Annotated in this window: 435 protein-coding genes and 9 pseudogenes (2 of these 444 cut by a window edge); 253 read left to right on the top strand and 191 right to left on the bottom strand. The window is 65.4% G+C overall.

Going from position 1 to position 452741, the window contains the following annotated elements; genetic code table 11:
* The 17 genes from ABL840_RS22110 to ABL840_RS22030 form a co-directional block, all read left to right on the top strand.
* Positions 1–496: the end of a branched-chain amino acid ABC transporter permease gene (locus tag ABL840_RS22110; RefSeq protein ID WP_093195020.1), read on the top strand. Its footprint begins 836 nt before the window's first position; the window shows 496 of its 1332 coding nt (coding positions 837–1332); its start codon lies off the left edge, out of view; its stop codon occupies positions 494–496.
* Complete coding sequence (locus tag ABL840_RS22105) at positions 493–1263, top strand: ABC transporter ATP-binding protein (RefSeq protein WP_093195021.1); 771 nt, start codon at positions 493–495, stop codon at positions 1261–1263. The genes ABL840_RS22110 and ABL840_RS22105 overlap by 4 nt, the downstream gene beginning before the upstream one ends.
* Before the next feature lies 1 nt (position 1264).
* On the top strand, positions 1265–1960 hold the full coding sequence (locus ABL840_RS22100) for an ABC transporter ATP-binding protein (RefSeq protein ID WP_093195022.1): 696 nt from the start codon (positions 1265–1267) through the stop codon (positions 1958–1960).
* Between the two features lie 237 nt (positions 1961–2197).
* The gene (locus tag ABL840_RS22095) at positions 2198–4303 is read left to right on the top strand and encodes a 3-hydroxyacyl-CoA dehydrogenase NAD-binding domain-containing protein (protein WP_093195024.1); all 2106 of its coding nucleotides are present in this window, start codon (positions 2198–2200) and stop codon (positions 4301–4303) included.
* Between the two features lie 40 nt (positions 4304–4343).
* Positions 4344–5819, top strand: a complete 1476-nt coding sequence (locus ABL840_RS22090) for a M20 family peptidase (RefSeq protein WP_093306840.1) — start codon at positions 4344–4346, stop codon at positions 5817–5819.
* 49 nt (positions 5820–5868) lie between these two features.
* Positions 5869–7044: an acetyl-CoA C-acyltransferase gene (locus tag ABL840_RS22085; RefSeq protein ID WP_093195026.1), complete on the top strand. Its 1176-nt coding sequence runs from the start codon at positions 5869–5871 to the stop codon at positions 7042–7044.
* A 189-nt stretch (positions 7045–7233) separates the two neighbouring features.
* On the top strand, positions 7234–9087 hold the full coding sequence (locus tag ABL840_RS22080) for an acyl-CoA dehydrogenase (protein WP_093195027.1): 1854 nt from the start codon (positions 7234–7236) through the stop codon (positions 9085–9087).
* On the top strand, positions 9087–9347 hold the full coding sequence (locus ABL840_RS22075) for a hypothetical protein (RefSeq protein WP_093195028.1): 261 nt from the start codon (positions 9087–9089) through the stop codon (positions 9345–9347). The genes ABL840_RS22080 and ABL840_RS22075 overlap by 1 nt, the downstream gene beginning before the upstream one ends.
* Positions 9348–9367: 20 nt before the next feature.
* Positions 9368–9670, top strand: a complete 303-nt coding sequence (locus ABL840_RS22070; RefSeq protein ID WP_093306839.1) for a Dabb family protein — start codon at positions 9368–9370, stop codon at positions 9668–9670.
* Between the two features lie 26 nt (positions 9671–9696).
* Positions 9697–10494 (top strand): SDR family oxidoreductase, encoded by a 798-nt coding sequence (locus ABL840_RS22065; protein WP_093195030.1) that lies wholly within the window; start codon positions 9697–9699, stop codon positions 10492–10494.
* 9 nt (positions 10495–10503) lie between these two features.
* The gene (locus ABL840_RS22060) at positions 10504–10968 is read left to right on the top strand and encodes a PaaI family thioesterase (RefSeq protein ID WP_093306838.1); all 465 of its coding nucleotides are present in this window, start codon (positions 10504–10506) and stop codon (positions 10966–10968) included.
* A 42-nt stretch (positions 10969–11010) separates the two neighbouring features.
* Complete coding sequence (locus ABL840_RS22055; protein ID WP_093306837.1) at positions 11011–12027, top strand: NADP-dependent oxidoreductase; 1017 nt, start codon at positions 11011–11013, stop codon at positions 12025–12027.
* A gap of 42 nt (positions 12028–12069) precedes the next feature.
* On the top strand, positions 12070–13713 hold the full coding sequence (locus ABL840_RS22050) for an isovaleryl-CoA dehydrogenase (protein ID WP_093306836.1): 1644 nt from the start codon (positions 12070–12072) through the stop codon (positions 13711–13713).
* 36 nt (positions 13714–13749) lie between these two features.
* Complete coding sequence (locus tag ABL840_RS22045; protein ID WP_093195034.1) at positions 13750–14688, top strand: glutathione S-transferase family protein; 939 nt, start codon at positions 13750–13752, stop codon at positions 14686–14688.
* Positions 14689–15195: 507 nt separating this feature from the next.
* Entirely contained in the window at positions 15196–15528 is a 333-nt protein-coding gene (locus ABL840_RS22040) for a LuxR C-terminal-related transcriptional regulator (RefSeq protein WP_093306835.1), read from the top strand.
* Positions 15525–16190, top strand: coding sequence for a hypothetical protein (locus ABL840_RS22035; protein WP_143043001.1), 666 nt, complete (start codon positions 15525–15527; stop codon positions 16188–16190). Before ABL840_RS22040 ends, ABL840_RS22035 begins: the two co-directional genes overlap by 4 nt.
* Positions 16191–16775: 585 nt before the next feature.
* Positions 16776–17681 (top strand): SDR family oxidoreductase, encoded by a 906-nt coding sequence (locus ABL840_RS22030; RefSeq protein WP_093195038.1) that lies wholly within the window; start codon positions 16776–16778, stop codon positions 17679–17681.
* 15 nt (positions 17682–17696) lie between these two features.
* On the opposite strand, the gene ABL840_RS22025 is transcribed toward ABL840_RS22030, so the two are convergent.
* Together ABL840_RS22025 and ABL840_RS22020 are read right to left on the bottom strand one after the other, a co-directional pair.
* Entirely contained in the window at positions 17697–18149 is a 453-nt protein-coding gene (locus ABL840_RS22025) for a hypothetical protein (protein ID WP_093306834.1), read from the bottom strand.
* 139 nt (positions 18150–18288) lie between these two features.
* Positions 18289–18957, bottom strand: a complete 669-nt coding sequence (locus tag ABL840_RS22020; protein WP_093306833.1) for an FMN-dependent NADH-azoreductase — start codon at positions 18955–18957, stop codon at positions 18289–18291.
* 135 nt (positions 18958–19092) lie between these two features.
* On the opposite strand from ABL840_RS22020, the gene ABL840_RS22015 reads away from it, so the two are divergent.
* The 4 genes from ABL840_RS22015 to ABL840_RS22000 all read left to right on the top strand — a co-directional run bounded on the left by ABL840_RS22015 (position 19093) and on the right by ABL840_RS22000 (position 21180).
* Positions 19093–19995: a LysR substrate-binding domain-containing protein gene (locus ABL840_RS22015; RefSeq protein ID WP_093306832.1), complete on the top strand. Its 903-nt coding sequence runs from the start codon at positions 19093–19095 to the stop codon at positions 19993–19995.
* A gap of 73 nt (positions 19996–20068) precedes the next feature.
* The gene (locus ABL840_RS22010; protein ID WP_143043000.1) at positions 20069–20302 is read left to right on the top strand and encodes a hypothetical protein; all 234 of its coding nucleotides are present in this window, start codon (positions 20069–20071) and stop codon (positions 20300–20302) included.
* A 347-nt stretch (positions 20303–20649) separates the two neighbouring features.
* A complete protein-coding gene (locus ABL840_RS22005; RefSeq protein ID WP_093195042.1) occupies positions 20650–20895 on the top strand; it encodes a hypothetical protein in 246 nt (81 codons plus the stop codon).
* A gap of 21 nt (positions 20896–20916) precedes the next feature.
* Positions 20917–21180, top strand: a complete 264-nt coding sequence (locus tag ABL840_RS22000; protein ID WP_418115980.1) for a hypothetical protein — start codon at positions 20917–20919, stop codon at positions 21178–21180.
* 6 nt (positions 21181–21186) lie between these two features.
* Here the strand turns inward: ABL840_RS22000 and ABL840_RS21995 are convergent, their stop codons facing one another.
* Positions 21187–21903: a hypothetical protein gene (locus ABL840_RS21995; protein WP_093306830.1), complete on the bottom strand. Its 717-nt coding sequence runs from the start codon at positions 21901–21903 to the stop codon at positions 21187–21189.
* A 219-nt stretch (positions 21904–22122) separates the two neighbouring features.
* On the opposite strand from ABL840_RS21995, the gene ABL840_RS21990 reads away from it, so the two are divergent.
* Positions 22123–22326, top strand: a complete 204-nt coding sequence (locus tag ABL840_RS21990) for a hypothetical protein (RefSeq protein ID WP_093306829.1) — start codon at positions 22123–22125, stop codon at positions 22324–22326.
* Between the two features lie 59 nt (positions 22327–22385).
* On the opposite strand, the gene ABL840_RS21985 is transcribed toward ABL840_RS21990, so the two are convergent.
* Both ABL840_RS21985 and ABL840_RS21980 read right to left on the bottom strand, forming a co-directional pair.
* A complete protein-coding gene (locus ABL840_RS21985; RefSeq protein WP_093306828.1) occupies positions 22386–23966 on the bottom strand; it encodes a serine hydrolase domain-containing protein in 1581 nt (526 codons plus the stop codon).
* A gap of 79 nt (positions 23967–24045) precedes the next feature.
* Positions 24046–24972 carry a LysR substrate-binding domain-containing protein gene (locus ABL840_RS21980; RefSeq protein WP_093306827.1) on the bottom strand — a complete coding sequence of 309 codons (927 nt, stop codon included), beginning with the start codon at positions 24970–24972 and terminating at the stop codon, positions 24046–24048.
* A 120-nt stretch (positions 24973–25092) separates the two neighbouring features.
* Here ABL840_RS21980 and ABL840_RS21975 point away from each other — a divergent pair, with 120 nt between their 5' ends.
* On the top strand, positions 25093–25809 hold the full coding sequence (locus ABL840_RS21975; RefSeq protein ID WP_093306826.1) for an FMN-dependent NADH-azoreductase: 717 nt from the start codon (positions 25093–25095) through the stop codon (positions 25807–25809).
* Between the two features lie 29 nt (positions 25810–25838).
* Positions 25839–26246, top strand: coding sequence for a PaaI family thioesterase (locus ABL840_RS21970; RefSeq protein ID WP_093306825.1), 408 nt, complete (start codon positions 25839–25841; stop codon positions 26244–26246).
* Between the two features lie 19 nt (positions 26247–26265).
* Here ABL840_RS21970 and ABL840_RS21965 read toward each other — a convergent pair whose 3' ends face one another.
* Positions 26266–26718, bottom strand: a complete 453-nt coding sequence (locus ABL840_RS21965) for a carboxymuconolactone decarboxylase family protein (RefSeq protein WP_093306824.1) — start codon at positions 26716–26718, stop codon at positions 26266–26268.
* 103 nt (positions 26719–26821) lie between these two features.
* On the opposite strand from ABL840_RS21965, the gene ABL840_RS21960 reads away from it, so the two are divergent.
* Both ABL840_RS21960 and ABL840_RS21955 read left to right on the top strand, forming a co-directional pair.
* Positions 26822–28255: a PLP-dependent aminotransferase family protein gene (locus tag ABL840_RS21960; RefSeq protein WP_093306823.1), complete on the top strand. Its 1434-nt coding sequence runs from the start codon at positions 26822–26824 to the stop codon at positions 28253–28255.
* A gap of 175 nt (positions 28256–28430) precedes the next feature.
* A complete protein-coding gene (locus tag ABL840_RS21955) occupies positions 28431–31193 on the top strand; it encodes a diguanylate cyclase domain-containing protein (RefSeq protein WP_418115979.1) in 2763 nt (920 codons plus the stop codon).
* A gap of 21 nt (positions 31194–31214) precedes the next feature.
* On the opposite strand, the gene ABL840_RS21950 is transcribed toward ABL840_RS21955, so the two are convergent.
* Together ABL840_RS21950 and ABL840_RS21945 are read right to left on the bottom strand one after the other, a co-directional pair.
* Positions 31215–31748, bottom strand: a complete 534-nt coding sequence (locus tag ABL840_RS21950; RefSeq protein WP_170217027.1) for a GNAT family N-acetyltransferase — start codon at positions 31746–31748, stop codon at positions 31215–31217.
* A 36-nt stretch (positions 31749–31784) separates the two neighbouring features.
* Positions 31785–32975, bottom strand: coding sequence for an MFS transporter (locus ABL840_RS21945; protein ID WP_093306887.1), 1191 nt, complete (start codon positions 32973–32975; stop codon positions 31785–31787).
* A gap of 94 nt (positions 32976–33069) precedes the next feature.
* Between ABL840_RS21945 and ABL840_RS21940 the strand changes: the two genes are divergently transcribed.
* On the top strand, positions 33070–34032 hold the full coding sequence (locus tag ABL840_RS21940; RefSeq protein WP_093306820.1) for a LysR substrate-binding domain-containing protein: 963 nt from the start codon (positions 33070–33072) through the stop codon (positions 34030–34032).
* Here ABL840_RS21940 and ABL840_RS21935 read toward each other — a convergent pair.
* The 3 genes from ABL840_RS21935 to ABL840_RS21925 all read right to left on the bottom strand — a co-directional run bounded on the left by ABL840_RS21935 (position 33981) and on the right by ABL840_RS21925 (position 37234).
* On the bottom strand, positions 33981–34751 hold the full coding sequence (locus tag ABL840_RS21935) for a fumarylacetoacetate hydrolase family protein (protein ID WP_093306819.1): 771 nt from the start codon (positions 34749–34751) through the stop codon (positions 33981–33983). The genes ABL840_RS21940 and ABL840_RS21935 overlap by 52 nt on opposite strands.
* A gap of 150 nt (positions 34752–34901) precedes the next feature.
* The gene (locus ABL840_RS21930; RefSeq protein ID WP_093195056.1) at positions 34902–35879 is read right to left on the bottom strand and encodes a Bug family tripartite tricarboxylate transporter substrate binding protein; all 978 of its coding nucleotides are present in this window, start codon (positions 35877–35879) and stop codon (positions 34902–34904) included.
* 113 nt (positions 35880–35992) lie between these two features.
* Entirely contained in the window at positions 35993–37234 is a 1242-nt protein-coding gene (locus ABL840_RS21925; RefSeq protein WP_093306818.1) for a pyridoxal-phosphate-dependent aminotransferase family protein, read from the bottom strand.
* 120 nt (positions 37235–37354) lie between these two features.
* Between ABL840_RS21925 and ABL840_RS21920 the strand changes: the two genes are divergently transcribed.
* From ABL840_RS21920 to ABL840_RS21900, 5 genes are all read left to right on the top strand, one after another.
* A complete protein-coding gene (locus tag ABL840_RS21920) occupies positions 37355–38047 on the top strand; it encodes a GntR family transcriptional regulator (RefSeq protein ID WP_093195058.1) in 693 nt (230 codons plus the stop codon).
* A gap of 30 nt (positions 38048–38077) precedes the next feature.
* Complete coding sequence (locus ABL840_RS21915; protein ID WP_093306817.1) at positions 38078–41155, top strand: FAD-binding and (Fe-S)-binding domain-containing protein; 3078 nt, start codon at positions 38078–38080, stop codon at positions 41153–41155.
* A gap of 66 nt (positions 41156–41221) precedes the next feature.
* Positions 41222–42454 carry a YbfB/YjiJ family MFS transporter gene (locus ABL840_RS21910; protein ID WP_093306816.1) on the top strand — a complete coding sequence of 411 codons (1233 nt, stop codon included), beginning with the start codon at positions 41222–41224 and terminating at the stop codon, positions 42452–42454.
* Positions 42454–42990 (top strand): methylated-DNA--[protein]-cysteine S-methyltransferase, encoded by a 537-nt coding sequence (locus tag ABL840_RS21905; protein ID WP_093195061.1) that lies wholly within the window; start codon positions 42454–42456, stop codon positions 42988–42990. Before ABL840_RS21910 ends, ABL840_RS21905 begins: the two co-directional genes overlap by 1 nt.
* A 105-nt stretch (positions 42991–43095) precedes the next feature.
* Positions 43096–45324 carry a DNA/RNA non-specific endonuclease gene (locus ABL840_RS21900; protein WP_093195062.1) on the top strand — a complete coding sequence of 743 codons (2229 nt, stop codon included), beginning with the start codon at positions 43096–43098 and terminating at the stop codon, positions 45322–45324.
* Positions 45325–45351: 27 nt separating this feature from the next.
* Here the strand turns inward: ABL840_RS21900 and ABL840_RS21895 are convergent, their stop codons facing one another.
* Both ABL840_RS21895 and ABL840_RS21890 read right to left on the bottom strand, forming a co-directional pair.
* Positions 45352–46578, bottom strand: a complete 1227-nt coding sequence (locus ABL840_RS21895) for an MFS transporter (protein ID WP_093306815.1) — start codon at positions 46576–46578, stop codon at positions 45352–45354.
* A 57-nt stretch (positions 46579–46635) separates the two neighbouring features.
* Complete coding sequence (locus ABL840_RS21890) at positions 46636–47574, bottom strand: LysR family transcriptional regulator (RefSeq protein ID WP_093306814.1); 939 nt, start codon at positions 47572–47574, stop codon at positions 46636–46638.
* A 129-nt stretch (positions 47575–47703) separates the two neighbouring features.
* Between ABL840_RS21890 and ABL840_RS21885 the strand changes: the two genes are divergently transcribed.
* Positions 47704–48570, top strand: a complete 867-nt coding sequence (locus tag ABL840_RS21885; protein WP_093306813.1) for an NmrA family NAD(P)-binding protein — start codon at positions 47704–47706, stop codon at positions 48568–48570.
* On the opposite strand, the gene ABL840_RS21880 is transcribed toward ABL840_RS21885, so the two are convergent.
* Positions 48567–49466: a LysR substrate-binding domain-containing protein gene (locus tag ABL840_RS21880; RefSeq protein ID WP_093306812.1), complete on the bottom strand. Its 900-nt coding sequence runs from the start codon at positions 49464–49466 to the stop codon at positions 48567–48569. The genes ABL840_RS21885 and ABL840_RS21880 overlap by 4 nt on opposite strands.
* A gap of 78 nt (positions 49467–49544) precedes the next feature.
* Here ABL840_RS21880 and ABL840_RS21875 point away from each other — a divergent pair, with 78 nt between their 5' ends.
* Together ABL840_RS21875 and ABL840_RS21870 are read left to right on the top strand one after the other, a co-directional pair.
* Entirely contained in the window at positions 49545–50711 is a 1167-nt protein-coding gene (locus ABL840_RS21875; RefSeq protein WP_093306811.1) for an MFS transporter, read from the top strand.
* Positions 50708–51328, top strand: a complete 621-nt coding sequence (locus tag ABL840_RS21870) for a pyridoxamine 5'-phosphate oxidase family protein (protein ID WP_093306810.1) — start codon at positions 50708–50710, stop codon at positions 51326–51328. The genes ABL840_RS21875 and ABL840_RS21870 overlap by 4 nt, the downstream gene beginning before the upstream one ends.
* 76 nt (positions 51329–51404) lie before the next feature.
* On the opposite strand, the gene ABL840_RS21865 is transcribed toward ABL840_RS21870, so the two are convergent.
* The 3 genes from ABL840_RS21865 to ABL840_RS21855 all read right to left on the bottom strand — a co-directional run bounded on the left by ABL840_RS21865 (position 51405) and on the right by ABL840_RS21855 (position 54969).
* Entirely contained in the window at positions 51405–51569 is a 165-nt protein-coding gene (locus ABL840_RS21865; protein WP_126468559.1) for an HHHH-motif protein, read from the bottom strand.
* 162 nt (positions 51570–51731) lie between these two features.
* Positions 51732–53030 carry an MFS transporter gene (locus ABL840_RS21860; RefSeq protein WP_093195069.1) on the bottom strand — a complete coding sequence of 433 codons (1299 nt, stop codon included), beginning with the start codon at positions 53028–53030 and terminating at the stop codon, positions 51732–51734.
* Positions 53031–53106: 76 nt separating this feature from the next.
* Positions 53107–54969: a M48 family metallopeptidase gene (locus ABL840_RS21855; RefSeq protein WP_093306809.1), complete on the bottom strand. Its 1863-nt coding sequence runs from the start codon at positions 54967–54969 to the stop codon at positions 53107–53109.
* A gap of 199 nt (positions 54970–55168) precedes the next feature.
* On the opposite strand from ABL840_RS21855, the gene ABL840_RS21850 reads away from it, so the two are divergent.
* From ABL840_RS21850 to ABL840_RS21800, 11 genes are all read left to right on the top strand, one after another.
* Complete coding sequence (locus tag ABL840_RS21850) at positions 55169–55966, top strand: SDR family NAD(P)-dependent oxidoreductase (RefSeq protein ID WP_093306808.1); 798 nt, start codon at positions 55169–55171, stop codon at positions 55964–55966.
* Between the two features lie 13 nt (positions 55967–55979).
* Complete coding sequence (locus tag ABL840_RS21845; RefSeq protein WP_093306807.1) at positions 55980–56840, top strand: CmcJ/NvfI family oxidoreductase; 861 nt, start codon at positions 55980–55982, stop codon at positions 56838–56840.
* 10 nt (positions 56841–56850) lie between these two features.
* A complete protein-coding gene (locus ABL840_RS21840) occupies positions 56851–58182 on the top strand; it encodes an LLM class flavin-dependent oxidoreductase (RefSeq protein ID WP_093306806.1) in 1332 nt (443 codons plus the stop codon).
* A gap of 73 nt (positions 58183–58255) precedes the next feature.
* Positions 58256–59488, top strand: a complete 1233-nt coding sequence (locus ABL840_RS21835) for a multidrug effflux MFS transporter (protein WP_176947610.1) — start codon at positions 58256–58258, stop codon at positions 59486–59488.
* A complete protein-coding gene (locus tag ABL840_RS21830; RefSeq protein ID WP_256227905.1) occupies positions 59488–60960 on the top strand; it encodes an MFS transporter in 1473 nt (490 codons plus the stop codon). Before ABL840_RS21835 ends, ABL840_RS21830 begins: the two co-directional genes overlap by 1 nt.
* Positions 60961–60980: 20 nt before the next feature.
* Positions 60981–61667, top strand: coding sequence for a paraquat-inducible protein A (locus tag ABL840_RS21825; RefSeq protein WP_093306805.1), 687 nt, complete (start codon positions 60981–60983; stop codon positions 61665–61667).
* Complete coding sequence (locus ABL840_RS21820) at positions 61664–62419, top strand: paraquat-inducible protein A (RefSeq protein ID WP_371287119.1); 756 nt, start codon at positions 61664–61666, stop codon at positions 62417–62419. Before ABL840_RS21825 ends, ABL840_RS21820 begins: the two co-directional genes overlap by 4 nt.
* Positions 62416–64077: an intermembrane transport protein PqiB gene (locus ABL840_RS21815; RefSeq protein ID WP_176947609.1), complete on the top strand. Its 1662-nt coding sequence runs from the start codon at positions 62416–62418 to the stop codon at positions 64075–64077. The genes ABL840_RS21820 and ABL840_RS21815 overlap by 4 nt, the downstream gene beginning before the upstream one ends.
* Positions 64074–64706 (top strand): PqiC family protein, encoded by a 633-nt coding sequence (locus ABL840_RS21810; RefSeq protein ID WP_093306804.1) that lies wholly within the window; start codon positions 64074–64076, stop codon positions 64704–64706. The genes ABL840_RS21815 and ABL840_RS21810 overlap by 4 nt, the downstream gene beginning before the upstream one ends.
* Before the next feature lie 66 nt (positions 64707–64772).
* Entirely contained in the window at positions 64773–66374 is a 1602-nt protein-coding gene (locus tag ABL840_RS21805) for an MFS transporter (protein ID WP_093306803.1), read from the top strand.
* 20 nt (positions 66375–66394) lie between these two features.
* Positions 66395–67873: a flavin-containing monooxygenase gene (locus tag ABL840_RS21800; RefSeq protein WP_093306886.1), complete on the top strand. Its 1479-nt coding sequence runs from the start codon at positions 66395–66397 to the stop codon at positions 67871–67873.
* Between the two features lie 6 nt (positions 67874–67879).
* On the opposite strand, the gene ABL840_RS21795 is transcribed toward ABL840_RS21800, so the two are convergent.
* Together ABL840_RS21795 and ABL840_RS21790 are read right to left on the bottom strand one after the other, a co-directional pair.
* Positions 67880–68467, bottom strand: a complete 588-nt coding sequence (locus tag ABL840_RS21795; RefSeq protein WP_093306802.1) for a hypothetical protein — start codon at positions 68465–68467, stop codon at positions 67880–67882.
* 147 nt (positions 68468–68614) lie between these two features.
* Positions 68615–69145, bottom strand: coding sequence for an HD domain-containing protein (locus tag ABL840_RS21790; RefSeq protein ID WP_093306801.1), 531 nt, complete (start codon positions 69143–69145; stop codon positions 68615–68617).
* Between the two features lie 110 nt (positions 69146–69255).
* Between ABL840_RS21790 and ABL840_RS21785 the strand changes: the two genes are divergently transcribed.
* Entirely contained in the window at positions 69256–70257 is a 1002-nt protein-coding gene (locus tag ABL840_RS21785; protein ID WP_093306800.1) for a hydroxyacid dehydrogenase, read from the top strand.
* Between the two features lie 4 nt (positions 70258–70261).
* Here ABL840_RS21785 and soxR read toward each other — a convergent pair whose 3' ends face one another.
* Entirely contained in the window at positions 70262–70735 is a 474-nt protein-coding gene (gene soxR, locus ABL840_RS21780; protein WP_093306799.1) for a redox-sensitive transcriptional activator SoxR, read from the bottom strand.
* A 99-nt stretch (positions 70736–70834) separates the two neighbouring features.
* Here soxR and ABL840_RS21775 point away from each other — a divergent pair, with 99 nt between their 5' ends.
* Positions 70835–71185: an antibiotic biosynthesis monooxygenase family protein gene (locus ABL840_RS21775; protein ID WP_093306798.1), complete on the top strand. Its 351-nt coding sequence runs from the start codon at positions 70835–70837 to the stop codon at positions 71183–71185.
* A gap of 136 nt (positions 71186–71321) precedes the next feature.
* Positions 71322–71798 (top strand): VOC family protein, encoded by a 477-nt coding sequence (locus ABL840_RS21770; protein WP_093195082.1) that lies wholly within the window; start codon positions 71322–71324, stop codon positions 71796–71798.
* A 12-nt stretch (positions 71799–71810) separates the two neighbouring features.
* On the opposite strand, the gene ABL840_RS21765 is transcribed toward ABL840_RS21770, so the two are convergent.
* The 7 genes from ABL840_RS21765 to ABL840_RS21735 form a co-directional block, all read right to left on the bottom strand.
* Positions 71811–73238, bottom strand: coding sequence for an MATE family efflux transporter (locus ABL840_RS21765; RefSeq protein ID WP_093306797.1), 1428 nt, complete (start codon positions 73236–73238; stop codon positions 71811–71813).
* Positions 73235–73801, bottom strand: a complete 567-nt coding sequence (locus ABL840_RS21760; RefSeq protein WP_093195084.1) for a DUF2239 family protein — start codon at positions 73799–73801, stop codon at positions 73235–73237. The genes ABL840_RS21765 and ABL840_RS21760 overlap by 4 nt, the downstream gene beginning before the upstream one ends.
* A gap of 116 nt (positions 73802–73917) precedes the next feature.
* Positions 73918–74280, bottom strand: a complete 363-nt coding sequence (locus ABL840_RS21755; RefSeq protein ID WP_093306796.1) for a GIY-YIG nuclease family protein — start codon at positions 74278–74280, stop codon at positions 73918–73920.
* Positions 74281–74338: 58 nt separating this feature from the next.
* Positions 74339–74845 carry a hypothetical protein gene (locus tag ABL840_RS21750; RefSeq protein WP_093195086.1) on the bottom strand — a complete coding sequence of 169 codons (507 nt, stop codon included), beginning with the start codon at positions 74843–74845 and terminating at the stop codon, positions 74339–74341.
* 82 nt (positions 74846–74927) lie between these two features.
* On the bottom strand, positions 74928–75257 hold the full coding sequence (locus ABL840_RS21745; protein WP_093306795.1) for a hypothetical protein: 330 nt from the start codon (positions 75255–75257) through the stop codon (positions 74928–74930).
* A 16-nt stretch (positions 75258–75273) separates the two neighbouring features.
* A complete protein-coding gene (locus tag ABL840_RS21740; protein WP_093306794.1) occupies positions 75274–76152 on the bottom strand; it encodes a hypothetical protein in 879 nt (292 codons plus the stop codon).
* Between the two features lie 77 nt (positions 76153–76229).
* Entirely contained in the window at positions 76230–76919 is a 690-nt protein-coding gene (locus tag ABL840_RS21735) for a hypothetical protein (RefSeq protein ID WP_093195089.1), read from the bottom strand.
* Between the two features lie 385 nt (positions 76920–77304).
* On the opposite strand from ABL840_RS21735, the gene ABL840_RS21730 reads away from it, so the two are divergent.
* The 4 genes from ABL840_RS21730 (at position 77305) to ABL840_RS21715 (ending at position 82692) form a co-directional block, all read left to right on the top strand.
* Positions 77305–78099, top strand: a complete 795-nt coding sequence (locus tag ABL840_RS21730; RefSeq protein WP_093195090.1) for a LuxR C-terminal-related transcriptional regulator — start codon at positions 77305–77307, stop codon at positions 78097–78099.
* Positions 78100–78158: 59 nt separating this feature from the next.
* On the top strand, positions 78159–79106 hold the full coding sequence (locus ABL840_RS21725) for a sensor histidine kinase (protein WP_256227911.1): 948 nt from the start codon (positions 78159–78161) through the stop codon (positions 79104–79106).
* Positions 79107–79190: 84 nt separating this feature from the next.
* Positions 79191–81566, top strand: a complete 2376-nt coding sequence (locus tag ABL840_RS21720; protein WP_093306793.1) for a Tex family protein — start codon at positions 79191–79193, stop codon at positions 81564–81566.
* Between the two features lie 52 nt (positions 81567–81618).
* A complete protein-coding gene (locus tag ABL840_RS21715; protein ID WP_093306884.1) occupies positions 81619–82692 on the top strand; it encodes a phospholipase in 1074 nt (357 codons plus the stop codon).
* Here the strand turns inward: ABL840_RS21715 and ABL840_RS21710 are convergent.
* From ABL840_RS21710 to ABL840_RS21690, 5 genes are read right to left on the bottom strand one after another with little or no spacing between them, the layout of a single operon-like run.
* Positions 82656–83024, bottom strand: a complete 369-nt coding sequence (locus ABL840_RS21710; protein WP_418115978.1) for a hypothetical protein — start codon at positions 83022–83024, stop codon at positions 82656–82658. The genes ABL840_RS21715 and ABL840_RS21710 overlap by 37 nt on opposite strands.
* Complete coding sequence (locus ABL840_RS21705; RefSeq protein ID WP_093306792.1) at positions 83021–83392, bottom strand: RidA family protein; 372 nt, start codon at positions 83390–83392, stop codon at positions 83021–83023. Before ABL840_RS21705 ends, ABL840_RS21710 begins: the two co-directional genes overlap by 4 nt.
* Complete coding sequence (locus ABL840_RS21700) at positions 83389–84897, bottom strand: efflux transporter outer membrane subunit (protein WP_093306791.1); 1509 nt, start codon at positions 84895–84897, stop codon at positions 83389–83391. Before ABL840_RS21700 ends, ABL840_RS21705 begins: the two co-directional genes overlap by 4 nt.
* A gap of 13 nt (positions 84898–84910) precedes the next feature.
* On the bottom strand, positions 84911–88006 hold the full coding sequence (locus tag ABL840_RS21695; RefSeq protein ID WP_093306790.1) for an efflux RND transporter permease subunit: 3096 nt from the start codon (positions 88004–88006) through the stop codon (positions 84911–84913).
* Positions 87999–89153, bottom strand: a complete 1155-nt coding sequence (locus ABL840_RS21690) for an efflux RND transporter periplasmic adaptor subunit (RefSeq protein WP_093306789.1) — start codon at positions 89151–89153, stop codon at positions 87999–88001. The genes ABL840_RS21695 and ABL840_RS21690 overlap by 8 nt, the downstream gene beginning before the upstream one ends.
* 208 nt (positions 89154–89361) lie before the next feature.
* Between ABL840_RS21690 and ABL840_RS21685 the strand changes: the two genes are divergently transcribed.
* The 6 genes from ABL840_RS21685 (at position 89362) to ABL840_RS21660 (ending at position 95920) form a co-directional block, all read left to right on the top strand.
* Positions 89362–90069: a response regulator transcription factor gene (locus ABL840_RS21685; RefSeq protein ID WP_093306883.1), complete on the top strand. Its 708-nt coding sequence runs from the start codon at positions 89362–89364 to the stop codon at positions 90067–90069.
* Entirely contained in the window at positions 90062–91471 is a 1410-nt protein-coding gene (locus ABL840_RS21680; RefSeq protein ID WP_093306788.1) for a sensor histidine kinase, read from the top strand. Before ABL840_RS21685 ends, ABL840_RS21680 begins: the two co-directional genes overlap by 8 nt.
* A gap of 135 nt (positions 91472–91606) precedes the next feature.
* The gene (locus tag ABL840_RS21675) at positions 91607–92371 is read left to right on the top strand and encodes a hypothetical protein (RefSeq protein WP_143042999.1); all 765 of its coding nucleotides are present in this window, start codon (positions 91607–91609) and stop codon (positions 92369–92371) included.
* A gap of 102 nt (positions 92372–92473) precedes the next feature.
* Positions 92474–93151: a site-2 protease family protein gene (locus tag ABL840_RS21670; RefSeq protein WP_093195098.1), complete on the top strand. Its 678-nt coding sequence runs from the start codon at positions 92474–92476 to the stop codon at positions 93149–93151.
* Positions 93152–93257: 106 nt separating this feature from the next.
* On the top strand, positions 93258–94238 hold the full coding sequence (locus ABL840_RS21665) for a tripartite tricarboxylate transporter substrate binding protein (protein ID WP_093195099.1): 981 nt from the start codon (positions 93258–93260) through the stop codon (positions 94236–94238).
* Between the two features lie 194 nt (positions 94239–94432).
* Positions 94433–95920, top strand: coding sequence for a tannase/feruloyl esterase family alpha/beta hydrolase (locus ABL840_RS21660; protein ID WP_176947608.1), 1488 nt, complete (start codon positions 94433–94435; stop codon positions 95918–95920).
* Positions 95921–95953: 33 nt separating this feature from the next.
* Here ABL840_RS21660 and ABL840_RS21655 read toward each other — a convergent pair whose 3' ends face one another.
* From ABL840_RS21655 to ABL840_RS21625, 7 genes are all read right to left on the bottom strand, one after another.
* A complete protein-coding gene (locus ABL840_RS21655) occupies positions 95954–96340 on the bottom strand; it encodes a DUF4150 domain-containing protein (RefSeq protein ID WP_093195101.1) in 387 nt (128 codons plus the stop codon).
* Positions 96341–96358: 18 nt separating this feature from the next.
* On the bottom strand, positions 96359–97105 hold the full coding sequence (locus ABL840_RS21650; RefSeq protein ID WP_093306786.1) for a DUF3540 domain-containing protein: 747 nt from the start codon (positions 97103–97105) through the stop codon (positions 96359–96361).
* Positions 97102–98214, bottom strand: coding sequence for a pentapeptide repeat-containing protein (locus ABL840_RS21645; protein ID WP_093306785.1), 1113 nt, complete (start codon positions 98212–98214; stop codon positions 97102–97104). The genes ABL840_RS21650 and ABL840_RS21645 overlap by 4 nt, the downstream gene beginning before the upstream one ends.
* On the bottom strand, positions 98211–100865 hold the full coding sequence (locus tag ABL840_RS21640) for a DUF2169 family type VI secretion system accessory protein (RefSeq protein WP_093306784.1): 2655 nt from the start codon (positions 100863–100865) through the stop codon (positions 98211–98213). The genes ABL840_RS21645 and ABL840_RS21640 overlap by 4 nt, the downstream gene beginning before the upstream one ends.
* A gap of 7 nt (positions 100866–100872) precedes the next feature.
* Positions 100873–101307 (bottom strand): hypothetical protein, encoded by a 435-nt coding sequence (locus tag ABL840_RS21635; protein WP_093306783.1) that lies wholly within the window; start codon positions 101305–101307, stop codon positions 100873–100875.
* A gap of 12 nt (positions 101308–101319) precedes the next feature.
* Entirely contained in the window at positions 101320–103662 is a 2343-nt protein-coding gene (locus ABL840_RS21630) for a type VI secretion system Vgr family protein (protein WP_093306782.1), read from the bottom strand.
* 184 nt (positions 103663–103846) lie between these two features.
* Entirely contained in the window at positions 103847–104983 is a 1137-nt protein-coding gene (locus ABL840_RS21625; RefSeq protein ID WP_093306781.1) for an iron-containing alcohol dehydrogenase, read from the bottom strand.
* A 141-nt stretch (positions 104984–105124) separates the two neighbouring features.
* On the opposite strand from ABL840_RS21625, the gene ABL840_RS21620 reads away from it, so the two are divergent.
* From ABL840_RS21620 to ABL840_RS21605, 4 genes are all read left to right on the top strand, one after another.
* The gene (locus ABL840_RS21620) at positions 105125–106039 is read left to right on the top strand and encodes an alpha/beta hydrolase (protein WP_418116374.1); all 915 of its coding nucleotides are present in this window, start codon (positions 105125–105127) and stop codon (positions 106037–106039) included.
* A complete protein-coding gene (locus ABL840_RS21615; RefSeq protein WP_093306779.1) occupies positions 106036–107406 on the top strand; it encodes an SWIM zinc finger family protein in 1371 nt (456 codons plus the stop codon). Before ABL840_RS21620 ends, ABL840_RS21615 begins: the two co-directional genes overlap by 4 nt.
* On the top strand, positions 107403–110210 hold the full coding sequence (locus ABL840_RS21610) for a DUF6493 family protein (protein ID WP_093306778.1): 2808 nt from the start codon (positions 107403–107405) through the stop codon (positions 110208–110210). Before ABL840_RS21615 ends, ABL840_RS21610 begins: the two co-directional genes overlap by 4 nt.
* Positions 110211–110280: 70 nt before the next feature.
* Positions 110281–111156, top strand: a complete 876-nt coding sequence (locus ABL840_RS21605) for a YbgC/FadM family acyl-CoA thioesterase (protein WP_093306777.1) — start codon at positions 110281–110283, stop codon at positions 111154–111156.
* Here ABL840_RS21605 and ABL840_RS21600 read toward each other — a convergent pair.
* Positions 111150–112079 (bottom strand): hypothetical protein, encoded by a 930-nt coding sequence (locus tag ABL840_RS21600; protein WP_093306776.1) that lies wholly within the window; start codon positions 112077–112079, stop codon positions 111150–111152. The two genes, ABL840_RS21605 and ABL840_RS21600, sit on opposite strands and share 7 nt — an antisense overlap.
* A 147-nt stretch (positions 112080–112226) precedes the next feature.
* On the bottom strand, positions 112227–113153 hold the full coding sequence (locus tag ABL840_RS21595; protein ID WP_093306775.1) for a YgfZ/GcvT domain-containing protein: 927 nt from the start codon (positions 113151–113153) through the stop codon (positions 112227–112229).
* A 126-nt stretch (positions 113154–113279) separates the two neighbouring features.
* On the opposite strand from ABL840_RS21595, the gene mltG reads away from it, so the two are divergent.
* The 6 genes from mltG to ABL840_RS21565 all read left to right on the top strand — a co-directional run bounded on the left by mltG (position 113280) and on the right by ABL840_RS21565 (position 117956).
* On the top strand, positions 113280–114302 hold the full coding sequence (mltG, locus tag ABL840_RS21590; RefSeq protein WP_093306774.1) for an endolytic transglycosylase MltG: 1023 nt from the start codon (positions 113280–113282) through the stop codon (positions 114300–114302).
* On the top strand, positions 114299–114964 hold the full coding sequence (gene tmk, locus ABL840_RS21585) for a dTMP kinase (protein WP_093306773.1): 666 nt from the start codon (positions 114299–114301) through the stop codon (positions 114962–114964). The genes mltG and tmk overlap by 4 nt, the downstream gene beginning before the upstream one ends.
* Positions 114961–115974, top strand: coding sequence for a DNA polymerase III subunit delta' (locus ABL840_RS21580; protein WP_093306772.1), 1014 nt, complete (start codon positions 114961–114963; stop codon positions 115972–115974). The genes tmk and ABL840_RS21580 overlap by 4 nt, the downstream gene beginning before the upstream one ends.
* The gene (locus tag ABL840_RS21575; RefSeq protein WP_093306771.1) at positions 115971–116357 is read left to right on the top strand and encodes a PilZ domain-containing protein; all 387 of its coding nucleotides are present in this window, start codon (positions 115971–115973) and stop codon (positions 116355–116357) included. Before ABL840_RS21580 ends, ABL840_RS21575 begins: the two co-directional genes overlap by 4 nt.
* A 115-nt stretch (positions 116358–116472) precedes the next feature.
* The gene (locus ABL840_RS21570) at positions 116473–117279 is read left to right on the top strand and encodes a TatD family hydrolase (RefSeq protein WP_093306770.1); all 807 of its coding nucleotides are present in this window, start codon (positions 116473–116475) and stop codon (positions 117277–117279) included.
* Positions 117276–117956: an ankyrin repeat domain-containing protein gene (locus ABL840_RS21565; RefSeq protein ID WP_093195119.1), complete on the top strand. Its 681-nt coding sequence runs from the start codon at positions 117276–117278 to the stop codon at positions 117954–117956. The genes ABL840_RS21570 and ABL840_RS21565 overlap by 4 nt, the downstream gene beginning before the upstream one ends.
* Before the next feature lie 21 nt (positions 117957–117977).
* Here ABL840_RS21565 and ABL840_RS21560 read toward each other — a convergent pair.
* The 3 genes and pseudogenes from ABL840_RS21560 to ABL840_RS21550 all read right to left on the bottom strand — a co-directional run.
* Positions 117978–118472, bottom strand: a pseudogene (locus ABL840_RS21560) (agmatine deiminase family protein); the annotation flags it as partial.
* An 81-nt stretch (positions 118473–118553) separates the two neighbouring features.
* The gene (tnpC, locus tag ABL840_RS21555; RefSeq protein ID WP_093306769.1) at positions 118554–118904 is read right to left on the bottom strand and encodes a Tn3 family transposase post-transcriptional regulator TnpC; all 351 of its coding nucleotides are present in this window, start codon (positions 118902–118904) and stop codon (positions 118554–118556) included.
* On the bottom strand, positions 118901–121927 hold the full coding sequence (locus ABL840_RS21550; RefSeq protein ID WP_093306768.1) for a Tn3 family transposase: 3027 nt from the start codon (positions 121925–121927) through the stop codon (positions 118901–118903). The genes tnpC (ABL840_RS21555) and ABL840_RS21550 overlap by 4 nt, the downstream gene beginning before the upstream one ends.
* Here ABL840_RS21550 and ABL840_RS21545 point away from each other — a divergent pair.
* On the top strand, positions 121917–122126 hold the full coding sequence (locus ABL840_RS21545) for a hypothetical protein (RefSeq protein WP_093308084.1): 210 nt from the start codon (positions 121917–121919) through the stop codon (positions 122124–122126). The genes ABL840_RS21550 and ABL840_RS21545 overlap by 11 nt on opposite strands.
* Before the next feature lie 207 nt (positions 122127–122333).
* Here the strand turns inward: ABL840_RS21545 and ABL840_RS21540 are convergent, their stop codons facing one another.
* A complete protein-coding gene (locus ABL840_RS21540; RefSeq protein ID WP_093306766.1) occupies positions 122334–122588 on the bottom strand; it encodes a hypothetical protein in 255 nt (84 codons plus the stop codon).
* 207 nt (positions 122589–122795) lie between these two features.
* Between ABL840_RS21540 and ABL840_RS21535 the strand changes: the two genes are divergently transcribed.
* The gene (locus tag ABL840_RS21535) at positions 122796–123773 is read left to right on the top strand and encodes an IS5 family transposase (RefSeq protein ID WP_418115967.1); all 978 of its coding nucleotides are present in this window, start codon (positions 122796–122798) and stop codon (positions 123771–123773) included.
* 839 nt (positions 123774–124612) lie between these two features.
* Here ABL840_RS21535 and ABL840_RS21530 read toward each other — a convergent pair.
* The 3 genes from ABL840_RS21530 to ABL840_RS21520 all read right to left on the bottom strand — a co-directional run bounded on the left by ABL840_RS21530 (position 124613) and on the right by ABL840_RS21520 (position 126210).
* Complete coding sequence (locus ABL840_RS21530; RefSeq protein ID WP_093307194.1) at positions 124613–125074, bottom strand: MgtC/SapB family protein; 462 nt, start codon at positions 125072–125074, stop codon at positions 124613–124615.
* Positions 125075–125117: 43 nt separating this feature from the next.
* Positions 125118–125447 carry a hypothetical protein gene (locus ABL840_RS21525; RefSeq protein WP_143043010.1) on the bottom strand — a complete coding sequence of 110 codons (330 nt, stop codon included), beginning with the start codon at positions 125445–125447 and terminating at the stop codon, positions 125118–125120.
* Positions 125448–125526: 79 nt separating this feature from the next.
* On the bottom strand, positions 125527–126210 hold the full coding sequence (locus ABL840_RS21520; protein ID WP_093307193.1) for a winged helix-turn-helix domain-containing protein: 684 nt from the start codon (positions 126208–126210) through the stop codon (positions 125527–125529).
* 182 nt (positions 126211–126392) lie between these two features.
* Between ABL840_RS21520 and ABL840_RS21515 the strand changes: the two genes are divergently transcribed.
* From ABL840_RS21515 to ABL840_RS21480, 8 genes and pseudogenes are all read left to right on the top strand, one after another.
* Complete coding sequence (locus tag ABL840_RS21515; protein ID WP_143043009.1) at positions 126393–126578, top strand: hypothetical protein; 186 nt, start codon at positions 126393–126395, stop codon at positions 126576–126578.
* On the top strand, positions 126575–128251 hold the full coding sequence (locus ABL840_RS21510) for a phosphoethanolamine--lipid A transferase (protein WP_093307192.1): 1677 nt from the start codon (positions 126575–126577) through the stop codon (positions 128249–128251). Before ABL840_RS21515 ends, ABL840_RS21510 begins: the two co-directional genes overlap by 4 nt.
* Positions 128252–128286: 35 nt before the next feature.
* Positions 128287–128676 (top strand): hypothetical protein, encoded by a 390-nt coding sequence (locus ABL840_RS21505; RefSeq protein WP_143043008.1) that lies wholly within the window; start codon positions 128287–128289, stop codon positions 128674–128676.
* A 52-nt stretch (positions 128677–128728) separates the two neighbouring features.
* Positions 128729–130060, top strand: a complete 1332-nt coding sequence (locus ABL840_RS21500) for a TolC family protein (RefSeq protein ID WP_093307191.1) — start codon at positions 128729–128731, stop codon at positions 130058–130060.
* Positions 130057–131292, top strand: coding sequence for an efflux RND transporter periplasmic adaptor subunit (locus ABL840_RS21495; RefSeq protein WP_418115977.1), 1236 nt, complete (start codon positions 130057–130059; stop codon positions 131290–131292). The genes ABL840_RS21500 and ABL840_RS21495 overlap by 4 nt, the downstream gene beginning before the upstream one ends.
* A gap of 15 nt (positions 131293–131307) precedes the next feature.
* The gene (locus tag ABL840_RS21490) at positions 131308–134436 is read left to right on the top strand and encodes an efflux RND transporter permease subunit (RefSeq protein WP_093307190.1); all 3129 of its coding nucleotides are present in this window, start codon (positions 131308–131310) and stop codon (positions 134434–134436) included.
* On the top strand, positions 134433–134771 hold the full coding sequence (locus tag ABL840_RS21485) for a P-II family nitrogen regulator (RefSeq protein ID WP_093307189.1): 339 nt from the start codon (positions 134433–134435) through the stop codon (positions 134769–134771). The genes ABL840_RS21490 and ABL840_RS21485 overlap by 4 nt, the downstream gene beginning before the upstream one ends.
* A gap of 191 nt (positions 134772–134962) precedes the next feature.
* Positions 134963–135145, top strand: a pseudogene (locus tag ABL840_RS21480) (DUF1345 domain-containing protein); the annotation flags it as partial.
* 60 nt (positions 135146–135205) lie between these two features.
* Here the strand turns inward: ABL840_RS21480 and ABL840_RS21475 are convergent.
* Both ABL840_RS21475 and ABL840_RS21470 read right to left on the bottom strand, forming a co-directional pair.
* Positions 135206–135742: a DUF4124 domain-containing protein gene (locus ABL840_RS21475; protein ID WP_093307188.1), complete on the bottom strand. Its 537-nt coding sequence runs from the start codon at positions 135740–135742 to the stop codon at positions 135206–135208.
* Positions 135723–136214, bottom strand: coding sequence for a hypothetical protein (locus ABL840_RS21470; RefSeq protein WP_093307187.1), 492 nt, complete (start codon positions 136212–136214; stop codon positions 135723–135725). The genes ABL840_RS21475 and ABL840_RS21470 overlap by 20 nt, the downstream gene beginning before the upstream one ends.
* Positions 136215–136405: 191 nt before the next feature.
* On the opposite strand from ABL840_RS21470, the gene ABL840_RS21465 reads away from it, so the two are divergent.
* The 5 genes from ABL840_RS21465 to ABL840_RS21445 all read left to right on the top strand — a co-directional run bounded on the left by ABL840_RS21465 (position 136406) and on the right by ABL840_RS21445 (position 140955).
* Complete coding sequence (locus tag ABL840_RS21465) at positions 136406–136714, top strand: double zinc ribbon domain-containing protein (RefSeq protein ID WP_093307186.1); 309 nt, start codon at positions 136406–136408, stop codon at positions 136712–136714.
* A gap of 177 nt (positions 136715–136891) precedes the next feature.
* Positions 136892–138135 (top strand): IS3 family transposase gene (locus tag ABL840_RS21460; RefSeq protein ID WP_093307205.1). Its coding sequence is split into 2 segments (ribosomal slippage): positions 136892–137189 and positions 137189–138135, totalling 1245 coding nucleotides; the frame shifts between segments, so codons are not numbered across the junction.
* A 631-nt stretch (positions 138136–138766) separates the two neighbouring features.
* Positions 138767–139111, top strand: coding sequence for a mechanosensitive ion channel family protein (locus ABL840_RS21455; RefSeq protein WP_418115976.1), 345 nt, complete (start codon positions 138767–138769; stop codon positions 139109–139111).
* A 148-nt stretch (positions 139112–139259) separates the two neighbouring features.
* Positions 139260–140546, top strand: a complete 1287-nt coding sequence (locus ABL840_RS21450) for a sodium:proton exchanger (RefSeq protein ID WP_093307185.1) — start codon at positions 139260–139262, stop codon at positions 140544–140546.
* Positions 140547–140577: 31 nt separating this feature from the next.
* A complete protein-coding gene (locus ABL840_RS21445; protein ID WP_418115975.1) occupies positions 140578–140955 on the top strand; it encodes a copper-binding protein in 378 nt (125 codons plus the stop codon).
* Positions 140956–141045: 90 nt separating this feature from the next.
* Here ABL840_RS21445 and ABL840_RS21440 read toward each other — a convergent pair whose 3' ends face one another.
* Positions 141046–142215, bottom strand: a complete 1170-nt coding sequence (locus tag ABL840_RS21440; RefSeq protein ID WP_093307184.1) for a tyrosine-type recombinase/integrase — start codon at positions 142213–142215, stop codon at positions 141046–141048.
* 115 nt (positions 142216–142330) lie between these two features.
* Here ABL840_RS21440 and ABL840_RS21435 point away from each other — a divergent pair, with 115 nt between their 5' ends.
* Positions 142331–143380 carry a DNA-binding protein gene (locus ABL840_RS21435; RefSeq protein ID WP_093307183.1) on the top strand — a complete coding sequence of 350 codons (1050 nt, stop codon included), beginning with the start codon at positions 142331–142333 and terminating at the stop codon, positions 143378–143380.
* 37 nt (positions 143381–143417) lie between these two features.
* Here the strand turns inward: ABL840_RS21435 and ABL840_RS21430 are convergent, their stop codons facing one another.
* Positions 143418–143735 (bottom strand): hypothetical protein, encoded by a 318-nt coding sequence (locus tag ABL840_RS21430; RefSeq protein ID WP_143093992.1) that lies wholly within the window; start codon positions 143733–143735, stop codon positions 143418–143420.
* A gap of 14 nt (positions 143736–143749) precedes the next feature.
* Between ABL840_RS21430 and ABL840_RS21425 the strand changes: the two genes are divergently transcribed.
* The 3 genes from ABL840_RS21425 to ABL840_RS21415 all read left to right on the top strand — a co-directional run bounded on the left by ABL840_RS21425 (position 143750) and on the right by ABL840_RS21415 (position 144656).
* Positions 143750–144121, top strand: a complete 372-nt coding sequence (locus tag ABL840_RS21425) for a hypothetical protein (RefSeq protein WP_093307182.1) — start codon at positions 143750–143752, stop codon at positions 144119–144121.
* A 119-nt stretch (positions 144122–144240) separates the two neighbouring features.
* Positions 144241–144432: a hypothetical protein gene (locus tag ABL840_RS21420; protein ID WP_013397101.1), complete on the top strand. Its 192-nt coding sequence runs from the start codon at positions 144241–144243 to the stop codon at positions 144430–144432.
* On the top strand, positions 144429–144656 hold the full coding sequence (locus ABL840_RS21415; protein ID WP_158307678.1) for an antitoxin VbhA family protein: 228 nt from the start codon (positions 144429–144431) through the stop codon (positions 144654–144656). The genes ABL840_RS21420 and ABL840_RS21415 overlap by 4 nt, the downstream gene beginning before the upstream one ends.
* 770 nt (positions 144657–145426) lie before the next feature.
* Here ABL840_RS21415 and ABL840_RS21410 read toward each other — a convergent pair.
* Positions 145427–147844 carry an ankyrin repeat domain-containing protein gene (locus ABL840_RS21410; RefSeq protein WP_143043061.1) on the bottom strand — a complete coding sequence of 806 codons (2418 nt, stop codon included), beginning with the start codon at positions 147842–147844 and terminating at the stop codon, positions 145427–145429.
* 14 nt (positions 147845–147858) lie between these two features.
* Positions 147859–148020 carry a hypothetical protein gene (locus ABL840_RS21405; RefSeq protein ID WP_176947690.1) on the bottom strand — a complete coding sequence of 54 codons (162 nt, stop codon included), beginning with the start codon at positions 148018–148020 and terminating at the stop codon, positions 147859–147861.
* A gap of 227 nt (positions 148021–148247) precedes the next feature.
* Here ABL840_RS21405 and ABL840_RS21400 point away from each other — a divergent pair, with 227 nt between their 5' ends.
* The 3 genes from ABL840_RS21400 to ABL840_RS21390 all read left to right on the top strand — a co-directional run bounded on the left by ABL840_RS21400 (position 148248) and on the right by ABL840_RS21390 (position 149751).
* Entirely contained in the window at positions 148248–148688 is a 441-nt protein-coding gene (locus ABL840_RS21400) for a hypothetical protein (RefSeq protein ID WP_093208648.1), read from the top strand.
* 150 nt (positions 148689–148838) lie between these two features.
* Positions 148839–149177, top strand: a complete 339-nt coding sequence (locus ABL840_RS21395) for a hypothetical protein (protein WP_093307979.1) — start codon at positions 148839–148841, stop codon at positions 149175–149177.
* A gap of 223 nt (positions 149178–149400) precedes the next feature.
* Positions 149401–149751, top strand: coding sequence for a hypothetical protein (locus ABL840_RS21390; RefSeq protein ID WP_093307978.1), 351 nt, complete (start codon positions 149401–149403; stop codon positions 149749–149751).
* Positions 149752–150177: 426 nt separating this feature from the next.
* On the opposite strand, the gene ABL840_RS21385 is transcribed toward ABL840_RS21390, so the two are convergent.
* The 3 genes from ABL840_RS21385 to ABL840_RS21375 all read right to left on the bottom strand — a co-directional run bounded on the left by ABL840_RS21385 (position 150178) and on the right by ABL840_RS21375 (position 152474).
* On the bottom strand, positions 150178–150564 hold the full coding sequence (locus tag ABL840_RS21385; protein ID WP_093307976.1) for a hypothetical protein: 387 nt from the start codon (positions 150562–150564) through the stop codon (positions 150178–150180).
* Between the two features lie 289 nt (positions 150565–150853).
* The gene (locus tag ABL840_RS21380; protein WP_093307975.1) at positions 150854–151360 is read right to left on the bottom strand and encodes a DUF4189 domain-containing protein; all 507 of its coding nucleotides are present in this window, start codon (positions 151358–151360) and stop codon (positions 150854–150856) included.
* A 64-nt stretch (positions 151361–151424) separates the two neighbouring features.
* Entirely contained in the window at positions 151425–152474 is a 1050-nt protein-coding gene (locus tag ABL840_RS21375; RefSeq protein WP_093307986.1) for a helix-turn-helix domain-containing protein, read from the bottom strand.
* 315 nt (positions 152475–152789) lie between these two features.
* Between ABL840_RS21375 and ABL840_RS21370 the strand changes: the two genes are divergently transcribed.
* The 6 genes from ABL840_RS21370 to ABL840_RS21345 all read left to right on the top strand — a co-directional run bounded on the left by ABL840_RS21370 (position 152790) and on the right by ABL840_RS21345 (position 156810).
* Positions 152790–153632 (top strand): PASTA domain-containing protein, encoded by an 843-nt coding sequence (locus ABL840_RS21370; RefSeq protein ID WP_093307984.1) that lies wholly within the window; start codon positions 152790–152792, stop codon positions 153630–153632.
* A 47-nt stretch (positions 153633–153679) separates the two neighbouring features.
* Entirely contained in the window at positions 153680–154441 is a 762-nt protein-coding gene (locus ABL840_RS21365) for a hypothetical protein (RefSeq protein WP_093307973.1), read from the top strand.
* 22 nt (positions 154442–154463) lie between these two features.
* Positions 154464–155111, top strand: a complete 648-nt coding sequence (locus ABL840_RS21360; RefSeq protein WP_143043060.1) for a hypothetical protein — start codon at positions 154464–154466, stop codon at positions 155109–155111.
* A gap of 14 nt (positions 155112–155125) precedes the next feature.
* Positions 155126–155722, top strand: coding sequence for a hypothetical protein (locus ABL840_RS21355; protein WP_418115974.1), 597 nt, complete (start codon positions 155126–155128; stop codon positions 155720–155722).
* A 69-nt stretch (positions 155723–155791) separates the two neighbouring features.
* On the top strand, positions 155792–156286 hold the full coding sequence (locus ABL840_RS21350) for a DUF4189 domain-containing protein (RefSeq protein WP_176947689.1): 495 nt from the start codon (positions 155792–155794) through the stop codon (positions 156284–156286).
* A gap of 23 nt (positions 156287–156309) precedes the next feature.
* Complete coding sequence (locus ABL840_RS21345; RefSeq protein ID WP_093307969.1) at positions 156310–156810, top strand: DUF4189 domain-containing protein; 501 nt, start codon at positions 156310–156312, stop codon at positions 156808–156810.
* Between the two features lie 562 nt (positions 156811–157372).
* Here ABL840_RS21345 and ABL840_RS21340 read toward each other — a convergent pair.
* Positions 157373–157792, bottom strand: a complete 420-nt coding sequence (locus ABL840_RS21340; RefSeq protein ID WP_093307967.1) for a type II toxin-antitoxin system RelE/ParE family toxin — start codon at positions 157790–157792, stop codon at positions 157373–157375.
* Positions 157793–157797: 5 nt separating this feature from the next.
* A complete protein-coding gene (locus tag ABL840_RS21335) occupies positions 157798–158115 on the bottom strand; it encodes a type II toxin-antitoxin system Phd/YefM family antitoxin (protein ID WP_093208675.1) in 318 nt (105 codons plus the stop codon).
* 788 nt (positions 158116–158903) lie between these two features.
* On the opposite strand from ABL840_RS21335, the gene ABL840_RS21330 reads away from it, so the two are divergent.
* The 3 genes from ABL840_RS21330 to ABL840_RS21320 all read left to right on the top strand — a co-directional run bounded on the left by ABL840_RS21330 (position 158904) and on the right by ABL840_RS21320 (position 160623).
* Entirely contained in the window at positions 158904–159299 is a 396-nt protein-coding gene (locus ABL840_RS21330; protein ID WP_418115972.1) for an ATPase, read from the top strand.
* 374 nt (positions 159300–159673) lie between these two features.
* Positions 159674–160237: an ArdC family protein gene (locus ABL840_RS21325; RefSeq protein WP_093307933.1), complete on the top strand. Its 564-nt coding sequence runs from the start codon at positions 159674–159676 to the stop codon at positions 160235–160237.
* Complete coding sequence (locus ABL840_RS21320; protein ID WP_143043056.1) at positions 160171–160623, top strand: zincin-like metallopeptidase domain-containing protein; 453 nt, start codon at positions 160171–160173, stop codon at positions 160621–160623. The genes ABL840_RS21325 and ABL840_RS21320 overlap by 67 nt, the downstream gene beginning before the upstream one ends.
* A 654-nt stretch (positions 160624–161277) precedes the next feature.
* Here the strand turns inward: ABL840_RS21320 and ABL840_RS21315 are convergent.
* Positions 161278–162162, bottom strand: a complete 885-nt coding sequence (locus ABL840_RS21315) for a hypothetical protein (protein WP_143043055.1) — start codon at positions 162160–162162, stop codon at positions 161278–161280.
* A gap of 601 nt (positions 162163–162763) precedes the next feature.
* Between ABL840_RS21315 and ABL840_RS21310 the strand changes: the two genes are divergently transcribed.
* The gene (locus ABL840_RS21310) at positions 162764–163165 is read left to right on the top strand and encodes a hypothetical protein (protein WP_143043054.1); all 402 of its coding nucleotides are present in this window, start codon (positions 162764–162766) and stop codon (positions 163163–163165) included.
* Here ABL840_RS21310 and ABL840_RS21305 read toward each other — a convergent pair.
* From ABL840_RS21305 to ABL840_RS21295, 3 genes are all read right to left on the bottom strand, one after another.
* The gene (locus tag ABL840_RS21305) at positions 163114–163431 is read right to left on the bottom strand and encodes a CcdB family protein (protein WP_093307920.1); all 318 of its coding nucleotides are present in this window, start codon (positions 163429–163431) and stop codon (positions 163114–163116) included. The two genes, ABL840_RS21310 and ABL840_RS21305, sit on opposite strands and share 52 nt — an antisense overlap.
* Before the next feature lie 7 nt (positions 163432–163438).
* The gene (locus ABL840_RS21300; protein ID WP_418115971.1) at positions 163439–163738 is read right to left on the bottom strand and encodes a type II toxin-antitoxin system prevent-host-death family antitoxin; all 300 of its coding nucleotides are present in this window, start codon (positions 163736–163738) and stop codon (positions 163439–163441) included.
* A 146-nt stretch (positions 163739–163884) separates the two neighbouring features.
* Positions 163885–164142 (bottom strand): ribbon-helix-helix domain-containing protein, encoded by a 258-nt coding sequence (locus ABL840_RS21295; RefSeq protein WP_093307917.1) that lies wholly within the window; start codon positions 164140–164142, stop codon positions 163885–163887.
* Between the two features lie 311 nt (positions 164143–164453).
* On the opposite strand from ABL840_RS21295, the gene ABL840_RS21290 reads away from it, so the two are divergent.
* From ABL840_RS21290 to ABL840_RS21280, 3 genes are all read left to right on the top strand, one after another.
* Positions 164454–164813, top strand: coding sequence for a DUF2958 domain-containing protein (locus ABL840_RS21290; RefSeq protein WP_093307916.1), 360 nt, complete (start codon positions 164454–164456; stop codon positions 164811–164813).
* A 161-nt stretch (positions 164814–164974) separates the two neighbouring features.
* On the top strand, positions 164975–165253 hold the full coding sequence (locus ABL840_RS21285; RefSeq protein ID WP_093307914.1) for a type II toxin-antitoxin system Phd/YefM family antitoxin: 279 nt from the start codon (positions 164975–164977) through the stop codon (positions 165251–165253).
* Positions 165254–165256: 3 nt separating this feature from the next.
* Positions 165257–165577: a type II toxin-antitoxin system RelE/ParE family toxin gene (locus ABL840_RS21280; protein ID WP_093307913.1), complete on the top strand. Its 321-nt coding sequence runs from the start codon at positions 165257–165259 to the stop codon at positions 165575–165577.
* Positions 165578–165777: 200 nt separating this feature from the next.
* On the opposite strand, the gene ABL840_RS21275 is transcribed toward ABL840_RS21280, so the two are convergent.
* Positions 165778–166257, bottom strand: a complete 480-nt coding sequence (locus ABL840_RS21275; protein WP_093307911.1) for a DUF6283 family protein — start codon at positions 166255–166257, stop codon at positions 165778–165780.
* A gap of 228 nt (positions 166258–166485) precedes the next feature.
* Between ABL840_RS21275 and ABL840_RS21270 the strand changes: the two genes are divergently transcribed.
* Complete coding sequence (locus ABL840_RS21270; protein WP_093307910.1) at positions 166486–167364, top strand: DUF932 domain-containing protein; 879 nt, start codon at positions 166486–166488, stop codon at positions 167362–167364.
* Between the two features lie 405 nt (positions 167365–167769).
* Positions 167770–168396, top strand: a complete 627-nt coding sequence (locus ABL840_RS21265; protein ID WP_093307908.1) for a type IV toxin-antitoxin system AbiEi family antitoxin domain-containing protein — start codon at positions 167770–167772, stop codon at positions 168394–168396.
* Here ABL840_RS21265 and ABL840_RS21260 read toward each other — a convergent pair.
* The gene (locus ABL840_RS21260; protein ID WP_093307907.1) at positions 168375–168740 is read right to left on the bottom strand and encodes a helix-turn-helix domain-containing protein; all 366 of its coding nucleotides are present in this window, start codon (positions 168738–168740) and stop codon (positions 168375–168377) included. The two genes, ABL840_RS21265 and ABL840_RS21260, sit on opposite strands and share 22 nt — an antisense overlap.
* A 536-nt stretch (positions 168741–169276) precedes the next feature.
* Here ABL840_RS21260 and ABL840_RS21255 point away from each other — a divergent pair.
* Both ABL840_RS21255 and ABL840_RS21250 read left to right on the top strand, forming a co-directional pair.
* Positions 169277–169843, top strand: coding sequence for a hypothetical protein (locus ABL840_RS21255; RefSeq protein WP_418115970.1), 567 nt, complete (start codon positions 169277–169279; stop codon positions 169841–169843).
* On the top strand, positions 169836–170924 hold the full coding sequence (locus ABL840_RS21250) for a relaxase/mobilization nuclease domain-containing protein (protein WP_418115969.1): 1089 nt from the start codon (positions 169836–169838) through the stop codon (positions 170922–170924). The genes ABL840_RS21255 and ABL840_RS21250 overlap by 8 nt, the downstream gene beginning before the upstream one ends.
* A 51-nt stretch (positions 170925–170975) precedes the next feature.
* On the opposite strand, the gene ABL840_RS21245 is transcribed toward ABL840_RS21250, so the two are convergent.
* From ABL840_RS21245 to ABL840_RS21175, 15 genes are all read right to left on the bottom strand, one after another.
* Positions 170976–171575 (bottom strand): TraX family protein, encoded by a 600-nt coding sequence (locus ABL840_RS21245; protein ID WP_418115968.1) that lies wholly within the window; start codon positions 171573–171575, stop codon positions 170976–170978.
* 139 nt (positions 171576–171714) lie between these two features.
* Positions 171715–171954 (bottom strand): hypothetical protein, encoded by a 240-nt coding sequence (locus tag ABL840_RS21240; RefSeq protein ID WP_093307904.1) that lies wholly within the window; start codon positions 171952–171954, stop codon positions 171715–171717.
* 19 nt (positions 171955–171973) lie between these two features.
* Complete coding sequence (locus ABL840_RS21235; RefSeq protein WP_093307902.1) at positions 171974–173086, bottom strand: LPD7 domain-containing protein; 1113 nt, start codon at positions 173084–173086, stop codon at positions 171974–171976.
* A gap of 61 nt (positions 173087–173147) precedes the next feature.
* The gene (locus ABL840_RS21230; protein ID WP_093307901.1) at positions 173148–175052 is read right to left on the bottom strand and encodes a type IV secretory system conjugative DNA transfer family protein; all 1905 of its coding nucleotides are present in this window, start codon (positions 175050–175052) and stop codon (positions 173148–173150) included.
* Positions 175018–176097 (bottom strand): P-type DNA transfer ATPase VirB11, encoded by a 1080-nt coding sequence (gene virB11, locus ABL840_RS21225; protein WP_240652239.1) that lies wholly within the window; start codon positions 176095–176097, stop codon positions 175018–175020. The genes ABL840_RS21230 and virB11 overlap by 35 nt, the downstream gene beginning before the upstream one ends.
* Positions 176098–176134: 37 nt before the next feature.
* Positions 176135–177466: a type IV secretion system protein VirB10 gene (virB10, locus tag ABL840_RS21220; RefSeq protein WP_093307899.1), complete on the bottom strand. Its 1332-nt coding sequence runs from the start codon at positions 177464–177466 to the stop codon at positions 176135–176137.
* Complete coding sequence (locus ABL840_RS21215) at positions 177463–178293, bottom strand: TrbG/VirB9 family P-type conjugative transfer protein (protein ID WP_093307898.1); 831 nt, start codon at positions 178291–178293, stop codon at positions 177463–177465. The genes virB10 and ABL840_RS21215 overlap by 4 nt, the downstream gene beginning before the upstream one ends.
* Positions 178290–179012 (bottom strand): virB8 family protein, encoded by a 723-nt coding sequence (locus ABL840_RS21210; RefSeq protein ID WP_093208709.1) that lies wholly within the window; start codon positions 179010–179012, stop codon positions 178290–178292. Before ABL840_RS21210 ends, ABL840_RS21215 begins: the two co-directional genes overlap by 4 nt.
* 153 nt (positions 179013–179165) lie before the next feature.
* Complete coding sequence (locus tag ABL840_RS21205) at positions 179166–180230, bottom strand: type IV secretion system protein (protein WP_256230353.1); 1065 nt, start codon at positions 180228–180230, stop codon at positions 179166–179168.
* The gene (locus tag ABL840_RS21200; RefSeq protein ID WP_126472281.1) at positions 180230–180469 is read right to left on the bottom strand and encodes a hypothetical protein; all 240 of its coding nucleotides are present in this window, start codon (positions 180467–180469) and stop codon (positions 180230–180232) included. Before ABL840_RS21200 ends, ABL840_RS21205 begins: the two co-directional genes overlap by 1 nt.
* A gap of 17 nt (positions 180470–180486) precedes the next feature.
* Complete coding sequence (gene virB5 / locus ABL840_RS21195) at positions 180487–181224, bottom strand: P-type DNA transfer protein VirB5 (protein WP_093307897.1); 738 nt, start codon at positions 181222–181224, stop codon at positions 180487–180489.
* Positions 181217–183724 (bottom strand): VirB4 family type IV secretion/conjugal transfer ATPase, encoded by a 2508-nt coding sequence (locus ABL840_RS21190; RefSeq protein WP_093307895.1) that lies wholly within the window; start codon positions 183722–183724, stop codon positions 181217–181219. The genes virB5 and ABL840_RS21190 overlap by 8 nt, the downstream gene beginning before the upstream one ends.
* Positions 183725–183748: 24 nt before the next feature.
* Positions 183749–184114 (bottom strand): type IV secretion system protein VirB3, encoded by a 366-nt coding sequence (locus tag ABL840_RS21185; RefSeq protein ID WP_093208719.1) that lies wholly within the window; start codon positions 184112–184114, stop codon positions 183749–183751.
* Between the two features lie 11 nt (positions 184115–184125).
* A complete protein-coding gene (locus ABL840_RS21180) occupies positions 184126–184503 on the bottom strand; it encodes a TrbC/VirB2 family protein (protein ID WP_240652236.1) in 378 nt (125 codons plus the stop codon).
* Entirely contained in the window at positions 184500–185066 is a 567-nt protein-coding gene (locus ABL840_RS21175; RefSeq protein WP_126472280.1) for a hypothetical protein, read from the bottom strand. The genes ABL840_RS21180 and ABL840_RS21175 overlap by 4 nt, the downstream gene beginning before the upstream one ends.
* Before the next feature lie 136 nt (positions 185067–185202).
* Between ABL840_RS21175 and ABL840_RS21170 the strand changes: the two genes are divergently transcribed.
* Positions 185203–185982, top strand: coding sequence for a ParA family protein (locus ABL840_RS21170; protein ID WP_240652248.1), 780 nt, complete (start codon positions 185203–185205; stop codon positions 185980–185982).
* Positions 185979–186917: a ParB/RepB/Spo0J family partition protein gene (locus ABL840_RS21165; protein ID WP_093307894.1), complete on the top strand. Its 939-nt coding sequence runs from the start codon at positions 185979–185981 to the stop codon at positions 186915–186917. Before ABL840_RS21170 ends, ABL840_RS21165 begins: the two co-directional genes overlap by 4 nt.
* 3 nt (positions 186918–186920) lie before the next feature.
* Here ABL840_RS21165 and ABL840_RS21160 read toward each other — a convergent pair whose 3' ends face one another.
* Positions 186921–187898: a GlxA family transcriptional regulator gene (locus ABL840_RS21160; protein WP_093208727.1), complete on the bottom strand. Its 978-nt coding sequence runs from the start codon at positions 187896–187898 to the stop codon at positions 186921–186923.
* A gap of 244 nt (positions 187899–188142) precedes the next feature.
* Here ABL840_RS21160 and ABL840_RS21155 point away from each other — a divergent pair, with 244 nt between their 5' ends.
* The gene (locus ABL840_RS21155; protein WP_093208730.1) at positions 188143–188853 is read left to right on the top strand and encodes an autoinducer binding domain-containing protein; all 711 of its coding nucleotides are present in this window, start codon (positions 188143–188145) and stop codon (positions 188851–188853) included.
* 41 nt (positions 188854–188894) lie between these two features.
* Here ABL840_RS21155 and ABL840_RS21150 read toward each other — a convergent pair whose 3' ends face one another.
* Positions 188895–189491: an acyl-homoserine-lactone synthase gene (locus ABL840_RS21150; protein ID WP_093208732.1), complete on the bottom strand. Its 597-nt coding sequence runs from the start codon at positions 189489–189491 to the stop codon at positions 188895–188897.
* Positions 189492–189973: 482 nt separating this feature from the next.
* Here ABL840_RS21150 and ABL840_RS21145 point away from each other — a divergent pair, with 482 nt between their 5' ends.
* Positions 189974–190546 carry a helix-turn-helix domain-containing protein gene (locus ABL840_RS21145; RefSeq protein WP_093208812.1) on the top strand — a complete coding sequence of 191 codons (573 nt, stop codon included), beginning with the start codon at positions 189974–189976 and terminating at the stop codon, positions 190544–190546.
* A gap of 70 nt (positions 190547–190616) precedes the next feature.
* Here the strand turns inward: ABL840_RS21145 and ABL840_RS21140 are convergent, their stop codons facing one another.
* The 3 genes from ABL840_RS21140 to yjjJ form a co-directional block, all read right to left on the bottom strand.
* Positions 190617–191441 (bottom strand): DMT family transporter, encoded by an 825-nt coding sequence (locus tag ABL840_RS21140; RefSeq protein WP_093307893.1) that lies wholly within the window; start codon positions 191439–191441, stop codon positions 190617–190619.
* Positions 191442–191472: 31 nt separating this feature from the next.
* Positions 191473–193620 carry an aminodeoxychorismate synthase component I gene (gene pabB, locus ABL840_RS21135; RefSeq protein WP_093307892.1) on the bottom strand — a complete coding sequence of 716 codons (2148 nt, stop codon included), beginning with the start codon at positions 193618–193620 and terminating at the stop codon, positions 191473–191475.
* Positions 193621–193971: 351 nt separating this feature from the next.
* Positions 193972–195357, bottom strand: coding sequence for a type II toxin-antitoxin system HipA family toxin YjjJ (gene yjjJ / locus ABL840_RS21130; protein WP_093208740.1), 1386 nt, complete (start codon positions 195355–195357; stop codon positions 193972–193974).
* Between the two features lie 550 nt (positions 195358–195907).
* On the opposite strand from yjjJ, the gene ABL840_RS21125 reads away from it, so the two are divergent.
* The gene (locus ABL840_RS21125; RefSeq protein WP_093307890.1) at positions 195908–197602 is read left to right on the top strand and encodes a site-specific integrase; all 1695 of its coding nucleotides are present in this window, start codon (positions 195908–195910) and stop codon (positions 197600–197602) included.
* Positions 197603–197628: 26 nt separating this feature from the next.
* Here ABL840_RS21125 and ABL840_RS21120 read toward each other — a convergent pair whose 3' ends face one another.
* Complete coding sequence (locus ABL840_RS21120) at positions 197629–197841, bottom strand: DUF427 domain-containing protein (protein ID WP_143043052.1); 213 nt, start codon at positions 197839–197841, stop codon at positions 197629–197631.
* 236 nt (positions 197842–198077) lie between these two features.
* Positions 198078–199940, bottom strand: coding sequence for a tetratricopeptide repeat protein (locus ABL840_RS21115; RefSeq protein WP_093307889.1), 1863 nt, complete (start codon positions 199938–199940; stop codon positions 198078–198080).
* A gap of 807 nt (positions 199941–200747) precedes the next feature.
* Here ABL840_RS21115 and ABL840_RS21110 point away from each other — a divergent pair.
* Positions 200748–201545, top strand: coding sequence for an IS3 family transposase (locus ABL840_RS21110; RefSeq protein WP_093307888.1), 798 nt, complete (start codon positions 200748–200750; stop codon positions 201543–201545).
* 461 nt (positions 201546–202006) lie between these two features.
* On the opposite strand, the gene ABL840_RS21105 is transcribed toward ABL840_RS21110, so the two are convergent.
* Positions 202007–202984 (bottom strand): IS5 family transposase, encoded by a 978-nt coding sequence (locus ABL840_RS21105; protein WP_418115967.1) that lies wholly within the window; start codon positions 202982–202984, stop codon positions 202007–202009.
* 303 nt (positions 202985–203287) lie between these two features.
* On the opposite strand from ABL840_RS21105, the gene ABL840_RS21100 reads away from it, so the two are divergent.
* The 3 genes from ABL840_RS21100 (at position 203288) to ABL840_RS21090 (ending at position 206847) form a co-directional block, all read left to right on the top strand.
* The gene (locus tag ABL840_RS21100; protein ID WP_093429448.1) at positions 203288–203566 is read left to right on the top strand and encodes a hypothetical protein; all 279 of its coding nucleotides are present in this window, start codon (positions 203288–203290) and stop codon (positions 203564–203566) included.
* Between the two features lie 63 nt (positions 203567–203629).
* A complete protein-coding gene (locus tag ABL840_RS21095) occupies positions 203630–204688 on the top strand; it encodes a glycosyltransferase family 4 protein (RefSeq protein WP_093308034.1) in 1059 nt (352 codons plus the stop codon).
* Positions 204685–206847: an amylo-alpha-1,6-glucosidase gene (locus ABL840_RS21090; RefSeq protein ID WP_093308035.1), complete on the top strand. Its 2163-nt coding sequence runs from the start codon at positions 204685–204687 to the stop codon at positions 206845–206847. Before ABL840_RS21095 ends, ABL840_RS21090 begins: the two co-directional genes overlap by 4 nt.
* A gap of 100 nt (positions 206848–206947) precedes the next feature.
* On the opposite strand, the gene ABL840_RS21085 is transcribed toward ABL840_RS21090, so the two are convergent.
* Positions 206948–207208: a hypothetical protein gene (locus ABL840_RS21085; protein WP_093208755.1), complete on the bottom strand. Its 261-nt coding sequence runs from the start codon at positions 207206–207208 to the stop codon at positions 206948–206950.
* 471 nt (positions 207209–207679) lie between these two features.
* Here ABL840_RS21085 and ABL840_RS21080 point away from each other — a divergent pair, with 471 nt between their 5' ends.
* Positions 207680–208756, top strand: a complete 1077-nt coding sequence (locus tag ABL840_RS21080; RefSeq protein WP_093208758.1) for a zinc-binding metallopeptidase family protein — start codon at positions 207680–207682, stop codon at positions 208754–208756.
* Between the two features lie 104 nt (positions 208757–208860).
* On the opposite strand, the gene ABL840_RS21075 is transcribed toward ABL840_RS21080, so the two are convergent.
* Together ABL840_RS21075 and ABL840_RS21070 are read right to left on the bottom strand one after the other, a co-directional pair.
* A complete protein-coding gene (locus tag ABL840_RS21075; protein ID WP_093208760.1) occupies positions 208861–209400 on the bottom strand; it encodes a hypothetical protein in 540 nt (179 codons plus the stop codon).
* Positions 209401–209762: 362 nt separating this feature from the next.
* On the bottom strand, positions 209763–210056 hold the full coding sequence (locus tag ABL840_RS21070; protein ID WP_093208763.1) for a hypothetical protein: 294 nt from the start codon (positions 210054–210056) through the stop codon (positions 209763–209765).
* A 363-nt stretch (positions 210057–210419) separates the two neighbouring features.
* On the opposite strand from ABL840_RS21070, the gene ABL840_RS21065 reads away from it, so the two are divergent.
* The 8 genes and pseudogenes from ABL840_RS21065 to ABL840_RS21030 all read left to right on the top strand — a co-directional run.
* Entirely contained in the window at positions 210420–210566 is a 147-nt protein-coding gene (locus tag ABL840_RS21065; protein ID WP_176947695.1) for a hypothetical protein, read from the top strand.
* Between the two features lie 290 nt (positions 210567–210856).
* On the top strand, positions 210857–211078 hold the full coding sequence (locus ABL840_RS21060) for a hypothetical protein (RefSeq protein ID WP_093208766.1): 222 nt from the start codon (positions 210857–210859) through the stop codon (positions 211076–211078).
* A 599-nt stretch (positions 211079–211677) separates the two neighbouring features.
* The gene (locus ABL840_RS21055) at positions 211678–212472 is read left to right on the top strand and encodes a response regulator transcription factor (protein WP_093208769.1); all 795 of its coding nucleotides are present in this window, start codon (positions 211678–211680) and stop codon (positions 212470–212472) included.
* 103 nt (positions 212473–212575) lie between these two features.
* On the top strand, positions 212576–212917 hold the full coding sequence (locus ABL840_RS21050) for a hypothetical protein (protein WP_418115966.1): 342 nt from the start codon (positions 212576–212578) through the stop codon (positions 212915–212917).
* 167 nt (positions 212918–213084) lie between these two features.
* Positions 213085–213801 carry a Crp/Fnr family transcriptional regulator gene (locus ABL840_RS21045; RefSeq protein WP_093208815.1) on the top strand — a complete coding sequence of 239 codons (717 nt, stop codon included), beginning with the start codon at positions 213085–213087 and terminating at the stop codon, positions 213799–213801.
* Positions 213802–214006: 205 nt separating this feature from the next.
* Positions 214007–214627, top strand: coding sequence for a Crp/Fnr family transcriptional regulator (locus ABL840_RS21040; protein ID WP_371287229.1), 621 nt, complete (start codon positions 214007–214009; stop codon positions 214625–214627).
* A 500-nt stretch (positions 214628–215127) separates the two neighbouring features.
* Complete coding sequence (locus tag ABL840_RS21035) at positions 215128–215757, top strand: helix-turn-helix domain-containing protein (RefSeq protein ID WP_176947696.1); 630 nt, start codon at positions 215128–215130, stop codon at positions 215755–215757.
* Positions 215758–216034: 277 nt separating this feature from the next.
* Positions 216035–216325: pseudogene (locus ABL840_RS21030) on the top strand (IS630 family transposase); the annotation flags it as partial.
* On the opposite strand, the gene ABL840_RS21025 reads toward ABL840_RS21030, so the two are convergent.
* Positions 216322–217251, bottom strand: coding sequence for an AraC family transcriptional regulator (locus tag ABL840_RS21025; protein WP_093308038.1), 930 nt, complete (start codon positions 217249–217251; stop codon positions 216322–216324). The pseudogene ABL840_RS21030 and the gene ABL840_RS21025 overlap by 4 nt on opposite strands.
* Before the next feature lie 122 nt (positions 217252–217373).
* Between ABL840_RS21025 and ABL840_RS21020 the strand changes: the two genes are divergently transcribed.
* The 8 genes and pseudogenes from ABL840_RS21020 to ABL840_RS20985 all read left to right on the top strand — a co-directional run bounded on the left by ABL840_RS21020 (position 217374) and on the right by ABL840_RS20985 (position 225352).
* On the top strand, positions 217374–217760 hold the full coding sequence (locus ABL840_RS21020; protein ID WP_093308039.1) for a nuclear transport factor 2 family protein: 387 nt from the start codon (positions 217374–217376) through the stop codon (positions 217758–217760).
* A gap of 64 nt (positions 217761–217824) precedes the next feature.
* Complete coding sequence (locus tag ABL840_RS21015) at positions 217825–219399, top strand: MFS transporter (RefSeq protein WP_418115965.1); 1575 nt, start codon at positions 217825–217827, stop codon at positions 219397–219399.
* Positions 219299–219559, top strand: a pseudogene (locus tag ABL840_RS21010) (IS66 family insertion sequence element accessory protein TnpB); the annotation flags it as partial. The gene ABL840_RS21015 and the pseudogene ABL840_RS21010, both read left to right, overlap by 101 nt.
* Positions 219556–219807: an IS66 family insertion sequence element accessory protein TnpB gene (tnpB, locus tag ABL840_RS21005; protein WP_143043069.1), complete on the top strand. Its 252-nt coding sequence runs from the start codon at positions 219556–219558 to the stop codon at positions 219805–219807. The pseudogene ABL840_RS21010 and the gene tnpB, both read left to right, overlap by 4 nt.
* 199 nt (positions 219808–220006) lie before the next feature.
* Positions 220007–221521: an IS66 family transposase gene (gene tnpC / locus ABL840_RS21000; RefSeq protein WP_093308042.1), complete on the top strand. Its 1515-nt coding sequence runs from the start codon at positions 220007–220009 to the stop codon at positions 221519–221521.
* Positions 221522–221643: 122 nt separating this feature from the next.
* The gene (locus ABL840_RS20995; protein ID WP_093308040.1) at positions 221644–222282 is read left to right on the top strand and encodes a LysE family translocator; all 639 of its coding nucleotides are present in this window, start codon (positions 221644–221646) and stop codon (positions 222280–222282) included.
* Between the two features lie 770 nt (positions 222283–223052).
* Positions 223053–225062 carry a histidine-type phosphatase gene (locus ABL840_RS20990; RefSeq protein ID WP_093208781.1) on the top strand — a complete coding sequence of 670 codons (2010 nt, stop codon included), beginning with the start codon at positions 223053–223055 and terminating at the stop codon, positions 225060–225062.
* 59 nt (positions 225063–225121) lie between these two features.
* A complete protein-coding gene (locus tag ABL840_RS20985) occupies positions 225122–225352 on the top strand; it encodes a hypothetical protein (protein ID WP_418115964.1) in 231 nt (76 codons plus the stop codon).
* Positions 225353–225376: 24 nt separating this feature from the next.
* Here the strand turns inward: ABL840_RS20985 and ABL840_RS20980 are convergent, their stop codons facing one another.
* The 4 genes from ABL840_RS20980 to ABL840_RS20965 all read right to left on the bottom strand — a co-directional run bounded on the left by ABL840_RS20980 (position 225377) and on the right by ABL840_RS20965 (position 233410).
* Positions 225377–229354, bottom strand: coding sequence for an autotransporter outer membrane beta-barrel domain-containing protein (locus ABL840_RS20980; protein WP_418115963.1), 3978 nt, complete (start codon positions 229352–229354; stop codon positions 225377–225379).
* Between the two features lie 511 nt (positions 229355–229865).
* Positions 229866–231206, bottom strand: a complete 1341-nt coding sequence (locus ABL840_RS20975) for a S41 family peptidase (protein WP_093209530.1) — start codon at positions 231204–231206, stop codon at positions 229866–229868.
* A gap of 180 nt (positions 231207–231386) precedes the next feature.
* Complete coding sequence (locus ABL840_RS20970) at positions 231387–232907, bottom strand: tripartite tricarboxylate transporter permease (RefSeq protein ID WP_093209529.1); 1521 nt, start codon at positions 232905–232907, stop codon at positions 231387–231389.
* Positions 232908–232921: 14 nt separating this feature from the next.
* Entirely contained in the window at positions 232922–233410 is a 489-nt protein-coding gene (locus ABL840_RS20965) for a tripartite tricarboxylate transporter TctB family protein (protein ID WP_093209527.1), read from the bottom strand.
* Between the two features lie 241 nt (positions 233411–233651).
* On the opposite strand from ABL840_RS20965, the gene ABL840_RS20960 reads away from it, so the two are divergent.
* Together ABL840_RS20960 and nikR are read left to right on the top strand one after the other, a co-directional pair.
* Positions 233652–234074: a MarR family winged helix-turn-helix transcriptional regulator gene (locus ABL840_RS20960; protein ID WP_093209525.1), complete on the top strand. Its 423-nt coding sequence runs from the start codon at positions 233652–233654 to the stop codon at positions 234072–234074.
* A 143-nt stretch (positions 234075–234217) separates the two neighbouring features.
* Positions 234218–234601, top strand: coding sequence for a nickel-responsive transcriptional regulator NikR (nikR, locus tag ABL840_RS20955; protein ID WP_093209523.1), 384 nt, complete (start codon positions 234218–234220; stop codon positions 234599–234601).
* On the opposite strand, the gene ABL840_RS20950 is transcribed toward nikR, so the two are convergent.
* The 4 genes from ABL840_RS20950 to ABL840_RS20935 form a co-directional block, all read right to left on the bottom strand.
* Positions 234549–235316, bottom strand: coding sequence for a hypothetical protein (locus tag ABL840_RS20950; protein WP_143043017.1), 768 nt, complete (start codon positions 235314–235316; stop codon positions 234549–234551). The two genes, nikR and ABL840_RS20950, sit on opposite strands and share 53 nt — an antisense overlap.
* Positions 235317–235342: 26 nt before the next feature.
* Positions 235343–235765: a helix-turn-helix domain-containing protein gene (locus ABL840_RS20945; protein WP_093209520.1), complete on the bottom strand. Its 423-nt coding sequence runs from the start codon at positions 235763–235765 to the stop codon at positions 235343–235345.
* A gap of 618 nt (positions 235766–236383) precedes the next feature.
* Complete coding sequence (locus ABL840_RS20940) at positions 236384–237640, bottom strand: ABC transporter substrate-binding protein (protein ID WP_418115962.1); 1257 nt, start codon at positions 237638–237640, stop codon at positions 236384–236386.
* Positions 237641–237650: 10 nt separating this feature from the next.
* On the bottom strand, positions 237651–239303 hold the full coding sequence (locus tag ABL840_RS20935) for a cyclic peptide export ABC transporter (RefSeq protein WP_418115961.1): 1653 nt from the start codon (positions 239301–239303) through the stop codon (positions 237651–237653).
* A 366-nt stretch (positions 239304–239669) separates the two neighbouring features.
* On the opposite strand from ABL840_RS20935, the gene ABL840_RS20930 reads away from it, so the two are divergent.
* Together ABL840_RS20930 and ABL840_RS20925 are read left to right on the top strand one after the other, a co-directional pair.
* Positions 239670–240359: a response regulator gene (locus tag ABL840_RS20930; protein WP_093307267.1), complete on the top strand. Its 690-nt coding sequence runs from the start codon at positions 239670–239672 to the stop codon at positions 240357–240359.
* Positions 240360–240403: 44 nt separating this feature from the next.
* Complete coding sequence (locus tag ABL840_RS20925; RefSeq protein ID WP_176947641.1) at positions 240404–241558, top strand: ATP-binding protein; 1155 nt, start codon at positions 240404–240406, stop codon at positions 241556–241558.
* A 266-nt stretch (positions 241559–241824) separates the two neighbouring features.
* Here the strand turns inward: ABL840_RS20925 and ABL840_RS20920 are convergent, their stop codons facing one another.
* Positions 241825–242262, bottom strand: coding sequence for a helix-turn-helix domain-containing protein (locus tag ABL840_RS20920; protein WP_093307265.1), 438 nt, complete (start codon positions 242260–242262; stop codon positions 241825–241827).
* Positions 242263–243083: 821 nt separating this feature from the next.
* Here ABL840_RS20920 and ABL840_RS20915 point away from each other — a divergent pair.
* Positions 243084–244355 (top strand): pilus assembly protein TadG-related protein, encoded by a 1272-nt coding sequence (locus tag ABL840_RS20915; protein ID WP_093307264.1) that lies wholly within the window; start codon positions 243084–243086, stop codon positions 244353–244355.
* A gap of 271 nt (positions 244356–244626) precedes the next feature.
* On the opposite strand, the gene ABL840_RS20910 is transcribed toward ABL840_RS20915, so the two are convergent.
* On the bottom strand, positions 244627–245262 hold the full coding sequence (locus ABL840_RS20910; RefSeq protein WP_093307263.1) for a YkgJ family cysteine cluster protein: 636 nt from the start codon (positions 245260–245262) through the stop codon (positions 244627–244629).
* Positions 245263–245413: 151 nt separating this feature from the next.
* Here ABL840_RS20910 and ABL840_RS20905 point away from each other — a divergent pair, with 151 nt between their 5' ends.
* From ABL840_RS20905 to ABL840_RS20890, 4 genes are all read left to right on the top strand, one after another.
* On the top strand, positions 245414–246448 hold the full coding sequence (locus ABL840_RS20905) for a tyrosine-type recombinase/integrase (RefSeq protein ID WP_093209506.1): 1035 nt from the start codon (positions 245414–245416) through the stop codon (positions 246446–246448).
* 416 nt (positions 246449–246864) lie between these two features.
* Positions 246865–248043, top strand: a complete 1179-nt coding sequence (locus ABL840_RS20900; protein ID WP_256230522.1) for an efflux RND transporter periplasmic adaptor subunit — start codon at positions 246865–246867, stop codon at positions 248041–248043.
* 2 nt (positions 248044–248045) lie between these two features.
* On the top strand, positions 248046–250001 hold the full coding sequence (locus ABL840_RS20895) for a MacB family efflux pump subunit (RefSeq protein ID WP_093209503.1): 1956 nt from the start codon (positions 248046–248048) through the stop codon (positions 249999–250001).
* Positions 250001–251437 (top strand): TolC family protein, encoded by a 1437-nt coding sequence (locus ABL840_RS20890; protein ID WP_418115960.1) that lies wholly within the window; start codon positions 250001–250003, stop codon positions 251435–251437. Before ABL840_RS20895 ends, ABL840_RS20890 begins: the two co-directional genes overlap by 1 nt.
* 126 nt (positions 251438–251563) lie before the next feature.
* On the opposite strand, the gene ABL840_RS20885 is transcribed toward ABL840_RS20890, so the two are convergent.
* The 4 genes from ABL840_RS20885 to ABL840_RS20870 form a co-directional block, all read right to left on the bottom strand.
* Entirely contained in the window at positions 251564–251731 is a 168-nt protein-coding gene (locus tag ABL840_RS20885; protein WP_170217177.1) for a hypothetical protein, read from the bottom strand.
* Between the two features lie 209 nt (positions 251732–251940).
* The gene (locus ABL840_RS20880; protein WP_093209501.1) at positions 251941–252867 is read right to left on the bottom strand and encodes a ChbG/HpnK family deacetylase; all 927 of its coding nucleotides are present in this window, start codon (positions 252865–252867) and stop codon (positions 251941–251943) included.
* Positions 252868–253042: 175 nt separating this feature from the next.
* On the bottom strand, positions 253043–254128 hold the full coding sequence (locus tag ABL840_RS20875) for a glycosyltransferase family 2 protein (protein ID WP_093307262.1): 1086 nt from the start codon (positions 254126–254128) through the stop codon (positions 253043–253045).
* Positions 254115–255632, bottom strand: coding sequence for a glycosyltransferase family 39 protein (locus ABL840_RS20870; protein ID WP_418115959.1), 1518 nt, complete (start codon positions 255630–255632; stop codon positions 254115–254117). Before ABL840_RS20870 ends, ABL840_RS20875 begins: the two co-directional genes overlap by 14 nt.
* A gap of 1045 nt (positions 255633–256677) precedes the next feature.
* On the opposite strand from ABL840_RS20870, the gene ABL840_RS20865 reads away from it, so the two are divergent.
* Both ABL840_RS20865 and pilQ read left to right on the top strand, forming a co-directional pair.
* On the top strand, positions 256678–257076 hold the full coding sequence (locus ABL840_RS20865; protein ID WP_126472159.1) for an ABC transporter ATP-binding protein: 399 nt from the start codon (positions 256678–256680) through the stop codon (positions 257074–257076).
* 860 nt (positions 257077–257936) lie between these two features.
* Entirely contained in the window at positions 257937–260042 is a 2106-nt protein-coding gene (gene pilQ / locus ABL840_RS20860) for a type IV pilus secretin family protein (protein WP_176947639.1), read from the top strand.
* A 59-nt stretch (positions 260043–260101) separates the two neighbouring features.
* On the opposite strand, the gene ABL840_RS20855 is transcribed toward pilQ, so the two are convergent.
* The gene (locus ABL840_RS20855; protein WP_418115958.1) at positions 260102–261145 is read right to left on the bottom strand and encodes a prephenate dehydratase; all 1044 of its coding nucleotides are present in this window, start codon (positions 261143–261145) and stop codon (positions 260102–260104) included.
* Positions 261146–261206: 61 nt separating this feature from the next.
* Between ABL840_RS20855 and ABL840_RS20850 the strand changes: the two genes are divergently transcribed.
* Together ABL840_RS20850 and ABL840_RS20845 are read left to right on the top strand one after the other, a co-directional pair.
* Positions 261207–261596 carry a PepSY domain-containing protein gene (locus ABL840_RS20850; protein ID WP_170217176.1) on the top strand — a complete coding sequence of 130 codons (390 nt, stop codon included), beginning with the start codon at positions 261207–261209 and terminating at the stop codon, positions 261594–261596.
* Between the two features lie 119 nt (positions 261597–261715).
* Positions 261716–262168, top strand: a complete 453-nt coding sequence (locus ABL840_RS20845; RefSeq protein WP_206169358.1) for an SRPBCC domain-containing protein — start codon at positions 261716–261718, stop codon at positions 262166–262168.
* A 46-nt stretch (positions 262169–262214) separates the two neighbouring features.
* On the opposite strand, the gene ABL840_RS20840 is transcribed toward ABL840_RS20845, so the two are convergent.
* Positions 262215–263570 carry a M20 metallopeptidase family protein gene (locus ABL840_RS20840; protein ID WP_093307258.1) on the bottom strand — a complete coding sequence of 452 codons (1356 nt, stop codon included), beginning with the start codon at positions 263568–263570 and terminating at the stop codon, positions 262215–262217.
* 397 nt (positions 263571–263967) lie between these two features.
* Here ABL840_RS20840 and ABL840_RS20835 point away from each other — a divergent pair, with 397 nt between their 5' ends.
* Positions 263968–264327: a hypothetical protein gene (locus tag ABL840_RS20835; RefSeq protein WP_338067645.1), complete on the top strand. Its 360-nt coding sequence runs from the start codon at positions 263968–263970 to the stop codon at positions 264325–264327.
* 53 nt (positions 264328–264380) lie between these two features.
* Here the strand turns inward: ABL840_RS20835 and ABL840_RS20830 are convergent, their stop codons facing one another.
* From ABL840_RS20830 to ABL840_RS20795, 8 genes are read right to left on the bottom strand one after another with little or no spacing between them, the layout of a single operon-like run.
* Complete coding sequence (locus tag ABL840_RS20830; protein ID WP_093307257.1) at positions 264381–264704, bottom strand: DUF971 domain-containing protein; 324 nt, start codon at positions 264702–264704, stop codon at positions 264381–264383.
* On the bottom strand, positions 264694–265716 hold the full coding sequence (locus tag ABL840_RS20825) for a HEAT repeat domain-containing protein (protein ID WP_093307256.1): 1023 nt from the start codon (positions 265714–265716) through the stop codon (positions 264694–264696). The genes ABL840_RS20830 and ABL840_RS20825 overlap by 11 nt, the downstream gene beginning before the upstream one ends.
* Before the next feature lie 8 nt (positions 265717–265724).
* Positions 265725–266573 carry an ABC transporter ATP-binding protein gene (locus ABL840_RS20820; protein WP_093307255.1) on the bottom strand — a complete coding sequence of 283 codons (849 nt, stop codon included), beginning with the start codon at positions 266571–266573 and terminating at the stop codon, positions 265725–265727.
* Complete coding sequence (locus ABL840_RS20815) at positions 266570–267388, bottom strand: ABC transporter permease (RefSeq protein WP_093307254.1); 819 nt, start codon at positions 267386–267388, stop codon at positions 266570–266572. The genes ABL840_RS20820 and ABL840_RS20815 overlap by 4 nt, the downstream gene beginning before the upstream one ends.
* A gap of 36 nt (positions 267389–267424) precedes the next feature.
* On the bottom strand, positions 267425–268837 hold the full coding sequence (locus ABL840_RS20810; RefSeq protein ID WP_176947638.1) for an ABC transporter substrate-binding protein: 1413 nt from the start codon (positions 268835–268837) through the stop codon (positions 267425–267427).
* Positions 268838–268885: 48 nt separating this feature from the next.
* Entirely contained in the window at positions 268886–269119 is a 234-nt protein-coding gene (locus tag ABL840_RS20805) for a 4Fe-4S dicluster domain-containing protein (RefSeq protein WP_018904228.1), read from the bottom strand.
* 38 nt (positions 269120–269157) lie between these two features.
* Positions 269158–270915 carry a fumarate reductase/succinate dehydrogenase flavoprotein subunit gene (locus ABL840_RS20800; RefSeq protein WP_093209484.1) on the bottom strand — a complete coding sequence of 586 codons (1758 nt, stop codon included), beginning with the start codon at positions 270913–270915 and terminating at the stop codon, positions 269158–269160.
* On the bottom strand, positions 270912–271685 hold the full coding sequence (locus tag ABL840_RS20795) for a GntR family transcriptional regulator (RefSeq protein WP_093209482.1): 774 nt from the start codon (positions 271683–271685) through the stop codon (positions 270912–270914). Before ABL840_RS20795 ends, ABL840_RS20800 begins: the two co-directional genes overlap by 4 nt.
* A gap of 368 nt (positions 271686–272053) precedes the next feature.
* Here ABL840_RS20795 and ABL840_RS20790 point away from each other — a divergent pair, with 368 nt between their 5' ends.
* Positions 272054–272293, top strand: a complete 240-nt coding sequence (locus ABL840_RS20790) for a hypothetical protein (RefSeq protein WP_093209480.1) — start codon at positions 272054–272056, stop codon at positions 272291–272293.
* A 78-nt stretch (positions 272294–272371) separates the two neighbouring features.
* Here ABL840_RS20790 and ABL840_RS20785 read toward each other — a convergent pair whose 3' ends face one another.
* On the bottom strand, positions 272372–273739 hold the full coding sequence (locus tag ABL840_RS20785; RefSeq protein WP_093307253.1) for a replication initiation protein: 1368 nt from the start codon (positions 273737–273739) through the stop codon (positions 272372–272374).
* A 548-nt stretch (positions 273740–274287) separates the two neighbouring features.
* On the opposite strand from ABL840_RS20785, the gene ABL840_RS20780 reads away from it, so the two are divergent.
* From ABL840_RS20780 to ABL840_RS20750, 7 genes are all read left to right on the top strand, one after another.
* Entirely contained in the window at positions 274288–275538 is a 1251-nt protein-coding gene (locus ABL840_RS20780; RefSeq protein WP_093307252.1) for an AAA family ATPase, read from the top strand.
* A gap of 891 nt (positions 275539–276429) precedes the next feature.
* Entirely contained in the window at positions 276430–277518 is a 1089-nt protein-coding gene (locus ABL840_RS20775) for a ParB/RepB/Spo0J family partition protein (protein ID WP_093307251.1), read from the top strand.
* Between the two features lie 1016 nt (positions 277519–278534).
* A complete protein-coding gene (locus ABL840_RS20770; RefSeq protein WP_093209474.1) occupies positions 278535–278798 on the top strand; it encodes a hypothetical protein in 264 nt (87 codons plus the stop codon).
* The gene (locus ABL840_RS20765) at positions 278795–280669 is read left to right on the top strand and encodes a site-specific integrase (protein ID WP_093307250.1); all 1875 of its coding nucleotides are present in this window, start codon (positions 278795–278797) and stop codon (positions 280667–280669) included. The genes ABL840_RS20770 and ABL840_RS20765 overlap by 4 nt, the downstream gene beginning before the upstream one ends.
* A 270-nt stretch (positions 280670–280939) precedes the next feature.
* The gene (locus tag ABL840_RS20760; protein ID WP_240652216.1) at positions 280940–281989 is read left to right on the top strand and encodes a Bug family tripartite tricarboxylate transporter substrate binding protein; all 1050 of its coding nucleotides are present in this window, start codon (positions 280940–280942) and stop codon (positions 281987–281989) included.
* 11 nt (positions 281990–282000) lie between these two features.
* Positions 282001–282387 (top strand): chorismate mutase family protein, encoded by a 387-nt coding sequence (locus ABL840_RS20755; RefSeq protein WP_418115957.1) that lies wholly within the window; start codon positions 282001–282003, stop codon positions 282385–282387.
* A gap of 131 nt (positions 282388–282518) precedes the next feature.
* Positions 282519–283133: a hypothetical protein gene (locus tag ABL840_RS20750; RefSeq protein WP_093307249.1), complete on the top strand. Its 615-nt coding sequence runs from the start codon at positions 282519–282521 to the stop codon at positions 283131–283133.
* 43 nt (positions 283134–283176) lie between these two features.
* Here the strand turns inward: ABL840_RS20750 and ABL840_RS20745 are convergent, their stop codons facing one another.
* Both ABL840_RS20745 and ABL840_RS20740 read right to left on the bottom strand, forming a co-directional pair.
* A complete protein-coding gene (locus ABL840_RS20745; protein WP_143043016.1) occupies positions 283177–283677 on the bottom strand; it encodes a hypothetical protein in 501 nt (166 codons plus the stop codon).
* A gap of 83 nt (positions 283678–283760) precedes the next feature.
* Complete coding sequence (locus tag ABL840_RS20740) at positions 283761–283979, bottom strand: hypothetical protein (protein WP_093209468.1); 219 nt, start codon at positions 283977–283979, stop codon at positions 283761–283763.
* A 696-nt stretch (positions 283980–284675) separates the two neighbouring features.
* On the opposite strand from ABL840_RS20740, the gene ABL840_RS20735 reads away from it, so the two are divergent.
* Positions 284676–285467, top strand: a complete 792-nt coding sequence (locus ABL840_RS20735) for a transporter substrate-binding domain-containing protein (RefSeq protein WP_093209535.1) — start codon at positions 284676–284678, stop codon at positions 285465–285467.
* 101 nt (positions 285468–285568) lie between these two features.
* Here the strand turns inward: ABL840_RS20735 and ABL840_RS20730 are convergent, their stop codons facing one another.
* Complete coding sequence (locus ABL840_RS20730) at positions 285569–285748, bottom strand: hypothetical protein (protein WP_093429422.1); 180 nt, start codon at positions 285746–285748, stop codon at positions 285569–285571.
* A 245-nt stretch (positions 285749–285993) separates the two neighbouring features.
* Here ABL840_RS20730 and ABL840_RS20725 point away from each other — a divergent pair, with 245 nt between their 5' ends.
* Positions 285994–286545 (top strand): MarR family winged helix-turn-helix transcriptional regulator, encoded by a 552-nt coding sequence (locus ABL840_RS20725; protein ID WP_093209467.1) that lies wholly within the window; start codon positions 285994–285996, stop codon positions 286543–286545.
* Positions 286546–286872: 327 nt separating this feature from the next.
* Here ABL840_RS20725 and ABL840_RS20720 read toward each other — a convergent pair whose 3' ends face one another.
* The 5 genes from ABL840_RS20720 to ABL840_RS20700 form a co-directional block, all read right to left on the bottom strand.
* Complete coding sequence (locus ABL840_RS20720) at positions 286873–287574, bottom strand: methyltransferase family protein (RefSeq protein WP_418115956.1); 702 nt, start codon at positions 287572–287574, stop codon at positions 286873–286875.
* Positions 287575–287998: 424 nt separating this feature from the next.
* The gene (locus ABL840_RS20715; protein WP_093307248.1) at positions 287999–288316 is read right to left on the bottom strand and encodes a hypothetical protein; all 318 of its coding nucleotides are present in this window, start codon (positions 288314–288316) and stop codon (positions 287999–288001) included.
* A 22-nt stretch (positions 288317–288338) separates the two neighbouring features.
* Positions 288339–289418, bottom strand: coding sequence for a hypothetical protein (locus ABL840_RS20710; RefSeq protein ID WP_093307247.1), 1080 nt, complete (start codon positions 289416–289418; stop codon positions 288339–288341).
* Positions 289419–289421: 3 nt separating this feature from the next.
* On the bottom strand, positions 289422–289643 hold the full coding sequence (locus ABL840_RS20705; RefSeq protein ID WP_093209462.1) for a hypothetical protein: 222 nt from the start codon (positions 289641–289643) through the stop codon (positions 289422–289424).
* A gap of 11 nt (positions 289644–289654) precedes the next feature.
* A complete protein-coding gene (locus ABL840_RS20700; protein WP_093307246.1) occupies positions 289655–294091 on the bottom strand; it encodes an RHS repeat-associated core domain-containing protein in 4437 nt (1478 codons plus the stop codon).
* Positions 294092–294631: 540 nt separating this feature from the next.
* On the opposite strand from ABL840_RS20700, the gene ABL840_RS20695 reads away from it, so the two are divergent.
* The 3 genes from ABL840_RS20695 to ABL840_RS20685 all read left to right on the top strand — a co-directional run bounded on the left by ABL840_RS20695 (position 294632) and on the right by ABL840_RS20685 (position 296629).
* Positions 294632–295261, top strand: a complete 630-nt coding sequence (locus ABL840_RS20695) for a hypothetical protein (RefSeq protein ID WP_146075520.1) — start codon at positions 294632–294634, stop codon at positions 295259–295261.
* A 167-nt stretch (positions 295262–295428) separates the two neighbouring features.
* Entirely contained in the window at positions 295429–295896 is a 468-nt protein-coding gene (locus tag ABL840_RS20690; protein WP_093307244.1) for a hypothetical protein, read from the top strand.
* 103 nt (positions 295897–295999) lie between these two features.
* Positions 296000–296629 (top strand): DUF2268 domain-containing putative Zn-dependent protease, encoded by a 630-nt coding sequence (locus ABL840_RS20685; RefSeq protein WP_093307243.1) that lies wholly within the window; start codon positions 296000–296002, stop codon positions 296627–296629.
* 1316 nt (positions 296630–297945) lie between these two features.
* Here the strand turns inward: ABL840_RS20685 and ABL840_RS20680 are convergent.
* From ABL840_RS20680 to ABL840_RS20670, 3 genes are read right to left on the bottom strand one after another with little or no spacing between them, the layout of a single operon-like run.
* The gene (locus ABL840_RS20680; RefSeq protein ID WP_418115955.1) at positions 297946–298074 is read right to left on the bottom strand and encodes a helix-turn-helix domain-containing protein; all 129 of its coding nucleotides are present in this window, start codon (positions 298072–298074) and stop codon (positions 297946–297948) included.
* Positions 298075–298095: 21 nt separating this feature from the next.
* Positions 298096–298836, bottom strand: coding sequence for a sigma 54-interacting transcriptional regulator (locus ABL840_RS20675; protein WP_418115954.1), 741 nt, complete (start codon positions 298834–298836; stop codon positions 298096–298098).
* Positions 298719–299708, bottom strand: coding sequence for a XylR N-terminal domain-containing protein (locus tag ABL840_RS20670; RefSeq protein WP_418115953.1), 990 nt, complete (start codon positions 299706–299708; stop codon positions 298719–298721). The genes ABL840_RS20675 and ABL840_RS20670 overlap by 118 nt, the downstream gene beginning before the upstream one ends.
* On the opposite strand from ABL840_RS20670, the pseudogene ABL840_RS20665 reads away from it, so the two are divergent.
* The 3 genes and pseudogenes from ABL840_RS20665 to ABL840_RS20655 all read left to right on the top strand — a co-directional run.
* Positions 299671–300078 (top strand): annotated as a pseudogene (locus ABL840_RS20665) (zinc-binding dehydrogenase); the annotation flags it as partial. The gene ABL840_RS20670 and the pseudogene ABL840_RS20665 overlap by 38 nt on opposite strands.
* Complete coding sequence (locus tag ABL840_RS20660) at positions 300006–300317, top strand: zinc-binding dehydrogenase (protein WP_418116373.1); 312 nt, start codon at positions 300006–300008, stop codon at positions 300315–300317. The pseudogene ABL840_RS20665 and the gene ABL840_RS20660, both read left to right, overlap by 73 nt.
* A gap of 38 nt (positions 300318–300355) precedes the next feature.
* The gene (locus tag ABL840_RS20655) at positions 300356–300916 is read left to right on the top strand and encodes a VOC family protein (protein WP_093307735.1); all 561 of its coding nucleotides are present in this window, start codon (positions 300356–300358) and stop codon (positions 300914–300916) included.
* Between the two features lie 381 nt (positions 300917–301297).
* Here ABL840_RS20655 and ABL840_RS20650 read toward each other — a convergent pair whose 3' ends face one another.
* From ABL840_RS20650 to ABL840_RS20630, 5 genes are all read right to left on the bottom strand, one after another.
* A complete protein-coding gene (locus ABL840_RS20650; RefSeq protein ID WP_176947672.1) occupies positions 301298–301927 on the bottom strand; it encodes an SGNH/GDSL hydrolase family protein in 630 nt (209 codons plus the stop codon).
* 210 nt (positions 301928–302137) lie between these two features.
* Positions 302138–302677 (bottom strand): hypothetical protein, encoded by a 540-nt coding sequence (locus ABL840_RS20645; protein ID WP_093307731.1) that lies wholly within the window; start codon positions 302675–302677, stop codon positions 302138–302140.
* 31 nt (positions 302678–302708) lie between these two features.
* On the bottom strand, positions 302709–302981 hold the full coding sequence (locus ABL840_RS20640; RefSeq protein WP_176947671.1) for a YXWGXW repeat-containing protein: 273 nt from the start codon (positions 302979–302981) through the stop codon (positions 302709–302711).
* A gap of 713 nt (positions 302982–303694) precedes the next feature.
* The gene (locus tag ABL840_RS20635) at positions 303695–304753 is read right to left on the bottom strand and encodes a HAMP domain-containing sensor histidine kinase (protein WP_093307727.1); all 1059 of its coding nucleotides are present in this window, start codon (positions 304751–304753) and stop codon (positions 303695–303697) included.
* A 2-nt stretch (positions 304754–304755) separates the two neighbouring features.
* Positions 304756–305454 (bottom strand): response regulator transcription factor, encoded by a 699-nt coding sequence (locus ABL840_RS20630; protein WP_093307725.1) that lies wholly within the window; start codon positions 305452–305454, stop codon positions 304756–304758.
* Between the two features lie 155 nt (positions 305455–305609).
* Between ABL840_RS20630 and ABL840_RS20625 the strand changes: the two genes are divergently transcribed.
* The 4 genes from ABL840_RS20625 to ABL840_RS20610 all read left to right on the top strand — a co-directional run bounded on the left by ABL840_RS20625 (position 305610) and on the right by ABL840_RS20610 (position 312131).
* A complete protein-coding gene (locus tag ABL840_RS20625; protein ID WP_093307724.1) occupies positions 305610–307079 on the top strand; it encodes an efflux transporter outer membrane subunit in 1470 nt (489 codons plus the stop codon).
* Positions 307076–308224: an efflux RND transporter periplasmic adaptor subunit gene (locus ABL840_RS20620; RefSeq protein WP_176947670.1), complete on the top strand. Its 1149-nt coding sequence runs from the start codon at positions 307076–307078 to the stop codon at positions 308222–308224. Before ABL840_RS20625 ends, ABL840_RS20620 begins: the two co-directional genes overlap by 4 nt.
* The gene (locus tag ABL840_RS20615) at positions 308221–311319 is read left to right on the top strand and encodes an efflux RND transporter permease subunit (protein WP_093307722.1); all 3099 of its coding nucleotides are present in this window, start codon (positions 308221–308223) and stop codon (positions 311317–311319) included. The genes ABL840_RS20620 and ABL840_RS20615 overlap by 4 nt, the downstream gene beginning before the upstream one ends.
* An 80-nt stretch (positions 311320–311399) precedes the next feature.
* Complete coding sequence (locus ABL840_RS20610) at positions 311400–312131, top strand: response regulator (RefSeq protein ID WP_093307720.1); 732 nt, start codon at positions 311400–311402, stop codon at positions 312129–312131.
* Between the two features lie 383 nt (positions 312132–312514).
* On the opposite strand, the gene ABL840_RS20605 is transcribed toward ABL840_RS20610, so the two are convergent.
* Positions 312515–312967 carry a DUF3617 domain-containing protein gene (locus tag ABL840_RS20605; RefSeq protein WP_093307718.1) on the bottom strand — a complete coding sequence of 151 codons (453 nt, stop codon included), beginning with the start codon at positions 312965–312967 and terminating at the stop codon, positions 312515–312517.
* A gap of 413 nt (positions 312968–313380) precedes the next feature.
* Here ABL840_RS20605 and ABL840_RS20600 point away from each other — a divergent pair, with 413 nt between their 5' ends.
* The 5 genes from ABL840_RS20600 to ABL840_RS20580 all read left to right on the top strand — a co-directional run bounded on the left by ABL840_RS20600 (position 313381) and on the right by ABL840_RS20580 (position 317326).
* Positions 313381–313842, top strand: coding sequence for a hypothetical protein (locus ABL840_RS20600; RefSeq protein ID WP_418115952.1), 462 nt, complete (start codon positions 313381–313383; stop codon positions 313840–313842).
* A 220-nt stretch (positions 313843–314062) separates the two neighbouring features.
* Positions 314063–314524: a hypothetical protein gene (locus tag ABL840_RS20595; protein ID WP_093307714.1), complete on the top strand. Its 462-nt coding sequence runs from the start codon at positions 314063–314065 to the stop codon at positions 314522–314524.
* Between the two features lie 2 nt (positions 314525–314526).
* Positions 314527–315450, top strand: a complete 924-nt coding sequence (locus ABL840_RS20590; RefSeq protein WP_093429413.1) for a DUF2145 domain-containing protein — start codon at positions 314527–314529, stop codon at positions 315448–315450.
* A 183-nt stretch (positions 315451–315633) separates the two neighbouring features.
* Positions 315634–316320, top strand: coding sequence for a response regulator transcription factor (locus ABL840_RS20585; RefSeq protein WP_093307806.1), 687 nt, complete (start codon positions 315634–315636; stop codon positions 316318–316320).
* Between the two features lie 298 nt (positions 316321–316618).
* The gene (locus tag ABL840_RS20580) at positions 316619–317326 is read left to right on the top strand and encodes a hypothetical protein (protein WP_093307804.1); all 708 of its coding nucleotides are present in this window, start codon (positions 316619–316621) and stop codon (positions 317324–317326) included.
* Positions 317327–317441: 115 nt separating this feature from the next.
* Here the strand turns inward: ABL840_RS20580 and hisD are convergent, their stop codons facing one another.
* Positions 317442–318749: a histidinol dehydrogenase gene (hisD, locus tag ABL840_RS20575; protein ID WP_093307803.1), complete on the bottom strand. Its 1308-nt coding sequence runs from the start codon at positions 318747–318749 to the stop codon at positions 317442–317444.
* 154 nt (positions 318750–318903) lie between these two features.
* A complete protein-coding gene (locus ABL840_RS20570) occupies positions 318904–319734 on the bottom strand; it encodes a helix-turn-helix domain-containing protein (protein WP_093307801.1) in 831 nt (276 codons plus the stop codon).
* Between the two features lie 256 nt (positions 319735–319990).
* Between ABL840_RS20570 and ABL840_RS20565 the strand changes: the two genes are divergently transcribed.
* From ABL840_RS20565 to ABL840_RS20540, 6 genes are all read left to right on the top strand, one after another.
* Complete coding sequence (locus ABL840_RS20565) at positions 319991–321070, top strand: ABC transporter substrate-binding protein (RefSeq protein ID WP_093307799.1); 1080 nt, start codon at positions 319991–319993, stop codon at positions 321068–321070.
* Positions 321071–321081: 11 nt separating this feature from the next.
* A complete protein-coding gene (locus tag ABL840_RS20560; RefSeq protein WP_093307798.1) occupies positions 321082–322236 on the top strand; it encodes an ABC transporter ATP-binding protein in 1155 nt (384 codons plus the stop codon).
* A complete protein-coding gene (locus ABL840_RS20555) occupies positions 322233–323981 on the top strand; it encodes an ABC transporter permease subunit (protein WP_093307796.1) in 1749 nt (582 codons plus the stop codon). The genes ABL840_RS20560 and ABL840_RS20555 overlap by 4 nt, the downstream gene beginning before the upstream one ends.
* Before the next feature lie 14 nt (positions 323982–323995).
* A complete protein-coding gene (locus ABL840_RS20550; protein ID WP_093307794.1) occupies positions 323996–325237 on the top strand; it encodes an NAD(P)/FAD-dependent oxidoreductase in 1242 nt (413 codons plus the stop codon).
* 19 nt (positions 325238–325256) lie between these two features.
* Positions 325257–325949, top strand: a complete 693-nt coding sequence (locus ABL840_RS20545) for a GntR family transcriptional regulator (RefSeq protein ID WP_143043041.1) — start codon at positions 325257–325259, stop codon at positions 325947–325949.
* 94 nt (positions 325950–326043) lie between these two features.
* Complete coding sequence (locus tag ABL840_RS20540; protein WP_093307791.1) at positions 326044–326400, top strand: RidA family protein; 357 nt, start codon at positions 326044–326046, stop codon at positions 326398–326400.
* 116 nt (positions 326401–326516) lie between these two features.
* Here ABL840_RS20540 and ABL840_RS20535 read toward each other — a convergent pair whose 3' ends face one another.
* Positions 326517–327386, bottom strand: a complete 870-nt coding sequence (locus tag ABL840_RS20535) for a MurR/RpiR family transcriptional regulator (RefSeq protein WP_093307789.1) — start codon at positions 327384–327386, stop codon at positions 326517–326519.
* A 523-nt stretch (positions 327387–327909) separates the two neighbouring features.
* Between ABL840_RS20535 and ABL840_RS20530 the strand changes: the two genes are divergently transcribed.
* From ABL840_RS20530 to ABL840_RS20510, 5 genes are read left to right on the top strand one after another with little or no spacing between them, the layout of a single operon-like run.
* The gene (locus ABL840_RS20530) at positions 327910–329262 is read left to right on the top strand and encodes an aspartate aminotransferase family protein (protein WP_093307787.1); all 1353 of its coding nucleotides are present in this window, start codon (positions 327910–327912) and stop codon (positions 329260–329262) included.
* 55 nt (positions 329263–329317) lie between these two features.
* Positions 329318–330295, top strand: coding sequence for an amino acid ABC transporter substrate-binding protein (locus tag ABL840_RS20525; RefSeq protein WP_418115951.1), 978 nt, complete (start codon positions 329318–329320; stop codon positions 330293–330295).
* 57 nt (positions 330296–330352) lie between these two features.
* The gene (locus ABL840_RS20520) at positions 330353–331081 is read left to right on the top strand and encodes an amino acid ABC transporter permease (RefSeq protein ID WP_093307783.1); all 729 of its coding nucleotides are present in this window, start codon (positions 330353–330355) and stop codon (positions 331079–331081) included.
* An 8-nt stretch (positions 331082–331089) separates the two neighbouring features.
* Positions 331090–331773 carry an amino acid ABC transporter permease gene (locus ABL840_RS20515; protein ID WP_093307781.1) on the top strand — a complete coding sequence of 228 codons (684 nt, stop codon included), beginning with the start codon at positions 331090–331092 and terminating at the stop codon, positions 331771–331773.
* Between the two features lie 19 nt (positions 331774–331792).
* Complete coding sequence (locus tag ABL840_RS20510) at positions 331793–332536, top strand: amino acid ABC transporter ATP-binding protein (protein ID WP_093307816.1); 744 nt, start codon at positions 331793–331795, stop codon at positions 332534–332536.
* A 583-nt stretch (positions 332537–333119) separates the two neighbouring features.
* Here ABL840_RS20510 and ABL840_RS20505 read toward each other — a convergent pair.
* Positions 333120–333587, bottom strand: coding sequence for a MarR family winged helix-turn-helix transcriptional regulator (locus tag ABL840_RS20505; RefSeq protein WP_093307777.1), 468 nt, complete (start codon positions 333585–333587; stop codon positions 333120–333122).
* 83 nt (positions 333588–333670) lie between these two features.
* Here ABL840_RS20505 and ABL840_RS20500 point away from each other — a divergent pair, with 83 nt between their 5' ends.
* Both ABL840_RS20500 and ABL840_RS20495 read left to right on the top strand, forming a co-directional pair.
* Positions 333671–335362, top strand: coding sequence for an FAD-dependent oxidoreductase (locus ABL840_RS20500; protein WP_093307776.1), 1692 nt, complete (start codon positions 333671–333673; stop codon positions 335360–335362).
* Positions 335363–335407: 45 nt separating this feature from the next.
* On the top strand, positions 335408–336376 hold the full coding sequence (locus tag ABL840_RS20495; protein ID WP_093307774.1) for a Bug family tripartite tricarboxylate transporter substrate binding protein: 969 nt from the start codon (positions 335408–335410) through the stop codon (positions 336374–336376).
* 311 nt (positions 336377–336687) lie between these two features.
* Here ABL840_RS20495 and ABL840_RS20490 read toward each other — a convergent pair whose 3' ends face one another.
* From ABL840_RS20490 to ABL840_RS20455, 8 genes are all read right to left on the bottom strand, one after another.
* Positions 336688–337392: an ABC transporter ATP-binding protein gene (locus ABL840_RS20490; RefSeq protein ID WP_093307772.1), complete on the bottom strand. Its 705-nt coding sequence runs from the start codon at positions 337390–337392 to the stop codon at positions 336688–336690.
* Entirely contained in the window at positions 337385–338116 is a 732-nt protein-coding gene (locus tag ABL840_RS20485) for an ABC transporter ATP-binding protein (RefSeq protein ID WP_418115950.1), read from the bottom strand. The genes ABL840_RS20490 and ABL840_RS20485 overlap by 8 nt, the downstream gene beginning before the upstream one ends.
* On the bottom strand, positions 338113–339030 hold the full coding sequence (locus ABL840_RS20480; protein WP_418115949.1) for a branched-chain amino acid ABC transporter permease: 918 nt from the start codon (positions 339028–339030) through the stop codon (positions 338113–338115). Before ABL840_RS20480 ends, ABL840_RS20485 begins: the two co-directional genes overlap by 4 nt.
* A complete protein-coding gene (locus tag ABL840_RS20475; RefSeq protein ID WP_093307768.1) occupies positions 339027–339902 on the bottom strand; it encodes a branched-chain amino acid ABC transporter permease in 876 nt (291 codons plus the stop codon). The genes ABL840_RS20480 and ABL840_RS20475 overlap by 4 nt, the downstream gene beginning before the upstream one ends.
* 7 nt (positions 339903–339909) lie before the next feature.
* The gene (locus ABL840_RS20470) at positions 339910–341133 is read right to left on the bottom strand and encodes an amino acid ABC transporter substrate-binding protein (protein WP_093307766.1); all 1224 of its coding nucleotides are present in this window, start codon (positions 341131–341133) and stop codon (positions 339910–339912) included.
* 20 nt (positions 341134–341153) lie between these two features.
* Complete coding sequence (locus tag ABL840_RS20465; protein ID WP_093307764.1) at positions 341154–342269, bottom strand: alcohol dehydrogenase catalytic domain-containing protein; 1116 nt, start codon at positions 342267–342269, stop codon at positions 341154–341156.
* A 56-nt stretch (positions 342270–342325) separates the two neighbouring features.
* Complete coding sequence (locus ABL840_RS20460) at positions 342326–342730, bottom strand: nuclear transport factor 2 family protein (RefSeq protein ID WP_093307762.1); 405 nt, start codon at positions 342728–342730, stop codon at positions 342326–342328.
* 82 nt (positions 342731–342812) lie between these two features.
* On the bottom strand, positions 342813–343358 hold the full coding sequence (locus ABL840_RS20455) for a cupin domain-containing protein (protein WP_093307760.1): 546 nt from the start codon (positions 343356–343358) through the stop codon (positions 342813–342815).
* Positions 343359–343810: 452 nt separating this feature from the next.
* Here ABL840_RS20455 and ABL840_RS20450 point away from each other — a divergent pair, with 452 nt between their 5' ends.
* From ABL840_RS20450 to ABL840_RS20415, 8 genes are all read left to right on the top strand, one after another.
* Positions 343811–343948 (top strand): hypothetical protein, encoded by a 138-nt coding sequence (locus tag ABL840_RS20450; RefSeq protein ID WP_176947669.1) that lies wholly within the window; start codon positions 343811–343813, stop codon positions 343946–343948.
* Positions 343949–344199: 251 nt separating this feature from the next.
* Positions 344200–344370 (top strand): hypothetical protein, encoded by a 171-nt coding sequence (locus ABL840_RS20445; protein ID WP_176947675.1) that lies wholly within the window; start codon positions 344200–344202, stop codon positions 344368–344370.
* 608 nt (positions 344371–344978) lie between these two features.
* Positions 344979–345509 carry a JAB domain-containing protein gene (locus tag ABL840_RS20440; RefSeq protein WP_093307759.1) on the top strand — a complete coding sequence of 177 codons (531 nt, stop codon included), beginning with the start codon at positions 344979–344981 and terminating at the stop codon, positions 345507–345509.
* Positions 345510–345950: 441 nt separating this feature from the next.
* A complete protein-coding gene (locus tag ABL840_RS20435; protein WP_093307757.1) occupies positions 345951–347978 on the top strand; it encodes a ParB/RepB/Spo0J family partition protein in 2028 nt (675 codons plus the stop codon).
* A 744-nt stretch (positions 347979–348722) separates the two neighbouring features.
* Positions 348723–349037 carry a DUF736 domain-containing protein gene (locus ABL840_RS20430; RefSeq protein ID WP_093307814.1) on the top strand — a complete coding sequence of 105 codons (315 nt, stop codon included), beginning with the start codon at positions 348723–348725 and terminating at the stop codon, positions 349035–349037.
* Between the two features lie 365 nt (positions 349038–349402).
* The gene (locus ABL840_RS20425; protein WP_176947674.1) at positions 349403–350743 is read left to right on the top strand and encodes a S41 family peptidase; all 1341 of its coding nucleotides are present in this window, start codon (positions 349403–349405) and stop codon (positions 350741–350743) included.
* Positions 350744–351181: 438 nt separating this feature from the next.
* Positions 351182–351985: an ABC transporter substrate-binding protein gene (locus ABL840_RS20420; RefSeq protein WP_093307753.1), complete on the top strand. Its 804-nt coding sequence runs from the start codon at positions 351182–351184 to the stop codon at positions 351983–351985.
* A 9-nt stretch (positions 351986–351994) separates the two neighbouring features.
* Complete coding sequence (locus ABL840_RS20415; protein ID WP_093307751.1) at positions 351995–352651, top strand: ABC transporter permease subunit; 657 nt, start codon at positions 351995–351997, stop codon at positions 352649–352651.
* Between the two features lie 100 nt (positions 352652–352751).
* Here ABL840_RS20415 and ABL840_RS20410 read toward each other — a convergent pair whose 3' ends face one another.
* Positions 352752–352934: an isochorismatase family protein gene (locus tag ABL840_RS20410; protein WP_418115948.1), complete on the bottom strand. Its 183-nt coding sequence runs from the start codon at positions 352932–352934 to the stop codon at positions 352752–352754.
* Positions 352935–353539: 605 nt separating this feature from the next.
* On the opposite strand from ABL840_RS20410, the gene ABL840_RS20405 reads away from it, so the two are divergent.
* From ABL840_RS20405 to ABL840_RS20395, 3 genes and pseudogenes are all read left to right on the top strand, one after another.
* Complete coding sequence (locus ABL840_RS20405) at positions 353540–354670, top strand: glycosyltransferase family 25 protein (protein ID WP_093307750.1); 1131 nt, start codon at positions 353540–353542, stop codon at positions 354668–354670.
* A 268-nt stretch (positions 354671–354938) separates the two neighbouring features.
* A complete protein-coding gene (locus ABL840_RS20400; protein ID WP_143043040.1) occupies positions 354939–355307 on the top strand; it encodes a hypothetical protein in 369 nt (122 codons plus the stop codon).
* 39 nt (positions 355308–355346) lie between these two features.
* A pseudogene (locus tag ABL840_RS20395) lies at positions 355347–355567 on the top strand (IS3 family transposase); the annotation flags it as partial.
* Positions 355568–355806: 239 nt separating this feature from the next.
* Here the strand turns inward: ABL840_RS20395 and ABL840_RS20390 are convergent.
* The gene (locus ABL840_RS20390; RefSeq protein ID WP_093307746.1) at positions 355807–357366 is read right to left on the bottom strand and encodes a bifunctional 3-(3-hydroxy-phenyl)propionate/3-hydroxycinnamic acid hydroxylase; all 1560 of its coding nucleotides are present in this window, start codon (positions 357364–357366) and stop codon (positions 355807–355809) included.
* Positions 357367–357622: 256 nt separating this feature from the next.
* A complete protein-coding gene (locus tag ABL840_RS20385) occupies positions 357623–358603 on the bottom strand; it encodes a tripartite tricarboxylate transporter substrate-binding protein (RefSeq protein ID WP_418115947.1) in 981 nt (326 codons plus the stop codon).
* 269 nt (positions 358604–358872) lie between these two features.
* On the opposite strand from ABL840_RS20385, the gene ABL840_RS20380 reads away from it, so the two are divergent.
* Positions 358873–359574, top strand: coding sequence for an FCD domain-containing protein (locus ABL840_RS20380; RefSeq protein WP_418115946.1), 702 nt, complete (start codon positions 358873–358875; stop codon positions 359572–359574).
* Positions 359575–359649: 75 nt separating this feature from the next.
* Here ABL840_RS20380 and ABL840_RS20375 read toward each other — a convergent pair whose 3' ends face one another.
* Positions 359650–360687: an alpha/beta fold hydrolase gene (locus ABL840_RS20375; RefSeq protein WP_093307743.1), complete on the bottom strand. Its 1038-nt coding sequence runs from the start codon at positions 360685–360687 to the stop codon at positions 359650–359652.
* A 248-nt stretch (positions 360688–360935) separates the two neighbouring features.
* On the opposite strand from ABL840_RS20375, the gene ABL840_RS20370 reads away from it, so the two are divergent.
* The 7 genes and pseudogenes from ABL840_RS20370 to ABL840_RS20340 all read left to right on the top strand — a co-directional run bounded on the left by ABL840_RS20370 (position 360936) and on the right by ABL840_RS20340 (position 365977).
* Positions 360936–361796, top strand: a complete 861-nt coding sequence (locus tag ABL840_RS20370; RefSeq protein WP_093307741.1) for a fumarylacetoacetate hydrolase family protein — start codon at positions 360936–360938, stop codon at positions 361794–361796.
* Between the two features lie 82 nt (positions 361797–361878).
* Positions 361879–362850, top strand: coding sequence for a tripartite tricarboxylate transporter substrate binding protein (locus ABL840_RS20365; RefSeq protein ID WP_093307739.1), 972 nt, complete (start codon positions 361879–361881; stop codon positions 362848–362850).
* Between the two features lie 44 nt (positions 362851–362894).
* Positions 362895–363473 (top strand): amino acid synthesis family protein, encoded by a 579-nt coding sequence (locus tag ABL840_RS20360; RefSeq protein ID WP_093307737.1) that lies wholly within the window; start codon positions 362895–362897, stop codon positions 363471–363473.
* A 2-nt stretch (positions 363474–363475) separates the two neighbouring features.
* A pseudogene (locus ABL840_RS20355) lies at positions 363476–364237 on the top strand (zinc-dependent alcohol dehydrogenase family protein); the annotation flags it as partial.
* Positions 364168–364479, top strand: a complete 312-nt coding sequence (locus ABL840_RS20350) for a zinc-binding dehydrogenase (protein WP_418116372.1) — start codon at positions 364168–364170, stop codon at positions 364477–364479. The pseudogene ABL840_RS20355 and the gene ABL840_RS20350, both read left to right, overlap by 70 nt.
* Positions 364480–364517: 38 nt before the next feature.
* Positions 364518–365078 carry a VOC family protein gene (locus ABL840_RS20345; protein WP_093307241.1) on the top strand — a complete coding sequence of 187 codons (561 nt, stop codon included), beginning with the start codon at positions 364518–364520 and terminating at the stop codon, positions 365076–365078.
* A gap of 422 nt (positions 365079–365500) precedes the next feature.
* Positions 365501–365977: a phage integrase family protein gene (locus tag ABL840_RS20340; protein WP_418115945.1), complete on the top strand. Its 477-nt coding sequence runs from the start codon at positions 365501–365503 to the stop codon at positions 365975–365977.
* A gap of 71 nt (positions 365978–366048) precedes the next feature.
* On the opposite strand, the gene ABL840_RS20335 is transcribed toward ABL840_RS20340, so the two are convergent.
* The 4 genes from ABL840_RS20335 to ABL840_RS20320 all read right to left on the bottom strand — a co-directional run bounded on the left by ABL840_RS20335 (position 366049) and on the right by ABL840_RS20320 (position 368316).
* Entirely contained in the window at positions 366049–366645 is a 597-nt protein-coding gene (locus ABL840_RS20335; protein WP_176947637.1) for a response regulator, read from the bottom strand.
* A gap of 180 nt (positions 366646–366825) precedes the next feature.
* Positions 366826–367194, bottom strand: coding sequence for a helix-turn-helix domain-containing protein (locus ABL840_RS20330; RefSeq protein ID WP_240652211.1), 369 nt, complete (start codon positions 367192–367194; stop codon positions 366826–366828).
* Positions 367167–367628 carry a hypothetical protein gene (locus ABL840_RS20325; RefSeq protein WP_418115944.1) on the bottom strand — a complete coding sequence of 154 codons (462 nt, stop codon included), beginning with the start codon at positions 367626–367628 and terminating at the stop codon, positions 367167–367169. Before ABL840_RS20325 ends, ABL840_RS20330 begins: the two co-directional genes overlap by 28 nt.
* Before the next feature lie 187 nt (positions 367629–367815).
* Positions 367816–368316: a hypothetical protein gene (locus ABL840_RS20320; protein WP_103893629.1), complete on the bottom strand. Its 501-nt coding sequence runs from the start codon at positions 368314–368316 to the stop codon at positions 367816–367818.
* Positions 368317–368720: 404 nt separating this feature from the next.
* Here ABL840_RS20320 and ABL840_RS20315 point away from each other — a divergent pair, with 404 nt between their 5' ends.
* The 3 genes from ABL840_RS20315 to ABL840_RS20305 all read left to right on the top strand — a co-directional run bounded on the left by ABL840_RS20315 (position 368721) and on the right by ABL840_RS20305 (position 374433).
* Complete coding sequence (locus tag ABL840_RS20315) at positions 368721–371891, top strand: autotransporter outer membrane beta-barrel domain-containing protein (RefSeq protein WP_176947642.1); 3171 nt, start codon at positions 368721–368723, stop codon at positions 371889–371891.
* A gap of 38 nt (positions 371892–371929) precedes the next feature.
* The gene (locus ABL840_RS20310) at positions 371930–372526 is read left to right on the top strand and encodes an OmpA family protein (protein WP_170217173.1); all 597 of its coding nucleotides are present in this window, start codon (positions 371930–371932) and stop codon (positions 372524–372526) included.
* 632 nt (positions 372527–373158) lie between these two features.
* Positions 373159–374433, top strand: coding sequence for a hypothetical protein (locus tag ABL840_RS20305; RefSeq protein WP_093307235.1), 1275 nt, complete (start codon positions 373159–373161; stop codon positions 374431–374433).
* 179 nt (positions 374434–374612) lie between these two features.
* Here the strand turns inward: ABL840_RS20305 and ABL840_RS20300 are convergent, their stop codons facing one another.
* On the bottom strand, positions 374613–375362 hold the full coding sequence (locus ABL840_RS20300; RefSeq protein ID WP_093307234.1) for a Crp/Fnr family transcriptional regulator: 750 nt from the start codon (positions 375360–375362) through the stop codon (positions 374613–374615).
* A 480-nt stretch (positions 375363–375842) separates the two neighbouring features.
* Between ABL840_RS20300 and ABL840_RS20295 the strand changes: the two genes are divergently transcribed.
* From ABL840_RS20295 to ABL840_RS20250, 10 genes are all read left to right on the top strand, one after another.
* Positions 375843–376436 carry a HEAT repeat domain-containing protein gene (locus ABL840_RS20295; RefSeq protein WP_418115943.1) on the top strand — a complete coding sequence of 198 codons (594 nt, stop codon included), beginning with the start codon at positions 375843–375845 and terminating at the stop codon, positions 376434–376436.
* 152 nt (positions 376437–376588) lie between these two features.
* The gene (locus tag ABL840_RS20290) at positions 376589–377188 is read left to right on the top strand and encodes a TetR/AcrR family transcriptional regulator (protein WP_093307232.1); all 600 of its coding nucleotides are present in this window, start codon (positions 376589–376591) and stop codon (positions 377186–377188) included.
* 251 nt (positions 377189–377439) lie between these two features.
* Positions 377440–377865 (top strand): DUF2147 domain-containing protein, encoded by a 426-nt coding sequence (locus ABL840_RS20285; RefSeq protein WP_093307231.1) that lies wholly within the window; start codon positions 377440–377442, stop codon positions 377863–377865.
* 11 nt (positions 377866–377876) lie between these two features.
* Entirely contained in the window at positions 377877–378878 is a 1002-nt protein-coding gene (locus ABL840_RS20280; RefSeq protein WP_093307230.1) for an NADP-dependent oxidoreductase, read from the top strand.
* Positions 378879–378907: 29 nt separating this feature from the next.
* Positions 378908–379612: an SDR family oxidoreductase gene (locus ABL840_RS20275; RefSeq protein ID WP_093307272.1), complete on the top strand. Its 705-nt coding sequence runs from the start codon at positions 378908–378910 to the stop codon at positions 379610–379612.
* Between the two features lie 80 nt (positions 379613–379692).
* On the top strand, positions 379693–380769 hold the full coding sequence (locus ABL840_RS20270; protein WP_093307229.1) for an alkene reductase: 1077 nt from the start codon (positions 379693–379695) through the stop codon (positions 380767–380769).
* 86 nt (positions 380770–380855) lie between these two features.
* Positions 380856–381713 carry an alpha/beta fold hydrolase gene (locus ABL840_RS20265; protein WP_093307228.1) on the top strand — a complete coding sequence of 286 codons (858 nt, stop codon included), beginning with the start codon at positions 380856–380858 and terminating at the stop codon, positions 381711–381713.
* Between the two features lie 192 nt (positions 381714–381905).
* Positions 381906–382277 carry a hypothetical protein gene (locus ABL840_RS20260; RefSeq protein WP_143123855.1) on the top strand — a complete coding sequence of 124 codons (372 nt, stop codon included), beginning with the start codon at positions 381906–381908 and terminating at the stop codon, positions 382275–382277.
* Between the two features lie 52 nt (positions 382278–382329).
* Positions 382330–382785 (top strand): hypothetical protein, encoded by a 456-nt coding sequence (locus tag ABL840_RS20255; protein WP_093307226.1) that lies wholly within the window; start codon positions 382330–382332, stop codon positions 382783–382785.
* Between the two features lie 111 nt (positions 382786–382896).
* The gene (locus ABL840_RS20250; protein ID WP_093307225.1) at positions 382897–383466 is read left to right on the top strand and encodes a hypothetical protein; all 570 of its coding nucleotides are present in this window, start codon (positions 382897–382899) and stop codon (positions 383464–383466) included.
* 27 nt (positions 383467–383493) lie between these two features.
* Here the strand turns inward: ABL840_RS20250 and ABL840_RS20245 are convergent, their stop codons facing one another.
* On the bottom strand, positions 383494–383853 hold the full coding sequence (locus tag ABL840_RS20245) for a winged helix-turn-helix domain-containing protein (protein WP_093307224.1): 360 nt from the start codon (positions 383851–383853) through the stop codon (positions 383494–383496).
* Positions 383854–384048: 195 nt separating this feature from the next.
* Positions 384049–384426 carry a hypothetical protein gene (locus ABL840_RS20240; RefSeq protein ID WP_093429419.1) on the bottom strand — a complete coding sequence of 126 codons (378 nt, stop codon included), beginning with the start codon at positions 384424–384426 and terminating at the stop codon, positions 384049–384051.
* 335 nt (positions 384427–384761) lie between these two features.
* Here ABL840_RS20240 and ABL840_RS20235 point away from each other — a divergent pair, with 335 nt between their 5' ends.
* From ABL840_RS20235 to ABL840_RS20195, 9 genes are all read left to right on the top strand, one after another.
* The gene (locus ABL840_RS20235; protein ID WP_093307223.1) at positions 384762–385475 is read left to right on the top strand and encodes an SH3 domain-containing protein; all 714 of its coding nucleotides are present in this window, start codon (positions 384762–384764) and stop codon (positions 385473–385475) included.
* 713 nt (positions 385476–386188) lie between these two features.
* Entirely contained in the window at positions 386189–387250 is a 1062-nt protein-coding gene (locus ABL840_RS20230) for a ThuA domain-containing protein (RefSeq protein WP_418115942.1), read from the top strand.
* Positions 387251–387357: 107 nt separating this feature from the next.
* Positions 387358–389580 (top strand): PQQ-binding-like beta-propeller repeat protein, encoded by a 2223-nt coding sequence (locus ABL840_RS20225; protein ID WP_093307270.1) that lies wholly within the window; start codon positions 387358–387360, stop codon positions 389578–389580.
* A 39-nt stretch (positions 389581–389619) separates the two neighbouring features.
* Positions 389620–389694: a pyrroloquinoline quinone precursor peptide PqqA gene (pqqA, locus tag ABL840_RS20220; protein ID WP_080898329.1), complete on the top strand. Its 75-nt coding sequence runs from the start codon at positions 389620–389622 to the stop codon at positions 389692–389694.
* Between the two features lie 55 nt (positions 389695–389749).
* Positions 389750–390670, top strand: a complete 921-nt coding sequence (gene pqqB / locus ABL840_RS20215; protein WP_093307222.1) for a pyrroloquinoline quinone biosynthesis protein PqqB — start codon at positions 389750–389752, stop codon at positions 390668–390670.
* 24 nt (positions 390671–390694) lie between these two features.
* Positions 390695–391423 (top strand): pyrroloquinoline-quinone synthase PqqC, encoded by a 729-nt coding sequence (gene pqqC, locus ABL840_RS20210; RefSeq protein WP_093209369.1) that lies wholly within the window; start codon positions 390695–390697, stop codon positions 391421–391423.
* The gene (pqqD, locus tag ABL840_RS20205) at positions 391420–391689 is read left to right on the top strand and encodes a pyrroloquinoline quinone biosynthesis peptide chaperone PqqD (protein ID WP_240652208.1); all 270 of its coding nucleotides are present in this window, start codon (positions 391420–391422) and stop codon (positions 391687–391689) included. The genes pqqC and pqqD overlap by 4 nt, the downstream gene beginning before the upstream one ends.
* Entirely contained in the window at positions 391667–392845 is a 1179-nt protein-coding gene (pqqE, locus tag ABL840_RS20200) for a pyrroloquinoline quinone biosynthesis protein PqqE (protein WP_240652207.1), read from the top strand. Before pqqD ends, pqqE begins: the two co-directional genes overlap by 23 nt.
* Positions 392846–392857: 12 nt before the next feature.
* A complete protein-coding gene (locus ABL840_RS20195) occupies positions 392858–393841 on the top strand; it encodes an alpha/beta fold hydrolase (protein ID WP_418115941.1) in 984 nt (327 codons plus the stop codon).
* Here the strand turns inward: ABL840_RS20195 and ABL840_RS20190 are convergent.
* Genes ABL840_RS20190 through ABL840_RS20170 form a run of 5 tightly spaced genes read right to left on the bottom strand, consistent with a single transcriptional unit; the run spans position 393822 to position 398586 of the window.
* Positions 393822–395252, bottom strand: coding sequence for an ELWxxDGT repeat protein (locus ABL840_RS20190; protein ID WP_093307220.1), 1431 nt, complete (start codon positions 395250–395252; stop codon positions 393822–393824). The two genes, ABL840_RS20195 and ABL840_RS20190, sit on opposite strands and share 20 nt — an antisense overlap.
* 10 nt (positions 395253–395262) lie before the next feature.
* Positions 395263–396543, bottom strand: a complete 1281-nt coding sequence (locus tag ABL840_RS20185; protein WP_093307219.1) for a TRAP transporter large permease — start codon at positions 396541–396543, stop codon at positions 395263–395265.
* Entirely contained in the window at positions 396540–397103 is a 564-nt protein-coding gene (locus ABL840_RS20180) for a TRAP transporter small permease (protein ID WP_093307218.1), read from the bottom strand. Before ABL840_RS20180 ends, ABL840_RS20185 begins: the two co-directional genes overlap by 4 nt.
* Entirely contained in the window at positions 397100–397555 is a 456-nt protein-coding gene (locus tag ABL840_RS20175) for a type II 3-dehydroquinate dehydratase (RefSeq protein ID WP_093307217.1), read from the bottom strand. The genes ABL840_RS20180 and ABL840_RS20175 overlap by 4 nt, the downstream gene beginning before the upstream one ends.
* 29 nt (positions 397556–397584) lie before the next feature.
* Positions 397585–398586, bottom strand: a complete 1002-nt coding sequence (locus ABL840_RS20170) for a TRAP transporter substrate-binding protein (protein WP_418115940.1) — start codon at positions 398584–398586, stop codon at positions 397585–397587.
* 150 nt (positions 398587–398736) lie between these two features.
* On the opposite strand from ABL840_RS20170, the gene ABL840_RS20165 reads away from it, so the two are divergent.
* Together ABL840_RS20165 and ABL840_RS20160 are read left to right on the top strand one after the other, a co-directional pair.
* Positions 398737–399519 carry an IclR family transcriptional regulator gene (locus ABL840_RS20165; protein ID WP_093209360.1) on the top strand — a complete coding sequence of 261 codons (783 nt, stop codon included), beginning with the start codon at positions 398737–398739 and terminating at the stop codon, positions 399517–399519.
* Between the two features lie 25 nt (positions 399520–399544).
* Positions 399545–400561, top strand: coding sequence for a TRAP transporter substrate-binding protein (locus tag ABL840_RS20160; protein WP_418115939.1), 1017 nt, complete (start codon positions 399545–399547; stop codon positions 400559–400561).
* Positions 400562–400869: 308 nt separating this feature from the next.
* On the opposite strand, the gene ABL840_RS20155 is transcribed toward ABL840_RS20160, so the two are convergent.
* Positions 400870–401586 carry a winged helix-turn-helix domain-containing protein gene (locus ABL840_RS20155; RefSeq protein WP_170217171.1) on the bottom strand — a complete coding sequence of 239 codons (717 nt, stop codon included), beginning with the start codon at positions 401584–401586 and terminating at the stop codon, positions 400870–400872.
* Positions 401587–401960: 374 nt separating this feature from the next.
* Positions 401961–402362, bottom strand: a complete 402-nt coding sequence (locus ABL840_RS20150) for a hypothetical protein (protein WP_143043012.1) — start codon at positions 402360–402362, stop codon at positions 401961–401963.
* Positions 402363–402814: 452 nt separating this feature from the next.
* Between ABL840_RS20150 and ABL840_RS20145 the strand changes: the two genes are divergently transcribed.
* Together ABL840_RS20145 and ABL840_RS20140 are read left to right on the top strand one after the other, a co-directional pair.
* The gene (locus tag ABL840_RS20145; RefSeq protein ID WP_093307214.1) at positions 402815–404347 is read left to right on the top strand and encodes a sensor domain-containing diguanylate cyclase; all 1533 of its coding nucleotides are present in this window, start codon (positions 402815–402817) and stop codon (positions 404345–404347) included.
* Between the two features lie 301 nt (positions 404348–404648).
* Positions 404649–407978: an EAL domain-containing protein gene (locus ABL840_RS20140; protein ID WP_093307213.1), complete on the top strand. Its 3330-nt coding sequence runs from the start codon at positions 404649–404651 to the stop codon at positions 407976–407978.
* Between the two features lie 163 nt (positions 407979–408141).
* Here ABL840_RS20140 and ABL840_RS20135 read toward each other — a convergent pair whose 3' ends face one another.
* Both ABL840_RS20135 and ABL840_RS20130 read right to left on the bottom strand, forming a co-directional pair.
* Positions 408142–408450, bottom strand: a complete 309-nt coding sequence (locus ABL840_RS20135) for a hypothetical protein (RefSeq protein ID WP_093209351.1) — start codon at positions 408448–408450, stop codon at positions 408142–408144.
* Positions 408443–408955, bottom strand: coding sequence for a type IV toxin-antitoxin system AbiEi family antitoxin domain-containing protein (locus tag ABL840_RS20130; protein WP_093209350.1), 513 nt, complete (start codon positions 408953–408955; stop codon positions 408443–408445). Before ABL840_RS20130 ends, ABL840_RS20135 begins: the two co-directional genes overlap by 8 nt.
* Before the next feature lie 609 nt (positions 408956–409564).
* Between ABL840_RS20130 and ABL840_RS20125 the strand changes: the two genes are divergently transcribed.
* Together ABL840_RS20125 and ABL840_RS20120 are read left to right on the top strand one after the other, a co-directional pair.
* Entirely contained in the window at positions 409565–409861 is a 297-nt protein-coding gene (locus ABL840_RS20125; protein WP_176947636.1) for a hypothetical protein, read from the top strand.
* A gap of 36 nt (positions 409862–409897) precedes the next feature.
* The gene (locus tag ABL840_RS20120) at positions 409898–411061 is read left to right on the top strand and encodes a PDDEXK nuclease domain-containing protein (RefSeq protein WP_093307212.1); all 1164 of its coding nucleotides are present in this window, start codon (positions 409898–409900) and stop codon (positions 411059–411061) included.
* Between the two features lie 73 nt (positions 411062–411134).
* Here the strand turns inward: ABL840_RS20120 and ABL840_RS20115 are convergent, their stop codons facing one another.
* The 13 genes from ABL840_RS20115 to ABL840_RS20055 all read right to left on the bottom strand — a co-directional run bounded on the left by ABL840_RS20115 (position 411135) and on the right by ABL840_RS20055 (position 427084).
* Complete coding sequence (locus ABL840_RS20115; RefSeq protein WP_170217170.1) at positions 411135–411593, bottom strand: tripartite tricarboxylate transporter substrate-binding protein; 459 nt, start codon at positions 411591–411593, stop codon at positions 411135–411137.
* A 222-nt stretch (positions 411594–411815) separates the two neighbouring features.
* Positions 411816–412319: a hypothetical protein gene (locus tag ABL840_RS20110; protein ID WP_093307210.1), complete on the bottom strand. Its 504-nt coding sequence runs from the start codon at positions 412317–412319 to the stop codon at positions 411816–411818.
* On the bottom strand, positions 412316–412600 hold the full coding sequence (locus ABL840_RS20105) for a hypothetical protein (RefSeq protein ID WP_126472093.1): 285 nt from the start codon (positions 412598–412600) through the stop codon (positions 412316–412318). The genes ABL840_RS20110 and ABL840_RS20105 overlap by 4 nt, the downstream gene beginning before the upstream one ends.
* 91 nt (positions 412601–412691) lie before the next feature.
* Positions 412692–416828 carry an RHS repeat-associated core domain-containing protein gene (locus ABL840_RS20100; RefSeq protein WP_093307209.1) on the bottom strand — a complete coding sequence of 1379 codons (4137 nt, stop codon included), beginning with the start codon at positions 416826–416828 and terminating at the stop codon, positions 412692–412694.
* A 13-nt stretch (positions 416829–416841) separates the two neighbouring features.
* Positions 416842–418998, bottom strand: coding sequence for a type VI secretion system Vgr family protein (locus tag ABL840_RS20095; RefSeq protein ID WP_093307208.1), 2157 nt, complete (start codon positions 418996–418998; stop codon positions 416842–416844).
* Between the two features lie 469 nt (positions 418999–419467).
* A complete protein-coding gene (locus ABL840_RS20090; protein WP_093307207.1) occupies positions 419468–419983 on the bottom strand; it encodes a hypothetical protein in 516 nt (171 codons plus the stop codon).
* A 467-nt stretch (positions 419984–420450) separates the two neighbouring features.
* Positions 420451–420867 (bottom strand): hypothetical protein, encoded by a 417-nt coding sequence (locus tag ABL840_RS20085; protein ID WP_126472090.1) that lies wholly within the window; start codon positions 420865–420867, stop codon positions 420451–420453.
* 206 nt (positions 420868–421073) lie between these two features.
* Positions 421074–422522, bottom strand: a complete 1449-nt coding sequence (locus tag ABL840_RS20080; protein ID WP_093308116.1) for an IS1182 family transposase — start codon at positions 422520–422522, stop codon at positions 421074–421076.
* A gap of 158 nt (positions 422523–422680) precedes the next feature.
* Positions 422681–423430, bottom strand: a complete 750-nt coding sequence (locus tag ABL840_RS20075) for a DUF4303 domain-containing protein (protein ID WP_240652205.1) — start codon at positions 423428–423430, stop codon at positions 422681–422683.
* A 687-nt stretch (positions 423431–424117) separates the two neighbouring features.
* Complete coding sequence (locus tag ABL840_RS20070; protein WP_176947684.1) at positions 424118–424819, bottom strand: helix-turn-helix transcriptional regulator; 702 nt, start codon at positions 424817–424819, stop codon at positions 424118–424120.
* A gap of 1 nt (position 424820) precedes the next feature.
* Complete coding sequence (locus ABL840_RS20065; protein WP_093209328.1) at positions 424821–425753, bottom strand: NAD(P)-dependent alcohol dehydrogenase; 933 nt, start codon at positions 425751–425753, stop codon at positions 424821–424823.
* Between the two features lie 15 nt (positions 425754–425768).
* Complete coding sequence (locus ABL840_RS20060) at positions 425769–426140, bottom strand: nuclear transport factor 2 family protein (RefSeq protein WP_093307885.1); 372 nt, start codon at positions 426138–426140, stop codon at positions 425769–425771.
* Between the two features lie 149 nt (positions 426141–426289).
* Positions 426290–427084, bottom strand: a complete 795-nt coding sequence (locus ABL840_RS20055; RefSeq protein WP_176947683.1) for a TetR/AcrR family transcriptional regulator — start codon at positions 427082–427084, stop codon at positions 426290–426292.
* A 284-nt stretch (positions 427085–427368) separates the two neighbouring features.
* Between ABL840_RS20055 and ABL840_RS20050 the strand changes: the two genes are divergently transcribed.
* The 5 genes from ABL840_RS20050 to ABL840_RS20030 all read left to right on the top strand — a co-directional run bounded on the left by ABL840_RS20050 (position 427369) and on the right by ABL840_RS20030 (position 430836).
* The gene (locus tag ABL840_RS20050; protein ID WP_176947682.1) at positions 427369–428334 is read left to right on the top strand and encodes a Bug family tripartite tricarboxylate transporter substrate binding protein; all 966 of its coding nucleotides are present in this window, start codon (positions 427369–427371) and stop codon (positions 428332–428334) included.
* A 50-nt stretch (positions 428335–428384) separates the two neighbouring features.
* A complete protein-coding gene (locus ABL840_RS20045; RefSeq protein ID WP_093209319.1) occupies positions 428385–429152 on the top strand; it encodes a cyclase family protein in 768 nt (255 codons plus the stop codon).
* Positions 429153–429185: 33 nt separating this feature from the next.
* Entirely contained in the window at positions 429186–429623 is a 438-nt protein-coding gene (locus ABL840_RS20040) for a lipocalin-like domain-containing protein (RefSeq protein ID WP_093209317.1), read from the top strand.
* Between the two features lie 27 nt (positions 429624–429650).
* Positions 429651–430589, top strand: coding sequence for a 3-keto-5-aminohexanoate cleavage protein (locus tag ABL840_RS20035; RefSeq protein ID WP_093209313.1), 939 nt, complete (start codon positions 429651–429653; stop codon positions 430587–430589).
* A 148-nt stretch (positions 430590–430737) separates the two neighbouring features.
* Positions 430738–430836 carry a transposase domain-containing protein gene (locus tag ABL840_RS20030; RefSeq protein WP_126472319.1) on the top strand — a complete coding sequence of 33 codons (99 nt, stop codon included), beginning with the start codon at positions 430738–430740 and terminating at the stop codon, positions 430834–430836.
* On the opposite strand, the gene ABL840_RS20025 is transcribed toward ABL840_RS20030, so the two are convergent.
* On the bottom strand, positions 430793–431506 hold the full coding sequence (locus ABL840_RS20025; RefSeq protein ID WP_176947681.1) for an alpha/beta fold hydrolase: 714 nt from the start codon (positions 431504–431506) through the stop codon (positions 430793–430795). The two genes, ABL840_RS20030 and ABL840_RS20025, sit on opposite strands and share 44 nt — an antisense overlap.
* Before the next feature lie 59 nt (positions 431507–431565).
* Positions 431566–431721: a hypothetical protein gene (locus ABL840_RS20020; protein WP_418116371.1), complete on the bottom strand. Its 156-nt coding sequence runs from the start codon at positions 431719–431721 to the stop codon at positions 431566–431568.
* 424 nt (positions 431722–432145) lie between these two features.
* Here ABL840_RS20020 and ABL840_RS20015 point away from each other — a divergent pair, with 424 nt between their 5' ends.
* From ABL840_RS20015 to ABL840_RS19995, 5 genes and pseudogenes are all read left to right on the top strand, one after another.
* Positions 432146–432361 carry a hypothetical protein gene (locus tag ABL840_RS20015; protein ID WP_093209308.1) on the top strand — a complete coding sequence of 72 codons (216 nt, stop codon included), beginning with the start codon at positions 432146–432148 and terminating at the stop codon, positions 432359–432361.
* A 68-nt stretch (positions 432362–432429) separates the two neighbouring features.
* Positions 432430–433425 carry a Bug family tripartite tricarboxylate transporter substrate binding protein gene (locus tag ABL840_RS20010; RefSeq protein WP_093209305.1) on the top strand — a complete coding sequence of 332 codons (996 nt, stop codon included), beginning with the start codon at positions 432430–432432 and terminating at the stop codon, positions 433423–433425.
* 134 nt (positions 433426–433559) lie between these two features.
* The gene (locus tag ABL840_RS20005; RefSeq protein ID WP_176947680.1) at positions 433560–434444 is read left to right on the top strand and encodes a TauD/TfdA dioxygenase family protein; all 885 of its coding nucleotides are present in this window, start codon (positions 433560–433562) and stop codon (positions 434442–434444) included.
* Positions 434445–434657: 213 nt separating this feature from the next.
* Positions 434658–434828, top strand: a pseudogene (locus ABL840_RS20000) (IS3 family transposase); the annotation flags it as partial.
* A gap of 186 nt (positions 434829–435014) precedes the next feature.
* Positions 435015–435704 carry an alpha/beta hydrolase family protein gene (locus ABL840_RS19995; RefSeq protein ID WP_143043047.1) on the top strand — a complete coding sequence of 230 codons (690 nt, stop codon included), beginning with the start codon at positions 435015–435017 and terminating at the stop codon, positions 435702–435704.
* A gap of 122 nt (positions 435705–435826) precedes the next feature.
* On the opposite strand, the gene ABL840_RS19990 is transcribed toward ABL840_RS19995, so the two are convergent.
* Positions 435827–436165 carry a transposase gene (locus ABL840_RS19990; protein ID WP_093307883.1) on the bottom strand — a complete coding sequence of 113 codons (339 nt, stop codon included), beginning with the start codon at positions 436163–436165 and terminating at the stop codon, positions 435827–435829.
* A gap of 75 nt (positions 436166–436240) precedes the next feature.
* On the opposite strand from ABL840_RS19990, the pseudogene ABL840_RS19985 reads away from it, so the two are divergent.
* A pseudogene (locus tag ABL840_RS19985) lies at positions 436241–436480 on the top strand (IS3 family transposase); the annotation flags it as partial.
* 31 nt (positions 436481–436511) lie between these two features.
* On the opposite strand, the gene ABL840_RS19980 reads toward ABL840_RS19985, so the two are convergent.
* From ABL840_RS19980 to ABL840_RS19960, 5 genes are all read right to left on the bottom strand, one after another.
* The gene (locus ABL840_RS19980) at positions 436512–437825 is read right to left on the bottom strand and encodes a CitMHS family transporter (RefSeq protein WP_093209297.1); all 1314 of its coding nucleotides are present in this window, start codon (positions 437823–437825) and stop codon (positions 436512–436514) included.
* A gap of 171 nt (positions 437826–437996) precedes the next feature.
* Complete coding sequence (gene acnA / locus ABL840_RS19975) at positions 437997–440774, bottom strand: aconitate hydratase AcnA (protein WP_093307882.1); 2778 nt, start codon at positions 440772–440774, stop codon at positions 437997–437999.
* A gap of 47 nt (positions 440775–440821) precedes the next feature.
* Positions 440822–441784, bottom strand: a complete 963-nt coding sequence (locus ABL840_RS19970) for a tripartite tricarboxylate transporter substrate binding protein (protein ID WP_093307880.1) — start codon at positions 441782–441784, stop codon at positions 440822–440824.
* A gap of 232 nt (positions 441785–442016) precedes the next feature.
* Complete coding sequence (locus tag ABL840_RS19965) at positions 442017–442937, bottom strand: GntR family transcriptional regulator (RefSeq protein ID WP_240652204.1); 921 nt, start codon at positions 442935–442937, stop codon at positions 442017–442019.
* Between the two features lie 33 nt (positions 442938–442970).
* Entirely contained in the window at positions 442971–443957 is a 987-nt protein-coding gene (locus ABL840_RS19960) for a Bug family tripartite tricarboxylate transporter substrate binding protein (protein ID WP_093307879.1), read from the bottom strand.
* A 95-nt stretch (positions 443958–444052) separates the two neighbouring features.
* On the opposite strand from ABL840_RS19960, the gene ABL840_RS19955 reads away from it, so the two are divergent.
* The 3 genes from ABL840_RS19955 (at position 444053) to ABL840_RS19945 (ending at position 447151) form a co-directional block, all read left to right on the top strand.
* On the top strand, positions 444053–445147 hold the full coding sequence (locus ABL840_RS19955; protein ID WP_093307877.1) for a lactonase family protein: 1095 nt from the start codon (positions 444053–444055) through the stop codon (positions 445145–445147).
* Positions 445144–446334: a 2-methylaconitate cis-trans isomerase PrpF gene (gene prpF, locus ABL840_RS19950; RefSeq protein WP_093307876.1), complete on the top strand. Its 1191-nt coding sequence runs from the start codon at positions 445144–445146 to the stop codon at positions 446332–446334. Before ABL840_RS19955 ends, prpF begins: the two co-directional genes overlap by 4 nt.
* Positions 446335–446413: 79 nt before the next feature.
* Positions 446414–447151: an ABC transporter substrate-binding protein gene (locus ABL840_RS19945; RefSeq protein WP_093209280.1), complete on the top strand. Its 738-nt coding sequence runs from the start codon at positions 446414–446416 to the stop codon at positions 447149–447151.
* 292 nt (positions 447152–447443) lie between these two features.
* Here the strand turns inward: ABL840_RS19945 and ABL840_RS19940 are convergent, their stop codons facing one another.
* A complete protein-coding gene (locus ABL840_RS19940) occupies positions 447444–447611 on the bottom strand; it encodes a hypothetical protein (protein ID WP_338067643.1) in 168 nt (55 codons plus the stop codon).
* Between the two features lie 421 nt (positions 447612–448032).
* Between ABL840_RS19940 and ABL840_RS19935 the strand changes: the two genes are divergently transcribed.
* Both ABL840_RS19935 and ABL840_RS19930 read left to right on the top strand, forming a co-directional pair.
* A complete protein-coding gene (locus ABL840_RS19935; protein WP_093209272.1) occupies positions 448033–448245 on the top strand; it encodes a hypothetical protein in 213 nt (70 codons plus the stop codon).
* A gap of 15 nt (positions 448246–448260) precedes the next feature.
* Positions 448261–448455 (top strand): hypothetical protein, encoded by a 195-nt coding sequence (locus ABL840_RS19930; RefSeq protein ID WP_093307874.1) that lies wholly within the window; start codon positions 448261–448263, stop codon positions 448453–448455.
* 79 nt (positions 448456–448534) lie between these two features.
* On the opposite strand, the gene ABL840_RS19925 is transcribed toward ABL840_RS19930, so the two are convergent.
* Both ABL840_RS19925 and ABL840_RS19920 read right to left on the bottom strand, forming a co-directional pair.
* Complete coding sequence (locus ABL840_RS19925; protein WP_093307873.1) at positions 448535–449341, bottom strand: transglutaminase-like domain-containing protein; 807 nt, start codon at positions 449339–449341, stop codon at positions 448535–448537.
* Between the two features lie 217 nt (positions 449342–449558).
* On the bottom strand, positions 449559–449783 hold the full coding sequence (locus tag ABL840_RS19920; protein WP_126472071.1) for a hypothetical protein: 225 nt from the start codon (positions 449781–449783) through the stop codon (positions 449559–449561).
* A 62-nt stretch (positions 449784–449845) separates the two neighbouring features.
* Here ABL840_RS19920 and ABL840_RS19915 point away from each other — a divergent pair, with 62 nt between their 5' ends.
* A complete protein-coding gene (locus tag ABL840_RS19915; protein WP_093210036.1) occupies positions 449846–450100 on the top strand; it encodes a hypothetical protein in 255 nt (84 codons plus the stop codon).
* Between the two features lie 95 nt (positions 450101–450195).
* On the opposite strand, the gene ABL840_RS19910 is transcribed toward ABL840_RS19915, so the two are convergent.
* Positions 450196–451152: a LysR family transcriptional regulator gene (locus ABL840_RS19910; protein WP_093210038.1), complete on the bottom strand. Its 957-nt coding sequence runs from the start codon at positions 451150–451152 to the stop codon at positions 450196–450198.
* Positions 451153–451254: 102 nt separating this feature from the next.
* On the opposite strand from ABL840_RS19910, the gene ABL840_RS19905 reads away from it, so the two are divergent.
* The 3 genes in view from ABL840_RS19905 to ABL840_RS19895 are tightly spaced (at most 26 nt apart) and all read left to right on the top strand, a layout consistent with a single transcriptional unit that may run on beyond the window.
* Positions 451255–452184: a ketopantoate reductase family protein gene (locus tag ABL840_RS19905; protein ID WP_093210039.1), complete on the top strand. Its 930-nt coding sequence runs from the start codon at positions 451255–451257 to the stop codon at positions 452182–452184.
* Positions 452181–452573, top strand: a complete 393-nt coding sequence (locus tag ABL840_RS19900) for a VOC family protein (protein ID WP_093307871.1) — start codon at positions 452181–452183, stop codon at positions 452571–452573. Before ABL840_RS19905 ends, ABL840_RS19900 begins: the two co-directional genes overlap by 4 nt.
* A gap of 26 nt (positions 452574–452599) precedes the next feature.
* A protein-coding gene (locus ABL840_RS19895) for a MaoC family dehydratase (RefSeq protein WP_093210042.1) crosses the window boundary here: on the top strand, positions 452600–452741 show its 5' portion. It continues 320 nt past the right edge of the window; the window shows 142 of its 462 coding nt (coding positions 1–142); the start codon lies at positions 452600–452602; its stop codon lies beyond the right edge, outside the window.

The following is a 452741-nucleotide window of genomic DNA, read 5'->3' as shown; positions in this document are numbered from 1 at the left end:
CCTGGGCGGCGCGACCTTCTTCTTCGGGCCGATCATCGGCGCGGCGCTGCTGGTGTTCGCGCTGGTGCTGCTGTCCGAACTCAGCAAGGCCTGGCTGCTGTACGTGGGCCTGGTGTTCCTGCTGATGGTGATGTTCGCGCCCGGCGGCGTGGCCAGCCTGATCATGATGAACGTGCGCGTGGCGCTGTTCGGCAAGATCAAGCGCTTCTACCTGCTGTACGTGGGTCTCTTCATCGGCGCGGCCATCATGCTCGCGGGCGCCGCGGCCATGGTCGAGATGATCTATCACATGCAGCTGAACGCGGCTCTCGGACCGATGGTGCCGTTCGCGGGCCTGCAGCTCGATACCTCGTCGGCTACGGCGTGGATCGTCGCTGTGGCGCTGCTGGCCGTGGGCCTGGGCGTGTTTGAGGTGGTGCGCCGGCGCTTCGCGAAGGTCTGGGGCCAGGCCCAGGAAGAAATCGAAGCCGAGATCAAGCGCAGGGAGACCGCATGACCTATTCACTCGAACTCAAGAACCTGCGCAAGAGCTTCGGCAAGACCGACATCATCCGCGGCGTCGACCTGGCCGTGACGGCCGGCGAGCGCATCGCGATCATCGGGCCGAACGGCGCGGGCAAGTCGACGCTCTTCAACCTCATCAGCGGCCGGCTCGCGCCGAGCAGCGGCGAGGTGCTGCTCAACGGCACGCGCATCGACGGCATGAAGCCGTACGAGATCAACCGCATGGGGCTGTCGCGCAGCTTCCAGATCACCAACATCTTCCCGAAGCTCACCGTCTTCGAGAACCTGCGCTGCGGCGTGCTCTGGAGCCTGGGCTACAAGTACACCTTCCTGCGCTTTCTCTCGAACCTCGACGACGCCAACGAGCGCACCGAGGAGCTCATCAGGCAGATCGGCCTGGAGAAGAAGCGCGACGTGCACGCGGTGAACCTCACCTACGCCGAGCAGCGCGCGCTGGAGATCGGCGTGACCATCGCCGGCGGCGCCAGCGTGATCCTGCTGGACGAGCCTACGGCGGGCATGAGCAAGACCGAGACCTCGCACTTCATCTCGCTCATCAAGCACGTGACCGTCGGCAAGACGCTGCTGACGGTGGAGCACGACATGGGTGTGGTCTTCGGGCTGGCCGACAAGATCGCTGTGGTGGTGTACGGCGAGGTGATCGCCTTCGACACACCGGCTGCCGTTCGTGCCAATGCGCGAGTGCAGGAGGCTTATCTGGGCTCCGCTGTTGCCGATGCACAGGGGGCGGGACACTGAAATGCTGAAGCTTCAAGACATCCACGCCTACTACGGCAAGAGCCATGTGCTGCATGGCGTTTCCTTCGACGTGAACCCGGGCGAGATCGTGGCGCTGCTGGGCCGCAACGGCTCGGGCCGCTCGACCACCGCCAAGGCCATCATGGGCCTGGTGCATGCAGAGGGCGGCCTGCACTGGAAGGGGCAGGACATCCTGCGCCGCAAGGCCTATGAGATCGCGCACTTCGGCATCGGCTACGTGCCGGAGAACCGCGACATCTTCCCCAAGCTCACGGTGCACCAGAACCTGCTGCTGGGGCAGAAGGGCTCGGGCAAGGGCAGCCGCTGGTCGTTCGACGACATGTACGGCATGTTCCCGCGCCTGAAGGAGCGCCAGCACACCGAGGCCGGCGTGCTCTCGGGCGGCGAGCAGCAGATGCTCACGCTGTGCCGCACGCTGATGGGCGACCCCGACCTGATCATCATCGACGAGCCGACCGAAGGCCTCGCGCCCAAGATCGTCGAGCTGGTGGGGCAGTACCTGCGCACGCTCAAGGACAAGGGCATCTCGGTGCTGCTGATCGAGCAGAAGCTCACTATCGCTATGGCGATTTCCGACCGCGCGCTCGTCATGGGCCACGGCAGCATCGTGTTCGACGGCACGCCGGACAGCCTGCGCGCCGACGCGGCCACTCGCAAGGAGTGGCTGGAAGTCTAGGCTCCCCAGGCTTCGCGCACTTCGTGTCGCGCACGCCTTCCCCCTTGCAGGGGGCAACACCTGCGGCCCGGCAAAGCCGGTTCCGCGGTGTTTCCGGAAAGTCCCGGCCTCCTCATGGAAGGCCTTGTCTCTACAGCGACTGCGTGCCATTGTTTGGCCTCGCGAAACGCCTAGAATCTCCCGAAAAAGAACACTCGTGCTTTTTCTTCTTTTTCTTCACACACCAAGGAACGCAGCATGACGGCTGAATACAAAGTGCTCGGCGATATCGCCGTGATCACACTGACCAACCCTCCGGTCAACGGTCTCGGTTTCTCGACGCGCATCGGCATCACCGACGGCCTGTCGAAGGCCAATGCCGACGACGCCGTCAAGGCCATCGTCATCACCGGCGCCGGCAAGGCGTTCTCGGGCGGCGCGGACATCAAGGAGTTCGGCACGCCCAAGGCACTGCAGGAGCCCAACCTGCTGAGCGTGATCCTCGCGCTCGAAGCTTCTCCCAAGCCCATCGTCGCGGCCATCCACTCGGTGTGCATGGGCGGCGGCCTCGAGTTGGCCCTGGGCTGCCACTACCGCGTGGCTGCCCCCGGCACCAGCGTGGCGCTGCCTGAAGTCAAGCTGGGCCTGCTGCCCGGCGCAGGCGGCACGCAGCGCCTGCCGCGCGTGCTGGGCGTCGAGACAGCGCTGAACATGATCGTCAGCGGCGAACCCGTGAAGAGCGAGCTGCTCGCGAGCCTGCCCGGCCAGAAGCTGTTCGACAAGCTGGCCGCATCGGCCGAGTCGGTGTTCGAAGAGGCCGTGGAATTCGCCAAGAGCGTGGCCGGCAAGACGGGCGAGGCCCTGCCGCTGGTGCGCAACCTGCCATGCAAGCACCCGCAGGGCGACGCCTACTTCCAGTTCGCGAAGAACATGGTTGGCGGCATGTCGAAGAACTACCCCGCGCCGCTGAAGTGCGTCGATGCCGTGCAGGCCGCCACCAGGCTGAAGTTCGACGAAGGCATGGCCGAAGAGCGCCGCCTGTTCACCGCGCTGATGTTCACGCCCGAATCGCTGGCGCTGCGCCACCTGTTCATGGCCGAACGCGCCGCGAGCAAGATCCCCGACGTGCCCGAAGACACGCCCAAGCGCGAGATCAAGTCGGTCGGCGTGATCGGCGCCGGCACCATGGGCGGCGGCATCTCGATGAACTTCCTGAACGCGGGCATCCCCGTGACCATCCTCGAGATGAAGCAGGAAGCGCTCGACCGCGGCATCGCCACCATCAAGAAGAACTACGAAGCCCAGGTCAAGAAGGGCAAGCTCAAGCAGGACAAGTACGAGCAGCGCATGGCCCTGCTGAGCACCACGCTGAGCTACGACGAGTTGAAGAACGCCGACCTCATCATCGAGGCCGTGTTCGAGGAAATCGGCGTGAAGGAAAAAGTGTTCAAGGAGCTCGACCGCGTCGCCAAGAAGGGCGCGATCCTGGCCTCGAACACCTCGACGCTCGACGTCGACAAGATCGCCTCGTTCACCGAGCGTCCGCAGGACGTGGTCGGCATGCACTTCTTCAGCCCCGCCAACGTGATGAAGCTGCTTGAAGTGGTGCGCGGCAAGGCCACCGCCAAGGACGTGCTGGCCACGGTCATGGCCATCGGCAAGAAGATCAAGAAGACGGCAGTGGTCTCGGGCGTGTGCGACGGCTTCATCGGCAATCGCATGATCGAGCAGTACAGCCGCCAGGCCGGCTTCCTGCTGGACGAAGGCGCCACGCCGCAGCAGGTCGACAAGGCCATCGAGAAGTTCGGCTTCGCCATGGGCCCGTTCCGCATGGGCGACCTGGCCGGCAACGACATCGGCTGGGCGATCCGCAAGCGCCGCGCCGTCGAACGCGCCGACATGAAGTACAGCCGCACGGCCGACAAGCTCTGCGAGCTGGGCCGCTTCGGCCAGAAGACCGGGGCAGGGTGGTACGACTACCAGGCCGGCAAGCGCGACGCCATTCCGTCGGACCTCGTCAACAAGATGATCGAGGACCACCGCAAGGAACTGGGCATCACGCCGCGCAAGATCTCCGACGAGGAAATCGTGCAGCGCCTGGTGTACGCGCTGGTCAACGAAGGCGCGCACATCCTGGAAGACGGCATCGCCTCGAAGTCGGGCGACATCGACATGGTGTACCTCACCGGCTACGGCTTCCCGATCTATCGCGGTGGCCCGATGCACTACGCGTCGCAGGTCGGCCTGTACAACGTGGCCGAGACGATGAAGCGCTTCGCGAAGAACCCGCGCGACGACGCCGAGTTCTGGCAGCCCGCGCCGCTGATCCAGAAGCTGGTGGCCGAAGGCAAGTCCTTCGGCTGATATCGACCAGGCAGAACCTGAACCGGGATCAAGACCGCCAATGTTGAAACGCATCTTCCTCGGGCTGCTGCTGGCAATCGCGCTGCTGGTGGCCGCCGTGGCGGTCAAGACCTGGACCACGCCATCGCAGCAGCTGGCGGTGGCGCCCGCGCCGAAGCTGGACATCGACCTGCAGGCAGCCGCCAAGCGGCTGTCGACGGCGATCACGTTCCGCACGGTGTCGGGGCTGGACGATCCAGCCGCCAACGCGGCCGAGTTCGACAAGCTGCACGCATTCCTCGAGCAGCAGTTTCCGAAAGTGCACGCCACCCTGAAGAAGGAAGTGGTGGGCAACAAGGCGCTGCTCTACACCTGGACCGGTACCGACCCGCAGGCCAAGCCCGTCGCGCTGATGGCGCACCAGGACATGGTGCCCATCGCGCCGGGCACCGAGAAGGCATGGTCGGTCGATCCCTTCTCGGGCGAGATCAAGGACGGCTACATCTGGGGTCGCGGCACGCTCGACAACAAGAGCAACCTGTTCGCGCAGATGGAGGCCGTCGAGCTGCTCATCGGCGCAGGCTTCAAGCCGAGGCAGACCGTCTATCTCGTGATGGGCGACGACGAAGAGGTGAGCGGCCTGCGTGGTGCGCTGCCCATTGCCGAACTGCTCAAGTCGCGCAACGTGCGCCTCGACTGGGTGCTCGACGAAGGCCTGCTCGTGCTCGACGGCGTGCTGCCGGGCCTGAGCAAGCCGGCCGCGCTCATCGGCCTGGCGGAGAAGGGCTATGCGACCTTCTTCCTGTCGCTCGACACCGCTCCCGGCCATTCGTCGATGCCGCCGCAGCACAGCGCCATCGGCAGCATGAGCGCCGCGCTGGCGCGCCTCGAGGCCAACCCGATGCCCGGCGGCATCAAGGGCGTGGCGGGCCAGATGTTCGGTGCGCTGGCGCCCGAGATGAGCGGCGTCAACCGCGTGATGCTTTCGAACCTGTGGCTCACCGAGCCGCTGGTGCGCGGCCAGCTCGAGAAGAGCCCGAGCAGCAACGCCATGCTGCGCACCACCACCGCGCTGACCATCGTGCGCGCCGGCAACAAGGACAACGTGCTGCCTGGCCGCGCCGAGGCTGCCGTCAACTTCCGCATCCTGCCGGGCGACACGATCGCCAGCACCGAGGCGCACCTGCGCAAGGCGCTGGGCAACGACGACATCAAGATCAAGGCCTATCCGGGCAATTCGGAGCCGTCGCCGGTGTCGCCGACCGACAGCACCGGCTACCGCGCGATCCAGCAGGCCGTGCGCCAGAGCTTTCCCGACGCGGTGGTGGCCCCGGGCCTCATGACCGCCGCCACCGACTCGCGCCACTTCAGCATCGTGAGCGACGCCGTCTTCCGCTTCTCGCCGTTCCGCGTGAAGGGCGAGGACCTGGCGCGCTTCCACGGCAACAACGAACGCCTGGCCATCTCGAACTACGGCGAGATGATCGGCTTCTACCGCCAGCTCCTGAGCAACACCAACGCTGCTCCGGCGCAATGACGACAACCGCAACCTCTTTTCCCTTCCCTCTGCTTCAAAGGACCTCACCATGACCAGCGCCGTCATCGTTTCCACTGCCCGCACGCCGCTCGCGAAGAGCTGGAAGGGTGCCTTCAACATGACGCACGGCGCCACGCTCGGCGGCCACGCGGTGCAGCACGCCGTGCAGCGCGCCGGCATCGACCCCGCATCGGTCGACGACGTCATCATGGGTTGCGCCACGCCCGAAGGCGCGACCGGCTCGAACATCGCGCGCCAGATCGCGCTGCGCGCGGGCCTGCCGATCACCACCTCGGGCATGACCATCAACCGCTTCTGCTCCTCGGGCCTGCAGACCATCGCCACCGCCGCCCAGCGCATCATCGCGGGCGAGGGCGAGGTCTATGTGGCCGGCGGCGTCGAGAGCATCTCGTGCGTGCAGAACGAAGCCAACAAGCACATGCTGGCCGATCCCTGGCTCGTGAAGCACAAGCCCGAGATCTACTGGAACATGCTGCAGACGGCCGAGCAGGTCGCCAAGCGCTACAACATCGGCCGCGACGCCATGGACGAATACGGCGCGCAAAGCCAGCAGCGCGCCACTGCCGCGCTGGAAGCCGGCCTCTTCAAGGCCGAGATCGCTCCCATCACCGTGCTGGCCGGCGTGGCCGACCCCGTGATGGGCCTGCGCACCAAGGAAGTCACCGTCGAGAACGACGAAGGCATCCGCCCGGGCACCACCAAGGAAGGCATCAGCGGCATCCGCCCGGCCATTCCCGGCGGCGTGATCTCGGCCGGCAACGCCAGCCAGTTCTCCGACGGCGGCGGCGCCTGCGTGGTGGTCGACGAGAAGTACGCCGAGCAGAAGGGCCTGAAGCCCCTGGGCCGCTTCCTCGGCTTCGCCGTGGCCGGCTGCGAGCCCGACGAAATGGGCATCGGCCCCGTCTTCGCCATTCCGAAGGTGCTCAAGCGCCTGGGCCTGACGGTCAACGACATCGACCTGTGGGAGCTGAACGAAGCCTTCGCCGTGCAGGTGATCTACTGCCGCGACAAGCTGGGCATCCCCGGTGACCGCCTGAACGTGAACGGCGGCGCCATCGCCGTGGGCCACCCCTACGGCGTGAGCGGCCAGCGCCTCACGGGCCACGCGCTCATCGAAGGCAAGCGCCGCGGCGCGAAGAAGGTCGTGGTCACGATGTGCATCGGCGGCGGCATGGGTGCCGCCGGCGTGTTCGAGGTGCTCTGAGTCTCTTTTTGAGCCGCTGAAACCAGGCTTCCGGACGCCCAAGTCGCGGAGGTTACGCAGAAGTCGCAGAAGAGAAACCAAAATTTCATTGGTTTTTCGCTGCGACTTTTTTTGCGCGGTTTTTGCACTCTTTCGCATCCCTTTAGCGTTCGGCAGTTTGATGCCGCCCCCGCTCCCCCGGAGAACACCATGAGCCTGCGCTCCACCCTCGACTTCCTGCTCTACGACTGGCTCGACGCCGAATCCCTCAACCAGCGCGAGCGCTTCGCCGACCACTCGCGCGAGACCTTCGACGCGGTGCTCGACACCTGCGAGCGCATCGCGCGCGAGAAGTACGCGCCGTTCAACCGCACGGTCGACACGCAGGAGCCGCATTTCGACGGCGAGAAGGTCGTGCTGCCGCAGGCCACGCACGACGCGCACAAGGCCTTCGTCGAGTCGGGAATGATGAGCGCGGCGCAGGACTACGACATCGGCGGCATGCAGCTGCCCTACACGCTGCAGGCCGCGGCCAACAGCTTCTTCGCGATGGCCTCGGTGAGCATCGGCTCGAACATGCTCACCAGCGGCAACGCCAACCTGCTGATGGTGCACGGCACCGAGATGCAGAAGGAGGTCTTCGCCAAGAACGAGTTCTCGGGCCGCTGGGCCGGCACCATGTGCCTGTCGGAGCCGCAGGCGGGCTCGTCGCTGAGCGACGTGGCCACGCGCGCCGTGCCTGACGGCGACGACTTCCAGAACGACCCGCTGGGCCCGCGCTACCGTCTCACGGGCAACAAGATGTGGATCTCGTCGGGCGACCACGAGCTGACCGAGAACATCGTGCACATCGTGCTGGCGAAGATTCCCGACGAGAGCGGCAAGCTGGTGCCCGGCACGCGGGGCATCTCGCTGTTCATCGTGCCCAAGCGCATGGTCGACACCGATGGCCAGCTCACCGGCCAGCGCAACGACGTGGCACTCGCGGGCCTCAACCACAAGCTGGGCTGGCGCGGCACCACGAACACGCTGCTGAACTTCGGCGAGGGCAAGTACCCGGTCGACGGCAAGGCGGGTGCGGTGGGCTATCTGGTCGGCGAGCCCGGCAAGGGCCTGCACTGCATGTTCCACATGATGAACGAGGCGCGCATCGGCGTCGGCACGGCCGCCACCATGCTCGGCATGGCCGGCTACCACGCCTCGCTCGAGTACGCCAAGAGCCGCCCGCAGGGCCGGCTGGTGAAGAAGCCCGATGCCGCCGGTGCAGCCGTTGCCAAGGATTCGGCGGCGCCGCAGGTGCGCATCATCGAGCACGCCGACGTGCGCCGCATGCTGCTGGCCCAGAAGGCGTACTGCGAGGGCGCGCTGGCGCTGGAGCTGTACTGCGCACGGCTGGTCGACGAGCAGAAGACCGGCGACGCGCAGGCCGCCGACGACGCGCGGCTGCTGCTGGAAGTGCTCACGCCCATCGCCAAGAGCTGGCCCAGCGAGTGGTGCCTGGAGGCCAATTCGCTGGCCATCCAGGTGCACGGCGGCTATGGCTACACGCGCGATTTTCCGGTGGAGCAGTACTGGCGCGACAACCGCCTGAACATGATCCACGAGGGCACCCACGGCATCCAGGCAGCCGACCTGCTGGGCCGCAAGGTGCTGATGGAGAAGGGCCGCGGCCTGCAGCTGCTGGCCGCGCGCATGACGGGCACCATCGGCCGCGCGGCCAAGGTGCCGGCGCTGGCGGCCCATGCCAAGGCGCTGGGTGGCGCGCTGCAGCGCATCGGCAGCGCCACAGAGGCTGCGTGGTCTACCGGCGACCCGGCCGAGGCGCTGGCCAACGCGGTGCCGTACATGCAGGCCTTCGGCCACACGGTGCTGGCCTGGATCTGGCTGGACGTGGCCCAAAGGGCCCTGGAAAGCGATGGAGAAAAGGCGAGGGCGGTAACAGCTGGCAAGATCGGCGCCACGGACTATTTCTTCCACTACGAGCTGCCGAAAATCGGCGCATGGCTCAACGTGGTCGAAACCCGCGACCCGACCTGTACAGCTTTGCCCGAGGACGCCTTCTGATGGCCACGACCGATTCGCCGAATACCGCCCCCAACAACAACCCCGCCGCCAAGCCGCCAAAGCCGCACGCGCGGCTCGAGAAATGGATCTGGATCCTGATCTACGGCGGCCTGTTCGGCGTGGTCCTGGGCATTGCCACAGGCCGCACCGACGCCGCGCTGGGCTGGTCCATTGCGGTGCCCGGCGGCATCGTGGCGCTGGTCGGCTTCGTGCTGATCTACGTGCGCTCGCGCCTTTCCAACAACCCTTCCGGCAAGTGACCGACCGAACGAGACCCGCCATGCTCAAGCACATCGTGATGTGGAAGTTCAAGGAACACGCCGAGGGCGCCGACAAGGCGACCAACCTGCTCAAGGCCAAGGCGCTGCTCGATGCCTGCGCGAAGCTCTCGCCCGGCACACTGCGCTTCGAGGTAGCCATCGCCCAGCCCGGGCTTGAGGCCACCTACGACCTGGTCCTGTACTCGGAATTCACCGACGCCGCCGCGCTCGCGGCCTATGCGGACCATCCGCAGCACGTGGCCCTGAAGCCATTCATCGGCGCAGTGCGCGAAGCCCGCCAGTGCATGGACTACGAGATCTGATCCAACCCGAACCCCGGAGACAACCCATGACCGCACGCACCGTCCAGAAACTCTTCGACCTCACCGGCAAGACCGCCCTCATCACCGGCGGCTCGCGCGGCCTGGGCCTGCAGATGGCCCACGCGCTGGGCGAGGCCGGCGCGAAGATCATGCTGAGTTCGCGCAAGGCCGAAGACCTGGAGCAGGCCGCAGCCGAGCTGCAGGCCGCCGGCATCGACGCGCGCTGGATCGCCGCCGACTGCTCGAAGGAAGAAGACACCCGCCGCCTGGCCGACGAGACGCTGCAGCGCATGGGCGCTGTCGACATCCTGGTGAACAACGCGGGCGCCAGCTGGGGCGCGCCGGCCGAGAACCATCCGGTCGAGGCCTGGGACAAGGTGATGAACCTCAACGTGCGCGGCTACTTCATCCTGTCGCAGCAGATCGCCAACGGCTACATGATCCCGAAGAAGTCGGGGCGCATCATCAACATCGCCTCCATCGCCGGGCTCAACGGCAACCCGCCCGAGATGCAGACGCTGGCCTACAACACCTCCAAGACCGCCGTCATCGGCTTCACCCGCACGCTGGCGGCCGAATGGGGCAAGTACAACATCAACGTGAACGCCATCTGCCCGGGCTTCTTCATGACGAAGATGGCCGCCGGCCTCATCAAGTCGCTGGGCGAGGAGAAGATGGCCGCGCAGGCGCCGCTGGGCCGCCTCGGCGACGACGAAGACCTGAAGGGCCTGACGCTGCTGTTCGCGAGCGATGCCGGCAAGCACGTCACCGGCCAGTGGCTGGCGGTGGACGGCGGCGTGAGCGTGGTGCTCGGCGCCGCATGAAGAATCGAAATGACAACCCCTGAATCCGACGACATCAATTTCCGCTCGTACACGAGCCGCATCCCGTTCGCGCGCCATCTCGGCTTCGAGCTGACGAAGTTCGAGAACGGTGAATCGGAAATCGAGTACACCGCCAAGCCCGAGCACCTGAACACCTTCGACGTGACGCACGGCGGCGCCTGCATGACGCTGCTGGACATCACCATGGCGGCGGCCGCGCGCAGCATCGCGCCCGAGATGGGCGTGGTCACCATCGAGATGAAGACCAGCTTCATGCAGCCCTCGGTCGGCCCGCTGCACGCGCGCGGCACGCTCATTCACAGGACGGCGACGCTGGCTTTCACCGAGGCCAGAATCTATGACGAGCAGGAGCGCGTGTGCGCCCATGCCACCGGCACCTTCAAGTACGTGAAGCGCCGGCTGCCGACCGGGCCGGCCAGCGCCAACGAGATGCGCCCGCCGTCTACCGACTGATTCGACTGACCGATTCGACCGACTGATTTTCCGGAGACTTCCGTGCCCACCAACAAGCAGATCCACCTCGACAACCGCCCCGAAGGCGAAGCCGTCGCGAGCAACTTCAAGCTCGTCACGGTCCAGACCCCCGAACTCAAGGACAACCAGGTCCTGGTGCGCCACCACTACCTGAGCCTCGACCCCTACATGCGCGGGCGCATGAACGACTCCAAGAGCTACGCGCAACCGCAACCGCTGGGCCAGACCATGCAGGGCGGCACGGTGGGCGAGGTGGTGGAGAGCAAGCATCCCAAGTACGCCGCGGGCGACAAGGTGGTCGGCTTCGGCGGCTGGCAGGAATACAGCGTGGTCGATGCCTCGCAACCCGGCGCGCTGAAGAAGGTCGACACCACGCACGTGCCGCTGTCGCACTACCTCGGCGCAGTCGGCATGCCGGGCGTCACCGCCTGGTACGGCCTCGTGAAGATCATCGCGCCCAAGGCCGGTGAAACCATGGTCATCACCGCCGCCAGCGGTGCGGTCGGCAGCGCCTTCGGCGCGCTGGCCAAGGCGCGCGGCTGCCGCGTCGTCGGCATCGCGGGCGGCGCCGACAAGTGCAAGTACGTGACCGACGAACTGGGCTTCGACGCCTGCATCGACTACCGCCTGCACCCCGACGTCAAGTCGATGAGCGCGGCGCTGAAGGAAGCCTGCCCGAACGGTATCGACGGCTACTTCGAGAACGTCGGTGGCTACATCTTCGACGCGGTGCTGCTGCGCGCCAACGCCTTCGCCCGCGTGGCGCTGTGCGGAATGATCGCGGGCTACGACGGCCAGCCGCTGCCGCTTGCGAACCCGGCGCTGATCCTCATCAACCGCATGAAGATCGAAGGTTTCATCGTCAGCGAGCACATGGAAGTGTGGCCCGAGGCGCTGACCGAGTTGGGCACGCTGGTGGGCACGGGCAAGCTCAAGCCGCGCGAGTCGATCGCGCAGGGTATCGAGTCGGCTCCGGAGGCCTTCCTGGGCCTGCTCAAGGGCCGCAACTTCGGCAAGCAACTCGTCAAGCTCATCTGATGCATGCACCGATGAACTGAACGCACGGCAAGGAGGCCGGCCATGGACACGACACACGAGGTCTTCAACCAGCCCGCGCCGCTGGTGGACTACAACCTCTTCGACACCAACCGGCCCCTGCGCGATGCGCTGAAGTTCAATGCGCCCGCGCTGCAGACAACGCAGCTGCACGAACTGGGCGCGACCCTCGGCTCGGCCGGCATGCAGGCGCATGCGCGGCTCGCCAACATCCACACGCCGGAGCTGCATACGCATGACCGCTTCGGCCGGCGCATCGACGAAGTGGAGTTCCATCCGAGCTATCACGCGCTGATGAGCGCCGCCGTGGGTGCCGGCCTGCACGGCACGCCGTGGGCCGGCACTTCCGCCTCGCCGCACGTGCTGCGCGCGGCGGGCTTCATGCTCTTCACCGAGCTGGAGCCTTCGATCCTTTGCCCCATCTCCATGACCTACGCCGTCACGCCCGCGTTGCGCGGCAACGCGGCTCTGCATGCCGACTGGGGTCCGAAACTCGGCAGCCTCTGGTACGACCCGGCGCTGAAGCCGTTCAGCGACAAGCCCGGCGTGACCATGGGCATGGGCATGACCGAGAAGCAGGGCGGCTCCGATGTGCGAGCCAACACCACCCAGGCCGTGCGCGAAGGCCGCAGCGATGCCTGGGGCGAGCGCTATGCCATCACCGGCCACAAGTGGTTCTTTTCGGCGCCGATGTGCGATGCCTTCCTGGTGCTGGCGCAGGCGCCCGCCGGGCTCTCGTGCTTCTTCCTGCCGCGCGTGCTGCCCGACGGCTCGCGCAACGCCATCCGCATCCAGCGACTGAAGGACAAGCTGGGCAACAAGGCCAATGCGAGCTCCGAGGTCGAGTTCCACGGCGCAACCGCGTGGCTCGTGGGCGAGGAGGGGCGCGGCATTCCGCAGATCCTCGAGATGGGCACGATGACGCGGCTCGACTGCGCGCTGGGCACCAGCGGACTGATGCGGCAGGCGCTGTCCATCGCACTCAACCACGCCACGCAGCGCATGGCCTTCGGCAAGCCGCTGATCGACCAGCCGCTGATGAAGAACGTGCTGGCCGACCTGGCACTGGAGAGCGAGGCCGCCACCGCGCTCGCGATCCGTCTTGCGAAGGCCTTCGACAACCAGTCCGACGAACATGAGCGCCTGATGGCGCGCCTGCTCACGCCCGTCGCCAAGTTCTGGATCTGCAAGCGCGGCAGCCATTTCGCGCAGGAGGCAATGGAATGCCTCGGCGGCAACGGCTACGTGGAAGAGGGCGGCGAAGGCATCATGGCCCGCATCTACCGCGAGATGCCGCTCAATTCCATCTGGGAAGGCGCGGGCAACATCATGGCGCTCGACCTGCTGCGGGGCCTGCGCAAAGGCGATGCGGTGGCTGCCCTCGAAAAGGAACTGGCCCCCGCGCGCGGCCAGCACGCCGCGCTCGACCGGCTGGCCGATGCGCTGCCGGCGCGCATCGAGGCGATGGCATCCGAAGCCGAGGCCCGCCGCCTGGCGCAAGATGTCGCATTGGCCGTGCAGGCTGCGCTGCTCGTGCAGACCGCACCATCGGCGGTCGCCGGCGCGTTCTGCGCGTCGCGCCTGGGCGGCGACTGGGGCAATGCCTTCGGTACGCTGGGGGCAGGGACCGATTTCGACTCCATCGTCCAGCGCGCACAGCCGCGCTGAAGCAACACAACGACAACCCCACGGGAAACATCAACCATGGCCGACCTGATCCTTCACCACTACCTGACCTCGCCGTTCTCGGAGAAGGTGCGCCTGATCCTCGGCGCCAAGAAGCTGCCGTGGAAGTCGGTCTTCATCCCGCCGATCATGCCGAAGCCCGACGTGGAGGTGCTCACCGGCGGCTACCGCAAGACTCCCTTCCTGCAGATCGGCGCCGACATCTACTGCGACAGCGCGCTCATCGCCGACGTGCTCGAGCACCTGCGGCCCGAGCCCACGCTCTACCCCGAGCCCGAGAAGGGCATGTCGCGCATCCTCGCGCAGTGGGCCGACACCTCGCTGTTCTGGGCCGCGATGGCCTGGAGCCTGCAGCCCAAGGGCGCGGCCGAGGTGTTCGCCAAGGCGCCGCCCGAAGCCGCCAAGGCCTTCGGAGAAGACCGCGGCAGGATGAGCGCGGGCAACATGACCCGCCTGCGTCCGGCCGATGCCACCAGCGCCTACAAGTCGTACCTGCGCCGCCTCTCGGACATGCTCGACGAGAAGCCCTTCCTGCTGGGCGAAGTGCCCAGCATCGCCGACTTCTCGGCCTACCACCCGCTTTGGTACACGCGGCGCATCGAGTCCGTCCGCACCATCCTCGACCTCACGCCGGCGGTGATCGACTGGATGGACCGCATGGCCGCCATCGGCCACGACGTGCCCGAGAAGTTCACGAGCGAGGAAGCCATCGCCGTTGCCAAGGCCTCGACGCCGCACACGCTGCTGACCGACAGCACCTTCCAGGACGACCACGGCATCCCGCTGGGCAGCGCAGTCACCATCCGCGCCGAGAGCTTCGGGCTCGAGGAAACACCGGGCACGCTGATCGCGGCCACGCGCACGCACTACACGCTGGAGCGCAGCAGCGAGCGCGTGGGGACCGTGCATGTGCACTTTCCTCGGATCGGGTATGTGCTGAAGAGCGTCGAGGCCTGAAGAGAACCCCTTTGGGGCGATCGCACAGGCTAAAAAGCGCCTGATGCTGATCGCCGCCGCAAGAGCTTGCAGAACATCGGCCGTGAGCTTGTCGCAAAGCCCGGGCTGTCGCCGGCGGCTGGATGCCGCACTGATGTCCTGATAGTCGCCGTGGCAATGTCCCTCCGTCGCTAATTGATTTAGTGGCGTCTTTTTCCGGTGGCAGACTCCGGCGCCTTAAATCAAGAAGTCGCGCATGCCGTAGAAATGGCATGGCAAGAACAAAGTTCCATAGGGAGGAACAACAAATGTCAATTGGGCAATGGCCGAGTCGCGGCCTGCTTGCGCCGTGGTCGTCGCTGGGCGAGATGGGCGCAATCTTCTTCGCTAGTTCCGTCGTCCATCTGCTGCTGCTAGTCCCAACCCTGGTAACTCTGCAGGTATATGACCGGGTATTGAGCAGTCGTCGCAGCGAGACCTTGTTAATGCTGCTGGCGGCCGCAGCGCTGGCGCTCCTGGCTTGGTGGAGTGTCGAAACGTCCCGGGAACACTGGCATTCTGCCGGTTCACTTGTTCAGTGCCCAGGCCCGGCAAGCTGAGCGTGACTTATCCGTTTTGCGCAGCTACCTAGGCGGCCCTGTCTTGATTGCTTTCACGGATTTGCCGTGGAGCCTGATCCATCTTCTCGGAAAACGCTCGGCAGCCATTGGCGAGCTCACCGCTCGAGAGAGATCGATCGTGCGTCACTTGGCTGGAGGTTTGAGCAACAAGTCCATCGCGGGGGCAGCGGGAATCCCGGAGAAGACCGTATGTGCTCTAGACGCGAGAGTTCGAAGATCAGAGGTCAAAGAAAGAGCATGAACATCATGGGCCATTCAGGAGTTCTTCAAGCGCTGCATCGACTAGGACGCACGTGCTGGAGCAGCGTTATCGCTGCCTTGGCTGTTGGCGTATTGGCGGGTGTGGTCGGCGGATGCGCACTCTCGCCAGGAGTTTCGACCACTTCAGACAGGTCGATGCAAGTCGGTGCGGTATTTCCATCAGCACTGATGGTCGAGCCAGTGCAACTGCGCGCAGGAAACATCTACACGACGCAGCTATTTCAGATCAAGGACATAAGAGAGCGCTGGATCGTTGCACTGGGTTTCTTGAGAACTGACCAAAAATTGACAACGCAGCAAAGAATGGAAGGAAAGTCCAATACGTGTTGGACCGATAGCCCTGGCAAACCGATACGGCTCAAGACTTGCGAAAACGTAAGTCCAGGATTTCATTTGCGATGGGAGCTGCTGCAAGAGGACGGGGTGGTGGTAGCCCAATACTCATTTGATAGTCTGACTGCGAGCAGAGGTGGGACTTACGCCGCTGACACCATAACCAGCACCCTGTCGGGCTTTTCAAGTCAAAAGCCGGGCTTCTACAAACTGCGCATTGCGGTTCTTCGTGATTCCAAGGAGTTGGATTTCCTGAGTCCGCATATCGTCATCGATAGGCCATTTTTTAGTTCTCGATCCATCGAGTAATGGGTAGATCTTATGTTCAGGTCATCAAAGAAATCAGGTCAGGAGTTGTATGGGGCAGCCAAGCTTCACCGTCTGCGTAGACAACGTTGGTACTCCGTACGCTTGCATCGGACTTGATGATGGCAGTGGAGCCGTGAGTTACTACGGGTTTGCGTTCAGCACGAATGCACTGCTAGGGACCCACGGCCCGGGTAAGGTATCCGCCTGGCGCGAAGCAAATCACGTCTACAGCCTTGGTGCGATTCTTGGTGGCGAGAACTGTACGACGTTCGTACAGGCTGTGGCCAGGGCGGGCGGCATCACAGGGATTGCCACATCCGGTGTGGTCCACCCGGTCAGTCTGGTCCTGCATTTGGCCGTGTAGCGTGCGAGCCCCTATACGATGTCGAGTACGGGTTTTTCTGATTGGATTGATGACGGGCATATGCGAAAGCAACTCGGCAAATCCTGATTTGCCACGTCGTTTGAAGTTTTCCTGGTTGTTTCGCCAGGCTCCCGCTGCCACACGCGTCACACGAACGACAGTCAAGCCGCTTGCAAAGCGTTCCAATAGGCAAGGCAGAGACAACCAAAGGAAAGCACCCAATGATTCAGGACTTCAAGGGCAAGACCGCCGTTCTCACCGGCGCTGGTTCGGGCTTCGGCCTGGAGTGCGCGCGCATCGGCGCCGCCCGCGGCATGAACCTCGTGCTGGTCGACGTGCAGCAGGACGCGCTCGACAAGGCCAGAGCGGAGATGGAAGCCGCCGGCGCGCAGGTGCTGGCGCGCAAGGTCGACGTGTCGAACGCGGCGCAGATGGAAGCGCTGGCCGCCGCCGTGAAGGAGCGCTTCGGTGCTCCGCACTTCGTCTTCAACAACGCGGGCGTGGGCGCCGGCGGCCTGGTGTGGGAGAACACGGTCGCCGACTGGGAGTGGGTGCTGGGCGTGGACCTGTGGGGCGTGATCCACGGCGTGCGCCTGTTCGTGCCGATGATGCTGGAGGCCGCGGCGAAAGACCCGGCCTATCGCGGCCACGTGACCAACACCGCCAGCATGGCCGGCCTGCTCACGCCGCCGAACATGGGCATCTACAACGCGGCGAAGGCCGCAGTCGTGAGCCTCACCGAGACGATGTACCAGGACCTGAACCTCGTCACCGACCAGATCGGCGCGAGCCTGCTGTGCCCGTACTTCGTGCCCACGGGCATCACCAGCAGCGAGCGCAACCGCCCCAATGCGCCGAAGGAAAGCGAGCTCACCAAGAGCCAGCTGATCGGCCAGGCCATGAGCAACAAGGCGGTGAGCAGTGGCAAGATCACGGCGGCCGAAGTGGCCGCCAAGGTGTTCGAGGCCATCACCGACAACCAGTTCTACGTGTTCAGCCACCCGAAGGCGCTGGGCAACGTGCGCAGCCGCATGGAGAACATCGTCTCCATCACCAATCCGGCCGACCCGTTCCTCGAGCGGCCGGAGATCGGGCAGAAGCTGCGCGAGCAACTGCGCTCGGCCTGAGCGCGCGGTTCTTCTTCAGTCGTAGGTGACGGTCACCAGCGCGGCCGTCACGCGGCTCGTGCCGTCGGTGGTACCGCCTTTCGGGCGGATCGACAGCGTGCCGCCGTCCTGCCCGATGTCGCACGCGTCCTTCGGGGCCAGTGCATGCCTTTGGCCTCGCGCATCGGTGAAGGCCAGTTCCAGTGGCTGCCCGCCAAGGGCATCGACGCGCACGCTGGCACTCGGCCGGTCGATGTACTGGCGCTGGAAGATCACTTCGCTGGCGGACCCCGCCTTGCCGATGCGCGCGGCCATCGTGGCCGGTGTGGCGGGCGTTGAGCTGATGGAGTAGGGCGCGGCCACGATCTCGCCCGTGAAGTGGATCGTGCCATCCGCCGCGTGGGCGCATGCCGATGTCCCGACTGTCGCTGCTGCAAGCAGGAAAACCGATGTCGCGCATGCGCGCACCTGATGTTCGAGTCGTCCCATCGCGACCTCTCTTTCGTCCCGTTTTTCTTTCTTCTAGGACTCCCTGATGTACGCGATGCATCAAATCACGCACGCACCGCGCTTGCAACATCTTGTCGAAAAGTAGTGGCAGCGACGCGACTATCGAGGTCGCGCCGGATCACGCGGCCTGCAGCTCGGCAACGAGCGCTTCGACACGGGCGAGCGCATCGGCGATGGAGCGGTCGAGCAGGTCGCCGTGGTCCTCCGCATGTTCGATCGCGACGCTGTGCACTTCGTCGAGGCCGAGCAGCGACAGCGGAGCCGTGATGCCCGGCGTGAGCAGGTCAAGGTGTGCCTGGAATCCGCCCGGCCGGTAGCCGCTGCTGCCGCACGAGGTGAGCAGCACGGTGCGACGGGTGCGCTCGGCCAGCAGGGGCACGTACGGGTTCTCGCGGCTGGGGTCGTAGTTGAAGGTCGAGCCGATGCGCACGATGTTGTCGATCCATGACTTCAACGGTGCGGGCATGCCGAAGTTGTACATCGGCACGCCGATCACCAGCACGTCGGCGCGACGGATCTCGGCGATCAGCGCGTCGCTCTCCGCGAGCACGGCGTGCATCCACGGCTCGCGCTGTTCGGCCGGCGTGTAGCCCGACGCGATCCATTCGCCGGTGACGCTGGTCGGCGGCGTGGCGCCGATGTCGCGGTAGATCACTTCGTCGTCGGGGCGCGTCGCGCGCCAGGTCGACACGAAGTGATGGCTCAGCCGGCGCGAGTGCGAGCCGTGAACGTGCGTGCCCGAACGGCCGGGGCGGGCGCTGGCGTCGATGTGGAGCAGTGTGGTCATGGCGAGATCCTCTTTGACATGAAGGGTTGGATGAAGAAAATTCAGCTTTCGGGCTGGCTTGGATCTCACTGTATTGAGGGAGAAGCAGCGCGACAAACGACGATTTCTTTGTGTTGATGAAAATTTGATTCATCCATGGCCAACCTTCGACAACTCCCTCCGCTGGCGGCGCTGCGGGCCTTCGAGGCCGCCGCGCGCCACTGCAGCGCCAAGCTCGCGGCCAACGAGCTCTCGGTCACGCCTACGGCCATCAGCCACCAGGTGCGGCAGCTCGAAGACTCGCTCGGCGTGCCGCTGTTCATCCGCCAGCCGAGGCAACTGGTGCTGACGCCGCAGGGCAGGGAGCTGCAGGCGGTGCTGAGCGAATCGTTCAATGCCATGGCGAATGCGGTCGCGCGGTTGCGTGCGCCGCCGCAGCGGATGGCCATCACCCTGTCGACCACGCCGGCCGTCGCGGCGCGCTGGCTGCTGCCGCGCGTGGGCACGCTGCGCGCGCTGCATCCGCGGCTCGACCTGCGCATCCATGCGTCGCACGACGCTGTCGCGCTCGACGGCGTCACGGCCGACATCGCGATCCGCTACGGCCGCGGGCAGTGGCCGGGCATGGTGTCGGAGAAGCTGTTCGATACCGTCTTCGCGCCGGCCTGCAGCCCCGCGCTCAAGCTGCGCCGGCGCGGCGATCTGACGCGGCACACGCTGCTCCACTTCGCGGTGCCGGGCAGCAGGAACCAGCCAGGCACCTGGGCCGCATGGCAGCAGGAGGCGCAGGTGCCGGGCCTCGATGTGTCGGCGGGGCCGGTGTTCTCGGACGAGACGCACACCGTGTCCGCCGCGCTGCAGGGGCAGGGCGTCGCGCTGATGGGACTCGCGCTGATCGCGGACGAGCTGCGCGCGGGCAATCTCGTGCAGCCGTTCGGACCGCAGCTGCCGGGGCTTCCGTTTCATCTCGTGTGCCCCGAGGCACGGCGCAACGAGCCCGCGGTGGCGGCGGTGTTCGAGTGGGTGAGAGGGCTGCAGCCGCCGGATGCAGGCACCTGATTTCGCGCGCAGTGACTTTAGGCACTGGCGGCCGGCTGTTCACATTTCTAGAGTGCGCACCGATGAGTTGCGGATGCAACTCGTCGCGCCGCAGGAGCGTGATGTCCTGCGTTCAACAGCACCACTGGAGGAGGAAATCATGAAACGTGCAACCGTAGTCAAGGCCGGCGTCGTTGCGGCGATCCTGTCGTCGCTGGCCGTTGCGGCTCCCGCGATGGCCGGGCCGTTCACGCAGTGCGGCGATCACTGGCTGTTCTGGAGCGGCTACCAGCTGATCATGGAAGCGATCTTCGATCTCTGCGGTTGAGCAGGGGGCGCACTTTGCTCGTTGCGCCGGGCCGTGCTGCGCCAGGAATACGAAAGGCGTAGTCGTGCTCCGGCGCACTGTTGACACTTGTCAAATATTGCGCAGGTTCATGAGCTTTCTGTGCCGTGCCTGTTTTCAAGTACGGCGTTCGCGCAGTAATCCCTTAACCCCGTCCGATGTTTTCCATAACCTCCCGGTACTTTTTGACGAAGGTCAGTAAAGGTTGCGAACGGGCCATGCGAGGGAGTGTGGAGCGTGGTGCCGCAAGCATGCGTCGCTGTTTCGGAGCCTTCGGCCTTCTTCGGCGACAGACAGACACGCGACATATCGCGAAGAGGAGGCAGATCATGCGCACCCCGTTCCTGCGCGAAACCAGTCCCGACGAGCCCGCGGCGCTCCAGCGCCGGCCGGCCTACGTCGCCTGGTTGCCGGTGGTGCTGTGCATCGTGGCCTCCGTGGGTTTCGTGCTGGTGGCCGTCTTCGTGCAGAACATCATCGCGGCATCGATGTTCACGACCGCAGCCATCGTGTCGCTGGGCATCGGCCTGATCCTCGGGCTGAGCATGTGGGTCTTTCCGGACCTTCCGCGCTAGATGAGCACCCGGGAAGAAACCTTGGCCGGCAAGACCGCGACTCCCTTGCTCCGCGCCGGGAACTGGCGCGTGACGCTGATGGCCGCCATGGTCGGATTGCTGATCGTGCTCGCCATGCTCATGAAGTGGATCGTCGAGCTGCAGGTCGAGGCCGCGCAGGAGCGTCGCCTGAGCGAAGCCGTCGCCCGCGAGGCAGTGGCGCGCTGCCACGAGAAGACGCCGCTGCAGGCAGTCAACGAATGCCTGCGGGGGCTGGCCGCCAGCGCCTCACCTACGGCGCGCTGAGCGCGATCAACCGGCGTCGAGCCAGCGGCCCGAGTCCGGGCACACGACGGCCGGTTTGCCGTTTCGCATGAGCTGCTCTTCATCAGGCCGGGCAGATGCCGGCGATGCGATGTCGAAGTCGATCCGCAGGGCCCTTGCCACATGGGCATCCTCGATCGGGAGCTCCCAGGTCAGGAAGACCTGGTTGCAGTCCTTGCCGTCCGCGAAGTCCGCCGGGTCGAAGCCCGTGCTGCCGCGCCGGATGACGCCGTGCGGCTGGCCCGTGTCGAAGACGACCGCCGTGCCCCGCCGGAGCGGGATCCGCAGGCCTGCATGGGGAAAGTGCAGGTCCAGCCCCTTGTCCTCGCTCATGAAGAGATTGCAGAAGGCCGCACCGCCGTACTGCATGCCGTCGTGGTGATACCTCGCGCCGCGGCAGGCCATGAGGGCCACGTCGGCCGAGCCGAGCACCCCTGGCAGGCCCAGCGCGAGCGTCCAGTCGGAAACGGCCTGCACGCAGTGCCTGTAGTCGGGCCAGCGTGCGCGAGCGCGTGGCAGGGGAAGTGCCTCGACGTCTCCCGGCTCCAGCGAGAGCTGCGACGCGATCTCCCTGTCCCAGTCCGAGAGCAGGCGTGGCGCAGGCGCGGGCACATCCAGCGTTCCCCTCAGCACCACGTCGCTCACGCTTCGGCTGCGGAACATGTCGCCGCTGGCGAAGTGGGAGATCAGGGTGCCGGGGCTCATCGGGAGGCAGTGTAGTGAAGGGGCAACGCGCGCCCTCGACGCATGACAGTACGCGATCGACCTGATGGCCTGGGCCTGTCAATGACCGGATCATCCGATTCCTGAACAAGACGAACCGAAGAGAATCGCAGGCGTTTGTGCTTGGAAAATACCCTGAGGCATATTCGAATACCAAAGAGTTAACATTTGAGGCATCGAGAGGACAAGGAAGAGAGCCCCATGGAGACATATCCGACCCTGAGACAAGCCACCGGCGTGGCCCGCACGCTCAGCAAGCATTCGTCCAGCACGATGGTGGTCTACCGGGTGACGGAGCAGAAGTTCGTCACCGCGCATCCCAGTGACCGGGTGGAAGGGACCATCGAGGCGGTCTACCGCGACGGCTATGTCGTGCAGACCCTCCTGAGCAAGCGCGCGGAGTGACCCGGACGGGCGCAAAAAAGGCCTCCCTCGGGAGGCCTTTGCGCTTCTGGAGCGGAGGGTCAGGACGAACTGGGCACCGCCTGCATCAGCAGCGTCAGCGCCTTTCGCAGGCTCGTGACCGACGCGTTGGCCCCCTTGTCGAAGCCCAGCCGCACCACCACCAGGTCGTGCGAAGGAACGATCAGCACCACCTGCCCGCCGGCGCCCAGCATGTAGTAGGCCGAGGTCGGCACCGGCCAGGTGCTCGAGCCGTTGAGCCAGAAGAAGCCGCCGTAGATCGGCCGCTTGTCGGCGGCCCAGGCCGGCGCGAGCGTGCTCACGAACTTCACGTAGCCCTCTGGCAAGAGGCGTTCGCCGTTCCACACGCCGTCCTGCAGGTACAGGTTGGCCAGCCGCGCCCAGTCGCGCCCCGACATGAAGTCGTAGCCCTGTCCCATGAAGTTGCCGTAGGGGTCGGTCTCCAGCGTCATCGTGCGGATGCCGATCTTGTCGAACAGGTTTCTCTGCGGGAACGACAGGTATTCCTCGCCGCGTTTCTCCACCGCCAGGCGGATCAGGTAGTTCGCCAGCACAGGGTCGGTGTTGCGATAGCGGCCGATGGTGTTGGGCGGCCATTGCTGCGGCCGCGTGGCCGCGTAGTTGAAGATGTTGATGCGGCCCGTGTAGAAGTAGACGTGGTCGGGGTAGGTGCCGGTGGGGTCGAAGTCCGGGTCGTCCGGCGCCTTGATGCGCAGGCCGCTCGACATGTGCAGGATGTCCTGGATCTTGATTTCCTTGCGCTTGTCGTCGGCTCCCTGCCATTCCGGAATGGGCGCCGGCTGGTCGAGGCTGTACACGCCCTGCTTCATGAGCACGCCCATCATCGTCGCGGTGACGCTCTTGCCCATCGACCACGACTCGAGCGGCGTGCTCGAGGTGATGCCGTTCATGTAGCGCTCGCCGACGATGCGCCCCTTGTGCGTGACGACGAAGGCCGCGGTGTAGGCCTCCGGCAGCTCGAAGGCCGCATCGACCGCCTGGCCCACCTTCGTCGTGTCGATGCCGGGTGCGGAGCCGGAGGGCACGATGTCGCCCATCGGCCATTGCTGCGTCGACGGGTCGGGCAGAGCGCTCTTGACGGTCACCGGCGTGAAGAACACGTCGTCCCGGCCGGGCGGCAGCGTGATGCAGCCCTGCGAGCCGAAGTAGCGCGCGGTCAGCGTCGGGCCGTTGGGAATGGTGATGCGGACTTCCTTCTTGACGCTGTCCACCACCGGCTTGCCGACCTTCTTGCGCTGGTCGTAGGGGCCGGTGAAGTAGCCGACGCTCTCGGCCGCCACGTCGGGGTCGAGGCCGGTGATGAACGCCGCGGAGCACATCGCCTTGGCGTAGCCGGAGGTGTTGTGCTCCAGCGGGTCACCCGGTGGCGGCACGTACGGCGTGTTGAGCTCGTAGCTCCTGGCGCGGGCAATGAGCGCTTCGCGTGCGGGCAGTTCCGGCGTGGTGGAGGAGGGCGGCGAAGTGGTTCCGCCGCCTGTGCCGAGCCCTATGCCGATTCCTCCGCCCCCACCGCCTCCGCCGCCGCCCCCACATGAGGTCAAAGCTATTACAAGCAGCGCACCTGTTGCGATGGCAAAGGGCGCGCGGACAAACCTCGTCATTGGGGGGCTCCTCGCTTTGTTGTTGCCGGAGTCTGCGCGAGAACCGTAACGACATGCAAGCCCGCTCTTCAGATACCGCTCAGCCTGAGGCGGCCTGCGATGCGATCCACTCCCAGACGGCGCGGATCGCCGGCTCGTTCTCTCTGCCGCTCGCGACCGCAAGGAAGTAGCTGCCGGTATCGAGCGCGGGCCCGAAGGGCTGCACCAGCGCACCGCTGCGAAGCTCCTCGGCCGAGAGCGTGAGGCTCAGCAGCGCCACGCCGTGCCCGGCGAGCGCCGCCAGCATCGCGTGCGTCTCGTCGGAGAACGACAGGTCCGATGCCTTCATCGCGCGCCCCCTCGGCGGCACGACGCCGGCTTCGCGGAACCAGCGCGGCCACACGGCGGGCGCGAGCGCCTGCGGCTGCCAGTCGCAGTGGATCAGCCGGTGCTTCGTCAGATCTTCCGCGCGCTTCAGGCCCAGCATCGGGCTGCACAGCGGCGCATAGTGCTCGCGCATCAGCTCGCGCGACACCAGGCCCGGCCAGTTGCCGCTGCCCGAGCGCACCGCGACGTCGGCATCGCCGCGCGCCAGGTCGACCACGGTGTCGCTCGCATGCAGCCGCAGTTCCACGCCGGGGCTGGCCTTGCGGAACGCATCCATGCGCGGCAGCACCCAGCGCGCTGCGAATGCCGTGTTGGTGGTGAGCGTCACGGCCTGCGACGCGGCGGGCCGGCGCAGCCTGTCGACGCCGGCCTCGAGCAGGTCGAAGCCCATGCGCAGGTCGTCGAAGAGCCGCTGGCCCGCGGGCGTCAGCGCGAGCTGCCGCGTGAGCCGCCGGAACAGCGGCTGGCCCAGCGTGTCTTCGAGCCCGCGCACCTGATGGCTGATGGCCGAAGGCGTGACCGAAAGCTCGAGCGCCGCGCGCTGGAAGCTCAGGTGCGCGGCCGCGGCCTCGAAGGCGCGCAGCGAGAGCAGGGGAGGCAGCCGGCGGGGAGGGCGGATGGATGAGCCAATCTCGTTCATAAGAGGAGAAATCGTCGTTTGTGAGGAATAGCCTCGATACCTAGATTAGAGGCCTGCGCAGCATTCTGGCAGCGCGGAATGAAAGACACCAATTCATCCATCACGAGCAGGACAACGATCATGAACATCCTCCACATCGACGCCAGCGCCCGCCCGGGCCGTTCCGACACCGACCTCCACGGCTCGCACACGCGCCGCCTGTCCGCGCGTTTCGTCGAGCGCTGGCAGAAGGCGCGGCCCACCGACCGCATCGACTACCTCGACGTGGGCCAGCAGCCGCCCGCGCACGTCAACGGGCGCTGGATTCACGCGGCCTTCACGCCGCCCGCGGCGCGCGAGCCATGGATGGCCGAGGCGCTGGCCGAAAGCGATCGGCTGGTCGATCAGCTCGTCGCGGCCGACCTCGTCGTCATCGGCCTGCCCATGTACAACTTCAGCGTGCCCGCGCAGTTCAAGGCCTGGATCGACAACATCGTGCGCGTGGGCCGCACCTTCGGCTTCGACCGCTCGCGCGGGGCGGTGCCGTACTGGCCGATGCTGGCGGACATGGGCAAGCGCGTGGTGCTCCTCGGTGCGCGCGGCGACCACGGCTACGACGCGGGCGGGCGCATCGCGCACCTCAACCACACCGAGAACAGCGTGCGCTCGGCATTGGGCTACATCGGCATCACCGAGGTGTTCGAGGCGGCGGTGGAGTCCGACGAATTCGGCGGCGAGCAGCTTGCGCAGTCGCTGCGGCGCGCCGAGCAGCGGGTGGACGATCTCGTAGACGAGCTGCTCGACTCGCGTGGACGCATCGCCACTGCTGACACCACGCTGTCAGCAGAAGCCGCCTAGGATTTTTCGCTCCACTTCCGGAGCGAAAAATGGTGCCTGACCCTCTGCTGGAGCGCTTTCCCCGCCCGCCGACCGCGGAACTCTTCGGCCAGCGCGTGCTGGAGTTCGACCGGGCCAGGGGCACGATCCGGCTGAGCTTCACGGCCACCGATGCATTCCTGAACCCCGCCGGAGCGGTGCAGGGCGGCATCCTGGCGGCGATGCTCGACGACACGATGGGCCCGGCGCTGTGGGTGCTCAACGGCGAGGAAACGTATTCCGTCACCATCGACTTCAGCGTGTCCTTCCTGGCCGCCGCGAAGCCGGGCCTGCTGTACGGCGAAGGCCGCGTCGTGCAGCGCGGCAGGAGCATCGCCTTTCTCGAGGCGCAACTGAGCGACGCGGAGGGCCGCATCGTCGCGCGCTCCACCGCGAGCGCGCGCATCGTGAAGGCCTGATACGGCGAACTGCAGGCGCTCAGGTCGACAGCTGCTTGCGGAAGCCGATCGACAGCCGGTTCCAGCTGTTGATCGCATTGATCGCCATCGTCAGGTCGACCCGTTCGGCCTCGCTGAACTGCGCCGCGAGCGCCTCGTAGGCCTCGTCGGGTACGTGCGTGAGCGAGACCTGCGTCACCGCTTCGGTCCACGACAGCGCGGCGCGCTCGCGCTCGGTGAAGAAGGGAGTCTCGTGCCAGACACTCAGCGTGGCCAGGCGGCGGTCGGTTTCGCCGGCCTTGCGCAGGTCGGCCGTGTGCAGGTCGATGCAGTAGGCGCAGCCGTTGATCTGCGAGGCGCGCAGCTTGACCATGTCGAGCAGCTTCGGCTCCAGGCCGAGCTTGCCGATGGCCACCTCGAAGGCGATCAGCGCCTTGAGCGCGTCGGGCGAGGCCTTGTAGAAATCGAGGCGGGATTCGGAGTGCGCTTGCATGTCGGGTTCCTTCTTGGGTAGTGGTTCAATCCTGACTCGATGCTAGGAGCCGGGGCCGCTGTCGGCGGCGGCCAATCCGGAGCATTCGCAGGAGACCAATCCGATGGAATTGCACGTCGTCATCGAAGGCGACAAGGACCTGACCGGGCAGCTCTACCGGCAGCTGAAGGAAGCGATCCGCGCAGGCCGGCTGGCCGCCGGCGAAAGGCTGCCTCCCTCGCGGCTTCTCGCCGAGCGACTGGGCCTGTCGCGCAAGACGGTGTCGGAGGCGTATGCCCGGCTGACCTTCGACCGGCTGCTCACCGCGCGCGTCGGCAGCGGCACCTTCGTGGCCGAAGGCGCGGCGCGCAAGCCGGCGCCCGTGGCGGCACGGGCGCTCGCGGGCTCGGCGATGGTCGAGCACTGGCGCGGCATGAGCACGCCGCTGCGGCATCCCGCGCCGGCGGGCAGCGCGCGCTACGAGTACATCGGCGGGGCTCCGGCGCGAGATCTCTTTCCGCACGCCGACTGGCGCCGCTGCGTGCTGCATGCGCTGCGGCAGGGCGCGCGCTCGCGCGGGCTGTACGGCGACGCCGAAGGGCTGCATGAACTGCGCGACGGCATCGCCCGGCATGCCAGCTTTTCCAGGGGCGTGCGCTGCGGCGCGGCCGACGTCCTCGTCACCAACGGCGCGCAGCAGGCGCTCGACCTGATCGCGCGGGTGCTGGTGGAACCCGGAAGCACGGTCGCGATGGAGGAACCCGGCTACCCGCCGGCCCGGCTGCTGCTGGAGGCGCAGGGCGCGAAGGTGGTGGGCGTGCCGGTCGACCGCGAGGGGCTGGTGGTCGAGCGCATTCCCGACGGCACGCGGCTGATCTACGTGACGCCTGCGCACCAGTTCCCGCTGGGCGTGCCGATGAGCGAGCGCCGCCGCAAGGCGCTGCTGGCGCGTGCCGACGAGCTGGGCGCCATCGTGATCGAGGACGACTACGACAGCGAATTCCGCTACGAAGGCCGCCCGGCCGATTCGCTGCAGAGCATGGACGAGCACGGCCGCGTGGCCTTCGTCGGCACCTTCTCGAAGACGCTTTCGCCCGATCTGCGGCTGGGCTACCTGGTCGCACCGCCGGCGGTGCTGGAGGCCGTGGGCACGGCCAGGCACCTGACCGACTGGCACACCTCGACGCAGGCGCAATGGGCGCTTGCCAAGTTCATTGCCGACGGCGACCTCAACAGGCACATCCGCCGCTGCCACGCGGCCTACGCGGCGCGGCGGGAGCGCATCGTGCAACGCTTCGCTGGCGACCTGTCGCCCTGGTTCGAGCTGCTGCCGGTGACGGCCGGCATCCACATGGCGGCCATCTGCAGGCGCGAGATCGACATCGGCCAGCTCATCGCGCTGGCCCGGAGGGTCGACGTGGGGCTGTATCCGCTGGCGCCGTTCTTCCATTTCTCGCCGCCGCGTCCGGGGCTGATGCTGGGTTTCGGCGCCATCGACGAGGCGGACATCGATCCGTCGCTGGACCGGGTACGCGACGTGCTCCTGCAGATGGGTTGAATCCGATCCGGGTACAGCTGCGTACCCCCACACGGCAAGAATGGAGGGCTTCCGATATCTTCCGTGGTGCGCAGAACGCGTCGATACTGTGCCCGGAAACCCCAGTCCTGCCGGCAACGCACCGGTCCGAACACGCTCAATGACTCAAACAGGCTCCTCGAAAATCCGCCTCGGCTTGCATACCCGCCTGAGCCTCGGCGTGGCGGCCGTGGTCCTGCTGGCCACCTTCGCGATCGCCACCGTCGCCCTGCACCTGGTCAAGAGCAACATGCGGGCCTCGATCGCGGCCGAGGAGCTGGCCCGGGTGAGCGCCATCGCGGATGCCATCGACCAGAAGTTCGACAGCCGCCGCATCCTGCTGCAGACCTTCGGCGGCACCGTGAAGGCGCAGGACTTCCAGGCCGACGCGGCGCTGCAGGCCTTCCTGGAAAAGCACGTCTCGCTGCGCCAGGCCTTCGACAACGTCGCCTTCCTCGACATGGACGGCAACCTGGTGGCCAACCTGAACGGCGCGCAGGCCATCGGCAAGGTGAACGTCAAGGACCGGGCCTACTTCCAGCAGACCGTCGCCTCCAGGGCGGGCCTGGTGTCCGAGCCTTACCGGAACAGGCTCAACGGGCTGGCCCAGGTGGCCATCACCGAACCTGTGCTCGACCACGCGGGGCAGGTGAGGTTCGTGATTTCGGGTGCCATCAACCTGAAGGAACGCAACGTCCTGGGCACGCTGACTGACGTCAAGTTCGGCAAGACCGGCTACCTGTTCGTGACCACCACGGACGGCGTGGTGGTCGACCATCCGCGCACATCGCGCATCCTCAATCAGATCCAGGCGGACGGCGGCGGCACGCCCCAGATCCTTCGCGCACTGGCCGGCTTCCAGGGCTCCAGCGAAGGCGTCGACGAGGCCGGCGTACCGGCCCTCTACGCCTTCGACCGCGCGGAGAGCGCGAACTGGATCGTCGGCGCGCTTTATCCACGCAGCGAGGCCTTCGCGACCGTGGACGCCATCGAGCGCGGCGCCTGGCTCGGCGCACTGGCGCTGGCTTTTTCGGCAGGCGCCCTGGCACTGGCCGTGGCCCGCAGGCAGCTCAGGCCGCTGGCCGACCTGCACCGGCACATGCGCTTCACCCAGGAAGCCCCGGAGGACGCCCCTCACGACGAGATGGCGCAGCGCAGCTACACCCGCGACGAGATCGGCGACCTCGCGCGCACCTTCGACGAGCTGATGGAGCAGCGGCGCGCCATCGAGCGCAGCCTCGCGCACAGCGAGGCGCAGGTGCGCATCATCGCGGACAGCATTCCGGCGATGGTGTCGCACGTCGACGCCTCGCTGCGCTACACCTTCGTCAATGCCCACGTGCGGGCCCTGCACAACAACGCGTCGCTGGTGGGCCGCCTGATGCCCGACGTGCGCGGCCCGGCCGACTTCGCGGTGGTGGAGCCGCATTTCCTGCGTGCGCTGGCCGGGGAGACGGTGATCATCGAGAAGTCGGGCGATCCGGCACTGGGCATCGGCGACCGCACCTTCAAGGCCCACTACATCCCCGACCTCGACGCCGACGGCAAGGTGTGCGGCGTGTTTTCGATGACCTTCGACATCAGCGAGGAGGTCAAGATCCGCCGCGCCCTGACGGAGCAGGAAACCCGCCTGCGCGACGTGACCGACAGCATTCCGGCGCTGGTCGGCTATTTCGACCGCCAGCAGAACTGCCTGTTCGCCAACGTCAGGGCGCGCCAGATGGCAGGCCTGGGCGAAGGGGCTCCGCTGCAGGGCACGACGTTGCGCTCGGCGCTTGGCAGGACGATCTATTCCCAACTCAAACCGTACCTTCCGGTCATGTTCTCGGGCAAGAAGGTGCGCTTTCCGGTGCGCGCGCCGCTGCACGGCAAGCAGGGCTACTTCCAGGTCAACCTGATCCCGGACAAGAACCTGCGCGGCGAGGTCGTTGGCTTCTACCTGATGTCCTTCAACATCACGGCGCTGAAGGAGGCCGAGCTGCGCCAGGCGGAGAGCGAGCTGCGCCTGCGCGCCATCACCGACAACATGCCGGCGCTGATCACCTACATCGATCGCGACGAGAAGATCACCTTCGCCAACGCCACCAGCCGCGAATGGCTCGGGCTCGACCCGGCACAGGTGCTGGGGCGCCACATCCAGGAGGTGGCCGGCCGCGAGGTATACGTGTCGCGCCAGCCGATGCTCGCCAGGGCGCTGGCCGGCGAGCGCGTGGAGTTCGAGTCGCGCACGCAGCGCGCGGGCTTCGAGCGCATCACCCAGGTCATCTACGTGCCAGACGTGCGCACCGACGGGCTGACGCACGGCATCTTCTCGCTGGCGCTGGACATCACGGCGCTGAAGGTGGTGGAGCACAAGCTCATCGAGCTGGCCCGGCTCGACACGCTCACCGGCCTGCCCAACCGGCTGGCCTTCAACGAGTACCTGCCCGACGCGGTGCTGCGCGGGCAGCTCACCGGCCATGCGTTGGCGCTGATGTTCCTCGACATCGATCACTTCAAGGCCATCAACGACACGATGGGCCACGCCGTGGGCGACGCGGTGCTGGCCGAGTACGCGCGCAGGCTGCAGGCCTGCGTGCGCGGCACCGACATGGTGGCCCGGCTGGCCGGCGACGAGTTCGTGCTGGTGCTGGAAGGGCTCGGCACGCCGGAGGCGGCGGCCGTGGTCGCGGAAAAGATCGTGCAGCGCGTCCACATGCCGCCCTTCGTGGTGGACGGCCAGCGCGTGGACGTCACGACCAGCATCGGCATCGCGTTCCACCGCGCGGCCGGCTCCTCGGCCACCGCCACCGAGCTTCTGGCTCGGGCGGACGCCGCTCTCTACAACGCGAAGGCGGCCGGGCGTGACCGGTTCGCGTTCTTCATGCCCTCGGGCGAATCGAACTCGAGCAGCGATTCGCCCACGCGGCAGGAGCACTGACCACCGGCGGCAGGGCGAGGCTCAGGGGCGAGCCAGCACGAGGTTCTCGTGACGGCCTTCGCCGAGGACGAACCACGTCGTGCCCCGGCGCACGAAGCCGTGCTTCTCGTAGAAGCCGCAGGCCCGCTCGTTTCTTGCGTTGACCGTCAGCCACATCGCGTCGCTGCCGGTTCGCTCGCGAGCCGTGGCGCAGGCTTCGTCGAGCAGGGCGGAGCCCACGCCCGAGCGGGTGAACGGCTCTTGCACGTAGAGCGTGCAAAGCTCTGTGCCGGCCACGGATGACAGGGGCGGAGGCTGCGGGGCGTCGAACCCCAGGCGCGCGTAGCCGAGCAGGTGGCCGTCGGCCTCGGCGACGATCAACCCGGTGCCGGCGTCGTCCATCCACCCCGTGAACGCGGCGGGCGTGAACTGTTCGAGCACGTAGCGCGCGAGCAGGTCGCTCACGCCTTCGGTCGCGTAGGTGGCCAGCCAGACCTGAATGGACAACGCCGCCAGCGCTGGAGCGTCGGCGGCGATGGCCGGGCGGACCCGGAAGGAGGGAGGAGACGAAGGCATGTCGGTCGGTCGGCCGATTCTGCCTTCGCGTGTCGATCAGGCTCGGGCCGAGGCGCAATCGCTGGGCGCATCGCGCGGTTCGCTGCGATCCAGAGAGCGGCTCCACAGCGCGATGGCAAGGCCCACCAGCGTGATCAGCGCGGCCACCCAGCCCAGCGCGCGCAGCCCCGGGCCGTGGTCGATGACCACGCCGCCGACCCAGGCGCCGAGTGCGTTGCCGAGGTTGAAGGCCGCGATGTTGAGGCTGGACGCGAGGTTCTGGCCCGCGCCCGAGGCCTTCTCAAGCACCCGCAGCTGCATCGGCGCCACGGTGGCGAAGGAGGCCACGCCGAGCAGGGCGATGAACACCACGGCGGTGAAAGGCGTGCCGATGGTGAACTGCATCGCGCCGAGCACCACGGCCAGCGCCACCAGGGTGCCGAACACGGCGGCCATAGGCGCCCGGTCGGCCAGCTTGCCGCCGAGCAGGTTGCCGACGGCGAGGCCGCCGCCGAACACCAGCAGGATCGGCGACACGGCCGATTCCGGCAGGCCGGTGACCTGCGTGAGCAGCGGCTGGATGTAGGTGTACACCACGAACACGCCGGCGAAGCCGAGCACCGTCATCGCGAGGCCGAGCAGTACCTGCGGACGCGCCAGCACGCCCAGTTCATCGCGCAGCGGCGCGGGCTTGGCCTCGTTCTTCACGCGCGGAACGAACACTGCGAGCACCGCGAAGGCCAGCACGCCGATCAGCGTCACGGCCCAGAAGGCCGAGCGCCAGCCGAACTGCAGGCCCAGCCATGCGCCGGCCGGCACGCCCAGCAGCGTGGCGGCAGTGAGGCCGGTGAACATGATCGCGATGGCCGAAGCGCGGCGTTCCGGTGCCACGAGCCCGGTGGCAACCACCGAGCCGACGCCGAAGAAGGTGCCGTGCGACAGCGAGGTGATGACGCGCGCGGCCATCAGCATCTCGTAGTTGGGCGCCAGGGCGCAGGCGAGGTTGCCGAGCGTGAAGATCGCCATCAGCGCGAGCAGCACGGTCTTGCGCGGCAGCTTGCGGGTGGCGATGGTGAGCACGGGTGCGCCTACCGCGACCCCGAGCGCGTAGCCCGAGATCAGCAGGCCGGCGGCCGTGATGGAGACGTGAAGATCCGTCGAGACCTGCATCAGCAGGCCCATGATGACGAACTCGGTGGTGCCTATTCCGAAGGCACCGGCCGTGAGGGCGATGAGAGCTATTGGCATGATGGCCTGTACTGTGCGGGCGAAGACCATCGATGACTAGAATGCCGCCAGTAAACAGACTTGTGAGATCAACTCACAGATTGAAGGAAGAGCCATGCCGCGCATCGACGTCAACCGCTCCGGCGAGATGGAAGCCTTCGTGCAGGTCGTCGAGTCGGGCGGCTTCTCTTCCGCCGCGCGCCTGCTGGGCATGACGCCCTCTGCCGTGAGCAAGCTGGTGGCGCGGCTCGAGCTGCGCCTGGGCATCCAGCTGGTGCACCGTTCCACGCGCAAGCTGCAGCTCACGCCCGAGGGCACGGAGTTCTACGAGCGCAGCCTGCGCGTTCTGGCCGACATGGACGAAGCCGAGCGCTGCGCGGCAGCTGGCGCGGCACCGCGCGGGCGCGTGAGCATCAACGCCAGCGTCTCGTTCGGCCACCACAAGCTGGTGCCGCTGGTGCCACGGCTGCTGGAGATGCATCCGCAGATCACGCTCGACATCGCGCTGACCGACCGCATCGTCGATCTGATGGACGAGCGCGCCGACATCGCGATTCGCTGGGGGCAACTGCCGGCATCCGATCTCGTGGCGCGACGGCTCGGCGAGACCAGCCAGTCCATCGTCGCGGCGCCGGCCTACCTGGAGAAATACGGCACGCCGCGCACGCCGCAGGAGCTGGAGGCGCACAACCGCCTGGGCTGGAGCTACCGGCGCAATACGCCCGACTGGCCGCTGCGCGTGGACGGCCGCATGCAGTGGCTGCCGGTGGCCGGACCGGTGCGCGCAGGCGACGGCGAAACGCTGCGCCAGTTGGCCATTGCCGGGGCAGGCGTGGCGCGGCTGTCGCTGTACCACATACAGCACGACATCGACGCGGGGCGGCTGGTGCCGCTGCTGGAGGAGTTCAATCCGGCCGAGGTGGAGCCGATCCACGCGGTCTACATCGGCAAGGCCGGCACGCTGCCCGCGCGGGTGCGGGCGGTGCTCGACTTCCTGGTGGTCTGCTCGGGCGTGGGAGGCGGGCGCTACACGCTCAAGCGCACGGCGCCGATGCCGGGGAACTCCGCCGTCACCTGATCGCCGCGCCGGCTGGGCAGCACGCCGACCCACGAGCCGGTGGTAACGACGGTGCCGGCCGGCGCCGTCTGGCCGTTGCTCGTGATGTGGCGCAGCCAGATCGGCAGCAGCCACGCCGGGTCGGCCAGCGGATGCGTGCCTTCGCGCACCACGACTTCGGCATCGCCGATCTTCGTTTCGCAGCGCTGGGAGGCCCAGTCGACGGCGGCATAGGGCTTCCATTCGCCGATCACGAGCGCGCCATGCACCTGCGAGTCGGCAAGACGCAGCAGTGCGGGCGTGGAGGACAGGTCCTGCCAGCGTGCATCGACGATCTCGACGGAAACCGCCATCGCGTCGATGAGCGCGGCGGCATTCTCGTGATCGAGCTTCGCGGCCTGCGCGGGCGTCACGTCCTGACCGAGCCGTAGCGCAATCTCGGCCTCGATGCCGGGCATGTGGAACACGAGGTCGCTGAAATCGGCCGGGCTCTGCCGCACGCCTGCAGGCGGCAGCGGCGCGTGCGTGAGCGTCGCGGTGCGCGAGCCGCCGCCCGACTTCCATGCGCGGGGCACGGGCTGGCCGTCGAACCAGCCGAGCGCGGCCGCGACGGCGTCCTGCACTTCATAGGCCTGCGCCCCGGTTTCGAGGGTGTCGAGCCAGGGCGTGGCGTCGAGGGTGCGGTTGCCGCGGCGCGCGGCGACGAGTGCGTCGGTGAGGGCGGTCTGGGATGAATTCATCTTCCGGATCTTCTCAGCAAAACTTGGCCGGTTGTGGCGAGCTCTCGCGCAACGCCGAGGAACCGGCTTCGCCGGGCCTCAGGGGTTGCCCCGGAAGGGGGGTGGCGAAGCGACACGAAGTGCGCGAAGCCTGGGGGTGAGCCAGGCTCTTCAGGTTTCGACGTGCACGTTGCCGTCCTTCACCACCTTCGCCCACTTCGCGATCTCGGTGCTGATGAACTGCTTGAACTTGTCCTGCGAGCCGCCTCCGTCCTCCGCGCCGTAGGTGTCGAGCCGCTCCTGCACGTCGGGCATCGCCAGCACCGTGTTCACGTCGCGGTTCACCTTCTGCGCGATGGAGGCCGGCAGCTTGCCCGGTCCGGCCAGGCCGTACCAGGTGGTGGCCTCGAAGCCCTGGAAGCCTTGCTCCTGCATCGTCGGCACGTTGGGATGGCCCTTGGCGCGCTTGGTGCGCGTCTGCGCCACGGCGAGCACGCGGCCGTTCTTCACATGGGGCGTGGCGGCGGTCATGGTCTCGAAGCTGTACTGGATCTGCCCGCCCATCAGGTCGGCCAGCAGCGGCCCGCTGCCCTTGTAGGGCACGTGCAGCGCATCGACGCCGCCCTGCAGCTTGAACATCTCCAGCGCCAGGTGTTGCGCCGAGCCCGCGCCGGCCGAGCCGAAGCTCAACGTGCCGGGCGCGGCCTTGCAGGCGGCGACGATGTCTTTCACCGAAAGTGCCTTCTGCGCCGGGTTGGCGATCAGCAGGTTGGGCGTGACGCCCACCAGCACGATCGGAACGAAGTCGCGCTCGACGTTGTAGCGCAGCTTGGGCTGCAGGCTGGGTGCGAGCGCGTGGCTGTTGATGTGGGCCATCAGCAGCGTGCTGCCGTCGCTGGGCTGCTGCGCCACGTAGTCGGCCGCGAGCACGCCGGCCACGCCGCCCTTGTTCTCGACGATCACCTGCTGGCCCCACATGGTGGTGAGCTTCTGGGCGACCACGCGGGCCAGTGCGTCGGTGCCGCCGCCGGGCGGAAAGCCGACGACGATGCGCACCGGCCCGGTGGGCCATTCCTGCGCGAAGAGCCGGGGCACGCCCAGCGTGGCGGCCGCGGCGCCCGCGGCCTGGATCAACGAACGTCTCTGCATCTTCCTTGTCTCCGTCGTGGGTGGGAAATCCGATGCGCGCCGCCGCGCCGTATGCCTGTGCAGCGCCGATGGCGTTGCGTGCCTGTGCAGCGCCGGCGGCGCTGCGTGCCTGTCTATGCGGCCTTCTGCAGCGCGGCCGGAGCCGTGTGGTTCGAGAAATGGTCCATCGCGGCCTGCACGCCGCTGCCGGCGAGCCTGATGCCCGCGAGCTTCATGCCCATCTCGACGCCGGCGACCATGGCCACCAGCGTCAGGTCGTTGCTGTCGCCCAGGTGGCCCATGCGGAACATGCGGCTCTTGAGCTTGCCCAGGCCGGTGCCGAGCGAGAGGTCGAAGCGCTGGTGGATCAGCCGGCGCAGCGCGTCGGCATCCACGCCCTCGGGCGTGATCACGCCGGTGAGCACGGGCGAGTACACGGCCGGGTCGGCGCACTGGATCGGCAGGCCCCAGGCGTTGACGGCGGCGCGCACGCCGGCGGCCCAGCGCTGGTGGCGCGCGAACACGTTGTCCAGGCCTTCGCCGAGGATCATGTCCAGCGACTCCGAGAGGCCGTAGAGCAGGTTGGTGTTCGGCGTGTAGGGCCAGTAGCCGTCCTTGTTCATCTCGACGATCTCGTCCCAGGCCCAGAAGGCCTTGGGCAGCTTCGCAGTCTTCGAGACTTCGAGCGCGCGCGGCGAGAGCGCGTTGAAGCTGATGCCCGGCGGCAGCATCAGGCCCTTCTGCGAGCCGCTGACGCAAACGTCCACGCCCCATTCGTCGTGGCGGTAGTCCGCGCTGGCGAGGCCCGAGATGCTGTCGACCATCAGCAGGGCTGGGTGGCCCGCGGCGTCGATGGCCTTGCGCACCGAGGCGATGTCGGAGGTGACGCCGGTGGAGGTCTCGTTGTGCACCACGCACACGGCCTTGATCTTCTTTTCCGTGTCCTTGCGCAGGCGGGCCTCTATGAGGTCGGCCTGCACGCCGCGGCGCCAGCTCGGCGCGTTGGGCAACTGCGCGTCGGTACCCTGCCATGCGAGGAATTCGGTCGAGAGGCCCAAACGCGTGGCCATCTTCTGCCACAGCGAGGCGAAGTGGCCGGTCTCGTACATGAGCACGTGATCGCCGAGGCTCAGCGTGTTGGCGAGCGCGGCTTCCCAGGCGCCGGTGCCCGAGGCGGGGTAGATCGCGACCGGGTGCTTCGTCTTGAAGATCTGCCGGATGCCGCCCAACACCTTCAGGCCCAGCGTGCCGAACTCGGGGCCGCGGTGGTCGATGGTGGGCAGGCTCATGGCCCGCAGGATGCGGTCGGGCACCGGGCTGGGACCGGGAATCTGGAGGAAGTGACGGCCGGTGGGGTGGATGTCGAGTTGCAGCATGAACTCTCCTTTCGCATTCAGTTTTGCATTCAAAATGCATTTTTGTTTGATGGTTTACCCTGATGACTCTGGCTTGTTGGCCATCTTTTTTGCATTCAAAATGCATTCAAGGGAAAAATCATGACAGCCGAAATCATCGAAATCTCCAGGCTCGCACTGCACGACCAGGTGGCGGCGCGCCTGCGCACCATGCTGGTCGAAGGGCTCATCGCGCCCGGTGCAAAGCTCAACGAACGCGAGCTGTGCCTGCAGCTGAACGTGTCGCGCACGCCGTTGCGCGAGGCCATCAAGCTGCTCGCGGCCGAAGGGCTGGTCGACCTGCTGCCCAACCGTGGCGCGGTGGCGGTCAAGCTCACCGAGGCCGACGTGCTCAACACCTTCGAGGTGCTGGCCATGCTCGAGGGCATGTCGGGCGAACTCGCCGCCAGGCGCATCACCGACGAGGAACTCGCCGAGGTGCGCGCGCTGCACTACGAGATGCTGGCCTGCTTCTCGCGGCGCGATCTGTCGGGCTACTACAGGCTCAATGCGCGCATCCACACGGCCATCAACGACGCGGCGGCGAACCCGGTGCTGTCGAACACCTACCGCTCCATCAACGCGCGCGTGCAGTCGCTGCGCTTTCGCACCAACCAGAACGAGGCGAAGTGGAAGCACGCCGTCGAGGAGCACGAGCAGATGATCGACGCGCTCGCAAGACGCGACGCCGAGGCCATGCGCAAGGTGCTCGTCTCGCACGTGCTGCGCAAGCGCGACACCGTGCTGGAGCTGCTGCGCGCCGGCGAGATCTATCCCTCGGCCAAGTCGAGCTGACCCGAACCGGGCATCACCCAAGAAAACACCATGCGCATCGATCCCGCCAGCCACATGCAGCCAGCCGGAACCGTTCTTCCGCCCAACGACACCTGCGAGCTGCTCGCGCGCCGCCTGCGCGCGGACACGCAAGGCGAAGTGCTGTTCGACGACGCCTCGCGCGGGTGCTACGCCACCGACGCGTCGATCTACCAGATCACGCCCGTCGGCGCCTTCGTGCCCACGAACGAACGCGACATCGCCACCGCCATCGACATCGCCCGCGACTTGAAGGTGCCGGTGCTCGCGCGCGGCGGCGGCACCAGCCAGTGCGGGCAGACGACCGGCGCGGCGCTGGTGATCGACAACAGCAAGCATTTCCGCCGCGTGCTCGACGTGAACGTGGAGGAGGGCACGGCCACCGTCGAACCCGGCCTGGTGCTCGACCACCTCAACACGCAGCTCAAGCCGCACGGGCTCTGGTATCCGGTGGACGTGTCGACCAGCGCGCAGGCCACGCTGGGCGGCATGGCGGGCAACAACTCCTGCGGCTCCCGCTCCATCGCCTACGGGAACATGGTGCACAACGTGGTGGGCGCGAGCGCATGGCTGTCGAACGGCGAACTCGTCGAATTCGGCACTGTCGGTTCGCTGGGCGTGCGCGCGGCGGGCATCGCGCAGTTCGTGCGCAGCCTCGCGCGACAGCACCGCGAGGCGATGGCGGAGCACTGGCCCAAGGTCATGCGCCGCGTGGCGGGCTACAACCTCGACATCTTCGACAACCAGAGCGAGCGGCCCTACACGGCCGACGGCAGCGTGAACCTCGCACACCTGCTGATCGGCTCCGAGGGCACGCTGGCCTACACCCGGAGCCTGAAGCTCAAGCTCGCGCCGCTGCCGCGCGCGAAGGTGCTGGGCATCGTCAACTTCCCGACCTTCCATGCCGCCATGGATTCGGCCCAGCACATAGTGAAGCTCGGGCCCACGGCGGTGGAGCTGGTCGACCGCACGATGATCGAGCTGAGCCTGGCCAACCCGGCCTTCAAGCCGACCGTCGAGACCGCGCTGATCGGCAAGCCGGCGGCCATCCTTCTGGTGGAGTTCTCGGGCGCCGACAAGGCTTCGCTGCTGCCGCAGCTGAAGCAACTCGTCGAGCTGATGGGCGACCTCGGCCTGCCCGGCAGCGTGGTCGAGATGCCCGACGACGCGCGGCAGAAGAACCTGTGGGAAGTGCGCAAGGCCGGCCTCAACATCATGATGAGCCTCAAGGGCGACGGCAAGCCGGTGAGCTTCATCGAGGACTGCGCCGTGCCGCTCGAGCACCTGGCCGAGTACACCGACGCGCTGACCGAGGTGTTCGCGAAGCATGGCAGCCGCGGCACCTGGTACGCGCATGCCTCGGTCGGCACGCTGCATGTGCGTCCGATTCTCGACATGCGAGTCGACGGTGCCGCCAAGATGCGCGCCATCGCCGAAGAGGCGAGCGAGCTGGTGCGCAAGTACAAGGGCGCGTTCAGCGGCGAGCACGGCGACGGCCTGTGCCGCGGCGAGTGGATCGAATGGCAGTTCGGCCCGGCCATCAACGAGGCCTTCCGCGCGATCAAGCGCAAGCTCGACCCCATCGATCTTTTCAACCCCGGCAAGATCATCGACCCGCCGCGCATGGACGACGGCGCGCTGTTCCGCTTCGCGCCGCCCACTGCGCCCAATCCGTACCGACGCATCGAACTCAAGCCCGTGCTCGACTGGTCGGCATGGAACGTCAACGCCGACCCGGTGACCGAAGTGACCACCGCGCCCGGCACCGGCGGCGACAGCACCGGCGGCCTGGCCAAGGCCGTGGAGATGTGCAACAACAACGGCCACTGCCGCAAGTTCGACGCCGGCACCATGTGCCCCAGCTACCGCGTGACGCGTGACGAGCAGCACCTCACGCGCGGCCGCGCCAACACGCTGCGGCTGGCGCTGTCGGGCCAGCTGGGGCCCGATGCCTTCACGAGCGAGGCCATGCACGAGACCATGGACCTGTGCGTGGGCTGCAAGGGCTGCAGGCGCGACTGCCCGACGGGCGTGGACATGGCGAAGATGAAAGTCGAGTTCCTCGACCACTACAAGAAGCGCCACGGCCACACGCTGAAAGACAAGCTGGTGGCGAACCTGCCGGACTACGCCCACAAGGCCAGCCGCTTTCCCTGGCTGCTGAACCTGCGCAACAGCGTGCCCGGCGCCGCATGGCTGGGGGAGAAGCTGCTGGGCTTCTCGGCGAAGCGCTCGCTGCCCGAATGGCGCGGCGACACCTTCTGGCGCGGCAAGGCCGACGAGCCCGGGCTGTTCGTCGAGCGCGACGTGGCGCTGTCGATCGCGCGCCGTGGCGGCAAGGCGGCGGTGCTCTTCGTCGACACCTTCAACGGCACCTTCGAGAGCGAGAACGCATTCGCCGCCGCACGCGTGCTGCAGGCCGCGGGCTATGTGCTGCACACGGTCGAGAAGAGCGGCGGGCACCATTGCTGCGGCCGCACATTCCTGGCCAGCGGCATGGTTGACGAGGCGAAGAAGAAGGCCGAGGCGTTGATCGATGCGCTCGTGCCGCTGGCGCGTGCGGGCGTGCCCATCGTCGGACTGGAGCCTTCGTGCCTGCTCACGCTGCGCGACGAGGCGCTGGTGATGGGCTTCGGCGAGAAGGCCGAGCTGGTGGCCAAGCATGCGCTGCTGTTCGAGGAGTTCATCGCGCGCGAGCTCAAGCAGGGGCGCTTCGAGCTGCCGCTGAAGCCCGCCGAAGCACCCATCCTGCTGCACGGCCATTGCCACCAGAAGGCCTTCGGCGCGGTGAGTCCGGTGATGGATGTGCTCAAGCTCATTCCCGGCGCGCAGCCCGAACTCATCGAAAGCTCGTGCTGCGGCATGGCCGGCAGCTTCGGCTACGAGGCCAGTCATTTCGAGGTGTCGATGAAGATGGCCGAGGCCAGTCTGCTGCCCGCCATCCGCGCGAAGCCCGGAGCCATCGTGGTGGCCGACGGCACCAGCTGCCGCCACCAGATCGGCGATGGCGCGCAGCGCGAGGCGGTGCACGTGGCTGTGCTGCTGGAGCGGCATCTGCTGCAGACAGACCCGGTGTCCGAAGCGGGTTGAGCGGGCGGCGCCTGCAGGCCGGCGGCAGCTGCCGCAGAATAGGCCCGCCTGCCGCCCGCCACACCAATGCCGACGACGCTCGCTTCCCCAACCCCCATCTCCGTCCAGCCCACGCTGCGGCTCGCCTTCGCGCTGTCGATGGGCGCGGCGGTGTCGCTGGGCATCACACGCTTCGCGTACGCGCTGCTGCTGCCGCCGATGCGCGCCGACCTGGGCTGGAGCTATGCGCTGGCAGGCGGCATGAACACGGCCAACGCGGTCGGTTACCTCGTCGGCGCGCTGGTCACTCCGGCACTGATGCGGCGCTTCGGCGCGACCCGGCTGCTGGTGTTCGGCGCGGTGCTGGCCAGTGTGTTCATGGCGGGCAGCGGCTTCGTCACCGATGCGTCTGCATTGCTGCTGCAACGCCTGCTTGCCGGCATTGCCAGTGCCTGGGTGTTCGTGGCGGGAGGACTGCTCGCGGCAAGGCTCAGCGATGCAGGTTCGGCACGCGGGGGCCTGCTGCTCGGCATCTACTACGGCGGCACCGGCTTCGGCATCCTGCTGTCGGCATTGCTCGTGCCGCAGGTGCTGCGCGCGGCGTCGGGCGTTCCTCACGGATGGACCTGGGCTTGGTGGGCGCTGGCGATCGCGAGCGCGGCAGCCACCTGCCTGCTGGCTTGGGCGGGGCGCGCGATGCCCGAGCAGCCGGCCGCTTCCGTTGCACCTGCCGCCGCGTCGGGCTCGGCGCCGCCTGTCGCGCTGCACCGCTTCGGCTGGGCGCTCGCCGGCTATGCCTTGTTCGGCATGGGCTACATCGGCTACATGACCTTCGTGATCGCGCTGCTGCGCGAGCAGGGCGCCAGCGCCGGCTTCGTCACGTTGTTCTATGCATTGCTGGGCATCGCCTGCGTGGCTTCCTCCCGGCTGTGGGCCGGGCTGCTCGACCGGTATCGCGGCGGGCAGCCGCAGGCGTTGCTCAACGGGCTGCTGGGCGTGGCAACGCTGCTGCCGGTGCTGAGTTCGTCCGCGCCGATCGCACTGATTTCCGGCGTGCTGTTCGGCGGCGTATTCCTGTCCGTGGTGGCCTCGACCACCGCGCTGGTGCGCCACAACCTGCCGCCGTCGCGCTGGGCACAGGGCATCAGCGCGTTCACCATCATCTTCGCGCTGGGGCAGATCGTCGGGCCGACCGTCACGGGCTGGATCTCCGACGGCCCCGGTGGATTGGCGCGCGGCCTCGTGGCTTCGGCGACGGCCCTCTGGCTCGGCGCGGTACTGGCGTCGCGCCAGCATTCGCTGCAACGGGAGACATCGTGATGAGCGGCTTTGCCTTGTTCGAAACTTCCATCGGCATGTGCGCCCTGGCGTGGGGGCCGCACGGCCTGGTCGGCGTGCAATTGCCCGCCGACAACGGCGAACCCGCCACGCGAGCGCGCATGCGGCAGCGCTTTCCGGACCTGCATGAAGGCCCGCCGGACGAGAGGGCACAGCGCGCCATCGACGCCATCCAGGGTCTGCTGCGCGGTGTGCACGACGACCTGAGCCACATCGAGCTCGACATGAGCGGCGTGTCCGAATTCCACCAGCGCATCTACGCGATCGCGCGGCGCATTCCGCCGGGGCAGACCCGCACCTATGGCGAGATCGCCGAGGAGCTGGGCGACAAGGGGCTCTCGCGCGCCGTCGGGCAGGCCATGGGCCACAACCCGTTCGCGCCCGTGGTGCCGTGCCATCGTGTGCTGGCGGCTGGCAACAAGCCGGGCGGCTTCTCGGCTGGCGGCGGCGCGCTGACCAAGCTGCGCATGCTCGACATCGAGGATGCGCGGCCGAACGGGATGGCTTCGCTCTTCTGACGATCGGCCAGGCGGCGTAGTGCCTAAGTCATCCCTCGAAAAGGGGATGCGGAGGCGGTAGCGAACGAGCACAGTGGCAACCCTCACGGGACGAGGGGGCGCGACGTGCAACTCTGGCTTGAGCAGATCGAGAAGGCGCGGGAGCGGAGCGAAGGCATCGACCTGCAATCTCTTGCCGACTACGCAAGAGACAAGACCCCGCGCGATCTCGGCACGCCCAAGCAGCTCGAGGACCGCAGGAACTTCCTGCGCGAGAGCCTGGGCGACGACGAGAAGTCCGCCGTTGCGTACGAGCGCATCATTGCCGGCAGCGAGATACAGGACGTCAACTACCTGGCCCGCGGCGCACGGGCCGCGAAGGCAGTCAGCCGGATCGTCATCAGGGACACGGCGGGGCGGCTCGTCGGCTACGGCACCGGATTCCTGATCGCGCCGGGCGTGCTCATCACCAACAACCACGTCCTGCCTTCCATCGAAGCCTGTCGCCGCTCCGAAGCCCAGTTCGAATTCGAGCTCGACATCGACGGCGCAGCGCTCAACGCGACCACCTACGGCCTCGAGGCACAGGCACTCTTCTTCACTTCGAAAGCGCTCGACTTCACTGTCGTGGCCGTCACCGCCGTATCGACGGTGGGAGAGGGCCAGCTCTCGCACTACGGGTTCCTGCCGCTCGTCGGCGCCACCGGCAAGGTCTCGGACGGCGAGTGGCTCACGATCATCCAGCACCCCAACGGCGACCGGAAGCAGGTGTGCGTGCGCGAGAACAAGCTTCTGAAGCGCACGGACGACGTGCTCTGGTATTCGACCGACACGCTCGGCGGCTCCTCGGGCTCCCCGGTCTTCAGCAACGACTGGTACGTGGTCGCGCTCCACCACAGCGGCGTGCCGGAAGAACGGGACGGCCGGACGCAGACCATCTCGGGCCGCGACTACGACCCGAGGAAGGACGGCGAGCAGGACATCAAGTGGATCGCCAACGAGGGCATCCGCATCTCGCGCATCGTCGAGACGCTGCAGTCGGTTCTTCCCGCGCACCCGCTGCTGCAGCCGGTCTTCGGGGCCACGCCGGAGAACTCGCGGCTGATGCTGCCTTCGGTCGATCTGCTGCAGTCGACGTCGACTCACGTTCCCGGGACCACGCCAGCACCCGGCCCGCTCATTCAGCAACCCCAAAACCGGAAGACGATCATGAACGACATGCAATCTGGTGGAAGAAGGACGCTCACGGTCACGTTGGGCATCGAGGCGGATGGAAGCGTCGCGGTGCTGCGCTCCGGCCCCGCGGCCCGCGAATCGCTGGACGCTTTCGAAGCGTCCGGCGCCAAGGCCAAGAAGAAATCCGCGCCGGCCATCGACGTGCCCTTCAATGCGACCTACGACGACCGCAAGGGCTTCGACAGCGGCTTCCTCGCACCCGGCAAGCCCGAACTGTCGGTTCACCTGCCGCTGCTCGGAAAGGCCCTTGCCAAGGAGACCGCGGAACTTGTTGACGCCGCCCCGGGCGAGAACGTGCTGAACTATCACGGCTACAGCCTCGTGATGCACAAGGCAAGGCGGCTGGCTCTCTACTCGGCCGCGAACGTCGACTTCAGCGGCCGCTTCGAGCTGCCCCGGCCGGCGGACGTGTGGAGGCAGGACCCGCGCATTCCCTCCAGCGCGCAACTGACAAATTTCTACTACGAGAACAACCAGTTCGACCGCGGACACCTGACGCGCCGCGAGGACATGGAGTACGGCGGCAGCCGGCTCGCCGCGCTCACCAGCGCGGCCGATACCTGCCACTGGACCAACTGCACGCCGCAGCACTCGAAGTTCAACCAGAACAAGGAGCTCTGGCAGGGCATCGAACGCCACATCTTCGAGGACGCGATCAAGCTCGACCGGTTCAGGGCCCAGGTCATCACGGGGCCGATCCTCGAGGAGAGCGACCCGGTCTGGGACAGGTATCCGAAGATCCAGTATCCGGTGCGCTTCTGGAAAGTCGTCGCGGCGATCACGTCCAAGGGAGCGCTCTTCGCCACTGCCTACATCCTCGATCAGTCCGGCGTCATCGATGAGTTCGGCATCGAGGCAGCGCGGGAGGTGCCGTTCGATGCCTACAAGACATTCCAGGTCAGGATCGACGAGGTCGAGCGGCTCACCGGGCTCAGCTTCACGGGTGGCCCCGCCAGGAGGGTCTTTTCGCTCTCCACGGTCGATCCGCTTGCGAAGAAGCCCGTGAGGAGAAGAAGCACCAGGGTTCGCGCGCAGGAATCGGCGCTGGCCGATGCGCCGGACGGCTGGCTGCCGCTCGATTCGCTCGAGTCGATGATCCTTCCTGATTCGCAGGACTAGCCGGGGCTCCGCTGGATCGCGCGCGCCTCAGACGGCCGGCACAGGCAGGCGGTGCAGCGTCGCGATGCGCGACGCGAAGATGATCGCCGCCTGCAGTCCGAACCCCGCGAGCGCGAGCAGCAGGCAGGCCGGCTCGCCCCATGCTGCGCCGACCATGCCGCCCAGCGCGGCGCCGATGGGCCGCGCGCCCGCGTTGATCGTGAGGAACACGGCCGACACCCGGCCCAGCATCGTCGCCGCGGTCACGCTCTGGCGCAGCGTGGTCGAGGTGATGACCCAGACCATCGGCCCCGCGCCGAACAGGAAGAACGAGAGCGCCGCCAGCGTTGCGGTCGGCACGACGAGCGTGGCCGCCATCGCCGCCGCTGCCAGCACGGCGACCGCGGGGCCGACCTGTATCGCGCGGCCGAACGGCAGCCGTACCACCACGCGCGGCGTGAGCAGCGCGCCCACGACCATGCCCGCGCCGTACATCGCCAGCGTGAAGCCCACCGCCTGCGCGCCGAGGCCGAGCACGCGCACGGCATAGGGCACGTAGCCGGCCTGCAGCACGAACCACGAGATGTTGAAGACCGCGCCGGTCATCAGCATCGGGCGCAGCATCTCGTGCTGCCAGACGAAGCGTGCGCCGTCGCGCACTTCGAGCAGTGGATGCCGTCCGGCGGAGGGCGCACGCGGGGCCTCGCTCAGGCGCAGCAGCAAGGCCACGGCAGCCGCGGAAAGCACCGCGGCCAGGACGAATGCCGCTGACGCGCCGGCCCAGGCCACGAGCGCGCCCGCGAGCGCCGGCCCAGCGGTGAACGCTGCGCTGCGCGCCAGCTCGAGTCGCCCGTTGGCAGTGGCCAATGCTTCCCTTGGCACGAGCGCCGGCACCAACGCAGGTGCCGCGACGCTGAAACCCACGGTGCCGACAGCGCCCAGGAACCCGAGCACGGCCAGCCAGCCGATGCTCAGCTTCGATGCGAACACCATCGCCAACAGCACGAGCAGCGACACCGCCCGCAGCCCCTCGGCCCAGACCATCAGCCGCCGCCGCGACATGCGGTCCGCGAGCAGGCCCATGGGCATCGAGACCAGCAGGAAGGGCAGCGTCTGGACGGCAGCGAGAAAACCGATCTCGCCGGGTCCGACGCCGAGCGCCAGCACTGCCACCAGCGGCACGGCCGCGAGGCTCAGTTGTTCCGCGGATTGCGCGGCGAGGTTGGACCACGCGAGGTTCTGGAAGGAACGGGGGAGGGATGATGTTCGAGTCATGCCCTCATCGTGCTGGCCCGGGGCCTTGCCGGCTGGCCGTTTCCGGACGAGCGAGCGTCAGCGCCGCGACTTCGGCATTGGCATCGGATTCGATGCCGGCGAGACCACCTCCATCACGAAATCGATGAAGACACGCACCTTCGCTGCCGGCAGGTGGCGCGACGGATAGAGCGCATGGAGCGGGAGCCGCTCGTCGGGCCAGTCGGGAAACAGATCGACCAGCTCGCCGCTGTCGAGCTGCGGCTGGATGCCGACCGCCTTGATCTGCGCCACGCAGACGCCGGCGAGGACCGTCTCCAGCACCGTGCCCGGATCGGTGAGCAGCAGCCGCCCTGTGGCCGGCACCTTCACGAGCTTGCGTCTGCGCTGGAACTCCCATGCGTATGGCTGCCCCGTGGCCGGGTTGCGCACCTGCAGGCAGGCGTGCCCGGCGAGGTCCTCGGGCTTCGCAGGGCGGCCGTGCCGCGCGAGGTACGCCGGCGTGGCCACGGTGACCACGCGCGAATCCATCAGCTTGCGGGAAACGAGCGACGACGAGGGCGGCTCGCTGAAGCGCACCGCGATGTCGAAGCCCTCGGCCACCAGGTCGCCGAGCTGGTCGCGCGCGATCAGCTCCAGCGTGAGTTCGGGGTATTGCGCAAGGAAACGCGGCAGGTGCCGCGCCAGCAGCAGGCGCGAGGTGAAGGCATCTGTGTTGACCCGCAGGCGACCGCGCACCGCGCCGGATGCCCCGGCGGCGATCGTCACCGCGTCCTCGATGCCCAGCACCAGCGGATTGATGTTGGCGTAGAGCTGCCGGCCCTCGTCGGTGAGGCTCAGCGAGCGGGTCGTGCGGTCGAACAGCCGGATGCCGATGCGGCCCTCGAGACGGGCGATGGCACGGCTCACGCCGGAGGGCGTGAGGCCCAGCGCATTCGCGGCGCTGGCGAAGCTGCCGCCTTCGACCACGGCGGCCAGCACGCTGACGTTGGAGAGAAGGCGTCCGTCGAGAGTCATTTTTCATTCGTGATCAGGTGTCATGAATGATATGTCGTGGGGTCGCTTTACTCAAAGATGAGCCGTTCCTACGATTCGTCCCGTCGCATGCGTCACCCCATCGAATCAAGTCAGGAAAAAGGAACTCCCATGTACGCAATCACCGGAATCACGGGCCAGGTCGGCGGCGCCGTCGCGCGCGCCTTGCTGGCCGAAGGGCAGCCGGTTCGTGCGGTCGTCCGCGACGAAGACAAAGGCCATCCCTGGGCTGCGCTCGGCTGCGAGGTGGCCGTTGCCGCGATGGACGACGCCGTGGCGCTGACACGCGCCTTCTCGGGCGCGGCCGGCGTCTTCGTGCTGCCGCCGCCCAACTTCGATCCCGAACCGGGCTTTCCCGAGGCGAGGGCAGAGAACGCCGCGCTGCGGCAGGCGCTCGACACCGCCCGGCCGGCGCGCGTGGTGTGCCTTTCGACGGTCGGCGCGCAGGCGGCCCAACCCAACCTGTTGAGCCAGCGCACCCTGATGGAGGAAGCGCTTCGCACCCTGCCGATTCCGATCACCTTTCTTCGGCCCGCATGGTTCCTGGAGAACCTGCGCTGGGACATCACGCAGGCGCGCGAGCAGGGCCTGCTGTCGAGCTATCTGCAGCCGCTGGAGCGGCCTGTGCCGATGGTGGCCACTGTCGACGTTGGCAGTGTCGCTGCAGAGCTCCTGCTGCAGGTCGGCGGAGCACCGCGCGTCGTCGAGCTCGAAGGCCCCGAGCGGCTGACGCAGCATGCGATTGCAGCGGCGCTCTCGCAGGTGCTGGGCCGGCCGGTGCGCGCGGAGGCGGTGCCGCGCGAGAGCTGGGGCGCGATCTTCCAAGCGCAAGGCATGCGCGACCCGGTGCCGCGCATCCAGATGCTCGACGGCTTCAACGAAGGATGGATCCGCTTCGAAGGCGACGACGCGAGCGTGCGCAAGGGCAGGGTGGGCGTAGCGGATGTGATCCGCTCGCTGGCGGATCAGGTCGGCTAGGCGCCTTCGGCCCGACCCTCGACCTGCATCTCCTCGAACCACTCTGCCACGTACGAAGCCTCCGGCGCGGCGTCGGGTGCCAGTCCGTAGTAGTAGCGCTCCAGCGTCATGCGCAGCGCGGGTAGCGGCGACTGCAGGCGCCCCGAGGCCAGGTCGTGCGACACCAGCGAGGTCGGCGCCAGCGCGATGCCCAGTCCGTCGACCGCGGCCTGCAGCACGAAGTGCAGGTGATCGAACTGCAGCCGACCCGCCGGTCGTGCGCGCGGCGCGCCGACCAGCTTCTTCCAGGCGTCCCAGTCGTCCTTGCGCGTGCGGGCCGACAGCAGGACGTGCGAGGCGAGAGCGCGAAGGTCGGGCAGCGGATGGCCCTTGAACAATGCGGGCGCGCCGACCACCAGCACCTCGTCTTCGAGAAAGGGCTGCACCTCCATCGAGGACGGCCAGCCTTCCAGGCCCCGGCGCACCGCGATGTCGAAGCTGCCGACGGCCTCCTCGGGCATCACGGTGCTGGTCACGACCTGCGGTTCGATGTCGGGAAAGCGCTCGACGAAGGAGGGCAGGCGTGGAATGAGCCAGCGCACGGCGAACGAGGGCCGCACGTTGATCCGCACCGCGCGCGCCGGCCCCTGCGACTGCAGCGCCCGCGCCGCGGCGCCGATCTGCGCGAGCGCGGGCTGCACCTCGGCGAAGAACTGCTGGCCCTCGGCCGTGAGCGTGACCTGCCGGATGCGTCGCTCGAACAGCGCGACGCCGAGGAACTCCTCGAGGCTCTTGATCTGCCGGCTCACGGCGCTGTGCGTGACGTGCAGTTCGAGCGCCGCGCGCGTGAAGCTGAGGTGGCGCGCCGCGGCGACGAAGGCGCGCACGGCGTTCAGGGGAGGCTCTCGAAGCGGCATGCGTGCGATTTTCTCACGCATGCCGGTCGTTAATGTCGTTTGTCGGCACGGCATGCGGCAGCGCACCATCGAGGCTCGATGTCACGCACCGCACCCGCTCCCCAAACATTCCCCACCGACCTGAATTCCCGCCATGCGGCGATGGCCCTGGGCCTTTCGCTTCCGGCCGACGTGGTGCTCTACCTGCTGCTGCCGATGTACGCGAGCCAGTTCGGCGTGACGCTCGCCGAAGCGGGCATGCTGCTCGCCGCCAACCGGCTGGTGCGAATCGCGGGCTACGGCTTCGTGGCCCGCTTCTACGCCCGCAACGGCGACCGGCTGACCTGCACCATCGCCGTGGTGGCGGCGGCCGTGTGCGGGCTGGGCTACGCCACGCTTTCGGGCTTCTGGGCGCTGCTGCCGTTGAGGCTGACGTGGGGCCTGTGCTTCGCGGCGCTGAACCTGTCGACCCAGGCGCTGGCCACGGCCGACCCGGTGGGCGCCGCGCGGCGCAACGGGCGCTCGCGCGCCTTCATCGCGATGGGGCCGGTGCTCGCGCTGCCGCTGGGTGCGCTTCTGGCGCACTGGACGGGGCCGCGCACGATCTTCGCCATCCTCGCGGTGTTCTCGCTGCTGGCGTACTTCGTCGCGCGCCGGCTGCCCGCGGCTCCGCATCCGGTGACCAAGCCCGCAAGACGCTTCAAGCTGCCCAACAGCCTCGACAGCTGGTCGTTCATGGAAGGGCTGGCGCTCGACGGACTCTTCATCGTCGGCCTCTCGTACCTCGGCAAGGATTTGCTGCCGGGCGGCGCGGTGATCGTTGCCGGCGTGCTGATGGCGCTGCGCTACCTCGCGGAGATATTGCTGAGCCCGGCCGGCGGGCGCATGGCCGAGCACTTCGGCGCCGAGCGCCTGCTGGTGAGCCTGTCGCTCGTCACCGCCATCGCGCTGGTGGGTTTCGGCCTGGGCTGGCTGTGGAGCTGCGCCGCGCTGATCGTGGTGCTGCGAGCCCTGCAACTGCCCCTGTTGCCGCCCATCGTGGCCCGCCGCACGCCGGGACCGGAGCGGGTGCAGGCGCTGGCGGCGCGCTCGGTGTGGCGCGACATCGGTGCCGGTGCCGGGCCGCTGATCGCGGGCCTGCTGCTGCCGGTAGCGTCGCCGCCATGGATCTACGGCGTGGCCGCCTTGCTGCTTGCGCTCGCGGCGCTGGCCTGCGGCTGGAGCAGCGCATCGCCACAATCCACCAGCATCCAGGAAAGCACATGACAAGCTCCTACGCCATCGAAACCACCGCCCAGCTCGAGGCCCTGTTCGGCCAGCCCGGCGATGCAGCGCTGAAGAAAGAGGTGCCGTACCTGCACCCGAGCTACCGGGCGCTGATTGCCGCATCGCCTTTCGCGGTGCTCGCCACCATCGGCCCTGGCGGGCTGGACGCTTCGCCGCGCGGCGATCCGCCGGGTTTCGTCGCGGTGCAGGACGAGAAGACGCTGCTCATGCCCGAGCGGCGCGGCAACAACCGCATCGACAGCCTGCGCAACATCGTGGCCGACCCGCGCGTGGCGCTGCTGTTCCTGATTCCCGGCGTGGGCGAGACGCTGCGGGTGAACGGCAGGGCGCAGCTCACGGTCGAGCCGGCGCTGCTCGAGCGCTTCGCCATGGACGGCAAGCAGCCGCAATGCGTGATCCGCATCACGGTGGAGACGGTGTTCTTCCAGTGCGCCCGGGCTATACACCGCTCGAAGCTGTGGGCGCCTGTGCCGGCGGATGCGCAGCGCACTGTGCCGACGCCCGGCGCCATCCTCTCTGCGCTGACCGAAGCGGCCTTCGACGGGGAAACCTACGACCGGGAACTGCCGGCGCGGCAGCGGGCGACGCTGTACTGACGCGGAACCCCATTCCATTCGCCCATGAAAAAAGCCCGCGTCAGCGGGCTTTTTCTTGCGGTTCGCACCGCCAGGATCAACGCACCCAGTGGCAGACGCGGTGGTGATGGCGCGCGTCCCACTTGCACACCTTGTGCTTCTTGGGGTGATGCGGCGGCGCGGCGGAGGCGATGCTCGGTGCCAGCACGGCAAGGCCGGCGAACGCGAGGATGCTGGAGAGGATGAAATGCTTGGTCTTCATGGGGTTCTTTCTAAGCAAAGGCATCGATCGAGGATTTGCGTCGTTGAACAGGCGCTCCTGTAGAACGTTCGATGCAACATTCAGATGACAGTTGTTGGCGGGGGCGGGCGTGAAAAACCTCACTGATCGCGGTGCCTGGAATGACATCCAGGCACCGCGGCATCAGGCCTGTCCGGGCGCTGCGGCCTGCTCGGTGCGCGCGTCGTGGCCGATGATCAGCACCAGCCCGAAGGCCACCGCCGACAGCATCGCCAGGAAGAGCACCGCGTAGAAGTCGTTGCCCATCCGGTCCTTCAGCGTGCCGAAGATGGTCGGGCCGATGTAGCCGCCCAGGTTGCCGATGGAGTTGATCCACGCGATGCCCGCCGCGGCTGCCGTACCGCTGAGGATGGCGGTGGGCAGCGTCCAGAAGGTGGGCAGGGCGCTGAAGATGCCGAAGGCGGCCAGCGTCACCGCCGCCATCTTCGGAACGGGCGCGGTGGTCTCGGCGGCCAGCACCAGGCCGAGGAAGATGCAGGCCAGCGGGATCAGCAGGAACCACTTGCGCTCCTTGCGCGCGTCGGAGGCTCGCGTCCAGAACAGCATGGCGATGGCGCCCACCAGGTACGGGAATGCGTTGATGAAGCCGATCTCCACGTTGCCCAGCCCGCCGAAGCCCTTGATGATCTGCGGCAGGAAGAAGCTCAGGCCGTACAGCGGCACCGTGATGCCCATGTAGACGAAGCCGAGCCCGATCACGCGCGGGTTCAGCAGCGACTGCTTCCAGGAGATCTTGTTGATCGACTCGCGGTTGGCGCGCTCGGCGTCCAGCGTGCGCTGCAGCCAGTCGCGCTCCTCGGTGCTGAGCCACTTGGCGTCCTTCGGGCCGTCGGGCAGGTACATCAGCACGAAGAAGGTCAGCACCAGCGAGGGCAGCGCCTCGAGGATGAACAGCCACTGCCAGCCGTGCATGCCGCCGACGCCGTCCATGTTGAGGATGAAGCCCGAGATGGGCGAGCCGATCACGGTCGAGATCGGAATGGCGAACATGAACCAGCCCACGATGCGCGCGCGGTACGCCGCCGGAAACCACAGCGTGATGTAGAAGATCACGCCCGGGAAGAACCCGGCCTCCGCGATGCCGAGCAGGAATCGCACGACGTTGAAACTGGTCGAGCCGCCCACCCAGGCCTGCGCGGCCGAGAGGATGCCCCAGCTGAACATGATGCGGGCGATCCAGCGACGTGCGCCGAAGCGCTCCAGCGCCATGTTGCTGGGCACCTCGAACAGGAAGTAGGCAAGGAAGAAGATGCCGGCCGCGCTGCCGAACACGGCGGCGGTGAAGCCCAGGTCCTTGGACATGGCCGCGCCGGCGAAGCCGAGGTTCACGCGGTCGAGGTAGGCGATGAAGTAGCTCACCATCAGAAGCGGCAGCAGTCGCCAGCTGATCTTCGAGATGGTTCTCTGTTCTACGGGGTTCATGGTTGCTTGTCTCCGGTGTTGGATGGTTTTGTGGAGGCGATGGGAAGAAGGGGGAGGGCGGCTGCAGCCGCCGGTGTCATGGCTGTTGTAGATGCTGCTGTTGCTGCGCCCTCATGATCTGGTGGCGCCGCCAGTAGTGGCCGATGGCGCCCTTGAAGTTTTCTTTCTGCTTGCCCAGGCCCGCGAGCTTCACCTTGGTGGTGCGCGCGCCCAGCATGCCCTTGTCGAAGTGGGTGACGATGAGGGTGTCGCCGAAGCTGCTGTCCTTGTAGGTCAGGCTCTTGACCTCGTCCCACGCGATGGTCGAGCCGCCATCGGCACTGGGGTGCATGCCCTCGTAGCTGATGTCGATGCGTTCGCCGTTCTTCAGCGCGAAACCGATGGGCGGAAAGTGGCGCAGCACCACGGCGCGCTCTTCCTCGGTCGCGGGCTCGTAGCGGTAGGCCAGGCTCAGCTCATGGTTCTGCACGAAGCGCTGCTCGTACTCGCTCCACAGGCGTTGCTCGATGGCGTCGGCGGTCTCGATCTCGTCGGCCCACGAGGCTTGCGGAGCGGTGGCGACGATGCCGCCGTAGGCGCTCTCGGGCACGTGGTGGCCGACGTTGCGCATGCGTTCCAGCAGCGGCGGATGGCTGTCGTAGGGATGCGGCACGCCGGCCGTCTTCATCGCCTCGATGAAGGCCGGCGAATTGGCGTACGGCGGCAGGCCGTCGGCGACGAAGCGGGCGATGCCGAGTGCACCGTCGTGCTCGCGGTCCTGCTCGAAGAGCTTCTGCTCCACGTCGTTGCGGTAGCTCGCATAGGCCGAGATCTTGATGAGCGACTGCACGATGGCGTGCGGCGCGGTGAGCCCGGCGGCCACACGGTCGGCCTTGTATTCGCGCTCGCGGCTGTCGCGGGCCAGCGCGAAGGCGAAGATCATGCGGTACAGGCGCAGCAGGTAGTGCGCCACGATGGTGAGGCCGCCGCTTCGCATCTTCCAGGTGTACTGGTCGAACTGCAGCAGCTTGGGGCCGAGCGCCGCGCTGCTGCGGGTGTCGCCGCCGCCCAGGTGGGCGAGTTCGTGCGCGAGCACCGCATCGGCCTCGGTCTGGTCGAGCACGCGCAGCAGCGGCAGGCTCACGAAGAGCGTGCGGCCCTGTAGGGGGCGGCCCTTGACCTCGCACGGCGCTTCGGTCACGAAGAAGTTGGTGTCGATACCTGCCACGATCTGGTCGGGCGGGGTGGTCTTCACGCGGCCGGCGAGCTGGCGGATGCGCTCCCACAGGCGCGGCGCGTCGGCCTGCGAGACCAGCTCGCCCTCGATCTCGTTGCCTGATGGCAGCTTCTTGAACAGCGTGTAGATCGCATAGAACACCGCCGCACCGGCCGCGATGCCGGCAATCGCGATCAGCTTGATGTAGTAGCTGTGCCAGAAGTACGCCGTGAGCCAGAACGAGAGCCACACCAGCATCGCGCTTTGCAGCACCACCTCGACCGCGCTCGACACGGTCATGAGCCGCCAGCCCGCGACGAAGCTGGCGTAGCGCAGGCCGCGGTTGGCGAAGGCCAGCGCGCCCAGCACCAGTGCCGCGACCAGCAGGGCGGCGCCGAGCACGATGGTCCAGAGGGCGGCGCGGTCGGCCCAGTGGAACTGCCAGTGCATCGAGTAGGGGCTGCACACCTTGTCGTGGAAGTTCCTGTCTTCAGGCGCGGTGGCGTCGCAGGCCTTGGAGAGCTGGTGGCTGCGGTAGAACGCGGTGGCTTCGGTCTTGTCCGCGGCGGAGAGCCGCGCATCCTTGGCGATGCGGTTTTCCATCGCCTGCAGGAACTCCGCGTCCTGCGAGCGCAGCGCGTATTCGGTGAAGGCGAGCGTGGCCGCCGGAATGGCGAACAGCGAGACGAGCGTGAGAACGAACACGCGCAAGAGATCGGCGTGAACCGTGCGGGCGAGGGCCATGGACGAGCTGCTCCTGGATGACGATTGCTGTGAGTTGTTATGAACGGTCCGGGAAGGCGATAGCGTAGCGGGCACGGCGCATGCAGTGAAGCCGGGCACGGCGTCAAGCGGCGCGAGGCACCGACCTGCCACCGAATAAGGTTATCCCTTTTGCATCGTTCCGCGCGGCGGGGCGCAGGTATAGCCTTCGTTCTCATTCATGGCTGTCACCTCCGTCACTCCATCTTCGCCGTCGTTTGGGTCCGCACCGTCGCCCGTTGCATGGATTGCCGGTGTCGGCGCCAGCGCAGGCCTGGGTGCGGCGCTCGCGCGGCGCTTCGCGGCCGAAGGCTTCATCGTCGCTCTGACCGGCCGAACGCAGGCCCAGCTCGATGCGGTGGCCGGCGAAATCGTCGCAGCCGGCGGCCGGGCCCATGCCTTCGCGGGCGACGTGGCGAGCGAGGCCGAGATTCACGGCATAGCTCAGAAGACGGCGGCGCTGGGTCCGCTCACGGTGGCCATCTTCAATGCCGCGAGCGCGGTGCGCGCGCCGACGCTGGATCTTTCGGTTGAACAGTTCACGCAGGCCTGGCGCACCAGTGCGCTGGGCGGCTTCATCTTCGGGCATGAGGCATTGCGGGGCCTGCTGGCCAATCCCTTCGAGGCGGGCGGAGCGCGCGCACGTGGCACCTTGCTGTTCACCGGCGCCACTGCGGCGCTGCGCGGCAAGCCGCCGTTCGCGGCCTTCGCCGCGGCCAAGGCCGCGTTGCGTTCGCTGAGCCAGAGCCTGGCGCGCGAATTCGGCCCGCAGGGCGTTCACGTGGCGCACGTGGTGATCGACGGGGGCATCGACGGCGAGCGCCTGCGCAGCAACGCGCCGCAACGCGTGGAACAGGCCGGCGACGACGGCCTGCTGCAGCTCGAAGCCATCGCTGAAAGCTACTGGCAGCTGCATGTGCAGCACCGCAGCGCATGGACGCAGGAGCTGGACCTGCGGCCGTTCAAGGAACCGTTTTGAGGAGTCACGCTACATGAGCGTCGGATCGAATGGACAGATGCTGGCCGCTACGCTGCCTTCGGTGCAGGCGGAGCTCAACTACCTGAAGGCGGGCCAGGGCCGGCCCGTGAGCTACACATTCGAGCCGCCGCCCGGCACGCCCTGGGTGACCGGCGAACTGGAGCCGCGCCGCGTGACGATCCGCGACGGGCGTCCGCTGGTTGCGCTGAACGAGCTGACGCTCGACCGCAGCGGCTTCACGCAGATCTCGCACCGCAGCGCGCTCGCCGATTTTTCCCAGGACGCGGCGATCCGCGACATCTACTACCGCGAATCCGAAGCGCTGCTGCGCGACGTGACCGGCGCCGAGAAGGTCGTGGTGTTCGACCACACGCTGCGCGACAGCGCGCAGGGCTCGCGCCGCACGGCCGAGCTGCGCGAGCCGGTGCGACGCGTGCACAACGACCAGACCTTCGTCTCCGCGCCGCGCCGCGTGCACGCCCACCTGCCGCCCGAGGAGGCCGAGGAGCGCCTGAAGAACCGCTTCGCGATCATCAACCTGTGGCGGCCGCTGGCCACGGTCGAGCGCCTGCCGCTGGCGCTGTGCGACGCGCGCTCCATTTCGCCCGCCGACCTCGTGCCCAGCGACCTGGTCTATCCCGACAAGGTGGGCGAGACCTATTCCTTCACCTGGAATCCCGAGCACCAGTGGTACTGGTTTCCGAGACTGCGGCCCGACGAGGCCCTGCTGCTGAAGATCTACGACTCGCTCGAGCAGGGCGTGGCGCGCTACACCGCGCACACCGCCTTCGAGGACCCGACGGGTTCGCAGGAAGCACCGCCGCGCCGCAGCATCGAGCTGCGCGCGCTGGTGTTCTGGCCCGCCGGCAAGTAGCAGCCTCCCGATGAGCACCGCGAAGCAGCTGCGGCTGGGCGCCTTCATGCGCCCCGTGAGCATCCATACCGGCGCCTGGCGCTATCCGGGTGCGTGGCCCGACGCGAACTTCAACTTCGCGCATCTGAAGCAGCTTGCGCAGACGCTGGAGCGCGGCCGCTTCGACGCCTTCTTCATGGCCGACCACCTCGCGGTGCTGAACATGCCTGTGGCCGCGCTGCAGCGCAGCCACACGGTCACTTCGTTCGAGCCGTTCACGCTGCTGTCGGCGCTGGCGCAGCACACGCGGCACATCGGGCTTGTGGCCACGGCCTCGACCACCTTCGACGAGCCGTTCCACATCGCGCGTCGCTTCGCCTCGCTCGACCATCTGAGCGAAGGCCGCGCGGGCTGGAACATCGTGACCACCTCCAACCCCGACGCGGCGCTGAACTTCGGCCGCGACGACCACATGGAACACGACGAGCGCTATGCCCGGGCCCGCGAGTTCCACGACGTGGTCACCGGCCTTTGGGACAGCTGGGCCGACGACGCCTTCGAGCGCGATGTCGACAGCGGCCGCTTCTTCGATCCGGCCAAGCTGCACGTGCTGGACCACAAGGGCAAGTACCTGTCGGTGCGCGGCCCGCTGCACATCGCGCGGCCGGTGCAGGGCTGGCCGGTGATCGTGCAGGCGGGCGCCTCGGAGGCCGGCCGCCAGCTCGCGGCAGAGACCGCCGAGGCGGTGTTCGCCGCTCCCGGCACGCTGGCCGGCGCGCGCAGCCTCTATGCCGACATCAAGGGCCGCATGCGCGCGATCGGGCGCGACCCTGACCATCTCAAGATCCTCCCGGCCGCCTTCGTGGTGGTGGGCGACACGGCGGAAGAGGCGCGCGCCATCCGCGCGAAGCTCGACAGCCTGGTGCACTACGACAGCGCCATCGCGTCGTTGTCGATCGCGCTGGGCCACGACGCTTCGAAGTTCGACCCCGACGGCCCGTTGCCCGACGTGCCCGAGACCAACGCGAGCCAGAGCGGCCGCGCCCGTGTGATCGAGCTGGCCCGCAGCGAGAGCCTCACGGTGCGCCAGCTGGCCCAGCGCCTGGGCGGCTACGGCGGGCTTGCCTTCGTCGGCACCGCGCAGACCATCGCCGACGACATGCAGGAGTGGCTGGAAAGCGAAGGCTGCGACGGCTTCAACGTGATGTTCCCCTGGCTGCCAGGCGGGCTCGACGCCTTCGTCGACAAGGTGGTGCCCGAGCTGCAGCGACGCGGCATCTTCCGGCGCGAATACGAAGGTCGTACCTTGCGCGAGAACCTCGGCCTGCCGCGGCCCGGCAACCGTTTCTTTGCCCAGAATTAGCAAGCCGGGCTGAACCGCACCGGGGCCGACCCCACGCCTGCACCGATTGCCGCGCTTCGCGACAATCGGTTCAATGCGTTCTTCCCCCTTCTTCAAGATGGCCCTGCTGCTGGGCCTGCTCTCGGCCATCGGGCCATTCGCCATCGACATGTACCTGCCGGCGCTGCCAGCCATCGGGCAGAGCCTGCGTGCCGACATCGGCGCGGTGCAGATGAGCCTCACGGCCTTCTTCCTTTCGCTCGGCGCGGGGCAGCTGCTGTACGGGCCGGTCTCCGACATGGTGGGCCGCAAGCCGCCGCTGTACGCGGGGTTGGTGCTGTTCGCGCTTGCCAGCGTGGGCTGCGCGCTGGCGACCGACATCCAGACGCTGATCGTGCTGCGCTTCATCCAGGGCCTGGGCGCCGCAGCCGGCATGGCGATTCCGCGCGCCGTGGTGCGCGACCTGCATACCGGCACCGATGCCGCGCGGCTGATGTCGCTGCTGATGCTGGTGTTCAGCGTGTCGCCGATCCTCGCTCCGCTCGCGGGCAGCGCCGTGATCGCGTTCGCCGGCTGGCGCGGCGTGTTCTGGGCCGTGACCATCGCGGCCGTGGCCGGCCTCGCGATGATGGTGAAGCTGCTCGACGAAACCCGCCCGGCCTCGGAGCGCGTCGAAAGCAGCCTCGGCAGCGCGCTCTCGGCCTACTGGCTGCTGCTGCGCGACACGCACTACCTCGGGCTGGTGTTCATCGGCAGCTTCGCGATGGCAGGCTTCTTCACCTATCTCGCGAATTCGTCGTTCGTGATGATCGACCACTACGGCCTGTCGCCCGCGCTCTACAGCGTGGCCTTCGGCGTGAACGCGGCCGCCTTCATCGGTGCCTCGCAGTTCACCGGTGCGCTGGGCGAGCGCTACGGGCTGGTCAAGCTCGTCAAGTTCGGCGTGGTGTGCTGCGGCGTGGCGATGGCCGCGATGTTCGTCTACTTCGCGATGGGCGGCGACAGCATCTGGGTGCTGATCGTCCTGTATTTCATCGCCTCGGGCTTCATGGGGCTGGTGATTCCGACCACGGGCGTGCTCGCGCTCGAGATGCACGGCGCCATTGCGGGCACGGCCTCGGCGCTGCTGGGCACGCTGCAGATGCTCACCGGTGCGCTGGCGATGGCGGTGGTGGGCTTCTTCACCGACGGACGTCCGCTGCCGATGGTGGCCGGCATGGCCGGCGGCGCGCTCATCGCGCTGGTGCTGACCTGGCTGACTCTGGGCGGCGTGCGCTCCGAGCCCACGGCCAAGGCCGGAAAGACAGGAAGGACGCAGCAAGCCTGATGAACACGGTACGCGCAGGCGCCGCGCTCCCGGCAGCCGAAGACAACAACAACGGCGGCAACGCGGGCCCCAGGCCCATGGACGGACTGGCGCAGCCGGAGCGCGGCTGGGCGATGCTGGTCATCATTCTCGGGCTGATCGTGGCGGTGCTCGACGGCACCATCGTCAACCTGGCGCTGCCGGGCATCGCGCGCGAGCTGCAGGCCAGCCCGTCGCAGGCGATCTGGGTGGTCAATGCGTACCAGATCGCCACGCTGGTGATGCTGCTGCCGCTGGCCTCGCTGGGCGACCTCGTGGGCTACCGGCGCGTGTACCTGGTCGGCATGGCGGTGTTCACGCTGTCGTCGCTGGCAGCCACCTTCGCCAACTCGCTGGGCACGCTGATCGCTGCGCGCGCATTCCAGGGGCTGGGCGCGGCCGGCATCATGAGCGTGAACGCGGCGCTGGTGCGGCTCACGTATCCATCCGCCCAGCTAGGCAAGGGCATGGCGATCAACTCGCTGGTGGTGGCCACCTCGTCGGTGGCGGGGCCTTCGGTGGCGGCGGCCATCCTCTCGGTGGCTTCGTGGCCCTGGCTCTTCGCCATCAACGTGCCGCTGGGCATCGTCACCTTCGCGCTGGGCATGAAGGCGCTGCCGTTCAACCGCGTGGCGCCTGCCGCCGGGCTGCGCTTCTCACCGGTGGACGTGGCGCTCAACGTGCTGATGTTCTCGCTGGTGTTCCTGGGCGTCGACCGGCTGGGCGTGCGCGAGGGCCCGGTGCAGGGCGCGGGCGGTTCGCAGGCCTCGGCGTGGGCCATCCTGCTCGCCGGCGTGGCCGTGGGCTTCGTCTACCTGCGGCGCCAGCGCAAGCTGGCCGTGCCGCTCTTTCCCATCGACCTGCTGCGCATTCCGGTGTTCGCGCTGTCGATGGGTACTTCGGTGGCCGCCTTCTGCGCGCAGATGCTGGCCTACATCGCGCTGCCGTTCCTGCTGCTCGACGTGTACGGCCGCAGCCACATCGAGGCCGGTCTGCTCATCACTGCCTGGCCGCTGGCCATCGTGGTGATGGCGCCCATCGCGGGGCGGCTGATCGGCCGCTACCCCGACGGGCTGCTCGGCGGCATCGGGCTGGGCCTGCTGGCCACCGGCCTGGCGCTGCTGGCGGCGCTGCCGGCGCATCCGGGCAATGCCGACATCGCCTGGCGCATGGCGCTGTGCGGGCTGGGCTTCGGGCTGTTCCAGTCGCCGAACAACCACACCATCGTGACCTCGCCGCCGGCGCACCGCAGTGGTGCGGCCAGCGGCATGCTGGGCACGGCCCGGCTCACCGGGCAGACCCTGGGCGCCGTGGTGCTGGCGGGCGTCTTCAGCGTCTGGAGCCCGCACGGCGGCCACGGACCGGTGGTGGCGCTGGTGCTGGCGGCCAGTTTTGCCGCGGTTGCGGCGGTTTTCAGCACGCTGCGCCTCAGGACGACAAGCCACGGCGGCTGAATGAGTTAGGGTACTCACCCATGAAGGAAGTACCTGAAACGGTGGTCTGCCCGGGCTGCGACGCGGTCTACAGCCGCGCGCCGCTCAAGCCGCGCGACGTGGCGCACTGCCCCCGCTGCGGCACCGAGCTCGACCGGCACCCGGGCCAGCAGGAGCGCCGCATCCTTCCGCTGACGGTGGCCTGCCTCATCATGTTCGCCATCGCGAACCTGTTTCCCATCGTCGAGATCGAGCTCCAGGGCCTGCGCAGCCAGACCACGCTGGCAGGAGCCGTGGTGGCGCTGACCGCCGAGGGCATGTCGCTGGTGGCGCTGCTGGTGTTGGCGACCACCATCCTCTTTCCCTTCCTGCAGCTTTGCATCCTGGCCTACCTGCTGATTCCGCTGAGCCGCGAGCACCGGCCGGTGGGCTTCGCGCTGCTGGTGCGGGCGATGCAGTCGCTGCGGCCCTGGGGAATGATCGAGGTGTTCCTGCTCGGGGTGCTGGTGGCCATCGTCAAGCTGTCGAGCATGGCGAGCGTGGTGCCGGGGCCGGCGCTGTGGGCTTTCATGGCGCTCACGGTCATGCTGACGGCGGTGCTGTCGTTCGATCCGGGGGCGTTCTGGGGAATGGCGTTCCGGCCGAAGGGCGAGGCCCGGCAGGACGAAGGCACGGGCGAAGGGGCGAGCGAAGGGGCGAACGACGAGAAGGGCGGGGCGTCGGCATGAAGCCGCTGGGCCGTCTCCGGCAGCGCCTCGGGAGCATCGCGGCTTCCAGCGATCATCACCACCACGACGAGGACTCGCGGGTTCTCACCGCCGCCTCGCTCGGCTACATGCCCTGCCGGCATTGCGGCGCCGTCTGGGAAGGCGCCGAGGAGGGCGATGCATGCGGCCGCTGCGGCACGCACCTGCACACGCGCAAGCCGCAGAGCCTGAAGCTCACCTGGGCCTTCCTCATCGCGGCCTGCATGATGTACATACCGGCGAACCTGCTGCCGGTGATGATCACGCGCACGCTGTTCGGCACGCAGAACGACACCATCCTGAGCGGGGTGATCTATTTCTGGGTGTCTGGCGCCTACGGGCTCGCGGCCATCGTCTTCATCGCCAGCTTCCTGGTGCCGCTGTTCAAGCTGGCCGTGCTGCTGCTGCTCGTGGTGCTGGCGCAGCGCGGCAGCAGCTGGCGGCGGCGCGAGCGGGCGAAGCTGTATCACATCATCGAGATCATCGGCCGCTGGTCGATGCTCGACGTGTTCGTGGTGTCGCTGCTGACGGGGCTGGTGCAGATCCAGGGCTTCGCGGTCATCACCGCGGGCGTGGGCATCGCGGCCTTCGGCTCGGTGGTGGTGCTGACGATGCTGGCCTCGCTGAGCTTCGACCCGAAGCTCACCTGGGACAGCAGGGAAGAACAGGCCATCCTGCGCGACAACGAGGAAGGTGCACAGACACATGGAAACAGGGACGAGAAACCAGCATGAGTGAAGAAGATCAACCCAAGGACAGGCCGGCGCCGTCCGGCCCGCCCGACCAGTCGCCCTTGCCCAGGCCGCGCGTGGTGCGCCGGCGCGAGTGGCTGCCGTCGCTGATCTGGCTGATCCCCATCGTGGCAGCGCTGGTGGGCATCACGCTGGTGGCGCGGATCATCCTGGAGCGCGGCCCCGAGGTGGTGCTGACCTTCAAGACCGCCGAGGGCCTGGAGGCCGGCAAGACCGCCGTCAAGTACAAGGACGTGCAGATCGGCCTGGTCACCAGCCTGCGGCTGGCGCGCGACCGCTCGCACGTGCGCGTGCTGGTGCAGTTCAACAAGGAGGCGCAGAGCTTCACGGCGCAGGACTCGCGCTTCTGGGTGGTGCGCCCGCGGCTCGACACGTCGGGCATCTCGGGGCTCAACACGCTGCTGTCGGGCGCCTACATCGGCGCCGACGCGGGCGTGTCGACGGAAACGGCGGGCGAGTTCACCGGGCTGGAGACGCCGCCCATCGTCACGCGCGACGACTCGGGCAAGCAGTTTCTGCTGCGCGCCAACGACGTGGGCTCGCTCGACGTGGGCTCGCCGGTGTACTTCAGGCGCGTCAAGGTCGGGCAGGTGGCGGCCTACGAGCTCGACGGCGACGGGCGCGGCGTGACCATCCGCGTGTTCATCAACGCGCCCTACGACAAGTTCGTGGGCATGAACACGCGCTTCTGGCAGGCCAGCGGCATCGATGCGCAGCTGAGCGCGAGCGGCTTCACGCTGCGCACGCAGTCGCTGGCGACCATCCTGCTCGGCGGCATCGCCTTCCAGGCGCCCGACGACGCCATGGGCCCGGTCGCCAAGGAGAACGCGGCCTTCACGCTGGCGCAGGACGAGTCTTCCGCCATGAAGGAGCCCGACGGCCCCTCGCAGACCCTGCTGATGTACTTCAACCAGTCGCTGCGCGGGCTCACGCCGGGTGCGCCGGTGGACTTCCGCGGCGTGGTGATCGGCGAGGTCAAGTCCATCGGCGTGGAGTTCGACCGCGCCGAGCGCGAGTTCCGCATGCCGGTGCTGGTGCAGGTCTACCCCGACCGCCTGCGCCGCCGCGCGGGCGAGAGCGGCACCGAGTCGCGCGCCACCCAGCAGGAGCGGCTGCGCTTCCTGGCCGAGAAGGGCCTGCGCGCCCAGCTGCGCAACGGCAACCTGCTGACGGGGCAGGTCTACGTGGCGCTCGACTTCTTCCCGAAGGCGCCGCCCGCGAAGATCGACCTGTCGAAGAACCCGATCGAGCTGCCCACCGTGGCCAACAGCCTCGACGAGATCCAGTCGCAGGTGCAGGAGATCGCGACCAAGCTCAACAAGGTGCCCTACGAGCAGATCGCGGGCGACCTGCGCACCACGCTCGCCTCGCTCAACAAGACGCTGACGACCACCGAGCAGACGGTCAGCCGCATCAACAACGACGTCACGCCCGAGCTGGCCGCGGCCATGAAGGACGTGCGCAAGACCGTGAACAGCGCCGAGCGCACGCTGGCCGACGACTCGCCGCTGCAGCAGGACATGCGCCAGACGCTGCAGGAGCTCACGCGCGCCGCCGGCTCGGTGCGCGTGCTGACGGACTACCTCGAGCGCCACCCAGAGTCGCTGCTGCGCGGCAAACCGGACGACGGCAAGAAATGAAAAAGAACCACATCGCATCCGTGGCCGCAGCAGCGGCAATGCTGGCTGCGCTCGCGGGCTGCGCCAGCAAGCCCGACAACTACTACACGCTGGCGAGCCCGGTGGTGGCGGCCGACGCCGCGCCTTCGACGCTCGGCAGCGCCGCGCCGCTTTACATCGAGCTCGCGCCCGTGGCCGTGCCCGAGCGCTTCGCGCGGCCGCAGATGGTGGTGCGCCGGCCCAACGGCAGCGTGCAGGTCGATGTGCTGGAGCAGCACCGCTGGGCCTCGTCGTTCGAGAACGAGCTGCGCGATGCGCTGGCCAGCGGCATCGCTGGCCGGCTCGGCGCGCTCGACGTGACCAGAGGCGGCAAGCAGGGCTCGCAGCCGGTGTGGCGCATCGCGGTGCAGCTGCGCCAGTTCGATGCGGTGGACGGCGGGAGTGTCGATGCGGGCTTCAGCTGGACGCTGCGGCGCTCGGACGAGGCGCGTACGGTGGTGTGCCAGCTGAACCTCGGCGAGGCAGTGGGCAGCGGGATGGACGCCGTGGCGCAAGGAGCGCAGCGCGTGACGGCGGCTGCGGCCGCTGCGATGGCGCGCAGCGTGAATGCCGCGCGTGCCAATCCGTCGGCGACTGCCTGCGCGACCTGATTCTTTCTCCCGGCCTCTGGGAAGAAAAAAGAGGCAAGACCGGAATCCCATAGGAAGGAGACCTCCATGGCACAGATCGGCAAGGCGCCCTGCGACGACACGCTGATCCTGCATGGCGCCCGCCCCGAGGAGGGCGGCTGCCCCGATGCCTCCAAGCCCTGGGTGCTGGCGGCGGCCATCGTGGGGTCCAGCATGGCCTTCATCGACGGCACGGTGGTCAACGTGGCGCTGCCGGCCATCCAGTCCGACCTGCACGCCACGGCTTTCCAGGCGCAATGGGTGGTCGAGTCGTACGCCTTGCTGCTGGCGGCACTGCTCCTGGTGGGCGGCGCGCTGGGCGATCACTACGGCCGGCGGCGCATCTTCGCGATCGGCGTCGGCATCTTCGCCCTGTCGTCGGTGGCCTGCGGGCTTGCGGCCAACGTGCAGCAGCTCATTGCCGCGAGGGCGGTGCAGGGCATCGGCGGGGCGCTGCTGGTGCCGGGCAGCCTCGCGCTGATCAGCGCGGCCTTTCCCGAGAAGGAGCGCGGCAAGGCCATCGGCACCTGGTCGGGCTTCAGCGGCATCACGGCGGCGGTGGGGCCGGTGCTGGGCGGCTTCCTGGTCGATCACTTTTCCTGGACCTGGGCCTTCTTCATCAACGTGCCGATGGCGCTGCTGGTGCTGTGGATCGTGTGGCGCCACGTGCCCGAGAGCCGCGGCGCTTCCGCCAGCGGCGGGCTCGACCTGTGGGGCGCGCTGCTCGCGACGGCCGGGCTCGGCGGCATCGTCTACGCATTCATCGAGGCGCCGACGCAGGGATGGCGTTCGCCGGCCGTGCTTTCGGCGCTGGCCGTCGGCGTGCTGGGCGGTGCGGGCTTCTTCGTCGCCGAGCGCAAGGTGCGTACGCCGATGCTGCCGCTGGAGCTGCTGCGCATCGGCAACTTCAGCGGCGCGAACCTGCTGACGCTGCTGCTCTATGCAGCGCTGGGCGGCGGGCTGTACTTCTTTCCGCTCAACCTGATCCAGGTGCAGGGCTACTCGGCGACGGTGGCGGGTGCGGCGCTGCTGCCTTTCATCTTCATCATGTTCGCGCTCTCGGGCTGGGCCGGGCAGCTGGTGGACCGCTTCGGGCCGCGCATGCCGCTGGTCATCGGTCCGGCCATCGCGGCGGTGGGTTTCGCGCTGTTCGCTGTGCCGGGCGTGGGCGCGAGCTACTGGAGCGGCTTCCTGCCGGCAGTGGTGGTGCTGGGCTTCGGCATGACGGTGACGGTGGCGCCGCTGACCACCACGGTCATGAATGCGGTCGGCCCCGAGCTGGCGGGCGTGGCATCGGGCGTGAACAACGCCGTGTCGCGCGCTGCGGCGGTGCTGGCGATCGCGGTGTTCGGCGCGCTCATGGCCTGGGCCTTCGATGCGGCACTGGCGGATCACCTGCGCGACATGGGCGCTTCGAGGCAGGTGGCAGCATTTCTCGAAGGCGAGCGCAGCAAGCTGGCTGGCGCGGCGATGCCTCCGGGCGTTGATGCGGCCACGGCCGCGGCCGCGAAACGGGCGGTGGCCGAATCCTTCGTCGCAGGCTTTCGCTGGGTGATGCTGTCGAGCGCCGCGCTGGCCATGTTGAGTGCGGTGAGCGCGTGGCTGATGATCCGGGGCACTCCCGCGGGAGGTGCGGACAGGAAGAACTGAGTAGACAAGGAGACATGTCGATGCAGGACGAAGATCAGCAGGAGCACGTCGATGTGCTCGTCGTGGGCGCTGGCCTCTCCGGGATCGGCGCCGGCTACCACCTGCAGGCGAATTGCCCGGGGCGCAGCTACGCGATCCTCGAGGGGCGCGAACGCAGCGGCGGCACCTGGGACCTGTTCCGCTATCCGGGCGTGCGCTCGGATTCCGACATGTACACGCTGGGCTATTCGTTCCGGCCGTGGACGCAGGCGAAGTCCATCGCCGACGGGCCGTCGATCCTGAACTACCTGCGCGAGACCGCGGCGCAGCACGGCATCGACCGGAAGATCAGGTTCAACCATCGCGTGGTGCGCGCCTCGTGGTCCACGGCCGATGCCTGCTGGAGCGTGGATGTCGAGCGCGGCCCCGAACGGCTTCCGCTGCGCATGCGCTGCAACTTCCTTTTCCTGTGCAGCGGCTACTACAGGTACGAGGCCGGCTACACGCCCGAGTTCGCGGGCGTTGGCGACTACGCGGGCCGCATCGTCCATCCGCAGCACTGGCCCGAGGACATGGATTGCAGCGGCAAGAAGGTGATCGTGATCGGCAGCGGCGCGACCGCGATGACGCTGGTGCCGGCGCTGGCGAAGACGGCCTCGCACGTGACGCTGCTGCAGCGCTCGCCCACCTACGTGGTCGCTCGGCCGGCGCAGGACCCCATCGCCCACGGGCTTCGCAGCTTCCTGCCGGCCGGAATGGCCTACGGTCTCACGCGCTGGAAGAACGTGCTGCTGTCGATGTACTTCTTCCGCCTCGCGCGGCGCAAACCCGATCGCGTGAAGAAGCTGATTCTTGGCGGCGTGCGGCAGGCCCTCGGGCCCGGCTACGACGTCGCCACGCATTTCACGCCGCGCTACAACCCCTGGGACCAGCGCCTGTGCCTCGTGCCCGACGGCGACCTGTTCGCGGCCATCAGGGCAGGGCGCGCCTCGATGGTCACGGACCACGTCGACACCTTCACGCCGGGCGGCATCAGGCTGAAGTCGGGCAGGGAGCTGGAGGCCGACGTGGTCGTCACCGCCACCGGGCTCGAACTGCAGGTGCTCGGCGGCGTGCAGCTCGAGGTGGACGGCCGTCGCGTGGATCCGGCCGCGACCTTCAACTACAAGGGAATGATGTACAGCGACGTGCCCAACCTGGCCTCGTCGTTCGGCTACACGAATGCCTCGTGGACCCTCAAGAGCGACCTGACCTGCGCGTATGTCTGCCGGGTGCTCAACCACATGGAGAAGCACGGCTGGAGGCAATGCACGCCGCGCAACACCGACCCGTCCCTGGCGCCCGAGCCCTGGCTCGACTTCTCCTCGGGCTACGTGCAGCGCGCGGTGGGCAGGTTTCCGAAGCAGGGCTCGCGCGCGCCGTGGCGGGTGTACCAGAACTACGCGCGCGATCTCGTGAGCCTGCGCTTCGGTTCGGTGAACGACGGGGTGATGGAGTTCGCGAATCGGCGTGTCGGCTAGCGAGACTCAGAGAAATGGCGTGTAGGGCTTCTGAGGCTGCAGGTAGATTCTTTTTTCGTAGACAGTGGGGACCTTGGTTCCACCTTCAATTGTTTTTTCGATATGCGCGATCTGGCCCATATAGATTTTCGCGCGACTGAACATGTGGGCTTTCCATCCGTCCGGGTGTATCACGGTGATGTGGAAATAATCCTGTCCCTTGAAATTCTGAAGCTGGTGGAATCCCAGTTCGACTGTGACATTGAGTCTGTCGCTCAACACGGCCGTAGCGATTTCGTATAGCTCGCTGGCGTGATTGTGGGCAATTTCTCTTTCTGCCCACGTGTTCAGCATGGCGCATATCTGCTGGTAGTTGGCATCGCCCAGGGTGTTGTAGTCGTCGTCATACCAGTCTCCATGCTTCGCCCTGAGTCCATCGATGTTGTCCCAGTTTTCTGCAAACACAATGCCCATTTGGACCTCCAATCCGATTGATGCTTTGCTGAAATGGATGCACCCGACTTTCCTCCGGATGCGTGCCTGAGTCGGGGCTGCCGGCAACTTGCCCCCTTCTGGCTTTCCGGAGAACTGAAGTCCGTGCACTGTGGCGTCCATTCGGGCACCAATCCATTTCGCACCATTACAGACAGGCTCGGGCTGGCAGGCTCAGGGCGCGCGGCCCGTCTGTCCGGACCGCAGCGACCGCTTTACCCTCGAAAGATCGCTCGTCTATGAGGGGCGAACCAGCCGTGTACAGCCTTGTCAGGGCGTCGCTGCTGGTGCGCGAGAGGGCGAGAGCAGCGTGTCGAGCTCGGTCCACAACGGATCGCATTGCCCGGCCCTGAATGCGGCGGCCCTGAAGGTCGGATGCTCGCCGTGGTACGTCTCCCACAGCGCCCGCTGGCCGTCGGCCACGCACGCGCGTACGTTGGCCAGGCGGTCGGCGGCCTTCACGAGCAGCGCGAGTTCCTCGTCGCCCTTCACTTCGGCCAGCGCCGCATAGGTCTTGGCCTTGCGCTCCTTGCGGTTGGCCCCGGGCGCGTCGGTCAGCAGCGCAACGCACGAGGCCACCAGATCGCCGAAGCGCGAGCGCACGTCCGCCACCGTCGCTGCCGTGTCCTCGACCACGTCGTGCAGATAGCCGACGACGCGCGCCCTGTCGCCGTAGGGCTGGAGCAGGGCGGCGACGGCGTCGAGGTGGTGCACGTATGGATGCGTGCCGTACTTCTGGTCGCCGTGCATCTCGACGGCATAGGCTCGGGCTGCGTCGGGTGTCTGTGAGGTTATGGTCATGCGGCGTCCTGTGGTTTTTCCATTCTGCCTTCGCGGCGGCGCACGATCCTTGGCGCTTGCGGCCGCATGATGCTCGCGGCCAGTCTTTCCTTCCGAACAGAAGCTTTTTCATGACCACGGTTTTCGTCAGCCATCCGCCAGCCAAGCTCGCCAACTACTTCGGCGACCGCGCCACCGCGGCCCTTCGGGCCATCGCGCAGGTGCGCTTCAATCCCAGCGACGCCGATCTTTCGTCGCGCGAGCTCGCCGATCTGGCGCAGGACTGCGACGCGATCATTTCCTACCGCCAGACGGTGGGCGACGAGGCGCTGTTCGCGGCCCTGCCGAAGCTCAAGGCCTTCGTGCGCTGCGCCATCGACATCCGCAACATCGACGTGGCCTCCGCCAGCCGGCACGGCGTGCTGGTGACGCAGGCGAGCGCGGGGTTCATCGCCTCGGTGTCGGAGTGGATCGTGGGCGCGATGATCGATCTGGGCCGGGGCATCAGTGCCTCCGCCGCGAGCTACCACGCAGGCCGGCTGCCGCCGCCCGCGATGGGGCGCGAACTGCGCGGCAGCACGCTGGGCGTGATCGGCTACGGGCAGATCAGCCGCTACCTCTGCGATGCCGCGCTGGCGCTGGGCATGCGCATCGTCGTGCACGACCCGTACACGGCGACGGGGCGGGCCGAGTTCGCACAGGTTGCGCTCGATGTGCTGCTGGCGCAGTCCGACTTCGTGGTCTGCCTCGCGCCCGCCACCGAGGCGACCGAAAACATGATGAATGCCCGGGCGTTCGCTGCGATGCAGCCGCATGCCTTCTTCATCAATGCCTCGCGCGGCAATCTGGTGGATGAGCGTGCGCTGCTCGCCGCGCTGGACGCGGGTGTGATCGCGGGATGCGCGCTCGACGTCGGCCGCGCGCCCGACCAGATGCCTTCGCCGGACGTGGCGGCGCATCCGCGCGTGATCGCCACGCCCCACATCGGCGGGCTCACGCCGCCGGCGGTCGAGCACCAGGCTATGGAAACCGTGTCGCAGCTCGCGGAGATCTTCCAGGGCAGGGCGCCGAAGGGCGCGGTCAATGCGGCCGAGGCCTATCGCTGGCGGAAGGCATTCGGCGCGGGCGCCTGAGTTTTCAGGCGCCTCGTTTCACCAGCAGCCGCTGCGGCCCCTGGCCCTCGGCGCCAAGCCGGTCGAGCGGATTGCGCAGCTTGCAGCGGTCGATCGACAGGCAGCCGCAGCCGATGCAGTCGTCGAGCGTGTCACGCAGCTTCTGCAACTGCGCCATGCGCTCGTCCAGTTCGGCACGCCACGAAGCCGAGAGCCGGGCCCAGTCCTCGCGGCTCGGCGCTGCGGATTCGGGGAGGGTAGCCAGGGCAGTGCCGATCTCGGCAAGCGAAATGCCTACCCTCTGCGCTACCCGCACGAAGGCCACGCGCCGCAGCACCGTGCGCGGGTAGCGTCGCTGGTTGCCTGCGGTGCGGGTGCTGCCGATCAGGCCCTGCGCCTCGTAGAAATGCAGCGTGGACACTGTGACGCCGCTGCGGCGGGCGACCTCGCCGACGGTGAGCGTGGGGGATATGCCGGCTCTTTGCAGTGCGTCGTTCATCGGAAGAGAAACCTCTTGACCTCAGCTTTACTTGAGGTTTGAGAATAACTTCCAGCGCGCGGGTCCCGTGCGCATTTTTCTCTTGAAGGAATCCGTTTCATGTCGAACGACACCAGCGTCGCTTCCCCGGTCTCCGCTTCCGGTCCCGTTTTCCGCGTCGACAAGTTCGCGGTGCCCGCCGAAGCCCGGCAGGCTTTCATCGCGCAGATGCAGCGCATCCAGCAGACGCTGCGCAACTTGCCGGGCTGCCTGCGCGCGCATGTGCTCGACCAGACGGGCGGAGGCAGCGAGTTCAACGTACTGACGCTGGTCGAATGGAGCAGCGAGCAGGCCGTGGCCTCGGCCACAGAGCTCGTGAAGAAGAAGTTCGCCGAGGAGGGCTTCGACCCGGTCGAATTCACGAAGAAGGCGGGCGTGCGATCCGACCAGGGTTTCTATCGGATCGCCTGAAGGGCCTGGCGGCCGAGGGCAGGGCGATCGGAACACATGGGAACTTCCCGCTGACAGGCGTCGCACGGGTTGACAGGGGGCGTGCGACGCTTCGATACTGAACTATCAGGTTCATCGTCAAAAGCGAAGGAGTCCCATGCAGAAGATCATTCCCTGTCTCTGGTTCGACACCAACGGCGAGGAGGCGCTGAAGTTCTACAGCAGCATCTTTCCGAACTCGCGCGTGACCGACACGCTGCTCTGGGGCGACAGCAACCCCAGCCGCAAGGGCTCGCTGCTCACCGCGACCTTCGAGCTCGACGGGCAGAAGTTCATGGTCCTCAACGGTGGCCCGGAATACAAGTTCAACCCGGCCATCTCGATGTTCGTGCCCTGCGAGACGCAGGCCGAGGTCGACTACTACTGGGACAGGCTGCTCGAAGGCGGCGGCCAGCCGGTGCAGTGCGGCTGGCTCACCGATCGGTTCGGCGTGTCGTGGCAGGTCGCGCCTATGGCCATGATCCGCATGTTCCAGGACAAGGACGAGGCCAAGGCCAACCGCGCGATGCAGGCCATGATGAAGATGGTCAAGCTCGACCTTGCCGAGGCGCAGCGGGCCTTCGACGGCAAGTAGGCCGCGCGGCGGCTACACCAGCTTGTGGATGGCCTTCTTGCGCCACACCAGCTGGTAGTACGCGGTCTGCAGCAGCAGCATCGCGCCGAAGGTCACCGGGTAGGCCACCCAGATCCCGTCGAGCCCGATGCGGTGGCTCATGACCCAGGCCACCGGCACCTCCACGCCCAGAATGCAGATGATGGAAATCAGCGTGGGCACCAGCACCGAGCCGCTGGCGCGCATGATCCCCGACAACGCCGAGGCCATGCCGAAGACCACCAGGCTCCACAGCATGATGTGCAGCAGCGTCTGCGCGATCTCGATGACCGGCGCGCTGGTGATGAAGAAGCCCATCAGCGGCCGCGAGAACAGGTAGCCCAGCAGCACCAGACCGCCGGTGAGCACCAGGTTCATCAGCAGCGCCGTCTGCGCGATGGCGCCGAGCCGGTTGGCGCGGCCCGCGCCGATGGCCTGCGCGCCCAGGATCGACGCCGTGATGGCGATAGAGATCGCCGGGAACTGGACGTACGCCACCACCTGGTTCACAGCGCCGTAGGCGGCCGTGGCGTTGGAGCCGAAGCCGTTGACCATCGACAGCAGCACAACCTCGGCCAGCGCGACCACGATCATCTGCACGCCCGTGGGCACGCCGATGCGCAGCACGGCCTTCAGCAGCTGCGGCTGGATGCGCAGGTTGCGCATGAACTCCGCGTCGGGCGCGAGCGGACTCTTCTGCTGGCGCAGCCGGAAGCCCAGCCAAGTGGTCGCCACGATGAACGACAGCACCGACGCCCATGCGCCGCTCGCCACGCCGAGCTGCGGCAGGCCGCCCCAGCCGCGGATGAGCGCGGGCGTGACCACCAGCCCGATCAGCGTGGAGATCAGCAGGGTGAACAGCGGCGTGACAGTGTCGCCCACGCCGCGAAGCATCGCGGTGGACAGCAGGAACAGGAACACGCCCGGCATCGCGATCAGCATGATGCGGGCATAGCGCGTGGAGTCGGCCAGCACGTCGGGCGGCGTGCCCAGCGCGGCCAGCATCGGCGTGGTGAACGCGCCGCCGAACACGGCGATCACCAGTCCCAGCAGCACGCCGACGGTGAGCGTGGTGCCCGCCACGGCCTTGGCCTTGGCAACGTCGCGCGCGCCCCATGCCTGGCCGATGAGCACCGAGGCGCCCGCGCCCAGGCCGATGATGAAGGCGATGAAGAAGAACATCACCGGGAAGAAGCTCGACACCGCCGCCAGCGCGCCCACGCCCAGCATCTGCCCCACGTACACGTTGTTCAGCGTGCCGGAGAGCGACTGGAGGATGTTGCTGAGCAACATCGGCGCGAGGAAGAAAAGAAAGACCTTCCACAGCGGCCGTGGCGCGTTGACCGGTGCCACTGGCACGCCTTGCAGTCCGCTGGGGTCGGCGCCGCCGCGGGTTCCGGTTGTCTCGGGTGTTGTTCTCATTGGGCGTGCCAGCCGGCGGCCGACAGTTTCTGCAGATGGGCGCGCACGTCGGCGGGCCAGGTTTCTATGAGGTTGCCGAAGCGCTGCTCCTCGCCGGCGAACAGCGCGCGCGTGGCTTCCTCGAAGCCCGGCAGGTTGCCCGCGATGGCGGTCATGAAGCGGTAGGTGGCTTCCTGCGCCGCGCGCACGGTGTCGCGCTCGGCGTTCACGCGGCGGGCATCGTCGACCAGCTTGCGCAGCGCGACCGATGCGCCGCCCGGCTGGCGGCCGAGCCAGTCCCAGTGGCGCGGCAGCAGCGTGACTTCGCGCGCGACCACGCCGAGCTTGGGGCGGCCCACGCCGCGCGGGGCATCGTCGCGATGCTCGGCTTCGTGGTCGCGCAACTCGGGCGGGAGCTCGCGCATGTCGAGGTCGAGTTGCGCGCCGGTGCGGTCGTCGAACACGAGATAGGGCCCGGGATCGTCGCGGCGGCGCAGCTGGTCGAGCACTTCGGCCTTGCTGCCTTGCGCGACGCGCTGGAAGTCGAAGAACACGGTCAGGGTGGTGGGGGTGTCGGATGACATTCGGGTGTTTTGTTCCTGGGGGTACCAAGCGAAACGAGGTGCGTAATCTACTCGCTGCCGCGCTTTGGTGCGCGTCATCTGGTTGCCACGCGTTGCGTGCGCGCCCGGTGCAAGTTTCAACGCGTGTTGTAGCCCTTCGGTCCGAAGCACTGCAACTCTTCCTGCCAGAGCGAAAGAAGCCTGTCGAGTTCGGCTTTGCGGTCGAAGGCGGGGTCGTCGCGCTCCTTGACGCGATCGATCACCTCGAAGCTGAAATGGCCCGCGCCGTGCTCGATCCAGTCCTGCCCGAGCGCCTTGTTGCGGTGGCTGCGCATGTTCAGTTCGAAGCGCGCACGGTTCATCGCGCCTTCGACGTCCAGGCTGCCGCCCACATAGACGCGGCCGTTCGAGCCGTTGCGGATGACGTAGACGCCCGCGGGGCGCGGGGTTTCCTTGTATTGCCGGACGAGGGCGCGGCGGCTTTCCGTGGAGAGATTCATTCTTCAAATATTACCCGGGTTAAATGGAGGCTGCAATATAACCCGGGTAATATTTATCTCAGCCTTCCCGGAACCGTCGCCAGCCGCGGGCGATCCGCCGGTTCAGCGCCCGCACCACGCGCCAGGGGCGGCTCTGGCGAACGATGGTGAGCACGTGGTCCTTCCACGCCTTCCATCGCGGATACCAGCGGGCGAACCACGGAATGCGCATCAGCGGCCCTTCGACCAGCTGGAAGATCCGCGCGACGATGGCCGTGCCCACGAGCTTGGCCAGCACCAGCACGGTGAGCGCGGTGGCGGCATGGCCCCGGCTGAACAGGAACAGCGCCAGCACCTTCACCGGCAGCAGCAACAGCACCGGAATGAAGAAAGCCAGCAGCGCTCCCCAGGGCGGCAGCCGCCGCAGCCGTGCTTCGAGAGCGGCCCAGAAGGGAAGGCGCGACAACCGCGCCGCGAGCGCGGCCAGCGGCTCCCAGCCCCATTCCTCGAAGAGCAGCAGGGGAACGACGAGCGCGGTACCTATGGCACGGAGCAGGGCACGCAAGGCGCGCGGAAATGTGGGCATTCCGCTAGCGTAAGGCAATGCGGACCGGGCCTCGCACGGCCCTGTCGCTCGCCTTCGCCTGCTTTCCCGCCTGCTTGCCTGCCTACTTTCCGGCAGGCACGAAGAACAGGTATTCGCCGCGGCCCATCTCGGGCGTGACCTCGTAGCCGGCGCACAGGTCGTTGGTGCACTGGATCACGATCACGCGCGGCCAGATCGTCGCAGCCGTGGGATAGCCCGGCATGTACTGCGGCACGTGCCACACGCCCAGGGAACCTACCGCTTCCGCGTTCTCGGTACCCCGTGCGTTCTGAAGGCCGCTACCCATGTTCATCCGCTCGACGCGCAGCGTGGGCTGCGCGACGGAAGCGGCCGCCGCCGCCGTCGTCGCGCAGCAGGCCGCCAGCCAGAGGAGAAGTACGGTCCTGGTCATTTCAGGCTCCGCGCAGTCATTGCGGCACCGTCCGCAGGCCAGGGCCGTCGTCGAGCCGGGCGTCGAGCAGATGCGCGGCGCGGATGGCGGCTGCGTCACGCGGGTCGATCGGCGTCACAGTCGCGCTGACGACCGGAGTCGCCACCGCGGCGGACGGCTCTTCCGCGGCAACGGGAGCGGTAGCCACCTGCTGCGGCGCTGCTTCGGCGATGGGAGCCGGTGGCGTTGGCAGCGGAGCAGCCGCGGGGGCCGTGGGAGCGGGCAGAGGCGCCGGTGCGATGGCCGCCACGGGTTGCGGCACCGCCGGAGCGGGTGGCGCCACGGCAGCCACCGGTCGAGGCGGTGAGGCGGGCGCGCCGCTGGCCGATGCCTGCGGGCCGTAGGCCGAAACGCGTTCTTCCGCCGTCATCGACTGCGGGCATTTGGTGCCCGTCATCTCCAGCGCGGCCATGGCCGCCGGGTCCATGCAATCCATCGCGAGCGAGGCCGCCTTCATGCCCTTGTTCCAGAGCTCGCGGCTCATCTTCAGGCGCTTGCAGTGCTCGTCCGTCCAGGTGGTGCCGAAGCTGAGGCCGACGCCGGCGCCGTTCGCGCTGGCGCTGGTGCTGCCCATGCAGGTGTCGTTGCTCGTCGTCAGGTTGGGGCCGTTGACCGAGGGCACGTTCTTGATCGTGTAGCTGCCCCGGTAGTCGATGGTGCTGGTCGTCGCGCCGCTGCTGTTGACGTTCTGGGTCACCGTCGAGGGGTTGGTGGTGTTGAAGTTCACGGCCTGGTTGTTCCCCTGGGCCGAGGTGGTGGCCGAACTCGATGACTGGTTGTTGGCTCCGCCCACGTTGGTCTGCGCCATCGCGCCCGCGGAGAGGCCCAGCAGGGCCAGGACGATAAGTTTCTTCATGTTCTCGACTCCTTTGGTAGCCGGGGAGGGGCGAACCCCTCCCCATTTCCTGGTGCAACAACCGGTGTCGGCGAAGTTCAGGGTGCCGATGCGGTCGAACCTGCGCCAGCCAGGCCGCCGGTGCCGCCGCCGTTGCTGAAGCCGCCTGCATTGCCGAAGCTGACGTTGGTCACGCCGAAGGAGCCGCCGGTGGAGCCCGCGGTGGCCGAGGTGGTGGTGCCGTTGATGAAGCCGTTGACGGCGCCCGAGGAGGCGCTGTAGCCCGAGGTCGTGCCCGAGGTGCGCGTCACGATCGCGAGACCGCCGCCAGGACCCGCGGCCGTTGCAGCCGTGTTGTTGGTCGTGGAGGAGGCGGTACCGCCGGCACTGCCGCTCACCGAGTTCGGCCCGCCCGCGCTGTAGTTGGCATTGGATGCCGCGCCTGCATTGGCCTGTGCGTTGGCACCGCCCACGGCAAGGCCGTTGCCGGTCGTCGCGGCCATGCTGGTCACGCTGCCCTGGGTGGTTGCCGAGCCGCTGGCCGAGGCGCCGCCGATGCGCAGGCCAGGGAAGCTGACCGCGCCGCCTGCCGCGTTGGCCGAGGCCGACGAGCTGGAGTTGGCTGCGTTGTAGCTGAGTGCGCTGCCGGTGCCGGAGCTGGCTGCCACGGAGCCGGCCGAGCTGGAGGAGCCGGTCGTCGTGCTGGTGGCGGCAAGGGCCGTGGTGCTCGTGGCGGAGGCGACGCTTCCGACCAGGACCACTGCGATGGCGATGAGAGTCTTCTTCATGATGCTTCCTCGAGAGATGGTGGTGAAACGAACCCGATCGCCGGAGCATCCGGCCATCAGCTGACGGTCAGTAGCGGGGGCTGAAATGGCATTCCGCGTCGACCGGGATGCAGTTTCTTGGCTGGGAAGCGAACGAAGAATGCCCAGTGCTGGGTAGAGCAAGGCTATGGCGAAAGGCGTGTTTCGCCCCCTCCGGAGCGCCGCCCGGAGGACGCGTTTACTTGACACGACAGAGGAGGAAAGTACAACTTTCGATGGACAGCGGTCGCGAATCGCAACAGAATGCAACCAAAGTAATCAAAAAAACTGAAACTCAAAATCTGAATGGAAATGGATTAACTTTTCGTCACGAACAAGATGCACCAGTTGTCACAAAGGGGCTGAAATGGAAAGCGATCTCGACATTTCGTTGACAGATTCAGGGAATGGGTCTAGGAAATTCTCGAACCCAGGACAGTTCGGCGGGCTACTCGCTCCCTCTGCCGATACCCTCCCGTGGCCTGATTTCCTTACAGGGCAGCAAACCAAACCAGTACGCGTTCTGCTGGTGGACGACGACCCCTTCGTGCGTCGCGTCATCGCCCAGGAATTGCTGGGCGACCTGCGCATCCAGCTCGAGGGCCAGGCCGGTACCCTGCGCGAGGGACGCCGATTGCTGATGCAACACGAGTTCGACGTTCTCATGGTCGACATCCGCCTCGGCGACGGCAGCGGATTCGAGCTGATCGAGGAGGCCAAGCGGCATCGCAGCGCGGCCGAGATCATCGTCGTCTCCGCGCTCGAGGACGAACCCCAGGTACTGCATGCCTTCGAACTCGGAGCTTCCGGCTACCTCGTCAAGAACGCGTGGTTCCAGAGCTATGCGCAGGCCGTGCTGCAGGTGGTGAACGGTGGTGCCGCCATCACCCCGCGGCTGGCCCGCAGGCTGCTCGTGCACCTCGACCACAAGCGCTCCAACGTGAACCCGGTGCGTCCGCCGGACAGCAAGGCCACGTTATCCACCCGGGAGCGCGAAGTGTTGCGACTTGTAGCAACGGGCTACGTAACCGAGGAGATCGCGCTGCAGCTCACCATCAGCGCCCAAACGGTCAACGCGCACGTCAAGAACATCTACCGCAAGCTGCACGCCCACACCCGCGCGCAGGCCGTGAGCTTCGCCTCCCACCGGGGACTCCTGTAGGGCATGCCGTGCTCGCGCCGCAGGTCCTTCATCTTCCGCACATTCTGGAAGACCAGTTCGTGTGGTTGTCGATCGGCTCGTGGCTCGTGCTCCTGACGTGGCTGTACTCGCGCATCTCGCGCCGTCGGCTGCTGATGTGGGCTGCTCTGGCCGGCGCGCTGCACCTGACGCCGGTGGCCGCGCAGGTCATCAGGGCGGGTTCGGCCATCACGGTCATGGCGCAGGACATGCCGTTCACCTTCTGGGCCCTGCAGGTGGTCAACGTGCTGGTGCTGGGCATGATCCTGGGCATCTGGTACGTCTCGCAGCGGCGCGCATCGCGCTTCCGGCAGACCCAGGCGGTGATGGCGGAGCGCCGCCGCATCGCCAACGACCTCCACGACGGCGTCGGCTCCAGGCTGGTGGCGCTGCTGGCCAGCCAGAACCCCGGGTCCGGCGGCCCCGACAGCCTCTCGATGGCGCTGCAGGCCTGCCTTCTCGAACTGCAGATGACCGTGGACGACCTGGACGACCAGGGCGACAGCACCGTCGTCGAGCGGCTGGGCCATTTGCGCTACCGGCTGAGGCCCGCTTTCGAGCGCATGGGCATCGCGCTCGAATGGAGCGTCTCGCCCGAGTCCGAGGCCTTTCCCATGCCGGCTGAAACCGCGTCGCAGGTCTGCCGCGTGGCGCAGGAGGCCTTGTCCAACGCATTGCGCCACTCCCGCGCGACCCGCGTCGAGCTGCGCGTGGCTCCGCAGGAGGGCGGCAGGGCGATGGTGCTCGAGGTGCGGGACAACGGCCGGGGGCTGGGCGCGCCGGGCAGCCTGCCGGCCGGCGACGAGCACTCTTTCGAGAGCCTGGGCAAGGGGTTGCGCAGCATGCATTCGCGCGCCGAAGCGATCGGGGCGGAGCTCGACATCGCTCCCGTCGCGCCGCACGGCCTGTGCGTGCGGCTGGTGGTGCCCTGCGAGGCGGTCGCGCAGCCGCAGCCCGAGGCACGGCCCGAACACGAAAGCATGCTGTAACACGCCCGCCGGGCGAACCGGCGCGGATGCCGTTCCCGCCTATGGCAAACTCCCGCGCTTTGTTGCCAGGGACGCGCTCAAGACATGCAGAAAATCATTCGCCAGCTCGCCGTCGAGATCAAGGTCGGCGAGAACCAGGTGAAGGCCGCCGTCGAACTGCTCGACGGAGGCGCCACGGTTCCATTCATCGCCCGCTACCGCAAGGAAGCCACCGATGGCCTCGACGACACCCAGCTGCGCGAGATTGAAGCCCGCCTTTCCTACCTGCGCGAACTCGAGGACCGCCGCGTGGCCGTGCTCAAGGCCATCGACGAGCAGGGCAAGCTGACCCCCGAGCTGCGCGCCGCCGTCGAGCTGGCGCCTACCAAGCAGGAGCTGGAAGACCTCTACCTGCCGTTCAAGCAGAAGCGCCGCACCAAGGGCCAGATCGCCCGCGAATTCGGCATCGAGCCGCTGGCCGACAAGCTGCTGGCCGACCCCACGCTCGACCCCACCGTGGAAGCCAAGGCCTTCCTGCAGCCAGCCACCACGCTCGACGACGGCAAGCCGGGCCCCGACTTCTCCACCGTGCCGCTCGTGCTCGACGGCGTGCGCGACATCCTTTCCGAGCGCTGGGCCGAAGACGCCGCGCTGGTGCAGAGCCTGCGCGAATGGCTCTGGAACGAAGGCCTGCTGCGCTCCAGCCTCATGGCCGGCAAGGACGAGAACAACGCCGACGTCGCCAAGTTCCGCGACTACTTCGAGTACGACGAGCCCATCGGCCGAGTGCCTTCGCACCGTGCGCTGGCCGTGTTCCGCGGTCGCGCGCTCGAGATCCTCGACGCCAAGCTGGTGCTGCCCGTGGAGCCCGAGCCGGGCAAGCCCAGCATCGCCGAAGGCCGCATCGCGCTGCACCTGGGCTGGAGCCATTCGGCCCGCCTGTCGGACGACCTGATCCGCAAGTGCGTGGCCTGGACCTGGCGCGTGAAGCTGGCTCTTTCCACCGAGCGCGACCTGTTCACCCGCCTGCGCGAAGACGCGGAAAAGGTCGCCATCAAGGTGTTCGCCGACAACCTGCGCGACCTGCTGCTGGCGGCGCCCGCCGGCCCGCGCGTGGTGATGGGCCTCGACCCGGGCATCCGCACCGGCGTGAAGGTGGCCGTGGTCGATTCCACCGGCAAGCTGGTCGAAACCGCCACCGTGTTCCCGCACGAACCGCGCAAGGACTGGGAAGGCTCGCTGCACACGCTGGGCAAGCTGTGCGCCAAGCACGGCGTGAACCTGATCGCCATCGGCAACGGCACCGCCAGCCGCGAAACCGACAAGCTGGCCGCCGACCTCATCAAGCTGCTGGCCAAGATGGCCGCGCAGGCCGGCGCGCCCGAGTTGAAGGTCGACAAGGTGGTGGTGAGCGAGGCCGGCGCCTCGGTGTACTCCGCCAGCGAATTCGCCTCGCAGGAAATGCCCGACGTCGACGTGAGCCTGCGCGGCGCCGCCTCCATCGCGCGCCGCCTGCAGGACCCGCTGGCAGAGCTCGTGAAGATCGACCCCAAGAGCATCGGCGTGGGCCAGTACCAGCACGACGTGAACCAGAGCGAACTCGCGCGCACCCTGCAGGCCGTGGTGGAAGACTGCGTGAACTCGGTGGGCGTCGACCTCAACACCGCCAGCGTGCCGCTGCTCAGCCGCGTGTCGGGGCTGTCGTCGAGCGTCGCGAAGGCGGTGGTGCGCTGGCGCGAGGCCAACGGCGCCTTCTCCACCCGCAAGCAGTTGCTCGACGTGACCGGCTTCGGCCCCAAGGCCTTCGAGCAGAGCGCGGGCTTCCTGCGCATCCGCGGCGGCGCCGATCCGCTGGACATCACCGGCGTGCACCCCGAAACCTACCCGCTGGTCGAGCAGATCATCGTGAAGACCGGCAAGCCCATTGCCGAGCTGATGGGCCGCGCCGACATGCTCAAGACGCTGAAGCCCGAGCTGTTCGCCAACGAGAAGTTCGGTGTCATCACGGTCAAGGACATTCTGGGCGAACTCGAGAAGCCCGGACGCGACCCGCGCCCCGACTTCAAGGTGGCGCGCTTCAACGACGGCGTGGAAGACATCGCCGACCTGAAGGAAGGCATGGTGCTCGAGGGCACGGTGAGCAACGTGGCCCAGTTCGGCGCCTTCGTCGATCTCGGCGTGCACCAGGACGGCCTGGTCCACGTGAGCCAGCTGAGCCACAAGTTCGTGAACGACGCGCGCGAGGTCGTGAAGACCGGCGACATCGTCAAGGTCAAGGTCATGGAAGTGGACGTGGCGCGCAAGCGCATCGGCCTGTCGATGAAGCTCGACGCCGCTCCGGCGCGCCGCGACGGCCCGCGCGACAACCGCTTCGAGGGCGCGGGACGCGGGCAGCAGCAGCACGGCCGCCGCGACAGCTCGCCGCAGCCGGCCGGCCAGATGGCCAACGCCTTCGCCAAGCTGCAGGGACTGCGCAAGTAGCAGACCCGGCGGACCGCGACGCACGCTTCTTGCTGACGTGTCCGGCATGACGATGAAAGCCCTGCGCATCTATGCCGGCCCCGCGGCCCGCAAGCACATCGAGCAGCACGGCCTGCGCCCGCAGGACGTGCGCACCATTCCCGGCGCGGCGGGCGGGCCGAAGGGACTGATCCTCGGGCCGCTCGACCGCTTCATCTTCGGCCGCTGGCTGCCGCAGTCGAGCCAGCAGGTGCACCTGGTGGGCGCCTCGATCGGCGCGTGGCGGCTTTCCACGGCCTGCCTGTCGAACTCCGACGCCGCCTTCGAGCGCTTCGAGCACGACTACGTGCACCAGCAGTTCGAGGTGCCGCCGGGGCAGAAGCGGCTCAGCCCGCGCCAGCTCAGCGAGCGCTTCGCCGAGAGCCTCGAAGCCTTCTACGGCGGGCGCATCGGCGAGGTGCTGAGCCATCCGCGCTACCGCCTGCACGTCGTGACATCGCGCGGCCGGCACATCCTCGGACGCGAGGGCAGGGCGCGTACGCCGGTGGGTTACCTCGGCGCCTTCGCCACCAACAGCCTGCACCGCAAGAGCCTGGGCGCGTGGCTGGAGCGCTGCGTGTTCTCCACGCCCGGAGCCGCCTTGCCTTTCGCCACGCGCGACTTCCGCACGCGCCAGCACGCGCTGAGCGAGGCCAACTTCAACATGGTGCTGCAGGCCTCGTGCTCCATTCCGTTCCTGCTGGCGGCGGTGCACGACATTCCCGGCGCACCGCGCGGCGCCTACTGGGACGGCGGCATCACCGACTACCACCTGCATCTCGACTACCAGCCGGCCGACGACGGCATCGTGCTGTATCCGCATTTCCAGCAGGCGGTCGTGCCGGGCTGGCTCGACAAGGGCCTGCGCTGGCGCCACAAGGCAAGCGGCTTTCTCGACCGCATGGTGGTGCTCGCGCCCGATCCCGAATGGGTGCGGACCCTGCCCAACGGCAAGCTGCCCGACCGCAAGGACTTCATCCACTTCGCCAACGACGCCCAGTCGCGCATCGCCGCATGGGGCCGGGCCACGCGCGAGGCGCAGCGGCTTTCCGACGAGTTCCAGGACTGGCTTCAGCGCGACGCCGCCCCCGGCATGCTGCCCCTCTGACCCGGCAGCGCCAGGGGCAGGGCGCAGTCGAGGATGTTCACTTCCACCGCATCGCCGGCCTTGAGCGCGGCGCCGGCGGGCCAGCGGCCCGTGCCGAGCGAGCGCGTATGCACGCCGCCGTTGCGGTAACGCACGACGGCATAGAGCGCCGCGGTGCCGCCCTCCGCGCCGCAATCGCGGTCGGCCGTCGCGGCCAGGTCACCGGCCCGCCCGACGCTGACGACCTGTGCCGCTCGCCAGCCGGCGGCGTGGTCGAAGGAATGCGCGTCGAAAGCCGAGCAGCCACCCAGCGCCAGCGCCCACAGCAGGGTTGCGCGCCGGACGGGTCTCACGGCGCCGGCCCGATCGCCGCCGTGGCCTGGATCTCGACGCGGTACTCCGAGTCGATCAGCTTCGCGCCGACGGTGGCGCGGGCGGGCGTGTGGCCGGCGGGCACCCATTCGTCCCACACCGAGTTCATCGCGGCGTAGTCGCCTACCGTACGCAGGTAGATCGTCACGCTCACCAGGTCTTTCTTCGTCGCGCCTTCCATGGCGAGCAGGCGGTCGATGTGGCGCAGGATCTCGCGCATCTGCCCGGTGATGTCGAGCGAGGGGTTCTCGGCAACCTGGCCCGAGAGGTACAGCAGGCGCGCGGCGCCCAGGTCGACGGTCACCATCTCGCTGAAGCGGGGGCCCATGTCGTGGCGGATGATGTTCATGGCGATGCGGGGGAATTGGAAGATGACGAGACGATGGCAGGTTGCTGCGCATTCCACCAGCCGCCGCCGAGCGCCTGGAAGAGGGCGGCCGCGTCGGTCAGCCGCAGTGCGCGCGCCTGCACGAGGTTGAGTAGCGCCTGCTGTTGCGCCTGCTGCGCGATACGCAGCGAGAGCGCGCTGGCATCGCCCAGACGCACCTGCGCCTGCGTGCGCGCCAGGCTCTGCGAAGCGGTGCGCTCGGCCTTCACGGCCGCCTGCAGCGCGCGCGTGTCGGCGTCGATGGCTTCGAGCGTGTTGGCCACGTCCTGGAAGGCAGCGAGCACCGTCGCGCGGTACTGCGCCGCCGCCTCGTCGAACGAGGCCCGCGCGGCCGCCTCGCGGTGCTTCAGCGCGCCGCCGTCGAAGATGGGCTGCGTCACGCTCCCGGCCACGGTCCAGAAGAGCGACGACGACTTGAACAGGTCCGACAGCCTGTACGCCGACGAGCCGTACGAGTTCACGCCCAGCGTCAGGTTCGGCAGCCTGGCTGCTACCGCCACGCCGATGGCGGCGCTCGCGGCCTGCAGCTGCGCTTCTGCCGCGCGCACGTCGGGGCGGTGCTCGACCAGGCTCGACGGCAGGGTCAGCGGCAGCTCCGACGGCAGCTGCAGGGCATCGAGATCGAATTGCGCCTCGACGCCCTGGCTCGGATAGCGTCCCGCCAGCGCGGCAAGCAGGTTGCGCTGCTGCGCGAGCTGCTTTTCCAGCGGCGGCAGGGTGGCCTCGGTGGCTGCCAGCGAGGCCTCCTGCGCGTCGACGTCGGCCGGCGCCACCTGGCCCAGCGCCAGTTGCTTGCGGTAGGCCGCGAGCATCTCCTTCTGGCCCGCGACGATGGCCTGCGTGGCGCGTTGCTGCGCGCGCAGCGAGGCCTCGGTGATCGCGGCAGCCACCACGTTGCTGCTCAGCGTGAGCTTCGCCGCCACTGTCTGGAAGCGCTGCAGCTCGGTCTGTGCCTTGGCGCCTTCCACCTGCCGGCGGGTGGCGCCGAACACGTCGGGCGTGTACGACACCGTCACCTGCGCCGTGTGCAGCGTGTAGAGGCTCGCGTTGGACGACACAGGGCTCGCGACCGCGCTGGCCACGCGCTGCCTCGTGGGCGAGTAGCCCAGTGCCACGGTCGGCCAGAAGGCGGCGCGGTCGGCCGCCTCGTTCTCCTGCGCGGTGCGCAGGGCGGCGTCGGCGGCCTCGATGGTCGGGTTGCCGGCGAGGCTCTGCGTCACCAGCGCGTTCAGCGGTTCGCTGCGAAAGGCCTGCCACCACTGGGCGGGTACGTCCAGCTCGGGCGACAGGCGTGCCAGCGGCACGCTCTCGGCCTCCTGGCTTGTCGGCGGCGTCGCCGTGTACTGCGTGGGCAGATTCAGCGGCGGGCGAGCGTAGTCGGGGCCGACAGCGCATCCGGCCATCAGCAGCGTCAGCGCGACGCCTGCGGCCGCGGGGGCCGTTCTTGTCTTCAATGCTTTCGTCATTTTTCTTGCTCCCTCAGCGGTCGCGGCGCGAGCGGGTACCCCAGCCCTTGCGCTCGAACAGGCGCTCCATCGCGAAGTACAGCGTCGGCAGGATGAAGAGCGTCAGCAACGTCGACACCACCAGCCCGCCGACCACCACCGTGGCCAGCCCGCGCTGCACGTCGGTGCCCACGCCGGTGGCCAGCGCCGCCGGCAGCATGCCGACGGAGGCCACTGTGGCAGTCATCAGCACCGGCCGCAGTCGCTCGGTCGCGCCTTCGAGCACCGAGGCCTGCAGCTCCAGCCCTTCGCCACGCACGCGCCGGAAGTTCGCGACCATGATGATCCCGTTCTGTATCGACACGCCGAACAGCGCGATGAAGCCCACGGCCGTGGCCACGTTCAGCGTTTCGCCCGCCACGTGCACCGCGATCAGCCCGCCCAGCGTGGCCATCGGCACCACGCCGAGGATCAGCGCCACCTGCCGGATCTTTCCGAACTGGAAGAACAGCAGCACCGCCATGATGCAGACCACGATGGCCAGCGACACGCCCAGGCGGGCCTGCGCGCGCTGCTGGTTCTCGAACTGACCGGCCCACTGCAGGCGGAATTTCGTGGCGTCGAACTTCACCTCCTTCGCGATGCGATCGCGTGCCTCGTCGAGGTAGGAGGCCAAGTCGCGGTCGCGGTTGTCCACGCGCACCGTGATCTGGCGCTCGTTCATCTCGTGCGAGATGGTGCTTTCGCCGGTCTGCAGCCGGATGTCGGCCACCTGCGACAGCGGCACCTTCGCGCCGCCGGAGCTGTTGAGCAGCAGCGCGCCGATGGCCTCGGTGTTGCCCTTGGCGCTCTTGGGCATCTTCACCGACACGTTGTAGGTGCGGTTGCCCGAGTACACCGTGATCACCGGCGCGCCGCCGATGCCGGTCTGGATCAGGCTGGCCACGTCGTTCGCATTGACGCCGAAGCGCGCCGCCGCCTCGCGGTTGAGCTGGATCACCACTTGCGGAATCGGCGGCTCCTGGAACAGCGAGGCCGAGGCCGTGCCGCGCACCGTCTCCAGCAGATCGACGATCTGGTTGCCGATGCGCCGGCTTTCCTTCAGGTCGTCGCCGTAGATGCGCAGCACCAGCGGGCTGTGCGCGCCGCCCACGGCGTCGTTCACGCCGTCGATGATCGGCTGGCTGATGCCCACGTCGAAGCCCGGCATGCGCGCGAAGCGCTCGGTCAGAGTGCGCACGAAGTCCGCCTTCTTCACGCCGGCCGGCCACTCGCTGTACGGCTTGAGGCCCAATGGCACCTCCATGTGCGAGGGCGTCCACGGGTCGGTGCCGTCGTCGTTGCGGCCGAGCTGGGTCACCACGTACGACACTTCGGGGTATTCGAGCAGCACGTGCCTCAGCTCGGTGGCCATCTCGCTGGCCTTGTCGAGCGACAGGCCCGAGGGCAGCTGCACCTGCAGCCACAGCGCGCCTTCGTCGATGTCGGGCAGGAACTCGCGCCCGGCCGTGGCGCCGAGCACTACCACCGCTGCAAGCGCCGCCACGCTCAGGCCGTAGGCGACGGCGGGCAGGTCCAGCAGCCTGGCCAGTACCCGGCGGTACGCCGCCGTGAGCCACACCAGCGGCTTGTTGACGAAGGGCTTGCTCGGCTTGCGCAGCGCCACGTAAGCCAGGCTCGGAATGAGCGTCAGCGCGCAGAGCAGGGCGCCCACCAGCGCGTAGCCCACCGTGAAGGCCATCGGCTTGAAGAGCTTGCCCTCGGCGCGCTCGAACGCGAAGAGCGGAAAGTACGCCGTGATGATGATCAGCGTGGCGAAGAAGATCGGCCCCGACACGTGGCTCACCGTCTCGAGGATGTTGCCTTCGGTGAGCGTGGCGTGCGGTTCCTCCTCGCGCCTGCGCAGGATCGCTTCCATCACCACGATGGCGCCGTCCACGATGATGCCGAAGTCGATCGCGCCCAGCGAGAACAGGTTGGCCGGCATGCGGGTGAAGTGCATCACGATGAACACCGTCACCAGCGACATAGGGATGGCCACCGCCGCCACCACCGCGCTGCGCGGGCTGCCCAGGAAAAGGATCAGCACGAAGCACACCAGCGCCATGCCTTCGAGCACCGTGTGCGTCACCTTGTCGACCGTGAGCTTCACCAGGTCGTCGCGGTCGATGTAGGGCACGATCTTCACGCCCATGGGCGCGAGCTCGGCCTGCAGCTCGTCGATCTTCCTGTGCACGCCTTCCAGCACGCGCGAGGGGTTTTCGTACTTGAGCATCAGCACGATGCCCTCGATGGTGTCCGGGCTGGTGTCCTTGCCGAGGATGCCGCCGCGCTCCTGGTGGCCGAACTGCAGCCGCCCGAGGTCGCGCACCAGCACCGGCGAGCCGTTGCTCTGCGCCACCACCACCGTGCCCAGGTCGTCCAGCGTGCGGATCTGGCCGATGCCGCGCACCACGTAGCTCTGGTCGCCGCGCGCGATGCGCCCGCCGCCCGCGTTGGCGCTGTTGTTGTTGATGGCCGTGACCACGTCGTTGAGCACCAGCCCGTACTTCTGCAGGCGGGCCGGATCGAGCTCCAGCTGGAACTCCTTGGTGAAGCCGCCGAAGTTGTTGATGTCCACCACGCCGGCAACCTGCTTGAGTGCGGGAATCACCTTCCAGCGCTGCAGCTCCGACAGCTCCATCAGGTTCTTCGTGTCCGACTCCAGCGTGTAGCGGTAGATCTCGCCGGCCGGCCCGGCCACTGGCCCCAGGCCGGGCTGCGCACCCGAGGGCAGGCTGACCTGGCCGATGCGCTCGGTCACGCGCTGGCGGGCGAAGTAGTCGTCGGTGCCGTCCTTGAAGGTCAGCGTGATGAGCGACAGCCCGAAGGTGCTGCTCGAGCGGATCCAGGCCAGCCCCGGCGTGTTGCTCAGCGCGCGCTCCAGCGGCGTGGTGATCTGCTGCTCGATCTCCTCGGCGGCCAGGCCGTTGACCTGAGTCGTCACCTGCACGTTGACGTCGCCGAGATCGGGATACGCCTCGACCGTCATCTGCGTCCACGACCACGCGCCGAACAGCACCAGCGCCACCGACATCGCCCAGGCCAGGTGCCTGCGGCGGAAGAACTGGGTGATGATGAGATTAATCATTCAGCAGCACACCACCACGCACCACCACGCGCTCGCCCGCGGCCAGGCCGCTGCGGATGCGGACCTTGTCGCCGTCTTCCCGGCCCAGCTCTACCGTGCGCCGCACGAAGATCCAGGGCTCGGCCTCGACGAAGACGCTCACGCTGTCGTTGTTCATCAGCAGCGCCGAGGCCGGCACCTGCGGCTGCGCGCCCTGCGGCACGCCCAGCACCGCCGTTGCGTACATGTTGGGCTTGAAGATCCCGTCGGGGTTGGCGAACACGATGCGCGCGCGGGCGCGGCGCGTGTCCGCGTCGAGCACCGCGCTCACGAAGGCGACCTTGCCGGTGAAACTGCGGCCCGGGTAGGCGGCCAGCGTGACCACCGCGTTCTGCCCCGGCGCGACCGTGCCGACGACGCTCTCGGGCACGTTGACCGTGACCCAGACCGAGTCGAGGTTCGACACCGTCATCAGCGCCGCGTTGGCGTCATTCAGGTTCGCGCCCGGGGCAGCGTTCAGTGCCGTGACCGTGCCGGACGTGGGTGCGACGATCTTCAGCACCTGGCCGGCCTGCGCGCCGCCGCCCTCGGCGCCAAGGCTGCGCAGACGCGCCTCGCTGCGGCGCAGTTCGGCCGCCTGCTGGGCGGCGGCGCTCTGGGCCGCTTCCACGTCCTTGGCGGCGTTCGAGCCGGCCTCGTTCACGCCACGCGCGCGCACCAGCGCACGCTGGGCAAGGTCGAGCGCGTCGCGGGCCTTCTGCGCGTCGGCCACGGCCTGCGCCAGGTCGGGCGAGCTCATCGTCGCGAGCACCTGGCCGCGCCGGACGGTGTCGCCCAGCCGCACCTTCAGCTCGAGCAGCCGGCCGGTCAGCGGCGGCAGGATGTTGACGGTGCCGGCCGGGTCGGCTTCCACAGTGGCCGGCAGGCTCACTTCGTGCGGCAGGGCGTCCTGGCCGACCGTTGCGACCAGCAGGCGATCGCGCAGCGGCGACCCCGCGGGCACGTTCAGCCGGTTGCCCTGGCGCACGAGCATCGGGGCCGGCGCGGCCGCTACCGCGGTGGCCGCATGGGCGGGGTTGTCGAACGAGTCGACGCACAGGGCCGCGCAGGTCATCAGGCCGAAGACGATGCGTGCGGGGGTGATCTGGTAGAGGGTTTTCTTCTTCATCGCGATGCGGATGTCGCGGGACGGGCGCGCCGCGCATGGGACCCCTTCCCATGCCCTCGATCCGCTCCCGTCTCCTGCCGGGGAGCGTATGAAAGGGCGCCTGAAGAAGCTCCCAAGAAATCCTGAAGTTCTCTTCAGGATCGGCCACCGACGGCCTTTGGTTGCCCTCGGTGGCCGGGAGTCAGGAAGGCGCGGCATGATCCGCGCCATGAGAATTCTGCTGATCGAAGACGACCGCAAGGCGGCTCGCCTGCTGGCCCGGGGCCTGCAGGAAGAGGGCTTCGTGGTCGACGTGGTGCACACGGCCGAGGAGGGCGACGAAGAGGCATTCGTCGTCGCCTACGACCTGATCGTGCTCGACTGGATGCTGCCCGGAAAGGACGGCCTCACCCTGTGCCGCGACCTGCGCCAGCGCGGCTGCAAGACGCCCGTGCTCATGCTCACCGCCCGCGACGCGCTGAGCGACCGCGTGGCCGGCCTCAACACCGGCGCCGACGATTACCTGACCAAGCCCTTCGCCTTCGACGAGCTGCTGGCCCGCGTGCGCGCGCTGCTGCGCCGCTCCGAGCTCGTGCGTCCCGTGGTGCTCTCGCTGGCCGACCTGAGCCTCGATCCGCTGAGCCAGCGGGTGCTGCGCGGCGGCATGGTGCTCGACCTGACGCACAAGGAGTTCGCGATCCTGCAGATCCTGCTGCGCCATGCCGGCGAGGTGGTCAGCCGCTCGCGCCTGGCCGAGCAGGTGTGGAAGGACGACCTGATCGCCATCGACAACCTGATCGACGTGCACATCAGCAACCTGCGCCGCAAGGTCGACGCGCCGCCGGCAGCGCCGCTGATACAGACCGTGCGCGGGCGCGGTTTCAGGCTGGCGCCGGCCGACGACAGCACCGGAACCGGAGCCGCCGCGCATGCTTAGCTTTCGCAAGCGGCTCGCGCTGGCGCACGTGAGCGCGATCGTCGTGGTGATGGCGGTCGCCGCCTTCGGCTCGTACCTCGTGTTCTCGCGCAACGTGCACCGCGAGCTCGATGCCGCGCTGCTGGCGCTGGCCGAGACCGAGATGGGCATGCTGCTGTCCGCCGGCGAGGGCGATACCGTCATCGTGCACGAGGCCCCACCGGGCCCCGGTGCGCCTTCGTTCGTGCGGCTCGACCGGCTGGTGCAGATCGTCGACGCCGACGGGCGCGTGCTCGCGCGCAGCAGCAACCTCGGCGAGGCGCAGCTGCCCATTCCGCCCGCGCTGCGCGAGCGGCTCGCCGCGGGCGAAACCGTGTTCGAGACACTCGACGGCTATGGCGAGGAGCCCACCCGCATGGTCTCGGTGCCCGTGCCGGGCCGCAGCTCGCTGCTCGCGGTGCAGGTGGCAGGCTCGCTGGACGACGTGAACCGCACGGTGGCCATGGCCAGCGCGCTGTTCCTGATCCTCGGCTGCGCGCTGCTGCTGGCGCTGGGCGCGGCGGGCGCGCTGATCACCCGGCGCGCGTTCGGCGCCATCGACGACGTGGTGCGGCAGGCACACCGCATCGGCGATGCGAATCTCGGCGAGCGGCTGCCGCACCCCGGAACGAAGGACGAGATCGGGCGGCTTGTGGACACGCTCAACGACATGCTGGCGCGCATCGAGCAGGGCATGGAAGCGCAGCGGCGCTTTACCGCCGACGCCTCGCACGAACTGCGCTCGCCGCTGTCGCGCCTGCGCACCGAGCTCGAGCTGGCCTTGCGCAGGCCGCGCGAACCAGCCGCGTACGTCGAGACGCTGCATTCCTCGCTGGAGGAAGTCGAGTCGCTCACGCTGCTGGTCGAGGAGCTGCTCGTGCTCGCCCGGCTCGATGCCGGCCAGGAGCGCGACGTGGCCGAGACGGTGTCGCTCAACCAGCTCGCGGAAGAAGCATCGAGGCGGCTGGAGCCGCTGGCACGCGAACGACGCCTCACGCTTTCGCTGGAGCCCGCGCCTCCGGTGGCCGCGCGGGTGGCGCGCGGTGCGGCCAGCCTGGCATTGGCCAACCTGCTCGACAACGCCCTCAAGTTCTCGCCGGCCGGAACCACGGTGCGCGTGGGGCTGCGGGCGGATGCCGATGCGAACGAGGCCGTCATCAGCGTGGCCGACAGCGGCCCCGGCATACGCGGTGACGAAATGCCGCATCTGTTCGAACGCTTCTACCGTGGGGCCACTGCGCGGTCGGACGAGAAGACGCCGGGTCTCGGGCTCGGGCTGGCCTTGTCTCAGGCCGTGGTTCATGCGCATGGCGGGCGGATCGAGGCGGCGAATGAAAGCGGTGGTGGGGCGCGGTTCGAGATGCGGTTGCCGTTGGCGCGTTGAGGCTGAGTCATCGATGGGACTAGGCGGCCCACTACACTCCGCGCGGCAACGGCTGTGAAACCGTCATTTCGCGCAAGCAAGGGTTTCGGTTTTGGCGCAGAGTGGACTGTTTATCAAGAAGACTCAGGAGGATTCATGGACTGGTTCGTAAGTGATATGGGCGGTGACAAGTTTCCGCATTGGATGCGGAGGCTCGGCATTTCCAAGGATGACGGGGAAGTAGTTGTTCCTGCGGCAATCGCAGGCAACGAATACGAAGTCGCCTTGCGTGCCGAGGGCGACGGGGTGCCACGCCATCACCGCGATGGGCACGTATACGTATCGGCGACATGGCTTTCGAACGCGTTTCCTGATGCCAGCGTGGTCTGCGAAAAGTTAGCGTTTATCGCCCGCAACAACGTATCGTCCGCGACAACTGATTCCGAAGCTGTTACTCAATACACCCAGTTGGCATCCCAAGCCGAGAGTAGGAGCGATGCGGTTATCACTCAAGCACTTTATCGGCGCGGATTCACACAGAATCAGTCACGAGATGCGCTATGGTTCACGCCCATTGCTTTCGGTCGTCGCTTGCTGCAAAGCAAGAACATGAAGTTTTCCGACAACTTTCTTGTCCTTTCACCAAACGGAGAGGTTCTGCAAGAGGGACAGCTTTCCGACAACTCGATCTACCGCTCCGCGGTTGAGTTGGCGCCAGCCCTTCTGTCAGATGCCGCAATCAAACATGTCGCGTTTCGATCCCCTGAGATCCGATCGTTTGCCGACGCCGTGAGCAAAGGGGCGAGTGCTGAAGATCTCGAATGGACACCCGTAATCTTCTTCAGCAGCAGCCCTATGTCTCAGGGACTTGAACGAGCGAGTCAAGTTACAAGTTCGTTCCTGGGGCCGGATCGCAATTGACGGCTTCCTAGAAAACCGCCACGGGTCAAATGTAGTAATCGTCGGAGAAGCGATGTACTCAGCATCCTTCAACGGCGAAGACCCCGCTGGGCAACCCGAAAAATGCTCATCTTCCTGAAGTTCATCGCCTCCATCGCGCTGCTGGTCTGCATTCATCTCTTCGCGATGGCCGCGCTGGGACGCTGGTGGGGCATCACCGTGCGTGCTGTTTCGCTGGGTTTCGGCCCGCGGTTGTTGTCACTCGGCATCTTCCATCTGCACGCTGTGCCGCTGGGGGGCAACGTCCGGTTCAAGGATACTCAGGAGGAGGGCGTGCCGTTCGACAAGCCAGCCGACTACTTCGACGACGCCTTCGATCACAAGCCACGCACTGTGCAGGTGCTGATTCCGCTGGCCGGCGTGGCAGCGCTGATCGTTGTCGCGCTGGTGTTGCGGCAGGGGGCTGCAGTGCCGAGCGTGGTCCATGGCTTCGCGCAGTTCCTGATGGGCGCGCTCGATCCGCTGACCACGGGGCGGCAACTGGTGAGCGGCGCAACGGCCTTCGCTGGGCAGCATGCTTTCCTGCCGTTGCTCGGGATGCTTGCCGCGAAGCTGGCGGCGGTGAACCTGCTGCCGGTGCCCTCGCTGAACGGTGGCCAGGCGCTGCTCACGCTGGTGACGCGCGACCTGCGCGAGACGCCGGCGTGGCGGCGCAGGCTCACGGTCGCTGGCCTACTGGTTTGGGTGGCGCTGGTCGCGTCGTGGCTGTCCGCGATCCTGGCGTACGTCGAAGGGCGTTGATCCGCCCGCCGGGCAAACCCTGACCGCTTAGGCGTGTGGCGCTTCGAGAATGGTTCGCTTAACCCATTCATTCATCTCGAAGCAACGAAGAAGGATCCCCGCCGCCATGCCTCAAGCCACGCTGTCCCGCCGCCGGTTCACGCTAGCCACCGCCGCCGCAAGCCTTGCGATGCCGTCGTTCGCGCAGGGCGCATGGCCCTCGAAGCCGATCCGCATCGTCGTGCCCTACACGCCGGGCGGCTTCACCGACCAGATGGCGCGGCTGGTGCAGATCGGGCTGCAGACGAAGCTTGGCCAGCCGGTGCTGATCGACAACAAGCCCGGAGCCAACAGCCTGATCGGCGTCGATGCGATCGCCAAGGCAGCGCCCGACGGCACGACCTTCGGCGTGGTCATCGCGGCCTATGCGGCCAACACTACGCTGTACCCGAAGCTGCCCTACGACCCGCGCAAGGACCTGACGGGCGTTTCGCTGATGGGCGTATCGCCGCTGCTGGCGGCGGTGAATGTCGATGCGCCCTTCAAGACCGCGCGCGAGCTCATCGACTACGCGCGCGCCAATCCGGGCAAGGTGAGCTTCGGCTCGTCGGGCAACGGCTCGGCGGCGCATCTCACCACCGAGCTGTGGAAGTCGCTGACGCAGACGTACATGATCCACATCCCGTACCGCGGCGCGATGCCGGCGCTGACCGACCTGATGGGCGGGCAGATCCAGCTTTTCTTCGATGCGCCCACGGGCCTCATCAACCAGGCCAAGGCGGGCAAGGTGCGGCTGATCGGCGTGGCGGGGGACAAGCGCCTCGCGGCGGCGCCCGAGGTGCCGACCTTCATCGAGCAGGGCTTCGCGGGTTTCACCGGCAGCACCTGGGCCGGCATGCTGGCGCCGGCGGCCACGCCGCGCGACATCGTCAAGCGCATGTCGGAAGAGGTGGCCCGCATCATCAGGAGCGACGAGACGCGCGCGAAGCTCGACGCGATGGGCACCATTCCGGCGGGCAGCACGCCCGAGGAGTTCGATGCGTTCATCACCGCCGAGACGGCGAAGTGGGGAAAGGTCATCCGCACCGCGGGCGTGAAGGCCGAGTAGTGCTTTCAGCGTAGCCGGGTCTTTTCAGGACGGGTTCCGAGTGTCCGGAAGGTCATTCGGATGGCGCTGCACGGATAGCGCAGCCCGTCGAAGGGCAATCGAGAATTTCAGTGCCTCAGAGAAGGCGCGGGTCCACCCAAGCTGAACAAGCGATGGGTTTGGCGAAATCCCAACTCGATACCTGGAGACAAATCTTGAACAAGACGACGAATTCCGGCCTTCGTGAGACATGGCGGTCGCGGCTGCTGCTGCGGCCCATCTTCGTGGCAATGGCCTGCGGCGGGTTCATTGCATCGGCCCACGCGGCCAGCGACATTTCGGGCACTCTCGTCCGGACCTGCTCCAACCAGTTGAACGGCACGCAGTACGGCGATGCCTTGCTCGACGATTTCCGCGGCACCCGCTTTCCTTCGCCGCGCACGGGCGGATTCACGGTCACGTCCGTCGAGCAGGTCTGGCTCGCGCTGCCGGCCTATTGCCTCATCAAGGGAACGATCCAGCCGACTTCTCCCGACCGCGTGGATCCGGCCGTCAAGGACCCGAGCTATCGCGTGCCCGACATCAACTACCAGATCTATGTGCCGGCCCAGTGGAACGGAAAGTTCGTGCAGCTCGGCGGCGGCGGATTCGCCTGGAAGACCGACGTTGTCGCCAACGGCATCCAGACCAATCTCCAGTATTCGCCCTCGCTGCAGGGGATCGCGCTGTCGAACTACGCCGTGATCCTCAGCGACGCGGGCGCCGGCGATTCGGGCAAGTCGTTCAACCCTGATTTCGTGCGGCCCGGCAGGAAGCTCGGTGACGTCGCGAAGCAGGAAATGGTGAAGAACTTCGGGCAGGACTCCATCAAGAAATCGCTGGACGTCGGGCTGTATCTCCTGAAGAAGCTCACAGGGAGCAAGCCGACCGACACGTACTTCGTCGGCATTTCCACCGGCGGCAGGCAGGCACTTAAGGCCATGGCGAACTGGCCCGATGCCTACGACGGCATCGTCGCCGGAGCGCCGCCCGTGGACGAGACCAACCTGCTCAAGAGCATCGAGGTGCCGGCGGTGGTCAACGACTGGGTGGTCAACTGGGGCAGCGCCTCGGCAATGATCACGAGCCTCTTCGGCCAGGAGGTGTCGCAGCAGACCCTGAGCGACGGGCTGGGCGCCGTCTCGCGGCATCTGGCGGACGTGGCCATCGAGTCGGGCGCGGACTACGACGGCTACAACAGGCTGCTCGACGTGCTCGCGCCCGTCTGGAACGTCCAGCCCCGCGAACTCCTGCCGTTCTTCGACGCGGCGGCGAGCCAGAAGAAGGCGGGCGCGAAGGGCAAGAAGATCATCGTCTACCAGGGCACGTCGGACTTCCTGGTGCCCTGCACGCAGGCCGGTGAGTTCGTCAGCAAGCTGGCGGCCTTGCCTTCGGGTGGAAGGGTGACATCGGGCGAGATCAAGGCTTCGGTTCGCGCCTACTTCATCGAGGACTACAGCCACGGCTTCTACAACACCAATACGCTGCTCAGGCGGATTGGCCTGACGCCGCTGCAGCTGGCCTGGAATGCGGTGGCTGACCTCGACAACTGGGTGCACGACGATCAGGCTCGAGTCGGCGCGCCGTCGCTCGCAAGGAACGCGACTGGCGAGATCCCATCGAACCAGGCCTTGAGCGCCTGGAAGTGCATTGCCAGCCCCTGAGGCCGGCGGCGCCCCCGGCACCAAGGCCAAGAGTCAGGGCGCCAGCACCAACACCTTGAACTGGCTCGGCACGATCCGCATGCCGATGATGTTGCAGCGGTTCTGCACCGACAGGCTGGTCATGCGCGTGCACGGCGTGCCCTTCAGCAGCACGGTGAACGCGCCGGTGATGTGACGCGAGGGGCCCATCACCGTCTGCGAAACCACACCCATCAGCACCCCAGCGTTGTCGCCGTTGGTGATGGGCGTGGTGGTCGCCAGGTTGTGAGCGGGCGTGCCGCCGTAGAGGATGTTCCAGGCGTTGGGGATGGCGGTCGGCCCCAGCGCGAAGTTGGGGTAGGGAATCGGCAGCGCCGGCGGCGTCTTGCAGACGTCGGGGAAGGCGAGGTCAACGCCCATCATCTGTGCATTGGCAAACATGGCAACGGCTCCTTCGGGTCAGCCCATGTGGATCTGTTCGGCATCGACCTTGACCAGCCCCTTGCTGGTCAGCAGCGTGTTCTTCGAATGCAGGCGCAGGGTCTGCTCGGCCTCGATGTCGATCTGGCCGGCACGCACCTGTTCCACCTCCTCGGTGAGGCGGAAGCTCGAGCGGGTGAGCAGGTTGAGGCGGTCCAGCACTACCTCGCAGGCACGGCCGACGAAGCGCGACACCAGCACGCTGAAGCGGATGTGTCCGCCCTGGTAGTCCATCTCGCCGATCTCGCAATGGGCCTGCCGGGCCTGGGTGCGCCACTCGGGCGACTGCATGGCGATCGAGGTGTCCGACTCCAGCGCCATGGGGCCGGCGCTGCGTGCCCGGATGCCACCCGAGCGCGACACCAGCGTCAGGTCGCCGTCCACGGCCAGCGTCGCCTGCCGCGGGTCGGCCTGGGCGACCACCGCGATGACGAAGCTGTCGCCCTGGCGGGTCGAGGTGATCAGCACCGTATCGCCCGGCGCGGGCAGCAGCAGGCAACTGGCGACGCGCCGGCAGCGCAGCGATCCCTGGCCGTCGTCGAGGTCGACCTCGAACCAGAGGTCGGCGTCGCTGGCGATCACAGTGGCGATTCGCGTGCCGGAGTCCGCGCGGCCTGCATGAGAAGGGCGCTGCATGAGCGGATCCAGCACGCCTTGCGTTGCATCGCTTGCGGTGGCGATCGTCTCGCCGGCCGTGGTCCCGTGGGTGTTCCGGGTGGAGGTCATGGGCTTTCTTTCTTGGGCCGGCGGCCATGGATGTCGCGGTCCAGGCGGGATGCACGCTCGGGCTGCTGCAGCGCCACCTTCTCGGCTTCGTGCAGCGCAGGGTCCCGGTCCAGCGTACCCAGGCGGGTGCTGAACCTGGCACCGTCGAGGTCGGCGCGATGAAACACGGTGCGCAGGAAAGCGGCATCGCGGAAGTCGGCCTGGACCAGCGAGGCATAGGAAAAATCGGCGTAGTCCAGGCGGCTGCCGGCGAATGTCGTCTGTCCGCAGTGCGCACGATGGAAGACGCCTTGCTCGAGTTGCGCCTGCGAGAAGTCCGCGCCGTCGAGATGGGCGTCGACCCAGATGCTGTGCTGGAAGTGGCCGCGCCGCGCATCGACGCCGCGCAGGTCGGCCTCGGGAAACAGGCACTGCATGGCCTGCGCCTCCGCCAGCACCGCGTTGCGCAGATCGGCACCCTTGAAATTGCACTGCGTGAGGCGCGCATCGTGGAACCGGCACGCCGTCAGCACCGCATCGATGAACTGGCAGAGGTGGAACTGCTGCCCGGAGAAGTCCTGCCCCGCGAGGTCCGCCTCGCTGAAGATCGCGTTCGTGAAGCTGGCTCCGGCGTAGCGCGTGCCTGTGAGCTTTGCGCGAAAGAAGATGGTCGACGAGAAGGCCACCTCGTTGAAGGACACGCCCGTCAGGTCGCACTCGGAGAACACGGCCTTTTCAAGGCTGGCGCGGTCCAGGCAGGCGTCGTGCAGCTTGCTTTGATGGAAGTTCGCCTGGTCCATGAAGGCCCCATCGAATCGAACGCCCGGCAGGGCGCAGCCGCTGAACACCGAATGCGGCATGGAGGCCGCGTCCAGCACCGCATCCTGCAGGCTGCATTCGTGGAAGGCGGCGCGCGTGAGTTCGGCCGCCGACAGCTGCGCCTGGTCGAAGCGGCATTTCTCGAAGAGGGATTCGCCCAGGAGCGCGGCATCGGCCTGGACGCCCCGGAAGCTGCATTCGCTGAACACGCCGCCGCGCAGGTCGATGCCCCTCATGTCCATGTTGCTGAAGTCCTTCTCGCGGATCGGCTCGCCGTTGCGGACCTGGGCTGCCAGCGTCTCGGCGTTCACGCGCTGCCTGCCTCGGCGCGCCGGGGCAGTGTCTTCATCTGTTCGATGTGGGCACCCAGGGTGATCGTGCCGTGGCTGATGAGAACCTGGGCGACATCGGCGCGGAACAGGTTGGCCTCGCCCAGGTCGGCATCGACCAGGCAGGCTTTTTGGAGGTTGGCATTCATGAGATTGGCGAGCCGCAGGGAGGCTCGCGTGAAATCGGCGCGGATGAAGAGGCTGTCGGGCGCAGCCGCCGCGCGCAGGTCCGCGCCCTTGAGCGACGCGGAGGAGAAATCGCAGGTGTCGAGCGTGGCCCGTCTGAAGTTCGCGCCGTCGAGCGGCAACTCGCGCAAGGTGCAGTGCACCAGCGTGGCGTCCTCGAAGTCGCTCTCACGGAGATCCGTGGTGCCGACGAAGCTGGTCGTCCTGAGCAAGGCTCGCCGGAACCGGGTGCCCTTGTGCAGCGGGGTATGGGCCCAGCTGCAGGCTTCGATGACGGCGCCGGAAAAATCAACCGACTCGAATTTGGCCTGCACGAACAGCACCTTTTCCAGGCGCGCCTCGCCGAAGTCGCAGCGCGCCAGCCGGCAGTGTTCGGCCATGCTCACGTAGCTCAGGTCGGCTCGCCGCAGGCTGCAATCCGCGAGCTCGATCCCCTGCAGCAACAGATGGCTCCACTTCGCCTCGTCGAGACAACAGCCGTCGAGGCGCAGCTTTTCCATCTGCGTGCGCTCGAAGCGGGCCTGCGCGAAGTTGGTGTTCTCGCAGCGGGCGAGGCTGAGGTTGGCACGCTCCAGGTTGCAGCCCGTCAAGGACGCCTGGCGCAGGTCGGCGCGCACCAGCACCGATTGGCTCAAGTCGGCGCCATCCAGGCGGGTGCCCTGGAGGCAGGCGGCTTCGAGCAGGGTCTGGTGCATGCGGGCGCCCCGCAGATCGAGGCCCGACAGGTCGCAGCCCGTCAGGTCCATGGCCGACAGATCGCGGTCCGCGGCCATGGCGGCGAGCACGCGTTCGCGCGCCTGCGCATTGTGTTCGGCTGCCATCGGGTCGGCTGGGGCCTGGTGGTGCGCGCCCATGCGGTACAGCGTCAGCATGTCCTTGCGGCCCCGCTGCCCGACGGCCTGCAACTCGGCGTGCTCGGCTGCGCTCATGGCCGGGGTACCCGTGGCCGCGGCGATGCCGGCCAGCCCCTGGAGGATCGTCTCGGCGTCGAATTTCGGCGGGCCCTTGAGCTGCGCGTTCTGGCTTTCCTCGATGATCCGGCCGCTGTCGAAGCCCGCCTTGCGCGATTCGGATGCGTTGTCCCGCGCCGCCTTCGCGACCTCCTGCCTGGCTTCCTCCAGCTTGCGTTCCTGTTCGCGCTGGTAGGCGCGCGTCTTGTCGATGAACTCGGGCAGCTCGGCCAGCGTGGGCATCTTGTCGAAAGGTTTCGGCAGGGGCCGTTCCCGGAAGTAACGCGGCTTGTGGCCGGCCTCCAGGGCGCGCGCCGTCAGTTCGGCGCGCAGGCGCTCGCCCTTGTCCTTGATGTTCCTTGCCAGGATCGATTCGCGCGCGTCGATCCGGTCCAGCCAGGGGCCGATGGCCGAGGCCGGCAGCAGCTCCTCGTCGAGAAACGCATGGATCGCGCCTTTCTCGAGGTTGCAGCGGTTCTCGAAGACCTTCTCGTAGTGGGATAGGGGGCGCGGCGGGCTGTCGGCCGCCTCCATCGCCGGCATGACGTGCGTGATGTCCGCGGCATCGTCCTCGACGATGGTCGTCTCGCCGTGAAAGATCAGCATGACCTGCGCCATGTGCGGGAAGAACCAGGCGGTGGTCAGCCGCAGCGGCACCTCTTCCAGCGCAAGGGGCGGCGCGGACTTTCTCGCCACGAAGCCGCGTGCGCGCAGATCCGGAAGCCGCCCGCGCAGTACCGCGTGCTCCGGGTGCATGTTCCAGATCTCGTAGGGCGCGGCCGCGGGGATGGACAGTTCGTCGTTCCAGCGTTGCTCCGGGGCCGCGCTGTTGAAGAATTGCCAGTCCATGTCGCGCGCAAAGCCGGGGTAGAGCGTCTCGCGCCAGCGGTCGCCGTAGTCCGTTCCCAGCAGCTTCAGGCGCTCGGGCAGATCGACGTCCATCGCACCCGGGCAGGCCGGAGCCGGACGCCGGTCGGGACGGTCCATGCCGTCGCCCGGGCGTTCGACGTTGGGAAGCCGCTGCACCAGCAGGCCATTGACCATCTCGGGTGCGTACCCGATGCCCGCGGGGTTGGCGGCAAAGCCGGGACCGCCGAACGCGTGCTGCCAGTCCAGGCGCATGGTGTCGAAAGCCTGCGGCTCGGTGGCGCGGCCATCCAGCCAGTAGCGGTCGCCCGAAACGAGGAACTGGCGCCGCAGGCCGCCGACGCGCAGCTCGACCGCGCAGCGTGTCTTGTCCTGCTGATGGCAGGTGTAGGCCTGGCCGCTCACCAGGAACTCGGGCCGCAGCTTGGGAATGCCGAGATCGATCGCGGACTGGTTTCCCAATTCGGTGGAGACGGTCTTCCAGAGCTCCGTCTCCGGCAGCAGCACGCCTCCTTCGCCGAGGGTGTGCATGCCGATCACTGTGAGCGCGAGACGTTGGCTTTGCTCGCTTTGCGCGCGCAGGAAGGGGCGTGTCAGGACGCTCAGGCGCAGGGGTTTGATGGTTTTCACAGCGGGATCAGCGCCTTGCGCCGCGGATCACCAGCGGGGTATGCCTGCGGTCGATGGCCAGTCGCGACGGGTCCTGCGGGTCCTGCAGCAGATGAATGTCGGGCCGGCCCGCGGAGAAATGGGCCAGCAGGTCCTCGTCGATGAGCGTGCGCAAGGTGGTCTGCTGCTCGATGCCGGCGGCATCGACGTAGGCGACGCCCAGTTGCACGGCCGTCATTCGCTGCCCGACAGGGCCGCGCCGGGAGTAGCCGCTGGGCGAGCGCATCAGGGAAACCGCGACGCCCTGCAGCGGGCGCCCGTCGGCGTGCAGCTGCTGCCACAGCCGGCCTTCCTCGGAATAGGCGCGATGGCTCATCAGCGCCACCGCGAGCACGATGGCGGCGAGCGCGATCACGCCCAGGCTGACGATGCCGAACACTCCCCACAGAACGATATCGAGCACCTTGTCTACGCCTCAGAGCAGGATCTTGAGCGCCTGGATGCCGGCGCGCAGGCCGCCCGTCTTGATCTCCGTGCCCACGAGCTGGATGAGCGCACCGGCATCGCCCAGCGACATGGCCTTGTTCTTCCACTCCGCGCCGACAGCCTCCAGCTTCACGCCGATGGCCTGCGCCTGCACGCCCATGGCCATCGAACGCACGGCCAGCACGCCCAGCGAAATGCCCGACACGTCCATGTTCAGGCCGGTGCCGCCCAGGCGGAACCACCTCCAGTCGCTGCTCTTGGAGTAGTTGTTGGTGTAGGTGGCGGAGTTGTTGGTGTAGTTGACCGTCAGGTTGTTGTAGGTGTTCGACGTCGTGTTGTAGACGTTGGTGTTGATGACGTGCTGCGTCGTGTTGTGGATGTGGTTCGTCGTGTTGAACGTCACATCGGGCGAGGTGTGCACCGTGGGGCCGGTGACCGTGGTGGTCGAGGGGCCGTTGACCAGCACGTCGTTCGACGTGTTGATGGTGTCGTTGCGTCCGTCGCTGACGAAACGGATCTCCTTGCCGTCGATGGTGCCGTGGAAGCCGCCGGTGATGGCGAGCTGCACGCCGCCCGTGATGGTGTCGTTCAGCCCGCCGCTGAGCATGCGGGTCTTGCCGCCAGAGATGGTCTGGTTGACGCCGCCGGTCACGGTCTCGGTGAAGCCGCCCGTCACGCTGCGCGTGTCGCCGCCGGTGATGGTTTCCTTGGCGCCGGCGGTGATGTCGCGCGTTTCGCCGTCCTGGTAGGTGGCCGACTCGTGGCCCTTGATGAGCGTGGTGCGGGTGCCGTCGGTGGTGTGCGTCTCGTCGGCTTCCACTTCCACGTCGAGGTTGCGCTCTGCATGCAGCAGGATCTGCTCGGCGCCCGTGCGGTCCTCGAAGCGCAGCATGTTGGCCTGGTTGGCCGCGCCGCCCGAGCTGGAGCGCGTGAGGATGCCGCTGGCCGTGGCGTTGGCGGGCAGTTCCCACGGAGGCATCTGGTCGCTGTTGTAGACGCGGCCGGTGATGATGGGGCGGTCGGGCTCGCCGCCGATGAAATCGACGATCACTTCCTGGCCCACGCGCGGCATGTGCATGGTGCCGTAGTTGGCACCGGCCCAGCTGCTCGATACGCGTACCCAGCACGAGCTGTTCTCGTCGGACTGGCCGTAGCGGTCCCAGCGGAACTGCAGCTTCACGCGGCCGAAGCGGTCGGTCCAGATTTCCTCGGGGCCGACCACGGTGGCGGTCTGCGGGCCGTTGGTGCGCGGGCGCGGCGTGTTGCGTGCGGGACGATAGGGCACGGAGGAGGGCAGCACGGTGAAGTCGAACTCGCACACCGATTCGCTGCTGCCGCCCGAGGAGTACTCGGGCTCCCGCAGGTCGTAGCGGGTTTCGGTGACGAGGTATTCGCGGTTGTCCGACTCGCGCGGGCAATGCGTCATCTGGAACAGGTAGCCCGGCGCCATGCCCACCACGTTGGTGTGGCCCGAGGCCAGCTCGTGCGCGCACTGCAGCTCCTGCAGGCGGATCCTGGCGTAGGCGTCGCCCTGCTGGTGCTCGGTGTAGCCGCCGAGCCATTCGTAGACCTCGTAGGTCGAATGCTCGTGCGGCTTCGGGTCCTGCTGCACGCTTTGCAGCGAGGCGCGCGACTTCCTGAAGTCGAAGTCGTCGAGCATCACGCGGCCGGAGGTGATCTGCTCGGACACGCGCCACTGGTCGATGCAGGGCTCCAGCGCGTTGACCACGCGGTCGCGCGGACGGTAGGCGATGCTCGCATGGCCGGGCAGCGGCTTGTAGCTGCCCGAGTCGTCGGCCAGCACCAGCAGGTGCGAGCCGTTGCTGTGCTCGAAGTGGTAGCCGATGCCTTCGTGCTCCATGAGACGGCTCACGAAGGAGAAGTCGCTTTCCTGATACTGCACGCAGTATTCCTGGGCGGTGTAGCTGCCCGTGAGGCGCTTCTCGAACTGGAAGCCGTACTTGCCCAGAACCTCGTCGAGCACCTCGGGCACGCTCTTGTTCTGGAAGATGCGACAGTCGGTGGTGCGCGTGAGGTACCACAGCCACGGCTGCACCAGCGCGCGGTAGATGTAGTGGCGGCCGGTTTCGTTGGCGCGGCCCACGAGCTCGAAGCGCACCACGGTGCCGTTGAGGAAGCGCGGGCCGCCTTCGTCGGCCAGTTCCAGCGTGAGCGAGGTGCCGAGCAGCTGCTTCAGATCGAGGCTGAAACTGGTGCTGACCATGTCCACCTCGAACTCGAAGAGCTGGGAGAGTCCTTCCTGTCCCCGCATCGAGCGGAACTTGAGCTGTTCTGAGCTCAGGACGGTGTGAACTTGGACGGTACGCTGCATTCGGAACTTCCCTGACCCTTGGGTTTCCGCGGCTGGGAAACCTTCGGTGACAGTCTAGAAATCCCTTATGTCACATAAATGACGCGAGGGGTGTCGGAGAGCTACTTTTCCCTCTGAAACACCCCTCGGAACGGTCACTGAAACAATGTGTAGAAGAAGCCCTTACAGGCCTCTTACGCGAGCCTTACATCGAGGCTTCGAGCATGGCCTTGTAGTCGTCGCGCGTGGCCAGGCGCGGGTTGGTCTTGTGGCAGTGGTCGGCCATGGCGCCGTCGATGATCTGCTCGAACATCGCGGGCGTCACGCCCACTTCGGCCAGGCCCTTGGGCAGGCCGAGGCGCGCGTTCATGTCGCGGATGGCGTCGCCCAGGTCGCAGGCCGAATCGAGGTGCATGGCCTGCGCCATGCGCTGCAGGCGCTGTTCCTTCTGCACCGATTCGGCGCCCGAATTGAAATGGATCACCGCGGGCAGGAAGAGGGCGTTGAGCGTTCCGTGATGCAGGCGCGGATCGACGCCGCCCAGGCTGTGGCTCAGCGAGTGCACGCAGCCCAGCCCCTTCTGGAACGCCATGGCGCCCTGCATCGATGCGCTCATGAGGTTCAGGCGCGCCTCGCGGTCGCTGCCATCCTTGGTCGCGCGTTCGATGTGACCCCAGGCGCGCTCCAGTCCGTCGAGGCCGATGCCGTCGGCTGGCGGATTGAACGCGGCCGACATGAAGGTCTCCATGCAGTGCGCGATGGCGTCCATGCCGGTGGCGGCCGTGAGCCGGGGCGGCAGGCCGAGCGTGAGCTCGGGGTCGCAGATGGCGGCCTTGGGCATCAGGAACCAGCTGTGGAAGCCGAGCTTGCGATGGTCGTCGACGATGACGATCGCGCCGCGCGCCACTTCGCTGCCCGTGCCGCTGGTGGTGGGCACCGCGATCAGCGGTACCACGCGGTCGGTGATGCGCGGCGAGCCGCCCTCGATGGTCGCGTAGGTCTTGAGCGGGCCCTCGTGCGTGGCCGCGATGGCGACACCCTTGGCGCAGTCGATGGCGGAGCCTCCGCCCACGGCGATGAGGCCGTCGCAGCGGCCGCTGCGATAGAGCTCGACGGCCGCGCGCACCGATGCCTCGGTCGGGTTGGAGGGTGTCTGGTCGAACACCGAGACTTCCAGGTCGGCGATGGCGTCGAGCGCCTTCTGCAGTACACCGGCCGCGCGGACGCCCGCGTCGGTGACGATGAGCGGGCGGTTGATGCCGATGCGCGCGCATTCGGACGACAGCAGCTTGATCGCGCCGAACTCGAACTGGATCTGTGTGAGGTATTGGATGAGTGCCATGGGGATGAAGGCCTCGGGGAGCCCGGGGCAGTACGATTGCCGACCAGCCAAATCTAACAAGAGCGATCAGTCTTGCACACGAAAGAAACCCTTGCCGCTGTCGCGCCCGGAACACCGTCCGGCACGCGGCTCACGCCGAAGATGGCCAGCGTGATCGAACGCATGGCACGCGCCGGCCATCCGCCGCTCGACCGGCAGACGCCCGACGAGGCCAAGGCCTCCTACGAAAAAGGCGCCGGCGTGCTCGAGGTGCCCAAGCCTGAACTGGCGCGCATCGAAGACCTCACCATCGCGGCCCGCGACGGATATGCGATTCCCGTGCGGCTGTACGCGCCTTCATCGGCTGTGCTGCCGGTGCTCATCTACTTCCACGGCGGCGGCTTCACCGTTGGCAACATCCGCACGCACGACACGCTGTGCCGCGTGCTGAGCGCCAGGAGCGGCTGCGCGGTGGTATCGGTCGATTACCGGCTGGCGCCCGCGCACAAGTTCCCGACGGCGTCGAACGATGCGTGGGACGCCTTCCAGTTCATCGCGAAGCAAGGCGCCAGCCTCGGCCTCGACCCGTCGAGGCTGGCCGTGGGCGGCGACAGCGCGGGCGGCACGCTCGCGGCCGTGTGCGCCATCCTCGCGCGCGACGCGGGCCTGCCGCTTTCGTTGCAGATGCTGATCTACCCCGGCACCACGGCGCACCAGGACACCGCCTCGCACCTGCGCCATGTCGACGGCCCGCTGCTCACAAAGGCGATGATCGACTTCTTCTTCTCGCAGTACGTCAACACGCCGGCCGACCGCGACGACTGGCGCTTCGCGCCGCTGCTGGCAGACGACGTCGACGGCGTGGCGCCGGCCTGGATCGGGCTGGCCGAGTGCGATCCGGTGGTGGACGAAGGCATCGCGTACGCCGACAAGCTGCGTGCGGCGGGCGTGCAGGTCGACCTGGAGATCTATCGCGGCGTGATCCACGAATTCATCAAGATGGGCCGCGCCATTCCCGAAGCGCTGCAGGCGCAGGACGATGCGGCCCGGGCGCTGCGGGAGGCCTTGCAGCCTTGAGCGCGGTCGCGCATGCCTACCGGTACGCGCACGCATCGGCCGCGCTGGCGGAGCCGTCGGGCCCGCGGCTGAGCCTCGCGACCTCCAGCCCGCAGGCCAATGGCGGTGCGGCGCATCCGCATTTCTTCGAAGGCCGGCTGCTGCAGCCCCGGCTGTGCGCCGAGTTGCTGAGTGCCGTGCACCTGGTGGTCGGCTCGCGCTTCTTCACGCCCGCCAACAGCGTCGCGCGCGCCATCGCGCTGGCCGATCCGGTGGTCACGGCCGGCGGCGAGCTGCTGCGCTTCGAGGGCTTTTCCTCATGCTGCAGCTGCTATGTGCGCGTGGACCTGCTGCCCGACTCCTATGACGGGCAGGTGGTGGGCAAGGGCACGACGAATGTCGATTTCAATGCTCCGATGCGCGCCGCACTCGCCCGGCTGCGCGACGCCGACGGGCTTGCGCTCTCGGTCGGGCGCGATGCGCTGACGCTGCAATCTGGCGACAGCGAGGTGGTCGAGCGCAAGGTGGCGCTGCCGCTGCGCTGGCTGCGCGGCATGGTCGAGGTGCAGTCGTACCTGGCCGGCATGCGGCACCGCTTCGAGCTCAAGGGGCTGGAGGCGTTGCGCTTCCTCCGCACGCTGCCCAAGGCATCCACCAGCCGCACGCCGCTTTGGGTAGTGCCGTCGCCGAAAGGTCCCTTCACCACGACCCGCCCGCACCCGCAAGGCGTGCGCGTGACCGACACCAGCCGGCTGCGCGTGCTCGAGGCCCTGTTGCCCAAGGCTCGGAGCCTTGCCGTGCATGCCGACGAAGCACAGCAGGCCAGCGCATGGGTGCTGGATTTTCCGGGCGCGCGGCTCACGCTGGCGCTCAGCGCAGAGCCCTGGCGCGGCTTCTCGGGCGAGGGACAGGCGTTGCGCGCGCTGATGCGCATGGACGACGAACGCGCGGTGTTGCAGGTGCGGGCGCAGCTGAACTGGCAGGCACTGATCGACGCGCCGGCGCTGGCGCGTACGCTGGACATCGCCGAGGCAAGCGTGGAAGACAGCCTGCGCATCCTCGGCGCCTCCGGCCTGGTGGGCTTCGACGTGGTCGAGCGCCGCTACTTTCACCGCGTGCTGCCGTTCGACCTGTCTTCGGTCGAGGACATGCACCCGCGCCTGGCCGATGCGCGCGAGCTCATGGCGCACGGCGCCGTCACCATCGCCAAGACCAGCCCGGTCGAGGCGCAGGTGAACAGCTCGGGCACTGCGTACAGCGTTCGGGAGATCGACGGGGAGCTGCGCTGCACTTGTCCCTGGTATGCCAAGCACCAGGGCGAGCGCGGCCCTTGCAAGCATGTATTGGCGGTGGAGGCGACGGCCTTCGCGGCGGAAGGCGGACAGTGAGAAATGCAGAGGAACTGCCGGCATTCGTGCCGGAGGGCGCGCTGGAGCAGGCGGTATACCAAGGCGACTTCGAGGCGGCGCTCGCGAGCCTGGAGGCCATGCCTGCCGCCGGTCGCAAGGCTTGCGGCGAATCGCTCGAGAAGATGGGCCAGATCATGCGATCGAGCCACTGGCAGGGCAGCCCGTACGCGCGCCAGTGGGGCGGAGAGGCCCAGGCCGCGCAGTACCGCGCGCTGCAGGCTGCCGTGGTCGTGTGCATGGAGCCCAAGGCCTTGCTCGACCATGCGAGCCTGCGGGTCGCGCTCGACCAGGAAACCGTCTTGGCGCTGTGCAAGCGCTTCGGCATCGATGCCGCCGGCTGGCGCGCCGCGCTGCAGCAGGCAGCCGAAGCGGGGCTGCGAGCCTTCGCGGCCCACATCATGCCGGTGCAGAACCTCGTCGCGGCGGGGCTGATCGATCGCCCGCAAGGCGATGAATACGCCATCGGCCTCATGGCCCTGCCGCGTGCGCTTTCCCGCCTGACCACCATGGACCAGCATTTCGAACGCGACCCCGGCCTGTACCGGGCCGTGCTCCGCCTCTTCGACGTGGAAGGAACCGGCGAACACAACCTGTCCGCGGTCGACAAGTACAACCACTCGCCGAAGAACTCCTGGTCGTACATCTTCATGGACGGCGTGGCGCGGGGCGAATTCACACGCGCGCAGTTGCTCGAGAAGACGCTGGGCACGCTGGAGAAAGACTGGCCCCAGTTTCGCGCGGGCTGGTTTTCTCGCTTTCACGACACGCTGGCGCCCGACGCCGAGGAGATGGCGCCGTTTGCCGCGCGCTACCTCGGCCTGTGCCAGAGCCGTATTCCGCCGACTGTCGCGCTGGCACTCGGTGCACTGAAAACGCTGCAGGCGGCGGGGCACGTCGACGGAGCATCGCTGCTGGCCGCGCTGCGCCCGGCGTTCCATGCCAGTGCCAAGTCGCAGGTCGAGGCCGCGCTGAAGCTGGCGGAGGCCGTCGTCGAGCGCGAGCCCTCGCTGGCGCACGAAGCCTCGGCGGTGGTGCTGTGCGGGCTGGTGCACGAGGCGACCGACCTGCAGAAGAAGATCGTCGAGCGGCTCAAGGGCTGGGGCGTGGACGATTCGGCGCGCGGTGAGCTGGCGGCGTATGTCGACAGCGTGGCGGCGGTCAACCGGCCGGCGCTTGCGGCACTGCTCGGGGATGCCTCCGCGCTCGCCATGGTGCCGGTGGTCGTCGAGCAGACTCCGGCAGAAGCTACGGGAGACGGCCCGACGGACCCGCTCGACGCCAGCCGTGCGCTCGTGCCGATCACCGAGCCTGCCGAGCTGGTCGAACGTATCGCCTTCGTGCTCGAGAACTCCAACGACATCGATGAGCTGGAGCGCGTCGTCGAGGCGCTGGTGCGCATGGCGCCGCTGCCGGAAGCGCTGGTGAAGCAGTGCGCACCCGTGGTCAAGCGAGGCCGAAAGCTGCTGCGCAGCGAGGTGCCGGCCCGGCTGGCGCGATTGCTGGTCTTCGTCACGAGCGGGGAGCGCCTGCCCGACCTGCGCGACGATCCGCGCCGGCTCGGCTTGCAGAAGCCGCAGGCCGACGAATTCCTGGCCTTGCGTATCGACGATCTCGTCAATCAGGCCGCAAAAGGTTGGGGCCTTGCACCGTTGTCGTCGGCCACGCATGCGCGGGGCTTCATCGATGCGGCGGTGTTCATCGAGCGCGTCGCGGCGTATCAGGCGCGCGGCGCGGAACCGAGCCTGGGAGAGCAGGCGAGGGGACTGCTGCGACTGGCCCCGGTGCAGGGGCAAGGCGCTGCGGTCTTGCAGGAGAAGGCCCGACGGCTGGCCGATGTTCCTCTGGTGCGTGCGTTGCGCCATGCGCTCGGCGAGGACGGCATCGTCATTCCGGCCAGGGCCGACCAGGCACAGGAGGCCCTGTTCGCGGCTGCCGCGCGCATCCGACACCCGGGCGGAGACGATTCGCGCGTGCTGGCGGCCCTGGGCGACGTCGGCCCCGACGGCGCGAGCGCAGCCCGCTACACATGGTCGGTGAGTTCACGGAGCTCCACCTACGACGGCAAGACCTACGTTCATCACGACTTCCTGCTGGCGTCCATTGCGGTACATCAGGACACGCCGCACGCGCTCGTCGCGGTGCGCCGCGCCGGCATCGAGGGCGACTACGACGAAGCCCTGCTGCGCTACGCAGCCACGGTGCTGCCGTCGTCGCTGGAGAGCTTCTTCGCGGCCGGCTGCCGCGAGATCGGCAACAACCTCGACTGGTGGGAGGCGCAGTGGCAGAACCGCGCCTACCTCGTGCCGCTGCTCGATCCCACGGTGCCCGTCACCGCCTCGCAGCCGATGGCGGTGCTGTTGCTGGCTTTGGCCCTTGCGGGCAAGGAGCCCGGGCAGACGGCGCTTGCCGTCGATGCGCTGGTGCATGCCTTCACCGAGGCGCGGCTCGACGTGCCGGCGCTGGGGGCGCAGATGCGCGCGCTGCTGGCTTCATCGCTCGCGATGGCCAAGCGCTACGGAAAGAGCCTGCAGTCGGCGGTGCGCGCCGATGTTCGACTGGCCGCGCCGGTCTTCGACCTTCTCTGCGAGATGCTCGCGGCGGACGTCGAAAATCCACCCAAGGACCTGGCCGCGCTGATGGAGCTGCTGCTCGAGATCGCACTGAGCTCGCAGCGTGCACTGCCCCCGACCACGCTGGGGCTGCTGAAAGAGCTCAAGCTCGGCGGCAAGGGCCGTGCGGTACAAAAGGACCTGCTTGCCCTGGGCCTGGGCTCGCCGGCCTGAGCCTTGGGTGCTTCGGATTGCCGCAATCCATTTCCATCCTTCGATTCCACCAACTATTCCGGAGACATGAATGCAACGTAGCGATTTCCGCTTTTTCCACCGCCTGCGCGTACGCTGGGCCGAAGTCGACATGCAGAAGATCGTCTTCAACGCGCACTACCTGATGTACTTCGACACCGCCATCGCGGACTACTGGCGCGCGCTGGCGCTGCCGTACGAGGAGTCGATGCATTCGATGGGCGGCGACCTGTACGTGCGCAAGGCGACGGTCGATTTCCAGGCTTCGGCGCGCATCGACGACGTGCTCGACGTGGGCATGCGCTGCGCGCGCATCGGCAATTCGTCGATGGTGTTCGAGGGCGGGCTGTTCCGGCAGGACCAGTTCCTGGTCGGCTGCGAGCTGGTCTACGTGTTCGCGGACCCCGCCACGCAGACTTCGAAGCCGGTGCCGGCGGCGCTGCGCGAGGTGCTGACGGGCTTCGAGGCCGGCGAGTCGATGCGCAGCATCGAGACGGGTGACTGGGCCACGCTCGGCGAAGGCGCCAGTGCCTTGCGGCGGGCCGTTTTCATCGAAGAGCAGAACATTCCCGAAGCACTGGAGTGGGACGAGCAGGACGCCGTGGTGTTGCACGCAGTGGCACGCAACCGCCTCGGCCAGGTGATCGCCACGGCACGCCTGCTGCCGGCCGAGAACGGCATCTCGCACATCGGCCGCGTGGCCGTGCATCGCAACCTGCGCAGTGGCGGCCACGGCGCGGCGGTGATGCAGGCGCTCGAAGATGCCGCCAGGGAGCGCGGCGCCAGCGTGGTCGCGCTGAACGCGCAGCGCAGCGCGGAGCGCTTCTATGTGCGGCTGGGCTATGTGCCGCACGGCGAGGGCTTCGAGGAGGCCGGCATCCCGCACATCGAGATGCGCCGGTCTCTTCTTTCTTCTTCCTCTCAGTAGCGGCTGGGCGGGTCCGGCACGTAGCCGGGTTCCAAGCCCGGGAATGGCGACGGACCAGCCGGGCGCGGCCAGCGCGGCGGAGGCGGCACCGGGATCACGCCGGCGGCGACGAGGTTCTCGCGGCTGTCGTAGCGGATGCGCACCACCTCGTCGGGCGACGACTGCGCGCGCTCGAAGGTGGTCTTGCCCACATACGAAGTTTCGCGGCGGCCATGCGCTGTGCCCAGGCTCGGACTGGGCGCGGATTGACGAGCCAGGTTTCCGGAAGACTCGGCGGCCGCAGCGGGCGCGGCGCTGTCGGTTGCACCGGCCTTTGCACGCGCATCGCCCTGGTACGACGACGATTCGCTGCGGCGCTCGCGCTCGGGGCCGTATCCGCCGTATTCGTCGCGGCGCGGGAAAGGAGTGATCGGCGGAGGCGGCGGCTCGGGCATGCGCTCGCGGAACATCGCGACGCCGATCACGCCCACGTCGTCGGGCCGGCCGGTACGGCTGGCGTAGGAATTGCCGGCCGCTGCGAATTCGAAGGCCGCGATCTGCGAGTCGCTCTTGCGCCAGCCGGTGATGTCGCTGCGCTCGCGCGCGCTGAACACGTAGCCGTTCTGGCCGACGCCCGCGGTCTCGCCGGTGACCACGTTGACGCCGTCGACGGACATCACGGCCATGATGCGTTCGCCCATCGCGTTGCGTGCCCGGATGGCGTAGCGTGCGCCGGGACGCCCGGCCACCCAGTATTCGCCGCGATGGCGGTAGATAGGCAGCTCGGCGCCGGTGCCGCGGTCGACCACGCTGATCTGCATCAGCGAGCCGATGCGGCTGGACGGCGTGGAAGGAACATAAGGTCGTTCCGAGGTCTGCGCGCAGGCCGAGAACGAAGCCACGGCACTCAGGGCCAGGGCGGTGGAGAAGAGTCTGCGCTTCATGGTGTGTCTTCCTTGCCGGAGTTGATCGGTGCAGGCTTCTACGGAGCGGCACCGCCGGCGGGGTTAAACGACGCGCAAAAAAATGGCGCTATCTCTTCGATAGCGCCAAACGCTCCTTTTCTCCAGGGGCGTTGGGGGTAGGGTCGCTCAGATGTCTTCGAGCAATGGATAGGGCAGCGGCTCGACCGTGAGCGAGGGGCCATCGGCCGCGCCCGCGCGCAAGCCGCCGGCCTCGAGCGCGGCGATCTGCATCGAGATCAGTGCGGACCAGCCGCCATCGGGTGCCGGCGCGGCTTGCGCCACGGTGCCCACGGGCTGTTCGGCATCGCCGGCGGCGAACACTTCCTGCCCCACGGACACCGGAGCATCGGCCTGTACGAGGTACGTGCGGCGCTTGAGCGTGCCGCGGAACTGGCTGCGCGCGACCACTTCCTGGCCGGGGTAGCAGCCCTTCTTGAAGTTCACGCCGCCCACGGATTCGTAGTTGATCATCTGCGGCACGAAGGCCTCGATGACCGGCGTGGTCAGGGTCACGATGCCGCTGCGGACCTCGCTCCACTGCCAGAGGTTGTCGTCGAGCGTCGGGCCCGCGGGGGCGGCATGGCCGGCCGGCGCGATCCAGAGGGCGCGCGGCACGCCGTCCGCCGGGTACAGCGACACGGCGCTGACCTCGTCGCCGATGGCGGTGCGCTTGCCGGGCGCGGCGGCAGCGTCGAGGCCATTGGCTGTCAGGGCGGTGCCGGCCAGGCCGTACAGCGCGTATTGCTCAGTGGCATCGGTCAGCTTGGCCTTGGCGCGAAGCACATACATCGACAGGCGCTTGAGCGTCGCGGCGAGGATGTCGCGGCTGCACACCAGCAGGATCAGGTCGGGTTGCGGCTTGATGCCGATGAAACTTGCGATCACACGGCCTTTGGCGGTGCACAGCGCGGCCAGTCGGGCGTCGGAGGCACCGAGCAGGGAGAAGTCCTGTGTGAGCTGGCCGTGGAGGAAACTGGCGGCATCGGGGCCTTCGGCACGGATCACGCCGAGGTGGGAGAGGGCGGTCACCCCATTGAGAACGACAGTGGTCATCGCTGAATTATCATGGCCGGGCTTGTTCCTTCGGGGCGGCAGGGGCTCCAGCCCTTCGGTTCGCAAGGGCACCGTTTTTCTATCCGACGCCTCCGTCTTTTTCTCCGTCATCCCCACATCGGACTCGTGCGCAGCTTCTTCCTCACGCTTTTCCTGCTCGCCGCCCTGGCCGCGCTCGCGCTCGGCGGCGCCGGCCTCTGGTGGGTGCACCAGCCGCTCAGGCTGCCGGCGCCCAGCGTCGACCTGTCGGTAGAGCCCGGCACCACGCCGCGCGGCATCGCCCAGGCCGTGGCCGACACGGGTGTCGACGTGCAGCCGCAGCTGCTCTACCTGTGGTTCCGCGTTTCGGGGCAAGACCGCCAGATGCGCGCCGGCAGCTACGAGCTGGAGCGCGGCGTCACGCCCAAGCTGCTGCTCAACATCCTGGTGCGCGGCGAGGAAGCCACGCGCAGCTTGGTGCTGGTCGAGGGCTGGAACATCCGCCAGGTGCGCGCCGCGCTCGCCAAGGCCGACCAGCTCAAGCCCGAGAGCGTCGGCATGACCGACGAGGCGCTCATGGCCAGGCTCGGCAAGCCGGGCCTGCACCCGGAAGGGCGCTTCTTCCCGGACACGTACACCTACTCTAAGGGCTCGACCGACGTCGCCCTGCTGCAGCGCGCGATGCGCGCCATGGACAAGAAGCTCGAAGCCGCCTGGGCCGCCCGCGCCTCCGACTTGCCGCTGAAATCGGCCGATGAGGCGCTTATTCTGGCCAGCATTGTCGAAAAGGAGACAGGAAAGGCCAACGACCGGGCGGAAATCTCGGCCGTGTTCACCAATCGCCTGCGCATCGGCATGCCGCTGCAGACCGACCCGACGGTCATCTACGGCATGGGCACGGCCTTCGACGGCAACCTGCGCAAGAAGGACCTGCAGACCGACACCCCCTGGAACACCTACACGCGCGGCGGCCTGCCGCCCACGCCGATCTCCATGCCGGGCAAGGCGGCGCTGCTGGCGGCGGTGCAGCCGGCGCAAAGCAAATCGCTGTACTTCGTATCGCGCGGCGACGGCACCAGCCAGTTCAGCAGTTCGCTCGACGATCACAATCGTGCGGTCAACCGCTACCAGCGTGGCGGCGGCGATTCCAAATCGAAGGCGACCCAATGAGTGAGCAAGGTCTGTTTCTGACGCTGGAAGGCATCGACGGCGCAGGCAAGTCGAGCCATCTCGATGCGCTGGAGGCGCTGTTCAAGGCGCAGGGCCGCACGGTGGTGCGCACGCGCGAGCCCGGCGGCACGCCGCTGGCCGAGACGCTGCGCGGCCTGATCCTCGAACAGCCGATGGACCCGCTGACCGAGTCGCTGCTGGTGTTCGCGGCGCGGCGCGATCACATCGTGCAGGTCATCGAGCCGGCGCTGGCGCGCGGCGACGTGGTGCTGTGCGACCGATTCACCGACGCCACCTTCGCCTACCAGGGCGCGGGGCGCGGCTTCGACCCGGCCGTGCTTTCGACGCTGGAGCAATGGGCCCAGGCGGGGAGGGCGGCACTGCCCGCCTCGACGCTGCTGCAGCCGCACATCACGCTGTGGTTCGACCTCGCTCCCGAAACCGCCGCCCAGCGGCTGGCCGGCGCCCGGGTGCCCGACAAGTTCGAGGCGCAGCCGGTCGAGTTCTTCCGCCGCGTGGCGCAGGGCTATGCGGACCGCGCGAGCGCCGATGCCCGGCGTTTCGTGCGCATCGACGCCAGCCAGACGCGCGAGCAGGTCTGGCTGCAGATCGAGTCCGAATTGACGGCGCGCGGCGTCTTGGCCGGCGGAGGCGCCGGATGAGCGCCGAGGCACTGTCCCCCTGGCTGCGCAGGCCGCTGACCGAGCTGCTGCGCCAGCGCGGCCATGCCTGGCTGCTGCAGGGCCCGTCCGGCATCGGCCAATACGAACTGGCGCTGGCGCTGGCTTCCGCATGGCTGTGCGAACAGCCGACGCAGGAGGGCGTCGCCTGCGGCAATTGCCCGAGCTGCCATGCCATCGAGGTGCGCACGCATGCCGACCTTTGCGTGCTGATGCCCGAGATCGCCATGCACGAGCTCAACTGGCCGCTCGACGAGAAGGCGCAAGCCGAAATCGACGACAAGAAGCGCAAGCCCAGCCGCGAGATCCGCGTCGAGGCGATGCGCGACGCGGTCGGCTTCGCCCAGCGCACCAGCGCGCGCGGGCGCGGCAAGGTGGTGCTGGTGTATCCGGCCGAGCGCATGAACACGATCACCGCCAACGCGCTGCTGAAGACGCTGGAGGAGCCCGTCGGCGACGTGCGCTTCGTGCTCGCGAGCGAGGCCGCCTGGCAATTGCTGCCGACCATCCGCAGCCGCTGTCTGGGCTTCACGCTGCCCTGGCCCGAAACCGCCGAGGCCGAGGCCTGGCTGGCCGCGCAGGACGTGCCCGCGGCCGACGCGCCCGCCTTGCTGCGCGCCGCCGGCGGCCGGCCCAGCGACGCTCTGCGGCTCGCCCGATCGGGGCAGTCGCCGAAGGCCTGGGCCCTGCTGCCCAAGGCCATGGTGCGCGGAGACGTCGGGGCGCTTGCAGATCATCTGCCCGCGCAAGCTGTTGGCGCCCTGCAGAAGCTCTGCCACGACCTGATGGCTGTCGGCAACGGCGCCGCTCCCCGTTTCTTCGATGCCGCCGACCTGCCGGCGGCGCCGTCCCGGCTGGCGCTCGCGCGCTGGTCGAAGTCGCTCGCAAGTGCCGCGAGAACCGCGGAACACCCGTTCAATGCGGGCCTCATGCTCGAAGCGCTTGTGAGCGAAGCGCGAACCACCCTAAACTCTGCCGCTCGTCGCCCATGAACCAACCTGCCGCTTCAGCTGCGTCCGCAGCAGCCTCCACACCCGCCCGGCCGAGCGTCATCCAGCTCGCGATCAAGGAAAAGGGCGCGTTGTACGCGGCCTACATCCCGCTGTTCGCCGAAGGCGGCATCTTCATTCCGACCTCGCGCGAATACCGGCTGGGCGACGACGTCTACGTGCTGCTGACGCTGCCTGAAGACCCGCAGCGTTACCCGGTGGCAGGCAAGGTCGCCTGGATCACGCCGCCGCGCGCCGCCGGCAACCGGGCACCTGGCGTGGGCATCCGTTTTCCTTCGGACGAGAAGTCGCGCCAGCTGAAGGCGCGCATCGAGGCGGCGCTCGGCGGCTCGATGGCATCCGACCGCCCCACGCAAACCATCTGAGTTTTCCGCCGTCCATGTGACGCGGAACTCGTTCGACGGCGCCACCCTCCCATACACAGGCCGACAGCCCGGGCGGGCCTGACAAGGGCGAGCGCCGCGCACTCCATCCATTCCGATGTTCACAGACTCCCACTGCCACCTCACGTTTCCCGAATTCGCGGGCCAGATGCCGCAGATCCGCGCCGCCATGGCCGCGGCGCAGGTCGACCGGGCCCTCTGCATCTGCACCAAGCTCGAGGAATTCGACGAAGTGCAGGCCCTTGCCGCCAGCTACGACAACTTCTGGGCCAGCGTGGGCGTGCACCCCGACAACGAAGACATCGCCGAGCCGACGGTCGAAGACCTGGTGAGCCTTTCCGCAAGGCCGCGCGTGGTCGCCATCGGCGAGACCGGCCTCGACTACTACCAGATGGAGGAGCGCAAGGGCGGCCGCAGCATCTCCGACCTGGAATGGCAGCGCGACCGCTTCCGCGTGCACATCCGCGCAGCCCGCCAGACGCGCAAGCCGCTGATCATCCACACCCGCGAAGCTTCGACGGACACGCTGGCGATCCTCAAGGAGGAGGGCGAGGACGCCTCTCCCGGTGCCGCCGGCGGCGTTTTCCATTGCTTCACCGAGACCGCCGAGGTGGCGCGCGCCGCGCTCGACCTGGGCTTCTACATCTCGTTTTCCGGCATCCTGACCTTCAAGAAGGCGCAGGACCTGCGCGACGTCGCCGCCTTCGTTCCGCTCGACCGCATGCTGATCGAGACCGACAGCCCGTACCTCGCGCCGGTGCCGTACCGCGGCAAGACCAACAACCCGTCGTACGTGCCCTACGTGGCGCAACAGATCGCAGAGCTGCGGAAGATGCCCGTGGAGGCCATCGCCAAGGCCACGAGCGACAACTTCGAAACATTGTTCAGGGAAGTCAAATCATGAAAAACTACTTCAAGAAATCGATTTATCTTATTGTCATTGCTGCATCTTTTGCTGCCCACGCCGGTTCGTTCGAAGACTTCTTCCGGGCCGTGCGGGGCGACAACGCCAGCGGCGTGCGCAACCTGATCCAGCGCGGCTTCGACCCCAACACGCGCGACGAACACGGCCAGACGGGCCTGCTGATCGCGCTGCGGGAGCCGTCGCCCAAGGTCGTGAAAGTGCTGATCGAAGCGCCGCAGACCGACGTCGACATCGCCAGCCCGAAGGACGAGACCCCGCTGATGCTGGCCGCCATCAAGGGCCAGCAGGACGTGGTCGACCAGCTGCTCAAGCGCGACGCCGCCGTCAACAAGACCGGCTGGACGCCGCTGCACTACGCGGCCACCAGCGGGCAGATCGCGATCATGAAAGTGCTGCTCGAGAACTTCGCCTTCATTGATGCCCAGTCGCCCAATGGCAGCACGCCGCTGATGATGGCGGCCATGTACGGCTCGAACGACGCAGTGAAGCTGCTGCTGGACGAGGGCGCGGACACCACCATGAAGAACCAGCTTGGCATGACCGCCGTCGACTTCGCGAACAAGGCGAACCGCTCGGAAGCCGCTTCGATGATCGCCGCGGCAGCCAACGCAAAGGCCAGCGCGGCCAAGGCCGTTCCGAAGGACGGCAAGTGGTAAGTCCCTGAAGGGAGCCCCTTATTAGCGCGGCTGTTGCTGCGTCGTGCAGTGGATGCCGCCGCCGCCCGCGGCGATGGCGTCGATGTCGAGCTGAACCACCTCGCGGCGCGGAAACAGCTCGCGCAGCAGCGAACGGGCATTGCCGTCGGCCCGCGAGTCGCCGAACTGCGGCGCGATCACCGCGCCGTTGCACACGTAGAAGTTGATGTAGCCCGCCGCGAACTCGGGCGTTTCGAGCTTCTTGCGCACCGATTCCGGTCCCTTGAGCACTTCCACGCGCAGCCGCTGGCCGCGCGCATCCGTGGCCTGCTTCAGGATTTCCAGGTGCCGCCGGGTGACGGCACGGTCGTAGGAATCGGGGTCTTCGTCCAGCCCGGCCACCACCACGCCCGGCGACGCGAAGCGGGCGTAGAAGTCGGTGTGGCCATCCGTGATGTCGCGCCCCGCGATGCCCGGCAGCCAGATGATCTTGCGCAGGCCCAGCAGCCGTTTCAGTTCGGCCTCGCAGGCTTCCTTGAGGGCAAGCCGGGATAAAGCCAGTTTTGACTCATAAGCCCTGCGGTTATTTAGTCAGAACCTTTTATGCGATTCCGTCACTCAATCGCGAGGCTGAAGGCTCTCCAATGGTTCGATCAGTTCCACCCACCTTTGCAGCGTAGAGATCGTTTGCAGAATCTCCGCAGTCGCATCGAAGGCTAGCTCCGGCAGACTCCCCTGGCTCGTTGAGACCGACAGCCCTGCGCCGTTGATCACGGCGTGAGCCATGCCGTGCAGCCGCAGCAGGATGTCCCGAAGGCCATCCTGCCCTCGCGCACGCCCAACAATCCTGTCCAACTCTTCGACCGCGCTCAGAAGCGCTGTGGTGTCGTAGCTGCTTTGCGCACGCGTCAGCGCAGCCCGGTCCAGCCGGCCGTAGGCCGTGACGATGGTGGCGTCTGGATCGCTCATGTCCCTGCTCCTTTCTGCCCGGCGCGCTGCGCCTCTGCGGCAGCAGCTCGCGCGCGCTTGGCCGCCTCCCGAAACTGCGACTCCTTGACCCAGGGCTCTGGTGGCCGCTTCAGGTCGAGGTGGTAGTTGCCGAAACGCTTGATGCCCGAGGTCATGTACGGACTCAGGTATTCGACATCGGCCGCAGTCACCGGCTCCCCGTCGGCGTACATCTCCTGCAGCACTCGCATCATGTCCACCGTGTTCTGCAGGATCACCGACGACGCCACCAGGTCGATGAAGCGCACCCGCTTCTGCTGCTCGTTGGGATCGTTCTCGTTGATCACGTCGCCCCCAAAGTCCAGCCACTTCGTGAATGCGTGGTACGACTCGATCTTGTTCGTCGTGGCACTGACTTCCTGGCGCATCTCCTTGCTGGAGATCCAGCGCAACAGATAGACGGTGCGCAGCACGCGGCCGAGTTCGCGAGCCGCGGCAAAGAGCCGGTTGTGCCGCCCTTCCTGGCTGAGCTTGCGCAGCAGCATCGGCGAGGCGATCCGTCCGGCCTGGATCGAGATGGACACCTGCATGAGATCCCGCCAGTGGTCGCGGATCAGCTTCCAGTCCACCACGTCGCTGAACAGGCGGTCGATATGGCGATAGCGCGTGCCCTTCTCGGGTCGATAGAAGCGCAGGTCCTTCCAGTTCCGGATGCGAGGCATCAACTGAATGCCGGCCAAGTGCGTGAAGGCGAAGACCGTTTCCGACTGACCATGGGTGTCCGAATACACCGTGTCAGCCTGCACGCTCAGGCCCGCCTTCATCAGACCCTCGATGACATAGACCGCTTCGAGCACCCCTGGTGGTATGAAATGACGGAACACCGCGATGTAGTTGTCAGCCACATGCCGATAAGCCACCGCCCCCATGCGCCGGTACCGGAAATGCATGCCTACCAGCAGGTTCTGGTCGTAGAAATCGTACTGCGTGCCATCGGCCGCCACCTTCTTGCCCTCGCCCCATAGCTTGGGCAACTCGAGCCGCAGGTACAGCTCGGTCAGATCCCGGCAGGCGTTGTCCAACTGGTCCAGGCTCATGTGCCGCTGGTTGGCATAGGACAGCTGATGCGGTGTCACCCCATTGGACAGGTGGCGCGCGGCCTGGTTGGGCCCGAGGTTGCAGCCCATCGCGAACACGGTCAGCAAGTAGCGCTCGCGTGCGTTGCGAAGTTTGGGATCGTCGCCTGACTGCGGACCAAAATTCCGCGTAAATCCGGTCCAGTGCTCAATGTTGGCCAGAACATCCAGCAGGTTGCGCGGCACCGTGCGATTTTCGATAGCGGCGTGCAAAGCGATGGCTGACGCTGGCACTTCGCGCGCAACGACACGCCGCAAGGTCGGCTCGCCGGTGCTGCCGATCACCACGTCTCCTGCATGCTGCGGGAACTCTTCATCGACTTTTTCGGCTGTCTCGGTGAGCAGCTGCTTGAGACCGTCGACGAAGTCACCCGCGGTGGCTGGTATGCCGATCCGGTCGCAGTAAGTCGGCAGAAGCGCTTCGCACTCCTTCCAAGGCAATAGCTGCGCGCGATAGTCGGCAAAGGATTCCGAGCCTTCGATGCACACATCGCCGGAGCGAAGATCGCCGCTCAGATAACTGAACACGCACACCTCCAGGTAGCGCCGGTTCGTCGGGGGTCCCAGGCCATGCGAACGGCGCACCAGCTTGCGCCAGCGCTCGGAGGCGAACGACAGCGTCAGGTCGTCTGAGATCCACTCGACCTTGCGGTGTTCGTTGGCCAGCACGACCTCCAGGGCATCGAGCAGATTGCGGTCCTGGGTGGCCGCCTCGAAACGCAGCGCCTTCGCCATCCGGAACATCGCCGCGCGCCAGCTGCTGAAGGCCTTCCAGATCAACGGCAGGTGGTTGCCGCCGCTCCACACGCGAATTGCTTCGCAGTCCGTCCTCAACTGATCGAGGTTGCCGTGCGGCGCAAGCAGATCGCGCACGCGTTGCCCGGTACTGGCGTCATCCAGGTTTTCTGCAAGGATCTCCAGCACCTGCTCCAGCGTGGCCACCAGTTCCTCGCTCAGTTCGCGCTGGCGCGCCTGGATCACCTGCAGCTCCTCCTTGGCGGTTTTGTGAATGGCTCCGATGCGGCGAATGAACATTTCGGCCACGTCGTCGCGCGCTCTCACGCGCATCTGACGGATCAAGGCCAGGATCAGTGTGTAGCGCTTGGCGGGCAACAGATCCTTCATGTCGCCCGCATCGAGCGCTGATGCCATCTCGGCCATGTGCTTGAGTTTGGTCGCCGGCACACCGTCGAGCAGCGCATCGCTGTCGGGCAAGGACTCGAGCCAGGTCAACTGGTCCAGCAGCAAATCGAGATGCTTGCGCGAGGCCTTTTTCGCAGACCTCTTGATCTGGTTGTACAGCGTGCGCCGGGCAGGCAGTTCGGCGGCCAGCAACCGATCAAGCCAGTTTCGCTGGGCCAGCGTCAGGCGTTGGGTGATGCGCTTGTGCAAGGCGGCCTCGGCGGCCGTATGCGCTTGCTCGGCTATTTCGTCGAGTGTGCGAAACACCGGCAGCTCGTAACCCAGTCGCACCAATTCCTCGATCGTGATGTTGATGATGTCGACGCGGGTTTCCACGATGCTGCCGGCCTGTTGGGCAAGCTGAATGGTCAGTTTGCGTGTCTGCCCATCGGTATAGGGCTTCACACCAAGCAGTTCGCGTATCGCTTTGTGGTGCCGATACAGCGTGGCCAGCGATGCGAACTCGATCTTCTCGGTAGGCGCCACGCCCAAGGTAGCTGACACATGCTCGACGAGCTCGACAGGAATGGCTTCGATCGCTGGAAAGTGGCACAGGAACTCGAAGCATTTGAGCAGCACGAGCAACGCCAGGCGACGTTCCGGCGTTCTCGAATGCCGCTGCGCCCACTCGATTTCCTCAGGCCTTGGCGTGAACGACGCCTGTAAGTCCTTGAGCGTCAACGTTCGAGGAAATCGAGGGTAAGCAGTACGTTCAATGCTCGCCATGGCGCAAAACTCCCACAAGGCAGGGTCGATCTGGACACGCAGCGTAGCCGATGGCGGTTGCTACTATTTGCGCATGTCTCGGCTGACGCCAATCCTCGCATTGATCCCCGCGCTGCTGTGGCTGCCTGCCGCGGCGCAAGTGCCGGGCATGGCTGTTCGCGATGCGGGCAGCTATCAAGGCTTGGAATCCGACGCGTAGCTCAACACGCTCAGGGCAATCCTGGCGCAGCCAGAGTCGATTATCGATCTGGCCCGCGTGAAGCTGACTGTCGATCACATGCTCGATCCCAGCATTGACGTCGAAGGCACTTCTACTTCGGCGCGGACAGCTGGTGGGCTCGAGGTCTGGTGCGAGCAAGAAACGCGGTCGCCTGACGACGCGCTCCGCTGCCGCGAGCAAGCTTCTTCAGTGCGATGCCATGACGTTGACCTGATCGGACACGTCCAGCAGCTTTCCTTTTTGCGCGTAGTAGCGATCGAGTCTCCACTCCGTCAGGATGTCCATCGCAAGGGAGAAAGTCCCAAGTTTCAGCGCATAGAGACTCGCGAGAGGAAAATCGCTTTCGGATTCCAGGGCCAGGACCAAGCGGGCGAGAGTCCGGGACTTTTCGCTGCTGGGGTCGGCGGTGATGATCCGGCGGGCTTCTTTGATCGCGTTCATGCTATTCCTTTTGAAAAGCAGATCAGGGGCGGCTGTCACAGCCCCGAAACGCAGTGCTGGCCTACTCAGCGCCATGTAGGTAATTATTGCTTTTCAGGCAAGGAGTGCCAAGGTTCTCCGGTCGGCGCCGCCGTCTAGGGAAGGTCTGATCAAGTCCACGGATGGCCGCTCTGAACGTTGAACACGCACGCTGAAGGAGGACCAACGATGAGCCAGATCAGTTTTTCGGATGCCGAGCATGCAGGCAAGAGGAAGAAGACGCGCCGGGAAGTCTTCCTTGCCGAGATGGAACTGGTCGTGCCTTGGAAGGCGCTACTCAAAGTCATCGAACCACACTACCCGGTGGCGGGGCGAGGACGCCGACCGTATCCGCTCGAAGCGATGCTTCGTGTGCACTTGATGCAGAACTGGTTCGCGTTGAGCGATCCGGCGATGGAGGAAGCCCTGTACGAGATCACCTCGCTGCGCACGTTCGCAGGCCTGGGCATGGAGTCGATTCCCGATGAGACGACGATCCTGAACTTCCGCCACTTGCTGGAGGCCAGCGATCTGGCGGAGGACATCTTCAAGCAGGTCAACGCCCACCTGGCCAGGAAGGGGCTGCTTCTGAAGAGAGGCTCCATCGTGGACGCCACGATCATCGCGGCGCCCAGTTCGACAAAGAACGAGAGCGGCGAGCGAGATCCGGAGATGCACCAGACGAAGAAGGGCAACCAGTGGCACTTCGGGATGAAGGCGCACATCGGCGTGGACGCGGACTCGGGGCTGGTGCACACGGTGACGACCACGGCCGCCAACGAGGCAGACGTGGAGCAGGTGAGCGACCTGCTGCACGGCAAGGAGAGCGAGGTGTGGGCAGACTCGGGCTATCGCGGAGCACAGAGTCGGGTGAAGCGCAGCGTGCAGTGGCACATTGCAGGCAGGCCCAGCGACATGGCGAAGATGCCCGAGGGCCGAGCCAAAGCCAGAGCGCGCAAGCAGGAATACCAGAAGGCCAGCATCCGGGCAAAGGTGGAGCATCCGTTCCGGGTGATCAAGCGGCAGTTCGGCTTGGCGAAGGTGAGGTTCAGGGGGCTGGCCAAGAACACGGCGCATGTGATCACGCTGTTTGCACTGTCGAACCTGTGGATGGCCAGGAAGAAACTGATCGCGATGCTGGGACAGGTGCGTCTGCAGACGGCATGAAGGGCCGCAGGGCCTCTCAAACGCATGGGATGCTCGGTGAGACGAGCCTGTGAGCGCAACGACCAAATACGCGCGCTCGCCATCAAGCCAATTTACGACTTGATCAGACCTTCCCTAGCACCGGTCACTTGTCGAGGCATGTGTTTTGCAGGCTTGAAGGCTCATGCGCCATTCGTTCGTATATCGTGGGGTTCGGGTTGACGTGTCGCTCCAGAAGCAGGGCGATACGTGTCGCTGGCGTTGCGAGCTGGGCGATGGGTCAAGGCTTCGAGCTGCAGATGGCGGCTCAAGCTCGATCAGCGAAGAGTTGCACTTGGCATGCGCAGCGGCGCGCCGCGAAATCGACCGGCGTAGCCGTAGTTTTGGCGCCCACCATGAGTGATTCCATTCTGAGCCTTAAAGGTCCAACGAGTGACATTCAGCAACAGATTTGTCTGGGTGATTCTGAAGCGACGGCCTCTCGATGAGGCGTCGAGATGGCGGCCTCATTCTGGACCTGTCTTGCAAAAGTCAGAGCGGAGCAATCAGGGTACATAGCCGGCCGGTCAATCTTGACGACCCGACGCGGGCTGAGGAAGGATCAGCAGGTATAGGGCTTCACGCCGAGCAGTTCGCGTATCGCTTTGTGATGTCGATCTTGGCCCGACTTCCCCCAAATTGACAAGCCTTTATGCGATCGCGCTGGGACTGCCAAAGAAGGCAGAAAGAAATGGACATCGCTCACGTGCGACTTGGGTGCCGTGGTATCCCCAGCCAAATTTTCCTATACCAAAAAGAGGTGCGCACCCACGACACCTGAGACGGACCTTCCTTTGCCTAGAAGCTACTATGATTTCGGGTTAGTCGTCTGGCTTGATGTTATCGCCCGCGTCTTCAGGCTTCAGTTTGCCAAGCCCAAAAAGAACGAGGAAGTTTGCGAGCGCGAGCACGAAGCCGATGTCGTAATAGCCAAAGCCGACCGCAGCGCCGACCACGCCAGTGTTCAGGATGCTCGCTGCGGTCGCGGTGCCGTGGGTTGATGCGCCAGCCTTGAGGATGGCACCGCCACCGATGAAGCCGATGCCGGTTATCACCCCTTCGAGGATTCGGGCTTGGCCAACTGAACGCTCGCCGAGTACTTCGATCGCCAACAGTACGAAGCCGCAACTGGCCAGGGCGACGATCGGAAAAGTACGAAGGCCGGCGCTCCTTGAGCCACGCTCGCGATTCCAGGCGATCGGAAGGGTAAACAGAAATGCCAATGTCATACGCACTAAATGATTGGCAACGTCACCCCACGTCCCCCACATCGAGTTCGTCATCGCAACTTTGTTGCTAATTGAAGTTGGTGCGGCAAGTGGTGATTCATGAATCCGCCGAGGGCCCAAAATTCAGCATGCAGTACCACCACGCAATCAGCTGCTTGGATCCCGAATATCGAGTGCCGTGCCGAAGCGCGTGGACGGAGGAAGGGGGACAGATCCGATAACGATCAAGGCGCGTCTTGACGCAAATAACGAGCATTTTGTTGCAGGGCATGATTGTTTCAATTTCGGCAGTTGGATACGAATAGCGCCTCCTTGGCAATCCTTCCCAATCTTGTTTGACGCTCATCTCGGCGAGCAAGTGCTTGATGGCCTCGGTGTAATGCTCGAACTCTTCGGCCGATTCTGAAACTCCAAGCCGTTCCTTCATCGATTGGAGGATCAAATGATACTTAGCCCAACAAAAATCTGCACGGGCACCCACAAGGGTGCTTGGAGCGAGGGCGCCTTCATGATGAGATGGTCCGCCGGCTCTCCAACACATAGCCCATGCCCCGCACCGTATGCAGGAGCTTATCGTCGAAGCCGTCGTCGATCTTGTCGCGCAGTCGTTGGACGGCCACATTCACAACATTGGTCTCGCTGCCGACGGTCATACCCCACACCTGTTCGGCCAACACTGTGCGTGGCACCACACGGCCTTGGCGCTGAGCCAGCAATGCCAGCAAGGCGAATTCCTTTGTGGTGAGTTCCAGGCGCCGCCCGTTGCGTGTTGCCTCGCGCGCGACGAGATCGAGGGTCAAATTTCCCACGGCATAGTGCGTGGCATCCTGAAGTTTTCCGATACGCAACAATGCCTGAATCCTTGCCAACAACTCCGCAAACGCGAAGGGCTTCGAAAGATAGTCGTCTGCACCACTTTGCAGGCCCCCAACCTGGTCAGCCACCTCGTCACGCGTCGTCAGCATGAGAACAGGAACGTCTTTGACTCTTCTTAAATTCGCGAGTTCGGCGAAGCCATCAACGCCCAGCAGCATCACGTCAAGCACCAGGGCGTCGTAGTCGCCATTAATCGCCAAGTCACGGCCTTCGATGCCTGTGCACGCCAAGTCGACCGTGAAGCCGCTTTCCGAAAGCCCTTTGCCGAGGTAGTCGCCTAGTTTGAGCTCATTTTCGATCAAAAGAATGCGCATTGGGTGGAATGGTACGGTGCGCAACGTTGCCTGTGGATTACATCTTCGTAATCAGCTCGTCGGTTGTTTGGTGGATTGGCGTTCTAGAGTCACCTTGATGTTCACTTGGTCACTCGCCAATGGGCATTCACCGAGTCGCATGCCGTCTCGACGGAAGAAGCTGCGAGCTACCATCCCAATCTATGAGCAACAACAAGACCCGGGCGCAGTCGGTAGCCGAATACAACAAAGCGAGCAAGCATCCCGCATGGACGTCGGCGAGCCGCAGCGCGCCATGGCCGACTGTCGAGCTCGGCCCGGGCAAGTCCCGCAGGGAGGCCGATAGGGTTGAAATGCGTGCGGGCGCCATCCCTTCTGGCCAAAAATGACTGCGGCTCCCAACGCGCAAAGCGTCGCAGCGAGTTCTTTGCGCAGGCCAGGAATTTCCGCCACTTGGGCATCCATCGCGGCGGCGAGCTGGATCGTTGCGGTCGACAATTGGTCGTTCTGGAAAACATTCCTTTTGGCCCAAGAGAATGCCTCGCTCTCTATGGGCGTGGTCGCATTGTCACTGGGCCTCGTGCTCGTCGCCATGTTCGGAACAGTTCTGCGTGCGTTCTGCATCCAGCGGCTCGGTACGAGCGTCCTTGCAGGGGTGCTCATCGCATCGGCCGCCGTTGCTCACTACGTCGACAGCTGGGGCGTGTTGTTCGACAAGGCCATGATTCGCAACATCGTCGAAACAGATTTTCGTGAAGCGACCGAGTTGCTTTCCTGGCCGGCGTTCTTGGATCTTGCTGTGCGTGGGGTGCTGCCGGCCAGTGTGCTTTGGTATATCGGTGTTCGTCGAAGTTCAGTGATGCAAACCGTCTCACAGACAGCGATTTTTGCTGTTGGCGCCGCGGCGCTGGCCGCAGTGGTTGCTTTCCTGTTCTACGGAACTTTCGCCGCCACCTTTCGAAACCATCGCGAGTTGAGGTTTCAACTGGTGCCAAGTAACTCTGTGAACGCGGTGTACGGCTTCCTTAAAAAGCAGGACAGTTCGCCTGCAACGTTTGCAACGATCGCTCCAGACGCTATCCGGACGCCAGCGCAAGGACAAAAGCCGTTCGTCCTGATTTTGGTAGTCGGTGAGACGGCGCGCGCCGCGAATTTCTCCTTGGGAGGCTATGTGCGGGACACCAACGCCGCTTTGAACAAGGCTGATGTCAGTTACTTCAACAACGTGACGGCTTGCGGGACGGATACTGCGACTTCATTGCCTTGCATGTTTTCCGATCTCGGTGCGCGAAACTTCTCGGTGGACAAGGCGCGAGCGCGGGAAAATGTTCTGGATATCCTCCATCGGACGGGTGTTGGTGTAGTTTGGCTCGACAACAACTCCGGCTGCAAGGGCGTATGCGATCGCGTGCCCTCGCTTCAAATGCCCACCATCGGGCAGCCAAGTCTCTGCGGCGACGGCGTCTGTCAGGACGAGATCCTGGTCGACGCTCTCAAGGACAAACTTTCCGGCCTCACGCAGGATACAACGATCGTTTTGCACCAAATGGGCAGCCACGGTCCCTCGTACTTCAAGCGCTACCCGCCGCCGGGGCGCTTTCAGCCCACATGCGACACGAACCGGATTCAGACGTGCTCACGCGAGGCGCTCGTCAACACCTATGACAACTCCATCGACTACACGACGCAAGTGCTCGCAAAAGCGATCCGAGTGGCTCGCGAGCGACAAGGCGCATTCGATATTGCGTTTCTCTACGTGTCCGACCATGGAGAAAGCCTGGGCGAAAAGGGCATCTACCTTCATGGGCTGCCTCCCATGCTCGCACCGTCCGAGCAGCGCCTCGTTCCGATGCTCGCGTGGCTCTCGCCGGGCGCGAATGAACGGCTGAGTCTGCCTGACCGCTGTCTTGCGGCGGTCACCAAGCAGTCGTACTCTCACGACAACCTGTTCCATACCATGTTGGGAATGTACGGCGTACGCACCGCGGCGTACCAGGCAGATCTGGACGTCTTTGCGCGCGCACGTTCGCAACCGCTTTGCGCGGTCGCCGATTCAAGATAAAGCAAGGCTCACTTCTTTTGGCTACACTTCGTCCCATGCGCAAGTGCCTGTTCCTGCTGCTGCTGGCGATTTTGCCGCTTCAGTTTGCTTGGGGTACGGCCGCTGCCTATTGCAGGCATCCTGCTGGAACGGGCAAAGCTCATTTTGGGCACCATCAGCACCAGCAAAAGTCCGGATCCGCAGCCAAATCGATTGACCTAAAGCTTAATACCGCCGGTGCGGCTGACGACGATTGCGTGATTTGTCACTTTCACCCCGTGCACCCAGCACCGGACGTTCTGCCGGAGTTCTCGGGGTTCGCGGTTGATTCCCCCAGTTTGGACGACCTGTCCAACTTTCGCTCCCGCGTTCCGATAGGGCTCGAACGCCCTGATCGAATGACTCGCTTTCAGTCGGCGAGCCTACCCTTGATGTTCATCGGATGAATTGAAGCTGGCTCGCCGAATTTCCCACAGTTTTTTTGACTAGGAGAATTCGATGCGAATCAAGACGCTGGCGCTCGCCAGCGCATGGGCGTTGGCTTCATTGCCAACCCTTGCGCAAGAAGCGCTGCCCGTCGCTGGGCCTGCGATCACGCCCCAAGCATCTCAGACACCCCAAAGCCTGCAGGCGCTGAGTCTGGCGGAGGTGTGGCGCCTTGCCGAAGAGGCCAATCCCACCCTGAGGATCAAGCGGGCGGAGATCACAGCCGCCGAGGGAGCGCGAACAGACGCGCGTGCCTTGCTCTACAACAATCCCGTTCTGGATCTGGGCGCCACGCGCCGCCAAGTGCCTCAGGACGGTTTGCCGTCCGCGCGGACGCGGGAATGGGCTGCTGGCGTCCAGCAAACCCTCGAGATTGCCGGCCAACGCGGCCATCGACGCGATGCTGCCGAGGCAGCTCTGCGGGCGCTCCAGGAAGAAATCACGGACGTGCGCACGCAGGTCCGGGTGGACGTCTCGCAGTTCTACTTTCGCGTCTTGGCCCTCCAGCAGCGCATCGAACTCGAACAGGAGGCGCTCGGCCTCTTCGAACGCACAGCGGCGGCAATTCAGAAGCGCCGCACCGCGGGCGAGGACACGAAGCTCGATGCGAACGTGGCTGCCGTCGAAGCCGAGCGTGCGCGCAACCAGTTGGCGCTCGCCCGTGAGAATCTGCTCGACGCACGGGCCGAGCTTGCTGCCAGGCTGCAGCTCCCGCCGGAGCGGCTGCCGCAGGCAAGCGGCGATCTCGGGGTGGCCACTACGCCTGCGCCCTACAGTCTGGCGGACCTTCTTTCGCAAGCCGAGACCCAACCACGCCTGCGCGCACTTGGCGCGCGAGAGGCGTCCGCGCGCTCCAGGCTGAAGCTCGAAAATGCCCGGCGCTACCCTGACCTCACCGTGGGCATCAGCACCGGCCGCGAGGGCATGACGGCGGCACGTGAACGGCTCAGCACTGTAACTTTGACGGTACCACTGCCCCTGTTCAACCGGAACGCGACAGGAATCGGCCAGGCGAGCACCCAGCTAACCCAGGCCGAAATCTCCCGCATCGCCGCCGTGCGCGATGTGCAGGCCCAGGTTCAGGCCCTGTGGACCAAACTGGAAAGCCTCCGCACGCGCGTCAGCCGCCTCCAGGACGTGGTGCTTCCCGCCCTTCTCGATAACCAGCAGCTGTCCCTCAAGTCCCGGCAGGCTGGCCAAATCGGCTTGCTCGAACTGATCGTCGTCAATCGACAAGCGCTCGACGCGCGGCGCGACTTGAACGACGCACTCATCGACTATCAGATTACTCGGCTCGCGCTGGAACTGGCCGCCGGCTGGTCCCCCGAAGGAGTCACCCCATGAACCCAATCCACTCGTCCCTTACCTGCATGACTCCTGCAACCCCGCTCACCAGCACGCTGACCGTGAGGCGTTTGATCGCGGCCACCGCTGCTTCCGTTGTGATTGCCCTGCTGGCCGCTTGCAGTGGCTCGAACACCGCGTCTGCAGAAAAGCCCGCTGCGGCGGAAAAGTCCAAGGAGCAAGAAGGAATCAAGCTTTCCAAAGAAGAGGCCGATCGCGCCGGCATTGTGCTGGAGGAACTGAAGGCGCAAATCCTCACCGACACAGTCAGGGTTACGGCAACGATTCGTCCGAACCAGGATCGCATCGCCCGCATCGCCCCTCGCGTGGAAGGTCGCATTGCCACGGTGTCGGCCAACCTTGGGGACATGGTTCGCGCGGGGCAGACATTGGCCACGCTGGACAGCCTTGCCGTGGGCGAAGCCTCCTCGGCGCTCAGTCAAGCCCGATCGGCCGATCGTGTCGCGGAGGCCGACTACAAACGAGCGGCTTCACTGCAGGCCGAGGAAATCATTTCGCAGAAGGAATTTCTGCGGTCGAGAGCGGAGTACGAGAAGTCCAGAGCGTCGCTGAGAGCGGCCGAAGATCGCCTGAAACTGCTCGGCGTGACTACCGGCGAAGGCAAAGGCATGGCGTCCGTGTTCCCGCTTGCCACGCCTTTCGCGGGCACGGTGATCGAGAAAAAGGCCACAGTTGGAGGGCTGGCAGGTCCTGCCGATGCCCTCTTTGTGGTGGCTGATCTGTCGACAGTATGGATCGAGGCGAACCTCGCTGAAGCCCAACTGGCCAAGGTTCGTGTAGGGGCACAAGCCGCGGTCACCGTAGGCGCCTATCCCGGCGAGCGTTTTGGCGGTCGTGTGACTTACGTCGCAAGCGTCCTCGACAAAGACACGAGAACCGTCCCGGCACGCATCGAAGTCGAGAACAAGGACGCGCGCCTGAAGCCAGAGATGTTCGCGACGGCCACCATCGAGGGGGGCCAAGGCGCGCAAGCAGCGGCACCAGCAAAGGTGCTGACCGTGCCGGACAGCGCCATCGTTCTGATGCAGGGCCAGGCCAATGTGTTCGTGTTCGAAAACGGCGGCTACGAGCAACGCGCCATCGATCCCGGCGAGCGGTTGGGCAATCGAACCATCGTCAAGTCCGGGTTGAAGCCAGGTGAGCAGATCGTGAGTGCGGGTACCTATGCCCTGAAGGCACGCATTCTGAAGTCGCAAATCGGCACCGAGTGACCACGGGGATAAAACATGCTCAACGCTATCGTAGACGCATCGCTTCGTTACAAAGTCCTTGTCCTGGTTGTCTTCACGGTCCTCATCGGCCTTGGCATCCAAGCGTTTCGCGACGTGCCAGTGGACGCGTTTCCTGACGTCACGCCAATTCAGGTCAACATCTACACCGAGTCGCCCGGTCTGGCTGCCGAGGATGTGGAAAAGCTGCTCACCACGCCGATCGAAGGGGCCATGGCCGGGCTGCCCAATGTCGAGGAAGTCCGCTCGGTCTCGCTCTTCGGACTGTCCTACGTTGGCATCTACTTCAAGGACAACGTCGACATCTACTTCGCCCGGCGTCTGGTAGGCGAGAAGCTCCAGGACGTCAAAGGGCGCCTGCCGCAGGGTTACGGCGAGCCGGTGCTCGGCCCCAACAGTTCAGGTTTGGGCCAAGTCTTCTGGTACACGGTCGAGTCGGCCGACAAGAGCCTGAGCCTGATGGATCTGCGCACGTTGCAGGACTGGACAGTGCGGCTGATCCTGCGCACCACGCCTGGTGTCGATGACGTGGTGTCTTGGGGGGGCGACCAGAAACAGTACCAGGTACAGATCGATCCTCGCAAGCTGATCCAATACGGCCTGAGCTTCAAGGAGGTCATGGAACGGCTCACCGCCAACAACAAGCAGGTCGGGGGGCAGTCGATCAGCCTCGGTGCCGAGCAGTATCTGGTGCGGGGCCTGGGCCTGGTGACCACGAACAAGGACCTCGAGCAGATCGTGATTGCTGAGCGCAACGGTGCGCCGGTCTACGTGCGCGACGTCGCCCAGGTCAAGCAGGCGCCGGCACCGCGCTTTGGCGCAGTGACCCGCGATGGCAAGGAAGCTGTGCTCGGTATCGCTTTGGCGCGCGTCGGCGAGAACGCCAAGAACGTGGTCGATGCGGCGAAGGCGAAGCTGGCAGTGGCGCAGGCTGCGTTGCCCAAGGGCGTTACCTTGCAGCCCGTCTATGACCGAACCGAGCTCGTGAAGAAGGCGTTAGCCACCGCGGAAAGTTCGCTGGTTGAAGGTGCGATTCTGGTAGCGGTAATCCTCTTCTTGTTCCTGGGCGAATTCCGTTCCGCAATCGTGGTCGTCATCACGTTGCCGATGGCCATGCTGATCGCTTTCATCTTGATGCAACAGTTTGGCGTGTCTGCCAATTTGATGTCCCTGGCGGGACTGGCGATCGGTACCGGAATGATGGTCGACGGTGCAGTGGTGATGGTCGAGAATGCATTTCGCCTGCTCGCCCACGCAAAAGAGGCGGGCAAGCCGATCAACAAGACTCATCTGATCTTGGAGGCTGCGCGCGAGGTCATGAATCCGATCGCCTTCGCGATCCTGATCATCATCGTGGTATTTCTGCCGTTGTTCTCACTGACGGGCCTGGAGGGCAAGCTCTTCAAGCCGATGGCCTTCACGATCACCTTCGCAATGGTGGGCTCGCTTGTGCTGTCGATGACTTTGGTGCCAGTGCTGGCGGCCATGATTTTGAAACCGAAGGAAGAGCGCGACACGTTCCTGGTGCGGCGCGCCAAGCGTATTTACTTGCCCTTGCTCGATTGGGCGCTTGAGCGCAAGAAGCTGGTCGTGGGCTCTGCCATCGTGCTGCTATTGGCATCGCTGGCGCTATTTCCTTTCCTCGGCAAGGAGTTCATGCCTCAACTCCAGGAAGGAACCATTCAGTTCCGGGTCACAGGCATCCCTTCAACGTCGTTGGATGAATCGATCAGGGTGTCACACACAGTGAGTGCAGAACTGCACAAACAGTTTCCGCAGATCCGATCGGTATTGGCAACCATCGGTCGCGCTGAGGGAGGAGAAACCACAGACGTGAACTACATGGAATTCAATCTCGACACGAAGCCACCCAAGGAATGGCCAGAGCAGATTTCCTACGGAAAACTTGCGTCCAACATGCAGGAGGCACTGGAGAAAGTCGTTCCCACGGCGGTGTTCGGCGCGACTCAGCCCATCCAGTCGCGCGTGGAGGAACTGATCTCGGGAGTGCGTGCGACGTTGGCGCTGAAGCTCTATGGAGAAGACTTGGCAACGCTCGATCGACTGACCGCGAAGATACAAGGCGTGCTCGGCAAAGTGCCTGGCGTGGCCGACCTGTCGGCTGAGGCGAACAAAGGAAAGCCGCAGCTCATCATCAAGGTCAATCGGGAAGCAGCCTCGCGCTTCGGCATCAACGCCGACGAAATCCTGGAAGTGGTTCAGTCGGGAATTGGTGGCAGCGCGGTCTCCACGCTGATCGACGGCACCAGGCGCTTTGAGATCGCCGTGCGGCTGTCCGACGATTTTCGGCTGAGTCCTGCCGCAATCGCCAGCATACCCATCCGCACCAAAGAGGGCGCTTTGGTGCCTTTCTCCCAAGTCGCCTCGATTGAACTGGACGAAGGCTATTCGTTCATCCGCCGCGAGTCGCTGCAGCGATATTCGGTTCTACAGATGGATGTCAAGGGCCGCGACGTGGACAGTTTCGTCAAGGAAGCCAATGAGCAACTGAAGCAGCAGGTCGAAATGCCGACCGGCTATTGGGTCGAATGGGGAGGCTCCTTCGAAAACCAGCAGCGCGCCATGGCACGGCTTGCGGTCATCGTGCCGCTCACGATCGGCCTGATCTTCATCCTGCTCTATACCGCCTTCAACTCGGTACGCCACGCAACGATCATCATTGCGAACGTCCCGTTCGCCATCATTGGAGGCATCGTGGGCCTGTTTATCAGCGGCCAGTACCTCTCGGTGCCATCTGCCATCGGTTTCATCGCGGTATTTGGCGTGGCGATGTTGAACGGCATTGTGATGATGACCTTTCTTAACGACCAGCGACGCCAGGGCCTGTCAATACGGGATGCGGTTCGGCAGGGAGCAGCGCTGCGGCTGCGACCCGTGTTGATGACAGCCTCAGTCGCGATCCTGGGCCTGATCCCGATGCTGTTGTCGACCGGTGTCGGAGCGGAAACGCAACGCCCCCTTGCCACGGTGGTCGTGGGAGGCCTCTTCACGTCGACCGCCTTGACGCTGCTGATCTTGCCGCTTATCTACGAGTGGGCAGAGCAGCGCGCCGACCGGCGCAAGGCAGCAGCCCAGCAATCCAGTCAACAAGGAGACGCACCATGAAGGAAATCAAGGCCTACGTACATAGCAACCGCGTGGCTGCGGTCATTGCCGCGCTCAAGAACTCGGGGGCCTGGGGCGACGATGCCACCGGGCGGCGCCATAACCTAACCCTGTACATCGTCAAGGGCTCGTTGACGCCGCTTTATGAGGCCGAACGTCGCTACTCCATTGAACTGGGCGACGAAGTGGTGAACGAGTACAAACTGGAGCTCCATTGTGACGACGTGCAGGTCGACGAGTTCGTGGAAATCATTGCGACCGCAGGACGAACCGGGTCGCCAGGCTCGGGATGGATCTATGTAATGGATGTCCAGAGCGAGCGTGCCATCGCCTGATCCACGGTTGGTTCTGCTTGCGCCTTGGCGGCGCGACCGCCGGAGGCCGCTCTCCAGGCATGCCTTGCAGGCGAGGCATGATGATTGCCCTTGGCATGAATGCTCTGCCCAGCATTGCCGGCTGCGCGTCATTCCTGCAGGACGCGGGGATTTTCAGCAGGGGGGCGCACTGTAGAGGTGATCGAGGTGGGCAAAGCGACTATCTCGATTTTCTGTACTACTCGTTTGTGGTCGGCATGATGTGCCAGGTGTCGGACGTTCAGGTCACTTCCAGAGAGATGCGGCGCCTGACGCTGGTGCATGGCGTCCTCTCATTCGCATTCAACATGCTGGTGCTGGCGCTGTCGATCAATGTGGTGGCGAGCACCACGTAGAAGAATATCGCCCGAGCGCTTGCGACTCAGGGCATGGGACGACGCGGCAACGGACCACTTTCACTGCAGCGCTGCGCGCTCTCTCTGGAGGGCATTCAACGCTTGCCGCGCGCGCTGCACTTCGTTGGCGAGCATTTGCTGGCGTTGCCAGAACGGCCCCACCAGTCTGCGGCCTTGCCGGTCGCCTTCCTGGACGTTCCGGGCTTGCTCTTGTCGTGCTTGCGCGTCCCGTAGCTGGCCCGCAGCACTGGCAATGTCCCTGTCCAATTGCTGCCCCCGAGCTGCACGCGCATCGGCGTCGCGCAAAAGCTGCTCTCGCATGGCAGTCAGATCGCGCTGCGCGGCTTGAGTTGCCTGCGCGTTGGGCGGATGCGGCTCGACGAGCAGTTCGTCCGTGCGCTTGGCACCTGGTTGTGGCGAATCAGCGTAGACGACTTCCCCGCTGGGCAGCACCGACTTGTACAGTGTTCGCTGGTCTCCCATGGCCGTGCACGCTGCCGTCAGCGCAAGGACGGTTGCAGCGGTCCGTACCAGAGCCAGAGGCCAAGGGCGGGCGGCCCTGGCGGACGCGCAAGCATCAGTGGTGCCCACCGCCATGATGGCCTCCATGGTGCATGGGTGCATACCCCCCCGGGTAGCCGTGCTGCGCTCTCTCACCATAGCTGCGACCGTAGTAGCTCCCACCGTAGTAGTGCTGGCCTGCATGGTATCCGAGGTAAGAATAGCCTAGGTAAGAGCTGCCGTAGTAGGCGGGGACGGGGTACCGTCCAGACAGGATGCGGGCCCGGAGGGCCTGATCGCCGTCGCTGCGGCCCTGAACATAGCGCAGCACGCCATCGCTGACTCCGGCTGCGCGCTGTTGCGCGAAGTCCTGGGGCGTCAGCACGAAGGCAGCGCCCCGCTGTTGGATCTGGGCAATGATTGCTGCATCGCTGTCTCCTCGCGTGCTCATCGCCACCACCTCGTCGATCCGCAGGGGCAGGGGCGCCGCCAGACCGGGCTGAGCGACGGCACACCCGGTGATTGCCGCGGCCACAAGCAGCGCAAAGGCCAATGAAACCCATCTCATCGCAGCTCCAAGTCGATCTGTGGTCAGGTTCGAGTCAGATCTTCGGGGAACGTTCCGACAACTCGCCGCTCCGATTGAGAGGGATGCGAGGCTTGAAACCAGGCGCACAATTGCGCAGACAAGGTCGCCCGTGGCAAAGCCAAGGCCATCGCGGCTGTCTTACCGATGCGTTGAACTAATGGAGCAGATTTATGGGACTGTTGAATAGAATTTTAGGCGGGCATGGCGGTGGTCATCACGGCGGAGGTCATGGTGGCGGCCACGGCGGCTATGGGTATGGTGGCTATGGCGGCGGAATGCCTCCAGGCGGCGTTCCGCCTCCACCCCCTGCTGCGCCGCCGGTCGTGGCGTGCCCGGCGTGTCGCGCTGCCAATGCGCCGGGCGCGCGGTTTTGTCAACAATGCGGTGGGTCGTTGATTGCCACTGCCTGTACCCAGTGCGGTACCGCTGTACAGCCCGGGGCGAAATTCTGCGCGCAGTGCGGAAAGGCGACCGCCTGATTCTGGCGTGGCAACTGGATCGCGCCTGGTGTGCTTTGCCGCATCTCCCAACTGCGAAGGCTACATTGTCATCTTGAGCTGGCCCCTTGAATGACAGGACACGGTCTATCGCTTATCTTTAAAGATAGGAGTAGGACTGTGAGTACGACTAGGAATACGGATACCGTCGAAGTGATCATGAGGGACCAGCGCCGCAGGCGCTGGTCCCTTGCAGAGAAGGCCGCACTGGTTCGTCGAAGCTACGAACCTGGCATGAGCGTGTCGCTCGTCGCACGTCAGGAAGGCGTTGCCGCCAGCCTGCTGTTCCAGTGGCGCAAGCTGGAGCGGCAAGGGGCGCTGACGGCTGTATCGGCGGGCGAGGCTGTGGTGCCGGCTTCGGAACTGGCAGCCGCTCGTGCCGAGATCGCCAAGCTACAGCGCGTGCTTGGCAAGAAGACGGTGGAGAACGAGATCCTCAAGGAAGCTGTGGAGTACGCCGCAGAAAAAAAGTGGATTGCGCGCTCGCCCTTGCTGGACGGGGACGGCCAGTGAAGGCCGTCTGCCAGGCCCTTGGGTTGGCGCGCTCGAACATTCATCGCTTGCAAGCTCGCCCCGAGTCCTGGATCGACGCCCGGACACGACGCACGGCGCCTGCAAGCGACGTGGCCTTGCTCGACGAGATCAAGGCCCAGATCACCGAGTTGCCGACCTATGGCTACCGGCGTGCCTGCGCATTGGTGAACCGGCATCGAGCCACCACCGGTGCGCCGCGAGTGAACGCCAAGCGCATCTACCGCGTGATGGGGGCTCATGCATTGCTGCTACCGAAGGCGCCGAGACGGCGCCAGTCCAGCCGGCCCCATGAGGGCAAGGTGGCCGTCGCGCACAGCGACATGCGCTGGTGCTCGGACGGCTTCGAGATCAAGTGTGATTCTGGGCAGACCGTGACCGCGACCTTCACCAAGGACTGCTGCGACCGTGAGATCCTGGCCTATCGGGCATGGGAGGGCAAAGGGCTGCCGGGCGAGCCGGTGCGCGAAATGCTCATCGAGGCCGTGGAGAAGCGCTTCGGCAGCGTCGAGGGTGTTCCCAGTACCCACGCCTTGGAGTTCCTCTCGGACAACGGGGGCGCCTACATCGCTGCCGAGACCCGGCAGATCGCTCGACAGCTGGGCCTGAGCCCAGTCAACACACCCGTGTGCAGCCCCCAGAGCAACGGCATCGCCGAGAGCTTCGTGAACACGTTCAAGCGCGACTACGTCAGCCGCATGGACCTTGCCGATGCGAGAACGGTGATGGCGCAGATGGCCGCAGCCTTCGAGCACTTCAATGAGGTGCATCCGCACTCGGCATTGAAGATGAAATCACCCAGGGAGTTCAGGCAGCATCGCGCTGCCCACCAGCGTCTTGCTCAGATCGAGCAGACGCTACATTGCGAATAGCCCGTGTCCTGAAATACGGGGGCAAGATCAATCTTGAGGTTTGTATATGTAGTTGCGTGCCTGAGCAGCGCAGATGCCCACCGCGCACGGCTTGGCAGGCAGCGGTTTGGCAGCAGGCGCATTCGCCTACTCGCCCAACCGTTGTCTTCGCGCGGCTAACTGCCTCCGCGGTCGGGCACGGCACCGCTGGCGACGAAACAAGCGATTGCGATTGCCATCGCAGTTTCGCTTGCGTTTAGGCAGCCTCGAATGTTTGCGTTCAGGGCGGGGCTGAGCCGCAGCGGCAGCGGCAGCCGGCAGCGGCAGCCGGATGCGTTATCGCAAAATCCACGCTGCCAATGGATCGAAGAATGGCTGCAGCAACTGTTCAGTGACTAAGAAATGTTGATTTCTCATCCATGGTTCGGCCCCGGCGTGGCGGCGTTGATCGCGGCACCGCTGGCGCTCTTGATCCAGCGTGCTGGCACTATGGTGCTGCGACGGGTGACCCGCGGGGCACCTGTGCTTCACACAATGCTGCTCCATGTGCAGCCAGCCGTGCGGTCGGCCCTGCCACTCGCCGCATTGCAACTCGTATGGCAGGTCGCCCGGCGCTCGCCAGATCGGCGCCAGCCTTCTGGCCTCCGCGGGCTTGATCGGCATCGTCGCAGGCCTGGCCGCCAAGCCTGTATTCAGCAACCTGATCGCCGGCCTGCAGATCGCGCTGGCGCAGCCAATCCGCATCGGCGACGTGCTGGTCGTCGAGGGCGAATGGGGCCAGGTCGATGAAATCGCCGGCACTTTCGTGAGGCTCAAGATCTGGGACGACCGACGGCTCATCCTTCCCCTCAGCTACTCCATCGAGAAGCCGTTCCAGAATTGGGCGTGCAGGGCTGCGCAACTGCTGGGCTCGCTCTCCATCAATGCCGACTACGGCCTGCCGCTCGCGCCGCTGCGCGAAGAGGTCAAGCGCCTGGTCAAGGCCGCGCCCGAATAGGACGGCCGCTTCTTCAACCGCGAGCGGACTGAGCGTTCGCGCGGTCTACACCGAGACATTGAAACGCTTTTTTGTTTCGGTGTCGTGAAGCGGGCTCCAGTCACGATGCGATGGCATCATTGATAGGTCTACTCCAACCAGAATACCGATGAAACGATTCCTTCTTCTGCTCGGCATCGCCGTGGCGGCCATCGTGCCGGCGGCAATCTTCCGTTACAGCGGGTTTCGCCCCAATCCGGTACTGGACACCGCAGTCTTCGGTGTTGCCGTATTAGCCGCAGGCTTCATGTTGTCCTGGGGGGCCGAGGCGGCTGAAAAACGAATCTCGCAAGGCCTGGTGCTGGCCCTGGTGGCCTTGGTTACCGTGCTGCCCGAGTATGCGGTCGACATGTACTACGCGTACCAGGCGGGCAAGGCTCCGGAATCCAACTATGTCCACTACGCGGCCGCGAACATGACGGGAGCGAACCGGCTGCTGGTTGGCGTGGCATGGCCGCTGATGGCGATCCTTCACTGGTTTCGAACGCGCGAGCGCAGTATCAGGTTAGCGACGGTCAACGTCGTGGAGATAGGTTTCCTGCTGGTTGCAAGTCTCTACGCGTTCGTGATCGTCCTCAGGAATCGGATCAGCCTCGTCGACACGGTCGTGCTGATCGGTATTTTCGGGGCCTACCTGTGGGTGACAGGGCGCATGCCCAAGGTTGAGTCTGGCCTGGAGGCCGACGACGAGCCCGGACCGGCCGCGGCGCTGGCGACCCTGTCGCCTGCCCGTCAATGGACCTGGATGGGCGGGCTCACGATCGTGGCCGCCGCGGTGATCCTTGCTTCGGCCGAACCGTTCGCCGAATCGATCGTCGCCTCGGGACGGGTGCTGGGGATCGACGAATTCCTGCTCATCCAATGGCTCGCCCCCTTGGCCAGCGAGGCGCCCGCCGTCGTGATCGCGGTGCTGTTCGTGCTCTCGGGCCGCGCCGAGGGCGGCCTGACGACGATGATCAGCGACAAGATCAATCAGTGGACGTTGCTGGTCGGCATGCTGCCGCTGGCGATGAGCGTGGGCGCAGGTGCGCTGACGTCGATGCCACTCGACGCGCGACAGCACGAGGAATTCTTCCTGACCGCGGCGCAGTCCTTGTTCGGCGTGGCGTTGCTGCTGCGCCTGCGTTTCAGCTTGGTGTCGGCAATCACGCTCGCGGCGCTGTTCTCGGTTCAGTTGGTGGTGGCCTTCATTTTTCGGGAGGATGCGCAACGCGCCATCGATGCGCTGACCATGCTCGCCTGGGTCTACCTGGCGCTGGCGGCGGTGATCTTTGTGACTGGTGCGCCGAGCGCGTGGCGTGTAGTCGGCGCGTTGCGCACGGCGGCAACTCGTCAGAGGCTTGAGGCAGCCGCTCCGGCAGGCTCCGGGGCGACGGCCGCCGCACCAAAGAAATGAGAGCCCTACTTGCCGATTAACGGGAGCTGCCATGACGCACGAGGCCACTTCGATGATCTCCCGCCGGCATCAACTGGTCTTCCTGTGCGCGTACATAGCTCCAGGGTTCGGAGGCCGCATTCATGCGCAGTCCTCGGCCAATGACTTCATCGCTGGGGAAATCGTCAAGATCGATGCCGAGCGCGGCGAGGTGACGCTGCGCCACGAACCGATCGCACACCTTCACCTACCCGCAAGGACGACGATCTTCCGCTACGTGGATGCCAGGGTGATCCTTCGGGCCAAGGCGGGCGACAAGGTCCGATTCCGGGCCGACCGCTTCGAGGGGACGCTGCGAGTGACGGCAATCCTGGTGCCGGGTACGGGCGTGCCAGGGGCGGCACAATCGAGTCCAACCTTCAGAAAATGAACCGAATATGAGCGAGCCCGGGAAAGTTCGTCTGGACCTCCCGCTGGTGCTGCCCGATGTCGACGATGCGAATGACCGCAGACTGAGGCCCTACGGCGTGCGCCAGCCAACCCGGTGCCCAGCGGCCGTCGCGTCGTGACGGATATCGTCCTCGGTGTGCAAATAGATGCTGGTCGTGCTGATGTTGGCATGGCCCAGGTTGTCGCGGACCACTTTCAGGTCGACTTTCTCGCTTAGATGGCTTCCGGCGGTGTGGCGAATCCAGTGGGTCGATGCCTGCTCCAAGTGGGATGCGGCCGCCTCGAAATCGGGACCACGCCGCCGCAGTGCGGCCGCGCTGGTATGCATTACCCCCTTGACGAGTTCGTGGATGGCGCTCCGCGCCATCGGCTTGATCGGAGCGATCAGCGTCATCACCAGCGGCGTGCCTTCGCCCTCCAGTGGAAGCGGGTTCAAGGCGTGGGCCTTGCGGTAGCGCATCAACTCGGCCATCAATTCGCCCGTGGCCGGCACCAGGCGGGTCTTGCTGCCCTTGCCGGTGATTTCGAGCCACCAACGCTCGCGCCCATCGGCGCCGCGCCGGCTGAAGAAGCCACTCATGCTGCCATCGCAGATCTCGGACACGCGCAGCCCACCGATGTAGAGCAAGGAAAACAGCCATCGGCAGCGCGATGCGTGCAGCCTTTCGCGCTCGCTGCTCACGGGCATCGCCTCGATCGCGGCCTTAACCAAGTTCCAGTGTTCCTCTGGCAGAAAACGGCTCACACGAGGTGCTGCCTGCCGGCGCTTGCGCCGGCTCAGCGCCAGCGGATTGCCGGCCAAGTGTCCGGCCTCCACAAGCCACGAGAACATGGCGTTGAGGATCGACAAAGCCTGGCGCAGGCTCGAGGCCCCCAGCGGGCCGGCAAAGGGGCGCCAGCGCGGCGAGTTGCGCCCCGGTTTTTGGCCTGGCGCCATGACCCAGCGCTCGGCCGGCTGCGGATCCCCAAGGAAGCGCTGGTAGAGCAGAAGGTCTTCGTGCGTGAGGTCCGAGAGGGCTACGCCGCGCTGCAGGACGCACCACAGCAGGAGGCGTTCGGCTTCCTTGCGATAGCTGGCGAGCGTGGCAGGTGAATCGGCGTAGCGGGCCAGCCAAGCCAGAACAGCCGAGCGGTCGTCGACCGCGGCCAGTTGCGAGCGCGTGCTGGCGCGATTGCGGCCACGGCTGCCATCCAGATGGGCCGGCACCGTCATTTGATCCAGGCTGACGAGGGCATTCATGCGGAGCTACGCGCAATAGAGGGACATCAGCAAGATTGTGGACATTAGAAAACTTATGTCCATAGACTGAGAATTAATTCAATGAATTGAACGTATTACGTTGTATTATTTATTCATGAATACCGAAATTGAACTCCAGAGCGACATTGAAACCCTCCGGGGGCGATTTACGGAAACAAAAGACCTCTATCGTGAGGTTTGCGCGTTGCTGTTCTTCCGCTATGGCATCACCCCCACGGCAAGCAAGCTGTACCAGTTTGTGCGCAAGGGCTCGATGAGTGCGCCGGCGGAGGCGCTGGCCAAGTTCTGGGAGGATCTGCGCAGCAAGGCGCGCGTCGAAATCGACCATCCGGATCTGCCGCCCGAACTCAAAACGAGCGCGGCGGAGGTCATCGCCGAGTTGTGGCGGCAGGCCACGGCCGCTGCGCGCCACGAACTCGCGGCGCTGCGCCTGGAGGACCAGGCCGCGGTCGAGCAGGCTCAGGGCGAGGAAGCTCGGGCTCGCCAAGCGGCAACCGAGGCGCTGGCCACCGCCGATACCCTGCGTCAGCAGCTGAGCGCGACCCAGGAATCGCTCCAGCAACGGCAAACTGACCTGGAGGCAGAGCGGCGCGCCCATGCCGGCGCCGTGGCCAGGTTGCAGGAGTTGCAGCGCCATCTCGAGGAAGCGCGCCATCAGCAGGAGCGAGTGCGGGTGGATTTCAGCGCCGAATTAGCCAAGGCACGGGAGGCCGTGGACGCGGCGAACGCTCGTTCGGACGCCGCCGAGCGGCGCGCGCTGCTGGAGATCGACCAGGAGCGCCAGGCCCGGATCAAGGCCGACAAGCAGCTCGAGGCGCTGCGTGGCCAATTGGCGCAGGCCGAAGGCCGCCATCGCGAGAGCTTGCTGGCGCAGGCCGACGCCGTTACGCGGCTGCAGGTCAAGGCCGATGCGGCCGAGGTGTCGCAACGAGAACTGACGGCCAGCAATCGCGGCCTTGTTGACGATCTTCAGGCGACGAGGGAACGACTCGCGGTGGCCCAACAAGAAGCGACGCAATTCAAAGCCGAAGCACAGACGCTTCGCGCGCTGCTGGAGCGGCTCTCGCCGCCGGAACCGGTGCCGCCGCCGCAAGAAGTGCCAGCCTCAAAGGCCGCCAAGACCGGTGCGCGAAAGGTTCGATAGCTCGGTAAGTGCGGTGTGTGCGGCACGTGTCCCCAACTCATGGGTCAGCAGCTCCGGCCGCCTTGCGCAGGGCGCGCAGTTCCAGACGCGCAGACTCGCGGATCTCTTCGCGGTCTAGTTCGACAGCGGTGTCGTCGACCCAGGTTTCCCAGAGGCTTTCGAGCCAGGCCTGCCGGGTGCTGAACGCCTCGACTGCGTAGTCGAGCCAACTGGCGTAGCCGGCGGGCGGTGGCAATGGCTTTTGAATGGTGAAGAGAATATCTCCTGAAGATGAAGTGCGATCATCCGACACAGAGCGCCATCCGACAAATCGAGCAGGCACTTCAGGCTCGTTGTGCATGGGATTGGCCAGCAACGAAGGAGCAAACGATGATCGGCTGGTGGATAGTTGTTGCAGCTCAGACACCCGAGGAGCGTGACCAGGCGGTGGACCGAAGGGCGGCCGTTCTCGCGAACTGGGAGGTCGGACCCGGCGGCATCGAGTGGCTGCATCAACTCGTGAAGGCGGGGTCGGCGATCCAACTCTCCTTCAGCGGCTACCCGAACCGCTACACCGCCAAAGCCAGCGATGTGCTGCCGCTGCTTGCTGACGGACCGCCGGTGCACAGGGGGCCTGCCATCATTGGCGATGACTATGTGATGCCCCCGAACTGGAAGGGCAATTTGATCTTTCACGCAGAGAAGATTGCCGCTTGTCCTCCCAATCAACTATTGACCATCGACGCTTGGGATCAATCGTGATCGTCCAGCTCGGAGCCAAGGCCCGGCACGGACTTTTCTGATCACGGCATTTCGCTCCCAGGTCCCGTCGACGAGACGACCGTTCGCATTGTGCGGCGTGACGTTCCAGGAGGAAAATCATGAGCATGACCAAGAAAGCAAGTCAGATGAAGGTGCCTCGCCCCGTTTCGCTGCCGCGGGGGCGCGGCATTTCTTCCCGGCCACGGATCGAGGAGCACGCACTGGAGAACCTGCTTAAGCGGTTCGATCCGAAGCTGCACGGTGGAGAGGTGATGGCTTGGCGTCCTGTTGGGGTTGAGGTGTTGCCGTGACCACGAAGGAGGTGCGCGGCGATGCAATTGCCCAGGCCCTTGCAAACACGCGGATTGCGGGCCATGAACCCAAGCCACGATTTCTGGCGGACGTTGCAGCGGTGGTTGCCGGCACGATGACATATGACCAAGCTGTACGTGCCAGCGCGGCAAGGGCTCGAGGTCGCAATGGATCGGAGCCGCTCCCGGCCCTCCGAGGTATGGAGAACCGATCACCCGAGTGATCGGCAGGGGGGGCCGATCCCGCGTGATCGGAGCAGCCTGCATAAGCAAGACGTCTTTAATGACTTTGAGGCTTATGAGCTAAAACTGGCCGTATCCCGGCTTAGCCTCCTGTCGAGCGCCGCTAACCCGCCGTGCTCGGCCAAAGCGTCGCCATGCATCCGCACGGAGGTGAATCGCACGCAGGGCTCCAGTGCCACGGATCCCACATCGACACGGCGCCCGGCTTCGCGGAACAGTTGGGTGGTGGACTGCTGTTGCGCATGTGTTGCCCTGCAGGGAGCGCAGCTCGCGAGACGCCGTCGGTTGACAGCCGCTTCCCGCACGAAGCGGCTCTGTTTGCTGGCGCAGAGTGAATCCATCCGCATCTCCTACAAGTTGCGTCTTGCAGATGATGGGGCCTGCCGCGCCGCCCCCACAACATGCGGTGTAGAACGAAAGTCGTTCAAAGTTCGCAAAAAACTGAGCTGCGTTGCCTCGAAGCGACGTCTGAATGGAATGGAGGCGCCGCGCGGCCCGACATGCCTCATGGTGGCCGGCTTCCTGCTGGGCATGGGCGTGGTCGTCCTGCAGCTGGCCGCCAGCGCGATGAGGGTCTGTTCGATGCACTACAGGGACATGGCGGCTGCAGAGGGAGGGCTTGCCTGTGAAAGCCCTGAGGCTCCCCCTCGTTCTCGCGTTCAAGGTCCTGGACGCGCACATGCGCGCGTGCTCGGCGCGTGCCGCGCGCCTGCGGCGGCCCTTCAGCGTTGCTGCCCTGGCCTCTCTGGTGTTAGTGGTCAGCGCCCCAGGTCTCGCCACACATCAAGCCCTGGGCGCGGTCGATGTCGCAGGCAAGTGCATCGCGTTTCTTTTCGGCAAGGCCGGCTCGCAGATAGCCAAGGCCGTAGTAGACGTCCCGGTGACTTGTGACGACGCCGAGAATCGGGCCCCAGTCTTCGCGCGGCAGCCAGTCCGCCAGCGACGCCAGCACCTCGTTGTCCAACGCACGCGCCAGCTGGTCATGGTCGGCAAACAGCCAGGCGATGCGTCGACGCCGCTCGGCCTGCGACAGATCCGAGCGCGCCAAGGACTTGATGGCTTCCGCAGTCCACGGGCCGGGAACGCCTGCGGTCTTGAAGGCCTGCAGGCGCGGTCTGTCCAGCGCTCGCACCGCGGCCTGGTAGTCGTCGAACTGCGTCTTGCGAAACACCTTGAGGAACGTCTGGAGATCCAGGCTGTTGAAGGCATCCTTTGGCGTGGAGGCGGCCGCAGAAGGGGCGACCGCGTTCACCGCGGAAATGCCGTTGCATCGCACACCGGCCTTGTCGTCGACGCTGCATTGCGCATACAGCGCCTCCTCCAGTTCGGGGAATGCCGTCGTCTTCGTCAGCGCAGGCCCCTGTGCCGACGACTTCCATTCGAAGGTGAACGGCAGCCTGAGCGCCCCATGGCACCTGCCGTACTGCATGCCGTCGTGGAGGTAGTAGCGACGGCCCGTCACCGTGTCCTGGACCGGCATCAGCCGGGGCACGCCATCGTCGCCGCCCATGTCGGTGTTCAGACGCTCGACCTTGCCGTCGTGCTCGCGCCAGACCTCGTACCCGTCGCTCGGATCGGGACACGAAGGCGTGGGATTGTTCTCTGGCCCGGTGAAGGTGTCCACGAGGCCGCCCACATAGCCGTCGACCTGCGAGCTGCCTCCCACGAGCAAGCCGCATCGGGTATCGCCGGGGATCTCGACGAGTTGCACCGTTTCGACGCGAACCATCACATCGCCCCGGTTGGCTGTCACCGTCGCGTGGTTCAGGAGTTCGCGGTACAAGGTGTCGGTCAGTTCGAAGGTGCAGTTCGCCTGCGCATCGACGAGCCTGGGTTTGCCGGGCGTCGTGTTGTCGATGAAGGGGCCTACGGCAGGCACCAGTGACTTGGCGACAGCTGCGACGCGCTTCGCGTCCAGCCCGCGGAGCGGCCGGGCCACCCCGTGCGATGCCAGGAAGAGCAGTTTCTCGCGGGTGTCGGCCTCGCTGGAGGTTGCGCAGTCGGGGTATTGCGAGCCGACGAGCCGGAACTGGCTCAGTATCGTGATCGGCACGTTGTCGCGGGCATTGCCGAACTGCGCGAGCATGAAGGGCCAGGCCGCCTCGAAGGCCTTCGCGCCCATCTCGGCAGGTGCGCACTGCAAGGCGGTGTTCGCGTCGCGGTTGGCGTAGCCGCTGGCGAACAGCTCGCTCCAGAGTTCAGGCTGGATCCGCCCGGCCAGTGAGGGCCACTCGGTGTAGTCGATCGGTCGAGGCAGATGTCGCCACAGTGTGCGCCAGAGCTCCGGTGCCAGTCCGTAGGCGGGGAGGGCGTCGCCCGAGGACCCGAGCAGCGCGGCACGCTGCGCCAGGCCGCGCACCGCAGCGTTCACGCGACGCTGCAGGACCGGAGCGGGCACGCCCGCCAGGGCCGCGTCCAGGCCCGCGGCGGAGCGGCTGTGCATCAGGACCAGGTCGCTCATGGCCTGGTCGTCGTCCATGATGCGGGCATAGACCTCGGGGTTCAGGCGGGCGGCCAGCGCAGTCCATTGACCAACGGCGGCCTCGCTGGCGGCCACCTGGTCAGGCTGGGGGTTGTAGGAGGTCACGGATATCGCCAGCCGGCGCATGGAGTCCCGCGCCAGCTTGTCGTCGGCGGGGGAGCCGAAGGTCAGTGAAGCGATGCGCCTGGCATCCACGGGCTGGGGTGGCGGCTTTGCTGATGACGCGGGCGTCGTGTCGGGCACGAGGCCATAGGTCGACTTCAGTGCCTGCAGGACCTTTTTGCGCTTGTAGCGAACGCCGAGTGTCAAGGCGGTGTCCGTGCCGCCCTGGAGTGTCTTGCGCGGATCCGCGCCATGAGCAAGCAGCCAGATCGCGGTGCGTTGCTGGCCCGCGCGGATGGCGTGGTGGAGCAGCGTGCCGAGGTGCCGGTAGGCATTGGGGTCTGCGCCAGCCTTGAGTTGCTTTGCCAGGTAGGCAATCAGCGCGGTCTCGTTCGCCGCCGGGAGGTCTTCGGGCTTCGGGAAATCCCAATAACCCTGCTCCGGTTCGGCGCCGGGCGTCGAAAGCAAGGCGGCGAATGCGTTGTCCGTGGCGTCGCCGGAAAAGGCGTTCGCCGCCGTGGACAGAAGTACGAACGACAGCGCCATCATGACGCTCCGCCCGAGCCTCAGGATTTTCTTGTGCATGGATTCCTCGCAGGTCACTGGATCGCCATGATGGCGGCCTCGTCAACGCATCGAATGAAGACGGTGAGAAGCTCCCGTGAAATGGAAACGGCGAGGTCGAGATCATCGGATGACCGCGTGGGACGAGATTCCACCAATCTACTCAGCGGAGTCCACTTCGGCGCGAGGAAGGTCATGCACACTCCGTACCGACGTTCCACACCGCTCGATCCTGCTTGCCCTGTGACGTCCGAATCGATCACTGCCTTCGATCCGTACGGGCGAAACTGGGAGACCGTCTCGCGGAGGTAGGTCGCCAGTCGCAGCGATCATCGATACTTGCAGCACAAGTGGAGTGGCAGTGTCCTCTGGAAGGACGACGACCGGAGCAGGCAAGAATGAAACATACACAGGAAGCTCAAGGATGAAGCGACTCGACGCAAGCCCCTGCTTGCTGAGCGTGCTGGTACTGTTCGCGCCATCGGTCCATGCGAGCGGACATTTGCCGCTGCGCCAGACGCCACCGGAATCATTCGCCAGCTTCGCCGCGTGCGTGGAGCGTCTGCGGCAGTTGCATGCGCAGGACAAGAGCGGCGCAGACAAGGGGCCTCAGCCGATCGAGAACGGTGCAACGCGCGAAAAGATCGTCGATACCAAAGGCGTCGTGATCGACGGACGCGATGCAGCACACTACAACGCAGAGATAGGCTGGTCGGTTCGCTCGCCTGGCGGCGACGCCGCCGGCAATCGCTGGATCCAGAGCAACTACACGTTCGAGCGCTGGACGTGGACCTGCAGCGGCACTGCATTGAGCGGCACGATGGAGGGCGGCTTCACATCGCCGTCGTTCGAACCGCTGCGCTAGGAGGTGAGCCATGGCATATTGTTCAACGGTAGCTCGTTTGCACGGCAGTTGTACTTCTTCGCTTGCGGTTCGCCTCCTCGAGTGAGACGTCTTGATGTCCCCGCATCGCTCGCATTGCAGCCGCTGCAAATCCAAGCAAAGTCAACTCCTGTGAAAGCGATTTTTCTTGTCGCGGCACTCTTCGGTTCAACGGCGTTTGCCACGAAGCCCGTCATTTCGGTTTACGAGGGTCTGCCCTGCCGCACGGTCCTTGGGCATCAGCGAGACCCGTCGGTCCGCGCCCAGTTGCATCAGTACACGCGCGGCTATATCTCCGCATACAACACGTACAACCCACAAAGGATCTACCCAGACCTCTCTGAGAAGATGGTCGTGGACCACGTGGTGAAGCATTGCCGGAAGAACCCCGGCTACGGCACGCTGAACGCGATCAGGAGCATGGCGCTCGAACTTGGAGCTGCGGATTTCCCTCGCTCCAAGGAGCCATAGCTTCACTCGATCTATCTCAAGAAGGGAAACGCGCGGAATCCTGCTGCCCGGCACGAGAAAGTCCGTGATTTGCGCGAACAACTTGCCCGACCAGGCTCATGCGATGTCAAGTCGCCCGGGGGGAAGCAAGGCGTCCACCGCGTGTGATGAACGTACAAGTCCGACGACACGCCAAGCTTACGGCCAGCGAAACCCCCCTATTTGCTTGCAGGAAGGCCAGCCGATGCCAAGACTCGCTTCGCCACCCATTCCCACGAAGCTTTTCGAACTGCTCAAGGACTATCCGGAACAGATCGCGCGGCTGCAGAAGGTGCTTGACAAATTCGCGGACCACGCCGCACCAAGGCTGCAGCCATTCGATGAAGCCATCTGGTCGCTTGAAGATGAGCTGGCAGATTTCGCGACCCAGGCACACGACGAACGGCAAGCGGCAGAGGCCAGCGGCGACACCGCCGCGATCGAGCGGGCGAGGGAAAAGGAACGGGCGATGCTCCGGGCGCGCTCCAAGGCCCGCTGGCTTGGCCATGACGGCTTTTGGAATTACTTCCAGGAGAACAAGGAGGTGTCCGAATGATGCCGCCAGTGGACCGTTGGACGAGGCCCCACCAGGCTCACCGGTCGATGGACCTCGAATTTTTTTGCACGAGGCAGGTGCGATGCCTAGACTCGCTTCCCCACCCATTCCTCCGCGGCTGCGCGACATGCTCAAGGACCATCCGGTGCATCTCGAACAGTTGCAGCAGGGGCTCAACAAATTCGCAGGACGCGCCGAGCCGAGCCGGCCCCTTTGAAGGGGTTGTCTGGGTCATCGAGCCGGCATTGGATGCCTTTGTCGTCAACGCCATCAAAGAACAGAAAGTGGCTGAGGCATCTGGCGATTCCGCCGCGATTGCCAAGGTACGCACGAAAGCTGCGGTGATGGCCATCGCCGGTGGGAAGCGAAATGTTGAAGCCGCGCGCCCTTCAGGATGCAGCAGCGCACGGGCTGGTGCGCCATGCCTTACCGAGGGGAGGCCGGATTCTGCGCGCGCTGCACAAGAATGCCCCGCTCGATCAGCAGCGCCAGCAACCCTGTGTAGGTCGGGCAGGCGCGGGTGGCATTGCGGGCAAGCGCGTCGTCGATCTCCACCCTGTCATCACGCGCACACGCATACTGCCTCGCATCCGAGGGGTGCAATTGACCAAACGCGCCGCACAACTGCACGAAGGCCACGATCTCCTCGAACATCTTCGTGTGTATTTCCATGCCGACCATCATGTCGGAGGTGTATCCGCACTCGTTGTCCACCTTGGCGGCATAGGCGCGCAGGTCGTAGCGAGGTAGCCAGGGCGGATCCAACCCCTCCAGGCTGTGGGCGATCTCGTCAATGCTGGCTGTCAGTGTCATCGTGCAACTCCTCTGTGACGCCCGAAAGTGATGCGCCCCGGAAAGGTCTGTGTACCTTGGGGGCGGACATCTTTACTTCGGTTGCCTTGGCAAGCTGAATGCGGTGCAGCCACAGTGCAGCTCGGTGCACCGGTCGCTTGGTATCTCTGCGTCGACCCAGCCTGGAGGACGGGGCTTCTGAATGTGTCCGGCAGTGTTGATGCAAGCCACGCAACCAGCCAGAAGGATTTTGAGTCGCATCTTTTCCACTCTTCGTAAGCCATGACGCTGGCAGTCTCTGGACAGAGACCTACGGCCAGGAGTCCCGTCTCGGCAGGCTGCAATCGGTGTAGTACACATGGCATTCGGTATCGCCATCGCTGCGGCAGACCGCCATGGCTCTCTGTATGGCCTCTTCCTTGGTGCCGGCGTAGGCCGTACTGAATCCACGACCCCCGACGATCATCGCTGCGCATCCATTGGCATAGGAAATCTGGAGCTTGCAGGGCGCTCCCCCCTTGGCCTGGCAATCCGCCAATGCCTTGCCTGCGGCACCTTGCTCGCTGCGCTCCCCGGTGGCAGTCCCGAGCACACCCTTCACTCCATCGGTGGCGATCGCCCCCCAACGAGACCCTAACTGGAGGGGGGCGCCATGGTCTTTGGGCTTGGGGGATGGCTGCGAATTGGGTGCGGGCCCGCAGGACGTCGCGCTATAGGGGATCCAACCCGAAGGGCAAGCCACCTGCGCGCGAGCCTGGGGACCGAAGAAAAGCACGCTCTGCGAGGCCAGGAAAAATATGAGGAGTGCTCTTTTCATGGTCTTGTGATCTCTTCGCTGCCGTCAGCTTCAGAATCAGCCGGTCGGAACGCTGAACACCCGATCAGTTGTTGAGCACACCGAATGGCAACGTCCATCCAGGAAGGCTGCTCCCCGCGTTCAATGGGACCTGACCGTAGGGCAGAAACGCCGGGCCTGAGCGGCGCTCCATTGTCTCCTTCGGCGTATGACCGAACTCGGCCTTGAAAAGACGATAGAAGTACTTCTCGTCCAAGAAGCCATGGCTCCATGCGATCTCCGCAATTCGCACATGTTGACGCTGCGGGTCACTGAGCACCTGATAGGCATGACGCAGTCTCCTGCGCCGGATCTGCCGCATGATCCCGCCGTCTTCCTCGAACAGTTGATAGAGCTTGGCCCGCGACACGCCGACGTCCCGGCAGATCCGCTCGGGCGTCAGATCAGGCTCCAGCAGGTGCGCATCGATGTGATGCCGGATCCGCTCGAGCAGGCCCCTGCGGATGGGGCTGCTCGCCTCGTGAATCGCCTCGACCGTTGGCGAAACGGCGGCAGCCATGAGCAGCAACGTCGACTGGACGACGCCGGGCACGTCCTTGTGCTGCAGGCTGGAGAGATTGCGAAACAGCGACAGTATCTGATCGCCCAGAAGCCGGCCGATGCCGCTTCCGAGCGTTCGATCATGCAGAAGTGCAGCAGAGCCGGGCAGCAGGTGCCTGGGCACGACGACGCTGATCACGTCCCCGGCTTCGACCATGCAATCGTTGATCTGCGCGACATCGTAGAAGAACAGATCACCGGACTTCTTGATGGAATCCGGGCCCATCGATCGACGGGTCACTTGCCCACTGAGCAGCAACGTAAAGCGAAAGGATTCCTGGCCGTCCAGTCGGATGCGCCGTGCGTTGCGATGGACCGCGTAGGTCAAAGGCCGCGGCCGTTTGGGCCAGCGTCTCCCCGAGATGACCAGCGGGCCGAGTGCCGCGCCGGTGGCTTCCGCATCGAATGCGCCGTAGCCGTCATCCTCGAACCTGCAGTCGCAGAGGTTGTCCTTGACCCAGAGGTGAAATCGATCCCGCTCGGGGTAGTCGACCGTGGAAAACCTGAAGACAGGAACGGCGTCCGACTCATTCATGGCAACGAGCTCTCTTCTCATGACCCAAGCATCATCGCCGATCGGCGTTGCAACGCAGGCACGCTGCGCCAGGAACATCGCATCCTGTGAGCCTGGGTGGCATCGAGGCATGCATCGGATATCTTCGCGGAGTCGCGACATCGAGCGCGCATCCTAGTCCTGCACTTTCGGGGCCAAGGTGCAATTTCATCTAGATCAGGTGGAAACTGGACGCCGCCATACCCGCTACGCTTCGACAATCGTTGCGTCAGCCACGCCTCGAAACCAACGTCTTCCCAAGCTCTCCTCATGCTGTCACGCCCATTTCCGAACCTCATGGATGCATCTGCCGTGTTGGGGGCTGCGTTCACGCTCAGCCTCGCACTTTCGCTGCCGGCGGCTGCGCAACCGAATGCACCAACGGATGCGTCCGCACCGCGCGTGGCGTCCGACCTGAAGGACATCCGCATGAAGGCGATCGCCAGCCTGCCCAAGGCGGGCGGCAGCGCCATCGACCGCGACGGCTGCCCGTGGCGCGTGATCCAGCCGAAGTCGGCGGCGGCGCGGCTGGTGGCCGCGCAGGGCTGGGCCGTGATGGCGGACCTGCCGCTGGGCGCCTACCGCGCCGTCAGCTTCGCCGGCCAGATGGAAGCCGGCACCAGCGGCACCTGCAACATCACCCAAGGCAACGTGGCCGTGTTCGACGGCGACAAGCTCGTTGCGCTCGCCTACGGCAAGTCGGCAGACGACACCGCCATCGGCAACCTGACCGCGCTCGAAGGCGGCGCCGTGCGCGTGTGGGACGGCGACATCGTCGGCTCGCCGGTGGGCGATCTGCATGTCGAGGCCGACGGCACGGTGCGCCTGGGCAAGCTGGCCGACGAAGAGTCGGTCTGCAAGGGGCAGGCCAAGGTGCCGAACGTCTACGGCATGCCGATCGACAAGGCGCGCAAGGCGCTGGCCGACAAGGGCTGGAAGCCTGTGCGGGGCGGGGCCAGCCCTGAACCCAGGCAGGCCGCGCTGGTCAGGCGCGGCATCACCGAGGCCGAGTCCTGCGCTGGCACCGGCCTCGCCTACTGCGACTTCGGCTATGCCGGTCCGGCCGGCAGGCTGACCCTGACCACCGTGGGCGAGAAGGACCTTCCAACCGTCTCGGACTACGACGTCAAGTGCCGCTGAATGCGCAGCGCCTTCGCTGACTTCATCGAACCCGAGGAGCCCTTCACATGCAATGCCTGTCCGCGCGCGTGCTTCGCACCAGCCTGCGTGCCGCATCGGCTGGTGCCTTGCTGATCTGCCTGAGCGCATGCGAGCCCGCTGCAACATCGCCTGCATCGCCGCCTGCCAATTCCACCATGGCCCCCGCAGCCACCACCCCTGTCACGGTCGGGGCCGAGGCATCATCCCTGCAGGGGTTGCTGGGCGTGCTCGGTGGCCAGGCCGCTGCTCCCTGGGCAGCGTTCGACAGTGTGGCGGGCGTCCGCTGGAGCGACGCGAAGCCGCTGGACAACCCCGATACCGTCTCGCCCGACGCCACGCACTATCGCGGCGGCGACATGCTCCTCGCCGGCTTCGGCGAAGTGGATGTACCCGATGGCAGGGTCGGTGCGCAGGCCGGCGTCAGAAAGGACAACGAAGGCCACGTCGGCGTGGTGCTCCACGGCAATGCGAGCGATGTGCTGTCGATCGCACTGCAGAAGTTCTACCCCAGCGACGACACGCAAGGCATCCTGCAGCGACAGTTCGGCAGCGATGCCGCGGTCAAGCCCATTGCCGGCCGTTGCGCGCTCGACGACGGCACGAGCGCACCGAACACGCAGAAGAACGCCTTCTACGAGCTGGGCATCCCCGGCATCGCCATGCCGCTGTTCGCGGAAACCTATGTCGATGAAGACGGCGGCAACCAGGGGCCGGGTGTCACGAACTTCGTTTTCTATCGAAGCAAGCCGCAGCTGCGGATCGCAGGCATGCAGTGCAAGGCGTCCTGACCCGGAAAAGGAAAGAACTCCCATGCGCCGGGTCCCTTCACGAATTGCCTGCGGCAGTCTGCGCGCCCTCGCGATGTCGGTTTCGCTGCTCGCAAGCGCTGCATACGCCCAATCGCTGCAGACGGCGCCGGCCAGCGACACGCCGCTCAAACTGCTGCTCGGCGATGTCGTCAGGCAGGCCTCCTACAACCCCTACGCACCGCAGCACGGCATTCGGTGGACGAACGGCAAGGATGCGGGCCCCGAAGCCGAAGGCACGATCCAGCTGCCCGGCGCACCCGGCAAGCCGTCTGTGCAGGCCGTGCTGACCATCAAGCGCGATGCGAAGGGCCGGATCACCTCGGCTGGCGTCTTGATCCCGCCAGCCAGCCGGCAGAAGCCGACCACGCAGTTCCTTGAGATCCTGCGGCAGCAGCTCGAGCCCGGCGTGACCGTCACGCTGCTCGCCGACCACTGCGCGTGGGACGAAGGCGGCATGGCGCCCTGGAGCAGGGACGTCTTCGTGCGCCTGAGCTGGCCCGGAGAAGGGCGCCAGCTGTTCGCGCGCGGCAGGCTCCAGGCCTGGCCCGATCCTGCTTCCAGCCCGGTCCATTCGGCATTCTTCTTCGATGCCGACGATCCGTCGGCGCTGATCAAGCAGATGGGTTGCCAGCGCGCAAAGCAACCATAGAGAACGGCTCGGTCATGCGTCATCGCACTGCGTTGCCATTGCTGCTCTGTCTGCTTCTTCAGCCGGCCGGATGGGGTCATGCCCAACCGGCCGATCGGGAGCAGGAGATCGAACTGCCGGCGCTGACCCGGCAGGTCCCGCTGCGCTTCAAGCGCCACAACTTCCAGGCGCTGTGCTACGACAGCATCGGCTGTGCGGTCGTCTACAACGGCCACCAGCAGGTGCGGCAGCCCGACGGCAAGGCCTCGCCGCCCAAGCCCGCAGACGACAACGGCAATGCATGGGGATCGACGGAACTCGGTATCCGCAACTTTCCTGGTCCGGCCGAGGTGCGCTGGACATCGAAGGACGGTGCGACGCACGAGGCGAGCGTCGACATCGGCCGGATCTTCCGGGACGAGCTGGTCTGGCATGCCGTTCCCAGGGAAAAGATGACCGACTTCCACGCAGGCCCTGTCGCCGGCGCGCCGGACATCTACCTCGAGGTGGACGACCGCACCATCAGCGTCTATACGGCGATGTTCATTCCGACGCGGGACGAGCAGATTCCCGGCAACAAGGACAGCAATTTCCGCAAGGACATCTTTCTTGTCTGGCGCAGGACTTACTGAGGAGGGTTGAATATGGCCAGGAAACTGCATGAGCGAGACACATGGTCCGCATCGGGATCTCCGGTCACCATGAGATTCCTCCTGCCCCTGCTCGTCTGCCTGTTCGGCATCCAGCCGCTCGCTCACGCGGAGGGCGGCTGCCCCGCCGGCACGGTTCCCGAAGGCGGCCCGGGCGCGTCCTCCTGCCGGCCTCTTCCTGGCGCCGGCCAACCGGGGGCGCAGGCCCTGTCGGGGCCCCGGAGCGTCACGTACATCGAGCGATGGGGGGCCGTTGCGATGGACACCCACGCAACGGCGAATGTGGGCGCTTCGCATGACAAGTCCAGCCGCACCGAAGCAGAAAGGATCGCCATGGAGAACTGCCTCTCCCTGGGCTCCAGGAAGTGCGAGCTGATCTCGACTTATTCCAACGGTTGTGTGGCATTGGCAGAGAGCACCGCTCACTTTGGAATCGCGAGCCGGCCCACACCGAGCGACGCTCAGGGCGCGGCGATGAAGCAGTGCGACGAAGCTTCCTGCAAAGTCGTTTTCACCGACTGCAGCAAGGCAATCGCCGTTCGCTGACCTGCAGAGCCGACCCGAGGTAGATGTCGATGAGAGCGCAAGTACTATTGCTTTGCTGCGTGCTGGTGATGAGCACTCAGTCTCATGCAGAGGGCGGTTGCCCAACTGGCATGGTTCCCGAAGGCGGGCCAGGCACGTCCTCGTGCCGGCCTCTTCCTGGCTCCGGCCAAGCCGGGGCGCAGGCCTCGTCAGGGCCGCGAAGCGTCACGTACATCGAGCGATGGGGAGCTGTCGCCCTGGACGCCCAGTACACGGGCAACATCGGTGCGTCGCGCGACAAATCCAGCCGACCCGAGGCGGAAAGAATCGCCATGGCGAACTGCCTTTCCCTGGGCTCGAAGAAGTGCGAGCTGGTCTCCGCATATTCCAACGGATGCGTCGCGCTCGCGAAGAGCGACACGCACTACAGCGTTGCGAGCGCACGCAAGTTGAGCGAAGCGGAAAGCACCGTGCTGGAGCTGTGCGCCGATACCTCCTGCAAGGTCGTCTACAGCAGGTGCAGCATGGCGGTGCCCGTTCGCTGAGCCGCCAGGCAAGCCAGGGATACCCCGCATGAAAGTGGCAACCCCATTGCCCTGCTGCCTGCCAGGCACGGGCGCGGGCGCGGGCACGCAGCTTCACGCGGAGGGAAGCGGTCCTGCCGGCATGAGTCCCGAAGGCATGGCGAGCACGTCTTCGTGCTGACCCATGCCGAGCACCTGGCCGTGGTTCTCGTGGAGGGCTGGCCAGTCCGGCCGGGGTCCAGCCGGTCGCGCATGACGCTCAAGCGCACGGCCGGGTGCCTGTGGCCCACGGTCGCCGGCCATCCGGCGCCGTGACGCGGTGTAGCCGCGATCTCGGTCCGACGCGCTTTTCTTGTTTTCCTTCTGCCTGCCTCTCGGTGTTCGTGCGGCGTGCCGAACGAGCACCGGCAGGTCGTACGGCCCCGGCAACTTTAGAGTGCTGTCGTATGCCAACAAGGCCCAAGAAAGACGCCGGCGGACCCTGCGGGCGTCGGTGATGCGACGCGTGTCCTTTTCCTGACGCCGTGCGGCAGGCGACCGGCAAGGATGGGCCTCTGACCGGCATCCGGCGCGGTGCCTGCGCCTATCTGTTCCTCGCAAACAGATCGAACCCGAGCTGCTTCTGATGTTTGACGGCCAGCAGCTGCTCGGCGCCCGACGGATCTGACCTGGTGCGCAGGTGGACATAGAGCACCAGATGATCGTCCATCGCGTATTCGCGAATACGCGCATCCCGCCCGAGCCCGGACAACTGGGAGACGATGCGTTTGCCGATTCTTTCGGCTTCCACCGAGTCGACGGATCTTTCCAGGAACAGGCGTCCCATGCCCGGATGCCGCTCCAGGTTGGGCACCACCGTCTCGGTCAATGCAACCAAGAGACGGTCGTAGCCTTCGATGAAGCCGTTTTCCAACCAGTACGTCTCGATAGCTTCCAGATTCCGGGCGAAGCTCGCTGCGTATCGGACGTTGGCTCGAGGTTCATCGCCCTCGGCGTCCCGCATTTCAGTCAGTCCTTGTCGCGCCCGCCGGTCGCCGTCCTGCGCTTGCGCTTCATCAAGGCGCTGAGCCCCGCTCTGGCGTCAATGGTGCGGCCGGCCTTGACGTCGGCAAGGCCTTTGTCCACGTCTTCCAACAAGAGCAAGTGGACATGCGCGCGTTCCAGCCGGTGATAGTGATCCAGTCGCTTGATGTCAATCACGGCGACCGCCGGTTCACCGTTCTTGGTGATGATCTTTTCCGCACCGTTCTGGACTTCCAGCACGAGATCGGACAAATGTGTCCGAGCCGTGGAGAAGGGGACGATGTCGCGCACCGAGATGACCATGTGAGTCTCCTGGGACTTTAAGTGCTCTTTATTTTGCTCAAAATAAGGTTCTCTTGAATTGTTGAATACGGCTGGATGGCCCGGCTTGCGAAGAACCTTGCCCGGGTCTTCGCCGTTGCGGATGACGATGGGCCAGATGAGCGCCCAGTGGCAGCCATGAGGTCCACGGTGCGTTGCCGCGCCGCCTGCGGATCGAAGTACCGGCGCGCCGATGTGCCAAAGCAAGGGTACGTGCGCGCCGTGCTTGTTCTTCCCGGTCGGCATGCCGAACACCGGGAAGGGGGCGCCGCTTCGTGCTCGGCGCGTGCCGCGCGCCTGCGGCGGGCCCTGAGCGCTGCGCTGCCGCGTGAGCCCGGGGTGACGCAGGCAATCCCGCCTGCGCGTCACTCAGGAGCTCCTCATGGCTTCATCCGTGCCTCTCTCCGCTGCGTCGGCTTTTTCTTCTTCCTCCTCCTCTTCGTCCTCGTCCTCTCCATCGACCTAAGCCCTCGTCGCCAGGAAGTCCCTGTCGCGGTGCCCCTGAAGGGATCCGTTCCGAGCGGGTCGCGCGGTGCGCGTGCTGCCCGGATCCCGGGGAGCCAGAAAGCGGGGGGAGCAGAGGGGGAGAAGAGGGTGGGGGCGGTCTTGCTGGTGCCTTCAGCGTTGCACGGCGTTCTCGCCGTCAAGGGCTGCGCGCAGCGGCTGGGCGCGGCGCTGGCGGCCTGGCGGCCGTCTTCGACCCCTGACTGCTGCGCTGCGCCGTGCGGTCCCGGCGGCGGGCAATTCCGCCCGGACAACCGGAGATCGTCATGGACGAGAAATCACACGTTTCAATGGAACAGCACCTCTGCCTCGTATGCGGCCTGGGCTTCGACACCGGCGGCATCCTGTTCGACAGGCGCCTGCGCCAGAGCATGCAGCGCCACACCGTGACAGGCTGGGGCCTGTGCGCCGAGCATCGCAGGCTCTTCGAGGAGGGCTTCGTCGCGCTCATCGAATGCGACCCGCAGCGCAGCGGCGTGCCCGCGGACCAGGACCACATGCGGCCCGAGCAGGCCTGGCGCACGGGGCGGCTGGCGCACCTGAAGCGCGAAGTCCTTGTGCGCGTGGCCGACGTGGCGCTGGCGCCCGATGTGCCGTGCGTCTTCGTCGAGCCTGGCGTGATCGAGCGGCTGCAGGCGATGGTCGGACCCGAGGAGGACTGAGGATCCGTTGAGGTCCTTCGTGCGCCGCTTCGCGAACCGCGGGGCGGTGCACTGGCCCCGGTCCTCGCCCGGTCCTCGCGGTGCTCGGCTGCGGCCCGCGGGCGGGCCCTGGACCGGCTCGCTGGACCCTTGCCGGGTCTGCGTCGAGGCGGCTCCGACAGCAGGTTCCTTCCACCACCGCGGCAGGTGCCGCAGAGAGGCTTCGCCATGACCCGCACCCCGTCTTTCGGCACTCCGCCTCGCCGCGCTGCACGCGCTCCGGCGGCCGTTCGGACCTCGGATACCCCGGGGCGTTCCCCCCGTGCCCCCCCGAGGACCCTTCCACTGCAGGTGAATCGGCAGGTGTGCCTGCGCCGCAGCGCATGGGCCGTCGCATGGACGTAGGCATCGATGTGCGGCGCGCGGTCACGGACCGGATCATGGCCATGCTGGCCGAGGGTGAGCAGGCGTGTCGCCAGCGCTGGATCGAGGGGGCCTCGCGCGGGATGCCGCGCAATGCGGGCTCCGGCCGGTCCTACGCAGGCGTGAACGCGCTGCTGCTGTGGGACGCGGCGATCGCGCGGGGTTACGGCGTTTCCTTGTGGCTGACCTACAGGCAGGCGAAGGCGCTGGGTGCGCAGGTGCGCAAGGGCGAGCGCGGCGTGCTGTGCGCGCAGTTCGAGCGGGACGGTGGTGGCGGCGATGGAGACCCGGGCTCCGGATCGCGCAACGGCTTTCTTCTTCTTCTTCTTCTTCTTCTTCTTCTTCTTCTTCTTCTTCGGTGCAGCCCGTTCTGGCTCTTCAATGTCGCGCAGGTCGACGGGATGCTGCGCAACTGCCTCGCCGCGCGCGCGGGGGCGTCGCTGGCTTGCCGCTCGGCGGGCGCGATCCGATGGAAAGGGCGCTGCGCCTGGTCGCGGGCTGCGACGCAGCGATCCGGCATGGTTTCGACTGGGTAGGGCATGTGCCGGAGCCCGACGAGATCCGGTTGCCGATGCCGCAGCGCTTCGCGAGCCGGGAGCACTACGGCGCCACGCTGCTGCATGCACTGGTGTGCTGGACGGGGCATCCGCGGCGGCTTCACCGCGCATTCGGTGGCCGTTGGGGGGATGCCGCATTCGCGATCGAGGCCCTCGTGGCCGAACTGGGCACGGTCCTGCTGCAGGAACACTGCGGGCTCGTGGGCGCGGCCGTCGAGGGCCGTGCGAGCTCTCTTGCTGTCTGGCTGGCGCTGCTGCGCCATGACCGCAGCGCGATCTTCACGGCCATGCGGGCGGCGGGGCAGGCGGTCGATTTCATCCTGGCGCGCGAGGTGCCGGCGCTGCCGCCGTGCGGCGGCCCGTAGGAAGAGAGAACGAACGCGACCGATCCGCTGCGCACGGCGCCGTGCTGCATCAACCGCAGCTGCGCGCGCACGACAGGGTGGCGACCTTCATCGACGAAGTGGCCCGGCTGGTGATCCAGTTCCTCACCCAGGCCGCCAGGTCACCGGGTTGGCCCGCGGCGTGCGAAGCCGTGAGCGGCCTCTGCAGGTCGCCTCGATCGGAGCTGCTGGATGTCGTCGTCGAGCCGGCCTTGAATCGTGCGCATGCTGTCCCGGGTGATCTGAGCGGGGGATGTGCTGCGGGCCATTGCCGAGAATTCGGGCGCCCCGTCGCAAGGCTTTACCAACAGAAAGAAAGCCAGGAGCGCCGAGGCGCTTCTGTTCATCGGGCAACCGTTGCATCCAATGCCGTCATTGGCGCTTGGGGATTCGGGCCAAGCAGTGGCTCGGAATTCGGCTTCAGGATTCGATGGTTCCGGTGCCTGGCAGATCGAGGTCTTCCTCGAAGCGCACTCACCCGGACTCACGGCGCGCGCCCGGGTGCCATTGCGGATGGCCACCCGCGGCGACGCGGTGCCGTTCGCGCAGCTTCTGGTGGCGGCGACGGCAGATGGTCGCGCGGCAGGTGCTGCTGCGCTGGCGGGCTTTTCAGTTCTGAAGTTGCATATTCCGGCGCTACAGGACCTTGACGAAACCGCTGTCAGGTGCCTTTACCATTCGCTCGAAATTCTTGCTGTAGTTGAATTTTGCGTCGACCCGAAGAGCGGGCGGAAACAATTCTTCAATCGTCATCTCTTTGCCCAGTACTTCCTTGGTGACAAATCTGCAGTAGTCGTTCACGCCGGATGCCTTGTGAAATCCCCCTGGATTTGATGCTTGATAGGTGGCGAGCGCTACCTTCTTTTTCTCTCTTCCCACTTCCACAAAGGCCCCATAGCGGGCGGGTCTGGGGACCTTGTCTCCACGCAGATGGGTGAGCAGCGTGAGGCCTTCGGAAATTTTCCTATGGTCGCCGTCCATGTGGAAATCAATCGAGGATGCTTGGAAGCATGCGGTGACGAAAGCGCAGCAGGTGGTCCCGCGATTCTTGCTGAAACCCTCTCGCTGACGGGAGGCCCACTTGAAAGCTCGATATAGCGCATCGAATCCAAATGGCGGATTGAGGTCTGATCGCAGGGCGTTCTGAACCCCGTAATAGCGGCTTATGTCGATGCCTGACTCGGACTGCCCGTAGGAATACGAGGTCAGCTTGCCCCGGGCACCGTCTTTCTTGATGCTGTAGGTCGTCATGGGCCCTTGTCTTGTCTGCTTTTGCGTCGCGGTTCTGAGGTGAGCCCAAAGCTTGGCGAAATTCACCCCGTTTGATAGTCCGACGGTATGGGGCGCGGGGCGATAGACGGTGAACCAGTTGCCACTGGCTTCACTCTTGTCGATATCGATAATTTCTCGAAAGACGGCCGTATCTCTAGAAGCAGCATGAATGACCTCAATTTCTTGAGATGCATCGCCCGACAAAATGCTCTCCAAACTGATGAAGTTCTTGGGATCAGTCACCAACATGGTGTGGTGGAACGTCCCTTGTCGAAAGATGATGTCACCCCGCTGAATCACGAAAGTCCCTCCCGTGCTTTGAAGTGCTGGCGGCGCAAACTTTAACGGCGATGCGTTACGTCCGTCAAACGGTCGTTTACTGCAAAAATATTGTGCCTCCCATCTTCAACAGATGGTGCGGGACTAACGCTCCAGTCTCGGAAACTGCAGGGGCGGTGTGATGGAGACGGTTTGGATTTCATCGAGGATCGGCCGTTAGTACATCGAATAGGACGCGGGCGTGTCATCAATTGAGTCCGCCGACGGCGGCAGCCAGATGAACGTCGAGGAGGAAGATGATGGTGGTCCTGCTGTACCTCGTGGTGAGGGCGCGGTACACGATTTCGCGGGCGCCCTCCGTGCGGGGGTAGTGGACGAGCGGCTGGCGGCGCTGCGCGTGGCTTGAACTTCGGCGCTCCCTACAAGCTGCCGATCCCATTGCTGGGTGTTGGGTTTGCGCCGACGTCGACGGCCGGGCTGCTGGACTCGCATCACAAAAGGACGTCACTCGGTGCCTCCCCGCGTCAAAAGGGGCAGCGCCTGAATCTCCAAAGACTCTGCCAATACGGGCATGCCCAATTCCCTCAGAGCCCTGCGGAGCGCGGACATGGTGCGCGGCGTGCTTTGCTGGCAACGCTGCAGGCCCAGGTGCATTGAGTTCGCGGAACTCTCTCCGGGCACTTCGGAGGTCGACCTGTTCGACGATCTGCTGTTTCACAACGTTTTCCTCGTCGAGCATTTGCTGCTGAATGGGCAAACGGCCGATTCGCTGTTGCGAAAGCTCCCGACTGGCAATCGAATGGTGAGCGGCGCGCGGCATGCCTTCTTCGAAATGCCTGGCCCGATGCCGGCCAGTAGGGCCGTGGTTGACGCGGGTCGTTTCAGCGTTCCTCGCTCAGGCGCGGGCGCTGGAAGCTCGACTCAGATTCCGCTGATCACTGCATCGAGCGCGGCCGCGAAGTCGCTGGCCTGAGATCGCAGGTTGCCTTGGACAGAGTCCAGATCCTTGACACGAAAGGGTGCAGCCAGATGGGGCAAGGCCACCAGCATCGCTCCATTCCAGCCGATGGTGGGACAGAGGGACCGCGGCATCGCCGCCGGCATGTTGGCACGCAGTGCCAACGGCATCACGAGGCAGGTAGGGAGCTTGTCGAGGATCTCGCTCTGGATGTCCACCATCCAGGGAATCTCGCCGCGCTGGGTCTTGGACGGGTTGGCATAGACATCGAACTGGGCCAACGTGCAATCACCAAGGGCGGTAGTCTTCGCCGAAGACACCCACGCGCTCGACAAGCCCGTTCTGGGCGGCAATCCACTCCGCATAGGTTTCGTTGAATTCGAGCTTGCGCTGGTCGAGCGTCTTCGTCCGTTCGAGTGCCACGAGTTCGGCGTAACGGGCAGCGGATACCATCACAACCGCGACGCGGTCGTTCTTCATGACCTGCACGGGCTCGCGCTCGGCTTGACCTAGGTAGTAGCCGAAGCGGTTCTTGGCATCGGTGGCACTGACCTGCATGATCGGACTCGGGTAAGGGTGATTAGCCATTTTGGCCATTCTTCAGCACGAATGCCTTGGCATTCCCCCTGGTCGATGAAGCCCAGCGCGGCATGCTCGGCATCTTCGCTCGCGTTGTGTTCAACGATCGCGTCCACGTCCTCGTGGGCTTGCGCGGGGAACGATCTCCCTGGCGGTCACTTGCGCGCGCTGACCTTCGGCTTGCCGGCTGCACGAACCTGGTCGTGCAGCGACTTGAAGTAAGCCATGTCAGCCGGCCTCCCGGGCGCTGACACGGCCCCCTCAAGCAGCAAGCCGCGAAGATGCAGACGCTCCTGATCCTTGCGGATCAACTCGCGCACGTACTCGCTGCTGGCCCCGAATGCGCGCTTTTCGACCTGTTTGTCCACGAAGGACTTGAGCGCGTCAGGCAGCGAAATGTTCATCGTGGTCATGGCACGATGATAGATCCCATGGCAAAAATGGCCTGGATTGAACCCAAGACGGCGCGACAGGCCTCGCGTCTGTTCTGTAGGTCTCAGGCACGGCTCGCTTCGCCTCGTACCGGCCAGAAGGGGGAGCAAGGGGGCTGGCTTGCTGCTGGCGCCTTCATCGTGGCACACCGTTCTCGCCGTCAAGGTCTGCGCGCGCCTCTTCGTGCCGCGCTGGCGGCCTTGTGGCCGTCTATCGAACCCTGACCGCTGCGCTGCGGCGTGCCGGCGACGGTGCCGGGCCATCCCGCCCGCAACCGTTCAAGGAGAACGCCATGACTGCTTCGAGTTTTTCCTTCCTCACCGATGCGCAGTTCGCGCAACTGCTGGCCAATGGCATGCCCTCGTGGGCGCAGGCGGATTTCGATCCGCTGCCAGTGGTCAAACTGTTCACGCCCGATGCAGGCGCCACCTGGCTGCTCGGTGCGATCGACCCCAGGGAGCCGGACATCGCGTTCGGCCTGTGCGACCTCGGGATGGGCTTTCCGGAGCTGGGCTGCGTGCGCCTGTCGGAGCTGGCCGGGCCGCGCGGCATGCTGGGGCTGCCCATCGAGCAGGACCTGCATTTCCGCGCCGACCGGCGATTGAGCGCCTATGCGAAGGAGGCCCGCATGGCGGGGCGCATCCAGGCCTGAGGGGCCGGCCGCTGCAAGCCGGGGCATGCCACGACCTGTGCGCATGTCTCGTGCGCCGCGCGCAAGGGGCCTCGGGCGGTGCTGGCGCATGTCCGGCACCGCTACTTGACGCCAACTGAATTCGGTACTAAATTCAGACCCATCGGCGTTTGAGGATTGCCATGTCTTCCATCTCCCACATCAAATCCATCTCCTACCTGAAAAGCCATGCGGCACAGATTTCCGAGGACCTGGAGATGAACGGCACACCCTTCTTCATCACCCAGAATGGCGAGGCCAGCATGGTGATCGAAAGCGTCAAGCAGTTTCAGGAAAAGGAATCGCTGATCGCCGCCTTGAAGCTCATCGCCTTGGGTGAAAAGGAGCGCGTGCAGGGCAAGGGCATCTCCGTGGCCGAGTCCCGTGCGCAACTGGCCGCGGCACGCCAACGGCGCAAGTAGGCAATGGCCATCGTCGTTCTTCCCGATGCCCAGGAGGATCTGCTCTCGCTTCAGGAGTACATGCTCGACAAGTGGAGCGAATCCGACTGGCTCAAGGCCGAAGACGAGATTTTCGAGAAACTGGCGCTGGTCGAGAAGGGTCTCTTGACCGGGCCCCCCGTCCAGGAACTCGCATCGGTTGGCATTTCCGAGTATCGGAATGTCCTGACCTCGCACCACAAGCTGGTCTACCGGCGCGTCGGCGACGACACTTTCGTCTATGCCATTGCAGGACATCGGCAAGACTACCCAACGCTTTTGATGAAGCGCCTTCTGAGGACTTGATGAAATTGGAGGCGACTTGCCTCCAGTTCCAGCGACGCCCTCAGTTCAGGTTCCTGTACCCCCGCGGTGCGCGGTGGGACCAGGTTCAGCCCGCGTCGACAACGCCACGACGCTACGGTTTCACGCCCCAGTAATTCGTCAACTGATTGAAAGTGACGAACATGGCGCTTCCTGTAAGGGAGGCTGAAGCGTCGTGCTGCTCAGGCGCCCTCACGTCCTGGCTCGCGCGTCGGAGGCTTGCTTGCTGGAGTGTCTTTGACCAATGGACGGACCGTGCGCGGCAGTCGGCCGTCGAGACCGCTGTCTTGCACGTCCTCGGGAGCGGTGGCGCGCAGCTTTTCGAGCACCTGGCCGTAGTTCTCGTGGAGGGCTGGCCAGTCCGCGCCGGGCTCGAGGCGGCCGGGGTCCAGCCGGTCGCGCAGGACACTCAAGCGCACGGCTGGGTGCCGGTGGCCCACGGTCGCCAGCCATCCGGCGCAGTGCACCTCGGCGCCGATCCTGGACTGGTGGCAGGCGAACATGGCCGCATCGGGGCCGGGGCCCATGTTGCGCGCGTCCGGACAGGTGGCCGCGAGCGCTTCCGCCTTGTCCAGGCTGAAGTTCGGGATGCTGCGTGCGTCTTGGTCGAGCCGCCAGGGACAACTGGGGCGGGGCTGGTGGGGTGGCTTCGGGGCGCTCATGGTGACTGCACTGTTCCAGATCGACGCGGCGAGAGATCCAGGCAGCGAGTGGGGGAGCGCGGAGGGGAAGGCGGAGAGGGCTTGGCTGTGTGCGCTCAGGGGTAGGTATCACGCGGTTCTCGCGTTTCAAGGCCCTGCGCGCGCCTGCGGCGGCCCTGAGTGCTGCACTGCCGCGGGAGCCAAGGGCGACGCAGGCAATCCCGCCTGCACATCACTAAGGAGCTCCTCATGACTTCATCCGTGCCTCTCTCCGCGTCGTCTGTTTTTTCCTCGTCTTCGTTTTCGTCCTCGTCCTCTCCAACGACTTATGCCTTTGCGGCCAGGAAGTCCCTGTCGCCGCAGGAACTCGCGGCGAGCGCACCGGCGGTGTTCGCCGAGGAGGCTGCGGCCCGTACCGGGCCGAAGTACGTCTTCATCAGCACGCGCGAGATCGTTCGCGCACTCGGGGAGGCGGGCTTCGTACCGACGCTGGCGGTGCAGACCCGCTCGCGCCGCGGCGACGCGGATCGAGAGGGCCATGCACTGCACATGCTGCGTTTCCAGCCTGGGGTGCAGTCGCTGTCTCTGGACGACGTGTTCGGCGAGATCGTGCTGATCAACTCGCACGACGGGCGCAGCGCCTACCAGTTGCGCGCGGGGCTCTACCGGCCCGTGTGCACCAACGGGTTGCTCACCGCGATCGGCGACTTCGGGCTGGTCCACGTGAGCCATCGCGGCAACGTGCTGGCGCAGGTGGTGGAGGCTGCGCAGCGGATCGCGGGTGACTTCGCACGGGTGGGCGAGGCGGTCGAGGCGATGCGTGCCACCGCGCTCTCGGACGTTCAACAGCTGGACTTCGCGCGCGAGGCGCTGGCACTGCGCTATCCGGGCCAGGGCGAGCCGCCGGTGGAGCCCGCGCAGTGGCTCGAACGGCGGCGTTTGGCCGACATCGGTGACGATGTCTGGCGGACCTTCAATGCGGTCCAGGAGCACGCGCTGCGCGGCGGCGTGTACGGCCGCACGGCCACCGGTCGCGCAATGCGTACACGGGGCATCGGGGCCATCCGCGAGAGCGTGCGGCTGAACACGGGCCTGTGGCGCCTGGCGCTCGCGCGCATCGGCCGCTGACGCGGCGGGCCGGAGCTTCGGCTCCGGCCCTTTCCTTCTTGCTTGCGACCTCCGACGGACCGCAGGCGCCGAGGCATCTGGTTCGTTTCTTGATGGAGCGGTGATGGAATTCACCTGCGAGCTGTCCATCGATTGACCCGTGGGCAGACCGTGGGCCTCGCGAACTCTTTCTTTCCAAGCACCGGGAGTACGGACATCAGCACTTTGGAAAAAAACTGGCGGCTTCCGCTCGCGCAGTTGAATGCAAATCCGGCCGCACGAGCGTGGGCAGGCGGCTGGGGCCATGCGTGGATCCTCGATGAGGGTGCGTGTTGCCCGGTCCCCGGTGCGAATGTGCCGCTGTGCGTCGTCGACGCCGCGGTCTCATGTCCTTGATTTCGTCAAACGCTTGCAGGTGACGGTGACATGGCCCCTGCTGCCCGGATCATCCGGCTGGACGCTTACACCCAACGCGTTCTCGATTTATTGGCCTGCAAGGGAATCTTGCGACCGAAGGATCTCGACGCCCTTGCGGTGCCCCGCAGCGCATTGGCGCGTCTGAGCGACGCAGGTCTTCTGGAGAAGGTGGGGCGTGGCCTGTACGGCCTGCCCGAACGCCGTGGTTTCGAGCGCGAGACCTGGCGTGCCGTTGCGACCCAAGTTCCCCGGGCGGTGCTTTGTTTGCTCAGCGCACTGCAATTCCATGAGTTGACGACACAGCCGCCGCGCCAGGTCTGGATCGCTATGCCGCGCGGCAGCCATACGCCGCGCATCGGGCATCCGCCGATCCGGATGATTCAGGCTTGCGGCGACGCCTATTCGGCAGGCATCGACGTGGTTGAGCGCGAGCAAGTGCGGCTGCGTGTCTATGGCGTGGCCAAGACAGTGGCGGACTGCTTCAAGCACCGCAACAAGATCGGCCTGGACGTGGCGCTGGAAGCCCTGCGGACTGCACGCATGCAGCAGAAGGCCACGGTGGCCGAGCTCTGGCACTACGCCAAGATCTGCCGCGTTGCGAGCGTGATGCGTCCCTATCTGGAGGTGCCTGGATGAGTGGTCATCGCGCCGCGGCGGTCCGAGCTCACCCGTTTGTTGTCGCCAAGGTGCGCTTCGACGATCCCGATCCGCTCCGGAGGCACGACGGATAGGGGTGGCACTGCCGGTGTGTTCAGGTCGATGGCAAGCCCCAAGGCCTCCAGCACATTCATGTACGCCCCCATCGTGACCGAGGGCACGCCGCGCTCGATCCTGAGCAGTGTCATGCGTGAGATCTTTGCGGCCTCAGCGATTGTCTTGGCGTTGATCTTTAGCGCCTTGCGACGCGCGTGAATGCGTTGTCCCAGCAAGGCGAGACGGTGGTCCGCTGTGGCAATGAGGACGGGGGACGGGGAGGGCATTCGGGTTCTTTGAATCGGTCCAATACGGCTGAATCTTTCCATCGAGCCGGCGTCCCATTGTCTCCTTGTCGCAGGAGGCCCGCGGGAGAGGGCTCGGTACGTAGCAGCGAAACCCCTCCCGCCATGTTCGGCATGCCGAACATTGCGAGGGTCATGCAGGATATCTGTCGCAGCCGCGGCAGGCATTCAGTTGGAACGCGCGCGCACCTGCCGGCGACAGCGATCAAGGTGATCGCCATCCATCACGACGACTGCCGTATTGCCTGCTCGCTTTGCGAGCATCTTTTTCCGTGTCGTTCCAAACCTCCAGCGCAAGTCCGGCAGACATGGCCGTTCCGAAAAAGAAGGGGCGTGTGACGCGTCGAATTGACCGGATGGTATCCCGCTGATCCTGAAGCCGTGCGCTGGCTTGTTTTGAACCACGGACCGTGCGAGCAGAGCATGGAGAGGAAGATTGAACGGGGAGTGGAGTCCTTGTGCGGCTATGAGGGCAGGATAGACTGCCGTCAGACATTGTTAACAGCCAAGGCGTTGCGATGATCAAGCCCTCTCGATCGAGCGTGATTGGGACCCGGGTGCCGCCCGAAGCGAAGGCGCGGTTCGCCGCGCTGGCCTCACATCATCAACTCAGCGAATCAAGCTTCCTCTCCAGGCTGATCGACGATGCGCTGACGGCGCACAGTCCGACGGCGCGTATTGCCCCTGAACAACCCGGCTCGCCCGATGCAACGGTCCGTGGTGTTGCGACGGATCGCATCACGTTGCGACTTCGCCTAGAAGACCGCGTATTGGCGGCGGAGCGTGCGAGCGCCCGTGGCATGAAAACAGGCAGCTACCTGGTCATGCTGATTCACAACCATGTCCATGGCTCGGCAGTGATGCCGCCGACCGAACTGGACCAGATCAAGGCCGTCAGCGCTCAACTGGCAGCGCTGGGAAGGCAGCTTCGAATGTTCGGCATGCCGAACACTTGTGCGCAGCCGGTGGCCGTGGAACTGGGCGACGTGGTCGCCATGGTCCGGCGGGAGGTGGAGGCTGCACGCGAGGCGACGGCCGCCGTGGTGCGCCGAAACCTCGTGAGCTGGGAGGCCGTCCATGCCTAGGCAGACCCTGCGTCTGGCGCGAAGCCGTGTTGGACCGTCGACCGGCGCCGAGCGCTACATGGCGCTGGACATCGTGAGCCATGGACGGCGAGGGCCCGGCGGCAAGCTGCGCTTCGGCGCAGACGAGCTCGCACAGATCCGGCGCACGGTGGGTCGCACGCCCGAGGTGATGGTGAAAGTCTCTGGCGGTGGCCGCGACGCCGGCGGCGTCCGGGCGCATCTGGACTACATCGGGCGGCACGGCAAGCTGTCGATCGAGACGGACGAGGGGCTGAGGCAGCAGGGGCGAGGCGCGGCCAGCGAGATCACGCTGGACTGGCAGTTAGACCTGTGCAGGAGCCAGCACAAGCCGAGGCCGACTCCGGGCCAGAAGGACACCCGCGCCAAGCTGGCCTACAACATCGTCCTGTCGATGCCGGCAGGCACACCACCAGAGAAGGTGCTGGCCGCGGCGCGTGTGTTCGCGCGCGAGAACTTCGCGCTGCAGCACCGTTATGCCATGGTGCTGCACACCGACCAGCCGCATCCGCATGTGCACCTGGTGGTCAAGAGCGAGCATGAGTTCGAGCCTGGCAAGCGCCTGTACATCCGCAAGGACACGCTGAGGCAATGGCGCGAACAGTTCGCTGCCTTGATGCGCGAGCAGGGTGTGGCTGCCAATGCGACGCCACGGCAGGTGAGGGGGCAGATCCGAAAGCCGCACAAGGATGCAATCCATCATCGGCTCCGGGCGCTGCAGGCATCGAGGCAACTATCGTCTGACGAACGGGCCAGGTGCCCATCACCGAAGACATCGACCTTCATGCAGACCAAGCTGAGCAGCGTGCTGCGGATTCTCCAATCAGGAGGGAAAGGTCTCGATGCCGGTCAGGAGAAGATGCAGCACACCCGAGGAGAGGTGGAAGCAGACTGGCGCGCAACGGCCGATCTGCTGCGAAGACAGGGAGACGACGAACTCGCCGCGCAGGTGGATCGATTCGTCGCACGCATGCCGACCGTTCAGACCGATGCACGACAACTTGCGGAGCGCTGGAAGGAGCAGGCAAAAGGCCGGACTGCGGAGCGTTCCGTCGCCAGGTGACGGGAATCGCGGGGCCGGTAGGTTTTGTTTCGTGCAGTCCCTTCAGGTGGATCACATCGGCTGCAGCACGCTGGCAATCAGCGAGAGGTGCGTTGGGTAGAAAGCGTAGAAGATCCAGCGGCTGCGCGGCATTGGGATATCGACCTGACTCGCTCCCCAAATCAAGAGCAGCGCGGCCAAGGCAGCGAAGTTGCCATTGATGATGGCGAGCGAGGCCGTCGCCAGGACCCACCCCAGCAGTTGCAGATGGCCAGGCTTGCGCAGGAAGGCCCAGGCGCCCAGGCAACTGAGCAGCGCTGGCCACCAGAATTCGACCATCGCACCACCGAAGACAAAGGCAATCAACGCAGTGCAGCGGCGAAACCATCCACCTTGTCCGAGCAACCAAGCGATCAGCACCGCCAGCAGGAGCGTGGCGAGGATGTTCAAAGGCCACCAGCCCACCAGATGGACGAAGGGAGGTGTGGCCAGCAGTGCAAAGATCGCCAGACGCTTCATGACTCGCAGATGCACACCGGCTGCAAGAGCGTTAGGGCGCGCCAGATGGACCATGAGCACGAAGCCGAAGAGTGGCATTGCCATGCGCCCCAGAGCGTAGAGCGCAGGGATTGCCTCATGCAGCAGGTACTTGTTGATGTGGTCGCCCGTCATGAGCACCAGGCCCACCCACTTGAGTGCTTCAAGCGAGCCTTCTGAGACCGTCCAGCAGGTTGTTGGCGCCGGTTGTTTAACCCGAGTGCATGCTGTTTGGCTTCGTGACATGACGTGTAGGCTCGGACTATGGCGCGGCTCAATACGCAGGGCGCTGATCGATGCCGTCGTCCCGCAGCTTTTGCCACACGGCGCTGTACTGCGCGGCGAGCGCCGGTACAGTGCGGACGACCAGCACGAGCGGCAATGCCAGGCTGGGCGTGAAGGCCGCCATGTACGAGAGGGGCTGCACAGGCGCGCACGTGGGTGGCGTGGCTTCCGCGAGCGCGAAACGCAAGAAGACACATGCAAAGCCTGCGGCGAAGGCGGCGAGCTTCAACGCCGCACTCGGGAGACGCCTAGAAGCGTTCATGACTCGGCTCCTCGCGATTCCGTGCCGTGCGCCGGCGGACATGCTGTGGCACATGGTCAGGCCGTCGGCTCGGAAGGTGGATGGATCGGCCCTGTGCCAGCGCGTCGGCCATCCGCTCACGGATCAGCTCCATGAGCCGCTGCTGTCTGCCCTGATCGCTGGTCAGGCGCCGGGCGTACTGCTCGGCCAGTCTGAGGCATTGCGCGGCCGCGCGCAGTTCCGGGTGCTCGGCCGGCATCGCGTCGGCCTGCAGCTCTCCGCTGCGCACCTGCTGGGCAGATCGTTCGATCGCGCGAAGGTGGTCCGGCGTTTCGATGCTCCATCGGGCGCGTTGCGCGACCACCTTCTTTTCGCGGACCATTTCGCCATGCTCGTTGTGGGTCGCCACGCGGACATTGACTGGATGGGTACCATGCTGTGTGAGCACGACCTGATCCCCGATGCGCGGCTGCGAAGCCGACTCGACAAGGGCGCGCTCGAGGTCCGCGCCCCAGATGGTGCGATCGCCGCCTTCGGTGCGAAGTTGTACGTAGAAGGACATGCGCGCGCTCGGATCGAACCGGTATGGCGCTGCGGCGGCCGCCATCAGCATGCCTTGGATGCGATGTCTCGATGAGCCATTGCTGCCGGGCACCGATACCGCCTGTGGCGTCGGCTTGCGTTCAGGCTCCTGTGAGGGTTGCAAACCCTTCAGCGCACGTTGAACCTGAAGTATTTCAGCCGGAGTCGGCTTGTAACCGTGGACCTCGATGCCGTGCAGTGTGGCCTCGCGCCACATGCTTTGTCGGAAAGACTCGGTACCCTTGAGCTTGAGCACCCGCCAGCCGCGCGCCTGAGCAATCGCCACGACGCCTTGCAGCGCCGCGCGGTTCTCGGTTCGCACGCGGATGCGGTTGCCGTCGTCGATGAAGGCCAGGGTGCGATCCGGGAAGAAGTAGCGATCGTCGATACGCAGGTAGAGGCGCTCGACCGTATCGGGTACCTTGAGGCGGCCGCGGCCCGCAGGAGGCGCGCTTCCTTCGGCTTCGCCGGCAAAGTCCTGCGAATCGGTGTCTTCAGCGCCGCTCGGGGCTTTGTCTGGAGAGTGGTCTTTGGACATGGGCTTCCTCCGGATGAGTGCTGCACGCCGAACGATCCGAGGCGCACCGAAGTGGTATCCATCAGTCCAGGATCCGTGCCACGAACTCGTCGGCGTGGCGCCGGAGATCCTCGTCGCTGAGCTTCTCTGCGGGAATCACCACATCGCCGAAGTCGAAAGAGAAGTCTTCCAGCTTCAGGTCGCGGCCCGCCGCTTCGTTGTCAAAGGGGGTAGGGTTCGCGTTGGCCATTCCCTGCTCAGCACCGGGCGTCGCTGCCCGGGAGTCGCGGGTGGCACAGCCGCGATGATCCACATCCAGCTTCGGCACCGGCGGTGGCGGCAGTTCGCGCTTGGCGAAGAACTTGTCACGAAAGTAGAAGATGCGGCGCGCGAGCACCGGCCGCAGTCCCTCGTAGAACAGGATCATCCGATCCGGTCCAAGCTCCTTGACTTCCTGGGGCAGGAGCAGGCGGCGCGCCTGTTCGCTGATGCTGACCGTCGTCGCCTTGCCGGAACCTCCCGCGCCACCCCACGTCGGCCGGCTCACAGTCTTCTGGCGCACGGTACAGGTGCCCAATTCGCGCGAAATCGCCTCGGCGTCCTCGTACTCCTTGGGCGGGAACACGATGCGTGCGGCCAGCATCTTGCGGATCGACTTGGCGCCTTCGATGCCGTACTTCTCGATCAGCTGCGAACCGGACTGGACGATGACGACGGTGCGCACGTTGTAGCCAGGCAGGAAGGCCGTGGATTCGGCGATGACAGGGATGCGGCCGAGGGCTGGGAACTCGTCGAGCATCAGCAGGAGCTGCAGCCGAAGCTCGGGATTGGTTTCGGGGAGTTCCCGCGTCTGCAGGCCGATGGCCTGCTGGAAGAAGAGGTTGAGCAGCGGCTGCAGCCGGGCGATGTTGTCGGGATTGATCTGCACGTAGATCGAGATCGCACGCTTGCGCAGGTCGCGCAGATCGAAGTCGTTGGCCGAGGTGGCCGCATCGATCATCGGGTTGAGCCACAGGTCCAGGCGGCTGGTGAAGGTCTTGCGGATGCTGGAGGCGGTGGTCGGCGCGAGGTCGATCACGTCGTAGAGACTTCGCACCGCCTCCTGCGACAGGGGATAGCCGGCGCGCTCGCAAGCTTCGATCACGCGCTTCCAATGCTTCTGGAAGCCCTCGGCATCACTGGCCATTCCCTGGCGCAGCACCTCGCCCAAGGTGCGCGTGCTGCCTTCGGTCTCGAAGAGGTAGAGCGCGATGCCCAGGAACAGGGAGCGGGCCGACGAGGTCCAGAACGGATCGCCGGCCAGCGGGTCGGGAAAGAGCATCGTGCCGATGCGCTGGAGGTCGTCGATGCAGCGGTAGGGGGACCCGGACACGTAACCGAGCGGATTCCAGCGCGCCGAGCACTCGTGTTCCGACAGGGGATCGAACAGGTGCACCTGCTGACCATGCGCAGCCCGGAAACCTGCCGTGCGCATGAAGTTCTCGCCCTTGATGTCACTCACGATGGTGGAGCCGGGCCAGTTCAGCAGGTTGGGGATGACGACGCCGACACCTTTGCCGCTGCGAGGTGGCGCCTCGAGCTCGACGCCTTGCTGGCCGGGCAGGACCAGGTAGCGACGACCCAGGTGCCCGAGGATGATGCCGTTCTCCTTGAGGAGGCCCGCCCTCCCGATCTCGCGCCGGGTGGCGAATCGGGCATCACCGTGCAGGGGCCGGCGCCTGGGCAGCATCGTCGCCCCTACCAAGCCCAGCAACAGGACCTCGGAGGCGAGCAGCGTCGTGACCAGCGTACGCCGTACATCGGGCCGCTCGCCATGGGCCCCCCAGTACTGGCGAAGCGTGAGCAACGAGGCCTCCCGCGTCGGCAATCCCATGGCCATAAGGAAGGCATGGGCCGCGACATACAGGCCGACCACCGCCGTAGCCAGCAGCGCGACCGAAATCCTGAACAGGCTAGGCAAGCCCTCGGAGCTTGGTGCCTGGGTCATACCAGATCTCCTGCACGATGCGCCGCTGCCGGCCGTCTTGCCGGTCTCTCGCACATTGCACGACGATGTCCACGCTCATCTGTGCCAGTTCCACCCCCTCGCGGGTGCTCATGCCGTGGCCCGCCTGGCTGCGCTTCATGAGCTGCGCCAGCGCCACGAAGGCCAGCTCGGCGCTGTCCGCATGCACGCTGGTGATCGAGCCGGGGTGTCCGGTGTTCACGGACACCAGGTAGTCGTAGACCTCCTCGCCCGTGCGCAACTCGGACACGAAGACCCGGTCGGGCCGCTGCCGCTTCGCACTGGCCAGCAACTGGCCGGGCGTGACCTCGGCCTGACCCTGGGCGCCCTGCGAGTAGAAGAGCCTCACGTGATTTGGCTGATTGCGCAGCGAAAGCTCCATGACGTCCTCGATGGTGACGAGACGGTCCTCGGCGGGCACCTCGAGGATCAGTGCTTTGCCCACCGTCGTCTTGCCGGAGCCGGTTGCACCGGAGAGGAGGATGTTCTTGCGCAGCTGGACCGCACGACGCAGGAACGATACGAACTGCATGCGCGCGAGGAGGTCCACCAGTTCCTTGTCTTCGATGGATCGGGGCGTGACATCGGATGACCGGGCTCGCGTCGCGGGAGCGCTGCGTGTCGGCGCGAAGAGGCGCATGCCTTCCAGGTCTTCGAGCGTCCAGAGTGCGTTGGACGGACGCCGGATCGTGATCGAAACGGTCTGTGCGAGCGTCGCGGGTGGGAGCACGACCTGAATCCGTTCGCCGCCCGGCAGGGTGGCGGACAGCAGGGGCTCGTTCGCCGAGACGCGCTGCCTGGTGAAGTTCGCCACGAGCTTGGCAATGGACATGCACCAGTCGAAGCTGGCAAACGGCAGTGCCTCACGGGTCCAGCCAGACTGCCGCTCCACGAAAGCCGCGCCGGGCGCGTTGATGCAGATCTCGGTGACTTCGGGATCGTCCAGCAGGCGATTGAGCGGGCTCAGGAAGAGGGCGAGGGACGAGGGCGGCTCGATGGACTCGGCAGCAGGCGCGGGTTCTCGCATGGCTTGTCCGCCTTCTGCCGCGTGGCCAGGTTCCCGGTCAAGGCGCGGTGGGATCGGTTCGAAGCGCATAGACACCCCTGAAATCCACATCGCGGGCGACCAGAATCTGGATCCGCTCGCCCTGGTTCTTGATGACGGTAGGCGGGATCGCGATGGTGCTGCGCAACACCTCAGTGATGACATCCCGGTTGCCCTGGGGGGCGAGCACCACGCCGCCGCCGCTGCCAAGACGGGTGCCGCGCTGCTGTTGCGCGGCGATGGCTTGCATCGTGCCGTCGATCACGGAGATCAGGAGCGCCGCGCCGAAGCGGTCCCAGAAATGGGTGTCCACGAATCCCGGGAGGCCGTTGCGTCCGAGCTCATCCGTGCCCGGGGAGGCCAACTGGACCACCACGCCAGCGGGGGTGCGGGCTTCGTTCCACACGACGAAGACCCGGCCCTGCCCCTGGCGTGGAACGCCGCGCTGTTCGCCGACGTATTTCGTGCCACGCTCCAGCAGCACGACCCTGCCATCGGCACCGTAGATGTCGCTGCTGCCGATGCAGGTGGCCATGCCTTCGTAGGTGGAATCGATGGCTGTTTCCAGGGTGCAATCGATGAACGTGCCCTTGGGCAGCAGCATGCGCCGCGTGGGCAGCAGCTGGGCTGACACCGCTGGGGTGGAGGTGGGGCGAAGGCTGGTTGCGAGGCTGCTGCCAGCGGGCGTCGGCGAACCGGCATTGGGAGCCTGCAGCGCCCCGATCAACTGCGCCATCCCGGGAACGCCGCCGGGCACCAGGATCGGCTCCGCCGATGCTGGTGGTGTCATGGCTCCTGTGTGCAGCGGCGCCTGCGTACGCCGGAGCACGGGAAGTCCCAGCTGACGCTCCAGCGCGATCTGCTCGGTCGTCTTTGACGGCGGACTCGTGTTGGTCACTGCTGGCGAGGGCGGTGCGAGCGGGCCGGCTGTCATCGGCACCGGATCTGGCGGAGTCCCGGGAATGGCAATGCGACCCAGCGGCGGCACCTTCATCTCCCCGCCGGCATGAACTGCGCTCGCCTTTCTCGCGGCCTCTTCGGCATCCCGCGTCTTGGTGTACTGCGTGCTGTAGTACCAGAACAAGAATCCGGCGCCCAGCAGGATGATCGTGGCCAGTGCCAGGAAGCCGCTGATACGGGCCTGGATGGAGCGCTCGCGATTGACCGACGGGATGGTGCGCTCGCCACGGATCGTCGTGCTTGTTCCGGCCGCAGGATGCGGCTCGCGCGGTGAATCCGAGGTGCTCCGTGAAGACAGAATCTCTCCGGTATCCGGGTCGATATCGGGTACATCGGATGCCTTCGGTGTCTCGACCCGGGTGCCATGGCGAGGATGGTCCGGAACGCTCATGGACCCTCTCCCGTGATGACGCGTTGCACGCCAGGTGCCGTGGTGTTGGTGGGGGCGCGCGCGCCACTGCCGGCGAAGGACTGATTGACGATGCAGCCGACCAGCTTGCCGCGACGCACCACCAGGCGGTGTGCCACGCGGTGGACAACCACTTCGTCTTCTTCGACGTGGAAGTTCAGCAGCGATTCGGAGCCATCGTCGTTCCGGACGAAGAGGGCCGGAAAATCCGAACTCGACTGGAAACGCAGCCGAGTGTGCACGCCATCGTCGTAGGCGCTCACGGGTTTGAGTGAATCGCTGCCGCAGAACCAGTAGTCGGCGTTGCGTGGCCGGTTGACCGTCTCCCGATTCAACAAGGCCTCCGCACGGCGGCGCTCCACTTCCTTGGCCGCAGCGCGGGCTTCGTCCTCCGGATAGACGAAGCGCACCGAGTAGATCATGCGCTTGCTGGCCACGCCCGTGGACGTGGCTGCCGAAACGGCGTAGTCGAAGTGGTAGACCCGTCGATTGGTCAGCACGGTGAAGTTGGTGGAAGCGCCTGGCTCCTTGGGCTTGATGAAGAAGTGATTGCGCTCAGTGCCGACGTCGAAGGCACCGTTGTCACCCGAGCCCAGGTTCACGAATTCTTCGCCCTCAGCGAACTGCAGATGGATCTGGTAGCCGACGTAGCCTTGGAGAATGATCACGTCATCGGCGTTGTAGGCGACCACCCGCACCCGCGCGTCGACCTTGCCGGCCGGCGGCACGGTCGCTGCTGAAGCAAAGGGTGTCGCGAACACCAGCTCCGCCGCCAAGCCGATCGCGAGTTGTGCACTTCGGCGTGTCATCGCACATCCTGCTTGCCGGGTGCTGCGCCCATCGTGGCGACTTCGGGCTCTCGCCGATATTCCACGACACGAAAACCCAATGGATTGAGCGAGCGCGTCTTGTCGTCCTTCGACGGGCGGACATAGGCGAAATCGATCGTGGAAACCCAATGACTGGCCTGCTCCTCCCCGTTGCCGCCCGCGCGCGTGGAACGGGTAAAGCGCACCTGGGCCAGTCGGTCCTTGCCGCTGTCCAGCTTGAGGAAAGTGATCGAGCGCACCTGCGTGCGAATGGAGGTGCCGTCCTTGTAGGCGTTCAAGGGCGAGGCTGGGTTGTCGGTGGCCCACAGGCTCGCCCATTCCTGGTTCAGTCGCGGCGAGTTCTGGGCGGCGACCAACTCGTAGTCCGCCTCCGCGGTGCCGTAGAAGTAGCGCTCGCGTGCGATCACGTAGTTCTGCAGGAGGTTGCGGGTCACCAATTGCTCGATATCGGCTGTTCCTTCGTAGGTGGGCACGATATCGACGATCCCGCTGCTGCTGTCGACCCGGATGAGAACAGGGACGGGCTGCTTCAGAGGCGTAAGGCCGGCGACGGCGGCGGCCGCGAGGACCGCGATGACAATGGACACACTGGCAACGATCCACGCGACCTTGGCGGAGTGCTCCGCCCGACGCGCGCGGTCGAGTTCCCAGCTCTGGGCCTCGAGCAGATAGCTTTCCGGCGCGGCGTCACGGCGCATTGACTGCTCCCGAACGCGGCGTGCGGGCCGGCGTGTTGATCGGCGTGAGCGGACCCTCGCACTCCGGTGGCTGGGGTGGACGGGTGCCGCAGGCCGCCAGGAGCACGGCCAACATGATGAGCGCGACGCAGGGTTTCATCGCATGCACCACCGCTAGCGATTGCGGGAGGAACTCGGCATGACCCGTTCCCTTGGAAGGACCGTACCGCCGCGGCGCGATGCGCCGATCTGGCCGACGGAGGCCATGCCGGCACCTACGCGATTGCCTGCCAGACGGCGGAATGAATCCCACCGCCCGCCAGGTTCTCGACGGAGGCCGTCGAGCAAGCCGCGACCGAATTCGTTGCTGGTTCTCTTCGTAGTGCCGAGCCCCCATTGAAGCGTTCCGCTGATGACACCAAAGGTGCTGAGTGCGACACCGCTTGCAAGCCCTGCTGCGATCGGCATGACTTGGCGCATCACCAGGAAGACCAGGGCTGAGGCGATGCAGACCCTCGCGCTGGCAGCAATGGTGATTCCTGCGCCCGTGGCCGCCGCACTCGCCGCATACGCCTTCACAATGTTGAGAAGCAATGCGGCGGCGAGCACGGTGAGCACGCCGATGAGCGCGTAGTTCGCCAGCTGTGCGGTCCAGGATTCGAAGAATCGCCGGGTGGCATCAAAGAAAAGCAGGACGATGAAGACCGGACCCAAGGCAAGCAGGATCGCAATGGCCACCTTCGACAGACCGAGCAGGAAAGCCGTCACGACAACAGTCAGACCGACCAGCAGATAGACCAGGAATCCTGCGATATAGAACGCAAAGTCGCGATCAAACACACTTCCCTTGTTGAGGAGCTGTTCAGCAACCGCCGTTCCGTCAAGCCAGACCTGATCAATCACATTCACGACAGTTGTGGTGCCGACGAAGGAGGCCGCCAACTGCTCAGGTGCCCGATAGAAGGTGTCCGTGATGACCTGGTTGTAGGTCCACAAGCGCAGCCCTGCACCGAGGACGATTGCGATGGTGAGGATGCGCTTGACGCCCTCCCAGATGGGCTCCTGGATTCGCCCGGCGAGGCTGAGGCTGCCCCAGATCATTACGTAGACGGTCGCGAGCGTCACGGCGGCGGGCTCGATGGCGGACGCGACCCGCGCCGAGTGCGTGCCAACATAGTTGGTCAGTTGACTGTCGAGCCAGGAGAAGAATTGAGCAAAAAAGCCCATGATCGAGATCACTAGTGAGCGTTGCCCTGCGGGATGGGAACCGGCTTCAGGTCGCGCGTGCTGCCGATATCAAGTTTTTGCTGCGTCAGTTGGCCGCCGTTCGGGTTCAACGAAGAAGCTGGCGAAACGGCCGGCTTCGCGTTTGCTGAGGGCGCGGTTTCTCTGGGCCGATGATGGAAGAGTCGACACGCCCCGACTCCCGTTGCTGCGGTGGAGATGCCCGCGAGGAGCATCAGGACCGTCTTCTGCATGGATAGGTCCTGCATGCCTAGTAGGTGACGGCGGGAAGGCCCCTTGTCGAGCCAATGTCCGAAGCAGACTGCTCCCGAATGCGCTGCTTGCGCGTGAGCTCCTCGGATTGAGCGATCTGATAGAGGCTCTGCAGCTTCGTTTGCTCATTGGTGAGCATGCTCTGCTCGGCTTGGATCCGTGCCTGAAGGTCCTGGATGGCCTTGGGGTCCTGAGCGGTGGCGATGCGGTTGATCAACTGCTGCAGCGCCGAGAAGCGCTGACTGGTGTTCTGGTAGGCACTTTGCGTCATTCCGTTGAGGAAGGCCGCGGACTGCCGACCCTGCTCGACGATCTGACGCAGCTCGGGGCTGAGCGCATCCATCTGCGTCCCGGAAAGGACGCTGTTGGCTTTCATGATCGACTGGACATGCCCGGCCAGCCCGGTGTAGCTCGCCGATGAGCCCTTGAGCGTGCTCATCAGTTCGCCGTACGTGGGCGGCAGGTAGTTGCGTGCGTGCTCCGGAATCGGCAGCAGTTGCTCCATGCCTCGCGTGCCGGTCATGGCGCCGTAGGTCTGGGCCAACTGATCCTTCGAGGCCTTCAATTGGTCGTACTGCCTTTGCATGGAGGAGATCTGCTGTTGCCAGTACATGATCTGCTGCATCAGGTTGGCAACGGCCGTGACGTCGATCACCGGAATGCCGGCCTTCGCGTCTGGAGATGCCGTGAACACCGTCGCGGCAAGAAGGAAAGAAAGGAAAAGACGCCTATGCATGGGAGACCTCCAGGGGCGAGGTTGAACGGGCGGGATGGATGGCCAGGGTCGCGCGGAAAGGGGCCAGCCACTGGTCGGGCTGGGGCCCGTATCTCTCGATGAAGTCGCGCATGAGGCGGACGTTGCCGGTGCGCCCCGAGATGACATGCAGGACTTCGTCGAATCCTCGCAGATCGAGCTGCGCGACCACGCTCGCATGGTTCTGCTTGATCAGAAACTGGCGCGAGCCAGGTTCGAGCTCCTGCTTGATGAGTGCGAACTCCCGGTCCGTGAGGTTGAAACCCTGGGTGTATTCGTCGTAGTCCGCATCCGGATTGGGAAACAGGATCTTGGTGGGTGTCTGCTCGACGATGGTCCGCGCGATGCTGGATCCCAGCACGTGACTGGTGCTCTGGGTGAAGGTGGCGATGTTCGCGTTCTTCTTGCGCCAGGTCTCCAGGCCATTCTTGGCGAACTGCGCGAAGGCCGGGTCGCCGAGGAGCTTGGCGAACTCGTCCATCCAGCACACCAGGGGGCGGCCGTCCACCATCTGGTGGACCAGATGGAAGAGGTACATGGTCAGTGGCGCGCGGATCGTCTCGTTGTCGAGGAAGTCGGTCACGTCGAAGCCGACCAAGGCGTGACGGGCAAGCAAAGGGGTCATCTCGTCGTGGTCGTTGTCGAAGACCCAGGCATAGTCCCCGCGTTCCGAGGCACACCATTTGCGAAGACGCGCGTGCATGCCCTCCGGATCCGTGATGTCGAGGAAGGCCGCGAGCCGTGACAACCGCCTGAAGGGGCGCTCGAGCTTGAGCGTGCCATGCAGGGCCTGCTCAAGATCGTCTTCCTGGCGCACCGTCAGGAGGTCGTTCGGTGTGCGCATGACAAGGCGCTTGAGCCAGTGCCTCATGAATTCGAGGTTGTCCGGAACGGACGCGTCCAGCTGCAGTGGATTGCAGCCGGTGGGCGCGCCGTTCTTCAGCGGCAGGTATTGGCCGCCCAGCGCTCGCACGAGGATGTGCAGTCCCTCGTCCTTGTCGAAGATGATCTGGGTGGCGTCGAGGCGGTTGCAGATGGCGACCATGCAAAAACCAAGCAGGGTGGTCCGGCCGGAACCGATAGGCCCCAGGGCCGTGATGTGTCCCACATCCCGCCGGCTGCCACCTTCGGGGCTGCGCGGATCGCTGGTGTGCAGCGAGAAATGGTAGGGGGAGCCGGCCCGCGTCATGAACACGGTCAGCGCATCGCCCCAGTAGTTGCCCATCGCGCGGCCGGTGGGGAAATTGTGGAAGGGCGACATGGCCGCGAAGTTGCGGCTGGTGATGGGAGCCTTGCGGCTGCGGTAGGAGAAGTTCCCCGGCAACTGTGCCCAGAAGGCCGCCTCCAGCGCCAGGTCCTCCCTGGCCACCACCATGCCGGTGTCGCCCAGCAGGTAGCGAGCCCGGGCCACATGGTCGTTGAGTTGTTTCAGCCTGTGGACTCCCTCGGGCTCGCCGGCGGTGGTGTCGTCGTCGGACAGCACGTGGAGGCTGAAGTGATGGTCGCCAACCACGAAGCGATTGCTCATCAGGTCGTCGAGCGCGTCCTCGAGCTCTTCGGCCTGCGAGACCGCCAGGTCTCCAGCGGCCGCCATGCGGTGGTGCTGGCGGCTCATCATGTCGGTGGCTGTGCCCTTGGCTAGGAAGGTGAAACTCTGGGTCAGGACGAACGGAAACGGGGCCGTCAGCAGGGCGCTGAACATCCCCGGCGCGGTGGGCGTCGGATATTCCTTGATGCCCAGGAAGGCGCCGATGCGGGTCCGCGTGTCCGTGCGGTACTCCATGGCCTCGTTGCCGAAGAAGGGACGGGTGGTGGCCAAGGCTTCGTTCAGCGGCGAGCGAGGCAGTGGCATGCGCTGCCATTCCCCGTTGATCAGCAGGCCGTGGAACTCCAGCAGAGAGGAAAAGAGCGCATCCTTTTGCGGCAGCCTGTAGACGCCCAGCACCTCCGGGTCGTAGCGTTCCAGGGCCGCCAGGAGTTCCTGGCGCAGCTTGCCGCAGGCGTCGAGGGAGTCGCGCAGTTCCATTCGTGCACCCGCCGGATCCGCGCGCCTGAGAAGACGCAGTGCAGCGTCGCCGATGTGCGTGGGTTGCGGCCGGAAGACCAGCGACAGGTAGAGCTCGTTGACCATGAGCCGTTCGCTGGCCATCTTCTGGCGGTAGCGCTGCTCCACCTCGCGGGCGAAGCCAGGGACGGTCCGGCCCTGCGGGCACATGGTCTCGCGGCGCCGGATCACGTGGGTCCACAGCGCCAGGTTGGGCGAGGCGATGTTGCGCAGCAGGACGTTGAGCCGCTCGTGCCAGCTGTTGATGTCCTCGTCGTCCGCACTTTCAAAGGACGCACCGGCCAGCCGCAGTGTCTGGACATAGTCGCCCGCGCATGTCCGCACAACGTGTTCGTCCACGTGGGATGCGAGCGGGATCATGGCTGCGGCACGGACTTCGCGGCGCAGCGTCTTCTTGGAGCGGGAGAGCAGTGGCATCGCGCACGTCCCTGGGCTGGGCGTCTAGATGAACACGTCGGCGCAGCAGGAGCGCCGGCGGCCGCGAAGATCCGGCAAATCCACCACCAGCGGGCTGTACGAGCTGGCGCGCCAGAACCGCAGGTTGCCAACCAGAAGGGCTGGCAGACGCGTGCGTCCCCACAGCTGCAGCAGATCGAAGAACCTCGGCTCGTAGAGGCACACCAGGTAGAGCACCCCATGGACCGGCACGAAGGCCAGCAGCCAGGCGAGATTCGTGGTGACGATGAACGACTCGGTGGTGACGACGATGTTGAACATCATGGCTGCATAGGTCACGCCGCAGACCATCGGGGGCCGCGTCATGCCCACGAAGAGAGGGTCGGCGACGATGCCCAGGCAGCGGCTCATCTTCTGTCTCCTCAGACCCCGAACAGGCCCCGGATCCAGGACACGATCTGCGGACCGCCGAAGACCAGCACGGTCCCGATCACCACGGCGACCATCCACCACCAGCTCAGGCGTCCGAACCAGGCCATGGCCCCGGAAACCATCACGGCGACTGCCGCCAGCGGCGTCAGGATGGCCACCAGTTGCTGCTGAGTGGCGTTCGCGCCGGTGGCGAAGGGACTGCCTCCGAAGGCGATGGCGGGAAGGAGGGCTGCGAACACCGTGACCCGCAGGAGCGTGCGGCGGCTGAAGCGTCGACGGCCTGCATGCGCCGAGCTTGCCCCTGCCGATTCGGCGACGCCTCCGGCCCGGGTGGAGGGGGGCGAACTGTGAACCAGGTATGCGGTCATGGCGCTACTCCGGCAGATGGAAGGGATCGGTTTGCAGGCCCTGCCCAGGGTGCGGGTGCGGCAGCCGGCGATGCAGGCAGTCTTGCCGCCTGGCCGTTGCCGTAGACATCCCACCAGGGGGCAGGGGACTCGTTCCAGCCCGCGATCGCGCGATGCCGGCCGTGGCCGGCGACGGGCCTGGTCGGCAGGGCACGCCCGGTTGCGTGGACCATCGAAGCCATCTCCCGCTTGAGGCCTGCGATATCGCCGAGCAGGCGAGCATGTTGTTCGTCGGCTTCGTTGACGGCCTGCGTGTCGGACAAGGCAAGACGCTCGGCTCTGCGGCGCACGAGGCTTTCGAGCTGCCCCTCCGACTTTCTCAGCTCCTGGCGAAGAATATCGATGCGCTCCTTGTCGCGGGCTGTCTGTTCGGATGGGGCAATCACCTGCACCGAAGCGGGCAGGGGCTGGGCGCAGAGGCTTCCCGCACAGACCATCAGTCCGGCTGCGGCACGCAGCGAGAGGCAGGCTGCTCGCCCGCCTTTCAGCATGGTGCCAATGCAGTGACCATTCGTTGCTCGCATGGCCGCACTGTCTACCTGCGGTTGCGCGCGTGTCGACTGTCTCTTTTGTCAGTGGCGGTGCGGCGATTCGCGGCGCTAGATTCGCGCGATTGGCCCCGCGCAGCCAGCGAATCGCGAGGAGCAAGCCTTGGGCAATGTGGTCGTCTTCGGCAATCAGAAAGGCGGTGTCGGCAAATCGACGCTGGCCGTGCTGTACGCATTCTGGCTGTCCGATGTGCATCGCCAATCGGTGTGCGTGATCGATCTCGACACCCAGGCCAACAGCACCAAGTCGCTGCGTCGGTTCGCGACTGGCGTCGAGACGATCGAGCTCTTCGAGCAGGGCGGGACCTCGACGGTGGCAACTGGCGGGCAGTCCATTGCGATGGTGACGGGTGGAAGGCTGCTGGCCGATGTCGAGCTTGCAAAGCCGGAGGAGGTGATTCCCGCATTCCGCAACAACGTGATCCGCCTGGCGCGGGACTTCGACGCGGTCGTGATCGACACGCCGCCGGCACTGGGGCTGCGCATGAGCGCGGCGCTGATGGCGGCGACGGCCGCCGTCTGTCCCATCGAACTGGAGGAGTACAGCATCGACGGTGTCACGGACATGCTCAAGACCATCTTCGGCATCCGGCAGCGCTACAACCCGCGGTTGCGACTGGCCGGGATCGTGCTGAACCGCTTCAACCCGCATTCGCTGCGGCAGAAAGCGGCGATGCAGGAACTGGCCCTGAATTTCCGGGAGTTCGTCGTTCCGGCACGGATCTCGATCCGGTCGGCCATTCCCGAGGCATTGGCCGAGGGGGTGCCGGTATGGCAACTGCCGAAGAGTGCGGCACGCGCGGCGAGCCTCGAAGTGCTGCAGGTGTTCGAGCTGTTGCAGCAACGCATTGCAGATCCGGGCGAGGCGGTACGGGCGGAGACGAAGGGATGATTGCGCACGGTAGCCTGGATCTGAGCGCGCTTTCGCAGTTCAGAGCGACCGACCTGCTGGCGCAGGCGACGGCCGTCCGCGCCGCGGCGGGTGCACCGCAGCAGGCGACGCTGGACTGCATCGAGTTCGACCCCGCACAGCCGCGTCGCGCCGTACGGGAGGCGGGTCTCGCGGAACTGGCCGAGTCGATCCGCCAGCATGGTGTGCTGGAGCCGGTGTCCCTTCGATCCCACCCGGCGCAGGCGAACCGGTACATCGTCAACCGTGGGGAGCGCAGGGTGCGGGCCGCGCGCCGTGCCGGTCTGATCACCATTCCGGCTTTCGTGGACGAACGCATCGACCCGTTTGCACAGGCGGCCGAGAACCTGCACCGCGAGGACATGTCTCCATTCGATCTGTCCACCTTCATCGCACAGCGAGAGAAGGAGGGGCATTCCCGCGCCGAGATCGCACGCAGGCTGGGCAAGTCGCGCTCCTTCATCACGGAGATTGCCAGGCTCGGAGATGCGCCGGAGGAACTGCGGCGGGCGGTGGAGGAGGGAAGGATCGGCGGCGATGTGCGGATGCTCTACCGGTTGGCGGCTGTCGCCCGCGAGCGGCCAAAGGCGGTTCAAGCACTTCTGGCACAAGGCGGGCCGATCAACCGCGCGCACCTGGAAGAGGTGAGCGATAGCCTGCCGCGTTCCGCCCCCGCAGGCTCCCCCGGACCATCGGCCAACAGCAGCAAGGCAACCAAGGTGGTCAGCGGCGGACACACGGTGCTGGTGGTGGAGCACGGTGGGCGGCGTGGAACTCTTCGCATCAAGGCGCAGGAGGGCAATGTCGGTGAGGTTCGCTTCGGTGATGGCAAGCGCGTCCTGCTCCCCTTGGCGGATCTGCGGCCGGTGTGCTGGGCGACCGAGGATAGCGATGCCGGCAGCTTGTCCCGCTGTTGACGGCTACGGGAGGCCGGCGCCGCTCGCCGTTGTGTGAAGACGCCGGTATTCCCTCGGCGTCATCCCCAGGCCGCGCAGAAAGACCCTTCGCATCACCTCCTGGGATCCGTAGCCGCATTGCGCGGCGATGGCCTTGAGCGGGCGCTTGCTGGTCTCGATGAGCCGGCAGGCCGAATCGAGACGGATCTGCTGCACGGCACATCCCGGCGTGAAGCCTGTCGCGCGCACATGGAAGCGCGCAAACGAGCGCGTGGACATGTGGATCTGCCTTGCCAGCCGCTCGACGCCGAGCTCCTCGCGCAGATGCATCGCAATCCACTGGTGCAATCCGGCGAGCCTGGGCTCATCCGAGGGCTGCTCGATCAGCGCGCTGCGATAGCGCCTCACGCCGTAGCGCTCGCTGAGCGGATCCGGCAGGCGCGAGGCCAGCGTGTTCGCGAACGCTTCTCCCCAGTCGGCTTCGATCCACGACAGCGCCAGGTCCAGCCCCTGGCCTGGCTCGATGCTTGGCCAACCCTGCGTGGCCATGTGGTCGGTGAACGGGGATGCGCTCTCTTCGCGCAACTGCAAGTGAGCGCGTGTCGCAGGGATGTCCTGGAGCCGCACAGTGCCTACCGGTGACAACGGGGTCCCGGGCCCCAGGACGGCGCAGCGGACCAGGCTCCCGCGGCTGTTCATGAGCCATTCGTGCAGGTACTGCGCGTCCGCCGCTTCACCGGCATCCGGAAACACATCCGGCCGGAGGGCGACGACAAGCGTATTCGTGCGGCCCGCGAGCTGACGCGGCAAGGCATCCGTGGACAGCGACACGCCGCTGGAGCCAATGACAGGACCGCCTGAGGCAGAAGCCAGGCGCACGTCATAGGCTGCAGGCTGGTCTTCCTGCTCGAGCAAGCTATTGGCCGCCTCGAAGACGCTCAGCATGCCGCTGATGTCGACGAGGGGAAATCCGGGCAGCAGCAGGAGCCATACCTTGTGCATCGCTGGAGGTCATTGATTTCGTATTGGGATCGGAACCGCAGTTCGAACCATCTTCCTGAACCCATGCTGAATCCCACGACAACGCGAAGTCCTGGTGCGCGAGATTGGCAGAAATGGTGGTCATTTGCCGTCTCGGGAGTGCGTGGCGCTTCTAGACTGTCCAGCCGTTGCCACAAGACCTGCTGGAGAGCAGTCATTGCGCCCACGATCAGGTCAGGGCGTCGGCGATGTGGGAAGAGCACCTATGAACGACTGGACACAAGAGGTCCTCGGTCGCTTGATCGAGGCAAGCGAGCCGTCCCAGGTCCTCGAACAGATCAGCATGGCTGCGCGGCATCTCGGCTTCGAGCAATGCGCCTACGGCTTGCGCACCTTCGTGCCCTTCACCCGGCCCCAGACCCGGATGCTCAGCACCTACGACGCGCGCTGGAGTCACCGCTATCTGGAGGCGGGCTACCTGCAGATCGATCCCACCGTTGCCCATGGCCTGCGCAGCGCAGCACCAGTGATCTGGAACGATCAGGTGTTCCGCAGGACACCGCAGATGTGGGACGAGGCGCGCTCCTTCGGTCTTCGCATCGGCTGGGCGCAGTCGGTCTTTGAGCCCGATGCGCGCGTTGGCATGCTGTCTCTGTCCAGATCGAGCGAACCGCTCACGGCCGCGGAGATGCGCGCCAAGGATCACTGGCTCCAATGGCTGGTGAACACCGCGCACCGTGCGCTCATGGACCACCTGGGAGAGAGTCCGCTCGCGGGGTCGGAGCCGCTGACAAGCCGGCAGGTCGAGGTGTTGCGCTGGACGGCCGACGGCAAGACGAGTGCGGAGATCGCGGTCATCCTCGGCATGTCGAAGTCGACGGTCAACTACCACCTCCGCAACGCCATCGCCAAGCTGCACGCCAACAACAAGAACTCGGCCGTGGCACTTTCCTCGCGCCTCGGTGTCCTGAACTGAACGGTCGACGGCTTCTTGGCGTGGCCGGGCCGGGCGCCTGTTCATGAGGTCGCATGACCGGAGGAGGTCCGCAGTGGACGCCATGCGCTGTCCACGTCGATGAAGCAGGCGAACAGGTACTGCCCCTCGACCAGCATCGGCGGCGCTATCCGATGCACATAGAGGCCGGCCCGCCGGAGAATGCGCTCGATGCCCATGGGCGAGGCGCTGATCAGCCGCTGCCCGCCTTCCCTGGCGACCACCTGCATCGCCACGCCCAGCATCTCCAGCGCAAGCGGGGACTCGCAGGGGACTTCACTTCCTCCAAGGTGCGCGCCGTCGACAGCGGCGAAGCGAGACAGCTCCCAGATCTGCGGCGAGCACGGCGCCGGGACATCCCCGAGGAGTTGAGGGAAGACCGTGGCCAGCAGGTAGGGCCGGTGCGTGGGCAGCAGGCGGCTGGTACCCACGATCTCGCCCTTCGGATTGCGGGCGATCAGGTAGATGGTGTCCTTCCGGTCGAACTCGTCCAGCTCGAATCGCGCCCGCGTGTGCAGCTGCCAGCCCAGCTTCTCGACAAAGACGTGATGCCGGTAGCGCGCCATGTCGAACAGCAGTCCTGCGGAGAATGAGTCGACTCGTCCTGCGATGATCTCCATGGCGTTTCCCCTCTGGTCGATGAGGCCCGCATTACAGCCTGATGAAAATCGCGCGGAAACTGACAGAGTTGATAGGGGTGTCGGCAGGCGTCGGGGCTGTTCGGCGTACGCAGGCTTTTTGCACCCGATGCAAGCGGGGTGGACCGAGACCCGCGGCGACCGGGTTCGCCGGCTGCGAAGGCTGTGGACGGAAATGACGCGGTGCGCAACAGTTGATAGAAAGGGCGGCGAGAAGAACACTCGGGCCCCTGTTCTACCAAGCCCGGTCATGCGTTTCTTCCGCTTCCCCCGTGACCGTCGGCAGTGGCGCCCGGGTGTCCGCGTGGTGGGCCTGGTCGTTCCCGTGCATGTGCCGCTGGCACCGGGCGGAACAAGAAGGCGCTGAGTGCATGGGACGCAAGCAGGTCGCATCGCCGTTTCCTTCCGCACGACGGATCAGGCTCCCGGCGTCGCTCACGACGCCGCAGGCACCCGCGGCGCCGGTGCGAAGCCCCTGCGCCTCGCGTATCGGGGCGCAAATCAAGGCACTTCGCATCGCGTCCGGCGTGTCGGGCGGGCAGCTCGCACAGCACGCAGGCATTTCGTCCTCCATGCTCTCGCGCGTCGAACGCGGCCTGGTCTCTCCCTCGGTCGAGACGCTCGAGCGCATCGCCGGCGGACTGAACGTGGCCGTTTCGCGTTTTTTTGCCGATGGATTCGACCGCGCCGACTTCTGCCACGTGCCCGCCGGCAAGGGATTGCGCGTCGATTGCGCGGGTGCGATGGCAGGCTACGGCTATGAACTCCTGGGACACCTGCAATCCCGAAAGCTCGCCGTTGAACCCTATCTGATTCACCTGGCACAAGGGGCCGAGCCCGACACGGGGTGCCAGCACGCCGGGCTCAAGTTCCTCTACGTGCTCTCGGGTCGCCTGAGCTATCGCTACGGCGCGAAGGTGGTCGAGGTCGGGCCGGGCGATTCGCTGCTGTTCGAGGCAGGCGCACCGCATGGCATGGACACGATCAGCGAAGCGCCGGTCATCTGCCTGTGCACGGTCTTCTCGTTGCGGGATTGAAGGCGAATCCGCGGGCCTTGTGCCCCGGCCAGCCCATGCGCAGCAGAATCTGCAGCGTCCGCCCGTTCGCTCACGGGCGGCGCGCCGCCCAGATGGTGAACGCTCCCGAGGCGAGGATCAGGACGGCGCCGAGTGCTGCGAGAGGCTGTGGCACATCTCCCCAGATCGCGTACCCCAGCAGCAAGGCCCAGACGATGAAGCTGTAGCGAAAGGGCGTCACGACGGACAGGTCGACGCCGCGGCAGGCGGCGATGAGCGCATAGCTGCCCAGCGTCGCGCAGCTGGCGGCAGCGGCCAGCGCGGCGATTTCACGTTGCGTAGGCGCGATCCATTGCTCCGTGAAACCCAGGAGCGCACCGGCCAGACAGACCGCGAGCGTGGTCGCGGCAGCGATGAGCGATGAGGGGACCCCTGCCGGGATGCGACGCGTCACCAGGTCACGGCCGGCCAGCGAGGCAGCGCACAGCAGTGCGCAGACATGGCCGGCAGTCGGGACATCGAGCCGAGTGGCCGGCTGAATCACCAGCAAGACGCCCGCGAAGCCGGCGGCGGCGGCGACGAGCCGGCTGCCTTGCCAGGGCTCCCAGCGCAGCGCCATCGCGGTGAGGGCAATCATGAGCGGCGCGGTCATCATGAGCGTGCTGGCGGTGGCGAGCGGCACCAGCGACAAGGCGAGCACGGAAGCGAGCGCCGTCGTGATCTCCAGCCCGCAGCGCACCCCGACAAGGGGGCGCAGTGCCGTCCGCCATCGGGCACGTGCTCCCCAGGCAACGACCAGGACGAAGAGAGTGGCGAAGAGGCCGCGCACGGCAAGCACCTGCCCGGGAGGCAGGTGCTGCGCAGCCAGCTTCACGAAGACATCGTTGAACACGTAGCAGCACATCGCCACCAGCATGAGGGCGATCCCCCGGCGGTTGGCATGTGCACTAGCCATCGCTGGAAGAAGGCGGGAGCGGTGTCGGATCTTGCGAGACCGTCGCTTGCGCATCAGCCGCCGTCCCCGGCCGTGGGCCGAGCGGCGCCCCGCAGCGCCGGAGCACATCCCACAGGGCTTGTGCCTTCAGGACGATTTCCTCGACCTCGGCGTCCGGGTCGGACATGGCGACGATGGCCCCTCCGGCGCCGATGGAGATCCGGCCATTGACGGCCACCAGCGTGCGGATCACGATGTTGAGCTGGGCCGCGCCGTTCAGCGACAGGTAGCCGATGCTGCCGGAGTAGATGCCGCGGGCAGCACCCTCGATTTCATCCAGGATCCGCATGGTGCGCACCTTGGGCGCACCGGTCATGGACCCGCCCGGGAAGGCCGCGCGCACGCAGTCCACAGCCCCGAGGCCTGGGCGCAACCGGCCGCGGATCGTGCTGACCAGCTGGTGCACCGTGGCGTAGGTTTCCACCGCGAACAGGCTGGGCACGTGGACGCTGTCGATCTCGCACACCCGGTTGAGGTCGTTGCGCAGGAGGTCGACGATCATGAGGTTCTCCGCGCGCGTCTTCTCGTCGCCGACCATCGCCTCGGCGATCGCCAGGTCTTCGGCGGGTGTGGCGCCGCGTGCCGCGGTACCCTTGATGGGTTTGGATTCCACGTGACGGTCGGCCGAGATGTGCAGGAAGAGCTCTGGCGAGGCACACAGCACGGCGCGACCGCCAGCGCGCAGGTAGGCCGCATAGGGCGCGGGGTTGTGCTTGCGCAGCGCCCTGTAGACCTCCAGCGGATCGATGCGCCCTTCGCCGATCAACTGGTTCGTCAGGCAGACCTCGTAGGTCTCGCCCTGCAGGATCTCATGCTGGCAGCGAAGGATGAGGTCGCGGTAGGTGTTCAGGTCCACCCGCCATTGCAGTGAGTGCAGATCGCTGGCCGCATCCGCCGTCGTGTCACGGGCCGGTGTCCGAGCATTGTCGATGCATTCGCGCATGGCCCGCATCCAGCGGGCGTTCTCCTTCCCCAGAACGGCCTCGTCCAGACAGACGATCCACGCCTGCTGTTCGGCATGGTCGAAAGCGAGGAAGCGGTCGGCGAGGATCCATGTCGCATCCGGCGCGTCGGCGTCGTGCATGCGCGCCCCGTCGAGCTCGCGCTTGAGTTCGTAGCCGAAGTAACCCACGAAGCCGCCGGCGAAGTCGAAGGGCAGGTTTGGCCCGTCGGGCTGCCGGCCGGGAATATGGTCGCGCAGGTAATCGAAGATGCTTTCCTCGCGTACCTGACCGGCGTCGCCCCGATGCACCAGCAGTTCGCGTGGCGCCGTGCGGTAGGTCAGCACCAGGGCCCGGGGACCGCTCGCGTCGCCCATGAAGGAAAAGCGCGCGCGCCCGGTTTCAGCGAGGCTGCTGTCGAGCCAGAAAACGCTGTCGCTTGGCGCGAATGCCGCCATGAACACCGCCTCGGGTTCGGCGGTGGTATCGATGCACTCGGCATGAAGCGCGAGCGCCTGCGGCCCTTCGAGCCGAAGGGGCGGCCCGAGGCGATGCCTGGCTTCGCGTCGCGATGCCTGTGCGTGCCATTCCTGGGTCAGTTCCCGGAAATTGCGCAACAGCCTTGCACCGAATTCCGTGCAGATCGATTCCGGGTGGAATTGCACGCCCCACCATGGCCGCGAGAGGTGGCGCAGCGCCATCAGTGTGCCGTCGGATGTCCAGGCCAGGGGTTCCAGGGAGGCGGGCAGTTGTGTGACTGCGAGGGAGTGGTAGCGCACCGCCTCGAAACGGTCCGGGATGCCCTGGAAGAGATCGCGCTGCGCGTGCGAGATGCGGTCCAGGCGTCCATGCATGGGCCGCACAGCCAGGTCGACGTGGGCGCCGCAATGGTGGGCGATGGCCTGGTGGCCAAGGCAGACACCGAGCACAGGCTTGCGGGAGCGCTGCAGCGCATCTGCGGAGATACCCAGATCCGCGGGATGCTGGGGACGCCCAGGCCCCGGCGAGATCACGATATTGTCGAACGGCATGCGCTCGACCTCGTCCCAGCTCATCTCGTCGTTGCGCACGACGACCGGTGGCTCGGCGTTGCAGGCGGCAAGGTACTGGTAGAGGTTGTAGGTGAACGAATCGTGGTTGTCGATCAAGAGGGTGCGCATGGGGACTCCTTGGCGCATGGCTGCACTTGCATCGTTGACGAACCGCTGGAGGGGAGCCACTGCGCAATGTGCCAGTTGCCCCAGGGGTGCCTATGTGCGAAGCACGCTCGAAGCGGAGGCGTTGTCCTCACGGTGCCTGGCCAATGGCCGAGCGGTCGTGGCGTGCGGGAGGAGCAGCGGTAAGGGCGGGTTTGATATCGACATGTGGCCCGCGTTCCTCGACGGCGTGGCCATTCATTTGTGCCTTTTCCAAGATCTCCCCGCCGCTACTTCTTGTCTTCAAGGTCCAAGCAGAACTGATGAAGTCCAGGACCAATCTCGGTCGTGATTGGGCGCGCTGGGGTTCAAGCGTCAGATACGGCTGCTTCTTCGAAGTGTCCGGGAGTTCTGAGCGCACATGTCCCGGAATTCGGTGCTGATTCGCTTGTCAGCTTCCGCGCTCTCCCAAAATGCGATTGCGGCACGCGCAGCCCGCTGCCAGGCACCTCGCTCGGAGGGCAGAGGCAACTGCGGGGTATAGGTCCTCGGGGGAAGTTCCACGCCGCGCACAGGAGCGTAGGTCATCGGAAGCATGTCGTAGATCGGAGCCAGCTGTAGTACCGCCCGCTCGGCATCCTGGATGGGCTGGAACGCCAGGTTGCCGTCGTGCATGTCGGTATTGCCGATGAGCTGTCCGAAGTGCCAGACAAGATCGATGCAGCGCAAGTCTTCGTTGGTGACCCAGCCTCTCTGGACCAGAGGCTCGACGCCTTCTGGCCAACGGCGCCCGCCACTGCCGACAAAGGTCGAGTTCAGGGTGCTCCAAGAGACGACAGGAGAGCGGCCGATGGCGCCATGCCTGTCGAACCGATCGACCTCGAGAAATGTTCGGCCCGCAAGGAGGTGGATTCTTGATTGGGGCACTTTGATGCCCGCATGTGTGGTCAATGCGCAGGCCGCAAGGTGCTCGCACACGAGCAGATCCGACCAACGCCGGGTGCCTGGGGAATCATCGGAGCCGGAGAACTTCACGAGAACATGCCGGTCTTCCCCATCCATGCTCCGCATGGCGGTGAACTTCGGAAACTCCCCGCCTGCCGACGAACCGGCCACGCCAAGCTCCAGCATGTCTGCAGCGAGTTGTGGATAGGATTGCCGCAACTGATCGTCGCTCAATCCATGGGAGCCGAGACCCTCGCTTTGCGCCTGAACCTGCGCAAGCCACGTTCTGGCCGCAGCCTCGCCGACAAGCAGATCGCCTGGAACATCGGTACCGAGCAGGGAGAGCGCATACAGCACGTCATCGTCCGACCAGGTCGTCGGGTCATCGCTCACCTTCAGCAAGGCTGCATGGTGTCGTGCGAAGTTGCGTCCCAGGAAGCCTTGAGGTCGCATGTCCTGCAACATGTACGGCAACCCTTCAAACCATCCCTGCCGCATTTCGTCGTCCAGTGGCCAGCCGAGCCTCTCGGAAAACTCAGCGGCAGTCCCGTCGGGATACAGCAGGTCCAGCATGGCAACCTCGTGCTGGTTGCCATCGCGATCAATTCGGAAGAGCGGGATGGGATTGAGATCCCCTCTGAGCGCGCGGCGGGCCGCGTACTTTGTGCGTCTGGCGTTTCCGCGGATGATGACCTCGGCCCCCGCTGCGCGGATGACTCGGCTCAGGGTAGGGCGGCTCACGTCCATCGCGTCAGCAAGTGCGCCAGCCTGAAGGGGCCCCTTGGCTCGGAGGATCGCAACAGGATCAGCGGCCATGTGAAACGATATATGGAATGATCAAATCTTAAATTTATATTGAGAAAGTAACCATCGCAATCTAATTTGTGAAACGATGTGTGAAACGATTTTATGTCGGGGGCAAATTTGATTGCCCCGGAGACGATTTGAGGCCTTCGGCTCCACCGACTCCGGAGGCGGCAGTCCCGTGGCGACCCGCTCCTGAGTACTCTCCTGCCGAGTGACGTGGGCTTCGATTCACTCCAAATCGTGCCGCCTGCATCGGTCGAAGACTTTGCGGACGTCGGGAAGTCCTTGGATGCAGGGAGCCCGGGATCGCCGCGGGCCAGGCGACTGATGTACTCGTGGCGTGGCCGGTCGAGCAGTTCGCGCGAGGGGCTTTGTCGACGATGTGTCGTTCGCGCATCACCAGCACGCGTCGCACAGCAGGCGCGCCACGCCGAGGTCGCACGAGACAAAAGCGATGGCCTCGGACCTGAATGGAGGCCGCGGAATGTCAAAGCCTTTTCTTCTATAAAGATAACTCTTCTTATCACGATAGTGATTTTTCGAGGCTAAACTGAAGATCATGAAAAGGAGCACGGTGCACGGGGTAGAGCCAGAAAGCGCTGGTTTCCCGACCTTGTCGCAGTTGGCGGCGCTGCGCGCCTGGTACGCCGGTTTACCGGCTCGCGCAGCGGTGGCCCAGTATCTTGGGCAGAGCAGGGCGACTGGACAGTCGTCCCGCGCCATGCTGAGTGGCATCCGTCGCCAGTTGGCGGAATTCGCGCGGCAGCGGCACCGGGACGATCTCGCCTTGTTGATCGCCCATCCCGCCGCCGAGCGTGAGGAGCGTGCTCGGGCGGTGAGGGACGCGATCGAGAAGCTGCAGCAACTGCCGCTGCCTGTGCCGATGGTGACGGACAGCGTCGATCGCTGGCTGCCGACGCGCGCTGCACGAGCCCTGCAGACTTCTGGCATCCGGACCCTGGCGGATCTGACGCTACGTGTGCCGCGCCGGCGTCGATGGTGGGCTGTCGTGCCGGGGCTGGGAGCGCGCAGCGCACGCCAGATCGAGGAGTTCTTTGCCGCAAACCCCGAGTTGACCGAGCGGGCGAGGGCGCTGGTGGTTGCGCCGAGAACCGAGATCTCGCCATGGGAACACCTGATCGTGCCGCAGGAGGTCGACGGTTCCCGAGGCACCTTCAGGGCGCCGCAGGCTACTTGTACGCTGTCGGCGAGCAATGACTATGAAGCCGTCCGGGCCTGGCTTTCGCTGCAGGAGTCTGCAGCCACCCAGCGCGCCTACCGAAAGGAGGCAGAGCGGCTCATGCTGTGGGCAATCCTCGAGCGCGGCAGGGCACTGTCATCGCTGACGACAGAGGATGCCATTGCGTACCGCGCATTCTTGCGACGACCCTCGCCGCGGGAACGATGGGTCGGCCCGGCGCGGCCACGTACGTCCGCGGAGTGGCGGCCTTTCCAGGGGGCACTGGCACCGCGCTCGGTGGCCTACGCGTTGTCGGTGATCGGCGCGTTGTACCGGTGGCTGATCGAGCAGCGCTATGCGCTGGCCAATCCATTCGCCGGCGTGAAAGTCAAGGGCGCAGGGCACGGGGGAGCCTTCGACGGATCTCGCGTATTTACAGAGCACGAATGGAGCCTGATCCGCTCCACAGCCGACGGCATCGAATGGATCGGTGGATGGAGCGAGGAGGGGGCTCAGCGACTGCGCTTTGTGCTGGATTTCTGGTACGCGACCGGCCTTCGGCCCAGCGAAATGGTCGATGCACGACTGGGCAGCATCGAGCCGGATGCGCAGGGCGATACCTGGTTGAACGTCGTGGGCAAGGGGAACAAGCGCGGCAAGGTCGCCCTGCCACTGTTGGCTCGCGGCGCGCTCGATCAGTACTTGGCCCAGCGAGGTTTGCCGGTGACGCCTTCTCGCTGGAGCCCAAACACTGCGCTGTTGCCAGGCTTGACAGAGGACGCAGCAGGGATCAGTGCATCGCGCCTGTGGGCTGTGATGCGCCGCTTCTTTCTCCATGCCGCACAAGCCCTGGAGAGCGTGAATGCGTTCGTAGCGGACAAGCTCAAGCGTGCGACACCGCACTGGATGCGGCACACCCATGCAACCCACGCCCTCGCACGGGGTGTCGAGCTGACCACCGTACGAGACAACTTGCGGCACGCGTCCGTAGCGACCACGTCGGTGTACCTGCATACCGACGAGGTCAAGAGAGCGCGGCAAATTGGAGAAGCCTTTCCGGCTCGGATCTCCTGATCAGCGAAAGGATGGTGAGGAGCCGCTCACGTGCGGCGCGCAACCCGAACATGGATCTCGGGAAACTTGTCGTCGTAGAAGGCAAGCCTCGTCTTCGGGCCGTGATGTTCGTCACGCGGATCCTCATAGGCCCAGACCGCGTCTTCCAGCGTTCTTTTGCCGAGATCAACCCGTGGAGTTGGCTGCTCCTTTGAAGAGGCACTCGGTGGTTCTCCGTAGTGGGCGATATTGCTCTTCATGGCGAGCAGCGATGCAAGCTCGTGCTGTGCCAGCCATGCACTTCCATCGAAGCCGGCGTCGGCATGCTCAAGTGCCGATGCATCGCTTGGATAGAGAAGGCGGATACGGAGACGGAAACAGGCGTACGCGTCCCCTGATGCATGTCAGGACGTCATTTCCAACCGGCCAGCCGTGAAGGGCCGCGCGAGAGTCCACTCATCCTGTTTCAGGAGCGGCGAAGCTTGCCCCAGCGCGCTCAGCCTTCGGCTTCGTCGCTGGAAAGCTCGGCGAGCTTGGCCGCCAGCGCCTCGCGCTCCGGTTCGAACAGCACCGGCAGGTGCCGCCAAGAGTCGTACAGCGTGGCCAGCCAGCAGCAATAGCCACTGTCGGGCCGGTGGGCTTCCAGGCGCTCGAAGCAGCGGTGGATGTCGAGCGCATGCGCGGGTTCGTCCTGGCCAATCCACGCCAGCGCCTGGATGGCGGCGCTGGTGGCCCAGTCGCTCGGGCCGAATAACACTGACAGCAGCAACTCGCGACGGCGCGAGCCTTCCCAGCCCTCGTCGACTTGCGCCAGCACCTGCGCGGCCACCAGTTGCACGCGTGGCACCCAGGCCAACGCGGGTGTGCCAGACGGCAGCGTCGGCGGATGCACCATGCAAGCCAGCACGTCGAGCGACCGGTCTTCTCCCGAGGCGGGGCCCAGCGCCAGCGCGACATGGCTCGCGGCGGCCCAGTTGGCAGTAGGGCGGTACGGCGCGCGTGCCAGTTGGGCGATGCGCTCCTGCACGTGCGGCGCCGGTGGCGGCAGGGCCGCCTGGCCCTCGGTGCCGGTGTAGCGCCAGAGCGGGTAGGCCACGGGCTCGACCGGTTCGCGCGGATCGGGTTGCGGGATGTTCTCGAACTTCATCTCCAATTCGGTCGGCGTCCCGGCCGCGGCAAATTCGAGCGCGAAGGCCAGTGCGTTCGACGGGGCCTCCAGCGACGACACGGCCATGGAAATGCGATTGGGCTTCTGCGGCTCCCGCTGGTCCGCGGCGGGCGGCTGCGGCTTGCTCCGCAGGTTGTCCCGCACCTGCCGCAACACGTTGGCGCTGGCGTCCTGCGGCTCAGGCACGGCTGCGAAAGCGTCTACCCAGAGCCGCCGGGCCCGCTCGTTACCGGCCTTCGCCGCCTCGAGCAGGCGGTCGCTCCATGCCTGATCCTGCGTGAGTTTCCATTGGCAGAGCCAGGAAGAGGGCTGCGCCCAGGCATGGCCGGCCTCGCGGGCGAGCACCTGCTCGTACCAGCCCAGCGCGGCCTGCCAGTCTTCGCTCTCGAGCCAGCCGTCGCCCGCTTCGAGGAAGGTGCTCAGAGTGTTAGGGTCGTGTGCAATGGCGCGACGGAACGCCGCCTCGGCTTCGGACATGCGGCGCTGCTGCCGCAGCACGAGGCCGATGGCGGTCGCGATATGCCAGTCGGGCGCGTCGGCCAGCGGGCCCGCCACCTGCAGCGCCTCGTCGAAGCGTCCCGCGCGCCGCAGCAGGCCGATGTGCAGCATCCGCCATGCGGCTTGCATGTCCTCGGGCGGGGTGAGACGCCCGAGCACCTGCGACCAGCGCTGCATCGCCTGCAGCCTGCGCGCGCTGGTCAGCCGCGCCTCGGAGGAGGCCTCGATCAGCGCCTTGGCCAGCCGCAGTTGCGACGTGGACGACATCGATTCGAGCGCGCCTTCGGCCTCGACCCATCCGAGCACCCAGGCGTCGAGGTATTTCGCATCGGGCGCCGCCTGCATGACTGCGACGATCAACTCCACCGCCTCCTCGAGCCGGCCTTCGTGCTGCAACAGCCAGGCGCGCAGTGCCTCGGTGCTGGCATAGCGTTCTTCTGCCTCGGGCAGCAGCGTGCCGACCGGATCGGCACCGGCGCGGGCCGCGTACTGCTGCGCCAGCGCGAGCCAGGGCGCATGGGCTGGGTCCAGCTTGAGCAGGTTGGCGAGATGCTCGGCACCGTGCGCAAGGTTCTCGCCGCCATCGAGTTCGCTCTGAGCGATGAAGAGCTCGAACTCGGCGGTGCCGGTTCGGAATTCGGCCGCAGGCTTCTTGTCGGACTCGTGCGTGGCGTAAGGATCGATCTCATCCATTCCGGCGGTTCGATTCCTGAAAATGCGCTTCCACCATGACATGGCCATTCCTCCTTGTTGTGTCGTATGTGTTCCATGCATTGTCCATGCGGGCAGAGCGGGTGCCGTCCGCTTGAACAGATCCCGACGATCTTCAGTTGAACAGCCTCCCCATACTTGGTCGATTGCCGTAGCCGCGCGCCAAGTGGTCGATTCAGCACAACGCCTGCTCGGGCCAGGCCTCGCCGCGCGCGTCATCGGCTTCACTTCCGAAGACCTGACCCTGCGTGCGGCAGTGCCTCCACGGCAGAAGCCTATCGACGGCGACGACTACTGGCGTCTGATGAAGTGCGACATCGTGCTGCGGAACGCCAGTGGAGATTAGTGAACGCTGGAGTGAACCCCTGCGGCTGGACCACCGGGCAAATCAGAACTGATACGCTGGCTGAGCCTTCAACCAGGAGAAGGTCATGTCATCGAGAGGCCCGTACCGGCGCCACGCGCCGGAGTTCAAGATCCAGCTGTGCCAGGACATCCGCAGCGGCGCCATCGGGCGCCGTGATGCGGCCAGGAAGTACACCCTGTCGACCAATCTGATTCAGCTGTGGCTGATGCAGTACGACCGGGGTGAGCTCAGCACCGAAGAGGCCGAAGCATCGGTCATCGCGGAGTACGAAGCCAAGATCGCTGCGCTTGAGCGCAAGGTCGGCCAGCTCACGATGGAGCTGGACCTGGTCAAAAAAACGCCACGCCTGCGCCTCGTGAGCGACAACGAGAACTTGTCGATCGTCACCGGCCCGAAGCCTGCTCCATCCGACGGGGGGCCAAGTGATCGAACTGCCGCGCAGCACCTTCTACTATCGGTCGACGGCGACCAGCGAGTACCTCAACGATGGGTGCCTCATCGAACTGATCGAGAGCATTCAGGACGAGTTGCCTGGCTATGGCTACCGGTGCGTGACGCACGAACTGCACAGACGTGGGCATGTGGTCAATCACAAGCGTGTCGCGCGTGTGATGAGGGCCCAAGGCTTAGGCATCAAGCCGCGCAGGCGCTTTGTGCGCACCACCGACAGCAGGCATGACTCGCCGATCTTTCCAAACCTGTACCGCAATGTCATCCCGACCCAGCCCAACGTGGTGTGGGTGGCTGACTTCACCTACATCCGGATTGCCACGGGGTTCTGCTATCTGGCGGCCATTCTGGATGCCTGCAGCCGCAAGGTGGTGGGCTACGCGATCTCGCGCAATATCGATACGACGCTGGCCTTGGCGGCACTGCGATCCGCCGTGCAAAGCCGATGCCCTGCGCCTGGCTGCATCTTCCATACGGACCGCGGGGCGCAGTACGCAAGCGAGACCTACCGCAGGGCCTTGCAGGAAGCGGGGCTGCGCGGCTCGATGAGCTCACCCGGCAATCCGTACCACAATGCACAGGCCGAGAGCTTCATGAAGACGCTCAAGGTCGAGGACATCTACATCGGCGGCTATGAGACCTTCGCCGATGTCGCGGCCCGGCTGCCGAGGTTCATCGAAGAGGTCTATAACGCCAAGCGCCTGCACTCGGCGTTTGGCTATCGGTCACCCAACGAGTTCGAAGATCAACTAGTCCAGCAAGCGGCTTAGATCTGACTCCGGGTGGTCCAGCCGCAGGGGTTCACTCCAATCTAGGGTCAGGGATCTGCGGAATTCAACACATGGCCGTCAATCTTCAGCAGCACGAGCATCGGCTTTCCTCACTCGGTAATGAACACCGGCCCCCAACGCCAGTAGTCCGCTAGCTTGCCCGTCAACTAACTAGCGGCGGTGGTCTTGGCCTCGGTGGGGATTTCGTGAGCGACCAGACCGCGCTCGACGAAGTCGACGACGACCGACAACTATCTGGACGTCTCGCAGATCGCGATGATGCGCCATGTAGCACCCAACAACCAGATCGCATTGGCACCACAAAAGATAGGTCAAAGCAACGCTAGGGAAGGTCTGATCAAGTCGTAAATTGGCTTGATGGCGAGCGCGCGTATTTGGTCGTTGCGCTCACAGGCTCGTCTCACCGAGCATCCCATGCGTTTGAGAGGCCCTGCGGCCCTTCATGCCGTCTGCAGACGCACCTGTCCCAGCATCGCGATCAGTTTCTTCCTGGCCATCCACAGGTTCGACAGTGCAAACAGCGTGATCACATGCGCCGTGTTCTTGGCCAGCCCCCTGAACCTCACCTTCGCCAAGCCGAACTGCCGCTTGATCACCCGGAACGGATGCTCCACCTTTGCCCGGATGCTGGCCTTCTGGTATTCCTGCTTGCGCGCTCTGGCTTTGGCTCGGCCCTCGGGCATCTTCGCCATGTCGCTGGGCCTGCCTGCAATGTGCCACTGCACGCTGCGCTTCACCCGACTCTGTGCTCCGCGATAGCCCGAGTCTGCCCACACCTCGCTCTCCTTGCCGTGCAGCAGGTCGCTCACCTGCTCCACGTCTGCCTCGTTGGCGGCCGTGGTCGTCACCGTGTGCACCAGCCCCGAGTCCGCGTCCACGCCGATGTGCGCCTTCATCCCGAAGTGCCACTGGTTGCCCTTCTTCGTCTGGTGCATCTCCGGATCTCGCTCGCCGCTCTCGTTCTTTGTCGAACTGGGCGCCGCGATGATCGTGGCGTCCACGATGGAGCCTCTCTTCAGAAGCAGCCCCTTCCTGGCCAGGTGGGCGTTGACCTGCTTGAAGATGTCCTCCGCCAGATCGCTGGCCTCCAGCAAGTGGCGGAAGTTCAGGATCGTCGTCTCATCGGGAATCGACTCCATGCCCAGGCCTGCGAACGTGCGCAGCGAGGTGATCTCGTACAGGGCTTCCTCCATCGCCGGATCGCTCAACGCGAACCAGTTCTGCATCAAGTGCACACGAAGCATCGCTTCGAGCGGATACGGTCGGCGTCCTCGCCCCGCCACCGGGTAGTGTGGTTCGATGACTTTGAGTAGCGCCTTCCAAGGCACGACCAGTTCCATCTCGGCAAGGAAGACTTCCCGGCGCGTCTTCTTCCTCTTGCCTGCATGCTCGGCATCCGAAAAACTGATCTGGCTCATCGTTGGTCCTCCTTCAGCGTGCGTGTTCAACGTTCAGAGCGGCCATCCGTGGACTTGATCAGACCTTCCCTAGGTGATTCGCGACTATGGGCAGATGATGATCTGTCGCTGCCATTCAGCACGCCCCCGAAGGAGGCAGCAATGTTCTGTCAACTCCATTTCCGACGATCTCCCTGCGAAGACGCCCATCCTTCCCCTCAGCTCGAACTGAATCGCGGCCTGCATTCCCCTGCTGAGCGTGATTGCGACCTGCTACTACTTGCGATTCCCCCAGGGTGTGCCTGCGTTCGGTCTGACCTTCCCATGGACTCTTCAGTCGCCCTCGGTCATCGCCCGTCCGAAGCCATCCAGGCCGAGGACTCGCTCCTCAACGAAGGCGGCCGTGCCGGCTTCGAACCCAACACGCCAAAACCGGGCAGGGCCAATGAACCTTTGGGTACGGCAGCCCGGATGAAGGACCTGGCGATCGGATTCGATGGCCACCAGTACACGTTCGCGGGCTATCGCTACGACCGGTTCTCCGACGCCGCAGACTATGCCGAGCTGATCCGCTCACGCGGGGCGATTGCCGGGCAACCCTGAAGCGCATGGGCCTGCGATGTTCTTGATCCTCATGCTCGAAAGCACGGACGCAGGAGCGACAGGATGAGGATTGCACAGGTAGCCCCGCTGTTCGAGGCCGTTCCGCCCAAGCTGTACGGCGGCACTGAGCGCGTCGTAGCGCACCTCACCGACGCCTTGGTTGACCAAGGACACGAAGTCACGCTGTTCGCCGCGGGCGAGACCCGGACCAAGGCCCGCCTGGTCGCGACACGCGCCCAGCCACTGCGGCTGGATAGCGGGCGCCTGAACTCCGACCTGGCAAGCCACCTCGCCATGATCCATGAGGTGCGACGGCGGGCCGATGCTTTCGACGTCATTCACTTCCACGTCGACCTGATCCACTTCCCCTTCTTCGAGGGGATGCCGGAACGCACTCTCACGACGCTGCATGGCCGGCTCGACATCGATGACCTGCGCGACGTCTATGCGCGCTGGCCTTCGTACCCGCTGGTGTCCATTTCCCGCAGCCAGCGTGCCCCACTGCCGGAGGCCAACTGGTACGCCACGGTGCAGCACGGCATGCTGCCCGACCAATACCGGTTCAGCCCGCGGGCACAGGACGGCTACCTCGCCTTCCTCGGGCGGATCTCGCCGGAGAAGCGGCCCGATCGGGCGATCGAGATCGCGAAGGCCGCCGGCGTGCCGCTGAAGATCGCGGCCAAGGTGGACGCCGCCGACCGCGTCTACTTCGACACCTGCATCCGGCCGATGCTGGATCATCCGCTGATCGAGTTCGTGGGCGAGATCGGCGACGCTCAGAAGAGTGCCTTTCTGGGTGGCGCGCGAGCCCTGCTGTTCCCGATCGACTGGCCCGAGCCCTTCGGCCTCGTCATGATCGAGGCGATGGCATGCGGCACACCGGTCATCGCCTGGCGCTGCGGTTCTGTTCCGGAGGTCGTGCAGCACGGCATCTCCGGCCTCATCGTCGACGACATCGCCGGGGCCGTGAAGGCGGTGCACGGCATCACCGGCCTGTCGCGTGCGCGCGTACGCCGGGCGTTCGACGAGCGCTTCACCGCGCAAGCGATGGCCAAGCGCTATGCCCGGCTCTACTGGCAACTGGTGCATGCCCGCCGTCTGCGCGAGAGCGAAGTGGCATGACCTCGCCTCATCCCGAGGGTGCGCAACCCGCTCGATCCACCACGGCAGACACCTCGGTGCCGCGCACGCCAGATCACCTGTTCGTTCTCAAGGACGGCGACAGCTTTGCGGTGGCCGACACCTATGGCGACATCGCGGGCTCGGGCGATGGCTTCTTCCAGGACGATACGCGGCTGCTGTCGTGCTTTCACCTCCTGCTGGAGGGCGAACGACCGACCCTGCTGTCCAGCGACGTGAGCCGTGACAACGTCTTCTTTACCGCGCACCTCACCAATCGGCCACTGCCTCCTCTGGGAGGCGACTCATTGCCTCAAGGCGTGGTGCACATCGAGCGGCGACGCCTGCTGTGGGACGGTCTGCTGCGCGAGCGCATCACTCTGAGCAACTACAGCACGACGGCCACGCGACTGCAGCTCGAGCTGGTCTATGGCGCCGATTTCAGCGACACCTTCGAGGTACGCGGAGAGCGCCGTCCGCAGCGGGGGGAGTTTCTTGCGCCTCGGGTGCAGGCCGCGAGCATCGAGCTCAGCTACCGGGGGCTGGACGGCGTCACGCGGTGCACTCGGCTGGCTTTCTCGATTGAGCCCACCGCCATCGACGAGCGACGCTGCCACTTCGATCTCATCCTGGGTGGCCGGGAGGATATCGCGCTGTACGTGGACATCGGCCCTGCTGCGTCGGCCCCGGCGCGTGCGCAGTTCCGGGCTGCGGGTGCGGCAGCCAGGCGGAGCATGCGCATCCGCCAGCGCAGCGGCGCGCGGATACGGACTTCGTCGCGGCAGTTCCAGGCCTGGCTGGACCGCTCGGGCGCCGACCTCGCGCTGCTGACCACGGCATTGCCGACGGGTCCGTACCCCTACGCGGGCATCCCCTGGTTCTCCACCCCCTTCGGTCGCGATGCGATCATCACCGCGCTGCAGACGCTGTGGCTCAAGCCATCGCTGGCGCGTGGCGTGCTGGCGTACCTCGCCAGCCACCAGGCACAGGAAACCTCGGCATTCCACGATGCAGAGCCCGGCAAGATCATGCACGAGCTGCGCAAAGGGGAAATGACCGCCATGGGCGAGCTGCCCTTCGGTCGCTACTACGGCGGCGTGGACACGACGCCCCTGTTCGTCATGCTGGCCGCGGCCTATGCACGGCGCAGCGCCGACCGTTCGTTCATCGTGGGGCTGTGGCCCGCGTTGGTGGCGGCGACGGACTGGATTCAGCACAACGCCTACCGTCACGGCGGCTTCCTGTCCTATGCGCGTGCCCAGGCGTCCGGCTTGGCCAACCAGGGCTGGAAGGATAGCCACGACGCGATCTTCCACGAAGACGGGCGCACACCCGAGGGCCCTATCGCCCTGGTCGAAGTCCAAGGCTATGCGGTCGCTGCGCTTCGAGGCATGGCGCTGCTGGCGAAGTGGCTCGGCAACGATGCAGAAGCCGCACCCTACGCGGAAGCCGCCGAAGCCTGGGCCGAACGGGTGGAATCGCGCTTCTGGCAGGAGGACATGCAGTTCTACGCACTCGCGCTGGATGGAGTTGGTGCGCCCTGCCGCGTCTATGCCTCCAACGCCGGCCACCTGCTGTACACCGGGCTGCCCAGCGAGGCGCGCGGGCGCGCCGTGGCACGCCGGCTGCTGGCGTCCGGGCTCGAATCGGGCTGGGGGTTGCGCACGCTGTCATCCAAGGCCATCCGCTACAACCCCATGTCGTACCACAACGGTTCGGTCTGGCCGCATGACGTGGCCCTGTGTGCTGCCGGCATGGCTCGCTACGGCGAGCGAGACAGCACCGCGCGGCTAACGAGCGAGATGTTCGAATGCGCCAGCCAGGTTGGCATGCGCCTGCCCGAGTTGTTCTGTGGGTTTGAAAAGGCGCATGGCGAGGCACCCGTGTCCTATCCGGTGGCTTGCCTGCCGCAGGCCTGGGCCGCCGGCTCGGTGTTCATGCTCCTGCAGGGTTGCCTGGGCATCGACATCGATGCCATGCACGGCCGCATCGTAGTGGCTCAACCGGTGCTTCCCAGCGAGATCGATGAGCTCGTGCTGCGTGATTTGCGGCTGCCCCAGGGAACGGCGGACCTGCGCCTGCATCGCAGGGGCGGCACGATGCAGGCGGTGGCCTCACGACGATCAGGGGCAGACAGCCTGCAGATCGATCTTCGCCTGTGATGCACGCTGGCTGCCACAGCGCGAGCCAATTGCAGCGGCATGCAAGAAAGAAGTCATGTGCGCCCCCAGGGAACCTGCTTTCGCAAGTTGCAGGAGGAGCTCAGCGGCTTTTCAGGTGTGACACGGCGAGTTCGAGGCCCAGATCGAAGGCGTCTTGCAGCCCATGAGCCCGATGGGTTGTCGGGCAACCCGTCAAGCGATCGGCACGCCCCTGGTTGTCGTGAAGGCGCACGTGGAACAACCACTCGTCCGTGTCGATGCTGTAACCGGCGATGACCTCAATGCGGACACCTTGGTATGTGCCCTGAATGACATGGCGCGGTCCGGTTTCAACCTGTATGAGATTTTCTATTTGTTCCATCGCCGATCCGTTTGCGAAAGCTTGACTTCATACATGATGGACCTGCAAGGACACCAACGCAACGGCACTGGCACCGTGACTCCAGCCGATGGACAGAGTGCAGGGACTTTCGCGCGTTGCCCGACTGCAGGGTCCACCGCAGCGGGCCGGATCGCACTACATCCCACATCGACGCGGCCCGAATTCTCTGGCGCCATCAGAGTTGAGAGCGCAAAATGATTCGCACACAAGTACGGAAGATCGAAATCATCCACTGCTGGTTGATGAAGATCCCATGAGGGGCATGTGGCAAGGCGAGACAAGCCCCATCGCCAACTCCGCGCAAGCAAGCCTCTCGGTCAGGACGGCCGCGTCCTCGGCAACCTCGGAACGGAACCCCGCTTTGAATCGAGACATACAAGCCGATGCGCATCGAGAGGCGTCGTTGAAGAACACGCTGGATGCCGATACCTGGGTGCCTGCGTGAAGCAGATGAGCTGCTCGGATTGCGGCAATCGCGTGTTCTTCGAGAACCTTCGCTGCGAAGTCTGCAGCTCGTCCCTCGGCTACGCAACGGATGCGCAGCGCATGCTTGCCTTCGAGGTCTCGCACGAGGGTTCATGGCGCCGCCTGGGCTCGGAAGGCCCCGCATACAGGCCGTGCGCCAATCGCGAGGCGAATGGGTGCAACTGGATGGTGCCCTCTCTCACCGACCACGGCCTTTGTCTGTCGTGCCGAACGACCCACACGATCCCTGCGCTGGCCAAGTCGGAAAACCACGGCTACTGGGCGGCGCTCGAACAGGCCAAGCGCCGTCTCTTCTACACGCTCATCGAACTTGGACTGCCGACACCCAACAAGCGCGAAGACCCTGTCAATGGCTTGTCGTTCGAGTTTCTCGAGCAGATGAACTCGCAGCAGCGGGTACTCATCGGGCATGACGAAGGCATCATCACGCTCGACATTGCCGAAGCGGACGATGCCTGCCGCGAGCACATCCGCCTTTCGATGCACGAGCCCAGCCGTACGCTGCTGGGTCACTTTCGCCACGAGATTGGCCACTACTACTGGGATCGGCTGGTGCGCGACACGCCGTGGGTCACGGAGTACCGATCGTTCTTCGGAGACGAACGCGCGGACTACGACTCGGCACTGAACACCCACTATGCATGGCCAGACCGCGACTGGCCTCAACACTTCATCAGCGCCTATGCGAGCTCGCATCCGTGGGAAGACTGGGCCGAAACCTGGGCCCATTACTTGCACCTGGTGGATGGCTTGGAAACAGCCGCCTCCTGGGGTGCTCACCTGGAATTTCCCTCACCGTCCGGTCCAGCCTTGAAAGTGCGCCCGCTCGACCTGGATGCCGAATCGATCCATGAGCTCATCATCCTGCAATGGTTGCCCGTCTCACAGTTCATCAACGCGATGGACCGCAGCCTCGGCGCGCACGACAGCTATCCATTCGTCATTGTTCCGCCGGTGATCGAGAAGCTCGACTTCATCCACCGCGTGGTGCGCGCCGCAAGCGCGGGTCGCATGCCAATGAATTTCCTGCCGCGCTGCTGAGCGTCGCCTGTCCTCTGTGACACCAGATCGCGGAGGGGAAAGCCCTCTGCCTGCGTCCTTGTGCAAGCTGCATTCAAAGACAGGCGATGCCCTCGCCCTCGGGGCTATCCAACCGCTGCGCCCTCTTGCCCCGTACGGGCCTTGAACGCCGTGCAGACTTCCTCCAGTGCAGCTCGAACCAACTTGAACGCGAGCTCCAGATCCCCTTTCTCATCCGCAGAAAAGCTCGGCCCGGCATCCAAGGCGCAGGCCAGCCGCTCACAGGCAACCTCCCACTTCAGCTTGGCGTAGAGCATCTTCGTTCCCGACTCAGACCTTCCGTCGCCGATATCCGGCAGCCTTTTTCTGGCTCGCGTGTCCGACTCCGTCCCAGGCAACCACTCATCGCCCAACTCGTATTCGGCGATCCAGCCTCTCAGGCGACGTTCGAATTCGTTCTCCGCCGTTGCCTGATCTTCGAATTTGCCCGACAGCGCCATGCGGCAGACGAAACTCTCGTTCTTGAAAACGTCGGCGTGGTAGCGCAATCCGCCATCCATGGACACGGCATCTACTGACGTCGTCCACTGCGCTCGATCCGGCACGAGTCCGTCGCTGCGGCCTGCGGACAGCACGTCTTTCAAGGGCTTGGGAGCTGCATCCATGCGTTTCACCTTAGACCTGTATTGGGTGAGCCTCCGTGCGCCAGCAAACATAGCCGCAAAGGGACATGAGTACGCCCGGTCCACAGCGGTCCTGCTAAGCCTGCGACTGACTAGGCCGGCACGGTTGCCGCTGTAGGCCGACTGCGTGTCGTCGTGTTCGACGAAAGTGCTTGTGTGGTGTCTCGCGCCCAGGTAGAGGGCCGAAAAAGACTCCCTTGCGAAGGCGTACCGGAGCCTGCCGGAATAGTCTGCGCAAGATGCGCTGCCATGGTCTGCGAGCAAACCTCGATGGCGTCCCGGCCGTACGGACCGCCGAGCAAAAAATCGAAGCAACGGATGGCCTTGGGATCCAGGCACTCGTATCAATACACAGAGGTTCCGAACTCTCTGGGCGCTGATTGTCTTGCGCTTGCATGCGTTGCGACTTCCATCTCGCCCAAGCGACGCTGCAAAGCGCGTGCGATCGGCTGCCCAGGAGGCGCTACAGCATGGTTATCGATGTCCATGCGCAGCGCTTCATCGAGAGTCGGCGTCTCGTTGTTGGTCAGCCGGGCCTCGATCACCCATACAACTGCGTCACGCAGGATCTTCGGCATGCTGCGACCACCGAGGTAGGTGCGAAGCAGGGACTCGGCGGTGAATTGGGAGGGAGTCATGGAGTCCTCCATTCGGAAGAGGTCGGAGTCGTGAACCTACCGCGGAAAGGAAGATGGGACTGTGCGATAGCACACAGACCGAGCGCCGGAGCCACGCCATGATTTCGTCGACGGCCATCCAGCGCTGGTAGAGGTAGCTTAGGCGCCCGCCCATCAAGAGCGCAGCCTCGATGCTGGCAGGCCGTCGCTGTCCAGGGCGCCTGTGAAAGAGCCGTTTTCGGATCGAAGATTCGGCCTTGGAGGCCGACTGCACACAGAGCCCGACTTCTTACCTCCTGTCCCGGCAAACGCCTACAGCCGCAGGATCTCGTTGCAGCTGAATGGACTGGCAGTCAATGTCGCTGCGTCACCAGGAATTCTTCCATGTCCAACCACCCAGACAAGAAGCCGGCTCCACAGCCGCAGAAGCAGCAAGACCAATCCCAGCCGGAGAAGCAAAAGCAGCAGGGCCAGCCGTCCCACAAGCCGGAGCCTCGCCAAACCGACTCCCAGCAGCACGGCAAATCCTGACGTTTCAACTTTTCGATGCCCGCCTCGAGCGGGCATTTTCACTCCTGTGCCGAACACGGCCTGGGCGGCGTATCCCGTCTGCGCGCCGGCACTGCCACTGGACGTCACCGCACTCCAGGCAGTGCTTTCTCACGAAGAGATACAGGCGGCGTTTCTGCTCAGGTCGAGCCATTGCCGGTGTTTCCTTCGGACCCGCTCGCGGGGAACGTAGCGCTCATTGTGTGCGGCAACGCACAGACCGATCTTCTCGACTTTTCTAACGTGCCAGCGTACTCAAGGGAGAAAAGCCAATGACAAGGCAAGTCATCCACAGCGCGACCGTCACGCTGAAGCTGCCGCTCGACACGAGCGTTGCAGAAGAAGAGGCAGCGTTGCAGGCTGCCGGCATTCCCATCGACGCGATCGGCAACGCAGCGTCCGGCTTCCTGTTCGTTCGGTACACGAGCGATTGGAGAAATCCGGCCAAGATCTTTCGCTGGTTTGCCGCCGACGTCGGGCATACCGCCCCCTAGCCAAAGCGCAGTGCGCCTGTGTTCGCTGGAGCACCGTCTCATGCCCGGAATGCGCCTAGTCCGAGGGGCCTTCAAAGGATTCTGCATGAGCCATCTACCACTGACTTTGACGCTGCTCGGCGTATTGAGCGTGGCCGGTATAGCGGATGCCCAAGGCGTCGATGGAAAGAAAGGGGAGACTGGCAAGCCCAGCGAAAGAACTACTGTAATCGTCACACCAGCTCCAGAGACCCCGCCAGCGAAGTAGAGCGCAACGGACTTTGCGGATGTCTGACAAACCCCTTCGCCACGGCAGGCAAGCAATCTTGGATAGCGAGGTTCGCGCCTCTGAACTGGCACGTTGTCCCTGTTCCGTATGAGCGATCACGTTCGAGCAAGCGGCACGAATGGTTCTGTTGAACGGGCCATACGGCGAAGCTTCTTCCCAAGCTCTTTCCATGCAGATCGACTGCACAGCCAAAGGGACGGCCCTGCGCCACAGACATCGCTGGCCCATGGTCCTTGGAGTTAGGGCGGACATGAAGGAATCCTCTGCATTGAGGGAAGCGCTCCGAATTCCACAGTCCAAGCAATACCGATGATCAAAAAGGAAGCTGCAAATGGAGAGAGAAAACGATAGCTTGGTAGTGAGCGAGGAAGGTCGGACGCGAAACTACTCGGGGCGCGGGCAATTTGAGGAGCCGGCCCCGCAAAGTGCGACTGCGGTTCAGTGGCCGCACTTTCTGGCTGGGCAACACGCCAAGCCGGTACGAGTGCTGCTGGTGGCTCCGGATCCCTCGATCCAACGTGTAATCGCACAGGAGTTGCTTGACGATCGTCGCATCCAGCTCGAAGCCCAGGCGAACACCTTGCGCGAAGGGCGACGCTTGTTGATGCGGCTCGAATTCGAGGTGTTGATGGTGGACGTCTGCCTCGTGGACGGCAGCGGCTTCGAACTGATTGAAGAGGCCAAGAAGCATCGCAGTACGCCCGAAGTCATCGCCATTTCAGCGCGCCTGGACGAGGCCCAGGCCCTGCATGCGTTTGACCTCGGAGCCTCAGGCTACCTGGTCCAAACCGCGTGGCTGCAGAGCTACGCACAGGCTGTCTTGCATGTGGTCAACGGCGGAGCTGCTGTCACTCCGACCCTGGCCCGCAGGTTGCTCGCTCACCTGAACCACTCGCGCGCCAATGGCAATCCTGTCCGGCCACCGACTGGCCGCGCGACATTGACCGAACGAGAACTGGAGGTGCTGCAGCTTATTGCGCTCGGGAACGTCGGCGCCGCTATCGCGAAACAACTCAGGATCAGTCCGCAAACCGTCAACGTCCACATAAAAAGCATCTACCGCAAGCTGCAGGTCCACACACGCGCGCAGGCTGTGACTTGTGCGACGAACAAGGGCCTTCTGTAGAGAGGCTGCCAACCCCCTCAAAGGCGATCGATCGCGAGCCAGTCCCCGGGGCCGTGAATCCTGGAGCTTTCCACTGCTGTTTGAAAAGCTTGGGGTGAACTCGATGGCAAGCGCTCCCGCCAATCTCTGGCGTCCCGTCAGCGTGCGGGAGAAGGACACCGAATTCAGCCTTCAGCGCGACACGCAGATTGCCCGCCAGCAGAGCCTGGACGTGGCCGAGCGTTTCGGCTTCCTGGTGCACGAGGTGCGCAGCGCCCTCGGGACAGCAACCCTGGCGATCCACGCCCTCAAACTCGGCAACATAACCGCGGGCGGTGCCACCGGGACCGTCCTGAAGCGCAGCCTGTCTGCAATGGGCGAGCTGATCAGCCGGGCCCTCGCTGAGGTGCGTCATGCCGTGCCGGAACAGCGGCAGACATCGCCAGCGAAAAATCCTGCTTGCTGAAGGAAACGGCGTTTTCGGCACCGTGATTTGGGTTGAACGGCCGGGGTGTTCGCGAGAAGCCGATATGTGCGATAGCGCACAGAAAATGTCACCGCTGCCTATACTGAAGGAGGCTCTGCGCCTGAAACCGGATGCCGATTCATCTCCTGAGCCGTCTGGAGCACGCGATGCCCGTTGCGATCGACCCGAGAAGAAACAAGCTGCTGGCGTCACTGCCTGAAGCCGAATGGCAACGCTGGCGGCCGCAACTCGAAGCGGTGGAAATGCCGCTGGGTCAGGTGCTGTACGAATCGGGCATCGCACTGAGCCACGTTTACTTTCCAACGACTGCCATCGTCTCGTTGCTGTACGTGATGGAGAACGGCGCATCGGCCGAAATCGCTGTGGTTGGCAACGAGGGCATCGTCGGCATCTCGCTGTTCATGGGCGGAGAATCCACGCTCAGCCGCGCCGTCGTGCAAAGCGCAGGGCAGGGCTTCCGGCTAAGGGCGCAGGCCATCAAGGAAGAATTCACACGTCCTCCCATCCTCCACCTGTTGCTGCGCTACACCCAGGCGCTGATCACGCAGATGGCGCAGACGGCGGTGTGCAACCGACACCATTCTCTGGATCAGCAGCTTTGCCGTTGGCTGCTGCTGAGCCTGGACAGGCTGGAAGGAAACGAGCTCGTGATGACGCAGGAACTGATCGCCAACATGCTCGGTGTGCGCCGCGAAGGCGTGACCGAGGGGGCGCTCAAGCTGCAGGGGGCCGGGCTGATCCGCTACGCGCGCGGTCGCATCTCGGTGCTGAATCGCCGAGGCTTGGAGCAACGCACCTGCGAGTGCTACGCGGTGGTCAAGAAGGAATACGACCGGCTTTTGCCGGATGGGGTCGCGGTGTAGGTGTTGCGAGTGGTGATGACCGGCGTCCGCGGACGCCGGCGCACTGTGTGCGCCATCGAACGGTGAATTCCCGGCGCTCGTTGCAGACTCGTTCGGACTGCCAACACAGCGGAGGGCGAGATTGACCACCGTAGAGAACCACCTGATCCAACGGCTTCCCGCGAGGGACCGGAGGCGCTTCCTCGCCCTCTGCGAACCTGCTCCCTTGATCTGGGCCGACGTGCTGTGCACGCCCGGAGAGCGCACGCGCTATGCCTATTTCCCCACGGAGGGCTTCATTTCGCTGCTGACCTTGACGGGCGGCAGCCCCGAGCTCGAAGTCGGCATGGTCGGGCGCGAGGGCATGCTGGGCGTGCAGATGGTGCTGGGCGTGGGAATGACGCCCCTGCGTGCGGTGGTGCAGGGCTCGGGGAAGGCGTGGCGCATCGACGCTCGAGCCTTCCGAAAGGAACTCGAGCGCAGCCCGGCGCTGCGACGCGTGCTGAACCGCTATCTCTACGTGCTGATGGACCAATTGACAACTTCAGCCGGATGCCTTCGCTTCCATCAGATCGGCCCACGTCTGGCCCGGTGGCTGCTGATGAGCCAGGATCGCGCCCAAGCCGACAGCTTTCGCGTGACGCATGAGTTCCTGGCCTACATGCTCGGCGTGCGACGCGTGGGCATCACCGTGGCTGCCAACGCCCTGCAGCACAGCGGGCTGATTGCCTACCACCGGGGCGATATCACGGTGCTCGATCGCGGCGGCCTGGAAACGGCAGCGTGCGGCTGCTATGCGTCAGATCGGAAGGCCTACGCCGACACGCTGGACTCACTCCAGCGGTAGGACGACCAGACAATTGCATTCCTGTTTGTTCACTTCGCGCAGACCAAAGTCTGGTGGCACAGAATCGGCATTGACCAATGTTCAGTGGCTTGGCTGACCAATGTCTCGTGGCGTGCTGGAATGTTTGTCCAAGGAAATCAACTACTTTCGCCGCTGTTCTGCTCATGTTCAACTGCGTTCCGCACGTGCGTCGACACATGGAGTGGCTGCGACCCGCCGCATGGATTGCCATCGACGACGAGTCATCGCTGTGGACTGCCGACGAGCGCCGCGGCCGCCTGGTAGCAACGAATGGCTGTCTGGGCCTCATGGCGCCAGCGGCGCAGGACCGCCTCACGACCGTCTTGCTGGGCAACTCCGGCCTGGGGAAGGTTGAGGGACCTTGAGGGTGGGGCGGAGTCCATGCTTCCATGTCCACACGGCAAGGAGTCCCACTAGAGACCACCGATTTTGACGATTTTGACGGTCTTTGCTACGCTGCCAATCAACTGGAGTTCGCCATGACCACTCTCGCACGTACCGCCTCCGCGCCTTCCCTCGACATTCAAGGGCGGAAGGAGCTTAGCTTTGTGCTCGCGGACATTACTGCGGGCCTTGCGGCCAAGTTGTCCTCGTTGGTTAACGCACAACTGACGGCCAAGAAGATCTCTCCAAAGGCAGTCGAGAAAGTTGTCGCCGAAAAAGTTCCTGGATTGCTCGAAGAGGCGTTTGTCACGGGCCTGTTGGTAAGCAAGGCTGCCGCTGAACAACGTGCGGTGTTGCTCCACTTGCTATCAACTGTTCAAGTCCAGTCGCTTGGCCTCACGGAAAAGGCGCTCCCACGGGATAGCGCCGCATCCGCTGGAGCTCGCGAGGCATCGGAGGACGATGAGCTGACCAGCGAGGCTGCAGCGAAGTTGCTGCACGTCTCTCGGAGCCACCTCAACACGTTGGCGGACTCTGGTGCTCTAGGGGAGATACGTCGAACGGCGGGCAATCACCGCAGAATCTCAAAGACTGCTCTGCTCGAATACAAGGCACGCAGCAAGGAGCGACAAGGCAGGGGGCTGGACGCAATGATGGCGGCCAGCCAGAAGCTGGGGTTGTACGACGATGAACTCGCCGGCATTCCCCGCCGCGCTAGTCGCTGAGCATGGCGAAGCGTCGCGACGTACCTGGCAGCGAGGCGGCCGAGCCGCCTCGCGTCGTTTTGATTGACGCGAATGTGTTCTTCGCTCCTCGGATGAGGGACCTCGTCATGCATCTGCATGCGGAGGAACTCATCAACGCGCACTGAACGAAGGAAATCGAAGCAGAGTGGACGCGTAACGTTGTTGCCAAACAAGACGCCGACGCTGAGGGCGAGCAGCCCGGCCGGAGGTGGCGCGAACCGTCGAAACGCGGCCGACAGGTATCCTGAGGTTGGCCCGGTATCCGAAGGTGCGTGCCTGGCTCGCGCAACGGCCACGCCGGCACATGCACTTCGTGCCTGCCTGTTCGAGCCGGCTCGATCAGGTCGAGTGCTTCTTCGCCGTGATCACCGACAAGGCGATCCGGCGCGGTTCGTTCAAAAGCGTCAAGGCGCCGACGAACAACATGGACATGTTCGTGAGCCGGTACAACGAGAGCTGCAAGCCGTTCTCCTGGACCGCCACCGCCGACCCCATCCTCGAAAAACTATCTCGCCTCTGCCTGCGAATTGACGGGACGGGACACTAGGCGGCCACGCTCTCCTCGCGGGCCGCGGCCCGCCACGCACCAGGCGCCACGCCTTTCTCGCGCTTGAACGCCTTGCTGAACGCCGCCTCCGATTCGTAGCCCACAGCCCCGGCGATCGTGCCCATGGCGGCGTTGCCTTGCGCCAGCATGGTGCCGGCCTTGAACATGCGCCATTGCGTGAGGTATTCCAGCGGCGCCTTTCCCACCCGCTCGCGAAAGCGCTGTGCGAACGCGGACCGCGACAGGCTCGCAGCGCAAGCAAGGGCCTCCACCGTCCAGTCGCGAGAGATGTCCTTGTGCATCGCGCGCAGGGCGGGGCCGATGCGCGCGTCGGCCAGCGCGGCGAGCCAGCCCGTCTGCGATTCGCCGGTGGCTGCGACGTGCGCGCGCACGGCCTGCACGAACACGATATCGGCCAGGCGGCTGACAAGCAGGCTGGAGCCCAGGCCCGGTTCGCCGGTTTCCATGGCCAGCAGCTGGAGCGTGCCTTGCAGCGCGAGGGCGCGGGCCTGCTCCATCTTCACGTGCAGGAGCACGGGCAGCAGGTCGAGCAGCGGCCGGGCGGCGCGCTGATCGAAGTGGAACCAGCCGCAGATCACCGAGGCCGCGGTGCCGGTGCCACCCAGTTCCACGAGCCCACCGATGCGGTCGCGTACGACGGAGGCACAGCTCACCGTGGGTGTGTCCGGATGGTCGCGCAGGACGTAGGGCGTGCCGTGCGCCAGCACATAGCAGTCGCCGGCGGCGAGCGCTATCGGTTGCGCCGCGCCTTCGGCTTCCAGCAGGCACCCGCCGCGCACGACGAGTCCGAAGCGCGCGCTCTCGCCGCCGGCCAGGCTCACGCCCCAGGGCGCGCCGGCCTCCAGGCGGGCATACAGGGCGCTGCGTACGCGCATGGCGGCGAAGACATCGTCGAGCGGGTCCATGAGGCTGCTGTGGTGGTGGACGAATGGACAAGATTATCGGTTTTCCAGGCATTCACCGTCCATCACATGAGACGGAAACTGCGGTCTCTCTTTCCCACAAACGAAAACGACAGGAGCGGACCATGAACGCCAAGACCTCATTCGCCGAACTCGCCGACCGCTACGTCGCCGTCTGGAACGAGCCCGACACCGACGCCCGCAGCGCCGCCATCGCCAGCCTCTGGGTGCCCGACGGCGAGCACTACGTGCGCACGCTGCAGGCAAAGGGCCACGAGGCGCTGCAGCAGCGCGTCACCGGCTCGCACGAGAAGAACGTGCGCGACGCCGGCTTCCGCTTCGTCCGCGCGGGCGACGCCCAGTTCCTGCACGACGCGGTGATGTTCCATTGGCACATGGTCCCGGCCGCGGGTGGGCCGGTGACCGCACTCGGGTTGGAGTTCCTGGTGCTCGCCGAAGACGGCCGCATCGCCATGGACTACCAGTTCATCCTGCCCACGCCCGCCGCCTGAGCACGGCCGGTGACCTCCGAGGTCACTGCCTTCATGCCGCTTCCTTCCAACACTCGAATCCATCATGACGCAGTCAAACATTGCTTCGGCAGCATCGCTCTCTTCCACCGGCAGCCAGAGTCCGGAAGCGACAAGGCCCGGCCAGCTGGGCCTGTGGGTCATGCTCAGCGGCACCTTCCTGGTGGTGCTGGACTTCTTCATCGTCAATGTCGCGCTGCCCTCGATGCAGCGCGAACTGCACGCGAGCGCGGGCACCCTGCAACTGGTGGTGGCCGGCTACGGCCTCGCCACTGCCGCAGGGCTGATCACCGGCGGACGGCTCGGCGACCTGTTCGGGCGCCGCCGCATGTTCATGCTGGGCCTGCTGCTGTTCACACTCGCGTCCGCTGCCTGCGGCCTTGCGCCGAACGCCGAACTGCTCGTGGCGGCACGCGTGCTGCAGGGGCTGGCCGGCGCACTGCTGCAGCCGCAGGTGCTGGCGATGATCGGCCTGGCCTACGCAGGGGAAGACCGGGCGCGTGCCTTCGCGGCCTATGGACTTACGCTGGGGCTGGGTGCCACGCTCGGGCAGCTGGTCGGCGGCCTGCTGATCCATGCCGACTTGGCGGGTCTCGGCTGGCGCAGCTGTTTTCTCATCAACTTGCCGATCGGCCTGCTGGCGCTGATGCTCGCGCCGCGCGTCATTCCGCCGCTGGCGAACAACGGCAACAGCAGGCTCGACCTCGCCGGCATGCTGCTGGTGGCCGCGGGCTCGGCGGCAGTGGTGCTGCCGCTGGTGGAGGGCCGCGAACAGGGCTGGCCGCTGTGGAGCTGGCTGTGCCTTGCGGCGGCGCTGCCGCTGCTCGCAGCCTTCGCATACCAGCAGCGCCGGCTCGCCGCACATGGCGGTACGCCGCTCGTGGCGCCGGTGCTGCTCGCCAATGGCCGCTTCGGCATGGGCCTGCTCACGACGCTGGCCTTCTACGTGGGCAATGCCTCGCTGTACTTCGTGCTGGCGCTGTACCTCCAGCAGGGCCTCGCACTCGATCCGCTCAGCTCGGGCATCGTCTTCACGTCGCTGGCGGCCGGTTTCTTCGCGACGTCGATGGCGGGCGCGCGCCTGACATGCCGCTTCGGCGGCAAGCCGCCCATCGCGCTCGGCGCCCTTGTGCTCGCTGCAGGACATGCGCTGCAGTTCGTCAACGTGGCCGGCTGGCCCGGACACTCGCACGTCGTGGCGTGGATGGTGCCGTTGCTGCTGGTGCAGGGCGCGGGGCTCGGCATGGTGATGGCGCCGCTGGTCTCCACCGTGCTGGCCGGCCTGCCGCCGCAGCATGCGGGCGTGGCCTCGGGCGTGATCTCGATGGTGCAGCAGGCGAGCAACGCGCTGGGCGTGGCGTTGATCGGCATCCTTTTCTACGGGCGGCTCGGACATGCGCCGGATGCGGGGGCATATGCAGATTTAGGTGGACACCATGGAAGACTCCAAACGCGTGAGCCGTCGGCGCCATGCGGAAGATCTGAAGCAGCGGGTGCTGGCGGCCTGCGCCGAGCCTGGCGCGTCGGTGGCGCAGGTGGCGCTGGCGCACGGCCTCAACGCCAACCTCGTACACAAGTGGCGGCGCCTGTCCATAGGAGTCGCTGGCACGGCAGGTGGTAGCCGGCAAGACGAATTCGTGGCCATCGCGCTGGCTCCAAGCCAAGCGCCCGCTGGCGACATCCGACTCGAACTGCGGCGCGGTGCCATTGCGGTGAACGTGATCTGGCCGCTGAGCGCGTCGAGCGAGTGTGCCGCCTGGTTGCGCGAGATCCTGAGGTGATCCGCGTCGATGCACTGTGGCTGGCTGTCGAGCCACTGGACATGCGCGCCGGCACCGAGGCGGCTCTGGCGCGCGTCGTACGCGTCTTCGGCGCTGCCAGGCCACACCACGCGTACCTGTTCGCCAACCGCCGCGCCAACCGTATGAAGGTGCTCGTGCACGACGGCATTGGCATCTGGCTGGCGGCCAGGCGTCTTCATCAAGGCAAGTTCATCTGGCCCAAGGATGCCCCCCTACGCTCAGCCTGAATCGCCCCCAATTCGATGCCCTGGTGCTCGGCCTGCCTTGGCAACGCGTCGGCGAGGCCGGCGTCATCTGCGTTCTGTAGCGCGGCCGCGCAATTGCCGAAGTTGCCGATGCTCGCCCCAGTGTCCTGGGGCATCCTTGCATTCCGTGAGCGACACGGCCACCAACCTTGACCACCTGGACGCGCAGCAACTGCGCGAGATGGTGCAGTCGCTCATGGGCCAAGTGCAGGCTAACAAGCTCGAGATCCAACGGCGCGACCACGAGATTGCGTTCAAGCAGGCTGCCATCGACAAGCTCACGCACGAGATGGCGGTGATCAAGCGGCTGAAGTTCGCCGCAAAGTCCGAAGCCTTCAGCACCAAGCAGAAGAGTCTGCTGGAAGAGACCATCGATGCCGATCTCGCGGCGCTGGAGCGTGAGCTGGAGCAGCTCGCTGCCGCCCACGGCGAGCAGCGCGAGAAGCAGCAGCCCAAGCGCCAGGTACTTCCCGCCAACCTGCCGCGCCGAGAGATCCACCACGAACCGCAGAGCACCACTTGTGCATGCGGCAGCCAGCTCCAGCGCATCGGCGAGGACGTGGCGGAGAAGCTCGACTACGAACCCGGCGTGTTCACGGTGGAACGCCATGTTCGCGGCAAGTGGGTATGCACCCGGTGCGAGACGCTGATCCAGGCGCCGGTGGCGCCGCACATCATCGACAAGGGCATCCCGACGGCAGGACTGCTGGCCCAGGTGCTGGTGGCCAAGTACCTCGATCACCTGCCGCTGTACAGGCAGGAAGCCATCTTCGGCCGAGCGGGCCTCGCGATCCCTCGCTCGACGCTGGCCGCCTGGGTGGGGCAATGCGGCGTTCACCTGCAGCCGGTGGTGGATGCACTCAGGAGCGAGATGCTCCGCAGTCAAGTGCTCCATGCGGACGAGACCCCCGTGGCCATGCTCAAGGCTGGCCACGGCAAGACGCATCGGGCGTACCTCTGGAGTTACTGCACGACTGCCTATGACGCACTATCCGCAGTGGTGTTCGACTTCGCCGACAGCCGCGGCGGGCAGCACGCCCGGGCCTTCCTTCGGCTTGGCGGCGAGAACGGCTGGCGCGGCACCCTGGTGTGCGATGACTTCTCCGGCTACAAGGCGTGCTTCGAGCTGGGCGTTACCGAGGCCGGCTGCCTGGCGCATGCCAGGCGCAAGTTCCATGAGCTGTGGGCCAATCACGGCAGCCCGATCGGTGAGCAGGCCTTGAAGTTCTTCGGCGAGCTCTACGAGGTTGAGCGGGTCGTGGCTGAGCTGGGACCAGAAGACCGCAGGCGCGTGCGCCAGGAACGCTCACGGAAGGTGGCCGATGCACTCCACCAATGGCTCACCGCGCAGCGGCAGAAGGTGCCCGAGGGCTCGGCGACCGCGAAGGCCATCGACTACAACCTGAAGCGCTGGCTGGCGCTCACACGCTACATCGACGATGCGGAGCTGCCGGCCGACAACAATCGGGTGGAGAACCAGATCCGGCCGATCGCGCTTGGGAGGCAGAACTGGCTGTTCGCCGGCAGCTTGCGCGCCGGCCGACGAGCTGCGGCCGTCATGAGCCTGGTGCACTCGGCGCGTCTGAACGGCCACGAGCCGCACGCGTACCTAAAGGATGTCCTCGAGCGGCTGCCTACGCACCCGGCCAGCCGCATCGACGAGCTCTTGCCGCATCGCTGGCAACCGCTCACCTGACTCTGCGTTAGGAGCCGCCGCCGCTCATCATCGTCAAGATGGAGCGCCCATCCGCTTACGGATGGTTCCTTGCAAACCGTGGTGGTGCAGCGATACTTGCCGCCTCAATACTTGGAGTTCATATGCTTCCCGACACGCCTTTGCTCCTGGCTTTTGTTGGTGCCAGCCTGGTGTTGGCTATCACCCCCGGACCCGCCGTCGTCTACATTGTGGCCCGTACTTTGGCGCAGGGTCGCGCATGCGGTCTTGCATCCGTACTGGGCGTCGCGCTTGGCAATCTCTCGAATGCATTGGGAGCTGCGCTCGGACTGGCCGCCTTGTTCGCCGTGTCATCAGCCGCTTTCACCGCAGTGAAATGGGCCGGCGCCGCCTACCTCGTGTATCTCGGCATCCGGATGTGGAGAACGGCGTCGCCAGTCGCCGACGCAACGCCGCAGGCGCTGGCGCAGCCCTTGCGGCGCGTTTTCCGAGATGGCTTCATGGTCGCGCTGCTGAACCCAAAAACCACCTTGTTCTTCGCCGCCTTCCTGCCGCAGTTCATGGACGCTCACGGCAACCCGCTGATGCAGACCCTGACGCTCGGTGGTGTTTTCGTTGGTATCGCTTGCTGCACCGACGTCATCTACGTGCTAACGGCAAGTCTCGTCGCACCGCGCCTGAGGCGGGCCGCATGGGGCAGCCGCTGGGGTAACCGGCTCGCGGGAACATCATTTATCGGTTTGGGCGTGCTTACGGCCATGGGCACGCGCCCCGCGCGCTGACGCTCGCTCTCATCCGCACCGAACAGCGACTTCTGGCCGATTCCTGAAGTCTAGCCTTGGAGCCGGTAAGCGGCTACTCATCAAGATGGGATCGCCAGCCGCTTACATTGCAACGTGGCACTCGACGATGTTCGACGTTGGGCGTCGCAACAAGCGGTGGAGCCTGGTGATGATGGAATGAAGAGGTTTGCGCGACATGCTGGCACTGGCCATCCGCGGCGTGTTGCCTGCGGTACAAGATGGAGAGCATGCCGGTTGCGCGGTTTAGAACTTGGTCAGGCACTTCAGCGGTGGGCGATTGTCCTGCTATTTACATAATCATAATTGTATTATTAAGGCAAGGCGGCTCAATCTCGGTCGATCATCGAAGGCAATCCACGACGATGCAGTGCGTGCCCAACTGGCGAGCCTCATCCACTAGGCGCAGCACAGTTTCTCGGTCGTCGCTGGACTCTGCTCTCGCACGATGCACGGCCTGAGTAGCGTATGTCGAACAATGCCATCGCATTTTCGCAACTGGCAGTCACATCCATGTCACGCGCAGGCAAAAAGCTCTCTCCCTTTTCGTTTTCGCGAATCTCATGTTTTCGACCTCGCCGTTTTACCGTGCCCTGACCCGCGCGACAATCTCTTGCCTCAGTCTCTCGGTGTTCCTTCTGACCGCATGCGGTGGCGGTGACAGCGGCTCTTCTTTCGCCTGGGTGCCCACCGCCGGGGGCGCAACGATCCCTGCGACCCCAGGCGGCACGACGACTGCCAGCACCAGTGGAGTGGTAGTCGGCAGCTACTTCGTCAATGCCAAGGTCTGCCTCGATTTCAACGCCAACGGTCGCTGCGATGGTGATGAGCCTTCCACGCGATCGGACAAGCAAGGTCGCTTCACGCTCGCTGGGGCCGGCGCAGGCATCGTGGCCGAGATCGGCACCGATGCCATGGAGATCGATCCTTCCGTGCCCTCCTCCAAGCCGGTGACTTCCCCGCTCGTGCTGCGAGCGCCGAAGGAAGCGCCGGGCGTCGTCGACTTCGAGTCGACCGCGGTGGTCGCGGAAATGGAAGCCAACGGGCTCGACTTCAAGACCGCCGTCGGCAAGGTAGCAATCTCGGTCGGCGTGATTGCGTCGAAACTGCTCGGCGACATCAACACCGAGGTCGATCCCGTCGCCAGGGCCGCGCTCAAGGCCGCATCCGACGAGGGCCTGCAGCGCATCCGCGACGCGCTCACATCGGCTGCGAGCGACGACGACGTCAAGACATTGGTAACGGCCGCTGCACTGACGGATCGCTACTACCAGACCAAGGCGCCGTACCGGCCGCAGCAGGACGTCAGCACCTACGAGGCGGCGCCTGCGGGCTTCTCGCCGGTCTTCACCGAAGTGGTTGCGCGCCACGGCTCGCGCGGGCTCTCGGGCCTCAAGTACGACCTGGCGGTCTACAACATGTGGAAGAAGGCGCAGGACGACGGCGCGCTCACGCTGCTGGGCGAGAAGCTCGGCCCCGACGTGCTGAAGATCATGAAGGCCAACTTCCTGCTCGGCTATGGCGTGGCGGGCATCAGCACCCCCGGCTATGGCAACGAGACGCAGGTCGGCATCAACGAGCACACGCAGCTCGCGGCGCGGCTGGTGCAGCGCCTGCCAGCCTACTGGAAGCAGGTGGGCGACAGCGCCGCCACCGCCCCGCGCCAGATCGTGATGGTGACTTCCGGCGTCGATCGCGCGGTAGACAGCGGCAACTTCTTCGTGCAGTCGCTCAAGGCGGTGCAACCTGCGCTGGCGCCGCTGCTGAGCTATCCGGCAGCGCCTGCGCCTTACCCCGACAACGGCACGGCAGTGGCCCAGCCCGCCGGCACCAACCGCTTCCTGCTGTACTTTCACAAGCTCGTGAAGGCGACCGACCTGGTGACGAACACAGCCGACCCGCTCTACACGACCTACCAGGCCAGCCTGGCCTACCAAGACTACAAGAGCAACGATGCCGACCTGCTCGGCAAGCAGAGTGGCCTCACGGTCACGCCCGAGGCCGCGGCTGCCGGCCGTGTGCTGCTGGAGCGCCTTTTCGCGAAGAGCTTCGTCGACAAGATCGCCAACGGCACCTACAGCTTTGCCAACACCGGCAGCTTCAGCTACACGAGCGACGACGGCAAGTTCGCGCCCAGCCTGAGCGGCGACGGCAAGACATCGATCAAGTCGCCGGGCGACGCGGGCGCGCTGCTCTACGAGCTGTACGTGATCGCGCCTGCGATGCGCAGCGAGGCCGGAGTCGATTTCACGGCCTACATGCCCGCCGCGCAGGCGAAGTTCTTCGCTGCGCTCAACGACGGCTCCGATTTTTACGACAAGGGCCCCGGCATGACGGAGAAGGGCGACATCACCTCGCGCATGTCGCAGATCCTGGCAGACGACATGTTCAACGAGGTCGACGCGATCGCCAGGGGCGACCGCTCGCATGCGGCCAAGCTGCGCTTCACGCATGCCGAAATCATGATGCCCTTCGCTGTGCGCATGGGCCTGAAGGGCGTGGATCAGAGCGTGCCCAAGGCTTCGAACTTCAGCTACGGCAGCAATGCATGGCGTGGCGAATACGTCTCCCCAATGGCGGCCAACATGCAGTGGGACGTGTTCGCGGACGGTGGCGGCAAGCTGCTGGTGCGCATGCTCTACAACGAGAAGGAAACAGACTTCAAGGCGGCCTGCGACGGCGCTAAGGCGGCGGGCACGGCCCACTACTACGACTACACGGCCCTCAAGGCCTGCTACGGGCACGTTGCGAGCTCGTCCTAGAAAAGAGTCTTGTGTGTACGGTCAATGAGTGACGCTTCAAGTCTGGCTGCACATAGACCATGAAGCGAGGCGCAAGCGCCGGGCTGCTCGACCTGCGGCGCGTGGCCGTGCTGCGCACCGCGTCGAACTTCGACCGGCCCCATCCGGGGCAGACCGCCTACGCCTCGCTTTCGGCCGAGTCAGGCGGGTTCCCGATCTCCACCGCCAACCTCCTGATCGCGGGGCGGCCCCTGGTGGATGCGATCGTCGGCAACTGGCCCGCCTGGAGCGCGGGAGTGCCGGCGGACTGACCGGCCCGTTCCGGACTCAGCCCTTCACCACTTCACGCGCACGCCGACCGATCCGTTGATCGAGCTCTTCACCCTGGCGTTGCCGCCGCTCGCCCAGAGCTTGCCGACTTCGCCGTAGAGGCTGGTCGACGGGCCCAGCGCGAGCGTGAAGCCGCCCGCGAGCTCGGTGCTCGTGCCGCCCGTCGGCGCGGAGATGTCGGTGGTGGTCGCGCCGTTCACGAAGCGGGCGACGTCCGCGCCGCTCGATGTCCGGTAGACGTTGAAGCGGCCGTACGGCTGCAGCGTGCCGACGCCCGTCGCGATCTCGCCCTTGACCCGCACGCCCGCGCGGGCGATCCAGCCGCTGTCGGCCTGCGGCTGGACGACGGCGCCGACGATGGCGGAGTTGTTCAGGTCCATGTGCTGATGGATCAGCTGCAGCTGCGGCTCGATGCTCCAGCCGCTGCCGCCCAGCGCGAAGGACTGCCCCACTTCGATGGAGCCCAGCAGGCTGTTGCCCTTGCCGCTCGTGCCCGGACTCGCCAGGGGCTCGACCGTGTAGCGATGGCGGCCCGACTGCACCACCGCGTCGGCATAGAAGCCGCTGTCGCTGGTGTAGGTGCCGTACACGCCCAGGTACTGGCTGCGCAGGTCATTGCGGCCGACGCCCAGGTTCTGGATGCCGCTGGCAAAGCCTCGCACGCTGGCGTCGCCATCGAGCTGGCCGACGTAGACGCCCGCACGCCAGTTCGGCATGGCCAGCAGGTCGGTGCCGGCCTGGAAGCCGGTGAGACGGCCCTTGCTCGACGGCGATGCCGCGCCGCCCTGCTGGATGTCGATGTCGGTGGAGAGCACGCGGGCCCAGGCGCGGCGATCGGAGCCGGTCGGGGTGGTCGCCGCGCCCTTCACGTCGTCGTCGCCCACGCGCTTGCGCAGGTCGCCCAGCATCGCGAGGTTGCCCTGGCGCAGCTGGCCGGGAAGCGCGGAGTAGAGCGAGGCTTCGGCGCGGTAGGTGATCACGGGCGTGGGGGCAGCAGGCGACGCAGTGGTGCTCGAGCGCAGGTACCAGTTCTCGCCCGCACCGCTGGCATCGGCGGCGTACAGACGGTACTCGTAGGCACCGGCATTGACCTGCCCGCCCGCGAGCGTGAACGCGTCCTTGGTGGTCTGCGCGGTGGTGGTCGCGCCGTTGCGGGCAGTGATCACCTCAATGCCATCGCCGCCCGTCAGCGCACCCAGGCCGCCCAGGTTGGCGAACTGCACGCTGGTACGGCCGCTGGCCGCGCCGCCATCGATCACCAGGCGGTCCGAAGGCCCCGTGGCGTTCAGCGCGGTGCCGAGCTTCAGCACGCCGTTGTTGCCCGTGTAGTTGCCGTTGATGGTGAGTGTCGTGCCCGGCGTGGTGCCGGCGAGCGAGACGGTGCCGCTGTTGGTCAGCGAAGCGACTGTCTGGCTGAAGCCCGCGAGGTCCAGCGTGGCGCCCGAGGCCACGCTGTGGGCGGAAGCCGCGCTGAGAGTGTTGGCGGCGCCCGCCTTGAGCGTGCCCTGCGCGACGTTGGTGGCGCCGGTGTAAGTGTTGGCGCCGGACAGCGTCAGCGTGCCCGTGCCCTCCTTCGTGATGAAGCCGCCGCCGCTGATCGCACCGCTCAGGGTCGCGTTGAACGCGCCGGTGTCGATGACCGGATCGGTGCTGCCCGTGAGCCGGATCGGGTTGGCGATCGTCAGCCCGTCTGCGCTGAAGCCCAGGGTGGTGTCGTCGTCCATCGACAGCGTGCCGGTGCCCAGCGCCTGGCTGTTGCCGAGGTTCAGGCGCCCCTGGCGCAGCGCGGTGCCGCCGCTGTAGGTGTTCGCACCCGTGAGGGTGAGCGTGCCCGTACCCACTTTCACCAGCGAGCCGCCGGTGCCCGAGATCACGCCCGAGACTTCGGTGCTGGCGTTCAGTCCGCCGGTGGTCAGCGTCTTGGCGCCGAGGATCACGTCGCCCGCGCCGCTGAGCGAGCCGATGCCGATGCCACTGCCAGCGAGCGAACGGATGCGCAACCGCCCTCCGGCCTCGTTCACCACCGTGGCCTGGTCGGCGGCGGCGTTGTCGAACACGTCGATCAGGCCGCCGCTCTTGTTGATGAAGGTGGCCTGCCCTGCGCTGGCGTTGTCCAGCAGGTTGATCTGGCCGTTGGCGAAGTTGGTGATCGTGGCCTTGCCTGCGGTGGCATTGAACCTGAAGTTGCTCAGGCCGCCGACGTTGTCGATGACCGCGCTGCCCGCGCTCGCGTTGTCACGGAACTCGGCCGACGCGCCGCTGTTCATCACGAGGTGCGCGCTGCCCGCGGAGGCGCCGTCGCGAAACTGCACGAAGCCCGCGTTGGTCGTGGGCGATGCGCGCTCGGCCGCGGTGATGGTCAGTCCACTCGCGTCCGCGGTGCCGCTGAAGAGCAGCGAGGCATTGGCCGCCACCGAGACAGGGCCGCTGCCCAATGCGCCGGTGGCGGCTGCATTGAGGCTGCCCGCCTCCACGGCCGTCCCGCCGATGTAGTTGTTGGCCGCTCCGAGCACCAGTGTGCCGGCGCCGGTCTTGCGCAGGCTGCCCGCACCGGAGAGCGTGCCGTTGAGCGTCAGCGTGCGCACCAGGTCGACTTCGAAGGTCGCACCGCCCGCTCCCACGGTGATGTTGCGCGAGGCGGTGGTCGTGCCGGTGGAGCGCAACGTGCCGGCGTCGAGCGTGAGCCTGCCGGAGGAATCGCCGAGCGCGCCATCGTCGGCAATGGCGAGCGTGCCGCCAAGCACCGTCCATGGCGTCAGCTCGGTGGTGGTGCCGGTCAGTGTCCAGGTGTTGGCGCCGGTCTTCTCGTAGCGCTCGAAGCCGCGGTAGGTCGCCGCGCCGAGCGAGGTGGTGCCGTCGGTCGTAGCGCCCGAGAGGCGCAGCACGTTGCCAGTGCCGGTTGCCGACAGGGTCCCGTTGATCACCGAGCCGTTCTGCAGCTCGACCGAGTTGTCGTTGCCGGTGACGCGCACCGCGTCGCCACGCGTGACGCCGTCGCCGCCCATGCCGCCTGTCAGCGTGCCGCTGTTGACGAGGCTGTTCGCGTTGCCGCGGATGCGCAGGCCTGCGCCTCCGATGCCGTTGGCGGCGCTGTTTCCGCCGGCACCGCCCGCGCCTCCCACCAGGGTCCCGGTATTGAGCACCGAGTTGCCACTGGACTCCAGCGCCAGGCCCGCACCGCCTTCGCCGCCGCCGCCCACCAGGCTGCCGATGGTGGCCACGGCGCCATTCCCGCCGTTCCCGCCAGTGGCCGTGCCGGTATTGGTGACGATGGCGCTCCCGCCTTGCAGCACGATGCCGTCTCCGCCGCCACCGCCACCGCCGGCCCACTGGCCGACGGCACCCGCGCCACCGTTGCCGCCGATCGTCTGGCCCGCATTGTTCAGGGTGACACCGGTCGCCACGGACTGCAGGCCGGCGCCGCCGCCACCGCCGCCGCCGGCCAGGCGCCCGCTGCCGCCGGCACCGCCATTGCCGCCCTGCAGGGTGGTGCCCCCTCCCACGTTGATGCCGGTGTCCGACGTGTACACGGCGGCACCGCCGCCGCCGCCACCGCCCGCGCCGTAGACCGGATCGGGGTCGGGAACGCCGCTGCTTCCCGACGATCCGCTGACGGAGCCCGTGACGCTGGTCGCGCCCACCGCCCCCCCGGCTCCGCCGGCACCAGCCCCTCCGATACCGCCGGCGCCGCCGCTGCCTCCCGACGGGGGCAGTCCGTTGCCGGTGGGGAACTCGCCGAGGATGCCGCCACCGGCGCCACCGCCATTTCCCGCGCCGCCCCGGCCGCCCGTGCCACCGCCCGCGAAGAATGCAGTCCCACCGCTGGCTTGCGCCCATGAGACTGCCGGCAGGCCAGCCAGGACCAGCAGGCCCACGGCTGCGGTGATCGAAGAAGCACGCCGACCGCGCCGATGCGACACCTCCGAAACAGCGACCCAGGTGCCCAGAGCAGCGTTCCATACGCTGCGGTAAATCGTGTTCATGCCCCGCCTCAGTAATGAATTGCAACCCAAATAGGTGCAGATGTAACCAAACGTCCAAAGCGGGCGAGGGTATCGTTTTCGTCGGCGCGCAGAATCACCGAAACAGGTGATAGACGAATCACTGACACAGCAACGTTGTGAGTCGAACCGGGGCCTTCATCCCAGTCACGCGTGCCCGTCGCCTCTTCGCAACGAGGCCATCTCACATCGCGATGGCTGACGCACGAGAACTGGGCAGCATCGGCCGCGCGGCGGAGCGCGAATTCACCAAGCGCCTATCCAAAGGAAAGATCTCGAGCGGCTGCAGATCCTCAAGCGCATCGGCCTGAGGATGAGGTTCACAAATTCCACGAGAGACGCCAGAGCGCCTCTTCGCCGCCGCGCGGGCACTGTGGTGCACATGCGATGCGGGCGACGACGTTGGATGCGGAGTCATGAGGCGTGCCCTCAAATGACTCTGGATCTGAAAATGCAGCTTCCGAGTTTTGGGCGAGGAACTCATCGAACGTGCTCAGGGGCGCTGCAACTGTGCAATCGCCGCCATGAGCTGCAGGTCCGTCGGAACATCTCCGAACCCTCCCTTTTCACGCCCACCGGCATTCACCAGAACATCCGGCACGACACCTTGCCCTTGCCACGATACGCCGCTCGGTGAAGTCATGGCCCCCGTCGTGAGCTTCAGTGCCGTGTCGGGTTCAAGAGGCAGGATCGTTTCGATCGAAGCAAGGCCGGAGGTCGGCAGTCCCAGAATCAGGGCCTTGCGTGACTCCTGCAGTGTCTTGGCCAGCGCCTCGGCGCCAGCCCCCGTCTTGCCATTGACCAGCACGATCAATCGCAGCGACTGCAGCGAAGGACGCATTGGCGTGTCGACCTGCGCGGGAGTGTTGCCCGCATAGTCACCGGGTACGGCCCGATAAGTTCGGTTCATGCCAGCATGCTGCCCGGCCACCTGAACGATCACGGAGCCCGGCTTGACGAACAGTGCAGCAAGACCCACCGTGGCACTCAAAAGTCCGCCAGGAGAATCGCGCAGGTCGAGAACGAGGCTGCGCAACGGGCCTGCGTTGTCCGCTTCCAGCTTCGCAACATCGGCAAGCACTTCGTTGCGCGTGCGATCCTGAAACTGGACCAGCCGAAAGTAGCCGACACCGGGAGAGAGCAACTTTGCCGATCTGACGGTGGCTGCCTTGATCGGCTCCCGCGTCACGACGAACCTGAGCGGATCGGGCACACCTGGTCTGTGAACCTGCAATGCCGTCCTGGTTTCGGCCTCGCCTCGCAATGCATCGACCGACTGGGCCAGCGACAGAGAGCTGGTCGACACTCCGTCGATCGACACGATCAGATCTCCCGCTCGCAGGCCAGCCCTTTCCGCAGGCCCTCCCTTGATGGGTGAAACGATCTCCACGAAGCCGTCGCCGCCTGTCTGAGCTCTCATTTCGAGACCGATGCCGGCCAGCTTGCCCGGAGCATCTCCTCGTTGAACTCGCCATTCGGCTGCGTTGAAGTAACGGGAAGTCGAGTCCAGGCCTGCGAGAGCTCCTCGGAAGCAGCGCTCGGTCAGGCTCGCGTAGTCCTGACTGGCTTGGCCGGCGATGGAGGCTCTGCAACTCGCTTCGAGCTCTCCCGCTTTGATCGGCCTGACATAGTTCTCCGAGACGCGCCGGGAGAACAAGCGCCATGCGGGCGAAGACACCACGCGCTCATAGGCGCCTCCGTCGCCATGTGGCGGTGCAGAGAACGCGGGGCCTGCGCAAGCCGAAAGGATGGCCACGCCCATGAGCCAGAGCACTCGCCGTTTCGATTGGAAGCCCGTGAGGCGAAGCGAAGCTTCCATTGCGTGCACTTTCATCTTGTTGAGATCGGTTGCTCATGACCAAGGCAACCGAGTGCGCGATGCTCATCTGCGTAACCCGTTTCGCCTCCGGCAAGGGATTTCTTTGATCCCACCCATGATCCCACGCCTCGAGTGTCGTTGCGCGACCCATCATGCGAATCCCGATTCGGGAATTGCCGAAGACGACATCCCGCGCTAGCCGCCCTCCTCGACGAAGGCCTCCTCGCGCTTGGAGCGTATGGACGGCAGCAGCACGATCAGCAGCAGGATGAGCGCTGCGATCAGCAGCCCGGCGGAGATCGGGCGCGACACGAACACGCCCCAGTCGCCGCGCGACAGCAGCAACGCCCGGCGCAGGTTCTCTTCCATCATCGGACCGAGGATCAGGCCCAGCAGCAACGGCGCGGGCTCGCACCCCAGCTTGATGAAGGTGTAGCCGACCACACCGAAGATCGCCACCAGCCAGATGTCGAAGACGTTGTTGTTGGTGGAGTACACGCCGATCGCACAGAAGAGCACGATGGCGGGAAACAGCCAACGGTAGGGAATCGTCAGCAGCTTGATCCACAACCCGATGAGCGGCAGGTTCAGGATCACCAGCATCAGGTTGCCGATCCACATCGAGGCGATCAGCCCCCAGAAGAGCTCCGGGTTGCTCGTCATCACCTGCGGGCCGGGCTGGATGTTGTGGATGGTCATGGCACCGACCATCAGCGCCATCACGGGGTTCGGAGGGATACCCAGCGTGAGCATCGGGATGAATGAAGTCTGCGCGCCCGCGTTGTTGGCCGCTTCGGGGCCGGCCACCCCGCGGATGTTGCCCTTGCCGAAGGTGACCTCGCCCGGCTTGAGCTTGATCTTCTTCTCCAGCGTGTAGGCCGCGAAGGCCGAAAGCAGCGCGCCACCGCCGGGAAGGATCCCCAGCGACGAGCCCAGTGCCGTGCCGCGCAGCACCGCGGGAAACATGCGTTTGAAGTCCTGCTTCGTCGGCATAAGGCCCGAGACCTTTGCGGTGAACACCTCGCGCTCGTCCTCGGGCCTGGCCAGGTTGGCGATGATCTCGCCATAGCCGAACACGCCCATCGCGATGGCGATGAATCCCAGGCCGTCCGTGAGCTCGGGGATGTCGAAGCTGTAGCGTGCCACGCCGGAGTTGACGTCGGTGCCCACGAGTCCCAGCAGCAGGCCTACCATGATCATGCAGATCGCCTTGAGCAGCGAGCCCGAGGCCAGCACCACGGCGCCGATCAGGCCGAGGATCATCAGCGAGAAGTATTCGGCGGGGCCGAACTTGAACGCGATCTCCGTCAGCGGCGGCGCGAATGCGGCCAGGATCAAGGTGCCCACGCAGCCGGCGAAGAACGACCCCAGGCCGGCCGCGGCAAGCGCAGGCCCTCCCCTACCCTGCTTGGCCATTTGATGGCCGTCGATCACCGTGACCACCGAAGACGATTCTCCCGGCAGATTCACCAGGATCGCGGTGGTCGAGCCGCCGTACTGCGAGCCGTAGTAGATGCCGGCCAGCATGATCAGCGCCGCCACCGGAGGCAGCGCATAGGTGGCGGGCAGCAACATGGCGATGGTCGCCGTCGGCCCGATTCCCGGAAGGACGCCGATCAGCGTTCCCAGCAGGCAGCCGATGAACGCGTAGAGGATGTTCTGCAGCGACACGGCCGTCGCGAAGCCGAGCGAGAGGTTGTTGATGAGGTCGGTCATGGCATCCGGTCCTCTCAGCCGCTGATGAAGGTCGGCCAGACCTGGAACTGCAGCTTCAGCCCAACGATGAAAGTGAGATAGCTGCCGACGGCCAGCACGGTCGCGAGGATCAGCGAAAGTTTCATCGAGAAGTTCGCCCCGGCCATGCAAGCGACGACGACGAGCGCGTAGATCGCGACAATCAGGCCCATGGCTGGCAGCCCGACGTTGTGCAGGCCCGCCAGCAGGACCCCGAAGAGCAGGTTCGCGCCGATGATGAAGCCCAGAGGCTTCCATGCGATCTTCCCGACGGGATCGCCATCGGCGGTCTTCATGGTGAATGCGCTGGCGACGACCACCAGCCCCAGCACTGTCAGCAGCGTGCCGATGATCAGCGGGAAGTAGCCCGGGCCCATGCGGGCCGCGCTGCCGACGCTGTAGTTGTTGGCCCCGATCGCAAAGGCCGCTCCGACGCAGGTGAACATGATGCCGGAGAAGAAGGTCTTCTGACTCTGGATCCGCATGGGCAATTTCTCTTTCCGATGAATGGATTTCGCGGCGCGCCGCCACGTTGGCCGTGGCGTCGGACAGGGGGAATGCATGCAACAGGCAGTGTGCGGGGCGCACTGTCTCGTCGGTCAGGTTGCAGACAGGTACCTCATGTTATGAAGTTTAATGGATCACATTGTGAGTAATTACCCCATGCGTCATGGGGGCGCTGCTACATTGACCTCTTCAACACATGACACGAAAAAGAAAACGTCAATGGCCAGCCCACCGCGCAGCATCGAGAAGCCTCAGCTCGAGGCGCTCTCCGATTTCAGATTCAGGCTGCGCAGCTTCCTGCGCTTCAGCGAGGACGCTGCGCGTGCCGAAGGCATCACCGTGCTGCAGTACCAGCTGATGCTGCATACCCAGGCCTTCCCCGGCCGGGAATGGGCGACGGTCAGCGAGATTGCCGAGCGCCTGCAAGCCCAGCTTCACGGCGTGGTTGCGCTCGTCTCGCGCTGCGAGGAGGCGGGTCTGGTGAAGCGAAAGCCCAGCACCACGGATCGCCGGCAGGTCGAGGTTCACCTGCTGGCCGCCGGTCGCAAGAAGCTGGAAAAGCTTGCGCTTCTGCACCAGGGGCAGGTTGCGGATCTCGCCGATGTTGTGGCGCTCGCGGGAAAGCGCGGCCAACAGCTGTGATAGGCAGGCGCTCGCAGAATTGGGCCGGCGGCAGGGCCTGCACGGCACTTTTCGTCAGACCGTCTTCTGGATACACCTGGACTTCAAGAGAAAGATGCGCGGATCTACGCTTCTACGAATACGCGCGCAAAGGAACCGCTGTCATGGAACGCTTCACGATCTCCCTCGACGACGAACTCGCCCGACAATTCGATGCGTTCATCGCCGGCAAGGGGTACGGCAACCGCTCCGAGGCCGTTCGCGACCTGATCCGCTCCCGCCTGGGCAGCGCCACGCTCGACAAACCTTCCAAGCGACCGGCTGCCTGGTGCGTGGCGAACGTGAGCTATGTCTACGACCACCATGAGCACACCGTCACCAGCCGCGTGATGGACCTGCAGCATGATCACCATGACCTGGTGATCACCAGCCTGCACACGCACCTGGACCACGACCATTGCCTCGAGACTGAGCCCGCAGGCGTTGATGCGCTAGTCAGCTGTCATTGCCGGGCGGCGCAAACATTTCGCGATAGGAGGGAGACATGAACTGCGAGAGTTGCGGCCACTTGCGCTCCCAGAACGGTCCCGCAGGGATGCTCGATGGATCGATCGCGTCAGCGACATGGATGCCAAAGCGCTTGGCCACCTTCCGGCCGGCATCAGTCAGCGCCATTCGCTCGACTTCGGAAACGTAGGGCTGAATCGGGCTGCGCGTGGCACTACCGAGATGTTGCTGCTGGTACGAGATCGCGCGGATGAACTCCCGCCCGACGTCGACGGCCAGTTGGAGTTGCATCACCCCCTTTTCGGTTTGCTTCTCCGTGAGCACGTGGAGGTTGGTTAAACGAGACAACAAAACATGGAGGGGATGCATCACAAGAATCGATGCGTTCCCGATGGTTGCGCGTACGGCACGGGCTCGGATTGCCTTCTGCGCGATTCCGATGACCTTGTGAATCACGTCCACGTTGACGAACTCGTCTTCGTCGATGTCCAACACGGCTTGGCCGACCAATGCTGTCAGCGCGCGCCTGCTGGGGAAGAGCGCCCTGCCGTGAATGACTCTCGCCATACGATGGACAGCCTCGCGATCTGCAGCGGATCGGACGAGGAAATCCGTGTCGCTCGAAATCGCCGCGACACCCTCGGGCACGACCAAGTCGTAGCGAAGTACCCAGAAGGCGAGTGCTTGACCACCCACCAAGACCATGTCTTCGCCAGCGGCCGCGAGCAGCCGCTCGACAGTTTCATAGGGTGTCACCGCCTCCGTTTTGCGACCTCGCCCGCTCACCATGGTTGGGGCTCGCCAAACACATCGTCAGGAAAATTCAGCGTTGCGTGCGCAACGACATCCCGCGACAGCAAGAACAAGCTGCGCGGGTCACGCTGTCCGTTCTGGACTTGGCGCGCGAGCGCAAGGTGCCGTTGTGGAATGCCGGCACGGGATTCGGATGCCGTGCCGGCAACGAGAGCCAAGTCGGCAACTCTGCCGAGCTGTTCCAGGATGCGAACGTAAGTGCCAATGGTCACAGATGGATCGCCACGTTCCGCGGCGGCAAGGGTCGTCCGTGAAATTCCAAGCTTCGAAGCAAAGTCAACGGCCGTCATCTGGTGCGAGCGGCGCGCCAACGCAAGACGCTCCCCAAGCTGACGCAATAGCTCGCTGCTTGAGTCAGAGTTCAATACAGTTTTGGCCGGCATGATCAGCATTTTAGGCAATTTATATTGAATTGTCTGAAATGCTGTACATGCTTGGAAGCGTTGAAGGCGGGTGCGCTACGCCATCCTCTTGCCCGGTTATGCGTCTCGTCGAAGGGGGCAGTCTGCTTATATTTATTGCCCTGCCGGACAAGTCGCAACCAAGCTCCGCAGCGCTGCCTGCAGACACCACACCCAGCGGACACGGACGGCGGCCTTCAGTAGCGCGTCGGTGACCCAAAAAAACCGGCGACGGTTAGGTCGAGCATCACCGCGATGCCGAAGTTCTTGGGCGGCACGCCGATGATCGCCATCGGCAGAAAGAAGATCCACCCCAGGATCGCGACCGCACTCCCCTGCCTCAGCGCGATCGAGAGGTTGAAGTCCTGGCGCCTCGAAGCTCAACAGCATCGGCCCCTACGCAGTCCAACTGATGGTCAGACGCCCGGCACCCGTGCTGCCTGAATAGATGGCCGGGATTTCGCAGGCGCGCCTGCTTGCTCATCGGTCTCATCGGATGTCATGCGCTCGCCCGCTGTGCGGGACTCAATCTGGGGCCGCACCAACTGTCATTCGCAAAGCGCATGGGATCGCAAGATTCTCGAGTGACAGGGGTGTCGCTGGTTCCGGTCACTGCTGAACCTTGCCGCTGCTGCTCACGATCGAAAGCTCGACAAACTTCGAGCCATTGCGCGAGCCACCGCTGAAGCCGATGACGTAGTCCCCGAGGTCGTAGTCGTTCATCGCGTTCAGCGCAGTGATCATGCCTTCGCGCGTGGGCGCGCGGCCCTGGCGCTGTACTGCTTCCACGATCACGCGCCCCGTGATATAGCCCTCCATCATCACGTAGCTTTTGGGCTCTTTGGGCTTTTGCTGGGCCACGGCTTCGGTGAATTCGCGCACCAGGCGGCTGGTGCTCTTGTAGGGATTCGGCGTGACTTGGGAGATGACCACGCCCTTCAGGTGGTCCTCGCCCAGGCGCTGTGACAGTTGCTCGATGTCCGCGCCCGAGTAGGCGAAGAGCTGCGCGGTGCCGCCGCTGATCCGATAGGCCTCGATGAACGCTGCGGTCGGCGCGCCATTGACCACCAGGATGATGGCCTGCGGCGCAGCCTTGCTGAACACCTGCACCGCATCGGCGACCGATGTGCTCCCGCTGCGGCTGCCACCCGTGTAGGAGGTGCGGGTCACGAAGCGTACCTTGGCCTGCGCAGCCGCCTGATCGGCGGCCGCGACGATTGCATCGGCCCCGGGGCCCGCCTCGTAGAGCAAGCCCAGCTTGGTGACGCCTACGGTCGCGAGCTGGCTGGTGAGCTTGGCCAGTTCGCCCGGTATGTCGGCCCGTACGTTGAAGAGGTGCGTGTGCGCGGGTGCGATGTCGGTGGTGCGGTACCCCACCAGCGCAATGCGCTGCTGCTCCAGCAGCCGCGAGGCCAACAACTCGCGCAAGTTCTGGCTTCCGAAGTAGCCGGCCAGCACCAGCGGGCGCTTTTCGGCGAGCAGCTTGCGGGTCTGTTCGACGGTGGATTCCGGTCGGCTGCCGTCGTCTTCGGTCGCCAGCGCGAAGGTGTGGCCATTCACGCCACCCCGGCGGTTCACGGTCTCGAACGCCAAGCGCATTCCAGCGGCGTAGCCCTGCCCCTGTTTGGCCTCCAGGCCGCGCATGGGGCCCACTTGACCGACCACGACCTCGAGAGCGAATGCCTGGCCCGTCGTTCCCGCGGTGATCGCGATGGCTGCGAACCACCGTGCGAGTCTCCCTGCGTTCATGGCTGGTTTCTCCTTTTGTTTTAAGGAGTGCCGAATATATGGAACATATTGATACATCATCCGCGGGAAATCCCGGATGGCTGGAGGGACTGAAAACCAGCTTGCGGTGGACTTCATGGCGACGTCCTCATGCCTTGCCGAGATGGGCCACTTCGTCGGCGATCTGGCCTTGATCGAGGCGGATCACACGGTCCGCGACGCCGAAGTAGCGATCGTCATGAGAGATCACGATCAGCGTCTTTCCCAGCCGCTTGAGCTCCGGCAGCAGTTCCAGATAGAACACTTGCCGGAACTCGGGGTCCTGGTCCGCCGCCCATTCATCGAACAGCATCACCGGGCGGTCCTCCAGCCAGGCATGGATCAGGGCAAGCCGCTTGCGCTGGCCGGTTGATAGATCGGTCGTGGAGAACGCCCCTTCTGCCAATTCCGTCTTGCCCGAGATCTTCAACCGTTCGAGAAGGGCATTGGCTGTACGCTGTTGTTCAGGACTGGGGTCAACGAGTTCGTCGAACAGGAAGTAGTCGGAGAAGATGGCGGAGAACAGTGCGCGGTAGGCTTCACGCAGAGAGTCGTCCACCGCCACCCCATCGAGCAGGACTTGTCCTTGGCTTGGGCGATACAGGCCCAGGAGCAGCTTGACGAGGGTGGTCTTCCCACTTCCGTTTCCGCCCACGATGAACAGGATCTCGCCTCGCTGGATCCGCAGATCGATGGGGCCCAGCTCGAACGGAGCGGGCCCCCCGCCGGGCGCATCGAAGCGGTAGTACACCTGGCACAGTTCGATGTAGCCGGCCAGTGCGGCAACTCGCACCGGATCGGACGCAAGAGCCTCTTTCTCTCTTGAGAAGTCGGCAGACAAGCGCGCGATCCGGCGGAAGGCCACCTGAGCTTGGCTGAAGAATGGCAACAGGGATGCCAGTTCTTCGATCGGCCCCTTCACGAAGAGCAGCACGATCACGAAGCCACTGGCGACTTCGGCGTCGAGGGCCAGCCAGGGGCGCGCTATCAGGATCGTCAGCACCACCAGAAAGAACAGCGCCGAATTGGTGCCCTCGGCAGCCCAGAACAGGCTGAGTGCACGGGCATTGCGGCGCGCCACTTCGTCGGCGGCGCTTGCCAGTCGGAGTCCATGCACATGTGCGCGCCGATGCCGGTTCAAACGCAGCTCCTTGGCCCCCTCGATCACAGCGCGATATTGTTTCTGAAGATCATCCTCAGCCACGCGAGCCGCGTTGAAATCGCGGATCCAGATCTTCGCCGCGAGGTAGGTGAAAACGATGCCGACCCCGATGGCGACGGCGCTCAGCATGAAGAGGACGGGAGAAAGTTTCAGCAAGTAGATCGCGCAGCCAGCCGTGACTGCAAATGCGGAGGCATGGCCGGCGAACTCCGCGGTGAATGTGCTGATGGTGTTGATGTCCTCGTTGAGGATCGCCTGCAGGCGGTGGCTCTTCATGTGCTCGATCGAGGCAACGGGCGCGTGCAGGATCCGGAGGGAGACATCCTTGCGCAGCGCTGCGACGACCCTCTGGCCTGTGAAGCTGTTCACGATGCCAGCCAGCGCATGGCTGCCGACCGCCAGCAACCCCAACGCAGCCAATCCGACCGCAGTGGAGCGCGCGATCGCCGAGCTGCCGTGCAAGGCGCTGTTGATCTGCTCCAACAAGAGCGCTGTAGCCACGCCACTCATGCATCCCAGCATCGTCGCCAGGACGACCACGTATGCGAAGGGCCTGAGCAGGCGCCGAGTTTCAGCGGTGAACGTCGAGGATCTGTTCAAGGGCGATGCATCCGGGGGCACGGCACGCAGCATGCAACGATGAAGGCGGGATATCTGGCCATGGATGCGGCGTGGCTTGACGAGGTACTGCGTTCAGCGGATGTTTGGTGCTGTGCCCCACATGCATGTCCTGCCGCATTCTTGCGTTGTCGGATGAAGGATTGCTGCACGAATTGCCAAGATTTGATCAAGATCGCGGCAATGTTCGACGGCTGCTACACGAGGCAAATGCCCATGACAAAAGGGCGGGGTTTAAGGGGGTGAAATTGCCCGAACGCGCCGGATAATGCGCACCCCGCCGAAGGCAACTCTTGAGCCCTGACAGCGGAAGACGCCGCTGCCCTGGCGGCGTGCACTGATTGCTCTATGGCCGACGAACGTATCCTGATAGTTGAAGACGACCCTCAGATTGCCGAGGTGCTTTCCGCCTACCTGCGTCACGAGGGGTATCAAACGGCGCATTGCCGTGATGGCGAGGAGGCCCTTCGGATGTTCGGGCAGTGGCAGCCGACGCTGGTGCTCCTGGACTACATGCTGCCGAGACTGAGCGGCAGCGAAGTGCTGGCTGCCATGCGCCGCGCGGGCGATGTCCCGGTCATCATGGTGACGGCCATCAACGACGAGGCAGAGAAGCTCGGGGCGCTTCGCTACGGCGCGGACGACTACGTGGTCAAGCCTTTCAATCCGAAGGAGGTCGTTGCGCGCGTGCAGGTCGTCCTCAGGCGTTCCCGCACGCCTTCCTTCGCACCCCAGTCCCGGCTTTCTCAGGGCGTGCTCGAACTCGACCTCGATGCCGTGAGCGCGCATGTCGAGGGTGACGCGAATCCGCTGGAACTGACGATCACCGAATTCAAGCTGCTGTCGACCATGATGCGACATCCGCGCAAGGCCTTCAGCCGGTTCGAGCTCCTGCAGGCTTGCCTGCCCGAAAGCGACGCGCTCGAACGGGTCGTCGACACGCACGTGCACAACCTGCGGCGCAAGCTGGAGGAGCGTGGCGTCATGGGCGTTCCCCTTGCCGTTCGCGGCGTCGGCTATCGTCTGGGCGGTTTGTAGCGATGCGCTCGCGCAGATCGCTATGGGCGTGGCTCACCTGGCGCATGGTCGCATTGGCCATTGCCGCGACCGCTGCCGTGCAGGCCGGGATGTGGGCCCGCTACAGCTATTGGGAGGCCAGGGCTGAGTCTAAGCTGCCTCCTGGCATTGCGGCCGAGATGCGGCGACTCGAGGCTGCCCCGGAGGAGAACGCGAAGCGGCTGCAGGAGATCTACGGGATGTATGGCGATCTTTTCATGCCGCCTTCCGAAACCGAGGATCTGATCGTTCAGGCGCTGCTGAGCATCGCCATTGTTCCGTTCGTCGTTGTGTTCGGTCTGATCCTGGCAAGGCGCATTGCCCGACCGGTCTCGCATGTGGTGGCGGCGGCGGAGTCGGTGTCGATCGGGCGCTTTTCCGCCCGGGCACCGGTGCTGGAGGCTGCGCCGGCCGAACTTCAGCGCCTCGCCATGCACTTCAACAAGATGGCGCAACGATTGGAAGCGTACGACCGGGAACTCCACGACTCGAGCGCGGCCATCGCGCATGAACTGCGTACGCCTCTGACCGCGGCGATGGGGCGGCTGCAAGGCATTGTGGATCGGGTGTTTCCGTTCGAAGAGGGCCAGATCGCCACGGTGATGGACCAACTCGAGCAGATCCAGCGCATCATCGGCGACCTGCAGGTCCTGTCGCTTGCGCACGGCGGCAGATTGCAGCTGGAGATCACAGAGTTCGCCGCGCGCGAGTTCGTTGACGAAAGGATCTTATGGGCGACCCCCGCGCTGCGCGAACGGGGCGTGCGGGCCCTGAACCATGTCGAGGCTGCGCAGATGCTGCGTGCTGATCGGACCCGGCTCGGCCAGGTCCTGTCCGCACTCCTCGACAACGCGGTGCGCTACGCAAGCGACGGGGGCCTTGTGGAGGTCGACTTCCTGGCGCGGGAGCACGGCGTCGAGTTGATCGTTCGCGATCGAGGGACGGGCATCGCGTCGGAGGACGACGACCTCTCGCGCTTCTTCGAACGCTTCTGGCGCGGAGAGCAGTCCCGCTCACGGCACGCCGGCGGAACAGGCTTGGGTCTATCGGTCGTTCAGGCCATATGCAAGGCACATGGCGGACATGCATGCGCCGCGGCACGCGCAGGCGGTGGTGCGGAGATCCGAATCTGCCTGCCGTACACGGTGAAGGTTCCGGAGGCAGGCAAGCTGGTGACCTAGCCTTGCAGGCGGTGACACGGCCGGCGTGCGTGGACGTGGCGTCGTCGCAGGGCCTCGCCGTGTCCACGAGCAGTTGGCAACAGGTGTCTCAACAAGAAGTCGGATCGGTTCTTCTTGGAAGCTGCCGATCTATTCAGGCGGAGGCCTGTTCCGCCGAAGAAGTTCGGGCGCAGCGGTCTTTGTCGGGCATTCGTGCCGTGCACGCTTGTTCGAATGCATGCGCTGGCCTGCTTCGGTCTCACTCCCAAGCAAGGCGGCGGCGCCTGCTACGTGTTGAGGCGCTGCGCGACCTCGCGAGCACCAAGGCCGCGCACGGCGGCAAGACTTTCGAGCTGCGCGGCTCGCGGGCGTGCTTTTCCTTGTTCCCAGTGGTAAATCGTCTGCCCGGAGACGCCAACCAACTGCCCGTAGTTCGCCGCGGACAGGCCGAGCTTCGATCGGTGTGCCGCCAGCCTCGCTGCGCTGAACCGGCGCTTCGTGCCGGCTGCTTCTTCATCCTCCGAACCTGTGGCCGCAGTCGAGCGCGTCGTGCCCTTCACCACGTGACGCAATTCCTTCTCTAGGACGCTTACCTGACGACGCAGATCGGCGATCAAGGCGCGATGTGCGGCCGATGCCTTCTTGAGTGTTTCGATCTCGACTCGCACTTCCTTGCGAGCGACCCGGGAGATTTCGGTTTTAAGGATCAAGGCGATGTTTGGCATGAGCGCATTCTGCCTTCTTGTTTGCGGTGGTTTCCGTAGGTCGATTTCCTTAGAGCGAAGATTGGGGCTGCAATGTGCAATGGAGGTTGTGTGTTGGCCTGGTAGCGACTGGATTGCGTTCATGCGGCGGAAGGTCGCTCCAAATGGAACGATCGAATCAACGCGAGAAACCACCAAAGACTGCATTGAGCGTTTTATGTCGGCGCTCTGTCCGACTGCATCGAGCCACAACCAGGCATTCATCCTTTTGAGCGAAATGAGCCTTCGCCGAACATGAAGCGGTGCATCGCGCTTGCATGGATTGCGCGTGAAATGATCATCATCTTGCCGGTCTCATCTCCCATTGAGATGACACGGCTTCTCTCTGCCTCTCTGCATTCCAAGCAGTTGGTCGCTGCGAGGGTCTCGTGCACTGGCCCCGAGGAATGAGAGTTCTGAACTCTTGAACAGAGTGCTGGACTGGCAACCGCCATCGAAGGCAGGCCATTCTTCCTCCTCATGGTTGCGAGTCCCGACGCGTCATTGCATATTCGGATGCGAAAGCCAGGGCCGGCTCTCAAGCTGGCTTTCCGCGGGCTCAGTTGCCACTGGCGTCGCACTTTGGCGTTCAGGTGCCGCGTGCTTTCGGGTAGGCGCTTTGTCATGGGCGCATCGCGCTAGCGCAGGGCGCATGCCCCTTCATAAAGGGGCGCTTCACCCATGTGCAAAGACGCTGCGGATTCCTAAAGTGATCCTCGGACCGAACGCCTCCGTCCACTTCGGGCGCGCAGGGGGCTGGGGCTGCACTGTCTGGACCAACGCTGTCATACAGGGAGACGATCATGCATGTTCGCTGCTTCTACCGACGCCAGCGTGGCGCAATGATCGTCACGGTCGCGCTGTTCCTGTTATTCCTGATCGGTTTCATGGGCATCGCGCTCGATTTCGGACATCTGTTCGTCGTCAGAACCGAACTGCAGACTGCGGTCGACAGCTGCGCCCTGTCTGCCGCGCGAGAACTCGATGGACAAAGCACAGCTCTCACGCGGGCCGTGAGCGCGGGTCAAACCGCCGGTAACGCGAACAACGTGAATATGCAGTCGAGCACCTGGAGCGGACAGGGCAAGATCGTCGCGGCCGACATCACCTTCCGCGACGCGTTCTACGCCGTCACCACCTCGCCCGCTCTGGCACGCTACGCACAGTGCACGCATGCGCAGGCCAACATCAATATCTGGCTCATGAAGGCGATGGGCGCCTCCTCGGGCGACACGGCTGGCAACCCCGCGACGCGCAGTGTCGCGGCGAGCGCAGTCGCCACCCGCGCCAGTGCACAGACTACGTGCCCCATTCCGGTCGCAGCGAAGCCCAAGGCGGGCAGTACCGCGCCGAACTACGGGTTCGTGACCGGCGAATGGGTGATGCTCATCATGGCGCAGAACGCGGCCACGGGCGGCCAGATCGGCTGGGCCAACCTCGACGGCAGCAACAACGCCTCGGAAACCGAGTCCGAACTCAACGGCCGTTGCGGCACCAAGGTGGGCGATACGCTCGGCACGCCCGGCGTGCAGACCACGGTAGCCGACGTCTGGAACCAGCGCTTCGGTATCTACAAGAACAGCGGCGACCCGAGCATGGGGCGGCCCGACTACACCGGTTACGCCTACACCTCGCTGAACTGGCCCGCGCAGTTCAATGCCTACAACGGCGCGCCAGGCGCCGGAGCACCCGCCAGCGCACAGAACTTCGTGACCAAGCGGGCCGCCTTCGCGTCGTGCGCCGACACCGGCACGAAGGTGAATGGCGCGAACAGCTGCGAATCGATCACCGGGCTGTCGCTCAACAGTTTCCAGAAGCTGGCCAACCCGGGCAATGTCGCCGGGGGTCACATGCAGTACGGCCTCGACCGCCGCTTCGTGACAGTGCCGGTCATCGATGGCGGCAACCACGTGATCGACTACCTCTGCATGCTGATGCTGCAGCCACTGAGCATCCCGATGACCGACGTGCAGCTCGAGTTCCTCGGCAACGCCGGTGCCACCGGCAGCCCCTGCACCACCAGCGGGCTCGCGGGCGGGGCTGCGGGACCATTGGTTCCTGTGCTAGTGAGATGAGGTGGGGAAGGCACCATGAAGATCCTCGCCGCAAACAGAATGATGCGGCGCTGGTCGAACTGACGCTGACCTCCATCACTACCGAGTTCGGCCGAGAAGCGCTCGATCAGTGACCAAGGTACTCCGTTCTTCTCGGGGTCGATTGTCGCGACCGGATCACTCGTGATTCGGAGCCGATTCGGCGAGAGCGACGCGACGGCACGCGCGGCACTGGTTCCGCGGCATGCGGTTTTCCCGCGTCTGCTGTGGTGCATCATGCAAAAGCGTGGGCCTATTGGGGGTCTGGAAAGAAGTCTCGTATATCCGCATATAGCGTGTCCGCTTGCGCCATCAGCGCGAACGCTTTGAGCTTGGTGGCGTCTGCATAGGGAACCTTGGCCTGCCCTCCTTCGGAATGCTGGCACAAGAGATCGTCATCATCCAAGTTGATCAAGGTGCGGCATGCCATTGGCCGGGACTCGTAGACCGAACAGCGACCTCCGCGAAGGAACGGGCAAGGTGTAAGCGATCCATCTTGCAACCTTTGTTCCATCCCGGGCAGCGCTTCAGTCGACGCATGGTCGGTGATTCGCATGCTGCGTTTCGGAGCGCTCGGTAACTTGCCGCTGGCACGGCCCAACAGTCTGGCCTCGACGAGCGAGATCGTCACCGGTATGTGGCAGCAATGGCTGCATCCCGTCCGACAGGCCGCCAGCGCCTCCATCGGTCGGGCCCAGGCAGAGGCCGCCCGTTGTAGCCAGATCACCCGTTGCGCCACCGTCTTCGCTTTCTGGGACGCCTTGAGCAAGGGGGTGGCATTCGCATCAGCGGCAAGGCCCGCCAGCTTGGCCTGTGCACGCTGCATGGCCAACGGCAGACGCTCATGCTGCTGATAGACCAGGTCCGATGTTGCAATGCCAACTGTCATCCTGGAAGCTTAAGTCACGAGCAGCCCTCGCCAAAAACATACTAACGGCATGCATTTATTTTTCAAGCCCACCCCTTCCCCCACTCTCGGTCAGCAAAATGCTAACCAAGTTAGATCCCTTGCCGTTAGTTTGTTTATTGCCTGGTGCCCGATGGTCGACTCAACCCTGCCCCTTTTCGATGAAATGCCTCCTGCTGGGCAGGTGGCCGCCTTCAAGGCAGCTTTCGATGCCTGGCTGGCCGATCAGCGCGGCTCGGGGTTGCTGCGTCAGGACGGCTCGGTGGCGGTCTACGAGGACATGTGGGAGGCCTTCGCCGCATGGTGCTTGGGTCAATCGCCCGTGGTGACCCTGTCTTCCCTGGATCTCGCCGACTTGCAAGCATTCCAGTCGGCCCGATTCGGCCGCAAGAGCTCCGACCTGTCGCTCACGCCCCGGTACGCGTTGCGCCTGATGCGGCTGATCGATCGGGTGCTGCGTCACCATGCATCCCGGACCGAGGCCGTGGCCAATCCCGCGGCCGCGGACTGGATCGCGGCCAACCCCGAGATCCGATATGCCGATGCCGCGCACGCCGATCCGCTGCCTGAATACCTCTCGGTGAGCGAGGCCAGGCAGCTCATCGCCTTTCTCTCGAGCGCCCGGCCAAGACCGGGGAAATCGCGCGACGCGCAGGCGCCGCTGACATGGCAGGAAGTGCGCAATCGGGCCTCGGTGGGCTTGCAGCTCGGCGCCGGGCTCACGCCGGGAGATGTGCGAGCGCTGACGCTGGATTCGCCCGTCTCACAGGGCAGCCGCGTGCGGGAGCGGCCATGGAAGCTCCAGGTCCCCGGCAATGGCAATTCGCCGGCGCGCGAGACACCCGTGGCGCCCTGGGCCGCGGAGCTGCTGCAGCACTGGCTCGTCGTACGCACAGAGGCGGGCATCGCGGGGACCTTCCTGTTTCCTTCCACACGCACCGGCAAGCAGTGGCAAAAGCCGTCGCAGTACGAATGCGCGAAACGGGTGCTCGAGGAAGCGGGCGCCGATTCTCGCGAAGGGGGCTCGTTTCGATTGCGGCACACGTTCGCACTGCGGCAATTGCGTCGCGGCACGTCGCCGCAGCAGGTGGCAGGATGGCTCGGCATCGAGCCGTCCAAGATGAAGCGCTACGAACGCGTGCTGCCGGGTGTCATCGAGGTCGTCTGAGCTTGTCCTCGCTGGACTCGAGCGGCACCCACCGTCCAGTGGTCTCCTGCAAGCAACGCCCGCAATGAATGGATCCATGATCCAACGAATCCGCAGTCACTGGATTCGTTGACGCTCTGCATCCGGGTCGATGCGGGCGTGAGCACCCAACAAGCCACCTGCCTTTGCGCAGCATGCGTGCAAAGGCGTCGCTGCTCGCGATTGCCGCAGAGACGCTGAAGTCTCGAGCGGTGCAGAGGCGGAAATGCCTGCCTCGCCCTGTGCTTTCCTCGTCGTGATCTCCACACGTTCTGCACGAGGGCCCCAAGGATTCTGGACAGCTGTCCGCGACATTTCACCGCTCGGCAGCATTGCCGATGTTGGATTCGACCGGTTCCAGAAAGGGATGAATGAGGTTGGTGTCTCGACGATTTGCCATGCTCGGCCTGTCCATCGCGGCCGTGATCACGGGCATCTGGATATGGGTGCTCGCTTCGGACCCGGGCCCCGAGCTGGCGACCGCGAGCGTGACCGTGGGCGACCTGGAGCAGACCGTGCTGGCCGTCGGCCGGTTGCAACCCAAGGAACTGGTCGCCGTCGGCGCCCAGGTCTCCGGACAGGTCAAGCGACTGCATGTCGTTCTGGGCCAGCCGGTCAAGACCGGCGATCTCATTGCCGAGGTCGACGATCAGCCGCAGCGAATCTCGATGCGCAGTGCGCAGGCAGCAGTGAGCTCGCTGCAGGCCCAGCTTGCCGCCAGGCGCGCCGCCCAGGCACAGGCCGAGCTCGCTTTCCGGCGCCAAGAGACATTGCTCACGGCAGAGGCCACCTCCAGGTCCGACCACGAGGCGGCCAGGGCGGTGTTGGAGACCGCGCGTGCCGAGGTCCGCTCGCTGGCGGCCCAGATCGAGCAGGCGCACACCCAGATCGAAACCGCACGCATCAATCTTGCGTACACCCGGATCGTGGCACCGATGGACGGCGTCGTCGTCGCAGTCGTCACCAAGCAGGGCCAGACGCTCAATTCATTCCAGACGACACCCACGATCGTCATGCTGGCCAAGCTGGACGTCATGACGGTACGCGCCGAGATCGCGGAGGCCGATGTGCAAAAGGTCGAGCGAGGCCAGAAGGTGACATTCACGACCCTGGGTGACAAGCGGGAACGGTACGTGGCACAGATCGAGCGCATCGAGATCGCGCCCACGTCCATCGTGAACGACGCGGGCAGCGCAGGTGGCTCCGGCGGGGGAAGCGCATCGGGCGCTCCGACCTCTTCGCGCGCGGTCTACTACAACGCGGTCTTCGACGTCCCGAATCCGAAGGGACAGCTTCGCCCTTCCATGACCGCACAGGTCTCCGTGCTGATCTCCCATGTCAGGCAAGCGCTGCTGGTGCCCACCGCAGCACTGGGCGAGCGCGACGTGCATGAGGCCTACATGGTGCGCGTGGTCGACCGTCGGGGACGGGTCTCTGCGCGCCCCGTGCGCATCGGCGTGCGAACCAACGCGACGGCGCAGGTCCTGTCCGGCCTCCAATCCGGAGACCACGTGCTGATCGGCGAGGCTTTGCCGGCCCCTGTGCCTGCCAGTTCGGGATTGCTGGGGGGGTTCTGAGCATGGACTGCGAATCGCTTTTGGCGTTGCGCGCGGTACGCCGGGAGTTTCCTGCCGGAGACGGCACCGTGGTCGTGCTCAAGGACATCGACTTGAAGATTGATGCGGGCGAGATGGTGGCCATCGTCGGCGCATCCGGCTCTGGCAAGTCGACACTGATGAACATCCTCGGCTGCCTGGATCGACCCACGGCAGGCAGCTACCGGATCGCGGGTGCGGAAACCGGGGAGCTCAATCCCGACGAACTGGCCGCGCTTCGGCGCGAGCACTTCGGCTTCATCTTCCAGCGTTACCACCTGCTTGCGGATCTCTCGGCCACGGCGAACGTCGAACTGCCGGCAATCTACACGGGGCTGGCCGCCTCAGCGCGGCAAGCACGCGCGCAGGCGCTGCTCGCGCGCCTTGGCTTGCACGAACGCATGAACCACCGTCCGGGCCAGCTCTCGGGCGGCCAGCAGCAGCGCGTGTCCATCGCGCGCGCCTTGATGAACGGGGGAGCAGTCATCCTCGCCGACGAACCGACGGGGGCGCTCGACAGCGCCAGCGGTGAGGAAGTGATGCGCATCCTGCGGGAGCTGCACGCCGACGGCCACACGGTGATCCTCGTCACCCATGACATGTCGGTTGCCTCTCATGCTGCACGGGTGATCGAGATCAGCGATGGCGTCATCGTCGCCGACCGACAAACCGGGTCCTTCGCGACCTCGGCACCCGCAGGCGTCGCTTCGCCCGCTCCCGCCACCGCCGCCACGGTGCGCGCGGCCGCGGATCGTCTCGCTCAAGCGTTTCGCATGGCCGTGCGGGCAATGAACGCACACCGGCTTCGCACCTTCTTGACCATGCTCAGCATCATCATCGGCATCGCTGCCGTCGTCTCGGTGGTGGCGCTCGGCCGAGGCGCGCAAGAGCAGGTGATGGCGCAGATCCGCGAGCTCGGGACCAACACCCTCGACGTCTTTCCCGGCAAGGATTTTGGCGACACCCACGCGGGAGCCATCGAAACGCTGGTCGCCGCCGATGCAGACGCACTCGCCGACCAACCGTACGTCGACAGCGCCACCCCGAACCTGTCGATCAACGTCACCGCGCTCTATCGCGAACTCGTGGTCGCAGGTCAGGTCGCCGGCGTGGGCGCGGGACATTTCCGCGTGCGCGGCCTGAAGCTCGCATCCGGACGCTTCTTCGATGCACGCGACGTCGAGCGGCACGGTCAGGTCGCAGTGATCGATCCGAAGGCAGCCGCGACATTGTTCAAGTCCGCGGCACGTGCCATCGGTGAGATCGTGCTGCTGGGCAACATGCCCGTGGAAATCATCGGTGTGCTGCAGCCCGTGCAAAGCAGCACCGGTACTTCCACCCCGACCTTCTACGTGCCCTATGCGGCGGTGGCGACGCGCCTGTCCGGGCAGTCTCACCTCGACAGCATCAGCTTGCGCGTTCGCGATGCCGTGCCCAGCCAGACCGTGCAGCAGGCGGTGACCGCGATGCTGAGCGAGCGGCACGGTCGAAAGGACTTCTTCATCTTCAGCTCAGACCAGATCCGGCAGGCGGTCACCCGCACCAGCACCACGCTCACGGTGCTGATCTCGGGCATCGCCATGATCGCACTGCTCGTGGGCGGCATCGGCGTGATGAACATCATGCTGGTATCGGTGACCGAGCGCACCCAGGAGATCGGCGTGCGCATGGCGATCGGCGCTCGCCAGTCCGACATCCTGCAGCAATTCCTGATCGAGGCAATGCTGGTATGCCTTGTCGGTGGCATCCTGGGCGTGCTGAGCGCATTGGGCCTGGGCGTGGCCGCCGACCTGATGCAACCCGGCCTCCAGATGTCCTTCTCCGGCGCATCCATCGTGCTGGCCGTCGTCTGCTCCTCCCTGATCGGAATCACCTTCGGCTTCCTGCCGGCGCGCAATGCGGCCCGGCTGGATCCGGTTCAGGCACTGGCGAGGGACTGATGCGCTTCCTCATCATGGGCCACATGACGGCGCTCACGGTGGCATTGGCAGGTTGCACCGCCCTCACCCGCACGCCCTACCAGCAACCGCCCGTGCCCATGCCGGCTCGCTTCGAGTACTCGGCCTCCACCGCCGATGCCCGGCACCACGAGGCATGGTGGCGCTCGTTCGGCGACCCGCAGCTCGACGGGTGGATCGATCATGCGCTGGAGCGCAACCCGGACCTTGCCGCAGCGGGCATCCGGGTGCGCCGCGCCTCGCTCGAAGCGCAACTGGCCGGCAACGCATTGCGGCCGGCCTGGGACGGAGTGGTCTCGGCCAGCGCGAGCCGCGCACTGTCCGGCGAGAGCCAGCGCACCCGTGAGGCCGCCAGTGTCAACCTCGGCGTACGCTGGGAGATCGACCTGTTCGACCGCCTGGCGGCCCAGCGCGACGCAGCCGGCTTCGAGGCACAGGCGAGCACGCAAGACCGAGAAGCCGTCGCCCTGTCGCTCGTCGCTGCGACAGCGAGCCTTTACTGGCAACTCGGCCATGCGAACGAGCGCATCGCATCCGCACGGCAGAGCCTGGCGTACAGCCACCGCACCCGCGAATTGATTGGTGCACAGCACCAGGCCGGCTCGGTCTCCCGCCTCGAGCTGCGCGAGGCTGAGCAATCCTTGGCCGAGCAGCAGGCGCTGCTGAGCCAGCTCGTGCAGACACGCAACGAACTGCATCAAGCACTGGGGCTCCTGTTCGACGGGGCTTTGCCGCCCGGCCCCGAACCGCAGCGCCTGCCAGATGCCATGCCTGCCGCTGTCGGCGCGGGCCTGCCGGCGCAGCTGCTCGGACGCCGACCTGACCTGCGCGCTGCCGAGCTTCGGCTGCGCGCCTCGCTTGCCAGCCGCGATGCTGCCAACGCGCGCTTCTACCCGACGCTCTCGCTCACGGGCGGCCTGGGCGCTGCGAGCACGTCGCTGCGCGAGGTGCTGCGCAATCCGGTCGCGACGCTGGGTGCCGAGATGACACTGCCCTTACTCAACGCGCGGGAGATGCAACTGAGCAGCGCCATCGCCCGGACACGCCATGAGGAAGCGATCGTCGCGTTCAGGAAGTCGCTCTACACAGCGCTTGCGGAGGTGGAGCGAGCGCTTTCAGCGCGCACACAACTGTCGTTGCAGGACGTCGCGCGTCAGCGCGCGCGGGAGGAAGCTGCCGAGAGCGAAAAGCTCTACGAGGTTCGCTATCGCAACGGCCAGATCCCCCTGCGCTCCTGGCTCGATGCGCAGGAGCGCAAACGCGCGGCTGAACTGGCTCAGGCAGCGACGCGCCTGGCCTTGCTGCTGAACCACCTGACGCTCCATCGGGTGCTGGGCGGCACCATTCCCGCTGGGGAGAACGTCAGTGAGGTACGCGAGGGCGATGGCGGCCTGAACTTCGCGAAGCGACGGTTCTGAAGCGCCTTGTGCTTGATCGCTCCTCGGAAAGCCCGGCCCCAGGGGACCGCGAAGGACTCGTGTTTCGTGCTTGCGGTTCGAGCAGCCGTCGTTTCGTGAAGGCGGGACGGTTGGCCATGCAGGTGATCACGGCCCGAACCAGAAGGCAAGCCACAGCGCGACGACGCCCAGTGTCGCAAGCAGCAGGAGCGTTTCGGCCTTGCGCCGCAACCAGCAAGCGCCGCGTGAGCCCCGGCACACGATGGCGGCCTTCCCTCGCGCGAAGACCGACAAAGGCCTGGGCTGGCGCGTCATGCCACTCTCATGGTCAGCGCCGCACGGCGGCGCAAGGTTTCCCATGGCGGCACGGGACACCATCGGTGCAAGCCGAAGCAGCTTGAAAAGCGCAGCGGGCCGGCACCGGCGCGGGATCGCTCTGCGCACGTGCAGACGGCCTCATCCTCGAAGTGCTTCCAGCCACGCGGCCGGTTCGCAGAAGATCGTCGCGGCCACGTGCAAAGCACTCAGGGTGCTCGCTGCGATGTCTTTGCGCCGATGCCCGACATCGGCGCGATGCCGATACCCAGGGTCCGCAGCAACTGAGGAAATCCGGGATCGGCCCACACCATGAACTCGACACCGCGTCCGTGGCGGATGACGTCGCCCATTCTTGGAATTCCCGGATGGCACATCAGGAGGTCGCCGCCCTTCGCGCGCCTGAGCCAATGCCGCAGCAGCGAACCGTAACCGCTCTCGGTGGCCTTGAAGTCGTAGGCACCGAGCAAGCGGGTGTTCACGAAGAAGCCAAGCGCACGTGCCTGGCGCCGGAAGTCCTCTGCGCCCACCAGCCGATCGATGAGCCACGCCTTGCGGTCTTCGGGGCGCTGCATCGAATCCATCAGGGACGAAGTCGGTGCCGCACTCGCGCGCACCCAAGGCAGCGAGCCCGTGTAGCGGCGGGCCAGCACATCGAGCACGATGTCGCGTATCTGCGGCAAGTGATGCACGTGCTCGTGGCTGTCGAGATGCGCAGGTGCCCGGAACATCTCCTCCTCGAAGGCATCGAGCTGATCCAGCAAGGCTTCGCGGATGCGTCGCTTGGGCAGCAAACGCAGATGAGCCGCCGTGACGAGCGTTCGCACCGACCCCAGCGCGGGCGCGCCATTGAATGACAGAGTCAAGTTGAAGTGGAGGCCGACGTCGATATGGCGGGCGTCGAGGTGGCGCGCACGCGCCGCTCCCTCCTCCCACTCCGGCGCCTGCGTCATGGCACTCAAGGCGCTCACGCGGCGCATCTCGGCCAGCTGCAAGGCCGCAGCGTTGACGCCTTGGTTCAGGCCGAAATCATCCACGCAAACGGCAATGGTTCGCTGCACCGGGCGAGGTGCGCCATCGTCGACCGCGGGCGGCGTCGCAACAGTGTCTTCGGTGCGCTCGGCTGGGCGGCTCATCGGTCGAACTCCCTGGCCAGGACTGGCTCCTGAGCGAGCGGCATGGAGGCGGACAGAAGCCGCGGCCTTCCCCCCGCTCTGGAGACCCGAGCGCACCGACAGGTCCCGCGCGGGCACACCGCGGCCTTGCCTGCTTCAGCGATGCCGGACCGGCTCTGACACGGCTGCGGCGTCCTCATCGCTGGTGCTCCTTCGGGGCGTTGTCGCGCGGCCGCTTGACGAGATAGAGGGGCCGGCCCTTGACTTCATCGAACACCCGCGCCAGGTACTCGCCGATCACGCCGAGCGACACCAGTTGCACGCCGGCCAGCAGGAACATGGCAACGACGATCGTGGTCCAGCCTGATACTTCATTGCCCCACAGCATGTACGACACGGCCAGCACTGCGCCGTAGCCGAACGCGGCGGCTGCCAGCACGCCGCCGAGCACGCTGGCGGCACGCAGCGGCCAGCTGGTGAACATGGTGATGCCGGTCAACGACAGGCTGCACAGTGCCCGCAGGCTGTAGTGGCTGCGCCCGTGGGGCCGCGGCGGTGGCACGTAGGCGATATGCTCGACGCGAAAGCCCACCCAGGCGAACAGTCCCTTCATGAACCGGCTGCGCTCGGGGAGTGCACGCAGGGCCTCGACCACCTGGCGATCGAGCAGGCGAAAGTCGCCAGCGCCCGCCGGAACGCGATAGCGCCGGTCCCGGTCGATGAGACCGTAGAACAGGCGAGTACCGATGCGCTTGATCCAACTTTCCGCCTTGCGATCGGTGCGCACCATGCAGATCATGTCGCCTCCCCTGGCCCAGCGCGCGACCATGCCGGGGATCAGTTCGGGTGGGTGCTGGCCGTCGCCGTCCATCAGAAGCACAAGGTCTCCGCGTGCGGCATCCAGCCCCGCACTCAGCGCGGCCTCCTTGCCGAAGTTGCGCGAGAGCTCCAGCAGCCGGACGCCATGATCCCGCCAGCGCTGCGCCACCTCCACGGTGGCATCCGTGCTTCCATCGTCGACGACGACAATCTCCCAGTCGCGCGCCAAGCTCGAGAGCACCACCACCAGCTGTGGCAAGAGCAATGCAAGATTCCTGGCTTCGTTGCGACAGGGAATGACGCAACTGAGAGAAGCCACGCAGGCCCTGGGAGACAAGCCCACAAGCGGCTCCTGCGAAAGGCTGTCGCCGCTTGTGCCCGACTGCACGGGCGCGCGCAGGGTGACCGGGGGTTCCGTGCCCTGCGCACTCCAGCGCACAGCTCCTGGATCAACGCGTGGCATTCGACTCTCCAGTGCAGCGCACCGAGCTGGAAACGGGCGCGATCACGCGCCAGTACAAGCCAGGGAAGTTGTCGCCCACCGCGCGATAGCCAGGCGGCTTCGGGGCCTTGCTCAGCACGAGGACGCCGCATCCGTCGACCAGTTTCCTGTCCACCCATGGACTGATGTCCAAACGACCATGGAGAAGGACCAATGGTTTCTCCTGAAGTCGAAGCGCCAGTGCACCAGCTTCGGCCGGGGGGCCTGCCACCAGGCGGATCGGCCCTCCGAGCTCGGCGCGCGCTTCCGGCGCTACGGCGTCCGCGAGTGCCTGCGCATCGAAGTTGCGCCAGTGATGTCGCTGCCATCGCACCTCTCCATTGGCGGAGATCATCTGCCCCCACAGAAGCAACAGCAGTTGGACAAGGCCAAAGGCTTTGAGGGCCGATTTCAGCGAGATGGCAGACCAGGCACGCTTGCAGCGGCCAAGCTCCATCGCCGCCGGGATGGCAAGCAGCAGAAAGGGCGCGCCCCAATGCAGCTGCAGGTCCGCGCCGACGAACAGTCCCAGCGCGCAGGTGAAGACCAGCGGGGTGATGCCGAAGCACAGCAGCAGGCGCCGGCTCATTGCCGTGTCGATGGCCGGCGCCGTGTGCCGATGCGCCGGGATTCGCTGCGCGCCGCGATTGCATGTCCACAGCGCCAGCAGCAGAAAGAACCATGCGGGGAGCGCGCGATTCAGAAGCTGATCCAACAACCAGTGCGCACTTCCGGTCCATCGGCGCCCTCCCTGCAGTTCGAGCCCGAGGGAAGATTCCATGGCGTAGCGGATGGGCCCCAGATCGTGCTGCCAAAGCCAGTACAGATGCGGAGACACCAGCGCCAGGGCGGTCACCATCGCCAACAGCAGGCCACGCCGATGGTGCGTGTCCCGCCAGCCGCGCTGCCAGCCCCAGAACGCGAGAACCGCCAGGGCCATCACCGCGATGTGGTACTTGGCGAGCCCGCCCAGGCCAAGGCAGGCTCCCAAGGCAAGCCACCAGCGCGCCTGCCTTGTACGAAATGCCTTCCACGTGAGGCCGGCGCTGGCAACCGCGAAGGGAATCAGAACCACTTCGTGGTTGTAGTAGTAGAGGCGCCCGTTGTAGTAGGTGATGCAAAGCGCGGCCAGGACGGCAACGGTTGCATGCACGGGCCCGCGCAGGGCCGCAAGCAGCCGCCACAGCAGTCCCATGGCCGCCAGCGCGAACGTCGCCCCCAGGACATAGGTGGCGACTTCCGACAGTCCCATGACCTGCACCGGAATCCAAAGCACCCAGGTGGGCAACGGCGGGTGTTTGTAGTAGCCCCATTCGAGGCTGCGCACCCAGGTGAGCTGCTCGATGTTGTCCGTGGGGGGCACCAGGCTTGAGTGGGCCAGATGCGGCAGCCAGACGGCGGCAAACAACAGCAGCAGCAAGGTGATCCAGATGCCGTCGGGCCGGGGCGAACATGCGTCCATCGCGCGGCGCAGGGTCGCTGCCAAGGAGCCCCCATCGGGATGCGACACAGGGACACATGGCGCCGGCGCCAGAGGATCTGTGGCTTCTGACAGGGACGGAGTCGAAGCGGTGTCTGCAGGCGGAGAGTGCATTCGAGGCAAGCGAGTTCGGGAAGGGCTCTGTGGATGGACAGAGGTGCCATGCTCGTTCGCCGTCGTTCAGATGTGCTGCAATTTCCATCAACATCCGATCAAGCGGCGAACGAATCCGCGCCTTCGCCCAACCGATGCCACTTGGCCTCGCTCGGTTGTCCGTGCATCGCACCGGTGAACGGTGATGCGGCCTGCATCGCCCACGCTCTGATGAGCGGGAGACTTCAGCATCTCCATCAGATCTGGATCGGACGCGAGCCCGTTCTCCATGCTCTTTCAAAAGAATCGTCGCCAGGCCACTGGTCCGGGCGGACCTCGTTGCGGCAACTCTTGCTCGCCCCGGCGATAACCGTCCTGACGAGGTGCTGTATGCGTTCGCGTTCGAACGCCTTGGTCCACCTGAACCACACGCAGCCATCTTGCGCTGGCTTGCGTGTCGCTTCGGACCCATTCCAAGCCGGTCGCGGCATCAACCGATGAAGAAAGCAGAATCCGTTCACATCCCCTGCGTGGAAGCAGACCTTCTTCCGCGAGAGGCGGTATCGCCTTGCACCAACACGGGATGGAGTGCGCGGGTGATGCGCCTGCACGGCGCAGCCATTGCCTGTCGCACAGCCCTGATCTGGGCATGCGAAGACTTCGCGACGGCGCAGAGTTTGGCGCGGGAGCCGTTCGGTCGGCAATCGCCCGCGCCACGGCCCGCATGACGGCGCGGTTCGATGCGTCCGACCGCCGCTCGCACGGGCCGCAAGCCGGCGGCTCGCATGTTCGGCGTCTTGCGGCCCGGTGCGGTTGTTCGCATGCCCCAGACGGTGGCTTGGGAAACCACGCCCGCCGCCACATGGCTGCAGCGCTCGTTGCCGCATGCGGCTGGCTGGCTGGCACAACGACGGCTTGTGCCCAGGACGTCGCCGCACTGCCTCAGGGCTCGAACACCATGAGATGGGAATGGATGTTCTCGCCCTACGCCCATCATTTCCGCCGCAGCAACCAGCACCGGAACGTGTACCTCCTCGGCGTGGAGCGGTATCAGACCGAGAACTGGCTGGTGGGTGTGGGGGTGTTCAGCAATTCATTCGGCCAACCCTCGGCCTATGCCTATGGCGGCTACCAGTGGAGCGACCTGTTCGGCCAACCGAGGCTCTACCTCAAGCTGACAGCAGGCGTCATGTACGGCTATGTCGGAGAGCACAAGGACAAGGTGCCGTTCAACCACAACGGATGGTCGCCGCTGGTGGTGCCTGCCATCGGCTACCGACTCAACTCCCGACACAGCCTGCAGGTGTCGGCATTGGGAACCGCGGGTCTGTTGTTCTCGTATCACTTCCGTCCGTGACAGCGGCGACCGGTCACGAAATCTGCGCCATCGGGCCGTGTGTCGGCGGTGAGGCGCAGGCCTTCATCTTCGTGGCGAATGAACATGCGGTGAAGGATTTCTCCACCGACACGCCAGACCATCGCGCCGGCGATCCTCACCGATTGCGCGGTCCGCTGCGGCTGCGCCGGACAAGACGCGCCTCCTCCGGAGCATCACGCCATCAAGGATGCCTTCCATGAACCTGACATGCTTGGCACAGCAGACCTCCTGCGGGATCGCAGCTGTCTTCGCCCTGGTCGCTGCGGCACCGGTTGCCGCAGCAGGACATTGGTCCATCGACATCGACCCGGCCGCAGCGCATGCCGTGTCCAGCGGGCCGGCACCGATCCACGGCATGCCGGGACCTGCCTATTCCGGTACAACGATTCCACGGCCTGCACCCGCAGTCCTCCATCGCGCGGCATCGCCATCCCACTTTTCCGCCGCGGCGCTGCGCTCCGGAGGCGACGTCTATCGGAACGACCACTATCACTACCACCTGCACGGCCACGAACGGGAGGGATGGCAGCTGACGGACCGCGGCGCCTCGGCCGATTCGCCGGGATGCCGGCCCGCTGGCTGCCCGGCAACAGGAGCACCTCTTTCCGGAGGCAGCTCATGACGCCTTCCGCGTTGGAGGTCGCGCCGCCGCGGCACTCGGTGGTGACCGCCGCTGGCAACGGTGGGTCCGCGGGCCCTGACGGGGTCCATGGCCAGGTTCCGCCGCGACGCAATCCGCAGGACCGGCGCATCTGCAGGACACCAACAGGGGAATGGCGACGGCTTCACACGCTACCCCCGCGGAGGGAGGAGAACCCATGAAGACATGCCCACGCCCGATGAGTGCTCCCAGTCTGCGCCTGCACCTGCGGCGGTGGATCGGCGCCCTGCTCGCGTCACTGCTTCCGATGGCGGCACAAGCCCAGATGGAAACGCCGCAGCACAACATCATCGAGTCCGTCACCGGCACGACGCGGGCCGGGCTGGATTTGGTGCGCATCGATTTCACGCACCCGCTCAAGGCACTGCCCGTTGGCTTCGTCGTACATTCGCCGGCCCGCATCGCACTGGATTTCCCGGGGGTGGCCAGCGCGGTGGGTCGTTCGGCCATTGCCTTCGATCTGGGCAACCTTCGCGCCGCCAATGTGGTGCAGGCTGACGAGCGCACGCGCGTGGTACTGAGCCTGCGGCATGCGGCCACCTACGAGGCGGAAATCCAGGGCCGCTCATTGCTGGTGTCGCTGCAATCGGGTGCGGACCAGCCACCGAAGACCCGGCCCCTTGCGGAGTTCTCCGGGAACCGCCTTCGCGGCATCACGCCACTGCACGACATCGACTTTCGTCGCGGCGACGATGGGGCGGGCCGCATCGTCGTGGCCATGGGCAGCAGCCAGCTTGGCGTGGACGTGCGGCGCGAGGGCTCGGCGCTGGTGGCCGATTTCATAGGGGCCTCGTTGCCAGAAGGACTGCGGCGCCGTCTCGACGTGTCCGACTTCGGCACGGCCGTTGCAACGGTGCACCCGCAGCAGTTGAGTGACCGGGTACGCCTGACCATCGGCGCGCACGGTGACTGGGAGCAAAGCGCCTACCAAACCGATGAGCAGTTCGTCATTGAGGTCGGCCCGCGCAAGGTCGACCCGGGCAAGCTCACGCCCGGCACGGGCTATGCCGGCGAGAAGCTCACGCTGAACTTCCAGAACGTCGACGTGCGTGCTCTGCTGCAGGTGATCGCGGACTTCACCGGCTTCAACGTGGTGGCCTCCGATGCCGTCTCCGGCAACCTCACGCTGCGGCTCAAGGAGGTGCCGTGGGACCAGGCACTGGAAGTCATCCTGCAGGCCAAGGGCCTGGGAATGCGCAAGAACGGCAGCGTGCTGTGGGTCGCGCCGCGCGACGAGATCAACGCCAGGGAAAGGATCGACCTCGAGGCACAGGCCTCGCTGGAGAACCTGGTGACCCTGCGCACGCAGTCGTTCCAGCTCAACTACGCGAAGGCCGCGGCCGTGGTGCAGAACCTGACGGGTGGCAGCAGCGTCGCCTCGGGTGGCAGCGGCAATTCGGCCACACGTCTGCTGAGCCCTCGCGGCAGCGCGATGGCCGAGGCCCGCACCAACCAGCTCTTCGTCACCGACACGCCGGTGCGCCTGGCCGAGGTGAGCGAGTTCATCCGGAAGCTCGACGTACCGGTGCGGCAGGTGCTGATCGAAGCGCGCATCGTCGAGGCTTCGGACACCTTCGGCAAGTCGCTGGGCGCCAGGCTGGGCGGCGGTGTCATCGAGAGGAACAGTTCCATCGGCACCATCCCCGCGGGCCGCAGCCACACCTTCGCGCCCTATACCAATCGCAACTTCGTGAACCTGCCGGCCGGCAGTGCCGGCAGGGGGAATGCGCCGGGCACGTTCTCGGTCTCCCTCTTCAGCTCGAGCCATACGCGCATGCTGAACCTGGAAATCTCAGCGCTCGAGGCAGAAGGCAAAGGCAAGCTGGTGTCCAGCCCCCGGGTGATCACCGCCGACCAGACGAAGGCCCTGATCGAGCAAGGCGAACAGATCCCCTACCAGCAGGCCACGTCCAGCGGCGCCACCTCGGTCTCATTCCGCAAGGCCGTGCTCAAGCTGGAGGTGACACCACAGATCACGCCCGAGGGCAGCATCATCCTCGCACTCGACGTGAGCAAGGACGCGCGCGGCGTCAACACTTCCGCCGGTCCGGCGATCAACACCAAGCACGTCAAAACCGAGGTGCTGGTGGAAAACGGCGGCACGGTCGTCATCGGCGGCATCTTCGAGCTGACCGAGATCAACGACGAGTCGCGCGTGCCGGTGCTGGGCGAGGCGCCCTACCTGGGCACACTGTTTCGAAAGCGCTCACACACATTGAACAAGGTCGAGATGCTGGTGTTCATCACGCCGCGGACGATCGTGGGTCGGGGCGCCGCGCCCTGATCGCACGACGACGCTGAGACTCTTCCGAGAGCGCATCCATGCGATGCATGCACCCGGGGTCAGCGCCGCGGATAGGAACCGAGGACGCGAAGCTCCCGATGTGCCTCCAGAAAGACCTCCAGCGCACCCTGCTTGGCATGCCCCGCCACCTCGACCAGATAGCGGTGCGTATCCAGTGATTTCTTGCTCGGACGCTCGTAGATCGTCAGGACCTGCACGCCCGCTTCGCTGAACGTTGCCAGGATGCCTGACAGGCTGGCATCCGAGGCATTGACCAGCAAGGAGGTCTTGTCGTGCCCGGTAGGCGCCGGCATCTGCCGGCCGAGCACCCACCAGCGCGTGACGTTATGAGGCCCCTCCTCGATGCCGTCGACCAGTGAGACGAGTTGATAGATGTCGGCCCCGACCCTCGGCCCGAACGATGCGGCATCGAGCGCGGAACTGCGCGCAACGGCCTGTGCCGCCGCGCCCCCGCTGGCCGCTTCGACGCGACGCACTTGAGGCATCTCCTGCTCCAGCCACGGCTTGACCTCCTCGAAGGCCACAGGATGCGCGTGGACCGACACAATGTCCTCGCGCTTCGTCCCTGGCTTGGCCAGCAGGCTGTATCCGAGCATCTTCGGGTACTCGGCGACGATGGTCACCTCGGGCAGGTCGAGCACCGCGTCGAGGTAGGGCGTCACGCCAACCACGGAGGTCGTGACGGGCACGCAGGCGCGCTCCACTTTCCTGTCGGCATAGCTCCTGAACAGCTGGTCGCGCGCGAGCGGCACAAGGTCCCGGCCACCGAACAGGTCCAGGCAAGCCTGGTGCGTCCAACTCCCCGCCGGCCCCAGGTAGCCGATCGGGCCGGCCACGGCAAGGTTCAGAGAATTCCCGACGACGATCAGCCCACAGGCAACGGCATTGACGGCTCTGAGCTTCGGCATGGTGACAGGCTGAAAGTTGGAGGGCGGATGTAGGCCGGGTTGATGCCCTTCGGCTGCGGACAGTGTTTCGCACGCCCGGGTCTCCAGCAAGACCTTCGCCAAGTGCAATTCGTGGAACGTCGCGAGTGCCCCGCCGCCGTTCGAACGGCACACCTTCTGTTGCGTGACACGCAATGACGCTCCTTCTCGCGTCAGGAGATTGCCGTTCTGATGAGAGGAGCGCCGCGATTTCCCCATGCGGCATTGGCATGCGGCGGCTCTACTGGCTAGACATGCACAACCTCGCGGGCATCGTGCAGCGGACGGCCGACGCGGCGTTGGCCGCGGCGCCCGGAACGGACATCTCGTTCATCGACTTTCCAGGCAACCCCTTCTCATCGCCGCATCACTACATGGCTTCCGTGCGCGGCAACTCACCACTGACTGCACGGCTGCTGACGCCCATGATGATCGACGCGCAAACTGGCGAGCCCTGCGCAAAGCACGCCTTGCCTGGGACCTGAGTTCCCTGCTTCTGTCGCAGCCGCTTCACTTCGGCGACTACGGTGGACTTCCGTTGAAGGTCATTTGGACGTTCCTCGGCCTGATCACCAGCTCCGTATTGGCGAGCGGCCCGTATTTGTAGGGCCGGAAACAGGCGGCCTGGGCGGGCTCCTTGCACGCAAGGTCTTCGGCTGCGATGTTTCCCGGGGAAAATTCCGAGGCCCTCATCTGGACAGCAGAACCATGCCCTTCCGAACAGTCATGCAATCCATCCGCATTGAGGCCGAACCTCGGGATGTCTGGGGCGCACTCACGGATCCCGATGCCGGGGAGAAATGGCGCAATGCGCATTTCAAGACCGACTGGCAGCCCGGCAGTCCCATCGAAATAGAAGCGATCATCGGGACAGCGCGGTATCGGGACAAGGGGCAGGTGATCCAGGTGCGATCGCCCTCGCTACTTCAGTACACCTATTGGTCCAGGGTTTCCGGTCTGCCTGACGTTCCCGAATCCTATTCATCGATCACGATCACGCTCGAGGTTGAGGGCGCCGAAACGGTCCTGAGGGTCAGCCATCAGGTGCCGCCCTCCCCTCTACGCCGCGGAAAGGACTGGGAGATCGGTGAGGACTCAGGCTGGAACCACGTCGCGTTCTACTGGCGCGCGACACTTCCGATCCTGAAACGAATCGTCGAGGAGCAACACCGGATCTGATGGCGCAGCCGACGACTCCAATGCCCCGAGTGCCGCTGCAAGACGTTCAGCGCCACTGAAGCCGCGCACTGGCCAGTTGAGAAAGTGTCGCAGCAGTCAGCGCACGAACGCCCACGCGCATCGCCGACTCGTCAATCTGGAACAGCGGCGAATGGTTCACCGGCCCGTCCTTTTCGCCCATCGGCGAAGCGTTCAGCATCCAGAACACGACCGGCACGCCGGTCGAGCCGAAGGCCCCGAAATCCTCCGATCCCATGGAGGCCGGCATCTGGCTCACCTTCGCGGCACCGCCGGCAGCGGCACCGAAGGCTCCCACCAGCGAGAGCGTGGCGTCGCGGTCGTTGACCAGCACCTCGTAGCCGTCGCCGCTGTCGATCTTCACATCCGCCTGCACGCCGTAGCTGGCCGCGATGCCGGTGGCGCGGCGGCGGATCTCCTCCTGGGCGATCTTCTGGTTCGTCGTCGAGAGCGCGCGGATCGTGCCGGCGATCTCGGCCGTCTCGGGCAGCACGTTGAAGCGGTTGCCGCTTTGCAGCATGCCGGTGGTCACGATCGTCTGCCCGCCGTCGATGGTCGGATTGAGCCGGTGGCTCACGATGTTCTGCAGGCCCAGCACCGTCTCGGCCGCCGCCAGCATGGGCGTGTTCGAGGCCCATGGCGCGGCGCCATGCCCGCCCGTGCCCTTGAACTTGATGTTGAACACGTCGATGCTGGCCAGCATCGGGCCTGGCCTGTAGCGGATCGTGCCGGAAGGCGCCTGGTTGCTGATGTGCTGGCCGAGCACGACATCAACCTTCGGGTTGTCGAGCACGCCCTCGCGCACCATGGCCATGGCGCCACTGGACTTGCCCAGCCCCGGGCCAATTTCCTCGGCCGGCTGGAAGATGAAGACCACCGTGCCGGCGAGTTGCTCGCGCAGCGAGGACAGCACCTTGGCCGCGCCCAACAGCATGGCGACGTGCGAGTCATGTCCGCAGACGTGCGACACCGCAACCGGCTTTCCCAGCCAGTCCGCCTTGGCCGTGGACTTGAAAGGCAGGTCGTTGCGCTCCTCGACGGGCAGCGCATCCATGTCCGCGCGCAGCGCCACCACGGGGCCCGGTTGCGCACCGCGCAGCACGGCCTTGATGCCGGTACCGGCGATCCCGGTCCTGACCTCCAGGCCGGGTATGCCGGCCAGCGCCTGAGCGATGTACTTCGCTGTACCGGTCTCCTGGTAGGCCAGCTCAGGGTTCTGGTGGATGTGCCGGCGCCACTCGACCACCTGCGGCTGCACACCGTCGGACAGGGCCAGGGCCTGCGACAGCAGCGAGGCAGGCGCCGCGGATGTCGCGCTCTGTGCATGCGCCCCGACGAAGGAGGCTCCGAGAAGGAAGGCGCAGATATGGCGTCGAAGGTTCATGTTGATCGCAGGAGTTGCAGAAAAAGAGTTGAGGGAACCGTGCGTGGCCGACTCTATCGCCCGGTAGTGATCTGCTTCTTGCCGGACTCCTTGCACAGAGTCACCGAAGCGACGCATCGGGTTCATCGCGGCGAATGTCCTCTAGCAATCGATGGACCAGATCGTCCAACGGTGCCAGACTCAGCTTCCCCAGCCGTCAGGTGCTTGGCAGTGAGCCGCGTTGGAGCACGCTTCCCGTTCATCGCCAATCCCACGACCGATCTTCACTGGATCTCGATGAAAGCCCCGCCGCTTCTCTACCAACACACGCCATAAACATGCCCAGGATCTCACCGGTTCATCCGACCGGAACAGAGGCACAGCCCGTACCTCGGATTCCCAGGGGAGCGAATTCCCCATGTTGGAGATTTCCATGTTCTTGAATGGCTTCACAAAACACATGCGCACCGCCGCCGTGCCTGTCTTCGCATTGATGGTCGCGACGTCGGCGACGGCGGGTGTGAGCTGGTCCTTCGGCATCAGCGTACCTGCGCCTGCTGTCGTAGCACCGGCGCCAATCTTCTACGAGCCGACGCCGGCCTATGTCGTTCCCGCGCCTTCGTACTACCCTCCCCCGGTTCTCTTGCGTCCCGCGCCGCCGGTCTACTACCGTCCGGCCCCGCCGGCCTACCCATCACCGATCACGTCACTGCGGGTCGAGCACAACAGCTATCACAGCAACCATTACCACTACCACGACTGGTACGACGACGACTGATGCGAGCGAACCCATGCGCGCTGTTCGGGTGATCAGAGCCCGAGAGGCCTGTGTCAGGTGTAGCAGGGCTGATCCAGCAAGCGCGCCAGCAGCGTTCTGAGAAAGATCCAGGGGAATATCCCCCTGTCATGCCCATCACTGAAAACGAGCTGCACGCCGTAGGCGCCGACCGGATGGATGTCCATCACCTCGACGCCCTCGTCGGGCAATGGCTCACCCGCGACGCTGCTGCGCGATGCGGCGCGCCGCGACTTGCAGTCGGCACACGGGCAATTCGCGCGCAGCAGCCTATAGGCGACCACATGACGCGCGCCGTCCGCCCAGCGGAACTCCAGTGCCGCGCGCACGCGATGATCGACGATGGACTCAGGCGCCATGCGATGCGGCGAGGTGCTCACCGATCTGCGCGATGGCCAGTCGGGCGGACTTGCGCACTTCGGGATCGGAATCGTGCGCCGCGCGTTCGAGGCCCGGTAATGCCTTCGCGTCGCCCACTTCGCCAAGCGCCAGCGCCGCTTCCTTGCGCAGGTTGCTGATGGCGTGCTCGAGCGCCGCGAGCAGCGGCGCCACGCTGTCGGTGCTGCGCAGCCGGCCGAGACTGCGCGCTGCACGCAGGCGAACCTGCCAGTAGGGATCGTCCAGCGCCACCAGCAGCGCCTGCGTCGCCGCCGGTTGCTGCAACTTGCCGAGCGCAGTGGCCGCCTCTTCCCGGACCTGCCAGCTCCCATCGCGCAGCGCTGACTCCAGCGCGGCGCGGGCCTGCGTGTCGCCCGCCGCGAAGGCCAACGCCCCCACTGCGGCACGACGCACCTCATCCACCGGTTCAGCCACCGCGAGCGCGGCCAGCACTGGCAGCGCAGCCGAATGCTTCAGGTAGCCGAGCACGCCGATCGCCTCGCGGCGCAAAGCCACCGCGTCGCCCGTATCGGCTGCCTCCCCGGCCCCCCCTGCCTGTGACGTCTGCAACACCGCGAGCGCGGGAGCTGCGCTTGCGGGCACGCGCAGTTCGCGCAAGGCGCGCAACACCGCGGCGCGCACGCGCGCCGGGCCGCTATGGGCATGCGGCAGCAACCAGATGGCCGAGGCCGGATCCTTTAGCTCAGCCAGACTGTGGGCCGCCGCCTCGCGAACCTCTGCCTCGGGATCATCAAGGACCTCTACCAGTCCCTGGACAGCGGCCTGGTTCTCCATGGTTTCGAGCGCCAGCGCCGCAGCGGCGCGCACGGCAGGTGCGCCATCGCGCAAAGCGGCGGCCAGCAGCGGTGTGTGCGCCTCGTCGGCCAGATCGCCAAGGTCCATCACGGCGATGCGACGCACTTCGGCATCGGATGAGGCAAGTCGCGCAGCAATGGCCTGCAGTTCGGAATCGTCAAGGATCGGGAGGGTCATTTCTTTGTCTAGATCGCAAAGTGCAGATGGGCGGCGGCGGGCTTACCGAGCGGCGTGAGGCGTTCCAGTGGCGCACCGGAGGCCGCATGCGGATGCAGCAGCTGCAGGCAGTGCCGCTTCAAGGCGGTGAATTCGGACGACGTCACCAGCGACGGATCGCGCGGGCGGGCGAAGCCCGGCGCAAACTCGGCGACGATGCGGCCCGGCCGGGGGCCCATCACGAGCACGCGATCGCCGAGGTACAGCGCCTCGTCGATGTCGTGGGTGATGAAGACGATGGTGGTGCGCACACGCGCCCACGCGTCAAGCAACTGGCGCTGCATCATGAGGCGAGTCTGCGCATCGAGCGCACCGAAAGGTTCGTCCATCAACATCACGCGCGGATGGTTGATGAGCACCCGTGCGATCTCCGCGCGCTGCTGCATGCCGCCCGAGAGCTGCGAGGGATAGAAGCCCGCGAAGGCGTCGAGACCCACAAGACGCAGCATCTCGTGCGCCCTGGCATGGCGCTCACGACGGCCGACGCCCTGCATCTTGAGTGCGAAGGCGACGTTGTCCAACATCTTCTTCCACGGAAAAAGCGTGTGGTGCTGGAAGACCAGCCCGCGATCCGGATGCGGTCCGCGCACAGGCTCACCATCCACGCGGATCGCACCGCCGGCAGGTGCGAGATGGCCGGCGAGCGCACCCAGCAGCGTCGATTTGCCACACCCCGAGGGGCCGAGCAGGCAGACGAACTCGCCGGGTTCGATGTCCAGCGTGATGTCCTGCACCGCGTCGAAGGCCTGGGCGCCGTGTCCCAGACGCACGCACAGGCGATCGATGGCGATGCGCCCGGCTCTCACATCCGCCTTCATCGCCTCGCCTCCTGCACAGCGCGCCAGGGCATCAGCAGTTGGCCGGCACGACGCACCAGCGCACTGCTGCCCATGCCGAGCACACCGATGAAGAGCATGCCCACCACGATGTCGGCGTAGTTCTGGATCGTGTACGACATCCACGTGTAGTAGCCGATGCCGAACTGGCCCGAGATCATCTCGGCCGTGACCAGGCAGAACCACGCCGTGCCCATGCCGATCGCCAGGCCCGTGACGATGCTTGGCAGCGCGCCGGGCAGGACGACCTCGCCAAACACCGCGAGGCGGCCCGCGCCCAGGCTGCGCGCCGACGCGACGAGACGCGCGTCCACCGCCTCCACGCCGTGCACGGTGTTGAGCAACACGGGAAAAAGCGCCCCCACGAAGGTGATGAACACCATCGAAGCCTCCGAGGACGGAAACATCAGGATCGCCAGCGGGATCCACGCCACCGCAGGGATCGGCCGCAGGACTTCCAGCGGCGGCAGCAGCGTGTCCTCGGCCCAGCGCGCGCGGCCGACGGCCAGGCCCAGCGCCACACCCACCACGGTGGCCAGCCCGAAGCCGATGAACACGCGGCGCAGGCTCGCTCCCAGGTGCTCCAGCACCAGCGGTGATCGCGCGAGCGCCCACGCCGACTCGGCCACCTCGCGCGGTGAAGGCACGTTGCGGAAGGTGATGAAGCCCAGATCGACGCGCTGGACGGTGGCAAGGTGCCACGCGAGCAGGCAGCCGAGCAATGCGACGGTGCGCAAGGCGGCGCGCGGCAGGCCGGCACGCAGGAGCACAAATGAGGAGACGGAGGAGCTGGCCATGGTGAGCGCGCGAGGTTTCGTGCCGCCCGCGGGAGCTCAGCCGGCCAGCGCGGCGCGTACGCCAGCGAAGTCGGCCACCCTGCCGCCATGCTTCGCCGCCCAGCCCTCGGCCTGTTCCTTGAGCAAGAACGCATCGACCTCACCCTTGGCGCCGAGGACGAACCATGCGTCAGCCGCCAGCAGCTTGTTGCCGCTGTTGCGGTCCTGCGCATAGACCACACGCGCCTTCTTGCCGGCCTTCTCCAGTTTCTGCAGGTCGCCGAAAGCGTTCTCCGGCGAGGCGTAGTGCCGCACCAGCGGCTCGCCGGCCACCCAGACCTGCGCCACGCGGCTCACATCGGCGATGGGCTTGCCCGTCGCGGCGTCCTTCGCGACCAGCGGTGCACGGGCATAGTTCTTCAACTGCCTGTCGTAGTCCAGACCGGCCTCCTTGAAGGCGGCTCGGATGTAGCCGTCCTGCACGAAGGCATTGGCATCGATGTCGTTGTCGGTGCGCTTGAGCAGGCGCAGCGTGTCGAGCGAAGTCTTCACCGCCTGGCGGTACTCGGGCTTCCAGCTCAGGTCGCGCGTCTGCAGGCCGAGCGGACCGTGGAACAGGTAGTTGACCTCGGCCTCGATGCCCGTGACCTTGGCGATGAGCTCGCTGTACTTCTCGGGCTCTGCCGCCACGAGGCGGTCGGCCTCGAGCGCCGCGCGCAGGTAGGCGACGACCACCTCGGGGTACTTCTTCGCATAGTCCTCGTCGACCAGGCTGCCGTGGAAGGTGGGCGCATTCGCCTGCGAGCCGTCGTAGATCTTGCGCGCGAAGCCGCGGTACGGAAAGAGTTCGGCAAAGGGCACGAAGTCCGCGTGCGCCTCGACCTTGCCGGCCTGCAGTGCCGGGCCCGCCACCTCGGGCGCCTGGGTCGTGATGTTCACGTCCTTCAGCGGATCCCAGCCCTGGGCCTGGACGGCGCGCAGCAGCATGCCGTGCGAGGTCGACGCGAACGGCACGGAGATGGTCCGGCCCTTGAGCTCGGCGAGCGACTGCACCTTCGAGTCCTTCGGCACGACGATGCCGTTGCCGCTGCCCGTGGTGCTGCCGGACAACACGGTGATGAAGATGCTCTTGCGCCCTGCTTTCTGGAAGGCCGCGCCGTTGAAGCTGCCGGGGAAGTCGGCCATCGAGCCGAGGTCGAGCTTGCCCGCGACCATCTCGTTGGTCAGCGGTGCCCCGGAGGTGAAGTTCTTCCACTCGATCTGGTACTGCGCATCCTTGTACTTGCCGGTGCGCGGCAGGTACTTCTCGAGCAGCTTGAGCTCGCGGATCAGCAGGCCGCCGGTGGCGCAGTTGATGGTGGTGTCCTGCGTGCCGATGGCGATGCGGATGGTCTCGGCCTGTGCCGCCGGCAGCGCCAGCAGCAGGCCGAGGGTCGCGCCCCACAGGGCCAGTCTTCTCGTGGTCTTCATCGTGATAGCTCCGGTTGATGCACTTGAAAGGCGGCGACCGCAGCGCGGTCAGCGCAGCAGGTAGGGGATGTCGACGGTGACCGCTCCGGTGGGACAGTCCTTCTCGCAAGGCATGCAGTACCAGCATTCGTCGAACTTCATGTAGGCCTTGCCCTTGCTGAGGTCGATGGCGAGCACATCGAGCGGGCAGACATCCACGCAGACGGTGCAGCCCTTGTGGGCGATGCACTTGTCCTCGTCCACGCGCACGGGCACGCTGGTGGGATTGAAGGCGAGGGGCATGTGGGACTCTCTTGTTCTCTTTCTTGGGGAAGGTGGCCTCAGGCCTCGACAGGCTCGCGCGCGAGGGTGGCGCCAGGCACGCGCAGGTGCTGGTAGGCCGACATCTCGTGCGCATCGAGCGGCACGATGTAGGGGTCGACGGGCCGCTTGAAGCTCGCCATCGCCTCCCCTCGCTTCTGCAGCTGCGTGTGGCAGAACCATTCGCGGTCGTTGCGCTCGGGGAAGTCCACGCGGCGGTGATAGAGGCCCCAGCGGCTTTCGGTGCGGTAGAGCGACGCGCGCGCGGCCATCTCGGCGCAGTCGCGGATGGCATGCACCTCCATCGCGCGCATCAGTTCGTGCGGGCCGGCAGCACTCAGCCGTTGCAGGTCCTCGTGGATCTGCTCGAAGCGCGAGAGGCCGATTTCCATCTTGCGCGTCACCTTGGGCGGCTGCAGGTAGTCGTTGACCATGCGACGCAGCTTGTATTCGACCTGCGCAGGCGGCAGGCCTTCCCCGGACGGATTGCTGCCGCGAAGAAGTGGCGCGCTCACGCGTGCGTGCTCGCGTGCGACCTGCTGTGGGTCGAGGACAGGCAGTTCGTTTTCTGCGCAGTACCGCGCCGCGCTTTCTCCCGCGAGGCGCCCGTAGACGAAGGCACCGAGCATGTAGTTGTGCGGCACGCAGGCCAGGTCGCCCGCGGCATGAAGGCCAGCCACCGTGGTGCGCGCGTGCTCGTCCACCCACACACCCGAGGCCGAATGGCCGCTGCACAGACCGATCTCCGAGATGTGCATCTCCACCATCTGCGCGCGGTAGTCGGTGCCGCGCCCCGCGTGGAAGCGCCCGCGGCTCGGACGCTCGTTGGTGTGCAGGATCTGCTCGATGGTGGCGATGGTTTCCTCGGCCAGGTGGTTCAGCTTGAGGAAGACCGGTCCGTTGCCGCCTTGGAGCTCGTTGTAGAACTCCATCATCATCTGGCCGCTCCAGTAGTCGCACTCGATGAAGCGCTCGCCCCGGTTGTTGGTGGTGTGACCGCCGAAGGGGCCGGTCACATAGGCGCAGGCCGGGCCGTTGTAGTCCTTGATCAGCGGGTTGATCTGGAAGCACTCGATGCCCGACAGCTCGGCGCCCGCGTGGTAGGCCATGCTGTAGCCGTCGCCCGCGTTGGTCGGGTTCTCGTAGGTACCGAAGAGGTAGCCCGAGGCCGGCAGTCCCAGCCGTCCGGCGGCACCGGTGGCCAGCACCACGGCCTTGGCGCGGATCACGTGGAATTCGGCCGTGCGGCAATCAAAGGCCATGGCGCCCGCGATGCTGCCGTCGGCCGCGGTGAGCAGGCGCGTGACCACCAGGCGCTGCGACATCTCCACGCGCGTGCGCTTCAGGCGCCGGTACAGCACATTCTTGATGTTGTGGCCCTCGGGCATCGGCAGCACGTAGGTGCCCATGTGGTGGACCTTGCGCATCGCGTAGTCGCCGGTCTCGTCCTTCTCGAACTTCACACCCCAGCGGTCGAGCTCCTCGATCATCGAATAGCTGTTGCGCGCATAGGCCATCACGGTCTTCTGGTTGACGATGCCATCGTTGGCAGTCGTGATCTCCTTGACGTACTGCTCGGGGGTGGCGAAGCCGGGCACCACCGCGTTGTTCAGGCCGTCCATCCCCATCGAGATGGCGCCGCTGCGCTTGACGTTGGCTTTTTCCAGCAGCAGGACTTCGAGCGCCGGGTTGGCTTCCTTCGCCTTGACGGCGGCCATCGGACCGGCCGTGCCGCCGCCGATGACCAGCACATCGACGGTGCGGGTGATGATGTTCATGGGTTCACCTTGGTCGACGGGATGGCGCGGGCGATGCGAAGCCGGTGCTGGAAGGCGTCGCCGCGGAAATAGAGGTCCTCGAAATCCAGCGGCGCGCCGTCGGCCGTGTAGGTCAGGCGTTCCACGCGCAGCACGGCCGTGCCTTCGGCCACGACCAGTGCCCGCGCGAGCACCTCGTCGGCCAGCATCGCGTCGATCTGCAGGTCGGCGTGGCCGAGCGCGATGCCGTAGTCGTTCTCCAGGATCAGGAAGATGTCGCGCCCGGCCAGGTCCGCCTGGCGCAGCCGCTCGCCGATCGCATGCGGGAGGTAGGTCACCTCGTAGGACACCGGAGCGCGATTGAGGTGACGCACGCGCTTGATCTGTGCGACCGGGTTTCCCTCGGCCAGGCCCAGGCGCTGCGCCACGCGCGGCGAAGCGGGCACGGTCTTGTGGCTGGTGACCTGGTTGCGGATCTCGTAGCCCATGCGCTCCATCGCCTCGGCAAAGCCCTCGAGCTGTCCGAGATGCTGGAAGGCCTTGGGCTTGGCGACGAAGGTGCCCTTGCCCGGGATCTTGAAGATCAGGTTTTCGCGCTGCAGGTCGCTGAGCGCCTGGCGCACCGTGATGCGGCTGACCTTGAACAGCGAAACCATCTCGCTTTCCGAAGGCAATTGCGCATGCGGTGCGTAGGTGCCGTCGAGGATGCGCTCGCGCAGCGTTTCGCGCACCTGGGTGTAGAGGGGCACAGGAGAAAAGGCGACGGGTTCGAGTGCCTTGGCGGGAGACATGCGGCTGACCTGTTATGACCGGTTGAATGAGACCGGATGCTAGGCAGCGATGCATCTTTCGCTAAATGAGTAAATCGTGCATCGATATGCGGGAAATGCTCGGGCCACGTCCGCATGGGCTGCGGACCGATCACAACCACGCGCCGTCGGGTCGGCTCGCTGCTGCAGCAGGTGCTGCGGCGCCCTTCACGGAATCTCCACCCGATCCCCATGCCGCCTGCATCCTCCCGGCGCATCCTCGCGCCCCAGTCGCAGGCATCGCGGCAGCAACAACCGGAGGCAGGTTCGCGTGGCGCATCGCGAGTTCGCTGTCGACAGCCCTCGAACTTCAGCGATTTCGAGGGCCTTCCCCCTGCCCTGCCCTTGCAATGAACAGAACAGAGATCTTGGCAACCATCGTCGACATGGGGCGCGCGGGCCTGGGGTTCACGCCCGTGGACGCGCTCGATGTCATCGCCGAGCTGATCGCCAGGGAGGACCCGCGGGGCAGCTCCTACGACATCAACGTCGAGCGACTCCTGCGCCTGGGGACCACCATCTGGAGCCTGAGGCACCGGCTCTTCCTGCCGGTCGAGGGTCACACGGACACCCGCACCGATGCCCTTTGACGGCTCGGCCTGCTCGATTCGTCGTGCGGAAGCCGTGTCGAGGCATCGGGTCGGACGCGCCCTTCCCGACCGCCGCGGCTACATGCCCGCGACGCCCTGGGCCAGCGCGAAGTCGAGCAGCACGCGATCCGAGGGCTCCTCGGGCCACGTGACCTGTGCCAGCCAGCGGTGGAAGGTGGTCGCCGCGATGCGGCTGGCGGGCCCGTCGCGGCGCCAGGCCCGGGCGATGGGCGCGGCGATCTGCCCGAGCCGATCTGCCTCGAAGCGCGACCGCATCTCGGCCTGCATGGCTTCGGGCATCTCCTGGTAGAGCGACTTGGCCTTCTGCATGCGATCGTTATCCCAGAGCTCCCGGATGCGATGCATGCGGTCCGCGCCGCTGGATGCGGTCACGGGCCGGGCGTGGCCCAGCGCGGGCGCTGTCTCGGGGATTTCGATCGTCCCCTTCACGCCGGCGTATCCCTTCTTCAGCGCATCCTTGAAATAGGCTGCCGGCGACTTGAGCGTCGGCAGGGACTGGCTGCGAAGCCGCTGCTCGACGTGCTCGAGCGTGCCGCGCAACTGGCCTTCGTCGGTGGTCGCATACAGGTCTTGCGCCTCGTCCTGTTTGAGGCCCAGTGCGATCAGCTTGCCCACGAGCTCGAGGTCGAAGACGTTGCGGCTGGGGTCATCGGCAGCGCCCAGGCGCTGCTGAAGCTTGGGAAGGACACGGAACTGGATTTCCTCGATGCGCCGGCCTCGCTTGTGCTCGATGAGTTCGAGGCTGAAGTCCTCGCAGAGGGCGTCGATCTCGGCCAACGCCTTGCTGATCACGTCGCGCTTGAGGAAGCGGTAGTCGACTTCCGTGATGTCGCTTCGCCCGGTCAGTACAGCGGCCCACCACAGCACGTCCTCGCGCATGGACAGCCGGCTCGGCGAGGAGAGGTAACGAGCCCCTATCTCGTAGAGGACGGCAGCGGGGTAACTGCGCATCTGGCCGCTGATTTCCAGCAACACACGGGTGTACTGGTGCGGCTTGACCAGGCGCTCGCGGATTTCCTCCGGGTAGCGCCAGGTGATCGTGCAGGGCCGGCCCCTGCCCTGCTCTTCGATCGTGACGGTGCCCAGCAGCTGGGAGGAGACCCAGCGCTTGAGGCCTGCGCCGCTGGTGGACCATTCGATGGTGGTCGCCTGCATGTCGCGCAGGTGGGACTTCAGCAGTTCGGTGTTGTTGGAATTGAAGCGGGCGTCGCCGATGAGCTCGCTGAGGGCGAGCTTGTAGACGGGCTCGTCCACACCCTGACGCTGCGAGTGGTAGAGCAACGCGTTGTAGATGCGGCGCGACAGCAGCGTTAGGCGACCGCGCTTGGGACGGATCGCGATGGCTTCGTTGGCCTTCGCGACGCTTTGCTCGTCGGGGGCCGGGGATGGCTTGGGCGGCTGTCGCGGAACTTCGCCGTCTTCCATGTGGCCTCTTTCAGGGATCTGTAGTTTCACATGATGCCGATGTTTTGTGAAATGGTCAATTTACAAATCCACGAAGCATCCCTTGAGACTTTGAAAAGAAACACTTGGAGAGATTGAAGAATTGACGGAGCACTTTTTCGATGCCTGACAAGGACTTGCAGAAGATTCTGTGAGGACCTCTGGGATTTGATGTGAGAAGGTTTGGGATTGAGTGTGAGATCGAATGGGATTTGAAGGCGTTGGACGTGTGAGTGGTTGGGATTTGAGGTGAGTGGACTGGGGATGCATCGTGCGGCTGGGCGCGCGGCGGCGGTGCAAGGTGCCGGAATGCGCGTCGCAAGGGCGCCAAACGCCATCGACAGGTCCGTTCGACATCCATTTCGGCCATCCCGAGCGTCTGATCCGTACGAGAATCCCAATGAACCTCACCTTGGTCCCCAAAACCTCTCACAATTGACAGGGGCTCAATGGCGAGGATCTAGGTGGTTCTTGTTCATTCGACGGAATCCCATAGAATGGCCAAATTCTGTTGAATAAGGCTGTTCTTCATGGCATTGCCCGCTCCCAGCGGCGCTGGAAACCAGGTTTCCACGCCTCCCCTCCCGCTCTCTCCTTCCCCCTCTTCTGCGCGCGCGCGGATCGACATGCCGCGTATCGCGGCGCTGGCCGTGCGTGCCGGCTCGATGGTCGAGCAGATCCGCGGTCGCCTGCTGGCGCCGGAAGCGCGCAAGGTCGCGCCGATCTACTCGACCGCCCAGCTGGCGGCCCTGTGCGGTGTCGACAAGGCGCATGTGGCCTACCGCATCACCAAGGAGGATCTGCCAAGCGGGCGGCTGACGCCGGCGGGCGGCAAGCGCAACTTCGAACTCAGCGAACTGCGCACCTGGACCCGCACCTACCGCGCCGACAAGATGCGCCCCGACGGGAAAAAGGCATTCACCATTGCCGTCGGGAATTTCAAGGGTGGCGTTGCCAAGACCACGACGGCCATGGTGCTGGCGCAGGGGCTGAGCTTGCGTGGCCACCGGGTGCTGGCCATTGACACCGATCCGCAGGGCTCGCTCACCACCTTGCACGGCCTGCTGCCTGAAGCGGAGATCAGCGAGGACATGACCATCGCTCCGCTGTGTGACGGCAGCCAGTCCGATATCCGCTACGCGATCCGGTCGACCTATTGGGACGGGCTGGATCTGGTGGCTGCGGCCCCCTTCCTTTTCTCGGCCGAGTTCGCGCTGCCTGCGCGCCAGATGCAGGAGCCTAACGCTCGCTTCTGGGATGTGCTCAACGCGGGGCTGGAGAGCGTGCGTGATCTCTATGACGTGATCATCATCGACACGCCTCCGTCGCTTTCCTACGTGACCATCAATGCGCTGTGGGCCGCCAACGGAATCGTCGTGCCGGTGCCTCCGTCCGGCCTGGACTTCGCATCGTCGGCGCAGTTCTGGTCGCTGCTGGCCGATCTGGGCGCCAATCTCGATGCACAGGGTGGCGACATGGCCGGCAAGGCCTTCGACTTTCTGCATGTGCTGCTCAGCCGGGTCGACCCGAGCGACCCGGCCACCCCTGCAGTCCGGCAATGGATCCAGGCCACCTATGGCGAGTACACGCTGCCGGTGGAGATCCCGAAGACCAGCGTGACCAGCAACAAGGCGGCCGAGTTTGCCACCGTCTATGACGTGCAGAAATATGAGGGGGCTGCGAAGACCTACAAGCGTGCTTCCGACGCTTACGACGCGTTCGTTGATCTGGTCGAGCAGTCTGTGGTGAGCAGCTGGGCAGACAAGGCGCAGGTGCAATGAGAGCCTTGGCGCTTCAGCTGAAGAGGGTGCAGGGGCGGGGTGGAAACCAGGTTTCCACCGTTTCGTGGCCATGTCGCGCACTGCACCACGCCGAACTGGTCTGCGCTGACGCGTGGAAACCTGGTTTCCACGCGCCTGCGTCCGATGCGGCATGGCATCTGGAAACCAGGTTTCCACGCGATCCGTTGCGGGCAGCTTCGCTGCGGCCCTGCCGGATGCACGGTCCGCTCGCTGCGTGGAAACCCGGTTTCCACTTCCTCGCGTCTGGCCCGGGACCTCATGTGGAAACCAGGTTTCCACACGATCTGTTGCAGGCGATGTCGTCGCTTCCGTCGCGCCGCGCGCGCGCGCTGTCCGTTGCGTGGAAACCTGGTTTCCACGCAACAGCGTCTGATGTGTCACGGCACCTGGAAACCTGGTTTCCACGTGATCCGTTGCGGGCCGTTTCGCCGCGGTCCTGCCGAATGCGCGGTTCGTTCGCTGCGTGGAAACCTGGTTTCCACTTCCTCGCGTCTGGCCCGGGACCTCATGTGGAAACCAGGTTTCCACACGATCTGTTGCGCGTGATGTCGACGCTTCCGTCGCGCTGCGCGCACATGCCGGCCGTCGCGTGGAAACCAGGTTTCCACGTGTCTGCGTCTGATGCGGCACGGCACCTGGAAACCAGGTTTCCACGGGGTCCGTTGCGGGCCGTTCCGCCGTGGTCCGGCCGGATGCACGGTCCGTTCGCTAGGTGGAAACCAGGTTTCCACTTCCTCGCGTCCGACCTGGTACGTCATGTGGAAACCAGGTTTCCACATGGCCCGTTGCGCGCGATATCGTCGCTCCCATCCCGCCATGTGCGCATGGCGCTCGGCTGGAAACCAGGTTTCCACCGCCTCGGAGGTTCCAATGGCTAGTACCCGCAAGCGCCTCGAAGCCCTGACCGCTGGATTGTCGATTCCCGAGCCGACGCCGGCCGCAGCACCGACTGCCCACGCTATCGTTGCGCCTCCGGCATCACTTCCCGGTGTTGCTGCCGCGCACGCGGTGGAAACCAGGTTTCCACCAGCGCAGACCAACTCGCTTGCTCCGCGCACCGGTCCAGGCCAGATGCTGGCTTTCCGAGGCCAGATGCAGGCGGTGGAGGGCGAGCTGGCCGCCCTGCGCGATCGGTTGCGCCAGCACGATGGCTCGACGCCGACACGCAAGCTCGATCCTGCAATCATCCGTGCTTCCCGCTGGGCCAACCGCCATTCAACATCGTTCGAGACAGCGGAATTCGCGGGGCTTAAAGCCGACATCGAGCAGGCCGGCGGCAACGTGCAGCCGATCCTGGTGCGTCCGGTGGCAGGCGAGCCCGGACAGTATGAACTGGTGTTTGGACACCGGCGCCACCGTGCATGCTTGGACTTGGGCATCCCGGTGCTGGCGGCCATCTGGCTCGACGAGCTCGGGGACATCGAGCTGTTCACGGCCATGGACCGCGAGAACCGGGAGCGCTCGGATCTCTCTGCGTATGAGCAGGGCGTGATGTACCAGCGCGCGCTCGACGAGCAACTGTTCCCGACCCAGCGCCAGCTGGCCGAGAAAGTCGGCAGGAGCCACACCTGGGTGCGCAAGGCGTTGATGGTGGCGCAGCTCCCCTCGGCCGTGGTGGAGTGCTTTCGCAGTCCGCTGGAAGTGCAGCACCGGCATGCGGAGCAACTCAACGCGGCCCTCGACAAGGACCGCCGCAGCGTCTTGAAGCGCGCGGAGAAGGTCCGTGGCCTGAAGCTTGCGCCGGCAGCGGTTGTAGCGCGCCTGCTGGGGCTGGACGTGACGGCGAAGCCGGAAAAGCTCGCCATCCAGAGCGACGGCAAGACGGTTGGCGCCTGCGTGCGGGCAGCCGACGGGACTGTCACGCTGACCCTGCTGCCGGGTGCCGTGTCCGAACTTGCGTCGGACGCTTTGCTGAAGTCCATGGCCGAGACGCTGCAGAAGGTCCGGCTGCTCGGCTAGCGCAAGCGCGCGGCCGGTCATGTGAGCACCATTGGGAAATGGTGCTCACAGCGGCAAGGGGAGGGGAGGCGGGAGAATTCTCTGGTCCCAACGTCGTCTTCCTCCTTACGTCTGAATGCCGACGTTGAATCGGCCCGAGTCGCTTCCCTCGGCAAAGCCTCCGTCCTGGGAAGATCGAGTCCAATGTCTCATGCGATTCACAGCACAGCCGGGCGTGCTTGAGAAACTGCTTTTAGAAAGCTTGTACTCACTTCCATGGAGCATCCGGATCCCAATTCCCAATCAGTCGCACAGTGGCGGGGCGGGTGCCCTGATGGAAGCCGGGATAGCAAGGGGCGTGATCCAGGTTGTCGACCCCATTCAAGGGTGCCCATGCGGACGGCGGATGCCGAGGACGGGCCTTCGTTTTGTCGACAGAAGCATCAGGCTGATAGCCTTGGGTTGGGAGGCGGGTCCCGCGTCGCGATAGGCAAGCCCGGGTGCCGGGGTGATAGCGTCGCGGCCCAAGCCCGGCGGTTCGATGAAGAGACGCCCCGGAATATTCAATGCGAGCGGCCACTTACGGCGAAGACCGAAGCCAAATGCTCAACACGACGGCGCAAGCGCATTCCACCGCACTGGCCCGGCGCACGGCGGCCTGGGAAAAGTCATTCTGAATCAATCACTTGCGCGCGATCCTGAGCCTGCCTTCTCGGATTTGCACTCGCCGACATCGCAAATTATCATTGATGATTATGTGAGTATCGATCTCTCTTCGGATGAGACGGATCCAGACAGGGAGTGGAAATTGGGAAGGCCAGCATGCTGGCCTTCCCCGTGTTCGCGCCTGGCGCACCGGTAGCATTGAAGGCAAACAACACAATGAGGGTCTCAGTGAGCACGATGATTTGCAGGGGGATGACCGCAGTTGAGCGGCCAGGCAGCCGCGGTCGCGCGGGCGATTTCGGATGTCAGCATCCCGGTCCGATCGGCTTGGGCCGAGCCGCTGCCCGGCGCCGGGCAGGGGACATGAGCCGATGAGCCGCCACCCCGTTCCGAGTCCGGAGGAACTGGCCGGACTGGATGACGAAGTGCTTGAGCGCCTGGCCATCGAGTGGCGGGCCCGCGCCTCGCGCGGCACGAAGCAGGCCTACGGCGTGGCCCATGCGCTGGAAGTCGAATGGCGCCAGCGCGCGCGTGTCAGCCGCGCCCAGCAACTGCCGCAGCCTGTGGTCGCGCCGCGCCGCTGGTGGAAGTTCTGGCAGTCCTCGCCGGGGCCCGGGTCGCCCCCTTCACCGTGAAGAAAACGTCCCCGCGCAAGCTTCATCGCGGCCACTTCGCCTTCATGCGTGCGCTTGCGCAGGGCGTCGACGAACGCGCCAGCTGGGAGCGCTACCTGCGGCTGGAGGGCGAGCATGTCGATCTGCGCACCGTGCGTCGCACGATCGCCTGGATCCGGGATGCCTTCGCCGCGGCCGCGCGTCGCGAACGCAGACCCGGCACGGCGCGTCTGATCCTGCTCGATCCCGAGCGCTTCACGGCCCCCCCGGCGCTGCCGAGCCTGGCCGAGTTCGCGCAAGCCCAGGGCCTGGAGGATTTCTCGGAGGCGGAGCAGGTCGAGGCCTACGAAGCGGCCTTCCCGCAAGGCGGCGGGGCGTCGGGCCGGGGCCGCGGCCAGCCCTCCCGGCGCGCGCGCGTCATCGAGCGCCAGCTCGAGGCGCTGCACTGGCTGGAGCGCCTGGTCGCCCAGGATCCGCGCCCGGCCGACGGCGTGTCCGCCTGGCTGAATCCCGTGCTGGCCGCGCGGCTGGAGCGTGCAGGGCTTTTGACGCTGGCCGCGCTGGTGGCGCGCATCAACGGTGCCGGGGCGCGCTGGTGGGTCCAGGTGCCGGGCGTCGGACAGCGCAAGGCCACGCGGATCATGGACTGGCTGCATGCCCACGAGCAGGTGCTGGGCCTGCGGGTGGGCGCGCACGCCGCTGCACCGCGTGCGCAGCTGAATCCATCCGCCCTGGCATCGGTGGTTCCGGCAGCCACCGCATTGGTGCCCTACGAGAAATTCGTGCTGCCCGCGAACCTGGATGGTCGCGCGGGTACCTGCCGTGCCCCGCGGGAGGTCTGTCGGCTTGCGGCGACCGACGACCATGAGGCCGTGGGCGCGTGGCTCGCCTCGAAGGGGCGCGCCGGGCCCGCGCAGGCGCCGCTGACGTCCACGCAACGCTCGTACCGCAAGGAGGCGGAGCGGCTGCTGCTCTGGGCGGTGCTCGAGCGCGGCAAGGCCTTGTCCTCCCTCACCAGCGAGGATGCGCAGGCCTACCAGGCCTTTCTCGGGGAGCCTCCCGCCGAGTGGTGCGGCGCGCGCCACCACCAGCGCTGGTCACCGATGTGGAGGCCGCTCGAAGGTGCGCTGACGCCGGTGGCGCTGCGCCAGACGCTGATCATTCTTCGAAGCCTGTTCGCCTTCCTGGTGGTGCAGGGCTACGTGGTGGGCAACCCCTTTGCGCAATCCGCCTTGCCGGCGGATGCGCAGGGCCGGCTCGGGGCGAATCGCACGCTGAGCTTTGCGCAGTGGGATCACATCGATGCGCTGCTGCAGGTCCACGTGGACACCGAGGCCGGCCGGCGTCTGCGCCGGGGCATGCGCTGGTTGTATGCGACGGGCCTGCGCCTGGCCGAGATCACCGGCGTGCGCTGCGAAGACCTGCGACCGGGAATGCCGTCGACCGCCGACGGGCTCGGTTGCAGCGACTGGCTGCTGTCGGTGACCGGCAAGCGTGGCGGGCGCCGCGAGGTCGCGGTGCCCGTCGAGCTGGTCGACGAGTTCGGCCAGGAGCTGGCGCGCCACGGCTTCGACCGGCAGGTGAATGCACCCGGCAACCACGGCGTTCCGCTGCTCGCGCGCTTCGGTGGGGGCGCCGAGCATCCCGCCGGCTGGTCGTCCTCGGGGCTGTACCAGGCCATCAAGGCATTCCTCGCGCGCGCCGCGCAGGGTCTGGGCGCGGCCGATGCCGCGCAATTGAGAAAGGCCAGCACGCACTGGCTGCGGCATTCCCATGGGGCCCATGCCCTGCGCGGAAGGGAAGGGCGTGCGCCGGTGTCCTTGGCGGTGGTGCAGAACAACCTGGGCCACGCGTCGTCCACCACCACGTCGATGTACCTGTCGAAACCCTGATCGGGCAAACGCTCGCGCGGGAGCACGCGTGGCGTTCGGTGGCCACGCGAGCGCGCTCCGGCATGTCTGCATGCATCGGCCACGCATTTGCGTTTGGCAGCGAACTTGCACCACAGGCAAGTACACCGTGGCCAGGATCGTGCGCTGTCCGCCGGCAGACAGGGCCTGCGCAGCGCGGCGCTGATGCGCAGCTTCTTGCGCACCAGGCAGGAGTTGATCGGGGGAGCGGTCGAGGAAAGACTGGCGCCCCCGTTCCCAACTTCCATCACCATGTCTTTCCTCCTGACTCGATCGCCTTTCACTCGCCTGCTGTGTCTGGTCGGCGCACTCGTGTGCGCCGGCACGGCCTGCGCGCAGGCCTCCAGCGCGGCGCGCGCCGATGCCCGATCCTCGGGCGCCTCGGGTCCTCCCGGCGAGGCGCTGAACTGGCCGACGCGGCCGCTGCGCCTGGTCGTGGGCTTTGGCGGCGGCTCCTCGCCCGACTTCGTGGCGCGTGTGCTTGCCGAACCGCTGGCGAAGGCGCTGGGCCAGCCCGTGATCGTCGAGAACCGACCCGGTGCCAGCGGCAACATCGCGGCAGACGTCGTCGCGAAGTCCACCGACAGGCACACGGTCGGCATTCTCATCAACGGCAACATGACCATTGCCAAGGTGCTGAATCCGTCGATCTCCTATGACCCGCAGAAGGACCTGATGCCCCTGAGCATCATCTGCACGGCGCCCCTGGTGCTCGCCGCGGCGCCGGAGGTCGTGAAGACCGATGCACGGGGCTTCCTCGACGCAGCGCGTGCGGCCGGCAGCCAGTGGAGCTACGGGACGCCCGGCATCGGCACGATCGGCCACCTCGGCATGGAACTCCTGAAGGCCCGCACAGGCATCGGCGCCGTGCATGTGCCCTACCAGGGCAACCCACAGGTCATCACCGGCCTGGCCAGCGGGCAGCTGCAGCTCGCACTGCTGCCGCCGGGCCTTGCCGAACCCCAGGTCAAGGCCGGCAAGCTGCGTGCGATCGGCGTGACCTCGGCGCGCCGATCGGCGCTCGTGCCGGACTACCCGAGCCTGCAGGAAGCGGGGCTGAAGGGCTTCGAGCTCGAGATCTGGACCGCAGCCGCAGCGCCTGCCAGCCTGCCGCCTCCCATCGCGCGGCGCCTGAACGAGGTCCTCGCGGAAATCATCCGCTCGCCGCAGGTGCAGCAGAAGCTCTTCCAGCACGGCTACGAGGCCGTGGGGATATCGGGCGAGGCGCTGGTCCACCGGGTGAAAGCCGATACGGCGGCGCTTGCCCAGATCATCGCCAGCCAGGGCATCAAGCTGGAATGAGGAGCGCTTTCATGAACTCGGAACAACGGCGCCCGCATGGGCAAGACGACCGCATGACCACGGTCCACGACGCCATCCCGCTTCCTGTGGGCAGCCACGATGCCGCCGAGCACATCCTGCAGTCGCTGCGCGACGAACTCGACAGCCTGGACAGGACCCTGCTCGAGACCCTGAGGCAACGGCTGAACTGCTGCTGCCGCATCGGGCTGCACAAGCGCGATCACGCGATCCCGATGATGCAGCCCCAGCGCATCGGCGTGGTCCAGGCGCGCGCGGCCGCCTTCGCCGCCGAGCACGGCATGAGCCCGGCGTTCCTGCATGCCCTCTATGAACTCATCATCGCGGAGACCTGCAGGCTGGAGGACGAGATCATCGGCGCACCCGCGACCTCTGAATGAGCGCGCGCATCCTTCACTGGGTCACGAGCCGGCCGAGACAGTGCCTGGGTCCTTCCCGATGCCGCAGGCCTGGCAAGGCGCATCGCCGTGAGCGACCATCCCCTGGCCATCTTGCCTTGCCGCTGAAGCACATGATCATCTTTTCGACACTGGGCCCGCGGGGCAGCAACCATCACTTCGTCCTCGGGCAGTACCTTGCCGCGCACGGCCTCGCCCATGCCGCGCGCATCACGCTGTTCGACGACTTCCACAGCGGCGCGCGCGCATTGATCGCCGGTGAGGCCGACTACCTGCTGCAATGTGCCGTGCATCCCGCGGCGGCGGAGATCACGGGCACCTACCGCAGGGAGATGGCGGTGGTCGATGCATTCATCTCTCCCAGCCAGCCGATGGCGCTCGTGCAAGCCAGGGACGGCAGGGAAGGCGCGGGCAAGGTGGGCGTGCAGCCTGCCACGCAAAGCTATGCGGACCTGAGCGCCTGGCCGGATGTGGTCCACGAACCCACGGTGCTCGCGGTCCAGTCGGGCCTGGAAGAAGGCCGCTACGGTGCCGGCATCGTCTTCGCGTCGTTCGCGGCATCGCGCGCCGAGCGCTTCGAGGTGATCGAGCCCATCGGCACCGTGTGCGACGCCTGGATCGTCTACGGGCGTGCAGCGATCGACGAGGGCAGGGCGGTGGTCTGGAAGGACAGCCCGGTGGCACGGCAGTTCCGGCAGAGGGTCGGAGGACTGCCTGAACGCGGATGAGGCCTGCCCGAACATCGGGTCGCCGAACCGCTTGATGCGGGTCTCAGGCGCCCATCACGGCCAGGTCGCCTTGTTGTCCGAAATATCGCCTGGCCTTGGCCGAGAATCCGAAGGCATAGGCCCACCATGCAATCAGCGACGGCATGAGGACGAACTGCGCAAGCAGGCCCCCTGCTCGCTCTGCCTCGCTGTCATAGGTGGTTGTGTCATGCCCGAAGAGGCTCGTGACGGCAAGAAGCGCCAACACCAGCAGCCCCAGCCAGCGTCCCCATCGCCTTGCCTTGAAGATACCTGCCGAGACGATCAAGATCACTCCTAGGATGGCGAGGCGAAAGCCCAAACCCAGCAGGATGCTCCATTGACCAGGGATTTGCCTGACATAAGGTGCGAGCAGGAAGATTTCCTGTGCGATCCCGACTGCAAGCGCGATCCCCATCAGTGCCAAGAGGGTCAGCAAGAGCCACGCCGAGATGGGCCGCGGACTGCGCCGGGCAGGTGTTGCAAGGACGACGCTTTCAGGAGGACTGTAGGGATTGGGCTGCATGGATGGTCCGCGTGACCGGGTGTGGGTTGAGTGTATGCGTCGCATCACATCGTCTGCATGCCATCAAGGCCCTTCCCGATCAGCTAGCCGGGTGCCTGCCCAACATTGCCGGCGAACCATCGGAAGATGTTCGTCTGGCTCCTTCCGTTGCTCAACCGCACGAACAGAAAGCCGCGCTCCGCGTTGCCCAGCGAGTCCACTGGGATGCCGGCTGCCCGCAGGGCGGTGAGTTCTGCACTGGCGCCGATGTCGGACGGCAGTTTCAAGGTCACGGTCGCGTTGTGGATGGTCCGCTTCGGCATTGCACTGGTTCCCATGCTTTCTGTCGACCCCGAGTGGAATCGAAGAGGGCCGTGATCGGCATCCCGCGTTCATAGGAGGTCTGGCCCGAGGTGATGCACAGGCGCAGTCCTGTAGGCGCTGCAGTCTTTGAGTCACTCCCGGTACAGCGCGCAGGTCGCCCCGGCTGGCGGTGCTCCTGCCCAGACACCCTCCATCCTCGCAATGCCGGCTGCACCGGAGGTTTCTCGCACAAGCCAGACGAGAAACCTCCGCCGCGATGCAAGCGTCGAGAAGCAGGCGCGAGCGTGGGAGCTCCGCGGACAAGCCAACGACCGTGGCGCAGAGCGCCTGCCCAAGCTGCGCTGGAGGCGATGTGGTGAGACGTGTCAGTTCCGGGCGCTGCGAATGCTGCGGATCGGTCCCGAGCGTTCGATAGCAAAGGAGGCGAACTCGCCCGCTTCACGGCGCCAACCCGATAGCGCTCAACCACCCATTCGGCTTCGTACGACAGCCGGTCTGGTGATTCCCCAATGTGGGGCATGGATCCCCGATTCGGGGCCGGCTGGCACCTTGCGCACCACGGATGTTTCGATTGAAGGTGTATGAGTCTTGTATACCAATGGCACGATTCGTGCGGCAAGAGGCCTGCGTGGCCTTCAGCGACCGGTCGTGCGCTCGAGATCAAACCTACAACCGCTCCTCATCGTTTGGGCATCATGGGAATTAGCAGATTGCAAATCGTCCTGGGCCTGGCGCTCAGCGGCTTCATGGCAGCCGGCGCAGTGCATGCCCAAAGCGCGTTGGACACGATCCTGAAGAACAAGAAGATCGCGATCGCGGTTCCACCTGATTTCCCACCCTATGGATCCATGGACCGGGACTTCAAGATGCACGGCCTGGACATCGACATGGCCAACTATGTCGGGGCCAAGCTCGGCGTAGAGGTCGATCTGATCCCCGTGACCAGTGCGAATCGCATTGCGTACCTGCAGAAGAGAAAGGCTGCGCTGGTCATCTCTACCTTGGGCAAGAACCCCGACCGCGAGAAGCAGATCGACTTCACCGCTGCGTACTCGCCCTTCTATCAAGCCATCTTTGGTGCGAAAACGCTGAGCATCAAGAGCTTTGCCGATCTGTCGGGCAAATCGATCGCTGTCACACGCGGCTCGGTCGAGGACCAGGAACTCAACAAGGTGGCTCCGGCGGGTACCGACATCAGGCGTTTCGAAGACAACACCAGGACCGTCGCGGCCTTCGTGTCCGGACAGGCGCAATTGATCGCCACGGGTGCGTCGGTCGCGAACACCGTCATGACCAGCAACCCGTCGCTGGGAACCACCTACAAGCTGCTGTTGAAGGAAAGTCCGAACTACATCGGAGTGCCCAAGGGCGAGGATTCGCTGCGCTTGAGGGTGAACGGCATCATCGAAGAGGCGAAGAGAAGCGGCGAACTGGACAGGTTGTCGATGAAATGGCTGGAGCGCCCGGCCGGCGAGCTGCCGCAGTAGGTCTGAAAGCGATGGCACGCGAATGTCGTTGAAGCATCACTCGCGTCGTGTGTGCCAGGAGGAGCCCGATTCTCGCGTCGAGCCGACAGGAGCGGCTGCTTTCACGCGAGTTCCTTGGAAGCGCGAATGAACCGGACGGAGATCTTGGCCGCGGCGATCAGCATGGCGCGCGACGGCCGCGGGTTCACGCCGACCCGTGCGATCAACTGTTGGCGCAGTCCACCCAAGATTTTCTTGAAGCAGCAACTGCTGTTCTCTATCGCACCTTCGGTGTTCTGCATCGGTCGGTTGCAAGCATGGCGCCGTGCGAATGCGCCGGCCCGCGTTGTGGCAGATGACTGTCCAACCGTTGCGCATCACGCTGAGCAGTACCTGACATACCCGATGGGGCCGTGTACTTTGAGAGAAAGAGCTCGCCGCCCGGCAGAAGTTGCCGCACATTTCAAGCTGCAGCCTGGTACTGAAACAACGCTAGCTACTGACCAAGTCAACTGCCCGACGGTCGGGCCACACGCAATCGATTCCTATGCAAGCCTTTCCTGATACCGCAGCGCTGCGCGCGCCACGTGCCCTGAGCGATCTCCTGTTGTACCGGCTGTGGCGTGCCACCCGGACGAGCAGAGGGGTGGCAACGCGCATCGTCGAAGGCGGCTTCGGTATTACCCATCGCGAGTGGGGAATGATCGGCATGCTCGCGCAGGTCGGCGAAATTCAGCCCTCCGCGCTCGCAGAGCGCTTGCAACTGGATCGGGTGAGCACCTCGCGGGGCCTGCGAGGCCTCGCAGAGAAGCAACTGATCGAAAGACGCCGGGATGCCGACGATGGGCGCGAAGTCCATGTGCAACTGAGCGCCGCTGGCCGGCGGCTCTTCGATGAATTGCTCCCGCGCATCGCTGAGCTCAACATCGATCTTCTCGAGGGCATTGATCCTCAGCACCATGACGTCTTTCTTGAGTGCCTCCGCCAGCTCGAGTTGCGCAGCGACGCATTGAATGCACGGTGCGCCATTCCGGAGAAGGCCGACCGTCGCTCGGGTGGTACCCGTCACCACTGGCCGAGGTCGATCCATATCGCCTGATTGGGGCCCGCTCGAAGAGGCCGAGCCTGATCCGCGGATCCGGGGCATGGCCTGTCATCCGGACCCGGCTCTCCCGGGTCATTCTTGAAGACGTACCCTTGGCTTCGCAGGGGATGAGAGGCGGTCGGCCAGCATCAGCACTGATGCCTTTCGTTGTCGCGTGCGCAGGGGCGAAAGCCTGCCTTGAGGCACCTGCCAATTCCCGGCGCGATGCCACCAGGGGCCGGGGGCTCGGTCCATATGAATCGGCCTGTCGCACGAACGAGCCGGCCGCCGTCGGCGGCCCCACGATCGCGTTGCGACGAACGGTGTCGCGGAACTCGCCCTTCACCAGAGGCCTGGAAACAATCTCCAGCGAATGCGGCGGGCGTAGTCCGCATATCCAGAAAGTTCAGCCTGCAACAGGCGATCTTCCCAAGAGGTCCGTAAGACCAGGAAGGCCGAGGCGAGTGTGGCGGGGGCGAGTGCCCAGAAAGAAGCCAGCGCGAGGGCCATGCCGAGGAACAACGCAAGTGCCGCCGAATAGCCCGGATGGCGGACGAATCGATAGGGACCTGTATCGATCACGAGTTGGCGGCGCTCGGACTGGATGCGCACGCCGGGTTCGAAGAACGGATTCACAGCCTGTGCCCACGCAGTCACAGCAATCCCTGCAAGAACCGCGACATAGCCCAGCACCACGAGCCAGCCTGGCACTTCCGACCAGCGATAGCGCCCGGCATCCAACGCCGCCACGGGCAGGATGGCCACCATCATGGGCAGGATGACCGCCAGCAGTGCCTTGTCCCAGCCTTTGGTTCCCGGCTGGATGCGACTGCGCGCGCGGTAGATCATCGGATTGACCCGTGCGAGCACCAGCGCCGAGATCCCGAAACCAAGCACCAGCACCGCAAGGAATACCCATCCCGGAGCCCAGCTGAGCGAGCCCGCAGGCAGGAAGACGAGCGCAAGCAATGCAAGTGGCAACCCGATCGCATAGGCGATCGCCGCGCGAGGCGAGATCGAAGGTGGCTCTTTGGGGGCTTCCATGGCGTGCCTACTTTGACACGATTTTCGCCATCTCGAGGCCCTTGCTCGAGTAAACCCACCCGTTGTCGCGCCAGCTCACGAGCTTCATGAAGGCGCCGTCGAGCGCGGTACCGGCCGAGCTTGGACCTTCGCTTGGTCAAGCGCTCGCATGGGCAGGGGTGTTCATGCGGACGGCTCATTTCTCTCGATCTCCAGGCAGGAGATCCCAGCCAAGTCCTGCCGCCCATCCGATTCCGACCAGCCAGGCGGTGGACTGAGTGGAATCGACGCCCGGGGCGATCCAGTGAAGAAGCAAGGCCAACAGGAGCCCTGCAACTGCCCCGACAAACGCGAGCGGTGAGGCAAGCGCTTCGAACATCATCGGTCGCCCTGCGCTGTTGCACAACGGTCCGATCCTCTTGTACGCATGCTGTTTCCTGTCGAGTTACGGCGCGTGCGCGTCAGAGGATACGGCTACCGACCATGGCTCCGCGATCTTGTCGATGACCACCTGGATGAACTTGTGTCCGTCGCCCGTGCTGGCCCAGTAGGTGAAGTGCGACCGGGGCCTCGCCATGCGGAAACCGGTGAGCATCAATCCATCGATCGACTTGTACTTGGCATCTAAGGAAGGTGCTGTCATCAGGTATTCGCGCGCCAACTCGGCTTCGCGCGATGTCGCTGCTGAATACCAGGCAACTGCGAAGCCGCCAACGCCCGGCATTGCTGCGCCGATGAGCGAACATTTGGCCTGCCAGCGCATTTGTGCTCACTCCGTCGCCTGCTCATCCAGTCCTCACCGTGTCGCGCTGCGTGGGCGGTACGCTGGGCTGCTCCCAATTCTGCGGCTGCGGACCCCATGGCGGTGAAGGTTCTTTCTCGAGCAGCGCGCAAGCCAGCGCACCCAGATCGATGTGGAGATTTTCACGGGCGGATGCCGCTCCCGCATCCGAAGCGTCTGCATCGAGCACGAATCTCTTGAAGGCCTCCCAGTCGCTTGCGAAATGGCTCACGATCAGCCGGGCGAGATCGTAGGACAGCATGTTTCCATCGTCGGTGCGCTTGAACGACTCACCCGACCAGAACTCCTGGATCTCCTGTGGTCCCCAGAAGCCCAGGTGCTTCCTGCGCAGTTCGTGCGTGCCCGGGTAGCTCCCGGAGCCGCCTGTAATACGAAGCTCGGTATTCACTGCCAGTCCCTCGTTCAACCATAGCGGAAGCGGCAGGTGCGCCAGGCAGCTGTGCGTCATTTCATGTGCGATCACCGGCTCGATCGCGCTGAGGTCTGCCTTGACCGTCACGAAATGGGCACACCCATCGTTGATGTACATCCCGCTGCTGAATGCGAACTCACCCTGGTCCGGGTAGTAGTGCGCGACGTACCTGTAGTAGCTTTCCGCATCGTCGAAGACGATCAGGATGTCCTTTCCCCATGACGGGATCTGCGCGAGACCATCGAGCGTCGCTGCAACACGTGCGAGCGTGCGCACCATGTAGTGGAGGGTCGCCCTTGCAACGCCGTCGTCCAGCGATGACAGAAGCATCGCACTCTCGGCTTCGCGAAGCTGGAACGCGGGACCAAGTGCCTGCCGGAAATGAAGCAGCCAGGCTTTTTCCGCGGCCTCCCATGCATGCGCCTGGGCTGCCGGTGATTCGGTGTCCGAGAGCCATGACTCGACCTCCGCCCACTTCATCGCCGGAAAGCCTTCGTGAAGACTCAGGTGTTGGGAAAGATGGAGATCGGGCAGTCCGTCGGCGGAGATGACGGCGGGAGGTAACAGACCCTGCTGGGCGGTTGGCTCAACGTCGCCGGAAATCGGCCGACCTGACTTTCCCCCGAACAGGGTGCGCAGGAAATGCAGCATGCCCTATCTGGATTTCCTGGAGTGCTTGTAGAGCGCGTGTCCGATGATGCCCATCCCGATCAAAAGTATCGGCAAGCCGCCTGCCCATGATTCATACGCGGCGGGCAGGAGCATCTTGAACACGTTGTCGATCCAGCAGGTCGTGCGGCACATGCGCTGCCCAGTTCCCATCAGGACCAATCCGATGAGAACCCCGGCAACACCAATTCCGAACTCGACCTTCAACACTCACTCCTTCATGGACGTATTGCATCCAGCATCCGTCGGATTTGACCATCGCTGTTTCTGTACTTGTCCACCAAGCCAGGCAGGTCCGACTTCGGATCGAAGCTTGGTGGGTTGAAGACGGGCCCCAGCATTGTCTGCGTGCACCGGCAACCTTCCGGCGGAGAGTCCTTGAAATAGGCTGGCGGCAAGAAATCAGTGGGCGACTTGCCGGGTGTGCAGGACCGCTGCGAGCACTCCCACCGCACACACCTGAATCGGTAGTCGCCGGCCTCCGGATCAGGCACAGGCATTTGGGCTGCAGCCTCCCAAGCCGACTGGGTTCCTTCGCCGCGTGGTGTCTGGATGGGCTTGGGTCCGCGCCGCTCCCACTGGCGTCGGTCGTAGGCGTTGCCACCCCGTGTTGCGGGCCGCGCGTTCCTCAGACCTTCCGGATCCGTGAAGCTCAACGGATCCGCATCGACATACCCGAAGCGATTCCACCCGCCATCCAGCCCGATCGGGTCCGGCTGGCTGTAGCGCCCGGTTCTCGCGTCGTAGCTGCGGAAATAGTTGTAGAAGAGGCCCGACTCCTCGTCCGCGTACTGCCCCGGATACCGCAGGTTGAACTTTACCTCGGAGATGCCGGTCGTGCCGGGGTTTGGCGTCACATCGAGGTTCGCGAAGCGATTCTTTGCCAGCGTCGGCTTGTCTTCCCCGAAGGCGCTGTAGCCCCATTGCCAGACGGCCTGTCCATCGGCATTGCTGAGCCTTCTCGGCGTGTTCAGGTGATCGCTGTGCACCGCGTACGTGGCGCCATTGATCACCGCAGCGACCGGCATCGGCCCGTTGGCTGTCGGCAGGTAGATGTAGCGTGCTTCACCGGCGCTGTGCGTGCCGCCGCTGCCGAGCTCGGCGATCAGGCTGCCTTGCTCGTCGTAGACATAGGCGTAGCCGAGCTGCTCGGCCGGCGTCGTCGCCGGGCTCCACAGCTTGGTGAAGAAGGCCACGAGGCTGTTCCAGAAGCCCGGGTCGTTCTCGTCACCTTGGCTGGGCGGGTACAGCGGTTCGGTCTTGAACACACGCTGGCCCAGTGCGTTGTGCGCATAGCGTGTCGTTGGGCTGACGTCCGTTGCGCCCGTGGTGGCCGTGGCCAGGCGACCTTCCGCGTCGTAGCCGTAGCTCCTGAGGCCGTCGCCCGTCAGGTCGCCGTTGGCGTTGTAGCCATAGGCGACGCTGGTGCTGCTGGCGCCGTTGATGGTCTGGCTGAAGCCGGCCAGGCGGTTGGTGCCGGGCTGCAGGGTGTAGCCGCGGCTGGTCGTCTGGCCTGCCAGCACGCGGGTGCTGGCCGTACGGTTGCCGTTGGCGTCGTAGCCGAAGCTCGCGCTGTCGCCGGCAGTTGCTGTGTTGGAGAAGCTGATGATCCGGCCCGTCGGGCTGTAGCCCACGCTCCAGGTCGTGTCGGCAGCGACGACGGTGCTGTTGCCGGGATTGCTGTCGGCAGGGCCCCAGAGGTTCTGGGTGAGGCTGCCGATGCGGCCGGCCGCATCGTAGGTGTAGCTGCTGAACTCGGTCTGCGCCAGGCGCGCGGCACTGTCGTAGCTGCGGCTGGCCGCCAGCGCCGGACTGGTGGTGGTGAACGTCCAGTTCCATCCCGTGGGCTGGCCCAGTGCATTCCAGGTGATGGCGGAGACCAGCGGGTTGCCGTTCCAGCTCAGGCCCGTGAGGCGGCCCGTGGCGTCGTAGGTGTGGCTGAGCGTGCCGCTGCCGGGGTAGCCGATGCTTGCGAGTGTTCCGGTGGGGTTGTAGGCGTAGCTGACCTGCTGGATGCTTGCGTTGGTCAAGGTCTGCTTCTTGAGCGTGACGCGTCCGTGTTCATCCCGGGTGTACTCGGTGATGCCGGCGCGGTCGACGATCTCGCTGAGGTAACCCATGCTGTTGGGGCTCAGGTCGTAGCGCAGGGTGGTGGTCTTTCCATCGGCGAAGACCAGGCTGGTCGGACGCCCCAATGCGTCGCGGGTGATGCTGGTGGCTTGGCCGAGCGCGTCGGTGACCTGGCTGGGCAGGCCCAGCGCATCGAACTGGCCGCTGCGGGGGCCGCTGTCGGCACTCGCCTCCGCGGTGGCGTTGCCCAGGGCATCACGGCTGTAGCTGGTGGTGATCGCGTTGAAGTCGCTGGCCTGGGTGATGGCATCCAGGGCGTTGTAGCCCAGGCCGGCGTTGGCACTGGCCGCATCGGTGATGGTCTTGACGCGCGCCAGCGCATCCAGGCCCCAGCTGGTGGTCTGGTTCAGCCCATTGGCCTGGGCGATGCGATCGCCATTGGCGTCGTAGCCGAAGCTCTCGTTCTGGCTGCTTCCTTGCGTCTGCGTGGCAATGCGGTTGAGCTTGTTGATGGTGCGGGCGGCTGCCCATGCGACCGAGCCGGATGCATTGAGCGTCTGTTCGGTCAGCTGGTTGCCGGCCGCATCGAGGGTGTAGGCGCCGCTCTCGCCGCGGTTGTTGCTCCAGCCCGTGAGGCGTTGCGCGGCGTCGTAGGTGTAGGCGGTCACCAGGCCGGTCGGCAGGGAGATCGTCGCCACGGTCCCCGTGGGGTGGTAGGTGAGGGTGGTGGTCTGCCCCAAGCCGGAGCCCACAGTGCGCGAGAGCAGCCGGTCGTACGCATCCCAGGTGAAGGTGGTGACGAGCCCGTTCGGGTCGGTCTGGCTCGCGAGACGGTTGGCGGTGTCGTAGGCGTAGGTTGTGACGTGGCCCATTGCATTGGTCGTGCTCAGCACATTGCCGCGGGTGTCGTAGGCGTACGTGGTGACGGCACCGTTGGGCTCGGTGTAGGTGTGGATGAGGCCTTCGGTGGTGTAGGTCCGCTGGCTCGTGCGTGCCGAACCTGCCGTGCCGCCGGTGTCGGTGATCGTTTCGGTGAGTTGCCTGCCGACGGCGTCGTAGGTGTACGCGGTGTCCCGACCCGTCAGGCTGACCAGCGTGGGCACCGGCAGCGTCGTGTCCCAGGTCGTGGCGATGGTCCTCTGCTCGGGCATGCCGAGCGCTTCGGTGCGCGAGGCCTCCAGGCCGCGGGTGTTGTAGGTGAAGCTGGTGACGCTGCCTGTCGCATTGGTCTGGCTCGCCAGCAGGCCTCGCGCGTCGTAGGTGAACGAGGAGTTGCTGGCCGGGCAGCCGGGCGCAGGTTCCCCCTGGATCTGCGAGATGCGCTTGACGCCGTTGACCACGGTGTAGTGGTAGGTCGTGGCGCGTCCCACCGCGTCGGTCACGGTCGTCGTGCCGTCGGCGTTGTAGGCCACCTGCGTGAGTCCGGCATTGCCCGCGTGCGTGGTGCTCGTGGCGCGTCCCAGCGAGTCGTAGGTGTAGGTGGCGAAGCGCACGCCCAGTTCATCGGTGATGCCCGTCAGGAAGCGGGGGTTCGATGTGTTCTCGTAGTGGTACGTGCGACTCGTCACGTTCGCCCCGGCCGTCTTGGTGACGGAGGTCAGCCGGTTCGCTGTGTCGTAGTTGTAGGCGATGCTGAAGTTGGGTGTGGTCAGCGTGCGCGGCTGGAAGTGGGCGTCCTCCGTGTAGCCGATGCTGTTGCCGAACCCGTCGGTCACCGTCACCGCGCCATTGGTGCCGTAGGAGAGGCTGTGGGACCAGCCCTCGGGATGCGTCCGCTTGGTCAGGCGTCCGGTGGTGTTGAACTCATAGCGGGTGTTGTCGACATCGACATAGAGCCAGCCGGTGCCGGTCTGCGTGAGCGTGCCGAGCTCGTCCGCGTCGCGGGTGATGGTGGAGCCGCTGCGCGCGAAGGGTGATTCGCGACCGTTCGCATGCAGCAGCACCACTTCGGCGGTGCTGATCCTCAGACGGGTCGAGTACGAGTAGCGCCAGTAGCCGTCGGCGCTGTTGAAGATGCGCGAGAACTTCAGCGGATGGTGCGCGGAGGCGCTGCGGAAGTCTTCCTCCTCCTGCACCTTGTTGCCCATCGCGAAGTTGATGGGGTTGCCGGTGCACGACTGCGGCCCGTTGCGCTCGGTGCCGTCGCCCTTGTTCTTGCGCGGGATGACGTCCGACGTGTCGTAATAGACCGTCATGTAGTCCGACGCGCTGCAGCCGCCGACGCTGCCCGAGACCGCCAGGTAGTTCGGGCCCGCGCGCAGCGTGACTGGAACGCCGCGTCCCTCGAGAAACGACACGACCGCGGTGAACGAGCCCGAGTAGCTGAAGAAGGGCGATCCGTTGAGGGTGGCGGTTACGGTGCCGGCGTCCCCCGTGGTGGCATCGCCGCCGCCGGTGCCGTATACCGTGATGTTGGGCGAGGTGACTTTCGCGCCCTTGCTCGGCGAGGTGAAGTTCAGGGAGCAGGCGGCATGGACGCCGGCGGAGATGCCCAGCAGCGTGAATGCGGTGGCGCCTTGCAGGGCGAGTCGCTTCATCAGGCGATGGCTCGAATGGCCATGCCCGGCGGTTGCGTCGGAATGCATGTGTGACCCTCGTTCGTTCTTTTGAATTCGGATGCATTGCGTCGTGCGGCAATGCCGGAACGAGCGTAACGACATGTTTTGCGAAGCCCACCAATGGCCTTTTCTGGCTTCTGTGATTGCTCATCGAAAGAATTACTTTGACGGCCGCGAGCGCTCGTCAGCGGGTCCGACGTCGCATCCTGCAGGACCGCAGGTATCGCTTCACGCAACTCCCGCACAGACTTCACGTGGAGTTCGGCGGTGTCGAGCACACTGCGTCTCGACAGCGGTCCGGTGCTGGTAGAGGCCAGGGGGGAAATGCTTGGGGGGAATCGCCTCGATGCCGGCCGCTGTCGCTTTTTTCTCAGCGCAGGAGCACTCTCAGAGCAAGCGAGAAGCCGTGCCTCCTGATCGGGTGAATGCTCGACAGCACGCAGCTAGACTTCCTCCGTCGGCCAGGACCACACGGTTGCGACGTCTACGAAAATTCACCTGACTCCGGGCATCTGTGGCGTCGAAGTGATGCGGCGTTGAGCAATTTGCCGGAGGTACATGAATCCAATGAGAGCCCGCGTCACAACCCTTTTCCTTGTCGGTCTTGTCACTGCCGGCCTTTCGCACGCCGAAGGTGCGGCAAATGAACTGTTTCCGCGCATGTCGAATATCGAGAATGCGCAACGCGATTCAAAGGGGCTGGGCCCACAGCAAGAGATCGTGGTGGCCCCTTTCTTGGGAGACCTGTCGATCGCGCTGACGTTCGTTGGCAGGGATGGTCAGCCTGTCGCGGCGACCCACGCTGACTTGGAACGCCTGAGCCTCAACCATGACATGGCCCGCCAACTGGCATTGAAGAACTTCAAGACCAGATGCGTTTCGAAGTTCACGAGCTTCGAGGGCAACTTTTGGGCCATTGACGTTCCGTATGCGCCGGAGTGTCAAAGCGCCGTGTATTTGCTCTGGGACGAAATTTGGTTGGACGTCGGAAGAAAGCTGACAAATGGAGTGGTCGCCGCCATGCCAACCGAGGGCATGCTCATGTTTGCCTCGGCTGACGACTCTGCGGCGGTGGGGCGTTTGGAGCGGTTGATATCAAGCGAACAGGCCATGCCGATGGCAAGACCAATGTCATCCCTCATGTACATACACCGCGACGGCAGATGGGCTGTCCTGAGTGTCAATAGAGGAAAGTAGCGCGACTTCGCTGAGGTGGTCAAGCATGGTGGCTCAGTGGCCCGCGAGCCATCTGCGCTGACGTGGCAGCAGGCTACAGTCGGCCAGAAACGGGCGTCCGAAGCGCCTGGTCATTTGGCTGCACAGTCAACACGTAAAGCATCGAAAGCTATTGAAAAGGCGAGTCTATGGACGAAGACCATGGCACTGTGGAGTTGCGCAGCAAACGCATGCAGGCCGTTCCGTGGGCGGCGTATCAGACTGCGTATGGTCCGGCCATCGCTGTACCAGGCCAGCTTCTTCGACTTGCAGGGCAGGGCGAAAACACCGCGCTCGCTGCAAGCCACGATCTCTGGTGCTCGCTGTGCCAACACGTTTACGCGGCACCCGCCGCCGTTCCCGCGCTGCCGTTCATTCTCGAGGTACTGAATACGGCAAGCGAGAAATTGACCATCGCGATTCTCGACATCCTTCTGGGATTCGTCAGTTGTACGTTGCCGGACGAATCGGCAAGACCAGCTTGGTTGGCCGAGTTGCGAATCGGAGTTGCAAGCGAAAGGCCGCGACTGGAGCTGTTGAGTACACACGCAAACAGCGAGCTCGCCGAACTGGCTTGCGATTTGCTGAAGGAACTGGATTCGCCGCAAAGCTGCTAGAAGCTCCACGCGGCCAACAGCGGACGGCTAAGCGCAGTTCCCGAAGGGCGCACGTACTGCCCGCAAGGCGTTCAAGAATCAGCCAACTCGTACTTAATGCAGCGTGACCATCGCTTTTCATTTCCTTGACGCTGGCCGGCAATTGACGCCATGGTTGCCGCGAACGCGCGAACTGCTGTCATCGGTGGAGGGTGATGTAGCGAGGTTGCTCCATGCAGATCGAATTGATGTTGTGACCTATGTGTCTGATGAAGTGATTCCCGAGCTTGGTGTTAATGGATTTTCCGAGGGTCGGCACCTCATGCATCTGAAGCTAGACCCCAGGAACGCTAACTTCGTAAAGCACTTTGAGACGGCGGTTCCATCTCTGTTTGCCCACGAGGTTCATCATTGCATGCGGGAAGGGCGCGTTGGCTACGGTGCGACGTTGCGCGGTGCCTTGATATCCGAGGGCCTCGCATGCCACTTCGAGGCGGAGGTCACGGGACGCGTGCCCTTTTACGCAACCGCGCTGTCGCCTGCGCAAGTCGATGCCATGCTGCAACGCATGTTGCCGCAATTAGATGCGGCTTGGTACAACCATCCTGCGTGGTTTTTCGGCAGTCCGCGCGAAGAGATCCCAAGGAACTGTGGCTACTCGGTCGGGTTCGGCCTGGTAGGCGCCTATTTGACTCGCAATGGTTTAACGGCGAGTGGCGCGGTTGGGGTACCTGTAGCATCTTTCTTCAACTAGGACGCGCGTTGTGCAGAAGGCAGAATCCGGCCAGGACCAGACCTTGGAATGAACGATGGATGACGACTTCTCAATCGACGCGCCTTACTCACCCGTCATTGCCGTACTGTTTCTGAGCAAGGAACGTGTGGAGGTGGCCGTTGAGGGGGAACCGGACATACATTGCTTTGCGACTGAGAACTCGGACGCCGGGCTGTCTGAGTTCGAGCAGCAGTTGAGCGCCTGTAAGTTTCGGGCCCGCCCAATCATCACTTTGTGCATGTCTCCAGATGGAGCCTTTGAGGGCCGCTTCTTTCAAGAAATGCACGCAGCCCCATTGTTGAGGCACATATTTCCCCAACCGCGATTTTTGGCATTTGCGGACTCGGTAGGTAGATCCCCGTTCAGTGCGGAGACGCTGCTTCTAGCCTTTCGGGAGCTCTTCCCGCGAGCTGTGAACCTCCCGCCGGACAAATGACGCCGCCCTTGTCGTCAGTGGGTTCCCGACTTCCGATATTTTCGCGTTGGGCCCATCTGAGACATTCATCTTTCTTGGAAGCGGTCCGTGGTGTGCTGTCTGGAGCCGCAAAGATGACACAAGACACATTGTCCTTTTCCCGCGGCGGGATCTGCGCAAAACCATCGAGCGTTGCGGCGACGCGCGTGAGCGTGCGAGCCATGTAGTCGAGCGTGGCTCTGGCAACACCATCGTCCAGCGACGACAGGAGTGTGGCGCTCTCGGCTTCGCGAAGCTGGAACCGGGCCCCGGGCGCTTCCCGGAACTGCAGCAGCCAGGCCTTTTTCCGCCGCTGCCCATGCATTCGCCTGGACCGTGGGTGGCTCCGTGCTGGAGAGCCAAGACTCGGCCTCCTTCCAATTCATCGTCGGAAAGCCTTCGTGGTCGACCAGGTGCTGACGAGACGGAAATCAGGCAGCCTGTCAGCGGAGATTGTGGTGGGAGGCGAAAGGCTTTGCTGGACGCTTTGTTCGAGGCCACTGGAGGGTGGTCGATCAGGCTGTTCTACCGAACAGGGTACGCAGGAAATTCTCCTTCCATCCGGTTTGCCGAAGAACCCCCCGAGGGCGAGGCAGACATTCACCACCGGAGGCAACACAGGTAGGCCCAGTAGAACAGGGATGCGCATACAAAAAGTACCCACCATGCAACTCGTGATCTGGAACTGGCCATCGAAAGCTTTCGATGCTTTGCCGAGCATCCTGACTTGAGGTCCATGCGGGGGGCGCCGCAAGCGGTGCTGACTGGACCCGAGCGATCTCCGTGTCCATGAGACGGACATTGACAGGCTTGAGCCTCGTCGGGAGGATTCCTTTGGTGGTCAGCTCGTGATGCCGCGCTTGCGTGCGCGGTAGGCCAGTTGGGGACGCGTGATGCCCAGCGCACGCGCTGCGGCAGAGAGGTTTCCCCCGTTTTGTGTCAGCGCGCGGCGTATCAGTGTCTCTTCCACCTGTCCCAGCGAACCGGCCTCTTAATGATCCGGCATGGCGCGGCTTGCGGGCCCGGCCTGGGAGAGAAGCGTGCCGCCGGTGCCGGCAAGGCGACCATCCGATCGGACCGACAGCACGTTCTTGTCCAGTGCCTCGCCACTCGTGAACAGATGATGCACTTCCAGCAGGCTTCCTTCGGGCGCGACGATCACGGCGCGCTCGATCAGGTTCTGCAGCTCGCGGATGTTGCCGGGGTAGTCGTAGTTCAGCAGCGCCTTGACCGCGGCCTGCGTGAAGCCCGAAACCTGCCGCGCGTGCTTGCGGCCATAGTGCTGCAGGAAATGGCTCATCAGAAGAGGCACGTCGTCGCGGAATCGGCCTTCGCGCACGGCCTGGCGCAGATCGACATTGGTGGCCGCGATGACGCGCGTGTCGACCCGAATGCTGCGCGTGCCGCCCACGCGCTCGACTTCGCACTCCTGCAGCGTGCGAAGCAGCTTGCCCTGGGCCGCGTAGCTCAGTGTGCCGATCTCGTCCAGGAACAATGTGCCGCCATGGGCGCGCTCGAAGCGCCCCGGCCGGGACGCGCCTGCGCCGGTGTAGGCCCCAGGCTCCACGCCGAACAGCCCCGACTCGATCAGCGTCTCCGGAATGGCCGCGCAATTCACCGCGACGAAGGGTTTGTCACGTCGCGCGCTGATGCTGCGCAGTATGCTGGCGAACTTCTCCTTGCCGACGCCGGACTCGCTGGTGAAAAGCACCGTGGCCGTGGTCGGCGCCACGCGATGCAAGAGATGGCAGGCCGCGTTGAAGGCGGCGGAGGCGCCCACCATCGCGTCGTTCTTGCGCTGCGCTGCGCTGCGGGCAGCTGCGCCGCCTGCGGCGCCGACCCGCCGTTCTGCGGTGAGCCGACGAAGTCCCGCGCTCGCAGGTAGCGCATGTCCTCTTCCACGTCGTCCCAACGCTCCGCGGATTTACCGATCACACGGCAGTGGCTTTCGCCCATCGAGCGGCAGGCGACCTCGCGGAACACCACCAGGCGCCCGAACAGCGTGCTGACGTACCCGGTGGCATAGCCCACCTGCATCCAACAGGCCGGCGAACCACCGATGCCGTATGCCGCGATGTGCTCGTCGTCCTCGCTCGAGTGGTGCCAGATGAACTCGCCCTCGTAGTCCGAGGTCTCGGGGTCGTAGCGTGCGTGCACCAGTTCGACCTTCACCACGCCCTCCAGGGCATGCAGGCGTGTGCCGGCCATGGCGGCCGCGGCTGGCTCGGCCTGCGGCCAGTGCGCGCGCACCAGCTGCGCGTCGCGTGCGCCGCTGACGTAGCCGCGCGTGAACAGACCCCGGGCCTTCTCCTGGCCCAGGCTGTCGATCAGCTCGCGCCGCAGCGATCCCAGCGCCTCGGTGTGCAGCAGCACCATGCGCTGGTCCTGCAGCCAGATGCGTCCGTCACCAGGCGAGAAGAACAGGCATTCGCTGATGTCGGCGATCGTCGGGTGCTCTTCGCTGCCCACGTAGGAGGCCTCGAAGCGCCCCAGCGCGCGTGCCACTTCGGCGCCGTCGAAACGCCCCAGCGCGGCGCCGGTGGCACGCGCCACATCGGCGAGCGAGATGCGCTGCGGGACCGGCGACGCGGTGAGCCTGGGCAACTTCCAGCTCGCGATCGCACTGCTCGCGAGCAATGGCAATCTGCCGGCGCAGACCATCCTCGTACCGGGTGCCGCAGGCGGCGTCGCGACCGCGCTGGCGCAGGTCGCGCGTGCGCGCGGGCTGCGCGTGATCGGCACGGCTTCTTCCGAGCAAAAGCGCGCCTTCGCGCTGGAGAACGGCGTGAGCGAGGTCATCGACGGCGATCCGGCGACGCTACCCGAACGCGTGATGGCGCTGACCGACGGACGCGGCGCCGACCTCGCGTTCGACCACGTCGGCGGGGCGCTTTTCATCGCCTGCCTGCGATCGCTCGCGCCCTTCGGCATGGCGGTGTCCTACAACATCCTCTCGGGCCCGCCCGCGAACGACGTCTTCGACGAACTGCGCAAGCTGCTGGGCCGGAGCCTGGCGATCCGCACTTTCTCGATCCACACCGTCGACAGCGATGTAGCGCAGCGCGTGGGTTGATGGAGGACGCCATCGCGCTGATGGCGGCAGGGAAGGTGCGTGCGCCGCGCGCCACCCGCATGCCGCTGGCCGAGGCGCGGCGCGCGCACGAGCTGCTGGACCGCGGTGGCTCGCTCGGCAAGCTCGTCCTGGCTCCTTGAATCCACCCGCATCCCACCGAATTCAGCCCGAGGCCATCGTGAGCGCACCCTACATTCCCAATCTGTCGCACTGCGGCATCTTCTGCCGCGATCTGGTCGTGATGAAGCGCTTCTATACGGGCGTGTTCGACATGCAGGAAACCGACCGAGGCATCGGCGGTACCTTCCGCTACGAACTCGTGTTCCTGAGTGGGCGCGATGACCAGCATCACCAACTGGTGCTGGCTGGAGGTCGTGCCGCGAACGCGCCCAGCACCGTGATGCAGCTCTCGTTCAAGGTCAAGACCATCGACCACTTGCGCGAAGCGCGCGGCCGCGCGCTGTCGCTGGGTGCGACGAAGATGCGTGGCCTGAACCACGGCAACGCGCTGTCCATCTACTGCATGGACCCGGAGGACAACACGGTGGAGGTGTACCTTGACACGCCGTGGTACGTCAGCCAGCCGCACGGCGATCCGCTGGATCTCGACGAGGCCGACGAGGCGATCTGGGCCCAGACCGAGCGCGTGGTGCGCTCGGACCCCAGCTTCATGCCGGCGGAAGAGTGGGCCGCCCGCTTCGCCCGACGCAGCGAGGCACTGCGTGCTGCGCGGCGCTGAGCACACGACGGGGGCCTGGAGTGCGGGCTTCCTGCCCCTGCGGGAGCAGTGAGCAAGTCCCCTGCGCTGTGGAGGTTGGTGGCTTCATGCCGGATGCAGGCACCGAAGCGCGGCCGGCATGGATGGTGTGACGCGTGGACCGGCCGATGATGACGGTCGCAGTTCAACGACAAGTGCCTTCGACGCAGGCACCGTGTGTGATGTCCATGGGCTGGCTGCATCAGATCGCTCGAGCGTGCTAAAGAGGTGCGAGAGCGGCGTTGAGGACGGCCTGGCGCCTCATGGGGTGGTCAACGAGTTCAAGGAGGCCTGGCCACGGAGTTCAGGCAGGCCGGTCAGGGGATCCGAAGGACCGCATCTGCCGACGTCAGCGATGCCGCTTCACACGCATTCGGGTGCGAGCCGGTCGAGGACTTCGACAATGCTTTTCACCAGCCGGTCCGAGTATGGCTTCGAGGGATGCAGCACGTCCTCCATTTCTTGGGGCGTGAATCTCACGGCATCCCAATCGGCAAAGGGAACGCGCAAGTCGGAGGCCAGTCGACGGATGGATTGATTCGCCGCAGTCCGCCCGGGAATCGACACCGGCTGCCGGGAAAGTCCCGTCAGGATGGGTTCCCGGCCTTCGCGGCGAACGGTCTCGATCATCGAGCGCAACGAAACTTCGAGTGGAAGACGCTGCATCGTGTCATTGATCCCGTGCTCGATGACGACAAAGCGCCCTGTCCGGGGTTCGCTTCCAAATGTCTTTGCCCGCAGGGTGGCCGTCTCGCCATTGAGCGAGAAGTCCTGCACGGCATAGCGGGGCCGCAGGCGCTTCAGCGTGGCCGCGGGTGGCTCGGCCAGGCGAAGGTTGCCCTTGTAGCCGCCATGCATGATCGAGTCGCCGTAGAGATCGACGCTGCAGACGGCAGCTTCGGCGGGTGTCTTCGTGGACGATGGCGACGAGGGCGCAGCGACGGAGGCCGTGGGAGCGGGGATGCTGTCCTTGACGGGGACATCGGTTCGCATGGAGCACGCTGCAAGTCCGAGCAATCCCACGATTGCGGCAGCACTCCTGCGATGACATGGAAATCGGAGATGGCTTGGCATCGTCCTACTGTCGTAGGGCGATGCGTTAAGCGATGTCTGCCTGTGTCAAGATATGCAAAGATCCGGCCGCCCTTCGTCCACGGGCGGCATTCCGCCAGGTGAAGGTCATGGGGCCGGCCATGAGATGGGTCATGCGCGCCGTGGGACTTCTTCCGCGTTGCGGGCACGGGGCTGCATGGCCCGCAGGCGTTGCCACATGCCGACCAGAATGGATCGACCGGACGCAGGTTCCCTGGGGGGGGCCTGTTCCTCTTCCAGCCACCGCGCGAATGCTTCCCTGCCGCTGCCCGACCAGTGCAGATGCACGCTGCGCATGTCCGCAGTTGAGCGCATGGCATTGCGCTCGAGCGTCCATGGGTAGAACTCCTTAAAGCCGCGCCGGAACAGGATCTCCAGAATCCAGTGGGATTGGTAGTCGGCCCGGCCATGCAGGACGAAGCTGCCGTCGGCCGCGAGAATCTTCGCGTCGAGCACCTGATACGTGTGCTCGAGAAGGCTCCGCTTCGGGTCGAGCTCGATGGCATTCCATTGCCTGACGTAGCGTCCATGCATCCCGAACAGGGCCTGCCTCGTGGCGACGTCGTCCAGTACCGTGCCGAACTCGGCGCAGGACCACCGCTGGCCGTCGGGAGGCTGCCCGCCTATCCAGTAGTCGCTCGATCCGTGCATGGCGGTTCCTTCCGCGCACACCCTGCCGCCGTCAGCGACGCGTCCAGCCGCCGGGACTCAGGCGCCAGCCCCGGCCATCCCGCACCCAGGCCGGCGAGCGGTACCTGTAGCCCGGGCGTGCCGTTTCCCATCGGCCGGGCACCCATTCATGGCGGCCATCGGCCCAGCCCCAGTAGCCGCGGATCCACATGGCGCCGGCAAACGGCGGCGGCGGTAGGGCCTCCTCATAGGGGGCTGGCGGTGGCACGTCGATGATGACGGCGCCTTGGTTGTAGTAGGGCGGCGGCGCCGGGGGCGCAACCACGGGCGGGGGAACGGGTGCGAGCGGAACGGGTGGGGGGGGAGGCAAAGGGTGCCGAACCGGTGGAGGCGGGATCGGAGCGAGCGGGACAGGCGGCGGCGGGACCGGCGCGAACGGATCGGGCCCGACCGGGACGGGTTGCGCGGCGGCGCCTGCGGACAGAAGCAGCCACAGGGCCAATGTGACAACTGCAAGCAGGATGGCCGACAGCGTTTGCGGGGCAGCGACGCCGCTGGGGCGTCGGGCTTGCTCAGGCGTGAATGGCATGGACAGGTCTCTGGAAGGGGGCAGAAAGGCAAACATGGATCGAGTGATCGGCCTCCGGCATGGGCGCCTGGGGTCGAACGCAGGACGGGCGCATCAAGGCCGAGGCATCGGTCCCGGCAGAGGTCCTGGTACCAGCGGAACCGGCGCCGGTGGTGCCAGCAGGACGGGAGCAGGCACTGGCACCGGTGGGGGAAGGGGCGCCAGGGGCACACAAGCTGACAGAAGCAGCACAGACAGAGAGAACGCGACCGTGGCTGCAAGCCTCAGGTCAAGAAGTGGCGTTTTGTTGGGCATGAAGGCATCCGTTGATCGCTCAAGTGCAACGTGGCTGCCCTCAGCCAGTCTGCTCAAGCGTTCAAGGATCGTAGGAGCGCTGCACGTTCACCACGGTTCAGCGACGTTAAGCAGGGTAAAAATCAACGTCGGCCTTGCCCCGACGCTTCAGTTCATCACCCGCGTGCTGGCAGTGTCAGCGTCACGACGAGACCGCCCCCTTCGCGCAAGGTGGCTTCCACGCTGCCTCCATGCAGCAGCATCGATCGGCGTGCGATCGCGAGGCCCAGGCCGGTGCCGCGCACCGATTCACTGCCTTCGACCCGCGTGAAGGGCTCGAAGATCGCCTGCAGCATCTCCGGCGGCACGCCGGGGCCGCGATCCCGCACGGTGGTGACGAGCGCCTCGGCTCCTTCGTCGATGACCGCCTCCACGCCGATCTCGCTGCCCGCCGGACTGAACTTCAGCGCATTGCGGATGACGTTCTCGAACGCCCTGTAGAGAAGCTCGCCGTGTGCCTCGATCACGAAGCTGCCCGGCGCATCGAGCTGCAGCGTCCGTTGCGATGCGTGGGCCTCGAAGCCGGCATCGTCGGCGATGGCCTGCAGCAGCTCGATGACGTCGACGCGCTGCCGCGGTGCGCCGGCGGAGCCCGCGTCCAGCCGATGCAGCGTCAGCAATTCCTCGATCAGCATGTCCAGGCGTTCGCTCTCGCGTTCGATGCGCTCGATCATCACGGCCGTCTGCGATGGATCCTGGCGCAGCAGGCCGATCGCGGCCTGCAGGCGGGTCAACGGCGAACGCAATTCGTGCGAGATGTCGTGCATCAGCGCGCGGTTGGCCTGCGCCAACTGCTCGATCCGCACAGCCATGCGATCGAAGTCGAGCGCGAGGTCGGCGATCTCGTCGCGCCGGCCGCTCATCAGCGGTTCGACCCGGGTGTCCAGCCGGCCCTCGGCAAAACGATCGAGGGCCCAGCTCAGGTGGCGCAGGGGACGCGAAAGGTACCACGCGAACACGAGGCTGATGAACAGCACCGCGATGACGGCCGACAAGAACGGAACTATCGGGATCGGACCCCACATCGCCATCCCTTCAGGTGGCGGTGGCGCATGGCCAGTGAGCTGCATATAGCCCACCGTTCCGCCGATGGCCAGCACCATGCACATGACGATCGCGAGCAGCAGCTTCCAGAAGAGGCGGCCAGGTCCATCGCGGCGGCGTCGTGGCGCCATGGCTAGTCTTCCAGCAGCTGATAGCCTCTGCCGCGCACACTCTGGATCCACGACTGGCCGTCCGAGCGCGTGCCGAGCTTCTGGCGGATGCTGCTGATATGCACGTCGATGCGACGGTCGAAGCGCGCCAGGGGCCTGCCGAAGGCCTGCTGCGAGATGGCGTCCTTGCTGACGAGTTGTCCGGCATGACGCGCCAATACGTCGAGCAGGCTGAACTCGGTGCCTGTCAGTTCCAGCGGCTTGCCGCACCACAACGCACGTCGACTGCTGGGCCACAGCGTGAGCTCCCCCACTTGCAGCATCCGTGTATTGACCTGTTGTGTACTGGCCGGCTCCCGCACCCCGGTGCGGCGCAGGATCGCGCGGATGCGCGCGGCCAGCTCGGCGGGCGTGCAGGGCTTGGGCACATAGTCGTCCGCACCCATGTCGAGGCCGACGATGCGGTCGATGTTTTCGCCTCGCGCCGTGAGCATCAGCACGGGCACCTGGCTGGTGGCGCGAATGCGGCGCAGCGTCTCCACGCCCGACATGCGCGGCATCATGATGTCGAGGACGACGATCGCGTATGCGCCGCGGACCGCCTCGGCGGCGCCACTCTCGCCGTCTTGCACTGCATTGACGTCGAAACCTTCGCGCGCAAGATAGAGCGACAGCATCTCAGTAAGGGCGATGTCGTCATCGACAAGAAGTACGCGAGGCATGGGACGGTCGTGAATAGGACTTGCAGTATCGCGCCGTTTGATGGCCCGGCGCGCATCGGTGCCTGGACTTTTACCCAGCTTAACGTCTCTGAACCGAGGTGAACAGAGGGCGTTCCTAAGATTCGCGCCTTCTCACTCGCGTTACGCATCTTCCCTTGGCAACCCGTCTTTTCACCGTCCTCGTGCTGGGTGCTGCAAGCCTCGTGCTTGCAGCATGCGCCACCAGGCGTACCTACTCCGAGCCGGTGCTCGAAACTCCTCCTGCCTGGCAGGCCGTGCTGCCGCATGGCGGCAGCGTCGGCGCGATGCGCGACTGGTGGCGGCAGTTCGACGACCCCGTCGTTGCGCAGCTGACCGCGATCGCGGAAAGCGACAGTCCAAGCCTCGTGAAGGCGTGGGCCGCCATTGAAAAGGCGCGTGCCACGCTCACCACCTCTCAGGCGAGCGGCTTGCCGAGCCTCGACGGCAGCGCATCGGTCACCCGCGCGCGGCAGCAGTCGGTATCGGGCGCACTGGCAACGACGACGACACGCAGCGCGGGCCTCGATGCGGCGTGGGAGATCGACCTGTTCGGCAAAGTGCGAAACAACATCGAGGCGGCTGAGGCCCGCGCCGGCGCACGCGTGGCCGATTGGCACGATGCCCGTGTGTCACTCGCGGCGGAGGTGGTCGACACCTATGTGCAGTACCGTGGTTGCGAGCTGCTCGTCGATGCCTACGAGCGCGAGCGGGTCTCGACGGCAAAGACCGAGCGGGCAACGGCCGTCGCGGTGCGCGCGGGCTTCAGTTCGGAGTCCGATGCTGCGCTGGCGCGCGCCAGCCTGGCGAGCACGACTTCGACGCTGTTGTCGCAGCGCGCCCAGTGCGATCTGCTCGTCAAGTCTCTTGTCGATCTGACGGGGCGCGACGAGCAGATGCTGCGCTCGTTGCTGTCCAGCGGCAAGACCGGCGATGGAACCGGCAGCGGCCGCCTGCCCCTGCCGGCCGGACTGGAGGTCCAAAGCGTGCCTGCCAATGTGCTGCGGCAGCGGCCTGACCTTGCATCGCTGGAACGGGAGCTGGCCGCGAGCAGCGCGGAGATCGGCGTGGCGCAGGCCGACCTGTACCCGAGCCTGTCGCTCTCGGGATCGATCTCCGTCTCGGCGACGCCGGGCGCTTCGGCGCTCACGACATGGTCGCTCGGTCCCTCGCTTTCGATACCGCTGTTCGACGGGGGAAAGCGCCGCGCCGCCGTCGTCACCGCGCGTGCCAACTACCAGACGGCACTCGCCAACTACCGGCAGGGCGTGCGCACCGCGGTGAAGGAGGTCGAGCGTTCGCTGGTCAACCTGGACAGCACCGCGCGCCGCGTCGATGAGGCGCAGCGCGCGGCCGACGACTACCGCCGCTACTTCCAGGCCACCGAGACGAACTGGCGTGCGGGCCTCGAGAGTCTGCTGACCTTGGAGGAGGCGCGGCGGTCGGCCCTGTCGGCCGAGATCAGCCTGATCACGCTGCAGCGCGACCGCGTCGAATACTGGATCTCCCTCTACAAGGCACTCGGCGGAGGCTGGCAGGCGGGTGCGTCCGCGTTGCCCGCATCGCAAACCGGCGGGCCGGTGGAAGCATCGAAATCAAACTCATGAAGACTCTGCTCTCGAATAGAAAATTCCGCATCTGCGCAGGTGTGCTGGCCGTGGCGCTGGCGGTCGGTGCCGTCGCTTGGCTCGAACGTCCCAAGACGGCGTCCACCGCACCGACGGCGGACGCAAAGGCCCCGAGCGTGCTGACCGTCAGCGTGGTCGCGCCGAAGACCGAGAACTGGCCCGACGTCGTGCAGGCCAGCGGCCAGCTCGCTGCCTGGCAGGAGATCATCGTCAGCCCCGAGACCGGCGGACTGCGCATCGCCGAACTCTCGGTGGACGTGGGGGCGAAGGTCAAGCGCGGCGATCTGCTCGCGCGGCTGGCCAGCGAGAGCCTGCAGGCCGATCAGCGCAAGCAGCAGGCCGCCGTCGCGCAGGCACGCGCGTCGCTGGAGCAGGCAGTCTCGAACCTGCGGCGCGCGAAGATGGTCGAAGAAAGCGGATCGCTGTCGGCGCAGAAGGTGGAGGACTACCGCATCAGCGAGGCGACGTCGCGCGCGTCGCTTGCGTCTGCGGAGGCCGAGCTCGACAGCATCCAGCTGAAGCTGCGGCAGACCCGCATCGTCGCCGTCGACGATGGCGTCGTGTCGTCGAAGTCCGCGGTGCTCGGCAACGTCGTCAGCGCGGGTGCCGAAATGTTCCGCATGGTGCGCCAGGGCCGCATCGAGTGGCGTCCGGAGCTCGATGCGCGCCAGGTGTCGAGCCTGCGCACAGGTCAGAGCGTGCGGGTGACATTGCCTGACGGTGAGCTGGCCAGAGGGCGCGTGCGGTTGGTCGGCCCGACGCTCAGCACGAGCACCGGCCGTGCGACGGTCTACGTCAGCCTCCAGGCGAACAGTCCGGCGCGGCTCGGCACGTTCGTGAACGGGGTCATCGAGCTCGACCCCCGCGCGGCGCAGACGCTTCCGCAGACGGCCGTGACCTTGCGCGACGGCCGCGCCTATGTCTACCTGCTGGGCGCCGGGGGCAAGGTCAGCAGCCGCCCGGTGACGACCGGCCGCAGACAGGACGGCCGCGTGGAGGTGGAGGGCCTGCCCCCCGATGCGCGCGTGGTCGCCGAAGGCGGGGCCTTCCTGTCCGAGGGGGCGCAGGTGACCGTGGTCCAGTCGACGGAAACGCACGGCGCGGCGCAGGAGGCGGCGCGATGAACTTCTCTTCGTGGTCGATCCGCAATCCGGTGCCGGCGCTGCTGCTCTTCGCGCTGCTCACCGTGCTGGGACTCATCGGCTTCCGGCAGCTGCAGATCCAGGACTTTCCGGACATGGATCTGCCGACGGTGCAGATCGCAGCGACGCTGGAGGGCGCCGCACCCTCGCAGCTCGAAACCGAGGTCGCGCGCAAGATCGAGGACAAGCTGGCCTCGCTCAGCCGGCTGGACCACGTCACGACGACGATCACGGACGGCTCGGTGTCCATCAGCGTCAGTTTCGAGATCGACAAGAACGGCGAGGAGGCCCTGAGCGAGGTGCGCAACGCCGTGGACAGCGTGCGCGCCGAGCTGCCGTCGAGCATGGCCTCGCCGACGGTGTCGAAGCTCACGACGGCGGGCTCGGCCTTCCTGACCTACACGATCGCATCGGACAAGCTCGACGAGCAGGACCTGTCCTGGTTCGTCGACAACGACGTCACGAAGGCGTTGCTGGCCGTGAAGGGGGTGGCGTCGGTCGCCCGCGTCGGCGGCCTGGACCGCGAGGTGCATGTCGATCTCGACCCCACGCTGATGGCAGGCCTCGGCGTCACGCCCTCGGACGTGTCGGGCAGGCTGAAGTCGACGCAGAAGGAGAGCTCCGGGGGGCAGGGTGACATCGGCGGCCAGCGGCAGTCGACGCGCATGATCGCGACCGTCGGCACCCCGGCCGATATCGCTGCGATCACCGTGCCGCTCGCGGATGGCCGCTACGTGAGGCTGGACCAGATCGCGCGCATCAGCGACGCTCGCGCCGACCCCACGACGCTCGCGTTCATCGACGGTCGCCCTGTCATCGGCTTCCAGGTGACGCGGTCGCGCGGTTACTCTGACGTCGGTGTGGCGAACGCCGTGCGCACTGCGGTCGGCAGCTTTGGGCAGGCACACCCCGAGGTCAGCATCGCAGAGGCGAGCAACACGGTCGCGCCGATCGAAGACAACTACGAGGGCTCGATGCACCTGCTGATCGAGGGCGCGCTGCTCGCGATCGTCGTTGTCTGGTGGTTCCTGCGCGACTGGCGTGCGACCTTCATCTCGGCGACCGCCTTGCCGCTGTCGATCATTCCGACCTTCGGCTTCATGGCGCTGGCGGGCTATTCGCTCAACACGATCACGCTGCTGTCGCTGTCGCTGGTCGTGGGCGTCCTGGTCGACGACGCGATTGTCGAGATCGAGAACATCGAGCGCCACCTGCGTATGGGCAAGACGCCCTACCAGGCGGCGATGGAAGCGGCCGACGAGATCGGCCTGGCGGTCATCGCCACCACCTTCACGCTGGTCGCGGTGTTCCTGCCGACGGCATTCATGAGCGGCATCCCGGGGAAGTTCTTCCGCCAGTTCGGCGTGACCGCATCGGTCGCGGTGCTGGTTTCGCTGCTCGTCGCGCGGCTGCTGACGCCGATGATGGCCGCCTACCTGATGAAGCCGGTGAAGGCGGGGGCGCACGGCGATGCCGATGGTCCGCTGATGACGCGCTACCTGGGCTGGGTGCGCAAGACCTTGTCGAATCGCGGTGCCGTCGTGGCTGCCACGGTGTTCTTCTTCATCGCCACGGCCGGTGTTGCAACCCGCCTGTCCACTGCCTTCATGCCGGCGCAGGACAAAGCCCAGAGCGTCGTGACGATCAAGCTGGCACCCGGCAGCACGCTGGAGATGACTGCGGCGGCGAGTCGCCGTGCCGCAGAGCTGCTGGGCACGCTGCCCGAGGTGCGCGGCGTCTTCATCTCCGCCGGCACCGCGACAACTTCGGGAGGACCCGTGATGTCATCTTCGGCAGACCTGACGAGTGCGACGTTGACAGTCAATCTTGTTCCACGTGGCGAGCGTCAACTCAAGCAGTCGGGCGTGGAAGCAAAGATGCGTGAGTTGCTGCAAGCGATCCCCGGCGTACGTGTTTCGGTCGGCGGTGGCAACAGCGGCGAAGCACTGCAGATCACGCTTGCCAGCGACGATCCGCAGGCATTGACGCGCGCTGCCGAGCAGGCCGAGGCGCAGCTTCGCACGCTCAAGGGCATCGGCAACGTCACGTCGAGTGCCGCGCTGCAGCGCCCGGAGATCCAGGTGCGCCCCGACAGCGCGCGCGCGGCCTCGCTGGGCGTCACCTCGGAGTCGCTTGGCGACGCGGTGCGGCTGGCAACCTACGGCGACTACTCGACGGTCCTACCGAAGCTGAACCTGCCGCAGCGCCAGATCGCGATCCGCGTGCGCATGGACCCGGCGCTGCGCGGCGACCTCGGCACCGTCGCCAACCTGCGCGTGCCGGGCAGCAACGGCAGCGTGAGCCTGGGCTCGGTGGCCGAGGTCACGCTCGGCAGCGGACCCTCGCAGATCGATCGCCTCGACCGCTCGCGCAACATCACGCTGACCGTAGAGCTCAATGGCCGCGCGATCGGTGACGTGCGCCTCGAGGCGATGCAGCTACCAGCGCTGCGCGCCCTGCCTGCTGGCGTTCGCAGCGTCGACCAGGGCGACGTGCAGCGCATGAGCGAACTGTTCCAGAGCTTCGGTACCGCCATGGCGATCGGCATCTTCTGCATCTACGCGGTGCTGGTGCTGCTGTTCCACGACTTCCTGCAGCCCGGCACGATCCTGTCGGCCCTGCCGCTGGCGCTGGTCGGCGCGCTGTTCTCGCTGTGGCTGACGCACCAGGCGTTCTCGATGCCGGTGGTCATCGGCGTCCTGATGCTGATGGGCATCGTGACGAAGAACTCGATCCTGCTCGTCGAGTACGCGATCCTGGCGCGGCGAGAGCGCGGCCTCGGGCGCTTCGAGGCGCTGATCGACGCCTGCCACAAGCGGGCGCGGCCCATCGTGATGACCACCATCGCCATGGGGGCGGGCATGCTGCCCAACGCCCTCGGCCTCGGGGCGGAGCCCAGCTTCCGTCAGCCGATGGCCATCGTGGTCATCGGCGGCCTCTTGACCTCGACGGTGTTGAGCCTGCTCGTCGTGCCGGTCGTCTTCACCTTCGTCGACGACTTGCTGCAGGTGCTTCGGCGCGCCATCGCGCGCCGGGAACCGGATGTGCCTGCACGCGATTCGGTCACCGAGAGCTGAGCGGCCCGGCCCATGCAGTCGCTTGCAACGCAAGAAGATGCCGGTGGCATCGCGGACCGATGAGCAAGGAAGCTTCACCGATGGAATTCGGGCGCCCGGATCATCTCTTCGTGGTGGAGGGCGACGTCGCGTTCAGGGACATGCTCTGCTGCTACCTCGAGGAGCAGGGCGTCGCGAGCACGCCCATGGCAAGCGCCGAGGAGATGCTGCGTCGCATCCACCGCGTGCGCCCCGACCTGATCGTGCTGAACGCACGGCTTCCGAGAATGTCGGGGCTCGATGCCTGCCGCCGCTTGCGGGCGGACGGCGACAAGGTGCCCATCATCTTCCTCACGCCTCGCGACGAGGAGATCGACCGGCTGCTCGGCCTGGAGATGGGCGCGGATGACTGCCTGAGCAAACCGTTCTCCGCGCGCGAACTCGTCGCTCGGGTGCGGGCCGTGCTGCGGCGCACCGCGTTCACGCCGGGTGCGCCGCTCGCGACGGGCGCCTCGATCCCGATTGGAGCCTGCGTGTTCCAGGTCGGGCAGCGCAGTTTGGACTGCGGTGGCGAAATTCGCGTGCTCAGTACGGTCGAGTACGCGATGCTTGCCGAGTTGGCCACTAACGCCGGCGTTCCGATCTCTCGGGAGCGGCTGCTGGCCGTGTCGCATGGGCGCGAGCAAAAGGTCTCTCTGCGCGCGGTGGATGCCGCGATGGTTCGCCTGCGCCGGGCGCTGGAGCCCGATCCGGCCCATCCACGGTACATCCAGACCGTACGCAAGCACGGGTATGTTTTCGTGCCTGACGGGATCGGCAGACGAGCCATCTGAGCATCGGGTGCCGGATGCCGAACCGGATGCCCCTCATGGCCGATCGCCGGTGTCGGTCCCTTGTTCGGGGCTGGTGAGGTTCTCGCCGCCACGCGGCCGACCTGAAACAACGGCGCCAAGAGTTGGCACGCCCGATCGCCGTTCTTGACAGCGGGGAGGCCTTGCCAAGGTCGATGCGGCCTGGGCGTTTTGGCCGCTTGCGTTCCTTGTCGTGAGCAGTGCGGGCCCGCGGCGGCGATGGATGGCGGCCCGTGATCATGGCCGGATCCACTGAGCCGGCTCGGCGGACGGATCATCACAGTCCGATGATGCGAGGCGCGCGGGGGGCCGCCCCGTGGCTGCCTTCGCAGCCGAAGGCGGACTGCCCCTCCTGCGCAAGGCGACTAGGTGCAATCTCCCAGCCGGCGCGCCTTCACGGTGTGCTGGATCGTGCGGGTGCCGAGGAACTTCATTTCCAGCGTTTCCTGCAGGCTTACCTGGTCGGGCTGCGTTGTTGCGCTTCCGGCCCCGGTCATCGTCGGACTTTCGCAGGTCGATGTCCACGAAGAGGTAGGACCTTCGCGCCGAACCTGGGAGTACTCGCATTTTGGGGGCGGCTTCGAGGCGTCGTCCGAGGGCTGAGGCGCGGCCTCCATCAGCGCCTTCTCCGGGACGGCGCCGAGCGCTGCCGCCGAAAGGCACGTGGTTCGAACACGCTCCGAGGAATCGCCGAAGGGCAACCCCTTGAAGGAGCCCGTCAATTCCCACTGACCGGGCCTTACGGCCACCTGCGCGAACGTGCTCGCATGCATCGCCATTGCGAGCCAGAAGACCAGTCGCGCTTTCGCTATCGCCATGAATCACTCCTTGAATGAAAGGAGGTCCAGCTTAAGACGCTGCACAAGCGAAGGCGATGGTGAAGCATGACGAAATGTGATGCGAAGGAGGCGCGCGTCACGTGACGTCACTTGCGCGAGTGATGTGTTTGGCGGATGCGACGTCCGTCGGTGGGGTGCCCGGTCCGGTCCCCGTGCACAAGCGTGCGGTGTCTGGCATCCGGATCGCCGTTCTCCTGCTTCGCCGAGGCCATCTTTTACCTTGGTTAACGCTGCCGAACGCTGATGAACAGAAGCGTTCCTAAGTTGCCCTGGAGCAGCTGAGCAGCTCGTTGGATCACTGGCATCGGTGTTGAGATCAGCACCGAAAACAGACGATCCCCGCAGCGACGATCTGCCTGCGGCGCCGTATTCCCTCTATCAACAAAAGCATCATGAATTGTTTCTCTCGACTGGTGGCATTGACCTCGATTTCCATCGCCTCGCTCCTGGCAGGCTGCGCAACGGATGTGCAAACAACCCCGAAGGCTCTGCCAAAAAGCGTGCCCGGCATCGCCGTCACGACGGATTGCGGGAAATGTGAAGTGCCCGTGGAGGTCACAGAGTTGATCCGCACCGGCTATGCCGTGGCGGCAGCGAAAGCGGGTGTTCCGATCGCCAACGACAAGCAGATCACCTTGACGATCAAGGACTACTCGGAGCGCAGCATGGTGGTGCGATTCGGCTCGGTGGTTGCGGGGCCGCTGGCCTTTGCGTTGAAGGATGAGATCAAGGCTGTTGCAGTGGTCGATGGGAAGCGATCACCGCTGGAGTACAACCACCGCAACCCCTTCCAGGGCATCAAGTCCGTTGCCGAGAAGATGGGTGAGCTGAGTTTCGAGACCGTCACCAGATGACCCGCTCGCGCGTGTTCGAAAGCGGGCGCCGAGCAGCCGGCCGTCCGGCTGCAATGACGAAATTCATCATCGCGTCATCGTGCAAGCCGCTGGCGATACGGCCCGGCCGCGCAAGACCTGCGTCAAGTGCAGTGCACCTTCCTGCGGTGCCCGTCGAACCGGGCCCGGTCTCTTCCGTGCGAAGAGGCCTCGTTCTCTCTTTTCACAACCGGAGCATTCCATGACCTTTCCTCACCTTTTCCGCGTTGCAGGCAGCGCAGCATTGCTCGTCGCGGCTTTCAGTGCCCACGCGGGCAGCTTCCCCTCGTCCGCGGCCTCCAGTGCCGGGTCTGCGTCGAGCGGCAGCGTGTCCGACTCACTGCGCGGGTCGAGCAGGAGCTCGTTCGACGGCGGCAAGGTGGCCGAGGGCGACTACCGCATCACGGAGATCGCACAGGCCGGTGACCGTGAGGGCTTCACACGTGTCGCAATGCAGAGCGACAGCGACGCGCAGCGGCGCTTCGTGCTCGAACTGCCGCAGGCCACGTTCGCGAAGGAGCGCCTGGGGCTCGGCGACCTCGTGCATGCACAACAGCGCGCCTACGGCACCGCCTTCGCACGTGGCGACTCGCGCGAGGCGTTCTACCTGGTGCTCGCCGACGACTGGTACGGCGGACTGGCGGCGCGTCCCGTGAGTCTCTGACCATGTCTTGGGTCTTCCTTTGCCGGCTTGCGCTGACGGGTTTCGTGGTGATCTGCACCTTCACGGCACGCGTTGCGGACGCGGCCCCTGCATCCTTGCAGTTGTGCGATCGCGTGACCCCGCTCGACGCCAGTCAACAGGATCGCGTGCTACGCTTTGCCGCCGTCTTGCAGGAAGCCTTGTCACAGACCGGTAGCGACACGGTGCTGATCAGTCGCTCCGGCCTCGATCTTTCTCGCTTTCGCATCCGCTACTCCCACGCCGCCATCGCCTGGAAAGGCGCGGACGGCACCTGGCTCGCGCGGCAGCTGTACTACGCCTGCGACGAAGGGCACCCGCGCCTCTACGACCAGGGCCTGGCCGGTTTCGTCATGGGCATCGACGACCCGGCGCTGGGCTACGTCTCCATCGTGTCGCTGCCCTCAGAAGCGGCACGGGCTCTGCGCAATGCGGCGCTCGACACGCCGCGCGCCCTGCACCTGCTTGCCGCGCGCTACAGCGCCAATGCCTATCCGTTCAGCCTGCGCTACCAGAACTGCAACCAGTGGGTCATGGAGCTGCTCGCGGTCGCGTGGGGCAAGTTGCCCGACGGGGACGACCTGCGCGAGCGCGCCCAGCAATGGCTGCGCGACGTGCCCTACAGGCCAGAGCCTGTCGATGTCGGTTCGCACGCACTCGTCTTCGCGTCGAACTTCGTGCCGCTGCTGCACCTGGACGACCACCCTGTGGACGACATCTATGCGCTGAAGCTGCGCGTCAGCCTGCCGTCGACCGTGGAAGCCTTCGTGCGGGAACAGCAACGCGCCGGGACCGAGCGCATCGAGCTGTGTCACGACGGCGGGCAGGTCGTGGTGCACCGCGGCTGGGAGCCTGTTCCTGCAGGCTGCCGGCCCGCAGCGAGCGATCGCATCGTTCTTCTCGACTGAAGCCAACAAGGGCAAACGACAAGCAATGAAAAACCTTTTCTCCAACTTCGCCGTCGCCCATGCCGCTGTGCTTGCGCTCGTGGTGGGCGTCTTTCTGTTGGATGGCTGCGCGCACAAGCAAGCCGACACGCCCCCGAATGCTTCGGATACAGCGGCTTCGGCACCTGCAGAGGGCCCCAACCCATGAATGTCCTGTTGCTCAAATCCGAACACGCGAGGTACGACGAGTTCGGTGGCATGCTCGGAAGATGCGGCTTCACCGTCGATGTGCTCGACCCTTGCGATGCTCGTGCGCGGCTTGTCGCGGGCAAGCCGTACGCGCTGATCCTTGTCGACGCCGTGCAACCGACGGCGGCCCATGTGGCGATACGTTCCGTCCGGCGCAGCAGCAGTGCACCGCTGCTGGTGCTGACGCAAAGAGACCCGGTGGCCGAACGCCTGGAAGGACTGGCGCAGGGCGTGACCGAGTACCTGGTCAAGCCGTGTGCACCCGCCGATCTGGTGGAGCGCGCTTGGGCGCTAGCGTCCGGCGATCGCTACCTGAAGGGGGGCGTGGTGCGGCTGGCGGACCTGGCCATCGACCGCGCAAGCGGCAAGGCCTTTCGTCAGGGCGTCGATCTCAGCCTCAGTTCGACGCTCTTCGAGCTTCTGGACGTGCTGATGGCGCACAGGGGGCAGGTGTTGTCGCGCGCGGAGCTGATCAAGACCGTGTGGGGATCAAGCACCAGCGAAAGGGACAACTTGGTCACGGTGGGCGTTCTGAGGCTTCGCCAGAAACTCGACGATCCGTTCCCCTTGAAGCTGCTTCACACGGTGCGCGGCCGAGGGTATGTATTGAAGCTGTTCAACGATCAGGTGCACGTGCTGTGAAGCTTCAATAGCTCGTGCCCCGATCTGCGGCAGCGAGCCGAGGACCGCTGGGGCGGCAGCCTCCACGACGAAGGGGGCGCGCATGGCGGCAGGGTTGTGACTCGCGCGCATTGCAAGATGGCTCCAGGCAATCCGTGCTTGGCTTGCTCGCGGATCGATCTAGCAGACCGTCGCCGACGCACGAGTACCGATGCTTCGGTTGCCCTGCACCAGCGGTTGGGTACCATTTCCCGGTGCTGCGCTGCATCCACGGCGCGTCCGGTTTCGTTGGATGGCTACATGCCAAGAAGGATGGAACATGGCGGCGTTCTTCATCGAGATGGGCCAGGGCATTCTGGCTCCTGGATACGATTCCAGGACGCGCAAAGGTGATTTGCGCGTGACGACTTCGAATCTGTATTCGTGCGCGCTCATTGGCGGGTACAACGTCCATACCGGATGGGCAGGCGCTTTTCACTATCCCGCAGGAGAGCTGAGCTCGATCACGCCGGAGGAGGTCATGTGGAAAACGTCTTACAGGGGCTACGACAGCGAGATCGAGGACTTGGATTGGTCCCTGGGGAATCTGGCGGAAATCAAAAGAAGAGTTGAGTGCGGAGTCAGGACGATTGAAGGGTTGCTCTCCTGGATTCAAACCCTGCGACCGACGGCGTGCACGGTGATGGAGGGGCGCATGTGTGAATCGCAGGATATGGACAGGCTCCGGGTCTTCCTGGAGGGCCACGGGAGGATCGGCGTGAAGCGCCTGCGGGCTGCGGGCGGCGAGGTCGCGATGAGGTCCTCCAGCGACAAGCCCTTGAAGGTGGCCTTGCTGGGCGAGTTTCTTGGCCCCGTCGGGTTTCATCCTCGGCTCGATGTTCAGTATTTCCCAACGGGCCGTCATTACTTCACCGACCCGCAGAAGAAGTTCATCCTGGTCGGCCACAACGTGACCGCCAAGATCGCAAGCTGGGGGAAAAAGAGGAGGGCAGCGAAGCGGCGTGAAGAACAGCGTGCCGGGGCATGAGATGGAAGTGCTTTCGCTGCGCCGGCCAAGGCTTCAACAGGTCCGTTCTTTTTCCCCGTCGCCGACGTCGTGTGGCCGCGGGCAGAACTGATCGAGCGTCTGGACGATCAGCGGGTCAAGGCGCGGCGTGACCGTAGGGGATGGTCTGGTGGCCATAGCGGCGTACGCGAATGTTCGCTTGCTCGCCGTGGCCGGTGAAATGCTCGAGGGCACACAGACGCGAGCAGTACTCGCCGATCATGGCCGATGCTTCGTCGGTCGTGACCCGCTGGTAGGTGCATGTCTTGAGGAACTTTCCGACCCACAGGCCGCCGGTGTAGCGCGCGGCACCCGAGGTGGGAAGCGTGTGGTTGGTGCCGATGACCTTGTCGCCGTAGGCAACGTTGGTGCGAGCGCCGAGGAACAGAGCCCCGTAGTTTTGCAGACGCTCGAGGAAGTAGTCCGGGTCGCGGGTCATGACCTGCACGTGCTCGGACGCAATCCGATCGGCCTCGCGAAGCATCTCTTCGTCGGTTTCGCACACGATGATCTCGCCGTGGTTGTCCCATGCGACCCGTGCGATGGGGGCGGTGTCGAGCTTCTCGAGCATGAGCTCAATCTGTGCCAGTGTGTCCCGCGCCAGTTTCTCCGAAGTGGTGACGAGTACGGCGGGTGAGGTCGGCCCATGCTCGGCCTGCCCCAGCAGGTCGGTGGCAACCAGCTCCCCGTCCACGCTATCGTCCGCCACGATCAGCGTTTCGGTGGGACCCGCGATCAGGTCGATGCCGATCTTGCCAAACAGCTGACGCTTTGCCTCGGCCACGTAGGCGTTGCCCGGGCCGACAATCATGTCCACGGCCGGAAACTCGCCGACGCCCAGGGCCATGGCTGCGATCGCTTGAACCCCGCCAATGCAGTAGATCTCGTCCGCGCCTGCAAAGTGGATGGCGGCGATGACGGCTGCGCTTGGCTTTCCCTCGTAGGGGGGCGACACGGCGATGACGCGCCTGACGCCCGCCACCTTCGCGGTGACCACACCCATGTGTGCCGATGCGACCAGCGGGTACTTGCCGCTCGGGATGTAGCACCCGACGGTGCCTACCGGAACGTGGCGGTGACCAAGGACGACGCCCGGCAACGTTTCGACTTCGACATCGAGCATCGAGGCACGTTGGTGTTCCGCGAACTTGCGCACCTGTGCTTGCGCGAACTTGATGTCCGCGACCTGCTGCGGCGTGAGTTCGGCGATGCAGGCCTCGATCTGCGCCTGACCGAGGCGGAAGCTTTCTGGTGCCCATTTGTCGAACCTGCCGGAGTATTCGCGCAGCGCGTCTGCGCCGCGTGCTGCGATGTCGCTGATCATGCTCTCGACAGTCGAGCGCACGTGGGCATTGTCGGCTTCACCTGTAGGTTCGGTGGTGGGGGATTTGAGGATGTAGGACATGCGAGTGGAGATGAAGGTTGGGGGTGTTCGATGGGGCCTCCCACCGATGGACCGAATTGTGGAAGTCCCCTCCCACGCCTTCAATTCGCAACGCATCGCCGGATGACGCAGGTTGACGCACGGCCTGCTTCAAAGTGCGTCACCTGCTGGGCGGTCAGCCTTCGCCGCCGATCAGTGGCTGTCCGGCCGGCCCGCCGAGGTAGCGGCGCACCTCCGGTGGAATGGCGGATGCTTCCATGTCGAGCACCGTTGCGAGTCGCAGATGCTGCCGGCGCAGAGGTGAATCCGCTTCGCGCGCAAGAGCGACCCGGGCCGAGAAAGGCTGCCGATAGGAAGTCGCAGCCACCCCGGTGACGACGCCGAACAAGAATCGCACCGGCGTTCGGTGCTGTGGCGTGAGCACCGTGAAGGTGAGTTCATTCCTCTGCTTGCTCTCGAAATCGACCATGAAGATCCGGTCGCCCATCAGCGTGCAAAAGCCTCTGTAGACAAACGAGAAAGCGGTCCGTGCACCGCCATCGAGCTCGGGGAAGCGCTCGACCGTGACGTACTGCGTCAAACCGTCCCTCTCGAACATCCGCGTGACCGAGCGCAAGACTTTCCCCTTGTAGATGGCCGACTGGTGGTAGCGGAAATACAGGCCATGGAAGGCCTGAAGCTCGGCGCCCGCGGCTTGCGCGATCCGCAGGAGTTCCGAGACACCCGAGAGCTTGACCAGATCCGATGCCGCCTCGTCCAAACCTTCGTAGAACCGCCTGAATGCATCGGCCGGCAACGCGAGATCACTCGCGTCCATGTGAAAGTATTTCGCAATCCTGACGAGGATCCTTTGGGAAGGCACATGCTTTCCGGCGAGGTACTTGTTGAACTGCTGGCGGTTCACACCGACACGCACACAGAACTCCGAGATGGAGTGGAACGACTCGGCGAGCGTGAGCAGGTTCGACGCAATCTGGGGCTGCGGCGAAGAGGGATGCGTGGTCATGGGAACCGTACTCGATCAAACAGGAGCGCTTGACTGTACACAGCGCACGTGCGGTCCAGGAGGGGGCGGCGGGCTTCGGATTGGTGCATGCCGACCCTCGTGAGGCATCGACGACCAGGCCGGAACCGCGCGCTTCTACGAGCTTTCCCCAATATCCCCGAGCGAGAAATCGAAGATACTCTCTTCTGACATGTCAGTTGAATATCTGGCATGTTAATTGCGCCGGCAAGCCACCACACCCACTTTTGGAGCAGTAATGACCAAGTTTTCTGTTGCATCGACGTCAAGGCGCGGCCTCTTGAAAGGCGCGGGCACCGTTGGTCTGGCGACGCTGGCGTTCCCAGCCATCTGGACACCGGCGCATGCCCAGGACAAGCGAATCGTCGTGCGGGATCCAGGAGGCCCCTACGCCGATGGCTTCCGCGAAGCCTTCTATCAACCGTTCAAGGCGGCCACCGGGATCGAAGTCGTCCCGATCGTCGCGCAGGCGGATCCGACCGCTCAGATCAAAGCCATGGTCGATGCCAAGAACTACGCGTGGGACATGGCGCTCCTGAATCGCCAATCGGCCGACGTTCTCACCGACACCAAGACAGGCGTCTATCTCGAAGACGTCAATGTGAGCGCGCCGGAGATCCCTGAAAGATTTCGTTCGCAGTATCTGATCGCCACGCTGGTGCTTCAGACGGTGCTCGCAGTTCGCACCGACAAGTTCAAGGACCGCAAGATGCCCAGCTCATGGGCAGACTTCTTCAACGTCAAGGACTTCCCGGGCCGCCGCGCCATGCGGCGTAACCCGGCTGACACGTTGGAGCAGGCCCTGCTCGCTTCGGGTGTCAAGGGCAACGCCCTCTACCCGCTGGACCTGGACAGGGCATTCTCAAAACTGGACGCCATCAAGAAGGACATCCAGGTGTGGTGGACCGGTGGCGCACAGACCTCGCAGCTGCTCAAGAGTGGGGAGATCGACATGTGCCCGACCTGGAATGCCCGCGCGCAGACGGTCATCGACGAGGGTGGACCCGTGAAGATCATCTGGAACGAAGGGCTTTGGAGCTACGAAGGATTTGCCATCCTGAAGGGCACGCCCAAAGCCAGTGCCTGTCGGGAGTTCATTAAGTTCACTTGCGATGCCAAGCGCCAGGCGGCCTACACCAAGTACCTCGCATACGGACCGTCGAACCCGGAGGCCTACAGGCACATCGATCCCGCGCGCGCGCAAACGCTTCCCGCCTTGCCCGCCAATCTGGTCAATTCGGTACAGCTCGATGGGCGCTACTGGGCATCCAACAAGGATGCCGTCAACGAACGCTTCAACACCTGGCTGCTGAGCTGAGAACCTCCGTCATGTCTGTCATCGCTCAAGTTCACTCCCTCGCCCCGCGCCATGTGCACAGTGTGCCGGCGCCACAAGTCGCGCGCGCCGACGCAGCCAAGCTGCGTGTCGCCGGGATCTCGAAGCGCTACGGGGACACCTTCGCCCTTCGAGAGTCGAACCTCGACATTCAAACTGGCGAGTTCGTGACGCTCCTCGGCCCATCGGGTTCGGGCAAGACAACCCTGCTCATGATGATTGCCGGCCTGGTCACACCCACCGCAGGCGATATCTGGATCGATGGGCGTGCTGCCACCAGGCAGCAGCCGTACGAGCGCGACGTCGGAATGATGTTCCAGAGCTACGCCCTGTTTCCGCACATGACCGTGGGCGAGAACATTGCCTTTCCCTTGAAGATGAAAGGCGCGTCCAAGGAGAGCATCCGCAAAGCCGTGAACGAAGTTCTTGAACAGATCAAGCTTCCCTCCCTGCGCAATCGCTTTCCGGGAGAGCTGTCGGGCGGCCAGCAGCAACGGGTGGCGCTGGCGCGCTCCATCGTGCACCGACCCTCCGTCGTGCTGATGGACGAACCGCTGGCAGCGCTGGACAAGTCGTTGCGGACGCACATGCAACTCGAGATTCGGCAGCTCCAGCAGGCCCTCGGCATCACCGTGCTCTATGTCACGCACGATCAGGAAGAGGCGATGACGATGTCGGACAGGATCTGCCTGATGAACGAGGCGCGAATCGAACAGGTTGCGGCGCCGGCAGAGCTGTATTTCTCCCCCCGATCCGTGTTCGCCGCCGGCTTTCTGGGCGAGTCCAACACATTGGAGGGAGTGATCGAGTCCGTCGAAGGCGAGTCTGCGCTCGTGCGTCATGCAGACACTGTCCTCCGCGGACGTTTGATGAACGACGCATGCGTGGGCGCGCGCTGCAGACTGATGGTGCGGCCCGAGGCGCTGAAGGTTTCGGAAGGACCGTGGGTGGCGCTCGGCAACGTGATCGACGCGCAAGTGACGTCTCATGTCATCGGAGGCGCTCTCGCGCGAACGGTCATGCGCGCCAGGACAGGTGTCGAAATCGTGGCCACCCGCCTCACGGCGCGCAGTGGTGCGCGGCCGCAGGGCGATGTGCGCGTCTCGTTTGCCGAAGAGGACAGTCTCGTCTTCGGAGAAGCATCGTGAGTGCGACCGGCGTAAGCAGCCCGCGGTGGACCGGTGTCGCCTTGCTGTCGCCCGCGATGGTCTTTCTGCTCGCGACCGTGTTCGTGCCCGTCGCACTGCTGATGTTCGCGTCGTTGAACGGGCCTTCCGGTTTCTCGTACTCGTCGTTTGCGCGCCTGGTGAACGCGCCCGTTTACTCGCAAGTGATCGGCCACAGCGCCTTTCTTTCGGCTGCAGCTGCCTCGATCGGCGTCCTGGCGGCCTTCCCCGTCGCAGTCGCACTGGCACGCACGAGCGGAGGCTGGCGCCAACTCCTGATGATTGCCGTGCTGCTGCCCTTCTGGACCAGTTTCCTGGTCCGGACGATAGCCTGGATCGTGGTCCTGGGACGCAACGGCCTGGCCAACAGTGTCCTCCTGTCGCTGGGCGTGACATCGCAACCGCTCGAACTGCTCTACACGAACCTGAGCGTCATCGTCGGCCTGGTCCATGTGCTGCTCCCGCTCGCGATCCTGACCATGTTGCCGGTCATCGAGTCGATGGACCGTCGACTGGTTCCTGCGGCGGCGACATTGGGCGCGCGACCGGGGGTGTCGTTCTTCGTGGTCTACCTCCCCTTGTGCGCCGCCGGGTGCACCGCGGCCTGGTTGACGACATTCGTATCTGCGCTGGGTTTCTTCATCACGCCCGCTCTTCTCGGGTCGCCCAAGCAAACAATGATCGCCCAGATCATCATTCAGCAAGTCCAGGAAATGATGGACTGGGGGCTGGCTGCGGCTCTTTCTCTGGTCACCCTGGCGGCGACCCTTGTCATCTACTGGCTCTATGACAAGTTGGTCGGGCTCTCGAGCCTGGCGGGTGAGGCGGCGAAATCGCAGGGCGGCAAACTCAGCAGGATCCGGGACTTGAAGGATGCCCTCTGTTGGCGGCTTGGCCGCGCAACCGACGCCATGTTGAAGCTGCTTCCAGTGCGCCGGCAGGATGAAGGCAAGGGTGTCCCGTTGACTGCACTGCTGATCCTCTTCCTGGCGATTGCCCCGGTGCTGCTGCTGATCCCCGAGTCGTTCACCACGAGCTCGTTCATCGACTGGCCGCCCAAGGGTTTTACGACGAAGTGGTACGAGGACGTCTTCAACTCGCCGGTGTGGGCTGCGGCGACATGGAGATCCTTGGGCGTCGGCATCGTGGCCGCACTGATTGCCAGCCTGATCGGCATCCCCGCGGCCTTCGCTTTTGCGCATCAGCGCGTACCGGCCCGCTCCTTGATGCTCGGTCTGGTGCTGGCGCCGGTGATCCTGCCGCGCATCATCATCGCCCTCGGCTTGTTCTACGTGCTTTCGCGAATGAACCTGGTGGGCTCATCCTTCGCGCTGGCTGTCGGCCATGCTGCGCTGGCCCTTCCGTATGTGGTCATTACCGTGACGGCGACCCTCAAGTCCTACGACCGGCGACTCGATGCCGCTGCCAGCATTCTGGGGGCGAGAACGGGCGCGCGTCTGTCCCGGGTGACCCTGCCCATCATCATGCCGGGCATCGCTTCGGCGCTGATCTTCGCGTTTGCCACTTCCTTTGATGACTTGACCTTGTCGCTCTTCGTCAGCGGTGGCCTGTTCACGACGTTGCCCAAGCAGATGTGGGACGACGCCTTGCTCAAGGTGAGCCCATCGCTGGCCGCTGTGTCGGTGCTGCTGTTTGCCGGCGTGCTGCTTGTCATGGCCATCGTGTACTTCACCCGTGCAGCGCTCGCCCGTCGGCGGTTCGTGTGAGTTCCGGAGTCGAAATGAACGAAGAAATCGTGGTGATCGGCGCCGGGATCGTGGGGGCCTCGTGTGCTGCCCGCCTGGTGATGGCCGGCAAGAAAGTCGTCATCGTCGACCGGCTCGCACCCGGCGATGCATGCTCCTTCGGCAACGCCGGGGGACTCAGTCCGACGATCAGCTTTCCGCTGGCAACACCGGACATGTACAGGCAGATTCCGGGTTGGCTCACCGACCCGGACGGCCCATTGGTGGTCGACTGGAAGTATCTGCCAAAGGCGGCTCCCTGGCTCCTGCGTTTCCTCCGCGAGGGTTCGCCCGCCCGCTCCGCAGCGGCCGCACAGGGCATGCGCACCATGATGCGGGGGGTGTTCGAAGACTATCAGCCGCTGTTCAAGTTTGCCGGGGCCGAGGCACTCATCCACCGTGTGGGCCAGTTGTACGTGTTCGACACGGACGCCGGTTTCGCGAAGGAGCAAGGAGCCATCAAGGCCCGGCGTGAACTGGGTCTCGCGCAGGAAGTGCTCGACAGCCATGGCATTCGCGACCGCGAGCCCGGGCTGGACGCGAGATTCAAGCACGGCGTCTACTTGCCGACCCACGGCCATTGCGCCAACCCCCAGCGCCTCGTCCAGATGCTGGTCCAGGCTTGCATCGAAGCGGGCGCCCGGTTCGTCTCCGGCAGCGTCAAGGGGGTGGAGCCGGTGGCCGGCGGGGTCCGCGTTCATGGTCTGGGGGAGTCGCTGACTGCAGCGTCGGTCATTCTTGCCGGCGGCGTCTGGTCCAACGAGCTTCTGCGACCGCTCGGCTGCGCCGTTCCATTGGAGAGCCACCGCGGCTACCACGTCCAGTTACCCTACGGCACAGCCAAGCGTCCGTCCAGGAACGTCATGTGGACGGAAATGAAGACGCTCGCGACGCCGATGGACGGAGGTCTGCGAATCGCCGGGACCGCCGAGATCGCAGGGATCCACGCCGAGCCCAACGAGCGGCGCTTCGAACTGCTGCAGCGCATCGCCGGGCAGATGTATGGCGGTCTGGAGCCGCGTGGCGCGACCCGATGGATGGGGCACCGGCCCTGCACGCCCGACTCGCTGCCGGTGATCGGTGCGTTGCCGCGCGATTCGCGGATCATTTGCGCGTTTGGACATGGCCATGTCGGCCTTTCCGGCGCTTCTTTCACCGCACGCGTGGTCAAGGGCATTGTCCTTGGAGAGGATACGCAGCCGGAATGGAAGGCGTTCTCCCCGCAACGCTACCTCTGAGAGCTGATTGGAAAAGAACATGCTACCCACACTCGACATTGCCGATGAATCCCTGCCGTTGCAGGAGAGACTGTTCGAAGACATCAAGCGAAGAATCATCACCTGCGAGCTCCTGCCGGGGGCGGAAGTGTCCGAGAGTTCGGTGTCGACCGCGTACGGCATCTCGAAGGCGCCTGTGCGCAGCGCGTTGTCCAGGCTGAAAGAGGCCGGCTGGTTGCAGAGTCTTCCGCGGCGCAGTCATGTGGTGACGCCATTGAAGATCAGCGACGTCAACGAAATCTACGATGCACGGGCCTTGATCGAACCCGAGACCGCTCGACTGGCGGCAGGGAACGTTTCGCGCTCGTACCTGCTGGCGCTCGACGGCGCCTGCGCGCGCGCCTACGACTTGGATGACGCCAATGCAAAGCGCGAATTCCTGCTGGCCAATGCCGCGTTCCACGTCGGCATCGCCAAGGCGTGCGGAAACGCACGTCTGTGCAACATCCTCGCGCAACTGCACGAGGAGTCGCTGCGAGTGCTGTACCTGAGCGTCAGTGTTGCCCAGCGGTCCAAGTCCTGGAAGACCGGACATCAACTGATGATCGAGATGCTGCTGCACGGCGACGGAGTCGGAGCGGCCAAGGAAACGCGCGAGGGCATCGAAAGAAGTCGCGCGGCGGTTCTGGACGCGCTGGCTCGCCAGAAGCATTTGCTGAAAAGCGGTTCCTGAACTTGCTTCGCTTGCGAAGCATTCTGCGTGCCAAGTGGCACCGCAGTGTCCCCGCGCGCGTGTCGCGCGTCATCTTCAACCTGACTGAACTTCTATGACTGACATTTCCCGTATCAACGTCGGCGTTCGCCTGTCCGACGTTTCCATCTTCAACAACGTCGCATACCTCGCGGGGCAGGTGCCACGCAAGACCATTGACGAGGGGATCAAGGAACAAACCGCCGAGGTTCTTGCAACGATCGACGATCTGCTGGAGAAGGCCGGCAGCGACAAGAGCCGCATCTTGTCCTGTCAGATCTTCCTGAAGGACATCAACCAGATTGCCGAAATGAACTCCGTCTGGGACCTTTGGATCCCCAAAGGGCACTGCCCGTCTCGCGCGACGGTCCAGGCATCGATGGCCAATCCAAAGACCGGCATCGAGATCGTGATCGCGGCTGCGCTGCGATAGCCCGGCAGGACAGCCTCGAGGCGGTCCAGGGCGATTCACCGTGTACCTGTTGCACGAATCGAACCGCCCTGGCTGTCAACCTCAACATGCGCGAGCGCGGCCCGCGTGGCCGTGCCCTACTGGCGCACGTAGACCCCGAACTGCCGCAGCTGCGCCTCGCTGTTGGTCACCTCCGTGAGCGTGTCCTCGCCGCCGCTGCTGACCATCAACTGCGCAAGGGTGTGCGCAACCGCCATGTGTGGTACCACCGAGGGAAACACCGCAAGATTGCCGTTGGGGGCCAGTATCGTGATGGTTGCCTTCGAGGCAACGGGTGAAACCGTGCTGTCCGAGATGGCGATCAGTGTCGCGCCGCGCTCGATCGCGAGCGTGGTCGCCTGCACGCTGATGACCGTGTATGGCGACGACGTGAAGCAAACGAAGACGTCGTTCTTGTCGATGCGGCGCAACTCGTCTGCAACTGTTCCGCCCGTGCCGTGCACCAGGGTCACACCCTTTCGGAAGGACGACAGGACGTAGTGGAAGTAGTAGGCCGCAGAGAACAAACTGCGAACACCAAGGATATAGACGTTCGTTGCCTTGGAAAGCGCTTGCTGCGCTCTGATCCAGGACCGCTGGTTCTCTGAGGCCAGTGTCTTGTCGAGGTTGACCAGCTCCGTGTGCAGGAAATCCGCCAGGGACTTCCCCGTGCCTTCGTTCCTCGATCGGTTTCGCAACTGGATGGTGCGGCTGACGAGACCCGAATCCTGGCGGGTCAGCCAGTCGATGTAGACGGCCTTGAAGGCCTCGTAGTTGTCGAATCCCAGTTCCCGCGCAAGTCGCAGCATCGAGGCCGGTTGCAGGCCGGCGTTGCCCGCGACCGAGCGCATGGATTGCAGCGCGATCTCCTTGGGCGAATCGAGCACGTAGCGAGCAGCCGCCTTGATCTTGGGGGGCATGGCGGAGAAGCGGTCCTCGATCAGCGCCTCAAGTTCTTCTTTGTTCATTTCTATGAGCCCGGTCACGGCGCCGACGACGGAGGTGCAGTCCCGGTCCCTGCGCCCCATGACGGCGCAAAAAATTGAGCAAATGTTCCAAATCGGGTGAGTGGCTGCACCAATGTCGTCCCGCCAAAGGAGCCAACGATACCACTCATCACCTGCTTCATCCGGCTGATGCCGCTGGAGGATGGCCCGTCCAGCCCGAGCTGGCAAGGGTTTACACCCAGATAAAACACTTGGTCCGAATATTGCCTTGATTAAACATGTGATCTACCATCAAAGAAAATGCAACGGTTGTTCAATTTGCTCGCTAGACCCGCTCGCCCGTGCCGATGAGCAGAGGAGCGCGTCAATCAGAGATGCCCCGGCGAGCGGGCGCATGCCTGGCGGTCGCAAGGGGCAACCGAGCTTCGTAGTTCACATCGCTGCCGATCGGCTGCCACACGATCCAGGTGTGCGTCGAAGGCAAGGAAGCAGTCACGCGCCGCACTGCAAGCGACAACGCGGCATCGCAACAGGAAGACGTTCAATGGACAGCGCAACTCATATCTTTCACCGCCACCTCCATCACCAGTATCCGACCGCGGTCAGCGGGAAGGGCATCTACATTCGCGATGCATCGGGGAAGGAATACATCGATGCGTCCGGAGGGGCCGCGGTGTCGTGTCTCGGGCATGGGCACCCGGACGTGATTGCGGCGATCCATGCGCAGGTCGACAAGCTTGCCTATGCCCACACCGCGTTCTTCAGCACTGAAGTGGCGGAAGAGCTGGCGCACCAGCTCATCCGCGCCACTCCGCCTGCTGCGGACTTCAGTCACGTCTATTTCGTCAGTGGCGGATCCGAAGCGGTCGAGGCCGCACTGAAGATGGCTCGCCAGTACTTCATCGAAATCGGCCAGCCGCAACGCAAGCGCTTCATCGCGCGTCGGCAGAGCTACCACGGCAACACCCTCGGTGCGCTGGCGGTCGGTGGCAACAAATGGCGGCGCGCCCAGTTCGAGCCCTTGCTGATCGATGTCACCCACGTTTCGCCTTGCTATGCGTACCGTGAGAAGCAGCCGGCCGAGAGCGAAGTCCAGTACGGGCAACGACTGGCCAAGGAGCTGGAGGACGCCATCCTTGCCGAAGCGCCCGACTCGGTGATCGCATTCGTGGCCGAGACCGTGGGCGGCGCGACCTCCGGCGTCATCGCGCCTGTTCCCGGATATCTCGCCAGCGTGCGTCAGGTGTGCGACAAGTACGGCGTCTTGCTGATACTCGACGAGGTCATGTGCGGCATGGGGCGCACCGGCACGCTGCACGCCTGGGAGCAGGAAGGCGGCGTCGTGCCCGATATTCAGACGATCGCGAAGGGCTTGGGGGGCGGGTATCAACCCATTGGTGCCGTCCTGGCAGGCCGGCGGGTCGTCGACGCAATCGGCAAGGGTTCCGGTTTCTTCCACCACGGGCATACCTACCTCGGCCATGCGACCGCCTGTGCCGCAGCCCTCGCTGTCCAGCAGGTCATTCAGCGCGAGGGCCTGCTTGGCCAGGTGCGATCCCGCGGAAAGTTCTTCGCGGACCTGTTGGCCGCGAGGTTCGACAACCATGACTTCGTCGGCGATGTGCGAGGGCGAGGGTTCTTCATGGGCGTTGAGCTCGTCAAGGACCGGCAAGAGAAGACGCCTTTCGATCCCAAGCTTTCCTTGAACGCACGCATCAAGAAGGAGGCGATGGCGCGTGGTCTGGCCTGCTACCCGGCCGGCGGGACCGTGGACGGGAAAGTCGGCGATCACGTCATGCTTGCGCCGCCGTTCATTGCCACCGAGAGCGAGCTGACCATGATCGTGGATCGGCTGGCCGATTCGATCGATGCGGCCATCGCATCCTGCAATCCATGACCGCGCACCGCCCGTGTCTTGTTCGATCGGGCAGCGAAGGGGGCCGACAACAGCCGTGACCGCAGACCTCCCCCAGGTGAGTTGGCGCCAGGCGCCACTCTTCTTCCACCGAGCACCCCCACTCAATCCTAGGATAGACATGAAAACACGCTCCTCCTTTCTGGTCCTGGCCTGCTCCCTGGCCATCGCCTGTTCGGCATCCGCGCAAGCATTGACGGGCACCTTGAAGAAGATCAAGGACACCGGGTCGATCACGCTTGGCGTTCGCGAGTCTTCGATTCCGATGGCCTACCTCGATGACAAGCAGCAGCCTGTCGGCTATGCGGTCGACATCTGCAAGAAGATCGTCGAAGCGATCAAGGTCCAGCTGGCGATCCCCAACCTCAAGGTCGAGTACCAGCCGGCCAACTCCTCGAACCGGATCGCGCTGGTGACGAACGGCACCATGGATCTCGAATGCGCATCCACCAGCAATCTGGTCGAGCGCCAGAAGCTCGTTGCGTTCTCGGTCACGCACTTCGTCTCCAACATCCGCGCGATCGTGCGTGCGGACTCGCCCTATACCAGCCTGAAGTCGCTCAACGGCAAGCCGATCGCCCTGATCACCGGAATGACGGCAATTCCGATGCTGCAGAAGTTCGCGACCGAGAACCAGGTGAACTTCGAGCGCGTCTACGGCAAGGACGTCGCCGAGTCGTTCCTGCTGTTCCAGACCAAGCGCGCGGAAGCGTTCGTCTTCGATGACGTGTTGCTGGCATCCATGGCGGCCAATACCGGAGACGCCAAGGCGTTCCGGATTCTGGACGACACGCTGCGCTCGGAGCCCAATGCCTTGATGTTCCGCAAGGACGACCCGGCGTTCAAGAAGGTCGTGGACGACACCATCGTCGGCCTCATCAAGTCGGGCGAGATCGAAAAGATCTACGCCAAGTGGTTCCTGCAGCCGATTCCCCCGAAGAACATCAACCTGAACTTCCCGATCTCGAAGGAACTCAAGGAAGCCTTTGCCAAGCCCAACGACAGCGGAATCTAAAGAGAAGAGAGGCGAAGAAGACCCGGTCTTCTTCGCCGAAGCAAAGAAGAGGACCGAATGATGCTAGACCTAAACTGGAATTTCCTGTTCGAGCCTGACCCCAGTTCCGGCGACCTCATTTGGAAAATGATCGGCACGGGCCTGGGCAACACTTTGAAGTTGTCCATCACCGCATGGATCATCGCCATGGGGCTGGGTATCACGATCGGCGCGGTCAGAACCAGCAAGACAAAGACGCTCGCCAAATTGGGGGATGCCTTCGCAGAGTTTTTCCGGAACATCCCATTGATCGTTCAGATGTTCCTGTGGTTCTTCGTCGTGCCCAGCTGGATCCCCGCCCTCAAGGGCGTCGACTACTCGACGTACCAGTTCATCTCGGCCGTCCTGGCCCTTGGCCTGTTCACCGCTGCGCGGGTATCGGAGCAGATTCGGGCGGCCATTCTGGCGATGCCCCGAGGCCAGCGCGCGGCCGGCGAAGCCCTGGGCCTGCGCGGAACTCAGGTCTATCGCTACGTCTTGCTTCCCATGGCATTGCGAATCTGCATTCCGTCTTTGACCAGCGACACGATGAGCCTCATCAAGAACTCCACCGTGGCGCTCACGATCGGCTATGCCGAACTCATGTTTCGCAGCGTCAAGGAGGTGGCCGAGACCAACTTCCGCTTCTTCGAGGTCTACGCCATCCTGACGATCCTCTACATCGGGGTCTCGATGATGGCGAACAGGGTCATGCGCTACGTCGAAGGCCGCGTCGCCGTACCTGGATACATCACTTTCAAGGCATAGGGCGCCGAATGGACTACTTCAATACCGAAGCGCTTCTGCGCGGGCTGCCGTACCTTTGGTCCGGCCTCCAGTACACGCTCCTGCTGACCGTCGTCGCTTCGACCATGGGAATCTTTCTCGGCTGCCTGCTGGCGCTTGCGCGTCTCTCGTCCTCGAAGGTCCTCTCCAGGTCGGCGGCCGTCTATGTGGACTTCATGCGCTCGACGCCGTTGGTGCTGGTCATCTTCTGGGTGTTCTTCGTCGGACCGCTGGTGCTGCAAGTCGTCACCGGCGAGGAGCGGCCCGTGTCCATCGGTGCGAATGTCACGGCCTTCGTGACGTTCTCCATCTTCGAGGCTGCCTATTTCTCCGAGATCATTCGCTCCGGGATCCAGGGCATCCCTCGAGGCCAGATTCATGCGGCACAGGCGATGGGGCTCGGGTATGGCCAATCCATGCGTTTCATCATCCTGCCGCAAGCGTTCAGGCGCGTTCTGCCCGTGCTCCTGACCCAGATCGTCAATCTCTTCCAGGATACCTCGCTCGTCTACGTGATCTCGGCGACTGATTTTCTGGGCGCCGCATCGAAGCTCGCGCAGCGCGATGGTGCGATCACCACGATGTATGTGTTCGTCGCCATCGTCTATTTCGTCGTTTGCTACGCGCTGTCAAAGCTGACGAGACGATTGCATCTCAGGTACGCGAGCTTCTGAACGAGGAAACGGTATGTCGATGATTGAAATTGAGAATGTCTCCAAGTGGTACGGAAGCTTCCAGGTCCTGAACAACTGCTCGCTCGAACTCGACAAGGGGGATGTCGTGGTGGTGTGCGGTCCTTCGGGATCCGGGAAATCCACGTTGATCAAAACGGTCAATGGCCTCGAAGCCATTCAGAAAGGCAGCATTCGGTTCGGTGGCGAATGCGTGACCGACCTGAAGAACAAGGCCCTGAATCTGCCGCGCATCAGATCCAAGGTCGGCATGGTCTTTCAGCACTTTGAACTCTTCCCGCACCTGTCGGTGGTCGAGAACATCTGCCTTGCCCAGACGAAGGTGCTGGGACGAACGCGCGAGCTGTCGCAGTACAAGGCGGGCCTCATGCTGGACCGCGTCGGTCTGAGGGCGCATCTCGACAAGTACCCAGGGCAGCTGTCCGGCGGGCAACAACAGCGCGTCGCCATTGCACGTGCGCTGGCGATGGATCCTCTGGCGATGCTCTTCGACGAGCCGACTTCCGCGCTGGACCCCGAGATGGTCAACGAAGTCCTGGACGTCATGATCGAGTTGGCGAGAGAAGGCATGACCATGATGGTGGTGACCCATGAGATGGGGTTTGCCCGAAAAGTGGCCAACCGTGTCGTCTTCATGGACCATGGTGCGATCGTCGAGGACGTCTCCGCTGCCGATTTCTTCGGCAAGCCGAAGGAACGCAGCGAACGGGCCGAGCAGTTTCTTTCGAAGATCCTTGCCCATTGAACAGGCACGTGGCCTGGAAGTGAACGGGTCGACGATCCGCGCGACTGGCGTCCACGGTGTTCGATGGCGTGTGCGGCGGTGCGCACTGTCCCGAGTCTCGGGCCGCAACCTCGCGATGGGCATGGGGACCTTGCTGCTGAAGGATGCGCATCCGGGGCGTTGTCCGGGCGCCGCTTTCGGAGAGGTCGCTGCGCAGGACCGGCGAACGAGCGCTCCTGAGGGTCACCTCATCCGAGGATGGGGCCGAGCAAGCTGTTGCGGAATCGCGAGCATTGAACGCCGGCAGCATGTGCTCGCAGCTCGTCGTCTGCGCACCCCAGGCGAACCGGGTCGGCGATGACCGGAACGGTCAGCTCGAGCGCTGCGGGCGACAGGTCCCAGGCGATGTCGTGACGACGCCCCGGGGTCATGGGCTTGTCGCCATGACTTCCAGAGGGCGGTGGGGTGCATGGCCAGGCCTGCCTCGACGGAATCGGCCGCATCGGCCTCGCGGACGCACCGATCCAGTGGCCCGCGGCCGATGCGGGATCGGGCGGGGCGGAGCGCGCGACGAGTGCTGCGCCAAGGCCGGCCCTGGGGCTGCTCACGCACCATTTGCGCCATCCGCCGCCGCATAGCGCGCGATGTCGTCGAGAAGGATGTTCATGGCCGGTGCGCCGACCTCTTGGGTCATCTCGCGCTGGGCATGCACGATGGCGCGCCCGAACGCGTCCAGCCACACCAATCCCGCGCGGGTGAAGCGCACGACGCGGGCACGCCCGTCGGCTGGATCCGGCACGCGTTCGACCAGTCCCAGCGTTTCGCACTGGTCGATCAATTCCGTCATCGCGGCATTGGTCATGGCCGCGCGTCGGGCGAGTTCGGTGATGCGCGTGCCCTCGAGGTCCAGATGGCGCGTCAGGTTCACGTGAGAGCGCCGGGTTTGCGATTGCCCCGCTTCATGCATGAGTTCCATGACGCGGTCTTCGAAACGGCGCAGCGCGTTGTCAAGCACGCGGCCCGGGTTGTGGTGTCGCCAGCGGTAGGCCCGCGGCAGGGCGGAGTTGGTCATGGTACTTCCCCTAATGGTGACGGCTAATTGCTTAGGTAACCTAAGCAATATTGAATCTGAACTTCCAGTGAGCAAGATAGCCGATGATTGCCGACCCCTCCTGCGCCAGCCAGCCAGTGCACGTGACAGACGTGCTGATCTCCGGCGGCGGCCCCTGTGGTTTGATGCTGGCCAATGAACTTGGCCGGCGTGGCATCCGTTGCTTGCTGGTGGATGCCAAGCCGAGCACTGCCTTCAATCCCCAGGCGAACGCCACCCAGGCCCGCACGATGGAGCACTTTCGGCGTTTGGGATTTGCCCACGAAGTCCGTGCCCAAGGCTTGCCGCCGAACCATCCAACGGACATTGCCTACTTCACTCGCTACATGCGGCATGAGCTGGCACGTCTGACCTTGCCGACGGCCGCGGAGGCGATCGTCGGGGTCAGATCGAAGACGGGTTCATGGAGCGCCGCAGAACTGCCGCATCGCGTGTCGCAGAAGTTCGTCGAGCAGACATTGCGCCGTCACGCGCAAGCCTGGCCGTCGGTCGACATGCGGTATGGCTGGGCGCTGGAGCGTTTCCACGACAACGGCCGGTCGATCGACGCCACCGTGCGACCTACCGACGATGGCCCTGCACAGAAGGTGAGTGCCAGATACCTCGTCGGTGCCGATGGTGCGCGCAGCCTGGTCCGGCGCGAGCTGGGCATCGAATGGGAAGGGGTCACCGGCATTCAGCGCGAATTCATGGGGGGCAAGATGTTCGCGGCCTACCTGCGCGCGCCTGGCTTCGTGTCGGCGTTGGCGCACCCCAGGGCATGGATGTATGTCGCCGTCAACCATGGCCGCCGTGCGTTCATGGCTTCGGTGGACGGCGTCGCGGAGTACGCGTTTCACGCAGCGGTGAAGCCCGGAGAAGACGCAGAGAACTGGACCGACGAGGACGCGCGCCGCGTCTTCGCGGAGGCCGTAGGCGCCGAGCTGCCGGTGGAGGTTCTTTCGAAGGGGACATGGCTGGCCGGCCATGCGTTGGTGGCGCAGCGTTTCCGACAGGGGCGCGTCTTCATTGCGGGTGATGCCGCGCATTTGTTCACGCCTACCGGGGGGCTGGGCTACAACACGGCGGTTGAAGATGCGGTGAACCTCGCATGGAAGCTGGCGAGTGTTCTTCGCGCCCAGGCGCCCGAGGCCCTTCTGGGGAGCTACGAATTCGAGCGCAAACGGATCGCTGAACGCAACACCAGTTTTGCACGGCGCTTCGCGGATTCAGTGGGACTTTTCGTCGCGAGGCCTGAGCTGGAAGAAGACTCCGAACGTGGTGCCGCGGAACGCGACCTCGCCGCGCAGCGCCTCGACGAGCATGCTCGCCTCGAGTTCGACATCCCCGGCGTGACGTTCGGCGGTCGCTACGACGGCTCGCCCATCATCTTCGGCGACGGCACATCAGCGCCGCCTGATGAGCCCAATGCCTATGTGCACACGGCCAGCCCCGGCGGCCGGCCGCCGCATGCCTGGCTGGATGACGGGCGCTCGCTGTTCGACCTGTTCCATGTGGAGTGGACCTTGCTGGCTCTCGGGCCCGACGTGCCATCCACCGCCGGATTCGAGCAGGCGGCCCACGATGCGTCCGTGGATCTGCGGGTCGTGCGGCTGCCGTACGCGTTGCTGCGCGAGCTGTATGAGGCCCCGCTTGTGCTCATCCGTCCCGACCAGATCGTCGCATGGCGTGGATCCACGGCCGACGGGGCGCGGGACGTATTGTCCCGCGTGACCGGCAGAGGCTCCGGCGCCTGACACCCGATATCCGATGCATGGCAAGAAAACCACCAGGAGACATTCATGACAGAAGTTCGAGGCTTTTTCGTGCGATTCGCGGCGGCACTTTTCACCCTGACCCTGGCCGCATCGCCGGTCTTCGCGCAAACGTGGCCGAGCAAGCCGGTTCGCATGGTGGTTGCGTTTCCGCCGGGAACGCCAGGCGATGTCATTGCTCGCCTGATTCAACCCGCGCTGCAGTCGGCCTGGGGGCAAGCCGTCGTGGTTGAAAACAAGCCGGGGGCAGGGGGTAATCTCGCTGCTGGCGAGGTCGCCCAGGCCAAGGACGGCCACACATTGCTCGTGGGGCCTGATACCGTACTCACGATCAACCCGCACCTGTACAAGAAGCTGAGCTTCGACCCACGGAGCTCGCTGCAGCCGGTGACCTATTTCGCCAGCTTCAACCAGATGCTGGTTTGCAATCCAGGCGCTGGCATCGCCTCGTTGGAGGCCTTTTCTCGACTCCCTTCCACCAAGCTGTATGCATCGGGCGGGGCGGGAACGCCGAGCCACATGACCATGGAACTGTTGCTGTCGACCCTGGGCACGAAGCTCACGCATGTTCCCTACAAAGGGCCGGGGCCGGCTGCACAGGATGTGATCGCCGGTCATGTCGACTGCGGCTTCATCGTCTCGTCCGTCGTGCTGCCTTACGTTCAGAGCGGCCGACTGCGTGCGATCGCCGTGTCCGGCAAGGAGCGCTCGGTGGTCCTGACGGGCGTGCCGACCGTGGCCGAGAGTGGGCATCCAGGGTTCGACGCGACCTTCTTCGAGACCCTGATGGCTCCTGCCGGACTGCCGGCCGCAGTGGTCGACAAGATCCAGCACGACGTGCGCCTCGTGCTGCTCGCCCCGTCGATGAAGGCGCGTCTTGCCGACATGGACTTGCGCGTCGAAGCTAGCACGCCGCAGCAGGCCCGCCAGCGAAGCCACGAGGACTCCGCAAAGTGGGAAGGCGTCGCGCAGCGGACCGGTCTGCGGCTGGATTGAGAAACCGGCAAGCGATCTCCTGCCCCGGAACATCATCATCGGAAGGCACCCGCGAGCGCTGACAGAGGCGCCGCGGCAGCCTGGGCAGGCCGGCCGCGTTCGCACCGTCTGTCGCTGGAACCTGATGCCTGCTCCCGAGGCGCCATGCGCGGGAGCGCACTTTCCTCACCCGAACGAGCGTTCGTGGTGTGGCGTGGGTGCAAGAGGATGGAGTCGTCCTCGGGCCCTGGCTGGCGGGGGGCGGCCAGCGGGTGGCAGTCTCGCGGCCTGACAACCACGTCTGCGGCGCGGCTGCCGCGCCGGATTGCCGATCAGCCCCCGAGATAGGCGCGCTGGACGGTTTCGCTCGCAAGCAGCCGCTGCGCGTCGTCCTCGCCGACGATGCGGCCTTGTTCCAGCAAGTAGCCTCGACTGGAAAGTGCGAGGCTGCGCCTGGCGTTCTGCTCGACCAGCAGAATCGAAACCTTGTCGTCGCGCACACGCTCCAAGGATTTGAACAGCTCGGACACCATCAGCGGCGACAGGCCCAGCGACGGCTCGTCGAGGAGCAGGACATCCGGGCTGGACATCAGGGCACGGCCGATCGCGACCATCTGCTGCTCGCCGCCGCTCATTGTCCGCACGCTTTGGGTCATGCGTTCGCGAAGCCTCGGGAACAGCTCGAGGACGCGCGCGAGGTTGCGCTGCTCGCCGGCGCGTGCACGTCGCGGGTAGGCGCCCAGGGAAATGTTCTCCCTGACCGTCAGGTCTCCGAAGATGCCGCGCCCCTCCGGCACGAGCGCGATGCCGGCTTCGACGCGCTGGTCTGCCTTCAGCCCGCCCAGCGGCTTGCCGTTCAGAACCAAGCTCGCACCGTCTGTCGGCATCAGCCCGGCGATGCACCTGAGCAGGGTGGACTTTCCAGCACCGTTCGCCCCCAGGACGCTGACCACCTGTCCCGCCTCCACATTGATCGCGACATCAGCCAGCGCCCTGTGCTTTCCGTAGTGCGCACTCAGTGCCTTGACCTCAAGCATCCTCGTCTCCCAAGTAGGCTCGCACCACCTCGGGGTCCGCCAGGACCGAGGCGGCCGTGCCGCGGGCAATCCGCTGCCCCGCATTCATCACGACGCAGTAGTCGCACAGCGATCTCACGGCTTCCAGCACATGCTCCACCATCAGGATCGACACGCCTTCGTGCTTGAGCGAACGCACCAGCTCGATGGCCTGGAGAAGCTCTGTCGGATTGAGTCCCGCCAGCCATTCGTCGAGCAGCAGGACCCTCGGGCGACTCGCGAGGCAGCGCGCGAGCTCAAGCCGCTTCTGGTCGATGTAGGTCAGGTCCTCGGCGCGATGGGATGCGCGAGCCGACAATCCGACGAGATCGAGCAACTCCATCGCGGGGGCGACGGCTTCGCGGCCGAACAGGTGAGCGTGGGTGAACGACATGCCGGCCACCGTGTTCTCCAGCACGGTCATCGTCTTGAAAAGACGCACCAGCTGATAGGTCCGAGAGATGCCGAGGCGAGCCACCTTGAAGTTGGGTGCCCCGGCTGTCTCGAGCCCGTCGAGCTTCACCGAGCCCCGGTCGGGACGGAGTGCGCCGCTGATCAGGTTGAGCGCGGTGGTCTTGCCGGAACCGTTGGGGCCCAGGAGGCCGACGATCTCTCCCTGGCCGACTTCGAGCGAGAGGCCTTCGACGGCCTTCAGGCCGCCGAAGCGACGCGAAAGATCCCGCACATCCAGAAGCGGCTTGCTCACTTGACTTTCCTCCAGAGCTTCTCGCCGATGCCCAGAAGCCCTCGGGGGAGCAGATAGACGATCACCAGGAAGATCGCGCCCAGCACGATGCTGAAGTGGTCCGGAAAATACTTGGTCAAGACTTCGAAAGCCAGCACCAGAGGCACCACCCCCAGGACCGGGCCGTAGAACGCCGCAACGCCTCCCAGCAGCGCCATCACGACGACCTGAAACGACACCAAGGAGTTGAAGGCGATCGACGGCTCGATGTAGGTCCATCGCGGGGCGACGATCGCCCCGGCGACCGACATGAACATGGCCGTGCCCGTCAGCACCGCAAGGCGCACGCCGACCGTATTGATGCCGCAACTGCGGGCGGCCGATTCGTCCTCGCCGATGAGCCGCAATGCAAAGCCCAGGCGCGACTTCGAGAGCCAAGCTCCCAGTGTCCACAGCAGTGCCAACAGGATCAGCAACTGCCAATAGATCTGCGCAGGGCTGGTCTCGAGGAAGACGTAGCGTCCAACGGAGCCGACGAATTTCGATTCGTACCAGGTGACGAGCTGGCGAATGAGTTCTGCAATCCCGAAGCTGAACACGACGAAGTACATCCCGGAAAGCCGCAGCGTGCACAGGCCGATCAGCAGTGCAAGCGCACCTCCCAGCAGAGCGGAGACGACCAGGACAAGCGGCCAGGGCAGCACTTCCGCGAGCATGGCAACGCTGTAGCAGCCCACGCCGAAGAATGCGACCGTCGCCAGCGAGATGAACCTCGTGGTCCCGCAGAAGATGCCCCATGCCGTGGCCAGATTTGCATAGAGCAGCAGGTTGATGAGCAAGGACGTCGTGTAGTCGTTGCCTGTCGCCGGCGCGAACGCCAAGACGATGAAGGCGACGAGCGACGCAATCAGGAAGACCGTGGACCTGGATTTCATCGGCCGGTCCTCCCGAACAGGCCGGAAGGACGAAACACCAGCACGAGAAGGAAGATGGCGTAGTTCGCGGCCAGCGTCAGGCCGGGGTCCACATAGGTCGCGACGAAACTCTCGCTCAGTCCGAGCAGGAGGGCGGCAAGCACGCATCCAACGAAGTTGCCGACGCCACCCATGATGACGACGATCAGCGCCTTCATCGTGAAAAGAACCCCCATCGTCGCGCTGAAGGTGGAGAACATGCTGACCAGCACGCCGGCCACCGCCACCAAGGCCGTTCCGATCGCGAACGCGAACATCGCAATCTTCGTCACGTCGATGGCCACGAGTGGCGCCGACGCGGGGTCGACGGCGACCGCGCGCAGGGCCGTTCCCATGCGGGTTCGCGTCAGCAGCAAGAAGAGCGAAGCGCCGAGCACCAGCGCGACGACAAGCGCCAGCAATCGATTGGCGGCAATGGTGGTGCCGAGCACCTCGACCGGCACCGACAGGTAGGAGTAGCTCATGTAGTTGCCGCCGAACATCGCGAGCATCACGCCCTGGACAACGAACAGGAGGCCGAAGGTGGACAAGATGCTGTCGCCCTCCAGCGCGTCCCGGCTCCGCGCGCGCCGTACGAGCGGGAGAAAGGCAATGCGGTAGAGCAGCGCGCCGGCGCAGGCCGCAAGAGGCACCAGCACGATCAGCGAGACCAGCGGCGAGACGCCGCTGCGCGTGAACAGGACCAGTGCGCCCAGCGCCGCAGCGATAAGCATCTCGCCGTAGGCCAGATTGAGGATGCGCGCGACGCCGTATTGCAGATTGAGGCCCAAGGCCACCAGCGCGTACGTGCCTCCCAGCGTCAGCCCGAAGATCAATGCATCGATCAACCGCATGCTGGGCCTAGGCGGCTTTCCAGGCGGGCTTGGCGACGGGCGCCTTGGCGCCTTTCTGCTTCGGGGCGATGCCGAAGAACGTGCCGCCCTGCCACTGTCCGACCGTCCATCCACCTGCGAGGATATGGTTGTCGAACTTGAGCGGTCCGGCCACGGTGTCGAACGTCATGGACCCGAGGGTCTTGACGATCGCCGGGCGATCGATCTTTCCGACCTTTTCGATGGCCTGCTGCAAGGCCTGGAGCCCGGAGTAGCACAGCGCGCTGACCCATTGCTCCGGCGGCTGTCCTGCCAGCGCGGTGTGCCGGGCGGCATAGGCCTTGAGGGCTTCCGTGTCCGGATTCCACCCCCCCGGGCCCATCACTCCCTCGGTGTTCGCCCCGAACTTCTGGGCATAGAGCGGCAATGCCGTCCCGACGCCGGCGTAGAACACCTTCGGATTGAAGCCGCGCACCCGCGCGGACTCCGTCAAGCCCAGCGTGTCGGGCGGATAGCTGAAGCCGAGGAAGATGTCGGGGTTCGTGCGCTGGGCGTCGGCGATCAGGGGGGTCATGTCCTGCGACGTGATCGGATAGCTGCTGTCGAGGACGAGTTCGAACTTTGCTGCCTTCAGCGACTTCCGCGCGGCGGCTGCCAGCTCCAGGCCGAACTGGTCGGTGACATTCACCATCGCGACCTTGCTGCCGATCTTGCCTTCGGCGCGCATCTGCGACATCACCGCGACGACGGCGTCCGAGTACGAGGACGCCGTCGTCAGCAGGCTGAACATGTTGTCCCACCGCTTCACCAGCTCGGGCATCCGGTCGGTGATGCAACTGGGCATGATCATGGGGAAATTGCCCTTGTGAAAGGTGGGCGCCACCGCGAGATTCATGCCGGTGCCCCAGGGGGGCAGCAGAAAGTCGACCTTGTCCTGGTTGACCAGGCGCTCGATCGCACGAACGGCTTCCTCCGGCTGGCTGCGATCGTCGTACTCGATGACCTCGACACGCCGCTTGCCTGCGCCGACTGCAATGCCGCCAGCCTTGTTGACGTCGTCCACCCACAGCTTGTAGTTCGGGATCTGCGCCGAAGCTGCGCCGCCTGCAAACGGCCCCGTCTTCGAGATCGCATAGCCGATCCTGATCGGGTCGCTGGTCTGCGCCCGAACCAGCGCGGCAGGGACGGACGCGGCGAGGGCCGCGCTTCCGAGGACGCGGACGAAATCTCGGCGGTGTTGGTGCGAATTCATGGTGTTCGTCCGATCGTGTTTCAGGGGTGGATGACGTAGTTGCTGAAGCCGCCGTTGCGGTTCTCGATGCCTGAGATGGCTTCGTTGACCTGTTCCAGCGGGAAGTCGACCTGCTCGAAGATGCCGAGATCGACGAGGCCCGCCTCGGACATGTCCGCCATGTCCTGGCCCTGCCCCGCCGTGAACCAGACGGAGCCGTCGAGTGACTGTCGAAGGTCCATCATCGTGTGGAGGTCCACCGGCACGCCGCCCGCGATCGCACCGATGTTGACGGCCGCGCCGCCGCGCTTGAGCGAGCGCATGCCGGCCAGGAATGTCTCGTGCAGCGCGCCGGGCCCCAGGCAATCCACGAACACATCGACGCCGTCGCCCGTATGGCGCATGACCCAGATGTCGGGCACCTCGGCATCGTCGAGCGACATGACCTCGATGCGCGATGGCGCGATGGCCTTCACGCGCTCGAGCAGGGCCCGGTTGCGGGCCGTTCCGTAGATCTTGGTGGCCCCCATCGCGAGACCGTACAGGACGGCGCCGATGCCAAGGGTGCCGCTGATGCCGTTGATGAGCAGGGTCTTGCCGACGCCCATGTCGACCTTGCGAAGGGCCGCGTAGGCGGTGCCCAGGTAGCCGAACCGGGCCCCCTGGTCGAACGTGACGTTGTCCGGCAGCTTGACCAGCGAGTATTGCGGCGCCGTCATGTATTCCGAGAGGCCGGCGTAGGGGTAGTCGCGGAAAATGGCCAGGGAGTTCTGCGAGAACCCGAAGTAGCCATTGAACGTGTAGTGGCTGCAGCTCGTCAGCTCGCCGCTGCGGCACGCGCGGCACCCGCCGCAGTAGCGCCCCGGGTTGACATACACGCGATCGCCTGCCTTCCACACGTGGACTTGCGAACCCACCTCCACGATCTCACCCGTGGGATCGAGGCCGAAGATCGCCGGCAGGGGAGGCAGGGGACGCTCGGGAAACCAGGTCGTCCAGTTCTTCAGGATGTTGCCCAGGTTGGGCACGATGCCGCACGACCTGACCCGCACCAGCACGTCGTTGGGGCGCACGCTGGGAACGTCGAGTTCCTCGATCCGCATGGGCCCGCCGATCTCGTGCATGCGGGCAGCTTTCATCTTCTTGGGCAGCGACATGGATGTCTTCCTTGGATTGAATGGGTGGGATGCGTTGGAGTCGCCCGGACAGGCGGCTAGGTGATGCTCATCTCGGTGGGCGTGGTCTGGAAGGCGAGCTGTTGCCAGTGCTCGCCTTCCTTGATCCAGACCTGCATCACGCGGGAATCGATGGTCACGGTGCCCGTGCCGTTCTTTCGGACCCCCACCAGCAGCTGGCGACCAGTCATGAGGGCGCTGTCGCCCATGACCCGGACTTCCAGATCGGCTCTCTCGAGGCGGGTGTAGGTGACGTTGAAGCCGCCGGTGCTGAAGTAGCTGTCGTAGCCGTCGACCTGACCCTTGGCATGAACGTGGGTGAGATCGCGGTGAAGCAGCTGACGCAGGCGATCGGTGTCCGCGTCCGTCATGGCGCGACAGCGTTGCTGCTCGAGGTCGATCAACAGCGCTCGCACGTCGGCTGTCGCATTTGCCTTGTTCATCGGAGTGCTTTCGGGAATGAGCGCCGACTCATCCATCGGCGCGGGACTGGGTAGACGACTGGCGCGAACGCGTCGCGGGCTTTCAGGCGGCGCGCTTCTTCCCCATAAGGACGAACAGCATGGTGGCCGGCTTGTCGCCCTTGTTCCGCCATGCGTGGCGGTTGCCCTGCTGAACGGCCACGTCGTGCTTTTTCAACAGCACCTCCTTGCCATCATCCAGCTCCAGCGTGATCTCTCCATCGAGAACGACGTCGTAGTCGATGCTGTCGGTGGTGTGCATCCCGGGCGCGTCCGGTTCGAAGGTCTCGGCCAGACCAGGCAGCAGCCGACCGAACTCGGCACCGAAGGCGGCGCCATCGAAGTCGGGTCGCATCATCACGGCGTCCGGAGGAAAGGTGACGAACATCAGCCTGGATTCGCCGGGGCCCGGAAGAAAGTTGGCCTCGACGGTCGGATCGCTGAACGTGGATTGGCTCCCAGCCTCGCTCGCCGCCGTTGTCGACCACAGCAGGTTGGCTTCGAATCCCGGGACGGTCTCGAAAGCCGAATTCCGCACCGCGTGCGCGTCGGACAGGACTCCCGACTTTCCGGTGGCGTCGACGCCCAGGACAACGCGTCTGATTTTCATGATGGGTCTCCTATGAAGCTTTGAGATTGATGGTCGGCCGGGTGCCATCGGAAAAGGATAAATTCAGTATTTGTGCAAAAAATGCATTTTGTGCAATATTGATGGGGCGCGGGCCAAACATCATTGGTACCTTCCCTAGGAAGGGGCAGATCAGATCGGCTTCGACGGGCCAGGACGGCTTGACCACGGACGGGGTGCGATGCCGTGAGTCAGCTTCGTTGTCGGGTTCGGTTTGCCGAAGCGCAGTGCGCAGGCGGGGGGAGGAAGATCGGTTGCGAGATATTCCTTGGGGAAATGGCGCGGGTGGTGCCATGGTGGGCGCCGCGGAAGGTGTTCAAGCCGCTCTCCATGCCCGAGCCGGCTGCGGTCGCAGGCCCTGCCGCTGGAGGCGATGCCGCGCGTGCATCCGATGCAAGGTTGGTTCGCGCCGAGCGATCCGGCGATGTCACGTAGTGCTGCGCGCCAAGGTCAAGCCGGTGATCGACGAGTACGCGGCGTCCGTGGGCGAGGCCACGGTCAAGGCGTTGATGGCGGAAAACGAGACGGTGCGCAAGCAGGGGGTGAGGAAGGGGATGACGGCCGTGGCTTGAGTTCTCCGCCGGGTGCGGGACCTTCCGCGAGGGCGAGCGATGCTTGCCGCGGTCGGGCCACGCAAGGTGGCATGGCGCCGATCGGAGCGGCCTCGCAGCCGCCGGCGGATACGTCCTGGCAGCGGGAGGTGTGGTCTGGAAGCACCGCGCCGCGCAACGGGAAATTCTGAGGGGTGTCGCGCTTGGGGCGGTTCTGACCGATGCCGTCGGCAAACCATCTGAAGATGTGGGTGCGGCCTCTCGAGCCATCGATGGATCGCACGAAGAGAAAGCCGCGCTGCGCGTTGCCAAGCGCATCGACCGGTATGCCTGCGGCGCGCAACGCCGCGATTTCTGCATCGCCTTTCATGCCGAAGGGCAGCTTCAGGGTGATCGTCGCGCTGTGGATGAGGCGCCTGGGCATTGCGGGGCTTCCGTGGTGACTTCAGGAAGCGCAGTGGACCCGAGGAAAGCTTCTGCGGCGATACCGCGTTCATAGGAGGCGCAAGCGAACGGCCCACGGAGGGTTCGCGATGACGCAGTTCTCTTCCGCGGTGCTCTCGAAACATCCGGGGCTTGGAAAGCTTCGGCCGCATCCTCGCCGCTGGCAGGGCTCATCGTCGTCGCGAAGCTCTGAGCGATCGCGAAATTCTTCGTCGAGAGCGGCAAGCGCCGCGTGGTCGCTTGATGTGATCCGCGCAGCTCGCCGGGATGCGAGGGCGCGCGCGGATGTTCGAAGTGCCGATCGCGGCCGATCCGGCGCGGGCCTTCGTCGAGATCGGCGTGATCTTGCAACGGCCGCCGATGGTAGCTCCGCAGAAGCGAGGTCCCTGGAAGGAGGCCCCTGAAACCGAGAGCGCCGCACCACGGACCGTGGAGGCGCAGGGTTGGCTGGCTGTTCCCTCTTCACGATGCCACACCGTTCTCGCCGTCAAGGTCTGCGCGTGCTTCGCACGCTGGCGGCCTGCGGCCGTCTTCGAACCTGTGACGGCTGCGCTGCGGCGTGCCGGTGTCGGTCCCGGGCCATCCCGCCCGTTCACCGGAGCCAACCATGTCGCACGATCTCGTTTCCTCCCTTTCGTCGTTCCCGTCGTCTTCCGCCGCCGTCCTGTGCGTGCGCGACGCCGCAGGAAGCTGCCGCGTTGCCGATCCCGCCGAGGTGCTGCATGCCGCGCAGTGCCTGCTGGCTGCACGGGTCAGGGGCAGCGACGCCATGTCCTCGCCGGCGGCGGTGAAGGACTTCCTGCGCGCCCGGCTGGGCACGCTGGCGCACGAGGTGTTCGCCGTGATCCACCTGGACGCCCAGCACCGCGTCCTGGACTACGTGGAGATGTTCCGCGGCACGGTCACGCAGACCTCGGTGTATCCGCGCGAGGTCGTCAAGGATGCGCTGGCGTTCAACTCCGCGGCGCTGATCCTGGTCCACTGCCATCCATCGGGCGTGGCTGCGCCGTCTGCCCCCGATGAGGTGCTGACGCGCACGTTGCGGGAGATCCTGGCGCTTGTCGACGTGCGCGTGCTGGACCACCTGATCGTGGCGGGGCCGTCGGTCCTGTCGATGGCCGAGCGCGGCCTTCTTTGACGCAAGGGGCCCGCGGGCCCCTTTTTGCCTTTTCTTGCTCAGGCCCTCCCCATCGGGCGCGCTGCGCGCGCAGGGGTGGCGCGCGGCCGGTGCGCCGCCCCGGCCGGAGACCGCGCGGACGTTCTCCGGTGGCACCAGCCACCTGCGCGCCGCCTTCGGCGGCTTGCCTGGCCTCTGCAGCTGCTCCTTCCGTCCAGGGCCGCTGCGGCGCCCGTGTCCTCGGCTTCGCCTGCGGGCCGCGCCCGCGCCTTCGCTTCCTCCCTGGACGGCGCACCCGCACCGGCCCCAGCCGGCCCTCAAGGCCGCGAAGGGCTTCGCGGCCCCTGCGCAGCCCATCAGCCAAGGAGAGCGCCCATGCACAGACCCTGACCACCCCTTCCGCCTTCTTTCTTTCTTTTTTCCTTTCTTCATCACGTCCCTGACGGGACAAGGAGATCGACGATGAACACCGTTTCCCATTCCGAGGCGCATGCTGTGGCGGACACGTCCACGGCCCTCGCCGTCGCCGGTGCGCCCGACGCCGTGACGACCATCGAGCCTGCGGGCGGCTATCAGCTGCACCTGATCGCGCTGTCGCGCCTTCGGCCCTCGAACCGCAACGTGCGGCGCAGCGGCGGCACCGCCATTCCCGAGTTGGCGGCCTCCATCGCACGCGTCGGCCTGCTGCAGAACCTGAGCGTGGTGGCCGCGCCCGATGGCGAGTTCTTCGAGGTGGTGGCTGGCCGGCGGCGGCTGGCGGCCCTGAAGCTGCTGGTCAAGCGCCGCAAGCTGGGGCGCGATCATCCGGTGCCCTGCCTGCTGGTGCCGGACGGCTCGGCGCGCACCGTCAGCCTGACCGAAAACGTCCAGCGGCAGGCGATGTCGCCGGTGGAGGAACTGGTGGCCTGGAAGGCGCTGGCGGCCGAAGGCCGGGCCATCGAGGACATCGCGGCGGACTTCGGCGTCACGCCGCTGGTGGTGCGCCGCCGCCTGCGGCTGGCGAACTGCTCGCCCCGGCTGCTGGCCGACTGCGAGCAGGGCGAGGTGTCGCTCGAGCAGCTGATGGCGCTGGCGATCACGGACGACCATGCGGCGCAGGAAGCGGCCTTCTACGAGTCGCCGCACTGGCAGCGCGACCCCGAGGCGCTGCGCGCGCACCTGACGCGCGAGGAGGTCGAGGCCGCTCGCGATCCCGTGGCCCGCTTCGTCGGGCTGGACGCCTACGAGGGCGGCGGCGTGTTCATGGCCGATGCGGCGCTGCTGGACGTCTTGGCGAAGGACCGGTTTGCGGCGACGGTGCGGCAGGTGCAGGAGGAGGGCTGGGGCTGGGTGGAGGCCGCGCCGCGCGCTGCCGCTGCAGACCTGCACCGTTTCCAGCGCATCCGTGCGGTGCACCGCGCGCCGAAACGTGCCGAGGCACAACGCATCGCCAAGCTGCAGGCCGCACAGAACGCATTGCAGCAGCGGCTCGACGACGAGGAGGCGGCGCTGTCCGACGAGGGGGCGCAGTCGCTCCATGAGGAAATCGAACGCCTCGGACAGGCGCTGGAAGCCATGGAGCAGGCCCTGAAGGTCTACGCGCCGGGCGCCGTGGAGAAGGCGGGTGCGATCTTGACGCTCGACCGCGAGGGCAGGATCGCCGTGCACCGGGGGCTGCTGCGCGAGGACGACGCCCGCGCGCTGCGGGCGCTGGAGCGAAGCCGGCACGACGGCGCATGCGCGAGCCCCGACGGCGAGGATGGCGCCACCTCGTCGAGTGCGGCGCCGAAGGGCGGCGGCTTCTCCGAGAAGCTGGTGCTGCGGCTGTCGGCGCACCGCACGGCCGCCCTGCAGGCCGAGGTGGCGCGGCATCCCCGTGTGGCGCTGGCCGTGCTCGTGCATCTGCTGGCGCAGGAGGCGATCTTCGATGGCCAGCGCAGCTCGCCCGTGCAGGTCACGGCGAAGCCGCAGGATCGGCTGGCGCAACACGCCTCCGACATCGACGAGAGCCCCGCCCTCGCGGGCCTGCGGCAGTTGCAGCAGGCCTGGGCGCAGCGGCTTCCGCAGGACGGCGAGGCCCTGTTCGCGGAACTGCTGGCGATGCCGCAGGAAGAGGTGCTGAACCTGCTGGCGACCTGCGTGGGGCTGTGCGTTTCGGCGCTCACCTCGCGCGCCGACGATCAGCCCGCCGCACCGCTGGCACGCGCGGTGCAGCTGGACATGCACGCATGGTGGACGCCCACGGCGGCGGGTTACTTCTCGCACGTCACCAAGGCGAAGGTGCTGGAGGCGGTGCGCGCCTTCGCGCCGCAGGAGGCGCTGGTGCTGTCGAAGCTCAAGAAGGACCGGCTGGCCGCCGAGGCGCAGCGGTTCGCGGCGGGCAGCGGATGGCTGCCGGCGATGTTCCTCCTGTCGACGGCGGGCGGTGAAGGCGATGCCGCCTCGACCGGTGAGGACGCGGAGGCGGAGGCCGAGCGACAGGCGGATGAAGGGGCGCAGGTCCCGGCGTGACGTCGACATGACGCACCCCGGCCGATCCGCTCGGATCGGCCGGGGTGTCCGCGAGGGGGACCCCGAGCCAGCGCCTTGCGCGAGGTCGGCCGGTCCATCACCGCGGCACCGCCATGCAGCCATGCAACGGGGGGGCACGCCTGGCTTCGCTGCGCCCGGTTGTGCTCTGCGCCGCAGGGGCCGAGGCCGGCGGGCGCGGTCATCGTGTCCGGCGGGCCGTCCGGGCCAGCACTGCCAGCCGCGCACGCCATGGTCGACCTCGCATCTTCATTCTTCTTCCTCTGCGCCTTCGTCCCGGAGTGCGTCGGTGGCCACGTCGTGGGGCGGGGCGTGGCATCGCGTCCTTGTCGATCGGCGGGTCTGACGCCCGGCGTCGGCGGGTCGATGCCATGGCTCGGCGAGCCACGCCAGGACCCGAAGGCGCTTCGGCCGGATGCCGTCCTTCGCGGAAGGTGGGGAGGTCCGCGTCCATGGCCTTGGCAATGTCGTGAATCCTGGCGCGGGCACGGTGCGCGCGGCGCACCTCGGGCTCGATCGCCGCAACCGGTTCGCCCGGGAAATTTCCCCTCCGCCGTGCGGATTCCTCGCGAGGCAAATTTCCCGGGCGTCCCGGTCCTGCACTGGCGTTGCGGCCCTGCGCTGCGCTGCGGGTGCGGCGCGCCCGGACCCGCGCCCGACGGATCACTGCCCAAGGCCGCGATGGTCGCGGACTCGGCAATCAACCTCCCTCGAAAGGACCTCATCATGGCCAACATCGGCACCTTCACGCCCTCCGGCAGCGGCTACGCCGGCACGGTTCGCACGCTGACGCTCAACGTCAAGGTCAAGCTGGTGACCAATGCCGACAAGGAGCGCGACAACGCCCCGGACTTCCGCATCGTCGCGGGCACGGGCTACGAGATCGGCGCGGCGTGGAAGAAGCTCAGCAAGACCACCGAGCGCGCCTACCTGTCGGTGACGCTGGACGATCCCTCGTTCCCGTCGACGATCTTCGCCCGCCTGGTCGAGGGCGACGACGGCACGCACAACCTGATCTGGACGCGCAGCAAGGGCGACTGAGCCCCGTCGCCTCGGACGCCCCGCTTCGGCGGGGCTTTTTTCTCCGGCTTGTCGTGCAGGCCGGACTTGCGTCGGCGCGCAGAGGCGGCGGGGCGTGGTCCTGCGCGGGCACGCCTTTGCACGCAAGCGGCATTCCGGATCTGCGCGGCAGCGCCCGGTCTTGCGTGGGGGGACCCGGTGCCGCGGCAGTGGTCGTCCAGGGACGTCTGCGGCCGCGGCCCGATCGCGCTGCGCATCTCCGGGAAACTGGTGAGGCGTGGGATCATTCGCGGGCTCAGGACATGCCCGGCCGAAGGCGGCACGCGCCGTGCAGAGGTGCACCGCTCGCTCGGCGGCTTCGGCCGCGGGCAACCGATCTCAACAAGATGAAAGTGAACGCCATGGGAGCTTCGCCCCGCCTCGCAGGCTCGCCACCGAAGAAACGGGTGCTCCGGCTGATGGGCATGGCCCTCCTCTCGGTTCTTGCAGGATCCGCGTGCTCGGCGTCCCCCCAGGACGACGAAGATGCCTATGCGCGCGTGGTGGCATCGTCGGCATGGCGATCGTTCGCCCTGCGTGTCTCGCAGAACTACGTCAGGCCGATCAAGGCGGGAGAGCTCGAAGCGAGTTGCAGGGGCGCCATGGCCGGCCCGACCCGTCGGGACGACGCGAGCCTGGCCGAGCGTTGCTTTCGTGCAGCCCTCGCGGGCCTGGACTCGACCTCCCTTTACTTCAATGCCGCCGAATGGCGGGCTCAACGCGGCGACGCGCCGGGCAGCTCGGCCGGCATCGGTCTCGAAATGAGAGCCCACGCGGGCGGCGACGGCTTCGTCGAAATCGTGTCTCCCATCAAGGGCGCGCCTGCGCAGCGGGCCGGCCTGCGGGCGGGGGACCTGATCATGTCGATCGACGGCGTGCCGACCCGTTCTCTGTCGCTGGCCCAGTCGGTCCGCGCATTGCGAGGCGAGGCGGAAACCAGGACGGCATTGCTGGTTCAAAGGCCGGGGGTGCCCGATCCGCTTAGGTTCGTCGTGACACGCGCGCCGATCCAGGCCGACACCGTCAAATCGGGCAAGCTGCTCGCGCCCGGGGTCGGATATTTCCGGGTGCTCCAGTTTCAGGATCGCACGCGCAACGAAGTGCTCGCCGATGTCGCGAAGCTGGAGGCCGACAACGGCGGCCCGTTGCACGGCCTCGTTCTGGACCTGCGCGATTCTCCCGGCGGGCTGCTGAGTGCCACGGTGGGGCTTGCCGCGCTGTTCCTCAAGCCGGGCGCCGTGGTCGTTCAGGTGGCCGGGCAGCATGCCGGCATGAACCGGACCTATCGGGCCGTACCCGGCGACCATGCGGGCACCACGCCTGCGCAGGTCGACGCGCCCATGCGTCCATCGCTGCAGTCGCTGCGATTGGTCGTGCTGGTCAACGGCAAGACGGGAGCTGGCGCCGAAGCACTGGCCAAGGCGCTGCAGGAGTCACGCCAGGCCATGGTTCTGGGGCAGCCGACCGCCGGCCTGGCTTCGATTGAAACGGTCCTGCCTGTGGAATTCGACACGGCGCTGAAGCTCACGACGGGGACCATGTCTTCGCCGAGCGGGGCATCGTGGCAAGGCCGAGGTGTTGTGCCGGACGTTCTGGTGAAGGCCGGCGGGCAGGACAAGGGGGCGCTCGGGGACATTCCGGCGGACGTGCAGCTCATGGCCGCGATGGCCCGGTTGCAGCGCCCCTGAACACGCTCGATGAGCGCCGGGCGCAGGCCCGGGCCACACCTTCTGGCTTCAAGCGCGAGAGGCCGGCGGCAGCGGGAAGGCCCTGGCGGTGAATTGGGGGCGCCTGCAGCGTGGTGGCACATGCACCTGCACTTGCACTTGCACCTGACCGGGCGCGGCACCTGCGCGGCGAAGGCATCGGTGATCGTCCAGGCAGTGAATCCGGCGTGACCTGACCTTGCCGTCCGTGGCACGGTCTGTCGTCGGTTCGGCGTTCGCTTTCCCGTGTCGTGCCATGTCGATTTGCATCGTCTGCAACGTGGGTGGCCCGAACGGCACGCGTCGGCGTGCCGGCGGCGACGAGGCGGCCTGCGTGCCTCGTGCATGCCATGCACGCCTTGTGGCTGCGCAGGCATGGACGCGAAGATGCACCCCGCTTTCTGCGAAGGAGTGCTCGTCATGTCGGATGTCTGTCGCGTGGGAAGGTCGAGGTGCCTGGCGATCGGGATCGCCGCGTTGTGGCTGTGGCTGCTGCTGCCGTTGTCGTCGGGAAGCGGCGCGCACGCGCAGCCGTTGCTGCGCATCGCCACCGAGGGCACCTACCCGCCCTGGAGCTTCAAGGATGCGCAGGGGCGGTTGCAGGGCTGGGACGTCGACATCGCGACCGCGCTGTGCGAGCGGATGAAGACGCGCTGCGAGATCGTCGCGCAGGACTGGGACGGCATCATCCCGGGGCTGCTCGCGCACAAGTACGACGCGATCGTCGCCAGCATGGCGATGACCGAGCAGCGGCGCCAACGCGTGGACTTCACGCGCAAATACAAGAACACCGTCTCGCGCTTCGTTGCGCGCAAGGGCGTGCCGCCCGACGTGTCGCCGGCCGCGCTCGAGGGCCGGACCATCGGCGTGCAGCGCGGCTCGATCCAGGCCAGGTATCTCGCGGCGCACTACCGGGCGGCGGACATCAAGCTCTACGACACGCCGCAGGCGGCGGAGTTGGATCTGCTGGCCGGGCGCGTCGACTACATCTTCGGCAACATGGTGACCTACCACGTGGGCTTCCTGAGGCAGCCCGAGGCGCGCGGCTACGGCTTCGCCGGTCCGGAACTCCAGGGCGGCCTGCTGGGCGAGGGCAACGCGATCGCGGTGCGCAAGAACTCGCCGGCGCTGCTGCAGCGCCTGAACGACGCGCTGGCCGCGATCGTCGCCGACGGGACCTACGACCGCATCACGGCCCGGTACTTCCCGTTCAAGCTGATGTGAGCGAGGCGCATGGAGCTGCATGGATTCGGCGGCCAGCTGTGGCTGGGGATGTGGACGACGCTGCGGCTGGCTGGCGCGGCGCTGCTGCTGGGGCTTGTCTTCGGGGCGCTCGGCTGCCGGCTGCAGCTGTCCCCGAACCGGTGGATGGCGGCGCTGGGCCGTGGCTACGTGGCGGTGGTGCGCGGCGTGCCGGATCTGCTGCTGATCCTGTTCGTCTACTTCGGCGGACTGCAGCTGTGGCGCGCGGTGTCCGACCGACCGGTGGACGTGCCCGCCTTCGCCGCGGCCACGGTGGCGCTCGCGCTGTCCTTCGGCGCCTTTGCCTCGGAGGTGTTCCGCGGCGCGTTGCAGGCGGTGGCCCGCACGCAGCGCGAGGCGGCGACGGTGCTCGGCCTGCGCCCGGCTGCGGCGTTCCTGACCGTGGTGGCGCCGCAGGCCTTGCGCGCGGGGCTCGCGCCGTGCGGCAACCAGGCGATCGTGCTGCTCAAGCAGACCTCGCTGGCCTCGGTGATCGGCTGCGACGAGCTGATGCGCAAGGCCGCCGAGACATTCTTGTACGGCGACAAGTCGATGCCACCTTCGCCGGCCAGCGCTGTGTCCGGAAAGCAGGCGATATCGGCAATCGTCGCACGGCCCAGTTCCAAAAAATCGCGTTTAGCCAGGTGATCATCCATGATCTTGAACACCCGGTTCGCGCCCGCGCGCAACTTGTCGATATCGAGTGGATGGTCGAGCACCTTCACAAGACGAGCGCCCGCGGCGTTCATCACCTCACTGCCTCCGGTGGATAGCCGGCCACGTTCAGTGTGTCGATCTCGTGGCGCGCAAACCAGCCTGCGAGGTCAGTGCCGGTGAACACACTCGGAAAGCTCTTGGTGACCAAGTGGCGGCGCGGCCGCTTCGAGATCTCGGGATGCAACTGGCCGTTATGTGTGTCGGCCTGGAACACCGGAGCGTCCTTGGGGGGGCGTGTTGATGCTCACACAGGTACTTCTGCGTGCATGCAATGTCTTCGCGAAACTTGCCGACCCAATTGGAGTGAACCCTTGCGGCTGGACCACCGGAGTCAGATCTAAGCCAGCTTGCTGGACCCGTTGATCTTCGAACTCGTTGGGTGACCGATAGCCAACCAAGCGCAGAGTGCAGGCGTTTGGCGTTGTAGACCTCTTCGATGAACATCGGCCGCCGAGCTGCGCGGCCAAGGCAACTGCATTGGCCTTGAACTCATCGCTGTGCCGGCGACGCCGTCACCGATCGCCTGTGGGTACGCCGATCGTGAGGGGTTGCAGGCCATGCGTTGATGCCGCGCAGTTGCCGCTGTCGTTCGCAGTCTTCAATGCGTTGCATCGAACGGTTGAATCCCTACTCAAGAGCAGAGGCAGATGTGAACGCTTTTCCCCGCTCGCCGCAATCCGGCGCGGCAGTACTGCCTGGGCGGCTCGAGCGTACAGACCCCAAGGCGGTTGCCTTCCAGAACCACCGCTAATCACCGCTCTGCCCGCCGATAGGCGGCCGAATGCACGGGCAGGATGCAGCCGCATCGACAGAACAACGATGCCGTCGGCCACCGTCTCCAAACTGTTTGCTCTTTGTCTGTTCATCATCGCGCCTCCGAATCAGGTCGCACCATGCAATGAACTCACCTCCTTTGTCGCAACGCTATCTCGCCAGCATCTCGGCTTTGTGCTTGGTGATCATTCCTGCAGCGAACGCGGAAATCGTGCGCATCAACGACCCCGTTCCTGCTCCGATGCCGCGCACAAGGCTGCCTCCGGCGATGCACGCTCCCAGACCACGCCGGATTCCGGCGACCGGATGGTCATTGGCGCCGATATCGATGAACGCCATCGTTTGGAAACTCGACAGGTGGAGCCGGCTTTCCTGTTCTTGATTTCCTTCATGACCCGCGAATACATTCCTTCCTGCCCGAAGCTCCAGACTTTTGTCATCAACCTCGATCGATCGCCAGATCGCATGGAGGCGATGCGGCGGCGATTGGGTCGCGTCGATCTCTCGTGGCGGCGGATCCCTGGAGTCGATGGGAAGACCCTCGACTTGGCGCTGCATGCCGATGTCGACGAGGCGGGATATCGACGCAGACACGGCAAGAAAATGAACCCTGCCGAGGCAGGTTGCTATCTCTCCCATCTGGAAGCGCTGCGTCAGTTTCTCGCGGGGCCTTGCGACTGGGTGCTGGTGCTGGAGGACGATGCCGACTTTCCTGAAGACTTCCAGCAACTTCTGCAGAGCCTTCTCGCCTCCAATGAGCAGTGGGACATCGTCAAGCTATCCAGTTTCCATTCGGGAACACCGATCTTCACTGCAAGTCTTCATCACCCCTACGAACTCGCGATACCACTCTCGCGGCACATGAATGCGAACTGCGTGCTCTACAACAGAAATGCTGCCCGCACGCTCTCGAAGTATTTGCTTCCGATGAGTCTTCCTTACGATCACGCCCTTGAACGCGCATGGCTTTTCGGACTGAAGCTGCGGGTCGTTGTCCCGTCGCCTTGCCCGTCCGATACCGGATTGACCTCCACCATTGGAGATCGCAAGCAGCTGAAGCTTTACAAGTTTCCCCTGTATCGGCGATTACCCGCCATGCTGTTCCGCCTGCAAACAGAAGTCGCTCGATTCGGCTTTGGATTGATGCAGTTGTTTCACACGACAAGAGGTCTGTAGTTCAAGAGGGCCGAGCCAGGTGACTGGCACTCAGGCTTGAGAGATCTGTCGCATGCGCGGCGGATCGCGAAGCTCGGACCGTGACGTCGTGGTGAACCTGCCAGCGTCGCGCGATTCAGGCGCTTGCATCTAGCCAAGGCGAAGTCCGCGGAACCCCAGACCCACCTGTTTCCGCCGAGTGAAGGTCTTCATTTTTTCTCCTTCTTCGAAGTTCAGGATGTCGGTCATGGACCATCCATGGCATCGCGTCTCGCTCGGTGCCTCCTAGGTGCCACAACTCGACAGCCCATTGGTGCCGGCGCGTGTGGACGATTCTCTATTGGAGCTTGCCATGGTGGCACGATGGCACAAGACGCAACCCTTTCCTTTCGTTCAGTCGCGGCAGAGAAAATTCCGCCAGGTATGGCGTTTTGTGATGGGGCTGCTGGCCGTCGGCGTCCTGGCGTTCGGCATCTTCATCGCAGCCACCGACACATGTGAAGCCGCAGAAGTCGGCGCCGCTGGCAACCATGGCCGATCCACCCTTGCGCCGATCACGGCCGCTGGTGCCAATGCAGCCCCTGCCGACCTTCGTGGCGGCAACTGCAAGCCCAAGCGCGACACCCGCCGCACCAGGGACCCGAAGACGCGGTCCTGAGTACGTCGCGGTTGCCCATGCCCGTGTCGAACCGCCTCATCTGCGCCGCTGACGCCCGAACAGAAGATCAAGGCCCTCGACGTCCAGCTTCGCGAAGCTGACGAGGAAGCTCCGCTGCTCGAGGCTGTGCTCCATGTTCTGAAGAAGGACTCCGAGGTGGGGCATGTCGCAAGAAAAGCCTTTGGCAAGTCCTCCCGCAAAAGTGCCTTTCGAGGCTGAGTGTCTCGAGGGCCTGCCGCTACTGGGGCATCAGCCGTCAGGGAGACCCCGTAGCCGGGCCGAATCCTTCGGTATATCTTTGTTTGCTCATGGCACCTCCTATCGGGCCTCAGCCTCGGGACTCAGAGGTACCAGGAAAACCTGGGGCAATTCACTTGTAGGCGGTGATTAGTAGCTTGCGGGTGGAGTTAAGCAAGAATCTGAATGTGACATTGGGATGGTCCAAACGGCCAGGTGTCCAGGACGCATCGTGTGCAATCCGCGTGCTCTCGATGTCGATTCATGTGGTCAGGCTCTGAAGAAGCCGTTGAAGCAGGGGGATCGCCTCTGCCGGGGTCTGCGCGGTGCCGTACACATAGTTGTCGGGCCTCGCGATGACCACCGACTGGCCCAAGGACGCCAGCCAAGGCGCCATGACCGCCTCAAGTTCTTCCACGTGGAGGGACGGTGTTCTCGTTTGTTTCGTCGAGCCCACCTGGATCAACGTTCCGCCGCACGATGCCAAAAGGCCGAGCAACTGCGTTTCCACTGCCGCATCGAGTTCCCCGAGAACCATGACCCGGACGCCGCGCCCGCACAGGTCGTCCAATCGGCCTTCGAGTCCCGAGGCCCTGACACGGGGCTGCGGAACCAGTGAGCCGGCGCCGGGCGCGTCCAGTGCGATCAGGCCATGCCTCAGGGGCGGAATCATGTTCTGGCGAAACACGGTTCGCACCTGCCCGCCCTGTTCGGCCAGAAGACGTTCGTCGCGCCTGCGCGCCAATTCGGGATCGCGCTCGCAGATGACGCGCCCCAACTCAATCGCGGTCAGCGTGGTTTCGACGACGTGGGGCCGGCGTTCCTCGCCATAGGAGTCGAGAAGCGACGCCGGCGACGAGCCGCTCAAGACCCGGTCGAGCTTCCACGCCAGGTTCTGGGCATCTCGAAGCCCCTGGACCATCCCTTGCGCCATGAAGGGCGGCGTCATGTGCGCGGCATCACCTGCCAGAAGGATTCGGCCTTCACGCCACCGGCTTGCCAGCAGCCCGTGAAACCGATAGGCGGCGGCGCGCCAGAGCTTGCCGTCTTCGGGCCTGATCCAGCGTTCGAGCAACGGCCACAGCTCGCTTTCCGGAAATTCAGGCGACAGGCTCTCCCCAGGCAAGAGCATGATTTCCCACCGGCGGTGGTTGCCCGGCAGCACGACGAAGGTCGACGGACGTCCTGCCTCGCAGTACTGAACTTGGGTCTGCGGCAGGTTGTCGAGTTTGTCCTCGTTGACGAGGACGTCCACCACCAGCCAGGGCTCATGAAAGTGCAAATCCTCCAGTGGAATCCCGAGGCGCGTGCGGATCGGGCTTGCACCGCCGTCGCAGGCCACCAGGTACCTGCCCGTGGCGCGCGTGGTCGGTTCCTCCCCGCGAACGCGCACGTCGATCCAGGCGCCTCCGGCATCTTGACCTTGCGCCGTGACCTCGGTCTCCAGATGCACCTGCACCGTCGCCAGTTCCGAGAGCCGGGTTCGGATGATGCCCTCGAAGGCGGGCTGATCGAACACGTAGTTCGGTGCCCAGCCGAGGCGATAGGGTGGGGGCGCCATGTCCAGACGCTTGATCAACTGGCCTTCCATGCCGCGGTATTCGCTGGGGCGGTAGGGGGCGGTGTGCTTCTGGATTTTTTCCGCGATGCCAAGCTCTTGCATGATCCGCATGACCTCGTGGTCGAGGCCGATGGCCCTTGGCAAGGGATAGAGATCGGGCAGCCTGTCGAAGGCGGCCACCCGGACGCCGCGCTGCCCCAGCAGCGCAGCGAGTGTTGCCCCGGTCGGGCCAAGGCCCACGATGATGACGTCGACGTTCATTGCGAACCCATTGATGCGCTTGAGGCGTGGAACAGAGGAGAAGATGTGCCGGCTGGAAGTGGATCAGGCGGCAACCGTCACGGCGCTGCTGCTTTCCCTATACGCACGATGACGGTGCCGGGGCAGCGTCTGCCCGTCAAGCGCGTCGCGTGCGCGTGCTGCAGTGTCGTGGCGATGCGTGCGGCAGGTCGATCGACGTCGTCGTGCGCTGGCGCGCCAGGGCGAGTGATGCTGCACGCCGGCAGCCTTGCGCGCATCAGGAGTCCAGCGAGATGCCGGTCGTCTTCACGATGCCCTGCCAGCGCCTGTAGTCCGCTTCGAGAAGGTGCCTGAGCTCCGTGGCGTCCGCCGGGCGCGGCTCCACTTCCAGCCGCTTCGCTGCGGCGGTCAACTCCGGCTTGCCGTCGGCAAGCCGGAGTTGATTCTGAAGCTTGGCGACCGCATCGGCGGGAGCCTTCGATGAAGTGAACAGGCCATACCACTCCACGAGTTCGAGGGCAGGTCGCTTGAGCTCTGTGAAGGTCGGCACCGCAGGCAGCGAAGCGACTCGGCTCGGGTTGGTGACGGCAAGGATGCGTATCCGTCCGGTCTTGTGATACTCGAGCAGCGTCGGCAGGGGGTTGAAGGTCGAGGCCACCTGGCCGCCGATCAGGTCTTGCAGTCCGGGCGCGACACCCTTGTAGGGCACGTGCACGAGGGGGGCCCCGATCTCGCGACCCAGGATGGTTCCCAGAAAGTGCGGTGCCGTGCCGGAGCCCGGCGTCGCGAAAGTCGCTTCCTTGGCGTTGTTCCTCGACCAGTCGACGAATTCCGCGAAGCTCTTGATGGGCGAGGTTCCCGGAACCGCGAATCCGAAGGAGTGATCGCACACGCCTCCGACGGCGGCGAAATCTCCGAGGCTGTCGAACATGGGCTTCTTGTAGAGGTGAGGCACGAGCGACAAGATGGACGATGGCGTCAGCAGCAGTGCATTGCCGTCCGGTGCAGCCATGCGCACGGCCTCGGCGGCCAGTTGGCCGGAGGCTCCCGGCTTGTTGTCGACGATCATGCTTTGCCCCGGCGGCGTCATCAGGGGGGCCAGCACGCGGGCCAGGCTGTCGGCTGTGCCTCCGGGAGGGAACCCGACGATGATCCGGGCCGCATTGGCGGACTGGGCGAATGCAGCGAGGCTCTCCCAGCCCAGCCCCATGGCCGATGCAGCAGCAAGGAGTCGGCGTCTGGTCAAGGTGTTGTTCAAGGTATGTCTCCAGGATTCATGCACCGGCATGGCGGCGCGGATGGGAATGAGTGCGACAGGAGGTGAACTGCCTGCGCGCGCTGCCGTCTCGCGCCGGCTGCAGGGTCGACGTTCGAGACGCGCCTGCGGATCTCGATCGAAGACATGGGAGGGCTCTTTGCCGCAGCTGGCGATTGAATGTGCACGAAGATGAAGTTTATGCATAAAAATAGAAACGCCCTCGGTGTTTTCCCTGCATGCTTTCTTTCTTTGTGCATAAAATGTGCGCCATGAGCTACACGAACTCCAGTGCGTCAGCCGATTCCTCCACGCCTCTGTCGGAGCAGGCTTTTCGCAGCCTTCGCCACGATGTCTTGATCGGGACTTTCGAAGCGGGCAGCAAGCTCAAACTGGAAGAACTTCAGGGGCACTACGGCTTTTCGAGCAGCCCGTTGCGCGAAGCGCTCAGCCGCCTCACGCAGGAAGGTCTTGTGCGCGCCGACGAGCGAAGAGGGTTTCGTGTCGCGCCGATCTCGCTGGAGGACTTGAACGACATCACCGGCATGCGGCTGATGCTCGATGTGCATGCGCTGCGCGGCGCGATCGAGTTGGGTGACGATGCTTGGGAAGGGGCGGTCGTCGCCGCCTTTCATCGACTCGAGAAAGTCGAATCAAGGCTCAGTGACGGCCCCGTGATCCTCGACGAGGAGTGGAGCGAAGTTCACCGCACCTTCCATCTGGCGCTGGTCGCCGCGTGCGCGTCGGATCGGCAACGCATGTGGAGTGCCAGCTTGTTCGATCAGGCCGAGCGCTATCGCCGCTTTTCCGCGCGCCATCGTCAGGCAGGGCGTCGCAAGTCCAACGAGCATCGAAAGATCATGGATGCGACCCTGCGGCGCGACGCGGATACCGCCTGTGCGCTGCTGAGCGAACACATCCTGAGCACCCAGCGCAACGTGGAAGCCGCGATACGCCGCGTCACGGGCGCCTGAGGTATTGCGGGAAGAGCGCCTCCTCGGGCTGACACCCATGGGGCGCCTCCCTGGTACCCGGCGATCGCGGGCACTTCAGTTCTTCAGTCCCTGCCTGGCCAGCCACTGGTCGATCAGCGCGGCGACCTGGTCGGAGTTGCGATCCATCATGAGCATGTGGGAGTTGCCGGTGATGCCGATCTCCGGCAGCACGATGCGCTCACCCTTGCCGCCGGCGCGCGCGAGGCTGTTGCGGAACTTCTCCTGCTGCGCCGCGATGCGCTCCCAGAACGCGAACTTGCCCAGGTTGTCGCCCCAGACCCAGAGCATGGGCACGCCCTTGACGCGCGAGAAGTCATAGGTGTCGGGGTTGGGCGAGCCCGAGGTCTCGACGGCGACCAGCGCCTTGACCTTCTGCGGATACTTCAGCGCGGAATTGAAGGCGAAGTTGCCGCCCTGGCTGTGCACGACGATGACGCAGGGACAGACCTTGTCCACGTAGGCGTCGTAGGCGGCCTGCGTGGCTGCGTCGTTGGTGCCCCAGCGCGGGATCGCCTGCTTGGCGAACTGGTCGAAGGCGGCCACGGGGAACTGCGTGCCCGGCAAGGCGCGGCGCTTGGCGGGATCGGTGGCGTACGAGTCGGTGTCGCCGATGCGGAAGAGCTCCCAGGCCTCCTTCTTCGGGCGGAAGAAGGGCTCGCTCCTGAAGATCTCCGGGTAGCGGGCCCACGACGCGCGGCCGCGCTCGACCGCGTCGCTCACGTAGACGTCGTAGCCCGCGCGCAGGAAGAAGTTCTCCCAGCCGGGCTGCCCGTCGGGCTTGGTCTCGAAGGTGGTGCCCGCCAGTCCGCCGCCGTGCCACAGGAGCAGCGGGTACTTCGCCTTGGGCTTGGACAGCCGCGTGTAGCGCGCATACAGCGCCTCGACCTCGAAGTCACCGTTCGGGTCGAGCTTGAGCGGCGGCGCCCCGGGCGTGAACACGAGTTCCCGTTGCGGCAGGCCCGCGAGCGCGACGGCACGCCCGCCGACATGAAAGCTGCCCATCTCGGCGACCTGCAGTGAAGGGCCGCTCGCACAGCCGACCAGCGTCGTGAGCGCCAGAGCCGCCGCGACGCGGAGGAGGTTTCTTGCCATGGTGTTGTTGCCTCCGTTGTCTTTGGGTTCCGGCTTCGCAGTGTAGGAAGCCGTGCCCGTGCCGACGCATCGTGATTGGCGATGGCAGCGCTCTTCTTTCGCTGCTGCATGGGCCACGTGAATGCACCTCGGATTAAACATGCACGAAGATATTTTTATGCACAAAAACGTCTTCATGCATTAATATGGATATCGGGCGGGGGCTATGCCGACCTGCCGTGCAACGTCCAATCCGAAAGAAGCAACGCATGAAACTGATGTCCTATTCCCTCGCGGGCCGCGAAACCTGGGGCGCCGTCGTCGATGGCGGAGTGGCCGAGCTGGCCGGGCGCACCGGCCACGCCACGCTGGCCGATTTCATCGCCAGTGCGGACTTCGCGCGCCGCGACGCACTGGTTGCAGGGCTCGCCGCCGATGTGCCGCTGTCCGGCGTGCGCTACCTGCCTGTCATCCCGAAGCCCGAGAAGATCGTCTGTGCGGTACGCAACTACATGGACCACCACCAGGAGGTGCTGGCCGCGGGCATGCATCGCGAGCTCTCCGAGCAGCCGCCGATCTTCCTGCGCGTGTGGCGCTCGCAGACGCCGCACGAAGGACCGATCGTGCGCCCGCGCGTGTCCGAGTCGCTCGACTGGGAAGGCGAGCTGGCGGTGATCATCGGCAAGGGGGGCCGCGACATCCAGGAGGCCGATGCGTGGGATCACGTGGCGGGCTACAGCTGCTACAACGATGGCAGCGTGCGCGAGTGGCAGTTCCATGCCAAGCAGATCGCCTCGGGGAAGAATTTCGAAGCGACCGGCGGCTTCGGCCCCTGGATGGTCACGACCGACGAGATCGCGCCCGGGCGCGAGCTCAAGCTCGAGACGCGGCTCAACGGCGAGGTGGTGCAGTCGAGCCACACGGGCCACATGATCTTCTCCATCCCGCGTCTCATCGCCTATGCCTCCACCATCTTCACGCTGGTGCCGGGCGACGTGATCGCCACCGGCACGCCGGCCGGCGTGGGCTGGAGCAAGAAGCCGCCGCGCTTCATGAAGCCGGGCGACGTGGTCGAAGTCGAGATCGAGGCCGTGGGGCTGCTGCGCAACCCCGTGGTGGCCCAGGGCTGAGCGCGCGCTCTCCTTCGAGCCAGCAGCACGCCAGCATCGCGCGAGACGTCCGCACAAGGGCGCCGCACCAGGAGACAAGACCTTGAAACGAAGAACCCTTCTCGCCGCTTGTGCGGCGACGGCCGCCGCATGGCCGGCCTGCCAGGCCCTTGCGCAGGGCTACCCGGAGCGTGCGGTGAAGCTCTACCAGGGCTTCGCCCCGGGCGGCAACGCGGATGCGATCGCCAGGGCCGTGGGCGTCGAGATGGGCAAGGCGCTCGGCCAGCCGATCGTGGTCGAGGCTCAGCCCGGCGCGGGTGGCACCATCGCGGCGGCCACCGTGGCGCGCGCCAAGCCCGACGGCTACACGCTGCTGCTGGCCACCGGCGGGCATGCGGTGGCAGGGGCGTTGTACAACACACTGCCCTACAAGACCGTGGCCGACTTCGAGGCCGTGTCCACCGTCACCTACTTCCCCTTCCTGATCGTCGTCAATGCGGGCTCGAAGGCGCAGGGGCTCGCCGAGATCCTCGCCTCGGCCAAGGCCGCGCCCGGAACGGTCGCGTACGGCACGGCCGGCATCGGGTCGACGCACCACCTCGCGGGCGAACTGCTTACCAAGATGGCCGGCGTGTCGATGATGCATGTGCCCTACCGGGGCGACGCCGCGTCCGTGACCGCGCTGCTCGGCGGCGAGGTGCCCTTCATCATCGCACCGCCCACGGCGGTGCTCTCGAACATCCAGGCCGGCAAGCTGCGCGCCGTGGCGACGACGGGGCCGCAGCGCTGGCCGGGCCTGCCGAAGGTGCCGACGGTTGCGGAGCAGGGCGTGGCGGGATATGACGTGCGCTCGTGGGCAGGCCTCCTGGCACCGGCGGGCACGCCGCGCCCGATCGTCGATCGGCTCAATGCCGAGGCGCTGCACGCGCTGCAGGCCCCGTCGGTGCGGCAGCGCCTGGAAGACATGGGCGGCGAGGCGCGCGGCAGCACGCCCGAGGAGATGAAGGCCCTCGTGGCCCGGGAACTCGAGAAGTGGACCCAGGTGGTGGCCGACGCGAAGATTCCCAGGCAATGAACGAATGAACGGACAAACGAAATGAAGAACGAAGGAATCAAGCCATGCCACTGATCGCGCTGCGCAAGAAAAGCCTCACCGTGGAGACCGTCTTCCACGAAGGCGGCCCGGCACCCGCGAAGCCGCTGCGCATCGCCGCCGCATGTGCGGTGATCCGCAATCCCTACGCCGGGCGCTATGAGCCTGACCTGCTGCCTTTCATGGCGGAACTGCGAAGCCTCGGCACCTCGCTGGCCGAGGAACTCGTGGCCACGCTGGGCAAGGACAAGGTCGAGGCGTACAGCAAGGCGGCCATCGTCGGCGTCAACGGGGAGCTCGAGCACGGCGCGGTCTGGCACGAGGCCGGTGGCTGGGCCATGCGCCAGGTGCTGGGCGATCCCAAGGCCATCGTGCCGGCGGCCAAGGTCGTCGCGGCCACCGGCTATCGCCTCATGGTGCCGCTGCACTACATCCATGCCGCCTACGTGCGCAGCCACTTCAATACCTTCGAGGTGGGTATCCAAGACGCGCCGCGGCCCGACGAGATTCTCTTCGCGCTGGTGATGGCCGACGGCGGACGCGTCCACGCGCGCCTGGGCGGCCTGGCCAAGGAACAGGTCTCGGTGCACGACGGGCAGCGCTGAGCATGACGAAGCACACCATGCGCGCCGTGCAGTTGTCCGAAACGGGCGGTCCCGAGGTGCTGCGGCTGGTCGACCTGCCGTTGCCCGAGCCGGGCCCGGGCCAGGTGCGCGTCAAGGCCGCGGCCATCGGTGCCGGCGGGCCGGACGTGCTGATCCGCAACGGCACCTACAAGTGGATGCCGCCGCTGCCGGCGATCCCGGGCAACGAGATGGCAGGGACGGTCGATGCGGTCGGGGCCGGCGTCACCCGGCTCGCCGTGGGCGATCGGGTGCTCGTGAGTGCGCGCGAGCTCGCGCAGCGCGGCGGCTGCTATGCCGAGCATATCTGCGTGGGCGAATCGGTGCCCTTCGTGCTGCCCGCCAGGCTGGTCTTCGAAGACGCCGTGAGCCTGGGCAACTTCCAGCTCGCCTTGGCCCTGCTGGCGAGCAACGGCAATCTGCCGGCACGGACCATCCTCGTGCCGGGCGCCGCGGGCGGCGTCGCGACCGCGCTGGCGCAGGTCGCGCGTGCGCGCGGGCTGCGCGTGATCGGCACGGCTTCTTCCGAGCAAAAGCGCGCCTTCGCGCTGGAGAACGGCGTGAGCGAGGTCATCGACGGCGATCCGGCGACGCTACCCGAACGCGTGATGGCGCTGACCGACGGACGCGGCGCCGACCTCGCGTTCGACCACGTCGGCGGGGCGCTTTTCATCGCCTGCCTGCGATCGCTCGCGCCCTTCGGCATGGCGGTGTCCTACAACATCCTCTCGGGCCCGCCCGCGAACGACGTCTTCGACGAACTGCGCAAGCTGCTGGGCCGGAGCCTGGCGATCCGCACTTTCTCGATCCACACCGTCGACAGCGATGTAGCGCAGCGCGTGGGTTGATGGAGGACGCCATCGCGCTGATGGCGGCAGGGAAGGTGCGTGCGCCGCGCGCCACCCGCATGCCGCTGGCCGAGGCGCGGCGCGCGCACGAGCTGCTGGACCGCGGTGGCTCGCTCGGCAAGCTCGTGCTGATCCCGTGAATCCAACCGCATTCCATCGAACCCAGACCGAGGCCATCGTGAACGCTCCCTACATTCCCAACCTGTCGCACTGCGGCATCTTCTGCCGCGACCTGGCCGTGATGAAGCGCTTCTACACGGGCGTGTTCGACATGCAGGAAACCGACCGAGGCATCGGCGGTACCTTCCGCTACGAGCTCGTGTTCCTGAGCGGGCGCGATGACCAGCACCACCAACTGGTGCTGGCCGGTGGCCGCGCGCCGGATGCGCCCAGCACCGTGATGCAGCTCTCGTTCAAGGTCGGGACCATCGACCACCTGCGCGAGGCGCGCCGGCGCGCGCTGTCGCTGGGCGCGACGAAGATGCGGGGCCTGAACCACGGCAATGCGCTGTCCATCTACTGCATGGACCCGGAAGACAACACGGTGGAGGTCTACCTCGACACGCCATGGTACGTGAGCCAGCCGCACGGCGATCCGCTGGATCTCGACGAGGCCGACGAGGCGATCTGGGCCCAGACCGAGCGCGTGGTGCGCTCGGACCCCAGCTTCATGCCCGCCGAGGAATGGGCGGCCCGCTTCGCCCGGCGCAGCGAGGCATTGCGCGCTGCGAGCAATTGAATGCGGCGAGCACTCCGGAATCCTGTCCGCCTCGGTAGAGGCACACTGCGCGGCGCCCACCATTGAGTGGCAACGGCCGAAGCGTTGCTGCTCGGTCTTCGCGACACCCACGTCCCCTCGTCCCTGCAGCACAGGGATGCCGCGCTGCCGCAATGGGACGCAGCCCACCCCAACCCCTCTGTCTGGTAAATACTGATCGGCACTCAGACACATGTCCGAATATTGGACATGCAGTTTGTCTGAATGGCGTGCATCGGCTGCCCGGTGCATGAGAAACACCTTGGGGATCAACGCGCAGACGCCTGGCATGCCCCGTGCAGGGACTACTCGATTCGATCCACGGGACGCGCGGATCGTCGGGGTAGGCGCATTCGTGCGTGCTCCGCTCCGTTCGCGCACGAGAACCCTGACACAGGAGACACATGACAAGCATCCCGCGACTTGCCGTGCAGGATGAGGGGGCGGCTACGGGCTGGCTCCACCACCCTCCGAGCGCTCGGAAAACCAGAACGTCCCGCGCACGGGCGGTCGACATCGAGGCCGGCGGGCTGGGAGGGCCACACGCCGTCGCGCCGGCGTATCCCGCGCAGAACGTTCGATCGCGCGCGGAGGCGCCGCAGGCACACGACAGCGTGGCGGTCTGGTTCGCTCCCTTGTTGTCTGAAAGGCTTGCGCAGGCGGGCTTCGGCACGCTGGAGCAACTGGCGCAGCGCATCAACGACACGGGCACCACCTGGTGGTATCCGGTGCGCGGCATCGGTGTGCGGCGCGCCGAGCGCGTCGTTCAATGGCTGCATGAACAACAGGAGAGCACAGGCATCCGCATGAACCCACGAAACCTGCAAGCCCGCGGACACGGCCCATGCAGCAAGGCGGCATCGGAGCACGCGGCTGGATGAGACGGCCGGGGCGTGGTGCGCGCCGCGATCCTGCCTCTTTGAGGCCCGTCGGCGTCGCCGGGCAGGGGGCTTCAGTCCGGAAGGTCGTGGCGCGTTCCCTCTGCGGTTGCCCGAGGCCTGAACTCGAGTTTCCGGCAGGCGCTGAAGTCGTCCTGTGCATGGAGGTCGGCGCTCGACTGCGCAAATGTCTCGGCGAGCATGGCCAGCAGATGTCCAGCCACTCGCGGGTCCAGCGCAATGCCGGTTGCAAGTGAGCGCAGGGTGTGCGCGATCTCGGCATCATCCGCGTCCCTCACCAGATAGCCTGTTGCGCCTGAGGCGAAGGCCGACATCACCAGTCCCCTCTCGTCCGTATCCGACATGGCGATGACCTGCGTGCGCGGCAGCCTCGCGCGGATGTCGGCGATGAACGCCGCTGCGTCGCCGATCGGATAGAGCTGCATGCCGACGAACACAAGATCGAAGGGCAGTGCGGCCAGCATCGCGTTGGCCTCCTCGCATGTGGGTGCGAGCACCACGCGGCGCCCCGGGGCGAGCAGGCCCAGGATGCGCTTCATGCGGTGCGCGACGGCCGGATTGCTTTCCACGACAAGGGCGCCAAAAAACAGCTTGGGTTCGCGATACATCCTTGAGGCGGTGTAGGTGGGCATGGGATCGAACACGGGCATGCTTTCTTCGAGAGTGGAGATCGCTGGCTGCTTGACTGGCGGCGCCCCAAGGTTGCCGCGACGACATTGCCCGAAGATTTCGCGACTTTGCGGTTTGTTGCGCAGGCGGTGCGGGGCAGAACATGGCATCCCACACCGTGTGGACCGCGTTCTTTCATTCCCCTCCAACGGGGCTCGAACTCACCGGTCCGATGCCATCAATGACTTTATAAGATGGGCGATCGAAAAAGTGGTGGCGCTCTTACTGCCATCAGCAATCGATGGCGAAAGACGTCTTGCCGTGTAGCGATCACGGCCCCAGGCCAAGGTCTTGCGAAAGAGCGGTGAGCTCTTGAAGTTTTCTTCCGATCGCTTCATCTGCTCAGCCATATTGCGCCTCAATTCCTGAAACTCGATTCGCCGATGAGCGCCAACAAGCCTGCAGGCAAGGTTGCCAGCTTCGATCTCTTTCACGACGAAAGGGCGAGAGACGTTCAGGAAGTTCGCCGCATCTTGGGTCGTGAGTTCATGCTTCTGAGGCATCAGTAACATGGGCTCGCGCTTCGCCATTTGCCGGAGCACTTCAGCAAAGAATCGCAGCGCTCTCGGAGGGAGTTCCAAGACAGGCGCATTCTTCCCGGTTCGCTCTCTGCGAAATCAAGGATGACTTTGATGTGTTCAGCTTTTGAGCGATCCAGGGCCGCCACCAGACATTGATGAGCCGCCGCAGCCATCTCCGCTTCAGCTGCGCTGGCTGGATCCAGCACGTCGTGCTCTTTCATTTTCGTTCCCCGTGAGTTTGCAGTTGCTGGGTCGTTCGGACGGGGCCTTTTGGAAGTCCCGGCCGAGATGGTGGCGCTAAACGAATTATTCGAAACACCTCTGCAGATATGGCTTCTCCCCCTAAACGCAACAATCAAGGCGTTGAGAGCTGGCACGCTCGGTGTCGTCGCCAGCGTAGATGTCGACTTGCGGAACATGCCGTCCGTCGCGGCGATGTACATCGCGTCGCGGTCCGCGTCGAAGTTCCGACGCGAAGGGCAGACCCTGCGGACGGTCGGCCGACTCTGGAGTGCTGAAGACGAAACCACCGTGCCAGCGTAGCGTCAGCGGGCTCGAGGGGCCCCCCTCATCTCGCAGCCGATAGCGAAGCGCCGGTTGTCCGCGGGGCTCCAGGCAGGCCTGCTGGGGTCAAGATGATGTGGTCGGACGATCACCTATCCCGTGTTTGCGCATCGCTTCCTCTTCGTCCCCGGTAATCCAGCCGAAGACCCTCAGGGCACCGAGCGCGTCAAGCCGCAGCAGGTAGGTATTCGTAAAACGAATCGATTTCTCGCCGCCCTCCACGGTGTACACGGCGTTCCACGCCGCATGAGCGATCGCATGGAGCGCATCGATGCTGGAGACGGTAACGCCTTCCAGTTCCATTCGCTTCATTCCAGTATCCTGGTATCGACGAAAGCCTTCGCTCGTGGCGCGCGCAAATTCCGAGTCGTTGCGTCCGATGACGACTCCGGCCGGGGCAGAGGCGATGAAGGCTTCGGCGTACAGGTCGGACAAGGCCCGCCTGTTCAGCCTTCCAGCAAGTCCCTCATTGAACTCGCGCCCATAGCGAAGGAAGAAATCGCGGAGCGCTGCCTGCCCAAGGGGCGCATATGGCGCCGAAGCGCTCGCTTGGTCGTCTTGTTCCATCGGGCCTCCTTGGTAGAACCATTCTCGGCAGAGGACGATGGGGAGTGTGTAGGACATTGTCCGGGCCGGATCGCATGTGCGTGATCTCAGCGCAGCACTCGCCGCCGCCTCTTAGCCAAGACGCGGTCTGGTCACGAGGAACCTGGCGACTGGGCATTGTTCACAATTTGAAAAGAAGAAATACCTCGAATGTCGGGTGCCAGACATTCGAGGCAAATCAGTCTCTCCTCCCCCTCCTTCGCACGGATAGATTCCGCGCTACTTCGAGGCCTTGCACGGTCGCACGGCCTCGAAATCGCGACCAGCTTGGTGTTCTCGATGGCGGCGAGCTTCTGCATTCGAGCCATCCACCCAACACGGCTGCGCATTCGGCGACCGATCTATATGGAGTACGAGGGAACAAGATGAACAGGACATTTCGGAGTGTCTACAACGAAGCGCTCGGCGCTTGGGTTGCGGCGAGCGAGGTCAGCGCCGCGCGCGGCAAGAGATCTTCAGGCGCGGTGCTCGGCGCGGCCTTCCTGGCCGCAGCGGCGTTCGGTGGCGCATCACCCGCCTGGGCGGTCAGCGAGTGCGGCACCATCGCAGCGGGCGGCACCGTCACCTGCAACGGCGACGGTTCGCCCGCGACCGATGCCGCACCCTATGCCAGCGGCATCTTCTACTCGACGCCTGACGCGAAGCTGGTCCTGGACGGAACCGCCGGCGCCCTGACAGTCCAGCCCGCTACACCCGTGATCGCCGTGGCCAACCGCGGCGGCGCGGGCGCCGGCACGCGCGAGGTGCAGATCAACGGCGACGTGCGCATCACGACGATGGCGGGCACGGCCGGCGGCCCCACCATCGGCGCGCAGGCGTATCAGACACAAGGCGGCAATGCGTTGGTGGTGCAGAACGGGGGCACGATCAACGCCGTGGGCGAGAACGCCTTCGGCATCGCGGTGCGCACGGACGGCGGCGGCACCGCGTCCGCGATCCAGAACGGTGGCTCGATTTCGACGACAGGTACGGGAGGAAGCGGCGTGGCGCTTTTCTCCGAGACCTACAGCACGGGTGCCGCCGTCGCTACGCAGAACGGGGGCTCGATCACGACGAACGGATCGCATGCGGTCTATGCACTGGCACGCGGCAACGGCAGCGCCACGGCGACGCAGACCGGAGGATCGATCAACGCTGCGTCCTCGACCTTCACCAACGCCGGGGTCGTCGCCCAGACCTTGGGCACCGGCGATGCCCACGCGGTACAGACGGGAGGTTCGATCGTCACCAACGGTTTCGGCGGTGCGCTGGGTACCGTGGCGAGTGGCAGCGGCAACGCCACGACGGAGCAACGCGGCGGCAGCGTGACGGCGAACGGCATCAATGCCATCGCGGTTGCCGCAGTCTCCTCGGGTGCCGGCACGGCGACGGCCGTTCAGGCTGCGGGCCTCACGGCGTCGGCGACTGGCGCCAACAGCAACGGCATCGCAGCCTATGCGAGAGGAAGCGGGCGCTATGCGGTCTCGGTGGCCGGATCGGCGATCGGTGGCTCGGGAAGCACTGCTGCGGCCGTGCACACCTCGGGGGCTGGTGGCGGCACCATCGACATCGCCTCGAGCGCAATGCTCGACGGCTCCCGCTCCGGCACTGCTGTCCTGGATGAAACCGGAGCAGTCGTGGTGACGAGTTCCGGCTCCGTGACCGGGGACATCCTCACCAATGCCGGCAACGACTCGATCAGCCTGGTCGCAGGTTCGGTCAAGGGCAAGATCGACGCCGGTGCCGATGACGACCGCTTCACCTGGTCCGGCGGTACGTTGTCGGGCGGCTTCTTCGGTCAGAACGGCTCCGACACGGCCCTCGTGTCCGCAGCGGGCTACAACGGCAGCCAGATCCTCGATGGCGGCGACGATGTGTCTGCGGCCGATGGCTGGGTCGACCGGTTGACCCTGCAGGGCGTCACGGCCACCGCGGGCGGCGACACCCTGCGCAACTGGGAAAGCATCACCCTGGACAACACGCGCCTGATCCTCGCCGGCACGCCTCTAACGGTGGGCGCGGGCGTGGATGGCAGCGGCAATCCCCTGGGCCTGTTCATCCGGTCCTCCAGCAGCGTGTCGCTGGGGCAGTCCGCCTTCACCGTGAACGGCGACGTGCACAACGCGGGCCTGATCAACCTGCGCAGTGCGTCCGGCGTGCCGGGCAACGTGCTGAGCATTTTCGGCAACTACGCCGGGGCGAATGGCATCGTGCAGCTGAACACGGTGCTCGGCAATGATGCGAGCGTCACCGACAAGCTGGTCGTCAATGGCAACACCGGCGGTACCACCCGCGTACTCGTGAACAACGCAGGCGGCGCCGGTGCCGCCACGATCAACGGCATCCAGGTGGTCAAGGTCACCGGTACCTCATCGGAGGGCAACTTCACCCTGGCCGCCCCGGTGCAGGCCGGCGCGTTCGAGTACGGGCTGCACCGCGGCGGTCGCACCGACGGCGACGCCAACAGCTTCTATCTGAGCAGCGTGTACAACCCCGCACCCATCCCCGGGGTGATTCCGGGAGCTGCACCTGTACCGGCCCCGGTGCCGGCGCCCGAGGTGTTCCGTCCCGCGGCGTCGGGTTACGTGATGGGGCAGCTGGCCACGGCCGAGCTGGGCCTGGGCCTGCTGGGGAGTCTGCACAAGCGGGTGGGCGAGCAGCAGACGCTCAAGTGGGACTACTGCGGCTGTGACGCCAAGGCGCCGGAGGACCAGGTCTGGATGCGCCTGCACGCACAGCGCCTGGACGTGGATGGCAAGCGCCAGTTCGGGTTCGAACAGGAGATGCAGTACTTCCAGCTCGGCAAGGATCTGGCGATCCGCTACAGCGGCGACGCCGGTGACAAGTCACGCAGCCACACGGGCATCAGCGTGGGCTACGGGCGCACCAACGTCAACTTCAATGATCGCCGCCGCGGGGATGCGGGCATGGGCTACGACACCGGCAAGATGAAGGGCGAGATGCTGACTCTGGGCGCGTACCACACGCGCTATGCCGACAACGGCAGCTACCTCGACCTGGTGGGCCAGCTGCATTCGGTGCGCAATGACTACACCGACAGGTACGGCGGCGAGGGCAAACAGAAGGGCGCCGGCCTGGGGCTGAGCGTCGAGGTGGGGCGCCCCTGGCAGATCGGAGAAAGCCAGTGGCTGATCGAGCCGCAGGCGCAATTGACCTACCAGGTCACGCGCTACCGCGGCTTCGTAGACAACGTGTCCCCGGTGGGCGGCTTCACTAGCGAGAGCCTGCGCGGGCGCGTGGGAGCGCGCCTGAGCTGGAACGACAAGGCCGAGCGCAGCGACCAGCTCACGCGCACCAACACGTTCTACTTCACTGCCAATCTGCTGCACGAGTTCAAGGATCCAGAAGCCGTGACCATCGGCAGCACCGCGGTGAGTGAATGGGGCAAGCAGACCTGGGCAGAGGTAGGTGTCGGGGCACAGCTGCCGCTGAGCAGGACGACCTACCTCTATGGCGGATTGCAGTATCAGCGCTCGCTCAGCGGCGCTCACCGCGAAGGCGTCTCGGGGCAGCTCGGTGTGCGGGTGGCATGGTGAGCGTGGCGCAACTCTCGACAACGACAAGGAAACAACCCATGCACACGAAGAACACTCCGAAGAAGAACGCGCCGAGCTTGCTCGCTCTCGGCACTGCGGCCGTTGCCGCGCTCGTGCTCGCGGGCTGCAGCAGCCTGCACGACGAGCGCTACAACTGGTGCCAGGGACAGAACTGCGCACTCACACCCGTCATGACGCCGGCTGCCGCACCAGCGCCGGTGCCGGCGGCGCCGACGATCCAGCGCGTGACCCTCAGTGCGGATGCTCTTTTTGCCTTCGATCGTTCGAGCGCGGCCGACATGCTGCCGAAGGGGCGCAGTGAACTCGACGCGCTGGCTCGCGCGCTGCAAGGCCAGCAGATGCAGGTGCAAAGCCTGACGATCACGGGGCACACCGACCGACTCGGCGCAGAGGCCTACAACGAAGAGCTGGCGCTGCGACGTGCCAACACCGTGCGCGACTACCTCAAGGGGGCGGGCGTGAATGTGCCCATGGACGTGCGATCGATGGGGGAGCGCGAGCCTGTGACGCGCGATTGTTTAGGCACGCAGCGCACGCCACGCTTGATTGCCTGCCTGCAGCCGGACCGCCGTGTCGTGGTGGACATCCTGGCTCAGACGAAGAAGAACCAGTGAGAAGCGAGAGCGCTGCCGCCCGAGGGAACCCGGGCGGTAGCGCTCCGCTGAAGATTTCCGAAGCACAAGCGAATTCCTGGTTGTGCTGTTGCCGCAAGAACCCGGACTTCTTCGGTGCGAGCCTGAGCTTCGCGAACCCTCCGTCAGCGGGAGTCTGGTGCGCAGGAACTCCGGGATTTCGCTGCTGGAGAACATGAGCGGAAATGCCTGCAACTCCTTTTGCTGCAGATAGTAAGAAATAGGAAGTAGAGAAGTCTCGGGCCCTCCCGTATTCTGGGGATGGCGATCGTCTTGAGAGGGACGGAATGATCTTCGTGCCTGCAGCATTCGCTTTGCGTTGTGTCTTCTGATCGCGGTTTCTCAAACGGAGAGCCGGAGATACCTCCCCGAGCCTCGACAGCCAGGTCAAGTTCCACAGTCGCCGGTGCCCGCGGTCTTCAACATGTCTGGCAAACGAAACGGCCCAGGCTTGTCTTCATTGCAATCCGGGAACAGGGACAGAGGGCTGTCGAGCTCTTCGTACCGCGTGAATTGGGTACCAACGCACGGCGTGATCCGAGAGTCGAATTTCGGGCGTGGATGGGTCCACTGCTGCACGAGGCTCTATCGTCAGTCAAGACAAAGGAAGGCCAATGTCCGCACCCATCGAAATCAGGATCAACCCAGACTGGGCCGATCCTGCGACGCGCCCCGCATGCAAATATGCGCCGATCGTTGTCGAGAAGATCCAGAGCGTGCCAGCAATTCAGACGATGAAGGAGGTCCTGGAAAAACGCGTCAACACGTGCCGCTTGCTCGCGACGCAAAACGACAACCCTCATCTGCAGGGCACCGGCTGGTTCTCGTTCCTGCGTGCAGGTCCCTCCCACACGCCTCATCTGCGCTCCTCGAGCGTGCCTGTCATCGTCATCAGCGGAGGGAACGCGCTGAAGCTGGCCCAGGATCTGAACGCGGACCACAGCCTTGCATGGCATCCGGCGAATCTTCGAAACGAGCCGTTGTATCTCCTCGTCCACAAGCTCGATTTCAGGACCTATCAGGGTGCGCTGTCGCGCATCATGAACAGCTTCCGGAACATGCACCTGATCGGCTGGGACGGCGGAAAGATGACCGGCTTTGGTGCTGCCCGCGCCGCGGCACTGGCGTTTGCCGACTCCTTGCCGTACCGACCTCAGCAGATTCTTCTGATGGACCAGGATGTGGCTCAGACTGAAGGGACGCGGCACACGAGGCCCGACGTGCAACGCAAGGTCACGGACCTGCACAATCAGTTTGCCAAGCCGATCGTCGGGCTTGGGGTCGGCTACCCCACAAGGCAGCCTGTTCCAAAGCCGTTCGCAAACGTGCCTTATCCGCGCCTGAAGGACTTTGCGTCGCCCACTCAGCAGTTCGTGTCCATCAAGGCACCGTTCCGGCAGCGCGCGCAAAGCACCCTTCACCCCTATCTCGCCAATTCGAACTACCTGAAGACAGACGATGGGCTGTATCCGGCGTTCATGGTTGCGGGTGGTGAGGACATGCTCGCAACCTACGAGCTCGACCTGATCCAGGATGACCACAACGACACCCTGCGCCACGAGCGGATCGTCAAGAAGGCACTTCAGGGGCCCAACGATCCTCAGAATCTGTATTGGAACAATGCGCGTGTCGAGACATTGGAGCGGCTCTTCAGGGAAGAAAAACGCACGCCCCTCAGTTTGGAAGGCGTGCCGTATACGCTGGAAGGGCTGTTGCTCTTGTTTACCCATAAGGGCTGGCAGGCAGGTCATCCCACTCCGGAGTCGTACAACAACGCCGCCTGCATCATCGAGCGCATCATCCTGCGCTACTTCAAGATTTCACCGCAGGGAACATTCGGGCACAACGAAGTCTTCCAGCAAAGAAAGGGCTTCATTCCCGTTGTGTGACACCCTCGTGCATGCGTCTGCGCACGCCTTCTGTCGCTCGGGGAAGCGGGGGGCGGGCTTTGCCCCGCACTGTTCGTGCCCCACCGCCCACCTGCGTGGTCAGCGTGCCGTGCTCGTCGCAGGCGCAGGCTTAGCCCGGCTGCTGCGCCCGGGCAGTGCTCGGCGATTCCTGTGCGAGCCTACAGAACAGCACTCGAATGACTTCGCAGGACCTTCAGATCAAGCACGCTGATCGAGTTGTAGTTGAGGCCAATCGCGCCGCTTTCGGCCAGCTTGCGAAGGGCCTTGTTGACGGACTGCCTCGTGACCTGCAACAGGGCCGCGAGGTCTTCCTGGGTGATCCGCAGGCCGATCTTGATGACTGATCCTTCCTTGCTTCCGTAGAGCATCGCCAGTCTTTCGAGTGTCGATGCCAGGCGCTGGGAAAAGGAGCCCATCCAGGCACCGAGCAGGGTATCCAGTACCTGTCGATGCTGCTTCATCAGCATGACGGTCATGTCTCTCCACAGCGCAGGCTGCTCGTCGAGAAACTGCAGGATTAGCGCCGTTGGCATCTGAACGACTGTCGTATCGAGACAGGCACTGAAGTCATAGAGAACCCGCTGATCCGGCTCCGGACTTTCCATGCCTTGCGTGTTCTCAAGCAGGCGCACCAAGCCGATCAGGCTGCCAGGGCCCAGCAGCGTCACCGGAGCGCGCGGCCCCCGGGGCGGCGTGCGGCTGACGATGACATGCCCCGAGATGATCGTGAAGGTCCAGGGCTCACCTGCCTCGACCCCGACAAGCTCGTGCCGGGCGAAGCGCCTGACGCGCGACTTTGCGAGCAGTCGTTGCATCGAGCCTGCGGGCCAGGGACCAAAACCCGAGGTGAGCCTCAGTGCATGCTCCATCAACGCGACGTCTTTCTGGGCGAGTTCGAAATCTGCCATTGCTTCGTGTTGGCCCTCTCGCGAACAAGCATTCACGAGAGAAGAGGGTGATGGAGCGCCGCGGGTACGGATCGTTTTTTTGGTTATTTTTTATAGCTTAATGGATCGTGGAACGTGATGTCGTTTTTCTGCGCGCCTCAAGCTCGACTTCGAAAGGAAGACGGTTCATCGAGTGGGCTCTGGAGAGTCAAGAAAAAGGGCCTCATCCTAGGAATGGCAATGCGGTGCTACTAGCACAATGTTTGGAACGGTTGATTGCTGATTCGGCAATCGATGAACACTGCACTTGCGGACGGCACCTTCACGGTGTGCTGACCATGACCGCCCCACTTGAACGAAGTCGCATCGACGAACCGCTTACGCACGACTGGCAGCGCAGGTCGAAGGCGGTCTCGGGGCCGGTTGCGGACATTGCCGCTTCTTCATGGCAGCCGTTCGAGGCAGCGCGTACCATGCCGGTCCGTCCGCCGACCCGTTGAGATGGAGGGTTGCCTCATGGTGATTTCCTTGCGCCGATCAGACGAAGCCGCCGACCTGATAGAGGTGCTGGCCGTGCCGTATCGGGCGACCGCCGCCTACAGGAGCCTGCTGCAGTTGGGAGCGCGAGCGCTCCCCGCGGTTCGTGCCGGGCTGCGGCATGGCAATGCCGACGTGCGTTTTCACTGCTGCCAGTTTCTCGACCGATACCTGCAGCCCGACACGCTGGCGGACCTGCTCGCAATGCTGGACGACGCCGATCAGCGCGTGCGGATCACGACACTGCACACACTGGCTTGCGATCGTTGCAAGGAGGGATCGTGCCAGCCGGAGGAGGCCGAGGTTCTTCCGCGGGCGATGGAACTGCTGGCGAAAGATCCCAGCGCGCATGTTCGGGCCATGGCGATCGAGGTCGTCGGCCGGTTCGTCCACGGCAACCGGCATGCCGCGGCTGCGATCGAAGCGGCCGTGCAGTCGGACCCGAGCTCCGCGGTCCGGAAAAAGGCCGGGTGGTATGCCCCAGGGGGCGCTATCCATGGACGCTCCGCTCCGGGACGGCCTCGAAGAGCCGTTGCCTCACCAAGCGGAGATGGCTGAGCGCAGCCCCTGCTGCAAGTCTGTGTCCCGCTGCGCCTAGCCGGGTCTGGGGCCGGTCCCGTGGGTTCTCGAAGCCAAGCTGCTTGGCGTTGCAGACTTCTTCAACGAACCGAGCTCCATCGGACCGCGACACAGGCGTTTTGAATTAATGTATGATGAACATCATGCGAAATGCAAAAGGCAACGCCCGAGCAGCGGCCAAGGAAGAATCCCACGAACGGATCGTGGTGGCCGCAGCGCGGGCGATCCGTCGCAGTGGCTATGACGGCACCGGGGTCGCCGACATCATGAAGGAGGCCGGTCTGACCCATGGCGCCTTCTATGCCCATTTCGAATCGCGCGAGGCCATGCTGGCGGAAGCGGCGGGCCGCGCGTGCGCCGAGTCTGCCGCGGCAGCGGCGGACGTTGTTGCCAATGTGTCCTCGGAACAAGCGCTGGAGTGCATGCTTCGCACCTATCTCTCGCAGGAGCATCTGGAGCAGATTGAGATGGGATGCCCCTTGGCCGCGCTGGGATCGGAAACGCCGCGCCAAGCGCCCGAAGTACGCCGGGTGACCACCCGGCATATCAAGGCAATGATCGATCTCGTCGCCCGCCAGTCGCCGGATTGGGGGCAGTCCGGCGCGCATGAACGCGCACTCGTGACCATTGCCACGATGGTGGGCACATTGCTGCTGGCTCGTGCAGTCGACGAGCCAGCGCTGTCGAACAGCCTGCGCGAAGCGGCACTGAAGCACCTGGCCCATTCCTGAATTCACCGATCCATACGGCTTTTTGCTCGCCTCTACATATGATGATCATCATGCGATGTTTGGATTTTCCCCTTAGACGCAACGTCCCTCTCTCCACTTGGCCGGGCCTGTCGGCCTTGATGGGGCACGAGTCGCATGGGCGAGGAAAAAACGTCGGGCATCACTCCCGCCCCTCAGCATGGCGCGCACGCGCAACCGTCAAACCCGCTTCTCGCGGCCTCGCAACCCGGCTCGCGTTTTCCTTCCTGGCGATGTCGCTGACTGCAGCGCTCGCAGCCGTCAATGCGCGAGCCGACCAGACATCGCCCACAGGTCTGTGGAAGAACATGGATGACGTCAGCGGCAAGCCTCGAGCCCTGATCCGCATCACGGAGTCGGGCGGAATGCTGCTGGGCAGGATCGAGAAGGTGTTTCCTGGTCCCCAGGAAGACCCGAATCCGAGGTGCACCAAGTGCGAAGGCACGAACAAGGACGCACCTGTCGTCGGTCTGGAGATCCTGAGCGGTCTGAGCAGGGAGGGGGGCGAGTACGTCGGCGGCCAGATCCTCGATCCGGACAACGGCAAGGTCTACCGCAGCAAATTGCGCCTGAGCGATAACGGCAAGAAGCTCGACGTGCGCGGTTACATCGGTGTGCCCATGCTGGGTCGTTCGCAGACCTGGTTGCGCCAGGAATAAGGAGGACAACCATGAAAGCATTTGTTCTCGATCGATACGGCAAGAAGGTCGCCTTGCGATCGGCAGACATCCCGATGCCCGAACTGCGTGATGACGAGGTTCTGGTCCAGGTACACGCCGCTGGCGTCAACTTGCTGGACGCCAAGATACGGGATGGCGAATTCAAGCTCATCCTGCCCTATCGCCTGCCCCTCGTACTGGGCCACGATGTTGCGGGCGTCGTGGCCAAGGTGGGGCCGCGCGTGCAGCACTTCAGAACGGGCGATGAGGTCTATGCGCGAGTCGACGATTTCCGGATAGGCACCTTCGCCGAATTCGTGCCGGTCAAGGAGGCCTCGCTGGCACTCAAGCCCAGGGGTCTCACGATGGAGGAAGCCGCTTCCATCCCTCTGGTGGGCCTGACGGCGTGGCAGGCGCTGGTTGTGAAGGCCAATCTGAAGAGGGGACAGAAGGTCTTCATCCAGGCGGGTTCGGGCGGCGTGGGCACGTTTGCCATTCAGTTGGCCAAGCATCTGGGCGCCACGGTCGCCACCACGACGAGCACGGGCAATGTCGCGCTCGTGAAGACCCTCGGTGCGGATGTCGTTGTCGACTACAAGTCGCAAGACTTCGAGGACATCCTGCACGGCTACGACGTGGTTCTGAACAGCCAGGATGGCAAGACGCTCGAGAAGTCTCTGCGGGTGCTCAAAAGGGACGGCAAGCTCACCTCCATCTCCGGGCCGCCCGATCCCGAATTCGGCAAGGAAATCGCGGCACCGGGTTTCGTGAAACTGGTCATGCGGCTGTTGAGCTCAGGCATTCGACGCAAGGCGAAGGGCCGGGGCATCGACTACGCGTTCCTCTTCATGAAGGCCAACGGCAGCCAGCTGCGCGAGATCACCCGCCTCATCGAAGCCGGAGCCATCCATCCCGTCGTCGATCGGATCTTTCCCTTCGCGTCAACCAACGAGGCCTTGGCTTATGTCGAAGCGGGCCGAGCGAAGGGCAAGGTCGTCATCAAGTTCAAGTGAAGCTGCTTTTTTCCACCTTGGAGATTCCCATGAAGATCGAAAACACTGTTGCCCTCGTCACCGGCGCCAACCGCGGCATCGGCCTGGCATTCGCGCGCGCGCTGCTTGCCCGCGGTGCGCGCAAGGTCTACGCAGCCGCGCGCGATCCCGCAACCGTCACACAGGACGGTGTGCAGGCCCTCCGGCTCGATGTCACCCGCCCGGAAGATGTGGCGGCCGCTGCGGCGCTGGCATCCGATGCGACGCTGGTGATCAATAACGCCGGCATTGCGCAGCCAGGAGGCTTTCTGGCGGCCGACAGCGAGGACGTCGCACGGCGGATCTTCGAAACCAACTTCTTCGCTGTGCTGCGCATGAGCAAGGCCTTCGCGCCGATTCTCAAAGGCAACGGCGGCGGGGCATTGCTCAACGTCCTGTCCGTGGCCTCGTGGGTGAACGGCGGGGAGCTCGCTGCCTATTCGGCAAGCAAGTCCGCGGCCTGGTCGCTGACCAATGCACTGCGCAGCGAACTGGCGGCGCAGAAGACGCAGGTGCTGGGGCTGCACATGGCCTATGTCGACACCGACCTCACGCGTGGCTTCGACGTTCCGAAGTCCAGTGCGCAGGAGATCGTCAGGCGCGCGCTCGATGGCCTCGAATCGGGCCTCGATGAGGTGCTGGCGGACGACCTCACCCTGCAGGTCAAGCAGGGCATGACCGCGGCGCGGCCCAGCTACCTTCCGCAGGCGTCGTGAGCCCGACACGCGCCAGATCGCTGAAGCTGCCCATTGCCTCTGACCAGGCCTCGAACGACCTCCATCTGTCCAGGATTTCCATGCTTTTCGAACCTCTCGTCACCCCTTCGATCCGGCTCGCCAACCGAACCGTCATGGCGCCGATGACGCGCAGCCGCGCGGTCAACGCCAATACGCCCAACACCCTGATGGCCGAGTACTACGGCCAGCGCGCTTCGGCGGGGCTCCTCATCACCGAAGGAACTTCGCCATCGCCCAACGGCCTGGGCTATGCGCGCATTCCCGGCCTCTTCAACGAGGCGCATGTGCGCGGATGGAAGGTTGTCACCGATGCGGTCCATGCCAAGGGCGGCAAGATCTTCGTCCAGCTCATGCACACCGGCCGCGTGAGCCACACGGCCAACCTGCCTGCGGGTGCGGAAGTGCTCGGACCGACGGCCAGCCCGTGCCCGGGCGACATGCACACCGACTCCCAGGACATGCAACCGCACAGCGCTCCGAGGGCCATGACCGCGATCGATATCGCCCGCGCGGTCGACGAATACGCGAACGCTGCGCGGCTTGCCATCGAAGCAGGATTCGACGGCGTCGAGCTCCATGCCGCAAACGGCTATCTGATCGAGCAGTTCCTGAACGCCAATGTGAACCAGCGTACCGATGCCTATGGCGCAGGCATCGAAGGGCGCAACCGCTTCGCGCTCGAGGTCGCCAGTGCCACCGCGGCCGTCATCGGTGCACAGCGTGTCGGCATCCGGCTGTCGCCGTATGGCGTGTTCAACAGCACGGGCGCGTTTCCCGAGGTCGAGGCGCAATACCTGGCGCTCACAGAGAAACTGTCGAAGCTGGGCCTGCAGTATGTCCACCTGCTAGACCACTCGGCGATGGGCGCTCCGCCGGTGCCTGCCGAGTTGAAAGCCCAGTTGCGCACCGCGTTCCAGGGCCTGTTCATCCTCGCCGGCGGCTTCGATCGCGCCAAGGCCGAAAGCGCGCTCGAAGCGGGCCAGGCGGACCTCATCGCCTTTGCCCGTTCCTTCCTTGCCAATCCCGATCTGGTGGAGCGCATGCGAAACGACACGGCGCTGAATGTCATCGACACGGCGACGTTCTACACCCCCGGCCCCAGGGGCTACACCGACTATCCGGTCCTTGTCGCTTGAGGGACGCTAGCGGCACCAACGATCGAGTCAAGACGCCGAGCAAGGCTGATCAGCCGACCACATGAGCACCGTGAGGGTGGAGCAACATGAACGAGCCGCAAGAATTGAAGAGCACCTGGAAAAGCGTACGAACGCGAACGATCACGGCGGGCGGTGTGAAGTTCGCCTACCGGGAACTCGGGGCGGACAACCCCGGCCCACCGCTTGTGTGCCTCATCCATCTGGCCGCGGTGCTGGACAACTGGGATCCCCGGGTCATCGACGGGTTCGCGGCCAGACATCGTGTGATCGCGTTCGACAACCGCGGTGTCGGTGCTTCGAGTGGTTCTCCGTCGGCATCGATGGAGGAGATGGCGCAGGACGCGATCGCTTTCGTCGAGGCAATGGGCTTCGATCAGGTCGACCTCTTCGGATTCTCGATGGGCGGAATGATCGCCCAGGAGATCGTGTTGATGAAGCCCGCGCTCGTGCGCAAGATGATCATCACGGGGACGGGCCCCGCCGGTGGCGAAGGCATCAGCAAGGTGGCGCGGGTGACGTACCTCGACATGCTTCGGGGCTGGCTCAGCTTCCAGGACCCGAAGCAATTCCTGTTCTTTACCCGAACGCCCTCCGGGATCCGCGCGGGCAAGGAGTTCCTGCTGCGCATCCAGGAACGTACCGAAGATCGCGACAAGAAAATCACCGTGGCCGCGCTGCAGGCCCAGTTGAAGGCGCTGCGCCGGTGGGGCAACAAGGCGCCTGCGGACTTGTCGAAGGTTCATCACCCCGTCCTCGTTGCGAACGGCGACAGCGATCGCATGGTCCCGAGCAGAAACACCCGCGATCTGGCCGAGCGGCTCCCGAACAGCGAACTCATCATCTATCCCGATTCCGGACACGGCGCGGTGTTCCAGTTCCATGGCGATTTCGTGCGCAGGGCGCTCGCATTCCTTGCGCGCTAGTGAATCTCGCCGCCATCTCCGACGGCGGGGCTGGCTTGAGTGGCAGTCCAAAGTGGGACTGATTGAAGATCAGCATCGAGAGCTGAGCAGGCCTCGAAATCGTCGGAGTGCCTCTTCGGTCGCGAATCGCCGCAACCATATACTCCGCCGAAGTCGCGAGGCCCGTGCCTATCCCCTATTCGACGCTGTCATATGCCATCAGCAAGTCTGCCGTTATCCGAAGCTCTGTTGCGGGCAGACATGCAGGCGCTGCATCGGAAACTTTGGGCGCGAACCATCAAGCGGCAGGCTGACGAAGCGTTTCGCAGCTACTCGCATGTCAGAGTGCTCAAGCAATCCTTCGAGACACTCGTGTCCGCCGAGTCGTCGGACTTCGACGAATTCGAGCCTCATGACTATGACGGTAGGGAAAAGGCCACCTCGTTCCTGCTGAAACGGCTGCTGAGTTCACTTCAATTGTGGCAACAGGAACTGAAGTGCCACAACCTGGGCACACATGAACCGGAGGAGATCGGCGCCTGCGTGAGAGCTCTCAAGAAGCCGAAGATCCAAGTCAGCTCCTAGCTCGCTCGAACTGCGCGCCCTGTCTTTGCCACCAAACCCTGGAACGCAACCCATGCCGCCCACTATCGCCACACGCAAGCCGGTCGATGAGCTCACGGCCTCGGACCTCGAGGCGTTTCCTGTCTGGGAGTTCGCCCTGGATGAGGAGGAAGACGCCGAAGAGGAGCAGGACGAGACCTGGGTGAAGCCGGTAGCAACCGGCGAAGTGCCGGTCGACGGCAGCTCGCTCAGCGTGGCGGTCGTCCTCAGGCTGGCCAACGGGTTGATCTACCCGGGGGTGATGTTCTGCGACACCCATGCCGGCTTCGACATCGCCGCGATAGCGCTTCTCACGACCGAAGGCCGCGTCCTGTTGTCGCCCAGCGATTCGCCTTCCGAAATCCGGCGCAGCCTGAAACGGCTGGGATTGACTCATGTGCAGGTCTTTCCGCTGGACTATTGCACGCGCGCGCCGTCGGCGCGCACCGGCGCCTTGGAGCGCGGCACGTTCAATGTTCAGCAGGCCTAGTCTCTGGTCGGGAGGCCGAACAGTTCTTGCAAGCAACTGACGTGTCTTGTCTCCATGAGTGACGGGCGACTTCCGGACGTCAAGAAAACTTCGACAGGGAGCGAATCGCCGATGTCTGTACTTGCCCGCCCGTTCTTCAATCTGGCGGTCCTCAAGGTGCCGCTGCCTGCGTTGGTCGCTGCCTTTGGCACGCTGACCTGGCCGATCAGCGCCAAAGCGACTCCACTCGTTTTTCCGTCACAGCCTTACAGCAGCAACGACGCCGATCCGCCTCTGCTGCTCTGGTCGCCAGCATGCGCACCTGAGCTCACGGCCTTCATGCCACGGGTGAGTTCGGGCGACTACTTCGTTGTCGAGTACGCATGCCGCCGCTTCGGCTTCGCGGGTATTGCCCTCAGAAGCACCATGCAGGATGTCGAGTGGCCGCTCAACGAGTTCATCGTGTACGAGTCGAACGAACTCCAGCGCCACGTCCGAGCCATGAAGGACTCGCCGCGCTGGGACTTCTACACGGAAGGGGCGCTTCTGGACTTCGAGAACGAGACGGCGTACATGGCCCGACGCGTACGCGACCGCCTCCAGCGTGAGTTGCTCCTCGACTACGTGGCTTCCTGGGGCGCTCCTGTGGGCCACCCCGAGTTCTGGTCGAGCTACCAAGAAGCCATGACCCTCGTGCGCTAGTCGCGACGTGATCGAGACTGAGGCCGATCAAGAGCCAGAACGCTGTTCCAGGACATATCCTTGACTTCGCACGGTGTGCAGCAGCTTCGCTTCAAACGGTGCGTCGAGCTTGCTGCGCAGACGAAGTATGGCCACGTCGACTGCGTTGCTCGTTTCGTCGAGATCCATGTTCCATACGCGCCGAGCGAGCTTCTGGCGTGACATGACACGGCCTTGGTTGCGAAGAAGCACCAGCAGCAACGCGAATTCCCTCTTGGTCAATCCGAGTTCGATCCCGTCACGGGAACACTTCGCCGTACGCTCGTTGAGTTCCAGATCGGCCAGTTGCAGCACCGGCTGCGGGTGCAGGCTGATGTTGATGTGGCGGTGCGTGTTCGGGTGCCGCATGCACCGATCGGTGGCGTGGTGACCTTGGCGTACAAGAAAGGAAGCGGTACGCCGTCCGCCAATGTCAGCCAGTCAGCGCCTGGCGGACAGCCTGCGGAGGGTCGCTTGATTCACCATTGATGGCACGGGCCCGCCTGCACCGTGCGCCCATGGCCATGGAAGCACCATACGGCCGATTCGCTGAATGGTCCGCCCCTATCTTTCTCCCGGTGCCGAGCCGTTTGTGGTCACGGGGACGTGGACGTCCCATTGCTGAGGTGGATCGACGGTGCGTGCGCATCGCACTGCGATCACACGACGACTTTGCGGTATCACGGTACCCCGCGCGTCGGTCGACGACCAGCGAATCGTGTCCCACCGTGCATCCAGCGCGACAGCGCAGCGTGGCACGAAGACCTTGAGATTCGGCTCGCCAGCGTGCCAGATCACGCCGCCCTTTGCGTTGTGCTGCGCAACGAATGCGTGGGCCTGCTCGCGGATCTCGTACAGGCCCTGCGTGGAGCCGTGGGAGCGCATGTCCTCGATGCCCGCGGCAGGGCATGTCGCTGCCGCCAGCAGCAGCCAGAGGGGCAATGCGTTTCGAGGGTGGGCCATGGTGTTTGGAAAGTGGGCTCGCGTGCATTCTCCCGTGGTTCGCCGGCGGGCCTTGGTGCACGGGGCGGAAGGTGGCCTGCACGTGCTGCGGGATCGCAGGATGGCGCTGACCCAGATGCCCGCGAAAACCTTGTCATGTGAGCATGCGTCGGCGCGTGGAGGCTGGGCGTGTCGCCGGATGGCTGCATGAAATGTCACCCAAGGAATTCACTCCGAACGCGCGGTGCAGTTCCTGGAAAGTCACTGGAACAGCGCTGACAATGCGCCAGTCGTGAACATGTGGTCCCGAGGAACCCATCAAGGAAGCCTCGTTCTTGCTGACGGCCTGGCTTACTCCTTCCTCCTTTCTCTTTGCGAGCTCGTTGATGGCCAATGACCGAAATTTCTCCGTGGCGCCGGCCCTGCTGTTGGCGCTTGCCCTCCTTGGTGGGACAGCCCAGGCCTCGGGTGGCTCGCCGGCATCGTCGAGTTGCCAGTTCACGGCCTTCGTCGAAGAGACCGACCCCGCCGGCCTCAATGTGCGCGCGGAGCCCACCCCCACGGCGAAGGTGCTTGGCAAGCTGCCGTCGGTCTGGTCGGATGGATCCGGACTGCGAGTGCGCGTTCGCGTGGGTGTCACGGCCAGCGCCAACGGCTGGTTCAAGATCCGCGAGGCAGCGGACGACGACATGTTGACCGGGCAGGCACCCCGGCCCGTCTACAAGGGCGAAGGCTGGGTCAGCGGCCGCAAGCTGGTCGTGAAGTCGCAGGCCAAGGCAGGACGTGCGGCGCCGTCGCCAGGTGCGCCCGCGACGATCCGGTTGCAGGATGACTCGCTGTTCGATGGCGACAGCACCGTGGCCGCCGGCCGGCCCGTCGACTGCCGGGGGCGATGGGTCCAGGTCGAGTACGAGGAAGCCCGCTTCCCCGCCGACCTGCGGCCGTTGCAGATCGCTGCTGCGGCGCGTGCAGGCGTACCCAAGGGACGGTTCCGGACATGGCTCAACAAGATCTGCGGCATCCAGGAAACCTCCTGCGACGGTCTTTGAGCACTGCCGCTGCGGGCGTCGTGACAGGGTCCAGTGGCGCACGGCCGGATCTCGTGCGCTTGCAGGCAGGAAGAGTCCCAAATAACGGTCCAGCGCCTCCTGGCGCAGGCGCGCCATTGCCTTTCTTCGCGATGCGAGACAGGAGCACCGGCGCAACGCATCCGGCTTGCGCGTCGCCCAGGGATGCGAGGAAGCGGGGTCTTCGTCCCTGAACACGTTGCCGAGGTCCAGGTGCATCTCGATGAAGTGCTCCGAGCAAAGCACGGGTCCATGATTTACTCGCGCGCTCGCGCGCATTGTCCGAAAACCTGTCTTCTCGCCGAACGCTGGGATGGGCTCGGGCCGGCCATGCAGGCACCCAGCCTGTCGGACTGCCCGCACTTCTGCTTGTGGTCGTCGTGCAGTTTGTCTTGTTCGTCCGGCGAGCAGTTTCCTAGCCCAGCGCGACCACGCCAAGCGCGATCACCGTCCCGACGCCGGTGCTGATGGCGGCCGCCTAGACACCGATGCCGGCTCCCACTGCGCAATCCGCGGGGTCAGTCCGAGGGCGCCAATCTTCAGATCGATTGAAATAGGAAGGGATTTCCATGATGGAAATACTTTCCAGAAAATTCCTATGATCGCCCCCGGTCAACCCCGCCGCAGCGCAACGGTCGGCCAGCAGCGGCAGAGCGCTCGCACTCTGCGCCATCGATCAGAACGAGGAGACTCCCTTGGAATTTGCCAAATCATTGACTCTCAGGCTCGCCTTGGCGGCGGCCGTGACGCTGGCCGTGACTGCATGCGGAGGAGGAAGCGGAGGTGGTGGAGGGGTGCCGCTCACGGCCCTTCCCGTGGCGCCGGCGGCACCGAGCAATCCGACCGAGCCTGCGGGCGAGACACCGGTTCAGCCAACGGACCCGGTGGCCGAAGCCCCCGACGACAGCTTCGACGCCTACTACAACGTCTGCAGGGGAACGATTCCCAAGTGCTACAACGACTGGGGGGCCTTCGCTTCGACGCCGGACCGGGTGCTGGTCTATTCGCGCACCGCGGGGCCGCGTCATGCCGTGCTGGGCACGCCGATGGCCGCGGGTTTGAACCCGGTGATGAATCCGGACAACGTGATGCAGGCGGGCCTGGTTCGCATGCTGTCGGCCGAAGGCATCACGGTCGACTGGACGGAGGACGTCGCGGTCCTCAGCAGCCGCATCAACAACTACAAGGCGATCATTTTCGCGAGCTCGAACCGCGACACGCTGTGGAACGGCGCGGTCAGCACGAGCCAGGACGCCGCGCGCACCGCGCTGCGCAACTACATGCGCCGCGGCGGCGGCTTCGTCGGCCTGCACAACGCTTTCGGCGCGGAGTACAACTGGCCCTACTACGAAGGCCTGCTCGGCAACGCGAACTTCTACAACCACGGGCCGAATCGCGCCGGTGATGTCGAGATCGTCTCGGATGACCCGTCGACGAAGGACGTGCCCAAGCGCTTTTCCTTCCAGGACGAGTGGTACAACCTCATGCCCTTCCCCACGAAGGTGAAGTTCCTGGCCAAGGTCGACACCTCGACACTGAAGCCGCTGACGGCGGCGCCGCATCCGGGCCATGCGGACTTCCATCCGGTCGCCTGGTGCCAGTACTACGACGGCGGCCGGGCATGGCTCACGACCCTCGGGCACAACGCCCACTCCTTCACCGCGGACCTCTCGGGCGTGGGGGCCATCGAGTTCCAGAAGCTCGTGGTCCAGGGCGTCAAGTCGGCCATGGGTCTCACGCCCTTCTGCACCGAATAGCGACCACGTAATTGGCTGCCGAGGCCGGCTTCGCGCACCGCGCCCAGCCTGCGGTGCGTGCGGCCTCGCGCGCATCCGTTTTCCAACTTCACCAGGTAGAGACATCCATGAAACAGAGATCATTGGTCACGCTGCTGGTTTCCTGCGGCGTGCTCGCATCCCCCTTGTTGATCGGCGCCTGCGGCGGCTCGAGCGGCGGCAGTGCGCCGGTGCTGCCCATCAGCCCGGCCCCCGCGCCACCGCCGGCATCGAGCGCGCCGCCAGCGGCATTGCCGCCTGCGGCCGCCGCGCCCGCGGCCGACCTGTCCGACTGCTGCACGGCCGGCGACAAGGACTTCCCCAAGGTGGGCGGCAATCTGGGCAACCAGAACTACTCCAGCCTGCGCAAGATCAACAAGGGCCTGGTCGGCCAGCTGGGCGGCGCCTGGGTCAACCAGATCGAGGGCGGCATGACCACCGGCACCAACCAGAGCACGACAGTGGTCGTCGACGGCGTGCTCTACATCGAGTCCGCGCTGGGCAACGTGATCGCGGTGGACGGCAAGACAGGCCTCACGAAATGGAAGTGGACCACGCCCTACGGCGCCATCACCCGCCGCGGGGTGGCCGTCGCGAAGGACCTGGGCCTGGTCTTCACCGTCGCCACCGGCAACCGCCTGGTGGCGCTCAGGACGGACACCGGCGCCATCGCCTGGATCAAGCAGTACCCGAGCAGCACCACCGATCCCGACTACCAGGGCGCGCTGCAGAAGGTGGCGCTCGTCTATCACGACAAGCGGCTCTACCTCGGCACCAACGACGGCAACCGCGGCGCCGCGTTCTCCGCCGATGCGCTGACGGGCAAGGTGCTGACCTCTTTCTGGGGCGTGCCGCGCGCCGGCGAGATCGGCTACGACACCTGGGGCGGCGCGGCCGAATCCGAGCGCACCGGCGCGACGCCGTGGATCCACCCCGCGGTGGATCCCGAACTGGGCCTGGTCTACTGGACCTTCGGCAACGTGCGCGGCGGTTCGTCGCAGAACGGCTCCACGCGCCCCGGCCTGAATCTCTTCGCCAATTCGATCGTTGCGCTCGACCTCAAGACCGGCGAGTACAAGTGGCACTTCCAGTCCGTGCACCACGACATCTGGGACATGGACAACGTGATGTCTCCCGTGCTCGCCGACGTCAAGATCGACGGGAAGGACCGCAAGGTCGTGATCTACGGCAGCAAGACGGGCATGTACTACATCCTCGATCGCAAGGACGGCAGCGCGCCGCTGGGCATCGACGAAGTGCCCGTGAAGCAGGACGCCCGCCAGGCCAGCTGGCCCACCCAGCCCTTGCCGCGCCAGGGCGCCTGGACCGAGACCTGCATCGTGGACCAGCCGCTGGGCACGGCGATCCCCGGCGACCCCAACCGCGCGGTCCCGAACTACGTGAAGGGCTGCCTCTACGACGCGCACTGGGACGTGCCGATCCTGTCCATTCCGGGACATGGCGGCGGTGCCAACTGGAACCACCAGTCCTTCAGCCAGCGCACGGGCCTGGTCTACACGGGCATGGGCTACGTGTCGGCGGCGCACTCGCTGACCGAATCGAGCAACGGCCTGCGTCCGCCGGGCACCTACATGACCGGTGCGGTCGTGGCGGTCGATCCGAGCACCAACCTCGTGAAGTGGAAGAAGCAGATGCCGTATTCGCTGGCGCACGGCAACGGCATCCTGAGCACGGCCTCCGACCTGCTGTTCATCGGCCAGCCCGACGGCAACCTGCTGGCCCTGGATGCGCATGACGGCAGCGAACTGTGGCGCTTCCAGACCGGCGCCGCGATCAGTGCCAGCCCGGTCTCCTACGAGATCGATGGCGAGCAGTACATCGCGGTGTTCTCGGGCGGCACGGGCATCCCGTACGGCGATTCGGCACCGCGCGGCGACCGGCTGTGGGCCTTCAAGGTCGGAGGCTCCGTCGCGCCCGCGCCCACACCGGTGCCGCCCGTCGTGCGCCGGCCGGTATCGGGTTCGGCGGTGGAGGGCGCTGCATTGCCGACGCCCAACACGGTGTTCCTGGCGCGTGTGCAGACCGCTGCGAATGAGCCGGGCGCCACCGAATCGACGGCCGTGAATGCCATGACGCCGACCTTCATGCGCGTGCCGGCGAACACCACCGTGACCTTCACCAATCCGGGGACCAATGCGAACACGCACTGCGCCACGCAGTTCTTCGAAGGCAGGTTCGACTTCAGGCTGGCTCCGGGCCAGTCCGCGACCCACACCTTTGACACGCCGGGCGAATACTTCTACAACGACTGTCATAGCCCGCGCCCGACGGGCAAGATCGTCGTGTACTGATTCCGTTTCCTAGCCCCCAACCACTGAAGGAGCAATGCGATGAAATGGTGCAAGCCTGAGTTCGAAGAGCTGCGTTTCGGCTTCGAGATCACGATGTACATCTCCGCGCGCTGAGCGCGGCCCCCGACGGCACCGGCTTCGCGCCGGTGCCGTCTTTTTCTTGTGCCCCATGAAGATTCTGGTTCTTGGTTCGGGAGCGGGCGGTGGCTTCCCTCAATGGAATTGCAACTGCCGCCTGTGTGCCGGCCAGCGAACCGGACAGGTCAGGGCCCTGCCTCGCACGCAGAGTTCGATGGCCGTGTCGGCCGACGGCGAACGCTGGGTGCTTCTGAACGCGTCGCCCGACATCGGCGCGCAGTTGCGCGCCTCGTCGGTGCTGTGGCCTCGCCATGGCCTGCGCGATTCCGCGATCGAGGCCGTGGTGCTGATGGATTCGCAGATCGATCATGTCGCGGGGCTTCTGAGCCTGCGCGAGGGATCCCGGCTGCAGCTCTACTGCACGCCCGAGTCCCACGAAGACCTCACCGGCAGCCTGCCGTTGTTGAAGGCCCTCGAAAGCTACAGCGGCGTGAACTGGCACCCGATGCCGCTCGAGCCCGGCGGCGGTGCGTGGCACGAGATCGCCGGCCTGCGTCTGCAGGCGGTGCCGGTTCCCGGCAAGGCGCCCCCTTACTCGCCGCGCCGGCAGGCCGAGGCGCGAAGCGACAACGCGGCCGTGCTGATCGAAGACCCGGCCAGTGGCAGGCGCGTGTTCTATGCACCGGGCCTCGCACGGGTCGGCGAGGCCGAGCGCCGGTGCCTCGACGGCTGCGACACCGTGCTGGTCGACGGCACCTTCTGGAGCGAGGACGAGATGGTCGCGGCGGGCCTCGGCAAGAAGCACGCCGCCGACATGGGCCACCTGCCGCAGTGCGACGGACCGCACGGGCCGGGCATGCTGAGGGCGCTGGACGCCTGCGCCGCTCGCAGGAAAGTGCTCATCCACATCAACAACAGCAACCCGATCCTCGACGAAGACGGGCCGGAGCGCGCCGAGCTCGTGCGCCGCGGCATCGAGGTGGCCTTCGACGGCATGGAACTGGAGATCTGACGCGTGACGCACCAGCAACAACAGATGCGGCAGGAGCCCTGGCCGCCGCAGGTCTTCGAGTCGCAGCTGCGCGCGATGGAGTCGCGCTACCACAGCCACCATCCGTTCAACCGGCGGCTCAACGCCGGCGAACTGCAACCTTTCCAGGTCCGGGGCTGGGTGGCGAACCGGTTCTACTATCAGTGCCGCATTCCCGTGAAGGACGCGGCGATCCTCTCCAACTGCGACGATCGCGCGACGCGCAGGCGCTGGGTGGTGAGGATGCTCGACCACGACGGGCACGGCGACCACGAAGGCGCCCACGCCGGCGGCATCGAGATATGGACCCGCCTGGGCCTCGCGACCGGCCTGCGCCGCGATGTGCTGGAGTCGCACGCGCTCGTCCTGCCCGGCGTGCGCTTCGCCGTCGATGCCTACGTCAACTTCGCGCGCACGGCGCCCTGGCAGGAGGCCGTGATCTCCTCGCTGACCGAGATGTTCGCGCCGCGCATCCACAAGGACCGGCTCGCGGGCTGGCCCACGCACTATCCGTGGATCGACACCTCGGGCTTGGACTATTTCCGCAGCCGCATCCCGCTGGCCGACCGTGATGTCGAGCATGGCCTGGAAGTGGCGATGCAGTGGTGCACCACGCGCGAACGACAGGTCCGTGCCCTGCAGATCCTGGGCTTCAAGCTGGACATCCTCTGGGCCATGCTCGACGCGATCGAGAAGGCCTATCCCGATCATCTTCCGAAGGAGCAGCAGCCATGAGCGCATGGACCGACAGCGCACAGCCGGCACTCGGCACGATCTACAGGATGCAGTGGGAAGAGGCCCAGCAGTGCCATGTGCTGCTGTTTCCCGAGGGCATGATCAGGCTGAACCAGCCGGCGGCGGAAATCCTGAAGCGCTGCGATGGCAAGACCTCGGTCGCGGCGCTCGTGGCCGATCTGGAGAGCACCTTCGGCGAACCGGATCTGCGTGCCGACGTGCTCGAGTTCCTGGAGCAGGCCCGTGGACGCCACTGGATCCGGTGAGCGCCGCCGCGTTGCCGCTGTGAAACCGCCGCTGTGGCTGCTCGCGGAGCTGACCTATCGCTGTCCGCTGCACTGCGCCTTCTGCTCGAACCCCGTGGACTACACGCGCTACGGCAACGAACTCGGCACGCACGAATGGGTTCGCGTCTTCCGCGAGGCACGCGCCATGGGGGCCGTCCAGCTGGGGTTCTCGGGCGGCGAACCGCTGGTGCGCGAGGACCTCGAGGAGCTCGTCGCGGCAGCGCACGAACTCGGCTTCTACACCAACCTGATCACCTCGGGCGTGGGCCTCGCGCCGCAGCGCGCCCAGGCGCTGAAGAAGGCCGGTCTCGATCACATCCAGCTGTCGTTCCAGGACTCCAGCCGCGAGCTGAACGACTTCCTGAGTTCGACGCGCACCTTCGACCTCAAGCAGCGCGTGGCCCGCACGATCAAGGACCTGGGCTATCCGATGGTGCTGAACTGCGTGATGCACCGCTACAACCTGCCGCACGTCGGCCGCATCATCGAGATGGCCGAATCCATGGAGGCGGATTTTCTGGAGCTGGCCAATGTGCAGTACTACGGCTGGGCATGGCGCAACCGCGAGATGCTGATGCCCAGCCGCGCGGCGCTGGCGACCGCGGAAGCGGTGGTCGAGGCGCACCGGCCGCGTCTGGCGGGGCGCATGAAGATCCTCTGGGTGGTGCCCGACTATGCCGAGGCGAAGCCCAAGCCCTGCATGGCCGGCTGGGGCAGCGTATTTTTGGTGGTGGCGCCCGACGGCGTGGCATTGCCCTGCCACAGTGCGCGGATGCTGCCCGGGCTGGATTTCCCTAGCGTTCGCGAGCACACCATCGGCAGCATCTGGCACGACAGTCCGGCCTTCCGCGCCTACCGCGGCACCGGCTGGATGAGCAGCACCTGCGCAAGCTGCGACGACCGGGAAAAGGACCATGGTGGCTGCCGCTGTCAGGCCTTCCTGCTGACCGGCGATGCCACTGCCACGGACCCGGTCTGCCCGAAGAGTCCGCGGCACGCGGAGGTCCAGGCCATGGTCGCGGCCGCGGCGGATGTGCGCGACATCGGCGGTGCGCCGATCCGTTTCGTACCGGGCGCCCGGCGATCGGGCGACCTGGTCTTCCGCACGGACGCCAATGCCCAGGCGCAGGCCTGACGCGGCCCGCGCGTGACAGTGGGTCCTCGGCCGACCATCCACCGGCTGCCGCTGGGCGGCGGACATGTCATGCATGTCGAGGAGCATGGCGACCCGGCGGGCCTGCCGGCGCTGGTGCTCCACGGCGGACCGGGCTCGGGCAGTTCGCCTGTGCTGCGCCGCGGATTCGATCCGTCGCGCTACCGCATCATCTGCCCCGACCAGCGCGGGGCGGGGCGCAGCACGCCCGCGGGCGCGATCGCGGCCAACACGCTCGCGGACCTGCTGGACGACCTGCGGCGCCTGCGCGCTCACCTTCGGATCGACCGGTGGCTGGTGGTGGGCGGCTCCTGGGGCGCCACGCTGGCGTTGGCGCATGCGCTGGACCAGCCCGGCGCCGTCGCAGGCCTGCTGCTCAGGAATGTGTTTCTTGCGCGTGCCAGCGACATCCACGATGTCTTCGCGCAGGCCGTGCGCCACGGCGACCCGGAATGGCGCATCCTGTGGAACGAGGCGCGGCGACGGCAATGTCCGATCACGGACGTGGTCGCGGAGGTCTTCGCGCATGGAAGCCCGGAGCATCAGTGCCGGATGGCAGGGCTGTGGTCCGGGTGGGAGCAACGCATGGCCACGGGAAAGCCTGCACCGCGGCCCGACGACGCGACGCTGCAGCAACTGGTGCGGCGTTACCGCGTGCAGAGCCACTACCTGAGACACGGATGCTGGCTGCGTGCGCCCACGCTCCTTCAGCGCTGCGCTGCACTGCCCGCGGTTCCCACGCTGATCGTGCATGGCACGCAGGACCTCCTGTGCCCGCCGCAGGGCGCCCAGGCACTGGCGCGCGCATTGCAGGGGCGGGCCATCCTGCGGTGGGTGCCGGGCGCCGGCCACGACCCCACGCACCCGGCCCTCGCGGCAGCCATGCGACAGGCGTTGTACGACTACGCGGTCACGCAGGCCTTCGGCGGTGCCTGCGGGCCCGTGCCGGACATGCGGATCAGCGCAGGCGCTGGCTGAGCGGGTCGCCGATCAGGGCCACCCGGGCGTCCTTGCGACGCGCCCAGAGGCGTTCGTTGCCGTTGCCATCGTCGGCGACGAAGAGCACCGAACTGCCCAGGCGGCGGAAGCCCTGGGGCATCGCATGGCGCGCGCCATGCGCGATATCCGCGACGGCGTGCGTGCCGGCTGGTGTGCCGTCGCTGGTCCAGGGTTCGACGCCGGTGGCGCTGCCGCCGTTGGCGGAGAACCAGAGGCGGGAGCCGGCGACCGAGAAGCGTGCGGGCGACCCGTTGTCCGCACCTGGAGCGATGTCCCTGACCAGCACGGTCCCTGCCGCGGTCCCGTCGCTGCGCCAGAGTTCCGCGCCCGAGGCGCCGTCGGTCGCGGCGAAGTAGAGCCGGCCGCCCATCGCCGCGATCGGACTCGAGATGGCGCCCGACGGCCCCGGGCGGATGTCCTTCACCAGCGTCGTTCCGCGCTCGGTGCCGTCGGTCTTCCAGAGCTCGAGGCCATGCACGCCGTCGTCGGCCGCGAAGTACAGGGTGCGGCCGACAGCGGTCAGGTGCATCGGTCGGGAGGGCTCGGAACCGGGCCGAAGATCCTTCACCATGCGCGTGCCGCGCGCGGTGCCGTCGCTTTTCCACAGCTCGATGCCGTGCACGCCGTCGTGGGCGGTGAAGTAGAGATCATCACCTGCCGCCGTCAGGTTCTGGATGCCAGCATCCTCGGGGCCGGGCCGGATGTCCTTCACCATGCGCGTGCTCTCGGGCGTGCCTTCGCTGACCCAGAGTTCGTGACCGTGCTCGCGCGTGGTCGCGGTGAAGAACAGACGCTGCCCGGCCACCGTGAGCTGGCGTGCCACCGCGCGCGGGCCGGCGTCGATCGAGGACACGCGCACCGTGGTGGGCGCGGTGCCCGATGTCTTCCACAACTGGAATCCCGAACGCCCGTCATTGGCCGTGAAGTACAGCGCATCGCGAAACACCGTCAGCTCGCTCGGCAGCGCGCCTTCCTCGCCCGGCTGCAGGTCGACCACGAGGGAGGTTCCCGCGGCGGTGCCGTCGGTGCGCCAGAGCTCGATGCCGTGCACGCCATCGGTGGCCGCGGTATAGACGTGGCCCTTGAACGCCGTCTGGCCGGCGGGGAAGGCGCCCCGGAAGCCCGGGCGGATGTCCTTCAGCATCGCTGTGCCGGCACGGGTGCCGTCCGTGATCCACAGCTCCTGGCCGGTTTCGACGTGGAAGGCGCTGAAGATCAGCTTGCCGCCCAGCGGGGTCAGGCCCGTGGGCGAGACGAAAGCCAGCGCCTGGCGCTGCTCGGGCAGCACCTCGCGCTCGGGATCCTGCGCAGCCGCCGGCAACTGTGTCAGGAGCGCGAGCACCCAGAGGCCGACGCGGCCACGCCACCGCGGGCCGGGAGAGCTGGACATCGCCACCGCCTCAGCCCCCGAACCATCGCGCGGGCGCGATGACCAACTGCGGGAACGCGACCATCACGAACAGGATCGCGAACTCGGCGATCATGAAGGGCACCACGCCGCGCGTGACATCGTCCATCGAGATCTTCCCGACGCCGGCCACCACGTTCAGTACCGTGCCCACCGGCGGGGTGACCAGTCCGATCGAGTTGTTGATGATGAACAGCACGCCGAAGTACACGGGATCGATCCCGGCGGCCTTGACGATCGGCATCAGCACCGGCGTGAGGATCAGGATGGTCGGCGTCATGTCCATCGCCGTGCCCACGACCATGACGAGCACCATGATCGCTGCCATCAGCAGGGCCGGGTTGCCCATGAAGGGCTGCAGCAGGCCGACGACCTTTGATGGCAGGTCGGCCACGGTGATGAGCCAGGCGCTCACCATGGCCGCGGCGATCAGGAACATCACGATGGCGCTGGTCTTGGCCGCGCTCACGAAGATGCCGTAGAGATCCTTCCACGTGATTTCCCGGTACACCACCGTCGACACGAAAAGCGCGTAGGCGGCAGCCACCACGGCCGCTTCGGTCGGCGTGAACACGCCCATGCGCAGGCCCACGAGGATGATCACGGGCAGCATGAGCGCCCACAGTGCCTTGCGGAAGGCCGAAACGATCTCGGCCGAGGACTTGCGCGGCGGCGGAACGATCTTCTCGCGCCGCACGAGCCATGCCCAGGTGATCCACAGGGCGCCGCCGATGAGCAGGCCGGGAACGATCGCCGCGAGGAACAGCTTGGAGATTGACACGTTGGCGGCCACGCCGAAGATCACGAGGCCGATGCTCGGGGGGATCACCGGGCCGATCACGCCGGTGGCCGCGATGAGACCGCCCGCACGTGCCTTGTCGTGCCCCGCGCTCACCATCATCGGCAGCAGCAGCGCGGTGAGCGCGGCGGCGTCGGCCACGGCCGAGCCGGAGAGCGCCGACAGCAGGCAGCCGGCCATGATGGTCACGTAGCCCAGGCCGCCCTTCACGTGGCCGACCAGCGCGAGCGCAAAGTCGACGATGCGCTTGGACAGGCCGCCCACGTTCATGATCTCGCCGGCGAGCATGAAGAAGGGGACGGCCAGCAGCGGGAAGCTGTCGGCGCCGCCGATCACGTTCTGCGCCAGGATCTGTGCGTCGAACAGATCGAGGTGCCACATCAGCGCCACGCCGCTGGCGAGCAGCGAGAACGCGATGGGAATGCCCATCGCCATGGCCAGCAGCAGGGTGCCCACGAAGACGAGGATGGTCATCGGCGTACTTCCTGCGCGTCGTCCTTCGCGCCGAGGATCTGCTGGAGCTGCACGGCTTCCTCCGACTCCTGGACCATCACGAGCTCGCTCTCGGCGATGCGCCCGGTCAGCAGGCGCAGCAGGTCGAGCGCGAGGATCAGGCCGGCGAGCACCGAGAAGACCACGCCCGAGGCATAGACGATGGCCATCGATGCGCCGGTGACGGGCGCGGTCACGTCCCAGTTGATGCGCGCCTGCGCGACGCTGCCCTGGAAGAGCAGCCAGACGATGTAGAGCATGACGACGTGCCCGACGGCCAGGCAGACCTTCTTGCCCAGGGGCGGCAGCTTCTGCACCACCATGTCCACGCCCAGATGCCCGTGCTCCTTCAGGGCGACCACGGCGCCCAGAAAGGTCATCCAGATGAAGAGCCAGCGCGAGACTTCCTCAGACACGGTGATGCCGGAGTTGAAGCCGTAGCGCAGCACGACGTTGCCGAAAACGAGCACGACCATCACCGCGAGCGCGGCCGCGATCAGTGCCTCGATGCCGCGGCAGCACCGGTCGATCCAGCGGCTCATGCGGCGGCCTGCGCTTCGGCCTGCCTGTGCATCTCCACCAGCGCGCGCAGGGCGGCCAGGTACGACTGCGGGCCCAGCCCCTGGATCGTGCCCTTGACCGCCGGCGAGATGATCGAGTGGGCGCGCCAGGTTTCACGCGCGGCGATGTTGGACATGTGCACCTCGATGGTCGGGAACGGCATGGCCTTGATCGCATCGTGCAGCGGCACACCGTGCTGCGTGAGTCCTGCGGGATTGACCAGCGCGCCCTGCGCGTCGTCGATGTGCGCATGCAGGAAGTCGATCAGGTCGCCTTCATGGTTCGACTGGAGGGTCTCCAGCGTCACGTCGAGTTCGCCGGCCAGCGCCTGCAGCCGGGCATTGATCTCGGCGAGCGTGGTCCTGCCGTAGATGTGGGGTTCGCGGCGCCCGAACAGGTTCAGGTTGGGGCCGTGGAGGACGAGGATCTTCATGGAGGTGGCTTCTGGCGTGGTCGACGCGGTCATTGTTTGCGGATGCGGGCGAGTTCGTCGTTGTAGAGCTTGACGATGGCGGGGTCGTACTGGGCCGCGAACTTGTCGATCGCGGGCTTGGCGATCTCGCGCATGCGCACCTGCTCGGCTGCGCTCACCTCGTTGAACTGGGCACCCTTGGCCTGCAGTTCACCGACGGCCTTCTGGGCCGCCGCGCGGCTGACCTGGCGCTGGTAGCCGCGCGCCTCGTCGGCGGCCTCGTGCATCATCTTCTGCTCGGCGGGGGACAGCGAGTCCCAGAATTTCTTGCTGACGAGCACGATGTTGGCGGCGTACACGTGGTTCGTCGCGCTGACGAACTTCTGCACCTCGAAGAACTTGTTCGACAGGATCACCGAATACGGGTTCTCCTGGCCGTCGACCGCCTTGGATTCGAGGGCGCCGTAGAGCTCGGCGAACGGCATCGGCACCGGGTTGGCCTTGAAGGCCTTGAAGGTTTCCAGGAACACGGGGTTGGGGATGACGCGGATCTTCAGGCCCGCGATGTCGTCCGCCTTGGTGATCGGCCGCTTGCTGTTGGTGAGGTTGCGAAAACCCAGGTCCCAGTAGCCGAGGGCCACGAGGCCTTTGTCGGGCAGCTTGGCGATGAGGGCCTGGCCCAGGGGGCCGTCGAGCAGGGCGTCGGCCTGGGCGAAGCTGCTGACGGAGAAGGGAAAGTCGACGAGGCCGAACTCCTTGACGATGCCCGCGAGCGACGTGGTGGCCGGCGCCGACATCTGCTGCACCCCGCCTTGCAGTGCGGACTGCTGCTGCATCTCGTTGCCGAGCTGGGAGGCCGGGAACTCCTGCACCTTCATCTTGCCGCTGCTCTTGGCCGCGAGCAGTTCGGCGAAGCGCTTCACGCCGAAGCTCACCGGATGGTCCGCATTGTTGAGATGGCCGAAGCGGATCACCCGTTCCTGCTGGGCCCAGGTCGGGGCGACAAGGCCGATGCACAGGCCGGCGGCGGCAAGCGTACGAAGAAGTTTCACTGAGGTCTCCAGAGGAAGGCAGAAAGGACTGATTGCCGCGATTCTGAGTTTTTCGGAAAATCTTTCCATTATGGAAATCCCTTCCCGCGATCTGATAGAGTGACAACGTCGCGGAAGACGAGCAGCCGCGGTTGAACCGGGAGACATGAAATGAGCGAGATGCTGGGACGCAGCTTCAAAGTGTTGGAATACCTGGCGGAACACCCGCAGGGCGTTGCACTGTCCACGGTGGCCAGTGAACTGAAGATCCCCCTGAGCGCATCGCACCGACTGCTGACGGAGCTGATTCGCTGTGGCTACGTGCGGCAGAACCTGGCCGACGGCCACTATGTGCTGACCATCAAGCTCGTCTCCGTCGGCCTGTCGTTCCTGAGCAATTCAGGCATCGTGGATGTGGCCCAGCCGCTGCTGGACCAGCTTGCCGCCACATCGGGCGAGCTGGTGCGCCTGGCGGTGGTCGACGGCGAAGACCTCACTTTCGTGGCCAAGGCGCAAGGGGCCACCCACGGGCTGCGCTACGACCCGGACATGGGCCTGTCGGTCATGCTGTCGTGCAGCGCCGCGGGACATGCCTGGCTCTCGACGATGAGCGAGGACGATGCGATGGCCCTGGTGGCCAAGAAGGGGCTGGGCAAGCCGGAGGACTTCGGCCCGAAGGCACCCACCACGCTCAAGGCGGTGATGGTCTACGTGAAGGCGGCTCGCCAGCGTGGGTTCAGCATGATCAACGAGGTCTTTGCACCGGGAATGACCGCCATGGCCGCCCCCGTCTTCTCCGTCAACGGCGCGGTGATCGGCGTGGTCACGATCGCGGGGCCCGCGGTCAGGCTGACGCCGCAGCGCATGGAGGCACTGGGGCCGGCACTGCTCGGTGCGGCCGAGGAGGTCGCACGCGCCAGCGGCGGTTCGGCGCTGTTCAAGAAGAGAGCCTGACTTGCATCACCAGGAGACAACTGCCATGAAGAAGAATCCGATTCGCAAGCTGTTGCTGGCCGCTGTGGCCGCCACGGCTGTTCTTGCCGCGCCAGGTGCGGTCGCACAGGTCAAGGAGCGCACGCTCAAGTTCGCGTTCCAGAATCAGACCGGTCACCCCCAGGCACAGGGCGCGCAGAAGTTCGCCGATCTGGTCGCCGCCAAGTCGGGCGGCAAGATCGCCGTCAAGCTGTTCGCGGGTGGCGTGCTCGGCGGTGACCTGCAGACCGTGTCGGCGCTGCAGGGCGGCACGGTCGAGCTCACGGTGCTGAACGCGGGCATCCTCTCGGCGCAGGTGAAGGAGTTCGCGGCCTACGACTTTCCGTTCCTGTTCAACAGCGGCAAGGAGGCCGATGCGGTCACTGACGGCCCCTTCGGTCAGAAGCTGATGGCCAAGCTGGAGGATAAGGGCCTGCACGGGTTGGGCTACTGGGACCTGGGCTTTCGCAACGTCACCAACAGCAAGCGCCCCATCGGCAAGCCCGAGGACCTCGAGGGCCTGAAGATCCGCGTGATCCAGTCGCCGATCTACATCGACATGTTCGGCGCGCTGGGCGCCAACGCCACGCCGCTGCCGTTCCCGGAGCTGTATTCAGCCCTCGAGCAGAAGGCAGTCGACGGGCAGGAGAACCCGAACACCACCATCCTGTCGTCCAAGTTCGCCGAGGTGCAAAAGCACATCACCCAGACCCGGCACATCTACAACCCGCAGGCGCTGCTGGTCAGCAAGAAGACATGGGATGGCATGAGCGCCGAGGAGAAGAAGATCCTCACCGAAGCCTCGGCCGAAGCGACGGCGTTCCAGCGCCAGGCCTCGCGTGGCGCCGCCGACAGTGCGCTTGACGCGCTGAAAAAAGCAGGCATGACCGTCTCGGAACTGCCTCCGGAAGAAATGGCCAAGCTGCGCGCCAAGGTCAGGCCGGTGATTGACAAGTACTCGGCGTCCGTGGGCGAAGCCACCGTCAAGGAGTTGATGGCGGAAATCGAGAAAGCGCGGAAGTAGACGACGTAGAGATCACCTGGCGAGTTCAATCGACGCCATCTCTCTTGGGCGATCGAGAGACTCCCAGTTGCCGTGCACGTGGTGCTCGGGCGTCAATGCACAGGACGTGCAGTCCTTCTGCAAGGAGCGAAGCAGCAGTTGGGACCTTGCCTGCCCGTCGCCGGAACGGTTCGATGGTTCGGGCCGACAGATGTTCGTGTCGATGGCGAGGAAGGAGGACGTCATCGGCATCTTCGACTGGCTGGTGCGCCGCCGAATCCCTGCATCAGGGGGCGTGCCGCGACAGCACGAGAAGGTTCGGCGCGTGATCAAGCCGAGGTCTCGCTTGCGCCTGCCGGCGCCTGGGGGAGGGCGATGAGTTGGTAGCCTTGCTTGTACACGCCATGCAGCACGAACCCATTCTCGGGGGTCAGTTCCAGTTTCCTGCGCACCTTTGTCGCGTAGACGTCGAGTGTCCTCGGATCCGGCATGCGGGGCTTGTCGGCCCACAGCCGGTGCATCAGCCAATCGCGCGTCAGGATGTGGTCGAGGCCGCGGAAAAGCTCGAGTGCGAGGGTGAATTCGAACGACGAGAGCGCAATGGCGTGGTCGCGGTTCAGGACGGTCCGGGAGTCCAGGAGAAACTTGTAGGGACCCCAGCTGTTCCTCTCTTTCCTTGTCTTGTTCGCGGGCTTCGGCGAGCGCGAACGGGACCACAGCTGCTGCATTCTCCAGTTCAGTTCCTGTTCGATCGAATGGGTGGGATTCCATTCGATGGCATCGACTTCAATGAAGTCCTCGGTCTCGGGCAACAGATGCGGCCACTCGCCGTCGTGCAAGACAAGCAGCGCAGGCGTGTTCAGCGAATTGCAAGCCGCACAGAGGCTCTGGTATGTTTCCCTGTCCTGAGGGCGCAGCAACAGCAGGTCAAGCGAATCCGCCGTGCCCATGGCTGCCAGCAGGTCGGCCGCAGCGGCATAGGCCGCGGACCGATGCCCCAGCAAGCCCAGGTGTCTCTGCAGAATCGCTTGGGATTCTTCGTCCATGCCCAGAATCGCGATGGAGAAGCTGCGTAGGGGCATTGTCGTCGTAGGTGTCTTGTGCCTGCGTCCAGGGTGGGGTGTTGCCGGCCGGTGCCGCTCACTCCTGCAGCGTCCTTCGTGTCGGGCGCGAGCAGGTTGTTGAGGACCGTACAGGGTTCTCGCACGAGGACCAAGTAGGTGAACTGCCCGTATCCTTTGGTACTGCTCAGCAGCTCCGCTTTCAGAAAACTTGGGAGTACCACGCATGCGGTCTTCCCCGGTTTCTGCGCTCTGCGGCATTCCGGATGGGGATGGTTCCCACGATGCCTTCGTCGGCGTTTGCGATTGGTACGAGAGCGCAACGTGCGCTGAACTGCGCCGCGCACATCGCCTGGACTTCACTCCTTGTCGCTGCTTGCCTTGGCCAGTTCAAGCGCGGCGCCACGAACGGCCGCCGGATCCAGTCGAGGCAGCAGCCGCTCACCTGCTGCAAGTCCTGAAATGATCCGCTTTCTGTGCTGATCGCCGATCTCGGCTTGTCCTCTCAATTCCAGAATCGCCCGGCCCGCATCGTGAAGGATCCGGACATCGGGATCATCGTCCGGGATACCAGCCTGCTCGCAGCCGGCGACGACCGCATAGATGACTCTGCCAGCGCGTTGGGTCAGCGCTTTGGCGTCCTCTCCGATGAACGCGTGAATGCCTGCCCTGACGTTGTCTGCCTCCCAGGCACGACGGAAGAGCGCTTTTTGATAAGGGTCCAGGCCGGTGACGGGTTTGCGATGGGTGCGCTTGCGCATGCGGGCTCGTGATCTGCTTTGCTGGGGAAACCTCGAACTTGCCGGTATGCGGCAGTCAGCCGAAAGGCTGCACAAGGGCCGCAGCAAGAAAAGGCCCGCGCGCGGCGGGCCAAGAACAGTCCTGCAGCCTTGAGTTCGCAATGGAGATCAAGGGAGGGAGGAGGAATCATCGGGACTGCTCGCGGTTTCAGTCTATCTCGCCATGCATGCCTTGCCAAACCCAGTTGCGTAACACATGCGATGCGTTCGCTTCAAGGATGGATCAGTGGAGACGGCGCGGACGGCTGATGCGTGGGTTGTGGCTCGTAAAAATAACGCTATCCACTTATGCGCTGACCATCGTGCGCCGCGGACATGGAACCCGCGAGCGCAGGACCTGTTTTCCACGGGGCTCCAAGTGGCCGTGAATGTGTCAAAGTCCGTGCATGGCCTTCTCACCGCTAGGGTAAGCAGTGCTGCGACGACCCTCCATCACGACCAGGACGGTGATCTTCGTGACCATCGTGTGCCTGGGCTTGGTCGCCATCGATGGCTGGAACAGTTGGCAGTCTCGCCAGCTCCACCTGCGCCAGATGAGCGTGGCGACGTCGAACCTCGCACATGCGATGGCACAGCAGGCAGACGATCAGATCAGGCTGGCCGATACGGTGCTGGTCGGACTCGTCGAGCGGATCGAATCCGATGGGACGGGGCCCGCCGAGGTGGCGCGGCTTCGCGACTTTCTCGCGGTACGCGTTGCCCAACTCCCGCAGCTGGATGGGCTTCACATCTATGACGAGGCTGGCAACTGGGTCGCGAACTCCCGTCAGGTCTGGCCGCAGAACCTGAACAACGCCGACAGGGAGTACTTCCAATTCCATCGTGCGAGCACGAGCCGCGGGTCCCATATCGGCGTGCCGGTGAAGAGTCGGACCAATGGCAGGTTGCTCGTTCCCATTTCGCGGCGCATCAACCATGCCGATGGCAGCTTTGCCGGGGTCGCGCTTGCAACGATCAGGGTCGACTTCTTCGGCAAGTTCTTCGACAGCCTCGACATCGGGCAGGCGGGCGCCCTGGGACTGATACGCGAAGACGGAACCATGATCACCCGTCGGCCCTACAGCCCCAGCGTGGTCGGGCGCGACATGCGAGGTAGCGAGCTCTTTCAAGCCTATCGTTCGCAAGGGCCTGTGGGGACTGCCTACATCCGGTCTGCGCAGGACGGCGTCCTGCGGCTCAACAGCTTTCGGCGCCTTCCCAACTATCCGCTGTTCGTTGCCGCGTCCCTTTCCAAGGAGGAGATCCTCGCCGGCTGGTGGCGCGATACGCTGTGGCATTCGGGAGGCGTCGTTCTGCTCGTGTTGGTTGTGGCGGCCGTTGGGTGGCGGCTGGTCAAGCAGTTCGAGTTGCAGATTCAAACGGAGGCGGAACTGCGGCGGGCGCGAGATGCACTCGAGACGCTGAACCAGACCCTCAATACGCTCGCGATGGAAGACGGGCTCACCGGGCTTGCAAACCGCCGAAAGTTCGACGTCACCCTGGATACCGAATTCAGCCGTGCGGTCCGGGAGGCAAGCACGCTGGCCCTGATCATGATCGATGTGGATTGCTTCAAGCAGTACAACGACATCTATGGTCATGCGGCGGGCGACGAATGCCTGCAGAAGATCGGACGCACGGTCGCCGCGCTGGCGTCCAGGCGACCGGGGGACCTGGCGGCGCGCTATGGCGGGGAGGAGTTGGCGGTGTTGCTGCCCCACACCGACGTGCAGGGGGCGGTTGGCCTGGCAGAGCGAATCCGCAGCGCAGTGCGCGACCTGAAAATTGCACATGCGGGTGCTGCCAACGGCTTTGTGACGCTCAGTGCCGGTGTGGAGGCGCTGAGGCCTTCCGTGTCGAGAGGGCAGTCGAAGGAACTGATCGAAGCCGCCGACAAGGCCCTCTACCAGGCCAAGACGCTAGGTCGTGATCGCGTCTGTGCCGCAGCGCATCCATCCGCTTCTTGAATGGCGCTGCTGGGGAGATCGCCTGCATGCGTCGGCAGGTGGCGGCCGCGGTGGATCCAGTTCCACATGCGGTGCCGTTGTGGTGCATGGTTGTCTCTCGTGTTCAAGAGGGCCGCATGCTTTCGTTGTCCAGATGCAAGGCTCGGTGCGTTTGAATTAAGCATTAAGGCTTCTGGCTTGCAGCAAGCCCTCCGGACAAGGCTTTGACATCCTCGTAACTAATTGCGTGACGCTGCGGTATTGGCCCGATATATTGCGGCAACGCTGCAATGGCCTGAGCCAGCGATGGAGGGCGAGTCCAATGTCAATGTCCATCTGGGTCAAGGTTCGCCTGCCGCTGGCGATCCTTGGGGTCGGCGCGACGCTGTCGGTCGCGCTCGGTATCTCTGCCTACCAGGAAATCGGACGCAACGCCCGGGAACGCTTCGACGCCACTGCGCTCGATCTGGCGCAGAAGGTCGAAGCCCGCTTCGACGACTACATCGCCGTGCTGATCGGCCTGCGTGCGCGATTCAACACCCTCGAGGACGTGACGCGAAGCGACTTCAGGGACTACGTCGCGGGGCTCAACCTGGCGAGTGCGTACCCCGGGTTCCAGGCTGTCACCTACGCACCCTTCATCGCGGCCCACCAGAAGAAGGCTTTCGAAGAGCAGGTCCGCCGCGATGCCAGCCTCGGTGCCGGCGTGGCCTCCAGCTTCGTCATCAAGCCACCCGGCGAGCGGGACATCTACTACCCGCTGGTCTATATCGAACCCCAGGCCGGCAACGAGATGCTGCTGGGCAATGACCTGGGTGCGATGCCCGATCGAGGCAACGCGCTCGAGCAGGGGCGTGATACGGGCGGGCTGGTCACCTCCGGGCGCAAGGTCCGCCTCCCGGGGCGCGAGGCCGACATCGGACTGGCGATGCGTCTGCCGGTCTATCGCCCGCAAATGCCGCTCGATACGCTCGAGCAGCGGCGCAGCGCTTACATCGGTTCGGTGGGCGCGGGCTTCAGCATCGCGGGAGTGCTGCGCGACGTGGTCAGCCCCGATGCCGCGCGGACGCTGCGGCTGCGCCTGGTCGACGCAGGGCCAGGCAAGGCAGCGATCGGCACGCGCATCGAGACCCGGTTCGTCCCACCCACCGCATTCAGCGAGCCGCAGTTGCTGTTCGACAGTGCCGCGTTGGCGAAGCCCGCCGTTGCGGCCACTTCGCTGGCGCACCGACTCCAGCGCTCGCTCGGTTTCGAACTGGGGGGCCATTCCTGGCTGGTCGAGGTCGAGCAGGACGAGAACCAGGTCTTCGGCCCGCTCGACAAGGCCATCCCGTGGTCCATCGTTCTCGTAGGCCTGGCGACCAGCATGCTGTTGGCCGGCATCGTCTTCTCGCTGACCACCTCGCGCAGCCGGGCCCAGGTCCTGGCGAACAAGATGACCAGCCACCTGCGCGTCAGTGAACGTCAGTGGAAGGACGCCCAGCAACTGGCCAGTCTGGGCAGCTGGACCCTCGACCCCGAAACCGGGGCCCTGCAATGCTCCGAAGAAGCCCAGCGCATCCTGGGCTTCGGGGACGATTCCCCGCCATCGGACCTGCACGCGCTGCTGTCGCGCGTGCCGGCCCTGGAGCGCCCCGCAGTCCGCCGGCAGATCGCGCGGGTCTTCCATTCCACGGAGCGCAGCGAATTCGAGCACCGCCTGAGCCTGCCCGATGGCACCGAACGCTGGCTCCACGTCATTGCACAGTCGACCGAGGAAGATGGGAGGACGCTGGTGCGCGGCACCGTGCGCGACGCCACGCAGCCGCGCAAGGATGCGCTGCGGCAGAAGCTCGAGTACAAGATCGCCCGCCTGCTGGCCGGCGACGGCAGGGCCGAGACGGTGATGGGGCTGGCGCTGGAGGCGATATGCACCGACCTGTGCTGGGACTGCGGCGCGTTGTGGAGCGTGGGCGAGGACGGCCTGGTTCGTTGTGATGCCGCTTGGCATGCCGAAGACAAGGACCCGGCGGTGACGCGGTTCGTCCGCGACAGCCGCCTGCGCGAATACCGGCCCGGCGAAGGCTCGCTCGGCCGTGCCTGGAAGACCGGCGTCGTGCGGGTCGACACGCAGGCCTCCCCGGGGCATTTCGCCCGCGACGCGATGGCCCGCGAAGCGGGGCTGACCACCGGCCTCATCGTGCCCATGGTTGCCACCAATGCGACCATGGCGCTGGAGCTCTTCAGTTCCAGACTCGCCGTCATGGAGGCCGAGACGCTGGAGTCGCTGCGCGTGATCGCCCTGCAGATCGCCCAGTACAAACAGCGCAAGCTCGCCGAGCGCAGCCTGCGCTTCATGGCCAGCCACGACGGGCTGACGGGGTTGTTCAACCGCGCGGCGCTGCAAGACGAACTCGCGCGCGCCATCAGGCGCAGCAACCGCAGCCAGAAGCAGTTCGCGGTGCTGTTCGTCGACCTGGACCGCTTCAAGCACATCAACGACACCCTGGGCCACGGCGCGGGCGACGAGATGATCAGGATCTGCGGCGAGCGCCTCACGGCGATGCTGAACGGCACCGATGTCGTGGCGCGCTTCGGCGGTGACGAGTTCGTGCTGCTGCTGGAGGACCTGGACAGCGCGAACGATGCCGCGGTGCTCGCCGAAAAGGTGCTGGCCTGTTGCGCCGAGCCCTTCGTCATCGAAGGGCGCGAGTTGCACGTCAGCGCCAGCGTCGGCGTGAGCATCTATCCGGAAAACGGGGGCGATGCCGAGGCGTTGCTGAAGAACGCCGACACCGCGATGTACCACGCCAAGGGAAAAGGCCGCAACACCTACCGCTTCTACGCGGCCAAGATGAATGCGCGGAGCACCGAGCAGTTGATGCTGGAGAGCGCGCTGCGCCGCGCCCTGGAGCGCGGCGAACTGGAGATGCACTACCAGCCGAAGCTGAACCTGCAGACCCAGCGCATCGTCGGTGTCGAAGCGCTCATGCGCTGGCATCATCCGGTTCTGGGCATGGTGCCGCCGGTGCAGTTCATCCCGATCGCCGAAGAGCTCGGCTTGATCGTGTCGATGGGCAGGTGGGCACTGGAGCAGGCCTGCGCCGACGCGCTCGCCTGGCAGAAGCACGGTCTGCCGCAGGTGCTGATCAGCGTCAACCTGTCGCCGCGGCAGTTCGAGAGCCGCACGCTCGTGGCCGACGTCAAAGCCGTCCTGGATGCCTCGGGGCTCGATCCGTCACTGCTGGAGCTGGAGATCACCGAGAGCGCGATGATGGCGAACCCGGAGCATGCGGTGGAGCTGCTGCGCGCGATCCGGGACATCGGCGTCGGCCTCGCGATCGACGATTTCGGAACGGGCTACTCCTCGCTGTCCCACCTGAAGCACTTTCCGCTGTCGACGGTCAAGATCGACCGCTCGTTCGTCAACGACCTTTCGCAGGATGCAGATGCGCGTGCACTCATCGACGGCATCGTCACGCTGGCCCACGGGCTGCGGATGAAGGTCGTGGCCGAGGGCATCGAGACCGCCGCCCAGCTCGAGTTCCTGCGCAGCCACGGATGCGACGAGGCCCAGGGCTACTGGCTGTGCAAGCCCGTGTCTGCCGGCGAAGCGCGCGATTTCATGGCGCGTCACCTGCGCAACCAGTTTGCTCCATCGGTGCTCGCCTGATGGCTTCCATGCTCAATGCCTTCCTGGGGCATTGGTCGAGTGCTGCCGCGCGGCAGCCCCACCAGGTTCGTGCAGTCAAAGGGCAGCGCTGCGCACGAGCTCGATGTCCGTCGCCATCCGCTCAAGTGGGGCGGAAAGACTGCCCAGGCACCCTCACGGTTGGTCAACAGCGTGAGCGGGGCCTGAGAGCCGTAGAGTTGAAAGTCTTCGAACCCTTCGGGACGGCCTTTTCGGGCAGAAGTTCGGCGCGGTCTGTTCCGGCCCATGGGTACAGGGCGCTGAAAAGCAGTTGGTGGACTTCCAGAAAGTCTTCATACCCGATCCGCTCGCGTCGGGAGAGGTACGCGAGCGCCTCTGGAAGCTGCGCGCGAAACAGTGCGTGCTCAGCAACCTTGACGATGTCGAGGTCCTTATCCTGATGCGAGTTGCGCAAATATCCGGCTGTCTCAAAGTCCCCGAATGGATCAAACATGTGCCTTGAGTGCACGGTGATGTGCCATGACCATCTTTGTCATGTCTACCGGTGACAGCTTGCCGGCGCGCGCGAGCGCCACGAGCAGGTCGTCGGTTGAATCGCTTGCGATGTCGTCCCCAGCAAGCTTGGTGACGCTGGCAACCCAGCGATCGCTGAAAGTCGGAACGTACGAAACGCCCACGCGCTTGGCCAGCGCCATCACGTGTCGTGAAACAGCCGTGATTCTCTGAGCCTTGAGCTTTTCCCTCGTGGATGTAGCTTGGCGCGCGTCCGCCTGCCGCTTACGGGCGGATTGAAGCAGAGCTTGTTTGCCCTGTGAAGCCAACTTCGTGGGCAGGGCGTACACGCCGCGTTCGATACGCGATATGGAGCCTTTGCGACAGAGCTCGGCCAAGGCGGCAGACACCTGACTGGCACTGCCCAGAGAGCTGAGGTCGGAGCGCAGGACCACGCCATCGCTTCGAGGGCGTAGCGCTTGAAGAATGCGAGCCTGAACATCCATCTGGTTGATTTTAGAGATGGTGTTTTTTCTTTATAAATCATGGATTTATGAGAATCCCAAGCGCTGGTTGGATTTGGGTGGCCCCAAGGCGGTGGGCTGAATCTCGGCGAGCAGTTCCAGCAAAACTTCAAGAAGCAGCTCGAGGCCAGATGCCGATCGGCCATTGCATGTATGGGCTTCCCGTACGGCTTCTCGCTCGCGGCAACGGTGACGATGCGCTCTTCGAAATTTGCGATGGCTCGGGCCGTGTCGCGCACGTGCACCTCGCGTGGTCAAGAAGTCAGCAGCGCCTGCCCTGGCCCGGCGCAACGATCTATCAAGCCTTGATGAATGGGTCGAAAAGGTGATGCTCCCCCAGCACAGGGACTGGATCGGTGCTAGACGTCGGGGCGGTGGCGATCTACAACACGGATGCGGCTTCGAGCTCTCGGCTGCCGGTTCCGCTCGCAAGCCTTCGTGTCCTATCGCCGGATATAGCTCTTCGCCCCCGTGTCGCTCAAGCAGTACCGCCCGCCGCGCGGGCCCGTGCAGATGTTGTTCGAACGGCAAGAGCGGTCGCCGGCCGCCGATGGGCGTTGCGGGGCAGCAAGATGGAGTGCAGGCCCACCCGTGCCGCAGGGCCTGCCTTCGGAGCTGCTGCAGCGCCGCCTCGACATCCTGCAGGCCGAGCGCGACCTCAAGGCAGACAACGCCTGCATCGGCGTGGCGCGCGGCCTTCTCTCCGCGCATCAGCGTCATTGCGTCGGCGGGCACGTGGGGCAGCGAGCGCTCGGGGTTGTGCAAGGGCGGCTCGGGCCTGTTGATAAGATGACCGGCTATGTCAAGGCGATGGAGACCTCCGATGAAGCATTTCAGGAGGGGCGTCGTCCCGGTGGCTACGGACGGTGCCACTTGCGGAGGTCTTGAAGGGGAGGCTGGAATCTCCTCGTCCGGGGTGCCCGCATGACGGCGACCACGCCTGAGCTTGCCGGCTACGGTGGCGTGCACGCGGACATCGTCTCGCTGCTGGAGGCGGCCCGCCAGGCGACCGCGCGCAGCGTCAACGCGCTGATGACGGCCACCTACTGGGAGATCGGCCGTCGGGTCGTCGAGTTCGAGCAGGGTGGACAAGAACGAGCCGCCTATGGCGAGGCACTCATCGAGCGCCTGTCAGCGGACCTCTCGGCACGATTTGGCCGAGGATTCAGCCGGCAGAACCTGTGGCAGATGCGGCTCTTCTATACCGCCTGGCCCTCGTCTCGGCCCCAGCGGCCGCCGTCCACTTCATCGCGCGCACGCCGGATTCCCCAGACACCGTCTGGAGAATCGGCCTTTCCCGAGAAACTCCAGACGGTGTCTGGGGCCTTGCCCGACCTGCTGTCGATCGCCCAGGCGTTCCCTCTCCCCTGGTCGGCCTATGTGCGTCTGCTGTCGGTCAAAAACTCGCAGGCCCGGGCCTTCTACGAAACCGAGGCCCTGCGGGGAGGCTGGTCCGTGCGGCAACTGGACCGCCAGATCGGCAGCCAGTTCTACGAGCGCACCGCGCTGTCTGCCGACAAGGCGGCCATGCTGACCAAGGGCGCGGTCGTCGAGTCCGCCGACGCACTCACGCCTGAACAGGCCATCAAGGACCCCTTCGTGCTGGAGTTTCTCAATCTCAAGGACGAATATTCGGAATCCGATCTGGAGGGCGCCTTGATCCAGCACTTGGCGGACTTCCTTCTGGAGCTGGGTGACGATTTCGCCTTCGTCGGGCGCCAACGGCGGCTGCGCATCGACGACAGCTGGTTTCGTGTCGACCTCCTGTTCTTCCATCGTCGACTGAAGTGCTTGCTGGTCATCGACCTGAAGGTCGGCAAGTTCAGCTATGCCGACGCTGGGCAGATGCACCTGTATCTGAACTACGCCCGAGAGCACTGGATGAAGCCCGGGGAGAACCCGCCAGTGGGGCTGATCATGTGCGCGGAAAAGGGAGCTGCGGAAGCCCGCTACGCATTGGAAGGACTGCCGAACAAGGTGCTGGCCGCTGAATACCAAACCATGCTGCCAGACGAGAAGTTGCTGGCCGAGGAACTGGCCAAGACTCGGCGCGAACTGGAGACCCGGCACATCAAGCCCGGCCAGTGACGAGGCCTGGCAGCGCGCACTGGATGTACCGGACTCTCCGGCCTTCGCATCAAGACATGTCCGTGCTGCAGTGTCACGCACGCGGTACATCAGAGTTCGCCTCCTGCCCGAGGCGGAACTCGCGCTTCAATCCAGCTGCAGCCCTGGTCTTCTGCGCGATGACGCCCCACTTAGCAAAGTCTTCTCGACCGCGGCCTTGGGCATCCTGAGGCGAGTTGGCCTCGACGCACAGATCCATCTCGGCCAGCCGGGCGCGCACGGCAGGCGCTTGCAGGGCCGTACGGACGTCGCGCTGGATCTTGTCCACAGTGGGTGCGGGAAGACCGGAGGGGGCCATCAAGGTCTCGAAGAAGGTCGCATCGAAGCCGGGATGACCGCTTTCGGCCACCGTCGGAACGGTCGGCAGCAAGCCCGATCTTTCCTTGCCGGAAACCGCGATGGCGCGCAGCCGGCCGCTCTGGATATGAGGCAGAACCACCGACGCGACAATGAAGCCGCAGTCCACGTTGCCGCCCATGATGTCCAGCGCCACCGGGCCGGGTCCGCCGGCTGCGCCACATGCACGACGCGCAGATCCATCGCCAGCGCCCGCGCGGCGTCCTCGAACTCGGCGGTGGAGGGGGATTCGGGCCGAGCGCCAGCAGCGTCCACGGCTGTTGATGCCGACTCCAAGGTGCGAGGTGCGCATGATCGGCAGTTGGGCGCAGTTCCTGAATGGAGAGGGCGAGGGTGGCCGACGGTCACCGGCCGGCGTTCATTCGCCCTCGGGCACGAACAGTCCCCAGTAGGAGTCCAGCGCATCCTGGCACAGGCGCCATTGCCTTTTCTTCTCGACGCGGGACAGGAGCACCAGTGCCACACATCCGGCTTGCGCGTCGTCCAGGGATGCGAGGAAGCCGGACTCTTCTGCTCTGAACACATTGCCGAGGTTCAGGTGCATCTCGATGAAGTGCTCTGAGAGCAAGTCCTCGCGGGGCCCCGCGATGTACGACAGCAGCGAGGGAAACACACGCCGGTAGGCTTCGATCTCGAGCTGCGCGATGCTCTGCCACGCATCGAGGTGCAGCGCGAGGATGGCCGGCCAGTCGAACTGCGTCCAGCGCCTGCCGCCCAACTGCTCGTTGAGGCGCGCGATGCCTTGGCCGTCGAAGCCCAGGGAGGCGTCTTCGGCATGGCACTGCGCCGCCAGCCGTTCCTCGGGAAAGGCTTCCAGTACCCGGCTGCACAGGGATTCCTCGTCGAGGTCTTGGCCGCTCATGGCGTGCCTGCGCAGTTCTTGTAGGCGTTCCAGACGTTGCCGGCCTGTTGCTTATGGTTGTAGTCGCCGCCCGCAAAGCACTGGTTCATGATTTCCTCGCGCGCATTGTCCGAAAGCCTGTCTTCTCGCCGAAAGCGTCGAAGCAGGCGCACCGATGCCGAGAAGTACCTGCTGCTGGCCGCCTCAACCTCGCGGAGTGCGTCGCCTTCGTCGGATGCTCGGCCGCCTCCTGATGATCGCAGGCTCCAACCCTGGTCAAGGCGGAACGGCGAGACGTTCACAGCATACCTGCCTGGTCCACAGCGACGGTCGTTTGCAGGGAGGCGTACTGCGCCCCCACGAAGTGCGTGAACGAAGCGGGCCGCGCGTTCTTCATACGCATTTCTTCGGCTCTTGTACCTGCTCCACGCGTACCGGGCGCGGCGGTGGCGCCGGGAAGTTGGTCCGGCCGCCGGTCGGCAATCCAAAAATGAGGAAGATGCCTACCAAGCAGGCTGCAGCGGTGCTCTTGGCATCCGCCACCTGCACGCAGTCTGGGCAGTTCTGCGCGCCGCCGGACAGGGGGCCCTGCACTGGTGCGCCGTCGAGCCCCGAGGTCGACGTGCCGGCGTAGGCATAGAGCCCCATTGGATCGGAGAACTGCACCGGATTCTGTTGGGCGTAGCTGAAGAGCGCGATACCGCCGGTCAATCCGATCGGATCCTGGTTGACGTAGCTGCCGATGTCCGGGTCATAGTGGCGGTGCCGGTTGTAGCAAAGCCCGGTCTCCGCGTCGTAGTGCTGGCCCGGCAAGCGGATGGGCTGGCTGATGCCGCGCGGGTTGAATTCCTGCAGAAGGTTGCCCCAGGGATCACAGCGGCCCATCCATACCAGCCGGCCTCGCTCGTCCGTCAGCGCCTGTGGCGTGCCTAGGTAGTCGCAGTGATAGTGGCGCACCGCGACTGACCGCGTGTCATTTGCGACAGGCAAGGCCTCGAGTGCTTGCGCCGATGCGGGCAGCCCGTCGCGTAGCATCTGGCGGACCTGCGTGTCCATGCGCTCGCGCATGTCCAGCGGCAAGGCATCGAAAGCCTCGTGCAGTGCCTGCTGCATGCGCGGGTCGCGCGCATGCGCCGCGAGGGCCGCCAGTCCCGTGGGCGTGGCGCCGCCTGCGGCGCTGAACTGCACCAGCGGCGTGAAGCTGCCCGGCTCATACACCGTGTGGACCACCTGTCGCTCGCTCTCCGGGCTCCAGTGCTCCACATGCACCAAGTGGTCGCCGTCCCAGCCGTAGAAGGTGCGGCTTTCTCGCGCCGCCTTGCCTGGGGTCTGTTCGCTCACCGTCTTGGTCAGTCGACGACCGTGGACGTCGTAGAGATGGCGGCTGACGATCACGCTTCCATCCGCTTCGGTCGCGTGCGACTCGACGAGCCTGTTGGCGCCGTCATAGCGCAGCACAAGCCGCCGGCCATCGCGTCGCAGCGACTGTACCCGGTTGCCGCGGCTGTCGTAGGCGAACACCGCATCGTCGCCGTGGCCCACGCGATTGTCGTGCCAGCGCACGATGCCCGCCAGCGACCGCGCCGTGGACGGTCGCGGTTCCTCGCGGTTGAGCAAGTCGAAGTCTTGATCGCGCCAGCGGCTGCGGACCTCGGCGGCCCAGCCGTTGTCGTCGTGCGCGAGCTCGAATTGCAGCCGTGTGTCGTCCAAAGACGGCAGGCGATTGCCAGCCGGATCGAAGCGCCAGCGCCGCTCGGCGCTGGTCATGCCCGCTGCACCAATCAGCCGACCGGCCGCGTCGTGGCGAAACAGCGTATCGCCGCCCGGCGACCGGATTGCCGTGAGTTGGCCTATGTCGTCGTAGTCATAGCGCCGCTGTGTGAGTTGACCGACCAGGGACACGGGCGTGCCTTCGCCGGCCGCATCCCGGCGCTGCAGCCCGGCCATGTCGAGGCTTCGCGCACGCCCCCGCGGATCCCACTGGCGCTGTACTTCGAGCACGCTGCTGCCCGAAGGCGACAACAGCCGGCGCCGGATCTCTCGGTGCAGGCCGTCGCGTTCGATGTCCAGGACGCCGCGGCCGTTGTGCAGCAGGCCGTGCAAGTAGCCCGCGCCATACATCAGATAGTCGAGCCGACCGACATCCTGTAGCAGGCTGGCCTCGCGGTTTCCGAGCGGATCGAGCGTGTGCGAGATGATGTGTTCAAAGGCGATGGTGCTTCCAGTCGGCTTGCCGGGAGTCAACGGTGCGAGGTCGTACACGCGCTGCGTCTCGGCCACGAGATGGCCCGCGGCGTCGCGCTCAATCAGCGCCTCGGCCAGCAGCGGCCCAGCCTCGTCGCTTTCGCCATCGCGCAGGTGGCTGCGCGTTGCCATGAGCTGTCCGGCGGCGTTCCACTGCAGGCGCTCGATGCGCGCGGAACTGTGCGCGGTGGCGGGTACACGAATCTCGCTCAGCCGGCCTAGTGCGTCCCACAGGTAGCGGGTGCGCAACTCATCACGATCCCTGCCATCCGAGGCTTCGACGAGCCGGCCGGCCGCGTCGTAGAGAAAGGTTTGACGGCGACCATCGAAGCCCCTCTCCTCGACGAGCCGATCCATCGCGTCCCAGGCGAAGTGGCTCACGGCACCATTCTCATTGGTCAGTCGCACCAGTCGACCGGCCTCATCGTAGGCGAAGCGCACTTCCAGTCCGCGCTGCCAGCGCTGTGTGACGCGGCCCCAGAGGTCGTAGGCGAAGCCGATGTCCTGCTCCGCTCCCTTTTCGCGCAACAAGATGCGCACGATACGCCCCGCAGTGTCGCGACGGTAGCGCGTGGTGCTGCCGTCGGGATGGTGTACGGCGGCCAGATGCCCTGCCGCGTCGTACTCGTAGCGGGTGGTCTGCCCGAGCGCGTCGGTCTGCTGCATCGCCAGGCCGCGTGCATTGAACTGCGCCTCGCTGGTGCGACCCGAACAATCGGTACGGCGTATGAGCTGACCCGTGGCGCTCCAGGCGAGTCGGGTAGCGCCGCCCTTCGCATCGACGAGCAAAGTGGGATATTCGCAGGTCAGAGGAGCCGCCTCGGGCGAGGGGTACTCTCGGCGCTCCACATGCCCGTTCGGCCGCGTGACGTGCGTCAGACGGCCCCACTCGTCGTGCTCCATCCATGTGGCGCGTCCGGCCGCGTCAACGGTCTGCACGAGAAGGCCGGTCGCCTCGTCGTACTCGAGCAACGAATGCCCGCCATCCGGCGCCTGGCTGCCCAACGCGCGCCCTTGACCGTCGTAGCGCAGTCGGGTCACTGCGCCCAGCGGGTCCATGGCCTCGACGAGACGGCCCGCCGCATCGTAGGCATAGCCCAGGCGGCTGCCATCGGCGCGCACATGCTCCACCAGCCTCGACAGGCCTCCCTCACCCTCGAAGCGATAGACCTCGACGCGCCTCAGGCTGTCGACGACGCGCGTTTGCCTGCCAGTGGGCGTAAGCTCGTAGTCGAAGCGGTAGTTCAGGCCTTCCTCATTGAAGTGTTCGACCACGCGCGCGCCAGGCTCGAGACTTTCGTAGCGGTAGGTGTGGCGCGGACCGCCCAGGTATCGGTGACCCACCATCAGGTGCCGCTGCCAAGCGAATTCGCGCACCAGCCGACCCGCGCGGTCGTGCACGGTCAGCAGGTCGCCATCAGGCGAATAGCTGTAGCGCACCAGCATGACGGATTCCGCGGGATCGGTCACCAGCGGATCCTCGGCCAGTTCGATGCCAGTCAGCCGCCAGCCGCTGTCGGCGTGCCACAGCCCCTGTGCCGCCACTGGCGAGTGCACCTGACGCCAGCTCAGCCGGTAGCGGCGCCCCACGCCGTCGACGATGCCGGTGACACGGTCGAACTCGTCGCGCTGGAAGCTCTGGCACCGTCCGAAGCGGTCCTGCTGGTGGCACAGCAGGTAGTGCGTGCCCGCGCTGGCTTCGGAATGCGTCTGCGCAGCCTGCAGCACCCAGAAGGTCTGCGCCTGGCCGTTGGTGACCACGATGCTGTGCGGATCGGCGCCGAACTCGGCGAGCACGCGCCGGAAGCGCGCCTCGCGCGTCCATGCCGCGTCGCCCGGACGATTGGCGCCACGCAGCAGCCACAGGTCCTCGCTCGGACTGTAGATTGACCCGCCCTCAGGCAAGGCATCGAAGGCAATCACGCGGCCCATGCCGGTGATCAGCCGGCAGGCCTCCTCGCCCGCTTCTATGCGAAGGATGCCCGGCAAGGTCCAGCCATGCCCCAGCGGACCGCAGGGCGCGCCGTGCTCTGGGTTGACGTAGCTGCTGTACTGGCGCTGCCACACCAGCGGCATCGCACCGTGCAGGGCGAAGTCCAGTTCGGGCTCTCCCATGAGGACCTTGGCTCCCAGCGAGGGACTCACCGGGTTGCCGACCGTGACGCCGCCCGGGCACTCCGAGCAGGCAACGCCGCCTTGGCTGCCGATCAGCACCGTGCCCGATCCGCTGACGACCTTGCCGCCGGAGACGCTGTCCGAAATGCGCGCCGCTGGTTTACCGCTCATGGGGACGTGACTCCTAGCAGTTGAGCTTGTCGAGGGGCGAGAGGATCTCGATCCGTCCCGCCGTGATGCGGATGGTGCTGGCGCCGCAGCTCAGCGTGATTTCGTCGTCGGCCGTGATCGCGACCTTGCGGCCGTGCATGCGCAGCGTGTCGCCCACCGCGAGCGAATCGTTGCGCCCCACCACGGTGTCGCGCACATCTCCGACGCGCACAGTCTGCGTCTGGCCCACGTTCAGGGACTGGTCGACGCCCACGTTGGTCATCATGGTCACGCCGATGTTTTCCATGTAGCTCACGCCGATAGACATGATCTTGAAGATGCCCACGTTTTGGGTGTACCCCATGCCCACGGTCTGCATCTTGAAGCGGCCGACGGAGATGGTCTCGTTGAGGTCCACCCGCTCGATGCGGTTCTGATGGATGGTGATGGTCTCGTCCTGGTCGACCTCCTCGGTGCGCCAGCCGTGCACATTGATCTTCTCGTTGCGGTCCACGACCTCGGTGCGATCGCGATGGATCGTGTTGAACTCGTCGCGGTCGATGGTCTTGCGCCGGTCGTTGCCGACCCACTTGTCCTCGTCGTGCTCGACCTCGGTGAGCTGGTCCTTCTGCGCATGCAGCCACAGCTGCTCTTGGCCGGCCTTGTCCTCGAAGCGCAGCGCGTTGGCCGTGCCGGGCGAGTCCTTCATCCCGTCGCCCGGCGTTCCTCCCTGGGAAGAGCGCGTGAGGATGCCCGACTGGGTCTTGTTGGCCGGCAGCTCCCAGGGCGGCATCTGCGCCGCGTTGTAGACCCGGCCGGTGACGATGGGGTAGTCCGGGTCGCCGTTGAGGAAGTCGACGATCACCTCCTGGCCGATGCGCGGCACGTGCATGGTGCCGTAGTTGCTGCCGGCCCAGGTCTGCGAGACGCGGATCCAGCACGATGAGTTCTCGTCCATCTTGCCGTAGCGGTCCCAGTGGAACTGCACCTTGATGCGGCCGTACTCGTCGGTGTGGATCTCCTCGCCTGCGGGCCCCACGACCACGGCGGTCTGCGGGCCGGTGGTGCGCGGCTTGGGTGTGATGCGCGCGGCGCGGTAACTGGCGCTGTCGGGCAGGACCTCGAAGGTCTGGCGGTAGCTCGTGCCGCTGGTGCCCTCGGCATAGGCGGCATCGGCGGCGCCGATCTGGCGCAGCGCGTTTTCCTGGAAGTCGTAGGTGACGGCTTCGATCAGGTAGTGCCGGTTCTCCTGCGACCTCGGATGGCGCGTCAACTCGAACAGGTAGCCCGGCGCCAGGTGCCGCAGGTTGCCGTGGCCGGCGATCAACTCGCGTCGCGCGCCTTGCTGCTCGATGCGCACGCGCGCGTAGTTCTCGCCGTCGCCCATCTCGGTGTAGCCGCCCGGCCAGTCGTAGAGCTCGTAGTGATCCCGTTCGTGGCCCGCCGGCTGCTGTCGCGTCGTGTCGATCTCGGCGTTGGGCTTCTTGAAGTCGTAGTCGTCCGCTGCGAAGTGGCCCGAGGCGATGTCCTCGCGATGGCTCCAGGTGTCGATGAAGTCCTGCTCGAGGACCTGGGCTGCAAGCACGCCGGCGTGGTAGGGGATCTTCGCGGGCCCGTTGGCCAGGCTGACGTGCGACGCCATGGCGTCGCATAGCACGAGCTTGTGGCCGCCCTTCGCGTGCTCGAAGAAGTAGTAGAGGCCCTCGAGCTCCATCAGGCGGCTCGCGAAGCTGAAGTCCGTCTCCGCATACTGGACGCAGTAGTCCCAGGTGCGGTAGCTGCCGCTGAACTTGTCCACGATGGTGAAGCCGTAGTGGCCCAGCACGTCGTGCAGCATCTCGGGGACCGTCTTGAACTGGAAGATCTTGAAGTCGGAGCGGCGCGTGGCGTACCACAGCCAGGGCTGCAGCACCGCCTCGTAGATGTGCATGTCGCCGTCGTCCTTGCCGACGTAGGTGAACTGCGTGACCTGTCCGCTGAGAAAGCGCTTGCCGGCCCCTCCCAGCTCGGTGGCCAGATCCACTTCGATGCTCATGTCCTTGCCCAGCAAGCGCTTGGCAGCGATGTCCGAGGTGTCGCTGATCAGGCGCACCCTGTACTCGAAGAGTGAGGAGATCCGTTCCTGTCCGGTCATGGAACGGAACTTCAGGCGCTCGCCCAGTTCGCTGTGGGCGATGAAGCTGCGGGTCATTCCTTGGGTCTCCCTCGGCTCCGTGCGAGCCACAAACCAAGCTTGTGATTGACCTTCTAAACTGCCTGCCGCCATGCCGCAAGCTTCAACCCGCGATTCGAATAGGGAATGTCGGAAGCAAGTACTACCGCATCGATGTTCCCTGCGCGCGGATCCCTTGCTGCATCTCGCAGATGGCTTTGTTCTGCTGCGAGATTTGCTGTCCAGCGAAGGATTCCATGGCAGTGGCGCAAGGGCGGATTCGGCGGGTCGATGCAGCGCACCAGCCGCCGCTCAGGCAGGGGGGAAGGTTGCAGATGAAGAAGCGGTTGATGCCTGTTCCGCCCAGACGATGATTCGAATCAGCGCTGATCGTGCCCAGCCCGCGGCAGCAGGCAGTCAATCGATGACCTTGATGGGCCGCTTGCCGACATGATGCGTCATGAAAGGCAAGGGGGAACTGCGGCATCGCGAGGCCCGGGCAACTGCTTCACTTGCGATCAGCCGCTGTTGCTGCGCTGGCATCTGGCTGGCCTGCGTCGCTCACCACCCACCAGATGTAAGGGGAGTGGTCGCTCCTGCTCAGGTAGCCATACCTCAACTGATAGTTCTTGCCGGCTTCGAAAGTGAGTTCCTGTTCGTCCAGCCAAAAGGCTGTTGTGAAGATAGACGAGGCTGTTGACCTCAGCTTCTTCGCCGCCGCGACGTGCTCCGGCGGAATCCACGGCCCATCCTGTTTGAAGATCGGCGAGGGCAGCATCACCTGCATCTCAATCTTGTGTTTGCCAGCCAAGATGCGCACAGGGCGATAGAACGAGCAGTTGGTAAAACAGTTGCCCGGCCTTTTTCTGTCGATATTGATGAGCACGGACGCCGGCATCTGGGCGGGTGTGAGCGTCGCCACCTGGTTGCTCCCGAGGCCTTCGGTGGACATCTCAACCGGTCCGTTGGTCGCGCAGCCGGAAAGGGCGCAAAGGATGACCAGGCACGCGAGGTACAGCTTCATACGGAATTCAGGGTTTGTTAACGCTGCCGGCAGCGGTCTACTACGGTTGCGAACGATCCCCGAGAAATTGCCAAGGTGAAGCCGTCGCAGGCTTCTTGCGAGGGAAAGTAGGCATCACTGTCGCGTGGCGCTCCAGACATTTTCAGCACCGCGTGGAACTCCAGTCCTTCGTTCGACGCTCCACATGTTGCAGCCATACCGGCCCGAAAGCGTTCCTGCATTTGGCTTCGGAAGGCAGCGCATAGGTTGTCATCCAACATGTCAACTTGGGCGAGTAGCCGCCCTCCAGAGGTCATCTGCAAGTGCCGAGCGGTGTCCGCACGGGCTGAAACAGCACATCCGCCTATTGCGACGGCTACGGCGGCGAGGAAGGCAATTTTCATGAGGCTATGCACTGTCGGATAGCTTCTTAACCAGCGGCAACTCGAACGTCTGGTCTTGGCCGTGAGCGGCGCAATCTGTGGTGTCTAGGCAAACTGTTCAGCACGAACCATGCGCGAGTCAGGAAGGAGAACTTGAGGGGCAAGGCCTTCAGCAAGTCTTTCCTGAAAAAAGTTGGACCCGATTCCATCGCTCCATTGGCCGATGGTGTACTCGCAGAGCGCGCCGAGTTCCACAGCGTTCAGCGCGCGCGGAGTTGAGTAGATGGTGCGCGCTTCCAGCCCAGTTCCCGAAAAATGAAAGGTCAGATCGCCACCCGTAACACCCAGTGCTGCGAGCCCTCGTGTTCGATCATCGTCTGCGAGGTAATCTGAGAACTCTTCGTCGGTGTAGGCAAGGCCATCAAGAGTCTGGAGTAGTCCGAGATCCTCCACAACTTCGCCATCATCCGAGCGGCGAAAGTCAAACACAGTTGCAGGCGCTGTGAAGGCGATTGTTGGCATTTCCATTCCCTATTAGAAGATCAAATCGTATGTCCGCTTGCGGCCGCATTCTCAAGCGCGGTCGAACGACTGGTTCTGGCCGAGGCTGTGTGGAAACGGCCTGACTTGCGAGTATGCCGAACCGGCGACTGATTCATCCAGTTGTTGTGGGCCGCTGGACGCGCAGCGTGGCACGCCCGAGGGGCAAGAAGGCAAGCAAAGGGGGCTCATGCCCCGATCAATCTCATCGCCTTCATCGTTCTGCTCATGCCCAGTATCGAGATCACCCGCTTCATGTTGTAGGCCAGCACGTGCAGGCTCATCTCAGTGCCCACGTTCGCCAGCGTTTTGGTGAGGAAGTGGGTCGAACCCATCCAGTGTTTGAGCGTGCCGAAGACGTGCTCGACGGTGCGCCGTCGTAACGTCATTGCATCAGGCTTGCGATCCAGTCGCTGCTGCGCGCGCTCGAGCACCGCTTCGTGCTCCCATCGCCGCACTCGCCGATAGGCACTGGGTGTGCACTGAGGCTTCAGCGGGCAACTGGGGCAGGCGCTGGTCCAATATAGGTGTGCATGCAGGCCGCTCTTCTCCACAGTGCTGAACCTGAAGATGGCCCGTTGTCCTGCTGGGCATAGGTACTCGTCGTCCTTCGCGATGTAGATGAAGTCGCTCTTGTCGAAGCGACCGTCCGCCTTGGCGCCGGAGGTCATCGGCTTGGGCACGTAGGCCGCGATGCCCGCATCCTCACAAGCCTTGAGTTCCGTGCCGTTGAAGTAGCCGCGATCAGCAAGTGCTTGCAGCTTGGTTTTGTTCATCGCTTCGCGCGCAGCGTTGGCCATCTTGCTCAGCTGCGCGCGGTCGTTGCCGACGTTGGTCACCTCGTGCGCCACGATCAAGTGGTGCTTCGCATCGACCGCCGCCTGCACGTTGTAGCCCACCAGGCCCGAGCCCGTGGCCTGTGAGTTCATCGAGCGCGCGTCAGGGTCAGTGAGCGAGCGTTGGCCGTCGGGCTCGTCCTTCAGCTCTTCTCGGGTGTCGTCGAGCTGCTTCATCTGATTGCGCAGCTTCTTGATCTTGTCCTGCAGTCGCTCGGTCTTGGCTTCAACCTCGGCAGGCTGGGTGCGATCGGCCGTCTCCAGGGCGTCTAGGTAACGCTGGATGCTCTGCTCGATCTGCTTCTGGCGCCCGTCGATCTTGCCGGGTGTGAAGTTGCGGTCTCGACTGTTGACTGCCTTGAACTTGCTGCCATCGATGGCCACCACAGCGCTGGTGAACAGCTTGAGCTCGCGGCACAGGATGATGAATTGACGGCACGCGTTGCGGATGCCCTGGCCGTTGTCCCGACGGAAGTCTGCGATAGTCTTGAAGTCAGGCGCCAATCGGCCGGTGAGCCACATCAGTTCCACGTTGCGCTGCGCTTCGCGCTCCAGGCGCCGGCTCGACTGAATGCGGTTTAGATAGCCGTAGATGTAGAGCTTAAGCAGCACCGATGGGTGGTACGAAGGTCGTCCGGTTGCTGCTGGCTCGACACCTTGGAAGCCCAACGCGTGCAGATCAAGCTCCTCGACGAAGGCATCCACGACTCGCACCGGGTTGTCTTCGCCGATATAGTCGTCCAGGCACTCTGGCATCAAGGTCACTTGCCGCCGGTCCTCGCTCTCGATGAATCGCCTCATGAGCCACCACCTTGTTCAGACGGGTTGGCTCAATATAGGTGACCATCGAGGGTGTTTCCACACAGCCTCGGCCGACTCTATCTTGGAAACTTCGCAAAGCGATCACTCAGGCGAAACCTCAGGGTCATCCGGCAATCCGCCAAGCTCTTAATCTGAGCTCATTGGCAGAGCTTGATCCAACGTTCGAGTCGCCCCACCACGCGCGAAGTGTTGAGTCTTCCGATCGAGCCTTCCATATCCTCGTTGCCCTCGCTTTGGCATAGCAGAACAACCTCTTCACGCGCGTCGCCCGTGCCGAAGAAACCTTCACGGTCAAGTTGCTCCATCGCGGCAATGCAGGCCTCGAAGAGACCCGCATGCAAGACGTCGAATTCAACATCGCAAGGCAAGTCGCTGCGGTGGCATGACAGGATCATGCGGTAAGCGATGTCGAGGAACTCACCGCCCTCCGTGTAGGGCCATTCGGCGGAACTCCAGACCTCGCTTTCATCGTCCATGTCGCCCGGAGCGCCCAAAGAGAGATCGCTGGCAGCATGGACGATGGTCATCGCACCGTCATCGCTGCCAAGCGCGAAAAGGCGGATGGTCTTGTCAGGATGGGCCGCGCGAATGGCTTGAAAGGTGTGGCGAGCACCTTCGCGAATCTCTGTAGTGAGCAAGGGGAAGTCGATTCGAGCGGGATCGTGTATGCCGTGGCGCACTCGTTTGTAGCCCTGCGCCTCGATCTCGTTGCTTCGCTGCACGAGGGCTTCCTTTGCGGCTTCGGGACTTGCGAACTCGGCGACCAGGGAGTGCCCCATGGTGTGCACCTTGCCGTTCGCGGTCCACAGCGAGTTGCCGAATTGGCGCAGTTCGTAAAAGTTCGTGGGGACCTCATCGTCGAAGCGGTAGAACAGTGACCAAGTCATCGGTGGGGAAGTCCTTCTGCGGGCGTAGTGTTACCGTGAGCATTCTTGTTGAGGGCTTTTCAAGCGGCTTCTTTCAGCCGAATTTTGCTGGACCGGCGAATGATCGGTCGTGGCCGGGTCGAACCTATGGAGCTCGGGCGTCAAGCTCATCCCAGGTTGGTGCGAGTCCCAAGCTTCGCATATGGGTACCGAGGTCCACGAAGGGCCTCGCCCCAATCTCGGACTCGACGATCCAAGTAGCCTCGCACTCCTCGCAAACGAACAGCCCAGCGCCATTGCATCTGATTGCCGTTGCGGCAATCTCGCCTTGTTCACATCTTGGGCAAACCATCGGGGGTAGTTGTGGGGCAGATGAGCCGTTCAATGTTCGCTACCCACGCGACGTTCCGCGCCAAGTCAGCGTGCACAGAAGTCGAACCGATTTGCCAAAGGCACGCGATCAGAGTCTTGCTTATCAGGTCACCTTCGCCAGCTGCTCAGCGTCGCACATCAGCCCTGTTTCGAGATGTCGTCCGTCGAATTTCGAGCGGACGAGCGGCGCTATAGTCCACTTGCTCATCCCTCGGACTGCTAGTCCTATGTCGGTGAAGAATGTTTTTCGCCCACTCTGCTATTTCCTGGTTGGGGCTGGTGGCGTACCTGCGATGCGGCAGGGTTCTACCAGCCCACCAGATGAGCAAGCGCCGCCTAAACGCCATCACGGCGACTGCGTTCACGTTCGACCTGCGCGCGCCATTCCTTGACCATCTGGCGGCGATTTCCGGCATAGCGCTCCTGCAGGAATTCGACCTTTGTGATTCGGTCGCCGCGGAACAGGCGGAAATCCTGGCGCAGTTCGCACCATCCCGCGATGAACCGTCGCGACTCGACAAAGCCCAGCATGATCGGCCAGATGACCCGCTGCGAAGCTGCACCAGCCTGATCGGTGTAGCCGATGCGCATCTTGCACTGGTCGCGCATCGCCTGACGGATCCTTGCCAGGTCGAGACCCGACGTGTCTTCTCTCTTCCGGGCGATGTAGAGCGCGTCGTCATCCAGCATCCTTCGCATGTCGGAGGGAAGCACACCACCAATCTTGGCGAGCGCATTCTGAGCGGCAAAGGCGAGCGCATCGTCCGTCTGGCGGCTGACCCACTGTGCGCCCGCGACCAGTGCCTGGAGCTCCTCCTCGGTGAATGACAGCGGGGGCAGAAGGAATCCCGGCCTCAGGATGTAGCCGACGCCCGGGGCACCGTCGATGTCCGCTCCGAGCGACTGCAGCGTGGCGATGTCTCTTCGTATCGTGCGCAGCGACACGCCTGACTCGCTGGCAAGCACTTCGCCGGACACCGTTCCACGGTGTCGGCGCAGCACCTGCATGAGGTCGAACAACCGCTGGCTGCGGGACATGTCAATCCATCACAACGAGGCCTTTGCCGGCCAGCTTGTGCCCTTGTTGGAGCTCGGTGACAAGGCGGATGGCTTCGCTCAGCGGCACGGTCTTGGCAACCGGGAGCCGCAGTTTTCCTTCTGCGGCAGCACGCGCCAGGCCATCGAGGATGTCCGCTCTCGCCTTGCAGATGATCGGCTTCAGCCTGCGATCGAACATGGAGCGCATGAACTTGCCCAGCGTCGGATTGATGTCCAGGAACACACCTGCCTCACGAAGCATCCCGAGGCCGACGGCGCTCGTCATCGTGGCCGCGGTATCGTAAACAACGTCGAAGCGCTCGCTGATAGTTGCCAAGTCGGTTGCTCGATAGTCGTAGACGCTCGTGACACCCAGTGCATGGGCACGTGGCATCGCTTGAGCGCTGCAACTGCCCGAGACCCTGGCCCCTGTCATCCGTGCAAGCTGAACGGCTGTTTCTCCAACCGCCCCGGTGCAGCCGTTGATGAACACATGCGCCTCGGGCTTCAACCTGGCCTTGTCGAAGAGACCATTCCAGGCGGTGACGCCAGGAGTGCCGAGACAAGCTGCATCCTCGAAGGAAACGCCGTCAGGCTTCTTCGCCAGGAAATTCGCATCCGTGAGCACGGCGTGGCCGCACGCACCGCTTTCCTTGAGTCTCGCAAGGCCGAACACGGCATCTCCAGGCTTGAAGCGAGTGACGCCCGGGCCGACGGCCATCACCGTGCCGGAGAAGTCAGACCCCAACGCGCGCGGGAAGGACTTTCCCGTGACCATCTTGAGATCGCCATTGCGCACTTTCCAGTCGATGGGATTGAGGGCCGCAAACCTGACCCTGACTGCCACGTCGCTCTGGCCAGGGGATTCCAGGTCGAACTCCGCCAGGCGCATCACCTCGGGGCCGCCATACCTGTCGTATTGAACTCGCTTCATTGCAGGACCGTCCGCTCAATGAGGCTGAACCGTTTGCATGAAGGCGGCGAAGGGCGTGGCGTCGTAGATCACATCGGTCGATGTAAGCTTGCCGTCCTTGATCTTGACGAGCTCCGCCACGAGCGAGCGCGGCACCGGGTGCGTCTCGGCGAGGTAAACCACGACGGCCTGTTCATCGTCGCCGTAGACGGCGAGAACGGTCAGGTTCGTGAGCATCCTGGCAAAACCTTCCTGGAAGGCGCGGAAGCGCTCGATGCCGGCGGTCTGACCGATGGGCGAGGTACAGACGACATCCTCGGCCGAGATGGAGACGATGGTCTCGACGTCCTTGTTCGCGAGCGCCTTGGCGTAAACCTGGGCGATCTCGAGTGCCTTGCTGGTATTCATGGTGCTTTCCTTCGGTTGAGTTGGGGAAAGCTCAATGTAAGAAGGCATAGTGACAGATTTTGTCACCATCCTTCCCGTGGCGGTCTCTGAATGAAGGTGCCGTGAAGGACGCCAGGCGGGATGCCCGTGGCAGCAGTCCAGGCAGGTCGTCAGCGCTTGCGTGAAGGCTTGTCTGAAGCGATGGTCAATCCAGGCGCGCGCATGGCGGCGGCGAGAAAGGGCACGATCTGGCGCAATGACTCGGCAATGTTCTTTCCGCTGCACAGCCCGTCGGAGATCACGTCGACGCGCCCGGTGTCCGCCAGGGCGTACTGGTAGCTGCCGAGCATGAACATGAAGCGCCAGGAAACGTCCTCTCGTGATAGGTCGGCAAGGCTGCGTGCGAAAGCGGCCACGAACCGGCGCGACGACACGTCGTAGAGGCGCTGGCGCAGTTCGTTGGCGAACGGCGTGCCGTCGAGCTGCAGGTGCGCCTGCATGCGCAGGAACGCACGGCCGCTGTCACCGCTCATCGCCAGCTTGAATGCGGGTGCCAGGAAGCTCTCGATGAGGCGCTCCAGCGGGACGGGCGCTCCCTTGGCCGCGGCCTCCTCTGCGTCGAGCAGTCGCATGCGCTCTTCGACCATCGGGGTGCCACGGTGCAGGTAGGTCTCCTGGAACAAGGCCTCCTTGCTGCGGAAGAAGTAATGAATCATCCCTTGGTTGACCCCGGCGCTTTCGGCAATGTTGCGCAGCGAACTGCCTGTGAAGCCGTGTTCCGCGAACAGGCCTTCGGCCGCGCGCAGGATGTTTTCCCGCGCGTCGCTCTTGCGCCGCCGATGCGGCGACGACTCCGCGGCCTCCGTGGTGGCCGCCGCGTTGTCGAGATGAATGCTCTTTCCCATGGCTTTGCTACTTTTGCGGTCCGCCCGAGGCCGGTCAGCCTCCCGAGGGCGATGGATCATGTTCCTGCTCCGTGCAGGCCGTTCCATTATTAGTTATTCGAAAGACTAACAAACAAGCGGCCCAGCTCCCGCACCGATTCGGAGGGGAGGTCATGGCCCACCCGATCCCGCCCTTCGTGAACGGCCGAGCACTCGGCGCCGCAAAGGCCCCGCGCCCCGTGTTCCACGGCTGCTCTGTCAGTGCCCACCCTGGCCTCGTCCCCGTCGCTAGGGTTTGCCCTATTTTTACTTAGTCGGTCGAATAACTAATATTCAGGCCAAGTCGTCACCCGAAGGAAATGAAGATGTTGAAACCGGCACTGCAGTGCATCCTGTGGACCCTTGCCCTGGCAGCACTGCCGGCTGCGGCGCAATACCCGCAGAGGCCGATCCGCCTGGTGGTGCCCTATGCGCCGGGCGGGGGCACCGACAACATCGCCCGTTTGCTGGCCGAGAAACTCGGGACCCGCCTGGGCCAGCCCGTCATCGTTGACAACAAGGGCGGGGCGAACGGCACCATCGGCGCCGACGCCGTTGCCAAGTCACAGCCCGATGGCTACAGCCTTCTCCTGGCGGGGCTGGGGCCGCTGGCGGTCAATCAGAGCCTCTTTCAGAAGATGCCCTACGAGCCGGTCAAGGCCTTCGCGCCCATCGCCAAGGTGTCGTCGGCCGCCCTGGTGCTCGTGACCGGGCCCGAGATGGCGAACGAAGGGCTCAAGGACTTGGTGGCGAGCGCGAAAAGCAAGCCCGGCCAGATCAACATGGCCAATGCCGGGGAGGGCTCCCCGCAGCACATCTGTGCAGGCCTGTTCGCGCGCTCCGCGGGCATCGCGCTGAACCACATCCCCTACAAGGGCGCTGCGCCCGCCATCACCGACCTGCTCGGCGGCAGCGTCCAGGCCTTGTGCGACAACGTCGGCACCGTCCGGCCGTTCATCCAGTCCGGCAAGGTCAAGGCTCTGGCGGTATCGACACGCCAGAGGGCCGAGGCCCTGCCCAACGTGCCCACCTTCGAGGAGCAGGGCTTCACCGGCATCGACTTCTCCCTGTGGTTCATGCTGGTGGCTCCCGCGGGAACGCCCACCGAGGTGGTGAACCGTCTGAACACCGAGGTCAATGCGGTTCTCAAGCAACCGGAGATGGTCCAGCGGCTGCGCGAGAACGGCAGCGAGCCGACCGGCGGTTCCGTTGCCTCGGCAATCCAGTTCCTCGCCCATGAAAACCAGGCGTGGCCCGAACTGGTGCGCGCGATCGGCCTGCGCAAGCAGTAGCGCCTGGCGAATCGATGGCGCCCCACCCGACACTTCACAGCACGACCGCAATGCAGCTCATCGACCTGTCCGTCGCCATCCAGAATGGCCTGTCCGTGGACCGTCCGGGCAACGGCCCGCAGATCCGGTACCAGAACCACCAGGAAACCTTTGCCGCGCTGGCCAAGCCGTTCGCCGGCCTGCGCCCGCAGGACTTGCCCGACGGTGAAGCGTGGGCCGTCGAGCGCATCGACTTGTCGACGCACAACGGCACCCACATGGATGCGCCATGGCACTACGCCTCGACGATGAACGGTGGCGAGCGGGCCGCGACCATCGACGAAGTGGCGCTGGAGTGGTGCTATCGGCCGGGGGTCCGGCTCGACTTCCGGCACCTGCCGGACGGTCACGTGGTGCGTGCCGACGAGATCGAGGCGGAGCTCGCGCGCATCGGCCACGTGCTGCAGCCCCTGGACATCGTGCTCGTCAACACGGCGGCGGGCGCACGCTACGGGCAGGACGACTACCTGGACACCGGCTGCGGCATGGGCCGCGAGGCCACGCTGTTCCTCACCGAGCGCGGCGTACGGGTCGTCGGAACCGACGCCTGGTCCTGGGACGCCCCTTTCAGTCACACCGCGCGGCGCTACCGCGAAACCGGGGATGCGTCCCTCATCTGGGAGGGCCACAAGGCGGGCCGGGAGATCGGCTACTTCCAGATGGAGAAGGTGACCAACCTGCACCTGCTGCCCCCCACGGGTTTCCAGGTGATCTGCTTCCCCGTGAAGATCCACGCCGCTTCCGCGGGGTGGGTCCGGGCCGTGGCCGTGCTGCCCTGAACACTTTCCCACAACCCTGGAGTTTTCTTTTCCATGAACGCGGATGCTCTGATCGGAACCTGGTTCCTGCGCGAGGCCTATGCCGTCGGTCCTCGCGGCGAACGCCTGCATGACGTCTACGGCGCGCGGCCAGCTGGCGTCATTCACTACGGCGGCGACGCGCGGATGATGGCGCTCATCACCCATGAGGGGCGCGCACAGCTCGACGGCGACCGGCAGGCGGCGCCGCAATCGCAGCGCGCGGAAGCCTACAGGTCCTCCATCGCGTACGCAGGGGGGTTCGACGTGGAGGGCGGCTGGGTCCGGCACGCGGTGGACATGTCCACCTATCCGAACTGGGTCGGGACCGTGCTGCGTCGCGCCCTGAGCTTCGAGCAGGACGCCGCCGTCCTGACGACCGCGCCGCAGATGCAGGACGGCATCGAGACCGTCATCAAGCTGGTCTGGCAGCGCCAGCCGGTCGAACACTGAACCTCATCGCAAAGACAGCCCAGCACCATGTCCAAACCGTCGCGCAAGACCATCATCACCTGTGCCATCACCGGCGCCATCCACACGCCGACCATGTCCGACGCATTGCCGTACCGCCCCGAGGACATCGCACGCCAGGCGATCGACGCGGCCGAGGCCGGCGCAGCGGTGCTGCACCTGCACGCACGCCATCCGCTCAACGGGGCCGTCTCGATCGACCCGGAGCACTTCCTCGGATTCCTGCCGACGATCAAGGCGTCGACCAACGCGGTGATCAACCTGTCGACCGGCGGCAGCCTGCGCAACACCGTGGCGCAGCGCATCGCGCCGGCGAAGCGCTTCTCGCCCGAGATGTGCTCGCTGAACATGGGCAGCATGAATTTCTCGATGCATCCGCTGGCACGGCGCTACAAGGACTGGAAGTTCGACTGGGAAGAACCGTACCTGCGCGAATCGGACAGCTACATCTTCAGCAACACCTTTCGCGACATCGGCATGGTGGCCGAGGAGCTGGGACATGATCACCGCGTCAAGTTCGAACACGAGTGCTACGACGTCGGGCACCTGTACAACCTCAAGTTCTGCGTGGACTCGGGGATGTTCAAGGCGCCGATCTTCATCCAGTTCGTGCTCGGCATCCTGGGCGGCATCGGCGCGGACCTCGAGAACCTGGTCTTCATGAAGCGCACGGCCGACAAGCTCTTCGGGGATGCGTACCAGTGGTCGGTGCTCGGTGCGGGGGGTGGCCAGATTCCCCTGGCCACGGCCGCCGCGACGATGGGTGGGCACGTGCGCGTCGGACTCGAGGACTCGCTGTTGATTTCGCGCGGGCAGCTCGCCGAATCGAACGCGCAGCAGGTACGCAAGGTCCGCCAGCTGTTGGAGAGCCTCGGGCACGAGATCGCAACGCCGGACGAGGCGCGTGCGCTGCTGGGGCTGAAGGGACCCGAGCACGTCGCTTTCTGAATCGCCACGGACTTTTTTGAGAACGACGTCTTCATCGTGCGAGCTTCACGATCGACTGTCAGGCGATGCTCGCAGGCTTCGGTGCTGAGCAACTGATCGCCAAAGGAGGGGACTGGCGCCATGGTCCGCGACAAGACCGTCGTGATCGATCCGCTCGGCAAGACCCGATGGTCACGATCCTTACGCCTATCTGAAGGACGTGCTCACGCGCCTGACATGGCTGGCTGTGGCTCGACAGTGCGCATGAACTCCCGAATGGCTTGGGCCGCCGCTACAGGTGCTGCTTGCAGTAGGCAATGCGGCCCCTCGATCTCTCTGACCTGCGTTGAGGGTTGAAGGTGCTTGATGAGGTTGCCTGCTTGCTTCGGTATCAGTCGATCTTCGCTGGCGCGCAGATAGAGGATCGGGGCTGTCACTCTTGCCAGGTCTGCCGAGACATCTATGGAAAGGACGGCCTTGAGCCGAGCGCGGAACGCGGCTCCTGAGACCATGGCGAGTGCTGCGCCCAATGCGCGTCGGAGGTCCGGCGTCGCGCGCCGCCCCAGCAGAGCCGCACAGGCGAAGGTTAAGGGCAACTGCTTGATCGGTGCCAACGCTGCCACGAAGCCAAACAGCGCCAGAAAGGGGTGCGGGTTTCGCACGAATGTGCAGCAAAGCACAACACCTTTGATTCGGTTCGGATGCTTCGCGGCGAGCGAGATGGCGATGGGTCCGGAAAATGACTCGCCTAGCAAGATGATCGACTCATCCGCCGGGAGAGCCGCTTCAGCGACGTTCTGAAGGGCGCCATATCCGTTTGGCGCCGCGGGCGGGTAGGCCACCACTTTGAATGACGCGGCACCAGACAACGCATTGACTAGCGGATCGAACAGAGTGCCTGTGCCATCCATGCCCGGGAGAAGAACCAACGTGGTCATAGTCGGACAGTATCGACGGTCATGTAGGTATCAACCGGCAGACGCCTCTCCATTGGCAGTCAGGGGCCCAGCGCGAAGCCCACACGTGGGACAGCAGGTCGTCGATGTCGCTGGATCGCTGCGTTGGCAACCGCTGCACAGTCGCCGCCGGGCCAGGTGAAGCGGCCTTGGTGCAGCCGGCGTGCGGCGAGCCAGATGCCGATGCCGTCGTGCACCAGCACCTTCAGACGAGTCGACCGCTTGTTGGCGAAGACGGGCGCGCGCAAAGGCCGCCAGCGCGCGACCGTAGTCCTGAATGCGGCGTGGCACCGCTTCGGCGGCCTCGATCGTACCCATACGATTCTCGTATGTCCGCCCCAGTCAAACGGTATTGGACGAGGTCCTCACGCCAGTTCGATGATTGTTCCATGACAAGCCATTCGGGTGCGGGTGCGACTCGCCTCCATGAACTTTCCGTGGTTGAGCCTCGCTCGCTGATCGCGGCACGCGAGCATGTTCAAGACCACCGCGTGCCTATGGTTGCGGTGGCCTGCAAGGGCTGTGCGCCACTGGCCTCCGATGTCATGGCCGGCCACATCCCGCTGGGCACGGACGTTCCCGGGCCGCGAACTCAAGCTGCGCCGCGGTGGACGGATCCGCATGCTTGGCGTCATTGGCATGCCCCGCGAGCTGCTCAAGAAGCCAGGGACGGCTTTGCTGGTCGCCACGCAGGGCCAGAGCGTGCAGGCGAGGTGGGATCAGATCGGACTCGAGCCCGCGGCCGTGCCTGGCGCAACGATGACCCGCATGATGGGAGAGGAACGCAGCTACGCGGCCCCCATCGTCAAGGCCACCGGCTTCACGGTCTCGAAATGAGCGCAGACGCACGCGATCCGTGCACGTGATTCGGGCGCAATCGCTTTGAGCAACGAAGGAGACAACGGATGAAATTTCGATTCCTGTCCTTGTGGACTGCTGTGTCGATGGGCCTGCTCTCTGTCGGCATGTCCGGCCGGGCGGAGGCGCAGACTCAGGCGAGCGACGCTTCTCAGCGTTCGGCGCGGATCGTTGTCGGCTATCCACCGGGTCAATCCGTCGATACGGTGGGGCGATACCTGGCATCCGCCCTGAGCAGGAGGCTGGAGCGCAATTTCTTTGTCGAGAATATTCCGGGTCAGAGCGGAAGCATCGCGCTGGGCAACGTTGCCAGGTCGACCGGCGACCTGAACACCCTGACTTTCTCCGCATCTTCGGCGCTGGTGATCAATCCGATCCTCTTCAAGGCCGTGAGATACAACACACTGAAGAACTTCGAGCCGGTCGCGACGCTCTACGATACCCCGCTGCTGCTGCTCGTCAATTCCAAGCTGCCGATCGATTCGGTTGAGTCGCTGGTCAGCTATGCGAACAGTCATCCAGGGGAGATCAGTTTTTCGTCACCGGGCGTCGGAAGCGTTTCGCATCTCGCCATGACGGAGTTCATTCGGCGTACCAAGCTGAAGTTCGTGCACGTCCCCTATCAGGGGGCTGCGCCATCCCTGACGGCCCTTGCCGCAGGCCAGGTTCAGGTGACCTTCGAAGGAGTGGCTGCCGCGACACCGCTCTTGCAAGGCGGCCGCATCAAGGCCTTGGCCATCAGCAGCGCGAAGCGGCTGCCCAAGTTCGAGTCGATTCCCACGATCGCCGAATCCGGTCTTCCGGGATTCGATGTCGTGCCATGGGTCGGCCTGCTGGCGCCCAGCGGTGTCGCGCCGGACAAGATCGCAGAGATCTGGAACGCAGTGCAGGCCGTCCTGCAAACCGACGAGTACACGGCCTTGATCGAGCAGGTTGGAGGCAGACAAGCGGTTCGATCACCCTCGGAGTTCCGCAACTTCCTCGAGACGGAGGTTCCGCGCTGGCAGGAGTTCATCAAGGTTTCGGGAGTAACTGCGGAATAAGAGAAGACTGCGCGAACCGAGCCCAAGATTCCGCTCGTTGAACTGCATCAATAGATTGAAAGGAGACACAAATGTCATTGAACATTGCAGATGAGATGGCTTCACGGTGGACAGCTGTCGAATCGAGTTTGGCCATGAAGCACGCTCTCGAAGGATTGCCTTCGGGATGGAAGACCCGTCGATTGGCCCCGTCGCTCGGGTTGGAGTTGCAGGATCTGTTTGTGCCGGATCTCGATGACGACGGCATTGCCAGGATTCGCGCACTGCTGCTGGCCTTCCGGGTGCTGGTCATCCGGCGTCAGCCTGTTTCCGCCGCGCAGCATGTGGCGTTCGCCCGAAAGTTCGGTGATCTTGAGACGCAGAATCCGCTGCTGGCCGCCAACGCGGAATTCCCCGAGCTTGTTCAACTCAAGGCTTCCAAGGAAAAAAAGGGCGCCGAGAACCTTTTTCACTCGGACACCGCGTTCTACGAGAAACCCTCGATGGGTTCTATTCTTCGTTGCATCAAGTGCCCGGAAGTTGGAGGAGACACCATCTTCTGCAACATGGTCCAGGCATACGCCGGGTTGCCGGAGGAGGTCAAGCGCAAGATCGACAGCATGGTGGCAGTCAACGACATCAATGTCGCATTGTTCAAAAAGATGGATCCGAACGAACGAGCCGCATATCGGGATCGACATCGTTCCGTGGAACATCCGGTGGTCATCACCCATCCTGAAACCGGGGAGTTGATCCTGTACGTGAACGAAATCCACACCACGCACATCGCCAACTACCGGGCAGTTCTGGGCTCGGATTGGGGCATGGATACACCGACCCAGATTCGCGAGCTGTTCGACCTGCTCGTGCGTCAGGCCAAGATCCCGGAATACCAGGTGCGTGTGCACTGGGAGCCGGACACCATCGTCTTCTGGGACAACCGGGCAGTCCAGCACTACGCGGTGTCCGACTACTACCCCTCGGAGCGCCACATGATGCGCGCAACCATCATTGGCGATGTTCCGAAGCGGGTTCGATAGCCCTCAGAAAATTCGCCGAGATCGAAGGGAGGATCGAACCCTTGCGAGGTGTGCCGCGCATGTTGACTCGCGCTGAAAACTGGGCCACGGGGGGCGGACAAAAACTTGGGCTGCCAGGAGGTCGTTCATGTATTCCCACGCGGGCCGTGAACCGAAGTATTCGCAGGCGCAGAAGGTGGCGGCTGTCGAGTATCACCTTTGCCCACGCTCGATGAGCGGGACCTCTTGAACAAGGCCAATGAACTGTTGAAAAAGGCCTGGGCGTCGATCTGCAGCTCCTGACCAACCCGGAGACACTGCTGATTGGCGCCCTGAGAGAGCGCGACGGCCTGCCAGATCTCCTCGCGCGGTTGGGGATTGGGTCTTGCACGTAGCTCCTTCTTCGTACGCGAACAGTCATTCCACCTTGACCAATTGACAGCGATGCCAACGACAGGCTAGCTCTCGCTGCCTGTCCAGACCGGCGTTCGTTGGCCCGGCAGAATGCGGGTCGAGACGGGGCAAGAACTTGATGACGATGCATCGTGCAAGACCCTGTCGATTCCACATATGACAAGGAGCTGACTTTTGATGCTGACGCAGACGCTGCAAGACGGCGGTGATTCATTCAAGGTGTCGGTGCAGGAAGCAGCCACTGGTGCTCCTGTGGTTCTTTTCGCAGTGGGCACGGGCGGCCAGCCAGAACGTCACGCTACTCTCCTCAACGCATTGGCCGAGTCTGGCTGCATGATCGTGGCGCCGCATTTCGAGCGGCTTGCTTCGACTACCCCAAGCGAGGACGAACTGACTCTCCGCGCAAGACGTCTCTCCCTCGCACTCGACGCATTCATTGAGCCCTCGGCGAAGGTGATAGGTGTGGGGCATTCGATTGGTGCGGCCACCCTCGTCGCCATGGCGGGAGCTCAAATGTGGTTAGGACCAGGTCGACGCATTTTGATTGCATCGGACGGTCGATTGACTCGTCTAGCTCTCTTGGCTCCCCCAACTGGATTCTTCCGCGCGCCCGCAGCACTTGATGCGGTGCGAGTTCCAGTCCTGACGTGGGTAGGTTCGGCGGATAGCATCACTCCTCCGATCCAAACCGAATGGATGGCGAGTGCGATGTCCGACTCGGTTTCCGTGGACGTCCGCGTCACAGAAGGGGCAGGCCACTTTTCATTCATGGACACTCCCCCTCCACATACAACGGAGCCACTGCCCGACAAAAATGCGTTTCTCCAAGAGTATTCGCGCGAAATTTGCAAGTTCGTGATTGGCTAAAAGCAGCCGCTCGGCACCGGAGCGCATGTCCGCTGGCTTCGTGCATAGCCACAGCGCGTCGATGCGGATCAACGCAGCACCTCGCGAAGCCATGCTGCGCAATCTGCAGCCGCCGAGACGGGTCACATCACGCTCACGCCGATCGCGCCGCGCTTGAACTCAAGACGGATCTCCTCGGCAGCGACGGCAGCAACCGCAACGATCGCTGGCGCCGAGGGCGGTGGTAGCGGGGGCAACGACAGCGCGATGAACTGCGGTGCTGACTCGGCAACCGTCGTCGACATCGCCGATGGAACTGGACTCGCCCCGCGTCCGCGACGCCATTGATGCACAAGGTTGTCGTTCAACTGGAATGACAGCGCAACCACCGCAACCGATGCTCCTGGCTCTGCGCAAGCGGCGAGAACTTGCGCCTTGAACTCTGCGCTGTGACGGCGCCATTGCTTCGAATTGACGTCCATTGATGATGTCCAGCTAACTTAGATGGACAGCATGGTCTCCGGCTTGGCCTCGGTTCTCAAGGTGGGGCGGCTGGCCGCTTACCCTTCTTCTACCATCGGGCGCGTCTGGCGGTGGGCGGTAAACACCTCTCGGTGCGCAAATCCATCACCGACATCCTTGAATCGAACCATCGCGGTTACGGCGACCGCAGGCTGCAAGCTTCGCTCACCAGGCAGGACGTGGTGATCTCCGAGAAGGTGGTGCAGCGGTTGATGAAGCAGGAGAGCCTGGTTGTTCCGAAGCCCAGGAAGCGCAGATATGCGTCATCCCTGGGGACTCGAACTCTCCATGGAACCGCAGCGCAGCCTAGAGAAGTGGCACGATGCCGAAGAGCCCGGCAGCGACGATCATGACGACGACCAGCAGCAATGCCCATCTGAGGGTGAACTTCTGGTGCGCACCGAATTCGACGCCTGCCACACCCATCAGCACATAGTTGGCGGCCACCAAGGGGCTGAGCTGATGCACCGGTTGTCCGAGCAGTGATGCGCGTGCAATGATTTCGGGCGCAATGCCGTAGCCCTTTGCCGCTTCCGCAAGGATCGGCACGACCCCGAAATAGAAAGCGTCATTGGAAAGGAAGAACGTCATCGGCGCGCTGAGCAACGCGGTGATCAGCGGCAGGTAGTGGCCGGCCGAAGCGGGAATCGCGTTGATGACGCTGTGCGCGATCGCATCGGTCATCTTGGTGCCGGAGAGGATCCCGGTGAACACGCCCGCCGCGAAGATCACGGCCACCACCGAAAGGGCGCTTGCCGAGTGCTCGGCAATGCGTTCCTTCTGGTCCTTGATCGCGGGGAAGTTGACCGAGATCGCGATGGCGAACGCACCCATGAAGAGCAAGGGCAACGGGAGCACGGCCATCGTCAGGCAGGCCATCAACACCAGGGTCAGTGCCAGATTGAAAGCCATCTTCGCTCGGCTTTGGTGAGGTGCTTGCGCGGCGTCAAGGTTCACTTCCCCGCCCAGGGCAGAGACTTCAGCGTGCACCGGCTTCCACTCGACCGTCTTCAGACGCCGGCGCTCCCTCACTCCGAGGTACCACGCCACGGCGATCGTGGCCGCGCTTGCCATGGCCATCGGCCCGATGAGTGGAACGAAGACCTGCGAGGCGTCGACGTGCAGTGCGCTCATGACGCGTGCGGTCGGACCACCCCACGGCGCGATGTTCATGATGCTGTTGCCCATCATCGTGACGCAGGGGAGGATCAGCGGGTTGATGCCCAGTCGCCGGTGCAGCGGCAGCATGGCGGTGACGCACAGCAGGTAGGTTGTGGAACCGTCGCCGTCCAGCGAAACGACCAGCGCGAGCAACGCCGAGCCGATGATGACGCGCACCGGATCACCCTTGGACATTCGCACGATGAGCCGGATCAACGGATCGAACAGGCCGACGTCGATCATCAGGCCGAAGTAGAGGATCGCGAAGAGCAGCAGCACGCCGGTGGGCGCAATGGCCTTGATGCCGTTGATCACCATGGGTCCGACATCCGCCCCGAATCCACCGATCAGGGCGAAGATGATCGGTACGACGATCAGTGCAATGAGCGCGGTGAGGCGCCCCGTCATGAGCAGCGCCATGAAGACGATGATCATGGAATACGCGAGGATGGTCAGCATGTGTGGTCTCGATATGAGGAAGGCCCGGACGGATCGTGGCGCGCCAGGCGGGACGCGTTTGTCTGCTTGACGGGCGCTCGATGGGCAGCAGTCGCCCCCGCGGCGGCTGCCTGGCCGCCGCGACGAGGGCGAACGAAGGAATGAATGGCTCGGGAGACCGGCTCCCGCCGGCTAGCTCAGGGACACGCCTTGTGCCGAGCTGGGAACGTCGCTGGCAGGCATCGCATCCGGCAGTTCATGCCGCGGCTCGGCGGCATCGCCCTGGATCGGCCGGGCCGAATGGGAGACCTGTTCCTCGGGCTTTGCGCGGACGTAGTCGCGCCAGACCAGGGGCAGGATGCCGCCGTGACGCCAGTACGCCACGTCTTCCTCGGTGTCGAGCCGAATGGTCAGCGGAACTGTCGTGGTCGTGCCGTTCGCGCGATGCACGAGAGCCTCTACGCGACCGCTCACGCCAAGGTTGCCTGCCAGCGCAGGGATATCGATCAGTTCGCTGCCATCGAGTCCCAGCGAATCCGCCGTGGTGCCTGGGTCGAACTGCAGCGGCAGGACGCCCATGCCCACGAGATTGGTTCGGTGAATGCGCTCGAAGCTCTCGGCGATGACGGCCTTCACACCCAGCAAGGCCACGCCCTTGGCGGCCCAGTCGCGCGAGGAGCCGCAACCATAGTTCTTGCCGGCGATGACGGCCAACGGAACATCGCGGCGCAGATACTCCTCGGCCGCTTCGAAGATGCGCATCTGGGTGCCCTCGGGCATCAGCTTCGTCATGCCGCCTTCGACTCCCGGCACGATCTGGTTGCGCAGCCGGATGTTCGCGAAGGTGGCCCGGACCGCCACGTCGTGATTGCCGCGTCGCGTGGTGTAGTTGTTGAAGTCGCGCTTCTCGACGCCCTTGGCCAGCAGGAAATCCGCGGCGGGGGTCCCCAGGCTGATGGCCCCCGAGGGCGAGATGTGATCGGTGGTGACGGAGTCGCCGAGGATGACCAGAGGTCGCATCCCCTCGATGTCCTGAACGGCAGCAGGCTCGAGCGACAGGTTGTCGAAGTAGGGCGGGCGGCGCACGTAGGTGCTGGCGTCTTGCCAGGCAAAGCGCTCGCTGCGCTCGCCGCTCAGGGCATCCCAGGCTTCGCCGCCATCGAACAGGTCGGCGTACTTCTCGCGGAAGAGCCCGGGTTCGTAGGCTCCTTCGACCGCATGGGCGATCTCGGCCGCCGTCGGCCATACGTCGCGCATGTAGACCGGCTGTCCGTTGGAGCCTGTGCCGATGGGCTCTTTCGTCACGTCGACAGTCAGCGAGCCCGTCAAGGCGTAGATGACCACGAGGGCCGGCGAGCCAAGGTAGGCCGCGCGCACATTGGGGTGAATGCGACCTTCGAAGTTGCGGTTGCCGGAGAGAACGGCGGTACCCACCAGCTTTTCCCGCTCGATGGCTTCGACCAGTGCGTCGGGCAGCGGACCCGACCCCCCGTTGCATGTGGTGCAGCCGAATCCGGCCACGTTGAAGCCGAGCGTGTCGAGCGCGTCCTGCAGCCCGGCTTTCTCGAGCACCGCCGCAGTGACGTGGCTGCCAGGCACCAGAGAGGTCTTGACCCACGGTTGCGTCTTCAACCCCAGCGCGACGGCTTTCCTCGCAACCAGGCCAGCGGCCATCATGTTCACGGGGTTGGCGGTGTTGGTGCAACTCGTGATGGCTGCGATCAGCACGGCGCCATCGCGCAGGGAGAAACTCTCGCCATCGACCGGTACGGCGCGGTTTGCATCGAGCGGCCGGCCCGCGATCTCCTGATGGTGTTGAAGAATCGCGCTGGGCACGGTGTCGAGGTCGAGCCGGTCTTCCGGATTGCGAGGGCCCGCCAGGCAAGGGCGGATGTCGTCGAGATCCAGTGTCACGACCGCGTCGAACGTCGGAGATGGGGTCGCCTCGCTGCGCCAGAGCTTCTGCGCCTTGGCGAACGCCTCGACCAGTTCGAGCTGGTCCTTCTCACGGCCCGTCATCCGCAGGTAGTCCATGGTGCGTTCGTCGATCGGGAAGTACACGGCGGTCGCGCCGTATTCCGGTGCCATGTTCGCGATCATCCCGCGGTCGCCGAGCGAGAGTGCATCGAGGCCGGTACCGAAGAACTCGACGAACTTGCCCACCACACCCATGCTGCGCATGCGTTGCGTGATGGCCAGGACCAGGTCGGTCGGCAGCACCCCTTCGCGCAGCCGGCCCCTGACCTCCATGCCGACCACCTCCGGCAGCGCCAGTGCGACCGGCTTGCCGACCATCACGGCCTCGGCTTCGATGCCGCCCACACCCCAGCCGAGAACGCCGAGGCCGTTGATCATGGGCGTGTGGCTGTCGGTTCCCACGCAGGTGTCCGGGATCGCGAGCTCGCCCTCGGCGGTCTGCTCGGTCCACACCACCTTGCCGATGTGCTCGAGGTGGATCTGATGCATGATGCCCTTGCCTGGCGGCACGATGCGCACACCTTCGAAGCTGCTGGCGCACCAGCGCAGGAACGCAAAGCGTTCGCCGTTGCGCTCGTACTCTTTCTCGAGATTGATGCGCCGCGCATCCGGCGTGGCCCAGCTGTCGACCTGCAGAGAGTGGTCGATGATCACGTCCACCGGCACCTTCGGACTGACCCGGGAGGGATCGCCGCCGGCGTCGGCCACGGCGTCTCGGATGCCGGCCATGTCCACCAGCATCACCTGGCCGAGGATGTCCTGCCCGAAGACCCGCACCGGGTAGAAGCTCAGGCCGCTGCCGAGGCGCCGCGCAAGCAGGGCATCGATCTCCGCCTGGGTGTCGGTGCCGCGGCTGGCCTGGCGCAGCAGGTTCTCCAGCAGGATGCGCAGCGAAAAAGGCAGTTCGTCGACGCCGGGAACATCGGCGATCGATACGTAGCGCACAGAACGGTTCGCCAGGGCGAGTTGCTTGATTTCGGGTTTCAGTTTCATTCGTATTCCTTCGTGGGTGCCCTGGCGGGGCAGGGGAGCAAAGAGGGTCAGATCAGACCGACATGGGTCATGACGGTGCGCAGGCGCGTGTGCTCGTCGTCGACGAACTTCGAGAACTCGTCACCGGTGATCACGCTGGGCGACCAGGCATTGGCTTTCACGGCGTCCTGCCATCCCTTGGTCCGGGTCGCTGCAAGGACGGCGTCCGTGAGTTCCTTGCGCTGGGCGGGGGTGAGGTTGGCCGCGCCGTAGACACCACGCCAGTTGCCGATCTGCATGTCGTAGCCGGCTTCCTTCAGCGTGGGGGCGTCCACGCCCGGCATGCGGGTGGGGGCGCCGACGGCAAGGACGCGGAACTGGCCCGCCTCGATGTACTTCGACAGCTCCGCGTAGCCGCCCGTGATGGCTGTGATGTGGCCGCCCAGCGTTGCGGAGACGACCTCGCCCCCACCGCCGAACGGGATGTAGTTGACCTTCGATACAGGGATGCCGGCCGCGCCGGCGAGCTCGGCCGTGCCGATGTGATCGACCGAACCCTTCGAGCCGCCACCCCACTTCACGCTGGAAGGGTTCTTCTTGAAGTCGGCCATCAGGTCGTTGAAGCTCCGGTAGGGCGAGTCCTTGCGCACGGCGATCACGTTGTATTCCGTGAAGAGCCGTGCGATCGGCGTGGCGTTGGCCAGCGAGATCTGCGGCTTGTTCTGCACGACCCCGGTCACCATGATCGCGCCCATCACGCACAGGGCGTTGACGTCCCGCTTGGAGCTGTTGACGAACTGGGCAAGGCCCAGGGTTCCGCCCGCGCCATTCTTGTTGTCGTACATCGCGCTCTTGGCCACACCGGCCTCCTGCATGGCCTTGCCGAGGGTGCGGGCGGTCTGGTCGTAGCCGCCGCCTGGCGAGCCTGGCGCCATGAAGCGCACCGTCTCCAGTGCGAGCGCGGGCAAGGCCGCGACGAGTGCGCCGGCGAGCGTGCCGATGCGAAGCAGTTTGCGGATCGAAAGCTGCATGGATGTCTCCTTCTCGTGGGGTGAGTGGGGCCGCGATGCGTGCAATCCGATGCTGCACATTTCGCTGTATTGTATTTTCTAATCACTTTCATCAATACAAGGCGCGGGTAAACCCTGCGCGGTGCTGTAACTTTTCTTGCTTGTCTGTCGCCGCCAGGGGCGCAGCGGCGCTCAGCCGCCCGGGGGAGAGGCAGGCTGGAGGGCTTCCAGGATCAGGTCTGGACCGGGGGTGCTAGGAGGACGATGGGGAAAACACGCCGGTGCCGCGCAGCTTGCCGCGGCGCGCGCCGTCGAGGTGAGACCTCATGAGGCTGGCGGCCAGCACGAAGTCCTGCTTCTCGATGGCATCCAGGATCTCCAGGTGCTCGGAGGCCTGCGTGTGGCGCGCCCCGCGGCGCGAGGCCTGGCGGTACTCCACGAGACGGCGCAACTGGTTGATGCGCCGCACCGACTGGAGCACGAAGCGGTTGTTGCTCCACTCGGCCAGGGTTTCGTGGAAATGGCTGTTGGCCTCGAACAGCTCGATGGGCGTCATCGTCTGGTAGCCGCCGTCGACGATCCGCTGCTGCTCATTGCGCAGCTGCTTGAGCTCGTGGGCGACGGGCATGAACGAGGGCCCGATCAGCCCGCCCGGTTCGATGAACTGCCGGAAAAGATAGCTCTCCTCGTAGGCGTCGGGGGAGTCGATCATCGCGAGGAAGCGCCAGCCGTGGCCCATGCTCTGCTCGATCCAACCCTCTTCGGAGATGCGCGACAAGACCTTGCGCAGCGTGCTGCGGGCCACGCCGTACCGGCGCATCAACTCGGCCTCCGTCACCTCGTCCGGCAGCTCCTTGGACTGCCGGTCCTCGGCGATGCGCAGGTAGAGCGGGTCGTCGCTCGACAGCAGGCTCGCCACGGGCCCGTCCCAATGCTTGGCGTCGACACGCAGGAAATAGCCGCGGTTGGCGTCCTGCTGCAGCACCCCCAGGTGCGCCAGATGGCGCAGCGCCGATTGCACGGGGGAGCGAGACGTCCCGATGTGCTGCGCGATGTGCACCTCGGTCAGGTGGTCGCCGGTGACGCGGTTGTCGCGCCGCACGAGCGCGACGATCTCGCGCGCGACGCGCTGCTGCAGCGAGGTCAGTTCGGGGGCGGTCGCAGTGTCGTTCACCGATGGCATCCGCGTAGTCTAGGCCAGCAAGGATCAGTCGATCTTCATGCCGAACTGCTTGATCATCTTCGACCATCGCGCCCCTTCCCGGCTGATGAGGTCGCCGAATTCCTTGGGGCCCGCGCCCACCGGTTCGGTCATGCCCGCGGACAGCCGATCCGTGACGTCCTTCTCCTTCAGGGCGGCGGCCGCTGCCGCATGGAGGGTCTGAACGATCGGATCGGGCGTTCCCCTTGGCACGGCAAGGCCCATCCAGGAAACGAACTCGTAGCCGCTGACGCCGCTTTCCGCGACAGTCGGCACGTCGGGCAATGCCTTGGCGCGCTGTTTTCCCGTGACCGCAAGCGCCTTGAGCTTGCCGCTGCGCACGTGCGGCAGCGCGGCCAATGGGAAGGCGACGGCAATGCTGATCTCCCCGCCGAGCAAGGCAATGATCGCCGGCCCCCCGCCCTTGTAGGGCACGTGCGTGATGTCGACCTTGGCCATGGACTTGAGCATCTCGCCGGCCAGGTGGTTGGCGCTTCCGTTGCCCGCGGTGCCGTAGGTATGCCTGCCCGGCTCCTTGCGCGCGAGCTCGAGGAATTCCTTCAGGTTGCCTGCCGGCACGGACGGGTGGGCCACGATGACCAGGTCGATGGACGTCAGCCAGGTCACCGGCGCGAGGCTCTCGACCTTGTACCCGGCATTCGGATAGAGCGACGGGTTCAGCGCCATGGTGCCCTGGTTCACGAATGTGAGCGTGTACCCGTCCGACGCGGCCTTGGCACCCAGCGCGGTGCCGATGTTTCCGCCTGCGCCTCCTCGGTTGTCGATGACCACCGGTTGCCCCAGAACGTCCTGCATCTTCTTCTGCAGGCTGCGGCAGACCACGTCCGCATCACCGCCCGCCGGCTGCGGAACGATCAGCGTGATGGGCTTGCCGGGGAACCTGTCCTGGGCGAAGGCCCATTTCCCGGCCACGGAAAGCGGCAGCGCCGCGGCGCTCGCCTGCAGGAGGCTCCTGCGTCGAATCGGATTCATCTCGTTGTCTCCTGGTGGGGTGGGACCCTGGCAATCGGTCTGATTGCAAAATGTCTAAAGTGATCATATAATTCAATCCAAAGAACGGTCAAGACATGGAGACGAATCCGTACCTCACTCGCGAAGCCTGCGCGCTGCGTGCCTACGTGGGCTGCCGCACCACGCAGGAGCGCGCAGCGCGCGGTCAAGGCATCGAGGTCTTCGAGGTGACTCCCGAGGGGCCATGGAAGCATCTGCAGACGGTGGTCGCAGGGGACAACCCGTCGTACCTTCTGGCGGACAAGCAGGGGCGCAACCTTTACTGCGTGCACGGCGATGGCACTGCCGTGAGCAGCTTCCAGGTGGGCCTCGACGGCGCGCTGTCGCTTCGGGGCACGCACTCCACGCAGGGACGCAACCCCGTGCATCTGGCTTTCAGTCCGCAAGGGCGCTGGCTGCTGGTATCGAACTACGCGAGCGCAACGGTGGTGTCGTTGCCGGTCCTGCCGGACGGCTCGCTGGGCGATGTCACGCACAGTCTCGCGTTGCCCGACCGACAGGGCCCTCACAGGACGCAGCAGAAAGGCGCGCATCCTCACCAGGTGGTCTTCGATCCCTCGGGCCGATGGCTCCTGGTTCCGGACAAGGGGGGCGATGCCATCCACACGCTCGCCCTCGACGAATCCACGGGTGCCCTGCGTCTTGCCGCGTCGCTGCGAGTCCCGCCCGGCAGCGGCCCGCGGCACCTGGTGTTCGATGCCGGGGGCTGCCGTGCCTGGATCGTCTTCGAACTCACGAGCCAGATCGTCTCGGCCGCCTTCGACGCGGAGAGCGGCCGCCTGACGCCGGTTCAGCGCATTCCCAGCATCCCGGAGAGTTTCGTGGGCGAGAACACGGGGGCGGGCATCGTCCTGGACGCCGCCGACGCCGCGATCTGGGTGTCGAACCGTGGCCACGGCAGCGTGGTGCGGCTGGCGATCGACGAGACGCGCCACACGCTGCATGCACCCGCGTGGTTCGACGCGCAAGGACGCGTGCCGCGCTTCATCTCGGCCATGCCCCAAGGCGCCGGCATCCTCGCCGGCATCCTGATCGCCAATGAGGACGCGGACACGATCGTCGGCATCGAGCCAGGCACTTCAACCCCTCACCGCACATTGGCGCGCGCAGGCAGTCCGGTCTGCATCGTTTTCATTCAAGGAACACCATGAGCACTTCTCCTCCCCAGATCGGCATCCGTGCCACCTACATGCGCGGCGGTACCAGCAAGGGCATCTTCTTCGCTTCGCGCGATCTTCCCGAAGCCGCGCAACGCCCGGGTGCGGCCCGCGATGCGTTGATGCTGCGCGTCGCCGGCAGTCCCGACCCGTACGAGAAACAGATCGACGGCATGGGCGGTGCCACCTCCAGCACCAGCAAGGTCGTGATCGTCGGCCCGAGCACGCAAGCCGGTTGCGATGTCGACTATCTCTTCGGCGCCGTTGCCATCGAGTCGCCGGTCGTCGACTGGAGCGGCAACTGCGGCAATCTCACCTCTGCGGTCGGGCCGTTCGCGGTCGCGAGCGGACTGGTTGACGCACCTGCCGACGGCGTGGCCGTCGTTCGCATCTGGCAGGCCAACATCCAGAAGAAGATCGTCGCGCATGTCCCGATGCGCGACGGTGCCGTTCAGGAGACGGGTGACTTCGAGCTCGATGGCGTCACCTTCCCGGCCGCAGAGATCAAGCTCGAATTCCTGAAGCCCGGCGCCGATGAAGATGGTGAGGGCGGCGCCATGTTCCCCACGGGGCGCATGCTGGACGCCGTCGACGTCCCCGGTGTCGGGGTCATCGAGGCGACGCTCATCAATGCAGGCAATCCGACGATCTTCGTGGACGCCTCGAGCCTGGGGCTGACGGGCGCGGAGCTGCAGCCGGCCGTGAACGGCAACGCGGCGCTTCTCGCGCGCTGCGAGGCGATCCGGGCCCATGCGACCGTGGCCATGGGGTTGGCGAAGACCGCGGCGGAGGCGACCGAGAAGCGCCCGCATACGCCAAAGCTCGCGTTCGTCGCGCCGCCTGCTGGCTATGTTGCATCCAGCGGCAAGGAGGTCACGGCCGCGGGCATTGACCTTTGCGCGCGGATCTTTTCGATGGGCAAACTGCACCATGCGATGACGGGGACCGGCGCTGTGGCGATCGCGGTGGCCGCTGCGATCCCCGGCACGCTCGTCGCGCGCGTCCTCGGCGAGAGGCAACGCAGGGAAGTCCGTTTCGGTCACCCCTCCGGCGCGCTGACCGTGGGGGCGGAGGCGGTGGAAGCCAATGGAACATGGACCGTCACCAAGGCGCTCATGAGCCGCAGCGCACGCCGGCTGATGGACGGGCAAGTGTTCGTGCCGGGCGATCGGTCGGCATGACCGGTCACGCGCCGAGGCGCACGGCATCGTGGCGAACGGTGACAAGTCGCGAACTTCTCCAATCCCTGGGGGCGAAGCCGTGAGCTATTCGAGACATGACGCAGAGGCGCTCGCACCCACCGGTGTGCTGCGCGCAACCATCAACCTGGGCAATCCCATCCTGGCTCGCCAGGATGCGGGCCAGCCCGCTCGGGGTGTCTCGGTGGACCTCGCGCAACTGCTCGCCAATCGGCTGGAGGTCGACCTGGAACTGATCGTGGTGGACGGCGCAGGTAAGGCGGTGTCCATCGTGGAGCGTCAGGAGGCGGACATCGGATTCTTTGCCGTCGACCCGTTGCGTGGACAGGGCATCCATTTCACGGCGCCCTACGTCTTGATCGAGGGCTGCTACCTCGTGCGAGAGGCCTCGACCATCCTGGATGGCGCGTCGGTTGACCAACCTGGCGTTCGTGTCGCTGTCGGCAAAGGCAGTGCATACGATCTGTTCCTGACCCGTGAACTCCAGCACGCGCAGATTGTTCGTGCCCCGACATCGCCGACGGTGGTCGACGTGTTTCTGGAGATGGATCTCGACGTGGCTGCAGGAGTGCGGCAGCAATTGGAATCCGACGCGAGGCGTGTACCGGGCCTGCGCCTGTTACCGGGGCGCTTCATGCTGATACAGCAAGCCATGGGCTTGCCCAAGGCGCGAGGCCAATTGGCTGCGTACCTGCTGGGCGAATTCATCGAGGAGGCCAAGGCTGCCGGGTTCGTGTCGCAAGCATTGAAACGCCATGGCATCGAGGGTGCGACGATCGCACCGGGTTGTTCGATCTAACCAGGCTTGAGACCAGGTCGAACATTGCCAATGGTCATGAAGAGGCGCTAGCTCTCGCTAGAGCCGCGAGCGTCCATCGAGGCATCCTGCCTGTCCAGGCGGGCCCTGCCCTTGCGTCGGAAGCCGTGTAGATCCGTAGCTTGAAGGTCGTTTTCACCCGAACCCGTGCGTGCCAGTTCGGTGACAGAGAGTACCCGCGAAACTCTCACCGCGGCAGACCGCTGACAGATGTCCTCCATGACGTTGAGCGCGCGGGTTGCCCACGACGCTCCTTCAATGATTGGCGAGACGCTCAGGCCAATTGGTTGTTCAGCACGAAGTGGCGGCCCTGCGCCAATGCGTAGCGCGCCGCATGCGTGGCGTTGTCGAAGCGCGGAATGAGCCGGAAGACCCGGTCATGCATGCCTCGACGGATGGAAACCGAGGCGGCGTATTGCCCGGTCTCGGTGAGTTTGGTCATTGGGGTGACGAGGTATCTGCCCACCTCGTGGGCCTGTGGAGTCTGCATGTGATGGAGCGGGCGGTTGCTTTGGGGCGCGCGCGCAAGTGTGCGTGCCAGCACTGGACTGGTCAGGCACGCGGAGTGAATCCGTGGAGGAAACGGGAACGGTCCGCAGGATGCCCTATTGAACGGACCGACGATGAAGCTCGCCGAGGAGAATGACGCTCTGCCGAGGGCGACGGGGATTGATCAGCTTGTCGGGGAGGTGAGGCCTGTGCGGCCAGCGACTGCCGCGAGGTGTCAATCAAGGACTGAGGCAACGAGCACGCCGCAGTCGATGCGACGAGTGTAGGTGATTTCAGGAGGCGACGGTTTTCGTGTCTCGCAGGCGGCGTTCGAGTGTTAGGCTGGCCCGCATGCATTCGCATGAAGGACCGGCATGACTCAAGCGCTTCTCTCCCTCCCCCGGCAGGAAGCGCTTCGCGCCGATCTGCCCCACGTGGCTGATCTGCTGCATCGCCGGCGTGCGGGCGAAATCGATGAGGCTGTGATCGACGATCTGGTCTCATGGTCTTGGCTCGAATGGCTGGGCGGATCGCTCCAGCTGACAACCACGGGTGCAAACATCTGTCGCCAGCAGCAGCCCAAGTAGGAAGGTGTCTGCGCCATGAACCAGACGGAGGTGATGCTCAAGATCGTGGAAATGGCTCGCGTTGGCGGGGCACTTCCCGCAGACGAGGCGGTATCGCTGGTGGCGGCGAAAGTCGCCCGCTTGGACATGTCGCGCGAGGGCGTTCAACAGGAAGCGACCGACCTGATGCGCCTGGGCGCGACGATCTGGTCACTGGCGGGCCCGAGGTAGATGGCGGGTGCGAGCCCGCCGCATCCGCGCTCGGAGAGCCTGGGTGAGACAGCGAAAATTCGTCGCGCACTTTTCTTGTTCACTGGATCTCGTCGCACCAGACCTTGAAGCCGTCCAGCTTGTCCGGACCGAAGGTGCAGGACAACGCCACGTCGCTGGCATCCCGCCCCTGCGCAACCAGCACGCGGCCGATGCGGGGTACGTTGTTGCGCGCATCGAAGGTGTACCAACGGTCACCCAGGAAGGCCTCGAACCAGCCTGCGAAATCCATCGGGCCGAATGGTGGCGCAGTTCCGACATCTCCCAGGTATCCGGTGCAATAACGTGCGGGAATGTTCAGGCATCGACATAAGGTGATGGCCAGGTGCGCATAGTCCCGGCACACGCCTTGCCCTTCTCTGAAGGCCTCCAAGGCAGAACGGGTACGCCGAGCGTGCTGGTAGCCGAACTCGATGTGCTGGTGCACGAAATCGCAGACCGCCTGCACGCGCCCCCATCCGGTCGGCCCGTTCCCGAAACGCTGCCAGGCAAAGTTGGACAGCAAGTCGGTCTCGCAGTAGCGGCTACCCAGCAGATAGACCAAGGTGGATTCGGGCAGGTACTCCACGGGCGTCTGCGGCGCCGAGGGCACAACGATGTCCGGCGAGCCGTTGTCATGAACCACGGTATCCGTACTCAGCACGAAGCGACCCGCTGGGGCGACCAGGCGTGTGCACCAGTTCCCGAACAGATCGCGGTAGGCCGTGGTGGGCACGGCCGGATTCGTGAGCAGGTGGTCCGGGTGCAGGAGATCCGATGCTCGCGAATAGTGGATGCTCAGGGTCAGAATCATCGGCGTCGGGCGAGGAAACTGATAGGCGATTTCGAAGCCGAGCTGAATGTTCATGGACCCATCATGCGCCTTGATCTGTGTCTTCACTAGGAATAAGTGGTTCACGAGTCTCAGCTCGCCGCCCCACGCGATGACAAACGCCCCTTACCGCTGCGCCAACGTCGCCTCCTAGAATGTTAATTTCCATCTCGAAGTGCCCCATCTTTCCGTGAGGCGTTGATCCGCATGCAGAGCTCAACCTGCCTGATGGACAATGCTTCGCAAGGGCATTTCAATGGGGCCACGCTCGATGGAGGTGTGGGTCGATCGAGCGCGGAAATCCACAGTCCAGTGCGGCTTCCTGCGTGGCGCATTGCGTCAAGACCAGCACGCATCGTGTACGGCGCCTTTGGCGCAATTCGGCCTTCCCGGAGAACGCGCCGTCGGGCAACTGCTTCAGTTCCAGCAGGCATGTCCACCCTTCAGGCAAATCGATAGCCTTCAATTCGGTGCTCATGGCATAAAAGAGTAGTTCTTCCACAACGACGATCAAGATCCGCCCTCGACAGCCCTAGGGAAATGACAACGCTCTACCTCGCGATGACCGAGAAGCTCTCCATGCACTGGAGAGCTCACGACAACGTCTATCCGCAGAAGTTCGTGCTACCGCCGGTGCTGCGCGACGAATACCTCGAATGCTTGAGCTGGATGACAAGCAACCGAGGCAGGACGGTCCAGATGCCCGAGAAGCACATGGGCGTGCGCATCGAGATCGACGAGAGTTCACCAGGTGTCATGGTGGCTGCGGACGGCACCGAAGTCTCGCTGCGCTGAGGACACGCGCCTCGGTTACTCCTGCCCTTGGGCCCATCCATCCAGCTCCATGCTGCCTCACTGTACCGAGCACCTCTGGCACAACCTTCGTGCAACTAGCTCCGTGGCTTGGCCTTCAAGGGCTTGGGCGCAAACAACTCCTCGCACACCGTGCGCAACCAGCGACTGGCTGGGTCTTGGTGGTATCGGACGTGCCAGTGCTGTTTGACGGTGAACGGCGGCACTCGCACCGGACAATCGTGAACCTTCAAGGTGCTCCCACCTGAGCTGGCGAGGGTTTCGCCGATATGACGCGGCACGGTCGCGATCAGGTCGGTTGTGGATACAACGGCCGCAAGGCCAAGAAACCCCGGCAGCTCCAACAGGACGCGCCGCTCGACTTTTTGCCGCTGCAGTGCGGCTTCCAGCAACTGAGCGCCGGTGCCCCCGACGATGCCGACATGGGCCTCGACCTTGTATTCGCGCAGGCCCAATCCCTTGAGGCCGATGCGAGGGTGGCGTGCATTGACGAGGCACACCCAGTCCTGTGGATAAAGAACCTGCTGGTAGAAGCCCGATTCGAGCTGGGGCACCAGGCCGATCGCGAGATCCGCCTCGCCGGATTCCAGCGCCTGGGCCGTTTGCTCGTCGATGCGCGCGGCCTCCAGGCGAACGCCGGGCGCGACCGCGCGCACATGCGCCAGCAAGCGCGGCAGCAGGGTGATGTGGCTGGCATCCGTCATGCAGATCCGAAAGCGCCGCGTGGCGACCGACGGGGCGAAGGCTTCGGCGGGCGCGGCCACGCGACGCAGCGCGGCCAGGGCTTCTCGCACCGGCACGATCAGCTCCTGTGCGCGCGGCGTGGGCTGCATGCCGGTGGTGGTGCGCACGAAAAGTTCGTCGCCCAGCTGCCGGCGCAGCCTTCCAAGCCAGTTGCTCACGGTCGGCTGGCTCTGGCCCATCGCCTCCCCGGCCCGCGTTACGCTGTTCGTGCTGTAGAGCAGGTCGAACAGGCGCAGCAGCTTGCTGCTGAGAAGGGACGCGTCGCCTTCGATGTCGTCGTCATTGTCCAAGCGGCATCTCCATTTCAAAATGAAATGTAGATCATTGCAGCCATGCCATGGGCAGCATGATCGCCGGAACCTATCGTCGGGTCATTCCGAACGAAGGCTCACATGAAGATCTACTTTCTCGGTGCCGGGGCATTGGGTTGCGCCATCGGCGGGACCCTTGCCGCAGCGGGGTCCGATGTCACATTGATCGACCCCTTCCAGGCCCACGTCGACGCGATCAACCGCGACGGCCTGCGCATGAGGGTTGGTGATTCGGAGCGCGTCGTCCGGGTCCGCGCCGCGCTCGACTGCGCGAAGCTGGAGCCTCCGGACCTCCTCATCGTGCTGGTCAAGTCCTTCCATACGCGAGCAGCCATCGAAGGCGCGCGAGACATCGCGGGCCCCCACACAGCCGTGATGTCGCTGCAGAACGGCATGGGCCATGAAGAAATCCTCTCGGAGGTGGTGGGCGCAGGGCATGTCCTCGCCGGCAAGACCTACGTCGGCGGCGTGATGCTCGGCCCTGGCCATGTCATTGCCGGCACGCAGGGCAAGCGCACCGTGATCGGCGAGATCGACGGCCGTATCAGCGAGCGCGCCAAGGCGATCGCCGCCGAGTTCGAGCGCGCCGAGCTGCCTTGTGAGGTCAGCGACAACATCCTCGGCGCGATGTGGGACAAGCTTCTGATCAACGTCGCAACCGGCGCGCTCAGCGGCATCACCGGCCAAGTCTACGGCAGTCTCTATACGGTACCGGAGATTGAAGTCACGGCCATCGCCGCGGTGACCGAGGCCATGACCGTTGCAGAGGCCGGCGGCGTGAAGCTGTCGATCAAGGCGCCGCGCGACGCCTGGCTGATGGCTGCGCAGGGGCTGCCCTACGCATTCAAGACCTCGATGCTGCAGAGCCTGGAAAAAGGCTCGATCACCGAGATTGACTTCATCAACGGCGCGGTCGTGCGCATCGGCCGGAAATACAACATACCGACACCGGTCAACCAGACGCTGGTCGCCGCGATCAAGGGCATCGAGCGCCGCATGGAGGCGAGATGACCTCACAGGTCACGCCTAAAGCCTATGTCGAGCATGTCGCCATCTGGGTGCGCGACATCCATTGGCACATCAAGTTCTTCCACGATGTGTGCGGCATGACGATGCGGGAAGTGCAGGGCACCGTCGAAGAGCCGATCCAGTACTGGACGCTCGGGGGCATGCAGTTCATGGCCAAGCCCGATTACGCCGGCCCCGAAGGGCGGCTGGGCCACCTGGGCGTGATGTGCGAAGACCTCGAGGCCGCACTGGCCGCCGCAAAGGCCTTCGGCGTCACGGAGATGCCGCAGGGCCGCAACTGGCTGCGCCTGCCCGATGGCCTGGCCGTCGAATTCATCCAGGCCAGCCCCGGGGCCGTTGCCAAGGCGCTGGCGATCGATCCCCGCGCCTGAGCCCTGCTCGAACCGGAGACCCACACATGAACACACTCACCATCGAAGACAAGTACTGGGACGACGCCGTCGTCGGCGAGGAATGCATCAGCCCGTCGTACGAAGTGACGGAAGCCCGCGTGATGGCCTACGCCGATCTCACGGGCGACCACACGCCCGTGCATACCG

This window comes from Variovorax sp. NFACC27 (assembly GCF_048301545.1).
In the GTDB taxonomy this organism is placed as follows: Bacteria; Pseudomonadota; Gammaproteobacteria; order Burkholderiales; family Burkholderiaceae_C; genus Variovorax; species Variovorax gossypii.
Note: the sequence above shows the minus strand (reverse complement) of the source record. Positions and strands in the feature narration are given on the sequence as shown.

Bases quoted from the DNA above. Each gene is read 5' to 3' on its own strand.
- ABL840_RS22105 (WP_093195021.1), top strand. From the start codon at position 493: ATGACCTATTCACTCGAACTCAAGAACCTGCGCAAGAGCTTCGGCAAG.
- ABL840_RS22100 (WP_093195022.1), top strand. From the start codon at position 1,265: ATGCTGAAGCTTCAAGACATCCACGCCTACTACGGCAAGAGCCATGTG.
- ABL840_RS22095 (WP_093195024.1), top strand. From the start codon at position 2,198: ATGACGGCTGAATACAAAGTGCTCGGCGATATCGCCGTGATCACACTG.
- ABL840_RS22090 (WP_093306840.1), top strand. From the start codon at position 4,344: ATGTTGAAACGCATCTTCCTCGGGCTGCTGCTGGCAATCGCGCTGCTG.
- ABL840_RS22085 (WP_093195026.1), top strand. From the start codon at position 5,869: ATGACCAGCGCCGTCATCGTTTCCACTGCCCGCACGCCGCTCGCGAAG.
- ABL840_RS22080 (WP_093195027.1), top strand. From the start codon at position 7,234: ATGAGCCTGCGCTCCACCCTCGACTTCCTGCTCTACGACTGGCTCGAC.
- ABL840_RS22075 (WP_093195028.1), top strand. From the start codon at position 9,087: ATGGCCACGACCGATTCGCCGAATACCGCCCCCAACAACAACCCCGCC.
- ABL840_RS22070 (WP_093306839.1), top strand. From the start codon at position 9,368: ATGCTCAAGCACATCGTGATGTGGAAGTTCAAGGAACACGCCGAGGGC.
- ABL840_RS22065 (WP_093195030.1), top strand. From the start codon at position 9,697: ATGACCGCACGCACCGTCCAGAAACTCTTCGACCTCACCGGCAAGACC.
- ABL840_RS22060 (WP_093306838.1), top strand. From the start codon at position 10,504: ATGACAACCCCTGAATCCGACGACATCAATTTCCGCTCGTACACGAGC.
- ABL840_RS22050 (WP_093306836.1), top strand. From the start codon at position 12,070: ATGGACACGACACACGAGGTCTTCAACCAGCCCGCGCCGCTGGTGGAC.
- ABL840_RS22045 (WP_093195034.1), top strand. From the start codon at position 13,750: ATGGCCGACCTGATCCTTCACCACTACCTGACCTCGCCGTTCTCGGAG.
- ABL840_RS22035 (WP_143043001.1), top strand. From the start codon at position 15,525: ATGAACATCATGGGCCATTCAGGAGTTCTTCAAGCGCTGCATCGACTA.
- ABL840_RS22030 (WP_093195038.1), top strand. From the start codon at position 16,776: ATGATTCAGGACTTCAAGGGCAAGACCGCCGTTCTCACCGGCGCTGGT.
- ABL840_RS22025 (WP_093306834.1), bottom strand. From the start codon at position 18,149: ATGGGACGACTCGAACATCAGGTGCGCGCATGCGCGACATCGGTTTTC.
- ABL840_RS22020 (WP_093306833.1), bottom strand. From the start codon at position 18,957: ATGACCACACTGCTCCACATCGACGCCAGCGCCCGCCCCGGCCGTTCG.
- ABL840_RS22015 (WP_093306832.1), top strand. From the start codon at position 19,093: ATGGCCAACCTTCGACAACTCCCTCCGCTGGCGGCGCTGCGGGCCTTC.
- ABL840_RS22010 (WP_143043000.1), top strand. From the start codon at position 20,069: ATGCAACTCGTCGCGCCGCAGGAGCGTGATGTCCTGCGTTCAACAGCA.
- ABL840_RS22005 (WP_093195042.1), top strand. From the start codon at position 20,650: ATGCGCACCCCGTTCCTGCGCGAAACCAGTCCCGACGAGCCCGCGGCG.
- ABL840_RS21995 (WP_093306830.1), bottom strand. From the start codon at position 21,903: ATGAGCCCCGGCACCCTGATCTCCCACTTCGCCAGCGGCGACATGTTC.
- ABL840_RS21990 (WP_093306829.1), top strand. From the start codon at position 22,123: ATGGAGACATATCCGACCCTGAGACAAGCCACCGGCGTGGCCCGCACG.
- ABL840_RS21985 (WP_093306828.1), bottom strand. From the start codon at position 23,966: ATGACGAGGTTTGTCCGCGCGCCCTTTGCCATCGCAACAGGTGCGCTG.
- ABL840_RS21980 (WP_093306827.1), bottom strand. From the start codon at position 24,972: ATGAACGAGATTGGCTCATCCATCCGCCCTCCCCGCCGGCTGCCTCCC.
- ABL840_RS21975 (WP_093306826.1), top strand. From the start codon at position 25,093: ATGAACATCCTCCACATCGACGCCAGCGCCCGCCCGGGCCGTTCCGAC.
- ABL840_RS21970 (WP_093306825.1), top strand. From the start codon at position 25,839: ATGGTGCCTGACCCTCTGCTGGAGCGCTTTCCCCGCCCGCCGACCGCG.
- ABL840_RS21965 (WP_093306824.1), bottom strand. From the start codon at position 26,718: ATGCAAGCGCACTCCGAATCCCGCCTCGATTTCTACAAGGCCTCGCCC.
- ABL840_RS21960 (WP_093306823.1), top strand. From the start codon at position 26,822: ATGGAATTGCACGTCGTCATCGAAGGCGACAAGGACCTGACCGGGCAG.
- ABL840_RS21950 (WP_170217027.1), bottom strand. From the start codon at position 31,748: ATGCCTTCGTCTCCTCCCTCCTTCCGGGTCCGCCCGGCCATCGCCGCC.
- ABL840_RS21945 (WP_093306887.1), bottom strand. From the start codon at position 32,975: ATGCCAATAGCTCTCATCGCCCTCACGGCCGGTGCCTTCGGAATAGGC.
- ABL840_RS21940 (WP_093306820.1), top strand. From the start codon at position 33,070: ATGCCGCGCATCGACGTCAACCGCTCCGGCGAGATGGAAGCCTTCGTG.
- ABL840_RS21935 (WP_093306819.1), bottom strand. From the start codon at position 34,751: ATGAATTCATCCCAGACCGCCCTCACCGACGCACTCGTCGCCGCGCGC.
- ABL840_RS21930 (WP_093195056.1), bottom strand. From the start codon at position 35,879: ATGCAGAGACGTTCGTTGATCCAGGCCGCGGGCGCCGCGGCCGCCACG.
- ABL840_RS21925 (WP_093306818.1), bottom strand. From the start codon at position 37,234: ATGCTGCAACTCGACATCCACCCCACCGGCCGTCACTTCCTCCAGATT.
- ABL840_RS21920 (WP_093195058.1), top strand. From the start codon at position 37,355: ATGACAGCCGAAATCATCGAAATCTCCAGGCTCGCACTGCACGACCAG.
- ABL840_RS21915 (WP_093306817.1), top strand. From the start codon at position 38,078: ATGCGCATCGATCCCGCCAGCCACATGCAGCCAGCCGGAACCGTTCTT.
- ABL840_RS21910 (WP_093306816.1), top strand. From the start codon at position 41,222: ATGCCGACGACGCTCGCTTCCCCAACCCCCATCTCCGTCCAGCCCACG.
- ABL840_RS21905 (WP_093195061.1), top strand. From the start codon at position 42,454: ATGAGCGGCTTTGCCTTGTTCGAAACTTCCATCGGCATGTGCGCCCTG.
- ABL840_RS21895 (WP_093306815.1), bottom strand. From the start codon at position 46,578: ATGACTCGAACATCATCCCTCCCCCGTTCCTTCCAGAACCTCGCGTGG.
- ABL840_RS21890 (WP_093306814.1), bottom strand. From the start codon at position 47,574: ATGACTCTCGACGGACGCCTTCTCTCCAACGTCAGCGTGCTGGCCGCC.
- ABL840_RS21885 (WP_093306813.1), top strand. From the start codon at position 47,704: ATGTACGCAATCACCGGAATCACGGGCCAGGTCGGCGGCGCCGTCGCG.
- ABL840_RS21880 (WP_093306812.1), bottom strand. From the start codon at position 49,466: ATGCCGCTTCGAGAGCCTCCCCTGAACGCCGTGCGCGCCTTCGTCGCC.
- ABL840_RS21875 (WP_093306811.1), top strand. From the start codon at position 49,545: ATGTCACGCACCGCACCCGCTCCCCAAACATTCCCCACCGACCTGAAT.
- ABL840_RS21870 (WP_093306810.1), top strand. From the start codon at position 50,708: ATGACAAGCTCCTACGCCATCGAAACCACCGCCCAGCTCGAGGCCCTG.
- ABL840_RS21865 (WP_126468559.1), bottom strand. From the start codon at position 51,569: ATGAAGACCAAGCATTTCATCCTCTCCAGCATCCTCGCGTTCGCCGGC.
- ABL840_RS21860 (WP_093195069.1), bottom strand. From the start codon at position 53,030: ATGAACCCCGTAGAACAGAGAACCATCTCGAAGATCAGCTGGCGACTG.
- ABL840_RS21855 (WP_093306809.1), bottom strand. From the start codon at position 54,969: ATGGCCCTCGCCCGCACGGTTCACGCCGATCTCTTGCGCGTGTTCGTT.
- ABL840_RS21850 (WP_093306808.1), top strand. From the start codon at position 55,169: ATGGCTGTCACCTCCGTCACTCCATCTTCGCCGTCGTTTGGGTCCGCA.
- ABL840_RS21845 (WP_093306807.1), top strand. From the start codon at position 55,980: ATGAGCGTCGGATCGAATGGACAGATGCTGGCCGCTACGCTGCCTTCG.
- ABL840_RS21840 (WP_093306806.1), top strand. From the start codon at position 56,851: ATGAGCACCGCGAAGCAGCTGCGGCTGGGCGCCTTCATGCGCCCCGTG.
- ABL840_RS21835 (WP_176947610.1), top strand. From the start codon at position 58,256: ATGCGTTCTTCCCCCTTCTTCAAGATGGCCCTGCTGCTGGGCCTGCTC.
- ABL840_RS21830 (WP_256227905.1), top strand. From the start codon at position 59,488: ATGAACACGGTACGCGCAGGCGCCGCGCTCCCGGCAGCCGAAGACAAC.
- ABL840_RS21825 (WP_093306805.1), top strand. From the start codon at position 60,981: ATGAAGGAAGTACCTGAAACGGTGGTCTGCCCGGGCTGCGACGCGGTC.
- ABL840_RS21820 (WP_371287119.1), top strand. From the start codon at position 61,664: ATGAAGCCGCTGGGCCGTCTCCGGCAGCGCCTCGGGAGCATCGCGGCT.
- ABL840_RS21815 (WP_176947609.1), top strand. From the start codon at position 62,416: ATGAGTGAAGAAGATCAACCCAAGGACAGGCCGGCGCCGTCCGGCCCG.
- ABL840_RS21810 (WP_093306804.1), top strand. From the start codon at position 64,074: ATGAAAAAGAACCACATCGCATCCGTGGCCGCAGCAGCGGCAATGCTG.
- ABL840_RS21805 (WP_093306803.1), top strand. From the start codon at position 64,773: ATGGCACAGATCGGCAAGGCGCCCTGCGACGACACGCTGATCCTGCAT.
- ABL840_RS21800 (WP_093306886.1), top strand. From the start codon at position 66,395: ATGCAGGACGAAGATCAGCAGGAGCACGTCGATGTGCTCGTCGTGGGC.
- ABL840_RS21795 (WP_093306802.1), bottom strand. From the start codon at position 68,467: ATGGACGCCACAGTGCACGGACTTCAGTTCTCCGGAAAGCCAGAAGGG.
- ABL840_RS21790 (WP_093306801.1), bottom strand. From the start codon at position 69,145: ATGACCATAACCTCACAGACACCCGACGCAGCCCGAGCCTATGCCGTC.
- ABL840_RS21785 (WP_093306800.1), top strand. From the start codon at position 69,256: ATGACCACGGTTTTCGTCAGCCATCCGCCAGCCAAGCTCGCCAACTAC.
- soxR (WP_093306799.1), bottom strand. From the start codon at position 70,735: ATGAACGACGCACTGCAAAGAGCCGGCATATCCCCCACGCTCACCGTC.
- ABL840_RS21775 (WP_093306798.1), top strand. From the start codon at position 70,835: ATGTCGAACGACACCAGCGTCGCTTCCCCGGTCTCCGCTTCCGGTCCC.
- ABL840_RS21770 (WP_093195082.1), top strand. From the start codon at position 71,322: ATGCAGAAGATCATTCCCTGTCTCTGGTTCGACACCAACGGCGAGGAG.
- ABL840_RS21765 (WP_093306797.1), bottom strand. From the start codon at position 73,238: ATGAGAACAACACCCGAGACAACCGGAACCCGCGGCGGCGCCGACCCC.
- ABL840_RS21760 (WP_093195084.1), bottom strand. From the start codon at position 73,801: ATGTCATCCGACACCCCCACCACCCTGACCGTGTTCTTCGACTTCCAG.
- ABL840_RS21755 (WP_093306796.1), bottom strand. From the start codon at position 74,280: ATGAATCTCTCCACGGAAAGCCGCCGCGCCCTCGTCCGGCAATACAAG.
- ABL840_RS21750 (WP_093195086.1), bottom strand. From the start codon at position 74,845: ATGCCCACATTTCCGCGCGCCTTGCGTGCCCTGCTCCGTGCCATAGGT.
- ABL840_RS21745 (WP_093306795.1), bottom strand. From the start codon at position 75,257: ATGACCAGGACCGTACTTCTCCTCTGGCTGGCGGCCTGCTGCGCGACG.
- ABL840_RS21740 (WP_093306794.1), bottom strand. From the start codon at position 76,152: ATGAAGAAACTTATCGTCCTGGCCCTGCTGGGCCTCTCCGCGGGCGCG.
- ABL840_RS21735 (WP_093195089.1), bottom strand. From the start codon at position 76,919: ATGAAGAAGACTCTCATCGCCATCGCAGTGGTCCTGGTCGGAAGCGTC.
- ABL840_RS21730 (WP_093195090.1), top strand. From the start codon at position 77,305: ATGGAAAGCGATCTCGACATTTCGTTGACAGATTCAGGGAATGGGTCT.
- ABL840_RS21720 (WP_093306793.1), top strand. From the start codon at position 79,191: ATGCAGAAAATCATTCGCCAGCTCGCCGTCGAGATCAAGGTCGGCGAG.
- ABL840_RS21715 (WP_093306884.1), top strand. From the start codon at position 81,619: ATGAAAGCCCTGCGCATCTATGCCGGCCCCGCGGCCCGCAAGCACATC.
- ABL840_RS21705 (WP_093306792.1), bottom strand. From the start codon at position 83,392: ATGAACATCATCCGCCACGACATGGGCCCCCGCTTCAGCGAGATGGTG.
- ABL840_RS21700 (WP_093306791.1), bottom strand. From the start codon at position 84,897: ATGACGAAAGCATTGAAGACAAGAACGGCCCCCGCGGCCGCAGGCGTC.
- ABL840_RS21695 (WP_093306790.1), bottom strand. From the start codon at position 88,006: ATGATTAATCTCATCATCACCCAGTTCTTCCGCCGCAGGCACCTGGCC.
- ABL840_RS21690 (WP_093306789.1), bottom strand. From the start codon at position 89,153: ATGAAGAAGAAAACCCTCTACCAGATCACCCCCGCACGCATCGTCTTC.
- ABL840_RS21685 (WP_093306883.1), top strand. From the start codon at position 89,362: ATGAGAATTCTGCTGATCGAAGACGACCGCAAGGCGGCTCGCCTGCTG.
- ABL840_RS21680 (WP_093306788.1), top strand. From the start codon at position 90,062: ATGCTTAGCTTTCGCAAGCGGCTCGCGCTGGCGCACGTGAGCGCGATC.
- ABL840_RS21675 (WP_143042999.1), top strand. From the start codon at position 91,607: ATGGACTGGTTCGTAAGTGATATGGGCGGTGACAAGTTTCCGCATTGG.
- ABL840_RS21670 (WP_093195098.1), top strand. From the start codon at position 92,474: ATGCTCATCTTCCTGAAGTTCATCGCCTCCATCGCGCTGCTGGTCTGC.
- ABL840_RS21665 (WP_093195099.1), top strand. From the start codon at position 93,258: ATGCCTCAAGCCACGCTGTCCCGCCGCCGGTTCACGCTAGCCACCGCC.
- ABL840_RS21655 (WP_093195101.1), bottom strand. From the start codon at position 96,340: ATGTTTGCCAATGCACAGATGATGGGCGTTGACCTCGCCTTCCCCGAC.
- ABL840_RS21650 (WP_093306786.1), bottom strand. From the start codon at position 97,105: ATGACCTCCACCCGGAACACCCACGGGACCACGGCCGGCGAGACGATC.
- ABL840_RS21630 (WP_093306782.1), bottom strand. From the start codon at position 103,662: ATGCAGCGTACCGTCCAAGTTCACACCGTCCTGAGCTCAGAACAGCTC.
- ABL840_RS21625 (WP_093306781.1), bottom strand. From the start codon at position 104,983: ATGGCACTCATCCAATACCTCACACAGATCCAGTTCGAGTTCGGCGCG.
- ABL840_RS21620 (WP_418116374.1), top strand. From the start codon at position 105,125: ATGGCCAGCGTGATCGAACGCATGGCACGCGCCGGCCATCCGCCGCTC.
- ABL840_RS21605 (WP_093306777.1), top strand. From the start codon at position 110,281: ATGCAACGTAGCGATTTCCGCTTTTTCCACCGCCTGCGCGTACGCTGG.
- ABL840_RS21600 (WP_093306776.1), bottom strand. From the start codon at position 112,079: ATGAAGCGCAGACTCTTCTCCACCGCCCTGGCCCTGAGTGCCGTGGCT.
- ABL840_RS21595 (WP_093306775.1), bottom strand. From the start codon at position 113,153: ATGACCACTGTCGTTCTCAATGGGGTGACCGCCCTCTCCCACCTCGGC.
- tmk (WP_093306773.1), top strand. From the start codon at position 114,299: ATGAGTGAGCAAGGTCTGTTTCTGACGCTGGAAGGCATCGACGGCGCA.
- ABL840_RS21580 (WP_093306772.1), top strand. From the start codon at position 114,961: ATGAGCGCCGAGGCACTGTCCCCCTGGCTGCGCAGGCCGCTGACCGAG.
- ABL840_RS21575 (WP_093306771.1), top strand. From the start codon at position 115,971: ATGAACCAACCTGCCGCTTCAGCTGCGTCCGCAGCAGCCTCCACACCC.
- ABL840_RS21570 (WP_093306770.1), top strand. From the start codon at position 116,473: ATGTTCACAGACTCCCACTGCCACCTCACGTTTCCCGAATTCGCGGGC.
- ABL840_RS21565 (WP_093195119.1), top strand. From the start codon at position 117,276: ATGAAAAACTACTTCAAGAAATCGATTTATCTTATTGTCATTGCTGCA.
- tnpC (WP_093306769.1), bottom strand. From the start codon at position 118,904: ATGAGCGATCCAGACGCCACCATCGTCACGGCCTACGGCCGGCTGGAC.
- ABL840_RS21545 (WP_093308084.1), top strand. From the start codon at position 121,917: ATGCTCGCCATGGCGCAAAACTCCCACAAGGCAGGGTCGATCTGGACA.
- ABL840_RS21550 (WP_093306768.1), bottom strand. From the start codon at position 121,927: ATGGCGAGCATTGAACGTACTGCTTACCCTCGATTTCCTCGAACGTTG.
- ABL840_RS21540 (WP_093306766.1), bottom strand. From the start codon at position 122,588: ATGAACGCGATCAAAGAAGCCCGCCGGATCATCACCGCCGACCCCAGC.
- ABL840_RS21535 (WP_418115967.1), top strand. From the start codon at position 122,796: ATGAGCCAGATCAGTTTTTCGGATGCCGAGCATGCAGGCAAGAGGAAG.
- ABL840_RS21530 (WP_093307194.1), bottom strand. From the start codon at position 125,074: ATGACGAACTCGATGTGGGGGACGTGGGGTGACGTTGCCAATCATTTA.
- ABL840_RS21525 (WP_143043010.1), bottom strand. From the start codon at position 125,447: ATGAAGGAACGGCTTGGAGTTTCAGAATCGGCCGAAGAGTTCGAGCAT.
- ABL840_RS21520 (WP_093307193.1), bottom strand. From the start codon at position 126,210: ATGCGCATTCTTTTGATCGAAAATGAGCTCAAACTAGGCGACTACCTC.
- ABL840_RS21515 (WP_143043009.1), top strand. From the start codon at position 126,393: ATGAGCAACAACAAGACCCGGGCGCAGTCGGTAGCCGAATACAACAAA.
- ABL840_RS21510 (WP_093307192.1), top strand. From the start codon at position 126,575: ATGACTGCGGCTCCCAACGCGCAAAGCGTCGCAGCGAGTTCTTTGCGC.
- ABL840_RS21505 (WP_143043008.1), top strand. From the start codon at position 128,287: ATGCGCAAGTGCCTGTTCCTGCTGCTGCTGGCGATTTTGCCGCTTCAG.
- ABL840_RS21500 (WP_093307191.1), top strand. From the start codon at position 128,729: ATGCGAATCAAGACGCTGGCGCTCGCCAGCGCATGGGCGTTGGCTTCA.
- ABL840_RS21495 (WP_418115977.1), top strand. From the start codon at position 130,057: ATGAACCCAATCCACTCGTCCCTTACCTGCATGACTCCTGCAACCCCG.
- ABL840_RS21490 (WP_093307190.1), top strand. From the start codon at position 131,308: ATGCTCAACGCTATCGTAGACGCATCGCTTCGTTACAAAGTCCTTGTC.
- ABL840_RS21485 (WP_093307189.1), top strand. From the start codon at position 134,433: ATGAAGGAAATCAAGGCCTACGTACATAGCAACCGCGTGGCTGCGGTC.
- ABL840_RS21475 (WP_093307188.1), bottom strand. From the start codon at position 135,742: ATGGCGGTGGGCACCACTGATGCTTGCGCGTCCGCCAGGGCCGCCCGC.
- ABL840_RS21470 (WP_093307187.1), bottom strand. From the start codon at position 136,214: ATGAGATGGGTTTCATTGGCCTTTGCGCTGCTTGTGGCCGCGGCAATC.
- ABL840_RS21465 (WP_093307186.1), top strand. From the start codon at position 136,406: ATGGGACTGTTGAATAGAATTTTAGGCGGGCATGGCGGTGGTCATCAC.
- ABL840_RS21450 (WP_093307185.1), top strand. From the start codon at position 139,260: ATGAAACGATTCCTTCTTCTGCTCGGCATCGCCGTGGCGGCCATCGTG.
- ABL840_RS21445 (WP_418115975.1), top strand. From the start codon at position 140,578: ATGACGCACGAGGCCACTTCGATGATCTCCCGCCGGCATCAACTGGTC.
- ABL840_RS21440 (WP_093307184.1), bottom strand. From the start codon at position 142,215: ATGAATGCCCTCGTCAGCCTGGATCAAATGACGGTGCCGGCCCATCTG.
- ABL840_RS21435 (WP_093307183.1), top strand. From the start codon at position 142,331: ATGAATACCGAAATTGAACTCCAGAGCGACATTGAAACCCTCCGGGGG.
- ABL840_RS21425 (WP_093307182.1), top strand. From the start codon at position 143,750: ATGATCGGCTGGTGGATAGTTGTTGCAGCTCAGACACCCGAGGAGCGT.
- ABL840_RS21420 (WP_013397101.1), top strand. From the start codon at position 144,241: ATGAGCATGACCAAGAAAGCAAGTCAGATGAAGGTGCCTCGCCCCGTT.
- ABL840_RS21410 (WP_143043061.1), bottom strand. From the start codon at position 147,844: ATGCACAAGAAAATCCTGAGGCTCGGGCGGAGCGTCATGATGGCGCTG.
- ABL840_RS21405 (WP_176947690.1), bottom strand. From the start codon at position 148,020: ATGACCTTCCTCGCGCCGAAGTGGACTCCGCTGAGTAGATTGGTGGAA.
- ABL840_RS21400 (WP_093208648.1), top strand. From the start codon at position 148,248: ATGAAGCGACTCGACGCAAGCCCCTGCTTGCTGAGCGTGCTGGTACTG.
- ABL840_RS21390 (WP_093307978.1), top strand. From the start codon at position 149,401: ATGCCAAGACTCGCTTCGCCACCCATTCCCACGAAGCTTTTCGAACTG.
- ABL840_RS21385 (WP_093307976.1), bottom strand. From the start codon at position 150,564: ATGACACTGACAGCCAGCATTGACGAGATCGCCCACAGCCTGGAGGGG.
- ABL840_RS21380 (WP_093307975.1), bottom strand. From the start codon at position 151,360: ATGAAAAGAGCACTCCTCATATTTTTCCTGGCCTCGCAGAGCGTGCTT.
- ABL840_RS21375 (WP_093307986.1), bottom strand. From the start codon at position 152,474: ATGAATGAGTCGGACGCCGTTCCTGTCTTCAGGTTTTCCACGGTCGAC.
- ABL840_RS21370 (WP_093307984.1), top strand. From the start codon at position 152,790: ATGGATGCATCTGCCGTGTTGGGGGCTGCGTTCACGCTCAGCCTCGCA.
- ABL840_RS21365 (WP_093307973.1), top strand. From the start codon at position 153,680: ATGCAATGCCTGTCCGCGCGCGTGCTTCGCACCAGCCTGCGTGCCGCA.
- ABL840_RS21360 (WP_143043060.1), top strand. From the start codon at position 154,464: ATGCGCCGGGTCCCTTCACGAATTGCCTGCGGCAGTCTGCGCGCCCTC.
- ABL840_RS21355 (WP_418115974.1), top strand. From the start codon at position 155,126: ATGCGTCATCGCACTGCGTTGCCATTGCTGCTCTGTCTGCTTCTTCAG.
- ABL840_RS21350 (WP_176947689.1), top strand. From the start codon at position 155,792: ATGAGATTCCTCCTGCCCCTGCTCGTCTGCCTGTTCGGCATCCAGCCG.
- ABL840_RS21345 (WP_093307969.1), top strand. From the start codon at position 156,310: ATGTCGATGAGAGCGCAAGTACTATTGCTTTGCTGCGTGCTGGTGATG.
- ABL840_RS21340 (WP_093307967.1), bottom strand. From the start codon at position 157,792: ATGCGGGACGCCGAGGGCGATGAACCTCGAGCCAACGTCCGATACGCA.
- ABL840_RS21335 (WP_093208675.1), bottom strand. From the start codon at position 158,115: ATGGTCATCTCGGTGCGCGACATCGTCCCCTTCTCCACGGCTCGGACA.
- ABL840_RS21330 (WP_418115972.1), top strand. From the start codon at position 158,904: ATGGACGAGAAATCACACGTTTCAATGGAACAGCACCTCTGCCTCGTA.
- ABL840_RS21325 (WP_093307933.1), top strand. From the start codon at position 159,674: ATGGACGTAGGCATCGATGTGCGGCGCGCGGTCACGGACCGGATCATG.
- ABL840_RS21320 (WP_143043056.1), top strand. From the start codon at position 160,171: ATGGAAAGGGCGCTGCGCCTGGTCGCGGGCTGCGACGCAGCGATCCGG.
- ABL840_RS21315 (WP_143043055.1), bottom strand. From the start codon at position 162,162: ATGTTGGTGACTGATCCCAAGAACTTCATCAGTTTGGAGAGCATTTTG.
- ABL840_RS21310 (WP_143043054.1), top strand. From the start codon at position 162,764: ATGCCCAATTCCCTCAGAGCCCTGCGGAGCGCGGACATGGTGCGCGGC.
- ABL840_RS21300 (WP_418115971.1), bottom strand. From the start codon at position 163,738: ATGGCTAATCACCCTTACCCGAGTCCGATCATGCAGGTCAGTGCCACC.
- ABL840_RS21295 (WP_093307917.1), bottom strand. From the start codon at position 164,142: ATGACCACGATGAACATTTCGCTGCCTGACGCGCTCAAGTCCTTCGTG.
- ABL840_RS21290 (WP_093307916.1), top strand. From the start codon at position 164,454: ATGACTGCTTCGAGTTTTTCCTTCCTCACCGATGCGCAGTTCGCGCAA.
- ABL840_RS21285 (WP_093307914.1), top strand. From the start codon at position 164,975: ATGTCTTCCATCTCCCACATCAAATCCATCTCCTACCTGAAAAGCCAT.
- ABL840_RS21280 (WP_093307913.1), top strand. From the start codon at position 165,257: ATGGCCATCGTCGTTCTTCCCGATGCCCAGGAGGATCTGCTCTCGCTT.
- ABL840_RS21275 (WP_093307911.1), bottom strand. From the start codon at position 166,257: ATGAGCGCCCCGAAGCCACCCCACCAGCCCCGCCCCAGTTGTCCCTGG.
- ABL840_RS21270 (WP_093307910.1), top strand. From the start codon at position 166,486: ATGACTTCATCCGTGCCTCTCTCCGCGTCGTCTGTTTTTTCCTCGTCT.
- ABL840_RS21265 (WP_093307908.1), top strand. From the start codon at position 167,770: ATGGCCCCTGCTGCCCGGATCATCCGGCTGGACGCTTACACCCAACGC.
- ABL840_RS21260 (WP_093307907.1), bottom strand. From the start codon at position 168,740: ATGCCCTCCCCGTCCCCCGTCCTCATTGCCACAGCGGACCACCGTCTC.
- ABL840_RS21255 (WP_418115970.1), top strand. From the start codon at position 169,277: ATGATCAAGCCCTCTCGATCGAGCGTGATTGGGACCCGGGTGCCGCCC.
- ABL840_RS21250 (WP_418115969.1), top strand. From the start codon at position 169,836: ATGCCTAGGCAGACCCTGCGTCTGGCGCGAAGCCGTGTTGGACCGTCG.
- ABL840_RS21245 (WP_418115968.1), bottom strand. From the start codon at position 171,575: ATGACGGGCGACCACATCAACAAGTACCTGCTGCATGAGGCAATCCCT.
- ABL840_RS21235 (WP_093307902.1), bottom strand. From the start codon at position 173,086: ATGTCCAAAGACCACTCTCCAGACAAAGCCCCGAGCGGCGCTGAAGAC.
- ABL840_RS21230 (WP_093307901.1), bottom strand. From the start codon at position 175,052: ATGACCCAGGCACCAAGCTCCGAGGGCTTGCCTAGCCTGTTCAGGATT.
- virB11 (WP_240652239.1), bottom strand. From the start codon at position 176,097: ATGCGAGAACCCGCGCCTGCTGCCGAGTCCATCGAGCCGCCCTCGTCC.
- virB10 (WP_093307899.1), bottom strand. From the start codon at position 177,466: ATGAGCGTTCCGGACCATCCTCGCCATGGCACCCGGGTCGAGACACCG.
- ABL840_RS21215 (WP_093307898.1), bottom strand. From the start codon at position 178,293: ATGACACGCCGAAGTGCACAACTCGCGATCGGCTTGGCGGCGGAGCTG.
- ABL840_RS21210 (WP_093208709.1), bottom strand. From the start codon at position 179,012: ATGCGCCGTGACGCCGCGCCGGAAAGCTATCTGCTCGAGGCCCAGAGC.
- ABL840_RS21200 (WP_126472281.1), bottom strand. From the start codon at position 180,469: ATGCAGAAGACGGTCCTGATGCTCCTCGCGGGCATCTCCACCGCAGCA.
- virB5 (WP_093307897.1), bottom strand. From the start codon at position 181,224: ATGCATAGGCGTCTTTTCCTTTCTTTCCTTCTTGCCGCGACGGTGTTC.
- ABL840_RS21190 (WP_093307895.1), bottom strand. From the start codon at position 183,724: ATGCCACTGCTCTCCCGCTCCAAGAAGACGCTGCGCCGCGAAGTCCGT.
- ABL840_RS21185 (WP_093208719.1), bottom strand. From the start codon at position 184,114: ATGAGCCGCTGCCTGGGCATCGTCGCCGACCCTCTCTTCGTGGGCATG.
- ABL840_RS21180 (WP_240652236.1), bottom strand. From the start codon at position 184,503: ATGACCGCATACCTGGTTCACAGTTCGCCCCCCTCCACCCGGGCCGGA.
- ABL840_RS21175 (WP_126472280.1), bottom strand. From the start codon at position 185,066: ATGCGAGCAACGAATGGTCACTGCATTGGCACCATGCTGAAAGGCGGG.
- ABL840_RS21165 (WP_093307894.1), top strand. From the start codon at position 185,979: ATGATTGCGCACGGTAGCCTGGATCTGAGCGCGCTTTCGCAGTTCAGA.
- ABL840_RS21160 (WP_093208727.1), bottom strand. From the start codon at position 187,898: ATGCACAAGGTATGGCTCCTGCTGCTGCCCGGATTTCCCCTCGTCGAC.
- ABL840_RS21155 (WP_093208730.1), top strand. From the start codon at position 188,143: ATGAACGACTGGACACAAGAGGTCCTCGGTCGCTTGATCGAGGCAAGC.
- ABL840_RS21150 (WP_093208732.1), bottom strand. From the start codon at position 189,491: ATGGAGATCATCGCAGGACGAGTCGACTCATTCTCCGCAGGACTGCTG.
- ABL840_RS21140 (WP_093307893.1), bottom strand. From the start codon at position 191,441: ATGCTGGTGGCGATGTGCTGCTACGTGTTCAACGATGTCTTCGTGAAG.
- pabB (WP_093307892.1), bottom strand. From the start codon at position 193,620: ATGCGCACCCTCTTGATCGACAACCACGATTCGTTCACCTACAACCTC.
- yjjJ (WP_093208740.1), bottom strand. From the start codon at position 195,357: ATGGCCGCTGATCCTGTTGCGATCCTCCGAGCCAAGGGGCCCCTTCAG.
- ABL840_RS21125 (WP_093307890.1), top strand. From the start codon at position 195,908: ATGAAAAGGAGCACGGTGCACGGGGTAGAGCCAGAAAGCGCTGGTTTC.
- ABL840_RS21120 (WP_143043052.1), bottom strand. From the start codon at position 197,841: ATGAAGAGCAATATCGCCCACTACGGAGAACCACCGAGTGCCTCTTCA.
- ABL840_RS21115 (WP_093307889.1), bottom strand. From the start codon at position 199,940: ATGGATGAGATCGATCCTTACGCCACGCACGAGTCCGACAAGAAGCCT.
- ABL840_RS21105 (WP_418115967.1), bottom strand. From the start codon at position 202,984: ATGAGCCAGATCAGTTTTTCGGATGCCGAGCATGCAGGCAAGAGGAAG.
- ABL840_RS21100 (WP_093429448.1), top strand. From the start codon at position 203,288: ATGGACTCTTCAGTCGCCCTCGGTCATCGCCCGTCCGAAGCCATCCAG.
- ABL840_RS21095 (WP_093308034.1), top strand. From the start codon at position 203,630: ATGAGGATTGCACAGGTAGCCCCGCTGTTCGAGGCCGTTCCGCCCAAG.
- ABL840_RS21090 (WP_093308035.1), top strand. From the start codon at position 204,685: ATGACCTCGCCTCATCCCGAGGGTGCGCAACCCGCTCGATCCACCACG.
- ABL840_RS21085 (WP_093208755.1), bottom strand. From the start codon at position 207,208: ATGGAACAAATAGAAAATCTCATACAGGTTGAAACCGGACCGCGCCAT.
- ABL840_RS21080 (WP_093208758.1), top strand. From the start codon at position 207,680: ATGAGCTGCTCGGATTGCGGCAATCGCGTGTTCTTCGAGAACCTTCGC.
- ABL840_RS21075 (WP_093208760.1), bottom strand. From the start codon at position 209,400: ATGGATGCAGCTCCCAAGCCCTTGAAAGACGTGCTGTCCGCAGGCCGC.
- ABL840_RS21070 (WP_093208763.1), bottom strand. From the start codon at position 210,056: ATGACTCCCTCCCAATTCACCGCCGAGTCCCTGCTTCGCACCTACCTC.
- ABL840_RS21065 (WP_176947695.1), top strand. From the start codon at position 210,420: ATGTCCAACCACCCAGACAAGAAGCCGGCTCCACAGCCGCAGAAGCAG.
- ABL840_RS21060 (WP_093208766.1), top strand. From the start codon at position 210,857: ATGACAAGGCAAGTCATCCACAGCGCGACCGTCACGCTGAAGCTGCCG.
- ABL840_RS21055 (WP_093208769.1), top strand. From the start codon at position 211,678: ATGGAGAGAGAAAACGATAGCTTGGTAGTGAGCGAGGAAGGTCGGACG.
- ABL840_RS21050 (WP_418115966.1), top strand. From the start codon at position 212,576: ATGGCAAGCGCTCCCGCCAATCTCTGGCGTCCCGTCAGCGTGCGGGAG.
- ABL840_RS21045 (WP_093208815.1), top strand. From the start codon at position 213,085: ATGCCCGTTGCGATCGACCCGAGAAGAAACAAGCTGCTGGCGTCACTG.
- ABL840_RS21035 (WP_176947696.1), top strand. From the start codon at position 215,128: ATGACCACTCTCGCACGTACCGCCTCCGCGCCTTCCCTCGACATTCAA.
- ABL840_RS21025 (WP_093308038.1), bottom strand. From the start codon at position 217,251: ATGGACCCGCTCGACGATGTCTTCGCCGCCATGCGCGTACGCAGCGCC.
- ABL840_RS21020 (WP_093308039.1), top strand. From the start codon at position 217,374: ATGAACGCCAAGACCTCATTCGCCGAACTCGCCGACCGCTACGTCGCC.
- ABL840_RS21015 (WP_418115965.1), top strand. From the start codon at position 217,825: ATGACGCAGTCAAACATTGCTTCGGCAGCATCGCTCTCTTCCACCGGC.
- tnpC (WP_093308042.1), top strand. From the start codon at position 220,007: ATGGTGCAGTCGCTCATGGGCCAAGTGCAGGCTAACAAGCTCGAGATC.
- ABL840_RS20995 (WP_093308040.1), top strand. From the start codon at position 221,644: ATGCTTCCCGACACGCCTTTGCTCCTGGCTTTTGTTGGTGCCAGCCTG.
- ABL840_RS20985 (WP_418115964.1), top strand. From the start codon at position 225,122: ATGAAGCGAGGCGCAAGCGCCGGGCTGCTCGACCTGCGGCGCGTGGCC.
- ABL840_RS20980 (WP_418115963.1), bottom strand. From the start codon at position 229,354: ATGAACACGATTTACCGCAGCGTATGGAACGCTGCTCTGGGCACCTGG.
- ABL840_RS20975 (WP_093209530.1), bottom strand. From the start codon at position 231,206: ATGAAAGTGCACGCAATGGAAGCTTCGCTTCGCCTCACGGGCTTCCAA.
- ABL840_RS20970 (WP_093209529.1), bottom strand. From the start codon at position 232,907: ATGACCGACCTCATCAACAACCTCTCGCTCGGCTTCGCGACGGCCGTG.
- ABL840_RS20965 (WP_093209527.1), bottom strand. From the start codon at position 233,410: ATGCGGATCCAGAGTCAGAAGACCTTCTTCTCCGGCATCATGTTCACC.
- ABL840_RS20960 (WP_093209525.1), top strand. From the start codon at position 233,652: ATGGCCAGCCCACCGCGCAGCATCGAGAAGCCTCAGCTCGAGGCGCTC.
- nikR (WP_093209523.1), top strand. From the start codon at position 234,218: ATGGAACGCTTCACGATCTCCCTCGACGACGAACTCGCCCGACAATTC.
- ABL840_RS20945 (WP_093209520.1), bottom strand. From the start codon at position 235,765: ATGCTGATCATGCCGGCCAAAACTGTATTGAACTCTGACTCAAGCAGC.
- ABL840_RS20940 (WP_418115962.1), bottom strand. From the start codon at position 237,640: ATGAAGTCCACCGCAAGCTGGTTTTCAGTCCCTCCAGCCATCCGGGAT.
- ABL840_RS20930 (WP_093307267.1), top strand. From the start codon at position 239,670: ATGGCCGACGAACGTATCCTGATAGTTGAAGACGACCCTCAGATTGCC.
- ABL840_RS20925 (WP_176947641.1), top strand. From the start codon at position 240,404: ATGGTCGCATTGGCCATTGCCGCGACCGCTGCCGTGCAGGCCGGGATG.
- ABL840_RS20920 (WP_093307265.1), bottom strand. From the start codon at position 242,262: ATGCCAAACATCGCCTTGATCCTTAAAACCGAAATCTCCCGGGTCGCT.
- ABL840_RS20915 (WP_093307264.1), top strand. From the start codon at position 243,084: ATGCATGTTCGCTGCTTCTACCGACGCCAGCGTGGCGCAATGATCGTC.
- ABL840_RS20910 (WP_093307263.1), bottom strand. From the start codon at position 245,262: ATGACAGTTGGCATTGCAACATCGGACCTGGTCTATCAGCAGCATGAG.
- ABL840_RS20905 (WP_093209506.1), top strand. From the start codon at position 245,414: ATGGTCGACTCAACCCTGCCCCTTTTCGATGAAATGCCTCCTGCTGGG.
- ABL840_RS20900 (WP_256230522.1), top strand. From the start codon at position 246,865: ATGCTCGGCCTGTCCATCGCGGCCGTGATCACGGGCATCTGGATATGG.
- ABL840_RS20895 (WP_093209503.1), top strand. From the start codon at position 248,046: ATGGACTGCGAATCGCTTTTGGCGTTGCGCGCGGTACGCCGGGAGTTT.
- ABL840_RS20890 (WP_418115960.1), top strand. From the start codon at position 250,001: ATGCGCTTCCTCATCATGGGCCACATGACGGCGCTCACGGTGGCATTG.
- ABL840_RS20885 (WP_170217177.1), bottom strand. From the start codon at position 251,731: ATGACGCGCCAGCCCAGGCCTTTGTCGGTCTTCGCGCGAGGGAAGGCC.
- ABL840_RS20880 (WP_093209501.1), bottom strand. From the start codon at position 252,867: ATGAGCCGCCCAGCCGAGCGCACCGAAGACACTGTTGCGACGCCGCCC.
- ABL840_RS20875 (WP_093307262.1), bottom strand. From the start codon at position 254,128: ATGCCACGCGTTGATCCAGGAGCTGTGCGCTGGAGTGCGCAGGGCACG.
- ABL840_RS20865 (WP_126472159.1), top strand. From the start codon at position 256,678: ATGAGATGGGAATGGATGTTCTCGCCCTACGCCCATCATTTCCGCCGC.
- pilQ (WP_176947639.1), top strand. From the start codon at position 257,937: ATGAGTGCTCCCAGTCTGCGCCTGCACCTGCGGCGGTGGATCGGCGCC.
- ABL840_RS20850 (WP_170217176.1), top strand. From the start codon at position 261,207: ATGCGGCATTGGCATGCGGCGGCTCTACTGGCTAGACATGCACAACCT.
- ABL840_RS20845 (WP_206169358.1), top strand. From the start codon at position 261,716: ATGCAATCCATCCGCATTGAGGCCGAACCTCGGGATGTCTGGGGCGCA.
- ABL840_RS20840 (WP_093307258.1), bottom strand. From the start codon at position 263,570: ATGAACCTTCGACGCCATATCTGCGCCTTCCTTCTCGGAGCCTCCTTC.
- ABL840_RS20835 (WP_338067645.1), top strand. From the start codon at position 263,968: ATGTTGGAGATTTCCATGTTCTTGAATGGCTTCACAAAACACATGCGC.
- ABL840_RS20830 (WP_093307257.1), bottom strand. From the start codon at position 264,704: ATGGCGCCTGAGTCCATCGTCGATCATCGCGTGCGCGCGGCACTGGAG.
- ABL840_RS20825 (WP_093307256.1), bottom strand. From the start codon at position 265,716: ATGACCCTCCCGATCCTTGACGATTCCGAACTGCAGGCCATTGCTGCG.
- ABL840_RS20820 (WP_093307255.1), bottom strand. From the start codon at position 266,573: ATGAAGGCGGATGTGAGAGCCGGGCGCATCGCCATCGATCGCCTGTGC.
- ABL840_RS20815 (WP_093307254.1), bottom strand. From the start codon at position 267,388: ATGGCCAGCTCCTCCGTCTCCTCATTTGTGCTCCTGCGTGCCGGCCTG.
- ABL840_RS20810 (WP_176947638.1), bottom strand. From the start codon at position 268,837: ATGAAGACCACGAGAAGACTGGCCCTGTGGGGCGCGACCCTCGGCCTG.
- ABL840_RS20805 (WP_018904228.1), bottom strand. From the start codon at position 269,119: ATGCCCCTCGCCTTCAATCCCACCAGCGTGCCCGTGCGCGTGGACGAG.
- ABL840_RS20800 (WP_093209484.1), bottom strand. From the start codon at position 270,915: ATGAACATCATCACCCGCACCGTCGATGTGCTGGTCATCGGCGGCGGC.
- ABL840_RS20795 (WP_093209482.1), bottom strand. From the start codon at position 271,685: ATGTCTCCCGCCAAGGCACTCGAACCCGTCGCCTTTTCTCCTGTGCCC.
- ABL840_RS20790 (WP_093209480.1), top strand. From the start codon at position 272,054: ATGAACAGAACAGAGATCTTGGCAACCATCGTCGACATGGGGCGCGCG.
- ABL840_RS20785 (WP_093307253.1), bottom strand. From the start codon at position 273,739: ATGGAAGACGGCGAAGTTCCGCGACAGCCGCCCAAGCCATCCCCGGCC.
- ABL840_RS20780 (WP_093307252.1), top strand. From the start codon at position 274,288: ATGGCATTGCCCGCTCCCAGCGGCGCTGGAAACCAGGTTTCCACGCCT.
- ABL840_RS20775 (WP_093307251.1), top strand. From the start codon at position 276,430: ATGGCTAGTACCCGCAAGCGCCTCGAAGCCCTGACCGCTGGATTGTCG.
- ABL840_RS20770 (WP_093209474.1), top strand. From the start codon at position 278,535: ATGAGCCGCCACCCCGTTCCGAGTCCGGAGGAACTGGCCGGACTGGAT.
- ABL840_RS20760 (WP_240652216.1), top strand. From the start codon at position 280,940: ATGTCTTTCCTCCTGACTCGATCGCCTTTCACTCGCCTGCTGTGTCTG.
- ABL840_RS20755 (WP_418115957.1), top strand. From the start codon at position 282,001: ATGAACTCGGAACAACGGCGCCCGCATGGGCAAGACGACCGCATGACC.
- ABL840_RS20750 (WP_093307249.1), top strand. From the start codon at position 282,519: ATGATCATCTTTTCGACACTGGGCCCGCGGGGCAGCAACCATCACTTC.
- ABL840_RS20745 (WP_143043016.1), bottom strand. From the start codon at position 283,677: ATGCAGCCCAATCCCTACAGTCCTCCTGAAAGCGTCGTCCTTGCAACA.
- ABL840_RS20740 (WP_093209468.1), bottom strand. From the start codon at position 283,979: ATGCCGAAGCGGACCATCCACAACGCGACCGTGACCTTGAAACTGCCG.
- ABL840_RS20735 (WP_093209535.1), top strand. From the start codon at position 284,676: ATGGGAATTAGCAGATTGCAAATCGTCCTGGGCCTGGCGCTCAGCGGC.
- ABL840_RS20730 (WP_093429422.1), bottom strand. From the start codon at position 285,748: ATGCAGAACACCGAAGGTGCGATAGAGAACAGCAGTTGCTGCTTCAAG.
- ABL840_RS20725 (WP_093209467.1), top strand. From the start codon at position 285,994: ATGCAAGCCTTTCCTGATACCGCAGCGCTGCGCGCGCCACGTGCCCTG.
- ABL840_RS20720 (WP_418115956.1), bottom strand. From the start codon at position 287,574: ATGGAAGCCCCCAAAGAGCCACCTTCGATCTCGCCTCGCGCGGCGATC.
- ABL840_RS20715 (WP_093307248.1), bottom strand. From the start codon at position 288,316: ATGCGCTGGCAGGCCAAATGTTCGCTCATCGGCGCAGCAATGCCGGGC.
- ABL840_RS20710 (WP_093307247.1), bottom strand. From the start codon at position 289,418: ATGCTGCATTTCCTGCGCACCCTGTTCGGGGGAAAGTCAGGTCGGCCG.
- ABL840_RS20700 (WP_093307246.1), bottom strand. From the start codon at position 294,091: ATGCATTCCGACGCAACCGCCGGGCATGGCCATTCGAGCCATCGCCTG.
- ABL840_RS20695 (WP_146075520.1), top strand. From the start codon at position 294,632: ATGAGAGCCCGCGTCACAACCCTTTTCCTTGTCGGTCTTGTCACTGCC.
- ABL840_RS20690 (WP_093307244.1), top strand. From the start codon at position 295,429: ATGGACGAAGACCATGGCACTGTGGAGTTGCGCAGCAAACGCATGCAG.
- ABL840_RS20650 (WP_176947672.1), bottom strand. From the start codon at position 301,927: ATGCGAACCGATGTCCCCGTCAAGGACAGCATCCCCGCTCCCACGGCC.
- ABL840_RS20645 (WP_093307731.1), bottom strand. From the start codon at position 302,677: ATGCACGGATCGAGCGACTACTGGATAGGCGGGCAGCCTCCCGACGGC.
- ABL840_RS20635 (WP_093307727.1), bottom strand. From the start codon at position 304,753: ATGGCGCCACGACGCCGCCGCGATGGACCTGGCCGCCTCTTCTGGAAG.
- ABL840_RS20630 (WP_093307725.1), bottom strand. From the start codon at position 305,454: ATGCCTCGCGTACTTCTTGTCGATGACGACATCGCCCTTACTGAGATG.
- ABL840_RS20620 (WP_176947670.1), top strand. From the start codon at position 307,076: ATGAAGACTCTGCTCTCGAATAGAAAATTCCGCATCTGCGCAGGTGTG.
- ABL840_RS20615 (WP_093307722.1), top strand. From the start codon at position 308,221: ATGAACTTCTCTTCGTGGTCGATCCGCAATCCGGTGCCGGCGCTGCTG.
- ABL840_RS20610 (WP_093307720.1), top strand. From the start codon at position 311,400: ATGGAATTCGGGCGCCCGGATCATCTCTTCGTGGTGGAGGGCGACGTC.
- ABL840_RS20605 (WP_093307718.1), bottom strand. From the start codon at position 312,967: ATGGCGATAGCGAAAGCGCGACTGGTCTTCTGGCTCGCAATGGCGATG.
- ABL840_RS20600 (WP_418115952.1), top strand. From the start codon at position 313,381: ATGAATTGTTTCTCTCGACTGGTGGCATTGACCTCGATTTCCATCGCC.
- ABL840_RS20595 (WP_093307714.1), top strand. From the start codon at position 314,063: ATGACCTTTCCTCACCTTTTCCGCGTTGCAGGCAGCGCAGCATTGCTC.
- ABL840_RS20590 (WP_093429413.1), top strand. From the start codon at position 314,527: ATGTCTTGGGTCTTCCTTTGCCGGCTTGCGCTGACGGGTTTCGTGGTG.
- ABL840_RS20585 (WP_093307806.1), top strand. From the start codon at position 315,634: ATGAATGTCCTGTTGCTCAAATCCGAACACGCGAGGTACGACGAGTTC.
- ABL840_RS20580 (WP_093307804.1), top strand. From the start codon at position 316,619: ATGGCGGCGTTCTTCATCGAGATGGGCCAGGGCATTCTGGCTCCTGGA.
- hisD (WP_093307803.1), bottom strand. From the start codon at position 318,749: ATGTCCTACATCCTCAAATCCCCCACCACCGAACCTACAGGTGAAGCC.
- ABL840_RS20570 (WP_093307801.1), bottom strand. From the start codon at position 319,734: ATGACCACGCATCCCTCTTCGCCGCAGCCCCAGATTGCGTCGAACCTG.
- ABL840_RS20565 (WP_093307799.1), top strand. From the start codon at position 319,991: ATGACCAAGTTTTCTGTTGCATCGACGTCAAGGCGCGGCCTCTTGAAA.
- ABL840_RS20560 (WP_093307798.1), top strand. From the start codon at position 321,082: ATGTCTGTCATCGCTCAAGTTCACTCCCTCGCCCCGCGCCATGTGCAC.
- ABL840_RS20550 (WP_093307794.1), top strand. From the start codon at position 323,996: ATGAACGAAGAAATCGTGGTGATCGGCGCCGGGATCGTGGGGGCCTCG.
- ABL840_RS20545 (WP_143043041.1), top strand. From the start codon at position 325,257: ATGCTACCCACACTCGACATTGCCGATGAATCCCTGCCGTTGCAGGAG.
- ABL840_RS20540 (WP_093307791.1), top strand. From the start codon at position 326,044: ATGACTGACATTTCCCGTATCAACGTCGGCGTTCGCCTGTCCGACGTT.
- ABL840_RS20535 (WP_093307789.1), bottom strand. From the start codon at position 327,386: ATGAACAAAGAAGAACTTGAGGCGCTGATCGAGGACCGCTTCTCCGCC.
- ABL840_RS20530 (WP_093307787.1), top strand. From the start codon at position 327,910: ATGGACAGCGCAACTCATATCTTTCACCGCCACCTCCATCACCAGTAT.
- ABL840_RS20520 (WP_093307783.1), top strand. From the start codon at position 330,353: ATGATGCTAGACCTAAACTGGAATTTCCTGTTCGAGCCTGACCCCAGT.
- ABL840_RS20515 (WP_093307781.1), top strand. From the start codon at position 331,090: ATGGACTACTTCAATACCGAAGCGCTTCTGCGCGGGCTGCCGTACCTT.
- ABL840_RS20510 (WP_093307816.1), top strand. From the start codon at position 331,793: ATGATTGAAATTGAGAATGTCTCCAAGTGGTACGGAAGCTTCCAGGTC.
- ABL840_RS20505 (WP_093307777.1), bottom strand. From the start codon at position 333,587: ATGACCAACTCCGCCCTGCCGCGGGCCTACCGCTGGCGACACCACAAC.
- ABL840_RS20500 (WP_093307776.1), top strand. From the start codon at position 333,671: ATGATTGCCGACCCCTCCTGCGCCAGCCAGCCAGTGCACGTGACAGAC.
- ABL840_RS20495 (WP_093307774.1), top strand. From the start codon at position 335,408: ATGACAGAAGTTCGAGGCTTTTTCGTGCGATTCGCGGCGGCACTTTTC.
- ABL840_RS20490 (WP_093307772.1), bottom strand. From the start codon at position 337,392: ATGCTTGAGGTCAAGGCACTGAGTGCGCACTACGGAAAGCACAGGGCG.
- ABL840_RS20480 (WP_418115949.1), bottom strand. From the start codon at position 339,030: ATGAAATCCAGGTCCACGGTCTTCCTGATTGCGTCGCTCGTCGCCTTC.
- ABL840_RS20475 (WP_093307768.1), bottom strand. From the start codon at position 339,902: ATGCGGTTGATCGATGCATTGATCTTCGGGCTGACGCTGGGAGGCACG.
- ABL840_RS20470 (WP_093307766.1), bottom strand. From the start codon at position 341,133: ATGAATTCGCACCAACACCGCCGAGATTTCGTCCGCGTCCTCGGAAGC.
- ABL840_RS20465 (WP_093307764.1), bottom strand. From the start codon at position 342,269: ATGTCGCTGCCCAAGAAGATGAAAGCTGCCCGCATGCACGAGATCGGC.
- ABL840_RS20460 (WP_093307762.1), bottom strand. From the start codon at position 342,730: ATGAACAAGGCAAATGCGACAGCCGACGTGCGAGCGCTGTTGATCGAC.
- ABL840_RS20455 (WP_093307760.1), bottom strand. From the start codon at position 343,358: ATGAAAATCAGACGCGTTGTCCTGGGCGTCGACGCCACCGGAAAGTCG.
- ABL840_RS20445 (WP_176947675.1), top strand. From the start codon at position 344,200: ATGGATCGCACGAAGAGAAAGCCGCGCTGCGCGTTGCCAAGCGCATCG.
- ABL840_RS20440 (WP_093307759.1), top strand. From the start codon at position 344,979: ATGTCGCACGATCTCGTTTCCTCCCTTTCGTCGTTCCCGTCGTCTTCC.
- ABL840_RS20435 (WP_093307757.1), top strand. From the start codon at position 345,951: ATGAACACCGTTTCCCATTCCGAGGCGCATGCTGTGGCGGACACGTCC.
- ABL840_RS20430 (WP_093307814.1), top strand. From the start codon at position 348,723: ATGGCCAACATCGGCACCTTCACGCCCTCCGGCAGCGGCTACGCCGGC.
- ABL840_RS20425 (WP_176947674.1), top strand. From the start codon at position 349,403: ATGAAAGTGAACGCCATGGGAGCTTCGCCCCGCCTCGCAGGCTCGCCA.
- ABL840_RS20420 (WP_093307753.1), top strand. From the start codon at position 351,182: ATGTCGGATGTCTGTCGCGTGGGAAGGTCGAGGTGCCTGGCGATCGGG.
- ABL840_RS20415 (WP_093307751.1), top strand. From the start codon at position 351,995: ATGGAGCTGCATGGATTCGGCGGCCAGCTGTGGCTGGGGATGTGGACG.
- ABL840_RS20405 (WP_093307750.1), top strand. From the start codon at position 353,540: ATGCCGTCGGCCACCGTCTCCAAACTGTTTGCTCTTTGTCTGTTCATC.
- ABL840_RS20390 (WP_093307746.1), bottom strand. From the start codon at position 357,366: ATGAACGTCGACGTCATCATCGTGGGCCTTGGCCCGACCGGGGCAACA.
- ABL840_RS20380 (WP_418115946.1), top strand. From the start codon at position 358,873: ATGAGCTACACGAACTCCAGTGCGTCAGCCGATTCCTCCACGCCTCTG.
- ABL840_RS20375 (WP_093307743.1), bottom strand. From the start codon at position 360,687: ATGGCAAGAAACCTCCTCCGCGTCGCGGCGGCTCTGGCGCTCACGACG.
- ABL840_RS20370 (WP_093307741.1), top strand. From the start codon at position 360,936: ATGAAACTGATGTCCTATTCCCTCGCGGGCCGCGAAACCTGGGGCGCC.
- ABL840_RS20360 (WP_093307737.1), top strand. From the start codon at position 362,895: ATGCCACTGATCGCGCTGCGCAAGAAAAGCCTCACCGTGGAGACCGTC.
- ABL840_RS20340 (WP_418115945.1), top strand. From the start codon at position 365,501: ATGACAAGCATCCCGCGACTTGCCGTGCAGGATGAGGGGGCGGCTACG.
- ABL840_RS20335 (WP_176947637.1), bottom strand. From the start codon at position 366,645: ATGCCCGTGTTCGATCCCATGCCCACCTACACCGCCTCAAGGATGTAT.
- ABL840_RS20330 (WP_240652211.1), bottom strand. From the start codon at position 367,194: ATGGCGAAGCGCGAGCCCATGTTACTGATGCCTCAGAAGCATGAACTC.
- ABL840_RS20325 (WP_418115944.1), bottom strand. From the start codon at position 367,628: ATGTACATCGCCGCGACGGACGGCATGTTCCGCAAGTCGACATCTACG.
- ABL840_RS20320 (WP_103893629.1), bottom strand. From the start codon at position 368,316: ATGGAACAAGACGACCAAGCGAGCGCTTCGGCGCCATATGCGCCCCTT.
- ABL840_RS20315 (WP_176947642.1), top strand. From the start codon at position 368,721: ATGAACAGGACATTTCGGAGTGTCTACAACGAAGCGCTCGGCGCTTGG.
- ABL840_RS20310 (WP_170217173.1), top strand. From the start codon at position 371,930: ATGCACACGAAGAACACTCCGAAGAAGAACGCGCCGAGCTTGCTCGCT.
- ABL840_RS20305 (WP_093307235.1), top strand. From the start codon at position 373,159: ATGTCCGCACCCATCGAAATCAGGATCAACCCAGACTGGGCCGATCCT.
- ABL840_RS20300 (WP_093307234.1), bottom strand. From the start codon at position 375,362: ATGGCAGATTTCGAACTCGCCCAGAAAGACGTCGCGTTGATGGAGCAT.
- ABL840_RS20295 (WP_418115943.1), top strand. From the start codon at position 375,843: ATGGAGGGTTGCCTCATGGTGATTTCCTTGCGCCGATCAGACGAAGCC.
- ABL840_RS20290 (WP_093307232.1), top strand. From the start codon at position 376,589: ATGATGAACATCATGCGAAATGCAAAAGGCAACGCCCGAGCAGCGGCC.
- ABL840_RS20285 (WP_093307231.1), top strand. From the start codon at position 377,440: ATGTCGCTGACTGCAGCGCTCGCAGCCGTCAATGCGCGAGCCGACCAG.
- ABL840_RS20280 (WP_093307230.1), top strand. From the start codon at position 377,877: ATGAAAGCATTTGTTCTCGATCGATACGGCAAGAAGGTCGCCTTGCGA.
- ABL840_RS20275 (WP_093307272.1), top strand. From the start codon at position 378,908: ATGAAGATCGAAAACACTGTTGCCCTCGTCACCGGCGCCAACCGCGGC.
- ABL840_RS20270 (WP_093307229.1), top strand. From the start codon at position 379,693: ATGCTTTTCGAACCTCTCGTCACCCCTTCGATCCGGCTCGCCAACCGA.
- ABL840_RS20265 (WP_093307228.1), top strand. From the start codon at position 380,856: ATGAACGAGCCGCAAGAATTGAAGAGCACCTGGAAAAGCGTACGAACG.
- ABL840_RS20260 (WP_143123855.1), top strand. From the start codon at position 381,906: ATGCCATCAGCAAGTCTGCCGTTATCCGAAGCTCTGTTGCGGGCAGAC.
- ABL840_RS20255 (WP_093307226.1), top strand. From the start codon at position 382,330: ATGCCGCCCACTATCGCCACACGCAAGCCGGTCGATGAGCTCACGGCC.
- ABL840_RS20250 (WP_093307225.1), top strand. From the start codon at position 382,897: ATGTCTGTACTTGCCCGCCCGTTCTTCAATCTGGCGGTCCTCAAGGTG.
- ABL840_RS20245 (WP_093307224.1), bottom strand. From the start codon at position 383,853: ATGCGGCACCCGAACACGCACCGCCACATCAACATCAGCCTGCACCCG.
- ABL840_RS20225 (WP_093307270.1), top strand. From the start codon at position 387,358: ATGAAACAGAGATCATTGGTCACGCTGCTGGTTTCCTGCGGCGTGCTC.
- pqqB (WP_093307222.1), top strand. From the start codon at position 389,750: ATGAAGATTCTGGTTCTTGGTTCGGGAGCGGGCGGTGGCTTCCCTCAA.
- pqqC (WP_093209369.1), top strand. From the start codon at position 390,695: ATGCGGCAGGAGCCCTGGCCGCCGCAGGTCTTCGAGTCGCAGCTGCGC.
- pqqD (WP_240652208.1), top strand. From the start codon at position 391,420: ATGAGCGCATGGACCGACAGCGCACAGCCGGCACTCGGCACGATCTAC.
- ABL840_RS20190 (WP_093307220.1), bottom strand. From the start codon at position 395,252: ATGTCCAGCTCTCCCGGCCCGCGGTGGCGTGGCCGCGTCGGCCTCTGG.
- ABL840_RS20185 (WP_093307219.1), bottom strand. From the start codon at position 396,543: ATGACCATCCTCGTCTTCGTGGGCACCCTGCTGCTGGCCATGGCGATG.
- ABL840_RS20180 (WP_093307218.1), bottom strand. From the start codon at position 397,103: ATGAGCCGCTGGATCGACCGGTGCTGCCGCGGCATCGAGGCACTGATC.
- ABL840_RS20175 (WP_093307217.1), bottom strand. From the start codon at position 397,555: ATGAAGATCCTCGTCCTCCACGGCCCCAACCTGAACCTGTTCGGGCGC.
- ABL840_RS20165 (WP_093209360.1), top strand. From the start codon at position 398,737: ATGAGCGAGATGCTGGGACGCAGCTTCAAAGTGTTGGAATACCTGGCG.
- ABL840_RS20160 (WP_418115939.1), top strand. From the start codon at position 399,545: ATGAAGAAGAATCCGATTCGCAAGCTGTTGCTGGCCGCTGTGGCCGCC.
- ABL840_RS20155 (WP_170217171.1), bottom strand. From the start codon at position 401,586: ATGGACGAAGAATCCCAAGCGATTCTGCAGAGACACCTGGGCTTGCTG.
- ABL840_RS20150 (WP_143043012.1), bottom strand. From the start codon at position 402,362: ATGCGCAAGCGCACCCATCGCAAACCCGTCACCGGCCTGGACCCTTAT.
- ABL840_RS20140 (WP_093307213.1), top strand. From the start codon at position 404,649: ATGTCAATGTCCATCTGGGTCAAGGTTCGCCTGCCGCTGGCGATCCTT.
- ABL840_RS20135 (WP_093209351.1), bottom strand. From the start codon at position 408,450: ATGTTTGATCCATTCGGGGACTTTGAGACAGCCGGATATTTGCGCAAC.
- ABL840_RS20130 (WP_093209350.1), bottom strand. From the start codon at position 408,955: ATGGATGTTCAGGCTCGCATTCTTCAAGCGCTACGCCCTCGAAGCGAT.
- ABL840_RS20120 (WP_093307212.1), top strand. From the start codon at position 409,898: ATGACGGCGACCACGCCTGAGCTTGCCGGCTACGGTGGCGTGCACGCG.
- ABL840_RS20110 (WP_093307210.1), bottom strand. From the start codon at position 412,319: ATGAGCGGCCAAGACCTCGACGAGGAATCCCTGTGCAGCCGGGTACTG.
- ABL840_RS20100 (WP_093307209.1), bottom strand. From the start codon at position 416,828: ATGAGCGGTAAACCAGCGGCGCGCATTTCGGACAGCGTCTCCGGCGGC.
- ABL840_RS20095 (WP_093307208.1), bottom strand. From the start codon at position 418,998: ATGACCCGCAGCTTCATCGCCCACAGCGAACTGGGCGAGCGCCTGAAG.
- ABL840_RS20090 (WP_093307207.1), bottom strand. From the start codon at position 419,983: ATGAAGCTGTACCTCGCGTGCCTGGTCATCCTTTGCGCCCTTTCCGGC.
- ABL840_RS20085 (WP_126472090.1), bottom strand. From the start codon at position 420,867: ATGCCAACAATCGCCTTCACAGCGCCTGCAACTGTGTTTGACTTTCGC.
- ABL840_RS20080 (WP_093308116.1), bottom strand. From the start codon at position 422,522: ATGAGGCGATTCATCGAGAGCGAGGACCGGCGGCAAGTGACCTTGATG.
- ABL840_RS20075 (WP_240652205.1), bottom strand. From the start codon at position 423,430: ATGACTTGGTCACTGTTCTACCGCTTCGACGATGAGGTCCCCACGAAC.
- ABL840_RS20070 (WP_176947684.1), bottom strand. From the start codon at position 424,819: ATGTCCCGCAGCCAGCGGTTGTTCGACCTCATGCAGGTGCTGCGCCGA.
- ABL840_RS20065 (WP_093209328.1), bottom strand. From the start codon at position 425,753: ATGAAGCGAGTTCAATACGACAGGTATGGCGGCCCCGAGGTGATGCGC.
- ABL840_RS20060 (WP_093307885.1), bottom strand. From the start codon at position 426,140: ATGAATACCAGCAAGGCACTCGAGATCGCCCAGGTTTACGCCAAGGCG.
- ABL840_RS20055 (WP_176947683.1), bottom strand. From the start codon at position 427,084: ATGATCCATCGCCCTCGGGAGGCTGACCGGCCTCGGGCGGACCGCAAA.
- ABL840_RS20050 (WP_176947682.1), top strand. From the start codon at position 427,369: ATGTTGAAACCGGCACTGCAGTGCATCCTGTGGACCCTTGCCCTGGCA.
- ABL840_RS20045 (WP_093209319.1), top strand. From the start codon at position 428,385: ATGCAGCTCATCGACCTGTCCGTCGCCATCCAGAATGGCCTGTCCGTG.
- ABL840_RS20040 (WP_093209317.1), top strand. From the start codon at position 429,186: ATGAACGCGGATGCTCTGATCGGAACCTGGTTCCTGCGCGAGGCCTAT.
- ABL840_RS20035 (WP_093209313.1), top strand. From the start codon at position 429,651: ATGTCCAAACCGTCGCGCAAGACCATCATCACCTGTGCCATCACCGGC.
- ABL840_RS20025 (WP_176947681.1), bottom strand. From the start codon at position 431,506: ATGACCACGTTGGTTCTTCTCCCGGGCATGGATGGCACAGGCACTCTG.
- ABL840_RS20015 (WP_093209308.1), top strand. From the start codon at position 432,146: ATGCTTGGCGTCATTGGCATGCCCCGCGAGCTGCTCAAGAAGCCAGGG.
- ABL840_RS20010 (WP_093209305.1), top strand. From the start codon at position 432,430: ATGAAATTTCGATTCCTGTCCTTGTGGACTGCTGTGTCGATGGGCCTG.
- ABL840_RS20005 (WP_176947680.1), top strand. From the start codon at position 433,560: ATGAAGCACGCTCTCGAAGGATTGCCTTCGGGATGGAAGACCCGTCGA.
- ABL840_RS19995 (WP_143043047.1), top strand. From the start codon at position 435,015: ATGCTGACGCAGACGCTGCAAGACGGCGGTGATTCATTCAAGGTGTCG.
- ABL840_RS19990 (WP_093307883.1), bottom strand. From the start codon at position 436,165: ATGGACGTCAATTCGAAGCAATGGCGCCGTCACAGCGCAGAGTTCAAG.
- ABL840_RS19980 (WP_093209297.1), bottom strand. From the start codon at position 437,825: ATGCTGACCATCCTCGCGTATTCCATGATCATCGTCTTCATGGCGCTG.
- acnA (WP_093307882.1), bottom strand. From the start codon at position 440,774: ATGAAACTGAAACCCGAAATCAAGCAACTCGCCCTGGCGAACCGTTCT.
- ABL840_RS19970 (WP_093307880.1), bottom strand. From the start codon at position 441,784: ATGCAGCTTTCGATCCGCAAACTGCTTCGCATCGGCACGCTCGCCGGC.
- ABL840_RS19960 (WP_093307879.1), bottom strand. From the start codon at position 443,957: ATGAATCCGATTCGACGCAGGAGCCTCCTGCAGGCGAGCGCCGCGGCG.
- ABL840_RS19955 (WP_093307877.1), top strand. From the start codon at position 444,053: ATGGAGACGAATCCGTACCTCACTCGCGAAGCCTGCGCGCTGCGTGCC.
- prpF (WP_093307876.1), top strand. From the start codon at position 445,144: ATGAGCACTTCTCCTCCCCAGATCGGCATCCGTGCCACCTACATGCGC.
- ABL840_RS19940 (WP_338067643.1), bottom strand. From the start codon at position 447,611: ATGACCAAACTCACCGAGACCGGGCAATACGCCGCCTCGGTTTCCATC.
- ABL840_RS19935 (WP_093209272.1), top strand. From the start codon at position 448,033: ATGACTCAAGCGCTTCTCTCCCTCCCCCGGCAGGAAGCGCTTCGCGCC.
- ABL840_RS19930 (WP_093307874.1), top strand. From the start codon at position 448,261: ATGAACCAGACGGAGGTGATGCTCAAGATCGTGGAAATGGCTCGCGTT.
- ABL840_RS19925 (WP_093307873.1), bottom strand. From the start codon at position 449,341: ATGAACATTCAGCTCGGCTTCGAAATCGCCTATCAGTTTCCTCGCCCG.
- ABL840_RS19920 (WP_126472071.1), bottom strand. From the start codon at position 449,783: ATGAGCACCGAATTGAAGGCTATCGATTTGCCTGAAGGGTGGACATGC.
- ABL840_RS19915 (WP_093210036.1), top strand. From the start codon at position 449,846: ATGACAACGCTCTACCTCGCGATGACCGAGAAGCTCTCCATGCACTGG.
- ABL840_RS19905 (WP_093210039.1), top strand. From the start codon at position 451,255: ATGAAGATCTACTTTCTCGGTGCCGGGGCATTGGGTTGCGCCATCGGC.
- ABL840_RS19900 (WP_093307871.1), top strand. From the start codon at position 452,181: ATGACCTCACAGGTCACGCCTAAAGCCTATGTCGAGCATGTCGCCATC.